The sequence below is a fragment of the Marinoscillum sp. 108 genome, assembly GCF_902506655.1.
Taxonomy (GTDB): Bacteria; Bacteroidota; Bacteroidia; order Cytophagales; family Cyclobacteriaceae; genus Marinoscillum; species Marinoscillum luteum.
Genome location: NZ_LR734808.1, coordinates 3,294,319 through 3,731,363, shown reverse-complemented (window position 1 = coordinate 3,731,363; position 437,045 = coordinate 3,294,319). Strand labels below are relative to the sequence as shown.

363 protein-coding genes and 8 tRNA genes (1 of these 371 running past the window's edge) are annotated in these 437,045 nt (G+C 45.5%); 158 read left to right on the top strand and 213 right to left on the bottom strand.

Annotated features, from left to right (window positions below):
• Nucleotides 1-162: 162 nt before the first annotated feature.
• The 4 genes from GV030_RS15240 to GV030_RS15225 are packed head-to-tail and all read right to left on the bottom strand — an operon-like array spanning nt 163 to nt 4,487.
• On the bottom strand, nt 163-1,437 hold the full coding sequence (locus GV030_RS15240; RefSeq protein ID WP_159583524.1) for an adenylosuccinate synthase: 1,275 nt from the start codon (nt 1,435-1,437) through the stop codon (nt 163-165).
• A 4-nt stretch (nt 1,438-1,441) separates the two neighbouring features.
• Nucleotides 1,442-1,780: an STAS domain-containing protein gene (locus GV030_RS15235; RefSeq protein WP_159583522.1), complete on the bottom strand. Its 339-nt coding sequence runs from the start codon at nt 1,778-1,780 to the stop codon at nt 1,442-1,444.
• Complete coding sequence (locus GV030_RS15230; RefSeq protein WP_159583520.1) at nt 1,780-2,238, bottom strand: Fur family transcriptional regulator; 459 nt, start codon at nt 2,236-2,238, stop codon at nt 1,780-1,782. The genes GV030_RS15235 and GV030_RS15230 overlap by 1 nt, the downstream gene beginning before the upstream one ends.
• Before the next feature lie 47 nt (nt 2,239-2,285).
• Entirely contained in the window at nt 2,286-4,487 is a 2,202-nt protein-coding gene (locus GV030_RS15225) for a bifunctional (p)ppGpp synthetase/guanosine-3',5'-bis(diphosphate) 3'-pyrophosphohydrolase (protein ID WP_159583518.1), read from the bottom strand.
• Between the two features lie 68 nt (nt 4,488-4,555).
• On the opposite strand from GV030_RS15225, the gene GV030_RS15220 reads away from it, so the two are divergent.
• The 4 genes from GV030_RS15220 (at nt 4,556) to clpX (ending at nt 8,026) form a co-directional block, all read left to right on the top strand.
• Nucleotides 4,556-4,640: transfer RNA gene (locus GV030_RS15220), tRNA-Leu, on the top strand.
• 71 nt (nt 4,641-4,711) lie between these two features.
• On the top strand, nt 4,712-6,031 hold the full coding sequence (gene tig / locus GV030_RS15215; protein WP_159583516.1) for a trigger factor: 1,320 nt from the start codon (nt 4,712-4,714) through the stop codon (nt 6,029-6,031).
• An 88-nt stretch (nt 6,032-6,119) separates the two neighbouring features.
• On the top strand, nt 6,120-6,797 hold the full coding sequence (locus tag GV030_RS15210; protein WP_159583514.1) for a ClpP family protease: 678 nt from the start codon (nt 6,120-6,122) through the stop codon (nt 6,795-6,797).
• Complete coding sequence (clpX, locus tag GV030_RS15205) at nt 6,797-8,026, top strand: ATP-dependent Clp protease ATP-binding subunit ClpX (protein WP_159583512.1); 1,230 nt, start codon at nt 6,797-6,799, stop codon at nt 8,024-8,026. Before GV030_RS15210 ends, clpX begins: the two co-directional genes overlap by 1 nt.
• Here clpX and lpxB read toward each other — a convergent pair.
• Both lpxB and GV030_RS15195 read right to left on the bottom strand, forming a co-directional pair.
• Entirely contained in the window at nt 8,012-9,115 is a 1,104-nt protein-coding gene (gene lpxB / locus GV030_RS15200) for a lipid-A-disaccharide synthase (RefSeq protein ID WP_159583510.1), read from the bottom strand. The genes clpX and lpxB overlap by 15 nt on opposite strands.
• The gene (locus GV030_RS15195) at nt 9,112-9,540 is read right to left on the bottom strand and encodes a 6-carboxytetrahydropterin synthase (RefSeq protein ID WP_159583508.1); all 429 of its coding nucleotides are present in this window, start codon (nt 9,538-9,540) and stop codon (nt 9,112-9,114) included. Before GV030_RS15195 ends, lpxB begins: the two co-directional genes overlap by 4 nt.
• A gap of 91 nt (nt 9,541-9,631) precedes the next feature.
• On the opposite strand from GV030_RS15195, the gene rfaD reads away from it, so the two are divergent.
• Nucleotides 9,632-10,597, top strand: a complete 966-nt coding sequence (gene rfaD, locus GV030_RS15190) for an ADP-glyceromanno-heptose 6-epimerase (RefSeq protein ID WP_159583506.1) — start codon at nt 9,632-9,634, stop codon at nt 10,595-10,597.
• 51 nt (nt 10,598-10,648) lie between these two features.
• Here rfaD and GV030_RS15185 read toward each other — a convergent pair whose 3' ends face one another.
• From GV030_RS15185 to GV030_RS15115, 15 genes are all read right to left on the bottom strand, one after another.
• The gene (locus GV030_RS15185) at nt 10,649-14,605 is read right to left on the bottom strand and encodes a T9SS type A sorting domain-containing protein (RefSeq protein WP_159583504.1); all 3,957 of its coding nucleotides are present in this window, start codon (nt 14,603-14,605) and stop codon (nt 10,649-10,651) included.
• Complete coding sequence (locus GV030_RS15180) at nt 14,589-15,023, bottom strand: hypothetical protein (RefSeq protein WP_159583502.1); 435 nt, start codon at nt 15,021-15,023, stop codon at nt 14,589-14,591. Before GV030_RS15180 ends, GV030_RS15185 begins: the two co-directional genes overlap by 17 nt.
• A 67-nt stretch (nt 15,024-15,090) precedes the next feature.
• Nucleotides 15,091-15,813 carry a hypothetical protein gene (locus tag GV030_RS15175; RefSeq protein WP_159583500.1) on the bottom strand — a complete coding sequence of 241 codons (723 nt, stop codon included), beginning with the start codon at nt 15,811-15,813 and terminating at the stop codon, nt 15,091-15,093.
• A gap of 134 nt (nt 15,814-15,947) precedes the next feature.
• A complete protein-coding gene (locus GV030_RS15170) occupies nt 15,948-16,889 on the bottom strand; it encodes a hypothetical protein (RefSeq protein ID WP_159583498.1) in 942 nt (313 codons plus the stop codon).
• 26 nt (nt 16,890-16,915) lie between these two features.
• Nucleotides 16,916-17,749, bottom strand: coding sequence for a hypothetical protein (locus tag GV030_RS15165; protein WP_159583496.1), 834 nt, complete (start codon nt 17,747-17,749; stop codon nt 16,916-16,918).
• A 32-nt stretch (nt 17,750-17,781) separates the two neighbouring features.
• Nucleotides 17,782-19,209, bottom strand: coding sequence for a SusD/RagB family nutrient-binding outer membrane lipoprotein (locus tag GV030_RS15160; RefSeq protein WP_159583494.1), 1,428 nt, complete (start codon nt 19,207-19,209; stop codon nt 17,782-17,784).
• A gap of 3 nt (nt 19,210-19,212) precedes the next feature.
• Nucleotides 19,213-22,410, bottom strand: a complete 3,198-nt coding sequence (locus GV030_RS15155; RefSeq protein ID WP_221413349.1) for a SusC/RagA family TonB-linked outer membrane protein — start codon at nt 22,408-22,410, stop codon at nt 19,213-19,215.
• Between the two features lie 241 nt (nt 22,411-22,651).
• Nucleotides 22,652-24,535: an OmpA family protein gene (locus GV030_RS15150; protein ID WP_159583492.1), complete on the bottom strand. Its 1,884-nt coding sequence runs from the start codon at nt 24,533-24,535 to the stop codon at nt 22,652-22,654.
• The gene (locus GV030_RS15145) at nt 24,535-25,161 is read right to left on the bottom strand and encodes a 7-carboxy-7-deazaguanine synthase QueE (RefSeq protein WP_185155821.1); all 627 of its coding nucleotides are present in this window, start codon (nt 25,159-25,161) and stop codon (nt 24,535-24,537) included. The genes GV030_RS15150 and GV030_RS15145 overlap by 1 nt, the downstream gene beginning before the upstream one ends.
• Nucleotides 25,139-26,014: a bifunctional 5,10-methylenetetrahydrofolate dehydrogenase/5,10-methenyltetrahydrofolate cyclohydrolase gene (locus tag GV030_RS15140; protein WP_159583490.1), complete on the bottom strand. Its 876-nt coding sequence runs from the start codon at nt 26,012-26,014 to the stop codon at nt 25,139-25,141. The genes GV030_RS15145 and GV030_RS15140 overlap by 23 nt, the downstream gene beginning before the upstream one ends.
• A gap of 16 nt (nt 26,015-26,030) precedes the next feature.
• Entirely contained in the window at nt 26,031-27,821 is a 1,791-nt protein-coding gene (gene lepA / locus GV030_RS15135) for a translation elongation factor 4 (RefSeq protein ID WP_159583488.1), read from the bottom strand.
• 74 nt (nt 27,822-27,895) lie between these two features.
• A complete protein-coding gene (gene dtd / locus GV030_RS15130) occupies nt 27,896-28,345 on the bottom strand; it encodes a D-aminoacyl-tRNA deacylase (protein ID WP_159583486.1) in 450 nt (149 codons plus the stop codon).
• Nucleotides 28,342-29,022, bottom strand: coding sequence for an oxidoreductase (locus tag GV030_RS15125; RefSeq protein WP_159583484.1), 681 nt, complete (start codon nt 29,020-29,022; stop codon nt 28,342-28,344). Before GV030_RS15125 ends, dtd begins: the two co-directional genes overlap by 4 nt.
• A gap of 25 nt (nt 29,023-29,047) precedes the next feature.
• Nucleotides 29,048-29,437, bottom strand: coding sequence for a YkvA family protein (locus GV030_RS15120; RefSeq protein WP_159583482.1), 390 nt, complete (start codon nt 29,435-29,437; stop codon nt 29,048-29,050).
• A 7-nt stretch (nt 29,438-29,444) separates the two neighbouring features.
• The gene (locus GV030_RS15115; RefSeq protein WP_159583480.1) at nt 29,445-29,966 is read right to left on the bottom strand and encodes a hypothetical protein; all 522 of its coding nucleotides are present in this window, start codon (nt 29,964-29,966) and stop codon (nt 29,445-29,447) included.
• Nucleotides 29,967-30,021: 55 nt separating this feature from the next.
• On the opposite strand from GV030_RS15115, the gene GV030_RS15110 reads away from it, so the two are divergent.
• Nucleotides 30,022-30,318, top strand: coding sequence for an iron-sulfur cluster assembly accessory protein (locus tag GV030_RS15110; RefSeq protein WP_159583478.1), 297 nt, complete (start codon nt 30,022-30,024; stop codon nt 30,316-30,318).
• Nucleotides 30,319-30,320: 2 nt separating this feature from the next.
• Here the strand turns inward: GV030_RS15110 and folB are convergent, their stop codons facing one another.
• From folB to GV030_RS15095, 3 genes are read right to left on the bottom strand one after another with little or no spacing between them, the layout of a single operon-like run.
• Nucleotides 30,321-30,671 (bottom strand): dihydroneopterin aldolase, encoded by a 351-nt coding sequence (gene folB, locus GV030_RS15105; RefSeq protein ID WP_159583476.1) that lies wholly within the window; start codon nt 30,669-30,671, stop codon nt 30,321-30,323.
• 2 nt (nt 30,672-30,673) lie between these two features.
• The gene (locus GV030_RS15100; protein ID WP_159583474.1) at nt 30,674-31,444 is read right to left on the bottom strand and encodes a DivIVA domain-containing protein; all 771 of its coding nucleotides are present in this window, start codon (nt 31,442-31,444) and stop codon (nt 30,674-30,676) included.
• Between the two features lie 11 nt (nt 31,445-31,455).
• Nucleotides 31,456-32,367 carry a WD40 repeat domain-containing protein gene (locus GV030_RS15095; protein ID WP_159583472.1) on the bottom strand — a complete coding sequence of 304 codons (912 nt, stop codon included), beginning with the start codon at nt 32,365-32,367 and terminating at the stop codon, nt 31,456-31,458.
• A 47-nt stretch (nt 32,368-32,414) separates the two neighbouring features.
• On the opposite strand from GV030_RS15095, the gene GV030_RS15090 reads away from it, so the two are divergent.
• Nucleotides 32,415-33,020: a 4'-phosphopantetheinyl transferase superfamily protein gene (locus tag GV030_RS15090; protein ID WP_159583470.1), complete on the top strand. Its 606-nt coding sequence runs from the start codon at nt 32,415-32,417 to the stop codon at nt 33,018-33,020.
• Between the two features lie 60 nt (nt 33,021-33,080).
• On the opposite strand, the gene GV030_RS15085 is transcribed toward GV030_RS15090, so the two are convergent.
• The 4 genes from GV030_RS15085 to GV030_RS15070 form a co-directional block, all read right to left on the bottom strand.
• Nucleotides 33,081-33,935: a transglutaminase-like domain-containing protein gene (locus GV030_RS15085; protein ID WP_370519069.1), complete on the bottom strand. Its 855-nt coding sequence runs from the start codon at nt 33,933-33,935 to the stop codon at nt 33,081-33,083.
• Nucleotides 33,936-34,008: 73 nt separating this feature from the next.
• Nucleotides 34,009-35,637: an acyl-CoA carboxylase subunit beta gene (locus GV030_RS15080; RefSeq protein WP_159583468.1), complete on the bottom strand. Its 1,629-nt coding sequence runs from the start codon at nt 35,635-35,637 to the stop codon at nt 34,009-34,011.
• A gap of 53 nt (nt 35,638-35,690) precedes the next feature.
• Nucleotides 35,691-36,623: an MlaD family protein gene (locus GV030_RS15075; protein ID WP_159583466.1), complete on the bottom strand. Its 933-nt coding sequence runs from the start codon at nt 36,621-36,623 to the stop codon at nt 35,691-35,693.
• Nucleotides 36,624-36,640: 17 nt separating this feature from the next.
• On the bottom strand, nt 36,641-37,423 hold the full coding sequence (locus GV030_RS15070; RefSeq protein WP_159583464.1) for an N-acetylmuramoyl-L-alanine amidase: 783 nt from the start codon (nt 37,421-37,423) through the stop codon (nt 36,641-36,643).
• A 79-nt stretch (nt 37,424-37,502) separates the two neighbouring features.
• On the opposite strand from GV030_RS15070, the gene GV030_RS15065 reads away from it, so the two are divergent.
• From GV030_RS15065 to GV030_RS15055, 3 genes are all read left to right on the top strand, one after another.
• The gene (locus tag GV030_RS15065) at nt 37,503-40,289 is read left to right on the top strand and encodes a putative LPS assembly protein LptD (protein WP_159583462.1); all 2,787 of its coding nucleotides are present in this window, start codon (nt 37,503-37,505) and stop codon (nt 40,287-40,289) included.
• A gap of 87 nt (nt 40,290-40,376) precedes the next feature.
• Nucleotides 40,377-40,727 carry a LytTR family DNA-binding domain-containing protein gene (locus GV030_RS15060; RefSeq protein WP_159583460.1) on the top strand — a complete coding sequence of 117 codons (351 nt, stop codon included), beginning with the start codon at nt 40,377-40,379 and terminating at the stop codon, nt 40,725-40,727.
• 108 nt (nt 40,728-40,835) lie between these two features.
• Nucleotides 40,836-41,546 carry a YebC/PmpR family DNA-binding transcriptional regulator gene (locus tag GV030_RS15055; RefSeq protein WP_159583458.1) on the top strand — a complete coding sequence of 237 codons (711 nt, stop codon included), beginning with the start codon at nt 40,836-40,838 and terminating at the stop codon, nt 41,544-41,546.
• 25 nt (nt 41,547-41,571) lie between these two features.
• Here the strand turns inward: GV030_RS15055 and GV030_RS15050 are convergent, their stop codons facing one another.
• A complete protein-coding gene (locus GV030_RS15050) occupies nt 41,572-42,024 on the bottom strand; it encodes a hypothetical protein (RefSeq protein ID WP_159583456.1) in 453 nt (150 codons plus the stop codon).
• Nucleotides 42,025-42,119: 95 nt separating this feature from the next.
• A complete protein-coding gene (locus tag GV030_RS15045; RefSeq protein WP_159583454.1) occupies nt 42,120-43,061 on the bottom strand; it encodes a hydrogen peroxide-inducible genes activator in 942 nt (313 codons plus the stop codon).
• A gap of 211 nt (nt 43,062-43,272) precedes the next feature.
• Here GV030_RS15045 and GV030_RS15040 point away from each other — a divergent pair, with 211 nt between their 5' ends.
• The 5 genes from GV030_RS15040 (at nt 43,273) to GV030_RS15020 (ending at nt 46,094) form a co-directional block, all read left to right on the top strand.
• A complete protein-coding gene (locus GV030_RS15040) occupies nt 43,273-43,824 on the top strand; it encodes a hypothetical protein (RefSeq protein ID WP_159583452.1) in 552 nt (183 codons plus the stop codon).
• 84 nt (nt 43,825-43,908) lie between these two features.
• Nucleotides 43,909-44,448, top strand: a complete 540-nt coding sequence (locus tag GV030_RS15035) for a hypothetical protein (protein WP_159583450.1) — start codon at nt 43,909-43,911, stop codon at nt 44,446-44,448.
• Nucleotides 44,449-44,461: 13 nt separating this feature from the next.
• Nucleotides 44,462-45,283: a glutamate racemase gene (murI, locus tag GV030_RS15030; RefSeq protein ID WP_159583448.1), complete on the top strand. Its 822-nt coding sequence runs from the start codon at nt 44,462-44,464 to the stop codon at nt 45,281-45,283.
• Between the two features lie 17 nt (nt 45,284-45,300).
• A complete protein-coding gene (locus GV030_RS15025; protein WP_159583446.1) occupies nt 45,301-45,633 on the top strand; it encodes a TfoX/Sxy family protein in 333 nt (110 codons plus the stop codon).
• 2 nt (nt 45,634-45,635) lie between these two features.
• Nucleotides 45,636-46,094 carry a GNAT family N-acetyltransferase gene (locus GV030_RS15020; protein ID WP_159583444.1) on the top strand — a complete coding sequence of 153 codons (459 nt, stop codon included), beginning with the start codon at nt 45,636-45,638 and terminating at the stop codon, nt 46,092-46,094.
• A 61-nt stretch (nt 46,095-46,155) separates the two neighbouring features.
• Here the strand turns inward: GV030_RS15020 and lysS are convergent, their stop codons facing one another.
• On the bottom strand, nt 46,156-47,886 hold the full coding sequence (gene lysS / locus GV030_RS15015) for a lysine--tRNA ligase (RefSeq protein ID WP_159583442.1): 1,731 nt from the start codon (nt 47,884-47,886) through the stop codon (nt 46,156-46,158).
• A 3-nt stretch (nt 47,887-47,889) separates the two neighbouring features.
• Nucleotides 47,890-49,074: a proline dehydrogenase family protein gene (locus GV030_RS15010; RefSeq protein ID WP_159583440.1), complete on the bottom strand. Its 1,185-nt coding sequence runs from the start codon at nt 49,072-49,074 to the stop codon at nt 47,890-47,892.
• Nucleotides 49,075-49,160: 86 nt separating this feature from the next.
• Here GV030_RS15010 and aroB point away from each other — a divergent pair, with 86 nt between their 5' ends.
• A complete protein-coding gene (aroB, locus tag GV030_RS15005) occupies nt 49,161-50,195 on the top strand; it encodes a 3-dehydroquinate synthase (protein WP_255465452.1) in 1,035 nt (344 codons plus the stop codon).
• On the opposite strand, the gene GV030_RS15000 is transcribed toward aroB, so the two are convergent.
• Nucleotides 50,188-50,349 (bottom strand): hypothetical protein, encoded by a 162-nt coding sequence (locus tag GV030_RS15000; protein ID WP_159583438.1) that lies wholly within the window; start codon nt 50,347-50,349, stop codon nt 50,188-50,190. The genes aroB and GV030_RS15000 overlap by 8 nt on opposite strands.
• A gap of 75 nt (nt 50,350-50,424) precedes the next feature.
• Here GV030_RS15000 and GV030_RS14995 point away from each other — a divergent pair, with 75 nt between their 5' ends.
• The 7 genes from GV030_RS14995 to GV030_RS14965 all read left to right on the top strand — a co-directional run bounded on the left by GV030_RS14995 (nt 50,425) and on the right by GV030_RS14965 (nt 56,994).
• On the top strand, nt 50,425-51,645 hold the full coding sequence (locus GV030_RS14995; protein ID WP_159583436.1) for a 3-phosphoshikimate 1-carboxyvinyltransferase: 1,221 nt from the start codon (nt 50,425-50,427) through the stop codon (nt 51,643-51,645).
• A 96-nt stretch (nt 51,646-51,741) separates the two neighbouring features.
• The gene (locus tag GV030_RS14990; RefSeq protein WP_159583434.1) at nt 51,742-52,398 is read left to right on the top strand and encodes a DUF2064 domain-containing protein; all 657 of its coding nucleotides are present in this window, start codon (nt 51,742-51,744) and stop codon (nt 52,396-52,398) included.
• A gap of 66 nt (nt 52,399-52,464) precedes the next feature.
• On the top strand, nt 52,465-52,800 hold the full coding sequence (locus GV030_RS14985) for an arsenosugar biosynthesis-associated peroxidase-like protein (protein ID WP_159583432.1): 336 nt from the start codon (nt 52,465-52,467) through the stop codon (nt 52,798-52,800).
• A gap of 40 nt (nt 52,801-52,840) precedes the next feature.
• Entirely contained in the window at nt 52,841-53,887 is a 1,047-nt protein-coding gene (arsS, locus tag GV030_RS14980; protein ID WP_159583430.1) for an arsenosugar biosynthesis radical SAM (seleno)protein ArsS, read from the top strand.
• Between the two features lie 32 nt (nt 53,888-53,919).
• Complete coding sequence (arsM, locus tag GV030_RS14975) at nt 53,920-54,888, top strand: arsenosugar biosynthesis arsenite methyltransferase ArsM (RefSeq protein WP_159583428.1); 969 nt, start codon at nt 53,920-53,922, stop codon at nt 54,886-54,888.
• Nucleotides 54,889-54,957: 69 nt separating this feature from the next.
• Entirely contained in the window at nt 54,958-55,587 is a 630-nt protein-coding gene (locus GV030_RS14970) for a hypothetical protein (RefSeq protein ID WP_159583426.1), read from the top strand.
• A gap of 42 nt (nt 55,588-55,629) precedes the next feature.
• A complete protein-coding gene (locus GV030_RS14965; RefSeq protein WP_159583424.1) occupies nt 55,630-56,994 on the top strand; it encodes a M28 family peptidase in 1,365 nt (454 codons plus the stop codon).
• Here the strand turns inward: GV030_RS14965 and GV030_RS14960 are convergent.
• The 3 genes from GV030_RS14960 to ettA all read right to left on the bottom strand — a co-directional run bounded on the left by GV030_RS14960 (nt 56,986) and on the right by ettA (nt 59,834).
• On the bottom strand, nt 56,986-57,879 hold the full coding sequence (locus GV030_RS14960) for a DUF72 domain-containing protein (protein WP_159583422.1): 894 nt from the start codon (nt 57,877-57,879) through the stop codon (nt 56,986-56,988). The genes GV030_RS14965 and GV030_RS14960 overlap by 9 nt on opposite strands.
• Nucleotides 57,880-57,998: 119 nt before the next feature.
• Nucleotides 57,999-58,154: a zinc ribbon domain-containing protein gene (locus tag GV030_RS14955; RefSeq protein WP_159583420.1), complete on the bottom strand. Its 156-nt coding sequence runs from the start codon at nt 58,152-58,154 to the stop codon at nt 57,999-58,001.
• Nucleotides 58,155-59,834: an energy-dependent translational throttle protein EttA gene (gene ettA, locus GV030_RS14950; RefSeq protein ID WP_159583418.1), complete on the bottom strand. Its 1,680-nt coding sequence runs from the start codon at nt 59,832-59,834 to the stop codon at nt 58,155-58,157. It lies immediately after the preceding gene.
• Nucleotides 59,835-59,912: 78 nt separating this feature from the next.
• Here ettA and GV030_RS14945 point away from each other — a divergent pair, with 78 nt between their 5' ends.
• Nucleotides 59,913-61,127, top strand: coding sequence for a DUF349 domain-containing protein (locus tag GV030_RS14945; RefSeq protein WP_159583416.1), 1,215 nt, complete (start codon nt 59,913-59,915; stop codon nt 61,125-61,127).
• A 132-nt stretch (nt 61,128-61,259) separates the two neighbouring features.
• Complete coding sequence (locus tag GV030_RS14940) at nt 61,260-61,481, top strand: DUF2795 domain-containing protein (RefSeq protein WP_159583414.1); 222 nt, start codon at nt 61,260-61,262, stop codon at nt 61,479-61,481.
• Nucleotides 61,482-61,541: 60 nt separating this feature from the next.
• On the opposite strand, the gene GV030_RS14935 is transcribed toward GV030_RS14940, so the two are convergent.
• Together GV030_RS14935 and queA are read right to left on the bottom strand one after the other, a co-directional pair.
• Entirely contained in the window at nt 61,542-62,213 is a 672-nt protein-coding gene (locus tag GV030_RS14935; protein WP_159583412.1) for a 2-C-methyl-D-erythritol 4-phosphate cytidylyltransferase, read from the bottom strand.
• Between the two features lies 1 nt (nt 62,214).
• Nucleotides 62,215-63,261, bottom strand: a complete 1,047-nt coding sequence (gene queA / locus GV030_RS14930; RefSeq protein ID WP_159583410.1) for a tRNA preQ1(34) S-adenosylmethionine ribosyltransferase-isomerase QueA — start codon at nt 63,259-63,261, stop codon at nt 62,215-62,217.
• A gap of 121 nt (nt 63,262-63,382) precedes the next feature.
• Between queA and GV030_RS14925 the strand changes: the two genes are divergently transcribed.
• Nucleotides 63,383-64,636, top strand: coding sequence for an ABC transporter permease (locus GV030_RS14925; protein WP_159583408.1), 1,254 nt, complete (start codon nt 63,383-63,385; stop codon nt 64,634-64,636).
• Nucleotides 64,637-64,700: 64 nt separating this feature from the next.
• Here GV030_RS14925 and recA read toward each other — a convergent pair whose 3' ends face one another.
• Nucleotides 64,701-65,726 (bottom strand): recombinase RecA, encoded by a 1,026-nt coding sequence (recA, locus tag GV030_RS14920; protein ID WP_159583406.1) that lies wholly within the window; start codon nt 65,724-65,726, stop codon nt 64,701-64,703.
• A gap of 107 nt (nt 65,727-65,833) precedes the next feature.
• Here recA and GV030_RS14915 point away from each other — a divergent pair, with 107 nt between their 5' ends.
• From GV030_RS14915 to tsf, 8 genes are all read left to right on the top strand, one after another.
• Nucleotides 65,834-66,853 carry an aminopeptidase gene (locus GV030_RS14915; protein ID WP_159583404.1) on the top strand — a complete coding sequence of 340 codons (1,020 nt, stop codon included), beginning with the start codon at nt 65,834-65,836 and terminating at the stop codon, nt 66,851-66,853.
• Between the two features lie 169 nt (nt 66,854-67,022).
• Entirely contained in the window at nt 67,023-67,709 is a 687-nt protein-coding gene (locus tag GV030_RS14910) for a response regulator transcription factor (protein WP_159583402.1), read from the top strand.
• Between the two features lie 21 nt (nt 67,710-67,730).
• A complete protein-coding gene (locus GV030_RS14905; protein WP_159583400.1) occupies nt 67,731-68,819 on the top strand; it encodes a cell wall metabolism sensor histidine kinase WalK in 1,089 nt (362 codons plus the stop codon).
• On the top strand, nt 68,812-69,546 hold the full coding sequence (locus GV030_RS14900; RefSeq protein WP_255465448.1) for an RluA family pseudouridine synthase: 735 nt from the start codon (nt 68,812-68,814) through the stop codon (nt 69,544-69,546). The genes GV030_RS14905 and GV030_RS14900 overlap by 8 nt, the downstream gene beginning before the upstream one ends.
• A 100-nt stretch (nt 69,547-69,646) precedes the next feature.
• Entirely contained in the window at nt 69,647-70,090 is a 444-nt protein-coding gene (gene rplM / locus GV030_RS14895; RefSeq protein WP_159583398.1) for a 50S ribosomal protein L13, read from the top strand.
• An 8-nt stretch (nt 70,091-70,098) separates the two neighbouring features.
• Nucleotides 70,099-70,485, top strand: a complete 387-nt coding sequence (rpsI, locus tag GV030_RS14890; RefSeq protein ID WP_159583396.1) for a 30S ribosomal protein S9 — start codon at nt 70,099-70,101, stop codon at nt 70,483-70,485.
• A 9-nt stretch (nt 70,486-70,494) separates the two neighbouring features.
• Nucleotides 70,495-71,250 (top strand): 30S ribosomal protein S2, encoded by a 756-nt coding sequence (rpsB, locus tag GV030_RS14885; RefSeq protein ID WP_159583394.1) that lies wholly within the window; start codon nt 70,495-70,497, stop codon nt 71,248-71,250.
• Nucleotides 71,251-71,358: 108 nt separating this feature from the next.
• Complete coding sequence (gene tsf, locus GV030_RS14880; RefSeq protein WP_159583392.1) at nt 71,359-72,189, top strand: translation elongation factor Ts; 831 nt, start codon at nt 71,359-71,361, stop codon at nt 72,187-72,189.
• Between the two features lie 83 nt (nt 72,190-72,272).
• Here tsf and GV030_RS14875 read toward each other — a convergent pair whose 3' ends face one another.
• Together GV030_RS14875 and GV030_RS14870 are read right to left on the bottom strand one after the other, a co-directional pair.
• Entirely contained in the window at nt 72,273-72,755 is a 483-nt protein-coding gene (locus GV030_RS14875; RefSeq protein WP_159583390.1) for a hypothetical protein, read from the bottom strand.
• A gap of 118 nt (nt 72,756-72,873) precedes the next feature.
• Nucleotides 72,874-73,836: a zinc dependent phospholipase C family protein gene (locus tag GV030_RS14870; RefSeq protein WP_159583388.1), complete on the bottom strand. Its 963-nt coding sequence runs from the start codon at nt 73,834-73,836 to the stop codon at nt 72,874-72,876.
• A 126-nt stretch (nt 73,837-73,962) separates the two neighbouring features.
• On the opposite strand from GV030_RS14870, the gene rpsT reads away from it, so the two are divergent.
• From rpsT to GV030_RS14800, 14 genes are all read left to right on the top strand, one after another.
• Nucleotides 73,963-74,214 carry a 30S ribosomal protein S20 gene (gene rpsT, locus GV030_RS14865; protein ID WP_159583386.1) on the top strand — a complete coding sequence of 84 codons (252 nt, stop codon included), beginning with the start codon at nt 73,963-73,965 and terminating at the stop codon, nt 74,212-74,214.
• A gap of 93 nt (nt 74,215-74,307) precedes the next feature.
• Nucleotides 74,308-75,012 (top strand): DNA repair protein RadC, encoded by a 705-nt coding sequence (gene radC, locus GV030_RS14860; protein ID WP_159583384.1) that lies wholly within the window; start codon nt 74,308-74,310, stop codon nt 75,010-75,012.
• 13 nt (nt 75,013-75,025) lie between these two features.
• Nucleotides 75,026-75,634, top strand: coding sequence for a DUF1684 domain-containing protein (locus tag GV030_RS14855; RefSeq protein WP_159583382.1), 609 nt, complete (start codon nt 75,026-75,028; stop codon nt 75,632-75,634).
• A gap of 136 nt (nt 75,635-75,770) precedes the next feature.
• Nucleotides 75,771-78,176: a phenylalanine--tRNA ligase subunit beta gene (gene pheT, locus GV030_RS14850; protein WP_159583380.1), complete on the top strand. Its 2,406-nt coding sequence runs from the start codon at nt 75,771-75,773 to the stop codon at nt 78,174-78,176.
• The gene (locus GV030_RS14845; RefSeq protein WP_159583378.1) at nt 78,177-78,476 is read left to right on the top strand and encodes a hypothetical protein; all 300 of its coding nucleotides are present in this window, start codon (nt 78,177-78,179) and stop codon (nt 78,474-78,476) included.
• A gap of 7 nt (nt 78,477-78,483) precedes the next feature.
• Nucleotides 78,484-78,768, top strand: a complete 285-nt coding sequence (locus GV030_RS14840; RefSeq protein ID WP_159583376.1) for a cell division protein ZapA — start codon at nt 78,484-78,486, stop codon at nt 78,766-78,768.
• Between the two features lie 82 nt (nt 78,769-78,850).
• Nucleotides 78,851-80,410, top strand: coding sequence for a ribonuclease Y (gene rny, locus GV030_RS14835; RefSeq protein ID WP_159583374.1), 1,560 nt, complete (start codon nt 78,851-78,853; stop codon nt 80,408-80,410).
• A gap of 87 nt (nt 80,411-80,497) precedes the next feature.
• A complete protein-coding gene (locus GV030_RS14830; protein ID WP_159583372.1) occupies nt 80,498-82,492 on the top strand; it encodes a DUF3857 domain-containing protein in 1,995 nt (664 codons plus the stop codon).
• Nucleotides 82,493-82,651: 159 nt separating this feature from the next.
• Nucleotides 82,652-84,625, top strand: coding sequence for a transglutaminase domain-containing protein (locus tag GV030_RS14825; protein ID WP_159583370.1), 1,974 nt, complete (start codon nt 82,652-82,654; stop codon nt 84,623-84,625).
• Entirely contained in the window at nt 84,622-86,514 is a 1,893-nt protein-coding gene (locus GV030_RS14820; RefSeq protein ID WP_159583368.1) for a DUF3857 domain-containing protein, read from the top strand. The genes GV030_RS14825 and GV030_RS14820 overlap by 4 nt, the downstream gene beginning before the upstream one ends.
• 3 nt (nt 86,515-86,517) lie before the next feature.
• On the top strand, nt 86,518-87,270 hold the full coding sequence (locus tag GV030_RS14815) for an MBL fold metallo-hydrolase (RefSeq protein ID WP_159583366.1): 753 nt from the start codon (nt 86,518-86,520) through the stop codon (nt 87,268-87,270).
• Nucleotides 87,271-87,400: 130 nt separating this feature from the next.
• Nucleotides 87,401-87,964: a hypothetical protein gene (locus tag GV030_RS14810; protein WP_159583364.1), complete on the top strand. Its 564-nt coding sequence runs from the start codon at nt 87,401-87,403 to the stop codon at nt 87,962-87,964.
• A gap of 51 nt (nt 87,965-88,015) precedes the next feature.
• Nucleotides 88,016-90,364 (top strand): GH116 family glycosyl hydrolase, encoded by a 2,349-nt coding sequence (locus GV030_RS14805; RefSeq protein ID WP_159583362.1) that lies wholly within the window; start codon nt 88,016-88,018, stop codon nt 90,362-90,364.
• A gap of 153 nt (nt 90,365-90,517) precedes the next feature.
• Nucleotides 90,518-90,664 (top strand): lmo0937 family membrane protein, encoded by a 147-nt coding sequence (locus GV030_RS14800; RefSeq protein ID WP_159583360.1) that lies wholly within the window; start codon nt 90,518-90,520, stop codon nt 90,662-90,664.
• Nucleotides 90,665-90,749: 85 nt separating this feature from the next.
• On the opposite strand, the gene GV030_RS14795 is transcribed toward GV030_RS14800, so the two are convergent.
• The 3 genes from GV030_RS14795 to GV030_RS14785 all read right to left on the bottom strand — a co-directional run bounded on the left by GV030_RS14795 (nt 90,750) and on the right by GV030_RS14785 (nt 93,787).
• On the bottom strand, nt 90,750-91,643 hold the full coding sequence (locus GV030_RS14795) for a hypothetical protein (protein WP_159583358.1): 894 nt from the start codon (nt 91,641-91,643) through the stop codon (nt 90,750-90,752).
• A 67-nt stretch (nt 91,644-91,710) separates the two neighbouring features.
• Nucleotides 91,711-93,123: a HAMP domain-containing sensor histidine kinase gene (locus GV030_RS14790; protein ID WP_159583356.1), complete on the bottom strand. Its 1,413-nt coding sequence runs from the start codon at nt 93,121-93,123 to the stop codon at nt 91,711-91,713.
• Nucleotides 93,110-93,787, bottom strand: a complete 678-nt coding sequence (locus GV030_RS14785) for a response regulator transcription factor (protein ID WP_159583832.1) — start codon at nt 93,785-93,787, stop codon at nt 93,110-93,112. Before GV030_RS14785 ends, GV030_RS14790 begins: the two co-directional genes overlap by 14 nt.
• 109 nt (nt 93,788-93,896) lie before the next feature.
• Here GV030_RS14785 and GV030_RS14780 point away from each other — a divergent pair, with 109 nt between their 5' ends.
• Entirely contained in the window at nt 93,897-94,769 is an 873-nt protein-coding gene (locus GV030_RS14780; RefSeq protein ID WP_159583354.1) for a DMT family transporter, read from the top strand.
• Here GV030_RS14780 and GV030_RS14775 read toward each other — a convergent pair whose 3' ends face one another.
• The 4 genes from GV030_RS14775 to GV030_RS14760 all read right to left on the bottom strand — a co-directional run bounded on the left by GV030_RS14775 (nt 94,770) and on the right by GV030_RS14760 (nt 100,757).
• The gene (locus tag GV030_RS14775) at nt 94,770-95,357 is read right to left on the bottom strand and encodes a hypothetical protein (RefSeq protein ID WP_159583352.1); all 588 of its coding nucleotides are present in this window, start codon (nt 95,355-95,357) and stop codon (nt 94,770-94,772) included.
• Nucleotides 95,358-95,423: 66 nt separating this feature from the next.
• Nucleotides 95,424-96,092 carry a DUF2461 domain-containing protein gene (locus tag GV030_RS14770; protein ID WP_159583350.1) on the bottom strand — a complete coding sequence of 223 codons (669 nt, stop codon included), beginning with the start codon at nt 96,090-96,092 and terminating at the stop codon, nt 95,424-95,426.
• A 112-nt stretch (nt 96,093-96,204) separates the two neighbouring features.
• Nucleotides 96,205-98,826 carry a fibronectin type III domain-containing protein gene (locus GV030_RS14765; RefSeq protein WP_159583348.1) on the bottom strand — a complete coding sequence of 874 codons (2,622 nt, stop codon included), beginning with the start codon at nt 98,824-98,826 and terminating at the stop codon, nt 96,205-96,207.
• Nucleotides 98,827-99,236: 410 nt separating this feature from the next.
• Nucleotides 99,237-100,757 carry a 2-isopropylmalate synthase gene (locus tag GV030_RS14760; RefSeq protein ID WP_159583346.1) on the bottom strand — a complete coding sequence of 507 codons (1,521 nt, stop codon included), beginning with the start codon at nt 100,755-100,757 and terminating at the stop codon, nt 99,237-99,239.
• A gap of 202 nt (nt 100,758-100,959) precedes the next feature.
• Here GV030_RS14760 and GV030_RS14755 point away from each other — a divergent pair, with 202 nt between their 5' ends.
• Nucleotides 100,960-102,504: a hypothetical protein gene (locus tag GV030_RS14755; RefSeq protein ID WP_159583344.1), complete on the top strand. Its 1,545-nt coding sequence runs from the start codon at nt 100,960-100,962 to the stop codon at nt 102,502-102,504.
• 6 nt (nt 102,505-102,510) lie between these two features.
• Here the strand turns inward: GV030_RS14755 and GV030_RS14750 are convergent, their stop codons facing one another.
• The 10 genes from GV030_RS14750 to GV030_RS14705 all read right to left on the bottom strand — a co-directional run bounded on the left by GV030_RS14750 (nt 102,511) and on the right by GV030_RS14705 (nt 114,739).
• Nucleotides 102,511-103,572 (bottom strand): VOC family protein, encoded by a 1,062-nt coding sequence (locus tag GV030_RS14750; RefSeq protein WP_159583342.1) that lies wholly within the window; start codon nt 103,570-103,572, stop codon nt 102,511-102,513.
• A gap of 75 nt (nt 103,573-103,647) precedes the next feature.
• On the bottom strand, nt 103,648-105,669 hold the full coding sequence (gene uvrB, locus GV030_RS14745; RefSeq protein WP_159583340.1) for an excinuclease ABC subunit UvrB: 2,022 nt from the start codon (nt 105,667-105,669) through the stop codon (nt 103,648-103,650).
• A 6-nt stretch (nt 105,670-105,675) separates the two neighbouring features.
• On the bottom strand, nt 105,676-106,422 hold the full coding sequence (locus GV030_RS14740) for a shikimate dehydrogenase (protein ID WP_159583338.1): 747 nt from the start codon (nt 106,420-106,422) through the stop codon (nt 105,676-105,678).
• Nucleotides 106,423-106,424: 2 nt separating this feature from the next.
• The gene (locus GV030_RS14735) at nt 106,425-107,303 is read right to left on the bottom strand and encodes a DUF368 domain-containing protein (RefSeq protein WP_159583336.1); all 879 of its coding nucleotides are present in this window, start codon (nt 107,301-107,303) and stop codon (nt 106,425-106,427) included.
• Between the two features lie 37 nt (nt 107,304-107,340).
• Complete coding sequence (locus GV030_RS14730) at nt 107,341-108,108, bottom strand: phosphosulfolactate synthase (RefSeq protein WP_159583334.1); 768 nt, start codon at nt 108,106-108,108, stop codon at nt 107,341-107,343.
• A 75-nt stretch (nt 108,109-108,183) separates the two neighbouring features.
• Nucleotides 108,184-109,584 carry a tetratricopeptide repeat protein gene (locus GV030_RS14725; RefSeq protein ID WP_159583332.1) on the bottom strand — a complete coding sequence of 467 codons (1,401 nt, stop codon included), beginning with the start codon at nt 109,582-109,584 and terminating at the stop codon, nt 108,184-108,186.
• 100 nt (nt 109,585-109,684) lie between these two features.
• Nucleotides 109,685-110,398, bottom strand: a complete 714-nt coding sequence (locus GV030_RS14720) for a tyrosine-protein phosphatase (protein ID WP_159583330.1) — start codon at nt 110,396-110,398, stop codon at nt 109,685-109,687.
• Between the two features lie 33 nt (nt 110,399-110,431).
• Nucleotides 110,432-112,771: a polysaccharide biosynthesis tyrosine autokinase gene (locus GV030_RS14715; protein ID WP_159583328.1), complete on the bottom strand. Its 2,340-nt coding sequence runs from the start codon at nt 112,769-112,771 to the stop codon at nt 110,432-110,434.
• A complete protein-coding gene (locus GV030_RS14710; protein ID WP_159583326.1) occupies nt 112,768-113,475 on the bottom strand; it encodes a polysaccharide biosynthesis/export family protein in 708 nt (235 codons plus the stop codon). The genes GV030_RS14715 and GV030_RS14710 overlap by 4 nt, the downstream gene beginning before the upstream one ends.
• A gap of 151 nt (nt 113,476-113,626) precedes the next feature.
• Nucleotides 113,627-114,739, bottom strand: a complete 1,113-nt coding sequence (locus tag GV030_RS14705; RefSeq protein ID WP_159583324.1) for a glycosyltransferase family 4 protein — start codon at nt 114,737-114,739, stop codon at nt 113,627-113,629.
• Nucleotides 114,740-114,828: 89 nt separating this feature from the next.
• Between GV030_RS14705 and hflX the strand changes: the two genes are divergently transcribed.
• The 3 genes from hflX to GV030_RS14690 all read left to right on the top strand — a co-directional run bounded on the left by hflX (nt 114,829) and on the right by GV030_RS14690 (nt 118,345).
• Nucleotides 114,829-115,968, top strand: coding sequence for a GTPase HflX (gene hflX, locus GV030_RS14700; RefSeq protein ID WP_159583322.1), 1,140 nt, complete (start codon nt 114,829-114,831; stop codon nt 115,966-115,968).
• A gap of 98 nt (nt 115,969-116,066) precedes the next feature.
• The gene (locus tag GV030_RS14695) at nt 116,067-117,785 is read left to right on the top strand and encodes a GMC oxidoreductase (protein ID WP_159583320.1); all 1,719 of its coding nucleotides are present in this window, start codon (nt 116,067-116,069) and stop codon (nt 117,783-117,785) included.
• 5 nt (nt 117,786-117,790) lie between these two features.
• Nucleotides 117,791-118,345 carry a gluconate 2-dehydrogenase subunit 3 family protein gene (locus tag GV030_RS14690; RefSeq protein WP_159583318.1) on the top strand — a complete coding sequence of 185 codons (555 nt, stop codon included), beginning with the start codon at nt 117,791-117,793 and terminating at the stop codon, nt 118,343-118,345.
• Here the strand turns inward: GV030_RS14690 and GV030_RS14685 are convergent.
• From GV030_RS14685 to GV030_RS14675, 3 genes are all read right to left on the bottom strand, one after another.
• Nucleotides 118,342-118,860: a DUF350 domain-containing protein gene (locus GV030_RS14685; RefSeq protein ID WP_159583316.1), complete on the bottom strand. Its 519-nt coding sequence runs from the start codon at nt 118,858-118,860 to the stop codon at nt 118,342-118,344. The two genes, GV030_RS14690 and GV030_RS14685, sit on opposite strands and share 4 nt — an antisense overlap.
• Complete coding sequence (locus GV030_RS14680; RefSeq protein ID WP_159583314.1) at nt 118,850-119,647, bottom strand: hypothetical protein; 798 nt, start codon at nt 119,645-119,647, stop codon at nt 118,850-118,852. Before GV030_RS14680 ends, GV030_RS14685 begins: the two co-directional genes overlap by 11 nt.
• Before the next feature lie 71 nt (nt 119,648-119,718).
• A complete protein-coding gene (locus GV030_RS14675) occupies nt 119,719-120,084 on the bottom strand; it encodes an arsenate reductase family protein (RefSeq protein ID WP_159583312.1) in 366 nt (121 codons plus the stop codon).
• A gap of 159 nt (nt 120,085-120,243) precedes the next feature.
• Here GV030_RS14675 and GV030_RS14670 point away from each other — a divergent pair.
• Nucleotides 120,244-120,315, top strand: a tRNA-Arg gene (locus GV030_RS14670).
• Nucleotides 120,316-120,372: 57 nt separating this feature from the next.
• Here the strand turns inward: GV030_RS14670 and GV030_RS14665 are convergent.
• The 11 genes from GV030_RS14665 to GV030_RS14615 all read right to left on the bottom strand — a co-directional run bounded on the left by GV030_RS14665 (nt 120,373) and on the right by GV030_RS14615 (nt 139,561).
• Nucleotides 120,373-120,864 (bottom strand): FISUMP domain-containing protein, encoded by a 492-nt coding sequence (locus GV030_RS14665; RefSeq protein WP_159583310.1) that lies wholly within the window; start codon nt 120,862-120,864, stop codon nt 120,373-120,375.
• A gap of 89 nt (nt 120,865-120,953) precedes the next feature.
• On the bottom strand, nt 120,954-121,337 hold the full coding sequence (locus GV030_RS14660) for a VOC family protein (protein ID WP_159583308.1): 384 nt from the start codon (nt 121,335-121,337) through the stop codon (nt 120,954-120,956).
• A gap of 11 nt (nt 121,338-121,348) precedes the next feature.
• Nucleotides 121,349-121,603, bottom strand: coding sequence for a hypothetical protein (locus GV030_RS14655; protein WP_159583306.1), 255 nt, complete (start codon nt 121,601-121,603; stop codon nt 121,349-121,351).
• 265 nt (nt 121,604-121,868) lie between these two features.
• Complete coding sequence (locus tag GV030_RS14650) at nt 121,869-124,565, bottom strand: carbohydrate-binding protein (protein ID WP_159583304.1); 2,697 nt, start codon at nt 124,563-124,565, stop codon at nt 121,869-121,871.
• A 118-nt stretch (nt 124,566-124,683) separates the two neighbouring features.
• The gene (locus GV030_RS14645) at nt 124,684-129,399 is read right to left on the bottom strand and encodes a sugar-binding protein (RefSeq protein WP_159583302.1); all 4,716 of its coding nucleotides are present in this window, start codon (nt 129,397-129,399) and stop codon (nt 124,684-124,686) included.
• A gap of 373 nt (nt 129,400-129,772) precedes the next feature.
• The gene (locus tag GV030_RS14640) at nt 129,773-131,371 is read right to left on the bottom strand and encodes a hypothetical protein (protein WP_159583300.1); all 1,599 of its coding nucleotides are present in this window, start codon (nt 131,369-131,371) and stop codon (nt 129,773-129,775) included.
• 30 nt (nt 131,372-131,401) lie between these two features.
• The gene (locus tag GV030_RS14635) at nt 131,402-132,622 is read right to left on the bottom strand and encodes a glycoside hydrolase family 71/99-like protein (protein WP_159583298.1); all 1,221 of its coding nucleotides are present in this window, start codon (nt 132,620-132,622) and stop codon (nt 131,402-131,404) included.
• A 54-nt stretch (nt 132,623-132,676) separates the two neighbouring features.
• Nucleotides 132,677-134,221, bottom strand: coding sequence for a RagB/SusD family nutrient uptake outer membrane protein (locus GV030_RS14630; RefSeq protein ID WP_159583296.1), 1,545 nt, complete (start codon nt 134,219-134,221; stop codon nt 132,677-132,679).
• A 30-nt stretch (nt 134,222-134,251) separates the two neighbouring features.
• Nucleotides 134,252-137,710, bottom strand: coding sequence for a TonB-dependent receptor (locus tag GV030_RS14625; protein WP_159583294.1), 3,459 nt, complete (start codon nt 137,708-137,710; stop codon nt 134,252-134,254).
• Complete coding sequence (locus GV030_RS14620; protein WP_159583292.1) at nt 137,707-138,753, bottom strand: FecR family protein; 1,047 nt, start codon at nt 138,751-138,753, stop codon at nt 137,707-137,709. The genes GV030_RS14625 and GV030_RS14620 overlap by 4 nt, the downstream gene beginning before the upstream one ends.
• A gap of 142 nt (nt 138,754-138,895) precedes the next feature.
• Nucleotides 138,896-139,561, bottom strand: a complete 666-nt coding sequence (locus GV030_RS14615; RefSeq protein ID WP_159583290.1) for an RNA polymerase sigma factor — start codon at nt 139,559-139,561, stop codon at nt 138,896-138,898.
• A gap of 243 nt (nt 139,562-139,804) precedes the next feature.
• On the opposite strand from GV030_RS14615, the gene GV030_RS14610 reads away from it, so the two are divergent.
• Both GV030_RS14610 and GV030_RS14605 read left to right on the top strand, forming a co-directional pair.
• On the top strand, nt 139,805-140,665 hold the full coding sequence (locus GV030_RS14610; RefSeq protein WP_159583288.1) for a sterol desaturase family protein: 861 nt from the start codon (nt 139,805-139,807) through the stop codon (nt 140,663-140,665).
• An 8-nt stretch (nt 140,666-140,673) separates the two neighbouring features.
• Nucleotides 140,674-141,477: a M23 family metallopeptidase gene (locus GV030_RS14605; RefSeq protein WP_159583286.1), complete on the top strand. Its 804-nt coding sequence runs from the start codon at nt 140,674-140,676 to the stop codon at nt 141,475-141,477.
• 2 nt (nt 141,478-141,479) lie between these two features.
• On the opposite strand, the gene GV030_RS14600 is transcribed toward GV030_RS14605, so the two are convergent.
• Genes GV030_RS14600 through GV030_RS14575 form a run of 6 tightly spaced genes read right to left on the bottom strand, consistent with a single transcriptional unit; the run spans nt 141,480 to nt 148,810 of the window.
• A complete protein-coding gene (locus GV030_RS14600; protein ID WP_159583284.1) occupies nt 141,480-142,712 on the bottom strand; it encodes a hypothetical protein in 1,233 nt (410 codons plus the stop codon).
• A complete protein-coding gene (locus GV030_RS14595) occupies nt 142,705-143,712 on the bottom strand; it encodes a kelch repeat-containing protein (protein WP_159583282.1) in 1,008 nt (335 codons plus the stop codon). The genes GV030_RS14600 and GV030_RS14595 overlap by 8 nt, the downstream gene beginning before the upstream one ends.
• A gap of 3 nt (nt 143,713-143,715) precedes the next feature.
• Nucleotides 143,716-145,017, bottom strand: a complete 1,302-nt coding sequence (locus tag GV030_RS14590; RefSeq protein ID WP_159583280.1) for a DUF4270 family protein — start codon at nt 145,015-145,017, stop codon at nt 143,716-143,718.
• Nucleotides 145,014-145,673 (bottom strand): hypothetical protein, encoded by a 660-nt coding sequence (locus GV030_RS14585; protein WP_159583278.1) that lies wholly within the window; start codon nt 145,671-145,673, stop codon nt 145,014-145,016. Before GV030_RS14585 ends, GV030_RS14590 begins: the two co-directional genes overlap by 4 nt.
• Nucleotides 145,674-145,676: 3 nt before the next feature.
• Nucleotides 145,677-148,451, bottom strand: a complete 2,775-nt coding sequence (locus tag GV030_RS14580; protein ID WP_159583276.1) for an outer membrane beta-barrel protein — start codon at nt 148,449-148,451, stop codon at nt 145,677-145,679.
• Nucleotides 148,448-148,810, bottom strand: coding sequence for a hypothetical protein (locus GV030_RS14575; protein WP_159583274.1), 363 nt, complete (start codon nt 148,808-148,810; stop codon nt 148,448-148,450). The genes GV030_RS14580 and GV030_RS14575 overlap by 4 nt, the downstream gene beginning before the upstream one ends.
• A 239-nt stretch (nt 148,811-149,049) precedes the next feature.
• Here GV030_RS14575 and GV030_RS14570 point away from each other — a divergent pair, with 239 nt between their 5' ends.
• The gene (locus GV030_RS14570) at nt 149,050-150,102 is read left to right on the top strand and encodes a sensor histidine kinase (RefSeq protein WP_159583272.1); all 1,053 of its coding nucleotides are present in this window, start codon (nt 149,050-149,052) and stop codon (nt 150,100-150,102) included.
• Nucleotides 150,099-150,791 (top strand): LytTR family DNA-binding domain-containing protein, encoded by a 693-nt coding sequence (locus GV030_RS14565; protein WP_159583270.1) that lies wholly within the window; start codon nt 150,099-150,101, stop codon nt 150,789-150,791. The genes GV030_RS14570 and GV030_RS14565 overlap by 4 nt, the downstream gene beginning before the upstream one ends.
• Here GV030_RS14565 and asnS read toward each other — a convergent pair.
• Complete coding sequence (gene asnS, locus GV030_RS14560) at nt 150,788-152,236, bottom strand: asparagine--tRNA ligase (RefSeq protein WP_159583268.1); 1,449 nt, start codon at nt 152,234-152,236, stop codon at nt 150,788-150,790. The two genes, GV030_RS14565 and asnS, sit on opposite strands and share 4 nt — an antisense overlap.
• Before the next feature lie 111 nt (nt 152,237-152,347).
• On the opposite strand from asnS, the gene rpoN reads away from it, so the two are divergent.
• Together rpoN and GV030_RS14550 are read left to right on the top strand one after the other, a co-directional pair.
• On the top strand, nt 152,348-153,781 hold the full coding sequence (gene rpoN / locus GV030_RS14555) for an RNA polymerase factor sigma-54 (RefSeq protein ID WP_159583266.1): 1,434 nt from the start codon (nt 152,348-152,350) through the stop codon (nt 153,779-153,781).
• A gap of 15 nt (nt 153,782-153,796) precedes the next feature.
• On the top strand, nt 153,797-154,402 hold the full coding sequence (locus GV030_RS14550) for a hypothetical protein (protein ID WP_159583264.1): 606 nt from the start codon (nt 153,797-153,799) through the stop codon (nt 154,400-154,402).
• Here the strand turns inward: GV030_RS14550 and GV030_RS14545 are convergent.
• On the bottom strand, nt 154,399-155,091 hold the full coding sequence (locus GV030_RS14545) for an outer membrane beta-barrel protein (RefSeq protein ID WP_159583262.1): 693 nt from the start codon (nt 155,089-155,091) through the stop codon (nt 154,399-154,401). The genes GV030_RS14550 and GV030_RS14545 overlap by 4 nt on opposite strands.
• A 301-nt stretch (nt 155,092-155,392) precedes the next feature.
• Between GV030_RS14545 and GV030_RS14540 the strand changes: the two genes are divergently transcribed.
• Nucleotides 155,393-155,466: transfer RNA gene (locus tag GV030_RS14540), tRNA-Arg, on the top strand.
• Nucleotides 155,467-156,223: 757 nt separating this feature from the next.
• On the opposite strand, the gene GV030_RS14535 is transcribed toward GV030_RS14540, so the two are convergent.
• From GV030_RS14535 to GV030_RS14460, 16 genes are all read right to left on the bottom strand, one after another.
• Nucleotides 156,224-156,736, bottom strand: a complete 513-nt coding sequence (locus tag GV030_RS14535; protein ID WP_159583260.1) for a hypothetical protein — start codon at nt 156,734-156,736, stop codon at nt 156,224-156,226.
• A gap of 145 nt (nt 156,737-156,881) precedes the next feature.
• On the bottom strand, nt 156,882-158,717 hold the full coding sequence (locus GV030_RS14530) for an ATP-binding protein (protein WP_159583258.1): 1,836 nt from the start codon (nt 158,715-158,717) through the stop codon (nt 156,882-156,884).
• A 2-nt stretch (nt 158,718-158,719) separates the two neighbouring features.
• Nucleotides 158,720-160,504 carry a hypothetical protein gene (locus GV030_RS14525; protein ID WP_159583256.1) on the bottom strand — a complete coding sequence of 595 codons (1,785 nt, stop codon included), beginning with the start codon at nt 160,502-160,504 and terminating at the stop codon, nt 158,720-158,722.
• A gap of 280 nt (nt 160,505-160,784) precedes the next feature.
• On the bottom strand, nt 160,785-161,912 hold the full coding sequence (locus tag GV030_RS14520; RefSeq protein ID WP_159583254.1) for a glycoside hydrolase family 43 protein: 1,128 nt from the start codon (nt 161,910-161,912) through the stop codon (nt 160,785-160,787).
• A gap of 7 nt (nt 161,913-161,919) precedes the next feature.
• Nucleotides 161,920-163,725 (bottom strand): glycoside hydrolase family 2 protein, encoded by a 1,806-nt coding sequence (locus GV030_RS14515; protein ID WP_221413348.1) that lies wholly within the window; start codon nt 163,723-163,725, stop codon nt 161,920-161,922.
• A gap of 84 nt (nt 163,726-163,809) precedes the next feature.
• Nucleotides 163,810-165,450, bottom strand: a complete 1,641-nt coding sequence (locus GV030_RS14510) for an AbfB domain-containing protein (protein ID WP_159583250.1) — start codon at nt 165,448-165,450, stop codon at nt 163,810-163,812.
• 132 nt (nt 165,451-165,582) lie between these two features.
• Nucleotides 165,583-166,797, bottom strand: a complete 1,215-nt coding sequence (locus tag GV030_RS14505; protein ID WP_159583248.1) for an exo-alpha-sialidase — start codon at nt 166,795-166,797, stop codon at nt 165,583-165,585.
• Between the two features lie 34 nt (nt 166,798-166,831).
• Complete coding sequence (locus GV030_RS14500) at nt 166,832-168,625, bottom strand: T9SS type A sorting domain-containing protein (RefSeq protein ID WP_159583246.1); 1,794 nt, start codon at nt 168,623-168,625, stop codon at nt 166,832-166,834.
• Between the two features lie 28 nt (nt 168,626-168,653).
• The gene (locus GV030_RS14495) at nt 168,654-169,730 is read right to left on the bottom strand and encodes a glycoside hydrolase family 43 protein (RefSeq protein ID WP_255465437.1); all 1,077 of its coding nucleotides are present in this window, start codon (nt 169,728-169,730) and stop codon (nt 168,654-168,656) included.
• A 62-nt stretch (nt 169,731-169,792) separates the two neighbouring features.
• Entirely contained in the window at nt 169,793-171,322 is a 1,530-nt protein-coding gene (locus GV030_RS14490; RefSeq protein ID WP_159583244.1) for a RagB/SusD family nutrient uptake outer membrane protein, read from the bottom strand.
• A 12-nt stretch (nt 171,323-171,334) separates the two neighbouring features.
• On the bottom strand, nt 171,335-174,718 hold the full coding sequence (locus tag GV030_RS14485; RefSeq protein ID WP_255465436.1) for a TonB-dependent receptor: 3,384 nt from the start codon (nt 174,716-174,718) through the stop codon (nt 171,335-171,337).
• Between the two features lie 123 nt (nt 174,719-174,841).
• A complete protein-coding gene (locus GV030_RS14480; protein WP_159583242.1) occupies nt 174,842-175,897 on the bottom strand; it encodes a FecR family protein in 1,056 nt (351 codons plus the stop codon).
• 154 nt (nt 175,898-176,051) lie between these two features.
• Entirely contained in the window at nt 176,052-176,645 is a 594-nt protein-coding gene (locus tag GV030_RS14475; protein WP_159583240.1) for an RNA polymerase sigma factor, read from the bottom strand.
• A 178-nt stretch (nt 176,646-176,823) separates the two neighbouring features.
• On the bottom strand, nt 176,824-178,566 hold the full coding sequence (locus GV030_RS14470) for an ATP-binding protein (RefSeq protein WP_159583238.1): 1,743 nt from the start codon (nt 178,564-178,566) through the stop codon (nt 176,824-176,826).
• Between the two features lie 152 nt (nt 178,567-178,718).
• Entirely contained in the window at nt 178,719-179,849 is a 1,131-nt protein-coding gene (locus GV030_RS14465; RefSeq protein WP_159583236.1) for an amidohydrolase family protein, read from the bottom strand.
• A gap of 594 nt (nt 179,850-180,443) precedes the next feature.
• Nucleotides 180,444-180,890, bottom strand: a complete 447-nt coding sequence (locus GV030_RS14460) for a hypothetical protein (protein WP_159583234.1) — start codon at nt 180,888-180,890, stop codon at nt 180,444-180,446.
• Nucleotides 180,891-181,198: 308 nt separating this feature from the next.
• Between GV030_RS14460 and GV030_RS14455 the strand changes: the two genes are divergently transcribed.
• Nucleotides 181,199-181,480, top strand: a complete 282-nt coding sequence (locus tag GV030_RS14455) for a hypothetical protein (protein WP_159583232.1) — start codon at nt 181,199-181,201, stop codon at nt 181,478-181,480.
• Nucleotides 181,481-181,487: 7 nt separating this feature from the next.
• Nucleotides 181,488-181,679 (top strand): PspC domain-containing protein, encoded by a 192-nt coding sequence (locus tag GV030_RS14450; protein ID WP_221413347.1) that lies wholly within the window; start codon nt 181,488-181,490, stop codon nt 181,677-181,679.
• Here the strand turns inward: GV030_RS14450 and GV030_RS14445 are convergent.
• The 5 genes from GV030_RS14445 to carB form a co-directional block, all read right to left on the bottom strand.
• Entirely contained in the window at nt 181,676-182,842 is a 1,167-nt protein-coding gene (locus GV030_RS14445; protein ID WP_159583228.1) for a formimidoylglutamase, read from the bottom strand. The two genes, GV030_RS14450 and GV030_RS14445, sit on opposite strands and share 4 nt — an antisense overlap.
• Nucleotides 182,843-182,959: 117 nt before the next feature.
• A complete protein-coding gene (gene nqrF, locus GV030_RS14440; protein WP_159583226.1) occupies nt 182,960-184,258 on the bottom strand; it encodes an NADH:ubiquinone reductase (Na(+)-transporting) subunit F in 1,299 nt (432 codons plus the stop codon).
• Nucleotides 184,259-184,387: 129 nt separating this feature from the next.
• On the bottom strand, nt 184,388-185,227 hold the full coding sequence (gene accD / locus GV030_RS14435) for an acetyl-CoA carboxylase, carboxyltransferase subunit beta (protein WP_159583224.1): 840 nt from the start codon (nt 185,225-185,227) through the stop codon (nt 184,388-184,390).
• Between the two features lie 112 nt (nt 185,228-185,339).
• A complete protein-coding gene (locus tag GV030_RS14430; RefSeq protein ID WP_159583222.1) occupies nt 185,340-185,597 on the bottom strand; it encodes a DUF4834 family protein in 258 nt (85 codons plus the stop codon).
• A 14-nt stretch (nt 185,598-185,611) separates the two neighbouring features.
• Nucleotides 185,612-188,425, bottom strand: a complete 2,814-nt coding sequence (gene carB / locus GV030_RS14425) for a carbamoyl-phosphate synthase large subunit (RefSeq protein WP_159583220.1) — start codon at nt 188,423-188,425, stop codon at nt 185,612-185,614.
• A gap of 184 nt (nt 188,426-188,609) precedes the next feature.
• Between carB and GV030_RS14420 the strand changes: the two genes are divergently transcribed.
• The 5 genes from GV030_RS14420 (at nt 188,610) to GV030_RS14400 (ending at nt 191,288) form a co-directional block, all read left to right on the top strand.
• Nucleotides 188,610-189,575: a YafY family protein gene (locus GV030_RS14420; RefSeq protein ID WP_159583218.1), complete on the top strand. Its 966-nt coding sequence runs from the start codon at nt 188,610-188,612 to the stop codon at nt 189,573-189,575.
• Nucleotides 189,576-189,643: 68 nt separating this feature from the next.
• Nucleotides 189,644-189,943 carry a hypothetical protein gene (locus tag GV030_RS14415; RefSeq protein ID WP_159583216.1) on the top strand — a complete coding sequence of 100 codons (300 nt, stop codon included), beginning with the start codon at nt 189,644-189,646 and terminating at the stop codon, nt 189,941-189,943.
• A 4-nt stretch (nt 189,944-189,947) separates the two neighbouring features.
• The gene (locus GV030_RS14410) at nt 189,948-190,625 is read left to right on the top strand and encodes a GyrI-like domain-containing protein (protein ID WP_159583214.1); all 678 of its coding nucleotides are present in this window, start codon (nt 189,948-189,950) and stop codon (nt 190,623-190,625) included.
• Nucleotides 190,615-190,992: a VOC family protein gene (locus GV030_RS14405; RefSeq protein WP_159583212.1), complete on the top strand. Its 378-nt coding sequence runs from the start codon at nt 190,615-190,617 to the stop codon at nt 190,990-190,992. The genes GV030_RS14410 and GV030_RS14405 overlap by 11 nt, the downstream gene beginning before the upstream one ends.
• A 77-nt stretch (nt 190,993-191,069) precedes the next feature.
• Nucleotides 191,070-191,288 (top strand): hypothetical protein, encoded by a 219-nt coding sequence (locus GV030_RS14400; protein ID WP_159583210.1) that lies wholly within the window; start codon nt 191,070-191,072, stop codon nt 191,286-191,288.
• A gap of 40 nt (nt 191,289-191,328) precedes the next feature.
• Here GV030_RS14400 and GV030_RS14395 read toward each other — a convergent pair whose 3' ends face one another.
• The 5 genes from GV030_RS14395 to GV030_RS14375 all read right to left on the bottom strand — a co-directional run bounded on the left by GV030_RS14395 (nt 191,329) and on the right by GV030_RS14375 (nt 200,781).
• Nucleotides 191,329-193,056: a hypothetical protein gene (locus GV030_RS14395; protein ID WP_159583208.1), complete on the bottom strand. Its 1,728-nt coding sequence runs from the start codon at nt 193,054-193,056 to the stop codon at nt 191,329-191,331.
• 6 nt (nt 193,057-193,062) lie between these two features.
• Entirely contained in the window at nt 193,063-194,811 is a 1,749-nt protein-coding gene (locus GV030_RS14390; protein WP_159583206.1) for an ATP-binding protein, read from the bottom strand.
• A gap of 180 nt (nt 194,812-194,991) precedes the next feature.
• Complete coding sequence (gene lpdA / locus GV030_RS14385; protein ID WP_159583204.1) at nt 194,992-196,389, bottom strand: dihydrolipoyl dehydrogenase; 1,398 nt, start codon at nt 196,387-196,389, stop codon at nt 194,992-194,994.
• Nucleotides 196,390-196,502: 113 nt separating this feature from the next.
• Nucleotides 196,503-198,056: a 2-oxoglutarate dehydrogenase complex dihydrolipoyllysine-residue succinyltransferase gene (odhB, locus tag GV030_RS14380; RefSeq protein ID WP_159583202.1), complete on the bottom strand. Its 1,554-nt coding sequence runs from the start codon at nt 198,054-198,056 to the stop codon at nt 196,503-196,505.
• A gap of 10 nt (nt 198,057-198,066) precedes the next feature.
• Nucleotides 198,067-200,781 (bottom strand): 2-oxoglutarate dehydrogenase E1 component, encoded by a 2,715-nt coding sequence (locus tag GV030_RS14375; protein WP_159583200.1) that lies wholly within the window; start codon nt 200,779-200,781, stop codon nt 198,067-198,069.
• A gap of 202 nt (nt 200,782-200,983) precedes the next feature.
• On the opposite strand from GV030_RS14375, the gene GV030_RS14370 reads away from it, so the two are divergent.
• From GV030_RS14370 to GV030_RS14320, 11 genes are all read left to right on the top strand, one after another.
• On the top strand, nt 200,984-201,670 hold the full coding sequence (locus tag GV030_RS14370) for a 30S ribosomal protein S16 (protein ID WP_159583198.1): 687 nt from the start codon (nt 200,984-200,986) through the stop codon (nt 201,668-201,670).
• 9 nt (nt 201,671-201,679) lie between these two features.
• Nucleotides 201,680-202,210, top strand: coding sequence for a ribosome maturation factor RimM (gene rimM, locus GV030_RS14365; RefSeq protein ID WP_159583196.1), 531 nt, complete (start codon nt 201,680-201,682; stop codon nt 202,208-202,210).
• Nucleotides 202,207-202,881, top strand: coding sequence for a tRNA (guanosine(37)-N1)-methyltransferase TrmD (gene trmD, locus GV030_RS14360; RefSeq protein WP_159583194.1), 675 nt, complete (start codon nt 202,207-202,209; stop codon nt 202,879-202,881). The genes rimM and trmD overlap by 4 nt, the downstream gene beginning before the upstream one ends.
• A gap of 174 nt (nt 202,882-203,055) precedes the next feature.
• Nucleotides 203,056-203,622, top strand: coding sequence for a hypothetical protein (locus tag GV030_RS14355; RefSeq protein WP_159583192.1), 567 nt, complete (start codon nt 203,056-203,058; stop codon nt 203,620-203,622).
• A gap of 592 nt (nt 203,623-204,214) precedes the next feature.
• Nucleotides 204,215-205,012 (top strand): sensor histidine kinase, encoded by a 798-nt coding sequence (locus tag GV030_RS14350; RefSeq protein WP_159583190.1) that lies wholly within the window; start codon nt 204,215-204,217, stop codon nt 205,010-205,012.
• Nucleotides 205,009-205,626 (top strand): response regulator transcription factor, encoded by a 618-nt coding sequence (locus GV030_RS14345; RefSeq protein ID WP_159583188.1) that lies wholly within the window; start codon nt 205,009-205,011, stop codon nt 205,624-205,626. Before GV030_RS14350 ends, GV030_RS14345 begins: the two co-directional genes overlap by 4 nt.
• Nucleotides 205,627-205,737: 111 nt before the next feature.
• Nucleotides 205,738-206,091, top strand: a complete 354-nt coding sequence (gene rplS, locus GV030_RS14340; RefSeq protein WP_159583186.1) for a 50S ribosomal protein L19 — start codon at nt 205,738-205,740, stop codon at nt 206,089-206,091.
• 165 nt (nt 206,092-206,256) lie between these two features.
• A complete protein-coding gene (gene dapF, locus GV030_RS14335; protein WP_159583184.1) occupies nt 206,257-207,033 on the top strand; it encodes a diaminopimelate epimerase in 777 nt (258 codons plus the stop codon).
• 45 nt (nt 207,034-207,078) lie between these two features.
• Nucleotides 207,079-210,429 (top strand): preprotein translocase subunit SecA, encoded by a 3,351-nt coding sequence (gene secA / locus GV030_RS14330; RefSeq protein ID WP_159583182.1) that lies wholly within the window; start codon nt 207,079-207,081, stop codon nt 210,427-210,429.
• On the top strand, nt 210,408-210,911 hold the full coding sequence (locus GV030_RS14325) for an SPOR domain-containing protein (protein WP_159583180.1): 504 nt from the start codon (nt 210,408-210,410) through the stop codon (nt 210,909-210,911). Before secA ends, GV030_RS14325 begins: the two co-directional genes overlap by 22 nt.
• Nucleotides 210,904-212,097: a M20 family metallopeptidase gene (locus GV030_RS14320; RefSeq protein ID WP_159583178.1), complete on the top strand. Its 1,194-nt coding sequence runs from the start codon at nt 210,904-210,906 to the stop codon at nt 212,095-212,097. Before GV030_RS14325 ends, GV030_RS14320 begins: the two co-directional genes overlap by 8 nt.
• A gap of 12 nt (nt 212,098-212,109) precedes the next feature.
• Here the strand turns inward: GV030_RS14320 and GV030_RS14315 are convergent, their stop codons facing one another.
• A complete protein-coding gene (locus GV030_RS14315) occupies nt 212,110-213,291 on the bottom strand; it encodes a porin (RefSeq protein WP_159583176.1) in 1,182 nt (393 codons plus the stop codon).
• Nucleotides 213,292-213,423: 132 nt separating this feature from the next.
• Between GV030_RS14315 and GV030_RS14310 the strand changes: the two genes are divergently transcribed.
• From GV030_RS14310 to GV030_RS14295, 4 genes are all read left to right on the top strand, one after another.
• Nucleotides 213,424-215,148: a Na/Pi cotransporter family protein gene (locus GV030_RS14310; protein WP_159583174.1), complete on the top strand. Its 1,725-nt coding sequence runs from the start codon at nt 213,424-213,426 to the stop codon at nt 215,146-215,148.
• Nucleotides 215,138-216,340: a Na/Pi symporter gene (locus GV030_RS14305; RefSeq protein WP_159583172.1), complete on the top strand. Its 1,203-nt coding sequence runs from the start codon at nt 215,138-215,140 to the stop codon at nt 216,338-216,340. The genes GV030_RS14310 and GV030_RS14305 overlap by 11 nt, the downstream gene beginning before the upstream one ends.
• Before the next feature lie 67 nt (nt 216,341-216,407).
• Nucleotides 216,408-216,761: a phage holin family protein gene (locus GV030_RS14300; RefSeq protein ID WP_159583170.1), complete on the top strand. Its 354-nt coding sequence runs from the start codon at nt 216,408-216,410 to the stop codon at nt 216,759-216,761.
• A complete protein-coding gene (locus GV030_RS14295; protein ID WP_159583168.1) occupies nt 216,751-217,152 on the top strand; it encodes a hypothetical protein in 402 nt (133 codons plus the stop codon). The genes GV030_RS14300 and GV030_RS14295 overlap by 11 nt, the downstream gene beginning before the upstream one ends.
• Here GV030_RS14295 and GV030_RS14290 read toward each other — a convergent pair.
• The 7 genes from GV030_RS14290 to panC form a co-directional block, all read right to left on the bottom strand.
• Nucleotides 217,142-218,056 (bottom strand): AraC family transcriptional regulator, encoded by a 915-nt coding sequence (locus GV030_RS14290; protein ID WP_159583166.1) that lies wholly within the window; start codon nt 218,054-218,056, stop codon nt 217,142-217,144. The two genes, GV030_RS14295 and GV030_RS14290, sit on opposite strands and share 11 nt — an antisense overlap.
• 126 nt (nt 218,057-218,182) lie before the next feature.
• The gene (locus tag GV030_RS14285; protein WP_159583164.1) at nt 218,183-219,322 is read right to left on the bottom strand and encodes an acyl-CoA dehydrogenase; all 1,140 of its coding nucleotides are present in this window, start codon (nt 219,320-219,322) and stop codon (nt 218,183-218,185) included.
• Between the two features lie 145 nt (nt 219,323-219,467).
• Nucleotides 219,468-220,163, bottom strand: coding sequence for a zinc metallopeptidase (locus tag GV030_RS14280; protein WP_159583162.1), 696 nt, complete (start codon nt 220,161-220,163; stop codon nt 219,468-219,470).
• 6 nt (nt 220,164-220,169) lie between these two features.
• A complete protein-coding gene (rfaE2, locus tag GV030_RS14275; RefSeq protein WP_159583160.1) occupies nt 220,170-220,658 on the bottom strand; it encodes a D-glycero-beta-D-manno-heptose 1-phosphate adenylyltransferase in 489 nt (162 codons plus the stop codon).
• Nucleotides 220,621-221,625, bottom strand: a complete 1,005-nt coding sequence (locus tag GV030_RS14270; RefSeq protein WP_159583158.1) for a lysylphosphatidylglycerol synthase transmembrane domain-containing protein — start codon at nt 221,623-221,625, stop codon at nt 220,621-220,623. Before GV030_RS14270 ends, rfaE2 begins: the two co-directional genes overlap by 38 nt.
• A gap of 12 nt (nt 221,626-221,637) precedes the next feature.
• Nucleotides 221,638-221,988, bottom strand: a complete 351-nt coding sequence (panD, locus tag GV030_RS14265; RefSeq protein WP_159583156.1) for an aspartate 1-decarboxylase — start codon at nt 221,986-221,988, stop codon at nt 221,638-221,640.
• A gap of 7 nt (nt 221,989-221,995) precedes the next feature.
• The gene (gene panC / locus GV030_RS14260; RefSeq protein ID WP_159583155.1) at nt 221,996-222,844 is read right to left on the bottom strand and encodes a pantoate--beta-alanine ligase; all 849 of its coding nucleotides are present in this window, start codon (nt 222,842-222,844) and stop codon (nt 221,996-221,998) included.
• Nucleotides 222,845-222,952: 108 nt separating this feature from the next.
• On the opposite strand from panC, the gene GV030_RS14255 reads away from it, so the two are divergent.
• From GV030_RS14255 to GV030_RS14240, 4 genes are all read left to right on the top strand, one after another.
• Entirely contained in the window at nt 222,953-223,762 is an 810-nt protein-coding gene (locus GV030_RS14255) for a glycogen/starch synthase (protein WP_159583154.1), read from the top strand.
• Nucleotides 223,755-225,095, top strand: coding sequence for a hypothetical protein (locus GV030_RS14250; protein ID WP_159583153.1), 1,341 nt, complete (start codon nt 223,755-223,757; stop codon nt 225,093-225,095). The genes GV030_RS14255 and GV030_RS14250 overlap by 8 nt, the downstream gene beginning before the upstream one ends.
• A gap of 7 nt (nt 225,096-225,102) precedes the next feature.
• Nucleotides 225,103-226,941 carry a glutamine--fructose-6-phosphate transaminase (isomerizing) gene (gene glmS / locus GV030_RS14245; protein ID WP_159583152.1) on the top strand — a complete coding sequence of 613 codons (1,839 nt, stop codon included), beginning with the start codon at nt 225,103-225,105 and terminating at the stop codon, nt 226,939-226,941.
• Between the two features lie 450 nt (nt 226,942-227,391).
• On the top strand, nt 227,392-228,009 hold the full coding sequence (locus GV030_RS14240) for an MCP four helix bundle domain-containing protein (protein ID WP_159583151.1): 618 nt from the start codon (nt 227,392-227,394) through the stop codon (nt 228,007-228,009).
• Between the two features lie 127 nt (nt 228,010-228,136).
• On the opposite strand, the gene GV030_RS14235 is transcribed toward GV030_RS14240, so the two are convergent.
• Nucleotides 228,137-228,550, bottom strand: coding sequence for a hypothetical protein (locus GV030_RS14235; protein ID WP_159583149.1), 414 nt, complete (start codon nt 228,548-228,550; stop codon nt 228,137-228,139).
• A 98-nt stretch (nt 228,551-228,648) separates the two neighbouring features.
• On the opposite strand from GV030_RS14235, the gene GV030_RS14230 reads away from it, so the two are divergent.
• From GV030_RS14230 to GV030_RS14150, 18 genes are all read left to right on the top strand, one after another.
• A complete protein-coding gene (locus tag GV030_RS14230) occupies nt 228,649-229,410 on the top strand; it encodes a phage integrase N-terminal SAM-like domain-containing protein (RefSeq protein WP_255465423.1) in 762 nt (253 codons plus the stop codon).
• Between the two features lie 4 nt (nt 229,411-229,414).
• A complete protein-coding gene (locus GV030_RS21615) occupies nt 229,415-229,795 on the top strand; it encodes a tyrosine-type recombinase/integrase (RefSeq protein WP_255465421.1) in 381 nt (126 codons plus the stop codon).
• Between the two features lie 79 nt (nt 229,796-229,874).
• On the top strand, nt 229,875-230,354 hold the full coding sequence (locus GV030_RS14225; RefSeq protein ID WP_159583147.1) for a hypothetical protein: 480 nt from the start codon (nt 229,875-229,877) through the stop codon (nt 230,352-230,354).
• 262 nt (nt 230,355-230,616) lie between these two features.
• Nucleotides 230,617-232,698, top strand: a complete 2,082-nt coding sequence (locus GV030_RS14220; protein ID WP_159583145.1) for a hypothetical protein — start codon at nt 230,617-230,619, stop codon at nt 232,696-232,698.
• A 186-nt stretch (nt 232,699-232,884) separates the two neighbouring features.
• Entirely contained in the window at nt 232,885-233,163 is a 279-nt protein-coding gene (locus GV030_RS14215; RefSeq protein WP_159583143.1) for a hypothetical protein, read from the top strand.
• 110 nt (nt 233,164-233,273) lie between these two features.
• On the top strand, nt 233,274-233,831 hold the full coding sequence (locus tag GV030_RS14210) for a hypothetical protein (RefSeq protein WP_159583141.1): 558 nt from the start codon (nt 233,274-233,276) through the stop codon (nt 233,829-233,831).
• Between the two features lie 253 nt (nt 233,832-234,084).
• Nucleotides 234,085-235,368: an SIR2 family protein gene (locus GV030_RS14205; RefSeq protein WP_159583139.1), complete on the top strand. Its 1,284-nt coding sequence runs from the start codon at nt 234,085-234,087 to the stop codon at nt 235,366-235,368.
• Nucleotides 235,328-237,502 carry an ATP-binding protein gene (locus tag GV030_RS14200; RefSeq protein WP_221413346.1) on the top strand — a complete coding sequence of 725 codons (2,175 nt, stop codon included), beginning with the start codon at nt 235,328-235,330 and terminating at the stop codon, nt 237,500-237,502. The genes GV030_RS14205 and GV030_RS14200 overlap by 41 nt, the downstream gene beginning before the upstream one ends.
• Before the next feature lie 434 nt (nt 237,503-237,936).
• The gene (locus GV030_RS14195; RefSeq protein WP_159583137.1) at nt 237,937-238,281 is read left to right on the top strand and encodes a helix-turn-helix domain-containing protein; all 345 of its coding nucleotides are present in this window, start codon (nt 237,937-237,939) and stop codon (nt 238,279-238,281) included.
• Nucleotides 238,282-238,286: 5 nt separating this feature from the next.
• Nucleotides 238,287-239,420 carry a DNA cytosine methyltransferase gene (locus GV030_RS14190; RefSeq protein ID WP_159583135.1) on the top strand — a complete coding sequence of 378 codons (1,134 nt, stop codon included), beginning with the start codon at nt 238,287-238,289 and terminating at the stop codon, nt 239,418-239,420.
• Complete coding sequence (locus tag GV030_RS14185; RefSeq protein ID WP_159583133.1) at nt 239,417-240,625, top strand: DNA cytosine methyltransferase; 1,209 nt, start codon at nt 239,417-239,419, stop codon at nt 240,623-240,625. Before GV030_RS14190 ends, GV030_RS14185 begins: the two co-directional genes overlap by 4 nt.
• Nucleotides 240,579-241,445, top strand: a complete 867-nt coding sequence (locus tag GV030_RS14180) for a Bpu10I family restriction endonuclease (RefSeq protein WP_159583131.1) — start codon at nt 240,579-240,581, stop codon at nt 241,443-241,445. The genes GV030_RS14185 and GV030_RS14180 overlap by 47 nt, the downstream gene beginning before the upstream one ends.
• A 41-nt stretch (nt 241,446-241,486) precedes the next feature.
• Nucleotides 241,487-242,293, top strand: coding sequence for a Bpu10I family restriction endonuclease (locus GV030_RS14175; protein ID WP_159583129.1), 807 nt, complete (start codon nt 241,487-241,489; stop codon nt 242,291-242,293).
• A 382-nt stretch (nt 242,294-242,675) separates the two neighbouring features.
• Nucleotides 242,676-243,131: a hypothetical protein gene (locus GV030_RS14170; RefSeq protein ID WP_159583127.1), complete on the top strand. Its 456-nt coding sequence runs from the start codon at nt 242,676-242,678 to the stop codon at nt 243,129-243,131.
• Nucleotides 243,132-243,193: 62 nt separating this feature from the next.
• Nucleotides 243,194-243,541, top strand: a complete 348-nt coding sequence (locus GV030_RS14165) for a type II toxin-antitoxin system RelE/ParE family toxin (RefSeq protein ID WP_159583125.1) — start codon at nt 243,194-243,196, stop codon at nt 243,539-243,541.
• Complete coding sequence (locus tag GV030_RS14160; RefSeq protein WP_159583123.1) at nt 243,538-243,849, top strand: helix-turn-helix domain-containing protein; 312 nt, start codon at nt 243,538-243,540, stop codon at nt 243,847-243,849. The genes GV030_RS14165 and GV030_RS14160 overlap by 4 nt, the downstream gene beginning before the upstream one ends.
• 135 nt (nt 243,850-243,984) lie before the next feature.
• Complete coding sequence (locus GV030_RS14155; protein WP_159583121.1) at nt 243,985-244,545, top strand: hypothetical protein; 561 nt, start codon at nt 243,985-243,987, stop codon at nt 244,543-244,545.
• A 263-nt stretch (nt 244,546-244,808) separates the two neighbouring features.
• Complete coding sequence (locus tag GV030_RS14150) at nt 244,809-245,948, top strand: hypothetical protein (protein WP_159583119.1); 1,140 nt, start codon at nt 244,809-244,811, stop codon at nt 245,946-245,948.
• A 116-nt stretch (nt 245,949-246,064) separates the two neighbouring features.
• On the opposite strand, the gene GV030_RS14145 is transcribed toward GV030_RS14150, so the two are convergent.
• The 3 genes from GV030_RS14145 to GV030_RS14135 form a co-directional block, all read right to left on the bottom strand.
• Nucleotides 246,065-246,679: a hypothetical protein gene (locus tag GV030_RS14145; RefSeq protein ID WP_159583117.1), complete on the bottom strand. Its 615-nt coding sequence runs from the start codon at nt 246,677-246,679 to the stop codon at nt 246,065-246,067.
• 244 nt (nt 246,680-246,923) lie between these two features.
• Entirely contained in the window at nt 246,924-247,238 is a 315-nt protein-coding gene (locus GV030_RS14140) for a hypothetical protein (protein ID WP_221413345.1), read from the bottom strand.
• Between the two features lie 11 nt (nt 247,239-247,249).
• Complete coding sequence (locus GV030_RS14135) at nt 247,250-247,465, bottom strand: helix-turn-helix domain-containing protein (protein WP_159583113.1); 216 nt, start codon at nt 247,463-247,465, stop codon at nt 247,250-247,252.
• Nucleotides 247,466-247,716: 251 nt separating this feature from the next.
• On the opposite strand from GV030_RS14135, the gene GV030_RS14130 reads away from it, so the two are divergent.
• Nucleotides 247,717-248,694 (top strand): hypothetical protein, encoded by a 978-nt coding sequence (locus GV030_RS14130; RefSeq protein WP_159583111.1) that lies wholly within the window; start codon nt 247,717-247,719, stop codon nt 248,692-248,694.
• Between the two features lie 837 nt (nt 248,695-249,531).
• Here the strand turns inward: GV030_RS14130 and GV030_RS14125 are convergent.
• The 6 genes from GV030_RS14125 to GV030_RS14100 all read right to left on the bottom strand — a co-directional run bounded on the left by GV030_RS14125 (nt 249,532) and on the right by GV030_RS14100 (nt 256,080).
• Nucleotides 249,532-250,326: a HipA domain-containing protein gene (locus tag GV030_RS14125; RefSeq protein WP_255465419.1), complete on the bottom strand. Its 795-nt coding sequence runs from the start codon at nt 250,324-250,326 to the stop codon at nt 249,532-249,534.
• 128 nt (nt 250,327-250,454) lie between these two features.
• Nucleotides 250,455-250,769 carry a HipA N-terminal domain-containing protein gene (locus tag GV030_RS14120; protein ID WP_159583107.1) on the bottom strand — a complete coding sequence of 105 codons (315 nt, stop codon included), beginning with the start codon at nt 250,767-250,769 and terminating at the stop codon, nt 250,455-250,457.
• A complete protein-coding gene (locus GV030_RS14115) occupies nt 250,756-250,974 on the bottom strand; it encodes a helix-turn-helix transcriptional regulator (RefSeq protein ID WP_159583105.1) in 219 nt (72 codons plus the stop codon). Before GV030_RS14115 ends, GV030_RS14120 begins: the two co-directional genes overlap by 14 nt.
• 495 nt (nt 250,975-251,469) lie before the next feature.
• Nucleotides 251,470-251,554 (bottom strand) — tRNA-Ser (locus tag GV030_RS14110).
• 170 nt (nt 251,555-251,724) lie between these two features.
• A complete protein-coding gene (locus GV030_RS14105; RefSeq protein ID WP_221413344.1) occupies nt 251,725-252,771 on the bottom strand; it encodes a Gfo/Idh/MocA family oxidoreductase in 1,047 nt (348 codons plus the stop codon).
• A gap of 210 nt (nt 252,772-252,981) precedes the next feature.
• A complete protein-coding gene (locus GV030_RS14100; protein ID WP_185155820.1) occupies nt 252,982-256,080 on the bottom strand; it encodes a carbohydrate-binding protein in 3,099 nt (1,032 codons plus the stop codon).
• Nucleotides 256,081-256,618: 538 nt separating this feature from the next.
• On the opposite strand from GV030_RS14100, the gene GV030_RS14095 reads away from it, so the two are divergent.
• The gene (locus GV030_RS14095) at nt 256,619-259,492 is read left to right on the top strand and encodes a hypothetical protein (protein WP_159583101.1); all 2,874 of its coding nucleotides are present in this window, start codon (nt 256,619-256,621) and stop codon (nt 259,490-259,492) included.
• Nucleotides 259,493-259,562: 70 nt separating this feature from the next.
• On the opposite strand, the gene GV030_RS14090 is transcribed toward GV030_RS14095, so the two are convergent.
• The gene (locus GV030_RS14090) at nt 259,563-261,371 is read right to left on the bottom strand and encodes a glycoside hydrolase family 2 protein (protein WP_159583099.1); all 1,809 of its coding nucleotides are present in this window, start codon (nt 261,369-261,371) and stop codon (nt 259,563-259,565) included.
• A 217-nt stretch (nt 261,372-261,588) separates the two neighbouring features.
• Here GV030_RS14090 and GV030_RS14085 point away from each other — a divergent pair, with 217 nt between their 5' ends.
• From GV030_RS14085 to GV030_RS14075, 3 genes are all read left to right on the top strand, one after another.
• Nucleotides 261,589-261,768: a hypothetical protein gene (locus GV030_RS14085; RefSeq protein ID WP_159583097.1), complete on the top strand. Its 180-nt coding sequence runs from the start codon at nt 261,589-261,591 to the stop codon at nt 261,766-261,768.
• 9 nt (nt 261,769-261,777) lie between these two features.
• Nucleotides 261,778-262,482 (top strand): hypothetical protein, encoded by a 705-nt coding sequence (locus tag GV030_RS14080; RefSeq protein ID WP_159583095.1) that lies wholly within the window; start codon nt 261,778-261,780, stop codon nt 262,480-262,482.
• Between the two features lie 87 nt (nt 262,483-262,569).
• Entirely contained in the window at nt 262,570-263,286 is a 717-nt protein-coding gene (locus GV030_RS14075) for a hypothetical protein (protein ID WP_159583093.1), read from the top strand.
• Nucleotides 263,287-263,374: 88 nt separating this feature from the next.
• Here GV030_RS14075 and GV030_RS14070 read toward each other — a convergent pair whose 3' ends face one another.
• The 8 genes from GV030_RS14070 to GV030_RS14035 form a co-directional block, all read right to left on the bottom strand.
• Nucleotides 263,375-265,864, bottom strand: a complete 2,490-nt coding sequence (locus GV030_RS14070) for a carbohydrate-binding protein (RefSeq protein ID WP_159583091.1) — start codon at nt 265,862-265,864, stop codon at nt 263,375-263,377.
• Between the two features lie 551 nt (nt 265,865-266,415).
• Complete coding sequence (locus GV030_RS14065; RefSeq protein WP_159583089.1) at nt 266,416-267,270, bottom strand: PKD domain-containing protein; 855 nt, start codon at nt 267,268-267,270, stop codon at nt 266,416-266,418.
• Between the two features lie 31 nt (nt 267,271-267,301).
• Nucleotides 267,302-269,653, bottom strand: a complete 2,352-nt coding sequence (locus GV030_RS14060) for a glycoside hydrolase family 3 N-terminal domain-containing protein (protein WP_159583087.1) — start codon at nt 269,651-269,653, stop codon at nt 267,302-267,304.
• Nucleotides 269,654-269,773: 120 nt separating this feature from the next.
• A complete protein-coding gene (locus GV030_RS14055) occupies nt 269,774-271,054 on the bottom strand; it encodes a PKD domain-containing protein (RefSeq protein WP_159583085.1) in 1,281 nt (426 codons plus the stop codon).
• A gap of 63 nt (nt 271,055-271,117) precedes the next feature.
• Complete coding sequence (locus GV030_RS14050) at nt 271,118-272,650, bottom strand: RagB/SusD family nutrient uptake outer membrane protein (RefSeq protein WP_159583083.1); 1,533 nt, start codon at nt 272,648-272,650, stop codon at nt 271,118-271,120.
• 19 nt (nt 272,651-272,669) lie between these two features.
• A complete protein-coding gene (locus tag GV030_RS14045; protein WP_255465415.1) occupies nt 272,670-275,801 on the bottom strand; it encodes a TonB-dependent receptor in 3,132 nt (1,043 codons plus the stop codon).
• A gap of 669 nt (nt 275,802-276,470) precedes the next feature.
• Nucleotides 276,471-277,958, bottom strand: a complete 1,488-nt coding sequence (locus tag GV030_RS14040) for a glycosyl hydrolase (RefSeq protein WP_159583081.1) — start codon at nt 277,956-277,958, stop codon at nt 276,471-276,473.
• Between the two features lie 2 nt (nt 277,959-277,960).
• Nucleotides 277,961-280,699, bottom strand: a complete 2,739-nt coding sequence (locus GV030_RS14035) for a carbohydrate-binding protein (protein ID WP_159583079.1) — start codon at nt 280,697-280,699, stop codon at nt 277,961-277,963.
• A gap of 235 nt (nt 280,700-280,934) precedes the next feature.
• Between GV030_RS14035 and GV030_RS14030 the strand changes: the two genes are divergently transcribed.
• The gene (locus GV030_RS14030) at nt 280,935-283,838 is read left to right on the top strand and encodes a triple tyrosine motif-containing protein (RefSeq protein ID WP_159583077.1); all 2,904 of its coding nucleotides are present in this window, start codon (nt 280,935-280,937) and stop codon (nt 283,836-283,838) included.
• On the opposite strand, the gene GV030_RS14025 is transcribed toward GV030_RS14030, so the two are convergent.
• The 3 genes from GV030_RS14025 to GV030_RS14015 all read right to left on the bottom strand — a co-directional run bounded on the left by GV030_RS14025 (nt 283,835) and on the right by GV030_RS14015 (nt 286,750).
• The gene (locus tag GV030_RS14025; protein ID WP_159583075.1) at nt 283,835-285,733 is read right to left on the bottom strand and encodes an ATP-binding protein; all 1,899 of its coding nucleotides are present in this window, start codon (nt 285,731-285,733) and stop codon (nt 283,835-283,837) included. The two genes, GV030_RS14030 and GV030_RS14025, sit on opposite strands and share 4 nt — an antisense overlap.
• A 124-nt stretch (nt 285,734-285,857) precedes the next feature.
• Nucleotides 285,858-286,469, bottom strand: coding sequence for a recombination mediator RecR (recR, locus tag GV030_RS14020; RefSeq protein ID WP_159583820.1), 612 nt, complete (start codon nt 286,467-286,469; stop codon nt 285,858-285,860).
• Complete coding sequence (locus tag GV030_RS14015; RefSeq protein WP_159583818.1) at nt 286,469-286,750, bottom strand: ATP-dependent Clp protease adaptor ClpS; 282 nt, start codon at nt 286,748-286,750, stop codon at nt 286,469-286,471. Before GV030_RS14015 ends, recR begins: the two co-directional genes overlap by 1 nt.
• 86 nt (nt 286,751-286,836) lie before the next feature.
• Here GV030_RS14015 and GV030_RS14010 point away from each other — a divergent pair, with 86 nt between their 5' ends.
• Nucleotides 286,837-288,276 carry a sodium:solute symporter gene (locus tag GV030_RS14010; RefSeq protein WP_159583073.1) on the top strand — a complete coding sequence of 480 codons (1,440 nt, stop codon included), beginning with the start codon at nt 286,837-286,839 and terminating at the stop codon, nt 288,274-288,276.
• A 31-nt stretch (nt 288,277-288,307) separates the two neighbouring features.
• On the opposite strand, the gene GV030_RS14005 is transcribed toward GV030_RS14010, so the two are convergent.
• Nucleotides 288,308-288,649, bottom strand: coding sequence for an MGMT family protein (locus GV030_RS14005; RefSeq protein ID WP_159583071.1), 342 nt, complete (start codon nt 288,647-288,649; stop codon nt 288,308-288,310).
• 40 nt (nt 288,650-288,689) lie between these two features.
• Here GV030_RS14005 and GV030_RS14000 point away from each other — a divergent pair, with 40 nt between their 5' ends.
• Nucleotides 288,690-289,367, top strand: coding sequence for an SDR family NAD(P)-dependent oxidoreductase (locus tag GV030_RS14000; protein ID WP_159583069.1), 678 nt, complete (start codon nt 288,690-288,692; stop codon nt 289,365-289,367).
• A gap of 3 nt (nt 289,368-289,370) precedes the next feature.
• Here GV030_RS14000 and GV030_RS13995 read toward each other — a convergent pair whose 3' ends face one another.
• From GV030_RS13995 to GV030_RS13965, 7 genes are all read right to left on the bottom strand, one after another.
• Complete coding sequence (locus GV030_RS13995) at nt 289,371-292,922, bottom strand: CRTAC1 family protein (RefSeq protein WP_159583067.1); 3,552 nt, start codon at nt 292,920-292,922, stop codon at nt 289,371-289,373.
• A 67-nt stretch (nt 292,923-292,989) separates the two neighbouring features.
• A complete protein-coding gene (locus GV030_RS13990) occupies nt 292,990-296,307 on the bottom strand; it encodes a VCBS repeat-containing protein (RefSeq protein ID WP_159583065.1) in 3,318 nt (1,105 codons plus the stop codon).
• A 118-nt stretch (nt 296,308-296,425) separates the two neighbouring features.
• Nucleotides 296,426-298,150 carry a RagB/SusD family nutrient uptake outer membrane protein gene (locus GV030_RS13985; RefSeq protein ID WP_159583063.1) on the bottom strand — a complete coding sequence of 575 codons (1,725 nt, stop codon included), beginning with the start codon at nt 298,148-298,150 and terminating at the stop codon, nt 296,426-296,428.
• 24 nt (nt 298,151-298,174) lie between these two features.
• Nucleotides 298,175-301,723, bottom strand: a complete 3,549-nt coding sequence (locus GV030_RS13980; protein ID WP_159583061.1) for a SusC/RagA family TonB-linked outer membrane protein — start codon at nt 301,721-301,723, stop codon at nt 298,175-298,177.
• 114 nt (nt 301,724-301,837) lie between these two features.
• Nucleotides 301,838-302,884 carry a FecR family protein gene (locus GV030_RS13975; RefSeq protein WP_159583059.1) on the bottom strand — a complete coding sequence of 349 codons (1,047 nt, stop codon included), beginning with the start codon at nt 302,882-302,884 and terminating at the stop codon, nt 301,838-301,840.
• Between the two features lie 158 nt (nt 302,885-303,042).
• Nucleotides 303,043-303,675, bottom strand: a complete 633-nt coding sequence (locus tag GV030_RS13970) for an RNA polymerase sigma factor (RefSeq protein ID WP_159583057.1) — start codon at nt 303,673-303,675, stop codon at nt 303,043-303,045.
• 210 nt (nt 303,676-303,885) lie between these two features.
• Complete coding sequence (locus tag GV030_RS13965; protein WP_159583055.1) at nt 303,886-304,308, bottom strand: hypothetical protein; 423 nt, start codon at nt 304,306-304,308, stop codon at nt 303,886-303,888.
• A 92-nt stretch (nt 304,309-304,400) separates the two neighbouring features.
• Here GV030_RS13965 and GV030_RS13960 point away from each other — a divergent pair, with 92 nt between their 5' ends.
• The 7 genes from GV030_RS13960 (at nt 304,401) to GV030_RS13930 (ending at nt 310,373) form a co-directional block, all read left to right on the top strand.
• Nucleotides 304,401-305,114: an ABC transporter ATP-binding protein gene (locus tag GV030_RS13960; protein ID WP_159583053.1), complete on the top strand. Its 714-nt coding sequence runs from the start codon at nt 304,401-304,403 to the stop codon at nt 305,112-305,114.
• 9 nt (nt 305,115-305,123) lie between these two features.
• Entirely contained in the window at nt 305,124-305,684 is a 561-nt protein-coding gene (locus GV030_RS13955; RefSeq protein ID WP_159583051.1) for a cob(I)yrinic acid a,c-diamide adenosyltransferase, read from the top strand.
• 24 nt (nt 305,685-305,708) lie between these two features.
• Nucleotides 305,709-306,773: a branched-chain amino acid aminotransferase gene (locus GV030_RS13950; RefSeq protein WP_159583049.1), complete on the top strand. Its 1,065-nt coding sequence runs from the start codon at nt 305,709-305,711 to the stop codon at nt 306,771-306,773.
• Nucleotides 306,774-306,925: 152 nt separating this feature from the next.
• Nucleotides 306,926-307,384, top strand: coding sequence for a CBS domain-containing protein (locus tag GV030_RS13945; protein ID WP_159583047.1), 459 nt, complete (start codon nt 306,926-306,928; stop codon nt 307,382-307,384).
• 95 nt (nt 307,385-307,479) lie between these two features.
• Nucleotides 307,480-308,563, top strand: a protein-coding gene (prfB, locus tag GV030_RS13940; RefSeq protein ID WP_159583045.1) for a peptide chain release factor 2 whose coding sequence is annotated in 2 segments (ribosomal slippage) — nt 307,480-307,539 and nt 307,541-308,563 — 1,083 coding nt in all. Because the reading frame shifts where the segments join, the coding sequence is not laid out codon by codon here.
• Between the two features lie 2 nt (nt 308,564-308,565).
• Entirely contained in the window at nt 308,566-309,714 is a 1,149-nt protein-coding gene (locus tag GV030_RS13935; protein WP_159583043.1) for an MFS transporter, read from the top strand.
• Nucleotides 309,711-310,373 (top strand): lysoplasmalogenase, encoded by a 663-nt coding sequence (locus GV030_RS13930; protein WP_159583041.1) that lies wholly within the window; start codon nt 309,711-309,713, stop codon nt 310,371-310,373. Before GV030_RS13935 ends, GV030_RS13930 begins: the two co-directional genes overlap by 4 nt.
• 10 nt (nt 310,374-310,383) lie before the next feature.
• Here the strand turns inward: GV030_RS13930 and GV030_RS13925 are convergent, their stop codons facing one another.
• The 7 genes from GV030_RS13925 to GV030_RS13895 all read right to left on the bottom strand — a co-directional run bounded on the left by GV030_RS13925 (nt 310,384) and on the right by GV030_RS13895 (nt 316,204).
• On the bottom strand, nt 310,384-311,271 hold the full coding sequence (locus GV030_RS13925) for a hypothetical protein (protein ID WP_159583039.1): 888 nt from the start codon (nt 311,269-311,271) through the stop codon (nt 310,384-310,386).
• 44 nt (nt 311,272-311,315) lie between these two features.
• Nucleotides 311,316-312,443 (bottom strand): molecular chaperone DnaJ, encoded by a 1,128-nt coding sequence (gene dnaJ, locus GV030_RS13920; protein ID WP_159583037.1) that lies wholly within the window; start codon nt 312,441-312,443, stop codon nt 311,316-311,318.
• Nucleotides 312,444-312,445: 2 nt separating this feature from the next.
• A complete protein-coding gene (locus tag GV030_RS13915; RefSeq protein ID WP_159583035.1) occupies nt 312,446-313,033 on the bottom strand; it encodes a nucleotide exchange factor GrpE in 588 nt (195 codons plus the stop codon).
• Nucleotides 313,034-313,132: 99 nt separating this feature from the next.
• Complete coding sequence (gene obgE / locus GV030_RS13910) at nt 313,133-314,119, bottom strand: GTPase ObgE (protein WP_159583033.1); 987 nt, start codon at nt 314,117-314,119, stop codon at nt 313,133-313,135.
• Between the two features lie 3 nt (nt 314,120-314,122).
• Complete coding sequence (locus GV030_RS13905; RefSeq protein WP_159583031.1) at nt 314,123-314,698, bottom strand: adenylate kinase; 576 nt, start codon at nt 314,696-314,698, stop codon at nt 314,123-314,125.
• Between the two features lie 55 nt (nt 314,699-314,753).
• On the bottom strand, nt 314,754-315,296 hold the full coding sequence (gene hpt / locus GV030_RS13900) for a hypoxanthine phosphoribosyltransferase (RefSeq protein WP_159583029.1): 543 nt from the start codon (nt 315,294-315,296) through the stop codon (nt 314,754-314,756).
• Nucleotides 315,293-316,204, bottom strand: coding sequence for a M20/M25/M40 family metallo-hydrolase (locus GV030_RS13895; RefSeq protein WP_159583027.1), 912 nt, complete (start codon nt 316,202-316,204; stop codon nt 315,293-315,295). The genes hpt and GV030_RS13895 overlap by 4 nt, the downstream gene beginning before the upstream one ends.
• A gap of 86 nt (nt 316,205-316,290) precedes the next feature.
• On the opposite strand from GV030_RS13895, the gene GV030_RS13890 reads away from it, so the two are divergent.
• Nucleotides 316,291-316,749, top strand: a complete 459-nt coding sequence (locus tag GV030_RS13890; RefSeq protein ID WP_159583025.1) for a hypothetical protein — start codon at nt 316,291-316,293, stop codon at nt 316,747-316,749.
• A 4-nt stretch (nt 316,750-316,753) separates the two neighbouring features.
• On the opposite strand, the gene sdaAA is transcribed toward GV030_RS13890, so the two are convergent.
• Nucleotides 316,754-317,662: an L-serine ammonia-lyase, iron-sulfur-dependent, subunit alpha gene (gene sdaAA, locus GV030_RS13885; RefSeq protein ID WP_159583023.1), complete on the bottom strand. Its 909-nt coding sequence runs from the start codon at nt 317,660-317,662 to the stop codon at nt 316,754-316,756.
• Between the two features lie 108 nt (nt 317,663-317,770).
• Here sdaAA and hemE point away from each other — a divergent pair, with 108 nt between their 5' ends.
• Nucleotides 317,771-318,790 (top strand): uroporphyrinogen decarboxylase, encoded by a 1,020-nt coding sequence (gene hemE / locus GV030_RS13880; RefSeq protein WP_159583021.1) that lies wholly within the window; start codon nt 317,771-317,773, stop codon nt 318,788-318,790.
• Here hemE and GV030_RS13875 read toward each other — a convergent pair.
• The 4 genes from GV030_RS13875 to GV030_RS13860 all read right to left on the bottom strand — a co-directional run bounded on the left by GV030_RS13875 (nt 318,787) and on the right by GV030_RS13860 (nt 325,672).
• Complete coding sequence (locus GV030_RS13875) at nt 318,787-321,063, bottom strand: ATP-binding protein (RefSeq protein WP_159583019.1); 2,277 nt, start codon at nt 321,061-321,063, stop codon at nt 318,787-318,789. The two genes, hemE and GV030_RS13875, sit on opposite strands and share 4 nt — an antisense overlap.
• Before the next feature lie 63 nt (nt 321,064-321,126).
• On the bottom strand, nt 321,127-323,451 hold the full coding sequence (locus GV030_RS13870) for a response regulator (RefSeq protein ID WP_159583017.1): 2,325 nt from the start codon (nt 323,449-323,451) through the stop codon (nt 321,127-321,129).
• 14 nt (nt 323,452-323,465) lie between these two features.
• Entirely contained in the window at nt 323,466-324,473 is a 1,008-nt protein-coding gene (locus GV030_RS13865; RefSeq protein ID WP_159583015.1) for a bifunctional heptose 7-phosphate kinase/heptose 1-phosphate adenyltransferase, read from the bottom strand.
• A complete protein-coding gene (locus GV030_RS13860) occupies nt 324,473-325,672 on the bottom strand; it encodes a pyridoxal phosphate-dependent aminotransferase (protein ID WP_159583816.1) in 1,200 nt (399 codons plus the stop codon). Before GV030_RS13860 ends, GV030_RS13865 begins: the two co-directional genes overlap by 1 nt.
• Before the next feature lie 49 nt (nt 325,673-325,721).
• Here GV030_RS13860 and GV030_RS13855 point away from each other — a divergent pair, with 49 nt between their 5' ends.
• Nucleotides 325,722-326,783 (top strand): outer membrane beta-barrel protein, encoded by a 1,062-nt coding sequence (locus GV030_RS13855; protein WP_159583013.1) that lies wholly within the window; start codon nt 325,722-325,724, stop codon nt 326,781-326,783.
• Between the two features lie 62 nt (nt 326,784-326,845).
• On the opposite strand, the gene GV030_RS13850 is transcribed toward GV030_RS13855, so the two are convergent.
• The 3 genes from GV030_RS13850 to GV030_RS13840 form a co-directional block, all read right to left on the bottom strand.
• The gene (locus tag GV030_RS13850) at nt 326,846-327,718 is read right to left on the bottom strand and encodes an RNA polymerase sigma factor RpoD/SigA (protein ID WP_159583011.1); all 873 of its coding nucleotides are present in this window, start codon (nt 327,716-327,718) and stop codon (nt 326,846-326,848) included.
• A 240-nt stretch (nt 327,719-327,958) separates the two neighbouring features.
• A complete protein-coding gene (locus GV030_RS13845; RefSeq protein WP_159583009.1) occupies nt 327,959-330,583 on the bottom strand; it encodes an ABC transporter permease in 2,625 nt (874 codons plus the stop codon).
• 10 nt (nt 330,584-330,593) lie between these two features.
• Entirely contained in the window at nt 330,594-330,920 is a 327-nt protein-coding gene (locus GV030_RS13840; protein ID WP_159583007.1) for a PadR family transcriptional regulator, read from the bottom strand.
• Nucleotides 330,921-331,037: 117 nt separating this feature from the next.
• Between GV030_RS13840 and GV030_RS13835 the strand changes: the two genes are divergently transcribed.
• Entirely contained in the window at nt 331,038-332,456 is a 1,419-nt protein-coding gene (locus GV030_RS13835) for a bifunctional UDP-sugar hydrolase/5'-nucleotidase (protein ID WP_159583005.1), read from the top strand.
• Nucleotides 332,457-332,465: 9 nt separating this feature from the next.
• Here GV030_RS13835 and GV030_RS13830 read toward each other — a convergent pair whose 3' ends face one another.
• Together GV030_RS13830 and GV030_RS13825 are read right to left on the bottom strand one after the other, a co-directional pair.
• Nucleotides 332,466-335,012: an ABC transporter permease gene (locus GV030_RS13830; RefSeq protein WP_159583003.1), complete on the bottom strand. Its 2,547-nt coding sequence runs from the start codon at nt 335,010-335,012 to the stop codon at nt 332,466-332,468.
• Nucleotides 335,013-335,045: 33 nt separating this feature from the next.
• The gene (locus GV030_RS13825; RefSeq protein ID WP_159583001.1) at nt 335,046-335,390 is read right to left on the bottom strand and encodes a PadR family transcriptional regulator; all 345 of its coding nucleotides are present in this window, start codon (nt 335,388-335,390) and stop codon (nt 335,046-335,048) included.
• 216 nt (nt 335,391-335,606) lie between these two features.
• On the opposite strand from GV030_RS13825, the gene GV030_RS13820 reads away from it, so the two are divergent.
• Both GV030_RS13820 and GV030_RS13815 read left to right on the top strand, forming a co-directional pair.
• On the top strand, nt 335,607-337,946 hold the full coding sequence (locus tag GV030_RS13820; protein ID WP_159582999.1) for a TonB-dependent receptor: 2,340 nt from the start codon (nt 335,607-335,609) through the stop codon (nt 337,944-337,946).
• A gap of 4 nt (nt 337,947-337,950) precedes the next feature.
• Nucleotides 337,951-338,919: a DUF4249 domain-containing protein gene (locus GV030_RS13815; protein ID WP_159582997.1), complete on the top strand. Its 969-nt coding sequence runs from the start codon at nt 337,951-337,953 to the stop codon at nt 338,917-338,919.
• Nucleotides 338,920-338,978: 59 nt separating this feature from the next.
• Here GV030_RS13815 and GV030_RS13810 read toward each other — a convergent pair whose 3' ends face one another.
• From GV030_RS13810 to GV030_RS13800, 3 genes are all read right to left on the bottom strand, one after another.
• Nucleotides 338,979-341,588: an ABC transporter permease gene (locus GV030_RS13810; RefSeq protein WP_255465409.1), complete on the bottom strand. Its 2,610-nt coding sequence runs from the start codon at nt 341,586-341,588 to the stop codon at nt 338,979-338,981.
• Between the two features lie 32 nt (nt 341,589-341,620).
• Complete coding sequence (locus tag GV030_RS13805; protein WP_159582993.1) at nt 341,621-341,953, bottom strand: PadR family transcriptional regulator; 333 nt, start codon at nt 341,951-341,953, stop codon at nt 341,621-341,623.
• Nucleotides 341,954-342,068: 115 nt separating this feature from the next.
• Nucleotides 342,069-342,683 carry a SiaB family protein kinase gene (locus GV030_RS13800; RefSeq protein ID WP_159582991.1) on the bottom strand — a complete coding sequence of 205 codons (615 nt, stop codon included), beginning with the start codon at nt 342,681-342,683 and terminating at the stop codon, nt 342,069-342,071.
• A 207-nt stretch (nt 342,684-342,890) separates the two neighbouring features.
• Here GV030_RS13800 and GV030_RS13795 point away from each other — a divergent pair, with 207 nt between their 5' ends.
• Nucleotides 342,891-344,087, top strand: coding sequence for an MFS transporter (locus GV030_RS13795; protein WP_159582989.1), 1,197 nt, complete (start codon nt 342,891-342,893; stop codon nt 344,085-344,087).
• 26 nt (nt 344,088-344,113) lie between these two features.
• A complete protein-coding gene (locus GV030_RS13790) occupies nt 344,114-344,899 on the top strand; it encodes an SDR family oxidoreductase (protein ID WP_159582987.1) in 786 nt (261 codons plus the stop codon).
• Between the two features lie 12 nt (nt 344,900-344,911).
• On the opposite strand, the gene GV030_RS13785 is transcribed toward GV030_RS13790, so the two are convergent.
• From GV030_RS13785 to GV030_RS13755, 7 genes are all read right to left on the bottom strand, one after another.
• Nucleotides 344,912-346,756: a 7TM diverse intracellular signaling domain-containing protein gene (locus GV030_RS13785; protein WP_159582985.1), complete on the bottom strand. Its 1,845-nt coding sequence runs from the start codon at nt 346,754-346,756 to the stop codon at nt 344,912-344,914.
• Complete coding sequence (locus GV030_RS13780) at nt 346,731-347,363, bottom strand: response regulator transcription factor (protein ID WP_159582983.1); 633 nt, start codon at nt 347,361-347,363, stop codon at nt 346,731-346,733. Before GV030_RS13780 ends, GV030_RS13785 begins: the two co-directional genes overlap by 26 nt.
• Nucleotides 347,364-347,538: 175 nt before the next feature.
• A complete protein-coding gene (locus GV030_RS13775; protein WP_159582981.1) occupies nt 347,539-348,753 on the bottom strand; it encodes a TCR/Tet family MFS transporter in 1,215 nt (404 codons plus the stop codon).
• A 129-nt stretch (nt 348,754-348,882) separates the two neighbouring features.
• The gene (locus GV030_RS13770) at nt 348,883-349,332 is read right to left on the bottom strand and encodes a hypothetical protein (RefSeq protein ID WP_159582979.1); all 450 of its coding nucleotides are present in this window, start codon (nt 349,330-349,332) and stop codon (nt 348,883-348,885) included.
• A gap of 66 nt (nt 349,333-349,398) precedes the next feature.
• Nucleotides 349,399-350,706, bottom strand: coding sequence for an MATE family efflux transporter (locus GV030_RS13765; RefSeq protein ID WP_159582977.1), 1,308 nt, complete (start codon nt 350,704-350,706; stop codon nt 349,399-349,401).
• 68 nt (nt 350,707-350,774) lie between these two features.
• The gene (locus GV030_RS13760; protein ID WP_185155818.1) at nt 350,775-351,317 is read right to left on the bottom strand and encodes an NUDIX hydrolase; all 543 of its coding nucleotides are present in this window, start codon (nt 351,315-351,317) and stop codon (nt 350,775-350,777) included.
• A 12-nt stretch (nt 351,318-351,329) separates the two neighbouring features.
• Nucleotides 351,330-353,681, bottom strand: coding sequence for a TonB-dependent receptor (locus GV030_RS13755; RefSeq protein ID WP_159582973.1), 2,352 nt, complete (start codon nt 353,679-353,681; stop codon nt 351,330-351,332).
• Nucleotides 353,682-353,912: 231 nt separating this feature from the next.
• On the opposite strand from GV030_RS13755, the gene GV030_RS13750 reads away from it, so the two are divergent.
• The 9 genes from GV030_RS13750 to GV030_RS13710 all read left to right on the top strand — a co-directional run bounded on the left by GV030_RS13750 (nt 353,913) and on the right by GV030_RS13710 (nt 360,611).
• Entirely contained in the window at nt 353,913-354,512 is a 600-nt protein-coding gene (locus GV030_RS13750) for a ribonuclease HII (protein WP_159583814.1), read from the top strand.
• A 2-nt stretch (nt 354,513-354,514) separates the two neighbouring features.
• Nucleotides 354,515-355,165 (top strand): hypothetical protein, encoded by a 651-nt coding sequence (locus GV030_RS13745; protein WP_159582971.1) that lies wholly within the window; start codon nt 354,515-354,517, stop codon nt 355,163-355,165.
• Between the two features lie 14 nt (nt 355,166-355,179).
• Nucleotides 355,180-356,049: a hypothetical protein gene (locus GV030_RS13740; protein ID WP_159582969.1), complete on the top strand. Its 870-nt coding sequence runs from the start codon at nt 355,180-355,182 to the stop codon at nt 356,047-356,049.
• A 70-nt stretch (nt 356,050-356,119) separates the two neighbouring features.
• On the top strand, nt 356,120-356,452 hold the full coding sequence (locus GV030_RS13735; RefSeq protein WP_159582967.1) for a tRNA-binding protein: 333 nt from the start codon (nt 356,120-356,122) through the stop codon (nt 356,450-356,452).
• Between the two features lie 11 nt (nt 356,453-356,463).
• Nucleotides 356,464-357,108, top strand: a complete 645-nt coding sequence (locus tag GV030_RS13730) for a chloramphenicol acetyltransferase (RefSeq protein ID WP_221413343.1) — start codon at nt 356,464-356,466, stop codon at nt 357,106-357,108.
• Nucleotides 357,109-357,191: 83 nt separating this feature from the next.
• Nucleotides 357,192-357,971 carry an exodeoxyribonuclease III gene (locus GV030_RS13725; protein WP_159582963.1) on the top strand — a complete coding sequence of 260 codons (780 nt, stop codon included), beginning with the start codon at nt 357,192-357,194 and terminating at the stop codon, nt 357,969-357,971.
• Nucleotides 357,972-357,979: 8 nt separating this feature from the next.
• Nucleotides 357,980-358,786, top strand: coding sequence for a hypothetical protein (locus tag GV030_RS13720; protein WP_159582961.1), 807 nt, complete (start codon nt 357,980-357,982; stop codon nt 358,784-358,786).
• Nucleotides 358,787-358,824: 38 nt separating this feature from the next.
• A complete protein-coding gene (gcvT, locus tag GV030_RS13715) occupies nt 358,825-359,907 on the top strand; it encodes a glycine cleavage system aminomethyltransferase GcvT (protein ID WP_159582959.1) in 1,083 nt (360 codons plus the stop codon).
• Nucleotides 359,904-360,611 carry a 2-phosphosulfolactate phosphatase gene (locus tag GV030_RS13710; RefSeq protein WP_159582957.1) on the top strand — a complete coding sequence of 236 codons (708 nt, stop codon included), beginning with the start codon at nt 359,904-359,906 and terminating at the stop codon, nt 360,609-360,611. The genes gcvT and GV030_RS13710 overlap by 4 nt, the downstream gene beginning before the upstream one ends.
• Here the strand turns inward: GV030_RS13710 and GV030_RS13705 are convergent.
• From GV030_RS13705 to GV030_RS13690, 4 genes are read right to left on the bottom strand one after another with little or no spacing between them, the layout of a single operon-like run.
• Complete coding sequence (locus GV030_RS13705) at nt 360,604-360,888, bottom strand: YciI family protein (RefSeq protein ID WP_159582955.1); 285 nt, start codon at nt 360,886-360,888, stop codon at nt 360,604-360,606. The genes GV030_RS13710 and GV030_RS13705 overlap by 8 nt on opposite strands.
• Nucleotides 360,889-360,899: 11 nt before the next feature.
• Complete coding sequence (locus GV030_RS13700; protein ID WP_185155817.1) at nt 360,900-361,307, bottom strand: DUF2721 domain-containing protein; 408 nt, start codon at nt 361,305-361,307, stop codon at nt 360,900-360,902.
• Complete coding sequence (locus tag GV030_RS13695; protein WP_159583810.1) at nt 361,307-361,633, bottom strand: nucleotide pyrophosphohydrolase; 327 nt, start codon at nt 361,631-361,633, stop codon at nt 361,307-361,309. Before GV030_RS13695 ends, GV030_RS13700 begins: the two co-directional genes overlap by 1 nt.
• A 1-nt stretch (nt 361,634) precedes the next feature.
• On the bottom strand, nt 361,635-362,201 hold the full coding sequence (locus GV030_RS13690; RefSeq protein WP_159582953.1) for a hypothetical protein: 567 nt from the start codon (nt 362,199-362,201) through the stop codon (nt 361,635-361,637).
• A gap of 190 nt (nt 362,202-362,391) precedes the next feature.
• On the opposite strand from GV030_RS13690, the gene GV030_RS13685 reads away from it, so the two are divergent.
• Complete coding sequence (locus GV030_RS13685) at nt 362,392-362,925, top strand: DUF2911 domain-containing protein (protein ID WP_159582951.1); 534 nt, start codon at nt 362,392-362,394, stop codon at nt 362,923-362,925.
• A gap of 81 nt (nt 362,926-363,006) precedes the next feature.
• On the opposite strand, the gene GV030_RS13680 is transcribed toward GV030_RS13685, so the two are convergent.
• From GV030_RS13680 to GV030_RS13670, 3 genes are read right to left on the bottom strand one after another with little or no spacing between them, the layout of a single operon-like run.
• Nucleotides 363,007-363,879, bottom strand: coding sequence for a YicC/YloC family endoribonuclease (locus tag GV030_RS13680; protein WP_159582949.1), 873 nt, complete (start codon nt 363,877-363,879; stop codon nt 363,007-363,009).
• A gap of 8 nt (nt 363,880-363,887) precedes the next feature.
• Nucleotides 363,888-367,169: a translocation protein TolB gene (locus tag GV030_RS13675; RefSeq protein WP_159582947.1), complete on the bottom strand. Its 3,282-nt coding sequence runs from the start codon at nt 367,167-367,169 to the stop codon at nt 363,888-363,890.
• Nucleotides 367,166-368,212 (bottom strand): FAD-binding oxidoreductase, encoded by a 1,047-nt coding sequence (locus tag GV030_RS13670; RefSeq protein ID WP_159582945.1) that lies wholly within the window; start codon nt 368,210-368,212, stop codon nt 367,166-367,168. The genes GV030_RS13675 and GV030_RS13670 overlap by 4 nt, the downstream gene beginning before the upstream one ends.
• Nucleotides 368,213-368,268: 56 nt before the next feature.
• Here GV030_RS13670 and GV030_RS13665 point away from each other — a divergent pair, with 56 nt between their 5' ends.
• Genes GV030_RS13665 through GV030_RS13645 form a run of 5 tightly spaced genes read left to right on the top strand, consistent with a single transcriptional unit; the run spans nt 368,269 to nt 375,512 of the window.
• The gene (locus tag GV030_RS13665; protein ID WP_159582943.1) at nt 368,269-368,910 is read left to right on the top strand and encodes an MBL fold metallo-hydrolase; all 642 of its coding nucleotides are present in this window, start codon (nt 368,269-368,271) and stop codon (nt 368,908-368,910) included.
• Nucleotides 368,907-369,584, top strand: a complete 678-nt coding sequence (pssA, locus tag GV030_RS13660; RefSeq protein WP_159582941.1) for a CDP-diacylglycerol--serine O-phosphatidyltransferase — start codon at nt 368,907-368,909, stop codon at nt 369,582-369,584. Before GV030_RS13665 ends, pssA begins: the two co-directional genes overlap by 4 nt.
• Nucleotides 369,585-369,633: 49 nt before the next feature.
• Nucleotides 369,634-373,008 (top strand): type IX secretion system sortase PorU, encoded by a 3,375-nt coding sequence (gene porU / locus GV030_RS13655; RefSeq protein ID WP_159582939.1) that lies wholly within the window; start codon nt 369,634-369,636, stop codon nt 373,006-373,008.
• Between the two features lie 30 nt (nt 373,009-373,038).
• Nucleotides 373,039-374,259, top strand: a complete 1,221-nt coding sequence (gene porV, locus GV030_RS13650; RefSeq protein ID WP_159582937.1) for a type IX secretion system outer membrane channel protein PorV — start codon at nt 373,039-373,041, stop codon at nt 374,257-374,259.
• Nucleotides 374,259-375,512 (top strand): pitrilysin family protein, encoded by a 1,254-nt coding sequence (locus GV030_RS13645; protein WP_159582935.1) that lies wholly within the window; start codon nt 374,259-374,261, stop codon nt 375,510-375,512. The genes porV and GV030_RS13645 overlap by 1 nt, the downstream gene beginning before the upstream one ends.
• 7 nt (nt 375,513-375,519) lie before the next feature.
• Here GV030_RS13645 and GV030_RS13640 read toward each other — a convergent pair whose 3' ends face one another.
• Both GV030_RS13640 and hemA read right to left on the bottom strand, forming a co-directional pair.
• A complete protein-coding gene (locus GV030_RS13640) occupies nt 375,520-377,661 on the bottom strand; it encodes a WG repeat-containing protein (protein WP_159582933.1) in 2,142 nt (713 codons plus the stop codon).
• A 31-nt stretch (nt 377,662-377,692) separates the two neighbouring features.
• Nucleotides 377,693-378,955, bottom strand: coding sequence for a glutamyl-tRNA reductase (gene hemA / locus GV030_RS13635; protein WP_159582931.1), 1,263 nt, complete (start codon nt 378,953-378,955; stop codon nt 377,693-377,695).
• A 127-nt stretch (nt 378,956-379,082) separates the two neighbouring features.
• Here hemA and GV030_RS13630 point away from each other — a divergent pair, with 127 nt between their 5' ends.
• Nucleotides 379,083-379,994 (top strand): ComEA family DNA-binding protein, encoded by a 912-nt coding sequence (locus GV030_RS13630; RefSeq protein WP_159582929.1) that lies wholly within the window; start codon nt 379,083-379,085, stop codon nt 379,992-379,994.
• Between the two features lie 10 nt (nt 379,995-380,004).
• Nucleotides 380,005-384,000, top strand: a complete 3,996-nt coding sequence (locus tag GV030_RS13625) for an AAA domain-containing protein (protein WP_159582927.1) — start codon at nt 380,005-380,007, stop codon at nt 383,998-384,000.
• A gap of 2 nt (nt 384,001-384,002) precedes the next feature.
• Here the strand turns inward: GV030_RS13625 and GV030_RS13620 are convergent, their stop codons facing one another.
• The 5 genes from GV030_RS13620 to recQ all read right to left on the bottom strand — a co-directional run bounded on the left by GV030_RS13620 (nt 384,003) and on the right by recQ (nt 389,474).
• Nucleotides 384,003-384,476 carry a gliding motility lipoprotein GldH gene (locus GV030_RS13620; protein WP_159582925.1) on the bottom strand — a complete coding sequence of 158 codons (474 nt, stop codon included), beginning with the start codon at nt 384,474-384,476 and terminating at the stop codon, nt 384,003-384,005.
• Complete coding sequence (locus GV030_RS13615) at nt 384,473-385,660, bottom strand: regulatory iron-sulfur-containing complex subunit RicT (protein WP_159582923.1); 1,188 nt, start codon at nt 385,658-385,660, stop codon at nt 384,473-384,475. The genes GV030_RS13620 and GV030_RS13615 overlap by 4 nt, the downstream gene beginning before the upstream one ends.
• A 96-nt stretch (nt 385,661-385,756) precedes the next feature.
• Nucleotides 385,757-385,840, bottom strand: a tRNA-Leu gene (locus GV030_RS13610).
• 89 nt (nt 385,841-385,929) lie between these two features.
• Nucleotides 385,930-387,216, bottom strand: a complete 1,287-nt coding sequence (gene purD / locus GV030_RS13605) for a phosphoribosylamine--glycine ligase (RefSeq protein ID WP_159582921.1) — start codon at nt 387,214-387,216, stop codon at nt 385,930-385,932.
• A gap of 77 nt (nt 387,217-387,293) precedes the next feature.
• Nucleotides 387,294-389,474, bottom strand: coding sequence for a DNA helicase RecQ (recQ, locus tag GV030_RS13600; protein ID WP_159582919.1), 2,181 nt, complete (start codon nt 389,472-389,474; stop codon nt 387,294-387,296).
• Nucleotides 389,475-389,643: 169 nt separating this feature from the next.
• On the opposite strand from recQ, the gene GV030_RS13595 reads away from it, so the two are divergent.
• Nucleotides 389,644-390,714 (top strand): mannose-1-phosphate guanylyltransferase, encoded by a 1,071-nt coding sequence (locus GV030_RS13595; protein ID WP_159582917.1) that lies wholly within the window; start codon nt 389,644-389,646, stop codon nt 390,712-390,714.
• Here the strand turns inward: GV030_RS13595 and rlmB are convergent.
• On the bottom strand, nt 390,707-391,453 hold the full coding sequence (rlmB, locus tag GV030_RS13590) for a 23S rRNA (guanosine(2251)-2'-O)-methyltransferase RlmB (protein ID WP_159582915.1): 747 nt from the start codon (nt 391,451-391,453) through the stop codon (nt 390,707-390,709). The two genes, GV030_RS13595 and rlmB, sit on opposite strands and share 8 nt — an antisense overlap.
• The gene (locus GV030_RS13585; protein WP_159582913.1) at nt 391,454-392,602 is read right to left on the bottom strand and encodes a GWxTD domain-containing protein; all 1,149 of its coding nucleotides are present in this window, start codon (nt 392,600-392,602) and stop codon (nt 391,454-391,456) included.
• Between the two features lie 50 nt (nt 392,603-392,652).
• On the opposite strand from GV030_RS13585, the gene GV030_RS13580 reads away from it, so the two are divergent.
• Together GV030_RS13580 and GV030_RS13575 are read left to right on the top strand one after the other, a co-directional pair.
• The gene (locus GV030_RS13580; protein ID WP_159582911.1) at nt 392,653-393,423 is read left to right on the top strand and encodes a bifunctional 2-polyprenyl-6-hydroxyphenol methylase/3-demethylubiquinol 3-O-methyltransferase UbiG; all 771 of its coding nucleotides are present in this window, start codon (nt 392,653-392,655) and stop codon (nt 393,421-393,423) included.
• A 15-nt stretch (nt 393,424-393,438) separates the two neighbouring features.
• Nucleotides 393,439-393,894 (top strand): Dps family protein, encoded by a 456-nt coding sequence (locus tag GV030_RS13575; protein ID WP_159582909.1) that lies wholly within the window; start codon nt 393,439-393,441, stop codon nt 393,892-393,894.
• On the opposite strand, the gene asnB is transcribed toward GV030_RS13575, so the two are convergent.
• Nucleotides 393,891-395,771, bottom strand: coding sequence for an asparagine synthase (glutamine-hydrolyzing) (asnB, locus tag GV030_RS13570; protein ID WP_159582907.1), 1,881 nt, complete (start codon nt 395,769-395,771; stop codon nt 393,891-393,893). The two genes, GV030_RS13575 and asnB, sit on opposite strands and share 4 nt — an antisense overlap.
• Before the next feature lie 42 nt (nt 395,772-395,813).
• Here asnB and GV030_RS13565 point away from each other — a divergent pair, with 42 nt between their 5' ends.
• Nucleotides 395,814-396,290, top strand: coding sequence for a C40 family peptidase (locus tag GV030_RS13565; RefSeq protein WP_159582905.1), 477 nt, complete (start codon nt 395,814-395,816; stop codon nt 396,288-396,290).
• 539 nt (nt 396,291-396,829) lie between these two features.
• Here the strand turns inward: GV030_RS13565 and GV030_RS13560 are convergent.
• Nucleotides 396,830-396,903 (bottom strand) — tRNA-Ala (locus tag GV030_RS13560).
• Between the two features lie 224 nt (nt 396,904-397,127).
• Between GV030_RS13560 and GV030_RS13555 the strand changes: the two genes are divergently transcribed.
• From GV030_RS13555 to GV030_RS13545, 3 genes are all read left to right on the top strand, one after another.
• On the top strand, nt 397,128-397,622 hold the full coding sequence (locus GV030_RS13555) for a hypothetical protein (RefSeq protein ID WP_159582903.1): 495 nt from the start codon (nt 397,128-397,130) through the stop codon (nt 397,620-397,622).
• Between the two features lie 82 nt (nt 397,623-397,704).
• The gene (locus GV030_RS13550; protein ID WP_159582901.1) at nt 397,705-399,441 is read left to right on the top strand and encodes an ABC transporter ATP-binding protein; all 1,737 of its coding nucleotides are present in this window, start codon (nt 397,705-397,707) and stop codon (nt 399,439-399,441) included.
• A gap of 128 nt (nt 399,442-399,569) precedes the next feature.
• Complete coding sequence (locus tag GV030_RS13545) at nt 399,570-400,067, top strand: uridine kinase (protein WP_159582899.1); 498 nt, start codon at nt 399,570-399,572, stop codon at nt 400,065-400,067.
• On the opposite strand, the gene GV030_RS13540 is transcribed toward GV030_RS13545, so the two are convergent.
• From GV030_RS13540 to GV030_RS13525, 4 genes are all read right to left on the bottom strand, one after another.
• Nucleotides 400,064-400,519 carry a 3-oxoacyl-ACP synthase gene (locus tag GV030_RS13540; protein WP_159582897.1) on the bottom strand — a complete coding sequence of 152 codons (456 nt, stop codon included), beginning with the start codon at nt 400,517-400,519 and terminating at the stop codon, nt 400,064-400,066. The genes GV030_RS13545 and GV030_RS13540 overlap by 4 nt on opposite strands.
• Before the next feature lie 18 nt (nt 400,520-400,537).
• Entirely contained in the window at nt 400,538-402,085 is a 1,548-nt protein-coding gene (locus tag GV030_RS13535) for an aldehyde dehydrogenase family protein (protein ID WP_159582895.1), read from the bottom strand.
• 123 nt (nt 402,086-402,208) lie between these two features.
• The gene (locus tag GV030_RS13530) at nt 402,209-403,699 is read right to left on the bottom strand and encodes a Do family serine endopeptidase (protein ID WP_159582893.1); all 1,491 of its coding nucleotides are present in this window, start codon (nt 403,697-403,699) and stop codon (nt 402,209-402,211) included.
• 168 nt (nt 403,700-403,867) lie between these two features.
• Complete coding sequence (locus GV030_RS13525; protein ID WP_159582891.1) at nt 403,868-404,299, bottom strand: Hsp20/alpha crystallin family protein; 432 nt, start codon at nt 404,297-404,299, stop codon at nt 403,868-403,870.
• 259 nt (nt 404,300-404,558) lie between these two features.
• Here GV030_RS13525 and GV030_RS13520 point away from each other — a divergent pair.
• Nucleotides 404,559-404,635: transfer RNA gene (locus tag GV030_RS13520), tRNA-Asn, on the top strand.
• 335 nt (nt 404,636-404,970) lie between these two features.
• On the opposite strand, the gene GV030_RS13515 is transcribed toward GV030_RS13520, so the two are convergent.
• From GV030_RS13515 to nagB, 3 genes are read right to left on the bottom strand one after another with little or no spacing between them, the layout of a single operon-like run.
• On the bottom strand, nt 404,971-405,858 hold the full coding sequence (locus GV030_RS13515) for an ROK family protein (protein WP_159582889.1): 888 nt from the start codon (nt 405,856-405,858) through the stop codon (nt 404,971-404,973).
• Between the two features lie 5 nt (nt 405,859-405,863).
• Nucleotides 405,864-407,666, bottom strand: a complete 1,803-nt coding sequence (locus GV030_RS13510) for a sodium:solute symporter family protein (protein WP_159582887.1) — start codon at nt 407,664-407,666, stop codon at nt 405,864-405,866.
• A 33-nt stretch (nt 407,667-407,699) separates the two neighbouring features.
• Complete coding sequence (gene nagB, locus GV030_RS13505; RefSeq protein WP_221413390.1) at nt 407,700-409,610, bottom strand: glucosamine-6-phosphate deaminase; 1,911 nt, start codon at nt 409,608-409,610, stop codon at nt 407,700-407,702.
• 236 nt (nt 409,611-409,846) lie between these two features.
• Here nagB and GV030_RS13500 point away from each other — a divergent pair, with 236 nt between their 5' ends.
• A complete protein-coding gene (locus GV030_RS13500; RefSeq protein WP_159582883.1) occupies nt 409,847-410,902 on the top strand; it encodes a LacI family DNA-binding transcriptional regulator in 1,056 nt (351 codons plus the stop codon).
• 68 nt (nt 410,903-410,970) lie between these two features.
• Here the strand turns inward: GV030_RS13500 and mgrA are convergent, their stop codons facing one another.
• The 7 genes from mgrA to GV030_RS13465 form a co-directional block, all read right to left on the bottom strand.
• Nucleotides 410,971-411,987 (bottom strand): L-glyceraldehyde 3-phosphate reductase, encoded by a 1,017-nt coding sequence (mgrA, locus tag GV030_RS13495; protein ID WP_159582881.1) that lies wholly within the window; start codon nt 411,985-411,987, stop codon nt 410,971-410,973.
• A gap of 18 nt (nt 411,988-412,005) precedes the next feature.
• Nucleotides 412,006-415,284 (bottom strand): VCBS repeat-containing protein, encoded by a 3,279-nt coding sequence (locus tag GV030_RS13490; protein ID WP_159582879.1) that lies wholly within the window; start codon nt 415,282-415,284, stop codon nt 412,006-412,008.
• Nucleotides 415,281-418,580 carry a VCBS repeat-containing protein gene (locus GV030_RS13485; RefSeq protein WP_159582877.1) on the bottom strand — a complete coding sequence of 1,100 codons (3,300 nt, stop codon included), beginning with the start codon at nt 418,578-418,580 and terminating at the stop codon, nt 415,281-415,283. Before GV030_RS13485 ends, GV030_RS13490 begins: the two co-directional genes overlap by 4 nt.
• A 12-nt stretch (nt 418,581-418,592) precedes the next feature.
• The gene (locus tag GV030_RS13480) at nt 418,593-419,153 is read right to left on the bottom strand and encodes a hypothetical protein (protein WP_159582875.1); all 561 of its coding nucleotides are present in this window, start codon (nt 419,151-419,153) and stop codon (nt 418,593-418,595) included.
• A gap of 2 nt (nt 419,154-419,155) precedes the next feature.
• Nucleotides 419,156-422,449: a VCBS repeat-containing protein gene (locus GV030_RS13475; protein WP_159582873.1), complete on the bottom strand. Its 3,294-nt coding sequence runs from the start codon at nt 422,447-422,449 to the stop codon at nt 419,156-419,158.
• A 90-nt stretch (nt 422,450-422,539) separates the two neighbouring features.
• A complete protein-coding gene (locus tag GV030_RS13470) occupies nt 422,540-424,120 on the bottom strand; it encodes a RagB/SusD family nutrient uptake outer membrane protein (RefSeq protein ID WP_159582871.1) in 1,581 nt (526 codons plus the stop codon).
• 19 nt (nt 424,121-424,139) lie between these two features.
• Nucleotides 424,140-427,109 (bottom strand): TonB-dependent receptor, encoded by a 2,970-nt coding sequence (locus GV030_RS13465; protein WP_159582869.1) that lies wholly within the window; start codon nt 427,107-427,109, stop codon nt 424,140-424,142.
• A 306-nt stretch (nt 427,110-427,415) separates the two neighbouring features.
• Between GV030_RS13465 and GV030_RS13460 the strand changes: the two genes are divergently transcribed.
• From GV030_RS13460 to GV030_RS13450, 3 genes are all read left to right on the top strand, one after another.
• Nucleotides 427,416-428,435 carry a LacI family DNA-binding transcriptional regulator gene (locus tag GV030_RS13460; protein WP_159582867.1) on the top strand — a complete coding sequence of 340 codons (1,020 nt, stop codon included), beginning with the start codon at nt 427,416-427,418 and terminating at the stop codon, nt 428,433-428,435.
• Between the two features lie 105 nt (nt 428,436-428,540).
• Nucleotides 428,541-428,852, top strand: coding sequence for a co-chaperone YbbN (locus GV030_RS13455; protein WP_159582865.1), 312 nt, complete (start codon nt 428,541-428,543; stop codon nt 428,850-428,852).
• Entirely contained in the window at nt 428,833-429,087 is a 255-nt protein-coding gene (locus GV030_RS13450) for a hypothetical protein (protein ID WP_159582863.1), read from the top strand. The genes GV030_RS13455 and GV030_RS13450 overlap by 20 nt, the downstream gene beginning before the upstream one ends.
• Nucleotides 429,088-429,148: 61 nt before the next feature.
• Here the strand turns inward: GV030_RS13450 and GV030_RS13445 are convergent, their stop codons facing one another.
• From GV030_RS13445 to murF, 6 genes are all read right to left on the bottom strand, one after another.
• Nucleotides 429,149-429,715 carry a hypothetical protein gene (locus GV030_RS13445; protein ID WP_159582861.1) on the bottom strand — a complete coding sequence of 189 codons (567 nt, stop codon included), beginning with the start codon at nt 429,713-429,715 and terminating at the stop codon, nt 429,149-429,151.
• Between the two features lie 459 nt (nt 429,716-430,174).
• Nucleotides 430,175-430,249 (bottom strand) — tRNA-Val (locus tag GV030_RS13440).
• A gap of 98 nt (nt 430,250-430,347) precedes the next feature.
• Entirely contained in the window at nt 430,348-431,004 is a 657-nt protein-coding gene (locus tag GV030_RS13435; RefSeq protein ID WP_159582859.1) for a DUF2461 domain-containing protein, read from the bottom strand.
• Nucleotides 431,005-431,048: 44 nt separating this feature from the next.
• Nucleotides 431,049-431,960, bottom strand: a complete 912-nt coding sequence (locus GV030_RS13430) for a hypothetical protein (protein ID WP_159582857.1) — start codon at nt 431,958-431,960, stop codon at nt 431,049-431,051.
• Between the two features lie 602 nt (nt 431,961-432,562).
• Nucleotides 432,563-433,306: a hypothetical protein gene (locus GV030_RS13425; protein ID WP_159582855.1), complete on the bottom strand. Its 744-nt coding sequence runs from the start codon at nt 433,304-433,306 to the stop codon at nt 432,563-432,565.
• A 46-nt stretch (nt 433,307-433,352) separates the two neighbouring features.
• A complete protein-coding gene (gene murF, locus GV030_RS13420) occupies nt 433,353-434,627 on the bottom strand; it encodes a UDP-N-acetylmuramoyl-tripeptide--D-alanyl-D-alanine ligase (protein ID WP_255465398.1) in 1,275 nt (424 codons plus the stop codon).
• 24 nt (nt 434,628-434,651) lie between these two features.
• On the opposite strand from murF, the gene GV030_RS13415 reads away from it, so the two are divergent.
• The gene (locus GV030_RS13415; protein ID WP_159582853.1) at nt 434,652-435,041 is read left to right on the top strand and encodes a hypothetical protein; all 390 of its coding nucleotides are present in this window, start codon (nt 434,652-434,654) and stop codon (nt 435,039-435,041) included.
• Here GV030_RS13415 and GV030_RS13410 read toward each other — a convergent pair.
• The 4 genes in view from GV030_RS13410 to GV030_RS13395 are tightly spaced (each overlapping or abutting the next) and all read right to left on the bottom strand, a layout consistent with a single transcriptional unit that may run on beyond the window.
• Nucleotides 435,030-435,821, bottom strand: a complete 792-nt coding sequence (locus tag GV030_RS13410; RefSeq protein WP_159582851.1) for an amidohydrolase — start codon at nt 435,819-435,821, stop codon at nt 435,030-435,032. The genes GV030_RS13415 and GV030_RS13410 overlap by 12 nt on opposite strands.
• Complete coding sequence (gene def / locus GV030_RS13405; RefSeq protein WP_159582849.1) at nt 435,818-436,369, bottom strand: peptide deformylase; 552 nt, start codon at nt 436,367-436,369, stop codon at nt 435,818-435,820. The genes GV030_RS13410 and def overlap by 4 nt, the downstream gene beginning before the upstream one ends.
• Nucleotides 436,366-436,779, bottom strand: coding sequence for a Holliday junction resolvase RuvX (gene ruvX, locus GV030_RS13400; RefSeq protein ID WP_159582847.1), 414 nt, complete (start codon nt 436,777-436,779; stop codon nt 436,366-436,368). The genes def and ruvX overlap by 4 nt, the downstream gene beginning before the upstream one ends.
• A protein-coding gene (locus GV030_RS13395; RefSeq protein WP_159582845.1) for an iron-sulfur cluster repair di-iron protein crosses the window boundary here: on the bottom strand, nt 436,779-437,045 show its final stretch. It continues 450 nt past the right edge of the window; 267 of the gene's 717 nt are visible here — the last part of the coding sequence; its start codon lies off the right edge, out of view; it ends in the stop codon at nt 436,779-436,781. Before GV030_RS13395 ends, ruvX begins: the two co-directional genes overlap by 1 nt.

The window sequence follows — 437,045 nt, the reverse complement described above, 5'->3', positions numbered from 1 at the left end:
ATTAGAACTTATTTTTTAATATCAAACCCTATTGTGAGAAAAATATTTTTTTATTTCTAAGCCCTCCTACACCACATCCTCTCAAACATCTCCCCATCCCCGCTGAATGGACGGCAAAGATAGTAAAACTCCTGAAGTCCAAAAGGGATTAGGAATAAATAGTTAAGATATTTTTTCTTTCAGCAGTGTCTGAGTCCTATCCGGACCCAATGAGATCAAACTAATGGGTGTTTGCGTCTGATTTTCGATGTATTTGACGTACTCATCCAAGGATTGAGGTAGATTCTCAAATGCAGAAATGTTATTGTCTTTCCACCCTTTGAACGACTCGTAAAGCAAGCCTTCATTTTGGGTGTCCAAATAAAGTGGGAGTTCTTCTGTGATCTGATCGCCCAATTTGTAACTATGGCATACTTTTATTTCATCCATATCCGAAAGAACATCTGCCTTCATCATGAAAAGCTGAGTGACTCCATTGAGCATGCATGTATACTTTAGCGCTGGTAAGTCCAACCAGCCACACCGCCTGGGTCTTCCTGTGGTCGCTCCAAATTCATTGCCCAGCTTCCTCAGCGTTTCGCCAGCCTCTCCATGAAGTTCTGTAGGGAACGGTCCGCTACCGACTCTGGTACAATAAGCTTTGAAGATGCCATACACTTCGCCAATCCTACCTGGAGCCACGCCCAACCCTGTACAGGCACCTGCTGCTATGGTATTGCTGCTGGTTACGAAAGGATAGCTTCCAAAGTCGATATCGAGCAAGGAGCCCTGCGCTCCTTCTGCCAGCACGCTCTGACCATCTACCAAAGCCTGATTGATTAAATACTCAGTGCTAAGGATATCAAATTCACGTACCAACTCCACAGCCTCAAAAAACTGCTTTTCCTCCTCTTCTAATAAAGCTTCAAAATTATAGCGCTCGAGGATCTCCAGATGAAAATCCCGGAGTTGCTTATAGCGCTCATCAAAATCCGGTTCGTTAATATCTCCGATTCTTAATCCTTTTCTTGCTGCTTTGTCTTGATAGGTAGGACCTATTCCGCGAAGGGTTGACCCTATCTTCTTATCGCCCTTGGCAATTTCATAAGCCTTGTCTAGCATCCTATGAGTAGGAATAATCATCTGGGTCTTATTAGAAATGACCAGATGTCTCTTCAAGTCCAGATTGAAAGGAGCAAGTTCTTCAATTTCTCTCTTGAAAGTAATGGGGTCGAGAACTACACCATTTCCGATGACATTCAGGATACCCTCGTGAAAAATACCAGACGGAATCTGATGTAACACATGTTTGTGCCCATCAAACTCGAGGGTATGACCTGCATTGGGCCCCCCCTGAAACCTGGCTACCACGTCGTATTTTGGTGCCAAATAATCCACAACTTTTCCTTTACCCTCATCTCCCCATTGAAGGCCTAATAAAATATCAACTGATGCCATTAAATTATTTGATTTTGCTGAGCGCTTCCTGCTCTGTATCTACTATGTTAAAAATTGCCTGAAGTTTGGTGATAATAAGTAGCTTCTGGACATGTTCGGAGGGTTTGATTAAAAATAGCTCACCTCCCTTGTTTCTGAATTTTGTAAGCAAAGTTATTAAAACTCCAATACCGCTACTATTGATGTAGCGGACATCCGAAATATCAATAAGACAATACTTCATTCCCTTGGTAAGAGAATCATTGACGAGTTCTACAAGCTCGGGCCCATTATTCTCCCCTATTAAATCACCATTGAAAACCAGTCTGAGTTGATCGCCGGCGGTTGTATGTTTATAATTCATTATTTGATATTCGGTTTATTCTCGCAATTTTCTCTCTTACAGTTGGCATGCAAAATCAAAGAATGGTGCATTACATCAAACTGCAGAAGTTCACCAACGGTATTTTGAATGTTTTGGATGCGTGGATCGCAAAACTCCATGACTTTATTGCAGTCCGTACAAATCAGGTGATCATGCTGACGGTATCCATAGGCTTTTTCGTATTGCGCAAGGTTCTTCCCAAATTGATGCTTAGTAACCAACTCGCATTCCACCAGCAAATCAAGTGTATTATATACAGTAGCTCTACTCACTCTGTAATTTTTATTCTTCATACTAATGTAGAGTGACTCCACATCAAAATGGCCGTTTCTGGAATAGATTTCTTCAAGTATGGCGTATCGCTCAGGAGTTTTCCTCAGGCCTTTTTCTTCCAGGTACTTGGTAAAAATATTCTTAACCTCCTCAAATACGATCACTTGGCTTCAATTTGGTGCAAATATACAAGTTAGAAGTTCAAAATTAATCAGTTGTCCCGGGTAACAGAAACAACCCCCGGTACCACTTCCAATTTGCCGATGAGCTGATCCACATGTTTGGTGTCACTCACATACAATTGAATCTCCCCCTCAAATATGCCTCCTTCGGTGTTGATCGTAATTGACCTCATATTTACTTTCAACTCTCCTGATATAATACTTGAGACGTCATTGATTAATCCCATACGATCCGTACCTATTATTCGCAAACCTGCCAGGAACGAATTATCCTGACTAGAGGTCCATTTGGCCTTCACCACCCTATAGCCGTAATTGGAGAGTAATTCAGCCGCATTAGGGCAAGTAGTGCGATGAATTTTGATACCATCATTGACCGTGACAAAACCAAACACATCGTCACCCGGGATGGGATTGCAGCACTTGGCAAACTTATAGTCCACTACATCCATATCCTCCCCGATCAACAATAGATCAAAGTCCTTTTCCCTGACTTTTTTAATCTGAGACTGCATGCCCTTGGGGTCTGTAACCCTCCGGTATTTGTGCTCTTCTTCTTTCTTCTCGTTGAATTTTTTGATGAGGCTATGGTCAATCTTTCCCTTACCTATCAGGTAAAAAAGATCTGTGGGGGTTTTTACATCAAAATGGTCTGTTAGCTGTAACAGGGCCTCCTGGGTGAAATTGATTTTGAGCTGCTTCAGTTTGCGCTTGACGACTTCCTTGCCTTCCATTACAAACTGTTTTTTCTCTTCTTTGAGGGAATCCTTGATTTTAGATTTGGCTTTGGAAGTCACCACATACTTCAGCCAATCCTCATTGGGTTTTTGCTTTTTAGAGGTGAGAATCTCAACCTGATCACCATTTTTCAACACATAATTGAGAGGTACCAGTTTTTGATTCACTTTGGCGCCCAGACAATGGGCTCCCACTTCTGTATGTATATCAAATGCAAAATCTAAAGCTGTGGAGCCATTGGGCATGGTGACCAAGTCTCCCTTTGGGGTGAAAGCAAATACTTCTTCCTGAAAGAGGTTGGACCTGAAGTCGTCAACGAACTCTATGGCTGAAGCATCATTCTGCTCAAGAATCTCGCGAACTTTTCCGATCCAAAGCTCAAGCCCCTTATCAGCGTCACCATTTTTGCTCTCTTTATATTTCCAATGGGCAGCATAGCCCTTTTCGGCAATTTCATCCATTCGCCGTGTTCGGATCTGCACTTCCACCCATTGTCCTCTGCCACTCATCACTGTGGTATGAAGTGACTCATAGCCGTTGGATTTAGGAATACTGATCCAATCCCGCAAGCGGTCCGGATTGGGCTGATAGTAATCCGTAACGATTGAATATGCCTGCCAGCAAGCTGCCTTTTCATTCTCCAATTCAGTGTCGACGATGATTCTAACGGCAAACAGATCGTACACTTCCTCAAAAGGCACATTCTGCTTTTTCATTTTATTATGAATACTATGAATCGACTTGGGACGTCCTTTTATCTCATATTGAAAGCTTTGGCTATTAAGTTCATCCTTGATGGGCTTGATGAAATTTCTGATAAACTTATTTCTGGCGTCTTTGGTCGCATTGATCTTAGATGCGATATGTCTGTACGCATCCCCATCTGTATACCTCAGGTATAGATCTTCCAGTTCTGACTTAATGGCATATAGTCCCAGGCGATGAGCGAGTGGGGCATACAGATAAATAGTCTCGTTGGCGATTTTGAGCTGCTTATCCCGGGGCATACTCCCGAGGGTACGCATATTATGGAGTCTATCGGCCAGCTTGATCAGAATCACACGGACATCATCCGATAGTGTCAGGAGCATTTTGCGGAAGTTTTCCGCCTGTTGAGAGCTCCCCTGATCGAAAACACCAGCTATTTTGGTCAGCCCGTCGATAATACTGGCAACTTTTTTACCATAACCCCGCTCTATATCCGCCAATTCCACTTCCGTGTCCTCCACCACATCATGGAGCAATGCCGAAACAATGGAAGTAGTGCCCAATCCAATTTCGCTAACACAAATCTGGGCCACCTCTAAAGGATGGAAAATGTAGGGCTCACCGGACTTACGGCGCATATCCTTGTGCGCCTCCATAGACATGTAGAAGGCTTTCTTGATGATCCTGGCATCCCCAGATTTTAGTATCGGCTTGGCATGACGTAGCAGCTTACGATACCTCCTAATAATCTCCCTTTTCTCTTCTTCTAAATCAACTTCAATCATCAATGAATAAAAATTATTTTAGGGTTTTGCGAAATTAAACTTTTATATATCTTTGCACTCCAAAAAAAGCGGATGTGGCGAAATTGGTAGACGCACTAGACTTAGGATCTAGCGCCGCGAGGCATGGGGGTTCGAGTCCCTCCATCCGCACCAAAAAACAACCCTCTTTCCGAATAGTTTCGTGAAAGAGGGTTTTTAATTTATAAACATTAATACTTACCACATTGGACATCTCACTGGATAAAATCAACAAAACTGAAGCGGTAATTAAAGTTAATTTAAAGGCCGATGATTACCAACCTGGTGTAGCGCAAAAGATCAAAGAATATAGCAAGAAGGCCAACATCAAAGGGTTTCGTCCCGGCAAAGTGCCTTTAGGGATGATTCAGAAGATGTATGGCAAGTCTATCTTGTTAGAGGAGTTGAATCAATTGCTCTCTGAAAAGCTTAATGCTTACCTGAGAGAGAGTGATTTGCAGTTTCTCGGAGAGCCCATGCCGAAAGATGATTTCGAATCTATCGATTTGGACAGCCAGGAAGATTTCGAATTTGCTTACCATGTAGGGTTTGCAGAAGAATTTGAGCTCGCTATCAATGACAAATTGAAGGTGGATAAGCACTCTATCAAAATAGACGATAAAGTGATTGGTGAAACCATCGAAAACTTACAGAAGCAATTTGGTGAGTTGATCACTGCTGAAGTTTCTGAAGCGAATGATACCCTCTATGGTCCCATCAAAAGTGCCGATGGCAGCATTCATAAGGAGATAAGCATCGACCTGAATGATGTAGAAAAAGCCTCTGTTAAGAAATTAACAGGTCTGAAAGCAGAAGATTCGGTAGAGCTGGATCCAAAGAAACTCTACACAGACAGTCATAAGCTGCATCATCAGTTGGACATCTCTCATGATGCTTTTGATCTTTTGAAGGGTAAAATGACTTTCACTGTTAAAGGCATTAACCGTCAGGTTCCCGCAGAAGTGAATCAGGAGCTTTTTGACAAGACCTTTGGTGAGGGGACTGTAAAGGATGAAAAGGAATTCAAGGAAAAAGTAAAAGAGTCTGTTGGCAAAAGTTTTGAGAATGAAGAAGAGCAGTATTTCGACTATCAGTTGAAAGAGACGCTCATCGAGAAAGCTAAAATCAACTTGCCTGATGAGTTTTTGAAAAACTGGTTGCTCAAAACCAACGATCAAATTACTCCCGAAATCCTTCAGGATGAGTATGCGACATATGCTAAGGAGCTGAAATGGTCACTGATCAGAAATAAAATTGTAAAAGATCAGGACTTCAAAGTGGAGAACGATGAAGTGGTAGAGGAAGCCAAAAACCTTATCAGAAAGCAATTCGGACAAGCTGGTTTGATCGGGCAGATGGAAGACAAACTGGAAATGTTTGCTCAGAATTATCTACAGGCAGAAAATGGAGATAATTACATGAAGATTTACAACCAGGTACAAAATAATAAGGTGTTTGGTTACCTGAAGGAGAATATCACCATCAAGGACAAGAAAGTCACGATGGATGAATTCAGAAAACTTTAGGAAACTAAGTCATACCAAAACAAGTTTAAATAAAAGTCCTTAGTGCTAAGGACTTTTTTATTTTTGCCTAGTTAAGCTAAATTGAAACATGATCAATAAAGAAGAATTCAGAAAATTTGCCGTAAAAGGCCAAGGAATAAATGGTTTGACCTTTGACGCGTATACGGATCGCGTGGAAAACATGACCCGTGCAGTCATTGAAGAACGACCAACCAATTTCAGAGAAATTGATGTTTTCTCCAGACTCATCATGGACAGGATTATATTCCTGGGTATGCAAGTAGAGGAGAATATTGCCAATATTATTACCGCTCAGTTGCTCTTTTTGGAGTCTGTAGATTCTAAAAAAGATATCCTGCTATACATCAATAGCCCTGGAGGATCAGTATACGCCGGATTGGGGATGTATGACACCATGCAATATGTGAGTCCTGATGTGGCCACCATATGCACAGGTATGGCTGCCTCTATGGGAGCGGTGCTGATGACCGGGGGTGCCAAAGGCAAAAGATCTGCTTTGCCACACTCAAGAATCATGATACACCAACCAAGTGGAGGAATGCAGGGTCAATCTAGAGACATGGAGATTACCTTGAAACAAATGCAGGAACTCCGGAAGGATCTTTATACCATCATAGCCAATCATTCGGGCAGATCTTATGAAGATATAGAAAGAGATTCGGATCGTGATTACTGGATGCGTGCATCTGAGGCTAAAGAATACGGCCTGATTGACGAAGTATTAGAAAGAAACCCAAAGAAATAATGGCGCAAGTTACCTGTAGCTTTTGTGGAAGAAATAAGAAGGATGTAGACCTGATGATATCAGGTATTCATGCTCACATTTGTGATAAATGTATTTCACAGGCTCAGCAAATCCTCAACGAAGAGCTGAAAACAAAAAGCTCGGCGGAAAGCCCAAAGTTTAACCTGATCAAACCTACAGACATGAAGAGACACCTTGATGAGTTTGTAATCGGTCAGGATGAAGCGAAAAAGTATATCTCAGTAGCTGTCTACAATCATTATAAGCGACTCATGCAGGCGGACAGCAAGGATGATGTGGTGATTGAAAAATCTAACATTGTCATGGTCGGACAAACCGGGACAGGTAAAACCTACCTGGCCCGCACGTTAGCCAAAGTACTTCAGGTGCCGTTTTGCATAGCCGATGCTACAGTGCTGACGGAAGCTGGGTATGTAGGTGAAGATGTAGAAAGTATCCTCACAAGGCTCCTACAAGCTGCCAATTATGAGGTAGAAGCAGCAGAGCGCGGGATCGTTTACATAGACGAGCTGGATAAAATTGCGCGAAAATCTGACAATCCATCCATCACAAGGGATGTAAGTGGCGAAGGTGTTCAGCAAGCGCTTTTGAAACTATTGGAAGGTACCTCTGTGAATGTACCGCCCCAGGGTGGCAGGAAGCACCCGGACCAAAAGATGATTACGGTTAATACTGAAAACATCCTTTTCATTTGTGGTGGAGCATTTGATGGCATAGAGCGTCACATTGCCAACAGGCTCAATACAAGGCCGATTGGTTTTGCCAACGCCGATGATTTCAGCACAGAGTCTGTGGATAAGGACAACCTGCTTAAATACATTACAGCATTAGATCTGAAAAGTTTTGGACTTATCCCGGAGCTGATTGGGCGATTGCCAGTACTCACACACCTTGATCCGTTGGATGGTGTGGCTTTGAAAAAGATTCTGACAGAGCCAAAGAATGCTCTGATTAAACAGTATGAAAAGCTGTTTGAAATGGAGGACGTAAAACTCACCATGACTCCTGAGGCGCTGGACTACATTGTAGAAAAAGCCGTAGAGTTCAAACTGGGAGCGCGCGGGCTAAGATCTATCTGTGAAGCCATCATTACGGATGCCATGTTTGAAATCCCTTCCAGCAAGGATGTGAAAGAAATGGAAGTCACTAAGGACTATGCCGAGGAGAAATTTGAAAAATCGAAATTTAATAAGTTAAGAGCAGCCTAAGTTAATAATGTGTCTGGCTGCTTTCTCTGAAGCGTTTGTTTCACCTAAAATACTGCGAATCTCCGAATAACCTTCGGAGATTCTTTTTTTGGATGCTACATCGGAAAGTAAAGTCTCCAGTTCGGAAGCTACGTTGACCGCATTGTAATCCCCCTGAATAAGTTCCTTGACCACTTCCTTTCCAGCAATCAGATTAACCAAAGAGATGTGAGCTACCCGGATCATTCTTCTGGCGATCAGATAAGTCAGCCAGCTTGTTTTGTACACCACCACTTGAGGCTTACCAATGAGTGCCGCCTCCAGAGTGGCGGTACCAGAAGTTACCACTGCCGCCTCGGCAGACTGTATCAGTTCATAAGCTTTATCAAAAACCAAAGAGATGTTACCGAGATTTCTTAACGGTTCATAAATTGACTTATCTACATTACTGACCCCTGAGACCAAAATCTGATAGTCATCAAAGACAGTAGATATTTTCTGGACTACCGGAATGGCTTGTTTGATCTCCTGCTCCCGGCTTCCCGGCAGAAATGCTATGGACTTATGCCGCTTCAGTACATGAAGTAAAGTGTCATTCCATTCATAGGCACTCAGCGCCTCCATGACTGGGTTGCCCACATAAGTCACCTCATATTGGAGGCCCTGATAGAAGTCCTTTTCGAAGGGAAGGATCACCAGCATCTGGTCTACACTCCTCCTGATCCTACTGATACGCTGTGGTCTCCATGCCCATAGTTTGGGAGCAATATAGTAGCAGGTTTTGATCTCAAAATGTCTGGCATAAGTAGCCAATCGGAGATTAAAACCTCCGAAATCAATCAAAACAAGTACCTGAGGAGCAAATTCACGAATATCTCGCTGACACTCTTTCAATAGGGAACGAAGTGTCCAGAAGGTTTTGATAACTTCCCAAAAACCCATCACTGTCAAATCACGATAGTTTTTGAGAATCCTTGCACCGGCTGACTCCATCAGGTCTCCACCCCAACCCACTATCTCAGCCTGCGGGTCTTGCTTGGTGATTTCCCGAATCAGGTTTGCACCATGTAAATCACCAGACCTCTCTCCGGCTACGATAAAGTATCTCATCCTTTGGTTTCGCCAAAGTACTCTACGTAATTGCGTGGTGTTTCGTATAATTTCAAACTATGAAGTGTACAATCACTTCCTAGCCGTTTAACCTTAGGTGCAAGAATCTTCCAAAACTCAATCACCAGGTTTTCGCAGCTGGCAAGTTTGCCCAGCATAAAATCGACATCCAGGTTCAGGTTTTTGTGATCCACCTTGTCCGTGATGTCAGTACGTACCAACGTACTCAATTTCTTCAGATCCACTACAAAGCCCGTCTCTGGATCGGGCATGCCTTTTACGGTTACAATGAGTTCAAAATTGTGTCCGTGCCAGTTATCATTGGCACATGGGCCAAACACCTCCACATTTCGCTCCCTCGTCCAATTGGGATTATACAGCTTATGGGCTGCGTTAAAATGTTCCTTTCTACTTACGTAAATCATAACCGCTGAAAATCTGCCACAAAGATAGAAAGTTCTGTCACCTTACTAAAGGCTTATGCCGTGGATGATTAAATTTGAAAAAACAACTTGTATGATCGTAGTAACAGGGGCAGCGGGATTTATCGGAAGCTGCATGATAGCAAGGCTCAATGAGAGTAATTTCAATAATATCATCGCCGTGGATGTCTTTCAGGATGAATTCAAAAACCAAAACCTGGCTGGTAAAAAACTCCGAGCCACTATAGATCGCGAGGCCTTTCTTCCCTGGCTTGATGAGAATGCCGAGGCGGTGGAGTTTATCTTTCATCTTGGTGCTCATACTGATACCACAGAACAGGATACAGATATCCTCAGGAAATTGAACACTGACTACTCCAAAGCCATCTGGAAACGGTGTGTAGATGAGCAAATCCCACTGATCTACGCCAGCAGTGCTGCTACTTATGGTGCAGGTGAAAATGGTTTTTCCGATGATGAAAACACTCTTGAAAGCCTGGAGCCACTTAATGCCTATGGTGAGTCCAAGCAGGAATTTGACTTGTGGGCCATTTCCCAGGAGCAAAAACCATTCTTTTGGGCTGGACTCAAATTCTTTAATGTCTACGGGCCCAATGAATACCACAAAGAGCGTATGGCCTCTGTGGTCTATCACTCATTTCATAAAATCATTGAATCCAATACCCTGAAGCTCTTCAAGTCACACCGATCGGACTTTGAGGATGGTGAGCAAAAAAGAGATTTTCTCTATGTAAAGGATGCCGTGGAGGTGATGTACTGGCTTATGCACCATCGGAAAAACAGCGGCATTTATAACATCGGAACAGGTGAGGCCAGATCATTCAATTCGCTTGCTACTGTTATTTTCAAATCTCTCGGGCTCGAGTCAAAAGTTGAATACGTGGACACCCCGGAAGACATTCGGGAGAAGTACCAGTACTTTACAGAGGCTGACATAAAAAAAATAAAGTCCATTGGATACCCAATGGACTTTACAACTCTTGAAGCAGGTGTTGATGATTATATTAAAAACTACCTGCTCAATATGACTTATTATTAAATACAAAAGAGAGCCACACAACAGTCCGGCTCTCTTTTGATAAAATATATTCTAGTCTTTACTCACTCTAAGGGTTTGAACAGACCCGTTTTCTGAAACGATCTTAAGCAGATATATTCCGGTCCTCAATCCTCTCATGTCCAACTGATTGTTATTGAAGGAAACTCTTTTCACACTTCCATCAAGTCCAAACAACTCCACTTTGGCCAAAGGCACCTGTGATTCTATCGCCAGAAAATCAGTGGTCGGATTTGGGAACACTTTAAGTGAGGACAAAATCTGATCAGCGGCAAGAATTTCTCCTTGTATAGCTACATCATCAATTGCCCATCCCCAAGAGTTGACCTGTGCATCAGACTGTAGGCGGAACCTAAATACCACCACATCTCCAGCATTAAAGTGATCCAATAGATTGTACTCATGGTCAACAAAATAGTCTTCTCTTCCTGATAGTTTAGATTCAAAAGCAGCCGTCCATTTATCATTAGCGCTGGCATCATACTTGGCAATGGTTACCCACGAAATTCCATCCGTAGACCCTTCCAACGTCACATAATCGGCCCCTGGCTCCACAATAGCCACATCCTTGTAACTAAAGGTTGCATCAGAACTTTTGACTTCAATAGGAATAAGCAGATTAAACACTTTGTTGGAATTTGCCTCATAGTTATGTGCAGAGTGAATCGCCTGAGATGGAAATCCAGTCACCTTTTTGATCTCCATAGATCCTGTAAAATGATCATCGTCGGTATCAAATCTATCTACATAGGACGATTGCGTTGCAGCAAAACTATATGTAGTAAACTCGAACGCGTCTGAGGTATATGGAGCGGAACCTTTAAAGCCTCTTACCACAATTTCCAGTTCCGTTTCCGAAGTGGAAGCAGTGAAAAGATTTTCTCCCAGATCAGGACTCACCACCGATGACGCATAATCACCATTAATATAGAGCTGAGCAGAGTCAAAGTCGGAAATAAAATTCACCAACACTCCAACTTCATTTGACAGACCTGCTGAAACGTCAGTTATTTCAGGGTAATAAGTGATCAGCGGAACCTCAGGAAGCGTGTAAGACCAGATTCCCCTTGAATGAGACGCTATGACCAATTGATCCTCTTTGAGATCAATTTCCCATACCGATGCCCGAGGCATATTGCTGTCAAGCAAGTGCCATGAAGCTCCATTATCCGTAGACTCTATGATACCAATTTCTGATCCTACCCATATGGTGTTTGGATCATGAGGCATCACCTGCAAATCATATACTGCTACATCTGGAAATCCGGTGCTCGTACTTCCCGCAGAAAAACCAGAAATATCTTCCCAGGTTTCTCCAAGATCGGTAGATCGTACCACCTTCGCTGATTTTGCATAAGAGAATAACACGTAAACGGTCTTATAATCATGATAATTGGTCGCAATTCCCGTTATCAATCCTGTGTTTATCCCATTATCTGGAACTGGAGCAAATGACTCACCCTTGTCCGTAGATAGAAACAAAGAACCACTGTTGCTAATGGAAGCTCCGGCCCACATCACGTCAGGGGTTGCATCTGATATTTCAATACTCATTAGCGAAGAAGTTGCCCAGTCACTATAGCCTGTCATATCAATCAACTCCCAAGAGCCAGCAAAGTCATCAGATTTATAAACTCCATTTCCTGCAAGGGTAAACACAACGTCAGGACGTTGGGGGGCGTTACTAAATTGCCCAATGAATGGTAGTGCGGGATCAGCCCCCAAGCCCACTGTTGCATTTAAGAAGGAATTTCCACCATCAATAGACCTACCAATTCCAAGGTTTTGACTGGTCACAATTAGCTTGTTTATGTCTGTGGGGTGCCATACGGCATCAAATCCATCTCCACCCCAAGCTTCCTCATATTCGGTAGTCTTTGATGCGTCTTCTCCTGAAGGGCTAAACCAGCTACCGTTATCCTGCGCTCCGGCTACATAACGATCCACACCCGGAGCCTTGTCTGCTCCATAAAACTGAGTGGTATTCATCATGCTTCCTGCAAAATGCCAGGAATTTAAAGAAACACCAGGATTAGCTGAGACATTGGAGGCATAGGACGCTCCGTCGTTGACATTTACTATCTGCCATTCCTTGGCCTCTGCATCATGTATTACGGCTACCAGGTTATGGTGATCCGGGTGAACATTACTATTCTTTCCGTCAACTCTTCCATATGGGTCTGCAGCGCTCACCACATCATACTGGCCACTTACTACAGTTCCCCAATTAATTCGGAAGGCAGATTCAGGAAGATTATCAGGATCCCATGTGGCACCTGCAACCAGGTATGGCCAAATGAAAAACAGGTCATCATCCACATGTCCACCAGTAGTTGCTATGGCATCCGATGGCGTTTCTGAATAAGTCCTTGAGTTGATGTACAAATACTCGCGAGAGTGAGTATTGTTTGCATCATTCTCACCGCCCTCAGTATTATTATAAATCAAATTAAAAATGCCGTCACGCTGTTGATCTCTAAACGCGACCATCAATTGACGTTCCGGTGTGGCATCCACATCCCAAACTTCAAAAGGTACATCTACGTAATCCTGGTAAGTATATTCAGCATCACCGACACCAGAACCTCTGCCACTAGGCACCAAAAACCTGTGAGCCTTCTGTGACCTCCCCGGACCGAACCTTATTTCCACTGAAGTAAACTCATCTGCCGGAGCAGAACCCAGCGCAAGGGTTCCACCATCTAGCTCTGCAGTAAAATTAACTCGAGCCATGAATGCCTCAGTACCTCCAGTTTCAGTGCCTAAAAAGGTAGGGTCACTTTCACCAACGCCTGCTGCTACATCCACGGTATACTTATAGATACCTATTCCACCTACATAAAATTCATTCAAATTGAATGGATGAGCTAAGATGGTATTATCATACCAACCCTGGCCTCCCAATACATCAACGGTGTTAGACGGGTCAGTAATCAAGGTCCAATTATTACCAGAGTCATTAGAATAATAAATATCAGCTTCCTGTGAAGCGTCCAATCCCCCTACAACTGAAGCATACAATCGGGTTGGATCCACCGGAGAAACAGCCAACTCAACTCTGGAGCTTGGGCTCATTCCGTCCGAAATCAATGACCAAGTATCCCCGGCATCCAGAGAACCTAAAACACCAACACCACTTTGTCCGGCATACAGTATGTTAAAATCATTTGGAGAAGCTACAATCTGCTCAATAGCTCCAGCTTGAGCATTGAAAACAGAGTTCCAAGACAGTCCACCATCTGTAGACTTCATAATATTTGAAGTGTAGGATCCCCAAAAATTAGGTGCAGTGCTAGCTAACACAACATCCGGGTTGTTTGGATCTACTATTACCCGTGTAACAGACTGCCACAATTCATTTCCAGCCGTGGATGCCAGTTGTGTCCATGTTTCTCCGGCATCAAGCGATTTGAAAATTCCATCTCCATTGATGTTGGTATATGCAGACGCTATATATTCACCTGTACCGGCATAGATAACATCCGGCTGACTCTCGCAATATGCAAGGCTAGTAACCGCCAAAGTGGGAAAGTTAGGAGACTTGTCAATCCAGCTAGCACCACCATCTGTGGTCTTCCAGACTCCCCCTCCTGAAGATCCAACCAGCCATGTCATATGAGTATCATCCTGAGGCAGCACTATCAAACCACGAGCTCTTCCAGGAACATTTGATGGTCCCCGCTCAACTATATTAACAGGGACAGATCGGCTTTTGGATACATTTGCAGTAGCAAGTGATTTAACCAATTCCTTCTGAAGATAACCTGGCTGATAATTAACGCCACCCTCCCTATAGGTAAGTTGCTGTCGGATTTTAAATCTTTCTTCCGGAAGCATCAGATGTTTCCTCTCAAATCTGGAAACTTCCTCTTTGACAATTGTATCATCATGGGAGATTTCTTGATCCCCTTGCTTCATCCAATACACAGTGCACAGCAAAATCAGCAATGCACCTACTGCAGAAATTGCACTTTTATTTTTTATTTTCATCGTTTGGATTATTTTTTTCTTTTTTATCGCCGCTTACAACATCAATCTCAAAGGTCTTTAGACCATTGTCCATGGGAGTTGCTAATCCGGTCTTCTCTTTGATCATAATAGTTGAAATACCAGTCCAATTAAGGTAATCGCCGCGGAAACCCGAGTTATATATTGCTTTTGGCTTTTTTGTTAAGCGAACAACCACAAAAGTGGTAGAAGGTGAATACCCCGTTTCTTCAAAGGTTGAAAGGAGAACGAATGAGCTATCAGGATTGTATTGGGTCTCAAAATCGGTTGTTCTTAAAGACTCTTTAGCAATGGCCAATAAATCATCATCACTTATCGATTTGTTCGTATATCTGGATGAGCAGTTACACAACACGGTCGAAAGGCTTATAAAGACCAAAATAAACATCCTATTCTTCATAATTTCATTTGATAACAAATTAAACAATTTGCCAAAAGAAGGCAACAAGAAGACTGTATTACAAGTCCTAACCTCGGTTTAAAAACCTCAAGATCAAAGTCAAATGATCAACATTCTTAGTCGAAAGCCCTTCTGATTTAACATAATCAACCAAAGCCTCTTGCTCGCTCTCCGAAAGACCTAAACCACTGGCAAATTTCTTCCTATTGCCACTTGCAGGGTATACAATCCCATCTCTCAGGAAATAGTATTCCTTAGCCGATTCGTATCTATCCTGCTTTGATCCCGCATCCAATGCCTTTACATAATTCGCCTCGTAAATTTTTATGAAATGCCGCTCGACAAGACTCCAGGTTTCTCCTCTAGAAACGTCGCGCAACAAGCCAATTATTGGTGTCTGATCGCTATATCGATATTCATTTGGGTTAATGTATCTAATCGCACTATCGCTCAACACAGATATGTCTACGAATTGAATTTTTTCGATACTGAAGGTTCTTACACGATTCTTGTCCTTGACATCCACATTGTTGTTCAGTAGGTTCACTCTTAATATAAGATTCCCCGTTTGGACACCATTTTTGAGTGTGAGTTTTCCGGATTTCCAATCCTCAAACAAATAGACATTTCCTACAGGATCGTAATTTGTGAAATCCACAACGGAAACCATGCCTCCGATTTCAGTATTCATATCAAGACCACTAGCGTCATTTCCTCCTAGCGTGGCTTGAGCTGCACCCCCAGTAACAATGCATACAAATAGGACTGGGCTAAGTAAATATCGTTTCATAAAACTAATTGGTTGATTATGTGATATAACAACCTTCACTCAAAGCAACTGTACTAATATTCAAGAATAAATAAAACAAAAGCCATCTCGGAACGAGACGGCTTTTGTTCTAATATTAATAGCACTTAAATCTACTATTTTACGCCCGCAGGAAGATCCATTTTTTGCACAGATACATCTCCATAAGAAGTATCATCTGCATCAAACAATTCGTATACTCCATTGGTCACGGTAATATACCCTACCAAATAAAGAGAAGAACCGTCATCATCAGAATGCAACTGCTCGTCAATCAAAACAGTAGACGAAGAAGCAACAGAACCATCATTGTTGTATCTGGTGAGTTGAAGTGATACAGGTATATCTGTAGCAAACTCACCTAGATCCACACTTCCATAAAGGTTTGTTGTTACCCAGTAATGTCCATCAGCCCAGTCCAGGTCACCTACCTCAGGACATGAACCAGTTGCCATAGAGAAATCTGGATGATAACCAGAGAAATCCTCCACCAAAAACAACACGTCCACATCAAAAGAACTACAGAATGACTCACCAACAGCAGTTTCGTCTCCGTTATCCCACACCGCAGTAAGCGTTACGGTTTCTAACGGAGCAAAATCAGGTGAATTGTTGATGGTAATCGCCACAGTAGTAGGTGTGATAGTTGCATTGGCTGTACGTGAATCTCCAATCTGGATCATCAACATCTCAGTCTCCTCTCTTGTATCATCATCAGCATAAAGAGTAACCATCGCCGTTCCTGTAGTCGATCCAGCAGGAATATAAACCCGGCTATTGCTATTATCGATATCAAAATCGTCATGTTCTGTAGCAGTAGTTCCCTCTGCAACAGTCACATAAATAGCAACATCTACTATCTGCGCTTCACTCATTGTGACAGTCCACGAGAAAGTCGTATCCTGCTCGTCTATAGTGATCGAGCTTGGTGCCGAAATCGAAATTGTTGGACTAGTCGGTACCAAAGACGAGTGTCCGGTAAAGTCCTCATCATCGCACGATGTGAAGCCGAAACTCACTACTACCAAAATCAGTAATAATCTATATATCTTATTCATAGTTAATTTCATTTAAAGATTTAAGATCAATTAGGAGTCAGAACTTCCGTGTACACTCGGTTTCCAGCGCTAAACTCAATCGTATAGGAGTAAGTAATCACACCAGTTGACGGGTCAACAGATCCTGTAACCTCAGCGCCATCTCCTTCTCCCCACACACCATTGCTATAGAAATCTCCAAGGGTTTGCATAGGAATATAAAGCTGACCACATACATCATTGAACAACATAGGTGCTTCACCAGTTGGTGTTGCTAACACTCCTTTAGCCCATGATCCACTTCTACTAGAAACATAACTTCCAGGTCCCAGCTCTGTGATCACTACAGGGAATGAGTATGAAGCCCCATCATCTCTCTGACCAGTCATAGAATATGATCCAGCCAAGTCAGACAAACACTGAACAGTAAGACTCACTCTATTGGCTGCCTGAGCCAATACACGTCCATCAGTCATTGTCATCTCAGTATGAAACCCGATAACATCACCGATGGCCAGATCAGCAGCAGTGGCACTAAAGCCCTCCATAAAGTCCCCAATAGAAGAATAGTTCACTTCTATCGGATAAGTAGAAGCCGTAGTGATTTCCACAGACTCAGTTCCATACGATTTGTAAACAGTCATGGACTGAACATCAGAAACATTTGGAGAAGATACTGTCACAGAATAATCTAACATCGCTGTAACAAAAATCACCTCGCCAGTTTCCGTAGGGTTTCCTAGCAAAGCACCGCCAGAACTTCCAATAGTGGTTAGGGCAGCCTCTTTAGCCTCCGCAGTAACCAAATCTTCAGACTCATTACACGAGATCGCAAAAAGACCAAGGGTTAGGATGGCTATGTATATATTTATTTTTTTCATGATAATTTCAATTTAATGTTAATTGACAATTATTAATTATCCCACCAAACTTTGGTAGTCAATACATCTGCACCTTGACTTGCCACAGCTGCATCATAGCTAGCTTTATTGGTAGTCTGCTCTGAAGCAGGATAAGAGTATCGAGAAGGAATTTGAGATAGTACAGCATCAAGAGCTGGAGACAAAGCAGGCTGACCTGTTCTTCTCCATTCTGTCCATGCTTCTACTCCCTGAGCAAATAGAGAGATCCACTTTTGGGTTCCAATCAACTCAGCAGAAGCACCTGCGCTATACGCCACACCAGACTGGGACAAGTAAGCGTCCACACCTGAGGTGATTCCGTTTTCTTCCATAGAAGCTCGAATACCAGCATTGTAGAATGTGGCAGCATCTCCGCTAATGTAATTAGAAGCAGCAGCCTCAGCTAGCAAGAACTGCAACTCCGCGTATGACATAAACATACCTGGCAACTCGGGGTTCAAATAGAACTCACCGATACCAGAAACGTTCTCATAATTGAAGTCTTCACTAGGAACATCCTGAATTCCGTTTGGCTTACCTCTGTAGTTACCATCAGCATTCTTAGCAGCCATTACTGCAAGACGAGGATCACTAAATCCTTCGAGAGTCTGCACCAAAAGCTCAGAAACTTTCCATTCTAATCTGCTACCATAATCAATGGTCTCATAAAATGGGTGAGCATTAGGCTGAGCAGCTAAATAAACAATAGCAGCATTATCAGCATTTGAAGTGAATATTGGGCGAGCTACTGTTGCTTGTAAATCTGCAGACACATCACGAACACCAGAAATCCTCATCAGACATCTGATTTTCAATGAGTTAGCAAACTTTCTCCACTTAGAAGCATCACCACCATACATCAAATCAGTGGCTGCATTCAGTGATCCATTTCCTCCAGCGATCAACGCATTAGCTCTGTCGAGCTTTGCCAAGATGCTATCATAAACCACTGATTGCTCATCATATGCAGGAGCAAAAATACCCTCAGTACCACGGATGGCCTCTGTATTAGGGATATCTCCATACAGGTCAGTAAGCAATGAATATCCCCAAGCCTGTAGCGTAAGTGCTACTCCTTTAGATACATCATTACCTTCTGCAGTAGCCAAAATCTCCATTGATCTGGCATCAGAGATTACATCTTCGTAGATGTTATCCCAAGTAGACTCAATTACAGACTGTCTTGGAACGTAACGCTCCTCGTCGTTGTACTGAACTTTCGTCCAAAGCTGAGCCCAAGTGGAACCCATATCTCCACCTACAAACGTGCTATGCAAGTTGTTGGCAGCATTCCTAATGATATCTGCTGTCAGAAGATCTGAGGGAACAGTTGTCGGGTTGTTAGGATCCTGATTCAATTCCTCAAATCCCTTATCACAGCTCGTTGCAAAAAGAACGAAGAAAATTCCCGTGAATAAATATTTTATAGACTTCATCATCGATTAAAGTTTAAAGTTGATATTGAAACCCATGCTTCTTGCAGATGGCAACTGACCAAATTCCTGGCCTTGCTGCGAATCAGCATTGCTAAATCCACTTTCTGGATCTATGTGTGGTACTTTAGAGTACAACAACGCAAGGTTTCTCCCTACTAATGCAATGTTTACATCTTTGAAAGGAACGTTGGTAAACCACTGACTTGGCAATTTCCAGTTCAATGTAACTTGTCTCAATTTGATATAAGACGCATCAAAAACTGATCCTTCAGCAACACCGTTGCTAAATGCTGCTTTGTTATAAGTTTCAGCAGTTACTACAATGTTATTTGGCACATAGATAGGGTTACCATCTGTGTCAGTACCTGATTGCATCACACCTTTACCTACAATACCTTCTTCTCTTCCTTTCAAAGTTTCAGCAAGTACTCCAGCATATCTACCCCAAGTAGTAGTCATAGTATAGATATCACCACCCCATTTGGCATCAAATAAACTGCTCAAAGAAAGACCTTTGTAACGCAAGTTCACTGCTATACCTCCTGTCCAATCTGGCTGAATGTCTCCCAATACTCTGTATGTAGGGTCGATCTGTGGTCTACCATTTACGTGAACGATGTTACCATCCTCGTCTTTAAGATACCCAGGGCCGAAAAGCACACCATAAGGATGACCTTCTCGTGCTTGCAAATCCACATTCCACTGACCACCTAGTACAATTGCGCCTTCATCACCATCAATGTTATTAACGGAAATTACATCGTTATTGTAAGTAGCAAAGTTTACATTCAAACCGGCAGAGAAATCCTTAGTGTCTACAATTGTAGCGCCTAATTGAAGCTCAATACCTTTGTTCTCAATCAAACCAACGTTATCGTAAGCTGACTCATAACCACTAGTAGGAGAAACCTCCACCTGAACGATCAAGTCCTCAGAAGTCTGGTCGTAGTAAGTCGCATCCAATGAGATTCTTCCATCGAAAAACTTAGCTGCCAAACCAATTTCAATACCCGTAGTTGTTTCAGGCTTGATGTTTGGGTTGTTCAAAGTTTCAGGATTGTATGCCAAAGAAACAGATCCGTAAGGAGTTGTTCTGAAGCTGTACAACTGCTGCAAGCTATAAGGGTTCAGACCACCTGAACTACCTACTTTAGACCAACCAGCACGTACTTTCAAGTAAGGAAGTGCGTTGGAATAAATGTCTAACATGTCGGTCAGAACAAAGCTTAAAGAAGCCGATGGGTAGAAATATGAGTTATCAGCCTTTGGAAGTACTGACCACCAGTCATTTCTGCCTGAAATATCCAAGAAAACGAAATCTCTAAAAGAAAGCTGAGCAGTACCCAACAAACTATTGATTTTCTCTTCTTCCAACGTGTTAATCAAAGTAGGAGTACTACCTGACTTCAGGTTGGAAACGTTATACAATCCTGGAAGCTCTAATGCAGGAACACCTACATAGTGTCTTGTGTACTCCTGAATCATATTATTACCACCAAAACTCACAGCTACACCGAAATCACCGAATGTCTTGTTTGCTGTGATCATGTAGAAATGGTTGATCTCAGTGAATCTTCTCACCTGATCTGAATAGAAACCATCTGCTGCTGAGTTAGTACCGATAGCCTTAATGTTGCTGTTTCTCATGTCCCAGTTATCAATACCGGTTCTTACATAAGCACTCAACCAGTCGTTGAACTGATACGCAAGTTTAACGTTACCAATCAAACGATCTTTGTCGTAACCCTGAAGGTTTACATCCTGTCCCCAATAAGGGTTATTCTGGAATACTGTATTCCAGTTCAAAGGAGTACCAGCTGCTGCTGTTCCTTCTGGTGACAATGGCAAATTCTTGTAATCCTTCAAAGCTGCAAGATCCACGTTTCTTCCAGACCAGATCATCTGCTGAACAGGGTTATCATTGGTATAACCAATAGAAGCAAGGTTATCCGCATGTTCCTTGATATAATTAGCAGAGAAAGAAGCCTCAAGCCCCTCTAGCAATCTCAGGCTAGCAGAAGAGTTGATGTTCCATCTGTTAAAATCAGTATTAGGAACCATACCTGTCTGATTCATATTAGTAGCAGAAAGTCTGAAAGCATTGTCTCCATCGCTACCAGCTATTGCTACGTTATTACTCAACTGAACACCAGTTTCGTAAAAATCCTTAATGTTATTTGGATAAGACTTCCATGGGCTTGGACTAGACGTTGTTCCATCGTCTCTGTAATCGCTCCACTGAACGAATTCCAATCCTACATCAAGAGGAGCTCCCCAGCTTTCATCCACACCGTCACCATATCCACTTTGTCCGTTTACAAACTCAAAGTAAGTATTGCTGGCTCCCTGACCATAAGAGTTTTGGAAGTCCTGTAATCTTAAAGGAGTCTGGAACATTGTAGAAGAGTTGACAGAGACGCCAAGACCTTTCTTGCCTTTTCCAGTTTTAGTAGTCACGAGGATTACACCGTTTGCACCTCTGTTACCATAGAGAGCAGCTGCAACAGGACCTTTCAATACAGAGATAGACTCTACATCATCCGGGTTAAGTGAAGCAGCTCCGTTTGGCAAGTCATAACCACCACCATTACCGGCAGTACCATAGTTAGAGTTGTCAATCGGCACACCGTCTACTACGAATAGAGGCTGGTTGCTACCACTGATAGTAGAAGCTCCACGAAGTACAACACGAGAAGAAGCACCTGGAGTACCACTTGAGCTAGTCACCTGAACACCAGCTACCTGCCCTGATAGGGAGTTAACGATGTTGGTTTCTCTAGCCTGGGTAAGGCCATCACCTTTTACGTCCTGAACTGCATATGTAAGTGACTTCTCCTGACGCTCAATACCCAAAGCCGTTACAACGACTTCAGTCAATTGCTGAACATCAGAGCTCATTCCTACATCGATAACAGATCTAGCGCCAATTTCAACTTCTTTTGGCTCAAGACCTACAAATGAAAATACTAACGTTCCGCCCTCTTCTGGAACGCTCAAACGGTAGTTACCATCTAAATCACTGGTAGTACCTGTCGTTGTTCCTTTCAGCACAACGTTTACACCCGGAATGCCGCTACCATCCTCTGCGGAGGTAACGGTTCCAGATACTGTCCTTTGCGCCAATGCGCTGAACGCAAAGACGAAAGTCAACATGAAACTGAGTAGTAGAATCCTCTTCATATTATACTGTTTTAAATTGTACATTATGTTTCAACTACTAAATTTATAACAATTTGATCGTAATCAGCAAAAAGGGAAAAACTAAAGTGATTGTGAGAAAACCCCTCTATTTATTGCGAAAAGGCCTTTTTACACTATAAAAAATTACAATTCTACTATAGATTTCAATAAGGCGAAATAATCATCTCTAATTGGATTATTTTCATAATTTAAATTCTGAGAAAAAAAATAAAAAAATTGTTAAAAAATGTAACCTGACAAAAAATCACTTATTGGAAATAACTCTAAAAGTGATCCTTCGATTTAAATCCCGACCATTTTCAGTGCTATTATCTGCGATAGGCTGACTACCCCCATAACCCTTCGAAAACATCCTGGACTCATCCACACCTTTAGACAGCAGATAATTATACACGGTACGGGCCCGCTTCTCAGATAATGCCAGATTATAACTTTCAGTCCCTACGGTATCTGTATGTCCCTGAATCTCGAAAGTTAAACTTTTGTTAAGTTTTAGGTATTCCACGATCTCATTGAGTTCTGAACGCGACTTAGGGTTTAATAGGTGCTCGTTGAACTCAAAATAGATGTTTTCTAAAGTGAGTGAAGCACCTGCTTCTATGGGATGAAGCAAGATATCCAGGGTATCTGGTCTTAATGCGGTAGAACTTTGAGCTTCGAATTTTAAGTCTTCAAACAGATAGTCCTTCTTTCTGATAAAGACACCATATTCATTACCTTCTGTCAATACCAGAAAATACCTCCCTGAAATGGAATCAGAGTTTACCCAATAGGTATCTGTGGTATCATTCAAATTGGACATTCTCATCCGGGCACCTAAAGGCTTCCCCGTTATCCCATCCTGTACCCGGCCCGTCACATAACTCGCTTTCTTTTTCACCAAAGAGTCAAAGGGGACTTTGAATTTCACAATGTTAGTAGTACTCGTAACTCCGGACTCGGTCTTTTCAATGGCATAATAGCCAAATGTGCCTGAGGCATTAATAAAAAGCGAGAGTTCGTCATTTACCGTATTGATAGGATAACCGAGATTGGTAGGGAGCGACCATTGCCCATTGGTTTTTTCAGAAAAGAAAAGATCGAATCCCCCAAGACCAGGATAGCCCTGTGTGGAGAAGAAAAGCAAATCATTATTGACATGAATAAAAGGGGTGGTTTCATCAAAAGGTGTATTGATGGGTTTACCAAGGTTTACCGGCTCGCTCCAGCCTGTCTCTGTAAGCTGAGAGCTCCAAATGTCACGTTTACCAACTCCCCCAGGCCTATTGGAAGCAAAATAAAGCACTCGCCCATCGGCACTGAGCGAAGGTTGAGAATCCCAATATCTGGAATTGATCCCGGAACCAAGGTTTTCTGGCTTAGTCCATTTATTCCCTTGTCTGTATGTGACATAAAGGTCACAACTACCAAATGACGACCTCCCCTCACAAGAAGTGAAGATTAATGTACTCCCGTCTGCAGAAATGGTACAGGCACCCTCGTTAAAGGGAGAATTGATCTCCCTGGAAATGGACTGAGACGGAATCCACTCATCATTGATTCGTACACTCACGACCATGTCTTCGTCGGATGACGGGTTATTGGCATCTCGCTTGGTATAGATAATCGTGCGCTCATCCACCGTGAGCACCGGGAAATACTGCAACTGATAGGCATTGATTGCGGGTGGGAGCTCCTGGATCTCCAGAGGTCGGGCTTCCTGTACAGACTTCACAGAGAAAGCAATGCTTTGAGCCAGCAAAGGATTCGGGTCAGACACATGGGCAATAGCCTGCTGTGCTTTATGATAGTCGCCAACTTCGAAATTTAGTCCAGCAATGCGATCCCATAAACGTTCATCTATTTGATCGGCCGGAATCATTTCGGTGAGCAGGTTATAATAATAAGCTGCGGAGTCCGGCTGCAGATAGACACTGTAAATGGTGGCTAGCCGCCGGTAGGCCTTGGGGTATAGCGGATCCGCTGCTATGGCTTTCTTTAGTAGCGTCTTGGCTTCTTCAAAATCTCTGGATTTGGCAGCTTCCTCTGCTTTCTCCGTGAGTTTTACCGCACGCTTATTATAAGGCTGACTATAACCGACCGCTGTGATAAGAAAAAAACAAAAACCAAATAGGATTCGTGGGGTCATTATGGGATGTCCAGATACTTATGTGTCTGTAAAGATATCCTCCATTTTGGGTTTTTCTTTACATAATCCACGATAAGCGGCATCATGTCGTCCTTCTTTGACCACTCTGGTTGTAGAAAAAGCCTGGTCTTGGAATGACATTTTTCTGCATGGGATTCTGCCCATGCAAAATCGGACTTATTGTAAACGATGACTTTCAGTTCATCTGATTCCTCATAAAACTCCGGCAAAGGGGCCATGAATTTTTTAGGGGAAAAACAAATCCAATCCCAATCACCGGATAACGGATGAGCTCCGGAAGTCTCAATATGGGTCTTCAATCCTGCATCATGCAGCTGGTTGGTAAAATCACCCAGATCGTACATGAGCGGTTCGCCACCTGTGATCACCACGATCTCAGAACCGGAGGCTTTGGCATCAGCAACCATCTGACTTAAGGGAACTTTTGGGTGCGCATCGGCATCCCATGATTCTTTCACATCGCACCAAACACACCCCACATCACATCCGCCAAGGCGGATAAAATAGGCCGCACTGCCCGTATGGTAGCCCTCACCCTGAATGGTGAGGAAGTACTCCATCAACGGGAGATCGGTCAACACCTTATCCTCCGTGTTGATCTTCATAAGCCTTCATTGTATTCAAAAGTAAAGAAGCAATGGTCATAGGGCCCACTCCACCGGGTACAGGTGTAATAAATGAACATTTCTCCGCTACCGTATCAAATTCTACATCACCAGCTAACCTAAAGCCAGTCTTTCTTGACTTATCTTCTATGCGCGTAGTCCCAACATCCACTACCACAGCGCCATCTTTCACCATATCGGCCGTAATGAGACCTGGCTTACCCACTCCCACGATCAGGATATCAGCCAGTTTGGTATGGCTGGACAGGTCTCTAGTGTATTTGTGACAAAGTGTTACCGTAGCCTTTCCATCTTCGGTCATCATCATACCCAGAGGTGCCCCAACCAATCGGCTGGCTCCCACAATAACACAATGCTTACCCTCGGTTTCAATCTTGTATCTCCTCAGCAACTCCACCACTCCAAAAGGTGTAGCCGGCATGATGAGCTGGTGCTTGGAAACAATACTCCCAAAATTCTGATTCGTAAATCCGTCTACATCTTTCTCAGGCTTCACGCTTTCGGTGACCCGCTCTACAGAAATGTGCTCCGGCAGTGGTATCTGCACAATGAAACCATCAATGTCTTCATCGGCGTTGAGGTTCTCCACATGCTTAATTAGTTTATCCTCGGAGATGGTACTGGCAAAATGCATGAGGGTAAAATCGAACCCCACTGACTTGCACGCTGCAATTTTACCATTCACATAGGTATGGCTGGCACCATCATCACCTACAATAATAATGGCCAGGTTGGGAACCCTCTTTCCTTTTGATTTCAGGTCTTGTACGCGGGCCGAAATCTCATTCTTGATGTCACCGGCAACTTTCTTACCGTCTAATAGTGTAGGCATTATGATTCTATTTTGATTAGCTATCTAGTTTAAGGACTGCCATGAAAGCCTCCTGAGGGATCTCCACGTTCCCCACCTGTCGCATACGCTTCTTCCCTTTTTTCTGCTTTTCAAGGAGTTTACGCTTACGCGAAATATCACCCCCATAGCACTTGGCCAATACGTTCTTTCTCATCGCTTTCACAGATTCCCTGGCAATAATTTTGGTGCCGATAGAAGCCTGAACGGCAATTTCAAACATCTGGCGAGGAATCAATTCCTTCAGCTTCTCGCAAAGTCGCTTTCCCCATTCGTAGGCTTTGTCTCTATGAACGATGGCAGAAAGGGCATCCACTTTCTCCCCATTTAGCATAATATCCAGCTTCACCATATTAGACTGCCTGTATCCTATCAGCTCATAATCGAGTGAAGCATACCCTCGCGAAATGGTCTTCAGCCTATCAAAAAAGTCGAAAACAATCTCCGCCAGTGGCAATTCAAAAGTCAACTCTACCCGATCGCTGGTGAGATATACCTGATTTTTGATCTCACCGCGCTTGTCCATGCACAAACCGATAACCGATCCGATAAATTCTGATTTGGTGATGATCTGCGCCCGTATATAAGGCTCCTCTACATGCGAAACATAGTTGGGCTCCGGAAGCTCTGATGGTGCATTCACTTTCAGCACTGCACCATCCGGCATGATCGCATGAAACTGCACCGAAGGTACTGTGGTGATCACGGTCATATCAAACTCACGTTCCAGACGCTCCTGCACAATCTCCATATGCAGCATCCCCAGGAAGCCACATCTAAATCCAAAACCAAGGGCCATGGAAGTCTCAGGCTCCCATACAAGAGAGGCATCATTGAGCTGGAGTTTTTCCATAGAAGCTCTCAGCTCTTCAAATTCCGTGGTATCCACAGGGTAAATCCCTGCGAAAACCATCGGCTTCACATCTTCAAATCCCTTAACCGTACGCTGAGTAGGGCGACTTACGTGGGTGATAGTGTCTCCCACTTTCACCTCTTTGGCCACTTTGATTCCAGAAATAAGATAGCCCACATTTCCAGCCGAAATAGAGTTCTTTGCCTCATGGGTAAGTCGAAGTACGCCTATTTCATCAGCTTCATAAGTCTTGCCAGTGTTGACAAACTTCACGTGATCTCCTTTATTCAGGGTGCCATTGAAAACCCTGAAGAAAACCTCTATCCCTCTATAGGTATTAAAAACTGAGTCAAAAATCATGGCCTGAAGCGGCTCCTCAGTATCGCCTGTAGGCGCCGGTATGCGCTCCACTATGGCTTGCAATATTTCTTGTATTCCTATGCCTTCTTTGGCACTGGCATGGATGATATCTTCTCTGTCACAACCGATCAAGTCAATGATCTGATCTGAAACTTCCTCCACCATGGCTCCGGGAAGATCTATTTTATTAAGCACAGGGATCACCTCCAGGTCATTTTCAAGAGCCAGGTAAAGATTGGAAATCGTCTGTGCTTCTATACCCTGAGCAGCATCCACCACTAGCAAGGCACCCTCACAGGCAGCTATTGACCGGGAAACTTCGTAAGAAAAATCCACATGGCCCGGAGTGTCAATCAGATTGAGGGTGTATTGATTGCCTTCATAGGGAAAATACATCTGTATGGCGTGACTCTTGATGGTAATCCCTCGCTCACGCTCCAGGTCCATATCATCGAGTAGCTGCGCTTGCATGTCTCTTGCCGAAACAGTCTCTGTGGACTGTATGAGTCTATCGGCCAGGGTACTTTTACCATGATCGATGTGCGCAATGATGCAGAAATTCCTAATGTGCTTCATATCCAATTAAAAGTCTGCAAAGGTAGTATAAAGATGGGTCAATAGTCATGCTAATCTAAAAGGATTCTCAGGGCCTATTGTTTGTTTTTGGTGTCGATAATAATGGTTACCGGACCATCATTGACGAGGCCCACTTTCATGTCTCCACCAAATTCACCAGTCAACACTGGCCTGCCAAACGATTCCATTTTTTTCACAAAAGCCTCGTAAAGAGGGATGGCAACATCCGGTGACGCTGCGCGAATGTAAGAAGGTCGGTTTCCTTTTTTTGTGAGCGCATGAAGGGTGAATTGACTGACGACCAAAACTTCTCCGCCAATATCCAGCAAACTTAGGTTCATTTTTTCCTCTTCGTCTGAGAAAATCCTTAAGTTGGCCACCTTTTTGGTGAGCCAGTCAATATCCTCATTGTTGTCTGCCTCCTCAATACCCAGCAAAATGAGCAAACCATCACTTATCCTGGAAACCTCTTTGTTCGAAATGGTAACCGAAGCTTCAGAAACCCTCTGAATAACGGCAATCAAAGTCCCTGAGTATTTACAATTTTAAACATGTCATTCGAGCTGTATACCCTGGTGCCTTCTTTGCCTTCTGAGGCCACTATGTGCATGGCTTTGGCTACATCTAAGGCATTAATTGACCAGAGTCGGCCCCTCAGGCCCACCATGAAAAAAGAGAATATTTTGGAAACAGCCTTCGCAAATTCCTCCGCCAACCTGAAGTCACGGCGCTCCCCCAGCAGCAGTGAAGGCCTGAAAATCTTCAGCCCCCTTAGATGAAGCTGCTTAAGTCCCTCCTCCAGCTGACCCTTTACCTGATTGTAAAACAATGGCGAATCTGCATTTGATCCGGCAGCCGTCACCACTAAATACTGCCTGAACTCCGGAGACTTCTGCGCGATTTCAGCGAGCATGAGAGGGTATTCTAAGTCAACTTTTTTGAAATTCTCCTTGGATCCTGCCAACTTGATAGTGGTACCCAGCACACAATAATAATCTTCAGCATGCAACTGCTCACTGATAGAATTCATCTCTGCAAAATCAGGAAGAACAATCACCTCTGCCCTGGGATCACCGATTTCAAACGTGCGGCGGGATAAAATTTTGATTTTACTGTAGTACGTTTTGGTGAGCATATGGTCCAGCAGATGCTTCCCTACAAGGCCAGTAGCTCCTACGATTAGTGCGGTGTGTGTAGACATTACTCGATTCTTTTATGGTGAAAAATCAGCCAGTTGTTTCTTCCCAAGATCTGAATCTCCCTATATCTTCGGCCAGGTTTCTGAAAATAAAGTAAATCAGTGAAATATCGTCTGTCAATCCCAATGCCGGTATGAAATCAGGGATCAGGTCAATCGGGGTAATAAAATAAATCAGACCAAATACTAAGGTCAGAATGGTAGAGGTAGAAAAAGCCGAATACTTCCCATTGAAATGGGCGCGAATCATCCTGACCAGTACCTGTATCTGATAAATGAAGGTAGATCGCTCTTCCGAGTCTGTGTTGATCTTGTCCATTTTCGCTTTCACTTCAGTCAGCAGAGACTTCACTTTCTCATTTTGAGTAACTGTCTCCTTTGCTTTCGTGAAAATCCTATCCAGCTTCGCGTTGCCCATATTGCTTTCAGAAAAGTTCCTTTATTTCATTTTTAATAAACGAGAGTGCGCCCCGAAGGGTGTCCTGCTGATTACGCATATTTTTTTCAAACACCATTTTAGCCAAATCCAGACTAGTGGCCGAATCATCCAGTTCGTTAGCAGACTCATTGATAAGTGAGATCAGCTGCTCGATAGCACCAGTCACATAAATCCAGGCTTCCTCAGAAATATAAACCTGCTGAGAAAGGTTGTGACTAAACTCACTTCTAATCTCACTAACCAGCGCTCCCTGAAGTTGTTTAGCACTTAAATCTTTTTCATTCAGACGAGGAATGATATGATTGGGAGAAATCCGCTCCAGCAAAAGACAGATTCGCTCATAGGCCTGCAGCCGAATAGGCAAGACCACCTCCTGATTTTTATGCCTGAGACTCAGGTGTAGTTCATCCAGTTGTTTGTTCATAAATGACCTCACAATCAGATATGCAGTATATAAAATGAGCAATCCAGGTATTGTTATTTTCAACAGGTCGTAAACCATCTCCATTTTCTAAGTGTTAGCGCTTAAGTAAAGATCAAAAATAAGTATTTTCTTTGGCGAAATGAATGAGCCCGTACACATAACCCCGAAAGCACAAAAAGAAATCAAACACATCATGGCCAATAAAAACATCCCGGAGGGCTACGGCCTCAGAGTGGGTGTGAAAGGTGGTGGCTGTGGTGTGACTTTTGTGCTGGGTTTTGACAAGCAAAAGGAGAATGATCAGGCGTATGAAATTGCTGGAATTCCAGTCTATATTCAAAAGCGTGAGATGATGTTCCTCCTGGGAAAAGAGGTGGATTTTTATGATGGTGCGGATGCCCGCGGATTCGTTTTTGTCACGCCCTCTACGTCATGAACTCAGCCTTCTAAAGTGACCATCGCTCTGTGGCACAAGCCTTTAATCGGGGGGTTGTACTTGCTCACCTTCACTTGTACCTTGCTCACTTTTGGAAAGGCCTCTTTCAGCTTTCTGATCATTTTTCCGGCCAAATGCTCCAATAGCATGGCATCAATGCTCATCACCTCCGCCACTACTTCGTAGACTTTTTCATAGTTGACTGTGCCCTCCAGCTTGTCTTCACTGGCCGCTTCCGCAAAGTCTACTTCCAGCTGTACATCAACACTGTATTTGTTCCCAATCTTGCGCTCCTCCTCGTAGTAGCCGTGGCGCGCATAAAACTCCATGCCTTCCAGTGAAACCAATCCCATCCTTACTCTTCCAAATCATCAAAAAATGAACCCCCTCCTGATTGACTTTTGACAGACTCAGTAGGCTTCTTAGCTGCCGGTGGAGCTGGCGCTGGCTTGGGTGCCGGGCGGTGAGATCGGGTATTGTTGAGATCCGGCTGCTTCAGTGGAGTCATCTTCACCGGTTTCACTTCCAGTTTCTCTTTATTGATCCAGGCTTCGGATTCACGAACAAGTGCTTTTACTTTCTTGGTATGATCCTCCATCTTGAATGGTGCCTGCTGCTTAGTCGTTCTATTAATCCTGTCATGGATGTCCTCGGCAAAATTCTTCAACTCCGCCATGATATTATCCCGGTGATTTTCCAGCGCCCGATAGTTCTGCTCCAGGTCCTTGATGGCATCCTGCATTTCTTCTATCATCTGCCGGGCTTCCATTTCAGACTTCTCTATGAGGTTTTTGGCTTTGGCTTTGGCTTCACTCATCATAGCCTCAGCGTTCATTTGCGTCTCTTTGAGGTGAAGCTCTGAGGCCTTATTGGCCTGATCGATCAGATTGGCCCCTGTGTCTTCTGCGGTTTTCAGTGTCTTGAAGAGCGAACTCTCTACCTCGCGCAGCTTTCTCACTTCCTTCTCGGCCTGATCAAGCTTGATTTTGAGTTCTTTATTATCATCCAAAACCCGCTCCCATTCATTCGAAAGAGAAAGCAAAAAGGCACTGACTTCATCTTTGTCATACCCACGAAGCTTCTTTTCGAAGTTTTTCTGCCTTATCTCTATCGGCGTGATTTTCATATGCTACTAAATTAATGTTCTGAAAGAACTTCCCAAACCGAAATCGTGCGATCGTCGCTACAAGATACTAACCAATTGCGATAATTCATCCAAAGGAGCTTATTCACGGAAGTGGCGTGCCCGGCATGCCGTGCTTTATCTATCACCTTGAGCAGTTTAAACTCAGTGGCATCCCACACCTTGATAGACTTGTCCATACTGCAGGTCACAAAGTACTTCCCTGATTCGCCAAACTCTATATGATTGATGGCGTACATGTGGCCCACGACCTCCTCCACCATTTGATAATCATTGTCCAAATCCCAGAGTTTGAACCGTGCATCCCTACTCGCGCTCATCAATACGGGCAATTGCGGATGATAACGAACCGAAAACACAGAAATTTCATGAGCTTTAAACTCCTTTTTCAGCTGTAAAGATTCAGTGTCGAAAATCCTGATATGATGGTCACTAAACCCTACAGCCATTTCCTTTCTTTCTGCTGACACTGCTATGCTCCTGGCGCTCTCCACACTCAACTTTTTAGAAGCTAAAATCTGCAGGTCCCAGTCAATTTTAAAAACTTCACCCTCTCCCGTGGCCACAAAAATAGCCTCTGAGGTGGTCTGAATATCAAAAATAGCTTTGGTAGTAAGTGCCAAAGACCCAATCTCCTTTTTTGTATTTACATCCACCAGGTGAATGCCGCTGAAGTTTTGCCCGACCACCAATATATCCCGCTCCTTATTGTATGACATGCCATAGACACTGGCTGGCACCTTCACGATCATCTTGCCCGTGTCGGGAGATTTCAAGTCCCATAAAACCACCATACCATCTCCACCAGCGGAGAAAAAAGCAGAATCAGTGTAAGCACACAAGGTGTACAGGCTATCCTTATGCCCCGTTAAAGTATGCTGCTTTTTTACCTGAATTGAACTCATAATCAATAAATTGGGGTAAAATTAACCATAGGTGATCAGAATAGACTATGCCATTGTTATTATCTAAACCAATCAGCCCATATTCTGCCTACGCAGTGTGGAACATTCAAGAAACCAATCAGGTTCTTTTGGGATTGATCAAAGAAGACGTACCCGAAGGGCTGAACCCTACAAGGCTGGCTGAATGGATCGTTGGGAGGATTCTCATCCAAAACCTGTGTGCACAGTTTGCGCTGAAGTACCGGGGACTCACACCCAATGAGTCCGGTAAACCCTTTCTGATCGGATCTACTGCTGAAATCTCCATTTCGCACTCTTTCCCCATGGCGGCAGCCATGATCCACCTGCACAATCCTTGTGGTATAGACCTGGAACGTGCCCGTAACAAGCTGATCAAAATACAGGACAAGTTTATCAATGAACGCGAGATCGAATACCGGGATAATCTCCAAAAGCTATGTGCCATCTGGTGTGGTAAAGAAGTGCTTTACAAAATCTACGGTCGCCGGAAGCTGAGCATGCGGGATGAAACTTTCATTGAGTTTGAAACGGACAGTGTGATGAACGGAATCATCCAAAAGGATCAGATGGAGCTACACTACAGAATCCACTATGAGGCCGTAAGAGACTATTTTTTGGCATATAGCCTTTAGCCTTTGGGCTTGGGCTTTTAGCTTTTAGCTTTTAGCTTTTGGCCCATGGCTTTTGGATAATTAAGGGAACCCGATGTTTTTATCGTCCAGTTTGGTCAAAACTGTTTTGATCTCATCGCTCTTGTGGTAATCTCCCAGCTTCTCAAATGAGACAATGAGGTTGCGCAAGCATCGCAACACGATATCGATATTCGGACAGGGGTCGTAGAAAATCTCCTGCGGAGGAATGTCCAGATGATCCAGATAGTTGTCAATATCCTCCTTGGAGAAGATCAGGCCCTTATTGAACACATTAATGTAGAAATCAGACTGCTGGCTACGGTAAGTCAGGATGAAAAGGTTGGGCAGATTTACCCCATAAATAGGTAAATCCAGCTTGCGGGCGATCAGTAGATATACAGCGCAAAGGGAAATCGGATTTCCTTTTTTAGACTCCAGCACAGCATTCACCATGCTATTGGCCGGGGAATGAAAGTTCTTGGTATTGGCTCTGAATTTGAAGCGATTAAACAAAACACTGTTCATCACCCGCACCTGATCAAAAGGATTGAGATCTTCTCTGAACTCCCGCCAGACTTCCACATAGAGTTGATGGACCTGCTGACGAAGCTCCTCCAAATCAAGATCAGGATACTGATAGGTAGCTACTAACCACAACCCCTCCAGCAAATCATCTTCGCGGTTTACCTTCCAATCCTCCAGACGCTCCTGAAAAAGCTCAAACTGCAGCGTATGAATGAGGTCCTCTATCCGGCGCTGAATGAGCGGATTAAAATTAGTTTCCCACTCCTGCTCCAACAAGGGTATCACACCCGTTCCAATTTCCATCAGCTTCTTTTCTACATGAGAGATAATCTCCTCGTCATCATCTTCCAGTAGGGTTACCAGTGCTTTAAGTTCGCTTTCCTTGATCAATTCTTTCTAAAAGTAGGATTATAAAAGACGAAATTAATAATTCTTATCACATGAATCGGGCAATCCACCCACCTTAAGTTTGAATAACCCCTACGTTCATGGGTTTTTCAATTTTAGCATGATCCGCTGCCGCAATCCCGGTAGATATTACCCGACGTGTTTCCAGGGGATCGATGATGCCATCTACCCATAGCTGGGAAGCCGCATAATACGGACTGAGCTTGGCTTCATAAGAATCTGTAATCTCATCCAGCATGGTCTGCTGGTCTTCATCAGAAATCACTTTCCCTTTGGCTTTCATGGTAGATACCTTGATTTGCAGGAGGGTTTTGGCGGCTGATTTACCACTCATTACGGCTATTTGAGCATTTGGCCAGGCATAAATAAGTCTCGGATCAAAGGCCTTGCCACACATGGCATAATTACCCGCGCCATAAGACGACCCCAGGATGATGCTAAACTTTGGTACCACGGAATTTGATACTGCGTTCACCATCTTAGCGCCATCTTTGATGATACCTCCATGCTCAGACCGGCTGCCCACCATGAACCCATTCACATCGTGTAGAAACACCAATGGAATCTTTCGCTGATTGCAATTCATAATAAAGCGCGCAGCCTTATCCGCAGAGTCACTATAGATCACCCCACCCATCTGCATCTCGCCCTTCTTGGTCTTGACCACCGTCCGCTGATTGGCCACAATACCCACACTCCAGCCATCTATGCGACCATAACCACAAAGGATGGTTTTGCCATAGAGCTCCTTGTATTGCTCAAAGTCCGAATCATCCACGAGCCGCTTGATGATCTCCAACATATCGTACGGCGTGTTCCGATCATTCGGAAAAAGCCCATAAATTTCTTTGGGATCTTCCTTGGGTGGCTTGGGTTCCGCCCGATTAAATCCTGCCTTTTCGAAATGACCAATCCGGTCAAAAATATTTCGGATCGCCTCCAGGCACTCTTTATCCCCAGGGTATTTATTGTCTGTAACACCGGATATCTCGCAGTGGGTAGTAGCCCCACCAAGTGTTTCATTGTCCACATCCTCCCCAACGGCGGCTTTGACCAGGTAGCTCCCAGCCAGAAAAATAGATCCGGTTTTATCCACAATCATAGCCTCATCTGACATGATGGGCAAATAAGCTCCACCAGCCACGCAGCTGCCCATAATGGCCGCTATCTGGATGATCCCCTCTGAAGACATGCGCGCATTGTTTCTAAACTGCCGACCAAAATGTTCTTTGTCAGGAAATATCTCGTCCTGCATAGGCAGAAACACGCCGGCGCTGTCCACCAGGTAGATGATCGGAAGCTTATTCTCTATGGCTATCTCCTGCGCTCTCAGGTTTTTTTTGGCAGTCATGGGAAACCACGCTCCTGCCTTCACGGTGGCATCATTGGCTACGATCACACACTGCCTGCCGGACACTACTCCCAGGCCAGTAACCACTCCTGCGGAAGGACATCCACCCCACTCCTCGTACATTCCATCTGCTGCAAAAGCGCCCACCTCCAGAAAAGTGCCCATGGAATCCACCAAGAGTGCAATGCGTTCTCTGGCTGATAATTTCCCTTTTTGGTGAAGTTTCTCGATTTTTCCTTCGCCCCCACCTACATGCACTTTTTTGAGCTTTCGGTGAAGTTCGGAGATCAGTTGTTTATTTGAATCCTCGTTTTTGTTGAATTTAATATCCATAAAGATAATTTGGGGTGTTAAGGATAATTAAAAAAAGGGGGTGACTAACCCCCTCATTTCATGTCTTCCATCACTTTCTTATGGCTCTTGCCCAAAGGCGAGAAAAAGTGCTTGGGATACTGATCCATATGAAGAATCAGTTTATCCAGATCGGTCATGGTCTGGTTTATGTTGTTGTACAAGGAGTCATCGCTGATCAGTTTTCCGAGCGTACCTTCCTCGCTTTTGATTTCATTGATCGTTACATTCAGGTTGTCCACTGCCCCACGGATAGAAGCGAGGGTCTGGTTGATTTCGAGGTTACTCAATGAGTCCAAAACCCCTCCTGTTTTCACCAGAATCGGGTCTATTTTATCCAATTTGGTATTCAGTGTTTGAATAAGTATCGCAGTCCGGGTCATGATCACCGCCAGTTCAGCCTGATTCTCCGAAATAATCTCATTTACGCTCACAGTGGTTTTGCGCACTTCCTCTATCGTGGCATTGATCTTCTCTCCGCTTCCTTTAAGACCGATAAGGATCTCATTCACCCTGGTGATGGTTGTGTTCAGATTACTGGCCACAGGCTCTGCGCTGGCCAAAATCTCATTAAGTCCCTTGTCTACATATGACGTAAGGGTATCTCCGGGCTGTATCGGATTATTGAGAGGCCCCACGGTCAGTACAATGCCTTTACTCCCTAGAAAATCGGTATTCATCAGGGATGCCACGGTGGAATCTCCCAAGGTAATGGTTTCGTCAATATCCAACTCTACCAAAATAAGATTGCCCTGATTTTGCAACAGCCTGATGCGGCTAACCCGCCCCACTGTAAGTCCATTGATGATAACGGGGTTTGACTTATTGAGTCCATCCACATTATCGTAGACGGCATAGTATTTATGCGTAGGTGAGAAGAAATCTATCCCCTTTAGAAAATTGAAACCATAATATAAAAGTACACCTGTGACAAGCGCTATGAGACCTACTTTAAATTCTTTTGACATGCTAAGGCATTAGTTTATTAGTTCATGGACTCTAGTTCCATTTTATAATCACGAAAGGCTCTGTAAATACCGGATGCAATGTAAACCTGATTGAGTGGATCATTAAGCTCCTTCTCTTCTTTTTCATTGCTAAGATACCCCACTTCGACCAAAACACTCGGCATAGCGGTGTTCCAAAGCACCCATAAACTGGATTGCTTGACACCCCGGCTCTTTCTTCCCACTCTATTCTTAAACTGATCTTCTATCAGGCCAGCCAGTCTGAGGCTCCTCTCCTGGAAGGCTGACTGAGTCAGTGAAAAAAGAATATACGAGTCTGGTGACTCGGGGTTGAAACCATCGTATTTGGTTTCGTAGTTGTCTTCCAATAGAATTACGGAGTTCTCACGCTTTGCCACTTCGAAATTCCCGGCGGTATTCTGCACCCCCATCACATAAGTCTCTGTCCCATAAATACTCGGATTAGACACCCAGTTGGCGTGAATAGAAATGAAAAGATCCACATCCTTCTTATTGGCCAGGTTAGACCGCTCATGGAGCTTCGGGAAGCTATCGTCGGTACGCGTATAAATCACCTCCACATCCGGGAGATTATCATTAATCACGCGCCCCACCTCCAGAGCAATTTTCAGTGCAATGTCTTTTTCCTTTGAGATGTTGCCATGCGTACCCGGATCTTTTCCTCCATGTCCGGGATCAATCACAATCTTCCGCACTTTGTACTTGGTAATACCTACGGTATTAAAGGAGCCCAGCACCAGCAGTATAGAAATGCCAAATGGAATTACAATATTTCTCATGCCTACTCGGTTATATCTTAAATTCCCATAATTTTACGCAAAATTGTAAATTTTTAACCAGTTAATAAAATCTGTCGGCTTGAGGAGAATTGCGCTAGTGACTATTTTTTTATCGATTGTTATTCGATTACAGGCGCAAGTTGATTCTACCTCCACTGAGTCCACTGATAAGGGCCTGGTTGGCTCCAATCCTGAGCTCGAATTTACCGGTTCAGACTTCATACAGGCCAACGATAGTTCCCGCCTGGCACTGATGCCTGCAGACTCCCTCATCGCACCTCCTGATTCCTTAGCGGCTCCCTCCAAAAAAGCCTCTAAAAAAAATGACATAGAAACCACTATCAACTATACTGCCAAAGATTCCATGATCTTCGAGATTGAGGATAGGAGACTCTTTCTTTATGGCAACACCCACATAGATTACGGCAGCATCACCTTAGAATCTGACCAAACCACGATCGACTGGAATGAGCGAAACATTAAGTCGAAATACACATTGGATACACTGGGAAGAAAGCGTGGAAAACCGGTCTTTTCTCAAGGCGGGAGTGTTTATGAAACGGATGATATCCTTTACAATTTCAAGACCAAGAGGGCCATTATTAAGGGCGTAATCACGGAGCAGGATGGAGCCATCATGCATGGGGAGGATGTGAAAAAAAATGAAGAGAACGAACTCTTCATCAAAGGAGCCAAATACACCACCTGCAACTTGTCAGATCCTCACTTTTTCATCAAGTCGGAGAAAATCAAAGTGATTCCTGGAAACAAAGTGGTGTCTGGGCCCTTCAATCTTAAGTTTAGAGAAGTCCCCACGCCGTTGTGGTTTCCTTTCGGGATGTTCCCCCAACCTCGCCAAAAAGCTTCAGGCATCGTTTTTCCGTCTTATGGTGAAGAGACCCGAAGAGGTTTTTTCCTAAGAGGGGGTGGGTATTATTTTGGCTTCAGTGAGTACTTTGACCTGAAACTGACCGGTGATGTGTACTCCAAAGGGGGGTACGCGCTTGATGCCACCACCAACTATAAGGTGAGGTACAAATTCAATGGGTCTATGAATTTTGCTTACAACAAGAACGTCACCGAAACAGAAACTGTGCCCAATGAAACCAACGACTTCTGGATCCGATGGAGTCATCGCCCAGAGACCCGAGGCAATTCCAGCTTCAGCGCATCTGTCAATGGTGGTACAAGAGGATTTAATACCAACAATAACGTCGCTATCTACAATCCACAGCAAAGCATCAGTTCTGAGTTTCAATCTAGCCTGAGCTATAGTCAGAAGTTTCAGCGTATCCCATTCAATATGTCCTCTACCTTTAGGCAAAGACAGAACATACAGTCAGGCATCTACAACATGAGTTTGCCTGATTTTGCGCTGAACATGAACAGGATGTACCCCTTCAAAAATGTGGTTAAGTCCTCCAATTCACCGATCGCCAAAATAAGCTTTAGCCATAATTTCGTGGCCAAAAATGAAATCAGCAACTCACCTGTATCACCAACTGCGTTAGGTTTTACCCCCATTAACGGTAATGTCACAGAAGACGAAGACCCAATCAAGCTGAATATAGAGAACCTGGGAGATATCTATGACCGGTCGAAAATTGGAGGAAAGCACACTATTCCGGTCTCTACGTCTTTTAACCTTCTAAAGTACTTCACAGTAAGCCCCAGCTTTAACTATCAGGAGGTATGGTATACCCGTGAACTGGACTACACTTTTGTGCCTGAGCAAAATGGCGTGAGAGTAGATACCGTAGAGGGCTTTTCAAGAGCTGGCAGCTGGAGCTCCGGCGCTTCCGTCAATACCCGGATGTACGGGATGTACTATGTGAGGGGTATTGCTGGTATAGAAGCCATCCGCCATGTAATGACTCCCAGCCTATCCTTCAGCTACAACCCAGACTTTGGTGATGAAAAATACGGAGTATATGAAACGGTACAGATGGATACCCTAGGGCGAACGAAACGGTTATCCAAATATCAGAATTTCGCTTACGGAAGTCCATCAGGCAATGAAAGTCGGACAGTGAGTTTCGGCCTCACCAACAACCTGGAAATGAAAGTACGGGCAAGGAAAGACTCAGTCAATGAATTCAAAAAAGTGAAAATATTTGAGAACCTTTCCGTCAACAGTGGGTACAACTTCGCTGCAGACTCCTTTCGACTGAGCAACATCAACTGGAATGCCAGAACAAGCTTTTTCAATCAAAAGGTAAACCTCACCCTGAGTGGTGCCTATGACCCTTACCTCTACATTGAAGACGGAACCTCCTCCGGACAAAAAATAGACCGCTATGCCTGGAATAACGGCGAAGGAATAGGCACATTGAGAACCCTGAGCTCCCAGGTGAGTTTCTCGCTAAAGCCTAAGGGATCCAAAGAATCCAATGATAATCCAAATAGCAACCCCAATGACCGCAGTGCATTTGCTGACGATGGCGCGGCAATAGACAGAAGTCCGTTTGGCACAGAAGACGAAAAAGAATACATCAAGCAAAATCCGGAGGCATATGTGGACTTCAATGTGCCTTGGTCTCTTCGAGTGGCCTATAATGTGAACCGAACCAAAAACGGACTGGATGATGCGCTCATCTCCAGCCATGGTGTTCAGTTCAGTGGTACATTGGGTCTCACAGACAAAACGCAGATCACTTTCAACTCTGGGTATGATATCAAAAACAAGGATTTTACTCAAACTAATATAGGAGTGGCCCGTGATCTGCACTGCTGGACGCTCAACTTCTCGTGGGTACCTTTTGGCAGGTACCAATCGTTTAGTCTCATCATTCGACCAAAATCAGCGCTTCTACAGGATTTGAAAATCGAAAAGCGACGAAGCTTCCAGGATTTCTTTGGTCAGTAATCAGTTGATCTTTCCATTTCCAAATGAAAGGGATAATGTGTTCATTTGTGACCCAAACCAGCCTTTATTAAAATGCCCAACCAGACCATGCGCACATGCATCATCGTAGAAGATGAAATACACCATCAGGATCTTTTGTCCTTTTATCTGAAAAAGACAGGTGGAGTTCAAGTTCTTGGCATGTACACGGACACAGTGAATGCCGCCATCCAGATTGAAAAACAAAAACCTGACTTTATCTTTCTAGATATCAACATTTCCGGGCTGGAAGGGCCCGAGTTTATCGACTTGCTTGAACATCGGCCAAAAATCATCATCGTCTCTGCGCATTCTGAGGATTTCATGGCGGCTCATTACAGTGAGATTCCCTATGCCGCATTTGTGCAAAAACCCATCGATCTGATCAAACTACAAGAGGCCCTGGCCCATATTAATTGATCTGCCTATCCAAAATCTGGTACTCCTGAATATTGTTGATCAGACATTGAGAAAACTTTTTTAGATATTGTTCAACTATGTATTTTTGCCATCCAAAAGATAAAATCCATGGGAAGAGCATTTGAATACCGCAGAGCAGCCAAAGAGGCACGTTGGGACAAGATGTCCAAGATATTTCCGAAACTGGCCAAAGCCATCACTGTAGCGGTGAAAGAAGGTGGGGCCGAACTGGAAACAAACTCCAAGCTGCGTACGGCTATCCAGAATGCCAAGTCGCAAAACATGCCCAAAGACAATATCGAAAATGCCATCAAAAGAGCATTGGGCAATGACGCTGCGGATTACATAGAGGTGACCTATGAAGGAAAAGGTCCACACGGTGTGTTGGTGTTTGTGGAATGTGCCACGGACAATACCACGCGAACGGTAGCCAACGTAAAGTCCTATTTCAACAAAGCTGGCGGAGGCATAGTCCCCAATGGCTCTCTGGAGTTCATGTTCAGTCGCAAGGCGGTATTCGAGTTTGAAAAACCTGAAGGTGTGGAACTGGAAGAACTGGAGTTGGAGTTAATAGATGCAGGCCTTGAAGAGATAGAGACGAATCAGGAAATGGTTTATCTATATGCAGATTACACCAACTTTGGCTCCCTGTCCAAAGCCCTGGAAGATCAGAACATAGAAGTTAAAAAAGCTAGCCTGCAAAGGATTCCGACTAGCCCGGTGGAGTTTACCGATGAGCAGATGGAAGAAATAGAAAAAATGCTGGATAAGATAGAGGATGACGATGACGTGCAGGCCGTCTATACCAACATTGCCTAAGATTTCAATTCAGGTATGACGCCTGTCATACCTGAACCAACCTTCTCCCTGCCTCTTTCACGGCGTAAGACTTGATCTCTTCAAAGGAATGCTCATCCAGGTTAGCCAGAGAGTTTTCCAATTCCTGCGGAACCTCTTTTCCCTCGGAGTCCCACCAGTCATTGGCCACTGTCTTGGCAGCTGACTCATCAATATCAAAAAGATGGAGATGTGAGTCTGATATGACCCAGGCACGATCCTTATCTGCATATTTCTTAAATATCATTCCTCTGATATTAGTGGCAGTTTGATCACCGCTTTTGAAATATGCTTCCGTATAAGTCATGGTGTCGGGCTCCGTCATGATGTTGTCCCAGAATTTTCGGGAGGAGATGATCTGCGCGGTGGACACCAGGTAAGCAGACTCTCTTTCGAGCGGACTACCACTCAGATCACAGGAGGCTTTAAATTTTTTCTTTTTGCTAAACAGGCTGAACATGGCGACTTAATTAGAGTTTTTGACCATTTAGTTTACTCCTCCAGCGCGAAAAGGTTACCAAGATCTGCGGCAATTTGATGGACGGCAACCCCAAATCAGCCAATATTGATTTGTGGATCTACAATTTCATAGTCTTGTGGTGAGAGCATATGTCGGGGAATATTCTTCCTGATGTATTCTCCCAGCTTGTCGATAAACCTTTGCTTGTCGTAGTGCTTGGTCATGATGAGGCTAATCTCCCGGGCCTTTGGTTTACCGCCGATCGGGATCACACGCTCCTCCTGTTCCTCATTCAGGCTCAGCATGCTCAGCTCTGGCAGAATGGTCATCCCACCTTTGGTATCCACTATCCTGATCAGCGCATCGATGGAGTTGCTCCGATAGATGAAATGCTTATGCTGTCTGATTTTATTCAGGTCACAAAAATTATTGATCTGGTCCCGAAAGCAGTTGCCCTCATTCAAAAGCCAGAGTTCGTCATAACTGATATCCTGTAGGTCGAAATGAGTCTTGGTCTCGGGCTGAAAGGACATATACAGAAAGAACTTTTCATAAAACAGAGGCTCAAAAACGATCCCTGCGACACTGATGGGTGTGGAGATCAGACCAACATCCAAACTCCCATCCCGGACCCCGGCCACCACATTTTCCGTGGTGAGCTCATGGATATCGAGGCGAAATTCCGGGTAATCCTTCTGCAGATCGTCGGAAAACAATGGAACCAGAAATGGTGCCAGGGTGGGAATCACCCCTACGCGAATCACGTCGTTGTACTGCTGACTAAGCTCCTGAGAGAAATTAATCAATCGCCGTGCATCCGTCAAAATCTGCTGCGAACGCTCAAGAAATCTCTGCCCATCTCTGGTGATCTCGATAGGTGAGGTATTCCTGTTAAACAGCTTTATTCCGATTTCCTCTTCCAGTTTTTTGATCTGAGAACTAAGTGCGGGCTGTGTGATCCCCAATCGCTCCGAGGCCTTGCTGAAACTGCCAATTCGCCAAAGCGTCAGGGCATAATCTAGTTGGTTCAGTGTCATAACTTAAAATTATGTCAGTAAGATTTCAATAAATACCTCTAATGTATCTTTTTCTAAAAATTCCCAAAGGAAGCGACCAAACGAGTAACCAGACAAGTGAGCCACCTGTAAGAAAACAAAGACAGAAATGGTACATTAATTACTTTTTTCATAAATTCATAGGGATGGTAGCCGGCCTCCTTGATCATTTCATCATATCACCCCTCCAAAAATGAAAGAAATTCAATACCTCAGTATACAAGGGAGTTGCGCTCCGTCTTTCTGGTTTAAGGATCATGATGCACAGAACTTTCGCTCACTGATCGAGTCACTTACGCTCAGTCACTCACTGATCATTTCCTCTATTTATCGGACGGATGTGTTTTTCATGGCTGAAGAAGATCGTCTGGATCTGATCATGCGCACCTGGTCCACTTTCAAGCAGCATACTTTTGATCAACACTTAAAAGGGAAGTTTACTCGGGCCAACAATCGAAAAGAAGCCTTTGAACTCTATTTCGATACATTGTTTCACCTCATCAAGCATCCAAAACACCACGAACGATACAGGCTACGCCTGAATGAAATCCAGCGACTCGAAAGCAACAATCCCATCTTAAGAGCGCTAATGGAATGTGACATGCTTCTCACCGAAAAATACCGCGAACAGCAGGTGAAGTATGTAAGCCTGGCCACTACTGAACAGGTCGGTCAGTATATTCCTTCGTGTGAGAACTTTAGTTTACTGGCCCACGAAAGGCTCAGCAAATTGAATGACAATTAATTCGGGTGGTGCGGCTTCATTCATACTTCGGATGAATGAAATATATTATCTTCATGGGAGTTACTATAAGGAAAGAAGAAACCCATGAAAAAACTGATACTCGCTTTTATCTTTTGCTCTCCAGCTTTATTATTTGCACAAAAAGGAACCATTTTCCCAAACCTGGCTGGTGAAAACCTCATGCATGGAGAAGTGAATTTACCGGAAGATGTGAAAGGAAAGCATACATTGATTGGTCTGGCTTTTTCCAAGAAATCTGAAAAATTCCTCAACTCATGGTTTACCCCCGTCTATGACCAGTTGATCAAAGAACCTGAGGCAGGTCTGTTTGCATTCAGTTACGACGTGAACGTCTATTTCGTGCCCATGCTCACAGGAGCCAAGCGACCAGCGTATCAGCAGGTGATGAAAAACGTGGAAAAGGATGTGGATCCACGCCTGCACCCAAATGTTCTTTTTTACCAGGGCACGCTGAAAGAATACAAAGATGCCCTCAATATCACCGACAAAGACTTACCTTATTTTTACCTGCTCGATAAAGAGGGCAAAATTATATATGCCACCTCAGGCTTATATAGCCGTGCCAAATTGCAGAAAATAGTTGATGAGTTGCCCTTTGAGTAACTAGCTTAGCGGCATGGAGCAAGGACCTATTGGCATTTTTGATTCGGGATATGGCGGACTCACGGTTCTGCGGGAGATTGTGAAAGTGTTGCCTGATCATGACTTTTTGTACCTGGGTGATAATGCCCGTACCCCATACGGCAACCGATCCTTTAAAACCATCTATGAGTATACGTTGGAGAGTGTCAAGTATCTACTGAATGAAGGTTGTCCACTGATCATTCTGGCCTGCAATACCGCTTCAGCGAAAGCTTTGAGAACCATACAACAGCGAGATCTCCCGGGCCTGGCACCCGACAGACGAGTGCTGGGGGTGATCAGGCCAACGGCCGAGGTGATCGGGCAATACAGCCAGACAGGGCATGTGGGTGTACTTGGCACCAGCGGTACGGTAAATTCTGAGTCCTACTTACTGGAAATCAAAAAGCAATCACCGGAGCTCAAAGTATTCCAACAAGCCTGCCCCATGTGGGTGCCACTGGTGGAAAACGGAGAGCACGACTCTGAGGGGGCGGACTACTTTGTGGAAAAGTATCTCCGGGAGCTTTTCAGCCAATCGGAAAAAATAGACACGCTCCTCCTTGCCTGTACACATTATCCCCTGCTGATCAAAAAGATCATGACCCGGATTCCGGCTGGCATCACCGTACTGAATCAGGGCGAAATTGTCGCCCCCAGCCTTGAAGATTATTTGAATCGTCATCCGGAAATTTCTGATTTTTGCCTCAAAAACCATCAACTTCGATTTTTGACTACTGACGAAACTGAAAACTTCAATAAAAAAGCAAAGACCTTTTTTGGGCAGTCGATTTTAAGTGAATTTGTGCATCTTTAAGAGACAAAACCTGACACATGGCTTTCAACGAAGAGACGGCTCAGCGAATCCGTATGGCAATGGATTTGATTCACTCCTTTCAGTATACTGAAAAGAAAATGTTCGGTGGACTTTCTTTTCTCTATGAGGGAAAAATGACTGTGGGAGTGGTGAAAGACGACCTGGCGGTGAGGGTAGTTGCGGATAAAATGGAAAAAGTACTTACCGAACCACATGTACGCCCCATGGATTTCACCAAAAGTGCCATGAAGGAATTTGTCTATGTAAGTGCAGATGGATTTGATACAGAAGAGCAATTGATGAGGTGGATAAATCTCGGAATAGAGCACGCTAAAAGTAAGATTGGATAAGAATGAATTTGGAGATTGGTAAATTAGGACATACTGAAAAGGCACCCATGGATTTGCTGTTCAAAGCAGACCCTTCGATAGAGATGATCGAAAAGTACCTATACTCAGGGGAGTGCTATCTGGCCAAGATGAACGATGAGGTGGTGGGTGTATTTGTGCTCATGCCTAACAACCCCCAGGAAATGGAGCTCAAGAATATCTCCATTGTCGATCAATATCAGGGTCAGGGCATTGGCAAAGAAATCATCAAATATGTAATGCGCATCTCCAAAATGGAGGGCTACGAATACCTGGTTGTGAAAACCGCTGACACGAGTGCGGATACCATCAAGTACTACGAGAAGATGAAATTTGAGCACTATTTTGTTGCCAAAGGTCACTTCCTCAAATACTATAACCAACCCATCATCGAAAACGGCAACCAGGCCATTGATCAGGTGGCCATGAGAAGAAAATTGTAAAAAAAGAGGCCGCTCAATGCATTGAGCGGCCTCTTTCTTTGTCAACTTGTCATTGAAGACCTCATCCCTCGATCCAACTTTGTACTTCTTCTTTGGTAGGATTCTGCACATCGTTCAGCTTTAGTTTTTTTCGAGTGCCACACACATCATTGTGCAATTTGTTTACATCGCTGTGTTTGATCTGTTCAATGGTATTGAGCGCCAGTTTTCGAATGATCGGCAAGAGATCAGCTCTGATTCCAAGCGCCATTAGCTCAGCATCCGTCACGATTTTAGCCTTTTTCTCAGCTTTCATCTGAGGGAAGAAAAGCACATCCTGAATGGAGTTGGAGTTGGTCATAATCATGGTCAGTCGATCAATACCCAGGCCTACACCTGCAGTAGGTGGCATCCCAAACTCCAGTGCTCTGAGAAAGTCCTCATCCAGCGCCATCGCCTCGTCATCACCACGCTTAGCCAGCTCCATCTGATCCTCAAATCGCTTGCGCTGATCGATTGGATCATTGAGCTCTGAGTAGGCATTCATGATTTCCTTACCATTGCATATGGCCTCAAACCTTTCCACCAGACCAGGCTTGGATCGGTGCTTCTTGGTCAATGGTGACATCTCTTCCGGGTAGTCCGTTATGAAGGTTGGCTGAATCAGCTGCCCTTCGCACTTCTCCCCAAAAATCTCATCTATGAGCTTCCCTTTGCCCATGCTATCGTCTACAGATACATGCAGTTTCTTAGCCGTTTCTCTCAGCTCAGCCTCCTCCATGGCGGAAATGTCTATGCCTGTAAAGTGTTCTATGGCTTCAAACATGGTGAAGCGCTTCCATGGGCGCTGAAAATTAATTTCATGTGGCCCCACCTGTACTTTAGTATCTCCGTGCAGGTTGATGGCGATTTGCTCCACGAGCGCCTCCATCAGGTCCATCATCCAGTTGTAATCCTTGTAGGCCACATAGAGCTCCACTTGTGTAAATTCAGGATTGTGAAAGCGCGACATCCCTTCATTCCTGAAATCTTTGGCAAACTCATAGACCCCATCAAATCCACCTACAATCAGCCGCTTGAGGTAAAGCTCATTGGCTATTCGCAGGTACAACTTCATGTCCAGCGTATTGTGATGGGTCTCGAAAGGACGCGCCGCAGCACCTCCATGAATCGGCTGAAGGATGGGTGTTTCCACCTCCAGATATCCTTTGTCATTCAGAAAATCCCGGATGGTGTTCACCAGCTGGGTACGTTTCTTAAAGGTCTCCTTGATGTGTGGATTAACGATCAGATCGAGATAACGCTGCCTGTAGCGCTGCTCCGGATCGGTAAAGGCATCATAGGTTTTCTTATTCCCTTCTTCATCCTCCACCTCTTTGACGATGGGGAGCGGTCGCAGAGATTTACTCAGCACCTTCAGACTCGTCACATGAATGGAAATCTCTCCCACCTGAGTGGTAAAAACATAACCGGTGATCCCGATGATGTCGCCTATGTCCAGACGCTTTTTGAATACTTCATTGTAGAGGCTCTTATCCTCTCCCGGGCAGATGTCGTCACGACGAAGATAAATCTGAATCCTGCCAGAGCTATCCTGTATTTCCGCGAAGGAAGCCGATCCCATGATCCGGCGACTCATTAGTCTTCCGGCGATAGAGATGTTCTTATAGTCCGTTTTATTGCGTTCGTAGTTTTCGTGAATGTCTTTGCTGCTTACGTTCACCTCAAAAAGGTCCGCAGGATAGGGATCTATCCCCATTTTCATCAAAGCCTCTCGCTCGTTTCTTCGCTGGATTTCTTGTTCGCTTAGCATTTTTTATGATTTACTTCGTCTTCTTTTCAATTCCTTTCTGATCAGGCTATACTCCCGGCCGCTCTGACCAGCTATAGAGGTGTTCTCATCGGCCCTTCTGAATAAATAGGGCAACACTTTTTCTACCGGGCCATACGGCACATACTTGGCCACATTGTAGCCCAGACTAGCCAGTTTGAAGGAAATATTATCGCTCATTCCCAGAAGCTGTGCAAAATACACCCGGTCATCAGATTTCTTTATGCTGTGGGTGTCCATGAGGTTCACCAGTAGCTGACAGGATTCTTCATTATGGGTACCAGCACAGAGTGCAAACTTGTCGATATGCTCAATGGCAAACTGCAGTGCCTGGTTATAATCGTAATCTGTTTCCTTCTTGTTGGTTTGAATCGGATCCGGGTAACCTTTCTCCTCGGCTCTATCCCTCTCCTTTTCCATGTAGGCACCTCGCACCAGCTTGGCCGCAAAGTAGCAACCCGCTTTGGTCACTTCTTCAAAACCGGCCTTCATGTTGGCCAGCGCTTCATGCCTGTACAACTGATAAGTATTGTACACATAAGGCTTTTCCTTATTGTATTTCAGCATGAGGTCATAGGTAATGCGGTCGATTACATCCTGTATCCAGGACTCCTCCGCATCAATCATAAATTTCATATCATTCTGCACAGCCCTTCCCACGATGGTGTCTATTCGTTCGAGTACTCTGTCGAAGCGCTTCTCCTCCTGAGGGGTGAGTTGTTCTCCCTTTTGCTTCCTTTCCATCAATCTGGTAGAAGCTATCCCCGTCATTTTGAGTACACAAAAGGGTATGCTTACATGCTGTTTGGCATATTCAGAAACACGCAACGCCTCCTCCACAGCTTCGTCGTAGCCATCCTCAGAGGCTTCACCCTCTACTGAATAATCCAGGATCGTCTTCACATTGGACTGGGCCAATAAAATCATTCGAGGCTCGCTCCCTTCTATCGATTCTCCGCCACAAAACTGATCAAAAAGAGTATTCCTGATCAAGCCTTTTACAGGCAGACGCATCTTGAGAGCTGCGCTTGTCACAGAGGTACCCAACTTCACTACCCAGGGGTAATTCATGGTAGAGAACACAAAATGAGACTTCCGGAGCCTGGCGGTACTCTTGTGCGCAAATGCAGTTGCCGTATCTTCGAAGTTGATTTTTGAATTTTCTGACATACTTTTGAAAACTGACGGCAAAGATAGTAAGCCCTCAATCATTTTTGCACCTTCATTACAACTGTTACTCTTTATAATCAAGTACTTTGAAAATACCAGCCTACATCACGCTCACCGACGACCCTGCGAATAAGCTTCAATCGCTTTTGGAAACCTTTAAACCGGACAAAATCGCTTATCTGGTGGATGAAAACACCAGGGAACATTGCCTCCCCTTGTTGAGAGTGGGTGGGGATGCTGAAATCATCCAAATCCATAGTGGCGAGATCTTCAAAAACCTCAATAGCTGTGAACTCATCTGGGCGGCACTCACCACGAGCGGCTTTAGCCGAAAATCTATGCTGGTCAATGTGGGTGGAGGAGTAATTGGCGATATGGGCGGATTCGCTGCATCTACTTATAAGCGGGGAATTCGGTTTATCAACATCCCCACTACACTGCTGGCCGCTGTTGATGCCAATATCGGTGGGAAATTGGGAATCGATTTTCGGGGTTTCAAAAATCACATTGGTGTCTTTAATGACCCGGATGCGGTAGTCATCTCCGATTTATTTCTAAAAACACTGCCCGAGCGAGAGCTCCGATCCGGCTTTGCAGAGGTGATCAAGCATGGACTCATCTACGACAAGGATTATTTCCACCAAATCAGCCAATCCAGTTTCCCCAATCTTAACTGGACTGAGGTGATTAAGCGGTCGGTGGAAATCAAAAGTGAGGTGGTAGCTCAAGATCCCCGTGAGGCCGGGCTCAGGAAAATCCTAAACTTTGGCCACACCCTGGGGCACGGTATTGAAACATGGTATCTCAACTCCAGACAGTCACTACTGCATGGGGAAGCCATTTCTATTGGGATGATTCTGGAGGGCTTTCTGGCCAATAAACTGGAGAAGCTGAGTATCTCTGATCTGAATGAGGTGTCTAACTATCTCATTTCGGTTTTCGGGAAATTTGATTTACCTCCTATCCATGAGATTATGCCGCTGATGCTACAGGACAAAAAAAATGTAGGCAATGAAATTAGTTTCTCATTGCTGGATGGGGTGGGTAAGTGCTCTTTTGATGAGTTAATTGACCTGAAGTGGATCGATGAATCGTTCCAATATTATCAAAACCTCAAATAAATAGATTTTCCTTTTCCTCAATCCCGTTTTGCGTACTAGTTTTGGTGGTCTTTGCTTTGTTTTTCATTACTTTCTTTGGAGTAGCAACTAAAAGCGTCAATGAACCTACTAAAACTGTAGCGATAAGGGTTCCTATGGTTTTTGATAAAGACATAATTAATCATTAAGACAATTGTATAACGTAAACAGTTGTAATGCTGTTATACCTTACTTTAAATATATATTCTGCTTGAAATATCTCGTTAAGAAATTCGACCAACACCTCCACGGAACCGTGCAATTAACCTCTTCAAAGAGTGAAAGTAATCGGGCACTCCTCATCAATGCATTGAGCGGTAATCAGCTTCAGCTTCACAACCTGTCTGCAGCACGCGACACTCAGACCATGGAGCGTCTTTTGAAGGAATCAGGTGAGGTATGGGATGTATTGGATGCCGGCACCACCATGAGATTTTGCACTGCATTTTTAGCCATCAAGGGCTCCGGACAAACCATCACTGGCACTCCCAGAATGTGCCAGAGACCTATCGGAGTTTTAGTGGGTGCCTTAAGAAAGCTGGGAGCAACGATAGAATATCTTGGGGAAGATGGCTATCCGCCATTGAAAATCTCAGGAATAAAAGACCAACAAACCAGCCTGATAGAAATACCAGGCAACATCAGCAGCCAGTTTATCAGCGCCCTGCTCATGATCGGGCCAAGCCTACCCGACGGACTTACCCTACGACTCACCACCGAAGTATTCAGTAAGCCCTACATAGAAATGACCCTGGATCTGATGAGGCGATTTGGAGTAGAGTCACTGTGGGAAGGCAACGAAATCAAAATAGCCCCTCAGGCCTACTCATCAGGTGCCTACACCATAGAGAGTGATTGGTCAGGAGCGAGCTATTGGTACTCCCTGGCTGCGCTTGGGATGAATTCTGAACTTACACTTCTGGGTCTTCGATCGGAAAGTCTGCAGGGAGATCAGGAGATAGCCACCATCATGGAAAAACTGGGGATCAAAACCACATATGATAACAAAGGCGCTACCCTGACACAAACGGGTGAGGTCGCAGGAGAAATCGAAATAAACTTCAAAACCTGTCCCGATCTGGCCCAAACAGTGATGGTGACCGCTGCAGCGAAGGGAGTTACCCTGAAGATGACCGGACTGGAAAGTCTTCGCATCAAAGAAACGGACAGAATAGCGGCTATGCAAAATGAACTCCGAAAGCTTGGAGCGAGCCTGATCGAGGAAGGGAGTACATGGACGATGATCCCGGGAACCTTACCAGTGACCGTGGAGACGATCGACACTTATGATGATCACCGCATGGCCATGGCTTTTGCCCCGTATTGTGCCATCAACGATATCACCATAGATGACCCCTCCGTAGTTCAGAAATCTTACCCTGATTTTTGGAAGGACTTTCAGAGTGTGGGAGTAGTGATAGAACAAATCTGACTTTTTTAGGTCATTTGAAAATCTGCCGACAATTGAGCCTGCGTAAGTAGATCAGACAACTTTTTGATCTACACAATGGTTATCTTGTCTCAGCAGATGAAAACCAGTACGGCCATATTACTCTTTACCCGAAGGGAAAAAGATGAAATCCGATCCAAATCGCTTCATCCCACCCCAAAGGTCATTAGGTATTTTCAGAACCGAACGAGAAACCTGATTTCCAAAACCAACCTGCCGGTATTTGAGAAAGTGGATATGGAGCCAACCCAAGGCCCCATAGAAGTCCGTTTTTTTCTAGCTATAAAAGAAGTATTCGATCAGGGTTTTGAAAACGTCATTGTGGTGGGCAACGATTGCCCCCAGTTGAAATCAGCTGATCTGATCCTTGCCAATGAGCTATTGCTCTCCCGCGACCTGGTCATCGGTCCTGATAGCCATGGCGGCGCCTACCTTATCGGTATCTCCAAAAAGATATTTCACAAGGATTGGCTGGTCAATCTGCCCTGGCACACCAACCGCTTCTGCGAGGTGCTTTCCTCCGTTTCGGAAAACGCCGCCCACCTGGAGCCGCTTTCAGACATTAACCGTCCGGAGGATTTTGTTGAGGTACTCAAAACCAAAATACGACGATCCATCCTGCTGCCTTTATTGCACTTGTTAGGTCAAATCTTTCTGCCAGCAGTCTGGTCATTTTCATGCAAGCCACGCCTCCTGGTCGCAAATCTCCCCTTACGAGCTCCCCCTTCCCACTAAGTTCCTTCATTGTCCTTCTATTTATTTATCACCGAGCCAGCAGGCTCACAATCCTCTATTTAACAGATGAAAGAGACTTATTATAACCGCGAAGACCTTGGGAAATTTGGCAACATCACAGAATTTCAACAGGAATTAGGAGATAAATTTTTCGACTATTATGGAAGCGTTTTCGCCCCGGGAGCTTTGACTGCCAGAGAAAAATCACTGATCGCACTGGCCGTAGCCCACGCCATCCAGTGCCCCTATTGTATTGACGCCTATACGTCCGACACCCTAAAAAAAGGGGTGGACGAAGAGCAAATGATGGAAGCCATACATGTAGCTGCTGCCATACGTGGTGGAGCCTCGCTGGTGCATGGTGTGCAAATGATGAATCAGGTGAAAGACAAAATGATGTAAGATCACTCCTCCGTTTTGAAAACCCATTAATCTGATAATCATGAATTTAGCAACACTCAAGCGACAAAACCATAACCTTGCTAACACCAATCGGCAGATTGAAATTCTGGACGATCATGAAGCGATAGGCATTCCCAGCTTTCAGGAAAAGCTGCAAAACATTGACCTGTTTCCACTCAAGTCTACGGGAATAGAAATATTTCAAATCAACGTAGGGAAGATGTGCAACCAGGTGTGCAAACACTGCCATGTAGATGCCGGGCCTGACCGGCAGGAGATCATGACCAAAGAGACCATGCAGCAAATCCTGGATGCCCTCAGGGGCACAGAGGTGAAAACGGTAGACCTGACCGGTGGTGCTCCTGAGATGAACCCTGACTTCCGGTGGTTTGTGGAGGAAATAACGGCCATGGGAAAATCCGTGATTGTGCGATGCAACCTGACCATCATTCTCGCTAATCCTAAGTATCACGACCTGCCAGATTTTTTCAAAAAACACAAAGTAAACGTGGTTTCCTCACTCCCCTACTTTGCCGCCAAACGCACCAATGCACAGCGCGGAGAGGGAGTATTTGAAAAGTCCATCAAGGCACTGCAGATGCTCAATGAGGTGGGCTACGGAATGCCTGGTTCCAACCTCAAACTGGTTCTGGTGTACAACCCATCCGGGGCTTTTCTACCTGGAGACCAGGCCGAGCTTGAGCAGCAGTTCAAACAAAAACTTTTAGAGTTATACGAAGTTCAGTTCAACGAGCTTTTCGCCATCACCAACTTGCCCATCAGTCGTTTTTTGGACTACCTGATCACTTCTGAAAACTACGAGGACTATATGCACGAGCTCGTCAATGCCTTTAATCCGGCAGCTGCGAGTGGCGTGATGTGCAGAAACACACTCAGCATCAGCTGGGATGGATACCTCTACGATTGTGACTTTAATCAGATGCTGGACCTGAAGCTCGAAGACGTGCCTGTTCACATTTCAGATTTTGATTTGATCTCCACCAACGAGCGCACCATACGCATCAGCCAGCATTGCTTTGGCTGCACAGCCGGAGCAGGCTCCAGCTGTGGGGGAGTCACTACGTAAAACCTAAAAACACCATTAATGTAAATCTCAAAATGGAATACTTAGAAGTAACCAAAGACATCTACAAACAAGCGGCCATCACCCCTGATGTAGGACTGTGCTGTACGACCACCCCTATTGGGGCATTTCCGGGGCTGGAAATCCCAAAAATCATGCAGCAGATGAACTATGGATGTGGGAGCACAGTACACCCCCGCGACCTCATCAATGATCCGAGAATCCTCTACGTTGGTGTAGGCGGAGGCATGGAGCTGTTGCAGTTCGCCTACTTTAGCCGTCAGAGAGGTGGTGTCATAGGTGTGGACATTGTGGATGAAATGCTGGAAGCCAGCAGAAAAAACTTCAAAATAGCCGAGCAGGAAAATCCTTGGTTTCAGGAAAACTTTGTGGACTTACGCAAGGGTGATGCGCTTAATCTGCCAGTAGAAGACTCCACGATTGATGTGGCTGCTCAAAACTGCCTCTTCAATATTTTTCATGAAGAAGATCTTAAGAAAGCACTGGAGGAAATGTATCGGGTACTGAAGCCTCATGGGCGATTGGTGCTTTCTGATCCGGTCAGCGAATCATCCATGCCTGAGGCATTGAAAAATGATCCCAAACTGAGAGGACTCTGTCTGAGTGGGGCGCTACCCCTAAAAGATTATATCAAGCTAATTACCGATGCTGGTTTTGGAACGATCGAGATTCGCGCCAAGCGCCCGTATCGAATCCTTGACTCCAAGAATTACGATACCTCGGAGACTATCTTCATCGAAAGTGTGGAGGTTTGCGCCATCAAAGACCCTATGCCTGCGGATGGACCGTGCGTTTTTACTGGCAAAACGGCTATCTATTTTGGAGACCAGGAATACTTTGATGACCACAATGGTCACGTGATGACTCCCAACCAGCCGCTGGCGGTATGTGACAAAACAGCCCAAAATTTGGCCGCATTGAAGCGGGATGACATTTACCTCTCCGAAAGCACCTATCACTACGATGGAGGGGGATGTTGCTAAAAGATCAATGATAGAAGCGGATTAACCTCCGCTTTTTTTACTTTTACTACCTAAACACCCCCAAAAATCTTGCATTTACTGAAATCCATATCGCGATACACCCTACTCGCTCTCATCCTATCAGCTTGTGTGCCTTCCGTCTCCTATTACAACTGGGTGGCTCCTGATCATGACTTCAAAAAATTTGATAAGATTGCCGTTTTTGGGCTAACCCGAGACCTCCAGGATGCCAGCGATTTTGAAGTGGGAATGGTAGGTCAGCTCAGAAAAGACGGATACCTCTCCATTCCAGGCATGACCGTAATTCCTCCTGAATGGGTAAAGGACCTGGATGTAAAGAGCATTCGCAAACATCTCATATCCAAGGGTGTGGATGCTGTGATCTCTCTTGCCGTGGTAGATGTGAGCACCAGAGCTATTTTCGTGTCAGGGTCCAATTACATTATTCCGGCAGACAGAAGCCGCTTTGGGAACACCTACATCAGTACCTACAAGGAAATCTATCAGCCAGGTTATTACACCCAATCCAGCACCTTCATCTACGAAGCACATGCCTACGACCTCACCTCAGAGGATGTGAACAATAACCTCATCTGGACTTATCAATACAAATATGACGCAGCAACCCCGGGTGTTCCTCAGCTCAGTCCGTTTGCACGTACGCTCATGGATGCATTGAAAAGGGACAGAATCTTATAAGTTCCAAATCCCCCTTTAGCTTAATCATTTTATATTCGCTTCATGAAAAAAGCACTCTTCCTTATTCTCTTCCTACCTCTAGGTGTTTTTGGTCAGGACCATACGGCCATGATCAAAAAAATATACGACCATCAGCTTTCTGAAAGCCCCGTATATGAAAACCTAAGGGCACTTTGTAAAGAGATTGGGCCAAGGCTGTCAGGCTCACCCCAGGCAGCAGCCGCAGTGGAATACACCCGCCAGTTGATGGTAGACTATGGCTTTGATACGGTGTATTTACAGCCTGTGATGGTTCCGAAATGGGTGCGGGGAAGCACAGAAATCGCCAGAATCACCAATTCTGACAAGGTCGGTACACGAGAATTAAGAACCGTGGCACTGGGTAACTCAGTAGGCACCGGTCCCGCGGGCGTTTTGGCTGAGGTAGTAGAGGTAAAGAGCATCGAGGAAGTCAATGCTCTAGGCAAAGCGGTGGCAGGTAAGATAGTTTTCTATAATGGCGAGATGGACCCTACCCTCGTCAACACCTTTCAGGCCTACGGTAGTGCAGTGGTACAGCGGGCCTATGGTGCGTCTGAAGCCGGGAAGTTTGGTGCAAAGGCAGTGATTGTAAGATCCATGACCAATCGTAGAGACGACATTCCCCACACTGGCTCACTGGTGTACAGACCACTCATGCCGCAAATACCAGCATTGGCCATCAGCACCAACGATGCAGATTTGCTCAGCGATTTACTGCAAGATCAGAAAGATTTGAAAATATATGTGGAAACCCACTGTGAATTGCAGGAAGATGTGCTCTCATACAATGTGATTGGTGAAATCAAAGGCGCTGAATTCCCTGATGAAATCATTGTGGTAGGCGGCCATCTGGACTCCTGGGATGTGGGAGAAGGAGCCCATGACGATGGCGGAGGATGTATGATGTCTATAGAAGTAGGTCGCACTTTTCTTGCTTTAGGCATCCGACCAAAACACACCATCAGGATCGTGATGTTTATGAATGAAGAAAATGGACTAAGGGGTGGAAAAGAATATGCTAGGGTGGCCAAAGAAAAAGGAGAGAAACACATTGCCGGTCTGGAATCGGATTCGGGAGCTTTTGGTCCTATGGGCTTTTCCTCCATGGGAGAAGAGACGTCAAGAGATAAAATCAAGAGCTGGAAACCCTATTTCCTACCCTATTTTGTCTGGAATTTTGATAAAGTGGGAAGTGGTGCAGACATCAGCCCCCTTGAGGATCAGGGAGTGTTTTTGATGGAGATGGAGCCCAATCCTCAAAAATACTTCAACTATCATCACACAGAAGCGGATGTATTTGAGGCGGTGGACAAACGAGAGCTCGAACTTGGTGCTGGCACCATGACCGCCATGACCTACCTGATCGATCAGGAAGGGTTAAAATAAATTTCCCTGTGCCTGCTCTCCCAACTCAGGGAGCGGGAGATCTGTTCCAAATTCTTTATTGAATTGCTCAAGAAAATAGGCCGACAGGAATGGGGAAGCCTTTTCAAGGTTTTGGTGAACAAAAAAGTAGAGCTTCTCCAGTCCCTGCGCTTTCCAGATTTTGATGCGGGCTATCCAATCGTCTAATCGCTGATAGTCACTCTCGTGATTAGCGCCTACATACCGCACGAAGGCCACCGGTGAGGTCAGGCGCATGTGCAGCAGATCTCTTCTCCCAGCCGTGTCCGTGACAATATTGGACACTTCATATTTTTCAAAGAGATCATAAATCCACTCACTGGCCTCTTCATCATTGAACCAATCCGTGTTCCTGAGCTCCACTGCCAGCGGAATATCCCATGACCATACGTCCATAAACTCGCTGATCCGATCTTTATTTTTAGGGGAAAAATTATCATGCACCTGTAAAAAGGCCATCCCCAGGTGCGGACCAAATGTGGAAATATTTTGACAGAAATCATTCACATAAACGCCCACGGCGTTCAGTCGCTTGATGTGACTGATGTAGCGAGATACCTTAGGGAAAAACTTAAAGCCATCCGGAACTTTTTCATTCCACTTCTCGATCTGCTCGGGGCCATAGTTATTGTAGAAAGTGGCATTGAGTTCTACTGAGTTAAACTGCTGGGCATAGTAAGCCAATTCATCCTTTACTCCTTTTGGATAAAATTTCTTCAGGTCTCCTTTGTTCCACTTGGCACAACCCACATAAATTTCGGACAGTCCGGCACCCCCCTTACTAGTCAGCACCCGCTCCGTGCCAGGATGGTCAGCAGGCAAGGTAAAATCTACAAGAGCGGGGTTGTCTACGCTTCCAAATTTCATGGTCTTCAGGGTTTGTTTTTCTAAATTTAGTGGGTATCAAAAATAATTCACATGATTTCGGCGCTTTTCCTCGACCTGGACGATCTTCATTGAATCTCCCCGATAGTCCTTTTCATCCCTCAGAACACCAGGTAGAGCAACATCATCACAATAAGCAGAATAGCTACCCATTTGTATGCAGGACTGAAATCAGCAAACTCATACCCACAAATGGGGCATTCCTTGCTTTTAGCAGGCACTTCCATAGCGCAGGAAGGGCATTCTTTCTTTTTCATTTACTTCAGCTTTCTATACTTGATCCTTTTTGGTGCCTGATCCCCTAGCCTTTTCTTTCTATTCTCCTCGTAATCGGTGAAGTTGCCTTCAAACCAGTACACCTGAGAATCGCCTTCATAAGCCAGTATATGCGTGCATATTCTATCCAGAAACCACCTATCGTGGGAGATGACTACCGCACATCCCGCAAAGTTTTCCAAAGCTTCTTCCAGGGCACGGAGCGTATTCACATCCAGATCGTTGGTAGGCTCATCCAGTAAGACAAGGTTGGCACCCTGCTTCAGTGTGATGGCCAGGTGCGCTCTATTACGCTCCCCTCCTGACAATACGCCCACCTTTTTGGTCTGGTCTGAACCTGAAAAGTTAAATCGGCTGACGTAAGCCCTGGCATTCATTTCCTTTTCTCCAAGATGAATGATCTCATTGCCACCGGAGATAGCCTGAAACACCGTATCATCCGGTTTAAGGTCATTGTGCTCCTGATCTACATAAGCCATCTTCACGGTCGTTCCTACTTCGAATGTGCCAGCATCGGGTTGCTCCCTGCCAGTGATCAGGTTGAACAGGGTGGTCTTACCGGCTCCATTGGGGCCTACTACCCCCACAATGCCACCTTGAGGCAGGCTGAAAGTCAGGTTATCGAATAAAAGCTTGTCTCCATACGACTTGGACACTCCATTTGCTTCAATCACTTTAGCACCCAATCGGGGGCCTGGTGGGATGTAAAGTTCCAACTGAGATTCCTTCTGTGCGCCCTCTTCGCCCAGGAGTTTGTCGTATGCTGACAGTCTGGCTTTGGCTTTGGCTTGCCGTCCTTTTGGGGTCATTCGAACCCATTCCAGTTCGCGCTCAAGGGTTTTTTGTCGCTTAGATTCTGATTTCTCTTCCTGAGCCAGACGCTTTTGCTTCTGATCCAGCCAGCTGCTGTAGTTTCCTTTCCATGGAATTCCTTCCCCTCTGTCCAGTTCCAAAATCCACCCAGCCACGTTGTCCAGAAAATACCTGTCGTGAGTGACGGCAATCACTGTGCCCTTATACTGCTGAAGGTGTTGCTCCAGCCAGTGCACTGACTCAGCATCGAGGTGGTTGGTAGGCTCATCCAGCAGCAGCACATCAGGCTCCTGAAGTAGCAGCCGGCAAAGGGCTACCCGACGTTTCTCTCCACCAGACAGATTCTTAATAATGGCATCTTCAGGTGGCGTTCGTAGCGCATCCATGGCCCGCTCCAGTTTGCTGTCCAGCTCCCAGGCGCCCATCTGATCCAGCTTATCCTGCACCTCACCCTGCTTTTCGATCAGCTTATTCATCTTATCAGGGTTATCCAATATTTCAGGATCACCAAATTTCATATTGATCTCATCATAGGCCTTCAAAAGCTCAGTGACCTCTGTGACCGCCTCGCTGATCACTTCTTTCACTGTTTTGTCCGGATCCAGTTTGGGCTCCTGCTCCAGCAAACCCACGCTAAATCCCGGCGAAAACACTACTTCACCCTGATAATCCTGGTCTACTCCGGCAATGATTCGCAATAAGGAAGATTTTCCTGATCCATTTAATCCCAACACTCCTATCTTCGCACCGTAGAAAAAGGATAGATAGATATTTTTCAGTACCTGTTTCTTTGGAGGGTAAATCTTGTTTACCCCCGCCATTGAAAAGATTATTTTTTCGTCTGACATTTTTGCTTAATTTGAAAAGAAGTTGAAGTTACTGTTTTTATCTGTCCAGATTAGATTACAGTATAACAGTTTTAAGTCGTGAGTGCAAAGGAAATACCTTTCGGGAAAATATTAGAAAATAAAATCATTCTCAATGGCTGGGGAGCTTACCCTGACCGTGAAATCGGTGTGGTGAGAGAAGATGAGGAAACTTCAGTAAAGTATTTCGAAGAGCGCTTCACTGAGCTGGAAGCTAAAATTACTGCCCTGGAAACAGAGATTGAAAGTTCTGAGAATAAGGGCTCATTTCTCATGAAGCTGATCCACCTCAAGGAACTTCTGGGGACACATGATGGTCTGGGTAATTACCAGTCACTTTTGGACCGACTCACTGCACAGGAGGCCTATCTGGAAGAGACCATAGAGAAAAACAGAGTACGCAATACCCAGATCAAGCAGGCCCTGATAGAGGAGCTCCGCGTCTCGGTGGAGAAAATAAACTGGAAGGAAGCCACACAGGAAATACATGACATAAAAGCCCGGTGGATCAAAACCGGAAATCCAAAAGAAGAGCTTCAGGAAGAACTGGACACCGCCTTCTGGGGACTGATTGATCAGTTTTTTGATAAGAAAAAGGAGTTTTACGAGGACAAAAAAAGACTCGGGGAGAAGCGCAAGCGCGACTATCAAAATGTAATCGCCAAAGCCGACCAGCTAGAGAACCTCCATGGCAAAGAGCGATTCGATTTCATTCAGACCCTGAAAGATGAATGGCGAGAGATTGGCAACATCCAAAAAGAAGATTATTCTCCCTTGCTCCGGGCGTTTAACAATAAATTAAAACCAGGACCAAGGCCCAGCCAGTCGCAGAGTTTTGACATCCACGAGCTGAACAAAACGCTCCAGCGCTTCACCAATGGTGAACAACCCTATGGCTTCAAACAGTTGGAGGAGCTTAAAACTCAACTCAAATCTTACCGGCCCAGTGATCCCGAAGGAAAAAACCTGAGAAGAAATGCCTTCCAAAGCATTCAGCTTTTACTGGAACGTGACTTCATCGACAAACTGGCCCACAAGCGTTTTAAAAACTTCAAAGAACTGGAAAAAGCGAAAAAGCGTCAGATAAGAATTGGTATTTTGGAGGAACTGATCAACCGTGATAAAGCGGATCTGGACAAATATCAGGAGAATTCGGCCAACTTTTCCTCTTCTTTTGGTGGGACAATGGACCTGATCGAAAAGAAACTATCGCAACAAAAAGGGAAAATTCAAGTAAAAGAAACCTTACTCCAGTTGCTTAAAAGGGAGGATTAAAAGTTTTTTTGATAAATGAAACAAAAAAATTAGTTTACGCATTAAGGGTTAGATAAAGTAGAAACTTAAATTAAAATTTGTTTTTACGATAGAAAACCTATTTTTGCACGAAATTTTTAAAGGCATAAGAATATGTATTGGACATTAGAATTAGCTTCATATCTTGAAGACGCACCATGGCCAGCCAGTAAGGACGAATTGATAGATTTTTCTATTCGATCAGGAGCTCCGCTAGAGGTTGTAGAGAACCTTCAGGAACTTGAAGACGATGGACAGCCTTACGAAAACATTGAGGAGATTTGGCCTGACTACCCCACCAAAGAAGACTTTTTCTTCAATGAAGATGAGTATTAAGGGTTAAGCATCCATCTAAAAACGTTTGAAAGCCTTGCGATCGCTAATCGGGAGGCTTTTCTATTTTTTTCGCTGGTTCATAATCGCCTCCGCCAAAATCAAATCTTCCGGCGTAGTGATTTTGAGGTTGGTATACTCCCCTGTGACCGCTGACACGAGCATCCCGGCATGTTCATACACTGAGGCATCATCTGTAAAAGTCTCCAGCTCCGCTTGCTCGAAAGCCTTTTTGATCTGAGCTACCTGAAAGGTCTGTGGGGTCTGTACTGTAAAAAAGGCAGTCCGATCCTCAGCTGCCGTCTTACCTTCTACTTTACGCCTGATCGAATCCTTCAAAGGCACCATCACCACGCCTGAACCCTTTTGCGCTGCAGAAAGAAATGACTCTGCGATCACCTGAGGGGAGATCAGTGGCCTAACGGCATCATGTATGGCTACCAGCCCTTCGTTGATCACCCTTAGTCCTGACTTGACACTTTGAAACCTTGTGGCTCCACCCGCTTCCAGGTGGATAGTGGTATTGGGAAAAAATCGCTCAGCCAGTGCTCTCCAGGTGCTGAAATGAGCGCTGGGAAGTACCAGCACCACCGAAATGGACTGATCATAAGCTAAAAAAGCCTCAATGGTATGAACCACTATAGGCTTTTCTAGAATTTCTATAAACTGCTTGGGCAGTGACTGCTGCATGCGCGTGCCACTACCACCAGCTACTATGATTACACTCTTTTGCATTTTAGAGGATCAACATCGCATCACCATAGGTGAAGAAACGATACTTTTCCTTCATGGCTACTTTGTAAGCCTCCATTATCAGATCATACCCACCAAAGGCTGCTGCCATCATCAGTAGGGTGGATTCCGGTAAATGAAAGTTGGTCACCAAAGCGTTACAAATCTTAAACTCGTATTGTGGGAAGATAAACTTATCAGTCCATCCCTCATTGGCCTTCAACCGACCATTGGCCGAAACAGAAGATTCCAAAGTACGCATCACCGTGGTACCAATAGCTAACACACGTTTTTTCTCATCCAGAGCGCGGTTCACACGCTCGGCAGTTGGCTCGGGCACAAAATAATTCTCTGAATCCATCTTATGCTTGGTAAGGTCTTCCACATCCACTGGACGGAAAGTACCTAGCCCAACGTGGAGTGTCACGGGGTTAATATCCACCCCTTTGATTTCCAAGCGCTTAAGCACCTGCTGGGTAAAGTGAAGACCTGCGGTAGGTGCCGCTACGGCGCCCACATTTTTAGCATAAATGGTCTGGAAACGCTCGCGATCCTCAGGCACAGTCGATCTTTTGATACTCTTTGGAAGTGGAGTTTCACCCAAACGATCGATCATTCTGTAAAACTCATCTTCCTCGCCATCGAACAGGAATCTGATGGTACGACCTCTGGATGTGGTATTGTCGATGACCTCTGCCACCAACTCTCCTTCTCCAAAGTATAGCTTGTTTCCCACACGGATCTTTCTGGCCGGATCTACCAGCACATCCCACAATTTCATTTCCTTATTGAGCTCTCTGAGAAGAAAAACTTCAATTTTAGCACCCGTCTTTTCTTTATTGCCGTATAATCTGGCTGGGAATACTTTAGTGTCATTGATCACTACCATATCCCCTTCGTCAAAATAATCTACTATATCTTTAAACGTCTTATGCTCGATTTCACCAGTATCCCTGTGTATCACCATCAATCGGGACTCGTCGCGATTTTCAGTAGGGTGAAGGGCAATATGGCTGGAAGGTAGATCAAATTTGAACGCTGATAATTTCATATTGAAAGCTTGGATTGACCAAAAGTCGTGAATTAAATAAGTGCGCAAAATTAGCAAATAGTTTTGTTTATTTAGCATAAAATCGATATAACCTTGTATCTGAAACCCATAATAAAGCACCGTGCTCATCGTCAGACTCATACTTGAAAGTTTTCGTTTTGCCTGGAATGCGCTGAGGATGAATATCCTGCGCACCACCCTGTCTCTGCTGGGTGTCACCATCGGCATTTTTGCCATCATCGCAGTATTCACCCTGGTGGATTCTCTGGAGCGTAGCATCAAAGACAGTTTGAATTTTCTGGGCACCAATAACATCAATGTGGAGAAATGGCCCTATGGATTTGGTGGTGGGCCCTACCCCTGGTGGAAATACATGCAGCGCCCCTATCCTACTTATGATGAATACAAATTTCTGAGGGACAATGTGAAAAACGCTCAGGGCATGTCCATTTTCACTGTCAGGGGTGGAGTGACGGCCAAATACGAAAGTAGTAGCAGTGTGGACCTGGACCTACTGGGCGTGGTACACGGACACAAAGACGTCTATGAAATTCCGATAGAAAAAGGCAGGTATTTTACACCTCAGGAAGCGGAAGCAGGAAGAAATGTGGTCATCCTGGGATTCAGGTCCGTCAAAGAACTTTTTCCTAATCAAAGCCCAATTGGGAAATCCATTAAAATAAAGGGGCTCAAATATCACGTGATCGGAGTAATCAAGGAAGAAGGTGATGGCTTCCTGGGTGCCCCGTCCAATGATGAAAATATTTACATGCCCTACCGGTCATTCCTCAAGATCTATTATTCAGGCCAGCGATCAGGGGTAGAGTCTCACATTACAGTGAAAGGACTGGACAAGGACATTGGGCTGGTGGAGCTGGAGGCAGAGCTGCGGGGCCTCATGCGCAAAAAGCGCTCACTCAAGCCGAAAGAAGAAGATACCTTCGCACTGAACAGACCGGAGGCCATTGCCAATTTCATTGGATCTACTTTTGATGTCATCGGGCTGGCAGGCTGGGTCATTGGTGGTTTTTCCATCCTTGTGGGTGGCTTTGGAATTGCCAACATCATGTTTGTATCCGTCAGAGAGCGAACTCACATTATTGGCATTCAGAAATCCCTGGGCGCCAAAAATTATTTCATCCTGTTCCAGTTCCTCTTCGAATCAGTCTTCTTAAGTGTGATTGGTGGTGGGGTAGGCATATTGCTGGTCTGGCTCCTTTCGTTTGTGAGTCTGGGATCTCTGGATCTGGTACTGAGTCTTTCGAATATTGTGCTCGGACTTGGGGTGTCTGCCATTATAGGCATGGCCTCTGGCATCATCCCTGCCGCCATGGCAGCCAGGCTTGATCCGGTGATTGCCATCAGGTCTCAATAACAAAAAAAATCCCGCCAAGGCGGGATTTCGTTTTTTTTTCATGAAGCTACGGGAACATCAGACCTTACTCAGCATCAGCTGGCTCCTTGATGACGCTTCCCTGAATCTTTTCCTTTATTTTCAGCTCGATATCTTCCATCAATTCCGGATTGTCTTCGATCAGGAGTTTGACAGCATCACGTCCCTGGCCAAGCTTGTTGTCATTGTAGGAGAACCATGAACCTGCCTTTTTGATCACATCCAGCTCCACACCAATATCAATCAGCTCGCCTGACTTGCTGATGCCTTTGCCATACATGATATCAAACTCCACCACTTTGAATGGAGGTGCCACTTTGTTTTTCACCACCTTAACCCTTGTGCGGTTACCCAGCACATTGTCCGCACTTTCCTTGATCTGGCCAATTCTCCTGATATCTAAACGAACAGAAGCGTAAAACTTCAAAGCATTACCACCAGTGGTAGTCTCCGGGTTTCCGAACATCACACCGATTTTCTCACGCAGCTGGTTGATAAAAATACAGGCACAGCCCGTTTTGTTAATAGCCCCAGTTAGTTTTCTCAGTGCCTGAGACATCAGCCTGGCTTGTAGGCCCATTTTACTGTCACCCATTTCACCCTCCAGCTCACTACGGGGCACCAGGGCTGCCACAGAATCTATCACAATAATATCAATAGCTCCTGAACGAATAAGGTGCTCGGCAATTTCAAGTGCCTGTTCACCATTATCCGGCTGTGAAATCAAAAGATTCTCGGTATCAATACCAAGCTTTTCAGCATAGGTCTTATCAAACGCATGCTCCGCATCGATAATAGCTGCAAGTCCACCCTTCTTTTGAGCTTCAGCTATGCAGTGCATAGCCAGAGTAGTCTTACCTGAAGACTCAGGGCCATATATTTCGATCACCCTACCCTTTGGGATACCTCCAACACCCAATGCCATGTCCAGCCCCAATGATCCTGTAGAAATCGTAGGGACATCCAGTACCTTATTGTCAGACAATTTCATGATGGTACCTTTGCCATAAGCCTTCTCTAACTTATCTATGGTCAGTTGAAGTGCTTTGAGTTTTTCTGTATTATCAGACATGCTTATACTTAGTGAAGTTTATTTATAATGCGAAGTAATTACAACTTAACAAAAATACCGCGTTTGATCGAATTTCCTTCTTAAAAACTAAAATAATTAGTATTTAAATGCTCAAAAAAATATCGTGGGGTATTTTGCTTATATTAATAGCATTGTGCTTATACTATTGGAATTGGCTCTCCTATGGCTATAATCAGGCCAAAGGACAACTCAAAGTCATTACCCAATCCCGACCTATTGAAGATTTTCTCCAGGATCCCAATTTTCCAGATTCATTAAAACAAAAACTGGAACTCACCATGGCCGTTCGCGGCTTTGCGGTAGATAGCCTGGGGCTAAACAAGTCAGATAATTACACAGAGCTGTATGATCAGAAAGGCAAAACACTCCTTTGGAATGTCTCAGCTAGCGAGCCCTATGCACTTAAAGCCTACACCTGGCAGTATCCTTTTCTGGGCGAAATGCCGTACAAAGGTTTTTTTGATTTGGAAAAAGCCAAAAAAGAAGCTGATTTACTGAAAGAAAAGGGGCTTGATGTTCGCATCAGAACGGTCGGAGGATGGTCCACCCTGGGCATCCTCAAAGATCCGCTACTCTCCAACATGCTGGAAAGAAATGACGGTGCCCTGGCCGAGGTAATCATCCATGAGCTCACGCATGCAACCCTTTTTGTTAAAAACGAGGTGGAATTCAATGAAAACCTGGCCTCTTTTATCGGGGAGAAAGGTGCCGAACGCTTTCTTGTCTCTCACTTTGGGGACAGTTCGGCTCAGCACCTGGAGTACCTCCAGTCCCTGGCTGACTCAAAAACTCTTACCAGGATCATACTGGCGGGAGCAGGAAGACTCGATAGCTTGTATGGGAGCTTTACCGATTCGCTGAAAACCTCACTCAAAGATTCGCTTAAAAACAATTGCATTCAGCATATTGCTAATGATCTCAAAAACGGAGCATTCTACAATACCCGATACCAAAACATCTTTGATGACGTATTGCCAAACAATGCCTACTTCATGGCACACAGGCGTTATCACAATCAAGAAGATTCCATTCAAGCCATATTTCATCAATATGATGACGACATCAAATTGATGCTCACAGCTATGAAAATAAAGTATGGAAAGTGACTTTAATTAACAAATTGTTACCTTATTACTCATAAAACCGATTTGTCTTTAATTTTGAATAATATCGAATGTCTTTGCTCCTATCCAGTACTTCTGGGTGATGCGGCTAAGGCGAGTTAATTTTTCATCAATAAACTGTTAAGATTTCTTTAACTCAAACCACAAACTCATGGCGAAGAATGCCCAAAAAATTTTGGTCGTAGATGATGAAGCAGACATTCTTGAATTATTAAAATATAACTTGATCAAAGAAGGCTATGACGTGAAAATAGCCCTGGACGGGATCAAAGGTGTGGATATTGCCAAATCATTCGTGCCGGACCTGATCATTCTGGACATTATGATGCCCAAGCAAGACGGTGTAGAAACCTGTCGTCAGATACGCGAAATTCCTGAGCTGGCAAATGCCTTTGTCATCTTCCTTACAGCCAGATCTGAGGAGTATTCTGAGGTGGCCGCTTTTGATATGGGTGCCGATGACTATATCACCAAGCCTATCAAACCGCGTGCATTGGTTAGCAGAATCAATGCCCTGTTCAGGAGGGAATCCAAGAAGAAAAAAGAATCCAATCAAATTTCCATAGACAACCTGATCGTAGACCGAACCAGCTACACCGTGTTTGTGGGAGAAGAGAAGGTCAGCCTTCCCAAAAAAGAATTCGAACTTTTGTACTTTCTGGCTCAAAATCCCGGAAAGGTTTTCAGTAGAGATGAACTCCTACAAAACATCTGGGGCACCGATGTATATGTACTGGCCCGAACAGTGGACGTGCACATTCGGAAGGTGCGTGAAAAAATAGGTGATGGCTACATCTCCACCGTCAAGGGTGTCGGGTATAAGTTTGACACCAATTAATATAGATACAAATACAATTCGATGATCATCAACTCTCGCGGACTGGCCCTGATGCTCGCCTTTGTGATCTCCATGATTGCGACAGCTTTTCTGGCTCTGGTGCCTTCCGTGCTCACCACAGCATTGATCATCGGGTTTGGCATCACTTTTTGTGCTTCCTATATTCTCATCAGGTTGGTGCTCGAGTTTCTCTTTTTCAGACATATTAATGATATCAATGAGGCCCTTGAAAACTTTCAGGATCAGGAATTATCAAACATCACCAAGCCCACCAAGACGCTTTCACTAAACCCTCTGAAAAGAATCAATAAGGATATTTTCAGCTACGCAGAAAAAAAGCAGCAGGAAATACTGGAGCTTAAGCGCATGGAAGTATTTCGTCGGGAATTCATTGCAGACGTATCTCATGAGCTAAAAACTCCCATTTTCGCTGCCCAGGGTTTCGTGCATACCCTATTGGATGGCGCGGTGGAAGACAAAAAGGTTCGTGGAAAATTTCTAAAGAAAGCGGCCAAAAGCCTTGATGGCCTTGACATCCTGGTGCAGGATCTGCTCACCATCTCTCAGATGGAAACCGGAGAGATCAAAATGCACGTGGAGAACTTTGACATTGTAGCCCTGGCCCGCGAAGTACTGGATCAGCTGGAGGACAAAGCCGAAAAACAAAAAATTGACATCCAGATTGAAGAGCCCACCGCCAGGCATTTTGTAAAGGGCGACTACCGACGCATCTATCAGGTATTAATCAACCTGATGTCAAATGCCATTAAATACACCAAGAAAAAAGGCACTGTCAGAATCCGGTTTGAGGAAAAAGACAACCACGTCATTACCTCCGTAGTGGATAATGGCAGGGGAATTCCTCAAGAAGACCTCAAGAGAATCTTCGAGCGATTTTACCGGGTAGAAAAAAGCCGATCCAAAGAAAAAGGAGGCACCGGGCTCGGTCTGGCCATCGTCAAGCACATCATGGAGGGCCATGGCTCCACTGTAGAGGTGAAGAGTCAGGTAAAAAAAGGATCGACTTTTAGTTTTAAATTAAAAAAAGGTAAGCCAGTTGCGCATAGATTTGTGGAGGAAGACGAAGAGGACGAAGAAGACTATGCATAAATACCTGAAAGGGATCACACTCAAGGACCTGCTTATTTTTGAAAATGACCACTATCTGGTCATCAATAAACCCCCGTATATCTCCACACTGGACGACAGGAACGACCCTGTAGATATTCTAAAACTAGCCAAAGAGCACCACGCCGATGCTCAGGTCTGCCATCGGCTGGACAAAGAAACCTCCGGAGCGCTCGTCATCGCGAAGCATCAGGAAGCCTACAGGCATTTTGCCATCATGCTGGAAAGACGTCAGGTAAAGAAAGTTTATCACGCTGTGGTAGGAGGCATTCATGAGTTTGATAATGTTTCCGCTGACCAGCCCATTTACTCCACCAACAGTAAGTCTCGGGTAGATTTCAGAGAAGGAAAACCTTCACTTACCCTTATCAGCACACTGGAAACCTTTAAATATCATACCTTGGTGAAGTGTTTTCCGGTATCGGGTCGCTTGCACCAGATTCGCGTACACCTTGCTTTTCACAAAGCACCCATCAGCTGCGATCCTGTGTATGGTGGAGAGTACATTTATCTCTCCGGGATCAAGAAAAACTTCAACCTTTCCCGTCATACCGACGAGGAAAAGCCGATTTTACCCCGAGTAGCCCTTCATGCACACAATATTGCGTTTTATGATTTTGACGCTAATGAGGAGCGAACAATCGAGGTAGAAGCACCTTACCCGAAGGATTTTGGTGTGTTAATCAAGCAGCTACGTAAATACCTGTGATTTAATTCATTACCATCTTTTGTTTTTCAAGAATTAAACTTCTATTTTTGTGTCCCTTTTCCAGGGGAGAACCATTAAGTTCATTTAAACGAATAAAAAATTGGATACTTTAAGCTATAAAACGGTATCGTTAAACAGTGCTACAGTAGAAAAGAATTGGGTCATCGTAGACGCAGATTCAAAAGTGTTGGGTAGAGTGTCCAGCGAAGTAGCTAAAATCATTAGAGGAAAAAACAAAGCCAGTTACACTCCGCACGTGGATTGTGGTGACAATGTCATCGTGATCAATGCAGACAAAGTAAGACTGACAGGTAAAAAGTGGAATGACAAGCAGTACGTTCGTCACACAGGATTTCCTGGAGGGCAGCGTTTTGAAACTCCTCTTGAAGTGAAGGCTAAATCTTCAACCCTTTTAGTAGAAAGAGCTGTTAAAGGCATGCTTCCTAAGAACAGACTTGGAAGTAAGCTCTTTAAAAATTTATACGTGTATGCAGGTGCTGAGCACCCTCATGCAGCACAACAACCAAAAGAAGTAAAACTTTAAAAACCTAGATGGAAATCACTAACACCATTGGAAGAAGGAAGACCTCTGTAGCTAGAATCTACCTACAGAGCGGTAAAGGTGCTATCACTGTGAACAACAAGGATATCGCCACCTACTTTCCCTCTGAAATTTTACAGACCATCGTAAAGCAGCCTCTAGTGACGCTGCAACTCGACGGCAACTATGATATCAACGTGAATGTTGATGGAGGCGGACCAAAAGGTCAGGCTGAAGCGGTAAGACTTGCAATCTCCAGAGCACTGGTAGAGCTAGACGAAGAAAACAAACCAGCTTTGAAAAAAGAAGGTTTTATGACTCGTGACCCTCGAATGGTAGAGCGTAAGAAATACGGTAGAAGGAAAGCAAGAAGAAGATTCCAATTCAGTAAACGTTAAGATATCATCATGCAAAAGCTAGAATACAAAGACTTATTGGACGCTGGTGTTCATTTTGGTCACCTTACACGTAAGTGGAATCCACAAATGGCGCCTTACATCTTCATGGAGAAGAATGGCATCCACATTATAGATCTCAATAAAACCCTGACCTGCATGGATCAGGCAGCACACGCCTTACAGTCAGTCGTAAGATCAGGCCGTAAAGTAATGTTCGTTGCTACCAAAAAGCAGGCTAAAGAAGTGGTAGAAACTGCCGCTCAGAAATTGGGCATGCCCTACGTAACCGAAAGATGGTTGGGTGGTATGTTGACCAACTTCGCAACCATCAGAAAGTCATTGAAGAAAATGGCTGGTATTGACAAGTTGATGAAAGACGAGTCTTACCTGAACCTTGCGAAGAGAGAGCGACTGATGATCAGCCGCGAGAAAGAAAAACTGGAAAGAGTACTAGGTGGTATAGCAGACCTAAACAGACTTCCAGCTGCACTTTTCGTGATCGATATCAAAAGAGAGCACATTGCAGTAGCAGAAGCTCAGAAGCTTAACATTCCTGTATTTGCTTTGGTAGATACAAACTCTGATCCTACTCAGGTAGATTTCCCAATCCCAGGTAATGACGATGCATGGAAATCAATTAACCTGATCACTAACTACATCACTCAGTCCTTGGAAGAAGGTCTGGCTGAGCGTAAGAAGGATAAGGAAGATCAAAAACTACAGGAAGAAGAAGAAGCAAAGAAGAAAGTAGACGAAGAGGCATAAGCTTCCTCATGAAATAATCATTTCAAAAATTGAACATTGCTCCGATTCCTTTCGGACGGTGTTCAATTTTTTTTAATAAGCATTGCTAAAAATTAAAAGAAGACAAGAATGGCTATTACTGCGCAAGACGTAAACAAACTAAGACAAATGACTGGTGCCGGCATGATGGATTGCAAAAAGGCACTCGTAGAAGCAGATGGTGATTTTGAAAAAGCGATAGAGCTACTCAGAAAAAAAGGTCAAAAAGTATCGGCTAACAGAGCGGACAGAGAGACCACTGAGGGGATCGTAGTAACCAGAACCAACGAGGACAAGACCAAAGGTGTAGTGCTTGCGCTCACTTGCGAGACTGACTTTGTGGCTAAGAATGAGGACTTTGTAGCCCTGGCCAATCTGGCTGCCGACCTGGCTTTCGAAAATGCTCCGGCTGATGTTGAAGCCTTGCTGGCTTTGAGCGTAGGTAGCATCACCCTGGGTGATAAAATCATCGAAGCTACTGGTAAAATAGGAGAAAAAATTGATGTGAAATTCTACGAAACTCTCGCTGGAGAGGCCGTAGTACCCTACATCCACTCCAATGGTAAGCTTGCCGTAGTGGTCGTATTGAAAAATGTAAACGGTGCTGACGTAGAGGAAGCAGGTAAAGATGTAGCGATGCAAATTGCTGCGATGAACCCGGTAGCCGTAGATAAAGATGGTGTTGATCCAAAAGTGATCCAGCAGGAAATCGAAATTGGAAAAGAGCAAGCCAGACAAGAAGGTAAGCCTGAGAACATCATTGAGAAAATCGCTGAAGGTAAGCTTCAGAAATTCTTCAAAGAAAACACACTTTTGAGCCAGTCTTTCGTGAAAGACAACTCTCTTACCATTGCTTCCTACCTGAATGGTGTGAGCAAAGGTCTGACTGTATCTGAGTTTAAAAGAATATCTATCGGATAATCACCATCCGGTAGTCTATCAAAAAAGCCTCATGATTTCCATCATGAGGCTTTTTTTATGACTCAGTTTGTCTAATGTTCTTTTCAGTCGGCCTTGCTGATCAGGTTAAAATCGATTGGCACCATGTTCTGGTCAAAGTACAACTGCTCATCCCCCTTTTCCTTGCTCCTGATTTTCATCTCGTACCCAACAGAATTATCCTGTTTGAACTTAGTGACTTTCTCAAACCTCATCACTTTATACTTTTCATATTGATCATCCAGGTGGTAAACCAGAGAGACCGGCATACTATTACTTACATCTACACGCTCCTCTATTCTCTTGCCCCGCGAATCATAAACTACCGACACATCCATCGACTCAAAAACAAAAGACACCGTATAGGTATCCTCCCCGGAATCAAGCCACTGTTTTGTTTCACTTTTCGGATAGTGATGGAAGTGCCATTTCAGGATATCGAAAGAAATATCCGACTCACTGACCAGTTGTGCGCGAGTATCTGTGGACGAAATGGCAACTAGAAAAAAAACAGCTATTATTAATTTGATAAAATAACCCCTTCTCATAATACTATTATTTAGAAGTATTTTAATGTAATGTTAAAATACTCAAAATATCATAAGAACACCAATAAGTCTTCGATGCATTTAGCTAATTCTCAGATAAGTAGAGGTTTTTCAGAGTCTAAGAATCTATCTCCTCCCCACTTTCGTGGCTGCGGAGCTTGATCTGCTCTGTAGCCGGTGCAATCTCCTCCTCGGTAGCCGGCACATTGATCAACAAATCGAGATCAGGCTGCCCCCCGTCCACCCAGGCGGTAAACCAGAAATCCCCTACCATCTTGATAGCTCTCTTCATTTGACGCTCCACCATACCATTGAGCATCTCATGATAGTCCCGCGAAAAGTCATAGGAATAAACCCTGACCGTCGTGGCTCCCCGCTCTTCATAGCTATATTTCTTATCTTCCGGATACCTTAGGGTCAGGAGCTTCTCAAACCTCAATACCGAATCGAGTGCGAGATGTGAGCTTTCCACTGCTTTCCAGGCTTCCAGCTGAGTATTTTTGATATACTCTGCCTTCCCGGTAAACAAATCATAGTGCTCAAAGAATACTTCCGGCAGGCGAGATTCCCAAAACCCATGAATACCCAACTGTCCCGTAAGCTGCCCATTGTAATTCTCGGTGGTATGCAGAGGCACATGAGCGTCTCCTATATAATGCCCCAGATCCACCGAATACCTTAAGATACGGTCAGCATCCCTATTGAGAAACGCCTGGGTCAGCTGATATTTCACCAGATTGATATGCCAGGGCACTATGCCATAGGCCTGCAAAGTATCCTCGGTGTACATGGCTACAGCATCATTCCAGTAGCGAGGCATATTATACAAAGCACTGTCGCCATATACATCCAGGTCTATGTAATGTCTGGCAGCCTCCTCCTTCATGATGTATCGGCGTTTGTCGGGGTTAATCGCCTTCTCGGTGATATATTGAATGTGGTACTTATAGAAACCCATCATTTCTATGGGCAGTGTAAACACCGCCACCCGATTGATTTTCTGATGGGAGAAAAACCCCCAACTACTGGAGACTATCGCCCCCAATAGCACTATTAGATAAACTTTATGTGCTCCTTTCATCGCAAAATGAAATTAGTCATTTTTTTCGTGGGTTTTTTAAGGTGAACATTATGAAATGTATTTGTTTTTTTTACCAATTGCTCTATCTTTGCATCCCTTAAACAAGGATAGGAGAATAAAAAGCTTATGGCAAATCATAAATCCGCATTAAAGAGAATACGATCAAACGAGGCAAAAAGACTCAGAAATCGTTATCAGCATAAAACTACCAGAACCTTTATCAAAAGGTTGAGAGAAGCTACAGACAAAACCGAAGCACAGAAGCTTTTGGGTGAAGTTTTGGGCATGGTAGATAAACTTGCTAAGAATAATATCATTCACAATAACAAGGCGGCTAATCTTAAATCAAGCTTAACTAAAAGAGTTAACGCGCTTTAAGACTTAGTTTGTCCTCTTCAGGATATTCACACCCTGTTCGCATGGCGAATAGGGTTTTTTATTATCTTCAGTGCTGTAAAATACTGGCAGGTAATGGAAAAATCCGATCATACTTATCTAGCTATCCACCAGTGGGCCGAAGAAGACCGTCCACGGGAAAAGCTACTCCTCAAGGGAAAGGCGAGCTTATCTGATGCCGAATTGATAGGCATCCTTCTCGGCTCTGGCACGAAAACTCTCAGCGCCGTGGATCTCGCCAAGCAAATCCTCAGTACCGTTCATAATGACTTGCATGCTCTGGCAAAGCTCTCTGTCACCGATCTCATCCGATTCAAAGGCATAGGAGAAGCCAAGGCCATCACCATAGTGAGTGCATTGGAGCTCGGACGAAGAAGAAAAGAATCCGAACCACGAAAAACCCTCAGAATCACCTCAAGCAGTGATGCCTATGAATACATGAAGCCGGAGCTCACCGATCTGCCTCATGAGGAATTTTGGATCATCATGCTCCGACGAAACAATGCGATTATAGGAAAGGAGCAAATCAGTGTGGGCGGAGTATCAGGCACTGCGGTAGACCCTAAAGTTATTTTCAAAAAAGCCTTGGATGTGATGGCCAGTGGCCTCATCCTCATACACAATCATCCATCCGGCAATGCCCAACCCAGCGAAGCTGACAAGAAACTCACTCGGAAAGTAAAATCAGCCGGCGAGACGCTGGACATTCCGGTATATGATCATCTCATTTTCACAGATCACACCTATTTTAGCTTTTCGGATGAATCCATAATGCCTTAGTGCTCGAGCCAACATGAAAAAACTTCTTTTTATACTGATCCCGGTAGCTGCTGTTGCTATTATTTTCTATTCATTGTCGGGCAACTCAGATGAAGCTTACATCAGCAAAGTCGCCGACACACGGGCCGAGCGTGTACGCTTTTTGAAAAGTTCTGAACAATCGCCCTTTACACAGTTTGACCTGAAATACGAGCCGCTCAGTTTTTTCACCATCGATCCCTCCTATAAGGTCCGAGCCAATCTGGAAAGAATCCAATCACCTTCCCGAGTGATGATACAAAGTAGCGATGGCACCTCAGCTCCCTATTCCAAATTTGCCTATGCATCTTTTAAGTTTCAGGGTCAATCACTTAAACTACTCATTCTCAAGCCTGCCGGCTTTGGGGCTCTCCCTAACACATACTTTACAGCCTTTGCGGATGACACAAGTGGTGAAAGCACCTATGGCGGTGGCCGCTACCTGGACCTGCAGATAGGTAAGTCGGATAACATTGAGATCGACTTCAATCTCGCTTACAATCCCTACTGCGCCTACGTCAGTGAATACTCCTGCCCTCTGCCCCCTGCCGAAAATGTGCTACCCCTCCGTATAGAAGCCGGCGAAAAAGATTATAACCATTGATTTGATAGGGCATTAGACTTCACTTTCCTATTTTTGCCGGTTACATATCGGGGGGATCGTATTCACTACGAAAAATGACAGAATTCCCTCTGATGATCCGGTTAAAAACAGATTTAAAAAATACAATTACATCAGGATGAAGATTTCCTACAATTGGCTCAAGGACTATATATCGCTTTCAGAATCACCCGAAGAAATCAGCTCTGCCCTTACCCAGACCGGTCTGGAAGTGGAAGGTGTAGAACACGTGGAAAAAATACCCGGGGGATTTGAAGGGCTTGTCATTGGGGAAGTCATCGAATGTAAGCCCCACCCTGACGCAGATAAGCTACAGCTCACCAAAGTGGATGCAGGAACAGGAGCACTTCTTCCTATCGTCTGTGGTGCGCCCAACGTTAAACAAGGGATCAAGGTCATCGTAGCCACAGTAGGCACGACCATCTACCCTACGAGCGGTGAGCCTTTCAAAATCAAGAAGGCCAAAATAAGAGGAGAGGTTTCTGAGGGCATGCTTTGTGCAGAGGATGAAATAGGTTTGGGTACAAGCCATGCGGGTCTGTTGATCCTGGATACCGAAAAACCCAACGGCACCCCGCTCATTGAGATTTTCGAATCTGGCTCTGACTATGTATTTGAAATTGGCCTGACCCCCAATCGTGGGGATGCTACCTCTCATCTGGGGGCCGCCCGGGACCTGAAAGCATTTTTCAAAAGACCCATTGAACCACGCCAATCCAAAAGTCTAAAAACGGAAATCGACCGACCCATTGAGGTAACGGTAGAAAAGAATGAGGCTTGCCCGAGGTATTCAGGCCTCACCATTCGCGGACTGAAAATAGGGCCTTCTCCTGATTGGTTGCAGTGGCGGTTAAAGGCTGTTGGGCTGTCCCCTATCAACAACGTAGTTGATATCACCAACTATGTAATGATGAGTCTCGGTCAGCCGATGCATGCTTTTGATGCTGACGCAATTACCGGAAACAAAATCACCGTAAAAACTTTACCAGCGGGCACAAAATTTACCACCCTTGATGAAGTGGAGCGGAAGCTGAGTGACAAAGACCTGATGATCTGCAATGATCAATCGGGTATGTGCATCGCCGGAGTATTTGGTGGAACACAGTCCGGTGTGAAAGACAGCACCACCAGCATTTTCCTGGAAAGTGCCCACTTCTCAGCAGATTGGGTACGTGGTACGGCCATGCGACACGGTCTTTCTACCGATGCTTCCTTCCGGTTCGAAAGAGGCTCTGATCCCGAGATGACCCTCCCAGCCCTTCAAATGGCTGCAGAGATGATTTTGGAGCTCGCAGGTGGCCACGTGGCATCCGAAGTGGTGGATATCTATCCACAACCTATTTTGCCGGTTAGGATTCCTACCACCTATCAAAATTTTCATCGACTAATAGGCATTACACTGCCCAACGACCAGATCATCGAAATCCTTAATCTGCTGGACATCCAGACAGAAACTATTGATGACGCCTCCTTCACCGCCATTGTGCCTCCTTACAGAAGTGAAGTGACGCGCGAAGCAGACCTGGTAGAAGAAGTTCTGAGAATTTATGGGTTTAACAATATCCCGCTGGAAGAAACCCTCTCTGCAGGATACCTCTCTTCATTCAGCGAAAAAGAGCCTTACAAGCTTCAGGAAGATCTTTCTACCTACCTGGCCGGAAAGGGCTTTTCAGAAATACAAACCAATTCTCTCACTAACCCCAAATACTATAAGGATTTGGGCCTTGGAGGTGAGCCGGTGGAGATCCTGAATAAATCGAGTGAAGACCTGGGGTATATGAAAACCTCACTGCTCTACACCGCCCTGGAGTCAGTCAGACACAACATCAACCGAAAAACCAAAAACCTGAATCTTTTCGAGTTTGGTAAAATTTACGCCCAGAAGAACGAAAAATATAAGGAAGACCAACTGCTGGCATTCTATATGAGTGGCGACTCTCACGAGGAAAGCTGGCTGGAAGGCGCCCGAAAAATAGGATTTCACGACCTCTCAAGAGTCGTTTTCTCATCGCTTCAGCACCTAAAGGTCGTTGGCTATACCACAGAACCAACGGAGGACCCGGCTTTGGAATACGGACTGGCTGTGAAACTCAATAATAAGGTGATTGGGAAATTGGGGATGCTAAAAACTAAAATCTCTCGTTACTTCGACATCAAACAGGAAGTGTTCTACGCTGAGTTTTTATGGAAAGACCTGGTAAGAGCCGCTAAGGTGGAAACGTCGTTTGAAGAAATCTCAAAATATCCTGAGGTCCGCAGAGATCTTTCGTTGGTACTGGATAAAAAGGTATCTTACAATGAGATTAAAGATTTAGCTTTCAAGTCTGAAAAAAAATTACTAAATCGAATTAATGTCTTTAGCGTGTATGAAGGAGACAAACTGGAAGCAGGCAAAAAATCATACGCACTGAGTTTCTTTATTCAGGACAAAACTAAAACACTCACAGATAAGGGTATTGATAAGGTCATGAATGGCCTGATCAGCACATTTGAAAATGAAGTAGGAGCAATTATCAGAAAGTAAATGGGCAACGAAACACTGAGAACTGAAATCAACAATCTGGAACGAAGGGTTAAACTTTTACTTAGTGAACACGCACAGCTTAAAGTAGAGCTCCAAAAAGTAAGCAATGAGAACCAACAGTTGAAAGCTCAGGCTTCACAGCAGGAGGCCAATCTTGCAAACTTTCAAAATCAAATGAAAATTAGTAAAATTGTAGAAAGCATGGTAGTCGGCGATAGCGATGCGAACGAGGTGAAGGATGTGCTTGACGACTATATTAAGGAGATAGATAAATGCATTGCTCATTTGGGTGAAGCTTAAATACCTGATGGCAGAATTATCAATAAAGCTAAAAATAGGAAACCGGGAGTACCCCATGAGGGTAAAGGCCGAGGATGAGGAACGTATCAGACGTGCTGGTAAGATGTTAAATGAAAAAATAAAATCTTATCGGAACCAGTTTGGTATAGAAGACAACCAAGACCTGCTTGCCATGGTGGCATTTGATTGCCTGGTAGACAAAATGAAAAACGAAGAGACTATAGAGTCCACAGACGAAGTAGCACTTGATCAACTGAGAAACATTAGCCAATTGATAGCGAACGCTATTTAAACCCCTCCGTAATACAGTCCACACCCCATTCCCGGCCCTCCCCGACAGGCCATGTATGTGAAATACCTACTTAAATTGATCGATGGATATATTATACATTTTGATTGCTCTGGGGGGGATACTCCTGGGGTTTGTCATAGACCGGGTCATACTCAAACGGTCTATCACCAAGAAGCTAAAAAGTGCTGAAGACCAGAAGAAACTGATCCTGAAAGAAGCTGAGGTAAACGCCGAAAGCATCAAAAAGGACAAAGTACTGGAGGCTAAGGAGAAATTTCTCAAACTCAAAACAGAATTTGAAGAAGAGGCCAACCGCAAAAAGAACCTCCTCATCACCAACGAAAACAAACTCAAGCAGCGTGAGTCTACCATCTCCAAGCAAATAGAGCAAAACAAACGGGTGGAAGCTGAATTGGAATCTGCCAAAGAAAACCTGCAGGCTCAGCTGGAAATTGTTCGAAAGCGAAAAGAAGAATACGAGAAGTTAAAAAATCAGCAGGTTTCTATTCTGGAAAAGGTGTCCAACCTCACCGCTGAGGAAGCCAAAGCTCAGCTGATACAGACGCTCAAAGATGAGGCTCGTACAGACGCGTCGGCACACATCAAAGAGATCATGGAGGAAGCCAATATGTCGGCTACCAAAGAAGCCAAGAAGATAGTACTTCAAACTATCCAACGAACTGCTACCGAGCATGCCATTGAAAACTGTGTGTCTGTCTTCAACATAGAGAGTGACGACATCAAAGGTAAAATTATTGGTAGAGAAGGTAGAAACATCCGGGCACTGGAGGCCGCCACCGGTGTGGAAATCATTGTAGACGATACCCCTGAAGCCATCATCATCTCTGGCTTCGACCCTGTAAGGAGAGAGATCGCCAGGCTCTCACTTCACAGACTCGTACAAGACGGCAGAATACACCCCGCCCGTATAGAGGAGATTGTGAGTAAGACCACCAAGAACATTGACGAGGAGATTGTAGAGATCGGTGAGCGTACCGTCATTGACCTGGGCATTCACGGATTGCACCCGGAGTTGATCAAATTAGTGGGTAGGATGAGGTTCCGCTCGTCCTATGGACAAAACCTGCTGCAGCACTCCAGAGAAGTAGCCAACCTGTGTGCTACCCTGGCCTCTGAACTTGGAATTAACCCTAAACAAGCCAAGCGTGCCGGCCTCCTGCATGATATTGGCAAGGTATGGCCAGATGAGCCAGAAAAGCCACACGCCATCATAGGCATGGAGCTCGCACAGAAATACAAAGAATCTCCAGACATCTGCAATGCCATAGGTGCTCACCATGATGAAATAGAGATGACCACTATGATCTCGCCCATCGTACAGGCCTGTGACGCCATCTCTGGCAGTAGACCTGGTGCTCGTCGTGAAATCATGGAGCAGTACCTCAAACGTCTCAAAGAACTGGAGGAAGTAGCGCTCAGCTTTGAAGGTGTCAATAAATGCTACGCCATCCAGGCGGGCCGTGAGCTCCGAGTACTTGTAGATGCTGAAAACGTTACCGATCAGCGTGCGGGAGAGCTGTCCTTCAATATTTCTCAGAAAATTGAAAAAGACATGCAGTATCCCGGCCAGATCAAAGTGACCGTGATCCGTGAGACCCGGGCCGTGGCGTTCGCCAAGTAGGAAACCGCTTTTTAAAATAATTAAAGAAAGTCCCGGATTAGTTCGGGACTTTTTTTTATTATTACTTTCTCCGTTCAGCTCCTAATCATGCCAAGAAATATCCTTCCCTTCCTTCTTCTGATTTCCTTACCATCATTGGCTCAAAAACCTCCTTTGAAATTCGGTAAATTAGATATGCAAGAACTCACGCTTAAGGAATGTTCATTCTACCCGGAAGCTAAAGCAATGGTCATAGCGGAGTATGGTGATCTGCGATTCAATTATCTAAACGATAATTGGACCACCAAATTTACAATAACACGCCGCATCAAAATTTTCACAACGGAAGGTAAGAACCAAGCAAACGTATCTATTCGGTTATATGACCCTGTGGACGGAGGCATTCACGAAAGGTTATCCTCGGTCAAAGCCATTACCCACAACTTGGTTGACGGAAGAATAGAAAAGACTCCATTGAATCAAAGTGAGGTTTTTAGAACGAGACTAAGTGACCACAGAACCGAAATTAGTTTCACCTTACCGAATGTTCAGGTGGGTTCGGTAATAGATTATGAAATTATACTCATATCTAACTATCTCTCCGTTCTTTTTCCATGGAAATTTCAGAAATCTATCCCAACCAAGGTGTCAGAAATCAGATATGTGATCCCTGAATATTTCAACTATATAACCAGCCAACTAGGCACCTCAATTGAGCTCACCAAAGAAACAAACTCAGTTCATGAATCCTTTAAATACAAGTGGGAATCAGAGCCTGGGATAGGTGGTAACAAAGCAGTAGCAATAGGAGCTGAAAATTCGGTAAGCAAAGAACAAAGATTTGTAGCTCGCAATATTCTTCCCTTGGAAGATGAGCCCAATATCAATAACAAACCGGACCTTCCTGCTCGACTCGAGTTCCAGTTAGTCTCAAGTCAAATGCCAAATTCCGCTGTGAAATTCTACGCGGACAATTACGAATCTTTCACCAAGGATATTCTGACTTGGGAGTCATTCGGAAAAACCCTTGACCAAGGGGCTTTTGCATCTCCTGCCATAAAGGAATTAAGGGCTGACTCTGTCTCCGATCTTGCTTCAGCAATTTATCACTGGATACAAAACCATTTTTCATTCACAAATGAATATGGTGTTACAAATAACAAGGCTGGGAAAATTGCCTTCAATGAAGGCTCAGGAAATGTTCCGGCCATTAATCTAACTTTAATTGCAGCGCTAAGAGAGGCCGGAATAAACGCTTACCCTATCATATTAAGCACAAGAGGGCATGGCATCCCACATCCAGTCTACCCAAATTATGAAGACTTTAACTATGTAATCGTGGGAGTGAAGACTGAAGCAGGATTGATTCTGGCAGATGCCACCACCAAGCTCTCTTTTGGCACTATCCCGGAGAGATGCTTAAATGGGAAAGGCTGGTTAGTTGACAATGAGTTTGGTCAATGGGTTGACCTCAAAAAAGAGGCTCACTATTCCTCTGAAGTTTCCATTAACATGACACTCGAAGAGACTCAAATAACTTCAGAACTACACATTACACACAAGAACTACGCTGGCGTTACTACCTGGGAGCAAGTTGATTCAATCGGAGCAACCAACTTCATTCAGGAGATCGACCAAAAGCTTTCTGACTGGGATATTGAAAATTTCAATATTAAGTCAGGTACCAAGGAAAGCAAAGAGCATTTCGAGTTCGAAATAACGGCAAGCCGTGCCATTAATGCAAATAAGAGAATCTACATTAGCCCTTTTATTCTTGGCATGCCGCTTGAAAACCCCTTTAGGAGACCTGAAAGGGTAGCACCAATTGACTTCCCATATGGTTTTGAATATAGGGTCATAGCCCAAATAAAAATCCCTGATGGCTATTCTGCCATACTCCCTGAATCAGGGGTTTTCAAACTTCAAAGTAATGATGGAAGCTTCATATACTCCACAAACCAAGTGGGAAACACAATAAACCTTGTTGGGATTTTCAAAATATCTAAAACCGAATTCAACCCAAACGAATACCAAAATCTTAAACAATTTTATCAACTAGTAACCGACAAAAATCAGGAATTGATCGTCTTGAATAGACTTTGAGAAAATTACCAGAACACTGTTTACAGTAGTTAAATTCAACCCCTAGAGTTGGGTTACATATCCTGTCCTTCAGTCGTTTCCAAAATAATTAAGAAAAGTCCCGGATTAGTTCGGGACTTTTTTTATTTTCAATCCTTCCCAAACTAAACTCACCGCCATATGAAATCCCTAACTTTACTTTTCCTAGTACTTTCCCTTCATGCCTTCGGCCAAAAATCCAACATTAAGTTTGGCAAGGTTACCGAAGAAGAATTAACCCTCACCGAATGTGCCTTCTATCCTGAAGCCAATTCAATGGTCCTGGGCGAATTCGGTACCCTCAATTTTATGTACAACAACGATAAAGGCTGGTCCTATAACCTGGTAGTGCATCGTAGGATAAAAGTATTTAACAAACTCGACAAGGATATCGCCAACATAAAACTCAGGGTTTACGATCCTCTGAAAGGTAACAGCAAGGAAGAAATTGGTGCCATTAAGGCCTTCACTTATAACCTTGTCGATGGAAAAATAGAGAAAACCAAACTGACAAATTCTGAAGAATACACCACCAGAATCAATGATTACAGGATGGAAACCAGTTTCGCCATGCCCGACGTACGTGAAGGGTCGGTGTTTGAGTATCAATACACCCTCAGCTCTGACCTTATTTCCACCCTATCTGCCTGGCATTTTCAGGATGACCTGCCAGTGGAAATTTCCGAATTTCGCTACACTATTCCGGAGTTCTTCAAATACACCGTGAGTCAGGTAGGTTCCTTTGTAGTCCTGGATAGAAAGGAGGAAAATGTAAATGAAACCTTCACCTACCGGTGGGAGTCTGTAGGTGCGGGAGGAAACGTCGAACGAGGCACCGGGTCCTTACCTTCTGTGAGCGTCCATACTACGCAAACCGGTCATAACCTATTACCACTCCAGGATGAGCCCTTCATGAACAACAAGCCCAATGTTCCGGCCCGGCTGGAATTTCAGCTGATGTCAATTCACATGCCCAACAGACCCATCAAAATGGTCGCCGGCAACTATGAAGACTTCAATAAAAACATCATGGATTGGACTTCATTTGGCAAAACGCTGAACAATGGCAATTTCGCCAAAGACAAAATTTCCACCCTCAGCGAAGACCCCACTACCCGTGCCAAAGAAATCTACACGTGGTTAGCCAATCACTTTTCACACAATGATGTGTTTGGTTTTACAAGTGACAGAGTAGGGCGTTCCGCATTCAACGACGGCCAGGGAAGCGTTGCAGACATTAATCTGACCCTGGTAGCCGTATACAGAGAAGCTGGTCTGGAGGCGTACCCTGTAATTCTTAGCACCAGAGGCCATGGCATCCCCCATCCTATCTATCCTAACTATGAGGACTACAACTATGTGATAGCAGCAGTCAAAACACCAGAAGGAACGGTCCTGACTGACGGTGCTTCAAAATTACCCTTTGGGATGTTGCCAACCCGCTGTCTCAACAACCGAGGTTGGATGGCCACAGAAAACGGAGGTTCATGGATCGATTTGAAAAATGACGCATCGCATTCCATAACGGTCATCTCACAATTCGACTTTGAGGAAGAAAAATTAAATAGCCAGTATTCGGTAAAAATGGATGGGTACGCCGAAACGGAGGCTCATTCTAATGTAAAATCCGGCGGACAGGAACATTACAACGAAAGTATCACTTCGCACTTTTCGGAATGGGAAATGGACAGTCTGAAAATAGACACAGAAACCGGCTTCAACCTTAATTTTGCGGTAGCCAAAGACATTGATGACAATGCAACAGTCTACCTCCAGCCGATCAGCTATGGTATGGTGACAGAAAATCCTTTCAAACGGGAAGAAAGGCTCACTCCGGTAGATTTTCCTTATCAGATCAACAGGAGAGTTATTGTCAAAATAGCGGTGCCGGAAGGCTTTTCCGCCGAGCTTCCTGAATCCACCATAGTGACCCTACCTAACAATGGAGGGAAATTTATCTACTCCATCAACCAAATCGGCAGCAACATTCAAATCATGAGTATGTTCAAACTCAATCAGCTGGATTTTTCTCCAGATGAATATCCATACCTCAAACAGTTTTATCAACTGGTGGCTGAGAAAAACAATGAGATCATCGTACTCAAGAAATCATGAAGCTATCATTTGTTATTTTATCTTTTTTCCTATTCAATATAGGAGTTGCTCAGGGTCTGCTGGATGATGTACCCGCAGACCTGAAAACCAATGCCAATGAGATAGTACTGTATGATCATACCACATTCACGATTAAAGATCTAACCAGCTCCTCTCTTCACAGAAAATACAGAGCCATCATCAGAAACAGCAGGGCGACAGATTTAAAATCTGTTTTCCTCTATTATGACGATTTCCGCGCGATCAAATCAGCTCAAATAAAAATATATGATATATACGAACACGAGAGAGAACACATCAAACTGAAAGACTTTGGCGACTATAGTACCAAGGGATCGAGCATAGCTGATGACTCGCGAACTAAATACTATGAAGTCACTGATGACAAATACCCTTACATCGTAGAGGTGGAATACACCATTGACTATATGGGCTCAATGTTTTATCCCACATGGTACCCTCAGTCAGACGAGTATCAAAGTGTGCTGCACGCTACCCTCCATATAGAAAGTCCTGAAAGCAATCCATTCAGGCATAAGTCCGTCAACGTCTCGGCCCAAGAAAGCTACGAGCAGGGGCAGTTGGTTTTCGACTGGGCAGTGGATAGCCTTCCGGCGTTTGAATTTGAACCATATAGCTACACACTTGAGGATTATGCTCCAGTAGTATACACTGCACCCAACAGGTTTGAAATGGATGGGCATGTAGGAAACCTATCAACCTGGAGTGATTTTGGGGAGTGGATTCGCGCCCTCAATAAAGATCAGAACACGCTCACTTTTGAACAATTAGGAGAAATCAAAAAACTCATTCCTGAAGGGGCAAGCGATCTGGAAAAGGTCAAGATTGCTTACAAATATCTTCAGGATAACACCCGATATGTCAGCATCCAATTGGGTATAGGAGGCTGGCAACCTTTTGAATCCGGGTTTGTGCATTCGAGTAAGTACGGAGACTGTAAAGCACTTTCTTTCTACACCCAGTCCATCCTATCCGGCCTGGGGGTTAAATCTTACTACACCCTCATCAATGCCGGTCCTTATGCCCGTGAAGTTGACCCGGAATTTCCAAATGCACGCTTCAATCATGCCATTCTTACGGTGCCGTTTGAAAGTGACACCATCTGGCTCGAATGTACCTCCCAAACAGATCCATTTGGGTATCAGGGCATTTTCACCAGTAATAGAAATGCACTGATGGTTACCGAAGATGATGCCGTGATCGTCAAAACAAAAAGCTATAGCCCAAAGGAGAACCTCCAAATCACTCTTGCTGAGCTTAGTATTAACATAGACGGCTCAGCGGATGTGAAAATCAACAGGACTTATACCGGTCTGGAAATTGGTAACGACCGCTTTGAATCATCGGTACTCACACCCCCAAGTGAACAATCCAAGTGGTTCTATGACCGACACAAATGGGGTGATCTGGTATTGGATTCCTTGAACTTATCACCACCTACCAATCAGGTGGTACCCACTGCTCAGATGAACGCGAACCTACAACTCAAAAAAGCAGCCATTTCCAATTCCAACCGACTTTTCTACCAACCTTTTGTTTTTACCAATGTCAACCATATGAATTTCAAAACAAAAGAACGACAAAAGCCTGTGGAAATCAGGTATGGATACACCCAGATAGACACCCTTAATGTAACATTCCCGGAAGTGTATTTTCCTGAAAACACCCCACAGGACATCCAGGTAAAAACCTCCTTTGGCTCTTATGACAGAATGATCATTCAGGACAGGAACCAATTCATGATTATCCGAAAATTTGTGATCCAAAGCGGAACTTACCCACCTTCATCATACGAATCATTGAGAGAGTTCATCAGGGGTGTTCAAAAACTTGACAAGGAGAAAATCGTTATGCTGAACAAAACCTAGACCATGAAAACACCACTCCTTATACTCCTTCTTCTGGTTTCATTGATTGGAAATACCCAACCGCCAGCTCCTGATTATATCCCGGCCGACCACACCAGTATAAAAATACAACCCATCCTGCACGGCACTCTGATGCTTGAATGGAATGGGGAAGTGATTTACGCAGACCCCTATGGTGGAGCTTCCCGGTTTGAAAACCTACCTGCCCCCTCCATGATTCTCATTACAGACATCCACGGAGATCACCTCAACCCTGAAACACTTCTGGCCATCAAAACTGAAAAAGCCACTTTCGTAGTGCCTCAGGCCGTTGCGGATCAGCTACCAAAAGAGATCACCTCCAAGGTCATCGTGATGAAGAATGGAGAAAGTAGAAAAGTAAATGATATACTCATCACCGCAGTGCCTATGTATAACCTCCCTGAAAGTGCAGATTCCCGTCATACAAAGGGCCGTGGCAATGGCTATGTCATCAACCTGGGTGGAAAAAACATCTACCTCTCCGGAGATACCGAAGACATCACCGAAATGAGGGCTTTGAAGGATATCGATGTGGCTTTTGTCTGCATGAACCTCCCCTATACCATGGACATAGATCAGGCTGCCAGTGCTGTTCTGGAATTCAAGCCGGCTGTGGTCTATCCCTTTCATTACCGTGGCCAGGCAGGCCTCAATGACGTAGAGGGGTTCAAAAAACTTGTGAGCGAGGGTAGCGATCAAATAGAAGTGCGCTTACGCAACTGGTACTCCGAGTAACCCTAAAAACCATTATTTCATAATAACGAGATCTGCACATTATTGCCATTTTACGCTTTGATGAAGTTGTAGTAATACGCTTTGATGTGTGAGGAGCCAGGTCTTCCTTTGACCTCCCAACCATCTGCTTATGAAATATTCATTCGTGCTATTCCTGTATGCCTCATATCTGGCATCCGCAGCTCAAACCTTCAATGCCAAGGCATCTACCTCAGGAGTAATCAAAACATCTGAGGGCAAATACGAAGGGATCATTGACATCAACACCACCTCAAATCAGGTACTCTGCCGTAGCGCTGAGAAAACCCAAATATTCAGTGCCCAGCAAATCAAAGAGGTGAGAGGTACCGGAGCCCAGGGAGAAGAAATCTATTACAAAGGCCATACACTCAATGGAGAAGCCCACCTCTTTGAAGTGCTCTCAGATGGCAAAATCACCCTACTCTTCAAGCCAGGAATTGTCAAAGATGAATTTACCAACAGTACTTATCCACCGTTTTTTACCGTGGGAAAAAAGAAAGAGCTCATCCCCCTGGAAAGAAAAAAAGACCTGATTTCCGCATTTGGCGGGGACTCCAAATGGATGGAGCAATTCATCAAGAACAACCAGCTGGATCTGGATCACAAAGAAGGTGTCTATCGGGCTTTCAGCTATTACAACCAGACTTTTGAGGCTACAAATCCCAGCCCTTGAATCGCTTTTGAAGGAAATCTGTTATCTTCATTTTCCCAAAAATGAAAATACATGAAGACCATCTTTCCAACCCTACTAATTCTACTCGTCGGTTGCTCTTCACCTTCCCCTACTGAGTCTTTTGAGGGGATACTCACCGATCTCCCATCAATGCCCGGAAAATCCGAGTACCTGGGCACTCCATATGTCACCGCTGGTGACCGGCTCTACTCAGTAGGGCATCAGGATGGGAGCTTTCCAGATCTGGGCTGGCATGTGACCGGAGAGATGGGTGGCATTTGGGATCACCCCATCAAGCTGATGGATGGCTTCACACTTGGGATCAGTGCGGGCTCCATGTACTACTGCCTCAACGACGCTCAGGAATTCATCAATTTTCCCATGGCCAACCAGCACCGATTTTATCCTTCGGAGGCCATAGCTGTCATTCGCACCCAATTTGTACCTGATCAAAAGGAAGGAATGATCATAGAGTACGTTCTGAAAAATACGGGTGATGAAGCATTGAATCTAAAAGTAGATTTCACCGGCATGGTAGACCTGAGACCCGTATGGCTCGCAGAAAGACTAAACCAGACAGATGGCCAAGATCTGGCTGATTTTGATGAAGTCAATGGCACCTGGGCCGCCCGTGATTCCCTAAACTCCTGGCATACGGTCTTTGGCTCGGATCAACAGGTTTCTGCATGGTCCCAACCCAAGACTGAATGCAGTGATGAACGTAAAGGCAAGGGAATTGACCTAACCCTTCAAAGCGAAATCACAATTCCACCAGGAGAGCAAAAGGTTCTGAAGTATTTCATTTCAGGGTCCTATAAGTCTCAGGCGCAGGCATTGGAAACTTACAAAGAACTTAAGCAGTCACCCAACAGCCTTCTTCAGCAAAAAATGGATCGTTACAGTGAGCTGGCCAATACCGCCAGACTCACTATTCCTGATCAGGAAATAGAAGCGATGTACACCTGGACCAAATACAATACTGATTGGCTTATGAGAGATGTAGCCAACCAGGGACGGGGACTCTCTGCCGGCATCCCGGATTACCCCTGGTGGTTTGGCACTGACAATACTTATGCACTGCAGGGTTTATTGGCCACTGGTGCTCACGAAGAAGTCAAAGCCACTATTGAACTCCTTCTGAAACTTTCTGAAAGTGTAAATGATAACGGAAGGATCATGCACGAAGCCTCCACTAACGGCGTGGTATTCAACCCTGGAAATCTCAATACGACACCTTATTTCATCCACCTATTGTGGAAGTACTACCAATGGACCGGAGACACCGACATGCTCCGCAAAACCTACCCAACTGTACAAAAAGGACTACAATGGCTGGAGCAGGAGGACAAAGACGGCAACGGATATCCAGATGGGGCAGGAATGATGGAAATCCACGGCCTACACTCAGAAATGATTGATGTGGTGGTGTATACCCAGGCGGCATACGATGCGGCATCCAAAATGGCCAATGCCCTGGGTGATAGTTCCGCTAGTAAGTCCTATCAGCAAAAAGCAGAGTTGCTGTCCAAAAAAATTAATGATGAGTGGTGGGTTCCTTCAGCAGGGTCATTTGCGGACTTTAGGGCTACCCGTGTGGAAACCCTCCAACTAATAGACGCTGCCATCGTGCGCGCAGACACCATCCAAAAACCCTGGGCCGTAGAGGAGCTGAAGCAACTCAAAGCACAGGTCGGCAGGCTGAGGGACAACAGAGTACAAAGCCAGGTGGTTCATCACAACTGGGTGGTAAACACTCCTATGGAGCTCGGTATTGCCGATGTGGACAAAGCAGAACAAGCTCTGGAAACCGCCAGAAAATACACCAACCCTTTTGGTATGTATGTGACTGGTATAGACAGGGATGAAAACCAGGGTAAGGCCTCCAAGTGGAAATCGTTTAGCTACGTGGGCGCAGTAATGACCCTGCCCACAGGTGTGCAAGCCATCAGCGAAGCCCGATACGGGCATCCGGATGCGTCTCTGGATTACCTGAAAAAATTGGCCAATGGCTTTGGCTATGCGCTGCCTGGCTCCATGTATGAGGTGAGCCCTGACTATGGCATGATCGTTCAGGCCTGGAACATTTACGCAGTAGCCACCCCCATTGTAGCGCATTACTTTGGCTTGAAACCTGAGGCATATAACCAAACGGTCACTTTCGAACCTCATTTCCCTACAGGATGGGATGACGTGAAGCTGGAGAATATCCTGGTGGGTGACAACCTGATCTCCTTTGAGAAAACAAAATCCGGTTTTACTATCACCCAAACCCAACCGGAGTGGAAGATTCTTTTGATTTCTCCTGAGCTGCAAAAGTCGACACTCGTCAATGGTCAACCCGCTGAGCTTTCTTCCACCACCCTTGTGCTGACAGGATTGCGCAATGAGATCACTTTATGACGAGACGTCACCTGGGATGTGTCCAAAATTGAGAAAAAAGTCTCATTTTGAAATAATTGCTTAGCACCCAAACCTCTCCTCAGGGCATATAACCGTATTTATCAATTCTGGAAAGACTTTTGAACCTCATAACACAACCAAACAAAAACAATTATGAGATCTTTACTATATCTAATTGCAGTCATACTGGTAATCGGATGGTTGCTCGGGTTCTTTGTTTACAGCCTAGGTGGTTTGATTCACATTCTGCTGATCATTGCCGTAATCTCTCTCCTTCTGGGAGTAATCAAGCGAGCGTGACAGCCAACTAACAATAGAAAAGGGCCGTCAACCAACTGACGGCCCCTCAACCTTTCACCTAACCTTAACTCAAACTTCTTTACTACTATTTCAATCTGATCTGGCTGCTACCCACGAAGGTGCTGTCAGAGAAGATATCGATCATGTACACTCCACCGGCCAGTTTCTGCTCGGGTTTGTAAGTGAGCACTACACGCTTCTTGTTTCTTTTGTCCGAAATGCTGGCATAAGTACCGTTTATACTGGCCATCACTTCTGAATCACTGAATTCAAAATCCTCTTTCACAGTATAAGTAATGGTCTTTGAGTTGTTGCTCGCCACTGCTTTACCATCGGGTGAGGTGATCTTGAACGAAAGCTTTTCGGTCATCTCCGTTGGCACATCAAAGCCCAACAGAATTTCCTTAGTTCTTTTAGAATTCACCGTCAGTTTGTTTCTTTTCTTATGAGCCTCCACACCATAGTTCTCTGAGATCAGCTGCGACAATACTGTGTTTCTGGTCACCAGGTCCTCATGGGTCTCCTCCATCATCGCGATGGTGTTTTTGAGGTTTCCATTCTCTTTTTGCAAAGCAACGAGTTGCTCATTTTGTCTGGCTATTTCCTCGTTCAGCTTGTTTCTGATGGCCTGCAGGTCAGCCAATTGCTTTTTGTAATCAGCGATGGTCGTCTCACCTTTTCTCGCCTGATTTTTCAACTCGCTCTCCTTCTGCTGAAGCTGAGTCTCTAAACTCATGAGTCTTTTATCCAAATCAGCACTTTTCCCTTTGTATCCAACAATCTCGCTTTTCAACTTCTCTATCTCTTTCGAAAGCGCCAGCTTTTCAGAAAGCATCTTCTCGGTTTTTACTTTCTCTGAAGTCAGTTCATCTTCAGCCAGACTCTTTAAAGAGAAAAAATAAACTGCAACACTACATGCAAGGACGAACAAGAGGGTCACTATCACTGCAGTAACGCTCTCTTTAGATTTTGTAATCATGGGTTTAATATTTTTCTTGGTTTAGGAGAGAAAACGGTCCGGGGATTAAGCCCTCCTAAGTGGGAGATTAAAAAAGAATTAAAAATCCGAGGTACTCAAAAACAATGCTCACCCGTGTGCCCTCCCCCATGCGCGAGTCCAGGGAAAAGGTTCCGTGGTGCAACTCCACGATCTTTTTAGAAAGGTTCAGACCTATCCCACTCCCTGAAAACCCCGAAGTGTTTTTCCCCCGGTAAAAAGGCTGACCAATCTCCGGAAGATCCTCGGGTGCAATGCCCACTCCCTGGTCCTCTACCTTAAGGCATAACCCTTCTGCGGCAAGCTCCACCAATACCCGCACATCCTTACCCTCGGAGTATTTACACGCATTCTCTATTAGGTTCTGCAATACACTTCTAATCAGCTGCTCATTGCCCATGATGGTAAAAAACTGCTCATCATCAATGTCAGAAGAAAAGTCGACAAGAATGTTATTCTTAAAATGTCTGGAGACCTCACTGATGGCCTGCCATAGGATAGAATCAACCCTGATAGGCTCAAAGGTCTCTCTGAATGCATCCACCCGAGCCAGTAGCAGCAACTTACCTGCCAGTGCAGAGAGCTCCTGGATATCGTCCCGTACGGATTGTAGCGTGCCCTTGTAATGCTTCGCATCTCTATCCTTAAGCAAGGCTACATCCACCTGAGATAGCACACTGGTCATGGGTGTTCTCAACTCATGGGAAGCGTTGGTGATGAAACTTTTCTGGCTTTCGAAAGCACTCTGTAGGCGATCGAGCATCCGGTTGAAGGTGATCCCCAGGGTAGCTATTTCATCTTTTCCATTTCCTTCTGAGACTCTTTTACCCAGGTTGCTAATACCGATCTGGTTGACCTCCTCCACCACTTCGGAAATCGGACGAAGTGCATTTCCGGCATACAACCGGGCTGCCATGGCAATGACAATGAGAGAAATAAAAAATACTGTGAGTAGGATGTTTCGGAGGTTATCCAGCTTTCTGAAACCATACACATCCTGGCCGGCAGCCACCACCACAAACCGCTCATACTGATCAGTATAGAGTAGGCCCAAAACTTCCACGCTGCCTTGCCTCCAGCGGTATTCCCCCTCCAGGCGAATATCATTGAACCGCTCCTCATCCATGCGAATGGAATCCTGAGTGTCAGTGCTGAAAATCTCCACATTGTTATAGTCATAAATAGTGATACGCTCCCCCGGCAGTTTGATGGGGTTAGCATCTTCTATTTTTCTAAGCAATGAGGCATCTACTTCCTCTACTTCTATAAGCAACTTGGCAGCTGTGCTGGCTCTGGTGTGCAGGCGCTGATAAAACTCATCGTGTCGAAACTGAGCCGAAGAATAATAGATGGAAAATGAAGCCAGTACCCACAGTACCCCAAAAATCAACACAAACCGGAGGACGAGTGCATCCTTGATGTTGATGGCCGGAGAGCGTAGTTTGATCTTAAGAAAGGTCATCCAGATAGTAGCCCATACCCACGCGGGTATGGATCAGTTTATTTTCAAATTGTTTGTCAATCTTCTTGCGCAAAATGTTCACGTAAACATCCACCACGTTGGTTCCCGGATCAAAATCCAGATCCCATACTTTCTCTGTGATTTCCATTCTGGAAAGCACCTTACCTTTATTTCTCATCAAAAACTCCAGAAGGGCATATTCCTTTGCTGTGAGGTCTATATTCACTCCTGCCCTATTGGCAGTCTTCCGCTCCATATCCAATAGTAGGTCCCCAATTTTTAAGCGCTCCTTCCCTGTATAAGGTAGGTTGCGCTTCAAAATGGCTCGTATCCTTGCCAGAAGTTCCCTGAAATCAAACGGCTTCACCATGTAATCATCCGCACCAGACTCCAGTCCTTCCACTTTATCATCGGTGGTTCCCAGTGCCGTAAGCATGATGATTTTCACTTCAGAATTTTGCACCCGGATTTCCCGACAGATTTCGAATCCATTCTTCCCAGGGAGAATCGCGTCTACAAGCACCATGTCAAATGCCTTCTGGCCAAAAAGCCTAAGTCCAACATTTCCATCATAGGCAATGTCCGCCGCAAAACCCTGCTCTTCCAGACCCATTTTCAGGTGGTTGGCTACCTTCACTTCGTCTTCAATGATCAGTATTTGCATCATGTTGATGCTGAGAACGGAAATAGCACAGATTGGTTGATCCGGTTAATTAAATTCCTGAAGTGAGTACTCCTCGGTCAAAAGTGATAATCACTTACCTTTGGCCCGCATGAATCAGCAACTCGCTCACTTACTCCAGCTAGGACTGGCCATTTTTATCATGTCCAGCTCCGGCACTCTTGGCAGATATATTGAACTTCCCCCACCGGTTACCATCTGGATGAGATGTATTATTGGCGCTGTTGCCCTCTTTATTGTGCTGAAAGTAGGGAAGTTTGACTTACGTATTGGCAATCGTAAGAACTTTTGGCTTCTTTTTGGCAGCTCCCTGCTTCTGGCTGGCCACTGGGTATCTTACTTCTACTCCCTGAAACTTTCCACCGTCGCAATAGGTATGCTTTCCTTGTTTACCTACCCTGTAATCACGGCATTTCTGGAGCCCGTCATGCTGAAAATTCCCTTTCAGAAAAGTAGTCTGGCTCTGGGAATACTGGCCTTTGTGGGTGTGGCATTATTAGCTCCTGAACTGAGTTTTGAAAATGAACACACTTTAGGGATTGCTATTGGGGTTTTTTCTGCCCTTTGTTACTCTATACGAAACATCCTCATGAAGAAGCGCGTGGCTCAGCAATCAGGCATTACCCTGATGTTTTATCAGCTGCTCTTTATTTCGTTATTCCTCTGGCCAGTTCTATTTGGTTTTGAATTTGAGCCTGCACAACTCTCTACAGACTGGGAAGCATTGTTGATTCTGGGCCTATTCACGACGGCTACAGGTCACACACTTCTTGTCCTTAGTTTCAAACATTTCACGGTGAGTACTGTGAGTGTGATCAGCGCACTCACCCCGCTGTTAGGCATCCTACTAGGTTTTCTGGTACTTAATGAGATTCCTGCTGGCCGCACTTATATAGGTGGATCACTGATCTTTCTGACCGTGGTGACCGAAAGCCTGAAATCAATATTTCAAAAGCGAAACTGACTATTCCCTCACAGTACCTATGAATACCTGTACATTCGGGTTCAAAGGATTGCCTGACGAACGCCTGAATGACACTACCTGTCCCACATGCCATAGCGCATCAGCAATCGGGCCATTGATCTGATTCCAAAAGGGGAAAATTGTTTGCGCTTCACCCCGTTGAAAAATAACCTGAAAGTCCTCCAACCTGGCTCCTTCACTTTTCAGGGTTTGGCTGGCTTCCGCAATATTGGCCAAGGTCTGGGCTCGCAGTTCTTCAAATGACAGATCCATAACCTCCTCTGAGCTATGCGGGATCATCCGAGTGGAATTCACTAACACCAGTGTGAGACCGAAAATATGCTCCAATGTTTCTCGTGTTGATCTGGCTTCATCACCAGGGCGAAAAGACAGGTCCTCAGACTGTAGACCTTCCGTAGCCCAATAGTACCTAAATCCCAAACCGTCAACCATTCGGGCCTCTACCGTCTCTGCTGTAAATTCGGCCGGGTAATCAGGAATTTCTTCATATGAAGTTGGCGGGGTCTCCTGAGCGGAAACCATGATCGCAAAAGCGATTGATACGAGAAGGGTAAAAGTGTATTTCATAAGCTTTTATTTAACAAACGATCCGGATTAGGCATCACCGGAGCAAATTTGACCAACGGTAAACAATCATACCATTGATTCTCCATTCAAGTCTGTGGTGAGGATTTCGCTCATATAATCCAAAAAAGGCCTCATCGCTCTGAATGCACTATTTATGGTTTCAGGAAAATCAGGTGACAGCACTTCCTCATCGGTGAAATAATGCTCTATCACAAACTGCTTTTGCCGGATGAGCATAATGGCCGGATCGTCAATAGAAAAACCCTTGGGTGAGGTCTTGACGGCATCTCCCTTTAAATCTCCGAAATATTGCTTGAACTCCCTCTGATTAAGCACCTCCCATAGTGGCTCCGGCTCCTGGCTGATTTGCTTCCTGATATGCAGCAAATCCGAGGGGTTCGGGCCGAAAAAACCACCGGCTACGAAGGATCTTCCCGGGGCAATCTCATAATAGTACCCGCCTCTTAGAAGTGCTGTGGACCTGCGAAAGCTCCCGGCCCAATAATCCTTGAAAGGTGTCTTGTCTTTTGAAAAACGCACGTCTCTGTATATCCGATAGACTCTGCCTCCAGCTAGTAAATCGTGCTCATTCATCAGCACTTCTACATCCTTTGCCAGGTTTTTCACTTCCTCATGGAAGACTTCATATTCGTGTTTATGCTCGGCAAACCACTCTCTGTTTTTGTGGAGACTCAGCTCATTCAGAAACCGGAAGTTGGCATTAGATATGGGCATTAGCGTTTTTCGTTTTTTGCTCCCCGAAGATATCCAAAAATCAATCACTACCTAAAAAAGAAAGCCGGCTCAAATGCTTGAGCCGGCTTTCTACCATTGTATTAAAGAAGTATTATCTCTTAATCAGTTTCTGGATATCATTTAATCCATTGCCATCACTCACTCTGACAAAATAGAGCCCTTTCTCCAGTGAACTTACGTCCACATCCAGCTTGGTCACACCTTCTAGTCCGTTCCATGCTTTTTTGAGAATCACTCTACCCTGTACATCATGAATGACCATGTGTACCTCCGCATCTTCATCCACATCCACCATCAGGGATATTCGGTCTACGGTGGGGTTAGGGTACATATTGAATCCGTCAATGTCAATGCCATTGTCTGCTTCAACCACTCTTCGCTCCATATCCAGAGCGGTTATGGAATTACCAGCAGACTTGGCACCACCACTGATACCTGTTACCGTCACAGCGTCAATGTAAATCTGATCGTTGTTGCCACTGGCATCACACTGGAATCTTATCTGCGCATTACTTGGGAAAGCATAGTTGGAAGCATCTATGGTCACCGTAGCCACATAAAAAGTGTTATTGTCAAAGTTGGTTCCACGGGCATAGGTCGCCACTGTGCTCCATGAGCTGCCGTTGTAATACCTCACCCAGAAGTCTTCACCATTTTCCATGCTATAGGCATAGAAATAAAACTCGACTGAAATCTGGTCATATGCGCTTACGTTCATTGCACCAGATGTCATTGCTGATGCGGCACCAGAGTTGTCTCTCAGTCGGATGCTATAAGAACCTTCATAGGACCTGGTACCTGAGTATCTGGCTACATCGCTGCCGCCATCAGACCATCCATCCCATCCTGATTCGAAATAGCTTGTCAGCAGTACGTTAGAGCCTCCGCCACCAGAAGATAGTGTAGTAGCCGAAACCGTACTGGAAGCTGACATGTTACCAGCAGCATCTTTTGCTTTCACAGAAAGGGAATAAGTAGTCGCGGATGATAATCCTGTTACGGAGTAGGACGTACCTGTGGTACTGCCATCCAAACTGCCATCTACAAATACATCGTAGCCAGTCACACCTACATTGTCCGATGAAGCACTCCAGCTCAAATCCACTGAGGTCTGAGTTTCATTAGATGCTGATAGGGATCCAGGTGCTGTTGGCGCCTGAGTATCAGGGGCAGGTCCTCCACCCTCTACACAATAGCTGGTATTCTCAGAACTTGAGAAATTCCCTCCTGATACAATCACAGTGCTATTGGCATCTGTCAATGAATAAGAACCGTTTCCGTACGAGCAGCAAATACCATCGCCGTAAGAATCATTGATGGTAAATGAATAGCTACCACTACCAAAGTCGAATACTTCAGTGACAGTCTGGCCGCTGGTACTATAACCGCTCCCTGAAGCCACAGTAGAACCATCTTTGCTAAGGGTCCAGCTAGTTTCAGAAGGGTAATTATCCAATGTAAGTGAAAGCGTTACTGGTCCGGTGCTGCAATTGCTGCCCGTGGTAGTTACCATCAGATTAGCAGAGTAAGCGCCGCTTCCGATGGCACACTTAGATCTTACTTTGGTGGTATACGTAGTGCCCGGAGTGAGGCCGGTAATGGTAGTAGAAGTACCGGATGTGCTGGTCACAGTCCCATCTACACTTACGTCGTACCCGGTAGCTCCGGAAACGCTGCTCCATGATAAGGTGAAGCTGTTGTCACCAATATTTGAAGACGATAATCCTGATGGAGCAGCTAATGTACAACCACCAGTAGAGGTCCCAAGTGTTTCTCTCGATCCTCCCGGCTCAAAAATGGCATCCATACGTGCTTTCTGTCCTGCAGAAAACATGTACATGCAGGCATCGTCTACATAGTCCATGTAGTTCATGAACATGTCGCTGGTATACCCTCCATTGTTGTTACATGACTTGGATGGGTAGCTCGGGCAACCGTAGTTGGCCCCACCTGCTGTTGGCGTATCCGTCACAAAATCATCTGCATTACAGTTACCATCACCCCAGATATGTCTCAGGTTCAGGTAATGCCCCACCTCGTGGGTGGCTGTTCTTCCCAGATCAAAAGGAGAACTAAGGTAAAAGTTTTCGCCAGCACCCTGTCGGTCAATACTTCCGAAATACTGTGGCGAAATGACCACTCCATCTGTGGAACTTGGGCCACCAGGAAACTGTGCGTAACCCAGGATACCTCCACCGATATTACATACCCAGATATTCAGGTATTCATCAGGGCTCACTACATCCACCCCGCCCTGAGCGGATGATTTCATAGCATCGTTAGTTCCCCAGGAAGTTTTGGAGCTTGACTTTCTGGTGATCTGTGCCAAAGAAAATTCTATTTCAATGTCAGATGCCAATGGTGCAAACTCTGAAGGAGTAAGACTCACATCAGCATTCATTTTTCTGAAATCCTCTGTAAGTACATCAATCTGAGACTGAATTTGGGCGTCAGAAATATTCTGCTGTGAGGTATTGTAAATAACATGCACGATAACCGGGATATTCAAAATTCCGGTGCGCTGGTTGGCTTTACCTCCCTTGGCCAGGAAGTTTCTGGTATGCTCCTCGACATTTTTACGAAGTTCGAGTGTCTTCGGATTGGCATTTTGCCTTTCAAAAACTTCATCTGAGGCGCATAACCTCTGATTCTGGGCGTTTACTGTAAACGCCATAAGCAGGACTGTACCCACTGTAAGTAATAGTTTTCGCATAATGAATTAGGTTTTAAATGTGAAAAACTCACAGATTCTGACTTGCGAAAATCAGTCACTGTGTCAACTTACTATGCTGGTTGGGTGGGTGCCGAAAGAGATTCGTCTGTCACAGATTGGTCACGTTCAAGCGCGCCAAAGAAACAGAATTTCCTTTCACAATACCAAAACTATCTCCATGTTTATGCCCATTTTTATATCGCTCACAATATATCCTTACATTTTTAACGATCATCTATAAAATTTACTTCGGAATATTGATAATTTTTGAAGAAGTGTAAATACCTCATTTAATCAGCAACTAACACGTGCATTTCAACCCCTCTTGACCAGATTGGTCAATAACAAAAAAAGCCCTTCACAAACTGTGAAGGGCCAAACGAGGACTGGAATATTTAGATTCTACTAGTTTACGCGGTTGCCTTGAGCACTTTACTCTTTACTGAAGTGATCTTATTAATAGCGTCGACATAGGCTTTGACTGACGCTATGATGATATCCTTATGAACACCAAATCCCATATAATGCTGATCCTGATATTTCACACGCAGGTGCACTTTGCCATCATCATTTCTATTGCCCATAGATTGCACCAAAAATTCATCCATATCGAACACCTCTCCCAATATTTCATCCACTGCCCTGAAAGCGGCATCAATGGATCCCGTACCTGTGGCCGAGGCATGAATGATCTCTTTATTAACCTCCAACTCTACTGTGGCTGAAGGAAACACAGACTCCCCACAAATGATCTGAACATTTTTCAGCTTAATACCCCCCTCTGGCAGCGATCCTTCTATTAAAATAATCAGATCATCATCAGTCACGTCTTTTTTGGCATCAGCCATTTTCAAGAAGTCATCGTAGACCTCTTCCACCCGAGCCTCTTCCAGAGAATAGCCCAGTCTGTCCAAATGATATTTCAATGCGGCCTTGCCACTTCTGGCGGTGAGAATAATGGATGACTGTGGGATACCCACGTCTTCAGGATCCAAAATTTCATAATTTTCTCGATGCTTAATCACGCCATCCTGGTGAATACCGGAAGAATGCGCGAAAGCATTTCTGCCCACAATGGCCTTATTTGGCTGCACCGGCATTCTCATCATTTTGCTCACCAGCAGACTCAACGCATAGATGTGTTTGCTGTCAATGTTGGTGTGCAGATCCACATCCTTATGCGTTTTCAGGATCATAGCCACCTCTTCCAAAGAAGTGTTACCTGCTCTCTCTCCGATACCATTGATGGTGACTTCCACTTGTCGGGCGCCATTCAGTACACCTGCCATGGTATTGGCAGTAGCCAGCCCCAGGTCATTATGACAATGACATGAAATAATCGCATTGTCAATCCCCTTCACGTTTTCTTTCAAAAATTTGATTTTGGCACCATACTCCTCTGGCAGACAATAGCCCGTGGTGTCAGGAATATTCACCACTGTAGCCCCGGCTTTGATCACCGCTTCCACCATTCGGGCCAGGTACTCATTGTCAGTACGTCCGGCATCCTCGCAGTAGAACTCTACATCCTCCACGTACTTTTTGGCATATTTGGTAGCAGCTACAGCTCGCTCCAATATCTTCTCTCTGTCACTCTTAAATTTGTATTTGATATGGTAATCGGAAGAGCCTATACCTGTGTGTATTCTTTTACGCTTGGCGTATTTCAAGGCGTCAGCCGCAAAGTCTATATCTTTCTCTACAGAGCGTGTGAGTGCACAAATAATAGGATCAGAAACGGCCTTGGAAATCTCGATGACCGAGTTAAAATCCATGGGGCTGGAAATCGGAAAGCCCGCCTCTATGATATCCACACCCAGGATCTCCAACTCCTTCGCCACTTCAATTTTCTCGGGAGTGGACAACTGACAACCAGGGACCTGCTCGCCATCTCTCAGGGTAGTATCAAACACATATACTTTATCACTCATGATATCTTATTTAAAAAGGCCTCAAGATGCTTTGAGGAAAGGTTTCCTCCGCTGGCCGTGCATTCACACATTGATTTAACTCCCCGAAAGTATAGGGGAACTGGTGAAGCCAAAAATCAAATAAATTTTTAATTACGATTTCTATTATACCAATTCAGATCAAATCAGCCTAAATTGCATATAAAACGTATTTTTAATTACTATGCCTAAAGAGCGATCAGATCACTTGTTCACCCTTATCCGATCCATGCGCAAAAATGAAAAGCGCTACTTCAAAGTCCGCAACAAAGGTCAAAATCAGGACGATGCGAAATACCTGATGTTATTCGATGCCCTGGACAAAATGGAAGCATTTGATGAAGATCTTATCATTCGGCAAAATGAATGGATCAACCCACGCCAGTTCAGTAACCTGAAGGCGCATCTATACAAGAAAATCCTCCAAAGCCTGAAAGAATACACTGCCTCCTCCAACGAGGACATTAACATTCGTGAGCAGATCGACTATATCCAGATTCTCTTTGACAGAAGCCTGTACCAGCAAAGCATGCAGCTCCTACAGAAAGCCAAGAAAGTAATCAAGAAAAGTGATAACCTGGAGCTCCAGCTGGAGGTCCTCAAGTGGGAGAAAAATCTGCTCCCCTACTCGATAGGCAAAGGCAATCAAAAACGCGTAAGTCAGGTGGTTGCCGAATCCAATGACATTAATGAAAAAATAACCAGGGTCAACCAGCTCACCAACCTCTCTGTGGAACTAAGCGCGATCTATCTAAAAACAGGATACATCAGAAACAAAGAGGACCATGACAGGATCAGCAACATCTTCTCCTCCCAAATTCCAGAATGGAATCAGTCGGAGTTTTCCTTTCGAGAACGGCTCCTCTGGTATGACATTCAACTCAGCTACTATAGTTTTATTCAGGATTTTGATGAGGTTTTTGAGTATGCCAAAAAATGGGTCAGCCTGTTTGATTACCCGCCCACCTCTGCCTATTATTTTGAAATGTACTTAAAAGGACTCAACCACCTGCTGAATGCACAGGCAAGACTACAGAAACATGAAGAATTTCAGGAAACTCACCGAAGACTCAGGGAGCTTGCCAACCACCGTTTAGTAAAACTGAATGAAAATCTGCAAATAAGGCTCTTTAAGTACAGCTATGCTCACCAGTTCAACGGCTACTTCATGGTAGGTGATTTTCAGCGTGGGGTCAATCTCCTACAACGGATAGAAAAGAGGCTGGAAGGGTATATCGGTATGCTGGACAAACACTCCGAGCTGGTGCTTTTCTACAAAATTGCCTGTCTTTATTTTGGAAACGCCAACTACCGGAAGGCCCTCAAATGGCTGAACCGAATCATCAATTCAGAAGATGAAGACATTCGTCAGGACGTGCACTCCTTTGCCAGAATCGTCAACCTCATCACCCACTATGAGCTGGGAAACCGCGACGTGATCGATTACTACATTCGATCTACTTATCGTTTTCTACTCAAAAAACACGATCTGCATTCATTTCAGCAGTATATCCTGGCTTTCCTGAAAAGCCTGAGCAGAGAGACCACCCAAAAGGAACTGATCCAGGGGTTTGTCGAGCTCAGAAATCAGCTGCTTAATTTGGCTCAAAGCAAATATGACAAGCGGGCGTTCGTCTATTTTGACATCATCTCCTGGCTGGAAAGCAAAATTGAAAATCGTCCTGTAGGAGAAATCATCAAAGAGAAAGCTATGGGTCAGATCAGCTAAGCCGTATCAGTCCTTTATTCTGCTAAATTTCAGCGCCTTCAGCATGAAATCTGGCAGAGGCTTCAAAGGATCACGCTTCTCTACATTCAGGAATACACCCAGCTTTTCGATGATCGGAATTTTATACACCTCGATCATTTCTATCAGCACGCCATCCGGATCATCTATGTATGTACAGTGCACACGGGTGGTTCCACCCATATCCAGGGTATCCCGGGTATCGCAGGTAAACCCAAAGCCCTTTGTGGCCAGCTCTTCACCCAGCGCCTTCATTCCACGAACATCCAACCCAACATGGACAAAGCCAATATCTCCCCAGATTCGACCTTTATAAATTTTTCTCGGCTGATAGTCCTGAGCCTGAATCAATTCGATGTAAGTATCAGCAGACACTTTGGCAAAACCTCCGCCGGGAGGATTGGATTGTGTTAGCCGGATTCTTCGGAAAGATTTCTCGCCCCCAGGAAGTGACTTGAAATCATCGAAAACACGAGTTTCATCATAAACAACCTGATCATACCCCAATACATCGGCGTACAACTTCAGTGAATTGTCAATGTTTGAAACACCAATCACACAGCCATTTGGCCCACCGGTGATGTGATGCCCCTTCGTGTAGAAGTTGCGCCCTGGAAGAATCTGAAATAACAACCCATTGGGATCTTCTACATAAAAAGTCTTACCTCCATCCGGCATGTCCACAATACCCGAGCGCAGGATGGCTCCGTGTTTCTCAAAATGAGCATAGGCAGCCTCCACATCAAATGCTTTTATCTGATTGATATAGATCCCAATATCACCTAGCTGAGTCTCAAAATCGGGCTGACGTGGAGTAAATGAAGTAGGATTGACCACTTCCATAGCGCATCCACCCTGAAGATTCAAAATCATGGTAGCTCGCTTGGTAATAGTTTCGTTTTTTGTGTACACGTCCATCAATGGAGCTGGAGCTACTCCATCAAAAATAGGAATGTCCATTCCTATGAATTTCCGATACCATTTTTGTGAAACCTCAGAGTCGGATACACCTACTCCGATGTGCTGGATGCCATTGATGCGCTTGTACATATCGATTTAATAATTCAGGTGGCTAAAATAACAGAATTTGTTGGTTTGATGAGCGGAATCCTCTCATGGCTGGAGTCACTTTTTTAACATTTTCTCGATCTCCAGCATCTCATCCCTAAGTCTGGCAGCTTCCATAAAGTCGAGATCCTTGGCTGCCTTCTCCATCTGCTTACGGGTATCTGAAGCCAGCTTTATCAACTGGTCCTTATTCATATATGCAACTACCGGGTCCGCTGCCACGGTCAGCTCCACTTCATCTCCTGTATAATATTTCTTGGCGCCCTTCTTCTTATCCGCCGCAGAGGTTTGCCCCAAGATGGCTTCCCTGTTTTTAATGATGGTTTTAGGTACTATTCCGTGTTCCTCGTTGTAGGCCTGCTGGATACTTCGCCGCCTGTTAGTCTCGTCGATGGATCTCTGCATGGAATCCGTAATCTTATCTGCATACATGATTACCATCCCATTCTCATTCCTGGCAGCCCGACCAATGGTTTGAACCAAAGAGCGTTCATTCCTCAAAAACCCTTCTTTATCGGCATCAATGATAGTGACCAGGGAAACCTCAGGCAAGTCGAGTCCTTCCCTGAGCAGATTTACCCCCACAAGTACATCAAAAACCCCCAGACGCAGCTCACGCAATATCTCCACCCGATCCAGTGTATCCACTTCTGAATGAATGTAGCGGGTCTTCACGCCCGCATTGCTCATATACTTCGTCAGCTCCTCGGCCATTCGCTTGGTAAGTGTGGTCACCAGCACCCGCTCTTTTCGCTCCACCCGCAGCCATATTTCCTCCAGCAAGTCATCGATCTGATTCACGCTGGGCCGCACTTCAATGATAGGATCCAAAAGTCCTGTGGGCCTGATGAGCTGCTCCACGATAATCCCTTCAGACTTGATTAACTCATACTCACTAGGAGTAGCGCTCACAAACACCACCTGATTCAGCATGCTTTCAAATTCATTGAAAGTAAGCGGTCGGTTGTCCAAAGCAGAAGGCAGTCTGAAACCATAGTCCACCAGATTTACCTTCCTACTCCGATCACCTCCCCACATCCCCCTGATCTGAGGGATTGTAACATGGCTCTCGTCCACGATCATCAGGTAGTCATCCGGGAAGTAATCCAATAAACAGAAAGGTCGTGCGCCAGCTGTACGGCGGTCAAAATACCTCGAGTAATTTTCCACACCGGAGCAGTATCCGATCTCACGGATCATCTCCAGGTCAAACTCGGTTCTTTCTTTCAGACGTTTGGCTTCCAAAAAACGACGCTCCTCTTCGAAAAACTGAACCTGCGCTACCATGTCATCCTGAATCTCCCTGATGGCCACCTGAAGCAACTCTTTTCCTGTAACAAAAAGGTTGGCCGGGAATATGCTCACTATGCGCTCTTCTGAAAGCTTCTCGCCCGTCTGAGGGTCTATCCGCTGAATAGATTCCACATCATCGCCCCAAAAAATAAAGCGATAAGCAAAATCTGCATAGGCAATGAAGACGTCCACAGTGTCACCTTTTACCCGAAAGGTGCCCCTTTTAAACTCCACCTCCGTGCGGCTGTACAGTATATCCACCAGCTGGAATAAAAATTGGTTTCTAGGAATGGTATCCCCCTCCTGAACCTTAATGACGTTTTTTCCAAACTCCTCGGGGTTGCCGATACCATAAATACAGGAAACTGAAGCGACCACTATAACATCCCTGCGTCCTGAAAGGAGCGCAGATGTAGCACTAAGTCTGAGTTTTTCGATTTCCTCGTTAATAGAAAGGTCTTTTTCTATGTAGAGGTTGGTGGTAGGCAAAAATGCCTCCGGCTGGTAATAGTCGTAGTAGGAAATGAAGTATTCTACGGAGTTGTCCGGGAAGAAACTTTTGAACTCCCCATACAGCTGGGCTGCCAGGGTCTTATTATGGCAAAGCACCAGTGTAGGCTTCTGTACCTGCTCGATGACATTGGCCACCGTGAAGGTTTTTCCGGAGCCCGTTACCCCCAGTAGGGTCTGAGCACCTTCTCCATTGTTGATTCCTTCTGTAAGCTGAGCAATAGCCTTGGGCTGGTCGCCGGTAGGCACATATTCTGAACTGATCTTAAAATCCATGTAGATTTAGGAATTCCAAATTTCCCAGGCTCGATCGGCCTGTACATACAGCATTTCCAATCCATTTTTGGTGCGCGCTCCCCTGCGTCTTCCCTCCTTCATAAATGCCGTTTCTTCCGGGTTATAAACGAGATCATACAAGTATTGTTCGGCCCGAATGACATCATAAGGAATATCAGGTTTGCTCTCCAGATTGGGATGCATGCCTAGTGGCGTGGTATTAACAATCATGTCCACCTTTGAAACGTAAGTGGGGTCGTCTTTCAGATCCTGGTACACCAGATCACCTCTGTGCTTATCCCTGGAAACGACCATGTACTTAATACCTAAATCCAAAAAAGCGGCTTCTACAGCTTTGGAAGCACCGCCACCGCCCAAAATCAATGCTTTCTCACAGGTCACGTTACCCTGAAAATAATTAATCATGGACTGTCTGAATCCAAAAAAATCACTGTTGTAGCCGACTAATTTGTTTCCCTCCTTCTTGACCACATTCACTGCCTCCACTTTATGGGCACTGCTATCCAGCCGATCCAGAAACCGACGTATATTTTCCTTGTGCGGAACCGTGACATTCACCCCTACAAGATCAGGATATCGCTCCCAGAGTGCAGGAAAATCTTTGAGGTATTCTATTTCAAAAAGGTCGTACTTGTGACTTTCAGTAAGCCCCAGTCGGGTGAACTTCTCCTGAAAATATCCACGGGAAAAGGAGTGACCTAGCGGAAACCCGATTAAACCATATCTTTTCATTATTAAGCTAGTTTTTTTCCTAACCACTCCAAACCACCTACAATGATGATTCCAAGGGAAAAGAATATAATAGCTAAATATAGTTGATTTGGTTGATCTGTGACCGTTGTGAAGTCATTGGGGCTCAAATTCACGAAAACATCTCCGGATTCATCTTTCCAGGGCCATATTTTATTGAGTGACCCGACCATGAAGCCGGCCAGAAGGGATAATGTGACTCCTTTATGATGAAGCAGAAGCCAGTGAATAACCTTTGAGAAGGAAATAATCCCGACAGCACAACCAGCAGCGAACACCACAATAATGGATAGATCAAATGTTTTAACTGCACCCAATACAAACTCATACTTCCCCAGCAGGAGAAGGATAAACGAGCCGGAGATTCCCGGCAGGATCATGGCGCATATGGCAATGGCCCCAGAAATAAAAATAAACCACAGTTCCTCCGGTGTATCACCTGGTGTGAGTGAGGTAATCAGATAAGCCAGAACAGCCCCTACAAAAAGTGAAAGGTAGTCCGCCCAACCACGTGTGCGGGGCATGACAAAGTATGCCGAAATCAAAATAAGCCCAAAAAAGAAGGACCAAACAGGGATAGGATGAACCTCCAGCAAATAGGTAATGAGCTTGGCCAATGAAAAAATGCTGATCAGAACACCAGCAAACACATTCACCAAAAATGCACCATTGATGCGCTGCCACAAACCCTTAATATCCAACTTCAGGAGTAGTTTCAACGCCACAGCATCCACCGATTTGATAGAGTGGATTAATTCTTCATAGATGCCCGTGATCAGAGCAATCGTACCACCAGACACACCAGGAATCACATCGGCACCACCCATGGCCATGCCTTTCAGGAGTAGAACAATTCTTTTCATACCATCAAAAAAGCCACCTAGGGGTGGCTAATATTTCTTATTTAAGACTATCGAGAAAATAATCAAACGTATCACCCCTAAGCCCTAGTCGGATCGTCTCCAAAGGAATCACCTCATTCGGGGCAATATTTCCCAGATTTACATTGGTACCAATCAACTTGATAAACCACACCTGCTGAGCCTTCTGGGGAGCTTCCCATAAAATCTTGTCCTCTGGTATCTTGGTAAGTATCTCCTCCACCAAACCTTGTCTTACCTCTCCTGAATCCCTAAAAAGCCCTACATTCCCGCTCTCTCTGGCCTCACCGATTACTTTCCAGGCGCCTGCGTCCAGCTCTGTCTGCATTTGCTCTATCCACTTATAAGGAGGGATGATTTTTGCTGCATCCTTCGATCCCACTTCACTCAGCACAGTCACCTGCTTTGCCAGCGTACTGATGTAGCCACACTTCTCATCATGATTCATCTCTATGGAACCATCAGAAACCTCTGCATACTCTAAACCAAACTGATCCAGCACTTTCTGGTAGTCTGAGAACTGATTTCTGACAATAAAGGCTTCAAAAAGGGTCCCACCGAGGTAAACCGGAAGCCCTGCCGACTTATAGACAGCCAGCTTCTCCTTTAAATTCTTGGTAACATAAGATGTAGCCCAGCCCAACTTCACGATATCGATAAAATCCCCGGATATGTCAATCATATCCTCCACCTCTCTGATACTGAGGCCTTTATCCATAATCATTGTATAACCAGTATTACGTGGCTTGCTCGTACGGTAGGGTATTTGATTTAAATGGTAATTCATAAAAGATGTTTTGACAGGGGATTTTTTAGAAGGCACAAAAATCAGAAATTCTGCTCAAAATGACCTACCGATCCACTAATTGTTTTTTCGGTATTGTTCGATGATTTTGTACAGTGCTTTCTGAGTGTGCAAGTTGGGGAAATAATCAAACAACTGTAGGTGGCCTTCAAAGTCTAAAATAAGGGCAGTTTCGAGGCGATTGATGGCCATCTTGTATTTCCCTCCCTCAATAAGGTACACTACACTCCTGTAAAACAAATCTGCATCATCAGGGCATTCGGCCAGTCCCTCCTCTACGGTGTCCTGAGCCAGTTGAAAGTCACCCTGCTCATAATAAACATTGGACCAATCCAGCCATACCTGAGGGTTTTCAGGATCCATCTCACTCGCTTCCGCATAAGCTTCCAAAGCAGACACTATATTGCCCATCTTCGCTTCGGCATCAGCCACAGCCTTCCAGTAAATGCCATTTTCCACATCGAGCTTCAGTGCTTTATTCAGAAAGTGAATGGCCTCATACCACTTTTCCTGAAGGCCCAGGCAAATACCCAGACCATACCATGCCTCATGATAAAGGTGGTCGAGCTTTGTAGCTTTTTGATAGTTTTTTACGGCCAATTCGAGCTGCTCCATTTTTTCGTATGCAGCACCTATGTGACAATATGTTTCCGAGGTAGGCCCCTCAATGTCCATGGTTTTGGTATACGCATTTAGTGCTTTGTCATACTGCTCCAGACTCATGTAGGCATTGCCCATATTAAAGTGCGCACTGCTGAAATCATCGTCAATAGCCACCGCATATTCGTAGGCATCTATCGATTTTTCAAACTGCTCGAGTTTGTTATAGACTATACCCAGATTGTACCAGGCATATTCAGAATAGGGATCCTGATCAATGAATTTATGATAGTAATCAAGGCTACTTTCGAGTTCGCCTGACACGTCCAGGCAGTAGGCGAGTTCATACAGCGCGTTTTCATTGAGCATATTAAACTCAATGGCTTGTTTGTAGTTTTCCGCAGCGGCCTCATAATTGCCCATCCCCTGAAAGGCCAATCCGATGCTGTAATACACCTCATCTTTATCCTCAGCAAAATCCAGGGTCTTCTGATAGCATTCCACCGCATCCTGATATTCCGAGAGTAAAGAATGAATGGTTCCCTTTTGCATTAGCAACTCAGGGTCATTTGGATGATAGTTAAGCGCCTCCTCCAGCTTTTCTATCGCATCATCCTGTCTATCCAGCTTTACCAGCACATCCGCCAGCTCCATCAGCATATCCACGGAGTATGGATACTGCTCCAAAGCCACTTCACATGCCTTTAACGCCTGATTGTATTTCTCATGATTCTGATAATAAGAGATGACCTGAAGAAAGGTCTCTTCGTCGAAGTAAAATGGCTCCTTGTTTTTAAGGAACGCTTCAAACTTTCTCACCAACTCTCTCTCTTCCTTGCGCTTATACTCTTCTTGCATATAAAAAAGTTAAAAGGGCCTGTTTGTAGTTAAAACAATATACTTTAAAATTCAGTGCGGTTTATCAACACATATCGAAAAGTTATCCACAATCAAACCATCAAATAAGTTCATTGTTCAGCACATTTTGAGGTGAAATTTTTATCCCCAATGACTTCTCGAAACCCTCCATCTGGCTCTTCCTGTGTAGGTCTGACCCAAAAAAATCCACCATTCCTTCTTTGAGCAGTTTCATCGCCATCCTCTTAGGGTTTGAACCGTAAAATCCGTTTAGTGATGGTATTGATACCTGCAACCTCACACCCTTTTCACGAATCTGCCTTAACCATGACAGATCATCCTCCAAATACATGTAGCGCTCTGGGTGGGCTAAGACGGGTACGTAATTAAGGGACTTGAGTTTGAATATGACCTCATCAAAAATGATGGGCTTGGTATGAAATCCGGTTTCCACCAGTACATATCGCGGGGTTCCAAAACTCAGGATTGGCGCTTTTCCGTCTAATAGATCAATCAGGTGAGAATCTATGTAATACTCTGCAGCCGCTTCCACCTCTATGCTCAGCCTCTCCTGCCTCAGTAATTCCTTTAATTGATCAAGGGCCCCCAGAATGGTCTCACGGTTATTTGGGTAGTGATCTGAATAAATGTGTGGAGTAGTTATGAGTTTTTTGAAGCCAAGTCTGGAAAATCCACGAATAATTTCGAGTGATTCATCGAAATCACGCACCCCATCGTCAAGATTTGGCAACAGGTGACTATGAATATCAACCCGGATATCAATCCCTACTTTCTTAGAAAACCATCCAAACATATATTCCCCGAACTGGCCACAAAGGTAGGGCTATTATTTAGATTCTTCGTAGTAGCCATAGCCGTAACCATAACCATAGCCGTAACCATATCCCCTTCCGCCAGCCTTCACGGAATTAAAGATTACAGTAAGGTTGTTGAAGCGGTTCATCTTCTTGAGATTCTCTATGGATTTAACAAATGACCGCTTAGAGTAATCAGACCTTACGACATAAAGCTGAAGATCTGACTTTTTCATGCTCAGTACTGCATCTGTCACCAGCCCTACGGGTGGCGTATCCAAGATCACCAGGTCGTAGCGTGTTTTTAGCTCTTCCAGTATGTTGTCATACTCATCATTCAGAATGAGTTCCGATGGATTGGGAGGATTAGGGCCAGCGGGGATATAGTCTAAATTCTGGATGGAAGTATTGGTTATGCACTCATCCAATGAGTTTTTGCCAATAAGCAACGTACTCATTCCCTTGAAATGAGCTTCATCACCAAAGGCCAGGTGCACCTTTGGCTTACGCATATCCATGTCCACGACACACACTCGCTGCTTGGAGAAAGCCATCACTGCCCCCAAGTTGACCGCAACGAACGTCTTTCCTTCCCCGGAAATTGTAGAGGTGATGGTAATGGTTTTTGTCACCTTGTTTCCATTCAGAAACTCCATGTTGGTCCGGATAGTCCTCAGCGCTTCACTTATGGCTGACTTTGAGCTCGGCATAATTACCAGCTTGGTCAATGGCAGCTTGTGAGTAGTAAACTCAGGAACAGACCCAAGGATCGGCACATTCACCAACTTTTCCAGTTCATGATAACTGGAAATGCTATTGTGCAACAAATACCTAATCAGAAGGAATACAAAAGAAATCAGAAACCCAGCAGCCAATGATATACCATAAATAATAGTGGGTTGGGGTTTGATAGGGGATGCTGGAATTGATGCGGGTGAAAGAATTACGAAATCCGTAACAGTTCCTGCCCTTGTAATTTCCAAATCCATTTTAGTCCGCCATAGTGACATCAAGTAACTTTCATGGAGGTTGTAAAATCGCTTGTTTCTATCAAAACTTGTCCTCATCGATGGGAGTTCGGCAAACAATTTTTCAAGGGATGCGCTCTGTGCACCAAGTTTTTTACTCCGCTCCTTTAGGTATTCGATATGCTTTGGAATCAGAGACTCGATGGATTGTCTAAAAACTTCAAGTTTCTCATCGATCCCCTTAATTACATATGTATTCTCATTGTAATGTCTTAGTTTTTCCTTACGTTGATTTAACAATTCTCTGTATTCTATCAGAAATCCGTTCAAAGACATTGGCATGCCCGGAACAGCTGACTCGGAGAGTAAAGAATCATAGTTATCATAGTTACTATTAAACTCAAGAGCTTCTGAAAGTTGACTATCCAATCGATGCTGAGCAGAATCTAATTTTATAAGATTCTCAATCACACGTTGAATATCAGCCATTAAATTTAGGGTACGATGCTCTATTATGAAGTTTTCAAAGTATGAATCATAAGTTTCAAGCGTATCTTCAGTAACCAGGATTTGAGAGTTCAAAAATTTTATCTTCTGTTCAAGTGCTTGATTTTTGGCTTGTTTGGTATAATCCAGATATAATGTATCAACAGCCATGAGCAGATCACGTGCTTTATACCGATTATAATCCACCAGTGAGATCCGAATGGTGCGTGCAGTAATATTCTCAGGACTCACTGTAATCTTTCCTTGCAAATAGCTAATAAGGGCATCTTTACTATTTACAGTGAAGTAATACTTTCCTGTAGACTCGGGATATTTAAACTGATCCGTTTTATGCAGAATGAAATTAAAATCCTCTGTGATAATGTCCTCGCCAAACTTGTAAGTATGACTTTGTTCAATTCCATTTTGTACATAAATCAATTCGAAGGAATCTTCCGAATTTAGAACGACATCAAACGGCCGGTTATAGAACGAAAGATTTTTGATTTTGTAAGAAACTACAAAAGGACTATTGCGATAGCGCTCATCTGTCAGATACCTACCATAATAATAGTATGAAACATCCAGATCCACTACATCTACGACCTTTGCAAAGAAAAGCTTTGATCTTAAAAGTTCAATCTCTCCGGACAGTCCGGTACCCATTGTGCCTTTAAATCCTGAAGTTAACCCAAGTGTCGTTGCTTCACTTTCAAAATCTAATTTGAGTAGCGAAGTGGACTGAAAAACAGGTTTTGTGTATCTCACATACACAAAGGCCAGAGAGACCGAGGCTGCTATGAATAAAAATATCCATAACAAACTCTTTCTCAGAATGAACAGAAACTTCTCCAGGTCAAAGGAATTGAATATTTCATCTCCTCCTTGCGTATTTTCTATTTGATCGAAATCCTTCACCTCGTGATACTCTGAATTAGGAGAAAAAATGCGATCACACTGGAAGTAATACTAAGAATTGGGGACACGTCCCTCAAACCAGCCAGCCAGGGCCTTCTCCAGGGCTCAACATAAATGATGTCTCCCGGCTCCACTTTGATGATCGTGGATCTCATACCGTCAATTGTTGTTAAATCCATCTGATAGACCATAGGGTTGGATAGGTCGCCGCGGATCAATTTAATATTGTTTGCCTTCGCTCCAAGACTGAGTCCTCCGTATAAGGCCAGTACCTCAGCCAATGTAACATTTTCATTTTCCAGAAGTATCACCTGCCCCCCATTCGCTCCCAAAAGTACCACTCGCCTATTGTTTACTTTGATCTTTACAAAACAGTCTTTATAGAACTCATTGTATGCGCTTTGTAGCACTATTTCCGCCTCGTTGACTGTAAGTCCGGCCAAGTTTACCCGGTCCACCACAGGTAACTTGACTACACCATCTACCTGAACCAAATACTCAAACTGCTGACGTGAATTTAAGCGATTGTTCAGATTATTGTTTCCACTAAATATCTCAGGATTGGGATCAATAATTCGCTCCCCATCATTGGTAAATAAGTTTAACTCAATATAGTCATTCACCTGAATCAGATAGTTCTCCTCAGCCTTCTTCACTGGTTCAGACAAATCCTCTTCTGTGAAATTGTCGTCAAGCCGGAACATAATGTCCTGCTTGTAAACCTTACAACTACTTAAAAAAACCACGCACCCAAGGAAAAGCCACCGTATCGTGGAAATATTGAAAATCATATAGAACAACTGAGTTTGATGGCGAAGATAAGCCAAAACCTAAAAATAGCCTTGATACTGTTCATTATAAGCCCGAAACGAATTCATCCATCTTGTCACTATAAAGCTTGATGACCAGTCGCTCATCAAACCGCTCTACAATGCTCTGGCGAGCGTTTTGAGCCATTTGAAATTGCTCCTCATCATTAAGGGAAAGAAACAAGCTCATCTTAGCAGCAAGGTCATTGGGATTTTTGACTTTGCACAGGAATCCATTGTATCCATCAATGAGTACATGATTGCACCCTGGTACATCCGTAGCTATCAATGGCTTCCCCATGGCGCCGGCCTCCAGCAAGGTACGCGGTGTACCCTCCCTGTAAGAAGGTAAAACCACCACATCAGCCTGCGCAATAGCCACCCTCACATCCTCAATATGTTCCTGATAGCTGATCAATCCCTCTTCTATCCACTCTTCCAACTCACTTCTGGAAACCGCTCGTGAATGCTCTTCATCCAATCCACCAATCAAATGAAACTCGGCCTTCCTCCCCTTCCTTCTTAAAATCCTGATGGCTTCAATGAAATCGTATATTCCTTTCTCCACCAAAAGCCTACTAATCATTAAAAAGACAGGAATGGAGTTCTCTGGAGGTGAGCCCGGCTTAAAGTGATCAACATCTACCCCTGAGCCAGGAAGAAGACTCGTTTTGCTCATATCAATCCTCACAAACCTGCCAAATTCTTCACGATCATCCGTGTTCTGAAAAAACACCCAACTATTGAACCGAAACGCAAATGAATAGAGTGTTGTGGCCATTTTCTTTACCCATCCTTTCCATAAAAAAGTAGTCCCCAATCCACTCACATTACAGATACAGGGGATTCCAAGCCACCCGGCTGCTAACGAACCATAGATGTTGGGCTTGATGGTGTAGGTCAGCACCACGTCGGGTCTTTCTTCCTTCAGAATGCCTCGCAATTTCAGGAGCAAGACAAAATCAGTGAAGGGGTTCATACCACTGGCAGACATGGGCAGGTCAATCAATCGACATCCAAGGTCCTGAAGCTTTTTCGAGTATGCATCCCCCGGAGCGATGGCAATCACCTCATCTCCACGATCAAGAAAACACCTCACAAGACCCCTGCGAAAATTATAAATATTCCAGCTGGTATTAATGATAATCGCAATTTTCATGGATGATACTGAGCAGCCTCCTGATTTTAGTTAATTTTGAACTTCCTGATAACAATATATGTAGTGAAGCACAATATCAGGGAATTTTTATGATAGAAACTAAAAAAGAACAAGAATACGGCGTGTTGGTAGCTGTCACCCCAAAGTTTCAGGCTGACGATAAAACCATTGAGTTTCTTGAAGAACTGGAATTTCTGGTGCAAACACTGGACATCAAAGTAGAGAAGACTTACGCTCAAAAGCTGGAGCGTCCTGACACCAAAACTTTTGTTGGCAAAGGGAAACTGGAAGAAATCAAGGAGTTTGTCAAGGCCAAAAACATTGGCAACGTTATTTTTGATGATGACCTCACGCCTTCTCAACTGCGCAACCTCGAAAAGGAGCTGAAAGTAAAAATATACGACAGAAGTTTACTGATTCTTGATATTTTCCTCAAAAGAGCCCAAACCACACAGGCCAAAACGCAAGTGGAGCTGGCCAGGTATCAATACCTGCTGCCTCGTCTGACCCGCATGTGGACTCACCTGGAACGCCAAAGGGGAGGCACTGGCACACGTGGTGGAGCCGGAGAAAAAGAGATAGAAACTGACAGAAGGAATATCCGAAATCAGATCAATGTCCTCCGTAAAAAGCTGGACAAAATAGAAACTCAGGCTGCCACCAGGCGAAAATCAAGAGATGGAATCGTGCGCGTAGCGCTGGTAGGTTATACCAACGCGGGGAAATCCTCCCTGATGAACCTCATTAGCAAAGAGCAGGTGTATGCCAAAGACGAACTCTTCGCGACGGTGGACTCCACCGTCCGCAAGGTGGTGATTAATCAGATTCCTTTTTTGCTGTCCGATACTGTTGGTTTTATTCGTAAACTCCCACACAACCTGATCGAGTCGTTCAAATCTACTCTGGAAGAGGTAAAGGAAGCGGACTTCCTGCTCCATGTTATCGATGTGTCCAACCCGGCTTATGAAGATCACATACAGGTGGTGGAAAAGACCCTGGAGGAGATTGGTGCTGCTGATATTAAGACCATTAGGATTTACAATAAAGTAGATAAAGTGGAGGACATTGCCGAGCTTCATTTGAACGAGAACGGAGCAAATGACCAAGCGATGTTTGTCTCTGCCAAAACAAAATACCATTTGACGGAGATGCGTGAGCTCCTCGCCAAAGAAGTAAAAAAAGAGCACATCAAGATTTATCCCAATTACCTGGAACCGGAAACTTATTGACATTAAGGTGATGTTGGTCTTGCCAAAGGCATCAAGCCTCTGAGTATTTCAGATTCTGAAGAATTATGATTAAAATGGGTAGCTGAAACCTCATCAACATGCCCATTAACACTACTTTTCAGATTGGAGAAAAAGCGGATGCCTATGATGCCATAGTCATTGGCTCCGGTGTCTCCGGCGGCTGGGCCGCCAAAGAACTTACCGAAAAAGGCCTAAAAACCCTGGTGCTCGAAAGAGGTCGCCCGGTGGAGCATCGAAAAGACTACATCACCGAACACAAAGCTCCGTGGGAATTTGACCTGAGGGGGCAACTCACCCAAGAGGAGAAAAAGGAATATTCACAGGCTGTAAGAATCGGTTACCTGGACAAAACTGCGTTGCATTTCTTCTCAAAGGACTCAGAAAGCCCATATGTAGAAGAAAAACCATTTGTCTGGGCACGGGGATATCAGGTGGGTGGCAAATCCATCACCTGGGGACGCTATACTTTCCGCATTTCTGATCTGGATTTTGAAGCCAACCAAAAAGAAGGTGTGGGTGTGGACTGGCCTATCAGGTATAAGGACATAGCTCCCTGGTATGACTATGTAGAGCAATTCGCGGGAATTTCCGGCGAAAAGCTGGGACTCGACTATCTCCCTGACGGCAACTTTCAAAAGCCTATGGAGCTGAATGTGGTCGAAAAGCATTTGAGAAAGCGAATCCGCGAACTCTATCCTGAAAGATACCTCACCATCGCCAGAGCGGCTGTTTTGACAGAGCCCATTGGCGAGCGTGCACCCTGCCACTACTGTGGGCCGTGCTGGCGCGGTTGCAGTACGGGCTCTTATTTCAGTTCATTGTCTTCTACTCTGCCTGCGGCAGCTGCTACGGGCAACCTTACCATCCGCCCTTTCAGCGTAGTACACAGCATCATTTACGACCCGGAAACCCGAAAAGCATCAGGCGTACGAGTGATTGACAGTGAGACCAAAGAAACCATAGAGTTTAAGGCCAAAGTGATTTTTGTATGCGCCTCGGCAATGGCCTCCACCCAGATCCTGCTCAATTCCAGATCTGAAGAATTTCCTGACGGTATTGGCAATACCAGTGGCGTGCTGGGCCATTACCTGATGGATCATCACCTGGGTATGGATGTCAACGCCACAGTCCCTGGTTTTCTGGATAGAACCACCCGTGGTAACCGGCCCATTGGCTTTTATATCCCGCGGTATAGAAACATAGGAGGAGCGTCAGATATGCCCGATTTCTCCAGGGGATATGGCTTTGAAGGGTCTGCCTATCGTGAGGGATGGTCAAAAGCCTTTGGTATGGAGGGCTTTGGTGCAGACTTTAAAAACAAAGTAAAGGAGGCTGGTGAATGGAGGGTAGGCATGTGGGGATTTGGAGAAACCCTGCCTTACTACGACAATCACGCCCGGCTACACCCGACGGAAACAGATGAGTTTGGCATCCCGAAGATGGTTTTCAACGCAGAAATTAAAGACAACGAAAAACGTATGCGGCAGGATTGTCTGGACTCTATGGCCGAGATGCTGGAAAACGTAGGATGTACCAATATCACGGCTGAAGACAATGCCGCCGGGGCGGTACCAGGGTTTGGTATACACGAAATGGGCACTGCCAGGATGGGAAGAGACCCCAAGACTTCATTTCTCAATGGCAACAACCAAGCGCATGAAGTACCGAATCTATTCGTCACGGATGGGGCCTGTATGACCTCCTCTCCTTGTCAAAACCCCTCTATTACCTATATGGCCCTCACAGCGCGAGCTGCTGATTTTGCTGTGAAACAATTAAAATCCGGAAACCTCTAATCGACATGGACAGACGAAAAGCATTGATCAATATGTCGCTAAGTGCGGCGGGCATCAGCCTCTCAGCATCACTCATTGCCGCACTTGGTAGTTGTGAATCGAAAAAACAGCTTTCCTACCAAGCACTGACATTCTCTACTGATCAGGATGCGCTGCTACAGGAGCTGGTGGAGCTGATTATCCCCACTACTGACACCCCTGGGGCAAAGGCCGCTGGTGTCAACCAATACATCGACAGGGTACTGGCCATGGTGAGCGATGTTCCAGAAAAGGAGAGGTTCATTGCTGGTCTGGAGAATATGGATAGACTAAGCCAAAAGCAGTTTGGGAATGCATTCCTCAAACTATCCCAGAAAGATCAGATCACGCTACTCCAACAAATGGAATCCGAAGGCCGAAGCACACCGGGAGGCTCTTTTTTCTCCCTACTGAAGAGCATGACCATATACGGGTACTACACTTCCGAAATTGGCGCCAGCCAGGAGCTTATGTATGTGCACGCTGCCGGTGTGTATGATGGTGACATCCCTTATGCCGAGGTTGGGAAAAACTATTATTAAAGCGTCATCGGAGGTAATTCTGGATAAGGCACTATTGCCTCGATGAGCAGCATCACCCCATCTCTGGTGAAAAGCGTGAGCGTGATCAGTATGCTACCAATAACCAGTGCTACCCCAATGTTATTTTCCCTGATCTCCTTAAACTCATCGATGGGTGTGAGCTTGCTGTACAAGAAAGTACTGATCAGCCCAATAGAAATAGCCGCCGCGTAGGCAATGGCAATATAAACACCGCCAATACCAATGTACTTCAATGCCACTATGAAGCTTTCGCTTTGCTTATCCAACAGCCTGAATGAAGACATCAGCGGCTGGATGATTCCACTCACCATAATGCCAACAGATAAGATAATGGAGGCCATGAAAATACTGTAGGCCACGTTAAAGGACTCAATACCATAATATCTTCTACCCACCCACTGCACGATTTTGTAGGTCAATACCAGAATAAACACGCCAATGGTGATGGCAGAAAAAATTTCGATAAGGCCAAGAATGGCGATGTTATAGTTCATGAGCGAGTACGGATTTCCAATAATTCACATTGCCTGTGTTGGGTGGCAGCATGCCCAGTGGCCAGCCCTTCGCAGTAGTTTCCCAAAAGTAATATTTCTCCCCCTGATGTAGCAGGTAATCACCAGTAGCTGGGGCTTTCAGGGCTAGCATTGCATGAGCGTATTCATTGCTTACCACAATCATCGGATCAAAATCCAATTCTTCCAATATGGTATAGATGAGAACTGCCCGGGTGTCACAGTCTCCATAAAGAGAATGAATAAATTCATAAGGGGATAATATCCCCAAAGGAATGTTACCTGCACATGGTTTGCCATCTGTCTGTATTTCCTTACAATCCTCGGGAACCACGAAGCTATACGGGATGTCCTGCACAAAGCTTACAATCAATTCTGCCAATTCTAACCTGGAGAGCTTATCACGGTCCCCGATGGCCGCCAGTGAATCCACCAAAAAACCAATGTCTGATTTACTGTCTGTCACCAGATTGGCATATACGTGCGACCAAAATTCTAAATAGCTGTCCCCTCGGAGATTCATGGTCAGACGCTTTTTGGCCAAACGATCACTGGTAGCTCCCTTCGAACGATAGGCTCCACAAAAACTTCTGGATTGATCAATTGAATTCCAGCCACGGGTGTGCAGGCGGTCGTTATCGGTATTGATTACATCAAACCCATCCGGGCATCTTTCCTCCGTGTCCGTCTCTTTGATGGTTTGAATTAAAATATTCAGGATGAAAAAAATGGCCACAAAATAGCCTACCACCCTTAAAAATTTCTTCATGCACTAAAGATGCAAAACATCTTTAATTTTCAACCACAGGGTGCGCCTAATTAATGCCGGCAAACGTCTTATTACATCTCTTTTTTGATAAACTCATAGGAAGAACCGATCAGTCTGGCAGTATCGTGGTAGATAGCCACAGGTGTTCGGATCAAATCAGTATGTTTTCTGATGGCTTTCAGTGCATCCTCCCTGCTCAACTCCACGCCCACATACTCCTCCAGATAAACCGCAGATCGCTGGTTGATCAAATCATCAGGCTCCATTTCCAGTCGCTCCAGAATCTCCTCCAACTGCCACTCTGTGAAGGTATGCTTTCTCACATCCAGCGCTTTCACATGATAATGTTTCAAACTTTTAGCATAGGCGAGTGCCTCTCTATCCTGAAGATCATTGGAGTCATAGATGAAAAGCATTTCGTTTTCGGCTATTTCCATTTTTCTTTCTTTTTTACCCCTCAACCAGACAAACGCGGTATTGTTTGATAAGAATCAGGATCCGAAACCACTCATAAGGCTCTCCAAAGGCTTTAAAATACCCTACAGATGAATTGAATTAGATCAATAATTTCCTACTTTTGCTACCCGAAATTTTAAGGTCTCATAGTTCAACGGATAGAATAGAAGTTTCCTAAACTTTAGATCCAGGTTCGATTCCTGGTGAGACCACAGAAAAGCCTCCTGATTGAGTTTAGGGGGCTTTTTTAATATAGGACCGAAATAAAATCATTCCTTCACACACCTACATGCCGTTCGCAGGGACAGGGACGCAGGTCTTATGTTTACCGCTCCATTCTCCGGGTTCAACTCTACCGCAAGGGGCATGTTTAAGGAATCATCGAGGGTTGAGGTCCAGTAGACCGCTTGTTTTCCGAAGCCCGAAAAACGACCTGCTTCCAGAAAACCAGTAGGTTTTGGTTGGATTCGGTTTGCCTGATTTCCCAGCGCCTGCCATTCATCCAGGGTAGGCACCCGCCATCCTTTGGGGCACAGGCTATCACTGGCAATGGCATTGCCCTCATAATACACCTCTCTCCCGCTGAGGTAGTAAAAGTGGCTATGGTTACTATTGAATCGGAGATTTTCGGCCATCCAGATTTTAGAATCAATGGCGACTGTTTGATATTGCCCATTGTCACGAAGATCGCGAAGGCCACTTTGTGCAGTCACATATTGGCCAGAAGCCATCATCAGAAGGGTAATCGCAATCCATTTCATCAGTTAGGGGTATAATGGAGTCGATCATAAAGGCGGATCATAAAAGTAAACCAATGAGAGGCTCAATCCAATTTTTTCAGGAAATATTACTACGAAGTATGACTTTGGATGATGGATAAGATATTTCCGGAAGGATCCTTAAACCAGGCGATTGCCGGCCCATGTTTACTTCGGCTAATTCCCTGAGTATCCGTAGCTATTGCGCCCTTATATTGTTCAAAAGTGACACCTTGTCGGGTCAAATCGCCCACTGTTTGCTCAATATCTGCCACTACAAAGTTATAGATGGTGAAGGATGCAGGCTGATGATCAGACTTAGGATAGACAATAACCGGACGGTTTCCCGAAATGTGGAGCTCCAGAAACCCCATTGAATTGTTTCGTACATCCAGGCCAAGATTCTCCTTGTAAAACTTCCTGGCCAGGTTCAAATCACCAACAGAAAACCCACTAAACGCTTCTAAATAGTCCATATCATGAATGTTTAAGGTAATTGTTTCAGTCTATCTACAGGGTGTTCCACCACATCTGGTAGCACCTCCGCACAAAACCCCTGTTTTTCCAGCATCCGAATTACGATTTGAGGCTCAACCTCACCCGCGGAGTTGACCACCCGCAATATGTGATCGCAATCCTGAAGGTCGAAATTGGCCATATAACCCAATTGATGATTTAGCTGCCCAACCAGTAGATAGGCATCTTCTGTACTCATCACATCCGTTTTGAAAATCTCAATCACCGTTTTCGTTTTTAATAAAAAAACAATTCTCAGACCCTAGCCCCCAGGGTCATCGAACTTCTCTCAAAGCTAACAAGGCCTGTTTTGATTATGAATGTGCTTATCCGACAATCCTGTGGGTGGATTGCGACATTACCCGAAATCTTACATCCTTTGATCCGCTTACTCCGAAATGGAATACGTAAACCATTGACTGAGCGTTGAATAGATATAAAAAAGCCCCGACATCAATTGCCGGGGCTCTCACAAAAGATGTAACAAGCAGTTATTGAATGATCACTTTCCTGGAAAGCACTCCATTTTCAGTGCTGATCCTAAGCATATATACCCCGGACTTCAAGTCGCCGCGAACGATTTCCATTCTCGGAGCAGTCATCCTTCGCTTCATGATCAAACTACCGGACAAATCATAGAGGGCCCATACGGTCTCTGTATCAATACTCCCACTAAAATCAATGGTGAGTTTGTCCGTTACAGGATTGGGGTAGATATCCAGTACTGTTTTTATCTCATTTTGCTCAATGAAAAACTCAGACAACACCCTGGCTCCACTCACTGGCTCCAGCACCCACTTGGCACTGGCCCATGCCGGGTAAATGGTTCCATACTGGGCATGGCCCTGGAGATTCTCCACATGGATATAGTCATTGCTCTGCCATACGTTTTTGATTCTGGACTCTCCATTTCCGGCATCCTCTATTACCCACTGCGCACTGCCCCATCCTGGGGTGATCGCTGTGCATTGTACATATCCGGTGATGTTCTGCACATGCATATATTCTCCGGTTGCCACATTTTTCAACTCCTTGTTGCCGCCTGTATCTACCAACTCCCACTCATATGCAGCCCCTGATGCCGATGTGCTGTAAGTCACCCTGTCGCCTCCATCGGCGAGGAATGTATTTTGCCAAACATTCCTGATTTTATAAACAGCGCCGGTAGGATTTCCTCCTCCTCCTCCAACACTGGAGACACTCCACCAGTTGATGTTCCAGCCACCTGATGCTGCTGTCAATCGAATGGTCTGCACCCCGGCGGTAAGGCTCACTGTAGTACTCACAGTCGTCCAGGTTTGCCAGCTGCCAGTGTTGGGAATGTTTGTGGTCGACAGGTTGGCGCCATTCTGAGCCAGCGAAACACTGCCTCCTCCAGGCGCACTGGCCACTCTATATTCAATGTTATATGATCCTGTGGTGGGTACCTGCACGAGATACTCCATCCAATCTCCTGCATCGATCCAACCTACATTTTCTCCACCTCCTGTATCGGAGGTGGTTTCTGTCAGCACTCCATTCATGGCAGACCAGGCTTCCGCCTGCACAGTACCCCAAACAGGGTTAGGGCCTCCGCCGCCTCCGTCCGCTGCCAGCGAAATCCAGTTGATGTTGTACCCACCACTGGTCGCCACAATGGCAATCTCCTGCTGGCCAGCAGTGAGCTGTACCGTGTGAGAAATAGTGGTCCAGTTTTGCCATCCACCTGTAGACGGAACCCCTATGGTGCCAAATGTCTGACCACCACCGGCCCGCTCCAGTCGAATGCCACCGCCACCATTACCACTGGCCACTCGATAATTCACCACATAACTACCAGAAGTTGGTACGCTCACCTGATAAGTCAGCCAATCACCAGCATCAATCCATCCCACATTTTGACCACCACCGGCATCAGTCGTATTTTCCAACTGGATGCCTGACATACCGCAGTAGCCCTCTGCCTGAAGGGTTCCCGGAATATTCACCACATCACAACTAGGTGGTGGTGGGGTACCCCCGTCCACAGCATTCAATACCGATACTGCATCGTTCACCCGTAGCGCCACAAAATGGTCATACGCCTGATTCAGTTGAGATTGAATACTGCCGTTTCCTGCATGTTGCTTTCGCAGGTTATATAATCTGTAAATCTGCTGAAGTTCGTATTCGCCATATGATACGCCCAAAAATTGTTGGAGGGTGGTCAGAAAACTAAACCCAAACTCGAAAGTGGGTTCGAAAATCGTCCCTTCTCCGAAATCGTTCCAGGTAGCCAACTGAAGAATATCAATGTTCGATCCATATTGATTGACCAAGCCCAACGTTTGGCTTAAAGTCCCGGTGCCATTGTGAGGAATGTGGAAATAGCTGGATCCGGCCCCACCTTCAGCATAGAAATCGTGGAATCCAGGATAAGCCACACCCATCACCGTTTTCATAGAACCGGCACGGTTTTGATAATAGGTCTGCATTCGACTGTAATAGTCATCATTTTCCTCGTAGATCCAGACGTATTCTCCATCTGAGTTGGATCCTCCATCCCCGGCTTCATACCAAAGGGGAAGAAACTCTACGTCTTCGTTAGCCGCAGAAAGGATGGTCGTCCAGTCCCCTGGATTTTGAAATGTTATGGGTCCGAATACCCCCACTAACGGGTCATTGCCGGCACCATGTCGGTAGTAGTTGTTTCTATTGAAATAGTTATCTCTGGCATAGGCGATATTGCCCTGAGCCTGAGAGATGGAACCCGAAAAGCGATCCTCCAAAATGAGGGCAAATTTCATTCCGGCTTCATCCGTTTGATCAATAAGGGCATTAGAGTTGGTCAGGAGGCTACCCACATCCCCATTTGTGCCCTGAGAACCGTACCAATCTACCAGAACCCCGTCGATCCCGGCATATTTCATAAGAAGTAAGTGGTATTCGATCACATCAGGATCCTGACAATCATATGGCCCGATCATCGGGTAGTAGTGCGAAGCAATTTGTCTTTTACCCGTGGAGCCATCCACTATCACATCCGGGTTTTTATTGGCCATGGTCCAGTGATAGCCCCATCCACCCCCATACTGCGGTGTATCAAACCATGGCATGTAATGCATGAAAACAGGTTTTCCATAAGATTTTGTGACTTGTACCGGCTGTGAAAAGCTGACTACACTCAAAAACAGGAGCAGCCACAAGGAGGTAAAAATTTTGGTTTGCATATTAGATTTTTTTTTTGGTTGGTTGCTGGTGTGTCTCATCCATTTTGATGAGAAAATAATGAGGAGAAGCCCCATTCGGGTCCTCTCCTCATTCATAGGTTATCTGCGCATGGCAGGGCTATTTAATCACCACTTTTCTGGTGTGTCTTTCTCCCTGGGAGTTGATCTGGAGCATATAAACTCCTGATTTGAGCTCACCACGAAGAATTTCCATTCTCGGAGCGGTCATCTTTCGCTTCATGATCAAACTACCGGACAAATCATAGAGGGCCCATACGGTCTCTGTGTCGATACTCCCACTAAAACCAATGGTGAGTTTGTCCGTTACCGGATTGGGGTAGATATCCAGTACTGTTTTTATCTCATTTTGCTCAATGAAAGACTCAGATAACACCCTGGCTCCACTCACTGGCTCCAATACCCACTTGGCACTGGCCCATGCAGTATAAATCGTTCCATGCTGAGCATGACCCTGCAGATTTTCTACGTGAATGTAGTTGTCACCCTGCCAGGCATTTCTGATTCTGCTCTCTCCATTTCCGGCATCCTCTATCACCCAGCGGCTGCTATACCAACCAAATGTTCGGGTGGTACACTGTACATAGCCGGTCAGGTTTTCAATGTGCATGTACTCACCCGTGGCTACATTTTTGATTTCCACATGGCCTCCACCCACATCTTCCAACTCCCACTCATAGCTGCTGCCAGATGGAGTGGCTCCATAGGTCACCCGATCGCCACCATCAGCCAGGTAGGTGTTTTGCCATGCATTTTTGATCCGGTAGCCACTACCTCCGCCTCCATCTGATGTCACGGTAATGGTGCTCGTGGCAGTGTAATTACCATCCTGAGTAGTCACTGTAATCGTAGCTGTTCCGGCAGCTACCCCCGTGACCAGACCAGAACCATTGACAGTAGCCACACCAGTGTTTCCGGAGCTCCAACTCACACTCTGGTTCGTAGCATTGGCAGGTGTGACGGTTGCTGTCAGTTGCTGGGTATTACCTGCTGTGATGCTCGCAGAAGATGGTGATACACTCACACCTGTCACCGGCACATTGCCCGTAGCACTGGTGATAATCACTTTGTCGATGTTGTGATTTGGGTTATCCAAAGCGATCCGCATAATCTGTTGACCAGCACTTAGGGAAACTCCCATTACATTCACGCTGGTCCATGTTTGCCAGGCCCCAGTGTTCACACTGGTTACAGTTCCTGTTTTGTTTACCCCGTCAAACTCTACATGGAATGTACCTCCAGAGTTGATGGAAGCCACCCGGAAGTTGAAGTCATACGTTCCGGCAGAGGCTACATTCACAGTGTATTCGAGCCATTCACCAGCACTCGTCCAGCCAACATTCAGGCCACCCGCGCTACAGTTTTCGGTGTCTACTCCATCACCTGTACGCCCCTGTCCGCCATTGTTGTTGGCATCTGCATCGTGGTAGGCAATCCCTTCGCCTCCATTGTCAAAGTTCTCTGCTTCAATGGTGCCCGGTATGGCCCATGGGGTGCCGCCATAAGGGGTTTGGGTTGGGGATGCGGTGTTTACGTTGATCACCACATCATCTGTAGCACTCAAGGAACCGTCGCTCACCGTCAATCGGAAAATGTAGCTGTTTCCATCGGCAAGACCCGATACAGAAGCACTGGCACTGCTGCCATTATTGATGGTAGCCGAAGGGCCACTGACCTGACTCCAGCTATAGGTGATCGGATCATTATCCGGGTCTGAGCCTGAGCCATTCAGGTTGGCGGTGGAGATTCCAGACGCCAATGTCTGATCTGTACCGGCATTGGCCAAAGGTGACTGATTACCGGGAGCACCATTGCAATCAGTCAGGTAAATGGATCCAAAAATACTGGGGTTGCTCCATCCTGCATCCGTAGTAGCAATCGATACTACCTGAGCATCACGGGTGCCGCCATTGTCATCATCATCTACTGCCACATCAAAACCTATGACACTTCCGATAGAAGGTGTTACACCTATAGTAGACCATGGGATGGCCGCTTCCAGAACATAACCACTGCCGGATGCATACATGCTAAAATTGATGCCAGTGGTGTTCTGTACAGAATTGCCACCGGCATGCACCGTGGCATCATTCCATCGGAAGCCCAACTGAAAATCATTGATGCCATCGTAAGACGTGCCTTTACTGTTGTTTCCATCTATGAAGATTTCCACCACGTCATCTTCCCACCAGTTTCCGCCGCTATCATTGGTGCGGGTGGCATCACCCACTTCCACCAGCACATACAGGTTGCTGGCGTCATAGAGTGCTCGCCACTGACCCGAATAGTCACCAGGGATACCACCAATAGTGGAATTACTAATCCCTTTTGCAGGCGCGGTACTCCACACAGACTCTATGATCTGGTTGATAGTCGGGCCACCCGAGGTATAACCAATGACTGGCGCCGTACAAGGAGGGTTTTCATTGTCACCAATGGTAATGGAGGCGCTGGTACCTCCGCCCAGCTGGTAGCCACTGCCTGACTGAAGTGTCACGGTCAGAGTCTCATCTCCTTCAAATTCATTGTCATCAGTAGGGGTGATAGTAATCACCTGAGAAGGATTACCCGGTGTGAGGGTAACAGAGCCATTCAATGCCGGATTTGCGGAATAATCCCCTGCTGATACGGATCCACCGACCGAATAGTTAACAGTGATGTTTTGATTGATCTCACTGATGGCAATGGTAAAGCTCCCGGTGCCACCATTTTCATCCGCCTGATCATCACTGGCGGTGATATTCACTGCGGCATTCACTGTCACTGTACACTGCGCGGTATAGTTACCTTCCTGAGAGGTCACAGTGATCGTGGCTGTTCCGGTTCCTTGCCCTACCACTTTGCCTTCTATTTCGTCATAGGTAGCAATGGCCGCATTGGAGGTCGTCCAGGTTACCGTTTTGTTGGTGGCATTGGCCGGGCTGTAGTTCACATAAAGTGGTTCCGCCTCGCCTACTGCCATATCGATCTGACTTTCCGAAAGTGAAATTCCGGTCAGTGGTACGTTCAGGTTCTGAATGATCAGATTGTAGTTCTCATTGGCTTTGTAAGTAGGAGGATCCAACTCAATATTCTCCAATGAGAGGTTATTGAAAACAGCTGTACCATTACCCCCAAAGGCCATTACGGCAGCTCCTTCCAAAGCCACTGTATAATAGGAATAGGTATAAGGATCGATCCCGGTACCGTTAATACTGATGTTGTCAAACTGCAGATCAGTGCCATTACCACCTATCTGAACACCGTGACGCTGAGCATTGATTATGTCAATGTTTTCAAAAAAGATATTCTGAATACCTCCACCGGTTGCATTGATCTCGATGGCTCCCCGATGAAACCCCCAGAGGTCTTTACTGGTACCGCAAGCCTCAATGGTATTTTCGAAATACCTGATTTGTGTGGTATTTTCGAAATGATACCCCGGAAAATCTGTGGTCAGACGAATTCCACTGCCCGCATGACCATCTCTGATGATACAATGGTGCACCTGGTGCCCGTTTCCTCCGAAGATTGCTGATCCCGCTGCCCGATAGGTATGCTCTACAGTATTGTATCTGAAAATATTGTTGACCGCTTCTGGCGCTCCGAAATCGCTATTGGGCCATACAGCCATGGCATCATCTCCATTACTTCGGAAGTTACAATGTGAAACATCTGTACCGGAGGTTCCCTGACAAAGGTTGATCCCATCGGCGTAGTTGTTCCTGATTCTGTTTCTGGTAAACTCCAGGTTATAGGTGATGTCAATGGGGTACGGCGGGTCATAACCCGCAATCCAGGCCCCACACTCAAAGTGCGTCACCCATACATCGTGGATACTGGAGTTGTTTCCGTAGGTACCCATAAAACCCTTGTAAATCACATACTGGCCATTCAGAAAGCGTTGATTATTGATGGTATTCATATAAAAATGACCAATCTCAATGTCTGAGGCTCTGGCCAGGATCCCACCGCTGAAAACGGCTTCAGTGGAAAAAAACAGCTCAGTGTACCACATGCCGGCACCCAGGATTCCTATGTTATTTTCCTCTACACTCCATTTGTCAGAAAGTTCAAATCTACCCGCAGGAATGTAAACACCCGTACCGGCACTACCGGCCGCAGCGAGGGCTGCATTGAAAGCAGCAAAATCGTCATTGCCATCATCAGGCACCGCTCCATAATCCGTCACCGAGAAATATCCGGAAGGTTTGGAAAGTGGGGCACCTACATTTTCAATTTCTATAAAGTCTACCCCGTACTCAAAGGAATCTCCGGCACCTTTTTGAATTTTGAGTACATCACCCGGGCCAACAGGCGTATTGAGGAGGAAATGCACCTCATCAAATCTCATTCTCGGCCGGTCTCCGGGATGGTTCTCCGGCTCCGAACCCGGGAAGTACTGCCAGGCCCAATAGGAGGTGAGATTAATGGTTTTGACAAATGCATTGTTCACATAAAGATCCAGGGAACCGGATTCTCCTTCTCCGTCTGCCGCATCAGGCATGGTGAACCGCAGGGTAATTCCATTCGCTGTATTGTTAATGTTCCATTCCACATAAGCTCCATTGTTGGGCAGGCCTACGTATTTCTGATCTGAAGCTTCGGCTGCAGTCAGCAGTTCATCGAAAAAGGGATTTTCATACAAGATGGCTCCTCCGCCACGGTTGGCATCTTCGGATTCATATCGTACATAGGGCATTTGATAGGCTCCACGAGGAAGCCCGTCACTTTGTGCATTTAGCTGGAATGCCAAAGAGAGGATGAGCAGAAATGTGAGTCCATTTCTAAAAACTGAATTCGAAAGAATCCAGCTTAATTTTCCATTGGTTTTCATAGGTTGTTCTTTAAGGTTTAGTCAGAGTAAATCCTTATCTCCCCCTCTATCAGTCACAACTCTGAGAATATTTTTTCAATCAAATGGAAGGTCTAAATCATATCGTATTGGTTTGCTGGTTAATAACATAGATGGTTCGGGAAGATGCCAGAGAATTATGACAAATAATGGTTTTACAAAACCTACTTCTCCATGCAACGAATCCCCGTTCTCACATCAGTGAGCCGGGTAGTTGGTAATAGTTTAGTAAACACCCTGCACCAAGTTGGTGCAGGGTGTAAGAGGATAATGAAGTCTCCTTACATTGATACTACTTCTTCATACTACTACTTACATAAACTTCATCTCAGCCATTGGCTGGTCCTAATTTTATTTACTGGGCCGGAACAATATTCAATATTCGCCCCTCATCTTCGGCATTGATGGTGAAGGTGATGTCATAGTTTCCTCCTGTGGCCACATAATAGTTGTCCTGTCCGTCTTCTTTGATGATCAGCTCGCTTTCGAAAGCCTCCCCGATCTTGGCTGCACCACCATAAGTCACCCATTCGCCGTTTTCAGCATTTTCTCTGAAGACAAAAGACCGGCCTTCGATCAACTCCAGGGTCCAGGTCCAGTTGTATTTGTTGCCATCTTTCTCTGGAGTTTTGATGTGATGAATGGCCTCCCAGGCACCTTCGGTAGTGCCCTCCACGTAGTAGGCATTGCCAAATATTCCGTATTCTTTATCCGAGTAATCAGGAAACTGAGTGGTGCGCTCCATTGTCAACGTCCTGCCATCGTCTTCAGAGTTGATGGTAAATGTGACCTCATAAATCCCCGGAGTAACTACAAAATAATTGTCTTGCCCCTCTTCCTTGATGATATCACCATCATCGAAGGCTCCACCTACTTTAGCTGCTCCGCCGTGGGTAATCCACACAGTACCATCAGGATCTCTGAGTACAAACGATCTGTCTTCTATCAATTCGATGGTCCAGGTCCAGTTGTAAAGTTTTAGGTCCTTGGTAGGTGTTTTCACCAGGTGAACTGTCCCCCACTGCTCTGAAGGCTCTGCTCCATCGATGAGGTAGGCATTTCCAAACCATCCGATCTCAAGGCTTGAGTAATCGTTTTCCAGGTCTCCGGTTTTGGTTTTCACCTCTTCCCACTCTCCCGTACTTGCTGTGTAGGTCAGTGTGACTGTAAAGATTCCGGTCTCTTTATGCGGAATATTGTCTAAATAAAACCCCAGATCATTGATGCCTGAATCCCAGGCGTCCCCATAGCTTGGCACCCCAAGACTGGAAAGCGTCACGATGGTTTCATCAGAATAGACATGCCAGCCATCATTAAAGCGGTAGCGATAGCCTGTGGCTCCGGTCAGTGCCAACCCTGTGCCCTCAAAGACGGTTTTGTCATTGTCCGAAGACTTCAGTGCCAGGGCTGTGCCTGCAGACCACTGAAGTTCGGTCGCATCACCAATCATGTTGGCTTTCACTTCCATCAGGGTGAAACTCTCCGTGTTGATATTCACAAAGACATAGTATAATCCTGCATTAGTTACGTTGATGGGGTCAGCATCCTGCACCAAGGTGCCATGGATTACTTTATCGTTGATAACCCCTCCCACGGTATTGGCGCTATCCAGCGAGCCACCTCCATCGGCACCATACACTACACCTTCACCACCTGATACATAGGCAAAGCTGATGGTGCTGTTCGCTCCAATGTGTATGAATTTACCAAACACCCCGTCCATACTTTCTACCTGTGCGCCCTGTCCGGGATCTAGAATGGCCAGATTGATTTTGGATGCAGCACCACCCGGCTCAGCGGCCACTGTGCTCGTTCCGTAGACGTAAAGACCATCCAGATTAGGTAAAAGCACCTCAGGTTCCTTTGGGCCGTCATCCTCACCACAGGAGATCAGCAAGGATGAAAACAGCACCATGGCCAGTAACATCAATCTCTTGAAATAAATCGTTCTCATAATATTTAGGATTAAGTGATACATTTTGGTTTATAGATTTTTTAAAATTTGTTCAGCTTTGGCGGGCTCCAGCTCATTGAGCAGGGTAAAAATTTCCCGAAGTTTGAGCGCTGCATCAGGGTCTCCTTTGTGCGCTTTCTTTTTCAGATAGTAGGTGTGCACCAATTCAAGCTCAGCTTTGGTGTAGGGCACTCCTGAAAACTCCTGAATGAGCTCCAAAAAGAGGAATTCATATTCCTGAGTGGGTTCAATCATGGTGCCCTCTCCGAAATCATTCCAGGTAATGAGTTGTAAAAATTGGAGGTTGGAGTCTTTGGCCAAATCAAAAGTGCTACGCATGGTCATACCATCTAGATGCCGTACATAGCCATAGCTTTCTCCCCAACCCCCTTCTTTATAGTAATCATGAAATCCCGGATAAATAGACCCTACAGTGACTCCCTGATTGGTTTTTGCATAAAACTTATCCAGCTCGGAGAGTGTATAATTGAAATCTATCCAGGAAAATTCACCGGCAGTATTCGCAGCGCCTACTAGGTTCCCGTGGTTCCACAAAGGGAGGAATTTTAGTTTTTTCTCCATGACGGAGAATATCTCTGTCCATTCATCGGCCTTTCTAAAAAATCTTGGGCCGAAGGTGAGTACCAATGGTTCTTCTTCGATGGTGATATATCTGTCATTGGAAAAGTAATTTTCTTCCATGTACAAAAGATCTGTCTGCGCAGCTTCTATGGCAGTGATCCCTTTTCTGGTTTCCACTTTTTCAGCAGTATATTCCTCATAAACAATCCCAAAATTCAACCCTATAGTATCCAGTGCAGCAATTAGCGCATTGGAATTGTCCAGATTAGCAGCATAGTCCAGCACTTTATGGCTGCCGTACCAGTCGATCAGTACTCCATCTATCCCGGCATACTTCATCAAGAGTAAATGATACGCTATCACATCAGGATCTCCCGAATCATACGGACCGATCAAGGGATAATAATGGGCAGCAATCTCACGCTTACCCTCACTATCCATATTATCAGGGTTCTTATTGGCCATCCGCCAGTGACTACCCCAGTAGCCAGAGTATTCCTTTCCCTCAAACCAAGGCATGTAGTGCATATACAGTTTGGTGGCATTTGTTTTCGACACCTTTACGGGTTCGTACACATCTGCTTTGATCTCCTCTTCACCTCCACTCGTATCACAACCAAATAGCCCAGCGCAAAGCATCACGCATAACCACATTACTGAAGTACTCATTTTCATTCCGTTCATTTTGTATTGATTCCCTACTTCCGCTCCGACTTAATCGTATTATTCATAGCCTGTACTAGGCGTCATGTTGGTATTATTGTCCACTTCCTGAAGGGGAATGGGGTAGTAATAATCGCGATCCTGATAGATGATCTCACCCTGAGTCACCCTGAAATCATTGTATTTGGTTACCTCCTCTTCTACAATCTTCCACCTGGTGATATCATACCAGCGATGACCCTCTGCGAAGAGTTCTCTGAATCGCTCCTCACGGATAGAATCCTGTAGCTGCACACCCCCCAGGCCAGTATAATCCACAGTGGGTTCGGGAGTTTCGGGATCTAAACTGTAAGCCCGTCGGCGCACTTTATTCATATACTCAGACGCCAGTACATCATTGCCCGTATGATTGAGCACCTCAGCATACATGAGGTAGACATCCGAGAGCCTCATGATGATGAAGTTGATGCCGCTGTTGCGGTTGGTAGAGTACACTGAATAGTCCTCCGGCACATACTTGCGAAAGCTATGTCCGGTATAATTAAACTCACTTTTGCCCACGGGCTCCATGATACCATCCACGTTAGCAGCAGAATCCTCGGGAGCATAGGTGCATATTTTCAACCTTGGGTCATCTCCAAACCGGAATATATTTACCCCATGTGGCGTACAGTTGCTCCAACCTCTGCCGGGAGGAGCCAGTGTAAGCGCTATGCCCGATCCTAGTCCATTTTCCCAGATATTTTGCTGCATATCTATACCATAGTTGAGCTCGAAAATGGTCTCAGGCCCAAACTCCAACTTACCCTGAAACATCTGATCATACTCCTCAAATGATCCCAGAGCGAATGCAGAAGAACCGATAACCTCTTCGAAATAAGTTTTCGCGGTGGCATAATCCTGCATATAGAGATGCACTTTGCCCAGGAAGCCCTTGGCTGCATAGGAGGTAGCCCGAGCGATATTATCATCATTCCAAGAGGTTGGGAGCAGCGATTCGGCTATTTCGAAATCCGCCACAATCTGTCGGTAAACCTGGCCCACAGTGGCCCTTGGCTTCATCATTTCATCTCTTGTCGTGGGCACTTTCAGGTGGAGTGGTACCGCCAGTCGGGTACTATCCTCAGCGTATCCTGCCTCTCCCCACAACCTCACCAGATGAAAATAAGCAAAGGCCCGAAAGAAGTGCGCTTGCCCTACGATCTGGGCCAACTCTGCTTTTTGAGCTTCGTTGGGCGACTCATTCTCCAGATAGATCGGTGCGTTCTCCAATAGGTCATTGGCTCGTGATACCACCCGATACCACCCACGCCAGGCGATGTACATATTGCCATCTCCGGAGGTCACTTCATTGCGACACTGAGCATTCCAATAGTCCGAGGTATGTGGCAGCGCCAGCAAAGTCTGGATATAAAAGGCCTGGCCGAATAAATCCAGGCTCTTTGTTGCAGAATAAACACCATTCAGCGCGTTATTGAAGTTGGTGATGTTGGTGTAAAAATTTTCCGCTACCAGTTCATTCTGATTGGTGATGTCCAGAAATTTATCTTCATCACATGCCACCAAAACTGTGGTGATGATGCTTAATAAAAGTATTTTTCTCATTGTCTTCATCGCTCTCAAGGTCATTTTCCTTTAAAACTGAACTTCCAACCCTCCTCCAAATGTGCGCGTATGAGGGTAGAGGCCATAGTCCACTCCTCTGCTCACATTGGAACCAGCGATCTCCGGATCCATGCCGGAATACTTTCTGATCGTCAGGAGATTGTTAGCATTCACATAAACTCTGATTTTGCCGATGCCCATTTTTTCCAACATTTGTGGGGGCATGTTGATCCCTATCTGGGCATTTCTCAGCTTCAGATAAGAGCCGTCCTCTATGAAATAAGTAGAAGGTCTACCGAAATTCCCGTTCGGGTCATTCGCTATGTTTCTGGGATGACTGGTGTGGGCCTCTGCGGTCCAGGCTTCAAAAATGTCTGTGGTGGTGTTGTTGTCTCCAAAGAAATTGCGCGTGTACGCCTTATTGGCATTGAAAATATCTACATCATGCACTCCCTGAAACTGTAGCATCACATCGATCAGCTGCTTATAACCCCCGGTGATGTTCAGTCCATACATCATCTTTGGCCATGGATTGCCAATAAATGTACGGTCATATTCTGCGGTGATCTGCCCATCCGGTACGCCATTGGGTCCGCTGATGTCTTTGTACATAAAATCCCCGGGGCCCGTGCCCGCTTCCTGATAGATGCCGTCTGGCGCCCAGCTGTTCACTGCATAGACGTCTGCTTCAGAATTGAGCATTTGCTGAACCACATACCCATAAAAGCTTGATATTGGCATTCCGGCCTGCGTTCTGGTCATACCACCAATCTGACCGCCCCCATTGCCACTAGTGATGTACTCATCTCCGTTCAGGCGCAACACTTCATTTTTCATGAAGGAGGTGTTTCCATTGACTTTCAGGTTAAAGACCCCAAAATGATCCCGGTAAGCCAGGTCCAGATCCAATCCACTGTTTCGCATGGTTCCAACATTGATTTCGGGGTTTCGGGCATCAAAATTATGGGTGGAGATCCCCGAAGATGATGGGATAGGCACGGCATACAGCAGGTCCTTCGTGTCTTTGATGTAATAATCTGCAGACAATAAAATTTTATCATCAAAGAGACCTACATCTAACCCAATGTTATGCATGTTTACTTCCTCCCATTTCACATCGGCATTGGGAAACTTGCTGATGTAGAAACCCGACTGCTTATTCTGCGCCGCTGCATCATAGGCGTAGGTGGAAAACTGTGAAGTATAGGTTTTCGCATAGATGAAACTCCCAATGTTATCAGATCCGAGCCGTCCGGTGCTGGCCCGGACCTTCAGGTTAGAGAGGACGTCCACATTTTGCATGAATGATTCTTCGGAGATTCTCCAGGCAGCGGAGTAAGAGGGGAAAATCCCCCAAATATTTTTAGGTCCGAAAATAGGTGCAGAGGCATCGCGTCTCACATTCGCCTCCAGAAGGTAGCGATCGTCGAAATTATAATTGATCCTGCCAAACTGCGAAAGGAGACGACTTTCGTAAAGGGTTTGTCTGTTGGTGGTATTGAAAGTGCCGGTGGCAAGATTGAAACTCCAGGCTATATCAAGCGGTAAATCGGTGGCAGTGACATTATAGGACACATTCTCCACTTTCGAAGCTTCATAGCCCCCCATGATTTTAAAAGAATGCTTCCCGAATGATTTTTCGTAGGTGGTCACAAAGTTTCCCGTGATGTTCTCGTAGTTTCCATCTGAGTAAGTCAGAGAGTTGATGGGGTTGGCAAAAGCCCCGTAATCGAACGCCTCTTTAAATGCACGGCCCAAAAAAGAGGTATAGTTATAGCCTACCCTTGCCCGAATGGTCAGGCCCTTGAGCGGAGTGGCCTGAATGTACATATTGCCATCCAGGCGATTGTTTACTTGTTTTTCGTGCTGCTGATACTGGCTCGCCACAGGATTTGGCCCCTGAAAATATACCGGTGCCCGCCCCCAACCTCCATAAGGGTTGGACTCATCATAGATCGGCATGATGGGGATGGAGCGGTAGGGGATAGATCCCTGATAATCTTCATTGAAATTATCGATCGGATTTTCTCCTACCCGGGAAAGAAGTATGCTCTCTCCTATTTTCAACCACTTGGCCAGCTCAAAATCTGAATTGAAACGGAGGCTAAACCGCTGAAAGCTGTTGTCAATGAGGATACCCTCTTCATCATCATAGCCAAGGGATAGGTAATAATTGGAGCGCTCAGTCCCTTTAGAAATGGAAAAATCATGATAGTGAGAAAAACCGCTCCCCGCATAATAGGCATCGATCCAGTCAGTATCATACTCCCAGTTGTCCCAGGCGGGTTCAGGATTCTGACCTGCATTGAGCCGAGCTTGTCTTTTGTAATTCACAAAGTCCTCGCTACCCAGAAGCTCCGGCAGCCGAATAGGATTTACCTTGGCAAAAGAGCTCTTGTAGCTGATTTGTGTTTGTCCCTCTTTCCCGCGCTTGGTAGTGACTAATATCACTCCGTGGGCAGCCTCTGCACCATAGATGGCTGCTGAAGCAGCATCTTTCAGGATTTCAATGGACTCCACATCATCGAGGTTGAAGTGGTTGCCTGGCGACATCTTGATGCCATCTACAATCCACAAGGGATCCGTATTGTTGATAGAACCCACTCCACGAATGTGAATGGTAGGACTGGCACCAGGTGCACCGCCACCTTTAGAGACGAAAACACCTGAAGACATGCCCTGCAAGGCCTGATCCAGTCGAATAATAGGCTTATTCTCCAGGTCTTTCACTTTCACCGAAGAAATGGAGCCTGTGAGGTTGGAGCGTTTCTGCTCACCATAACCTACCACGACTATCTCATCCAGTGCGGCTATATCCGCACTGAGTGTGACTTTGATAAAGCTCTCAGCTGTAACGGCAATCTCCTGACTTTTGTAGCCAACAAAGGAAATCGCCAGCACCACAGGGAAAGTACTGCCCGCAATGTCCAATTTAAAATTTCCATCAATATCCGTAATGGTACCATCATTCGTGCCTTTGACAATGATGGTGGCACCCGGCAGGGTTTCCCCATTTTCATCTGTAACCTTGCCTTCCAGCGTGGTTCCCTTTCTGTCTATGCGTCCAAGTCCTTTTTTAATGTCCTGTGTTTCCCTGATGGATTGCTCCTCCTCCGGATTGTCCTCCTTGTCAGGTGCGCTTCGCGATGATTTTCTGGTTTTTCTGTAAATGATGTAGGTGGTATCGGTGAGCTTCTCATACTCCAAGTCATAATTACTGAACAGCTTACCCAAAAACACATCCAGATCAGCCTTGCTTTCAGGAATGGTCACTTCCTCCTGAAGCGTGATCTGGTTCAGCAGATCATCATCGTAGTTAAAGAAGACTTCAAATGTTTTCTCAATTTTGAAAAGTACGTCCTTCACGGAATCCGAATCACTTGGCACCCTTTCTCTGGCATCGCGCGTGTCAAGGCGAGCAACCGCCTGCGATTGAGCATGGAGAGTGGTCAGAACCAACAGTATCGATAGGCAGACAAGCTTTCTCATTTCTTATTATTTGGGCTGATGATCACTGTTTTTTCCTTTCTTTCAACGTGGAGATCGAAAGATTTTGAGATCGTTTTAAGCAAAAGATCTATGTCGTCTGCAGGTGTGGTCCCCGTGAAATAATGATCCGAGGAAGCTCCACCGGTGAAGAAAACATCTATGTCGTAATTGGTCTTGAGAAGGTCGCTGATGTCTTCAAGAGAGGTTCTTCTGAAAATGAGAAGATTTTTTTTCCAAGATGAAACTTCGGCCGGATCAAAAGAATCCTTGACAGGTTTCTGATACACCGACTCGTAAACAACACGATCACCAGGCTTCATTTCCAGCTCTTGCTTGGAAGCAGTATTGGCCAACCGAACTTTACCAGAAGCCAATGCCACTTCGGCTTTTTTGCCACGAGCGTATACATTGAACTCCGTTCCCAGAACATTCACATCGAGCTTATTGGCATGTACGATAAATGCCTGATCTGTCTGTGTGTGCGTTACATCAAAAAAGGCTTCACCTTCCAACCAAACCTCCCTGGCCTGCCCCTCTGCTCCCAACTCACCAATATAAATTTTTGAGTTGGCATTGAGGGTCACCATGGTGCCATCACTGAGTTTCACCTCTTTGGTCTCGCCAAAATCCGTATGATATGCCAACTGACCAAACCTGGAATCCTGAACCAACAACATGACCAGCCAGGCCACTCCGATGATCAACGAAGCAGCTACGCCAAACCGAAGCGCCCACCTAGGGGACTTGCCCTGATAGCCGTCCACATCCAGGTACCGCATTTTCACTTCAGATGAGTCTGCCCCTGAGATTCGTCCAGAAATACCCTCAAACAAATCCTCTTTTTCGGACGGAGTAAGTTTGTATGCAGGAAAGTTCAGGTTTTTGAGAATTCGCCTCGCTTCCTGAATCTCAGAAAGTTTGCCCGGGTTCCTTTTCACCCAGTCGTTCCAGAAAGTATTCACCGCCTCATCTTCGGTGTGTACCCACTTTCTGAATTCCTTGTCCAGGACAAAATCCTCAATCGAATATTTCTTGTAATCCATTCTTAATCATTCGTTCCTGCTGCTAGAAAGAATGAAAGGCGGGATTTTTCTACTCCAAACCTGAAGAATATTTTAATTTTTATAAAATTAACAGAATAAAACACAATCAAAGACGTGAATATTCAAGCAATTGTATGTTTCGTTAAGAATTTTCCAACAGATCAGCTGAAAGTTTCAATGCGGAAATCGCAAGAATGGGAGATACGTAAAAAATGGAGACCTTGGACAGGTTTTTCCTGAGGCCCTCAATGCCCCGCCAGGCCAGATTATACACTGTCTTGATATTGACGTTCATCAATGCGGCTACTTCTTCATAAGACAGGTCCTCATAGTAGATGTGGTACAGCGCTTCCCGTTGGCGCAGTGGCAACCGCTCCATGGCTAGCTTGAGCTTCTCTGCGACCTCTTTTTCAGAAACATTCGACTTATTGAACTGCTCGAAAGATTTTTTGCTCAGCAACTGAGCCAGGCCAAATTTATCCTCACTGGCGTCAGACTCCCACTTTTTCTGGTCTTTGTGAAAAACGGAAATCTTTCTGCGCAAGGCCCGCATTAGGTAAAAACGGATGTTGCTCGTCTGTCCCAACTGACCTCTGGTACTCCAAATGGTCACAAACAAATCCTGAATGACTTCCTTCACCAGAAAAGAATCTTTGGTGAAATTCATTCCATAGTTGTACAAACCATCTACATGGGCATCATAGATTTTGGAAAATGCTTCCTGGTCCCCTGACCGAAACAAATCCCAAAGCTGCTCATCCGAAGAATGATCAGCGTGCTCATAATGCCCAATGAAATGAGTATTCAAAATATATCAATTAATAGCATTCGAAATTTTGAATAATTAAAAGAGTGGTGGTTTCTTCCTTTTATAATTATCAAAATCTAAATTTAAAAGAAAAAGAATCGTAAAAACAAATCCGACACTCGGCGGGATGTTGTGAAAACATGGACACTCAGAAGTGTTTTTCCCGACTTCATAATGACCATTTTCACCTTTGAACTAACGAAATTACAACTGACATTAGCACCAAAAAAATCACTTTAAGACATGGAAGACCTGATCGTTTTTTTTGAAAATGTACCCACCTGGTTTCGCTCACTGATTCTCATTGGCGGCATTGTGATATTTTGGGTTTTTGAAGGTGTTTTGCCGCTTTTCTCTTTTCAGTACAAAAAAATAAGACATGCAGGTCTGAATCTTTTTTTCACCTTCACCACTGCCATAATCGGCTTTGGTCTCGCGGGTGTTTTGCTGATGGCCTCAGACTATGTCACCACCCATCAAATCGGCCTCCTCTACCTGATAGAAATGCCCCTTTGGCTGCAGGTAGTTGCCGGAATTTTACTCCTGGATATGATTGGTGCCTATTTCATTCATTGGACCGAACACAAGGTGAAATGGATGTGGAAATTTCATTTGGTACACCACAGCGACACCACCGTGGACGTCACCACAGGCCTGAGGCATCACCCCGGAGAAACGGTTTTTCGCATCGCATTTACCATCCTGGCGGTGATGGTGGTGGGCGCACCTATGGGCATCGTGATGCTCTATCAGTCTCTTTCCGTCTTGTTTGCGCACATCACACATGCCAATATCAACATGCCTGCCCGGGTAGACAAACTGCTCTCGTTTGTATTTGTGACCCCAAACATGCACAAAGTGCACCATCATTTCACCCAGCCCCTGACCGACACCAACTATGGGAACATCTTTTCTTTCTGGGATCGCATCTTTGGTACCTATGCGAGCGTAGAAGATACGAGGAGTCTGAAGTATGGCATAGATACCCATATGAAGCCAGAAGAAAATGACCGCCTGGGCAACTTGCTGGGCATTCCTTTTCAGGCTTACCGCACTCCGTCGGGGAAGTTTTCTGACCCGAACCTGAAAGAGCAAAAAGCATAATCAACTCGATGAAATACCTTCTTTTACTTTTCGTTTTTCCTGGGATGGGTTTGCCCATGCAGGAAAAAGGTGTGACCGTATTTCATGAACAGCTCCCGGATAAGTCTATCCGCATTTTTGCGAAAAACCTTACCGAAGTGCCCCAAAGTGTGAAAATAGAAGGCACCATTAAAGGAATGGAATCTTCCGAATCGCTACCCATGGTCCTGCTGGTGGCACCCGGCGAAACCAAATATGCCTTTTTGCTCACCCCGGAAAAAGGCACTTCTTATTCTTACAACTACAAGTACACTTATATCCAGGGGGACGTAACTGCCGTACATAACGACGACTATGTCTATCAGCTCCCTTTCCGAAGAGGAGAATCTTACCTGGTGGGACAGGGGTACAACGAGCGCCCCACACATATGGACCAATATGCCGTAGATTTCAACATGGACGAAGGCACCACCATCTGCGCCATACGAGACGGTGTGGTGATGCAGGCCGTAGACAACAACTCAAAAGGATGCCCAAAAGAAGAATGCACACAGTATAATAATTTCATACTGGTGCGCCATGAGGACGGCAGCATCGCTGACTATTCGCACCTGAAGAAGCGCGGTGCTCTGGTAACCATCGGGCAGGAAGTAAAGGCCGGACAGCCCATAGGCCTGAGTGGCTCCACCGGCTGGGCCAGCGGCCCACACCTACATCTGGAAGTATATGTGATGCGCTTCACGGGCCAGCAATCCGTCAAAGTGGAATACCACCTAAACAAAGGTACCATCGGTATCCCCAGAAGTATGGAGTCCTATACCCAGGAGCTTTAGAATCAGTCGTAAACCGGCTTTCTGAACCACACGTCCCGCATACTCACATTGAGGGTAAAGGTGTGGGTCTGCTCATAGATCAATTGATTGGATCGGGTACCCATGCTACTATACTGGTAGCCGAGATTGATCATCCCATAGCCTCTGTTGACAGGTAGACCAAGCCCTATGGAGGTGGCAGCATTGGTATAATTGGTGTTTCGTACCACCGTATAGTTGGTTTTCCACTCATACCCCGCACGCCATGAGATTCGGTTGAAGTAGGATACTGAAGCAGGATTGTTAACAAATTCAGCCCCCAGGCCAAAAGAGAGCTGATCCCGATATTCAAAGCCTTCGCCTCCTTCATTCACACCCCATTTTTCCACTTGTGATTCGCCGGAAATACGCCATGACCCTAGCTGATACTCTATGCCCAAGCCCCATTTTTCTGGTAGGGTGAGCTGCTCCTGCCCCACAGTGGTGAGGCTATCGTAAGTGGCCCTGATCACCTTATTTTCTGTATCAAACGTCATCTGGTATGCAGGCCTATAGGTGGCACCAATGGTCAATCGCTGACCGTCGGGCACCGGTATGGTATACTGGCCTCCAAATTCGGCAATGAATTTCCGAACGGTCCTGTTTTGCTCCACTTCCAGGCCACTCACAAGGCTATTTCCAGAAATCGTCTGCAATGAAGACAAGTTGCCCAACAAGAAGCTCCCTTTGACACCCAGATTGAGCCTTTTCGTCACCCGCTGACTCGCACCCAAATAAAACCTGGTGATCCCACCGGTTCCCTGATAGCGAACACTATAGCTATTGATCAGCGAGGACAGCACGTAGGAGTCTGTCACATCATACCGCCCATCACTGAAAGCCGCAGCTCCCAGGGTTATGGCTGACCCCTTGCCTGTTCTGAGCCACAGGTTCATCCCTTCCAGGCCTCCCAACATGGTAGAGAAGGACTCTCCGCCAGCGGATTGGTGCAGATTTTTGAGTGAAAGATCTATGTCAAATATCTGCGTGGGGCCTGAGATGGCATTGAGCGCTGCGGGGTTCTCCAGGTTGACATAAGAAGTCGACCTGGAGCCAATCCCGGCATTGCCCATGGTGCGGTATCCACCAATTCCCTCGCCTACCAGCGTACCAAGTCCAAAAATGTTATACGCCGAACCTGTGGTAGACTGCCCCTTCGTCTGCAGAAATAAAACCAAAAGCAGCAGCACCAACCAGGTGCCCTTCTTGTCAGTCATATTCGTCATATTCTGCTAAAGGATCAAATGACCAAATGTCATCAAAACGCTGACTACTGTTTCTGCCGGTGGCTATATAGGCTTTATTAGACACTACAAATGCCACAGCATTGGACCTGGAAGAACCTTCAAAAGCTGTGATGTCGTCCTCCCACTCATTGGCGTCAGGGTCATAGCTATAAACACTCGATGTGTATGAATCTGAAATCCCCGTGGCCAGATAGCCCAGACCATCCACCGAAAAGGAGACACCGTTGTACCGGCTAATCGCGCTTAGGTATGTCTCATAAGTATCGTCCTCATCATAGAGGGTAAGGTCAGTCCAGCTCTCATCAGACGGATCAAATCTCCAAAAATCATAAAGATACACTCCGTTGTTTCTGCCCGTAGCAATGTACGCCTGGCCATTGATGACAAAAGCCGTGGCACTTTCTCTTTTGGATCCGTATAAGCTCACGACCTGCGTCCATGAGTCACTCGTGGGGTCGTATCTCCAGAAATCCTTCAGGTAGTTTCCGTCATACCCCGTGCCAATGTAACCATTGCCCTCCAGTGCAAACCCCACCGCGGCATAGCGCTTGCTTCCCGGGAAATCAGCCTTTTGAGTCCACGTGTCCGTATCCGGATCATACTCCCAGAAGTCATTCAGCTCTTCTTCGTCCAGATCATCATTGTATCCGGTGCCCAGGTAGCCTTTACCATCCAGGCTAAAAGACACAGTAGACAACCGTCCCACACCGGGAAAAGAAGCCATCTTCTGCCAGAAGTTTTTGGATGGATCAAACCTCCAAAAATCAGTGAGGTAGTCATCTCCGTCTGAGCCTAGCCCCACGTAGGCATAGTTACCAATAGAAAAGCTGATCGCTCCGGATCTGGTAACTCCCTCAAAATCTGATTGCTTGACCCAATTGCCATATTCAGAGGTATCAGTACTTTCATCACAACTGGTGATCGAGAGTAACAAAATGGCCGATAAAAAGCCCAATAATTTAGTTCGCATGGTTTATTTTGTTGAAATGGTATATAGAATTAATTCGCTTTGCAGGGATGCGTCCCCAAGAGCCAATGAATTAATGGACGTATTGAGATAATCATCGTCCATGGTAATTAAAATCGCATATTGGTTAATCACGAGCGGTTCCAGCAGGTTTTCTACCAGTGTGCTCACATCCAGAGTATAGTAAGTATCTCTACCAAACTCATCATCATTGTGCAGGGTAGCATAGGTGAGGTCTTCTGTCACCGTTACATTATAATCGTTCACATAAAAAGCCTTTAACCGCTCCGGAAAGGGCGTATCCTCCGAATTTTTAGCAGTAGGATACAAGCGCAGCTCTGCGGAGGCAATAAGATAGTCGTCTCCCTCGAGCAGGAGATTTCTGATCGATGGGAAATCCACCCGAATGGCATACCCGAGGCCCCCTACCACCAGCCCTACGTGCCCGGTCTCATCAGATGATACCTCATCTTCCAGGGTTTTGAGTGCTGCAAAAGCCTCGTCTACATTGGTTTGCTCAAGGCGTGTGTAGTGGGGTGCTCCATCAATAGAAAACTCAAAATACTTCTGCGTGATTGGTAGCTCATCAGGATTTGAATAATAAAGCCTCATACTGACTCCCTCCGTATCGAATCCGAGAAAGGGTGACAGCTCAGTACTATCAAATCGTACCCGGAGTCCGTTGAGGTATTGTTGAAATTCTGAATCGGAATAGTAGATCTCATCCTTTTCCCGGATTTTTTCGAAAAGGCTTTCCCCAAAATCTGCATTCAGCGTAATTTCAATTTCCTCCAACCGGTCTTGCGAAAGTCTGACCCGCTTCCGCCCCAGCTCAAACAGGTCTCCCAGTGTGGCCTTCTGTTCGGAAATATTATAGAGCTGGCCATCACTTCGGTAAGCCAGGTCAGCACTCAATCGCTCCACCACCATCCATCGATAGACATCCTCATCCAACCCATAAGTGTAACCATCTGGAGTAAGCACGAGTGTAACCGAATCAAACAACTCCCGGTCCTCTAAATCATAAATGGAGTAATCGGATGCCGGCAAGAGCAAAAAGTAAGATTCAGCTATGACGTCCCCCACATAGTCATAGGATCCCCTTCCTACCATCAGGCGGCCAGTACCGCTGGTGGGTAGGGAGTCAAACTTCACGGTATACATCTGAAGACTCACTGAATCCACGTAGGAAACCTGAAAATTTTCATCTCCGAAAAACTCATCTCCAATCAGTGACGACTCTGAACACCCCCACACGAGGGCCAGAATAAACATTCCCAATAGACTATTTTTACTTCTTCTGATCATTCAATCGCCGCTTTGTACCAAAAATTTATTTTATCTGTACGCCGATAACCGGGTGCCAGCATTGGGCCTATGCCCCGACCACTGTCTTCCACCTCAAACCCGACAGCCAGGCTTTCCAATCCTTTTTTACTTTTCATCTCAAGAAACTTCAAGGGTATTTTAAATTCATAAATCAGGTTGTTACTCAAACTATCTAACCCCATCACCACATCCAGGTCCAGCTGGAGCCGTGATTTCTGCACGACCAACATTTGGTTGGAAATGACTCCCTTCAACCCAAAATCATCCAACCCGGGTTTTGGGACTCTGAAATACCTGGTGTATCCAGGCGAAGGATCAGGTTTACTCCGATCGATCACCGGGTAGCGAATCCCAATACTTTTCACCTTTTTCCCATCAGGATTTAGCCAGAGGGTAAGTCCCCAATCAAACATCAAGCGTTTGGTCTTCTCACCAATTCCCTCCACCAGCACATAGGCGAAATACTGATCCATGGCCAGCGCGTAGACCAGCTCCCCAAATTCCGTTCGATCAAAATCCTCAGACCAATCATTCGCTTTGCCATCGATGGTCACAGGATCATTGATGAAAGGCACCACACCAGCAGGAGCACAGGCCCCCAGGCCCAAAATCAATATGGCCGCCGCTGACTTCATCCCCTAGTTGGCATTTCGGAAATTGTAAGAAAAATTGACCATGAAGTAAGTCCCCAAAACCTCTGTCTGGGTATCCTGAACGTATGTCTCTGTCACCTCACGGGAAATGCTCGTATTTTGACCAAGCAGGTCGAATATGCTCACACCAATTTCTCCCCGGTCTTCCAAAAATATCTTTTTCCCAATGGAAGCATTCCAAAGAGCATATTGCTGATTGTACGAATCTGAGAGACCAGCATAAAGCTGATGACTAAAGTCTGTCCTGAAAACGATCTGCGCAGGAAGGATCAGGTTTAGCCTGGCTGAAGCCACCTGATAGTAATAATTATTATTTAGCTGCGGCTGAAAGGTGTTTTTGACGATATAATAGCTCCCATCATACGAAAGGGTAAAATCTACCTTCTCACTGATGTTGCTGGAAAGCACCAACCCCTGCCCCAGGCCCGTAGACCGTGATTTATTGACCTGACCATTCACCTGTCCCGGGGTGAGTGTGTAACTAAACGTGGTGTTGAAGTTGAGCCCTGAGGACAAAAAACTCAATGGCAGGCCGTAGGTCGTAAACACCTTGCTGTTCAGGTATCCATTCATATTCACGGGTTGGGTAAACTGTCCTCCGGACAGCAACCGGATCCCATTCTCCAGAGTAGTATCCTGAGCGGCTGTGAAAGTAGAACTGGTGATATAATGATTCGTCTGGGTGGTAGAAACCATGGCAAAAAAGCTTGTTCCCCGCTGGCTATTGGCTGCCCCATATCTGGACATTAGCGTGTGCGAATAGCTCTGTCTCAAATTGGAATTGCCAGACTCCAGAGACAATGGGTTGCTATTATCCACCACATCCTGCAGGTCTGTGACCGAAGGCTCCTGAGTATTGGTCCGGTAGAAGAGTCGGATGTTCTTACTATCGTCAAACTCATACCTGAGCATCACTGATGGCAGTACGTTTTGGAAACTTCGGCCCAGGTCCTCACTCGTAGGAAAAGTGCTTTGGCCGGAGAGCAGGGCATACTCGTAAGCCAGGCTTGCCCTGAGCATCATCGAAGATTTACGATACATGTACCCGGTACTCCATTGATGGGTCTGGTATTGACTTTCGAATACACTGGACAAAGTGGTATCCAGTTGGGCATTTTGCTCAACATCAAGGCCGAAAGTTTCCTTGTTCGAATCATTATAGGTGATGCCTGCGGCATAGCCCAGCTCCAGCATAGACGCATCGCCTACCCGCTCCGTAAACCGGAGGTTTGCAGAGTATGTGGCAGTATTCACTTCTGCATCTGTTCGCTGGTTGGTGGTGTCACTGGTTCCTTCCTTGCTGGTATAGCTCGTGAGGGCATTCAGCAGCGTTTCCTGCTGCACATGATTGACAGTAGACCTTAGTCCCAGGGAGATGGTTCTGCCGGGGGTGTTCATCCGATGCCTGATCAATAGGTCATTGGACAAATTATAAGCGCCACTCTCAGTGGTGCTTTGAGTCTGTGTGGTACTGAGTCGGCTACCATCTGCGGCATCAAACATCCCCTGTAGGTCTGTCTCTGACAGGTTTTGCTGAAAGCTGATCCGTGGCGTAAACAAGATGGAGGTCTTATCATTGAGGGAATAGTCCATCCGGAGGTTAATCCGATGGTTATCATTCTCACTATCAAAATTATACGTCTCCTCATACCGCTGGTCCTCGGCGCTACTTAAGAAATATTCCTGATGAGTGAGCTGATCATTGGAGTTGTCACTGCTGTTGTAGAAATAGCTGGTGTTTAGCTTTAAACGCTCTCCGACATCATCGGTAAAGTTGACCCCAAAAGACTCGGTCTGAGAAATTCCGCTTTGCTGTCCGGTGAGAAAATCTGACGAACTGCTCCCGGAGCCCACACCTCGACCCGGAGGCCGTCCTCCACCTGGTCTTCCCCGCTCTGCTCCACTTGATACACCGACCAGGTCTTCGGACGAGAAATTCTGCACATTGATGTTATTGCTAAGACCAACCAATGTTATCCTTTGATCCGCATTAAAAAAATTGACATTCCCGCCTCCATTGTATTTTTCATCTGGCCCTGCTCCGATGTAGGCTTTCCCAAACTGTCCATTCTGAAACTCACGTTTGGTGATGATGTTGATGGTTTTGGTGGTATTACCGTCATTGAAGCCTGTAAACCTTGACTGTTCGCTCAATTGATCGAATACCTCTATCCGGTCTATCACCTGCGCGGGGATGGTCTTCAGGGCTATCGAGGGATCATCTCCAAAAAACACTTTCCCATCTACCAATATCCTCTTGACGGATTCCCCCTCAGCCTGTACTCCGTCACCATCCACTATCATTCCCGGCATCTTCCTGATCAGATCTTCAGCACTGGCATCAGGGTTGGTCTTGTACGCATTGGACAAATACGCCGTGGTATCCCCACTGATGATCACCCCCACAGTCTGTCCCCTCACCTCCACAGCATCCAGCTCCATGGTGTCATAGGCCAGCTTGATCACACCCAGTTCCAGTGAACCCTGAATCCTGATGATCTTTTCATAGGCCTGATAGCCTACACTTCTGACCTCCAACTTGTAAAAAGCCGGGGAAATGCCTGAAAGCTGAAAGTAGCCATCAGCATCTGTCAGATCAAAGTGCTGAACTGTGGAGTCCTTAATACTTGCAATGGCCGCAGTTGCGGCCATTACGGGTTCACCATCCCCTTCACTCAAAACCCTCCCTGCTACTTTCAGACCCTGCCCGGTAACCATCACAGTTCCAAAACAGAAAAATGCCATCAGGAGCTTCTTCATTTGCCACGTGGGCCTCTCCCTTTTCTGGCAATGAGTTGCTCGTATTTCGCATACTGCTCATCAGAAAGCACATCTTTCATCAGCTCATTCTTCTCCTTGTTAATCACCATCATTTTTTCCCTGACCTCAGGTGACGGCCCATCCGTTGAAGCGGTTATTTCCTGCACCTTTTCAAGGTGGTTTTCATAGATCTGATCTATAACCACCTGCTGATCCTCCGTCAGGTCTTCCATACTTTCCAGAACATTTTGTTTTTCCTGAGACACCCTCTCTGCCGGATCAAACGAACCACGCTGAGCCATACCTTGGTAGCCCAGACAAATAAGTGCGGCGAACATTGTTACTTTTAATGCATTCATATTGTGCCAGTTTTAATGTGTCATCGAAAGTAGGTGTGGGGAAAATCCTGTTCAAAAGATTTCAACCAACCAGGTCAAAATCTCAATCAACCATCTGAAAAGCTCAAAAAGAGGGTTGAAAGAGCGGTTTGTTGAATAAAATGATGTGTTGATTGAATACACACGGGAGTTGGTAGAAATCCTCCAAAAAAGACGAGTGAATAGGGTACTATTACGCTATACTATAATTTTACACCCAGATGAGACTTAAAGAAGTAAGTATTCATATTATTTCCTGGCTGGCATTTTCGCTCATTGTTTTCTACTGGCAGACGAATATGTTTGAGGACTCCGATGCCCTGATCCAAACCGCACGGATGATCAGCGTTGGCATGGCACTTTTCTATCTTAATCTCTACGTGCTCCTACCCAGGTTTTTTGAATCCAATCAATTCATCAAGTACTCACTTTCGGTACTCGTCATTCTGGCAGTCGCCTATTTTCTTTTCTTTCTGACCAATGACCTCTCCCCGCGACCAGAAATGAGAATACCTCGTGGCATGAAGGAGGGTGTGGAAATGCGTGACAGACCACCTATGCCTCCCCGAAACATGAGCCGTATGGTGATTTTTACCATCATCAATGGTATCCCCATGCTTTTCTTCTCTACCATCATCTGGCTATCAGATGAAAATCGAAAAAGAAAGCAGCGCGAAGCAGCACTCATCAATGAAAATCTGGAATCAGAAATGCGCTTTTTGAAGTCCCAGATTAATCCCCACTTTCTTTTCAATGCGCTGAATAACATCTATTCACTTTCCCTCACCCAGTCCGAAAAAGCTCCCCAGCTGATCATCAAGTTATCAGAGATGCTGAGACATGTGGTCTACCATAACACCAGCCCCGTGAAGCTTGAAAATGAGATTGGCTACATTCAAAACTTTATAGACTTTCAGAACCTTAAAATAGGGGAACCCATAGACGTGTCTTTTCACCATGAGGAAGCTGATAAACACCTCATCATCGAACCCATGCTGCTTATCCCCTTTGTGGAAAATGCCTTTAAACACAGCAACATCGAAAACGACCCGAAGGGATTCATTCATATTGCCATCACCACCCAACATAATAAGGTAATCTTTGACATCCGGAACTCCATACCAACGATGCAGCACACCAAAGACAAGACTTCAGGCATTGGTATAGAAAATGTGACCAAAAGACTGGCAATGGGATATCCGGGAAAATTTCAATTTCTCAAGGAGATCGAGCAAAATGTATTTCACGTAAACCTTCAGATTGATTGTAAATGAACTTCAACTGCCTCATCATAGATGACGAACAGCCTGCCCGGGCCCTTATCCGCACTTATGTGGAAAAAATACCCGGACTCAACATCCTTGGTGAGTTCAAAAATCCCATGGAGGCCATTTCCACAATCTCCTCCAAACGGGTTGACATCCTTTTTCTGGACATACAAATGCCCGGACTGACCGGACTGGAGTTTATCAGAACCCTCAGCCACAAGCCAGACATCATTCTCACGACGGCCTATTCTGAATATGCACTGGAGGGCTACGAGCTGGAAGTAACGGACTACCTGATGAAACCTATAGCTTTCGATCGGTTTCTGCGTGCGGTCAACAAAGTCATCCAGAAAAAGCAAGCACCCTCAGAAACTCCACCTACGAATACTTCGGAGCATTTTCTCATCAAATCCGACGGTCAGACCCACAGAATTACCCTAACGGATATCCTTTACATAGAAGGACTCAAGGAGTATGTCACCTTTGTGCTCACCGACAAAAAAATCATTGTACTGGAGTCGCTGCGAAAATTGGAAACCGAGCTACCTCAGGAAGCTTTCATGAGGGTGCACAAGTCTTTCATTGTGAACAGCCATCGAGTAGACAGCCACTCCGGCCATGATCTCACTATCGGGTCAAAAAAAATCCCGATAGGTGCCAGCTATCGGGATGAAGTCCTGAATAAACTTTTTTAAAACTCGCAGTTGCCAGGTGTACGTGGGAAGGGGATCACATCCCGGATATTGCCCATGCCTGTGACAAACTGGATCATCCGCTCAAAGCCCAGACCATAGCCACTATGTGGCACCGATCCAAACCGGCGGGTATCCATATACCACGACATCTCCTCCACAGGGATGCCCATGGCTTTCATTCTTTCGGTGAGCTTATCCATCCGCTCCTCACGCTGCGACCCACCGATGATTTCTCCGATACCCGGAAAAAGGATGTCCATGGCGCCTACGGTCTTCCCATCGTCATTTTGGCGCATGTAGAAAGCCTTAATGTCTCGTGGGTAGTTATAGAGGATCACAGGTTTTTTGAAGTGCTTCTCCACCAGGAAGCGCTCATGCTCTGACTGCAGGTCTGCCCCCCACTCTTCTATGAGGTACTGAAATTTCTTTTTCTGATTCGGTTTTGACCGCTTCAGGATCTCGATGGCCTCTGTGTATGTCACCCGTTCGAAATCATTCTCCAACACAAACTTCAACCGTTCAGTGAGGGTCATCTCTGCACGCTCTGTCTGAGGTTTGTTTTTATCTTCCTCCTCTGCTCTTTTCTCCAAAAATGCCAGGTCGTCCGCACAGTTGTCCAGCGCATATTTCACCAGGTACTTTAGCATCTCCTCGGCCAGGTCCATGTTGTCCTTCAGGTCGTAAAACGCCATCTCCGGCTCGATCATCCAAAACTCCGCCAGGTGTCTGGTGGTGTTGGAGTTTTCTGCCCGAAAGGTTGGCCCAAAAGTGTAAATTTCGGCCAGGGCCATAGCTGCCAGCTCTCCTTCCAGCTGACCAGACACCGTGAGGTTGGCTTCTTTTTCGAAAAAGTCCTTCTTAAAATCTATTCCGCCTTCCTCATTCCTGGGGATGGCATCCAGCTCAAAGTTGGTCACCTTAAAAGCCTCACCCGCACCTTCAGCATCCGATGACGTGATGATGGGAGTGTTGATGTAGAAAAATCCTTTATCATTGAAAAACTGATGCACCGCAAAAGCCATGGAATGGCGAACCCGCATGATAGCGCTGAAAGTATTCGTGCGCAGACGCAAATGAGCGATCTCACGCAAAAATTCAAGGCTGTGCTTTTTGGGCTGCAGCGGATACTTCTCCGGATCTGCTTCCCCGAAAACCTCAATACTTTCGGCAATCAGCTCACACGACTGACCAGCACCCTGAGAAGCCACGAGTTTCCCGGTGGCAGCAATACTGGCTCCTGTGGTCACTTTTTTCAGCACCTCCTCACCAAACTGCTCCACGTCCGCTACTACCTGAATGTTATTGATCGTAGAGCCATCATTCAGCGCTATAAACGCCACATTTTTGCTGGCTCGCTTGGTCCTCACCCAACCCATCAGGGTCAATTCCTCACCTATTGGCTCTCTGGCCAAAACTTCCTGGATTTTCGTACGTTTTTCTCTCACGGGATCAATAACTTAAGTCTGTTAAAAACAGGGCAAAAAAACGATAATTTACCGTTTTAATCAAAGAATCCTTTAAATATGAATAATTTTGGTTTTGAGCTAAACTGAACAATGCAAAAACTCAACCTTACCCAATCATTATCCCAAAAACTGTCTCCGCAGCAGATACAGTTTATAAAGCTCCTGCAGGTGCCCACAGCAGAGCTGGATACCCGCATAGAGGAAGAGCTGGAGATCAATCCTGCACTGGAAGAAGGCTTACCTGAAAAGGAAGATGACTATGCGGATGATGCCCCGGACGAGTTTGACAACTCTGAGCCCACCATCGAAGAGTACCTGCATGATGACTTCTCAGGTTACAAAATGCAGGGGGACGGCCGCAATCCGGATGAGGATGATAAAGAGATGCCCATCTCTGTGGGCAGCACCCTCCATGAGCAGCTCATGACCCAGTTTGGTTACCTCCGGCTGGACGAGCGCCAGCATGTGATCGGTGAGCAGCTCATAGGGAGCATAGATGCAGATGGCTACATCCGCAGGGAGCTGGAGGCCATCGTCAATGACCTGGCTTTCGCCCAAAACATAGAAACAGATGTGGAGGAGCTGGAGAGCATCCTCTATAAGATTCAAAATTTTGACCCTCCGGGAGTCGGTGCTCGAAACCTCCAGGAGTGTCTCCTACTCCAGCTAGAGCGCAAGGATGAGGAGCTGGAATACCTGGAAATCGCCAGGCTCATCGTGGACAAGTGCTTCAATGAATTTTCTAAAAAACACTACGACAAGATTGCCAAAAAGCTGGGCATCGAAAGCGAAGAGGCACTGAAAGACGCCATCGCCATGATCACCAAGCTCAACCCCAAGCCAGGCGGAAGCGGCGAAGATTTGGTGAAAACCCAGTACCTGATCCCTGACTTTATGCTCACCAACAACAATGGTAAGCTGGAGCTCACCCTCAACTCACGCAACGCCCCGCAGTTGCAGATCAGTAGATCCTATTCCGACATGCTGCATGCTTATGACAAGAGTGACAAGCGCGACAAAAAGCTCAAGGAAACCGTCACGTTCATTAAGCAAAAACTGGATTCGGCCAAGTGGTTTATCGATGCCATCAAACAGCGACAAAACACCCTGCTGAATACCATGCAAGCGATTATCGACTTTCAGTACGAGTATTTTCTGGAAGGTGATGAGGCCAAACTCAGACCCATGATTCTGAAGGACATTGCCGATACCATCAACATGGACATCTCTACAGTGTCTCGGGTAGCCAACAGCAAAGCCATTCAAACCGAATTCGGGATTTATCCTTTGAAATATTTCTTCTCTGAGGGCATCGCTACGGACTCCGGTGAGGATGTGAGTAGCCGTGAGGTGAAACACAAGCTGAAAGGAATCATAGAAGGGGAAGACAAAGCCAAACCACTCTCCGATGACAAACTCGAAAAAATGCTCCGTGCCGAGGGCTACAACATCGCAAGACGAACCGTAGCTAAATACCGCGAGCAATTGAATATTCCGGTGGCCAGACTGAGAAAACAACTCTAGGTGACGGGCTTTTTAATGAAAATCATCTCGGCCCTTTTTCATCCGCTGCTCATGGCCACCTACTGTAGCGTACTGTTTTACCTGATGGTACCAGAAATCTACAGTCCTATACCCCTGCAGTCGGTGCCTTATTTCATCGGTGCCATATTCATGACTACCAGCGTGGTTCCTGCCATGAGTATTCTTTTTCTCAAGCTCACTAAAAAGGTTTCTAACCTGGAAATCACTAAACTGGAAGAAAGGTCGCTCCCTTTCCTCTCTATCGGGGCATTTTATGGGGTGACCACTTATATGTTTTACACCAAAATGAGGCTCCCGATCACCCTCCTGGTGATTATGATCGCCGTGACGGCCATGATTTTCGCCATTTTTCTGATTAGCCTCAGGTTCAAGATTAGTGTGCATTCCGCAGCTGTTTGGGGGGTAGCCGGGCTGTTCTCGGCATTCAGCATGAAGTACCTCTCCACAGACCTCATCATGCCGCTGGCCGGCCTCTTTCTGATCGCCGGCCTTACCACTACTTCACGCCTCTACCTCAACAGGCACACGCCTGGTGAAAGCTGGACCGGGGCTATTTTTGGTTTTGTTTTCTGTTTTGCAGCACTTTTCTTCTTTGGTTAGAAACCGCTGAAGGTCACCCCGAGGGTGTAGGTCTGAGGGTTTTTGGTGCCGTCAGGAGAACTGGTAAAAACGTTATTGAGATAGGTCTTGTAGTACACATGAAAGGTCTTGAAACCAAATCTTGCCTGAAGACCATATCTGAACCTATTGACGTTGAAGTCGTCGTAGAGTTTTTCCTTAATCGAATTATCCCCCTCATTATACTTGATCTTGGTATGTGGAGAGCCCACACGAATGCCACCGATGGCTCCAAGGCCGATAAACCAGCCCTCGCCGCCTACCGTACCCAGTGGGTGAATCCTGAATTCCACCGGCACTTCAAAATAGTTGGCCACCAGCTTATTCTTGGTAAGCGTGACACCACCAATAGAGTCCAGAGATATATCGCCATTTGAATCCCGCAGCCAGGTTTGATTGTCATCAAAACCGTACTTTTCGAACGTAAACCCTACACTTGGGTAAAAAGAAATGTAGTCGTTGAAACGAACCCGAGAGTTATAATAGATGCCAAATGAATTGGAGCTCCACATGCGGGTGGGCAATGCATCAGGTTTTTGTGTCCAAAAGTTGAACCCATAGTCCAGCATCAGATCGCCGGGAAGGTCAGGCTGCTTTGGTCGTGAATTGTCCTGTGAAAACGCTGTGAAAGTAAGTGTCAGTAGAAAGGCAACTCCGCAAATTCGCTTCATATTCATTTTTAATTTCGCGCAAAGATAGAATCTATTTTAAAACCTACAGGATTAACGATGATTTATACCACAAATTATTAACTTTGTGCTCGATTTGATTCGGACGAAAAAATACATGAATCTCTGCGGGGTTTTGTGTTGTTGATCGGACGAAGATACTTTTAGAGGAATGATTTCACAGAGATCGTTGTTATAAAAAGTGTTAAAATCGAAAATGGCTTCCTAGCTCTCCCGATAGCTATCGGGAGAATACCTGCCTTGCCAGCAGGCAGGGAGCACCTGATTACGGCAATTAAAATATGGCTTCCTAGCTCAACTGAATAGAGCACCTGATTACGGCTCAGGAGGTTGCAGGTTTGAATCCTGCGGAGGTCACTAAGAGAGCAAAACCTGTCGCGCATGCGACAGGTTTTTGTGTTTCAGAGGCGATTTGAATTTATTCAAGGGAGCCTTTGAAATACAAAATCCACTTGAATCGCAGATTCAATGGTTTTGCTATCGGAATTCGGAACGATTACAGGATCTCGGAAAGTAATCCTGCGGAGGTCACTAAGGGTCAAGCAGAATTTCTGTGGGGAGATTGCATTAAGGATGGATGGAGAAGTTGTGATCTGATACCTTATATACCTCAATCTAGTTGATTGGCCACTTACCCTTCATTTTCTTTGCTTGCCTAAAGAAAACGAAGCAAAAGAAAAGGCACCAACGCAAAAAATCATTTTGACTCATGGTGTTTAGGCTTTTTTAGGAATTGTTAGAGTCAAAATGATTCACGCTTGCCTTGGATGCCCCGCCCTCCTTTGCGTCCCTCCATTTCTGAATCCGCAGTGAATTAATTCGTCTTTACAAAATATAACTATATAGTGATGCCCCACAATTTTATTGCTTGATGCATCAAGGATCAAGGAGTAAAGTTGTGGGAAGATTGCATTAAAAGTTGATGGTGAGGTAGTGAACTGATAACTTAGTTTGCCTCAATCAGATAGCCTGGCTACTTACCCTTCATTTTCTTTGCTTGCCCCGGGCCGCGTAGGCAAAGAAAACAATTGGTGATCCCACAAAATGGCACCAACCTAGCCAGTCGCATGCAAAAAATCATTTTGACTCATCTCGTTTGCACTTTTCGCGTTCTTTAGCATATCCGCTTTTTGAGTTCTTCTACCGCAAAGTTTCGCTCGCGAGCTCTGCCTACTCTGAGCGCATCACACAGGGCCATTACTTCATAAAAAACCGGATCTTTGAGGCAGGCAGCCGGCACACTTGGATAAAGAGGCTCTACGGCCTGACCTCTTACTGTTCCATCGTAATAGGGCCAAACATAAGGTGCGTCGCTCATAATCTCATTGTCCAGAGGTGGTGCACTATGTGCGGTAGGCATGCCTCTCACCAATGCACCGGGTTGCTGTGGATACACGTACCGAAGACCGTATTGCAAAAAATCCATTAGGGCTTGGCGCATGAGCTGCTTCTTATCCTGAAACAGTAGTCCCGCAAAAGACGAGCGGTTGAGGCTCTCACTGACTTCACTGGCGCTAATCTCCAATTCTTGAGAAAGCGCTTTCATGTTCCAGGACTGCTCCCCTTTGATGGCAATTTTGAGCAGGATGACAATGTCCTGCGGCCGCATACCGCTGTGCTTTTTCATTTGATAGAGTTTCCTTTCAAGTAAAGGTAGCATTTTAATTCGCGAATCGCGAATTAGGAATCATTACACATTCTCTTGAGGAGATTAATAATGAGCATAAAATGCCCTCCACAAATTCAAAGTATAGAGCACAATAGTTCATTTTCTACCAACTATCCTCTTCCACCTCTTCTTCAATTTTCGTTGAAAGCCTGAAATACTCCTTGAATATGTTGAGACTTGGCTTCAAATTATCATATTCTGGCAAATCCGATAACTCATCATCGATGATGTCAAAAACTTTATAATTAGCAATAACAATACACTTCTTCTTACCTCTTGTAATAGCCACATTCAATCGATTAGGGCTATAAAAAAAATCCAATCTTCTTTTCGATTCCAGTGGATGCGAGTTTGACATACTATAGAGGATATAATCCCTCTCTTGCCCCTGCATGCGATCAACGGTATCGATAAAAAGTGATTCAGTTCGTTCTGTGTCAATTCCTTTTACAACCCGATTTAGTGCTTTTTTGATTTCACGCACCTGAGCTCTGTAAGGTGTTATAATACCTATATCCCTTAACTCAGCACCGTGTTCTACTAGATCTTTGAGAATACCAGCAACAATACTTGCTTCGTGTGGGGATCTCCCTTGAGAATCAAACACCTTGTGCAAATACAAGACTTTTGGGTCTTCATTATTCAATACTTCTGAATAATGATTGCTTGGTATTTGACTATTTTCAATATTCGGCGAAACTCCTGAAGTTAACTGATCACTATAAAAAAGCTTATTAGGTATGCGAATAAGTTTGTCATTCAATCTGTACGAAATATTCAAAAGCGTTTTATCGTTTGGATAAAGCCTAACCAACCTCCGAAAGACCGATTCTGAAAACATGGACACTCCAGTTCCTGAGGGCATAATAGGATCAAGCTGTTCATGATCACCAACAAAGACAAACTTGTTGGTTTTTGACATAACCGAAACGGCGAGAGGAATGCTCATTTGTGCCGCTTCGTCTATTAGTGCCACATCAAATTCCCAATTATTTAGACGCTTGGATGCTGGGTAGCATAGAGAATATGGAGTGCCTCCTATGACAATTCCCTCCTTGCTCATCTCATTAACAGACTCAAAACTTTCTAAGGACAACCTTGTCTTTCTTTTAATATGCGGGTTAGTTAGTATCTCTGCCGCTTGATACTTCTCTCCAATCTTTACCACCTTGCTATCTTCTTTTACCCTATTAGCAATGGCATTCAAACAATTGTTGATGGCTGTGTGGGTAGGGGCAGTAACAAATACTTTTTTGCCAGAACGTAAGTACAGCGCCGCAATGTGCGCTATGGTTTCTGTTTTTCCCGTTCCGGGAGGCCCCTGAATCAAATGGAAATTAGGAGACAAAACCGCCTTGGTGACAGCTGTGTTTTGTGAGTCATTTAAGCCATTATAGCATTTATCTGAGTTGATCGGATTAGTCAATGCTCCAGAAAAAAGACGCTCAATTTTATTAAGTCGAGCACTATCAGACTCCAGATTACCCGCTGTGGCTGAAAGTAGTTTTAAGGTGAGATCGGTTTTTACCACATTGATCTCCCAATTATTTTGGTTATAACTTTTTGAGTCTAAATAACATGCTTTCACATCATAGTCATTTGGAGCCAAAACAAATCTTTCAAGTGTATCTTCCAGTATATCCATTTTAAACTCATGACTACCATTGCTCAACACCACCTGTGCGCCTTCCCGGAACTTTGAGATATTATTATCACTAAAAATTTCAGCTGAGCGAAGGAACTTATATGGGTAATTCAAATGTGGACACCATTGGTTAGGCGCTTCCTCGTAAAAATCAAATATGACCTTGAGATTGGTCATCGTCACACCCTTGGCAACACGTTCGTCAAGAGGTAAGGCTATTTGCTCTTCATAGGCCTCATCATCCTTTTGTTGTTGAATGACTATTGCCTGCTTAAAATCATCTAATACGGACATATCTATATTTTGTGGTTGATTGAGTCCAAGATGATCCTAACCTCTTTTCCCATCTCAGCTAGATTGATTCTATAATAATCGTCATATTTTTCGTGAAGCACGATCAAATTCATAGACGAGATGGGAAACCCATACTTCTTCTCCAAAATGTATTTATAAATATTCTGCTGCAGAGAGTATTTGTTATAGCTTGAATTATCTAGGTTACCCAATTCCGACAAAGCATAACCATAACCAAACTTTCTGGGGTAACCATCAATTACTAACTTTTTACTTCGTTTCCAGTCAATAATGACATAATCGTTCGAATCCGGTTTCTTGAACAAAGCATCTACAGTACCAGCAACATTGTATTCTTCCAGTAGTACTTTTTTTTCAGCCTCAACAAATTGAAACCCCTTGTCAACAATTACATGATTATAGAATCTTCTAAAGTGGGCAAATTCTTTAGTACACTCATCATATGACTCTCCCTTTAAGAATCTCTCTATTTGCTCGTGGAGATAGGTGCCCTTTTCTGCAGCCTCATCTCTATTTCTAAGAAATTCTTCCAATACCTCCTCTTCGCTAAGTCCTTCCTTTTTGACTTTCCCCTGAATGAATCGGTCAATATCAAATGGAAAGAATCGATCAATTAAGGTGGTAACTGATATATACTCTGCGTTTCCAGTTTCATCCTTTGGATGATGATATGTATGCGTTTCATCCTCAAAGGCAACATTACCTTGCAAGGCTTCCGATTTAGACCTTTTCGTTCTATTCAGACTTCTTTCAATGCTCTCATTTTCGTTAAAATCAACAATGATCTCTGAGGTTGCTTTTTGCTTACCAAATTTTTCAATACCTAAATATTTCTCTCTATAATGTGATTTCTCCCACCGAACAGCTTGCTGGTAGTCCCATTGAGGTTCCAAAGTGCAATTGGAAGATTCATCCAGTCGATACGTATAGATTGAATTCAGTACATCCTTAATATAGGCAATACATTGCTTCTCTTGGAGATGTACTTGATACTCAGTAAATCGAATAACCACCCATCCACTTTCTGTGAAAAACAAATCCCTGATATTATCTTTTTTAACAATCACATCTTTTTCGTCCCTGATAAATTCATGAGTTGGAAATCGATAATAGCCATCATAAGGTTCATCTATTTCTATATCTATGTATAAGTTAAGTTCCCGATCTATTAAAACAATGTCTGGCTCATAGGGCCTGCTATAGTGTGGGATAGCCATGTGCAAATCAACATCAACTTCCACTTCAGGTATATTGGCAATTATGGCTTTATAAAAATCGGCCTCTTTATATCCTTTACCCATTGCACGACGTTTTCTTGGAAGCTTTAAATATGACTCCTCTCTAGGCATTTTCACTACCGGATAGGTATACATCAAATCATCTTGCTCAAAAAACTGGTTGGGATGATACTTAATTTTTAAATCATCTGTTTGTTCGGGATTTTCTTCAGAAAGGATTTTTACAGTAACCTCCTCAGTTTTACTTGGGAGAGTTTGTCCGTATGCTGCCTTTGGCTCTAGTGCTATTAAAGACTCTGAAACTTTAACCTTTGCGTACTGGAATTTCTTTGAAAGAGGCGTTGTCCTTACTTTTGCTTTAGCTAATGCTGCCGTTTTTACTTTCCAACCTTCTTTTATCCTTGTAAAGAATTCTCTCTTCTGAAAATGACTCAGTTTTGCGGGTGAGTCCAGCTCATATTCAGCAAGCAAGGCAAGAAAAAATTCCTTGTACATTTTTTGTAATATGGATAACTCACGTTTTGCCATTTGCTTCTTTTTTTGATCACCCTACTCAGCTGGTGGATGTGATGCACTACGCTATTGAGCTCGTTGAATACCATCTCCTAAAAAATCTATTGATTAAACTCTTCCTCGAGATATGCAAAGTTTGAATGTGTCAATCAGATTATGGTTGGGTTCCATAAATCTAACTCTTTACCGTTAAAAGACATACAGGTTCATGGCATGAAAACACCACAAAAAATAGCACCAGGGTTGCCCCTGATGCTATTGGATGTTTTGCCTGATGGTGATTAGGAGCCGGTCCCTACCTCAGCACCGGATAGGGGTTGGGTGTGGTGGAGGGTCCATCCACTACCAACTGACCATTTTCTTCTATGCGCAGCTCGTCTATGAACAGCACCCTGTTGTCCCCACTGGCAGTAGTGCGGCCGTGATAAACGCAATACATCTTTGAGCTGTCGGGCGAAAACAAGACCATATTGTGCCCGGTGCCTGTCACATCGCCGCCCTGCTCCACATTCTTTTGCAGCACGGGATTGTTAGCTGCCTTTTGGAAAGGTCCAAGTGGCCCTGCACCAGTGGCATAGCCCACGGCATAGTTTTTCCCTGCATAGTAGTTGGCCGAATACATGATGTAGTAAGTGCCATTCTTTTTGAAAGTAAAAGACCCCTCCGTCCAGCGGCGGTTGATCTCCCGTGCGGTAACTGATCGGCTCTCCCACTCGGCTTGCTGATCATCCATTGTCACAGGTGGGTGCAGCAACAGCACCGGCTCACCGATCACTCCGCTGAAGTCCGGCTTGAGCTCTACACCGTAGACCCAGCTTTCTTCCACCTCCTCATACCAGCCTTTCTCCCGGGCCCAGTCGGCTACTTCACTCTCCACCGGATGCTTGTAGCAGGCACGGGAATAGTACAGGTAGTTTTTTCCATCGTCGTCCACAAAGACATTGGCATCAATGATCGGATAGCCAGGATTGAAAATAGGACGATCATACAAATCCACAAAAGGTCCTGTGGGGCTGTCCGCTACCGCCACACCGATCATGAAGTTTTCCTCTTCATTGGTGGGATTTTCCTTCCACTGAGCACTGAAGAAGATATAGTACTTGTCGCTGCGCTTGTAAACCTCTGGAGCCCAAAACCACTTCTCATTCCACGAACTGTCGGTATTACCATAGTACACCTGCCCTTCAAACTTCCAATTGACCAGATCGGTGGAAGAGTACGTGGCAAAGCCATCTTTCGCTCCTCCACCGGTGCCGTACATATAGTAGGTGCCGTCTCCATTGTCCAGAATATAAGGGTCGCCAAACTCTACATTGATGGGGTTGCTGTAGGTTTTGGTAGTGGCCTCTTGTTTGGGAGGCGTGGAGCAGCTCAGGCCTAAGGCCAAAACCGCCGCAATGGTGATATGGTGTAAATGTTTCATTCTTAGCTTATTTCTGTATCGCATTGATCACTGCCTGATTGGCTTTTCTAACTTCTTTTTCGTCCAGCTTGATCACCTTCCTGTCGTAGGTCATGAAGCCATTGACCTCCACTTCCACATCGGTCGTTTGGGTATAAATAGCAGCAGAAAACCCGGTTTTCGCCATGTCAGCCAGCTGTTGCGCATACTCCACATATTTTTCTGTTACCTCTTTGGAGGTTTTAAACTGCACGTAGCCCCAGTTTCTATCAGGCTCCCAAAGGTGATCTTTCAAGGGCAGCCCAATGCCGCCATATTCGCCCAGCACCGTCGGACGTTGTGCATCGTACAGGTACATTTCCGGTCCCGGGTAATTATGGAGGTCTAGCATAGAGCCTACCTGAAAATGATTACCCCCACTTGCCGGGTTCACGAGTCTGGAAGGATCATAGGCCATATTCCACTCCACGATCTCCTGAGTTTTAAACTGACCCCAACCTTCATTGAAGGGCACCCAGCACACGATACTCGGATAAGAATAAAGATAATCCATGATTTCTTTCCATTCCTTGCGGTAAATCGCTTCCGATTCTGCCGTACGTTGCAATTCGGTGCCAGTGAAATACTGGCGATTTTGCCAGATAGGCTGATCATCACCATTGGGCATGTCCTGCCACACCAGCACACCCATCCTGTCACAGTGAGTATACCATCTGGCTGGTTCTACTTTCACATGTTTACGGATCATATTGAAACCAAAATCTTTGGTCTTTTGAATGTCATAAATGAGCGCCTCCTCCGTAGGAGCCGTGTAGAGACCATCGGGCCACCAACCCTGATCCAACGGGCCAAACTGGAAATAATCCTTGTTGTTCAACTGAAGTCTGACAATACCCTTTGTATCTCGCTGAGTAGAGATCTTTCGCATGGCGAAATAGCTTTTCACCTGATCCCTGGCCACTCCATCACGGATAAGCGCAACTTCCAGATCATAAAGGAATGGTGACTCAGGTGACCATAGTTTGGGTGATGGTATCGTAATGACTGCCTCCTGTCCTACGGCGGTCTTCACCGTTTTGATCACATTCGCACCATCTTGTACTTTGATCTCAATCAGGTCTCCATAAGAGCTGCCTCGGGTCGCTACTTGCACGCTGAGGGTATTGTCATCAATGTTGGGATTGGTTCGGATATCTACTATGGACGTAGCATCCACTGGCTCTAACCATACGGTTTGCCAGATCCCGGTGACTGGTGTGTACCAGATGCCACCGGGCTTGTTCACCTGCTTGCCTCGGGGCTGCGGGCCAGCATCTGTGGGATCCCACACTTTCACGGTCAGTTTTTGTACCCCATCTTTCAGGTACGGAGTAATGTCAAATGAAAACGGCGTGTACCCACCTTCATGCGTACCTATTTTAATGTCATTGACAAACACCTCCGTGCGCCAGTCCACAGCGCCAAAGTGGAGCAAAGTATTTTTGCCCTCCCAGGCAGCTGGCACCTCAAAGGTGCGGCGGTACCAAACTACATTTTCTGCACCTACCATTTTCTGCACTCCGGAAAGGCTAGACTCCACTGGAAAGGGCACCAGAATTTGCTCACTGTATGCCTGAGGTTCGGTGGCATTGCGCTTGACCATCGCAAAGTCCCACAACCCATTCAGATTTTTCCAGTTGGCTCTGGTCATGATCGGACGCGGGTACTCGGGTAGCACATTGTCGGGATCCACTTCGGTAGCCCATTTGGTTTTGATTTTGTCACCTGCAGGCTTCCACTGTGCGCTTGCACTACAAAGGCCCAAGGCCAGTATTAAGGTTAGTACGTTTTTCATGATCATCGTATCCATTCTCTATTCTAAGGTAATAAGCGAACCCCTTTGCTACCTGTGGTGCAAAGGGGTTCGCGAGTTTGTATTCTATTTCACAATAAATGTATCCCCACCGAGTAGTTGTCCACGGTCGTTGGTCACACGCAGCATATACTGCCCTGCACGAAGGCCAGACCGATCAAGCTGATAGGAGTTGACACCCATCTCAACATTCTCCTTGATCACCTGCAGCACAAGTGCTCCACTGAGATCATAAATATCAATCTGTGCAGAGGTGGCTACTTCACGCGCATTGAATGCGATGAAAAACTCAGTGCCTTGTACTGGATTGGGATATATTTTAAAGTCACTCGGTTTCATTTCACCAAAATCGGCGACCACATTCACGTCCGTGAGGTCTTCGATCACCACAGTAAGTACCATCCCCTCGGTATCAGCGCCAGGGTCACCACTCACACGATTACCTTCCAGGTATCCCCCCTGCAAAGAGAGTTGACCAATGGCAATCCTGCGAACCGGCGTTCCTGCCCGATTGCTATTCACGGCGATGTAATCGTTTACCGTAGAGGCATGGCCTAATCTGAACAAATACTGGTCAGCATTGGGGAAATTGACTTGCCCCTGATAGGTCCAGTTCTGGCCATCACCCGTGGCCCAGTTGGTGCCATAGGAATCATTATAATAAAAACCGCGGGCATACAGCATCACTTTACCTACTCCGGTGACATACCCTACGAAAGGCGCCTCAGAGTAATTGGTGAGCCCGTTGACCATTCTGTGATTGGCAGAACTGCGTCCATTGTTGGTAAGGTCTGCCATGAAGGCACCACCCCCCACGGAGCCACCATAGTAGATAATGTTTCCATCAATGCCAGCGTCGATCACATCGGTGCAGCCGCCGGCTCCATCATGCACCACCTCCACTTCATTGGCAAAGCCGGAGTTGGGATTATTGGAAAAGGCCACGTAGATGTTATTATCATCCGGCCCTCTGGTGTCAATGGCATTGAAATACATGCGATACTCACTGCCTACTTTCACCACTGCCGGGGCCCAGCCATTTATCAGGTGTGGGGGCATGGTGAAAGCCGTGGTAGCATACCAGCTACCTTTTAGATTATTGTTGTCGTAAGGCCTCATACATCGGATCACCCCACCCTGATTGGTGACGTAGATGCGATAGTTTCCATCGAAGTTGGTGATCTCAGGATCGGCCCCCTCAAAAGCATCGACCATGGCACCACCCCCCACAGGTCGTTCATGAAAAGTGGCGTCAGCCGGTAAACCCCCGGGACTTTCGCTGTACAACAGCCCATTTCTATGACGAATGTAATTGCCCCAAAAATTGTAAGACTCAAATGACACGCCACCACCGGCAAGACCGCTTCGCATCCACCAGGTGGCATCCTGATGAAAAATACCCGAACCGTCATTCGGCTCCAGCCAGATTTCGCCATTTTTATGACGTAAAAAGCTCCCCGGGAAATTTACGGACTCCAACGAAATGGCCGCACCATTGGCCAGGCCTGGAACAATTCTAAACTCCGAATCCTGAAACGGACTCACATTGGCATCTATTCGCCCCCGGCTGTAAGCGTGTCGGATATAGTTGCCCGGAAAGTTGTGCGACTCAAACCGAGTGGTTTGAGCATGTAAGTCAGCGCCAAAAGCACCCATAACGATCATCATTATGACGATGATTCTGATTTGTAATTTCTTAAGTTTCATAGCGTTCGTTTTGAAATGAAAAATCTTTCTGGCGCATAACACAGAAACAAAAATTTGCGATAATAATGGGCGGCCCCTTGGGCCGCCCGTGGATTTCACTTTTTAAGCAAAATCCTGCCTTAGTATCTTTTTTTACTGCCTCACTATCTCACCCGTCACCCAATGAACTTCCGTATGACCATCCGCAAAATATCGACTGCCCAAAGCGATCACAGTATCCTCATCGAGGACGTGTAGTGCATTAAAAAAGGCTCCTTCATCTGCCGGCAGATCTGGAAAAGGATAGGAAACATTGGAGAAGTTGTTGGCTTCAGCATCTCCGATCAGTACGTACATGGTATTTCGTTTCCAGTCTGGCCCAATGTCCCTGTCGCCTGTATCATGACATGAAAGGATGGTCTCTCCAGTGGGCAGCTGTACCAGATAGGGGCCTCCGCCAAAGTTGACTGTGGTTTTAGGTGCCGCCAGCCTTTTACTAATGTCACCAGGGGTTTGGAAGCGTGCAGACAAAGAGGAGCGTAGTATCCATGGAGAATCTCTGTTGTTCACAGACTCAATGGCAAAAGCAATCCCTTTACCATCTTTCAGTACCAAAGGCACTGGCATGCCATCGCGCATTCCGGAGGTGTAGGCCACAGACTTGGGCAGGCTCCACGAGCCCCCATCATTTTTCGAGGTGACCATGAGTATCTCCTGCTGAGTCTGATCGGCAGGAACCACCTGCCACCACCGGGCTTCGCTGGAGTAGAAAAGCAGTACGTCCCCATTGGGGTGCTGCACCATGGCAGGCTCCCACGATCGCCCAAGGGCCACAATTCTCGGGGCACTCCATGTAGTGCCCCGATCATCGCTGTACATGAACTGGATATTGTCATGCTGGTTATCATCTGGCCTGCCGCGTCCGGTAAAGGCCATCAAGATCCGACCGCTCCTGAGCTCTAAAAACTCCGGGTTGGCAAAGCCCCAATAATTGGGATCATTGTCAGCCATTAGAACTTCCTCTTCACTCCACGTGGCTCCCCGGTCGAAGCTTTTTCTCAGGTAAATATTGTCCCAGGCGTTTTGCTCATCACCTCCATGGTAAGCCAAAAACAAAGTGTCCTCACCCAGCTGCAGCATCCTTGGATATTCGGCTCCAAACACTTCGTGAGAGACTTTCACGGGTTCCCCCCACCTGATGTGTGAGATGGGTGCTCCCGGCTGAGCATGCTCTATCACCCAGGCGGTGGTATCCTCCTCCACCATCGGAGGCTGCTCGGAGGGCTCCTCGCCTGGCTTGCAATAACAGAGAACCATTATCATCCAAAGCAAAACCATGCTTTTAAGAATCTGTTGATGATGCTTCATTTAGCGCTTTACGTTCGGCCTGAGTCATGATTGATTACTTTACTATTACTTTATCTGAAGTGGAATGTCCATCGGCACGAAGAGCCCTCACCAGGTAAATACCAGCCGCCATGGGAATCTGAACACTTTTGGCACCCGCTTCCACATTCAGAGACCTTACCAGCTTCCCATCCATGGTCAAAATACTGAGCTGTCGGATTTGATTATTCACCCTGACCTGTATCTGGCCCTGATTTGGATTTGGATAGATAAGTGCGTCGCTCTCCAATGAAGTAGCCAGTGGGCCTCCTTCCAAATGGCTGAAGTTGTCTTTGGCGAAAGTCGACCCTGCAAAACTGTGATCGATGGCCTGGACTCCCCATCTGTATTCCCCGTAAGGGAGCCCCTTAACAGTCCAGGCGTTATTCAGCTGCATGTTGCCTTTCTCCTGCACCATGAGTTTACCAGAGGTGGTATCTGCCACGGGGTAGAAGAAATAGTTTCCATCGGAATCCACCAAAAACAGATTGTAGCTCAGAGACGCTGCCGGAGTAGAATCATCCGTTGCTTCATCCCAGCTAAAGGTCACAGCTTTTCCATTGGCTTTGGCCGAAAGGTTGGCCGGTGGGGCTGGCGCGGCATTGGTACCCGCCGTGGTGTTTTCTATTACCAGCGCCACATTCCGGTTGTAAGCTGAACCCTCGCCATTCCACTCATTTCCAGAGTAACCGTTGATGATCAGATCCAGATCTCCATCATCATCCAGATCGGAAATAGCCACGGCACTCTCGGAAATACCGGGAAGGGTGGCATTGTAGTCCGCAGCTGCAAATGTTCCCGAAGTATTGATGAAAAAAGCCGTTCGCTGGCCCCCTTCATCTGGATTCCACCCGGTCAGGATCACATCCAGATCACCGTCATTGTCCCAGTCTGCAAATCGGGAAGCATCAGATGGACTAAAGGCCCCGAAGGGCTGGAATACCGCTGCTTCTGTGAAGGTTCCGCCTGTGTTTTTATAGATTCGGTAGATCATGTCATTGTCTTCTCCTGAATTGACATAACCCCAGCCGCCAATCAGCAAATCAAGGTCACCATCGCCATCATAATCTCCCCAGTCCGATGAACCGGGCCCTTTGGCGATGATTCCAGGATCAGTTTCTGTGAATGTGCCACCGTCGTTGATAAATAAGCGGGCAAAACGGGCATCGATGCCTTCTTCATAGCCAGCCATCACCCATAGGTCCAGATCACCATCAGTATCAACATCCACAGTGCTCACTTTGGGGTCTATAAATTTGTAGGTGTCAAATGGCGACTCGGAAGTGAACCCACCTGTACCATCTCCAAAGTAGATTTTAGGTCGTTGGTCTTCAATGTTGTGATTTCCAAAAATCAAGATATCCGCATGACCATCATTGTTGAGATCAGCGATAGCCGAAGAAGGCGCGATATGCGCCAAACTGCTGTAGAAATCATCCAAAGCAAGGTCACCTGATTCATTGGTAGTATAAAGATTGACAATGACCGAATCCGCAAATCCGGACTGAAGGGCATCTAGCTGACCATCACCATTCACGTCTCCAAAAGTCACCGAAGTAATGGCTGAAGGAGCAAAAGGTGAAGCCACTTTTTCAAAACTCATCTCGCCATTGTTGCGAAATAGTTGTGCAAATTTCCCGTTAGGGTTTTCACCGATGATCAGAATATCCCGATCTCCATCGGCATCAATATCCACTGCTGAAATGCTTGATTTCTGCACATCGAAATCCAGATCATGAATGGCATCCTGAGCCCTTAGGCCCGTGCCAATGATCATTAATGTTATCACTATTATCAACTTAGCTTTCATTGCTTTTTAGGTTTAGTTAGTAATTGATCTAATACTCACCAGAAGGCCTGGTAAGCTTCTGATAGAGGGGATGGGGTGTCCCAAAATCGGGATAGCCCTGCTGATCCCAGGTAAAAGGCTGAATACGGATGGATCTTGCTCCACCACAGCCTTGCCCCTCGAAGGGGTTGGCATGGTAGATAATCCAATCCTCCGTGCCATCCAGCGATTTGAAAAATCCATTGTGACCCGGCCCAAAGGCATTGCCTGATGGATTTTGACTAAATACAGGATTTGGTGACTTCACCCAGGACTCAGCAGTCATCAGGTCCGCATCTGCCGCAGCAGTCAACATCCCCAAAGAATAGCCATCCGTCCAGCAGCCTCCTGCCGAGTATATCATAAACAGTTTATCGCCATTTTTCAATACCTGTGGCCCTTCCACCACTGTGGGGTTGGTGCCATTGGTCTCCCACGAGAGTTCAGGCTTGGTCAATAACACCCTATCTCCCTCCGCGGTATAGGGATCGGTCATCTTACAGATATAGAGATCCTGCCGACCATTGGTGGCTCCTGACCACCCCGACCAGAGGTAATAGAGCTGATCTGCATGCTCAAAAATGGTCCCATCAATGGCCCACCGATCGCCTGGGAGCTTTAGCTCCCCCTTATCCACCCACTGACCAACGGTAGGGTCGGCACTGGAATTTTCAAGGACGAACATCCGGTGATTGTCATTGTTGCCATCATCAGCCGCGTAGTAGATGTACCATTTGTCCCGTATGAAGTGAATCTCCGGTGCCCAGATGTTACGCGAATTTGGTCCACTGGCTGGCGGAGTCCACACCACCCGCTGATAGGCCTTTGATAAGTCCGACATCACATCTGTCTTGTAGAGTGTTACATTGATCCCGGTAGTAAATGTGAGGTAGTAATGGTCATCTTTTTGGAAAACCCAGGGATCGGGACCACTTGTGTGAACAGGATTAAGAAATAAAGAATCCACTGTGGGCTCTTCCTTTGGAGGATTCTTGTCAATTTTTGGTGATCCTTCTTCCGCACAGGCAGTAAGCCCAAACAATAGGATTCCTACGAGATGAACCAAAACGGCTCTCAGCATTTGCATGATGTCATTGATTTTGTTTAGAAAAAGAAATACGCCCGGGCAATAATGCCCGGGGCATTATTTTACCATTTCGGATTTTGCTCCAAATTGGGGTTAGCATCGATATCCAACTGTGGGATAGGTAACAACTCGTGTTTACCTACTTCAAAATTGGCGAACGCAGGATCGTTTACTGCCAATCCGGGGCCCAAATCACCCCACCTGGCCAAATCGTTCCATCGGTGCCCTTCACCAGCCAGCTCCAGCAAACGCTCATGCTTCAGCTGCTCCAAAAACGCGGCCTGGTTCAGACCTGGTCTTGCCACTGAAAGGGACTGAAGTCCGGCCCGCTGACGTACACGATCCACGTGCGGATAAGCCGCAGCAGTGCTCCCGGTAGCATTCAGACACTCTGCATACATGAGCAGCACATCCGAGTACCTGATGTATCGATAGTTATTGGGTGACCGGTATCCCTCCTGGTTTTTCCAGTGATCATTCAGAAATTTGCGAACCCAAACACGCTTGCTGTCAGGGCCGGTGCCATACCGGCTACTGAACGATTGACCATAGATCATCGTGGCATCAGGCCCGTTGATGTCTGTAGAATCAAACAGGAAACTAGCTGCCACCCGGGGATCCCGGTCACCAGAAACAGTGAGTTCATCAAATTCATAGATGATCCATCGGCGTGCTTCTGCATCTGACCATCCAATACCTACCGGAGCGGTAAACTGAGCCAAAGAAGTGCCGTAGTTATGATTTGGCGTTTGAATATCATTGTCTGTGAACTCGTTGGGATTCTCTGCAAACTGCCACTCAAAAACGGACTCTACGTTGTTTTCCGTAGTGATGAGAAAGTTGTCACGATAGTTGGCGACCAAATTGTAAATATCTCCACCCTCACCATCCACAAGCCATTGCAGGGCTGGTAGTGCTGCCTGGTATTGACCGAGCTGCATGTGCGCTTTGGCCAATAAGGCATAAGCTGCACCTTTAGTCACGCGACCAAGGTCCGCGGCATCAGCATATCTAGCAGGCAACATTGGCACTGCCAGCTCCAGGTCAGAAATGATCTGCTCAAATACTTCTGCTTGCGTACTGTTAGGTGGGTAATCTTGAGGCTCTGATGTTTTCAACAACATCGGCACATTGCCATAAAGAGTAGCCAGGTGATAATAAAATAAGGCCCTTAGGAAATAAGCCTGTCCTAGCAGTACGTCCTTCTCGCTCTTTTCCATATCAATGCCCGGAACATTGTCCAGCACCTGGTTGGCACGGAAAATACCCACATAATTGTCGGCAAAAACTCCTGATACGGGATCGAAGTTATAATCTGGCTGTATGAACTTGTCCAGTGCATTGGACAGGTCTGTCCATGGGCTTCGGCTTTCGCCAATGTCTGCGCGAGTAGAGTACAGCATTGGCATCCATCGTGAAATAGAGCCTTTATGCAAAGTACTGTAGATCGCGTTGACTCCCTTTTCGGCATCCTCGCCGGTCTCCCAAAACAATCCTACATTGGGTTCGTTGGGGTTCTCAATGTCCAACTTGTCTTCACAGCCGAAACATCCCCCTCCTATAATTGCTATATAAATGAATATTTTTTTCATGATCGTGCTGGTTTAAAATTGAAATTGAAGTCCTAAAGAATAAACCCTGCTCGATGGCCAGTTGCCTGCATCAAAGCCGCGCTCAAGAATTCCATTGCCCACCACGTCTGGATCCAATCCTGAATACTTGGTGAATGTGAGCAGGTTTTGTCCACTCAGGTAGAGTCTTGCATTTTGAATACCAGACTCCCCAAATAAATGATCTGAGAAATTATAACCCAATTCCAGGTTTCTGATCCTCAAATAAGAGCCATCTTCCAGCCACCTGGTACTGTTGGTGGCATTTTGCGAGAGCGCCACATCATCTGTAGCCACTCCAATCCTCGGGTCACTGGTGTTGGGGTTGTCCTCAGTCCAGGGCTGAATATCCCTTCTGAAGTTGGTATTCTGATAACCATCTAACACCTGTCTCACGCCATTGTAAATGGTGTTGCCGAATACCCCAATGAGTTGGAGATTCAGGGTGAAGTTTTGGTAGGAGGCATTGAACTGACCTCCGGCCTGAAGTGTAGGCCATGGTGACTTTCCACTGTAGTCTCTGTCGTCTTCGGTGATTTGTCCGTCACCATTTACATCCACAAAACGAATGTCACCAGGCTGGGCCGCCGGCTGTATAACCGTGCCATCTGCCGTGGTGTGATCCAGCACTTCCTGAGCACTCTGGAAAATTCCGGCTGTTTTCAGGAGGTACCACTCAGAGATAGGTCTTCCTATCTTGGATCTGGTCAATCCTGTTGGGATATAGTCAATTCCCTCACCCTGATTTCCCACATCTTCCACTTTGTTTTTGATGGTAGTAAAGTTGACTGAGGCATCCCACTTGAAAGCGCCCTCACGTTTGCGATAAGCGGCACTCACTTCCAGTCCCTGGTTGCGGATGGATCCGGCATTCACAAAAGGATTTCCCCCTAAGTTGCCAAGGTACTGAGGCAATGGAATCTGCAAAATGGCATCCTGCGACAGGGAGTTGTACCACTCTGCTGTAAACAAAATTCGGTCATCCAATAGCCCTGCTTCTACCCCTACGTTTTGCGAAATCCTTGTTTCCCACTTCAGTTGCGTATTGGCAATCCGCGCCTGATAGGCACCTACATTGGCCGCCTGATCGGGACCAAAAATAGCCCTGGGGTTGCTGTTGAGGTTACCCAGGTAATCCCATGAGCCTACCTGACCCGGGATCACTCCCAGTTGACCATAAGAGCCAGTAAGTTTCAGGTTGGAAATAAAAGGCACGTTGAAAAATCCTTCTTCGCTGATTCTCCATCCGGCAGCAATAGAAGGAAATACACCCGTGCGATAGTCCTCTGCAAACCTCGAGTTTTTATCAATTCTTCCAGTAAGTGTGAGCAGGTATCGGTCATCATATACATAGTTGATCCGGCCCATATAGCCCATAATGAAATTATCCAACGTTCTGGATCCGCTGGCTGTGGGATCTCCGGTAGCTGAGTTGATGGTGTTGAGATACTGACCGTTGAACTGCTGTAGCTCGCTTCGCTGTGCAAAGGTTTCTTCCCTTTGCGAGGACTGTTGCGAGATACCCACCACCGCATTCAGCGAATGCTTTCCAATCTCCTTGTTGATATTAAGCGTGTGTTCAAAAAGCTTGCTGAACCAGGTAGATCGGGTGTCCGCCACAGAACTTGGATAGACCGCTGCATTGAACGACCACACCCCATCTTTTCTCAAGTACTTGGAGTAATCAAAGCTGGCTTCCAGCCCGGCATTGAACTTATAGCTGATCCAGTCAGTAATTTTCACATTGATATAGGCATTCCCAACCAGTTTGGAATACTGACTGTTTCGCTGGCTCAAATCCAGAATGGCCACCGGGTTCCAGGCATAAGAGGGTGCATTGACTGACCCAATTCCCCAACCTGAAGGGTTACCCTCTGAGACGTAGTCCTCTCCCTGAACAGGGATCACCGGCAGGAGTTGCGGCATATCATAAAATGGATTTCCGGCATCAGGGGTGTTGGTAATTGAATGAGAAAGAAGAACGTTCTCTCCAAAGGTCACCCGACCTATTTTGCTGGTACTGTTTACCCTGAAGCTGTATCTTTCGAAATCTCTTCCCTTGAGCACCCCTTCGTTTTCAAAGAAACTTCCGGAAATCATATAAGTACCACTGCCAGAACCTCCTGAAAGACTCACGTTGTAGTCTTGTAAAGTTCCCATTCGGATGATTTCATCCTGCCAGTCGGTATTCACATTGGGATCAAAGTCGGTGCCCACCAGTGCTGGCGGTGTTAATCCCGAGTTTTCATATTGTGCAGTTTGCATGGCCGCAAATTCTGTGCTGTTCATCACATCCCATCTGTTGGGCAGTTGTTGCACACCCTTTTTACCAGAAAAACTCACTTTCATAGGGCCGGCCTTGCCTTGCTTGGTGGTGATGATGATCACCCCATTGGCCGCTCTGGAGCCATAGATGGCAGCAGCAGAGGCATCTTTTAAAATCTGAATGGATTCAATGTCATTGGTGTTGATGGTAGGATTGGCATCTGCAAGCATCCCATCTATGACATAAAGGGGATTGATGTCCGCAAAACTACCCACTCCCCTGATTTCAATAACTGAAGATTGCCCTGGCGCTCCTCCGTTTCTAACGGTGATACCCGGTGCCAGGCCCTGAATGGATTCTGCCAATGAGTTGGCGGTAACCCGTGCTGAGGATTCCGGACTGATAATAGCTGTGGATCCCGTAAGATCTTTCTTTTGCACCGTCTGATAACCAATGACCACTACTTCCTGCAGGCCCTGAAAATCAGGTTCCATGGAGACATTCACCTCAGTGGCCCCAGCAATACTCACCTCCTGGGTGACATAACCCACAAAAGAAATTACCAAGACCTGTGCAGTTTCCTCAACAGAGAGGGTGAAGTTTCCTTCCACGTCAGTAATGGTTCCCTGTGAAGAACCTTTGATAGTAATGGTAGCCCCGGGAAGTCCTTCACCATTTTCATCAGTCACCCTTCCCTTGATGGTAACTTCCCCAATGATCACTTCCACTTCATCCCTGGTAAAAGGGGCTTTCTTTTTCTGTGTGCTAATCACATTATTGACCTGGCGAAAGGTGAGCCCGTATTCTTTGGATAAAAAGAGTAAAAACTCCTCTACGGTAGCTCCCTTACTGGCATAAGTCAGACGCTTCTGATTTTTATCCAACACTCGGTGGTCATAAGAGAAGGTCAAGTCTGTCAGCTGCTCCACAGTAGAAAAACTCTCGATCAATTCCGTATCATTGAATGAAAGGTTCACATGGATATCTTTGACGCTCTTGTACTGAGCATTTCCATTATTGGCAAACAGAACGGTGGCAAAAACCGCCTGTATCATAAAAATTCTAAGCATCCAGTTCATTAAATACAGGGATTGCTGTATAAATATTTTCATATATTTACATGTTTAATAATGTCCAATTGTTAAACTATTTTGTGATTACGTCACGCCAATGGGTAATCACATCTGAAGGTTTTCGGCTTCCGAAAGCCTTCTTTTTTTTAGCCGTCATTCATCTCATAATGTCTTGGGTTTGATCACAACTTCTTTATTCTTTATCTGAAAAGTAAAGTCTTCTGCATATCCGATGCTCGTAAGCACTGCATGTAAGGTCTGGCCATCAAAACTCCCCGAGTAGTTCCATCCTCCACTTAGCTTTCCTTCGATTCGAAAGTTTACCCCGTACCACTTTTCCAGTTTTTCAAACACCTCACCCTGATCGCATCTGAGGAAAAAGAGCACATCATCCTTCCAGGCTATTTCACCATATTCATAAGAAGCTACAGACCCCAGAGAGCCGGCCAGCGCCTTAACCATCTGCCCCGGCCTGAGAAGTACCTGCTCCTGAGTACTGGTGGAGGTCACAGAAACTTTCCCCGTGACCAGTGATACTTTGGTGGGGTCACCCATCTCCGAGTAGATATTGAAAGAGGTACCGAGTGCTTCGGTGACCGTACCTCCAGCCACTACCCTGAATGGCCTCAGTGAATCCCTGGCCACTTCAAAGAATGCTTCACCCTGCAGCTCAATGACCCTGCTGGTATCACTGAAGTATTTCTGGTATTTGATGGTACTTCCTGAGTTGAGCTTCACCTTGGAGCCATCGTTGAGATGAACCATCAGCTTCTGACCATTGCGGGTATTTCTGACCTCTACTTCCTGAGACAGGTTTTTCTCCACCACAGGATTCTGATTGGCGAGGTAGTACCCAATAGACCCCATCAGGAGTAGTGCAAGACAAGCAGCAGCCAGAAGCCTGTACCAATTGGATGAGGCTGGCTTTTCCTGATAAGCGCCAAACTCATCTCTTACGTCAGACGCTCTTATTCTAATGTCAATTCTATCTTTGAGGTTTTCAATTCGTTTATTGTCTCCTTGAAACTCGCGCCATTGGAGTTGTCCGATAATCTCCTCAGCCTTGGCAGCTTCTTCACTGAGTTTCTGACTCTCCAGCAAACGGGACTTCCAGGGACTCGACGCTTCTTTCCCTCCCTGAACCCAGGAAATGAAAGACTCGTCCAGGAGCAAATCCTCCAGGTTATAATCATCGTATTTTTTCTTCCAGGTCTTCACGTAGGTATTTTGAGCTTTTATATCCTACAGATACAGCGCATGCTCAAATTACTCCCCGGAAAAGAAGAAATTTTTAAACATTTGCAACAACAACAACGAAATAGTGATGATTTAATGATTTATGTAGAATATGACTTGATCTATTGATTATTTATCAATAAACAAGCAAAATCATTAGCACTGCCAATTTCAGCATTCCTCTGAGGTTGTGCATGGCCTTGGAAAGGGCGTTGTAGAGCTGTTTTTTGTCCAACTCAAGGATATCGCCAATTTCATCGAAGCTCAGTCCATTGAAATATTTCAGATAGACGATCTCCTTTTGGAGAGGTGAGAGCTTATTCAGGCACTCCACTACAGCGGATGTTGGCTGATACTGGCCGGCAGAAAAAAATGGATTGGGATCTTCCAGTTCCTCAAAAGCACCCTCTGATTCGGTCAGACTCCTACGCTTCTTCTGGTTTTGTAGTTCTCTGACTATTCTGTGCTTAAGGGATTTCATCAGGTAAAATCGGATGGTGCGAACCGGTCCCAGACGATCCCGCTTCACCCACAAATCCACAAAAAGGTCCTGAATACAATCATCCACGAGTGTGGAATCGGGTGTTAAGTAGCGACCATAAGACAAAAGGGCCGGCACCTGAGAGTAGTAAATATAATCCAGAGCGTTTCTATCTCCCGCGCAAAGGTCTTGCCAGAGATCATGGTCCCTTCGCACACTGTAAGCAATATAGAGTTCTCTAGACTTCATTAAACCTATTGTAATTCCAATGGTAAATAACCATCAGATTTTACACATCAAAAAATTAAGTTAAAGATATTTTCAAAATTTTCAATTTTGAAGGAAACGGGAGGATCGGAAAGAAATGAGCGCGTACATGGAAAAAAATCAACGCTCAGTCCTGTGGCTGAGCCACCTCACCGGTTTGTCAGGCTTTTTCCTTACCCAGAAACTTCTCGAAAGAGGATCGCAACACCTCAAGGCTAAAGGGCTTGCTGATGAAGTCCCTCATTCCGGCCTCAAAACAGTCCTGCATCTCGTGTTTGGTGACATTGGCCGTCACGGCTACAATCACAGGAGGTCTGGAGCTTGCGGATTTGAGAATTTCGCGTGTAGCTTCTATTCCGCTCATGATGGGCATACGCACATCCATCAGTATAAAATCATAGGCTTTCAATGCAGCCATTTCCACCACCTTCTTCCCATTCTCAGCAATCTCCACATTACTCACGCCCAATGTTCGGAGCATTTTTCTGGTAACGAGCTGGTTCACCTGCTGGTCTTCAGCTACCAGTACATTCAGGTGAGAATACTTGTTGATGGTAGGTTCTTCAATTTCAGGATCATCCCACTTAGACCCTTCAATTTTGAACGGGAGAATGAAGTAAAAACACGACCCTTTCTCCGCTGATTTCTCCAACCCAATCTCCCCACCAATGGCTTCCACCACCTTTTTACAAACACTCAAACCAAGGCCTATGCCTTCCAAAGAAGGGTTGTTATCATCCCGATGAAATCTGTTAAAAATATGAGCTCGCTGAGCCTCGGGAATTCCCATGCCCGTGTCAGCAACACTTATTTTAATCTCGGCCTGTCGGGAAGTTTTAGATAAAAGTACTGAGCGGATATTGATTTCCCCCTCATCGGTAAACTTCACTGCGTTGTTTACGAGATTGATCAGTACCTGACGTACTCGGGTAAGGTCACCTCTCAGGTACTTAGGGATTCGCTTGTCCGAATGATAATTGATGGAAACATTTCCAGTCTTTAAAGCCACTTTCGGAATAAAAAACTGTATCACATTAGACACCACCATGTGCAGATCTATTCTGTCCTCTTGCAGGACCATCCCCTCTTCTTCTATCATAGTGATGTCCAGTAGATCCGAAATAAGTCCATGCAGAATATCGCTACAATGGCTCATGTCCTTAAGTAGAAGGGCCTGTTCTGGAGAAAGTTTGGTCCTTTTCAGAAGATCGAGATTGCCAAGCACTCCATTGAGTGGTGTTCTGATCTCATGACTTATATTAGTCAAAAAGCTGGTCTTAATGCGATCAGCCGACTCGGCACGCAACTTCTCTCTACTTAGGGAGATGTTAGATGCTTTTAATCTTTCCCTGTCCCTCTCATATTCTTTTTTATAAAAAAACAAAGTGAAAGAAAGTACCGAGAGCATCAGGGCATTAGACACAGCAATATCAATCATCCATTGCCTTTCATCCGTATAGGGTCTAGCTGCATCAGGATTGACAATTTCAAAGACCGTAAAACCAAGTACCATCGTGAGAGAGACCACTATGAAAAGCCTAAACTCTTTGGGTTTGAGAATGAGTAACCCAGATAAGAAAATGAGCGCAAACATGTTGTGAATAGAGCCCATTACACCACCAGAAGGTAACCAGGCCAGGCCTAGCAAAAGATAAAGCAGGCTGTAATATCCGACAGTCATCATTCTAAAGACTGCCCATCTTTTGTGCGCTATATAAAAACCTGTATAAGTGATAGCTCCACCAAGGTAAATCACCATGATGGCATTCTCATACCCGGAAAAAAAACCAAATACGAGCCAGAAATAGAGAATCAGGATGGTCAATATCAAAGTGACCTCAAAGAGTTTGACCTCTATGGGAACGTTGGTACCTAATGACGGTATGAATTTTTTGAGTGTCAATTTCCTGGCTCTGAGAATTAATAAATGTAGGAAATTGCACTCATCAAGGGTTAAGGTTTTAGATGAGTCGGGTATTCATATCGATATAATCCAACTTTTGGCATGCATTCTCTCTCAAAAATCACATCCATGGATCACCTCAAAGCGCATTGCTATTTTGGAAAAAGCGATGCATCGAGCCCCGGAATGATTCTGAGGGCATTTTTGTAATATACCTTTTTCAACACCTCATCAGATAAATCCAGCCCATACATACGCCAAAAAGCATGGTACTTTTTGTAGTACGGAAAATACTCGTCGGCAGTCTCCAGCACCCGAAAATAGGTGTAGTACTCCTCTGGATTATAGGCATCCTTGGCAAACAAAATTCTATCTGAATATTGTTCAAAAAATGCTTTGGCGGCTCGTGGCTGTCTCCCCAACTCAGCAATCACAGCCCCTATACCCACATTCACATTGGCATATTGGTCCAAATGGTCTCCCAAAGCCTGTAGATCATTGGCCATCCATCCCATGTGTGCATTGATGAAAGTGGTCCCCGGGTGTTTAGCAAAAATATGATGTTGCTCAGCTATGATCTGCTCCCAGGGAGCCGGGTCAGTAGTACTCCTCTTTCTGCCTGGCCGCAGTTTCAACTCCAGCCAGCGCTCGTTTTTCTCGTCATGATCGTCCCAAAACGGCTTAGGGTCTGCCGCATGAATGATCACCGGAATCCCCAAATCACCACATTTGGCCCAAACAGGGTCAATCCTGGGGTCATCTATGGCCACCCGATTCCCATTCACATCGTTGATTCCCATCCCGAGGCTCTTGTAAATTTTCAGCCCTTTGGCACCGTTTTTCACATCTTCTTCCAACTGGCGAACGGCCTCTTCAGACCATCCCGGATTACCTATTTCTTTGAAGGAAACATTGGTGAAAACCACAATTCTACCCGGAGCTTCGCCCGCTATACGACTGGTCATACCGGCCAGATACTCCTGACTACCAATATCGCCCGCTTCCCTGTCATATCCCCTGCCACTCAGGTTCACCATGATCCCCATGTTCAGCGTATCCATTTCCCCAACAATCTTGGCGATCCTGTCCTTTGTGAGGTTCCACTGGTGACTGTGCACATCAATAAAAGGGAACCTGGCCCGGGTAACCGGATGCTCTGGCACGACAAGGGAGGAAATGGGATCATAGCGCTCGAAATCCATCACAGGTTCAGAGTCAGACTCCTGACCAAATAGGGTAAGACTTAAAACAAGGGCAAAGGCCAGGGTAAATATTCTGTTCATAAGGATGAAAGTAAAGTGACAATGTAGGTAACGTACACCTTTCCAGTAAAGATTTGAATTATCCGATATTAGACCAAGTGAAACAGGCATCTTTTATCATTATTGAGACAAAAGTGAGGTATGCTTATACGATAGGTCGCCTTTGTCTTCAATAAAATGGATCAACCCGAAAATCTGTGGGGTGATTGTATTAAAGATGGATAGTGATCCGTAATCTGGCACCTCATATGACTCAATCCAACTGATCGGCTACTTACCCTTCATTTTCTTTGCTTGCCCAAAGAAAAACGAAGCAAAAGAAAAGGCACCAACGCAAAAAATCATTTCGACTCATCGTTTTTGGCTTTTTTTAAAAATTTTCTGGAGTCAAAATGATTCACACTTGCCTTGGATGCCCCACCCGCCTTTGTGCCCTTACTTTTCTGGATCTACAGTGGATTTTTTTCAGTTTTGCAAAATATAAACTCTGAAGTGATACCCACACAAATATTGCTTGATCCAATAAAATCAATACACCCGGCACATGTTCAACACAAAAAAGCCATTCCGAAATTCGGAATGGCTTTTCACTTTCTACTATTTAGTTCCTAAATTTTAGGAGTTACTGAACTTTTCTTTAATCTTTTCGCCAAAGTCCTTAAGTGAACTCTTCACATCCTCTGAGGTCTCAGCGGCAAATTCCCTGGTATCATTCCACGCCTGCTTGGTTGAGTTTTCCACCTTATCTATGGCACGGTCAAGGTCATCGGCCTTTTCATTGAGATCTGCCTTCATTTTCTCCAAAAGTGTTTTATTTTGATCTGTTGCCTCAGCGATCTTGTCATCCAGATTGTCCAACTCTTTCTCCACATCCAGTTTGATCTCTTCCAACTCGTACTTCAGATCCTTTTTCTCTTCTTCAAAAGAATCCTTTAGTTCAGTCATGGCATCCTCAGGGGTTTCCTTTTCCTTTTTACCAGAACAAGCCACGACCAGTACGGCCATAACAACCACTCCAAAAAGCTTCAAAAATGTATTCATAACGGGCTTAGTAGGTTTCATTTTTTTCGATTTTTTAATTCAACAATGCTCTCCAATAAGAAATAATCGCACCGAAATCACAAAACACTGTATACCAAATAGTTATAATTTTCAGGAGTCCGTTTATTTTCCCATATTGAGAATATAGCTCTCTAAATGAAAATACCTGGACCCCACCATGGCGAATGACTGATACCGAACACATCCCTTTTCTATTTTGTCCGGTAACGCACAGTATACGGGTGACATCTATGCAAGGAAATATCGTAAGTCACTTATTTACAGATATTTATACTTTTTGGCACAACCATTGCCAATAGGACAATGTCATGTTAGGAAAAAATACAAATATCAAAAGGGGGCAAGCGAAAACACTACTCATTATTCTGGGAGTGATCATTGCATTGATAATGACAATGAATAGCCCGATTTTCACAGCAGACAACATCAACATGCCAGCTCCCGAACATCAGGAACAAGTGGCTGAAGTGGATGCTAATGAAGCGGAATCACAACCAACCAGTGGCTCATCTTCCGGCGCAAAATTCAATTCCGGAACCAGATTACTGCACATTTTTACCAGAAATCTGCCATATTTAAACAACAAATAAAATGGAAATGACCAAAAGACTATATCGATCCAAGAAAGACTCAATGCTTGCTGGTGTTTGTGGGGGAATCGCTGAATATTTCGACCTGGATCCTACTCTGGTGAGAATAGGATACCTCGTATTGTCTGCTTTGAGCGTGGGTTTCCCGGGGATTCTGGTGTACATAATCCTCTGGATTGTGGTACCCGAGCAGTACTAAATCATCTTAGAGTAGGTGGTAATCCACCTGTGGGGCACTTCACCGCTCTGAGCCATCTGATAATCTGAATAGCTGCAGGGGACCATTCTGCTTCGCAGAAAACCTGAAGTCTCCTCCGGATGGGGTACCTCCATCCACCATTTCTCAGAAATCTTGCTTTTATAAAACCGGATGGTGGAAGGCTCCCCGCCAAGGGCTACCTCATAGACCAAATAATCATTTGACCTGAAGTTTTTATCGCCTTTGCGATTATAAAAGCCTTCAATGAAATACCAGATCATGGTGGCCAGAACAAAAGCTGTCTTGCGGTCCTCGGTATCCCTGGCTACATCGTATTCATAAAACCCAATAGAGCTTAACTTATCGTTGAGCCCGGCATACCAGCAGATCTGACAGGCCTCCTCGCCAGTGAGCCCATAAACCTTGGCATCTGTAGCTCCGGGGCAGTAATGAGCCTGTATAGCCGAGATATCAAAACTCACCATATCTGCATCTCTCACGATGGGCTCTAGCTCTTTAATGTTCTCCTTCACCATCCCCAGTCGGACTACCTCAAAATAGAGCTTCTCAAGTAGTTCAGTTTCCTTTTCTTCCACCAGATAAGACTGATGCCCCAGCTGGTAATAGTTGAATAAGAAATTAGGGTCGTGCTTGAAAATCCGGTGAACGTGCGATTGGCTGGGGATACCTGTTTTCGGGTCCGTCAGGTCCAGCTTATTGTCAATATTGAGCATGGTGATAATCTTGTCTTGATTTTCGTAAGCCATATACTGGCCAATATCAAGGTCGTGACTTCCGCCTATGATCAATGGAAGAATATTTTGCTCCATGAGATGAGCACATACCTCCTGTAAGCGCTGGTAGGTATCTTCCAATTCAGGTCCATTTCTGAAATTTCCCAGGTCCACCACCCTGAAGTTACCTGACCCTTTCTTGAGCTGATAAAGACTTTTGCGAATTTCGGTGGCCGAGCGAGAAATTCCGTCCTGATTTCCCTCCTCAGCGCCCCTGGACTCCTGTAACCCAATGATGGCTATGTCTTTGTCATCTATCTCGGGCATCTTTTCCTGGTTGATATAAATAGAGTGTGCCAGTGCTGAAGTGGGTAACTTGGAGAGGTCTATTTCCCTGGAAATAGGATCAAAAAACAGTTTCAGGTCCATTGAATGAGGGCTATATTCAAAACAAATCTACTAAAAAATCCGAGGCTATTTGCCACGGAGGATCAGGCACAAAAAAAGGGAAAACTTTCGCTTTCCCTTTCCATTTTCTTCATCGGATTACCCTCCGAAATCATCGAATCGGATGTTCTCATCAGGGATTCCATAGTCTTCTCCCATTTTCTGAACAGCGGCGTTCATCAATGGAGGTCCACAGAAATACAATTCAATTTCCTCCGGCTGGTCGTGCTTGCTCAGGTACTGATCGATCACCGCCTGGTGAACGAAACCTAAGAAACCGTCACCTTCTTTATCATGAATATCTTTTTTCACTTTCCAGTTGTCTTCAGGAAGTGGCTCAGAGAGCACAAGGAAAAAACTGAAGTTAGGGAAGTCTTTTTCCAACTGAAAGAAGTGATCCAGGTAGAACAATTCTCTCTTAGATCGACCCCCGTACCAGTACGTCACTTTTCTACCGGTCTTCAAGGTCTTGAAGAGGTGATACAAGTGAGACCTCATAGGAGCCATACCCGCACCACCACCTACATAAAGCATCTCTGCGTCAGATGGATTGATGAAGAACTCACCATAAGGACCTGATATAGTTACTTTGTCTCCTTTTTTTCTTGAGAAAATATAAGAGGAAGCAATCCCTGGATTTACTTTCATCCAGCCATTGGCTGCTCTGTCAAACGGAGGTGTAGCGATCCTCACATTCAGCATGATCTCTCTTCCCTCTGCAGGATAAGAGGCCATAGAATAGGCACGCTCGATGGTCTCCGTGTTTTTCATTTTCAGATCCCAAAGCCCAAACTTGTCCCACTCCAGCTGGAATTTATCCGGCTGATCGTGCTCCTCAGGGTGAGCCTCAATGTCCATGTCTTTGAAGTCCACTTCGCACTCAGGTACCTCTATCTGAATATAGCCACCCGCCTGATAGTCCATGTCTTCAGGAATTTCTACAACAAATTCTTTGATAAATGAGGCCACGTTGTAGTTTCTCACTACGGTCGCTTCCCATTTCTTGATACCGAAAATCTCCTCTGGTATCTCTATTCTCATATCCTGCTTCACTTTCACCTGACATGAAAGTCGGACTTTTTCCTTCTGCTCTGTGCGACTCAAATGCCCTACCTCGGTTGGCAGCACATCACCACCCCCTTCTTCCACTTTACACTTACACATGGCACAGGTACCACCCCCACCACATGCAGATGGTAAGAATATTTTCTGACCAGAAAGTGTAGAAAGTAGCGTAGATCCGGCTGAAGTGGTGATCGGATTAGCCTCATCACCATTGATGATGATATTAACCGGGCCAGATTGCACCAGCTTGGACTGAGCAAAAAGCAGGATAAACACTAACAGGAGAATTACCGCGGTAAAGGCAATAATTGACGTAATTATGACTGATGACATAGGGCTGAAGCCTTTTGATTGAACTTAAATTGAAGCAAATATAAGTGATAAACTATTCTGAATAAAGGCAGAATAAGTCTATTTAGTTCTCGGTTTGGTAACAGTATGTTTGACCAAATGTTCACCTGGTCAATAGATTATTTTTAGCAGGGAGGTCAGCTTGCTTTTGAGCTGCCGCCGATCCACAATGAAGTCCAAAAAGCCATGATCTTTTACAAATTCAGCGCTTTGGAAACCTTTCGGCAAATCCTTGCCAATGGTCTCCCGGATCACACGCGGGCCGGCAAAGCCAATCAGTGCACCAGGTTCAGCGATGTTGAAATCCCCCAGCATGGCATATGATGCCGTCACCCCGCCAGTGGTGGGGTCGGTAAGCAGTGAGATATAAGGTATCTTGGCCTCCGAAAGCAATGCCAGTCTTGCAGAAGTCTTAGCCATCTGCATGAGCGAAAATCCCGCTTCCATCATTCTGGCACCCCCAGATTTGGAAATCATCAGAAAAGGGACTTTCTTTTTTAAAGAATGATTGATCCCTCTTGCGATTTTCTCACCTACCACTGATCCCATAGACCCACCAATAAAGGCAAAATCCATACAACAAATGGTGATTTCACGACCGTTCATTTTGCCATAGGCCGTCCTTACGGCATCTTTCAGCTCCGTCTTTTTTTGCGTTGCCGCGATACGCTCAGGATACTTTTTGGTATCTATAAATTTGAGCGGATCACCAGAGGTGAGCTCAGCGTCCAGCTCTGTGAATTGATTGTCATCAAACAAAATTTCGAAGTACTCTTTGGAGCCAATCCTTACATGATAATCATCATCAGGACATACGTAAGCATTGTTTTTGAGCTCGCGCATGTGAATGATGTTGCCACTTGGGGTTTTATACCAGAGTCCGTCTGGGGCCTCTTTCTTTTTCTCCGTAGGAGTGTTGATTCCTTTGTCTTGTCTTTTAAACCAAGCCATATGCCGATTTTAAGTGAACTGCAAAACTAAGTGATGTTGGGTAATTTGAGAGGAAGTCATTCGCTTTTCTAAATCATGCCGCAGCATTGATCTATTCAGAAAAAGTCAGATTTTACTTAACTTCTTCATAATCAACATAATCCCCGCCTCTGAAATCTTTTTTCTCATTCTTTCGATCGCCAGGGACATAGTCGATGTCCAGGTTACTTCCAGCAGCACGCCTTCTGGCATGCTGCTGATGAGTTTGTCCTGTACTTTGGTATTGTTGACGCTGCTGCTGGGCGCCCAAAAAGAGTATTTTGAAAAGAAACCCTCCTACTCGATAGATCAAATAAGATATGAGGGCTATTATCAACAAGAATTTTAACATAGTACTCTATTAACTTATCTACTGAGGTAGAGGTTTCGTTCAGCGTAAATTTCAAGAAAGTAATCATCCATCAAATCATCGATGAAGTAGATGGCTTCACCCGTAGATTTCATTTCGGGTCCCAGTTCCTTATTCACATTAGGGAACTTGTGGAAAGAGAACACGGGTTCTTTGATGGCATATCCGTGCTTATAAGGTTTGAAATCAAAGTCTTTTACCTTCTTGGCTCCCAGCATCACCTTGGTCGCGTAGTTCACATAAGGCTCCCTGTAGGCTTTGCAAATGAAAGGCACCGTACGGGAAGCCCTTGGATTGGCCTCAATAATATAGACTTTGTCATCTTTGATGGCAAACTGAATATTGATAAGTCCAACGGTTTCCAGCGCCTTGGCGATTTTAATCGTGTACTCTTCGATCTGCCGAATCACAAAATCCCCCAGGTTGTAAGGGGGTAGTACTGCATAAGAATCTCCAGAATGGATCCCTGCGGGCTCTATGTGCTGCATGATCCCGATAATGTACACATCCGTACCATCACAAATGGCATCAGCTTCAGCTTCAATAGCCCCTTCCAGAAAGTGATCCAGCAAAATCTTGCCATCGGTTTTCTCCTTCAGCAGATTCACCACGTGCTCTTCCATCTCCTGCTCGTTGATCACGATCTTCATGCTCTGGCCTCCCAGTACATAACTAGGTCTGACAAGTAATGGAAAACCAATCTCCTTGGAGAGTTCAATGGCTTCCTCAGCATCTTCTATCGTACCATACTGCGGGTAAGGGATGCCTTGTTCTTTCAGCAAATCTGAAAAACGCCCCCGGTCCTCAGCCAGATCCAGTGCTTCATAGCTGGTACCAATGACTTTGATCCCATACCTGCTGAGTTTCTCTGCCAGCTTCAAAGCAGTCTGCCCTCCCAGCTGAACGATCACTCCCTCAGGTTTTTCATGAAGGATGATGTCATAAATATGCTCCCAAAAGACTGGCTCAAAGTAGAGTTTATCAGCCACATCAAAATCAGTGGAAACAGTCTCCGGATTACAGTTGATCATGATGGTCTCGTACCCACACTCCTTGGCAGCGAGCACTCCGTGCACACAGGAGTAATCAAACTCAATTCCCTGTCCAATCCTGTTCGGACCGGAACCCAGCACTACTATTTTCTTTCTGTCACTTGAGATGGACTCGTTTTCCTGATCAAAAGATGAGTAATAATATGGGGTTTGTGCCTCAAACTCCGCAGCACAGGTGTCTACAAGTTTGTACACCCGCTTGATGCCCTCATCATTCCTCTTCTGGTAAACCTCGCTCTCCAAACACTTGAGCAAGTGCGCTATCTGACGGTCGGCATATCCTTTTTCCTTGGCTTCTTTTAACAATTGTCTTGGCAAGCTATCCAGGGTGAATGCACTGATCTTGTTTTCCAAATAGATCAGTTCCTCAATCTGGTGTAAAAACCAAGGGTCAATTTTGGTAAGCTTCTGGATGGTCTTGAAGGGTATGCCCAACTTGAACGCATCATAAATATGGAAAAGACGATTCCAGCTTGGATTCTCAAGGCTGTACAGGATTTCCTGCTGGTCTTTTAGTTCGCGACCGTCAGCACCCAGACCGTTCCGCTTGATCTCCAGGGACTGGCAAGCCTTCTGTAGGGCTTCCTGGAAATTCCTCCCGATACCCATGGCCTCACCTACAGACTTCATCTGAAGTCCCAACTTTCTGTCCGATCCGGGGAATTTATCAAAATTCCAACGTGGTATTTTTACAATCACATAATCCAGCGCCGGCTCAAAAAAGGCCGATGTGGTTTTCGTGATTTGATTTTTCAATTCATCCAGGTTGTACCCGATGGCCAGCTTGGCGGCAATCTTAGCAATAGGATATCCTGTAGCCTTTGAAGCCAGTGCTGAAGACCTGGAAACCCTCGGGTTGATCTCAATACCGACAATCTCATCAGTCTCAGGGTGTACAGAAAACTGAACGTTACATCCCCCTGCAAACTGGCCAATGGCATTCATCATGCGCTTAGCCAAGTCCCGCATCTGCTGATAGACAGTATCTGGCAATGTCATGGCTGGTGCCACCGTGATGGAATCCCCTGTATGGACACCCATCGGGTCAAAATTTTCGATGCTACAGATGATGATGATGTTGCCGATGTTATCACGGAGTAGCTCAAGCTCATACTCTTTCCAGCCCATGATACTCTGCTCCACGAGCACCTCATGGATCGGTGAGGCCTGAAGGCCTGCATTGAGGGCTTTGTCAAAATCTTCCGGCTTGTCCACAAACCCGCCACCAAAACCACCAAGGGTATAGGATGGTCTGATTACCAAAGGAAATCCAATTTCCTGAGCGATCTCTTTTCCTTTCAGAAAGGAGGTGGCTGTTTCACCCTTACAGGTATTTACGCCGATCTCTGCCATCTTCAGACGGAATTTTTCCCGGTCTTCAGTGGTCTCGATGGCATTGATATCCACCCCAATGATTTTCACACCGTATTTTTCCCAAATTCCGGATTTATCACATTCTATGGCGAGGTTGAGTGCTGTCTGCCCCCCTTGCGTAGGGAGTACGGCATCAATATCGTGTTTTTCCAGAACCTCCTTAATGGATTTTTTGGTCAGTGGGAGGAGATACACGTTATCGGCAGTAACCGGGTCCGTCATAATGGTGGCCGGATTGCTATTGATAAGGGTGACCTCAATACCTTCTTCTCTCAGCGATTTAGCTGCTTGAGAGCCTGAATAATCAAACTCGCAGGCCTGACCAATGATGATGGGACCGCTTCCGATGATGAGTACTGACTTAATACTGGAGTCTTTTGGCATAAGTAATGGAGGTTACATAGGTACAAATTGGGGCAAATTTAAGTCAGGGAACCTCCACGGGAAAACCGATTAAAACTAAATTTGAGAAAGTGGCGGATTAATTTTCATATTTACAAATTCCCAAAGCAATAAAGGCCACCTCTTCATTTTCAAGTATGTATTATTGCAAATTGCATTTTTTCAGATGAATCGTATTGACCGACTAACTGCCATCCTTATTCAACTTCAGGGAAAACCACGGATCCCGATGGAAGATTTTGAGGAGCGCTTTGGGGTAAGCCGCCGGACAATCTTCAGAGACCTCAAGTCACTCATGGAAGCAGGGGTGCCGATTGGTGGAGATGCCGGAGAAGGATACTTCATTGTGGATGGTTATCACCTGCCACCGGTGGTTTTCAATAAGGAAGAAGCCGCTGCGCTCCTACTGGGCGCAAAGTTGATCGAACAAAATGCCGATAGTCAGATTGCCAAAAATTTTCAGGAGGCGATGTACAAGATCAAGGCCGTCCTCAAATGTCACGACCGGGAGTTTTTGGACACCCTGGAGCAAAGCATTTCGGTGATCGCCTCACCTACAGTTACCAATTTTGGATTTCCTGACTCACACATCGCAGAAATCCAGATGGCACTGGCCGCCCGAAAAATTATTCAAATACGCTATCACTCTAACTATAAAGACCAGACGACCGACAGAAAAGTGGCTCCTTTGGGGCTGGTGTACTATTCTTCAAGATGGCACCTGATCGGCTACTGTCACCTGAGAACAGACCTTCGCGATTTTCGAACCGACAGAATTCAAAGTCTCAACATTCTATCCGACAACTACCACCCGGAGGACCATCCGAATTATCTGGAGTTCCTGCAGAGAATGATCGGAGGGACAGATGCCAATGAAGCAACCATCCGGTTTTCCAAAAAGGTCACCCGATTCATTCAGGACCAAAAGTATCACTATGGTTTTGTGGAGGAGCGTGTTGAGGGCGATGTGGTAGAAATGAAATTCATCACCCCCCATTACGAATACCTTGCGCGGTGGCTGCTCATGTTTATAGAAGAAGCCACGGTGGTATCTCCCCCGAAGCTCCAGGGGCTGGTAGCCAGCTATTCTCAAGGTTTAATCACCCATCACCAAAAATATTTCACCTCCTGAAAATCAAGTGACATAGGGTTGTCACTACGGGTCATTTCTTTGTCTCATAAAACAAAATCAAAGAAAAAATGACCAATCAAAACATCAAAGAAGTGGTGGTTTACACCCTTAATGAGAAAGTAGACCCTGCAAATGCCTTCGCTTTTGTACGGGAAATCCTGGCGGGATACCATGGAGTTGTTTCCATAGAAACTGAGCAGATGCTAAATGACCCGCTCACCTACATGGATATCATCGTTTGGGAAAATGCAAAACAAGCACAAGAGGCCCAGCAAAACTTCGAAAAGCACCCAAGAGCTTCTGAGTTTGGACACTATTTTAAGGAAACCAAGTTTTTCGCTCATTTTCAACCCCTTCAATCCAACTGACACCATGGAAACATTAGAAAGCAAACTGGATCTGACCAAAGCCGATCCGCTCTACTACAAAGCCAAAGTCACTCCCGATCTGATACACCTCGGAGATTACTACTACCTGACCATTGCTGGCCAGTCTGCACCGGAAGACCCTCAGTTTCTTCAGGCCATAGAGGCCATATACGCCGTGGCCTATGGCATCAAATTCATAAATAAGGCTGAAGACAACGATTTTGTGGTTCCAAAAATGGAATGTAACTGGTGGATAGCAGGCGGACTAGCGCAGCAACACCTTTTCACTCAGGCACCCAGATCAGAATGGTACTGGAAAATTTCCATCAGAATGCCAGACATGGTGGCATCTGATCACTTCTTTAGGGCTGTCCACCTGGCCAAAACTAAAAAGGCACATATAAAGAGCCTTGAGGATGTCAAATTTGAATCTTTCGAAGAAGGTCTGTGCGTGCAAATACTGCACAAAGGATCCTGGGAGGATGAGCAACCTTCCATCGGTCAACTGATGGATTATGTGAAAGCCAATCAGTTGGAAATCACTTCTTATCACAAGGAGATTTACCTCACTGACCCAAAGCGGGTGACACCTGAAAAGCTTAAAACTATCCTACGCTATCAGGTGAAAAGATCCGGACTTCATTTAAATCCTATCCAAGCAAATCTGAAAAATGGGCATTAACTCACAAGGACTGAGAACCACGATCTACAAGGTAGATGATCTCGCAGAAGCCAGAAGCTGGTACGAGCGTGCCTTTGGTGTTTCTCCATACTTTGACCAGCCATTCTATGTTGGCTTTGACATTGGGGGGTATGAGCTTGGCCTCCTTCCCGAAAAGGTAGAGGGCATAAGGACCGAAAATGTACTAACCTACTGGGCTGTAGAGGATATTACGGATGCCTATGACAAGATGGTGAGCCATGGAGCCAAAGAACTGGAAACTCCCAACGATGTGGGAGAAGGAATCAAAGTGGCGCTCGTCAAGGATCCATGGCTAAATGTCATCGGCTTGATTTACAACCCTTTTTTCAAGCAAAAGTCGTCTTAGCTCATGATGTGGGTTCACCGCCATTTTTAAATGCCCGTTTTTTATTAAGTTGTCCTGTGAAACCAAACTATAAATTCATGAAAAGCGGAATGATCAGAGGTATTTTATTCATTGCGGTGGGATTATTTATGATCTACTGGGCCCAAACCCATTCACCCAGAGACCTGGGGAACGTAGTTGGGAATGCCATATCAGGGTCTTATACCATGTCCGAACCATGGTACTATGCATGTCTTGGCCTGGGCATTCTGGTAGGTGTAGTGGGAGTCCTCCGGACGTATAAATCCATGAGATAATAAAAAAACCCGGCGAGGCATCTCGCCGGGTTTTCTGTTTCTATTTAATGTGGAAAGTCACCTCTTTGACAGCTTCATTGTTGAGGAAATCCTTGGCCTTCACCACCAGGGTATGCTTGCCCTTCTTCATACCTGAAATCAGCCCTGCATATGATTTGAATGGAGCGTCATCCAAACTATAGGTCACAGAATTCACCCCGGAGGTTTTGTCCGTAGCAGACAGGAATATTCCCGATGTGATAGGATAGACAAGCTTCCCTTCCCTACTATCGGTATTCCCCGTATTAAATTGTATGAAGATGTTAGGTGCCGTAGCATCCAGGTAGAATGTGAACTTGGCAATGTTTCGGTTGTTCACATTATCATACCCATAATAATTGAGGGTGTTGAATCCTTCTCTGGTCAGTGTGAAAGGCTCGGTGTACAGCTCCTCGCCCACATCACCCCCAAGGCTATAGGCAATACTCTTAAAACCTGATTCCGGGTCTGTACCCGTTAGTTTGATTTTCGAATACGGCCCTATGAAAAGCGTATCACTTCTGGTGAAAGTATAATTACCGATGCTGTGATTAATCACTGGGCCTGTAAGGTCAACATAAAATTTGTTCACATTGTGTTTGAACTCTTCAAACCCGCCCTGACCAATGTAGCGGCTGTTTTTACTGTCTGCAGTAGAATTATCAAGATTATCTACCGAGTAGTACTTGATCAGGTGAACCCCGGAAACACTTGGAAGATAAAATGGCTTCTCGTACTTCTTGAACTCCTCATTATCCACCGAATACATCACTTCTTTCACCCCTACTTTGTTGTCCACGGCCGTTAACTTTAGTTTTGTTCTGCCAGAAAAATAAACCTCATCCATCACGATAAACCGGTCTCCCAATACATCTGCAACCATGAGCGGAGCGGATTTATCAAGGAAGAAAGTGAAACTCTTGTGCTCCTCTACATTTTTGACCTTATCCTCAGCATAGTAGGTAATGGTGTGTTCGCCCTCTTCCAGCTGGGCAGTTGGTAATTGCAATCCATTGTACTTTTTGAAGGGCTGATCGTCAAACTTATAGTAAACAGAAGCGACCCCTGAAATAGAGTCCAAAGCCAGAATATATAGTTTTGAACCGGTGGAGATCACCTCATCCTCAGTAATCCCATTGATGGTAAGATCAGAATATGGCGGTGTGGGATCCACCACAAAGCTTATGCTCTTCTTGCCTTCCACATTGCCTACCTCATCCTCACTGTAATACTCTACTTCATAAATACCGGGATCCTGAAAGGTTAGCGGCTTTTGGTAAGGAGTATATTTTCCATCATTGATGGCATATTCCAATTTTCTGACACCAGATAGCTGATCTTTTGCTTCCAGGGATACGCTGACTCCAGCCTTGTAGTACAGCAGGTCACCTTGAAATTTATTCACATTTTCGTAAGAAACGGAAGTCACCGGAGCAATGCCATCCGCGTATATTTCAAACATCACTTCGCTGTCCGGAATCACCCGCTTGGTTTCAGGATCCACGGCATTCCTCGATCTGATATAGTTAACACCTTCGGTATCCAGATAAAATGGATCGGCGTATTGAGCCGTTGCCTTGCTCTTCAAACGCTCCTTGTCTCCATCTGGTGCATCTGACACAAAAAGGTAAACGGGAGTGGACTTTCGCCAATAGAGCGCGCCGGTTGAGTCTGTGAAGTGTGTGGGACGGTTCTGAGCAAGACATACTGCTCCCGTCAGGAAAACAATTGAATAAATAAAGAATCTCATTTAAAGCTAGGTTTGGTATTCGGTTTTAGTAAATCTTAAGGAAAATTCGGTTCCATTTCCGGGTTGGCTGGAGACTTCAATGAGCCCTCCCACCTTTTCTATAAGTTCTTTACAAAGGATAAGTCCCAAACCTGAGCCCATTTCATGTTCGGTACCAAGTGTACTGTGGTTCGTAGAAATATTAAAAAGAGAGGCAATTTTCTGTTCATCCATTCCGATACCATTATCAAAGATTTTGAGGCAATCACCCTTTTGGTCGGTTTCAAAATCTACTACCACGGTGCCTCCTTTTGGGGTAAATTTGATAGCGTTTTGGACCAGGTTTCTCACCACAATATTGACCATTTGGGTGTCGGATATTAACCTGTCGGTAGGGGATAGATTAGAAATCAATTCAATTTGCTTGGTTGTGGCCTGATGGCGAAGCAACCTGAAGGTTTCTTCCACCAGCTTGGCTACCTCCACCTCTTCTATATGTGGTTCTTCCTTCTTGATCTGAGAGCGTGACCAGTTGAGTAAATTATCCACCAGACTTGCGCTGTTGGTGAGCTGATTCTGAACACTATTGAGTGCTTTTCTCAGATCATCTGACATCTCAAAGTCATCGATAACATAAAAGAAAAAACCCTCCAGGGAGCCAATCGGGCTTCGGAGGTCATGTGAGATGATCGAGAAAATTCGGTCTTTAGTTTCGTTGGCAATTTCCAACTCCCGTCGTTGGACTTCTATAGATTCGTTCTTGAGAAGTAGCTCCTTGTTATACTTTCTGGACCTGAAAATATTGATCAAAATCAGTATGCCAATGACCACTACGGCCAGTATGGTGATGATGAGCGAATTCCTTAGGTAAGCCTTCTGACTCTGAAGCTTTTTGTTTTCGGCCTCCCTGGCTGCTGCGGCCATGGCTGTAAGTTCTTTATCGCGCTCCAACAGCTCTATCTCCACTTCCTTTCTACTCAGATTAGAGTAAAGACTTTGGTTGATAGAGTCCTTTGCCTGAAGCTGGGCTTCTTTCTCGTAGATTTCCAACTGCTGTTTTAGCAATTCTATTTCCTTCTTGGCCTTGTCTGCCTCTAGCACCTGCTTTTCGAGTCTTTCCTCCGCCAGTTCACGGTTCATCCCCTTGATCTCCGCTCGCTGTATGTCTTCATGAAAGGATTTGTAGAGTTCAAAATACTGGAGCGACTTTTCCACCTCACCCATTTTCTCATAGGTTTCGGAGAGCATCCCATAGACACTCCGCATCTGGTGCTTATCATACAGCTCCCGGGCGATATCGATGGCCTCAGAGAGGTGTTTGATGGATTCTGAATACTTGTGGAGGTTATTGAGAACGACGGATATATTCACCAGAGCAGATATGACTCCTGCCGGCTCATTGGAGGCTCTTCGTGCTGCGAGTGTTTTGGTAAATGCCGCCAAAGATTCTTCGTAGCGACCAATATCCGCATAGAGCATTCCAAGGTTATTGTTGATCATGGCAATGCCATTCTCATTGGAAACACGCTCATTGAGCACCAGCGACTTCTCATAGTAGGTAGCCGCTTCAGCATAGTGATTGTTGTTCCAGTAGACGAAAGCCACATCGTTCAGTGCCCCTGAGGCTCCCCGAAAGTCATCCTTGGCGATGAGGGCTTCGTATTTCTCCAAGCTCTTGAATACAATGCCTGAATCACTTTTCGATAGAGGGTATTCCTGAGCATGGCCCGACCAAAAAATCAGGATAAAGAAAAATGCAAGTAATACTCTCAGCATAGGGTATCGAAAATAATAAAAAGGATATTGATACTACTATCCTTTTCGATAGAGGCCATCTTTCAACCAACAACCATTGGTTTTCACTCGAAGAATGACACTCAAACACACAAAGGATTGAGTGCAACCACGAATGCCTTCACCCTAATATAACGAAAAAACCCCTTAAGACATACTTACTCAAACATGAATTGGACGGTTATCAGTAGCCGCCAGACAAGCTTCCTTCACTGCTTCCATATATGTAGGATGCGCATGGGACATTCTGGCTACGTCCTCAGCTGAAGCTCTAAACTCCATAGCGGTAACTCCGGCAGCAATCATATCAGCTGCACGTGCTCCTATAATGTGAATCCCGAGTATCTCATCGGTCTCTTTATCCGCCAAGACCTTCACCAGCCCATCCAGGTCCATAGAGGCGCGTGCACGCCCCAGGGCTTTATAAGGAAATTTTCCTGTTTTGTACTTTCGCCCCTGATCTTTCAACTGTTCCTCGGTGTATCCTACACTGGCTACCTCTGGCCACGTGTATACCACACCCGGTATCAGGTTATAGTTGATGTGTGGCTTCTGACCGGCCATCTGCTCTGCCACAAAAACACCCTCTTCTTCTGCCTTGTGAGCCAGCATGGCGCCTTTCACTACATCTCCAATCGCCCAGATATTGTCTACATTAGTCTTGAGGTGTTCGTCCACTTCTATCTGTCCACGGTCGGTCATCTTCACCCCGGCATTCTCCAAATTCAGACCATCGGTATATGGTCTCCTGCCTATGGACACCAGACAATAGTCACCCTTCAGCTCCAAATTCTCCCCTTTTGAGTTCTCCGCAGTGATGGTCACTTCTTTGCCTTTAGCCGCTACTGCAGTCACTTTATGACTCAGGTAGATATCAAACCCAAGCTTCTTCAATGACTTCTGCAACTCCTTGCCCATAGTGCCATCCATGGAAGGGATGAGGTTATCCAGAAACTCTACCACAGATATTTTCGCTCCAAGACGCGCATATACGGAACCCAACTCCATACCAATGACGCCACCTCCTATGATGATCATGTGCTTAGGCACTTCTTTGAGCTCCAATGCTTCCGTACTGGTAATCACTCTTTTCTTATCCAACTTGATAAAGGGAAGTGATGAGGGCTTAGAACCTGTAGCAATTATAATTTTGTCAGAGGTGATCTCCTTCTCCTCCTTTTGTGATTTGATCAGAATGGTGTGCTTATCTTTAAAGGAGCCAACACCCTCATAAACATCGATTTTATTCTTGTTCATCAGGTACGAAATCCCCTCTACGTTTTGTTTCACCACATCAGCCTTGCGGGCAATCATCTGTTTTAGATTAACCTTGGGCTGGCTGATGTCTATACCATGCTCTTTAAAAGTAGTTTCGGCATTATGAAAATGCTCGGAGGAGTCCAGCAATGCCTTGGATGGAATACATCCCACATTCAGGCAAGTCCCACCCAGAGTAGGGTACTTTTCAATAATGGCTGTTTTGAAGCCGAGCTGTGCAGCTCTGATGGCTGCTACATAACCTCCTGGTCCTGATCCGATTACCGTTACATCGTATTGCATAGTATTTAATATTTGGGTACCCAGCAGCTAGTCATTAACTAAGCCACATGACACAATGGCTCAACGCTATCTGCATTATTTCATTTTTAGATCAATAGGACAAAAGGCTCACTTTATACTCCCAACAAAAGTCTTGTTGGATCTTCCAACAACTGCTTCACTCGCACCAGGAAGCTCACGGACTCACGTCCATCAATGATTCTGTGGTCATAAGATAAAGCTACATACATGATAGGCCTTACCACCACTGCTCCATTTTCTACCACGGGGCGCTCCACGATGTTATGCATCCCCAAAATAGCAGACTGAGGGGCATTGATTATAGGCGTAGACAGCATAGATCCAAATATCCCACCGTTGGTAATCGTAAAGGTACCACCTTGCATTTCGTCAATACTCAGCTTACCATCACGTGCCTTGGTGGCCAGTCTCACCACTTCCTTTTCGATCTGGTCAAAGCTCAGTGACTCTGCATTTCGAATCACAGGCACCACCAATCCCTTAGGAGCCGATACGGCAATGGATACATCACAGTAGTCACTGTAGACAATCTCTTCACCATCGATCATGGCATTCACTGCCGGCCAATCCTGAAGAGCCATTGTACATGCTTTGGTGAAAAAGGACATGAAGCCCAATCCTACCTCGTACTTCTCTTTGAAGGACTCCTTGTATTTTTTTCTAAGCTCCATGATAGGCCCCATGTTCACTTCATTGAATGTAGTGAGCATGGCGGTCTCATTCTTCACGGAGACTAGCCTTCTGGAAACCGTTTTTCTCAGAGAAGTCATTTTCTGGCGATTCTGCCCACGACTTACACCAGATTTTATTTCTGGAGCCTCGAAAGCAGGCTTAGACTCAGGCTTTGCGGGAGCCTTATCTTTGATAACCTCCTGCTTAGGAGCTGATTTTTCAGCGTTCATCGCATCTTCCTTGGTAATACGCCCGTCTTTTCCACTACCCGTCACCGCGTCGGCGGATATTCCTTTTTCCTGTAGGATCTTTGCTGCGGCTGGTGATGCATGTCCCGTAGCATAAGTCTCCTTAGACTCGGAGGAGCCACTGGCTGCGCTCCCTGAAGAGGATGAAGATGCCGGTGCGCTGGCTCCACCCCCATCTGTAACTTCTATCTTACAAATCAGGGCGCCTATTTCCAGGGTAGTACCTTCCTCCGCTATGATCTCCAGCTTGCCATTGGCTTCAGCAGTCAGTTCGAAAGTAGCCTTGTCAGACTCGATCTCTGCAATTACCTCATCCAACTCCACAGTATCACCACTCTTTTTAGTCCAGGACGAAATGGTCACCTCATTGATGGACTCTCCAACAGCCGGTACTTTCATTTCGACAGTCTCCCCGGTAGCCTTGCTTTCCTTAGCAGCACCCGCTGATGCAGGTTCGCTTGTTTTAGGGGCATCCTCTCCGGCCGGAGCCTTCGACTCATCTATAGTGCAGAGTACTGCACCTATATCCAAAGTATCTCCTTCCTGAGCTTTGATACTCAGCTGCCCAGCCGCTTCTGCTGTCACTTCAAAGGTGGCTTTGTCTGATTCCAGTTCGCAAATCACCTCATCCATCTCCACAATATCTCCGTCCTTTTTGGTCCATTGTGCTACCGTGACTTCCGTGATTGATTCACCTACTGCCGGTACTTTCATTTCAAGGCTCATAATTGTCTTATTATATTTCAAATGCTTTATTCACTATTTCTGCTTGTTCACGCTTGTGAACTTTAGAGTACCCTGTAGCGGGTGAAGCCATTGGCTTACGAGCCACTAGTTTCAGTGTTAACCCGGATATTCTTAACATAAATCCCCAGGCACCCATATTTTCAGGTTCCTCTTGTACCCACACCAGTTGCGGGTTATTGTATTTCTTCAACACGGCCTCCAATTGCTTCTTTGGGAACGGGTACAGCTGCTCCAATCTTACGATGGCTACATCCTTTACCTTCTTCTTTTGCTGCTCTTCCTGCAGGTCAAAATAGACTTTCCCTGTACAAAGGAGTACTTTCTTCACGCTCTTGTTGGTCACATAGTCATCACCGATTACTTCCTGGAAGTTCCCTTTGGTAAACTCCTCTAACGGAGAAACTACCTTAGGGTGTCTCAAAAGTGACTTGGGTGAGAACACCACACATGGCTTTCTGAATTCCCAGGTAAGCTGTCGTCGTACCAAATGGAACAAGTTGGCCGGAGTGGTCACATCGGCAACAATCATATTTTCCTGAGCAGTCATCTGAAGAAATCGCTCCATCCTCGCACTAGAGTGCTCCGGACCCTGACCTTCATAGCCGTGTGGTAAGAGCATTACCAGCCCGTTCATTCGCTGCCACTTAGTCTCGGCACTGGTGATAAACTGATCGATCATCACCTGGGCACCATTGGAAAAATCACCAAACTGCGCTTCCCATATCACCAATGCATTGGGTGTGGCCATGGCATAGCCATACTCAAAGCCCAACACGGCGTACTCCGAAAGGAGTGAATTGAAGATTCTGAATGGCTCCTGCTTTTCCTGAATATGGTCCAGGTTACAGTAAGGCTCATTGGTATTGGAGTCAAAGAGATAGGAATGTCTGTGAGAAAAGGTGCCCCGCTTCACATCCTGACCTGACATTCGCACAATATTGCCTTCTGCCAGCAAAGATCCGTAGGCCAGCAATTCGGCATCCGCCCAGTTGAGCATTTTCTCTTCAAAAAAGTGACTCTTACGCTCCTTTAATAATTTATCAATCTGTCGGAGGGGTTTGAAACCTTTCGGAATGGTCGTAAGGGCTTTTGAGACTTTCTTTAATACCTCATCGCTAATGCCTGTCTCAGGTGACTTATCAAAATCCTCGGGTTTAGATCTCCTTAAGAAATGCCACTCCTCCTCTATTTTCTGAGGCTTATATGGCAGTGGCTTTTGTTTCACTTCATCCAGCCTGTCCTGTAGCTGTTGCTTAAACTCCTTATCCAGGGTTTCCGCACGGTCAGGACTGATGTCTTTCCTCTCAATCAATTGCTTCACATAGACTTCCCTTGGATTAGGATGCTTGGCAATCAGGTTATACAGCTTGGGCTGAGTAAATTTTGGTTCATCACTCTCATTGTGCCCATGTCTTCTATAGCACAGCAGATCTATGAAAAAGTCTTTGTTGAACTTTTGGCGGTACTCCACGGCCAGATTGGCTGCAAAGTTGACGGCCTCAGGGTCATCACCATTGACGTGGACGACTGGTGCATCTATGATTTTGGCCAGGTCAGTACAGTATATACTGGAGCGAGCATCGTCATAATCTGTGGTAAATCCCACCTGATTGTTAATAACAAAGTGAATGGTACCGCCTGACCTGTACCCATCCAGCAAGGACATCTGAATACATTCATATACAAGCCCCTGCCCGGCAATGGCCGCATCTCCGTGAATGAGGATGGGAACCACCTTTTTCATATCTCCACGATACTCATCATCAATCTGAGCCCTGGAGTAACCTAGTACGACAGGATCTACTGCCTCCAGATGTGATGGGTTGGGCGCCAGCTTCACATAGATCTTCTTGCCATTGGCCTGAAGGTGACTGGAATACCCAAGGTGATATTTTACGTCACCGTCACCCATGGTCAGGTCAGGGTCGGTGCTTCCTTCAAATTCTGCAAAAATCTCTTCGTAGGTCTTGCCCATAATATTGGCCAGCACATTGAGCCTGCCTCGGTGGGCCATCCCGATCACCACTTCTTCTGCACCTAACTCAGAAGATCGTCTGATGATCTTATCCAGTGCAGGAATGGTGTTTTCGCCGCCTTCCAATGAAAACCGTTTCTGTCCCAAAAATTTGGTATGCAGGAAGTTTTCAAAGACCACCGCCTCATTGAGCTTAGAAAGAATGCGGGTCTTCTCCTCGTCGCTTGGATTTACATCTACACCCTCAGTCTCCACCTTGGTCTTCATCCAATCGAAAATATCGGAGTTTCTCAGGTGATTGTATTCATAACCAATGTGGCCGAGGTAAATCCTTGCCAACCTGTCGCGAATCTCATTCAAGGTGGCATTGGGCAACCCAATCTCTGATCCCACTTCAAAGGTTTCATTCAAATCCGCCTCTGAAAGGTCAAAATTGGACAACTCCAGTCGCACATTATGTGTACGGCGCTGACGAACAGGGTTTGTATCTGATTTCAGATGTGCCCTTGACCGGTGGGCATAAATGAAGTTTCGAACCTTTATTTCCTTAGATCCGGCGATGATCTCCTCAGAGGGGCCACCATCACCATATCTTTGCTGTGAAAACTCGAACCCTTCAAAAAACTTCCGCCAGGATTCGTCTACGTTTTCAGGGTTCTCCTTATATGACTTATAGAGTTCGTCGATGTAGCCCACATCGGCATTGGAGATGTATGAGTATTTGTCCATTGTATGGGCGTTGTTTATTTTTTAGTGGAACAAATATATGGACTGGATGTTTAAGATTAAAATCGCTAACCCGCTTACGCGAATATCGACTGATTTTCAGGTACTTTAGACCGTTCCTTTTATAAACAGAAATTTACAGTTATCTTTGCGGTCCTTTTTAATATAAACTTTGAATGGACGAGTTCCATAAACAAAACAAATTATGCCTGTAAAAATCAGACTATCGCGTCGAGGACGCAAAAAACAAGCCATGTACGATGTAGTAGTGGCAGACTCAAGAGCACCACGAGATGGTAAATTCATTGAGAAGATAGGGACGTACAACCCTAACACTGATCCAGCTTCTATCTCATTGAACGATGAGAAAGCCTTTGACTGGGTGATGAAAGGTGCGCAACCTACAGATACTGTAAAAGCGATGCTTTCATACCGAGGGATCATGATGAAAAAACACCTTCAGATTGGCGTATTGAAAGGAGCTATTACTCAGGAAGATGCAGACAAGAAGTTTGAAATCTGGCTTGCTGAGAAAGAAGCTAAGATTCAGGGTAAAGTTGAGAAACTTTCTGCAACCAAAGCTTCTGAGGCCAAAGCACGACTTGCAGCTGAGAAGAAAGTATCTGACGCCAGAGCAGAAGCCATTGCTGCTAAGAAAAAAGTAGCTGATGACACGCTTGTAGCGGAAATCGCTGAGGCAGGTGCTGACGAAGCTGAAAAAGCATTGGAAGAAGAGGGTAACGAAGCAGTAGCAGCAGTAGAAACTCCTGCCGCTGAGGAAGCACCGGCAGCTGAAGCTCCAGCTGAAGAAGCACCTAAAGCTGAAGAGCCTAAGGCAGAAGCTCCGGAAGAAGCAGCTCCAGCTGCTGACGAAGAGAAAAAAGAGGATTAATCTGGCATCATGGGTTTTGAGGAGTGCTACCAACTGGGTAATGTGACCAAAACTCATGGATTGAGAGGAGAGGTAGTGCTCTTTCTCGATGTAGACAATCCACAGGAATATCAGGAATTGGAATCAGTTTTCATTGACCTCAATGGAAAACTGGTTCCTTTTTTTATGGAGTCATTCCATCTCCAGGGCGACCGGGCCATCGTGGCTTTCGAGGAAATAGAATCCATAGAAGATGCCAGTGAGCTCATCGGCAGAGACCTGTACCTCCCACTCAACAGACTGCCCAAACTCCCAAAAGGCAAATACTATTACCACGAACTCCCGGGTCTACAGGTATTTGACGGAGATCAACTCCTGGGACAGGTAACTCAGGTGTATCAGATGCCCAATAACAACCTGCTGGCCGTGGATCATCAGGGCATTGAAATTCTTATCCCGCTGGAGGAAGCGATCGTTCACACTGTAGATATTGCCGCTGGCAAGATCCTGTGCACCCTCCCCGATGGACTTTTGGATGTATACCTGGATCAGAAACCATGAGACTGGACATCATCACTTGCCTGCCCGAACTATTTGACGGGCCCATCAACCAGAGCATTGTAAAGCGGGCCCAGCAAAAAGGCCTGGTGGAAATCGTCATTCACAACCTGAGGGACTACACCACCGACAAACACAACCATGTGGATGATTACGCTTTTGGTGGAGGGGCTGGTATGGTACTGATGATAGAGCCTATCGACAAGTGCATCTCAGGCCTTCAGTCCAAAAACACCTACGATGAGGTAATCTACCTCACCCCTGATGGTCAAACCCTCAATCAGGGCATGGCCAACCAACTCTCTCTCAACGAAAACATGATCCTCCTCTGTGGACACTACAAAGGCGTAGACCAGAGGGTACGTGATCACTTCGTGACCAAAGAAATCAGCATTGGTGACTATGTGCTCTCCGGCGGAGAGCTGGCGGCTATGGTGCTGGCCGATTCACTGATCCGCCTGGTACCGGGTGTACTCAACGACGAGTCTTCCGCCCTCACAGACTCCTTTCAGGACAACCTGCTGGCTCCACCAGTCTATACCCGCCCGGCAGACTACAAAGGCTGGAAAGTGCCCGAAATACTCACCTCTGGCCATGAGGCCAAAATAGAGCAATGGCGCCACGACGAGGCAGTCAAACGCACGCAGGAGCGCCGACCAGATTTGCTGGGGTAATCCATTATCCCCCGTTCTGCAAACCTTCATTCTTATACTTCTCGTAGGTAAGGCTCTACCCTTTTACCTCTTTATAGGTATTTACAATCCCCCCATTACCCACCACTTTTGATATACTGAAAGAATCTCCGTATTTTCAGTAAAACCAAATCCTAACCTTAAAACTTTAAGAAAATGAAAAATTTAATTCTGGCCACCTCAGTCATATTTATGCTGATTGGCTGCAACAACTCATCTGAACAATTACCCGCTGAACAATCCCTTGGTATTAACGTCTCAGCATCTGACATTTTAAAAGAATTATCCCTTGACAGTACAATAGAACTAGGTCAAGAATTCTCAGGTAATCTATACAAGAACGCAGGTGGCTTTATAACCGTGGACAGCGCCAAACTAAAATTAGAGCGAGGAAGAGCTATTGGCAATGTCCTAAATCAGCCTTATGGATTTGTGTTCGGGTTGGATACCTTGGATAAGTTTATAAAAAACATACGTGATGTGAATGCTCTCTATAAAAAGGATACGATCGAGGCAGTGAGAATCTATTTAGTAAAGACACATAGAAAGTCGGTCACTGCCCCGTACAGGAGATTCAAGCACTTCGATGTAATGATGGTGCCCGTTGTTTCGGATGGATCAAATTTTTTCAACTTGGGTGACGTTGTTGATAGTCTCGCCTTTACTCCGGATTACCCTGGCGTGCTAAACAACTCTCTACCTTGTCCAGATGAATGCCCATAAAATTGATTAAACTTTTGATATATAGCTCCATCTTTTCACCGGTTGTACCTCTTATTGTCAGGATTCTCAATAGGAAGTACAACCTTAATCCATCATTTAAGGTCGTATTAATTCTGATTTGCGTCTCCTTTATTTCAGATTTCACCTCGTTGATTTTAGTCAAAAGTGGAGTAAGTAATTACTTGATTATTAACATATACTATCTCTGTGAAATTCTTTTGACTGGTACGTTCTTCTATCTGACGCTTGGAAAGAAATGGATCGTGATAGGGGTGTTTTCTTCACTATTCGTTTGTTTCATTGGTTACGCTGCCCTCGTTGGAGTTGATCAATATCAGCATGAAATCATACCAATATTTAACCTTTTTTCAATTCTTTTCTCTGTGTTAATTCTAATAGAAATCTTCAAAAAAGGAGAAGACCTTTTCATCGACACTAACCCTTTATTTTGGTTCTCAATCGGGATTTTAGTCTACTTTTCAGGCAGCCTGTTCACAGATGTTCTCAGTAAACAAATTCTTTCAGGCCCATTGACATGGGCCTTTCACAACATCGCCAACATTCTCAAAAATCTCTTATTTGCAATCGGTTTATGGAAAGTCAGAGCGGCAGTCTAGACACAGAAATGGTATTGGTATTGGGCACCAGCGGCATGCTACTCCTCACAGCAGCCATTGCCATTTTCATCTACCTCTATCAGCGGAAGCTAATCAAGCGGAAGCTGGAATACCAAAAAATCGAAGACCTCCTGAAAAAACAGGAACTCCGCTCCGCCTATGCCATGCTGGCAGGCCAGGAGAAAGCCTATAAACACATAGCCGAAGAACTGCACGACAACCTCGGCAGCATCCTGGTCACTCTGAATATGTTTGCAGATACGCTTCAGAAAAAAACAGACCCTGAGTCTCAACGAAAACTGGCCCAGAAAATCAGTGAAGTGGCACAAATCGCCAACGAGTCCACCCGCAAGATCTCCCACAGCCTCGACTCAGGCGTGCTCAAGCACTTTGGACTGGCCAAGGCCGCTCAGGAGCTGGTGGATGCCATCAATGAATCTCAAACCATCACCGTGGCGAGCCACATTCAGATCGGCAATACGCTCGATGCAGAGGTAAGCAAAAACGTCTATCGCATTTTGCAGGAGCTGATCAACAACACCCTTAAACATGCCCAGGCCACACGGATCAATATTGACCTCAACCAGATTGAGGACAACCTCAATTTGATCTTTCAGGATAATGGCGTAGGTTTTGACCTGGATAAGACCCCACCACAAAAGGGCATGGGACTGAGAAACCTGGAATCACGTGTGGAACGAATAGGTGGCCACATGACCATAGACAGCAATAAGAATAAAGGAACCACCACCATCATAGATATACCATTATGAGAAACATCAAAATACTCCTGGCAGATGATCACGCCATAGTCATGGAAGGCCTGAAAGAGGTGCTGAGTGCCGATGAAGAGATTTCAGTAGTCGGATGCGTGCAAAATGGTGAAGAAGTCCTTCGGTTCATCAAAAACAACGAGGTGGACATTGTCATACTGGACATCAACATGCCCGTGATGGATGGCATCACCTGCGCCCGGCATTTAAAAAAGGAATTTCCGAAAGTCAAAATCATCATCCTGACCATGTATGCCCAGCGCTCTTTTGTGGAAGAGATTGTGAAAATCGGGATCGATGGGTGCCTCCTCAAGAACAATACCGGCAAGGAGCTGATCGATGCGGTGCTGCGGGTCATGGGCGGCCGACAATATTACGACCGCATCGGCACCTTCAACTCGCAGGAAGAAGAAGTGACCCAATACAAACTCAGCGAACGGGAGATTGACGTCATCCGGCTCATGTCACAGGGTCTTACCAGCATTGAGATTGCCGAAAAGCTCTTTATCTCCGACCACACGGTCAAAACACACCGGAAAAACATCCTGAAAAAACTCAATGTGAGCAACAGCTCACAGGCTGTACAGTATTGTCTGAGCAATCAGCTGATTTAAAATAGCTTATGCAGATTGGGTACCAATAAATTATTCAATCACCTTTACCAATTATCAATTATTTATCTATATTTGCACTCCTTTTTGAGAAACACTCGATAGCGTAAAGACATGAGCGATTTAATTAAATTCGTAGAAGAAGAAAATAAAGCAGCTAAAGCAAATCATCCTGCTTTCAGTGCTGGAGATACAGTAAACGTACACTACAAGATCAAGGAAGGTAACAAAGAGCGTATCCAGCAGTTTCAGGGTACTGTACTTCAGATCAGAAATGTAGGATCTACAGGTGAAACTTTCACCGTTAGAAAAATTTCAAGCGGTATCGGTGTGGAGAGAATTTTCCCTATCCTTTCTCCCAATATTGACAAGATCGAATTGGTAAGAAAAGGAAAAGTAAGAAGAGCTCGTTTGTTCTACCTGAGAGGCAGAAAAGGAAAAGCTGCAAGAATCAAAGAGAAACTTTAATTTCTCATTCAAAATATTCATGAAGCCAACTTTACTCGTAAAGTTGGCTTTTTGTTTTTACACCTGTCGGTTTTCTGCTTCGCACCACTGACGATTTGGCAGAATATTGATTTAATTTGCCCCGCTATCAGGTAAGCGTATGGTTTTTGTCTATCATTCCTGACTATGAAGATTTCATTTCATAAATACCAAGGCACCGGCAACGATTTCGTGATGATCGACGATCGCAATGAAACCTTCCCGGCAGAGAACACCGCTTTGATCTCCTTTCTTTGCGACAGGAGAATGGGCGTGGGTGCTGATGGCGTTATTCTCATCCAAAACCATCCCGAGCACGACTTTCGGATGATTTATTTCAACCCGGATGGCAGCAAAAGCCTCTGCGGCAATGGCAGCAGGTGTGCCATTGCCTTTGCCAAAACCCTGGGCATCATTGGGAACCAAACCGTCTTTGAGACTACTGATGGTGTTCATGATGCTTTCATCGAAGGAGAAATCGTTCATTTTCACCTGCATGACGTAGGTCAGGCAGCTAAACAGGATAGTGACTGGTTCATCAATACAGGATCTCCACACCATGTTCGGTTGGTTACAGACCTGGATCAAATGGATATCATCCAGCCGGGACGGGAAATACGATACAGCAAACACTATGAGCCTGCTGGCACCAATGTCAATTTCGTGGAAACCACCCCAGAGGGTATCAGGGTACGCACTTATGAGCGGGGTGTGGAAAATGAAACCTTGTCGTGTGGCACTGGCGTCACTGCCTGTGCGCTGGTGGCCGGAATGATCGATTACCAAAGTCCTGTGAAAATTGAAACAAAAGGTGGAAGCCTTACCGTTTCATTCACAAAAACGGAAGCCAAATCCTTTCAGGATATTTATCTTGCCGGACCCGCCAAAAAAGTATTTGAAGGCATCGTGGAAGTGCCTATTTGATTGAATTCCGCTTAACTTTAGACCCAATATTAAGAATATACATACATGTTAGATTTAGTCACTAAGGGATTAACGAAGGTTTTTGGAACCAAAGCCGATAAGGACATAAAAGCTGTGACTCCATACGTTGAGAAAATCAACAAGGAATTCGAGCAACTCAGGGATATTTCCGATGATGCACTCAGAGGCAGAACAGCCGAGCTGAAGAGCATTATCGCTGAAAAACTAAAGCACGTGGATGACGAACTCAAGTCATTACACGATAAAGTAGAGTCTGATCCTCAGTTGGACATACTGGAAAAAGAACAAATCTTCGAGCAGATCGACAACCTGGAATCCAAAAGGGATGAAGAATTAGAAGACATCCTTTTGGAAATCCTTCCACAAGCCTTTGGGGTGGTGAAAGAGACCGCTCGGAGGCTGACAGAGAACAAACAACTGGTGGTGACCGCCACCATGATGGATAAAGAACTGGCGGCCAATAAAGAGCACATCAAGATAGATGGAGACAAAGCCATCTGGGCCAATAAATGGAAAGCCGCAGGCACAGACGTGGAGTGGAACATGATTCACTACAATGTGCAGCTGATTGGTGGTATTGTATTGCATCAGGGCAAAGTAGCCGAAATGGCCACTGGTGAGGGCAAGACCCTTGTGGCTACCCTTCCCGCCTACCTCAACGCCCTGGCAGGTCGTGGAGTGCATGTGGTAACCGTGAATGACTACCTGGCCAAGCGAGATGCGGAGTGGAATGCGCCACTTTTCCAGTTTCATGGCTTGAAAATTGACTGCATCGACAGACATCAGCCTAACTCTCCTGAGCGTAGACAGGCCTACCAGGCAGACATCATCTACGGTACAAATAACGAATTTGGCTTTGACTATCTCCGTGACAACATGGCCCGCAGCCCCGAGGAGCTGGTGCAGGGTAAGCATCATTTTGCCATGGTGGATGAAGTGGATTCTGTCCTGATCGATGAGGCAAGAACCCCATTGATCATTTCGGGTCCCATCCCTAAAGGAGACGAACACGAGTTCTATGAACTAAAGCCGCGGATCAATAAGCTCGTAGAAGCTCAAAAGAAACTGGTATCTGAGTATTTCAATCAGGCCAAAAAACTCATCAAAGAAGGCAAAGAATCGGAAGGTGGATTGCCACTTTTCAGAGCCTACAGAGGATTGCCCAAGTACAAGCCGTTGATCAAATTCCTCAGCGAAACCGGTATCAGGGCCATTCTTCAGAAAACAGAAAACTTCTACCTTCAGGACAATCAGAAAATGATGCCCGAGGCGGATGAGCCTTTGTACTTCACCATTGATGAGAAGCACAATAGCATAGACCTTACTGAAAACGGAATCGACCTGATCACCGGATCAGGTGAGGACCCTACTTTCTTCATTCTACCGGACATTGGAGATGAAGTAGCCAAGCTGGAAAATGATACCGAGCTGGATGAGAGCGAAAAGCTGAAGCGCAAAGAGGTGGTCATACAGGACTACAGCATCAAAGCACAGCGTATACACAGTATCAATCAGCTTCTGAGGGCTTACTGTCTATACGAAAAAGATACCGAATACATCGTGGTTGATGGCAAGGTGAAGATCGTGGATGAGCAGACTGGTCGTGTAATGGATGGCCGCCGGTATTCTGACGGGCTCCACATGGCCATAGAGGCCAAGGAAAACGTGAAGGTGGAAGACGCCACCCAGACCTACGCCACCATTACTCTGCAAAATTACTTCAGGATGTACCACAAGCTGGCTGGTATGACCGGTACAGCGGAAACTGAGGCCGGAGAGCTTTGGGACATCTACAAGCTGGACGTAATTGTGATCCCTACCAACAGACCGATTGTCCGCGATGACCGGAATGATAAGGTTTATAAGTCTATCCGTGAGAAGTTCAATGCCGTGGTAGACGAAATAGTGGAGCTGAGAGGAATGGGCCGACCGATACTGGTAGGTACCACATCCGTGGAAATTTCCGAAGTACTCAGCCGGATGCTCAAGATCAAAAACATTGATCATCAGGTACTTAACGCCAAGCAGCACGCACGCGAGGCAGACATTGTGGCGGAAGCAGGAAAGCCCGGAACGGTAACCATTGCTACCAACATGGCCGGTAGAGGTACGGACATTAAGCTTACCCCGGAAGCCAAAGCTGCAGGTGGACTGGCCATTATCGGTACAGAGAGACATGAGTCTCGCCGTGTGGACAGGCAATTGCGTGGTAGAGCTGGCCGACAGGGTGATCCCGGATCTTCCCAGTTTTACGTCAGTCTGGAAGACAACCTCATGCGTTTATTTATGAGTGACAGAGTGGCTAAAATCATGGACCGGTTAGGCTTGCAGGAAGGCGAAGTGATTCAGCACAGCATGATCACCAAGTCCATCGAGCGGGCGCAAAAAAAGGTGGAGGAAAACAACTTTGCCACCAGAAAGCGACTGCTGGAATATGATGATGTAATGAACTCTCAGCGTGAGGTCATTTATAAGCGCAGAAAAAATGCACTCTATGGTGAGCGACTGGAGCTCGATATCAACAACATGCTCTTCGATACCTGTGAGGATATCGCACTCAATGCTAAAGCCGACAACAACCTGGATGGATTAAAACTCAATGCCATCAGTGTATTGGGACTGGACTTTCACATCACACAGGAAGAGCTCACCAAGTACATGGAGCATGAGCTGACCGATAAACTTTACACAGCAGCCAAAGAGCACTACAAGAATAAAAATGCTTTCACTGCCTCGAGGGCCTTCCCACTGCTGAAGCAGATCCACAAGGAAAAGGGAGCTACCGTTCAGAACATTCTCGTGCCTTTCTCCGACGGAAAAAAACAGATAGGTGTCACTGCGCATCTGGAAAAATCTGTGGAGACCGAAGGCGTGGAGATGATCCGGGCCATGGAAAAAATGATTACCCTGGCCATCATTGATCAGACCTGGAAGGAGCACCTGAGAGAAATGGACGATCTGAAACAGTCGGTTCAAAATGCCGTCTACGAGCAGAAAGACCCATTGATCATTTACAAGTTTGAAGGCTTCGAGCTTTTCAAATCGTTTCTTGGAAAAGTAAATGAAGAGTGTACTTCCTTCCTGATGAAGGCGCAGATTCCGATTCAAGACCCTAATCAGGTGCAGGAAGCGAGAGATCAGCGTGCCACCCGCAACTACAAGGAGTCCAAAGAAGAAAGCGGATCGCTGCTCAACAGAGGACAGGCCAACCGACCACCAGCAGAGAAGGTGGAACCGGCCAAATCCGTGAAAATAGCGGGACGAAATGACCGGGTCACTGTACAATATGGAGATGGCTCGGTAAAAAAGGACGTCAAATACAAAACAGTAGAAGAAGATCTAAAAAACAACAAATGCATACTCATCGAGTCGTAATCGGTCTGTTGTTGATAGGCCTCGTCGGGTGTAAAACTTCCTCTGTTCCCTCATCGTCAGAGGAAGTGTACAAAGAAGATCTGGCCTATCTGCGCCCTTCGCTCAGTGAAGAAATAGCTGAAGTACCCGAACCGGAAACACCCAAGCTCAACAATACCTTGCCTACCGGGCATCTGAAAACCGAGCTGGACAGTGTGAATCAAATCATTATCAACAATAATCGCGCTCAGCGCTACGTGGATGGGTACACCATCCAGATATATACTGGAAACGACCGGGAGGCGGCTACAGAGGCCATGAACAAGGCCATGTCCATCGATCCGCAATTGGACCCGCAAATACAGTACTACCAGCCCAGTTACAAGGTAAAGGCCGGTCAATACATCAACAGGCTGGAAGCCCATGAAGTCTTCGAAAGACTCAAAGTCGAATTTCCCCTTGCATTGCTCATCCCAGAAAGAATCCGTGTAGACTATGACTGAGACCATTGCCAAAATCAAATCCCTTTCCGAAGCGTACTTTTCTGACATCCAGGCCATTCGGCATCACCTTCACAGTCATCCCGAGCTCTCTTTTCAGGAGTTTGAGACTGCTGACTTTATAGAGGCAGAATTAAGGAAAATGGGTATTACGGACTTTGAACGCAAAGCCGAAACCGGTATCACCTTCATGCTGAAAGGGCGTGAAGACAATGGAAAAGTGGTAGCGATGAGGGCGGACATAGACGCCCTGCCTATCATAGAGGCCAATGAAGTGTCTTACAAATCTCAAAATGAAGGAGTCATGCATGCCTGTGGACATGATGTTCACACTTCCTCCTTGTTGGGAGCTGTTCGCATCCTGAAGGAACTGAAGGACCACTACAGTGGTACGGTCAAGGTAATCTTCCAACCCGGAGAAGAAAAACTGCCCGGGGGAGCCTCTGTCCTGATCAAAGAGGGAATCCTGGAAAACCCAAAGCCCGACAGAATACTTGGACAGCATGTAATGCCGCTCATTCCTGCCGGTAAAGTAGGTTTCAGAAAAGGCATGTACATGGCCAGTGCTGACGAGATCTACTTCACCGTAACTGGAAAAGGCGGGCATGCAGCCATGCCGGAAAACACCGTAGACCCGGTACTCATCACCAGTCACATCATTGTGGCGCTACAGCAGATCATCAGCAGAAACTGTAGCCCAAAAATCCCAAGTGTCCTTTCCTTCGGGAGGGTGGAAGCACTGGGCGCTACCAATGTGATCCCAAACGAAGTAAAGGTGGAAGGAACTTTCCGCACTTATGATGAGGAATGGAGAGCTGAGGCGCATGTGCGAATGAAAAAAATGGCTGAAGGCATCGCAGAATCTATGGGTGCCCAATGTGACTTTCAGGTCATGAAGGGCTATCCACACCTCAAGAATCACCCTGAGTATACTCAGGCCAACATAGAGGCTGCTAAAGCTTATATGGGGGATGAAAACGTGGAAGAGATTGATCTCTGGCTGGCAGGAGAAGACTTTGCTTTTTACTCACACCATGTAGATGCCTGCTTTTACCGGCTGGGTACCCGCAATGAAGCCAAAGGGATCACCTCAGGTGTACATACCCCCACGTTCGATATTGATGAATCTGCGCTCAAAACAGGCATGGGCCTGTTTGCCTGGCTCACTATCGCTGAGCTGAATGCCTGAGTCCGGGATACGCTAAAGTGCCAGCTCCATTTGAACCCTAAAGCGAATATAATCATTGGTGGTATCCATGTAAGAAACGTCACTTTGGATCTTTAGGGAGTGTCCGACGATGTATTTAGAAAATCCCAAAGTATACTCTTCAGCCGCGCCAATGGAAGAATTGACACCTATTGGTTCCACTGTGGTATATCTTCCGGCAATCTCATAATTGGATTTAAATACATACCCTAAAGCCGTCACGAAACCCTTTCCATAACCAAATCCGGCCACCTCATCCGAGGAAGATCGATGAGCATATTCTGCGTTCCATGACAAACCCTGGTACTTGAATACCGCATCTACCAACCATGTAGAGAGGTCTGAATAGATAAAATTATTGTCAGTATCCATCAAAAATGAGCCCAGGTTACCTCGTGACCTTGGTGTATTTTTGTTGTAATCATAGGTCACTCCAATCGCCAGCTTTGGGCTTGGCTGTCTTTCTATATCCGCGCCTACGTAATCACCTTTTGACTTGAACAAGCCCATGGGCAAAACCTCCAGACGAGTAGTATACTGACGACCGTTGTCCGGGTTATCCACGACTACACCTCTACCCTCACCCATTGATATGGCGAACGCCTCCCTGAATACCACACCGGAACCCTGAACCGCACGCAGCTGCAACCCTATATCCCGGTCCAGGTTGAACCTTGAGTTGACCAAACTCCGATCCACAAACTGCATATTTTGAGAAGATACCACACGCTCTCTGTTTCCTGGTAGTTTGGTTTGGCCTACCCATAACTCAACACCAGGCGTAAACTCCCACTTTACCACTGCATCAAGGACGATATTAGCCGTGTGCCCTATTTCATCTACACCACCCGAACGAGTATCGCGATTGGAAATCCCTAACTCCATTTTGTATTTGATATTGGGTTTGAAGGCATAACCATCAAACTTCAGTCTGTATCTACGGATCAGCAACTGCTCATTCCAATTCCCGCTTTCCAGATACTTTTCTCCCTCATAGAGGGTTTGGAATCTTAAGCCCAGTTTTAAAGAAAAAGAAGAATCCTTAGCCTCTACCCTAATACCCTTACCCCAACTGGCATCAATAGGGATCTGAGCCTGTACATACTCCGAATAAAACAAACAAACTAAAAAAAATACAATCGTAAAAACACCGCGCATACTATACTTCTCTTTCAAATCAGGTCAAAAATAATTGGCAATATTAAAAAATCGTTAAATCAAACTTACCAAGAACATCCCGATAAGTTAATATTTGGTTAACATAGGAGTTGTACTTTTGCAATGTTTTTTACCCCAAACACAAAAACTATGGAATTTGGATTAATGGATGGACTGAACCTCTTGGGTTCCCTTGCCTTTTTTATCTACGGCATGAAGATCATGAGTGAAGCCATCCAAAGAGTGGCTGGCTCCAAAATGCGTCAAATTTTGAACTCGATGACGTCCAATCGCTTCAAAGGCGTCCTCACTGGCTTTCTCATCACCGGATTGGTGCAATCCTCCTCTGCCACCACAGTGCTGGTGGTCAGCTTTGTAAACGCCGGGTTACTTTCACTGGTAGAGTCTATCGGTGTGATCATGGGCGCCAATATCGGAACCACCGTTACTGCCTGGCTCATTTCCATTGTGGGTTTCAAGGTGAAAATCTCAGCCTACGCCCTGGTGATTATAGGTTTGGCCTTCCCATTGCTCTTTTTCAGCAAAGACCGAATCAAATCGTGGGGCGAAGTTTTCATTGGTTTTTCGCTGCTCTTCCTGGGACTGGCCTATCTCAAAGATGCTGTTCCGGATTTGAAATCAAACCCGGAAATTCTGGCTTTTCTCAGTCAGTATTCTGACCTGGGATTTCTCTCTATCATTTTATTTGTAGGAATAGGTACGCTACTGACGGTCATCGTTCAGTCTTCCAGTGCTGCCATGGCACTCACCCTGGTGATGGCCAACAATGGCTGGATTCCGCTGGAACTTGCAGCAGCCATGGTATTAGGTGAAAACATCGGGACAACCATCACCGCTAACCTGGCAGCCATTGTAGGAAATGTACACGCCAAGCGAGCCGCATTTGCTCATTTTATTTTCAACGTCTTCGGAGTTACCTGGATCATCCTCGTGATGGGACCATTTTTGGGACTCATATCCAGCTACATGCTTTATCAGACCGGTCTTTCTCCAGAGACCAATCCAGAGTCAGTGCCTATCGCACTCTCACTTTTCCATACCTGTTTCAACGTATTAAATACTATTTTCCTGTTGGGATTTGTGAAGAGCATTGCAAAAATCTGTACCCGGGTGATTAAGCCAAAAGGAGATGATGCAGACGAATTCCGATTGGAGTACATCGGCACAGGGCTGCTCAATACGGCGGAGCTTTCACTGGAAGAAGCACAAAAAGAGACCGTAGCCTTCGGTAAAGTCATTGTGAAAATGTCGAATACCGCGAAGGATTTGCTCTCTGAGCCAAAAGAGAAAAAGCAGAAAAAGCTCATCAAAAAGATGAGAAAATTCGAAGAAATCACCGACCAGTTGGAAGAAGAGATTTCAAAATACCTGGCCCGTGTATCTGACGGAAGTCTGAGTTCTGCCACCTCTACCAGAGTGGTGAGCCTCCTGAGTATCATCAACGACATGGAAAGAATTGGTGATGTGTTCTTCCAGATGTCTAAGGATTTCGAAAACAAGCAAAATGACAAAGTTGGTTTTACTAAAAAGCAGAAAGCCAATCTCTTTGAAATGTTTGCCCTGGTGGATGAGGCGATACACAATATGGTTGCCAACCTCAGCAGTAACTACTCACACGTCACACTTGACAAAGCCCTGGAGCTGGAACTTGCTATCGATAGTTTTAGAAATAAGCTCAGAAAAGAGCATATCCATCAAATGGAGAGTAAAAAGTATGACATCCAGGTGGGTGCCTTATACAAAGACCTCTTCCAGTCAATGGAGAAAGTGGGTGATCACGTCATCAACGTATCTGAGGCCATTACAGGAGAGTCTGAACGCAGCTTAAAAAGGCAGGAAGAATTTGTCAACTAAGTTCTACAATCTTTCGAAAAGCACACCATATCGTCCTCAGGACATGAAGACCTCCCAATCAATCAAGGGGATCACCAGTATATTACTGGCCATTTTCGGATTTTTCGTTTCCATTCACCTGCTGGGGCTTAGCTTCCAGGTGATTGGAAACGGTTTTTCGGAGTTCTTCGATATGGCCTTTGCCAATCCTGCCATTGGCTTGTTCATAGGCCTGCTGGGTACGGCTATCCTGCAAAGCAGCTCCACCACCACATCCATGGCAGTGGCAGCAGTGGCAGCAGGCTCCGTGTCCCTGGAGAATGCCATACCCGTGGTAATGGGCGCCAACATAGGCACCACACTCACCAGCACCATCGTCTCCATGAGCTATATGACCAAGACTGCCGAATTCAGAAAGGCGGTTTCGGCGGGTACAGTACACGATATATTCAATGTGCTCACCTGTGTCCTCCTCTTTCCGCTGGAGCTCCGCTATGGGCTTCTAAGCAGGCTCAGCACAGGCATTGCCTCTATGGTTCACACCCCCACGGCGGTGGACACGCTCCCGAGTAAATTATCCATTTATCACTGGCTCGACATTGGAGGCAATCTCTTGATCAATTGGTTTGGCCCCTTTGTACTGTTGATTGCGTCCGTAGTACTGCTGTTTTATATCGTCAAGAAAATTTCGAATATCCTTTACGATAAGCTCATTGGCAATGCCCAAAGTAAGTTTGAGTCTATTGCCTTTCAAAATACTTTCAAATCGTTTGGGTGGGGATTTCTGCTCACCTCCGTGATACAAAGCAGCTCACTCACTACTTCGCTCATTGTGCCACTGGCTGCTACCGGCAAAGTGAAGCTGAAGCGAGCCTTTCAGTTCATCATGGGAGCCAACCTGGGCACCACCATCACCGCCCTGCTAGCCGCCCTGTTTAAAAGTGAAGCAGCCATCAGCTTAGCCATCGCTCATTTTCTGTTCAACAGTATCGGGGTGCTGATTTTTCTGACTATTCCACTTTTCAGCAGGATCCCGCTCTATTTGTCGGACAAGCTGGGTGCTATCTCCCTCAAATATAAGGTGACCGCATTCGCGTATATTCTGGTTGTCTTTTTCCTGCTTCCGTTTACCCTCATTTATTTTAGTAAAAGCAGAAACATGGCGGCTTACGAGCACAAGGTGCCTTCTATAGAACTTACATCAAATAAATAGTTCTTTAAACATTTAGGTGTAAAGCGATATTATATATTTGTCTTACGCATCCAAAATCACCTACGACATGTCTGTAATCAATAAGCTGGTGGATAAATTGTCTGAGTATATCCGGCTCAAGGGAGAAAAGCTGAAGCTGGAAATCATCGCTCAGGTGGCCAAGCTGTTAGCACATTTTGTGGCCTTTCTTACCATAGCTATCATCGGACTATTCCTGCTGATCTTTCTTTCCATGGCCCTCAGTGCCTATCTCAATATGATTCTGGACAGCCCACACCTTGGCTATCTGATCGTGGCAGGTTTTTACCTGGTCATGTTACTGATCATTTTCTTCCTGCTCAGATCCAACAAAATTCAGAAATGGCTGGAGGCCCTGTTTGTCAATTTGAGTGAAACCATCGCCGAACAAAATGAAGAATAAACGATCCGGAATCTGGATGAAGAAGAAATCATCGCTGGAAGCCAAAGAATCACGGCTAAAGGATGAGTTGGAGGAAGCTTCCGAAAACTTTGAATCACAGGTGAAGAAGGTAGTGATCATCTCCTTAATCTCCGGTGGCGTAGTACTTGCCGGATACACCCTGTTCAGGGCCCTTACTAAAGAGGAAAAACTAGCTGACCCGCCGACACCAGCCAAAAAAGCTGTGGCCAAACCTCAACAGATCAAGGTAGACCAAGGGTTTAGTGTGAAAAAGCTGTTGATGGAAAAAGTCACTCTGGCTGCCATACAATTTGTAGGCACCCAACTGGCGATGATACTCTCTAAAAAAATGGGAGGTCAAACCGAAGTGAAAAAAAATTCTAAACGTTAATCAGAGATTCTCTTCTTCTCATCTTACCGGCAGGTATGCCAAACATCATTTTGAAGCGGCGACAAAAATAGGCAGTGTCTTTATAACCCACTTCTTTACCGATCTCCCTGATACTCATTTTAGAAGTGCGTAGCAAGTTGACGGCCTCCTCCATGCGTTGGTACTCTATGTAGTCCTGTGGATTGATGCCAGTTAGCATTTTAAAATACTGACCTACATAATCTTCAGACACATTGGCCACATTGGCCAGCACCTTATTGGAAAGATCCTCTCCCAGGTTTTCTTTGATGAAGGTAAAAATATCGATGAGGCGTGGATCCTTGAAGTAAGTACTGTTGGTGGCAAACTGCTCCACGAAGAGTCCCTGCTTCAGAATGTAGCGAATCAGCTCCACTACCAACTGCTCGGTCATCACCTTCACTATCCGGCCTTTGCCGGGTGAGTTGGAGGTTACCTCGGCGTTGATCCCTTTGATGAGCGACCTGATCTTGCCTGAGTCTACAATTTTGAAGGGGGGTATATCCAGAGAGGCAAAGAAGTTCACCGAATCAAATGCTTTGGCCTCAAATGACACGTAGCTATAACTGTCAGCTGCCTCCGCTTTCTCTATATAACTTTGGAAATAAAGCTCCTTATTGTTCAGAAAATCGTCTTTTGAAAGGCTAATGGGGTTATTGATGCCATAAGAAACAGTCACCTGCCGGCCTCCCGGCACAAAAAATACTTCGCCCTCTCCGCAAACCTCTTTTTCCTTCCCAAATCTAAGATGACCGGTGTTTACCAATACCAATGAGTTCTCTATGTCATAGTTATTCTCAATGGTCACTGGCTTCAAAATATTAATATTCTTAGCTTTAATAAAGCGAACCCCCAGTGATTCTATAATCTTATTGTAGTCTTCCACCAATCTTTATAATATAATTAAATGCGGATAATAGACGTTTATTATCTCAAATAATTGTATAAATCTAATATTAAAAATTGGAATAAGCCAAATTCCCGGTGAGGAACCACCGGGAATCAAATTATATTATTTCAATACATTTCTGGAAATGACAATTTTTTGAATTTCTGAGGTGCCTTCATAGATCTGCGTGATTTTGGCATCCCGCATGAAACGCTCCACATGATACTCCTTCACAAAGCCATACCCACCGTGTATTTGCACCGCTTCCACAGCATTCTCCATGGCTACCTGAGAGGCATATAACTTGGCCATGGCACTGGCCTGAGAATAGTCTTCTTTTCGGTCTTTCAGCATGGCAGCTTTCAGGCAGAGCAGACGAGCTGCCTCTACTTTTGTGGCCATGTCGGCTATTTTGAACTGGATGGCCTGGTGCTGTGCGATCTCTTTACCAAAAGCCTTTCGCTCCTTGGCATAGGCAATGGATCGCTCCAGAGAGCCCGCTGCTATGCCCAGGGCCTGAGAGGCAATCCCTATCCGGCCTCCATTGAGTGACTTCATGGCCAGGGTAAAGCCAAAGCCATCCTCACCAATCCTATTTTCCTTTGGCACCTTCACATCTGTAAACATGAGTGAGTGCGTATCTGAGCCCCTGATGCCCAGTTTATCTTCTTTTTTGCCCACCACAAAGCCTTCATAATCCCGCTCCACAATCAGGCAATTGATCCCTTTGTGCTTCTTCTCAGGATCAGTCTGGGCCATCACCAGGTAGACGGAAGCCGAATTGCCATTGGTAATCCAGTTTTTAGTCCCATTCAGCAGGTAGTGATCTCCCTTATCTTCAGCGGTCGTTCGCTGCGAAGTGGCATCTGATCCGGCCTCTGGTTCCGATAGACAAAATGCTCCGATCTGCTGTCCGCTGGCCAGCTTGGGCAGGTACTTCTGTTTTTGCTCCTCTGACCCAAAATGCTCCAGCCCCCAGCACACCAGGCTGTTGTTCACTGACATCACCACGGATGCCGAAGCATCCACCTTGGAGATCTCCTCCATGGCCAGCACATAGGACACGGTGTCCATACCGCCGCCACCATACTTTGGGTCCACCATCATCCCCATGAATCCCAACTCACCCATCATCTTGATCTGCTCTGCCGGAAACTGCTGGGCATTGTCCCGCTCTATGACGCCTGGCAAAAGTTCTTTCTCTGCAAAATCTCTGGCAGCCGCCCGAACTGCTAGCTGCTCTTCAGTTAGGTTAAAATTCATGGTCTGTTGTTTTTTAAGTATTTGAGGTTAATGTTGTTCTATAGGTTCGACAAAAATAAGAAATTTTGTTATGCATGCATAACATTTGGAATCAAAAAAAGCCTCTGTAAAAGAGGCTTTTTTGCAAATTTTATTCTGTAGTCAGTTAATCTCTACTGCCACCTAAGTAGATCATTACCCAGTAGAGCAAAGTGGCCAGTGCTGAAAGTGCCGCGATCACGTAGGTTTTTGCAGCTGTATCCAGTGCGTCTTTGGCCATTTTGTGCTCACCAGTATTCACGATGTTCCGATCCTGAATCCAGGCCAGGGCACGCTTGCTCGCATCAAATTCCACTGGCAGGGTGATGAAGGCGAAAAGGGTAAACACCCCATAACAGGCTATAATCACCAGAATGGCCAGATTGAACGGAATGATGGATGGCAAAAGGAATGCACCAAAGAACATCATCATGAAGACCACATTGATGATCTGACCACTGATGTTTTGGATGGGCACCATTGCCGACCTGAACTCCAAAAAGCTATAAGCTGTGGCATGCTGTACTGCGTGTCCACACTCGTGAGAAGCCACGGCAGCAGCAGCAGCTGACCTGCCGTTGTAAACGTCCGGGCTCAGGTTTACCGTCTTGTTGGTCGGGTTATAATGATCCGTGAGTTGTCCCTGGACAGACATCACTTTCACATCGTGAATCCCGTGATCAGCCAGCATCAGCTCAGCGATTTCACGACCCGTGAGTCCCGTGGACAGCGGAATCTTGGAGTACTTCTTAAACTTATTCTTCAGCCGGGTACTTACCACCAGGCTGGCAATCATAAATCCGATAATGATAATAAATAACATCTTCTTCTATTCGTTTGTACGCTTTATTTGTTCAATTATGCTCGTGGTAGAAAAGCCTTTCGTTAATTCAATCAGCTCCACTCTACCTCCTGTTCTCAATACGATATCTGACCCTGCGATGTTGCCTGTCTGATAGTCACTGCCCTTCACCAGAACGTCTGGTAGCACCTCGCCGATCAGGGAGGCCGGCGTATCTTCATCAAAGATCACCACTGCATCCACAAATTCCAATGCTGCCAGCATTCTGGAGCGGATATTTTCATTATTCAATGGTCTGTCCGGTCCCTTGATTTTTTTCACGGAGGTGTCCGAATTAAGGCCCACAATCAGCCGATCCCCGAAGCGACGAGCCTTCTCCAGGCCATCGATGTGCCCCAGGTGGAGCAGATCAAAACACCCATTGGTGAAAACTATCTGCTGCCGATCTTCACGCCACTGCTCCACAAGGGCAGGTAGCTCACTTCTGTTGACGATCTTCCGTGCTGTCTGGTTCATTTGCCTTTTTGATAAAAAACGATGCCAGGAGGGCTATCCCCCCAAAGATGGCTGTCGCCACGATCTGCGAGGTATGAAGCAGCGTAGCCAGAAACACCCCGGTAGTCTTTTCTACAGAATACAATACCAGCATGGCACTAACAAAGGCATGGTAGGTGCCAATGCCTCCTTGCACCGGCACTGCCAGCGCGATACCCCCCGTCACCAAAAGCATGATCCCCGCCACCCAGGATAGGTGGGCTGTTTCAGGAATGGAAAACACGATGATATAGGACATGAAGTAATAAGTGACCCAAAGCACAATAGTCGATAGCACAAACCCCCAACGGTTTTTCACATCTCTCAGGGAAAGGATGCCACGAATCAGATTATTGGTGAACAATCGGATTTTCTCATTCTTCACGTACAGTACATAGCCAATAATCAATACCGAAGCACCACCAACCACCACAATCATCCCTGCTTTCCACATCAATCCTTCTACATCCTGAAGCCCGGAAAAAATATGTGTGAGGAACTCGATCAGCCGATCGTACTCCAACACCAGTGTCAGTAAAATCAATGCAATTAAAGTGAGCAGATCGATGATCCGCTCTGTAATCACAGTCCCCAGCGAGGTGGACACAGGTACATCATCGCTCCGCTTCATCATTCCGCAGCGGGTCACTTCTCCCAGTCTGGGAAAAGCCAGGTTGGCGAGATAGCCCACCAACACTGCCAGATTCGTTTTATGGACATTTAGATTGGGGTATCCCAAAGGTTTTAGGAGGATATTCCATCTATAAGCTCTGGCATAATAAGCCACCAGAGAGAGCAGAATGGAGATGATCACCCAGGTGTAATTGACCTGCTTTGATTTCTCTATGAATTCGGAGAAATCCACATTTCTGAACGCCAGATAAAGTAGCGCCAGTGCCAGCCCCAATGAAAATGTATATTTGAATACCGAAGTGGCTTTTTTAATCATTCAACAGCGCTTTCAGCTTGTGAGTCTGTTTTTTTCGTCCGGGAAAATGACGACCGGTGTATGCGCTTTAGCTTTTTCCTTTTCCACTGAGCAGTATGAAATGATGATGACAATGTCCCCTACCTGAGCTTTTCGGGCTGCGGGACCGTTCAGACAAATTTGCCCGCTGCCACGCTCCCCTTTTATCACATAGGTCTCCAATCGCTCTCCATTGTTGATGTTCACGATTTGCACCTTCTCGTTCTCCACCAGATCAGCGGCATCCATGAGGTCTTCATCTATGGTAATAGAGCCTACATAATGGAGCTCAGCCTGGGTGATTTTCACCCTGTGTATCTTGGATTTTAATACTTCTATTGTCATCTCAGCTTCAATCTTGCCGCAAATATAGGTTATCAATTAATCTTATGCCTTCTACGTAGCCAGCAACACATAACGCCACCGGCTGAGAATGGTTTTCAGTGATCTCCGAAAGGTCATCGGGATCTACGAGCTCTACGTATTCGGCTTCCAATCCCGTTTGTCCCTTATAGAAATCATTTATGGCCGTTTTAGTTTCATTTGGGGATCTCCCTTGCTCCCAAAGGCTCTTGCCCATCACCAAACCCTCATGAAGTTTGCTGGCAATTTCCAACCCCTCAGGAGTGAGTCGCTTGTTTCGGGAAGACATGGCCAGGCCGGATGGCTCCCGAACAATGGGCAGGCCGATGACCTCCACAGGAAAAGACAAATCCGCCACCATTCTCCTGATGAGCAAAAACTGCTGCAAGTCCTTCAGTCCGAAGTAGGCACGGTGGGCATTGGTATGGTGAAAAAGCTTGGATACGACCACTCCCACTCCTGAAAAATGTCCGGGGCGAAAGGCGCCTTCCATTACATGGGCCATTCGGCCAAAATCTACCTGCACCTCAGGAGAAGTGGGATACATGTGCTCCACTTCCGGGGTGTAGACCAGGTCCACACCCAGTTTTTCGAGCTGCCCCAGATCGTCCGAGAGGGTTCGGGGATAATTGGTAAGATCCTGAGAATTGTTAAACTGAAGGGGGTTGACAAATATGCTGACCACCAAAAAATCATTGGACGCTCTGGCCTGCCGAACCAGTGAGAAATGACCCTGATGGAGTGCCCCCATGGTGGGAACCAAACCGATTTTTTTACCGTTGGATTTTAAATCTTCCGTGTATCTAAAAATGTCATTGGGGTGCTTAATGACCTCCATCAAACCAAGAATTAATGTTGCCTAACTTATTGAAAACGTTGATAATATGGCAAATTTATGGTAATTTTGAGGTCATTTTAGATAATCCTCAATAAAATAGCACATCGTATGTCGAATTTAAGAATCCTTTATGTGGCAAGTGAAATTAATCCTTTCCTGAAAACTACAGAAGTTGCTGATTTTGTCAGAAGACTTCCGCAGGCTATGCAGGAACGGGGTATGGAGATCAGGATTTTAGTTCCAAGATTCGGATTAATCAATGAGCGGAAAAACAGGCTTCATGAGGTGGTAAGGCTCTCTGGCATCAACATCTCAGTGGGCGATGAAGAAAAGCCTCTGATCATCAAGGTAGCATCGATTCCAAATGCCAAGTTACAGGTTTACTTCATTGATAATGAAGATTACTTTCACAGAAAATCAGTCTTCTTCGACAAGGAGGATAATTTCTATGAAGACAATGATGAGCGCGCAATATTTTTCTGCAAAGGCGTTTTAGAGACAGTGAAAAAACTGGGCTGGTCACCGGACATTATTCATTGCAATGACTGGATGACAAGTTTGATCCCACTTTACGTAAAAACCACTTACAAGAACGATCCTATTTTTAAAGAATCTAAAACGGTCTTTACTATCTATGATAACAATTTCAGTCATAAATTTGGGGCTGATCTGCTGGAGAAGGTGAAGATGATCGACATAGACGACAGCATGCTGGGACCGCTCAAAACAGCCGATTATGAAGGTTTTGTGAAAATGGGCGTAGAATATGCAGATGCCGTGAACATAGCCAATCAGGAAACCACTGAAAGTTTCAAGAAGCTGATGAACGATTTGGCAGACAAAAGAATTGATACCATTGAGAAGGATGAAAATTTCGAAGATTCTTACTTTAACTTATACAATGAACTTGTTGGATAAACTAACATACTGGATTACATCGGGACTGGCCATTGTGCTGGTCCCGTTTTTTTTTGCCTGTGATGACCCCAGTAGGCTGGGATTGGAGTTAGAATCTGAGGACAATCCGATTGTTACTCAAAAAATGGAATTCGTTCTTCCTGCTTCCACCATTTACATAGACAGTCTTCGGACCGATCAGTTTACGCACAGCATCTTCGGGCAGTATGAAGACTCCATTGCCGGCAAGGCCACGGTGGTTTCTTACAACCAGTACAATATTTATGGGGGTGTGCTCCCTGGAGGAGATTCTCTGGAATATGTATCCACCATCCTCTCCATAAAGGTGGCCGGACAGCGTGCGCAGCGTGGACTTGCAGGTGAGCAGATCATTATACATGAAGTGAATGACACCCTGTATAATCAGCCTGTATATCTGGCTGACCGAAAGCTGGATCATCGGCCTGAAACCATCGCTGATTATACCTTTGACTACAATCCGCTGACGGATTCCATTATTCAGATCCCGCTCACGGACACATTCGGACAGTTTCTTTACAAAAGACTGGAGAAAGCCACCCTGGGTGGTGTCAATCAGGACTCTCTACTACTGGGGATGTATCACTACCCACCGCTGGCATTGATCCCAGGTGCAGGTAATAAGGGCCTGTTTTCATTTGACCTGAAGGATGATACTACCAGGATCTATGTAAACATGAAAAATGCTGCAGGAAAGCTCTACCATTTTTCGTTTGATTTTTCAGATGCACACTATTCACAAATAGACAGAGACCGAAGCTCCGGTAAGTTTAGCGATATTGTCTCCGAATATGAGGAAAGCAATGCCATCACCGGCAGAACTCATTTGGATATGGTGAATGGGATCCATACCAAACTTGACCTGAGTCCCTACTTAGATTTTGTGAAAAGCCACGAAGACTTCATCATCAACAGAGCCACCATTAGCATGGAAGTGGTTCCTCAGGATGAATTCTCGTACATAGAAACGGTACCTTTTATTCGGAACTACTTTATCAAAAGTAATGGCAAGATCAATGGATCGGGTGTCAGCAGAGGAGATGGCTTTAACAATGCGATCCTGACAGAAGCTGATTATGCCTCTTCTGGCAACTCCACCAACATCCTGACGATGGCTTACAACAAAGATAACTCCGAGTACCTCGCCAACGTGACCCTGTTTACCCAGGTACTGGCAGATGACTATACCCTTAGCGACGAGTTTTTAACAGAGCACCTGGTTATCACCAGCCCGGAAACGATCAGCCTGGGTCAGACCTCATTTAATAAGTCAGGCATGAAACTGACCATTTTCTACACCACGTTAAAAGACTAAAACATCCATGTGCGGAATCGTAGCTTACCTTGGAGATAAACCAGCTTTCCCTATCCTGATCAATGGACTGAAACGTTTGGAATACAGGGGGTATGACAGTGCCGGAGTGGCACTAATGGAGGATGGAAATCTACAAATCTACAAGAAGCAAGGCAAGGTAAAGCAGCTGGAAAATCTGACCAACGGTCACTCCTTTGACAGCACCGTGGGGATAGGCCATACCAGATGGGCTACTCATGGCGAGCCCAATGACAGAAATGCTCACCCCCACTACTCCAGCAACCACAGGCTGGCGATTATTCACAATGGGATCATTGAGAATTATGGAGCTCTGAAAACCGAGCTGGAGGAAGAGGGATATTCTTTTGAGAGTGATACAGACACGGAAGTGTTTATCACCTTCATTGAAGACATTCAAAAAACACTGGGTGTAAGCCTGGAAGAGGCGGTACGTGTGGCGCTTACGAAAGTGGTGGGCGCGTATGCCATCGTCATTATGTCTCAGGACGATCCGGACAAACTCATTGCAGCCCGAAAGGGCAGCCCGCTGGTCATTGGCCTGGGCAAAGGGGAGTACTATGTGGCCTCCGACGCCACTCCCATCATAGAATTCACCAATGAAGTGGTTTATCTCAATGATGAAGAAATAGCCGTCATCACGAGAGCTGGTTTTGAGATTGTGAATACAAAAGACATCCCTCAGAAACCCTACATTCATACGCTGGATCTCAAGCTGGAAGCGATAGAGAAGGGCGGATATGAGCACTTTATGCTCAAGGAAATCTTTGAGCAGCCCAGGTCCGTCGCCGACTGCATGCGTGGCAGGATCAATGCCACAGAAGGCAGGCTGATGCTTGGCGGCATTAGAAACTACAGCGGTGCGCTGACGAATGCACAACGTATTGTCATTATCGCCTGCGGTACTTCATGGCATGCCGGTCTGGTAGCCGAGTACCTTTTTGAAGACATCTGTCGCATTCCGATAGAGGTAGAGTATGCTTCCGAGTTCAGATACCGCAACCCGGTGATCAGAGAAGGAGATATTGTGATTGCTATTTCCCAGTCGGGAGAAACGGCTGATACCCTGGCGGCCATTGAGTTGGCCAAGTCTAAAGGCGCTATTGTCTTTGGTGTGGTGAATACAGTGGGGTCTTCCATCTCCCGGGCGACCCATGAAGGTGCCTACCTGCATGCCGGACCGGAGATAGGTGTGGCTTCTACCAAGGCCTTCACTGCACAGCTCACTGTGCTCACGATGATTGCCCTGAGTGTGGCACAGCAGAAGGGTACGATTTCGGATGTGAAATTCCGTGAACTGCTGGTGGAGCTGGAAAGCATTCCTAAAAAGGTGGCAAAGGCACTGGAAAGTGATGGCAAGATCAAAGAGATCTCGGCACTTTTCAAAGACGTCCATAACTTCCTGTACCTGGGTCGGGGCTACAATTTCCCTGTGGCGCTGGAGGGCGCGCTGAAGCTCAAGGAAATCTCCTACATCCATGCGGAAGGCTATCCAGCTGCAGAAATGAAGCATGGTCCTATCGCGCTGATCGATGAAAACATGCCTGTGGTTTTTATTGCGACGAGAGACAGTTCCTATGACAAAATAGTGTCCAACATCCAGGAGGTAAAATCAAGGAAAGGAAAGGTGATCGCTATCGTGACAGAAGGAGATGTGCTGATCCCCAAGATGGCGGACTTCACCATAGAAGTACCAGCCACACATGAGGCCCTGATGCCCCTGGTGTCTGTGATTCCACTTCAGCTCTTGTCTTATCACATCGCTGTGATGCGCGGCAGCAATGTGGACCAGCCCAGAAACCTGGCTAAGAGTGTGACGGTGGAGTAGGTATCGTGTGTAAACCAAATGGTCGCAAGACATCAAAAAGTTTGAGTGGCCACTTGATGTTTATTCGGATAATCACCTTCTTTCTCATTGCTGATGCTCCATTGTTTTAAGCACACCTATTTTTTAAATCCTGGACCGCAAGGTTCTCGTATGGGAATGGACAAACAGCACAACGGATTGATTGGCTATTTCGCGTCGATCATCCGATTTTCAAAGAGCAATTTTATCGGTTATATTTAAATGTATAACATCAAAAAAGCAGGGCTATGAAAACATGGTACCTGGTGATTTCCAGATGGCAATGGGAATTGATGAAACTTCGGGGATAAGAAGGTTGATTAAAGGAGGCTGGCTTTCGATGAATGTTGTAGCACATTCCTACCGCTGGTGATATCATATGAGTTTCAAACTACGTCACTTGATGCTGTAAGGACAATTAAAATAGTGAAAATGGAGTGGAAGTTTAGTTTAGGACAAAGAATCAGAACGGGAGCAGCACTATTGGTGGTGTTCTTGCTCGTATTGGCTACTAATATGATGGATAGCAACCACTTCAGGATTGTTCAAAGTAATCTTACCACGATATACGAAGATCGATTACTCGCTAAAGACTATCTATATAAGATCTCTCGTCAGATTCAGGCAAAAAGGGAGCTTATTCAGCGTTCGGACATTGAACAATGGAGCGACTTAAACACTGCGCTCAATGACTCCATTCAGATATTGAACGATCGTTTTGCATCTACCCAACTCACTGAGAATGAAGCCTTGGTTTTTGAGTCGCTGAAGCGGAATATTCGATCTTTGAGGGAATATGAGTTGAAGCTACAAAGAAACGATCCTTTGAATACTGAGCTGACTACTTCGGGAAGTGAACGGTACTTTACTGCTGTTTACGACGATTTGGATGCACTCTTCAAAATTCAACTTGAGGAAAGCGACAAGGTGATCAGCAATGCCAATAGAGCCATTGATACAAGTAATCTTATCTCAAGAATTGAAATTGGTGTGTTAATCGCTATCGGACTTTTGATACAACTGTTGGTTTTCATGCGGCCGCTTAAATAAATTTCATTGCCCATGGTGTAATGAATAATCCTGAGTATCTGTCTTAAAAGATGTCTGACTTTAACCAAGAGCAGATAAGCTTTAGGGCATTTGATCCTTTTCAGGTGATTCTAATTACTGCTGATATTTAAGCTGTCTTCCAAGGGTCGAATTTCCCCTTCATGTGTTCCTGATATTGAATAATCAGCACCTTTTGAACCGGTACTTTTTCTGTTCGGGATTGCTGGAGAATGGGGGCGAACCCATATTCGTAAGAGAAATAATAGGTGAGTGAACCCTCCTGGTAGACGGATGAAAAATACTGAAAGGAAAAACCGAGATCAACCAGCCGCTCTTTTCGCACAGTGGCTTTCCCGTCGGGGCATAGTTTGAAAAGGATGCTTCTGTTTTTTCTGATCTGCCTGTTCACGGCTGCAATGACCCGCTCGGTCTTACGTTTGTGTCGGTTGTGAAAATTGGCCCGACACTGACTGTCACAGAAACGCTTATCGATCCGGCCGACCAAAGGCTTATCGCAGGTCTGACATTTTTGATGATCCATTTTTAACTCTCCTTTTTACCGTATTAATATACGTTTATTTACGTAATTATTCGCTTATAAACCACCTTAAGTTCTCTCTTTTAGCGTGGTTTAGGCCCATGAAGCCCACATTAAGAGAAAGACAAATCACGCTTAAGCATATTTTGATTGATTCGCGGCGAATGATCGGGATCAAGTTTTACCCCGACAAGGTGCTCCAGGCGCTGATCAAAACGCTGGATAACCCGCGCTGGAGTGATGAATACGGGCTTATTCTGATTGAAAACACGCCAAAAAATCTTCGAGACATCTTTGAAAAATTCAAAGGGGTAGCATGGATCAATGTCCAGCATTTTTTCACCAACCGGCCGGTGTTTGCCGGGAACAGCCTACTGAGTGTAGACGGGTTTCGGCAGAGGCCCGGCAGGGCTGGTTTTCGGTACTGTCCGGAGGCATTTTATCAGAAACTGGAGATTAGAAAATACAGTTTAAACACTGCCCGCGTATATATCAGCATGTTTGAGCGGTTTATCAACCACTACCAAACCGTGGAAAATCTACTAGAGCTGGGTGAGCAGGAAATAATCAACTACCTGCAATCCCTTGTACTGGAGGGCAAATCGGACTCTTATATCAATCAATCGATCAATGCCATCAAGTTTTACTATGAAGTGGTGCTGGAGATGCCAAACCGCTTTTACCGTGTGGAGCGGCCATTCAAAAAAGAGTCGTTGCCGAAGGTGATCAGTAAGAAAAGTGTACTCAGGATGATTGATCTGTGTCCTAACATCAAGCACCGATGCATCATCGCTTTGCTTTACTCCAGTGGCCTGCGGAGAGCAGAGTTGCTCCATCTCAAAATCAGTGACATAGACAGGTGAGCGCATGACCATAAGGGTGAGTCAGGGAAAAGGAAAGAAGGACCGGGTCTCCCTGCTGAGTAAGCGACTGCTGGAGGATCTCAGGAAATACTACCGTGCCTGGAAGCCTAAGGATTATCTTTTTGAAGGCCCGGACGGAGGTCCGTATAGTGGCACGAGTGTGGTGAAAATCGTACAGAGAGCGGCCAAAAGGGCCAAAATTGGCCAGCGAGTAACGCCACATACCCTCAGGCATTCATTTGCCACCCATCTATTGGAAGCGGGCACTGATCTGAGGTATATACAGGCCTTGCTGGGTCATAGCTCCACGCGTACCACGGAAGTATACACCCATATAGCCGTTAATGGTTTGTCGAAGATTCAAAATCCATTAGATTTGGAATAATACAAGGCGCATAACAACCATAGGTGTTGTTATCCGGTTGTTACATGGCATGACTGCCGAATCGCAGATGCGAACTCATATGAACAAACTATTAATTCTCTTGTTTCTGACTTCTCTCAATTTAACTCTGAATGCACAAGAGATTGAAGAATTTTTCACCCCAGAACACCCATTTACCCACCTATTCGACACAACAATCCATGAAACCAAAATCAGCTGGAGATTTGAAACAATTCACAATAATTATATAATTCAACAATTTGAAGAAGAAGGAACAATCTTCAGGGTCAAGTATCGAGATTTTCAACTTAGAGTCATAACTCCGAATTCCAATCAAGTTTTCAATAAGATGTATTTTCAAGACTCGATTGGTTTTGATCCAGAGATGTTCACGATGAAGCTTTTAGGACTGGAAGGTTATGACGAACAAACTAACGAACTGCAATTCTTCCTAACCATTACTAAACCTGAAACGGACTGGACTTATCCAATTTATTTATATGTGAACATGGACGGAGTTAGCCGCTTCGAACTTCCAACTTTTGAGGACGACTACTGAAAAAACGCCATGTAACATTGTGTATGGACGCATGTGCAAACTGAGCATTTAGCCAGTGTCGGTGGAACTTGACCGTGAATCTGCCGCTGAGGAAACTGCTCTGCTTTCTACCAGACTCAGTTCGCAGGAGTTTTAATCTTCTGAACGCACTGCCTCTCAGATACTTTGTGAGCACCGGCAGATTCACTATTTTAGTGCATTAGCCAGTGGGGCGCACACAGCGCCATACACGGACGTTATGTGTAATAAGTGCATTCGAAATATGACAACAAGATCAAAGTATTACGATTACTTATGTTCATTAGTGGGTTTATTCATTATAATCGTAATCCATTCTAGTTGTAGTGACAAAGGACAAAATGATCTTGATGTAAAAAGAACTGAATTTCAACGAGCTAGATCCTCTTATCTGTCATCGTTAGAGCAAAAAATAAAAGGAAAAATTGATGAAGATGAAATTATTCCAATTGTAAATGAGGCAATAAGAAATGGATATCATCTTGAAGTTCTTAGATTGATAGAATCTGAAATAAGTAAAAGACCTGCGGACGCTAACCTACATTCAACTCTAGCCAATATTCTTCATGCCCAAGGTCTTTTTGAAGAATCGACAGACTATTTAGAGAATCTAAATTTTGTAACAGATCCAAATAAGATAACGGCAAGGCTTTTAGAAATCAAGCAAGACAATCATGATGCACAAGGAGTCAAATCAATAATTGATAGCATCGAGGATACAAAATATGGAATCTTTGGCTATAACTTGGCTTCAGCATTCCGACTCAACAAGCAGCTAGAAAAAGCATTGGATGTAAATTATGAATCGATTGATTCTGGTACTGGAAGCTATTTTAACTCTATTTATGCAAGAAATATTTCTGAAATTCAGAGGAAACTAAAGAACAAAATAGTCGCAGATTATTTCTATTGTCTTTTTCAACCAAATTCTCATCCAAAAGATTTTCAAAGACTGAGTAAGTATTATCATGAAAACGAATACTTCACACTAACTTCTTCTTCACTAATATTTGAAAAAAACCAGATCGACAAAATACAAATCATTCAAGATTTCCAAATCCTTTGTAAAGACAGTGCCAATCGCCTTGAAATTCCATTATCTATCCCAAGCACAAATGTTGGTAACATTGATGTAAAAATATCACCTGTAAGGCAGTTTAACTACACCACTGAAACCCATAGGTTTAACAAGATAATCTCAATAAATTTTGATGATCAAATTTTGAAAAGAGAAATACTCGACATTAAAGTTAGTTTTTATACCACATTGAGTGATTTGGGCGCTTGGAAAAGACTGACTTATCGAATTTTTGAACCTGTCAACCTTATTAAAATAAAGCTAACAGAAAATGAAATTCTAGATAAGACATATTTAGAAGATCAAGATGTTGGAGATATTAAAAAACTTAGCTCAAAGGAATACGAGATTCTTCTTAAAGACGATAAATTAATTGAAACAGTTCAATTGGATTTTAGCGATAGCAATCAGATTTCATGGATAACCAACAAATTAGTTCTGATCTCCTGTCTGTTGGCTATTGTTCCATTATTCGTGTGCATTCTGATATATGTCTTAAACGTAAGAGTTGGTGTGAAATTTGGCTTGGTTGCTGCGGCCCTGTATATACTTTCCCCAAATATTCTTGAATGGACTGCCACAAATCCAATATCATGGATTGAGTCAATTCTTGCCAAATACCTTTCACCAGAAACAGGTTTCTCACAAGAACTCCTTACAACAATGTTAATCAGTATTGATTTGGTATCTGTAATTTTTATCTCTTGGTTTCTACGTGATCTAAATAGAATTACAAAAAATCTAAAGTTTGGAAAAACAGGCTTTTTCTTATACCCTATAATACTTCCCTTCTTTGGGACAACTCTCCTATTATTTTATTCTTCGCAACAGACGATAGAATATGGAGGATGGTATTATACCTCTTATTTACTGGTATTTAGTGCCCTATTGATTGGATTGCTAAGTTTCTTAGTTATGAGGCGGGTTACACCAAACTGGATATATATACTTGTTGGCGGAGTTGCTGGTATAATTATTACTAAGTTGGCATCTTCAAACGAGTTTCTACAAATAGGTACGAATGCTATATTTTTGATAGGTGCTACTATATATATATATGGAGAATGGCGAAAGGCTAAATTCATTCAGGAACAGCCTGAATTACAGAGCAGTAGTTCTGTTGTAAGTAGAATTGAGAAAGACATTATTTTCGCATTAGATAAATATTCATATTTGATAAAAATAGGTACAATTATTTCAGGGTTAGCCGCTTTTGTAATTATTCTTAAAGACCTAATCAACCATTGAAACATACACATAACAAACACTAAAATGAATATGCGAACTGAGCTATATGAAAAGATAATGCGAAATAGAAACTGTAGTGCTTCTAGCACCTGGGGCGCATACTCATTTTAGTTGGGCGTTGTGCGCAAATTATTTTAAAAAAAATGCGGTTTACTTCCAGGGACTCTAACCTTAACAATAAGAAATATGACAGACAAAGAAAAAATTGAACGTCATGACACGTTGACCACATTGAGAACAAGGATTGGTAGTTGCTTTGGAACTGCTGACGGAATTTTTGCAGGTCATCCAAGTGATGAACAAAGTGCAAAAGAACTTCGTAAACTTGCCTTTGACAATAAGATTAAACTGATTGAAATACGTGAGATCGCGTTGGGGTATTTGTTTGGTAAGGGTTATGTCGGACCACACATTAAAGAACAAATTGAGAAAGTAGATCAATTATTTGGGAAGAAGATTCAATAGTAGTTATGTGTGAAATTGATTGGGACATATTGCATAAGTACGTTGACAGTTTAGTATGGCCAATCCTTGTACTTGGACTGTTTTTGTTATTCCGAAATCAGATTACAAAATTGATTAACCGAATAACAAATGAAAGTGAGCAAATTGAATTGGGTGGACTAATTAAAGCTCAATTCAAACAAGTTGGACAACTTAGAGAAGATGTCAAAACTGGGAAAGCGACAGGGGAACAGACTGATAAAGTAATTTCAGCGACTGTGACTGTTCAAGTGGAAGGAATCAAATTGTTGGGACAAGACTATATTCATTCAAATTACGACCAAAGAAGAATTCTTGAAAGTAGAATTAGTGATTACTCAATTGGACTTGAGACTGGTGACATTCAAGATTTATTGGACTCAAAGGACACAGGACATAGAATTGGCGGAGCAATAGCACTTGAGCATATTTTATACCGGACAAAAACTGACCCAGCGGAAAATGCTAAAGTGAAACAATTTATTATCGAATCACTTGCAGACAGTAATTCATTTCTCCGATACGAAACTTTACAATTGGTTTTTCAAAGTAGTAAACTATTGACAGAGTTAAAGACTAAGTTGGAGGAGATGAAGAATTTTGACAAGAATCCTGCAATCAAGACCTTGTTAAAGATGTACGTAAAATAATCAGCGCACAACAAAATGTATAAAACATGGCTGGGGTTCAGTTTAAAGTTATAGTTTAGTTTTTCAAATTACGTTTGGTGTCGTGGGACAGTGACGCGCTTCGAAAGCCCAGCCACGTTTCATACATAAACGTTAGGTTTCATGCCGTGACGTAGACCCACCGCACATTTTAGCACATTTGGTTTTTGCCACCGCAATACCTATCCTGTAAAAACCAAAAGAGCTAAATTTATCAACCCACAAATAACGGATAATGATTGACTGGACTAGTAACAATATTTTAAAAATCAATAATGACATTGATTGCTTCAATACCGATGCTATTGATGAACCCAAGGTTGATGATCTAAGAAACAAAATTGAACCTTGGTTAACTGCCATTTTTCAAAGCGAACATTTCTCTCTGCTAATTGGTGCTGGGCTTCCTATTGGATTGACTTATTTGGCAGATGTTACAGCACAAGGAATGGGCAGAATTGAGTTCACCACCCACAAGGATAAAATAAAAGCTTGGGCCGATAAAAGTGCTAAGGAGTTCGGCAGAGGTATTCCGAATATTGAAGATGATTTTCGAAGTGCAATAGAACTCTTACAAGGGTTGAAAATTCAAGGCACTCAAGATGCTATTACCCTCGAAAAGGAAATCAATGAACAATTGGATAAATTCATTAGAAACATCATCAAGACCGAAAGGGAATTTTATAAAAGCAACAAATATCAGTCAGCATTAAATACACTTAAATCTTTCTTAATAAGCTTTTCAAGCAGAACAGCAACAAGAGAGAGAACGAATATTTTCACAACAAACTATGACCGATTTATTGAACTGGCTTTAGATAATGCCGGCATTTTGACAATTGACCGATTTGTTGGAAAAATTAAACCGATTTTCAGAACAACTAAACTAGAGCTAGATTACCACTATAATCCTCCAGGAATACGTGGAGAACCTAGATATGTAGAGGGTGTTATTAAATACACAAAATTACATGGATCCATTGATTGGAAATTCGATGTGAATTCAATTATCAAATTACCACTTGAATTTGGTGTTGATGAAACCACAAATCAAATCCCTATTTCACCTAAAGACTTTTCCGTTATTTACCCCAATTCTTCGAAAGGAATAGATACAGCATATTTTCCCTACTCTGAATTGTTTCGTGACTTTTCATCTGGCGTATGCAGACCAAATTCTGTAGTTGTAACTTATGGATATGGGTTTGGAGACACACATATTAATAGGGTGATTGAAGATATGTTGACACTTCCTTCAACTCACTTAGTCATTATCTCATTTGACACGGCATCTGGTCGCATTATGAAATTCTATGAAAAGTTAAACCCGGCACAAGTAACCTTGATAATTGGGAGTCATCTAGGTAGTTTACAAACATTGGTAGAAAATTATTTACCAAAAGCTGCTATTGATAGAATACAAGAACGGCTGGTAAAAACATTGGAGAAACGAGGCGTTGCAGAACAATTCAAAAAGGATGAAGGAACTCAAACTTCAAAACCAGAAGGCGATGAGTAATTTCTATGACTTTGATGAAATCCGCAACCTAACAATTGGAACAATTGAAACGGTTTCGCCATTAGAAATAAAAGTTTTATTGGAAGTGGATGCACCTCAAAATGTTGCCATAAACACAGGAGTCCCAACGCATTTTCCAAAAATTAATGGATATGTTCTGATCCCAAATGAAACTGGAGCAATTGTCGGAGTAATAAATTGGATCGGAGTACAACACTCAAATTATCCTATCCGAAAAGGGTTCAAAGATTTTGATTTGATTGATTTGCCCTTTCCCTTGAGAAAAATGATTATTACTCCGTTAGGTGTTTTAAAAAAGAAAAAGGATCATACCTATGAAATCGAAAGAGGGGTCTATAGCTACCCCTCTGTTGGAGACAATGTTATCCTCCCAACAGATCGCCAACTTTCCGCAATCGTTGAAAATCCTGATGGGAAATTTGAAATAGGTAAAGCACCAATTGCAGGAAATGCACCAATTAAAGTGAATCCAGACAAATTGTTTGGCAGGCATTTGGCGATTCTTGGCAATACAGGGAGTGGAAAATCCTGTTCTGTCGCGGGACTTATTAGATGGTCATTAACCGAAGCTGATAAGGTTAAAACAAATGCTCAATTAAATTCGAGGTTCATTATTCTTGATCCAAATGGTGAATATTTTGACTCATTCAATGATCTAGGTTCAAAGAGGGTAAGGAAGTTCACGGTAAAACTAGACGAAGATGACACCAGTTTTGAGCAATTAAAAATACCAGCTTGGATGTGGAACTCCCAAGAATGGATTAGTTTTTCACAAGCAGCTCCGGGAGCCCAAAGACCATTATTATTACAATCATTAGTTGATTTGAAGCAAGGAAGTAAGCTGAAAGAATCAATATTGATAAGGATTTCCTCTTTCTTGAATTCAAGAAAAAATTTACTAATTACCTATTTATCTGATTTGCCGACATCAGAAGCAAGCTATGCTAGATTCATGGGATTTATTGATAATTTAAATAATTTCAGAACTGATATTCAAGAATATAGCAACGGGCTAGAAACTGGTGATTTTAAATCTTCTTTTGATTTAGTATTTGATGAGCTAGATAAACTTTTATCCTCAAAGAGAAAACAGAGTGCCACCGGTAGTACATACTATGTTGGATTTTCTAACACCAATATTGAAAATATCATTACCAAGATTGATGAAGCACTTGAAAAGCTTGTGTTCAGTGATGTTAATTCTTCAACAATCAATGCTGACACCCCAATTCAATTTCAGTTGCCCGATTTAATACCCTACTTAGAACAACTTGCCGAAAATCAAGGAGGTCATATTTTGCAGTTTGTTCAAATGCTTTCATTGAGAATGAGGTTTTTATTTTCAGATGAAAGACTTAATGGTGTAGTCCAACCAGAAGAAGATATTACACTTATTGACTGGTTGAATCAATACATTGGTTCCAATGAAGCAGAGAATGGTCAAATTACATTAATTGATTTATCTCTAATTCCGTCTGACATTATTCACGTTGTTGTTGCTGTATTATCACGATTGACATTCGAAGCAATTCAGCGTTATAGAAAAATCTACAAAAAAGAGTTACCCACCACCTTAGTTTTAGAGGAAGCTCATACTTTCTTGCGTGAGTTCCATAACAACACAAACAATATTTGCTTAGAGACCTTTGAGAGAATAGCTAGAGAGGGCAGAAAATTCGGATTAAGTATGGTCCTATCCTCACAAAGACCATCGGAACTTTCACAGACCGTGCTTTCTCAGTGTAATACATTTCTACTTCACAGAATTGTAAACGATAGAGATCAAGACTTAGTAAAAAGACTTGTGCCTGATAGCCTTAGTGGATTGCTAAAAGAATTACCAATTCTACCTTCTAGAAAAGCAATATTAGTAGGTTGGGCATTTCCTATTCCTGTCTTGGTCGAGATGAAATTCTTAGATAAAGAGCACAGACCACAATCAAATGATCCAAATTTTTGGGACGTTTGGACTGGTAATGAGAAGAGAGAAATTGATTGGACAAAAATTGCTAATGATTGGCAAGGAATTAAGTCAGCATCAAATGATGACATTCAACCTGAATCCAATAATGAGGAGCCGGACACTATGGACGAAGATGACCCCCTCTTCTGAGCCATACACATTGGCAAGTCGCACATCCTATCCCTCAACCAAAACATGCCAAAGAGTATGGCTGCTTCCAACGCACCGAACGAACGAACTAACATGAACGTAGAAACAGGACGTAGAAATATGCACGAAAACCTAACAAATGCTAAAATCCATAGGCTTACTGAGGTACTTGCTAGGGTTTGTGGGTTTGGATTCTTTACCGATATTTACAAATGTCCAGCCTACGGATTTTAGCTTGTCGTTAGGTTTCATGCCGTGACGCAGACCCATCGCACATTTTAGCACATTTGGTTTTTGCCACCGCAACACAAACCCCGAAAAAACCAAAAGAGCTAAAATCTCCCACATCCCGATTCAATAATTAGTTAAAATCTCAAGTGTTAGTATTTCTGATTATTTCTTGACAAATTTGTCAAGGTGATTTTGTCAAGACAATGAAGGAAACAATTGGTGAGTATATCCATAAATTGAGAATTGAGTCTGGCATGACTTTAACAAAGCTTGCCGCAGCACTCGATATCGATCAATCAACTTTGTCCAAAATTGAAAATGGCAAGAGGAACATTCCAAGATTCATCTTGCCCAAACTTGCTGAAACTTTCAAATTGGATATTAAAAGACTAGAAAAGGAATTCTTCAGTGAAATGGTGGCTGAAATAATATATTCTCAAGAGGAACCACAAGAGGTGCTCAAGCTAGCTGAAGAAAAGGCCAAATACTTTAAAACAAAGAAAGAACACCAAGGAAGTCTATCCTTTGAAAAAGGGAAGAACGAATGATGAGCATGAACTATATCGATTTATTTGCGGGTGCAGGAGGTGCCTCTTTAGGCTTGTCAATGGCAGGATTAAATCCAGTTGGTGCTGTTGAAATTGATGATTGGGCATCTGATACATATGAATTAAATCATCCTGGTATCAAGGTAATTAGATCAGACATTTCATTATTATCTGAGAACGACATAAAACAGTTTAAAGGGGTTGACTTAATTGTTGGTGGCCCCCCTTGCCAAGGGTTTTCCATTGCTGCCAGCAATCGAAGACAAAAGTCTGACCCAAGAAACCAACTCTACACTCAGTACTGTCGAACCGTTGAAATTTTGAAACCACAATTCTTTGTAGTTGAGAATGTGAAAGAAATCATGAAGTTTAAATTGGCTGACGGTAGTCTTCTGCTTGCCGATTTTATTTCAAGACTTGAAAAACTAGGCTATAGCATTTCATACGGTCTGATCAACGCTAAAAATTTGGGAGTTCCCCAAGAGAGGATCAGGTTTTTTATGGTAGGGTCAAAAAAAACCATCAGCCCTAATTTCATCGAAAGTCTAAACAACCCATCGCAAAAGGTTCTCACTATTGATGATGCAATTTCTGATCTTCCAGTTCCAAAAGTTGGGATTGACAGCATAGAATACAATAAATCTCCTATCAATTCATATCAGGAATCGATGAGAAGCACCTCCAAAATGGTGTATAATCACGAGCCTATGAGGCATACTGCAAGAATGATTGAAAGATTCAAATTAATACCTGTTAATGGCAATACTCAGGACGTGCCTATCGAACATAGAAACCGAAGAAGAGGGGAAGTTGAAGTTCTGTCAACCAACATTTATCATCAAAATCATCGAAGGCTTGATCCCAATAAGCCATGCAAAACTATAACAGCATCATTCTATTCAAGCTTTATTCATCCTTACCAACATCGTAACCTAACTGTTAGAGAAGCAGCCAGAATACAGGGCTTTCCAGACACCTATCAATTTATGGGTAAGAGAACTACGTTGAGCAAAAAATTATTAAAAAAGAAAGGGATTTTTGAAGACATGCATTTAGACCAATTCAATCAGGTCGGCAATGCTGTTTCTCCAATCGTTGCTAAATCTATTGGTAAACTATTATTAAAATCAATTGAATGAACATTTCAAGTCTTGATCTTTTCGCTGGAGCTGGCGGTTTTACTCTGGGTTTAAAGAACTCAGGAATTACGACAATTGGAGCAAATGAAATTGATCGATTTGCTGCAGAAACATTTAGAAATAACTTTCCTGAAGTAAGTCTGATGGAAACTGACATCCGAGAATTGTCGAACAAAACACTCAAGTCTCATTTTAGTGGTGTGGATTTGATTGTTGGAGGTCCTCCATGTCAGGGATTCTCGGTTGCAGGCCCATCTCAATATGGCATTCTGGACGATCGTAATGATCTAGTTCTGGAATTCATTAGAGCCATTTCAGTTCTTAAACCTAAAATGGTTATAATGGAAAATGTGAAAAATTTTCTCAATGGTAAATTGCCATCAAAGGATTTAGTAGTTGATGTCGTCAAGAAGAAATTAAAAGACCTTGATTATTCTGTTAAAATAAAAGTCGCTTACGCGCCTGATTACGGAATTCCTCAGTCCAGAACCAGAGTTTTCATTATAGGAATCCATAACAAAGCTGATCTCCAATTTCCGCGAATTGAGCCAACGCATGGTTTCGCTTTAGATTCTTATGTGAAAGTAGAAGAAGCAATCTACGATTTACCATTCATTGATGTCAATCAGGGCTTTGAAGACTCCCCCGAACTCCTGGAGTACCGTGAAGTTGAACTGAGTGATTATCAAAAGAAAATGAGACTGAACTCACCGGGCATTTTTAATCATGTATCAATGAAACATACACCAAGGTTGATCGAACGATTTAAGCATATTCCTCAAGGTGGTTCGCTTTTGGATGTTCCATTTGAACATGGTCAAAGAGTTAGAAATGGTAATTCCCTTGACTTGAAGCCAAGATTTAAAATGAATAATCAAAGGCTAGATCCTAAAAACATCAGCCAATGTATTACAGCATCATTTCAATCCACTTTCGTACATCCCGTATTAAATAGAAATTTAACTGCACGAGAGGGAGCTAGGTTGCAATCTTTCCCTGATCATTTCATTTTCAAAGGGCCAAGAACACTCATGAGTAAAAAACTCTTGATTCGAGAAGGGAGAGAAGATGAAATAGGATTATCACAATACAATCAGATAGGTAATTCAGTCCCCCCATTACTTGCTCAAGCAATTGGTAAATCAATTATTGAGTCATTTGAGCAATCCAAAAAGCAAGAATCTTTACAAACAGCAATTGGATAGATTAAACGATATTGACCCTAATCTTCCACATGGAAGTAACTTGAAAACAAAACTGCTCTCTGGGAAACAGAGCGTTGTACTTTCAAGTATTGCTGATGCTTATTTGAACTTTCTTAATGGAATAAATAACATAACCACAACCGACCAAACCGAGTGGTTGAAACAATCTCTTTCCATTTTTGAAAATTATTATGCATTTCTGAAGGCACCTGAAAACAAAAAGTTCAGTCATCAATCAGATTTTCTTTCATCTCTGCTGCCAGAACTTCTTTACCTCTCCTATTCGAAGATTATTCAAAGTGCCCATTCGGACTTGGAAATAACTACTCAAAAAGACATAATTATAGACTTATCATTTTTACCCTATAATGACTCTAGCATCACTTTTAAACCAAAAAGAGTTGATGTAGCAATTGTCAAAAAACTTGACGTAACAATAGGCGGTGAAGCCTTGGATTTTAGTATTCCAATTGTTGCCTTAGAAGTCAAAACTAATTTGGACAAGAACATGATATCAGGCGTTGAATATTCTGTTGAACGACTTAAAAGAACATTTCCGCTTTGTAAATTCTATTTGGTTTCAGAGTTAGCTGATTTTGCATATGAAAAACAGAATTATGCCGGAACAGCTATAGATGAAATTATTATTCTGAGAAAACAAAAGAGAAGTGTGGTAAGAAAGAATCCAAAAGGCATCAACAATGTTGATCTTGGTCTTTTTGAATCACACATCAATGACATTCATGAATTTCTAAATTCAAATGTTGTCACACCATCCAACTTAAAAGAAAGATTATCAACGGGTCGCCTGATCAATTAACTATGAAGAATCGAGATCAATTTGTTCATGGAAATTTACTAATGAAAAAGAGTGAAATAGACTCAGAAATAGCAGACGTGTATTCTCGATATTTAAAATTCCTAGAAGACATTTCATCTTTCAAAATTGATTCCAATGAAAACATTTCAAAACTTGTTTCAAGCTTTAATTCTTATCGAAATGATACCCTTCTGATAATTGAAAGTAGAGCGAACTCGGGTCAGGAAAATATTAGATCATCAATGCTTGAAGAATTCTTTTGTCATTTGTTTTCTGATCTAATCGAGAAGTCATTGGAGACAATTCCAACCAATCTATTCATTGGTAAAGCGAATAGCTATGTTGACCTAACATTTTCCCCCTCTTCATTTAAGGATATTTTCGTTTCTCCGAATCCTTACATTCACACAAAAGATCAGGATTTTGTACTGGGCGTTAAACTGGACCTTCAAATTACAAGTACAGAAAAAACTTATAAAGAATCCATAATTATTCCTGCTCTAGCAGTTGAGTGTAAGACCTACATTGAACGGAATATGCTCGATTCCTGTGCTGGAACCGCCAGAAGGCTGAAAAGTGCAATGCCTTATTGCATTTATATTGTTGCCGCAGAATACATGAAACTTAAGGATGAACAACCTGAACTCAGTGATATCAATGAAATATACATTCTCTGTAAAGCTTCTAATGCTGACAGGCTCAAATATAAAGCCGAGAAGAAATCACCCCATCCAATTGACGAGTTATTGATAATCGATTTTTTTGATAAAGTCAAAGGTCATTTGAATAGCATTTGGTGGTCACCAGATAAGGCACTCGAAACCGGGAAAGTCATAAACCGCCCCTAACCATCCATACACATTGTCAGGTCGCACGAATCGACCCGCAACCAAAACCTGCCAAAGAGTATGGCTGGTCCCTCCGCACCGGACGAACGAACTAACAGGAACGGAGAAACTAGACGGAGAAAAACACGAAAACCTAACAGACGATATAGCGAATGACCAAACTGCCTACTTGATACTTCTGTGCAATCCGACCGTGAATCTGCCCATTCTGCTGGCTTTTATGCTTCTAGCCATTTCCATCTTTCTGGCCTATGACTTTCAGAACGCAGTGCATTGTGGATACTGTTGTGGGGGTTGGGCAGTTTCACTACTTTAGAGGTGTTTACAAAGGGTATGGCCACTCGCCATATCTGATCGTTACCCACAATTCTCACAACGCAGAATGAGCAATAAGAAGCAACTTTCATCCGGCTTAACTTTCTACGTAAAGTTTATCATGCCAACAATTTTCTTGGGTCTCTTGCTTTTAATGGCTCTTTTTGGGTTCATTTCTGGCACACCAACGGGTGGAATAGCAGGACTATTTGGAACCGGAATATTAGGATTTGTTTTCTACCTACTATTCATGAGGCTCAACAGCGTAAAAATGGATGAACGGAACTTTTACATATCTAACTTTCGGCGAACGGAGGAACTATCAATTTCAGATTTAATCGAGGTTTCAACTGGACACTTCATTAACGCTCAACGAATTTGGCTAACATTTAGAACCGATGAACCCCTGAATAAATCTTTCCTATTTATGCCATACTTCAGTCTTGAAGCGATCTTCTCAACGCATCCAACAGTCAAGGAACTTTCATCAATTGTTGAAAAGAATTCTGACATGAAACACTAACAAAAGTTTCCTTTTATTGCAACTTTTTCTAACTTTGTCATGTATTAATTAATGTCGATTTAGTGGAGAAAAAGTTTGAGATCAAATTATTGGACGAGGCTTTCGAATTCATCAAGAGCCAAAATGATAAAGTTCAGGACAAGATATTTTACAATATCCGTAAGTCTCAGATACTTAATGATCCCAAACTTTTCAAAAAGCTAAATCAGAATATTTGGGAATTCCGAACTAAATACGCAGGACTTCAATACCGAATTCTTGCTTTTTGGGATAAGGAAAATAATGAAATGACTCTGGTTTGTGGGACTCATGGTTTTGTAAAGAAAACCGACAAAGTAAGTCCTCAGGAAATTGAAAAAGCCGAACAAATCAGAATTGAATATTTTGAACGCAAAAAGAAAGGAAGATGAAGACATACAGTTTAGACGAAGCACAGGATTTACTAATCGGAAAGGTCGGAACGCCTCGAAGAGATCAATTTGAATTTGAGCTTAAACTCGAACTCATTGGAGATATGATCAAGACTGCTCGCAAGGAACGTCACTTAACTCAAGAGCAACTTGGAGAGCTCATTGGTGTAAGGAAATCACAGATTTCGAAACTTGAGAACAACGCCAAAAACGTAACAATTGAAACCATTCTGAAGGTTTTCGAAGCTTTGAAAGCAAAAGTCAACTTCAAAGTTGAACTTCTAAACAACGAACTGAATATAGCTTAACTGTGGGTAACAAACACTAAAATGAATATGCGAACTGAGATTTGGCACACCAATGAGAAACAGAAACTTCAGTGCTTCTAGCAACTGGGGCGCATACTCATTTTAGTTAGGCGTTGTACACCATACTCTATAATTATGAAATACATAGCGGCTTTTTGCTTCTTACTTTTACTAGGCAATCTAACCAATGCACAGACAATCAATCTTAATGTCCCAGACCCAAGCAGTTTAAAAACCGCTGAGGATTACAAACCTTTGGAAGAAACTGTTATTGAGCTCTTACAAAGCCTAACAAAGGACAGATACAGAATTAACAAAAGCTCAAGACTGGAAGCAGACAACTTCGTAAGTAAGTGGTTGAACGGTTGTCCATACCTACATATGTACCTTCATCAGGCCGTGGTAATGGGACTAATCGAAGAAAAAGCAACTTACGGAAAAGAGCTATTCACGACATATCACTTTGGTGTTGCGCTACATATGCTAATGAACCAAGATAAGGATTACGATGGAACGGAGTATGAAATTCAAGTAGCAGGAATCAATACCATGTACGAGTCCTACATTAAACTGAATCCACAACAGAAATCGAAGACCATGGAAAACTATGGGAAGTTGATTCGCAAAAACAAACTTTTGGAATGGGTTGAAAAAAACGTTGAATTTGAAAATACTCATGGTGTAAAATTGAACTAAACGGTGTACAACATACGATGATGGCGCATGGCCTTACTTAGCATTCTGCCAAGAGCCTACAAAAACATCCCGCTTATCTGCCGCCCGGAAACCACTTTGCTTTCTATAAACTTCTGCTCGTGGGAGTTTTTAATCTTCATGACGCAGTACCCATCTGATACTTTGAATGCACCGGCAGATAAGCTACTTTTATCGCAATTAAATAAGCTCGGAGGCCACAGCGCCATATCTAAGCGTTACCACTCATACCTGCACAGATCTGCATGAAATCTTTCGGAGAAATCTATACATCAATAAGTTCGAACTTCGAACCACAAAACAGAACGCTTAGTGAAATTGGTATAATACTTACTAAGGCTTATTCTGTATACAAGCATCCGAAATTTGAGAGATTTTCCCCATTCACTCCAGGCAACCAAACCGAAGAACTTAACAGAACAACAGTAGAACGACTCACTTGGGAAATCCAACAGATTAAAACAAATGATAATGGTAAATACATTGTCGCTAGCGAAGGGATTGAACGAGCAATTGCGGACATCCAAACCTTAAATGTATATTCTCTCAACCCGAATGACGCAGAGCATTTTGAATCAATTTTCAACTCTGCCAAAATGGATGCTAACCTTAAGTATCTAATTGAAATTTCGCGGCAGGGATTACTATTCACGCATCAAAAGAATATTCAAGAGCACTTGAAAGAACTTCCCGATAAGGAAGCAAAGCTCAATTACTTGAACAACACACTTTTTAGTCTTAAACAAAACGTTAAACTATGGGATAAAAAGCTATATGAAACTTTAACTGCATTTTTAGATGTTGAAGTTCAGAAATGGGAAAAATTCACCGAATCGAAGGAAAGTCAAGTTGAATTCAAATCTGCTGACCAACTTCATGACTTCATTGTAAAATTGATAAAGGAGCGACTTTCACATAATATCCGTTATTTAGAAGGTTATCGAGTTTTCTGGAGAGATGAGCCATGCCAGACCCAACCAAAAAAAGAGAACGAAATTCAGCCTTACATAAAAAGTATCCTAAAACCGTATTGTGATGAACTCGGAATAAGAATAGTTAGGGAGAACTCTGTCGCAAATGGAAAAATTGACATTACATTTTCCTATTTGAACTTCACAATTTGCCTAGAAATCAAAAAAGCGCATCATCAAGACATTCTAACAGCTATTAATACTCAACTTACAGAATACATGATTGGTGAAGAAACTCAATATGGCATCTATTTAATTCTGTGGTATAAGTCTGAGAGCGGCTACAATAAACCAACTAGCCATGTCAATATCGAGGAACTAATCGGCCATATTGAAATTGAACGAGACGATTATAAATATCAGATAATTGGACTTGATTGCACTAAACCAATTAGCCCATCCAAAAACAAGTGAAAGAGTGGTAACAAACAATATAGCATATGCCTATAAGTAGTTACTTGAAACTGATCCACAAATCCGCTAGATTGTAGATATTAAAATAGTCTAGAGGCACATGCCATATCTGGACGTTAGAGACAATAATTAAGAAGGAATACCGAAGTAATTATAAGAGCAACTAAAGTCAAGCCAACATAAGTTGATCGTTGGTAGAAATTATTCCAAAGTTCGTTAACCAATTCACTTAAAGGTTCAATAGTGTCGTTTGCTTGAATAAAAAGATTAATCGACTCATCGAATTTATCGGAGTTCAAATCTTTTGTTTTCAAACTACGACCCTTAATCCATAAATCTTGAGATTGCTTGATTCTACCACGAACCTCTTCGTGGATCGGCTTATGTATTTTATATAATCTCAAAAGCTTCTCAAATGGCCTTAACCTTTTCTTATAAGTACTATAATCTTGATACACATCTGCCGCAATATATTCATAATGCTCCTGATATGATTCTGCGACACCTCGTCGAAAATGTTCTTTAATCTCTATGATGTTTTCTTTCAGCTTCTCATCATTATCCAGACTGATAGAAATATCATAAATATGGGATAAAATGTCCCTACCCTCAATAAATGCCTGTTGAGGAGTTATTCTATCATGTTCTTCTACATAGTTTGAAGCTGACTTGAACTTTGGGAAATATTCTTTAAATATTTCAAAAAGCTCAATTACATTTTTGTCATTCATCTGAATGCTAAGTTGAGACTTGAATTGGTTCTTATATGGACTGTAGTTTTAGTCCACAAGTTCAATCATCTTTTTGGCTTGTTTCCTAATCTTATCTTTTTCATACGTGGTATGAGTATTTAAATAAGATTTAGGATAACCCATTCTTTTCCTCGTCTGATCAATATCAGATCTGTCGAGTTGAATAAAGCCAATAAATGTTAGAAAATCTGTTAAAAGTGATCTCTTAGAAGTCATCTTACTTTTATTTATTTCTAGTCTTTATATATCCGATTAAAAACCCTTCTGCAGTTAGTCCGCTTAAAAACGCTTGCTTTTCATCAATAGGGCCGATAACCCACATGGTATAAAAACCTCCAGATAAAACGGAAACAAGTAACCCAAACAACAAATAGTGAGACAACACCATTTCCTTCTTGGATTTCTTCCCAGCCTTACCAATTAATGAAAAATTTCTTTTTAGAATCAGGAGATATCCTATAAATCCACCAACACTACCAATCACAAAAGCTTGAATAGGACTCATCACTTTATCAAAAAGAACCGCAAATTTACACAAAAACTCATTATCTATTTGATAAATACTTCATCAAATTCATACTGTCGGGTTGCCAATTTATTCAAACCTCTCAATATTTTGTACAACGTAACCTCTTCGGGTACTTTTTCAGTTTTTTCAGCTCTATTAACCGAACGTGTTGACACTTCAGCCTCTTTTGCTAACTGAGTCTTTCTAATACCTTCTTTCTTGCAAACTTCAGTCAATTTACTTTCCTGCAACTTCATATCCAAACTAGTATACGCAAATCAATATAAAATGTGACATTATGTGACATGTCAAGACATCTCAAAACTAGTGATTATATATCAAAATAAACCAAGTCATATCATCTTTTTTCACAAACTGTCTCTAACAGGCGCTAAGCCCAATCGGCTAACTTAGTTGTTTGCAAAGGGCATCTGGATCAGATACTTTTGAGATATTTGAAAGGCTGAGCCGACTGTGCTTAGCTGAGCGTTATGTTTAATTGGTGCTAATGGCAAATCCAAAACAATCCACGATTAAAAGACTTTTCGCTGTATCAAGTAACGAATGTGCTTTTCCAAAGTGTACAACAAGTATAATCGATCAAGTTTCAGGAAAAGTACTTGGTGAAATTTGCCATATCAAAGCGCAAAATTCAGATGGCCCCAGATTCGATGAATCACAATCTGATCCTGACCGCCACGCTTTTGAGAACCTTATTTTACTATGCCCCACCCATCATACAGTGATTGATTCAGATATTCAATCATACTCTGTTGAACGCTTGATTAAAATGAAATCTGAACATGAAGGGAAGGCCGAAAAGGAGTACGAATACCCGGACTTTCTTATCCAGCAACTTATCGACAAACTCAATATAACAACTAAGATTTTCTCTAACTCTAACGTTGTGGAAGGAAATCAATATGCTGAGGTCATTCAAAATATTACAAACCCGATCGAGATAAAAAACAGACTTTCTTACAATGAAATTCTACCACATTTGCATGAGGAAAACACACCTTTGTCTAAAGTAATCTCTGAAATACTTAATGCCTCTCATGAAAGCAAAGACCAGGAACTGATAGAACTCTGCCAAGAAGAACTAACGGGATGGCCAAATCCACCACAAACAGAAAATCATCACCGTATCATCGAAGTGTTCATTTCGGTAAACAAAATCCAAAAGGTTTGGGGATTGACCAATGATGAATTATGGAAAGAGTTTGAATCTAAGGATGATTTTGTGAAAATGAATATGTTTTACGGTGAATCCGTGCCAAGGCTTGAACAAATGATCAATGCGAACAAGTACAATGACCCAAATAGTAGTTACATTCATCTAGAACAGAAACAGGGCAACCTATTTCCGCATTTACCACATCCCGAAATCACCGTGCACATTTATGCCAAAGGAACGATGGTTCATGAACTACTGAACAGGATAAGAAATACGTTCTCTGAGAAACTAATTCAAAGATTAAAATAAACATAACAGACGATGATGGCGCATGCCCTTACTTAGCTATCTGCCAAGAGTTTGCTAGACATCCCACTTATCTACCGCCAGGAACCTGAAGTGCTTTCTACCAGCTTTTGTTCGTGGGAGTTTTTTATCTGTATGGCGCAGTGCGAGTCTGATACTTTGAATGCACCGGCAGATAAGCTACTTTTATCGAAGTTAAAAAAGCTCGGAGGCCACAGCGCCATATCTGGGCGTTAGGCGGAATTCGCGCAGATGAAATTACAATTCAAGATATTCGGACAGTTTTCTTTTCTATTGCTGATAGGCATATTTTCCTTGGCAATTCCATATCTGTTCATTAAAGGAGTCAACCCGAACGCTTGGAATAATTGGCCATGGATGGCATACTTCGGAACTCTTTTCCTATTAACAATTGTCTGGCTATGGTCGAGAATTCTAACTCAGCTTATTTCGGTTGAACTTACCAACAAGCAACTCAATTGCAGGAACATAGTAACCAGAACTGAACGAACAATTGAACTCACAGAAATCGCAGGATTTAAAGACGGTTTTTTCAATGGCTACACCATCTCATTGATCGGACTAACAGGGGAACCCTTGCTAACTCTCCACGAACACTATTACTCAAACTTTCGTGATTTCCTAGAGCAACTGAACCTCGAACATCTTGGTAGACGACCGAACTTAATGAAACGTTTATTCGGAAAAACGGAGAAAACATCCGCCTAACAGACGCTGATCGGGCATATGTCTTAGTGCTTTCTGGCTGATTTCAGTGCAACTCGACCGTGATATCTGCCGCTGGGATATGGCAGTGCTTTCTACCCACCGTAGTATTCGCTATCCGAAAAGCTGATCGCGCTTTTTTGTGATTAACTGGGAATACTGCTCCATCATTTCTTTTGACAAAAAGGATTGATTAACAAAGGCCAACCACCTATTCGAAAGTTTAGAATATTTATTGAGAATATTCTCTGCAGCCTTATCCGGTATTCCGGAAGTAGTCATTGCGCTAAAAAAATCTGATTTCTTTAACCTCTTCTTTTTCCCACATAAGGTCAGAGCAAGTTCTTCATCATCACCTTCAACCACCAAGGCCGAAGCAACTAAATCATATGCCGGAGCTAATTCATAATGACCATAGTTGTTCTTTAGCAATGAAAAGTTCTTCAAATGCATGTCTGCATTCCCAGTGAGGAAACTGAACAATGTCAACTCGTAAAACCTCACCAAATCAAGTCCTGGATTAATACTACTCCGTTTTATTTCCTTGGCTATCTGTTCATGTGATGATTTATATTTATCCTCCGTAAGACGCCCAAGCAATTGACACATATCTTCCATATGCTGCTTGTTTCCATCTCTTCTATCCATTCTTTTGGTTATGTATGCAAGTTCACCTGAACCCAAGCGAACCAAGGAATGCTCTGCGGTTCGAATATTTGAAATCTCGGCGAGATGCATCGTCAAGTCTTCTATTTGGGGTAGTTCATTCCACTTTGATGACGGAGGTTTTAATATAAATTGCCCCCACAAACCAACGATTGTCAATTTCGCGGATTCATTATCAGGTTTTTCAATATGCAATGACAATTTCGGCTGAACACCTGTAATGGTAGATTTCCCCCTGATCATTTGTTCCGCCAGATTAAGAAGATCTTCTTCTGTATACGGTACATTCGGTGGCTTTGGGAGACCAAATATTTTCTTACTGCAATTTGTGTGAAAATCACCTTCTGAGTCCCTATAGCAGTATAAACATGTCATACTAGTGGTTCAATTGATACAGCTCCAATGCAATCTTTACATGCGACGAGAAGAATTCCCATCCTATCCTTTTCATTCACCTTCCAGCTCTTTTGAACAATATCCAAAATCCACCCTTCTGGGATCAGACCATCAAAAAACGGAAATAAAATATTTGATTGATATGCCTTTTCTTGCAGAGGTAATGTTAAACTGATTGGCTCACCTTTCTTAGCAAAGTATTCAGATTCATATTGAAAATGATACCCTTCGTCATCTTCAGTCAGTGTCCCGGCCCATTGGTCCTGATAAAATACTTTAGCTTTTCTCATCTCTGCTGGCTTCTATAGGCCCTAATTCATATCCAAAAAGGTTTAAAACTTGATTAATCTTATCCATTCTCAAGGTTGGTTTTCCTTGCTCCAGTTCTCGAACGAATCTCAAACCAACCCCTGCAGCAAATGAAAGATCTTCTTGTTTCATTCGTGCTTGCTTTCTTTTCTCCTTGATGAACTGCGCTAATGGTGTTTGTTTCATTCTCTATACCCTTACGGGTGTAAATATATGAATTTATAGTAATTATACCCTTAATGGTATAAAAAAATATATTCTTATGCTAATATACCCTAAAGGGTATATATAGGTGACTATTGGTGTTTATGCCCAACCTGATAACTGGTTACCGATAACTCCTTACTCCATGAAGAACCAGGATCAACTTTGATGTTTATATCTACTTCTTGTTTTTTGATGGTGGAAGCACATTTGATTTGAAAAAAGGCTCTTCAACCAAACGCATTTTATTATAGCCGTTATCTTTCAATTTATATGAGAGTGTATATAATTTCACGCGCTTGAATTAGCTAATCACCTACACGTTGAAGAACCTTTGTTTTGACTTACTCACTGAGTTAAAAGTGATTCGGTTACCAATGATATAGGAAAAGTTGAATATTTTGGGTAGGCTGCAAAAGAAAAAACCCTCCATACATTTCGTATGAAGGGTTTTGGTAGGATTTGACTCCTTAAAAGCAGAGGAGGAGGGATTCGAACCCCCGGTACCTCGCGGTACAACGGTTTTCAAGACCGCCGCATTCGACCACTCTGCCACTCCTCTGTGTAATATTGGTCTACACCCAAACAGGATGCTGCGTTACCAAAATTCGTTTTCAAGACCTTATTCATCACGATCTTGTCCGCGAAATTGGAACGCAAAAATAGTGTATCTAATGAATTAGACAAGTGTCCGATATAATTTTATTTTAATCAGGCAAAATTGCCTTCTCCTCATACCAAATCTATCACTTTCCCCTGTTCAGCACTCTCGAAGGCTGCGTCGATGATACGCATCACATTCACCCCATCCTGTGCGGTGACGGGCTCGGGCAGATCGCTGGTTAGTGACTGGTAGACCGCCTCATAGTATTCCTTGTAATCCCCCGGGAGGGTCTGAATGTTCTCACGGATCACCTTGCCCTCCACCTCCGTATGTAGCAGCCCCTGCTCCGTATCGGGCTCCACTCCATACTGCGGATCATTGGGTTTCATGCCGGCCTTCAGCTGATCTTCCTGTACATCAGCCCTTGATTTCAAAAACGTTCCTTTCGTACCGAAAAAAGCGAACGAAGGAGTGGGCTCCCGGAAAAAATAGCCGCCCTTCACATGGACACGCATTTTGTCGTATTTCAATAATATATCGAAGTAGTCGTCTACCTGAGAATCCACTCGAGTAGTGGCAATATCGGCAAAAACGGATCGGGGCATTCCAAACAGGCACAATGCCTGATCAATCACATGTGCACCCAAATCCTTAATGATTCCTGCTCCCGCACTTGGTTTTTCCTTGTGAGTTTTGGGACTGAGTTGGGGGGTATACCGTGCAAAGTCAATACTGGCTTCCACAATGTCTCCCAGCAAACCCTGCCGTACCACGTTCTGCACTGTCTTGAAGTCACTGTCCCACCGGCGATTCTGAAATACGGCCAGCTTCAGGCCCTGCGCCCGGGCAAGTGCCTGTAGCTCCACGGCCTCTGCAGTGCACCCTACAAAAGCCTTCTCCACGATCACATGCTTCCCGGCATTCAGGGCTGCTTTGGCATATTCGTAATGGGTATAAGTGGGTGTATTCACCACCACCAGCTCTATACGATCATCTGCCAGAACAGCTTCCAAACTGTCATAACTGTGCGTGCCTGGATACTGGTCTGCAATGGCCTTCGTGCTTCGCTCCCACGAACCCAGCAAGGTAAACCCGGGATGCAGGTGAAGAAAAGGCGCGTGAAAAACCTTGCCGGACATGCCAAACGAAAGTAGGGCTGCGTTGATGTTAGTCATGCTACAAGTTTAAAACATACAATCCATTCCTGAAATCTTTCAGCAGGGTTACTCATTCGGTTTTTTACAAAACGCCATTAACAGGTTGCCCCACACGCTAAATTGAAAGGGAATCTTTGCATCGATAAACCAGAAAGCCCGGAGACGCTGTGCTTTACAGTGCTCCGGGCTCTTTTGTATCCAACTCTACCTGACCTTGTCAGATTAAAACTATTGGATATGTACTTTTTTGACAGTGCGGATCGAGGGGCCTTCGATCTCCAGTAGATACAAGCCACGCTTTACTCCCGCAGGAAGGGTAATTTTTATCTCTGGTGATTGCGCACTCCAAATACCTATGGCTCTGCCTGACAGATCGGTCAGCTTAAGAGAAACGGCTCCTTCCACCTGAGGCAATGATACGGTAAACATCCCATTCTGCACTGGATTAGGATAAATGGAGAATGATGGTGTCAGTTGCTGCTCATCAGATACTTCTCCCAGGCGTGCACCGCTTAGGTTTTCAAAGCTCCATAACTGATGATCTCCACTGCCAGAATTAGACTGCACAAGCTTAGTTCCGTTGGAGGTGCTTGATCCAGGCACTTCCAGCACCTTATTGCTGTGCGATGCTATGATTTTGAAATAGCCGCTGCCGGCATCCTGAATTTGCCATTGCTGATTGGCGCTACCAAAATAGTCCCATTGCTGAATTTCCTTTCCATTGGCATTGGAGGCATCCACCACATCCAACACTTTGCCGCTATGCACCGCAGTGAGTTTATAGAGACCGGATCCAACGCTCTCAACTACCCATTTTTGATTGTTACCATTGGCCCAATCCCATTGGTGGATGCGAGCACCATTCGATGTAGATACGCCGGAGACATCCACCACCTTTCCACTGGCCTTATTGGTGATCTTATAGGTACCTCCGGAGACTATACCTCCTCCTGAAGTGCCCTGAGTGGTTGCATTGGCCGTATTGGACCAGGCAGAGCTGCCGGCGCTATTGGAAGCCCGAACACGGTAATAGTAGGTAGTGGAAGCACTCAGGCCAGAGCTGGTATAAGTAGTAGCATCCGCACCGGGGGTAGCTATCTGCACCCAACTACCCGATCCACTTGGCGATCTCTGCACTTCGAAATTTACTTCATTGCCAGAATTGTCAGTCCAGCTGAGGGCTATGCTACTAGAAGACTGAGCACTGGCACTCAATCCACTGGGTGCCTGGGGTATGGTGGGCCCGGCTCCGAATTTGAACCAATTCAGGTTGCCTATTCCGTTGCCCCCTTTGAAAACCAAATAAAGATTTTGGACACCAGAAGCTCCGGATACACTTACCGTTCGAGTAACCCATGATTGCCAACCGCCAGTGTTTCCAACAGATACAGTAGCAATCAACGCACCACCAGTGCTACCCAGTCTAAACTCAATGGTTCCTGTAAAGCTGGCATTGGAGGCTATACGGGCTTCCAGGCTACTCGCCCCACTACCAAAATCCACATTACTATACTGCAGGTAGTCGTTGGCATCAGCATAACCCACATTTTGTCCTCCACCAGTGTCACTGGTGGTTTCAAGTTGTGTGCCACTCTGACTGGTGTAACTTTCAGCCTCCACAGTATTGAAAGGGTTGATGGTCGGCTGATTGTGAGTGGTGGCACTGCTGGTGTTAGACCAGGCCGAATTGCCCGCACTGTTAGATGCACGAACCCGATAATAGTAGGTAGTAGATGCGCTAAGCCCAGTGTTGGTATAGCCGGTGGTATTGGCGCCAGGAGTGGCCACCTGCACCCAACTGCCGGATCCCGTGGGTGATCGCTGTACCTCAAAATTTACTTCATTGTTAGAATTATCACTCCAGCTAAGGGCTATGCTGCTGGAAGATTGCGCGCCAGCATTCAATCCACTGGGAGCAGAGGGAATGGTGGGTGGATTGGTTTCTCCTGACCACACAAATGTAGCTGCTGATGATCCCGGCAGACTATAAACAAATGATTGACCACCGAACACCACCTTCACGTTTTGAGCACCCCCTGAGGAATTGTATGCCAATACTACCTTGGAGCCATCAGGATTCGAAAAAGCTACATTGGATATGGAAGCTGTGGTATTAGACTCTATTCTTACGGCACCGGGCTGTACAAATTTAGAAACCTGACTAATGATGTAGTAGGATACATTTCGGGTAATGCTGCTACTGCTATTGACAGTAACTGCCCCAAGGCATTCTGAGCATCCCCCTGGCGTTTTAGGCCCGTAGCTGGAGTTTGTGGCAAGGTTCCACTCTATCACAGATTTTGACCAGTTGCGCATAGACCCAATCACCACATTCTGCATGTGCCACCCTAAATCACCCGAAAAATTACCATTGGTGCTGGTAAACTGCTCAGTGAAGTACACGTTTTTACCCGTCTGATTCTTCACTGTAGACATGGCCGAAATATTCCCTCCATAAAGGTGAAAAGCCGCTCCGTCAACATAGCTGCTGTTGTTGAGTACATCTATCGGATAAGCCGTATTGTCGCAGTTGTGATCAAAAGCAATGATCTTAGTAGCGTGACCGGAGCTGGCGATGGCTGGCCCCAGGTTATTGTTTATAAAATTTTTCTGCTCCGTGGAGTTCATGAGCATGCTTGGTTCATTGAACGGGTTTTCAGGCTCATTTTGGGGAGTAATGGCCCAGATGTCTATCCCCAGGGCGGACATGGCATCAAGGTACTTCACAAAATAGGTTGCATAGGCCGCGTAATAGCTGGCATTCAGGCTTCCGCCAATCCAGGTATTGTTCGTCTTCATCCAGGTCGGTGCTGTCCATGGGGTAGCCAGCACTTTGATGTTGGGGTTGATGGTCAGAATATCTTGCAGAATTGGGATCAGATAGGTCTGATCCGGGCCAGCCAAACTGAAATTATTCATATTCACATCTCCGGAAGTTTCATTGTATGAATAGACAGAATTGCTCAGGTCTGAGGCACCAATACTAATTCTCACGATCGATATCGCATTGCCAGAGGCCGGATTGAAGAGCTCATTGAGAAGTGCAGTTCTGGTGCTGGTATTGAGCTGGCTAAGGGCCTCGGCACTTCCCTGAGTAAGCGCAAACCCAAAACCAGTAATACTCTGATAAGTATTTGCATCATTGACAGTGATCGTATTGGGCACATTACCATTGCTCCCAAAAGTCAGGGAAGATTGCTGCTGGAGCTTCACAGACTGATCTCCTTTGGTCAGCCAGACATCCACTGACTGGGCGTTCATCAGCAGTGGCATCAGCATCAAGCCCCATACAAGCGAGGCGATTTTGAAGAATTTAGAATAGTTCATAGTTATTACGTTGAAGGTTGAGAAACAGATTATCTGAAGAATGTACATTTGCCCGCCGATCCACTTGCTTTTTTTAAAACAGAAATAATTGCTTAATTATTGATTCATATTTTAAAGTATTAGCAATTTGTCGCTGGTTAAAATGCAAATTCCTCAAACTCAAACCTAGTCACCACCTCACCCCAAAATCCAAAAACAGGGTACACTTTGGTTACATCAGTTCCCTGGATGACTTTCGCCAACCTTACGCCAATTCGTTTATCGTGCTGATTATCAAATAATTAAATACGAACAGAAAGCATATTATCCGCCACTTTCTGCTGTGAAGGCCTGAGAGAATCGCCCGCTTGGGGTTCTATTAACCCTCCTCATAGACCTGCTTCCACTTCGTGCAATGAATATTTCAACAAATAATACCTGAAGTAGGTGTATTTTTAAATAATGGTAAAAACCCATCACTACTACCGCCACCAATTGTCGATTTTCTAAAAACATACGTGACCTAAAACCCAAGATCGGATTGATTATTTTAGACCGAATGAAAAAGGTGATTTCTCTTATTTTTTCAGGGATGCTGATTGCTCAGATTCCTCAGGCACAACCAGCAGCACCCAGTGAAATACAGATATTAGGCAAGCCAAGAATAAGGCACTATGATCGCGGAGATTTTCATGGGGACACTCAATTCTGGGCCGCCTGCGAGGATTCGCTCGGCGTCCTTTATTTTGGCAACAATGATGGTACCCTCATATTTGATGGTACCCGATGGCAAAACATTACGTTTCCAAACAACTCCTCTACCAGAAGTCTGCATTTTGCCCAAAATGGCACAGTGTACATGGGAGGATTTGGGCAGTTTGGTGCAGTGAGCAAAGATGGCTTTGGCAACTACCAATTTGAATCACTCTTAGACCTACTGCGGCAGGAAGATCAAAACATAGAAAATGTTTGGGATATCTGTGAATACCAGGGCTCTGTTATTTTCAGAACCTATAATAAGCTTTTGGCACTTAAAAACAATCAAATCCGTGTGATCCCCACGGAGTACGCCTACTATTCCAATGTGGTGAACGGTCAGTTGTTAATCGCCGATGCAGATGGCCTGAAGGTATTGGAACTCAGCAGCATCAACTTTTCCACTTTAGTGACTCAGGAGGAGTTAGATGGTAGTGAAATATCATCGATACTCCCTGGCAGAAATGACCATGAGATGCTCATTACCACAAAAAAAGGAACCCTGTTTTCTTTCTCAGGTCATAAGTTGACCCGCATGTTTTCATTAGTCGGTGGCCAGTCCGAATACCAGCTGATTACTGGCATAAAATCCAAAAACGAGATTTACTACTTCGGAACCCTCAACGACCAGATAATCTCTCTTGATAAAAACCTCAATCTCCTTGAATCAGGTAAAGATTACTGGGCCCTTCAAGACAACACAGTACTGAAACTGTTCGAAACCCGGAAAGGAAATGTCTGGGCCCTCCTCAACAACGGGCTTGACCTTTTAAATACCTCATCGGCATCCACCATTCTTTTTGAGGAAGCGTCTGTTTTTGACGTAGAGATCAACAGGAACACCCTGTATATGGCCACTAATCAAGGCGTATTTAAGTCAACAGTCAGTGAAAACCGAAAACCTCTCAACATGACGCATCTACTGGAGGGTCAGGCCTGGTCCCTTCAATCGTTTGAGGGCAAAGTACTCTGCGGGCACGACCGGGGATTGTTCGAAATCTCCGAAACAGGGATCACCCGCATTGGCAACATCACGGGTGTTTGGAAGATCATCAAAATCGCTCAGCAACAGAATAAATACCTGGTTTGCACCTATGACGGACTGATTCTAATGGAGTATTCTGACGGTGAAGGCTTTGTACTCAATCAAAAAATAGCTGGTTTCAATGAATCAGGCAGGGACATCTTACAGGCAGAAGGCGAGGGTGTTTTCTGGGTTTGTCATGGATATAAGGGAATCTATCGGTTAAAGTTGGACAAAAGTTTCACCCGGGTACTGGCTCTGGAGCATTTTCGTGAAAAAGGACTTCCGAGTCCATTCAATATTAACGTATTCAAATGGCAAGGCAAGACGGTATTTACCACCAATCATGGCATCTTCCAGTTCAATGAAAGTACAGACCTATTCGAGCCATTTACACCCCTCAATCAAGCATTTGGGCAAGAAAAGAATGTGCGTAAAATCATAGAAGCTGGGAACAAGACGTGGTTTGTACTGGACGATATGCTGGGTTATTTTGAAGGGGACGGGTCTGGCGGACTGCAACTTGACCCTTTTCTCGAACTTAAAGGAAGCTTTAACCGTGGCCTTGAATGCATTTACCCAATGCACCAAAGTGTGTTGATCGGAACCACTGAAGGTCTGTTTGCCTATGACCTGAATGCCCTGAGACAAACCGAAAATCAGACAGTGCTCACCAAAGTCACCTTTCGCGTAGGGTCAGAAATAAAAGAAGCCATACTCAACGCCGCAGAACCTATATCCCTGCCAAACAACGTGAGTGACATCACTTTTGAGTATGCCGTACCCGGGATGTCTGATCCTGAGACCGTGCAGTTTCGCTATCGACTTTCGCAGGCCTGGTCTGAATGGGATGCTCAACCTGTTAAACAGTACGAACAACTTAATCCCGGGAAATACACTTTCGAGGTGGGCTCCAGAAGCCTCCTTGGTGAAACAGGCACTATCGCCAAATACGCTTTCAGAATAATGCCTGTCTGGTATAAAACCAACTGGGCCTACCTGGCCTACGCCTGTATGGGGGGCTTGGTCCTTTTGAGCTTTAGAAAACTTATAAAAGCGAAAATCAGTCGGGAAAAAACACTCACACAACAAGAGGAACAAGAGAAAAGAAACTTGCTGGAGCTGGAGCTGGAGCGAATAAAACTGGCAAGTGAAAAAGAAAAAATAGAGTTGGAAAAGCAAATGCTGGAACAAGATGTGGTGGACAAAAGTAAAGAACTGACGAACTACACCATGCTGCTGGCCAAAAAGCGAGAACTGATCACAAACATCAAAGAAGCGCTCAAAGACCTCAAGAAATCCGCTCGCACAGAGGCCAACCGCACGTCCATCAGGGAGATCGTCCGGAGCATCAACATGCACCTCAATGATGAAGAATACCTTAAGGTCTTTGAAACCAACTTTGAGCGGGTCCACAAAGACTTCTTTGATGAATTGAAGGCCAACTTTCCGGATTTATCACCGAAAGAACTCCGACTGTGTGCTTTGGTAAGAATGAACCTGACCAACAAGGATATCGCCCCCATATTAAACATCTCCATAAGAGGTGTAGAAACGGCCCGATACCGCATCAGGAAACGCCTGAGTATTGACCATGACGAGAACATGGCGTCCTTTCTGGATAAGTTGGCAGATGCCAACCAGGAAGGATAACATGACATACCAGCCCAATCCTTTAGACTCCTGTATGGTTGCAGGTCCATTTGGCCAAATGGCCATTAACTCAGTCCAGTTGAATGGGTTTTTCGGAATAATACTTCTTCAACACAAAAAACGCCTTCTTCTTGACTCCCTGATCTGAGATCAGTCCCTTTCTGTTAAAGAAATCCTGAATGTCTGGCAGAGGTCTCCTGGCAGAGTAAAAGTCCATCAAAATCCAGGGAGTGGTTCCGCGCAGAAACGGGATATTCTTAAGCATCTCTATATTGTATTTGTATACGTCCTCCTGATACTCCTCTGTCCAGCGTTCCTCTGGCAGGCCGTGCAGCCCTTGCAAGGCGCCTCCGCCAAATTCACTGATGACCAAAGGCTTGTCATAGATCATTTTCCACTCTACACCGGCACATGACGCTGGCGTGCCACCGTACCAGCCACAATAGTTGTTGATCCCGATGACATCTAAAGATTCACCCAGGGCATCATCGATCACACGATAGCCGCCCTCAGAGTGCGGCTCCAAAGCACCTGTCAACAGGCGCGTGTTGTCATAACCACGGGCAGAAACAACCAGTCGCTTCAGAAAATCTGTGCGCGGGTCGCTAATGGGTGTCTCATTGGCCACAGACCACATGATCACCGCGGCTCTGTTTTTATCTCTGGTGATCATCTCCCGTAGCTGGTTCTGAGCATTGTCAAACACCGACTGATTTTCCCAGTCTATGGTCCAGTAGACGGGTATCTCCGACCACACCATGATCCCCATTTGATCCGCCAGCCGCACCATGTCTTCATTGTGTGGGTAGTGCGCCAATCGCACAAAGTTGCAACCCAGATTACGGGCCCAATTGAGCAAGGTTAGACACTGCTCCGGAGCAATCACCCTACCACCTGTGAAGGCCGCCACTTCATGGATGGAGATCCCTTTCAGAAATACCGGCTCCCCGTTCAGCAGAATGTCATTGCCACGGGTTTCGATCGATCTGAACCCAATCTGATCCTTCACCTGGTCGTCCCCCGATGTGAGCGACACTTCGTAAAGCTTTGGATTTTTGTCAGACCACAGACTCAGTTTGGTTTTGAAACTTACTTTGGCCAAACCAGTGGCATCGGGAGTCAGTGTGAGCTTCACCCTGGCTTCCGGGATTTCCAATTGCACCTTTTGGGTCAATTGCGCTCCGTCCAGTTGCACCCAGCCTTCTACATCGGTCTTGCTCCCTTTTTTGAGTTGTATGGCATAGTCCCTGATAAAAGTCTTCGGTACTTCCACCAGCTTTACCGAGCGGGTGATCCCCCCGAAATTGTACCAGTCACTGTTTTTGGTAGGGATACTCTCACTTTTGCGTGTATTGTCCACTTTCACCACCACAAAGTTTTCACCTGCCTTCAAAAGATTCGTTACCTCAAAATTGAAGGGCGTGAACCCCCCGATGTGCTCACCTATCTTCTCGCCGTTCAGGTACACTTTGGCGTCATAATTCACCGCCCCGAAATAGAGGAAAGCACGCTGATCTGATGGCTCATAGATAAAGGCCTTTTTGTACCAGACCGTGCCCTCATAAAAGAACAGATCTTCCCGCTGAGTGTTCCAGTCACCTGGTACGTTGAGCTGTCCTGATTTATCAAAATCATATTCGATCAGGTCACTGACGGTTTCGGGTTTCTGATCCTTGAAATAGCCATTGGGGTTAATCTTGTACCGATAATTATAATACCCGTTTTCCATCGGGTCTACTATGTATCGCCACTTGCCATCCAGGGTCATGGCCTCACGATTTGTCATATTGGTCAGCAGCGGAGCTTCATTCTGTGCTTGTACATTGAGCAACATAATGCCACAAAGAGCGGCCATACAGGTCTTAAAGAGAACTTTCATATCGAAGGGTTTTTAAAACAAAAAAGAAAAACAGGACACAAAAAAACTGCTCTCAAGCAGCTTTTGGTGAGTTATATCCGGAGGCTAAAGATACTTAGGGTGTTCACAAATCTGGGCATCAATCGTCCCAAAATGGTCAATTTTTGTCCTTTTGATTAGTTGGTTTCTTTCACGATCCATCGTTTGTGATCATGTGCAGATTGCATAAGTTTGAAAAATGAATCCGAGAACCATCAAGTATCTGAGTACACTGGGCGTCACCGTGGTAATGGCTTTGAGTGCCGCTTATTTTTACAAGACCTGGCAAAAAGGCGAACCACGATACTATTTCCTGATTATGGCCTTTGCCATAGCGCTCCTTCTTTCCTATAGCCTGTTTAAGAAAAAGAAAAATTAAACCTCCAAAATGAAGCAATTTCTAATCACTCTTCTTGCCATAGGCATATTGTCAGGTTGCGACAAAGAAGAGTCGGCCCCCAATACCCAACTGGAGATTGCGGTACTTGATGCTGAGGGTAATGGCGCCTCAAACTCTGAGGTTAATGTTTATTTGTCTTTGGCGAGTTTCCTGGATCAGGAATCCCCGATTGCCAATGGCCTTACCGATGCCACCGGTGCGATCACATTTTATGGGCTTAAACCAAAACAGACGTACTACATTGATGTTAGGCGAGTGAATGCAACCAACTGGATCAGCCAGATTACTTCTCCTTATATAGAAGAAGGCATGAATACCTTCTCAACGGTCATCTCAGAAAACTGGTACAGCAACCTGAGCAATGCTGCCGGAATTTCCTGGTCTCCAAAATATGTATTCATAGATGATGTCTGGTACATATACAATGACTGTTTCAACGATGATCAGTATCTGTTTAAGAAAAACCTCAAGATGTCTTACCGCAACCACACCAAGTGCAGTGCCTCCGACCCGGATTTTTACACAGGAGAGTGGTTTGGAACGGCCAATCAGGTAACCATTTATTCTGATCTTGAAGGTGACACAGGACTATCCTTCAAACTGGTGGAGTCCGACCCTGCTTATTTTTTAGGCGAACTGAGAATTAATGGTGGCGAGCTTTTACTGGTCAGGTTTGAAAAAATGGGTATCTGATGTGAAGTTCGACTGAACTGTCGGAGAAAATATTGGGGTTAAATTTGAACAGCATGGCATTAAATGGAATACCTTTAATGGAATACCATGACACTTCAAGCGATTAAACCATTCGTATTTCTATACCTGATGGCCTCATTGACCGCCTGCAATGAAGGAGAGTTAATGTCCGCCGCTGAATTGATCATAACCGTTGAAGACGCACAGGGCAATAAGGTTACCACCGCTGAAGTCTACCTTTATGAATCTCTGACCGCCTTTCAAAATGAAACTTCATCAGTAACTGCCGGCCTGACCAACACCGCAGGGTACCTGCAGTTAAAGAATCTCTCCCCCGGTCAGATTTACTATTTGGATATACAAAAAGGAAGTGCCACCAATTGGATTCATCAAACAACTTCTGTGGTCATTCAGGAGGGATTGAATGAATTTTCAACAATCCTGACAGAAAACTGGTACAGCAATTTAAGCAGTGTTGGCGGCAAGGTTTGGTCCCCAAAATTCATATTGCAAAATGAGCAATGGGTTCAGTATGACGACTGTTTCAACGATGATCAATATCAGTTTTATAAAAATTTTGACATGGATTTTCGAAACAACACAAAGTGCGTAGGATCTACCGAAGACTTTTTCACAGGACAATGGTTTGGCAGTGCCACCCAACTGTCAATCTACTCAGACGCAGCGGAGAGCGCCGGACTTTCTTTTAAACTTCTTGAGTCCAGCCCTGATCATTTTGTTGGCGAACTCAGGGCGACAAGTGGACAATTGATCACCGTATACTTTGGAAAGACCAACGGCTAGGAGGACGGCGACCATCTCAAAAAAAGAAAAGGGGTCAATGACCCCTTCTCCCCTAAAACAAAAATACGAAGTATAACAACCAGCCAGATTATCGCTCAATGAGCATTCTCCGGCTTATCTTTAGGTCTCCGCTTTCTACAGTAATCACGTAGACCCCAGCTTTCATTCCTGGGGAAAGACCAATTTCTGTAACTTCTTTTACGAGCTCCTCTGTCAAAATCACTTTTCCGGACAGATCAGTTACTTTCATCACCCCTTGATGAAAATCAAGGTTTCGCAGGTCTATTTTGAAAAGATCAACTGCTGGGTTGGGGTAGATCAGGAAGGATTCCTCAGTGGCTTCCAATCCATTAGACTCTTCAGCCATTCGCGAGCCTGAAACACTCCCCCAGGTGAAAGTTTCCCAGCCACCAATGGTCGCTCTGTTGCACATCATCCCTGAGGCACCATTTTCAGAAGACACATATTGCCCATTGAATCCTTTCAAAGCCAGAGCATTTCCGCCAAGGGATACCCACTCAAAAGCTTCCCAACCACCAATTGATGGTCGATCACAAAGCATGGCTGCAGTACCATTCATAGAGGACACATAGAGGTTATTAGTGCCACGCAAGGCTACCTTACCATCGCCTGTAGCTACTACTGTAAACTGCTCCCAGCCACCTACTGACCCCCGGTTACACATCATCGGGTTCTGGCCATTCTCAGAAGACACATACTGATTGTTGCTACCACGTAGCCAGATGGTCTGTCCGGTGGGTGCGCCATTTGCCACAGGGGTAATCTTAAACCAGTTGAGATTGAAACCACCGGCCAATACGCTGATACCCAACTCCTGCTGACCCGCTGGTAGCGTCACAGTATGCGAAATGGTCTGCCAGGTCTGCCACCCACCTGTCGCAGAGACTGCTTTGGTACCATAAGAAGATCCTCCTCCGAGTCCTTCCAGCTGGAGGGATCCACCACCATTCTGACTAGCTACACGATACTCCACCGTATAATCGCCTGCAGTGGGGATGTCCACCCGATAGCCCAGCCAATCTCCGGCGTCCGTCCAGCCTACATTCTGACCACCACCTGTATCGGAGGTAGTCTCTGTCTGGATACCTAACATGTCACAATAAGCCTCTGCCTGAATGGCTGCGCTGATACTCTGAAATGATCCGGTACATCCACTAGGTGGAGGTGTGGATCCGCCGGTACACCCGCTTGTCCAGGGGGCAGGCAGATCCTGAGTAACCGCAGCGATGGTATTGGTATTGGGGATACAGTTTTGAAATTTGATGCTTTCGAGTACGCCAGCCATGGCTGAGGCACCGTCTGTCGGGTAACTGCCCCCTATTCGCATCAAAGCCGCATTGGCTCCCACATCATGCCTTTTGTAGGTCCAGTGGCACCAACCGATGCCTTCCTGATCCAGTTTGTCAATATTTTGACTCAACCATTCATTGGTATTCTCACCAGTCTCCCCAATCCATACCGGCACTTGGTGATTGTTTCTGAAAGCCACCAGATTGGCCATTCGGTTGATCTGATTCGGATTAGAGTCAGACACCCAATCATCCGCAGGGTCTATCCAGTACCGATGAGCATTATATACCAACCCCCAGTTGGGCGAAAAGGTAAACGGCTCCAGGTAATCGTAGTTATTTCCCCAGCCATTACCCTCCACCATGATCATGTGGTTATCACCATTATCACGAATGGTGGTAATCAGGCGCTGCAGGAGGGCATGAATGGCCTGTCCGCCTCCGGGTACATTATTAGGCTCATTGATGAGGTCGTAAAATGCGATGCGAGGCTCGTTGATGTAACGCGCGGAGATCCTGTCCCAAAGCCTATTGGTCACATCCTGAAAGACCGGAAACTGCCAGAGGTTATTGTCATGAAAAATATCCGCAATGTTCTTATCCGAACCCTGTCCACCTGGAGCCGCATGCAGATCCAAAATCACGTACATGCCGTTATCAGCACACCAGCTCAGCAGGTTGTCGATCACACGGTAGCCTTCCAGGTTAGGGTCATTGAACAGTTGATCATTATCATGCCAATTTTGAAGCGAATTCTTGTAGGTATCATGACCAAAATTGAGGTCAGTGATCACATTGTTTCGCACAGCGCGCTGGGCACTCGACAAAAACAGCTCATAATGCATTGGCAGACGCACACTATTGAATCCTAATGAAGCGATATAGTCAATGTCTGCCTTGGTAATGAAATTGTCCCGCCAGCTTTGATAAAAAGCCTCCACCTGAGCCATGGATTGACCTTCATTTAAATATTGCAGTTTCATCTGCCACTGGGTGCCAGGGCAGCCCGTACACCCTTGAGGGTTGAGCATGTAGCCCTCCTGAAGCGCCCAGTTGCCAAGACCCACAGCGCGTAGGATTACCGGCTGGTTGGTTTCTGCGTTGACTATTTGGGTGCCCGAAGCCTCCAGCCAGCAGCTTTGGCCGAAGACAGAACTTTGGGTGATGATCATCAAAATGGCGATTATAAGAAACCCGAGCTTACGAAGCCCGATCCCTTCCGGGATAGAGCCTCTTTTTTCATTTGGTAGGTTAGAAATATGTTTCATGGTTTTTTTGGTTGGTTGAATGGTTGGAATAAGAATCAGGCAGAGCAGCAACTCTCATCAATTCCCTGTGCCTGATTTCATGACGATTTAGGGTTCATCATTCAATGATGATTAATGGTGATAGATAATTATTATTGAGAATCAGACATTGAGCAGAAAATCCCGTTTACCGCCGCCTGCCTGATTCAATTAGATATGAAGAAGAATGTAAATCATAAGATTCTTTCTTTTTAGTAAGCCAGTATTTTATTAGGTGCCAGAGTGGATGGGGCCGGCACATCAGAGGTTCAGCAACGCATGGCACACTACTCTCCTTGTATTGATCATTTGTAGAATTGAGTTTTTCATGATACATCATTTAGGTTGATTTATGTTCTCCAACTTCACTTCTCATCTACATACTTCTCACATTCGGAGGGAAGTGCTACTCTCACACCTACATGGTCACTGAGTTTTGGTTATATCAAAAGCCCTGTTGAATCAGGAAAGTGATAACAAAAAAGGAAGGCAGAAACTCCGGTAGAGCTCCCACCTTCCTACTAAATGGTCAATTAATCTTCAGCGAACATAGAAACATTGTCTATGACCACCCCTCCAGCGGGGAATGTAATCCCCCCTGCTCTGATCGCTACGTAATATGTTCCGGCAGTGAGTGTGATGGTACCATCACTACTACCACAGTTGTTATCTCTCAAAGATCCCGAATAGGTCGCCTGTGCATCGCCACAATCCCAGGTATTTACTGCCAAAACCACAGTAGCGCCAACCTCGGCATTGTAATCTTGATCTGCTACCGGCTCAGTATCTCCTACCCAAACTTCAGCCCAGAACTCATCTGCAGCATCGGTAGTGATATCCAGGTCAAAGCCATAGGTGCCTGCCTCCACTGTAACAGCCTGCCATGCACCGCCATGAGCTTCTCCACCCCATCCGGCGTCCGGATTAACTTCACCAATAGTCAGAACCCCGGAAGCTATGGATATATCGGCATTCGCATTCACATTAAACTGCTGCAAAGTCCACTCAGAATCATCATCGAATGTGCCATTTTTAATTTGGTTTTGAGGCTCTGCGTCTTTTACTGTCACTTCTTTGGTAGCCTCATTGGATCCTCCTTCATTGGTCGCAGTTAATTTTACCGAATAGGTACCCCCTGCCGAATAGGTGTAGGTAGGATTCTCCTCAGCTGAGGTGCCTGCACCATCACCAAAGTCCCAGGCAAAAGTCTCTCCCTCCAGGGTGGCATTGGTAAAAGTTACAGAAAGGGGATTTGTCGCATCTACTTCAAAGCTAAAGCTGGCAACAGGTGGAGCAACAGGCTCTTCATCCTCAGTACACGATACGGTCACCAGTGCCACTAGCAAAGCAGCACTCAAAATTCTAAAATTCTTGAAAAAAATTCTCATGTTTATAAGGTTTAAGTTGATCTTGGTACGTTTATAAAATCTTTTTTACCTGGTTGAATGTCTTGCTTTCGGTAATGGAAAAGCGGCTTTTGAGTTCCTCAATATTCACTTCATACTCACCGGCCTCTACGGTCCAGGACAAGTCCTTGGCCACAAAGGCCACATCCCGGGCACTGATCTCAAATGAAACCCTGGTGGTCTCACCAGGCTTGAGTGAAATCTTCTCAAATCCCCGCAAGCGCTTTACATCTGGCGTGACTGACGCAAACAGATCCGAGATATAGAGTTGCACCACTTCCTTGCCCTCTACATTGCCCACATTGGTCACGGAGACTGAGATAACAAGCGTTTCGTCCGGGTCGATTGACCCACGTGAAAACTCCATGTCGCTGTAATCAAACTCCGTATAGCTCAGTCCAAACCCAAATGGGTATTGCACCGCAAAGTCAGACTCATAATCATACATTCCTTCCATCTTATTCTGCTCCTCTGATGGCTTGTGGTCATAGGTAACCAGGGTATTCCCAAACATGGGATAGGTATAGGGCAGTTTGCCACTTGGGTTCACTTCACCGAAAAGCACCGCGGCTAATGCATCGCCACCATAGTTGCCAGGAAGGTAGGTTTGCAACACTCCCTGCATTTGACCTTCGATACTGCTGATCAGTCTGGGCCGACCTTCATTCAGCACCAGAATGACAGGCTTTCCCGCAGAGGCTGCGGCTTTGGCCAGGTTCAGCTGGTTGGCAGAAAGACTCAGGTCATGTAAGTCGCCGGGTTTTTCAGTATAGCTATTCTCTCCCAGACAGAGCACCACATAATCCGCCCCATTCGCTGCAGCAATCACCGCATCCAGATCTTTTACTTCTTCCTCCCAATACTTCCCCTCATGATTATAAGCCACACCTTCCACAAACTCTACATTGGAAGCTCCGGCTTGTGATTGTATGGCCTCCAGAATGGTATGATACCTCCCTGCAAATTCTTCTACTTTTTCTCCTTGCCAGGAGTAAGACCAGCCACCATTCAGCGTTCGCATGGAATGAGCGTTTGGTCCCGTTACCAAAATTTTGGAGCCCTTTCTCAACGGAAGAATTCCGTCATTCTTGAGGAGGGTAATGGCCTCAGATGCCACATCATATGCAGCAAGTTCAAAGTCTTTGCTCCCAAAATTCGGATAATCCGCAAGGCTCGTTACTGGTTGTTCAAACAGCCCGAGCTCATCTTTGAGTGTGAGAATTCGGCGCACAGCGTCATCAATACGCTCCATGCTCACTTCTCCCTCTTTCACCAGCTCTACCAGATAGGTACAAAAATCGTAATCATAAGGGATCATAGACATGTCAATACCCGCATTAATAGCCATTTTCACCGCTTCCTTTCGGGTGGCAGCCACCTTATCACGAAAGTGGAGGTTGTCAATGTCTTTCCAATCGGTCACTACTACACCCTTGAAGCCCAGTTCACCCTTTAAAAGGTTGGTGATAATCTCCCTATTGGCATGCACCGGAATACCATTGATGATCCCGGAGTTGATCATTACTGAATGAGCCCCAGCCTCTACCGCAGCCTGGAAGGTAGGCAGATGTCTCTCACGAAGTTCCATTTCAGAAATATGTGCCGGTGTTCGGTCTTTACCGGTATATGGTACCGAGTACCCAAGAAAATGCTTTAAGGTGGAAGCCACCTTAGTAGGCTTGGAGACATCATTCTTTTGGCCCTCGTATCCCTTAATCATCTGTTTGCCCATCTCTGAGGCCAGGTAGGTGTCTTCACCGAATGTTTCCCACATCCTCGGAAAACGAGGGTCACGCCCCAAATCCAGAACCGGCGAAAAATTCCAGGGAATCCCTGAAGCACGTGTTTCGTATGCAGTGATCTCTGCCCCCCGTCTCACCAGGTCTCTGTTCCAGGTGGCAGCCAGTCCAATCTGCTGTGGAACAAAAGTAGCTCCTGCTGTGTAGGTTGTTCCGTGGATGGCATCAATTCCGTAAATAACCGGAATACCAAGTCTCGATTGGTTTACCGCAATGTCTTGTATTTCAGAGACTATGGCATTCCATTGTTCTGGAGTACGTGCACGGTTATTTGCAGTATTGAGTATAGAACCTACCTTATGGTCTAATATGGCTTCCTTAACCAATGTTATATCTAGTTCCAGTGGCTCATTACTGACATATACACTTTCTCCTTTGGTGATCACATCCAGGGTCACCTGAGCCATCTGGCCTACTTTCTCCTCAAGGGTCATTTTAGCCAAAAGCGCTTCTATTTTTGGTGTAGGCCGTGTCAAAAACGAGGCCTCCATCAATCTGCTGTCAGGATTCTCACAGCTCAGTATTCCTGAGAATACCACCACAATCAATAAATACTTTCTAAACATTATACAATGAGTTTTCTGTGTTTACACACCTTTCATCTTTGCAACTGGTGCAACGCCTTATTCGAATTAATTTGAAAATATGGTGGTGCCAAACACATCGGGCACCACCAGTAATACCTGTTAGTTGAGCTCCACGAGCTGTGCATCATCTATGGTCACTCCCGATCCGAGGTTACCATCCCAGCTTCCTACCTTTATCAGGAAGTACACGGTACCTGCTTCTTCAAAAGAGGTGTCCCCGCCAATTTCAATTCGCCCCTGTGTATAATCTGTTCCATCAGAAGGCTCTGTGGTATGTACATAAAACTCTATCCAGGAACCAGTAGCTCCGGGATCAACTACCGTGGCTTTGAGTCGGTATTTCTGCCCCGCTTCTACATCCACAGCTTGCCATACACCAACGTTGGTCTGTGCCGGTTCAGAACCATTAGTAAACTTCATCACACCATCCACAAACTCAACAGTGGTGAGGGTCAGCCCTACGTTAGTCACAGTCCATACATTTTCATCCTCCATGTTACTCCCCACAAGGATATTATCTCCCTCCACAAGTGGGGTAGTATCAAGGCCAACCAAGACGACATCATCCAATATCAACCCGGTGGTTCCGAGGTTTCCGTCCCAGCTACCTACTTTTATCAGCAGATAATAAGTACCATCCTCGGCAACACTCACCTTTCCATCGCCTATGCAGGAAATAGCTGGTAATTTACCATCGAAGGCATCGCCACCACAGCCTGTCCAGGTATTGAGTCCGGCAATTGGTGTGGCACTTGGATCCACTCCTTCCTGAGGCTCTTCATCCAGAAGTAAAACCTCCACCCAGGAGTTGGTCATCCCTGACCCGGAAGCTGATGCCGAAAACTGATAGTCAGTTCCTCCTGTGAGCTCAACTTCCTGCCAAACCGCAATATTGGTTTGGGCCACCTCAGTTCCATTGGAGAGAATCAACTTGCCGTCACTAAACGTGTAGGAAGTCATAGTACTTCCTGTGGAGGTAAAAGTCCAGGCACTCTCGTCGTCCATCTCACTACCCAGGAGCACATTCACCCCGGTGGAAGCATCCGCCTCCACAGTCACCTGCTGCTCGGTGGTCGACTGACCTCCGGCACTCACCACAGTCAGGCTGACGGTATAGACTCCTTTACTTTCAAAAAAAGCGGTATCTGTCTTGCTTCCTGTGATTACAGTACCATTGCCCAAATCCCATTTATAAATAAATGCTCCTTCTGAGCTACTCTCGAGCAGGTAGGTATTTCGCATCTCCGATGTAGAGATGTCCGTGATGGTGAATGCAGCCTCTACGATTTCACCCAAGCTCAAATCTTCGTCTTCAGGAAAGCAGCTTGTCAGCAACATCACCAGCACTCCTGAGTATAATATTGATCGTATAATTTTCATAAACTATTCTCTTTAAGATTGTGAAACTGAGCCCGGCTGGCGCCGGGCTGTGCTCTGTATTTTTTAGTAAGCTGGATCCTGCTCTAGTTTAGTGCCTGAAAAGTCCAACTCAGACTGTGGAATAGGCAAGGCATCATGCTTCCCATCCTCATATCCACGGGGCCCCAGCTTCTCAGCAGCCATGCCCCATCTCACCAGATCAAACCATCTGTGGCCTTCTCCCGCAAGCTCGAGACGTCTCTCAGCAACGATGTTTTCGAAAGTGGCAGGCACAGGTGTCAGACCTACCCTGGCTCTTACAGCATCCAGTAGCAGCTGTGCACGGGCCACGTTTCCTCCGCCTCTTACTAGTGCTTCTGCCTCCAATAAGTAGGTATCAGCCAGTCTGATTTCATATTCATTGGTGCCAAAGTTGATTTCGAAAGGCACTGTTCCGTCGGCTGTTTTCTCCTCTTCTTTACCGGCAAACTTGGCCAGGAAGTAGCCGGTATTTTCATGAGCGTGGGTATAAGAAACTATCCCCAATTGCTCCAGGCTATCGATATTGGTGATTGTGGTAGCATATCGTGGGTCGTACACACTTCCCTGCACAAAAGCATCTACCAAGCTCTGAGTAACCGTATTGAAACTCCATCCAGAGACGTATGTTGGTGCCTGAGAAGGGTCATTGATCACATAACCCCGAGGTGCCACCATGATGCTCATGGGGTTTCCTTCGGTACAGGCTATACAGCCCCAGTTTCCCTGTGAGGTAGAGTTATGGCTGATTTCAAAAATGGACTCAGAGTTGAATTCATTGTCCAGGGTAAAAAGATCAGCATAGTTATCCACCAGGTCATAACCAAACTCATTGGCTCCACCAGGTGTACCGTTGACTTTAGCCAACTCTGTGGCAGCAGGTCCAAATTTATCCTGCTGAAGATATACTTTGCCCAGAAGTGCCAAAGCAGCGCCTCGTGTAGCACGACCTGCTTCTTCCATTCCGGAGATCGTACCAGGCAGGAGATCAATCGCCTCTGTCAAATCTTCCTCTATGAGCGCAAAAACGGCAGCCCTGTCTGAAGACTCTACTTCGAATATTTCGGAAGTTGGGATGGGAGCCGTGATCAATGGAAAGCGTTCAAACAACCTAACCATGTCAAAATAGTAATAAGCACGGAGAAAAAGCACCTCACCCATGTAGCGATCCTTGAGTGCCTGAGACATCTCGATATCCGGAAGCTTTTGGATCAGAATATTTGATCTGAAAATTCCAGAATAGTTTCGGTTCCAAAATTCACCCTGTGGGCCGGTAACCGGATCAAGGGAATAGTCATCCCAAACCTGCATGGCGTTGATATCAGTGGGACCACCACCTCCAGCGAAGAAATCATCCGAGGCGGCATTCAGACAACCAGTCTTCACCACAAAGCCGTTCGTCCAGCCAAGTGGATCGTAGGCTGCAACTACTCCATTGAACGCTTCCTCAGCATTTCTATAGTAATTCTCTTCAAGTGCAGTTCCCTTAGGCTCTACATTCACGAAACTGTCAGAGCATCCTGCAAACAGGTGCATGGCGCCTAAAAGAATCGATATATTGATATATTTTGTTTTCATAATTGTATCCTTTTACTACTTAAAATCCAACATTTAGACCTACCATGAAAGAGCGGGCTTGCGGGTAGATCCCACGGTCAATTCCAAAAGAACCTCCACCGATTTCCGGATCGTAACCGGTGTACTCAGTGAATGTGAATAGATTCTCAGCCATCACGTAAAATCTGGCCTTACGCACCTTGATGTTGTCCAGCAATGACTGAGGGAGTGAATACCCCAACTGAACAACCTTCAGGCGGAAATATGAACCGTTTTCGATATAGAAATCCGATGCATATTGGAAATTCTTATTAGGATCATCGTCTGTGAGTCTTGGGAAGTCATTGGACGTGCCCGGACCTGTCCATCGGCCCAATGCTGCCGTCTGATAATTGGCGGCATTAATATCCAACCTTCTGAGTCCCTGAAAAATCTGGTTCCCCTGTACTCCCTGACCAAACACCAGCAGATCGAAACCTTTGTAGTCCAATTTGATGTTCACACCGTATGTCCAATCCGGAATTGGGCTACCCAAAAAAGTACGATCCTCAGGATCTATGTCGCCACTTCCGTCACGGTCGGCCCATTTGAAATCTCCAGGCTGAGCATCCGGTTGAATAAGCCCTCCTTCGTCATTTACATAGGCGTCAATCTCACTTTGGGTCTGGAAAATACCCAGACGCTCATATCCAAAAAATGAGTTGATCGGTTGGCCTACAGCCATTCTCGCCATGGTGCCCATGTTCTGCACACTTGAGGTATTGTAAAACTCCACATCACCCAGGTTGGTCACCTTATTCTCTACGTAAGAAGCATTAGCGCTCACGTTTAGGTTGACATCACCAAGACTTTTTCTGTAGCCCAGTTCTATTTCCACACCCATGTTTTCCATGTCTCCGATGTTGGCATATGGGTTACCAATGACACCAGTGTACCTCGGAATGGGCTTGGTTCTCAGGATATCAGTAGTCTCTTTTCTATACCAGTCCGCATTCAACGTGAAATCGTTGAATAGTGTAGACTCAAAACCAATGTTTAACTGACTGGTCTGCTCCCATCTAAGGTCTGGGTTGGCCGGCGCATCCGGGCTGTACCCATTTATAGAGGCATCTCCATTCCCAAAAGTATAGTTACGACCCGAACCGATGGTAGAAAGGAACCTGAAATCCCCAAGGTTGTCATTACCTACCACACCATATCCTCCACGTACTTTCAGGAAGTTGATAATCTGGTTTCTTTGCCAGAAACCTTCATTGGAAGTGACCCAGCCTATGGACGCTGAGGGGAATACTCCGTACTTGTTGTTCGCCCCGAACCTGGATGATCCGTCTCTCCTTACCACTGCTGTGAATAGGTACTTCTCATCAAAATTGTAATTCAATCTGGTGAAAAGCGAAGAAACAGTGTGAATCACACCCTCACCAGCACTTGCCGTGATATCGTCGGTAGTTACGTTGTAAATAAAAGATGCATCATCGTAATTATCTACCGGGATATTGGCTTTGGTTACCCCAAAACTATAAGTCATGTTATCCTTATAGGCTCCTTGACCCACCAGTACTGTAAAGTTGTGGCCGCCAAGAGATTTGGTGTAACTAATTGTATTTTCTACGTTCCAGTCAAGTCTTCTGTTCAAACCTCCACTTATTCTGGCCTTGTCAAGGTTCTGATTGGTAGCACTTAGGTAATAAACCGGCGTAAAGTCCCTGTTACCATAAAATGCCATTTTTGCACCCATGGTGGACCTTAACGTCAATCCGTCAATCGGCTTGATTTCTGCAAATACGTTTCCAATAATATTATCAGCATAGCCATGATTTCCCAAACGCGTCTGTGCATATGCCAAAGGGTTGAGCATTTCCTGCTGCACGATATCCGAGATGCCATATGGTCTGCCCTGTGCATCTCTCACCACCGGGTTGTTGGAGTATGGAGGTGCACCTGCCACAGTGGGATCAGTAATGACCACTGGCGTAATGGGATCCAGGTTGATGGCTGAACTCAGGGGTCCGCCAAACTCACTATTGGTGTTACCCAGACCTATGGACTCATTGTGCGCATAGCCGATGTTCTCTCCTACAGTCAACCACTTCTTAAGATTATGAGTTGAGTTTAATCTTAGGTTGGTTCGTTTGTATTTCGAAATTTCTGTTGATACGATCCCTTCTTGCTCCAAATGGCCAAAAGAGAAATAAAATGTGGAGTTCTCATTGCCTCCACTCAAGCTTAACTCATGGTTTTGGCGCTTAGCTCCATTGTTGAAAATCTCATCCTGCCAGTCTGTGCCTTCTCCGTAAGATGTCGGATCTGCAAAGCGAGGAGCTTTTCCATCAGCGAGTAATGCCTCATTTCTCAAGGTAGCATACTCAGTAGCGTTGAGCAGATTCAGTTTTCTGGCTGGGCCAGAAACTCCATAGTAGCCATTGTAGTCGATGTTCATTCTGCCTGACTTACCGCTTTTGGTAGTCACAAGAATAACACCTGCTGCCGCTCTGGCTCCGTATATTGCCTGTGAGGCCGCATCTTTCAATACTTCCACAGAGGCAATATCCGATTGATTTAGGTAGTTAATACCGCCATTGTCAACCACTACTCCATCCACTACCCACAACGGGTCGTTGTTATTGAGAGTGGTTATCCCCCTTATGCGAATAGTAGATCCTTCACCTGGCTGACCACTATTGGCTGCAATAGTCACACCAGAGACACGGCCCTGAAGCGACTGACTGATATTGTTCACAGGCAAGGTCTCCAGGTCCGAAGCCTTTACACTGGAAATGGCACCAGTCACCACGCTTTTCTTTTGAGCTCCGTAGCCTACTACTACTACTTCCTCAAGCGACTGGATGTCCATCTCAAGTGCCACATCAATTCTGGTCTGCCCAGCCAGGGAAATTTCCTGAGTGGTGAACCCCACGAAGGAGTAAACCAAGGTTGCATATTCTGTAGGTAATGTGAGGGTATAATTACCTTCAGCATCTGTAATTGTACCATTAGATGTACCTCGTTCCAAAACGGTCACACCAGGTAGACCCTCTTTGGTCTCAACGTCCGTCACAGTACCGGTCACTCGAATATCCTGAGCATATGCCATGCTACTGAGTACCGAAAGGCCTAGTACGAGTAAGAGCCGGTTGGTGCTCTTAAACATGTGTAAAATTTTCAATCTCATATTAATACGGTTTATTAGTAATGGTTAATTGATGGAAATTCAAAATAATCCTCGGATAATCAGAAAATCCTCAATACCAAATATATAATCCTCATTTAGTGATATTCATTTTCATCCTTCGCTTTGATTACTTCACCTTTTCCAATGCCTCGTCATAAATACTTCATTTCATATAAATGATTATATATCAGTAATTTATAATTTCAAAAAATGAGGAAAATTGGCAATTTATAAGCCCTTACACAGAGAATATTGTTAAATGTCATATTGAAATAATACAATATTGGGTGTTTAGAGTCATTTTAGCCTAGTGCGGCTCCGCCAGCAGACCCCAAGTGAACGCAATAACCGCCTACATCATAGAAAACCTTTGTCCCGATATCAATTCATCCAAAAAAAGAGGCCAAAAACTCCCTTAATTTGAATGAGAGCACATCCGCATGTCAGAAAACTGCCGGAATGGTATTTTTCGAAGGGCTGATTTAGACGATTGGTAACCATCACCCTGCTTTATGTCATCCCATAAGTGTTCAAAACTTCTGTTCGAGGGGAGTATATTGTTTGTGTACAAGCACATCACCTCTATTGACTTTCGTAGGATCACCCATGGCACAAAAAAAGCTGCTCATATTGAGCAGCTTAAGACAGGTTGGATTGGTTGATTTTAAATTATTTGATGATGAGTTTTTGCACTTCCTTCATGTGTCCATTACTCATATAAATCAAATAAACACCTGAAGAAAGTCCCTTTAAATCAATTTTGGAAAGGTTCTGCCTATAAGCCTCGCGAAGTTCCCACACCACCTCACCACCCATATTTCTAATCTCCAGTGAAATTGGGCCAGCGGCATTTTGCAGATCGATAGAAAAGTAGCGAGGGGTTGGATTAGGGAAGAGTCTTGCCCATGCAGGAACCTCTAAGCCTAGCGGATCAATTAATTTCTCTTCCCGCTCAGTGAGGATATCCAGCCAGTTGAGATTGAACCCACCACTTACTACTCTGAGGGTTAACCGGTGATGACCCGAGGGAAGTTCAAGAGAATCCTCTAGAGTCTGCCAGCGCTGCCAGGCTCCAGTGGATGGAATGACGATGGTTTTGATAAAATCTCCATCCATCATTAAATCAACCCTCCCATTTGCGGTACCGGCTACTCTCAGATCAAAAGTGTACCACCGATCAGCTGGCACCTCTACCTGATATGACAAAGAATCCCCGGCATCCAAATATCCCACATTCATCAGTCCGGTCTCGTCTTGAGTTAGCTCCAGTTGTATACCCGACATTGTTTGATAGTACTCTGCTTCAATCCTCGAGGGTAAGGTGACGAAATCAGCAGGATCATGTACCGGCATATTCACATAGAGCTGACCAAGCTCGGTTAATTCCCCATCTCCTGCCAGAAGGGCGATGTGTGGCCCATCTCCACGCCCTACAAACCAGGCATACCTGAAGACATCCGGGTCATTTTCCATCTGATCCACTACGTTGATCAGATAACTTTTTTGTTGGTCTTCAGAAATATCATCCTGATCCCAACACGCTATTTCAGTTACCCAGATGGGTCGGTTGTATTTCTTGAACAAATCAAGGTACCAGTCGAATCCGCCACAGCCATACCAGTGAATAGCCACGTAGTCCACCTGACAATCCTGGCAGGCTGCAAAAAAATCATCGAGATATACGATGGGGTCAGAATAAGTGGTTCCGTTTTCACTCACACAGTTACCGCAATAGTTGACCGCAGGGCCGATGAGTTTCAAATCAAATCTTGAAGCGAGCTCCTCCAATTCGGGCCACTTTGCTGCAGCTTGTGAAGGCGTCATATTAGCCTGATCCTTAAAGTTGGGCTCATTAAATCCGAGCAAATACTCTACCTCGGGATTCGCTTCAAGAAAATTAATGGTCTCTGTTTTGTTAAAATCCCCATTCCAGGCCATGGGCACATAGGCCACTCCGGATTGCTGATAAGTATCCCGAACCCCTGCATCGGGCTGATAAAACCAATTATACCACCAACTAACCCCCGGAGCAAGGGCTTCCAGGTCTTTCTGGGAATGATACCCATACCCAAGCCCTCGTTTCTCGCTCTTCCGCTGTGCGTAACCGGAGATTGAAACAAGAATGATCAGAGAAACCAAGGTGCCCAATTTCTTCATGATTACCTCACCATCACTTTTGATTCCAGGGTTCCTTTTTCTCCGCTTACTTCGATGACATACAAACCACCTGGCAATCCAGAAATGTCAATACGCTCCTGGTTGTGTACTTCCTGCTTTTTGAAAACCAGCTGCCCAGACAGATTATGAATTGTGACCTGAAGAAGGCCACCAAGTCCTGGGGCATTGATCATCAGAAAATCATCCGCAGGGTTCGGGTAAAATGTCAGTCTCCCAGGGGCCTCAGCCCCCAAAATCTCAGGAGCTGCCGTGAACCTAAACCAGTTCATGTTGAATTCAGGGTCCAGAATTTTCACTTTCAGCCTTCCACGACCCTCCTCCAGCGTCATCTGAGCGCTCACCGTTTCCCATGTTTGCCAGCCCCCTGTCACCGGCACATCCACTTGCGCCTCGTTGAGCACATTACCTTCTTTGTCGAGCTGCTGAAAGGCCAATTTCCCAGAATTATTATTACAGGCAATGCGCACATCCAAATCATAAACCCCAGAGAACTGTACGTTTACCAGGTACTCGAGGTAATCTCCCGTACTGGTGTAGCCAATATTTTGGCCCAGCCCAGTGTCGGTAGTGGCTTCCAGCTCCAGCCCAACGTTCACTTCAAAGTCTTCGGCCTCAATCTTTCCGGGAATGGAAAAATGAGCAGGAAGCTGATTGTCCACAGGTAAATCGGAAAATGCTTCTAAAGAAGTGCCGTCCTGAGCTTCCAGGTTGGTTCCAGTGTAGCTCAGCAGGATCACATTATCATCTCCCAACGTTTCACTAAGCTTGATCAATATCTGAAACTCGCTTTTATCATTAATCATCACCTCACTGGGTGTCAGGTCTTCACCATCTACAGAAACAACAAACCCGGCACTGGAAATGGATTCCTGCTTTACTCTCTTATTAAGGTTTAAAAGAATGGATTCATCATCATAGGTGGTGGACGAAAGGGCCTTAAAATCAAGCTCAGACAATTCACCGGTCAAAAAAAAACTGAGATAGCTGAAATTGAATCCCCCTTTATCAATATGAAATTGAATGGATTTGGTGCCCGACTCAAGGGCCACATTCTCAATCACCTGATCTTTCCACACCTGAAAGCCTCCGGTAGCGGGCAGTTCTACTGGCCCCGAAATGTCCACACCATCCACCTCGAGATGAATAGATCCGGCAGCCTGGCCCGCATAGCGAACAACTACCTGATATGCCCCTGAAACATCTACCTCCACGGTATATTGTAGCCATTCACCATCTTCAGTCCACCCCACATTGTAGCCATTGGTCACCTCTTCTGAGTCAGCTATGGGCTCAATGTCCACACCATCATTTCTATAAGCCCAACCACTGTTCCAGGCTGTATACTCACCCGTACTTCCGTGGTAGTTGGCAGATACCTTATCGTAATAGGCATATTCATTTCTACCCAAATCATAGTCCGTTGCCTGAACGACAGTGGCCTGCCCTTCAGTAAGTCTATGCGTCTTAAACGGTTTGGTATCCAACGTATGAGGCTGACGAATTTTGGCATCTACCACATCTTTGTGATAAAGGGTATTTTCCAGTTTAATGTCCTCCGCCAGTTGCATCAAGCCTGCCAGGGCCACTTCCTGTGAGGGTTTCGCCCCTTCGCCGTTCCAATATTTAACCACCGCCCTGTAATCATCATTATACGGCACTTCCAGTGGGTTATTAAGTCCCAGTTTTTTCAGAGGCCACCAGGACCAGCCTATGCTGTTATCTTCCAGCAACTCGATACAATCCGTAAACCATTTATTGGAATTCTCACCTGTTTCACCCAACCAGATGGGTACGTTTCGCTCCGTTCTCATATTGAGCATTCCCTGGATGTCTCCCTGGGTATTTCCATTCCAGTATTTGTGGTAGCTAATCACGAGGTTATCATCCCAAAGGGTGGGAAGGCCTGAGTAGTTGTTTCCCCAGCAGTTACCTTCTATTACGATAATGTGATCAGGATCTACCTCTCGGATGGCAGCAGTCACCTCTTTTTGCAAATCCCACAGTAATGTATTCTGAGACTCAGCGCACCCATTAGGATCCGAGTCGTGATTCTGAAATCCCCAGTTGGGTTCATTAATAATGTCATAGGCCCCGATCATAGGTTCATCTGCATAGCGTTCGGCCAACTTTCTCCATAATGCCACCATCTTAGCTCGATTGGCTTCACTCTCCCACAGCGATGGCTTGGAGGGATCATAGTCACTAATGTCAGCATTTTCGCCTTGCCCACCGGGCGCAGCATGCAAGTCCAGGATCAGGTACATATTGTTAGCCGTACACCATTCCAGTAACTCATCGGTCATTTCGAAACCTTTATCTATCCAGGTGATTTCTCCGGCCACTGGCTCCTCCTCTATAGGAGGTGTAAAAAGCTTATAGTGCATAGGCAAGCGGATCATATTATAGCCCCACCTCGCCATGGAGTCCAAGTCGATCTTACGGGTATGATTCGCCAACCAGGCTTCATAAAATTGTTCCTTACTTTCTGCGCCGACCAACTCTTCTATCCGTTGCTCCAGCACGTGCTGAGCTCCTGAGGTTCCGAGCATATAGCCCTCCTGTAGCATCCATCCACCAAGGCCAATGCCACGCCATATGACCTCATTCCCTTCACTGTCAACAATCTTCTGACCTTCCGTATGCAGAAGCTGAGCAGATACCCAGTGCCCGAAAACGAGTAGAAAACAACACAGCACTCCTATTTTGAAAAAATATCTCATTTGTAATTTTGATTTTTTAAACGCTAAATTTGATTGCCCTATTAATGAAATCATAATATCCAATCGATTTCATTAACAATTATTCATTTCAAAAATACTTTTATAGGATATACAATCTGGAAGTATTTGATACACTATAATTACACCGGGAGTTGTCAGTCGTACATCAGTACTACGCCACATGTTGATACTCGGCTGATTATCAGAGTGTTCCGCCTTTAATTTTTGAATGAAAATGCACATAAAAGATTGGAAAATTGTACTTGTTGGCTGCCTGATCATCCTCTTATCACCCCTTTTTGGGCAAAAAAGCGATGACAATGCTACCGCACGCGCAGAAATAAAAGGCACTCCCCGGATCATCCATTATACCCGAAAGGACTTCAGTGGGGATCCACAAATATGGGCCATGTGCCAGGACAACGATGGCATCATGTACTTTGGCAACAATGACGGCACACTTATTTTTGATGGGGCCAGATGGCAAACAGTAAGCCTTCCCAACAACTCCTCAGTAAGAAGTCTCCTGCACACCACCGATGGACATGTCTATGCTGGTGGGTTCAATGAGTTTGGGAGGATTGAACGTGACGAGTATGGTCAATATTCCTATCATTCTCTCATAGACCAACTTAGCCCAGAAGACCGAAACCTCGAGAATATTTGGGCCATTCACGAAGTTCAGAATCACATCGTCTTTCGCAGTTTGTCAAGACTGGTTGCCATTTCCAACAATAAGGCATTCACCATCCCCTCCACAGGCTTTTACCACTCTGCGGTCATCAATGACAAACTGTATCTGGTCAATGGCGAAGGAGTGAAAACCCTGGATCTTCAAACACTTTCTTTCGAATCACTCGTTGCTCCTTCCCAATTCAATCAGGAAACCATCGTTGCCATGGTGGAGGGCACCGCAGAAAATCAAGTCATCCTTTTCACCAGATCGGGTGCTTCCTATACGATCGACCATGGATCAAAGAACATTCACTTCTTCAAAAGCTACTTCACAGGAAACTCTAACAACCAAATACTCTCTGCCATCAAATCGTCGGCCGGGCATTACTACCTCGGCACCCTCAGCTCACAAATCATGGTGCTGGATGAGCACGGAGACCCTGTACCACTGACTGAGAGCTTCATGGAGCTACAGGACAACACCGTCCTCAATCTCTCTGAAAGTTCAGAGGGTAACATTTGGGCACTCCTCAACAATGGCATTGACTGCATCAATATCTCCTCGCCCATCTCTGTATTGTTTGAAAATGCCTCCGTCTTTGACGCCATGATCAGAGGCGGCAAAATATACGCCGCCACCAATCAGGGTGTGTTTGTCTCACAGCGGATCGTCCAAAATCCTCATTTTGCAAGCATGGAGTTCAGAAAAATACCCGGTCTGGAGGGGCAGGCATGGAGTTTACTGAGCCTTCATGGCCAAATACTCTGCAGTCACAATGATGGTCTTTTTGTGATCGATGATAACAACATACTGAAGATTGAAGGCCTGGCGGGAGTGTGGAAAGTTATTCCCATAAAGGGGAAGGATAATCACTATTTTGTATGTACCTATACTGGTATTCACATGCTCAGATTTGAGGATGGTAAGTTTGAACTCCTCTACCGCGTAGATGGATTCAATGAGTCCAGCCGGGACATCATCCAGAGTGATGAAGAAAACACTTTTTGGGTTTGTCATGGCTACAAAGGGGTCTTCAAACTGCAATTTGATCGCAATTTCGAACGTGTGGTAGGTCTGGAGCACTTCCGTGAAAAGGGTTTGCCTTCCCCATTCAGCATCAATGTATTCAGGTGGAACGATCACATCGTATTCACCACCAATCAGGGAGTCTATACATTCAATGAAACCAGCAACCAGTTCGATCCGATGACCGAACTCAACGAGCGCTTTGGTACCGATGTGAACGTAAGAAAACTTCTGCAATACGAGGACAAAACGTGGTTTGTACAGGATGACGAAGCTGGTTACTTCCAGGGAGACAGTAAAAAACTTGAAAAGGGCCTGTTCTTAGAACTCAAGGGGACTTTCAACCGTAGCATGGAAAGCATACTCCCCATCAACACCAGCAATGTACTCATAGGAACCACCACCGGATTATACGCATACGACCTCTCCTTTCAGCAGCACGCTGACACCAAGAAAACGCTGATAACAGAAGTGAATTATCAATATAACGGGGAGCGCACCAAGCGATCGCTGAAAGGTTCATCCGAGCAAATCCCTCACTCTGCCAGTGATCTCAGGTTTGAATTTTCGGCTCCTAAGCTCAAAGACCAAACTCAGGTACAGTATAGCCACATGCTGGAAGGCATAGACGAGGACTGGTCTGACTGGAGCGTAGACCCATTTAAAAACTACTCTCAGCTTTTCCCTGGAAAATACACCTTCAAAGTGAAAGCTAGGAGTATGATTGGCGAAACCACATCGGAGTCCTCCTACCACTTCACCATTGCCCCTATCTGGTACCTGACCCGCTGGGCCATAGGCGCATATGTCTTGATGATCCTCCTAATCATGATAGGATCCAGAAAGCTGGTGAAAAAGAAAATCGTGGTGGAGAAGGAGAAAACCAGGGAAGAGGAAAAGAAAAAACGAACGGTTCTGGAGCTGGAGCTGGACCAGATGCGATTGGAGCGTGAAAAAGAAAGGATAGAGCGCGACAAGAAAATACTCGAAGAAGATGTCATCTTCAAAAGCAAGGAGCTGGCCAACTACACCATGCTGCTGGTCAAAAAACGTGAACTGCTCACGGACCTACGTGAAGACCTGAAAGAACTCAAAGAAGTGGCGAAAAATGAGCGCTCGCGCAACATGCTGCGCAATCTGATACGCAAAATTGGTGTCAACCTGAATGATGAAGAACACATACATGTATTTGAAGCCAACTTCGAAAGGGTGCATGATGACTTCTTTCAGGAACTAAAAACCTACTTCCCTGATCTTACCTCTAAGGAATTGAGACTATGCGCCCTGGTGAAGATGAACCTAACCAATAAGGAAATAGCGCCCATACTGAATATTTCCCTCAGGGGGGTTGAAACCGCCCGGTATCGTCTGAGAAAACGCCTCAGTCTCGATCATGAGGAAAATATGGTAGAATTTCTGGAAAAACTGTCGCCCTAAACCTGGGCAACACTCATACGAACAGGGAGTGTCATGGTAAACACCACTCTATCGCCTTCATTTTTTGCCTCGATCCTTCCTTCGTGTTCTTTCACCGCACTAAAGGCAAAATACAACCCTAATCCCGGAGATACGCCATCATCTTTGGTGGTGTAAAATGGATCAAATATCCTGATCAGGTGATCTTCGGGAATGGCAGGTCCGTTGTTCTCAATCCGAACTTCCAGACTCTCCCCCTTCTGACAGGCCACCACCCACACACATTTTTCATCCGATGATGACTCCTTCGCAAAAAAGAAAGCATTCTCCAACACCGCCTTGAGGGCATGATGAATCCGATTGGGAAAACATTCTAAACTCACCGAATCCACCTTGGTGGAAAACCTCACCTCGGGATGACTCATTCTGCTAAAGGCGATCAGCACATTATCCACAATCTCGGTGAAGTCCAGAACTTTAGGTTTGTGCTCCGTATAGGTTGCAATGATCAGTGCCTGAATGATCCGATTGATTTTAGAAATACTGAAATTAGACTCACGCAGCATAATATTGATGTCCTCCAATAGCTCCTCCTGATTTTCCGAATGGGCATTCATCACTTCAGCGAGGTTCTTTTCAATCACCTGAAGTCCACCGCTGAGTATATTCATGGGGTTGTTTAGCTCATGCGCTACCCCAGAGGCAAAAGAGCCTATAGAGGCCATCTTCTCAGACTGAATGAGTTGGTATTGTGTGCCCTTGAGGTCACTGATGATCTTCTTGAGGAGATCATTTTTTCGCTGGAGATCGTCATGCTGGGAGGATATTTGTGCATTGAGCACCTGTAGCTCCTGATTAAGTTTGTTTCTATTGGACAGGGAGCGGTAGGTAATCACCACCACCAAAAGCAGGATCGTCACACCCAAAATCAGGAAGATGATGTAAGACCGGGATTCGTACTGCCTGAGCTCATACACCTGATTTTCCTTCTCCAGCAGGTCGATGGCCATCTCCTTCTCCTGGAGCTCAAAGAGCTTCTGATAATTGGCCAACTGGGTGGTGAGGTTATTCTTGTAGTACGACTTGAGCTGCTCCACATACTTCCCCTGTTTTTGCACCGCGGCAGTATAGTCTCCTATCAGCGTATCTGCGATAATATTGGTTTCATAAAAATCCAGTGTCTTCTCCAAATGCGCCAGGTCCACGGTCAAAGAATCACGCTTACTCCGATACAGCCTACCCATCACTTCATTGCCCAGCTTCAGATACAGGGCGCTGATAAAATTGAAAACGAAATACTGAGAGGATGGAGTGAGTGATTGTAGGCCTTCGCGCTCTACCTGCAGCAGACCCGCCAAAGCTTCTCTGTACCTGGCTCTGGAAATATTGATGCCCGCCAGATTGATCAGTGAACTGGCACCAACCTCACCCGTTTGGGCATATTGCCCCACAGCCATATTGAGGTATTTCTCCGCTGAATCGAGTTGTTTTAGGTTAAAATAAACATAACCAATCCTGTGATTAATCTCCCTGACTTGCTTGAGATCCGTGGCATAGCCACTCGCCCGCAGAATAAAGTCGAGCGCCTTATCATACTCCTGCACCAGCGAATAAGTAAAAGAAATCTGCCTTAACACGTCAGCCATTCCTGCTGAGTCTCCAGCCGCCCGATAGTAGCGAAAGGACTGGTTCAGTTCCTCCAGCGCTTTGTCTGTAAAATCCATTTTGGCGTATTCCTTTCCGAGTAGGAAGGTATACCTGGCGAGAGCCAGAGTATCAGAATGCTCCTCTATCTGTCTATTCAGTTCCAGAATCCGGCTTTCGATAGACTGATCCTCGATGACCGCAAGGCTATCTGCAACTGACCGATTGATGTGCAATGGGCTTAATAGAATAGAAAACAGAAGTAGAATCATAAGGATCAATTACGCCATTGGACATCCGTCTTAATCTAAAATAGGATGTTGGGGAAGAAAAACAAAGGAATAATCCACAGTTAAACGGAATAAATCAAAGAAGGACTAAATTATTCCCTTCTCTCTAATTCTCGGTAGAAAAAAGAGTACGGGTAGAAATACTTCGAGCCAAAGTGATTTCATCGGTGTATTCCAATTCACCACCCACAGGGATGCCCCTGGCGATCGTAGATACCTTCACAGGCGTATCTCTCAGCATTTTAGCGATGTAAAATGCGGTGGTGTCACCCTCCATGGTAGAGCTCAGAGCCAACACCACTTCCTTCACCGCAGCATCACTTTTGACTCTGTCCACCAGCGAATCGATCTTTACATTGTCAGGACCAATGCCATCCATCGGAGATATTCGCCCCCCTAACACATGGAAAAGGCCATTATACTGACCGGTGTTTCTGATCGCCAACACATCAGGCGTATCCTCCACCACACAGATCACTGAGGTGTCGCGCGACAGGGTCTTGCAGGTACACTCTTCAGTGTCCGCAATGATATGACACGTGCTGCAATATTTGATGTTTTGCCTAAGGTTGGTCAGAGCCTCAGAAAGATTGGTGGTCTGTGCCTGCGGCTGCTTTAGCATATGCAAGGCCAATCTGAGGGCAGTCTTTTTGCCTATCCCGGGAAGTTTTGAGATCTCCTCTACTGCCTGCTCCACGAGTTTTGAAGGGTACTCCATCATTCGATAGTAGCTGAAATGCCAGCATCATTGATCCCCTCTTTCATTGGCTTCAACTCTCTGAATGATCCTTTTTTGACTGCACACTTCCCTTTGAAATGTATAATATAAGTGCACTGCTCTGCCTGATGTACCTCATGCTTACACACTTTGATCAGGGTATTGATCACGTGATCGAAGGTATTGTGGTCGTCATTGTGAACAATCAGATCTTTGATATCGCCCTGACCAAGATCGGTCTCCACATCTACTAATTCCTCTATTTCCGGTGCGAACTCCATCTGTACCATAAGCTGCAAAATTAGTCTATGTGATTTATTTGCCACAATTTTGAGCACTTTCTTCACACATTTAGTCAGATAATCGTATGAGTCCGGTCTTTGTTGGTGGCATTATCCTTAGTTATTTCCTTCTCCTGATCGTTATTTCGTGGCTCACCTCCAGAAATGCCACAGATAGTGATTTTTACAATGCCAACCGCCAATCACCATGGTATCTGGTGGCTTTCGGCATGATTGGGGCTTCCTTATCCGGGGTTACTTTTATCTCCGTGCCAGGTGAGGTGGGCAACAGCAACTTCTATTATTTCCAGGTGGTGATCGGGTATTTGCTAGGGTATTTTGTCATTGCCAAAGTTCTCCTGCCACTCTACTACCGACTCAACCTGGTTTCGATCTATTCCTATCTGGAGCAACGTTTTGGATTCTGGTCTTATAAGTCTGGAGCCTTTTTCTTTTTGCTGAGCAGGATCATCGGATCTTCCTTCAGACTCTTTCTGGTAGCCAGCGTGTTGCAAATCTCCTTTTTCGATGCATTCAATTTCCCCTTTTGGGTTTCTGTGCTGGTGACCATCGTACTTATCTGGCTCTATACCTTTCAGGGCGGCATCAAGACCATCGTATGGACAGATACTCTTCAGACCGCTTTCATGATTGCCTCGGTGGTCATCAGCATCGTATTTGTCACCAATGAACTTGATTGGAGTTTCAGCGAAATGATTGGTCACATTGCTGAGGATGAGCGAAGCAATATTTTCAACTGGGAGTGGCAGAGCGGACGCAACTTCTTCAAGCAGTTTTTTGCGGGAGCCTTTATAGCCATCGTAATGACCGGGCTGGATCAGGACATGATGCAGAAAAACCTCACCTGCCGTAGCCTTGCCGACGCACAAAAAAACATGTTTTGGTTTTGCATCATTCTGGTCATCGTTAATTTTCTTTTCCTCAGCATGGGGCTGCTGCTTTTCCAATATTCAGAAGCCATTGGCGTATCCATACCCGCGAGAACAGACTTTCTCTTCCCTGAGCTGGCCATCAACCACTTCTCTACCCTTGGGGCTGTGGTATTTTTATTGGGGATCACCGCTGCAGCCTATTCCAGTGCAGACTCAGCCCTCACGGCACTGACTACCTCCTTTTGTGTGGACTTTTTAGGGTTTTCACCCAAGAATTACCGTCAAAAGAAGACCCTTAGAAAGCTGGTTCACCTGGGCTTCTCCTTTGTCTTGTTTCTGGTGATCCTGGTCTTTCAGGCCATCAATGACCAAAGTGTGATCACGGCGGTTTTTGTGGCTGCCGGGTATACCTACGGTCCGCTACTGGGACTTTTTGCGCTTGGCATTTTCACCAAATATGACCTTCGAGATGAGTTGGTGCCAGTGATTTGTTTGCTCTCCCCAGTCATTTCTTACATCATCAATATCAATTCAGAGTCCTGGCTTGGTGGTTATAAGTTTGGTTTCGAAATCCTGATTTTGAACGGACTACTCACATTTATCGGACTGCTCCTAATCAGGAAAAAAGGCTAACAACACCCGTCATCCTCAAAAGGTGCCAGGTCTAAAGCCCTAGCTCCGTAGCTGGATCCCAAAAGATGGATTTGAAATCAATGATTTTGTCATCCTTCACCACGATTCCTTCAGCCTCCAATAGCTGCTGCATGGCCTCCGGACCCCCGCTAAAAAAATGCTTCCCGGTGAGTGAACCTGCACGATTAACCACTCTATGGGCTGGCACGGAGTGATTTCCATGTGCCTGATTCATCGCCCAGCCTACCATGCGGGCGCTGCCCTTCACGCCCAGGTAATTGGCAATGGCGCCATAGGAAGTCACCCGACCTCTGGGGATCAGTTTTACGACCTCATATACATCTCCAAAGAAATTGGATTTAGAATCTTCCATAACTTAGTGGACTGAAGACAACATTAAAAACCTGAAAGTTATGAGCAAAAATGTATTAATCACGGGAGCAGCAGGAAATCTTGGCAGTGCTGTTTCGAAAAAATTGATCTCGGAGGGCTATTCAGTGATCGGGACCATAGTGCCTGGCCATCGGGCACCTGAAAATGGTGTGGACTTTTACGAATGTGATCTCACCGATGAAAAAGCAACACAAGCCTTTTTCCAAACCCTCACGAAAAAATACCAAAAGATGGATGCCGTGATCATGCTGGTGGGTGGTTTTGCCATGGGCAACATCCAAGAGGCCAGTAGTGCAGACATGATGAAAATGCTCACACTCAATTATTTCACGGCGTTTCACTCCGCTCAAAACGCTATCAACTGGATGAACGAGGCGACGGGCGGCAAACTGATCTTCGTAGGAGCCAAACCCGCTGTGGAAGGGGGTGGCGCAGCTGTGCTGCCCTATGCCATCTCCAAAAGTGCTGTCATCAAGCTTGCAGAAATCATCAATGAGGATAAAAACAACAAGAATATTCAGGCATCTGTTATTATCCCGAGCATCATAGATACCCCTCCAAACCGGGAAGGCATGCCGGATGCCAATTTTGACAACTGGGTGAAGCCCGAGGAAATCGCCGAGAACATTGCTTTTCTTATTTCAGACAAAGCGAATGTACTCCGTGACACGGTGCTCAAAATCTACAACAACTCCTAAACGCTATAAGCCACGCTGATCGCCGGAAAAGGTGGTGACCCTCACCTGACTGGCGGTAGCAGGTAGGAGCACTTTTCTGGATCCCTGCGACAGGTAGGTGTGCCCATAGTACACCTCCTGGATACGCTTGCTCCCTGAGGCATCAAGGTACTCCACCCGGGCATCCGTAGGTTTCAAAGTAATGACCTGTTGCCCACTGATAGCCACCGAAAAAGCTTTTAAAGGCCCCATGTTCTGGGCGGCCAGTATCTTCGTGTCTTCCTCACTGTTGATGACATACGTCAGGCTTTTGGCATCCTCCGGCACATAGACGCCACTCTGCTCCATGCCCGTTGGCCTAAAAGTGCCGTCGCCAGTTCCAACCACGAGTAACCCTTTGAAGGCGTCATACCGCCCCTGCAGCACTTCGTTGCCATAGTCGTTGCCCACCATCAGTACGTCCAGATTTCCATCATTATTGAAATCCGCGGAGATCATACCATAAACGGGCGCCACCTGGCACTCCAGCGGCAGTGGAGTCATGGCAAAGCGTCCATCACCCAGGTTTTCTATATAGGCAGACTCCATGTAGGTAGCATGATATGCAGTAGCCCCCGACAACTGCTCCGTCGAAAAAATATCTGTAATACCCGCCCTGGCAAAATCTGCATGCATCCTGAAATCCGCCTTTATTTTGGTCATTTGCTTGATCATATCTCCGCGTCCAAAAAACGGAAACTCCTTAAGCTTCCCCTGCTCATCCGGAAGAAAAACTGTCGGCACTGCATCCAGCCCTTCATTGTGATCAAAATCTGAAGCATAGATGCCAATTGGCGTTTCTGTAGATGCCCTATTGATGGTATTGAGTCCCAGATTTCCAGCCACATAATCTACATCTCCATCTCCATCAAAATCTCCGGCACTGAGGCTGTTCCACCAGCCCACGTTTTCACCCACACCAGAGGTAGCGGTCACATTGCGGAAGGTTCCCTTTGTGTTTTGTAAAAAACTAATGGGCATCCATTCCCCAGCAAGGATCAGATCGGCGCTCCCATCATTGTTGAAATCGGTCCATAGGGCATCCGTCACCATCCCAAAATCTTCCATCAGCGCCGAGGCCTCCTCGTCAATGACGAATTCTATATGCTCCTTATCTGATTCATTCCTAAGAAAATAACTACTCGCTGGCAGCGGATAATGCAGTGGCACTTGCCTGCCTCCGATGAATAAATCCAAATCTCCATCCTGATCATAATCGGCAGCCCTCACACATGACCCACTCACCAAAAATGGCGGCAACGCTCCCCTATTCAAAACAAACCGTCCATCGCGGTTCTCGTAAAACCGATCCTGATAGCTGGAGTCCTCAGGTGTCAGCTCATAGCTGCCATGGACCAGGTAGAGGTCAAGATCACCATCCAAATCCGCATCAAACAGTAAGGTGCCCAATTCTTCCCCTTTGGTTTTATTGTTTATCTCTGGAAGCAAGTCTTGCTTGATGAAAGTTCCCTCAGGCTGCTGAATCAGAAAAGTCCCTTTTTTGAAACGTGAACCACTCATGTACACATCATCAAGCCCATCACCATTCACGTCACCCACGGCCATGCCGGGCCCATACTGAGAGAGTTTGTGAGGCAAAAGCGGCTGTACATTGAAGTCAATGAATTCCTCTTCTTCATGAACATATCCAGCCACAACGTCATCTGGTAGAGCCTCAAAACATTGAACTGAACCTGCTTCTCTCACTGGTTGCCTCCTCTTGGCATTTTCGATGTCCAAAGTAATGTTCTCATTGACCGGTACGTTGGAGAGGGCCTCCACTTCACCAGTAGGCCAGTACACCACCACGGAATCCACTCTGGCAGACTGTCCGAGACCAAAAACCAGTGTAGGATCATTACTGGAGAGGTATCCGCGGTATGGGCTGTGGTCCCAGTAAAGGGTGTTCCCTCCATGATAAACTTTCAGTTGCGCCCCTATTCCTCCCGGGTTCAGACCTCTTCCCTTCAGTCTTATTCGGATCCAGTTATTAGGACTTTCCTTTTTTCGATTACTCAAATTCTCGTAAATAGAAGCCGGATCATTGATGTTATTGACCACATAGTCAAGGTCACCGTCGTTGTCCAAATCTCCATAAGCCGCTCCATTGGAAAAGGACGGCTCGCTAATGCCCCAGGCAGTAGTGACATCTTCAAACTGCACACCGTTGATATTGCGATAAGCATAATTTCGAATCTTCACTGAGGGTATTCTCGCCAAAAGCATAGATTTTTTGGCATAGCGGCCCACTTCTACATTATAATCTGAAAAATCCCGATCAGTGATGTCTTTAGGAAAGCCATTGGTAATGATTAAATCCCTGTACCCATCATTGTCAAAGTCGGCCACCAAAGGTGCCCAGCTCCAGTCTGTAGATGACACCCCCGCAAGGAGTGCCACATCCCCGAAAGTAGGCTCACCTGTGACCGGACTAAAGCCCTGGTTAAGCTGTACAGTGTTTCTCACACATTGATATTGATAATCATATTTTTCATTGTTGATGTACCCGGTGTAATTATTGTTCATCAACATGGTCTTTTTTCGGAAGTTATCCTCCGGAAGCATATCCACGGCGACTATATCCGGATAGCCATCATTGTTGATATCTACCACATCATTGCCCATAGCCGAATAGCTGGTATGCGGCAGAAAGGCTTTGGATCGGTTGGTAAAAGTGCCATCCTGATTGTTGATATAAACAAGGTCCTGTGTGAGGTAATCGTTGGTCACATAGATATCACTCCAGCCATCTCCGTTGATGTCGGAGACATTCACTCCCAGGCTGTAGCCTTCATAAATGATACCAGCTTCTTTGGATACTTCTGTAAAAACCGGATGACTCAGGCTGTCGTTCCAGTCATTTCTGAAAAGCTTATCCACCCTGTCCAGTGCTTCTGTGTGGCTTTTTTTGTACACGTTGGGAATCATTATCGGGTCCATCTTATTGATGGCCAGGTAGACATCCAGGTCTCCATCTTTGTCATAATCCAAAAAAGCGGCTACCGTAGTATGACTGTTGTCAGCTAATCCATAAGCCTCGGCCTGATCCTCAAAAACCGGAATCCCTTCCTCAAGGCCCTGATGGATAAAGAGCATGTTTTTCCTTTTCTTGGGGTCAGAGTAGACAGTAGCACAGACATAAATGTCCAGCCAGCCATCCGCATTTACATCTACCACCGCTACTCCCGAGCTCCATTTGTCCAGAGCTCCCACACCTGCTTTGGTGGTAATATCCTTAAAAGTCATTCCGCCCTGATTAAGGAAGAGTCTGTTGGGAACCATATTCCCGGTGAAAAACACATCCGAAAGCCCATCATTATTAAAATCTGCCAACGCGACACCTCCCCCGTTGTAGACATATTCAAAGTCAAGGATATTGAAGCTATCGTTTTCTGTGATCTCGTTATTGAAATTGACATGAGTGAGGTCCATTGGTAGCGACTTGAAGGCGGTCTTTTCCTCACAAGAAACAAGGCACAAAAAGCTAAAAGTGGCGAAAAGCCAGGAATTAAGAATTTTTTGGTTGGTTCTTCTCATACTATTGAGATCATTTAGATTTTGGTGAAATGGTCAACTGATCACTTTTTTGATGTCCCAGTATCCACTATTCTGCTTCGCGTTTAGCCCGTGAAAAAAGTAAAGCCTCCTGATTATTTCTGGCTACCAAAATGGCCTTTTGCCCGTCGATATCCAGCAACGAGGCATCCCGCACTTCTCCATTGACCGTGATACCACTTTGAGCATTGGTCACGTAAGTAAAGGCCCTATTGCCTTCGCCTTTGAGGAATACCCCTTTATTGGCAGACTGAAAACCCACTTCCGGTTTTAAACCATGAAAGTTGCCCAACAACAAGAGATCTTTGATTCCATCATTGTCCATATCATCTGCCACGATGGCATAAATGGGCGCCACCTGTGCTTCCAGAGGAAGTGCCTCCAACTGGTAATCGCCATCATTGCTCCAAAGCACGGCACTCTGAAGTAAGGATACCGAATAGGACGCAGCTTCCGCCCGCTGCTGCTCATCAAACAACGTTTCATAAGTGCTGCCGGCATACTGCTCATAAGTAACTGCCTTTTTCTTAATACCGGGTATTTGGCCCGTGATGTCCATTTTGGAGGCAAAAGGATATGATTGGTCTTCAACCTGTGGGTACCAGTTGAGGATAAACTCCGACTTTCCATTTTTGTCAAAATCATTCACATACATAGTCAACGGCTTTTCTATGCTGGCCTTAAACTTGGTATTCAGCCCCCAGTTGCCCAATACATAATCATCCATACCATCACAATCCAGGTCTACGGCCTCTATGCGGTTCCACCAGCCGTTGGTCCCTGGAATGGCATAAGCCTCCTCAAGCCCCTGGCCATTATTGAGGTAAACAGACACGGGTAGCCACTCTCCCACCACGATCAGGTCTTTGCGATCATCTCCATTGAAGTCACTCCAAACAGCATCGGTCACCATGCCAGCTCCACCCAAACTCTGAGGCTCCACGTTGGTCCAAAGACCGTTATCATTTCGGAACAGAAAACTTCTGGGAATTAGTCCATAATTACCCGGGATCACACGCCCCCCAACAAACAAATCCTGATCCCCATCCTGATCAAAGTCTTCCGCCAGAATACATGAAAAATTACCAATGGCCCGCGGGGCTCTTTCTACTGATCGATTGAACACCCCATGCCCATTGTTATCGTAGTACCTCAGCACATGTGCGTCAAGTCCACGGTTAAATTCATTCCCTCCAGAGCCTATCAGGAGGTCCAGATCACCATCCTGATCTAAATCAAACAATACTCCGCAGGTACTCTCAAAAATGGAATCTCTGAGTAAAGACCCTTGTGGCTTCTGCTTGAACCGGCCGTTGGATTCTTGTAAGAAGACCTTATCGGGATCTCCAAATGCCCCGAGGAGTATGAAGTCATCTTTCCCATCTCCATCAACATCTCCCTCGATCACCCTTGGTCCCTGAGTAGATAGCTTTCTGGGAAGCAGACGCTCATGGTTGAAGTCATTAAAATCATTCTCCTTATGTCGGTAATTACCCTCCAAAGTGGTCTGTGTTACTTCGCTGTAAAGAGACTGAGCACCTGGCTCGGTCTGTCGGAACGTGTCATCCGCATCCGGGTAACTCAGCGTGAGTACCGTATTCACGACAAGGTCTCGTAAGGTTTGTCTTTTCAGGTCTGGCCAAACGACCTCCAATGAATCCAACCGCTGAAGGGACCCCAAACCAAAATTAACTACCGGCTCCACGGAGCTCTGAAATCCCCGGGAAGTAAAATTCTCCAATCTTTGTCGCTTGTCACCGGAATAGACTGTGACCCGAGCTCCAATGCCAAAAGGGTTCTTTTCCGGGCCTTGAAACTTCACTTTGAGGTAGGCATGACCGAAAAGCGTATCTGTCTGGTTCTGATAAATGGAGGCAGGTGCATTGATGTTGTTCACTATCAGGTCCAGGTCTCCGTCATTGTCCAGATCGGCATATGCCGAGCCATTGCTAAATGAGGGGATCCCCAAGCCAAGTGAGTCCGCCTGGTTGATAAATGTGCGATTGCGCTGATTGATGTAGGCGTAATTCGAAATCTTGGTGGAAGGCAGATAAGCCAACAAATCGTTAACGTTGAGTTTTCCCTCTTTCTGAACAATCTTTTTGATGTTTTCCCTGTCGGAAGCAAAGCTGGCAAAATCCATTGAGGTGATGTCCCGGAGTATTCCATTGCTCACAAATATGTCTTTCCAGCCATCATTGTCCATATCGAAGATCAGGGCACCCCAGCTCCAGTCACTGGCCTCTGTATTTGCCAAAGCGGCCAACTCCTGAAAATTCCCATTTCCATCATTGAAATGGAGACAATTTTGCAATACCTGAATGTGATAATCTGCTCTTACTTTTAGCTCCTTCACATTGGTTTCGTCAAACCTGGTCATGGTTTTTAGTCGTTGATTGTCCGGAGGAAGCATTTCTGTAGTAAATATTTCTGGAAATCCATCATTGTTTAGGTCAGCCACATCTGCACCCATACTGGAGCCAGATACCACATCGGTGCGGGAGACAATCTCCTCAGAAAAGGTACCATCCCCCACGTTGAGATAGAGGTAATCCCTTTCCCAAAAATCATTGGCAATGTAGAGGTCGGGCCGCATGTCGCCGTTCAGATCACTGACGGACACTCCAAGTCCAAAGCCCACTGCTCCTCCATAGATACCGGCTTCTGCACTGATGTCTGTAAATAGACCATTGTCATTTCTGAGAAGCTTATCACCCCCAAGGGTATCCCGCAACTCTCTGCGCTGGGTGAAAAGCTCCACCCTGTCGATCGATTTGAAGCTATTGTTCAGCAAATAACAATCAAGGTCACCATCCCCGTCAAAATCAAAAAATGAAGCGTGTGTAGAGTACCCATGATCATCCAGGCCAAAGACAGCAGCCGATTCTACAAAGGTGAGGTCGCCCTGATTGATAAATAATTCATTCGTTTTATTGGAGCCTTCCAGGTCTCCGGAGTTGCACACATAAATATCCAGCCAACCATCTCCGTTTACATCGGCCATGGTGACGCCCGTGCTCCAACTTCTGGTGCCTTGCACACCGGCCTTCTCCGTAATATCTTCAAAACTCCAGTTCCCTGTGTTGAGGTAGAGTTTGTTGGCTGCCATATTCGCAGTAAAGTAAATATCCGGCCATCCGTCATTATTCAAATCCCCGATAGCCACTCCTCCTCCGTTGTAGAAATTCCGGTAATTGAAAATATTGAAGTCTTCCTGATCCCGTACCTCATTGACAAAAGAAACTCCCGTCTGATCAATTGACATTTCCTTGAAGAGGAGACCCTGATCTAAAGAATTTGGCTCACAGGCCATCACCAAAAGTGACAATACAATCAGAGGTGAGGTAAAAAATTTTGTGCAGGTCATTTAACTTAATTTAGTCTGTATTCCAACTCAGGTAATCCTTAGGACAGAAAAGTGTAAAACAAAAGGCAGATGATTGAGATCTGCCTTTTGGTTAATGAAAATACAATAGTGGTCCTGATTACCAACCAGTATTCTGTTTCAGAATTTGCTCACCGTTTCGGGTATTCGCATTGATCTGAATGGTAGGAATAGGATACCATCTGTGTCTTGCTTCATAGGTAGCAGCATCAGCATAATAACTTCTGGTTTTCGCTGCGTATTCGGTGTATTTGTTCAATACCTCCGCGGCAATCCCCCACCTTCTCAGGTCAAAGAAGCGATGACCTTCGAGGGCCAATTCAAGTCGTCTCTCCCACCTTACAGCGTTCATAGCAAATTCAGAACCATTGGAAGCAAAAGTGCCAGCCGGATAAGGCTGTACGTCATAGTTGGCCCACTCAATACCCGGATCATTGATATCATCCGTGATGACTGCAGCACCACCTCCATCTACAAATGGTCCCTGTGCGCAGTTACCTGCACGTTCCCTGATGGCATTCACCAGGTCCTCCGCAGCGGATAGATTGCCCAGTATGACTTCAGCTTCAGCCAAAAGCAACATGGCATCAGCCAGTCTGATAATAGAAAAGTTGATACCATTGTAAGCATTATTATTCCATCCACCTGTTGAAACCGGATCAGCCTTGTAATGGGTGAACTTCTTGGGGCTATATGGCCCCGAAAAAGCTCTGTCCCTGATCCAAGATGCATCATGAATGTCCCAATCCCAGTAAGGTACGTTGTCTCTTCCAATGGTCAAGTCAATACGTGGATCAACCGCATCAGTAGACGGATCAAGTTCAGAATCATTATAGTTGTCAAACATCGGTAATCCATTGGCATCTACCTTGTAGGCATTCACCAAATCCTGAGACGGCTGATGAAATCCGCAACATCCAAAGCTGGATCCTGCAGGGAACGCGAGCTGATTCAGCCAGTTGGCATTTCTAGAGTTGCCACCATCATTGATAGACGACTGCACACTGAAAATCATCGCAGGATTATTCTCAGTAGATGTATGGAACATATCCTTGAAGCATGGTGTCAACGACCTAGAAGCCACCACGGGATCCAAATTATCCTTGGCACTAGAGGCATCCGCTGCACTGCCTGATTCTCCGTACTTATACATATAGAATTTGCCAAGCATAGCACGGGCAGCGTCTTTGGTAGCCCGACCGGCATCATCTTGAGTAGCAGGCAGTAAATTGACAGCTGCGGTCATATCCGCAATGGCATCTCCCAGCGGGTCCACACCCTCGTTTGACTTCACAAAGTCCTCATCTGCTTCCGTGAAATAAGGCACATTTCCCCACACTTTGTATAATTCAAAATGATAGTAAGCTCTCAGAAAACGAGCCTGACCTTCCAAATTATCTCTTACTGCATCGGGAAGATCTGCACCACCGAGCAAACGAATCGTTGAATTCGCTCTTACAACTCCTTCGTATGAACTCACCCATTTGTCATTCATAATGGAATTACCAGCTGACCACTGATAAATCTCCAGCTGAGTCATTTCCGCAAAGTCAGTTTGCTCTGAACCTTTATAGGCATCATCAGAAGGCACACTTCCAAAAATCCAGTTTTGAGGATTCGCTGACCATGTGTTCGCTCCATCGATATTCATGCCATCCAGCAGGGCGTAAGCGCCTACCAGGGCAGCATTGATACCTTCTTCATTCTGAAGATTGGACTCCCCCAAAAAACCCTTGGGTTCTTCTTCTAAAAATGATTCGCCACAAGCTCCAAGAAGACTCGCGATAGTCAGGAAAAGAATACTTTTTATAATTGATTTTTTCATCTCTTTATTATTTATCATAAATGATTAAAAAGCAGCATTTACACCAATCATGAAGATTTTGGATGCAGGATAGTTACCCAGGTCATAACCTGTCCATCCATCATTCTGCAATCTTCCGTCTACTGCGGTACCAATGTTAGCATTGGATAGTGCAGGATCTATGCCGCTATAACCCGTAATGGTAAATGCATTTTGAGCTTGCACGTAAACTCTCAAGCTGGAGATGCTGGAGATGCCAGCCGTAGGAATGGTATATCCCAGCGTAATGTTCTGAGCCCTCAGGTAAGAACCATCCTCCACATAGAAATCACTCGACTGACTAGCGAAGGTGTCTCCCCCGTCAAGCTTTGGAAGTGAGGCGTTTCTGTTGTTCTCTGTCCAGGTATCTGTCAATACATCTTTACTCATGTTGGAATTGAACTGACCAAAGTGAGTAAACAGCTTGTTGTAGTTGTAGATATCATTTCCAATAGAAGCAAATAACATCACCGAGAAATCAAATCCTTTATAGTCTAGTCCAAGGTTCAATCCCATGGTCAGGTCCGGATGTGGATTGCCAATGACCCCAAGGTCATCACCATTGATCACACCATCACCATTCAGATCCTTTCTTCTAAACCTACCAATGGCTGCTCCTGCCTGATCCAATGCTGCTACATCTGCGGCATCCTGGAAAAATCCATCGTTGGTATAACCATAAAAGCTGGAAATAGGAGAACCTACCTGCCATACATTCACCTCACCAAATCGTTTGTCAATACCCGCAGGGAAAATGGCACTAGCCTCACCATCTAACTTAACGATTTCATTTTTGTAGTGAGACAGATTAAGGAAAGCATTGAACCCAAGGTCTCCTGAAAATCGCTCTCTGTAACCAAGACCCAAATCCCAGCCGGTGTTTCTCATGGAGGCCACATTTCTGAATGAGGCCTGAGAGTTACCTGCAGAACCAGCATTAGTTGGGTCAAAAATCAGGTCATTGATATCTCTTTGATACACATCAAATACTACACTGACCTTCCCATCAATAAGGGAGGCATCCAATCCAATATTCATTGATTCATTCTCTTCCCACTTGGTATTTGGATTACCATATCTATAAAGGGTAAATCCGGGCGTCATAGAGCCTCCAGTACCACCAAGATCGTATCCAGCATCACTTGGACTTCTACCACCGTATCTATCATATGCATTGTATGACACAGGGATGTTCTGATTACCTGTAATACCCCAGCCTCCTCTGACTTTCAAGTCATCTATGAAAGAGACACCATTCATGAAAGACTCTTCGGAAACTCTCCAGCCAACACTGACGGCAGGAAACACTCCGAATCTATTGTCTCCCAAAAACTCAGAAGTCCCATCTCTTCTCACAACTCCGCTGACCAGATATTTGTCTTTGTAGGAGTAATCAACCTGACCAAAGACAGAGGAGAGTGCTACCACACGCTCCTGGCTACCAATAGAACTGAAGGTAGAGTAGCTGAGATTTAGAAATCTCACATTAGGATCAATGAATGCAAGATCATTCACCTGACCGTTAATTTGCTTAAATTGGTTTTTGACCCCTTCCTGGCCCGCCAACAATTTCAGAGAGTGATCATCCCCAAACTTCTTGTTGTACTCCAAAGTATTGGTCCATACCCAGTTTAGATAAGTCTGGTGCGTCTCCTGGTAACTGTTGCTGCTATTGACTTCTCTGTCTTCATATCTTGGGAAGTTGGCACTTGGCTGAAAATTCTGTCTGAAATCCACACTAAAGCTGGACCGTACTTTTAGTCCTTCTATCAGCTCGTACTCTCCAAAAATGTTGGTCAATACTCTGAAATCCGTGCCAATATCGTGTTTATTATTTTTAGCAAATGCTACAGGGTTTTTTCCATTTGAGAATCCGTTGGTTTTACCTCCAGCGTAGTTTCCAGCCACGTCATAGACGGGGACAATGGTATTCATCAAAAGAGTCTGAGTGACCGTATTCTGCTCGTTTTGGTTTCCTCCCTGCTGGTCCACAGTCTCTGAACGAGCGACGGAAAGCGACTCACCAAAAGTGAATTTACCAGAGTTCACTCGGCTATTCAATCTGGCTGAAAGCCTTTCAAATCCGGTATTGATCATGGTACCATCTTGCTTAAGGTATCCTACAGAAGAGCTAAAAGTTGCATTCTCAGAACCCCCTGAAATACCAAAATGATGCTCAGTGATTAAAGCAGGGTCAAAAACGGCATCCCACCAATCTGTTCCATCCTTATTGGATCTCATGATGAGATTATCTGGGAAAGAATAGCTAGCTTCATTTGGGTTAGCAGGAATCAGGAAGTCATCATCTGCATTGTCGGGCGTACCATTATCACTCGTAGCCACAGGGAAGAAATAATCCGGAATGACTGGATTGTTAGGATCTCCTCCATAATAATTGGTCAAAGCAGGATTCTTGGCAATTTGTATCCGCGCGTAATCCACAGGATCTTTGATCAGGATATCGTTGTAACCTCCCACGGGATTCTGCACACCAGCATATCCATCGTACGTCACTTTAATTTTCCCTGGTTTTCCCTGCTTGGTGGTGATGATAATCACCCCGGCATTGGCTCTCGATCCATAGATAGAGGAAGCAGAAGCATCTTTAAGTATTTGCATACTCTCAATGTCATTTGGGTTCAAACCATTCATGGCTTTGTCTCCCTGGATCTGCACTCCGTCCACAATGATCAATGGATCACTACTCCCAAAGGAGCTAATCCCTCTGATTCGTATGTTGGTGCCACCCCCTGGAGAACCCGAGTTGGAAACAGTCACCCCAGTGGCTCTACCTGCAAGTTTTTGGGAAAAACTTGGTGCTTTGATGGCATTAAGAGCCTCAGCGTCCACTACCGTCACCGCACCAGTGATATCTGCTTTACGCTGTGAGGTATAACCTGTCACTACTACCTCAGCCAGAGACTGCACGTCATAGTTCATGGCAACATCGATGGTGGTTCGTCCATTGATGGCCACTTCCTGAGTAAGGAAACCAACGGAAGAAAAAACCAGTGCATCGGCATCCGAAACGGCCAGTTTGTATGCGCCGTTAAGGTCTGTTACCGTACCGGTGGCCGTACCCTTGATGAGCACTGTCACGCCCGGCAGCTCCGCTCCATCTTCATCAGTGACAGTCCCAGAGACTGTAAATTCCTGCCTTGTGAGGTAGTTTTCCTCCACACTCACATTTTTGGCCTGGCTACGGTTTACATGGATATTATCGTTGATTCGCTTGAAGCGTAAATCTGTAAGACCAGAAAGGTCCTCTAGTATCTCTCCCACACTCTTATTGCGTCGGTTGAGAGTGACTTTATTCGCATCGATATTCTCGTCGTTGTAGGTAAAGAGGAAATCGGTCTTTTCCTCCAGTTGCTTGAACACCTCAATGACTGACACATCCTTGGCATGAATAGATACCTTGATCTCGTAAACGCTCTTGTTTTGAGCACTGGTTTCCTCTGCATACAAAAATGTCGCAAAAATCACCTGAAGAAAAAGTACTTGAAAAAGGAGTTTAGACATGGTTAGAATTTCCCTTAGTAAATTGTTTTTCATATTTTTAACTGTTTTTAGTTAAGTAAAAATTGACTGCTAAAAACCGCCCTTGCCCACTGAGTTCCCCAACTTGTGTTTGGCAAGGGTTTGTTTTTTTAGGTTTTGTTAGATTGGTTAGTTGCGTTTTACTTTTTTTCTCTCATAGATTAAGATGGTTTTATGGTTCATTTCATAGTTAAAATTCGACGTATAGCTTAACCCCTCGAGGATCAACTCGAGCGATTTTTGTTTATATTCTCCACTGTATTTACCAGCAAGTCTGGTTCCTTCTGCCACTTCAAAAGTCACTCCATACCATTTCTCCAGCTGACCGAAAATCGTCAGTAAATCTTCGTTTTCGAACAATAAAGTGCCATGTGTCCAGGCCATTGATTTTCTCTGATCGAACCGCTGACGCCTCAGGTCATTGCTCTCTTTATCATAGACGCCCATTTCGTTGGGAAGTAAAATGGTGGATCTGCCTGTTTCGGTCTGCACCTCCACCTTACCGGTCAGTACAGACACGCTAGCCTCTGTCTCTTCTTCGAAATGCTTCAGGTTGAAGGAGGTTCCCAACACTCGAGTGGTAAAGGCACCGGATTCAATGACAAAAGGCCTTTCCGGATTATGAGCCACATCAAAGAAGCCCTCACCCTCAAACTTGATCAGCCTCAGGTTAGGCCCGAATCCTTCAGGATATTTGATTGTACTACCCGAGTTCAACATCACTCTCGTGCCATCTGGCAATTGCACAGTCTTTTTCTGCCCATACTCCGTGGCTGCAACTTTCCAAACCAATGAAGGCTCGTTGGCGGGTACTGAGTCATTGTAATTGAGATAAAAAATCAAGGAAAATCCTAGTAAGAACAGAAGGGAGGCCGCTACCCGATAAGAATGCCTCAGCACAAAATTACTCACTGATCTGATCGCTCCGCGTGGTGCCTTATGCTGGAGAATTCGCTCCATCAGGATAGAATATTCATCCGACTTCATCGAGTGCTCCTGCTTATAGTGGATAGATTTGACCAACTCACGAGCCATCTCCACATCGCTCACCTTCTCAGGGTGTCGCTTTAGCCAATTACTCCAGAAATGATCCGCTTCCGGGTGCTGATGTATCACCCAGTCCACGAAAAACTCATTTTGGAGAAAGTCTCCTACCTCAAATTCTTTAAAATCCATCAACGGTTTTTGATCAATACTATAAGTAAAAGACCTTTTCGAGGTAAATGACCATAGCTAATTGAAATAAATGTGTTTTTAACAAAATATTATTCCATATTTTGTGACGAATGTAGAATAAACTTCGATTTGTTATGATATTCCCAATAGGGTTAACGTCACAAGAGGTTCTTGCGAACAGGAATGAGGAGCTTACTCATGGAATCGATTCCACGATACACCAGCGCCCTGGCAGACTTCACTTTCATCCCGAGAAGGCTCGCAATCTGATCGTATTTTAAACCTTCGTAGTAGAATAAGAGAAGGGCTTCCTTCTGAAGAGGTGGCAATTCATTAAGTTTTGCCGCAATCATGCTTCTCTTCTCTTCATCTATCTGCTGATTGATCAACACCAGCTCAGGAGAGAGGGATATAGCAAAGGGATAGGCATCACCCATGTCCCCGGATTGCTCCTTAGTCATTTTGGTAAGGACTTTCACCAGTTTATTGCGCAGAGATTTGAAGAGGTAGTACTTGATGGAGTTAGTGTTGCCCAGACGCTCCTTATTGTTGATGATCTCTATAAAAAGATCATGAATAGCATCTTTCACAATTTCCTTTGAGGTCAGCTGGCAGCCGTAGTTGTACAGTGGGTTGGCGTAGTTCCTGTAGATGAATGTGAGCGCAGCCTTATCCCCCTTCTTAAACTTTTCCCATACCACCTCATCGTCCACCGTTGCTTCAGAAAGCGATGGATATTTTTTATCAAATATACCTCTATCAACTGACGAATCTAGGTAGGGATTCTCCATGGGGTTAGGCTGGTTTGTTACAATAATCTCATTAGATTTTCGTAAATCCTATTCCATTTTGAAGAATTTTGTATTTGCCAGGGGTATTATTTGAATATTTTTAATCAATAAAATCATCATTCCACCTGCTAAAAACCTCGTGATTTGAAAGCAAAGGCGCTTAGTTTGCTGTCTGAATGAAGTATCCTGAAAATGCAGACCCGCTTTGATTTAATCAAGTGGAGTAACCCTGGCTTCCGACAAAATAAAAAACAAATGCAGCGGATCATTGGCATTGAGCTCCAGGCGGCCGGTGACCCGCACTCTGGAATCCTCCGTTGCCACTTTGTCTTTTGTATAAATTTCGGCAACCGTCTCGGGCCCGGCATTTCCACAGAAAAAGCAGTTGTTATAAGGAAAACGCGAAAGCACAAAAAAATCACCCTCACGGCTCGTTTGGAGTGGAATCACATACCCTTCAATGGTCACGATTTCTCCCTCGAAGCCCTTCAGCTCCTCCGAAAAAACAGGAACCTCTGTCTCTTCTCCCAAAAAATCATCAAAGCCGCTAACCAGTTCCAGCCGGGACAAAGTTTCCCATCCCTGAAACGGACTCTGGAGCAACCAGGCAAAAAGGATTAGTACCACTCGCATAATAGAAGTTAATTTGTAAACCAAAACTATAGAAACTACCGTTTGTTAGTCGGTACCTTGTTTAACAACTTTACTTATTACTTTTAAAGTCTATGAGCCTCATAATCGACACTAAAGATATCAAGAAGAGCTATGTGATGGGTAGCGAAACCATCCACGCCCTCAAATCCATTTCCATCCAAATAGAACGTGGCGAGTATGTAGCCTTCATGGGACCTTCAGGATCAGGTAAATCCACCCTCATGAATATCATCGGTTGCCTGGACACTCCGTCAGACGGGACCTACATCCTCAATGATCACGACGTGAGTGATCTGACAGAAAACGAACTGGCAGAAATCAGAAATAAAGAGATTGGGTTTGTTTTTCAAACTTTCAACCTTTTGCCACGAGCTTCCTCCCTGGAAAACGTGGCCCTGCCCCTGATCTATGCTGGCTATGGGAAAGAAGATCGGGAAGAAAAAGCCCTTGCCGCGCTGGATGGTGTGGGCCTGGCAGATCGCGCTCAGCACAAGCCCAATGAACTCTCAGGGGGACAGAGGCAGCGTGTGGCCATAGCTCGGGCACTGGTAAACGACCCCAGTATCATACTTGCGGATGAGCCTACCGGAAACCTGGATTCCAAAACCTCTTATTCCATTATGGATTTGTTTGCCGACCTGCATCAAAAAGGCAATACCATCATTATGGTTACACACGAAGAGGACATAGCCGAGTATGCACATAGGATTATCAGGCTTCGGGATGGGCTGATTGAGTCTGATGAAGTCAATAAAAACGTGCGATCAACTGTTGCAGCTGTTTAAATAAACCATATGAGTACCAAGTTATATACCAAGACAGGAGACAAGGGCCAGACGTCCCTTTTGGGGGGTAAGAAAGTTTCGAAATCTGACCTTAGAATCGACGCTTATGGAAATGTGGATGAACTCAATTCCTTTATCGGATTGCTTAAAGACCACCCCGAAGTGGAAGCTCGCATTGGGAATCAATTCTATTGGATTCAGGAGAATCTTTTCACCATAGGGTCCATTCTGGCCACCGCGCCAGGCTTCACCGGATTTAAATTACCAAAGGTCACGGAGGTTGAAATCAAACAATTGGAAGTTTGGATAGATAAAGCAAGCGGTGAACTTCCAGAATTAAAAAATTTTATTCTGCCGGGAGGTCATCAGGTTGTATCTTTGTGCCACGTTTGCAGGACAGTCTGCCGCAGGGCTGAAAGAAGCATTATTGCGCTCTCACAAGAAGAACCAGTGGAGAGTGAACTAATCAAATTCATGAACAGGCTTTCGGACTACTTTTTTGTGATGTCTCGAAAAATGGCTCAACTCCTGAACGCACCGGAAACTCCCTGGAGTCCAGGTAATGATTAAAAAATATATCTAATTATTTGAGGTATGACTGAGACAATCGACATCAACATCACGAAAACCAAACATTCGAAAATCCACGAGGCAGACCTGGAAAAGCCGCAATTTGGATCAGTTTATTCAGACCACATGTTCCTGGCCGACTACAGCAATGGACAATGGCAAGACCTGAGAATAGTCCCGTACGGCAACCTGAGCATTTCACCTGCCAACACTACCCTACACTATGCCTCTACCATTTTTGAAGGATTGAAGGCCAACAGATCTGCTGACGGGGAAATTTTGGTCTTCAGACCAGATGCCAATGCCAGAAGGCTTCAGGCAAGTGCGGAAAGAATGTGTATGCCTCCCGTGCCAGAGGAGCTTTTCATGAGTGGCCTCACCGAACTACTGAAACTGGACAGTAGCTGGGTACCATCTGCCCCGGGCACCTCACTTTACATTAGACCCTTGCAGTTGGCCATGGATCCTTATATTGGCATTCGACCATCCAACTCTTACCAGTTTCTGATCATCACCGGCCCCGTAGGCGCCTACTATGCAGAGCCTGTAAAAGTAAAAATAGAAACCAAATACACCCGTGCAGCTCAGGGCGGAACCGGATTTGCCAAAACTGGAGGCAACTACGCTGCTGCGCTCAAGCCCGCAGTAGATGCACAGAAAGAGGGCTTTAATCAGCTCATCTGGACTGATGCCAAAACACACGAGTTTGTGGAAGAAAGCGGAACGATGAACCTGATGTTTGTCATCAATGACACACTGGTAACGGCCCCCGCCGGTGACACCATCCTCAACGGCATCACCCGGGACAGCATCATCCAGCTGGCCAAAGACAAAGGAATGAAAGTGGAAGAGCGCCCGGTAAGGGTAAGCGAGGTGATTGATTCCATAAAGAACGGCAGCATGCAAGAGGCATTTGGTGCAGGCACTGCAGCTACCGTGGCACAAATCAAACTCATTCATCATGAGGGAGTGGATTATCACCTACCTCCAGTAGAGGACTGGAAATATTCCGCGGACTTTTTGGACACACTGACCAAAATCAAAACAGGAGAAATACCAGATCCACACAACTGGATCTATAAAATCTAAAATCACAAAAGCAGTTTGTTACAAACTGCTTTTTTTGTTTATACCGCTTTCAGTAAGCATATCTCTCGCCACTCCAGCCCTCACTTTCGGTCAACTATTAGGAAATCAGGCTCCTTTTGTGTAACTTATTTGACTACCCAAACTCAAATGATATGGTTAAAAGTTACCGGGGCGTGCAGCAAGCCAAGCCCCTCCCCAAAGCTCAGAAAGTAAGTGTGGCCGATTATATGTCCACCAAACTCATCACTTTTCGTCCCGACCAGCACATGGATGAAGTCATCGAAACCCTCCTGAAAAACAAAATATCAGGCGGTCCGGTGGTGAACGAACATGGGGAACTGGTAGGCATCATCTCAGAGGGTGACTGTATGAAAGAAGTGGTGCGTGGAAAATACAATAATATGCCCAATCTCAATGGTAAGGTATCGGAGCACATGACCACAGGCGTCATTAGTATTTCTCCTGAAACGAACATCTTCGATGCGGCTAAAATGTTCCTGGATAAGCGAATCAGGAGGTTTCCGGTGGTCAATATGGGCAAACTGATGGGCCAGATTTCTCAGAAAGACATCATGAGAGCCGTGCACAGTATGCAGAGTAGCACCTGGTAGAAAACCCAGCTTTTTAATGTACTCAATTTCTGTCCTTCAATTTCAAATCTGTATAACTTCGCACTCGAATATTCGACAACACTAAATCTCACAACATGACTACAGATCAGTTGAAAGACTTGAAGGCCCGTATCTCGGCCTTGAGGAGGTATCTTTGACTATGATGCCAAGAAAAAAGAAATAGAGGAAGAAGAGTTGGTTACAGCTCAGCCCGATTTTTGGAACGACCCGCAAAATGCGGAGACCACTATGAAGGCGATCAGAGCTAAGAAGACCTGGACCGACCACTTCGAACAAGTAGCAGCCTCTGTGGAGGAAGCTGAAACCCTGCAGGAGTTTCTAAATGAAGGTGAGGGCACAGAAGCGGAAGTGAATGCTGCCTATGAAAAAGCCCTCTCAGACGTAGAGGAACTCGAATTCAAAAAGATGCTTTCCGGCGAAGAGGATCAACTCTCAGCCATGCTTCAGATCAACCCCGGAGCGGGTGGTACTGAAAGTAATGACTGGGCCGGAATACTCATGAGAATGTACATCATGTGGGGAGAGGCCAATGGCTACAAAGTGCGCGAGGTGGAATTTCAGGCAGGTGATGTGGCCGGGGTAAAATCCGTGACACTTGAATTTGACGGTCCGCTGGCCTATGGTTTTCTTAAATCGGAAAATGGTGTCCACAGGCTGGTGAGAATTTCACCCTTTGACAGTGGCGGAAGACGTCACACCTCCTTTGCATCGGTATATGTGTATCCTGTGGTGGATGATTCCATTGAGATAGACATCCATCCCAATGACATAGAAATGCATACTTCACGCTCCGGTGGTGCGGGTGGACAGAATGTAAACAAGGTGGAAACCAAGGTGCAGCTGACCCACAAACCAACGGGTATTGTGGTAGTGTGTCAGGTAGAGCGCTCCCAGCTGGCCAACAGGGAAGGTGCCATGAAAATGCTGAAATCCCAACTGTACCAGATGGAGATAGAAAAGCGCAACGCTGAACGCGACAAGGTGGAAGCAGGGAAGATGAAGATTGATTTTGGCTCTCAAATCCGAAATTATGTGCTCCACCCCTACAAGCTGATCAAAGACGCTCGAACAGGACATGAACGCACCGATGTGCAAAATGTACTGGATGGAGATATTAATGACTTTATCAAAACCTTCTTACTCCATCAGCAAGACTAGGCATGTTCAAAAAGTACTCTAAGAACTTTTGGCTCCTGTCTTTTAGCTCATACTTATTCTTTTCCTCCTTTACCATGATTATTCCGGAACTTCCGGCATATCTCACTAGTATGGGAGGGAAAGAATACATTGGGCTCATCATTGCGCTCTTCACCCTCACAGCGGGGATTTCCAGGCCATTTAGTGGTAAGCTCACAGATCACTGGGGAAGAATACCGGTGATGGTAGTGGGCGCTACAGTGAGTGGGCTGGCCGCACTTCTGTATCCTGTTGTGGCCACGGTTTCAGGCTTTCTCCTGATCCGGCTTTTTCACGGATTTTCTACCGGATTTAAGCCCACGGGCACCTCAGCATATATTGCCGACATAGTACCTGCCGATAAGCGAGGAGAGGCGCTGGGCATTTCCAGTTTTTTCGGGTCCGTAGGAATGGCCTCAGGCCCAGCCATTGGCTCATGGTTTTTCCTTCAGTATGGGATCGACGGCCTTTTCTACCTCAGCTCCGTTTTTGCTTTCGCCTCTGTGGCCATCCTGATAGGCATGAAGGAGACCCTAAAAACAAAGCAGGCCTTTCACCCCAAAATGTTGAAAATTTCGCGTTCGGACATTTTTGAACCCTCTGTATTCACCCCCTCCACCGTGATGATACTGACCACACTGGCCTTTGGCACGGTGGTTACGCTGGCGCCGGACTTTAGTGATTTTCTGGGCATCAAAAACAGGGGGCTGTTCTTTGTCGTATTTACCAGCTCTTCACTGTTGGTGAGGATCATTGGTGGTCAATTATCTGATCGCTTTGGGAGGAAAGTAGTCCTGAAAGTAAGCACCCTGTTGATTTTCACAAGTATGATTGTGCTGGGATTCTCCATCACACCATTTCAATTTTTCGCAGGCGCATTCATCTTTGGGATTGGGTATGGCCTGAATTCACCTACACTTTTCGCATGGACGATTGATCTGAGCCCTGAAGCGAGCCGAGGCAAGGGTGTGGCTACACTATTCATATTTCTGGAAATAGGGATTGGTGTGGGTGCGCTAATATCGGGCACTGCCTATCAGGGGGTAAACGAGCGTTTTCCCCTCATATTTGGAGCAGCAGGTTTTTTCTCCTTAATTGCTTTCCTTTACCTCCAGTTTTTTAATAGAAAATGAAAGAACGAATCGCCATAGGGGCTTACATGATCTTTGGGACGCTGAATATTACGGCGCAGCTGATCGACGCACCACAACTCGCCCAGACCTCCAAAATCCTGCTGGTACCCACACTGATTTATCTGGTTTTTGTAATGGCCGGGGGCATGGTCACTCTGCCCAGGTTACTTCTGGCAGTTGGGCTTACTTTTTCATGGGCTGGAGATATTCTCCTGCTATTTCCGGATGAGGAAATCTATTTTCTGGGAGGGTTGGGAATGTTTCTGGTGGCGCAGGTGCTTTACACCATTGTGATGTACAAATCGGCCTACAGCAAGCCAAGGGTAAATGTGAAAGCACTGCTTCCCATTGTTCTGTATGGCGTTATCCTTTTCTACTTCATATTACCTCATACGGGCAATCTGGCAGGGCCTATCATTGCCTATGCTGCCTGCATACTGGGCATGGTGAGCATGGCGCGGTTTCGTCAGGGAAAAACTTCAGACGAGAGTTATCAGCTGGCATTCTTCGGAGCTGCCCTCTTTGTGCTTTCTGATAGCTTTATAGCGCTTGATAAATTTGTGATTGATATTCCCCTGTCCACGTTTTGGATCATGTCCACCTATATAGTGGCTCAGTTTCTCATTGTAAAAGGGGTGATGAGTCATCCCGGGGGATAAACGGGGAAGGTTAGTTGGTGTAGTGAAAGGCTACATTGCCCAGTGCTACATCCACTTTGAAGGTGAGAAGGTTTTTGGCATCTGCCCGATAATTCATATTGACAAAGACATTACGCTCTACCTCTTCAAACCCTTCTGCAAGACGCATCCCGCAAAGAGGACTGTCCTTCATATAAATAATCATAGGCACATCCCGACCAGGAAGAAATACGTCCAGATTGCCAGCGCCTACTGAGGCATCCACGGTACACCTGGTGTCACTGGCATCACTAAAATCCAGCAAGGCGCGACCAAAACCTATATTGGCCATTACATATTTGGCACGTGCGAGCTCCAGGTGTCTGGCCACAATAGAACCCATATCGGCCTTCACCCAGAAGGTATCCATTTCGATCTTGTTGGGCTCGCCATCACTGTAGTCCACCAAAATGTCTGCACTCCCTGATCTCACTTTGAAATTCTGCACGGAGGTACCACTCAGGTCCACGTCTGCATTTCCAAAACCATAGCTCAGATTGAGCCTGTACTTCTTTTCCCTATCAAAAATGATCTTCCAGTAGTTGTTTTGCTCTGATTTATCCCTGATCATGGCCAGAAGAATCCCGTCGCTCAGGCTGGAGGATCTAAACTCCTGTAGGTCCAGGTGAACCTTGCATACATCATCGACTATTTTACTTCGAAATGAGGGATTGATCTTATCCAGATCGGGATTGCCATAAATAGAAAGAGGCCCTTCGGAATCTGATGATTTGATGAAACAGTTTCCAGCAGTAGCCTCTAATGTGAAATCTATGGTGCTATAACCAGAGGTCTCCTTTAGGGTATAAAACTTCTTTAACTGTCCGTAACAAAACGAAAAAAGCAGCCCAAAAGCCGCTGTGAATACCAACCGCAACATGCCTATCCAATACGTATTAAATGCACATGAGTTGCCAATTTAAATTAAGCGCCAAAAAATTCCTTCATATTCTCGAAAAAACCTTTTTCTCCTTTGGTCGGATTAGGCGTGAAGTTCTCCGAATCCCTCAAAGACTCTAATGTAGCCCTTTCATCCTTGCTCAGGTGTTTTGGCGTCCACACATTCACGTGGATCAGCTGATCTCCTATACCGTATCCTTCGATATCCTTAATTCCTTTTCCTCTCAATCGAAGAATTTTTCCGCTTTGTGTGCCGGGCTCAATTTTGATTTTCACCCGATTGTTCACCGTGGGCACTTCTACTTCAGTACCCAGTGCTGCATCTATGAAGCTCACGTGTAGCTCATAAATCACGTTGGTTCCGTCCCGCTTAAGGGTTTCATCAGGTTGTTCTTCTATCAGGATGAGCAAGTCTCCGGGAATACCACCCGCTACTTCGTTGCCCTTCCCGCTCATGCTCAGCTGCATGCCATCCGACACTCCGGCAGGAATCTTCACCGAAATCACATCTTCCTCACGCTTCATCCCCGAACTGTCAGTGCCAGGTGATCGGCTATCCACGGTCTGGCCCACCCCACCACAGGTAGGGCACGTAGAAGTAGACATCATCTGCCCCAGCATGGTGTTCATGACCTTTCTTACCTGTCCGGTACCCTGGCAAGTGCTACAGGTTGCAAATTTCGTGTTAGGGTCAACTACCAGTCTGTTAACCTTGATTTTCTTCTCTACTCCGTTGGCAATTTCCTGAAGTGTAAGTTTTAGCTTGATCCGAAGATTGGTGCCCTTTCGGGTACGTCGGCTTCTGCCACCGCCTCCACCACCAAAAAAGCTATCGAATGGACTTCCGCCTCCACCACCGAAGATGTCTCCGAACTGCGAGAAGATGTCATCCATGTTCATCCCGCCACCACTGTAGCCACCAGCTCCACCAACACCCTGATGACCGAAACGATCATATCGCTGACGTTTCTCGTCGTTGCTCAGGACTTCATAAGCCTCCGCTGCTTCCTTGAACTTCTCCTCAGCTTCCTTATTGTCTGGATTTTTGTCTGGGTGATACTTGATAGCGATCTTACGATAAGCTTTTTTGATCTCATCCTTAGAGGCGCCCTTATCTACTCCCAGTATTTCGTAATAGTCTCTTTTAGCCATTATTATGATTTTGCTCCGGTTACCACTTTGGCAAATCTCACCACCTTATCACTCAGGAAATATCCATTCTCCACTACGTCCACAATCTTACCTGCCAATTCTTCTTCGGCCGGTATTTGCGTGATCGCCTCATGATAGTCGTCGTTGAAGTCATCTCCTTTGTTGACTTCCATTTTCTTCAACCCTTTTGATTCAAGAATCTTTTTGAATTTGTTGTAGATCAATTCCGTACCCTCTTTGGCTGGAGTCATTTCTTCGTTTTCCTCCATGGATTTCAGTCCACGTTCGAAATCATCCAACACGGGCACCAGACTTTCGATCAATTCCTTACTGGCAGACCCGATTAATTCAATCCGCTCTTTAGCAGTTCGTCTCCTGAAATTTTCGAACTCTGAGTACAATCTCAAGTACTTGTCCTTTGCTTCGCTTAACTCGATACTCAATTTCTCCAGCTCAGTTGGTTCCTCTTCTGCTGTCGCAGCTTCAGCTCCGCTTTCTTCGTTCTCGGTCACAGGCTGGTCGGTATTTTCCTCCTGATTGACTTCTATATTCTGATCTAGTTCTTTTTCTTCTACTTTTTCCTTCTGCATCGGTAATACACTTTTTTAGAGATAGCTCACTGTTGGCAATTTCTTTGCCAAAGCCGTAGAGGCTGACAAGTTGTCAGAAATGGCCACTACTCAGTGCAATCAGACATTTAGCATTTGCCAAATCTTGTCCTTCAGCTCTTGTATGCCAAGTCCTGTCACACTCGAAATATAAACGTAGGGTAGATCTGGCAGCTCGGCTTCCATCTCAGCCAAAAGCTCTTCATCGAGCAAATCTGACTTGGTGATGGCCAATAGTCGCTGCTTGTCCAATAACTCGGGATTGTACTTCTCAAGCTCACCAAGCAAGATGTTGTATTCTGCTTTGATGTCTTTGGCATCCGTAGGAATCATAAAAAGCAGCATGGAATTACGCTCAATATGGCGCAGGAAACGAATCCCAAGCCCTTTACCATCTGCCGCACCCTCTATAATCCCGGGAATGTCTGCCACCACAAAGGAGCGTTCGTCACGATATGGAACCACACCCAGGTTAGGCACCAGGGTGGTAAAAGGGTAATCTGCTATTTCAGGCTTGGCAGCAGAGATAACTGAAAGCAGTGTGGACTTACCTGCATTGGGGAAGCCCACAAGACCCACATCGGCTAAAATTTTGAGTTCGAGAATAATCCACTTTTCTACTCCGGGTATTCCTGGCTGGGCATGTCTTGGTGCCTGGTTAGTAGGTGTGGCAAAATGGGCATTGCCCTGACCTCCCATACCACCGGGCAACAAAATTTGCTCATGCCCATCTTCCATAATCTCGAGCAGGACTTCTCCTGTTTCAGAATCTTTGGCCACAGTGCCTACAGGCACATCCAGGTAGATGTCACTACCACCTAGTCCGAAACGTTTTCCTCCTTCACCATTGCCTCCATGCTCAGCCTTGATATGCTTGCGGTATTTGAGGTGGATGAGTGTCCACATTTGCTTGTTGCCACGCAGGATGATATGTCCCCCTCGGCCGCCATCTCCTCCATCGGGACCGCCTTTTGGTACAAACTTCTCTCTTCGAAAGTGAACTGAACCGGCTCCCCCATCACCTGACCTGGCGTAGAGTTTTACGTAATCAATAAAATTGGAATCCATTCCTTAAGTAAAACTGTCAATCACTGTGCATATCTGATTAAATATTCCTTCGATAGTACCAACCCCATTGATGCCATTGAATTTTCCCTGCTGCTTATAATAACCAGCCACTGGAGATGTCTCCTCTTCATACACCCTTATTCTAGTGGTGATTTTGGCATCATCCTGATCGTCTACCCGACCAGAGGTTTTAGCACGCTCCTTGATACGAGCCCTGAGCTCATCCTCGGGTACTTCCAGAGCCACCATGCCAGATATTTGCAAACCGTGTGCAGTCAGCATTTTATCCAACTCAGCAGCCTGATTGATGGTGCGTGGAAAACCATCAAAAATGAACCCCTTTGCATCAAGCGTCTCCTTGATCTTATCCTCTACCATGCCCACTACCACCTCATCAGGTACTAGTTTGCCCTCATCCATATACTTCTGAGCCAGCTTCCCGAGCTCGGTTCCTTCTCCCAAATGTTTTCGGAAAAGATCGCCGGTAGAGATATGTGCCAGCTTATACTTTTCAATGATATTCTCACTTTGTGTACCCTTTCCTGCTCCGGGAGGGCCAAACAGTACGATATTTAACATGGTATAAAATGCTTAATTCAATAATTAAATATAGTGATTAATAATACATGTGAACTTAGTCAATGGCAGCATATATCTGTGACAACTGCCGACCATGACCATCGTAATCCATGCCGTATCCTACTACAAATCTATTTGGAATAGCTATCCCACAATAATGTACCGGAAACTTGTCATTAAAAACCTCCTTTTTAATAAGTAAAGTGGCCAATGAAACAGAGGCCGGTTTCTTTTCTTCCAGCAAACCTAACAGATACTTCAGCGTGATCCCAGTATCGATGATATCCTCCACTACCACTATATGCTTGCCGCTCAACTCATCACTAAGACCTATCAGGCTCTTCACCACTCCTGTGGTCTGCTCACCCTCATAAGACTTCAATTTCACCAACTCCAGAGTAAGAGATACCTCCAACTTCTTCAGTAAATCCGCCAAAAGCATAAAGGCGCCATCCAGCACGCCAAGTATCACTACTTCCTTTCCTTGAAAATCCCGATTGATCTCCTCCGCCAACCTACCGATTGCAGATGCTATCTCCTTTTCCGAAAGGAATAGCTCGAAGGGCTTTCCATGCAAAGCAATTTTCTTCCCCGTCATAGCTTTTCCATCAGGTATATATACATGGCAATCATTGCCGTAAGATCTTTGATCGCTACCCGCTCATGTGGCGAATGGACGTTGTCCTCTGGGGCTCCAATAAAAAGCCAGTCGATCGGGTAAGGAGAATGATGAATCTCACGGCCATCGCTGGAACCACCACCTTCCACTTCCAGCTGGTGGGCTATTCCCGACTCGGCCGCCAGCTCCAGTACACGATCGAGAAATTTCCGCCTCGGAATATTTCTATCCCGCATTGAAATAGCCACTCCTGATTCGTGCTGAACACCTTCGGTCACCCAGGTAATGTCTGAAATCAAACACTGCTTTATTGAATAATTCTCCGCGAGGTATTTAATCAGCATGGGCACTGAGCCTCCACCGTGCTCCTCAAACGAACTGAAAACAATCACTCCATCTGTCAGGTGTTCGGCCACTTTCAGGGCATTATAGATTCCAAGCCGGTTGTCCATGTAAGGGCCTTCCAGAAATCCCTCACCCACTTTTAGCGCTGGCTTCCAGGTAAGCGTGGTACCTGTCTCAATGGCCCGAGGAAAATCATAAAACAACTGTCCTTCGTCATCTACCCTGAGGGTACATTGTATCAGTCCTTTGCTATCTCTTCCCACAAGCTCATAGCCATTTTCCACATCAGGTCCGCCTATCGGCACCAGCTGATCGTGATACCTCACTGTGAAACCAATGGTATCCATATGGGCGAAAATGGCGGTGCGTGGCTCGCCAAAAACGAGGATGAGATTGTCCTGCAAAAAATCTCCCGACAAAATCTTTGGTTGAACTTTCCAGCTATGGGAGTGCTTTCTTACGTATTGGGTAATGAAGTCCCGCATCAGGTATTCGCTACCGGATGGAGATGGAATGTCTATGAGCTGTTCGAGTAGTTTCATTACAAAAAGGACGCAAAGATAACTTTATCGTAAAGACCCATGCTCATAAATTTCGTATAAATTCACGCGCTCAAAATCAATCCAGAATGCCAGTGATCTTAAAATACCTAACAGTGTATGCCCTGAGTGCGCTCAAAATCATTTTCGGGCCCACCTTAGGCCTTGCTTATGGGTTTTCTGTCCTTGAGACCACCCTCCTATCCCTCCTGGGTATGATGAGTACGGTGTACCTTCTTACTTACTTTGGCCCTGAAATCAGGAATCTGTCACTGCGGCTGTTCAAGTCTAAAAAGAAGCGTAAAAACTTCACGCCCAAGCGACGAAGACTTGTCAGAATCTGGACAAAATATGGTGTAGCCGGCATTGCCTTCTTCACACCCATCCTCCTTTCACCCATTGGAGGCGCCATCCTGGCCAATGCCTTTGGCGGTAAGCGCTCTGAAATCATTCGGTGGATGTGGCTCTTTGGTGCCGTATGGGCATTTATCCTCACCTTGCTCACGAGGTATGCCGGATGGTTGCTGGAAGATTTTGGAGTGATCTAAGGCCCTATTCGGGAACCTCCTCATCGTCCATTATTTCGATATCCTGGATCAACACTCGCCTGGAAATAGCCTGCCCAGTGGGGGTAGCTGCCAGTCCTCCCAGTGCTGTTTCTTTGTACTTGGCTTCCATGCTCTGACCGATCTCTCCCATTGCATCCACGCATTCGTCTACAGGTATCACCGGGCTCACATCCGCCAGGGCTATCTGAGCAGAAGAGTTGGCAATGGCTGCCGCACTGGCATTGCGCACTACGCACGGGATCTCCACCAGACCAGCTACCGGATCGCAGACCAGCCCCAGCATACACTGTATGGTGATGGCCACTGAATTAAACGCCTGATCTACGGTGCCGCCAAGGGCATACACAATGGCCGCTGAAGCCATGGCCGCAGCTGCGCCCGTCTCTGCCTGACAACCACCCACTGCTCCAGAAATAGAGGCACGCTTTTCCATAATCAATGCCACTCCGGCACCAATTAACAAGCCTTCCAGGATCATCCGGTCGGGCAGGTCATGTATTTCCTGCAGGGTAACCATGGTGCCAGGTAAAATGCCGGAAGCGCCAGCAGTAGGTGCTGCCACCACTCGGCCCATACATGAGTTGACCTCCTTGGCCGCCAAAGCTCTTGATATCAATTTTTGAAATTCTGGAGAGAGGACTGACAATGGGAGGTTGGCTACCTTTTTCGCGCCACTGTTGATCATTCCTGAGAATGAGTTCATTTCCTGAGTAAGGCCCGTCTGCACCGCCTCTCGCATCACGAGGTAGGCCTTAGACAGTCCGGTCCATACCTCTTCTTCGCTCTTCCCTTTTTGCTCCCTTTCATACCGGAGCACGGGTTCATACAGGGGCTTGTTTTCATCCGAACAGTACTTACGCCATTCGTCGAAACTATCAAATAAGATACTCATATCTATGTCATTTTTGGGGTTCTGCAAAGTTATAGGAAATGATTGTCCCTTCGCTATTTACTACTACAAAGGATTAGTGGATAAGATTCAGTTTCTATATTTGCGCCCATGTTGAAGAATGACCTCATCTCAAGAGCGGCCCGTGGAGAAAAAACGGAACGAACCCCAGTATGGGTAATGCGCCAGGCCGGAAGAATATTGCCAGAATACCGGGCTGTCAGAAACGGATTGAGCGGTTTCAAGGAGCTGGTGGAAACGCCTGAGCTAGCCGCTGAGGTCACCATTCAGCCAGTGGATATTCTGGGAGTAGACGCGGCCATTATCTTCTCGGACATACTGGTCATCCCAGAAGCCATGGGACTCCCCTATGAGATGGTGGAAAAAACAGGCCCCATTTTCAGGAAGACTGTGGCCACTACGGAAGACCTGACTTCACTCAAAGTAGCCAAAGCTGAGGACCTTTCTTATACCCTGGAAGCCATCAAAATCACCAAACGAGAGTTATCTGGCCGAGTGCCGATCATTGGCTTTGCCGGGGCTCCATGGACCATCTTCGCCTACATGGTAGAAGGAAGCGGTAGTAAGACCTTCTCTAAGCCGAGAAAAATGCTCTATACCGATCCGGAATTGGCCCATCGGCTGCTGGACATGATCACTCAAAGCACCATTGCCTACCTGAAAGGACAAATAGCAGCAGGTGCGGACATGGTGCAGATCTTTGACTCGTGGGCAGGTGTACTGCCCCCTGAGCAGTATCAGAAATTCTCATTGGCCTACATTGAGCAGATTGCGGCAGCGATCACTGAGGTGCCAGTGACAGTCTTTGCCAAGGGTGCTTTTTTCGCCATCGCAGACATGGCCAACATCAGCTGTAACACAGTGGGGCTGGATTGGAACATGGATGTGCAAGAGGCGCGAAAACTTCTTCCCGGAAAAACCCTGCAGGGTAATATGGATCCTTGTGCCCTCTATGGCACCTTTGATCAGGTCAAATCAGAAACCATTAAGATGTTGAAAGCATTTGAGGGGCATCCGCACATAGCGAACCTCGGACATGGCGTGTATCCAGATACTGATCCGGATAAAGTCAGATGCTTCATAGATACAGTGAAGGAATACCGGGCTTAGCCGCGAATGTTCTTCACCAGCTTTTTCCTGAGCTCTTCCGGATCAAAGGGTTTGGTAATGTAGTCGTTCATCCCATAATGGAGCACTTTCTCCTGCACCCTCACCAACGCTGAGGCTGTTAGTGCCACGATGGGCACGTTGTTTTTGGTGGCTCTGATGGCCCTGGTGGCTTCGTACCCATCCATCACTGGCATTTGCAAATCCATCAGTATGATGTCATAGTAGTTGCTGGAAGCCTTTTCCACAGCGACTTCCCCATTTTCTGCCAGATCAATTTTCATATGCCAGCTCTTTAGAAATTTCTTAGCCACCACCACATTCATGGTATTGTCTTCCACCAAGAGCACCTGCCTCCCATGGAGTTTCTCTACCATGCCCTGCTCCTGATCTTCCATGGATACTGGAGCCACCTTGCGAGCCACCCCCCTGGTATATTCCTGCTCGAAAAAGAATGTAGTCCCTTCACCGAGCTTACTTTGCACCTGAATGGCAACCCCTTGGAGCTCTAACAATCTTTTGATGATAGAAAGACCGAGTCCAGACCCACCAAACTCTCTGGTAGTGGAGGAACTGGCCTGTGTGAATCTTTCAAAAATCTGCTCCAGCTTATCCTCCGGGATGCCTATGCCGGTATCCTCCACTTCATACCTGATCGTAATCCGATCCCGGCTCTCTCCTTGTCTACTTACCTTCAGGGTCACATGCCCTTCCTTTGTGAACTTGATGGCATTGTCCAGCAGGTTGTTGAGTACCTGGTTCAGGCGGGTTCTGTCTGTGATGATTTCGATCGCAATGGATTCATCAAACTCCAGGTTAAGGTCTAGTCCCTTGGCCTGTGCCTTAACGCGATATCCCCTATAAATACTGGTAATAACCTCCTTGAGGTTGACCGTCATTTCCTCAAATTCTATGGAGCCAAACTCCAGTTTATTGTAGTCGAGGATATCATTGATAAGGGAGGTGAGATTCTCTGCGGAATACTTGAGTGAAATCAGGTTTTCCTTTTGATCCTTCCGAGGTTTGTCCTGAAGTAAAAAGTGAGAGATACCAACTACGGCATTTAGTGGGGTCCTGATTTCATGCGAAATGGTACTCAAAAAATCCGTTTTTGCCTGAGAGGCTTTTTCAGCTTCTTCTTTGGCCTGCTTTAAAGAATTGGCAAATCGAAATGAAAGGATGAGTGACTGTGAAAAAAAGAAAGAGACGTACCCCCAGAATGAAACGGCCTTATTTTCTTCCAGGAGACCAAAATAGACAAAAATATTATACACAAATATCAGAAAGACCACTCCTACACTAATGAGACCAAAAGTGGAGTCCGGTCGACGATTGATTTTAGCTCTGACATAAATGAAAAACGTCAGTGCAATATAAATCAGTAATATGCCGAAAAAGGGCTCCACCAGATGAGAGTAAACCGACACTGGAAACAGAAGAGTAAGCCCAATAAACAGCAGACAAATCCCATCAAGTATGTCCCAAATAATTTTTTTCGCCTCCAGTGGGAAGGTATGATGCACAAAGCGTCCAAACGCAAAAGTGGCCAAAAACAGCGTGAGATATTCGATTCGGGTGGTCACATACCACGAGACGTCCACCAGTGAATGCAGCACATAATACCCAAAACCAATCACCCTGTAGCTGTAGATCAGGCAGAATAGCGCAAAATAAAGAATGGCTTTATCTCGTCTTCCGAAAAAATACAGACCCAGAAAAAAAAGGCCACCTGTAAGTAAACTGCCCGTAAGGATCAGGTCATAAGCCAGTAATGCCAGGTATTCAGCAGCCATCACCTCCGAAGTGCCTATTTGCATACCCTCTAAGGCACCGCCTTTGCTGTGATCAAAATTGGCAATCTGAAGGATCAGTTCGTTGGTATCCGACACATTAGGAAGGGCGACAAACTGAGGCTTCCATTTGGGCAAGTAAGCCTCGGGAGTAGTTGCCACCTGACCATTCTTGGCGATCAGCTTTCCATTGAAGTACAACGCGAAAGCGCTGTAAACATCCTCAACATAAAGCGTATAGTCGGAACGCTCCGGCAAGAGTATTATGGCCCGGTATGTAGCAAACCCGTTTGCATTCAAATGCTTGTCACCTACAAACTGATTGTTCCACAGTGAGGGAAACGGGAAATAGCCAGGAGTCAGTGTATCCAACTGACCGGGTAGCAGCAGTTGATCCCAATAAAACTCGTAGGTCCCATCGAGCGAAAGGCTTTTGCTGAAATCGGCGTTTCTCAAATCTATAGTAGCAGATTGAGTCTGCCCCATGGAGAAATTTCCAATAAAAAGTAACAGACAGCAAATGACAAATCGCGATGCGAACATCCAGTATCAGGTATAGTGACGGAGCTTTTTTAAAAGTTCCCCCGGGTCAAAGGGCTTGATAATATAATCATTCATTCCCGAGTTTCTGATTTTTTTCTGTTCTTCGGGTAGTGCTGAGGCCGTCAAAGCGATAATTGGAGTCAGATTATTCTTCTTTCTGATTTCCTCAGCTGCTTCAAAACCATCCATCACCGGCATCTGCAGATCCATCAACACCACGTGAAAATTGCGGGTTGAGATGGCTTCTATTGCCTCTATACCATTTGCCGCCACAGTCACACTGGCTCCCCACTTATTTAAAAACTTGGATGCCACCATCACATTGATCTGATTGTCTTCAACCAATAGCACATCAAGCGGCAGTTGTTGTTCCTCTATGTTGTCAGGCATGCTCTCTAATATAATATCTTCAACTATTGCGAATTGCTGAGTGAACCAAAACAATGAGCCATTGCCCAATTCACTCTCCAGCATCAGGTCAGACCCCTGCAATTTGAGCAATTTTTTTGTAATGGTAAGCCCCAGACCTGTACCTCCGTAGCGTCGGTTAGTGGAGGAACTCGCCTGTGTAAAACTCTGAAAAATATCCTCTTGTCGTTGCTTCTCTATCCCGATACCAGTATCTGCTACTTCAAATTTAATGACCACATGGTCATTGGTCTGTGATTCGCATTTTAAACTCAACCTGATCACTCCTTCTTCTGTAAATTTAATGGCATTGCTCAGCAGATTGGTCAGTATCTGACTAGTTCGGGTCTGATCACAGGATATGAATTGCGGAATTCGATCATCACACTCAAAGACGACTTTCAGCTTTTTGGCATCCGCAATCGGCAAAAACACACGGTTCAGGTTCTCAATAAGCGACCGGATATCGACCGACCTGTATTCAAACTCAATTTTATCAGCCTCAATTTTACTGAAGTCAAGAATATCATTGATGATGACCAGGAGGTTTTCAGCTGAAAACTTGAGGGTATTGAGGGTTTCTTCCTGATTTTTGGTGGGTTGATCTCCCAGCAAATAGTTGGACAACCCTATCACAGCATTCATGGGTGTCCTGATTTCATGAGACATCATAGAAAGAAACTCCGACTTGGTGCGGGCGGCATGTTCCGCTTGCTCTTTGGCCTCTTTCAAGGAATTGGTAAAGAGAAAAAACAAAATGAGCGACTGAAAAAAGAAGAACGCCAGGTACCCCACAAAGGAAATCAACTCAATCTCTTCCGCCGCACCCATATAAAGGTAAATCTTGTAAGAGAAGATCATTAAAATCATCAGCGAGCTGATCAAAGCATATCTGGACCCCTCCATGTTTCGCTGATATGCCCGGATGTATACATACGCCACGATTAAAATACCCGCGAGGAGCAGAATCAAATAGGCATCCACCAAGCTGGTGAAAACCGTTGGTGGAAAAATCAATGTAATGCCAGAAGCTAGGATGGAAATGGCCACGAAAACATACAGGGGATTGACACGATATTTCAGTGGAAAAAGTGCGTGCGTATAAAGTGTGAAGAAGATAGGAGGCACAAATAGCGATAGATATTCAAGGCGAATACTCGTCAGCCACGCCATACCCGGATAAATAATTTGTAAGGTATAATCATCAGCACCCACCACCCGATAGGAAAAAGTGAGACAAAAAACTGAAAAGAAAATGGCTGACTTTTCTCGTTGACCGAAAAAATAAAGGGCACAAAAAAACAAGCCGGTCATTACCAAAGTACCAGTCAGCAACAAGTCAAAAGCCAGAAGTTCGTTGGCCTGACTTCTCAAAAAAGCCTCATCGCCTAAAAGAATCGCTTCTCTGGCTCCACCTTTCCGGTGAGAAAAATTGGAGATCTGAAGGGTAATCCGAACAGTGTCCTGATCTGGTAATTCAATGATCTGGGGCACCCATTTGGGATCTGAGGTAGCCGGATCCATTCCTACCTGCCCACCAAAATCGATCCTTTCATCCTCGATATACAGTCTGGCTGCCGAATAGACATGTTTGATTCTCAGGGCGAGATCCGTCCGATCACGTGGTAGCAGAATAGTCAAATGGTAAGTAGCAAAACCATTCCGTGAAAGCGACACTCCACCATGGGAGCTGTGATTATTCCAAAGCTCGGGGAAATAAAAAAAGTCCTGAGTGGAAGATGAGATAGCGTCCGGGGAGAGCAATTGCTCCCAAAAAAAAGTCCATTCACCATTCAGGGGAACGGGCGCAGCGGATAGGTCAGCATCCCTCAAATCCAATACCCCTTTCTGCGCCTCGCGTGCTGTGACATTCATGCCAATAGCAAAAAGTACGATGACGCACAATAAGAATTTCCCGTTCATTAAAAACTGCTGGTTTACTTCAACTGCGCTAAGAGAAGTTCATTGGATTGAGCTTCTCCAAGCAATCGGATGGGGTCTATCGGCATCACTCCAGGATACTCACAGACAATACCGCCTCCTAAGTTAGCCAACTCAGCGGTAAATAGCAGTGGCAAATTCAGTGCACAGCAGAGTCCGGCAATAGAAATGACCGTATCTCCAGCCCCTGACACATCCGATATGCTGCGCAAATGCGCCGGCAATTTTCCGGATACTGCGTCTGAATAATAATAAACACCTTCCCCGGAAAGTGTTAACAGCAGCTGGTCAAATTGAATTTTGCCCGATAGTAGAGTGGCGCCATCAGCCAGGGAAGACTCATCGAGACTCAATGCCTCAAGCCCCAATCCGGTTTTCATTTCTGAGAGATTGGGTTTGAACAGACTCACGCCCTGATAAGTAAGGAAATTTTTCTTTTTGGGATCTACCACCACTGGCACGCTGCACTCCTGCGCCGCTCGAATAATCCACTGAATCAGCTCCTTACTCAGACAACCTTTATCATAGTCTTGCAGTAGAATCAAGTCCACCTCACTTATGAGCGGTTCGATGATTGCAGTCAATAACGAACGCTCTACAGCCGTTAGCGACCGTTCGGTTTCTCTGTCTATCCTAAGCAGGTGTTGAGAACCGGAAAGAACCCTGTGCTTGACAGTGGTCACTCGTTCGTCGCTTTTGACTACTTGTGCAGCAGAAATTCGCTGTTGCTCCAGCAGCTGGATCAGTAAATCCGCCTCCGGATCCGCTCCGGCGAGCGTACAAAGAATAGGGTGGGCACCAAGCGCCTGGATATTGAGCGCCACGTTGGCTGCTCCGCCAAGGCGATGCTCGGTCTTTTGGGCCTGTAAGATGGGTACAGGTGCCTCCGGAGATACCCGGTGCACCTCACCATATGTGTAAGTATCGACCATCGAATCACCGATGATCAATACTTTCATTTTTGTAAAAGCATTGAAAACCCCCTCAATGGAGTCAAATGCCATTATGCTAGTTTAGCCAATGATGCCTTCATCCTGCTCATGGCCGTTTTCAGATCCTCAACAGAAGCAGCATAAGACAGTCTCAAACATCTGGGATCACCAAATGCCTCACCAGTCACTACCGATACATTGGCATCTTCCAATAAAAACAGACTTAAGTCGGTGGCGTCAGCAATGACCTTCCCGTTGACACTTTTGCCAAAATAGCTGCTCACATTGGGGAAAAAATAGAAGGCTCCACCAGGCATATTCACCTCCACACCGGGAATTTCACTCAGCAGGCCATACACCAGCTCCCGTCGGCTTCTGTACTCCTCCACCATCTTGTAAGATGGCTCATAGTCTGAAGTCAGGGCCGTCAACGCGGCACGCTGAGCTATTGAACAGTTGGCTGAGGTGATCTGCCCCTGCATTTTATTGGCTGCTTTGGCCAGCCATAGGGGAGCTCCGATGTACCCCACTCTCCAGCCAGTCATTGCAAATCCTTTGGCAAATCCGTTGACAGTAACTGTACGATCCTCCATGCCTGCAATGGCACCGATGCTCACATGCTTCTCTCCGTAGTTGATCAACTCATAAATTTCATCGGAGATCACCACGATATTTGGATATTCTTTCAGCACTTCCGCGATAGCCTCCAGTTCTTCCTGAGAAAAAACAGAACCTGTGGGATTACATGGTGATGAAAAAATCAATGCTTTTGTTTTGTCCGTGATAGAGGCTTTCAGTTGCTCGGCTGTTGCTTTAAAGTCATGTTCCAAATCTCCATTCACAAAAACACACTTCCCCTCAGCCAGTTCCACCAAAGCGCTATAGCTCACCCAGTATGGCGAAAATACGATCACCTCATCACCCGGATCCAGCAGTGCCAAAAATACGTTGGCAATAGACTGCTTGGCTCCATTGGAAACCACAATCTGATCAGGCGAATAATTCAATCCGTTTTCCTTCTTGAATTTGGCACTGATAGCTTCTCTGAGATCCAAATAGCCATTTACCGGAGGGTACGCAAAGTACTTTCCTTCATCAATGGCCGCTTTCGCTCCCTCCTGAATGTGTTTAGGCGTCTTAAAGTCCGGCTCGCCCAAGCTAAGGCTTATTACGTCCACTCCATTCTGCTTCAGCTCCCTTGCCTTTGCTGCCATGGCCAGGGTTGCAGATTCTGCCATATTTTTGATTCGCTCTGATCGTAAATCCATTATCTTTATTCGTTTTGAGGTGCAAAATTAATTAAATCAAATACATCATCAAATGAGAAAAACTATCTATTTTATATTTATATGTGTCTTTTTTTTGAAATTTTTCAATGCGAAAGCGCAAGAATCCAAAATCAAGTTTGGCGCATACCTGGATACCTACTATAGTTTTGACTTTAGCAAACCTCTGGATAATCAACGACTTTACGTCACTCAATACGATAAACACAACGAATTTAACCTGAGCCACGCCTGGGTGAGTGCCGCCTACGAAGAAGATAAAGTCAGGGCTAGTCTGGCCCTACAGGTGGGAACCTATCCGGCCAACAACTACGGGGCAGAACCAGAAAAACTCTACCAAATGGTGTATGAAGCGTATGCGGGGTATCAGGTAACAAAAAAAGGATGGTTGGATGTGGGGATTTTTGGCGGACATTTTGGTTATGAAAGTGCCTTGTCTCTGGATCGGGATCTGTATTCTCCCGCACTGGCCACTGAGTACACCCCATACTATCAGTCTGGTCTGCGGTACACCCACGACCTCTCAGACAAAACACAGCTAAGAGCAGTAGTTCTCAACGGCTGGCAAAATATAGGTGAAACCAACAATAAAAAATCACTGGGTATCGCCGTGGACCACACGCTGAATGAATCATTCAAAATAAGCTATGGTAACTATTACGGCAATGAGAGCACCAACAGCAACATGGACCTGATGAGGTTTCACAACAATCTGATTCTCGAGGCAAAGCCCCTTAAGAATTGGAAAATTGCAGGTGTGCTAGACTACACCACACAAAGCAACAGCGCTACTGATAAAAACCTACACACTTCTTTTATCACGGTGATCAGCAAGTATACATTTTCTGAAAAATGGTCGGTGGCTGGCCGTTATGAAAACATCAATGACAAAGATGACCTACTCATCAATGGCATCACAGGCCAGTTTGCCATGAATGTCATTAGTCTGTCTGTAAACTATTACCCCACCGAAAATGCCGCATTCAAATTAGAAGCTAAAACCTACAAAGGCCCGTACAATAACTTCGCGGGTGAAGAGGGCGTGGGGGCCGGACTATTGGTCCTCGGAGCAGGAATGGCGATTAGACTCAACTAAAAAACAAAACCCCTGCTGCGAAGATCACAGCAGGGGTTTCATAACCAAATATCTATTAGCTATTAATTAGCGACAAACTCTTTAAGTCTTCTGTTTTTACCAGGCTCTCTCAATTTCTGAAGTGCCTTTTCTCTTATTTGTCTCACACGCTCACGGGTCAATCCCATGGCATCTCCTATTTCTTCCAATGTGTAAGGATTGTCATGACCGATACCGAAGCTCATCATGATCACTTCTCTTTCTCTGGCTGTCAGGGTAGAAAGCGCCCTTAGTGTCTCCACCTTCAGTGAATCATTGAATACCAACTCACCATCTGTAGGACCTGTGGTTTGGTTTTCCAATACATCCAAAAGTGAACCAGACTCATCTTCACCAAAAGGTGCATCCATGGACATTTGCTTCACCTCAGCACCCAGTGTGTTTCGCACTTCACTAGGCTTCATGTCCAGAATTTCTGCCAATTCCTCCTCAGTTGGCTCACGCTCAAACTGCTGCTCGAGCTCAGCATAGGCTCTTCTGATCTGGTTGATCGCACCTGACTTGTTCATCGGTAGACGAACAATTCTCGACTGCTCAGCCAAAGCCTGCATAATGGACTGACGAATCCACCACACCGCATAGGAGATAAATTTGAAACCTTTGGTTTCATCAAATTTCTTTGCTGCCTTGATCAATCCCAGGTTTCCCTCGTTGATGAGGTCATTCAAAGGAAGGCTTCTGTTTTGGTACTGCTTCGCCACAGATACCACGAACCTCAAGTTAGCCTTTACCAACTTCTCCAGAGCCAGCTCATCACCCTCGCGGATTCTTTTAGCTAGCGTCACCTCCTCATCAGGAGTAATCATCGGTACATTACTTACTTCAGTAAAGTACTTCTCCAGAGTGTGACTCTCTCTTCGGTTGGTAATGGATTGTGTGATCTTGAGTTGTCGCATGTGCTTTCTTTATAGTTAATATTCCAATCAGCCGCTGGTTTTAAGATCAAAAACGGCCAATTTTTCCTTCAGAATCTATTTCGCTAAATTCAATTAAAGAACCGCGAATTTACGAAAATATTGAGTACGGATCAAATTCTTTTAGACAATAAATTCCAACCTTAATAAAACTCGCTAAGTGGTAAATAGGTTTCACTTTTGGAAAAATTTACGAAAATAATCCCAAAATCCTACCTTTTCTTACTCGTATCTGAGAGAATTAACGGGATTTGATTTAGCCAAACGATACACACGGGCAATCACGGTAACAAAGGAAATAACCAAAACGGCAGCAAATGCAATCGTAAAAACACCAACAGAAAGCTCTATGCGATATGCAAAATCCTGAAGCCAGCCATTGAGGGTCCACCAGGCCACCGGTGCTGCCACGAAAAGGGATATAAGCAGTAGTGCTACATAATCTCTTAGAATGATTTGCAAGATGTTAGGGATGCTGGCACCCAGCACTTTTCTAATTCCCACCTCTTTGGTCTTTCTTTCGACCGTAAAATTCACCAGGCCAAACAACCCGAAAGCGGATATGATAATGGAAATAACGGTGGCAATCAGGATCAAATAGCTCCTACTCTGATCTGCCTGATAATACCGCTCCCAGCGCTCATCCAGAAAGTTGATTTCCGCCGGAGTTTCAGGGTCGTATCGCTTTTGTACCTCCTCTATGTGCGCGAGCACCTCAGGAAGATTCTCCTGATACCGGATAGTAAAATAGTCTATCCCCAGCACGGGATTGTTCCAACTGGTGATCACCACAGGCCCGAGCGGCACATGCAGCGACTGAAAATGAAAATCCTTCACCACGCCGATCACCTGCATTTTGGACAGGGTATCTTCTGCTATCCATACGGATGCGCCGATGGGATCCTCCAAACCCAATAGTTCCACGGCTTTTTCATTCAAAATCACTTTCAGTGTGTCACTGCCTGCAACCCCTGAGAAATTTGAACCCGTCTTCAGTGTCATCTGGTAGGTATCCAGCCAGTTTTCATCAGCTGCATAGTGCGTCGCCACTACAGGGTTTTCATTCTGAACCTGGGACAATTCTACCGATGGAATGTACTTCCACTCTCCAGGCACACGAGAGGAAGTGGTGGCATTCACCACACTGGCATGCTCCTTGAGCCCGGCAATAATGGACTTAAATCGCTGACGGGCGGTTCCGCTATTGATATCCAGTGTTACTAGTTTATCATTCCTGAAGCCCAAATCCTTCGTCTGCACATAGTGAAGCTGACGGTATAGCACAATAGATCCAATGATCAGGCATAAAGAAATACCATACTGCACCACCACAAATAATTTTCGCAACAGGTCACCTTTCCCAACAAAGACATTGCGGGTCAGAATAAGGGAATGATTGAGTTTGGAATAATAAACGGCAGGGATCAGGGATGACAGCACCCAAATAACACCAAAAGCCACAGCATGATAGCCAAGTAGGTCCAGACTAAAAAACCGGCTCAATGGGATGACTTTATCAGAAAGCTCCAGGAATTTCGAATGAAACACAATGAGCAGCACTACAGAGAGCACATAAGCAATCAAAAGGGTCAAAAAGGTCTCTACAAAAAGCTGGAACCGAAGCTGACCGATGGTCGCTCCATTCACCTTTCGGATGCCTGCCTCCAGGGTTCTCTTCAAGGCCTGCACCGAAGACAAATTAATATAGTTCAGTGCGGCTATGGTAATCACAAAAAGGCCTATCAGAAAAATTATTGAGACAAACTGCCGCTGAGAATAGGGGATAGACACCACAGCATCCGAACCAAATGTATCCAGATGACCAGACCCCAGGTGCATCTCTGCGATGGGCTGAAAGTAGAAATCATGGTGGGGTCGGATCTCATCATTGTAGTATTTCTTCATGAACCCCTCCTTCTTGGCAAGGACAGATTCGGGTCGGCTCCCCGCTTTAAACAGCGCCCAGGTGGTCATTCCCCGAGAGTTCCAGGAAGTCAGCCAGTCGCCATAAGCAGCCGGAAACTGCGCAAAATCCGCCACGTACACCGTATTGAACTGATAGGTGGAAGTAGCAGGCAAATCCTCATACACAGCCACCACTTCCACACTACTCATTCTGCCAGGCATAGTCACGATCTTGCCTATGGGATCCTCATCGCGGAAGAGCTTACGAGCGGTGGTCTCATTGAGTACTACTCCCACACCACCATTGAAATCCTGAAAGGGATCACCAGCCAAAATATTGAAATCAAGGATATTGAAAAGGCTCTTGGTAGCGAAAACATAATTCCGATCATTGAACAAGGTCTCACCATACTGCAACCCTCCCGAGCCCAGTGAGATCATCTTCGCGGTTTCCTCTATTTCAGGAAACTCAGCCTTCAGGCCATCGGCCAGCATATTGGAAGTGGCACTGAAATGCTGAACCTCTCCGTCCTCACCGGTACGTTTTTCCAGTACTCGGTAGATGCGATCCGCTTTGGCATGGTACCTATCCAAATGCTCCTCATCATATACATACATCAGGATAAAAAACAGTACGGCAAACCCCAGTGCCAGCCCTAAAGTATTGACCAGATAATGGGTAGTTTCCTTCCGAAATCGTCTGAAATAAACTTTGGTATAATTCTGTAGGGCGTTCATGGTCCAGTTGTTAATGGTGAATGATTTGATATTGATAGGTCGAAAGGCACGGATCACATCCCACAGAAATTTCCGATTGGCACTTTGTGGTGATACCTCCAGCCGCTTTTCAAAAAGCTCGATCAGGTCTCCTTCTATCTCCTCCAGAAATTCTTCGCGACAAAACCAGCGGAGAAACTTCAATGCTCTTTTCGGGGGTGTCATTTGCATTGGGTTAGTTGAAAGAGATATTAGGAATCTCCTGATAGATGCTCGTGCGAAGGGCGTATTGTTTATCCAGCATACTCTTGCCGAGCGCACTGATCACATAAAACTTTTTTCTCCTGCCACCCCGGTCTGCAGTGATCCCACCAAATCGGGAAGTAACAAAACCCTTTTTTTCCAGACGCTTCAGGGCTACGTGTATGGCACTGATGTTTACCTTTTTGTCCAGCTTTTTTTCCAGGCTTTCCAGAATAAGGACACCATAGGCCTCATCGTGATGCGCTGCCACCATCAGCAAGACTAATTCTTCAAATTCTCCGAGAGATTGCTCTTTCATACCTATCTCAAAATTATTTACTTAACAAACGTGAATGTAATCTATTAGTTTCACTATTGTTAAGCAAATAAAAGAATAACCGGATTCTTTAAGTTTACCATTCACTACGCTCCTTATATGAAACCATACCTTCACCTGCTACTTGCTATTGTCATCCTGTCCTGCGGCGACCACTCCACCGTAGACCCTGAACAGCCAACTGACTCGGCGGACACGCTCACGATTTTTTTCATCAATGATCAGCATGGCCAGCTAAGCAACTTTGCCAAAATCAAACACATCGTGGATAAGGAGAAAGCAACCAACGAACACGTACTACTGGTATGCGCCGGGGATATGTTTTCCGGCAACCCCATAGTGGATCAATATGAGAAGAAGGGCTATCCGATGATCGACATCATGAACAAAACCGGATTTGATGTGTCGGTGCTTGGGAATCATGAATTTGACTATGGGCCATCGCACCTGAAAGACAGGGTACTGCAAGCAGAATTTGACTGGGTATGTGCCAATGTGGACATGAAAAACAGCGGAGTGCCACAACCTGACCCTTTCAAAACACTAACCATAGGAAACTTGAACGTGACTTTTCTCGGACTGGTAGAAACTTTCGGCAAGCCTGGAGCCATCATCCCTGCCACTCACCCCTGGCGTGTCACGGAAATGCAATTTCGCAGACATACCGACATACTGGCTAAATACCGTACCCTGAAGGAGGATGAAGGTGCTGATGTCTTCATCGCACTGACCCACCTGGGCACACAAAATGACCTTGAGTTGGCGGAAATTTTCCCGGAATTGGATGCTGTCATTGGTGGTCATTCCCACCAAAAAGTAAACCTGACCATCAACGAAACACCGGTGGTGCAGGCCGGCTCTTACCTGGCTCTACTCGGGCGACTGGATCTTATCGTAGACAAAGCCCGTATCACCAGTTCAGACGTCTCCTTCATCGATCTTCATGACTATGCAGAGCGTGATCAGGAGTTGGCAGACCTGATAGCCACTTACAACAATGCCCCGCAATTCAATGAGGTAATTGGGGTGGCCCTTTCAGATCACGATCGCAACGAACTAGGCTGCTTTTACACCACCGCACTTATGGATTACTTGCAGGTAGACATGTCCTTTCAGAACGGTGGAGGTATACGCTCAGGCATAGATGCGGGGGATATCACCACTTTGGAAATATACAACATGGATCCATTCAATAACCAGAGCGTGATTTTCACCATGACGGCCCAGGAGGTGAGCGATTTTTTCACTGAGAGTCGGGCAGGCGTACATGTATCAGGAGTGGATTTCCAGCAAAATGGCTCCACGCTTGTGCTCTACAAAGATGGTAAAGCCATCCCGCCGGAAGATCTGGTTACCATTGGGATCAATGACTATATTCCTGCGGTCTACGACCAGTATTTTCCTTTGGAAAAAGCTGAGATACAAGGACTAACCACTGCCGAAACCATCATTGCCTACCTCAAAACCATCAACTCCACCCTGGATGATGAGGGATGCAACAGATACTTTCAGTATTAACAGAGAATGCTATTCGTTTCGCAGGCATTCTACAGGATTGATTCTGGCCGTTCGGATGGTCTGAAGGGCTACCGTAAACCATGCCACCAGCAAGGCACTTAGGCCCGCCAATGCAAAAAACCACCATTCGAGACCAACCCTGAATGCAAAGTCTTGCAGCCAGTCAGCAGCAATGAAGTAGCTAACAGGCAAAGCAATCATAGCGGCCACCAATACCATTTTGGTAAAATCCAGGGACAACAAATAAACAATGCCCAAAACACTGGAACCCATCACCTTTCTGATTCCGATCTCCTTGGTACGCCGCTCGGCTGTGAAGGCAGCCAAACCAAACAAGCCCAGGCAAGAAATTAGAACGGCAAACCCTGCAAAATACCTTGATAGTACCCCCACTCGTTCCTCCGAGGCATATTGGGCCTGATAATCCTGAACTACAAACTGCGGTTTGAAGACGTATCCCGGATTGAAAGAGGAATAGAGTGATTCCATTTTATGAAGAGTACTCACTTCACTTCCTGGTTTTATTCTGGCCATGACATAATGGGTTTTCTCAGGATTGTATAGGAAAATCATGGGCTCCACTTTGGTATGTAGTGATACCAAATTGAAGTCTTTCACTACTCCCACAATCTTCTTATCGCCGGTATAATGCGTAATCGTTTTTCCCAACGGGTCTGCCATTCCCATGGCCGCAATGGCTGTTTCATTGAAAATAACACTGGTGGAATCAGCTCCAAACTCCGAAGAAAACGCACGACCAGACACCAGGTCCAGCCCGAGCATCTCCACCAATCCAGGGCCTGAATTGATCTCCCAAAACTGGATTTGATCCTGAGGAGTTTTACCTGGCCAACTCACACCACCTGTGGAGTTTCCTCCTCCCACCACAAAACCAGAAAGTGCCGCATCTTCTACTCCTTCCGTATTTCTCAACTCATTGATGAATGCATCTGAATGATTAATAAGCCTACCCTCCCTTTCGAAATACACGAGATTTTCACGGTCGTACCCCAGGTTTTTCTGCTTCACAAATTCCATCTGCTTATAAACCACCAGCACCGATACAATAAGAATAATGGACAGAGAAAACTGAATGACCACCAGCGATTTTCGACCCCAAACTTCACCAGTTTTTCGTGACAGTTTCCCTTTTAGCACTTCTATGGCTCTGAGCCCAGAGAGATACAGTGCAGGGTAACTACCAGCAATCACACCCACAATGACAATCAGGAGTCCGGCGATTTGGATCATCAGCCAGTCCATACCAAGGGTCAATTGCTTCTGGGCCAAAAAGTTGAATTGAGGAAGTAGCAACCATACCAGCACAAGGGCCACCACCACAGACAAGAGACTGAGCATGAGAGACTCTGTGAAATACTGCCCCATCAATGACCACCTGGAGGCCCCCAGCGATTTCTTTACCCCGATCTCCTTGATTCGATGAGTTGCCTTGGCAGTCGACAAATTGATAAAATTGATACTGGCGATAAATAGAATGAATAGGGCGATTGTGATGAATAAATTCATATTCTCAACCCGACCACCTGCCTGCTTTCCATTTTCATATTTCCCATGGAGGTAAAGGTCGCTGTAGCGGGTCAAAAACAGGTCTACCTTACCTTCTTCCTGTTGTTCCTTCAAAATAGCGTCTATCTTCTTAGACGCATCCTGTGGGTCAGTTGATGGATTGAGCACCACCGCGATTCTTGCATAGTAGTTAAACCAATTTTTGTAACTAATGAGGTCATCATGAAAGAAGTCCCAGGACATCACAAAGTCAAACGGATCCGAAGAATTTCTCGGAATATCTTTCAAAATACCAGCAACCTGAACATCCTTGGTCTGATCAAAAAAATGCCACTCCAGCGATCTTCCGACCACATCTGTACTCTTAAAAATGCGCATAGCCAGTGATTCCGTGATCAAAATCCCGGACTTATCAGATATCCCAGCACCTCCTATCAACGCATAGGTGTAGACATTCAAAAATTCGGTACTGGCAAACTTCCCATTGGATTTAAAATAGGTATCGCCCGACGACAGGGTAAACTCATGGGTATCAGTAGTGGCGACTGCCGTGCTCACTTCCGGCACCCTGGACTGAATCTCTTCCAGCAGCAGCCCGGGCACACCTTTCCAGGTGCGGATACCACTGGCATCGCTGTGATTTGACATGACCTGATACAGCCGGGCATCATGCTCATGAAATTTATCAACGCTCCTTTCATCTGCCACCCAAAGTGCGATAAAGATCACGCAGGCCAACCCGGTAGACAGCCCTATGAGGTTGATCAAAAACTGAGATTTGTGTTTCTTAAAATTTCTGAATGTTAATGTGAAATTGTGACGCACCATGGTAAAGCGGATTAAGGAGGTTGACTTTGATTTTTTGATGGCGAAGGGCCTCAGGTAGTTAAGTACCTGATACCAGTAATTGAGTTTCGCTTTGAAAAGGGACTTGTGACTGGCCATGGAGTAGAACTTCTCCTCCAAATCACCGAGCACTTCCTCGGCCAGGTCTGCCCGAAGCAGCCAGGTAAGCAAGCGCGTTGCCAATTTTGGAGGTATTTGATCGCGGTTCTTCAAACCTTAAGTGAGAAAATTCAAACGATCCACAGACAATCCGGGGTACTGGTTCCATAGAGAAACCCTGAAATCTCTGGAAGAAGTCAGTGCAGCCTGGCCTGCTGCGGTGATGGTATAAATCCGCTTGCGCCTCCCGCCTCGCTCGGCGGTTGGCTGACCCATTTCTGAGGTTAGAAACCCTTTCTCCTTCAATCGGTCCAATGTAGAGTGTACAGACCCTATGGACGATGCCCGCCCAGACTGAGCTTCGAATTCCTCCGCAATTTTGAAAGCATAAGCCTCCTCCCCCAGGATGCCTACCAGCAGTAAAATAACTTCTTCAAATTCACCTAAACGCGTTTCCTTCATAGCTCAGCAGTATTATACTAGATTGTAGAACTAATATACGGGAAGGGCAGATTATTTGTTCTGGTATTTAGTAAGAAATACAAAAACCATCAATTGAAGAGATACAATATCAACATCTAATAAACCGTTTTACATTATAGATTTGCGCTGATTACAACACTTTGCTTGATTACTGAGTCTTAGACGAATCACCTTCGCATCACCCAACCTAACGCCGTGACTAAAAAAATTTTATCCCTTGTTTCACTCAATCTCCTTGGAGGACTATTGTTTGGGCAAAACTTTACCATCAATGGATACATCAGAGATCAGGTAACAGGTGAAAACCTCATAGGTGCCACCATTCTGGATCCGGCAACCATGCAAGGCACCATCACCAATACCTTTGGTTTTTACTCCCTCACACTACCCACCGGCACGTATCAACTCCGTTGCTCCTATGTGGGCTATCAGTCCTGGGAACAAGAAGTCACCCTCACTCAAAACCAGAATCTCAACATCAGTCTGGCACCAGGCACTACCCTGGAGGAAGTGATCATCACTGCGGAAGAAAACATAGAGCTGTCCCCCCAGATGAGCAGCATTGACGTGCCTATAGAGCAGATCAAAGCACTCCCTGTACTCATGGGAGAGGCGGACCTGCTCAAGTCCCTCCAGCTCCTGCCGGGGATCCAGGGTGGTACCGAGGGCTCCAGTGGAATCTATGTGCGAGGGGGTGGGCCTGATCAAAACCTCATCCTGCTGGATGGGGTGCCCGTGTACAATGTATCACATCTCTTCGGGTTCTTTTCGGTGTTCAACCCGGATGCCATCAATCGGGTAAACGTGGTAAAAGGCGGCTTCCCTGCCCGCTATGGCGGGCGACTTTCCTCGGTCATCGACATCTCCATGAAAGAAGGCAACAATCAGAAATTTAGCGGGGAAGGATCCATTGGTCTCATCTCCTCCAAGCTCACACTCGAAGGTCCGATCGGGAAAGACAAAAAAACCTCATTCCTGGTCTCAGGGAGACGAACCTACATTGATTTACTCACCCGACCCATCATCAGGGCTCAGTCCGATGGTCAAGCCTCTGGCGGATACTACTTCTATGACGTAAATGCCAAAATGAATCGAATCATTTCTGATAAAGATCGGGTCTATCTCAGCTTTTACAATGGTCTGGATAAGGGCTTCGGCAAAGACGCTTATCAGTATCAGAGTGATGGCGTCAAGTATACAGACAAAAACAAATTTGGCCTGAATTGGGGCAACACCATCACGGCACTCAGGTGGAACCACACCTTTGGCCCAAGGCTTTTTGCCAATTTTACGGGCACCTATAGCAAGTACAAATTCAGAATATTCAGTGAATACGAAACCATCACCAAAGACGGCAATCAAACGGAACGCGAAGCTGAATCAATAGAATACTTTTCGGGAATTGATGACCTGGGCTTTAAAGTGGATTTTGACTTTTTGCCTTCCCCTCAGCATAATATCAAGGCGGGCATCAATATGATCCACCATCAGTTCAACCCGGGCATACTCGGGTATGAAACCAACCTGGAGGGTGAATCCGACACCACACTGGGAGCAAATAAAACCCTGGCTGCTGAGTTTGCTACCTACGTGGAAGATGATTTTAAGATCTCCGACAAACTGCGAGCCAATGGCGGACTTCATTATTCTTCTTTTTTGGTCAATCAGAAATATTACCATTCACTGCAGCCAAGGCTCTCCATGCGCTATTTGCTTGGGAATGACCTTTCGTTGAAAGCTTCCTTTGCTACCATGACCCAATACATCCACCTCCTCACCAATGGAGGCCTGGGGCTTCCCACAGACCTGTGGGTGCCGGCCACAGACCGCATCTCTCCACAGCGAAGCTGGCAGGTGGCCCTGGGAGCGGCCAAAACCTTTAGTGGATTTGAAGGAAGCATAGAGGTCTATTATAAAGAAATGAACAACCTCATAGAATACAAAGAAGGGGCTTCCTATTTCAACCTGGGCTCCGACTGGCAGGATAAAGTGACTGTAGGAAGCGGTGAAAGCTATGGTGCGGAGTTTTTGATCCAAAAGAAAACCGGCAAACTCTCTGGCTGGGTGGGCTATACCCTCTCCTGGACCAATCGCACTTTTGAAGCCCTCAATTTTGGGAAACAGTATCCCTACAAGTATGATCGCCGACACGACGTGAGCATTGTGGCCGTCTATAATGTGAGCAAGACATTCGCTATTTCCTCCACCTGGGTATATGGGACAGGGGCTGCCCTCACCTTGCCGGAGAGTGAGTATGAGCAGGAGAACTCCAATGGATATGGAGGGACTATTCAAAAATATTCTTCCAGAAACGGCTACCGCATGCGCGACTATCACAGGATGGATCTGGGGCTGACCTGGACCAAACCAAAGAAAAACGGCGACCGATCCTGGTCTTTGGGTGCCTATAATCTATACAATCGTAAAAATCCTTTCTTTCTCCAGCAGGGGTATGATAATAGGGGGAATAAGAAGTTTATTCAATACAGCCTCTTTCCGCTCATTCCATATGTTCGTTACAGCTTTAAGTTCTAAATAAATGAAATTCACTAAAACCATATACCGAAAAGTGACTGTACGGGGAGCCTTGATGGTCATGCTCCTGACAAGCTGTGAACTGGTAGTGGACGTTGATTTGCCCGAGTTTAAACCCTCCCTGGTCATTAACAGTGTGATTCATCCGGATACCACTTTCACTATTGACCTATCCACCAACAGAAGCATTCTTGACAACAATTATACTTTCCCAAAGGTCAGTGGGGCCACTTTATATTTACATGAAGATGGAACCCTCAAAGGGACTTTCTCAGAATCCACTGATTTCCCGGGCAGATACACTTTTGACGCCTATCCCTCCCCTGGAGCTACTTACAAAATAGTGGCCGAAAAGTCGGGTCTGCCTGCTGCTGAAGCTCAGGCAGCTATTCCCCTCGAAAAGACAGTCGCCGAAATCGGAGAAACCAGCTACAGAAAGAGTGAATATGATGGCCAGATCATCAGGTTAAATTATACGATTGATGATCCAAAAGGTGAGGATTTTTATGAGGTGAAGTTGTATGTAGCTGGATATTACAGAGAAAGCTATTATGATGAAGAAAAAGACACCGTCATCCTGGGAGAAGAGCAGAGATATCTCAGTGAATGGTACTATTGGACATTGGGAGCAAACGTCAACGAATTTGAAGACACCAATGCCGACTATATTTTCGATGATGAGCTCTTTGATGGCCAGAAAAAGCGCATCACCATTGAGTTTGATAATCTAACCCACCATACTCCAGATGCTGATGGCAACGACACCTCCTACTATACCCTCCAGATTCGAAGACTTGCCAAGGACTATTATCAATACCTGATCACCTCCAATTTGCAAAAAGACTCAGGTGGAGACGGATTTTCAGAGCCGGTACAGGTGTATTCCAACATTAAAAATGGCTATGGCATTTTTGGAGCTTATCAAACCACCTTGCTTGAGTTTGCACTGGTCAAAGGAGAAAGGGTGAAATAAAGCGGGCGCATGCGCTTCATGATTTCCTTCCTGCAACCAACAGTCATATGATCGCTATTTTATTCATCCCGCAAAGCGTCTACAGGATTTGAAAGTGCCGTGCCGATGGTTCTCAAGCTCATAGTGACCAATGAGGTCACGAGTATGCAAATGGCAGACCATGCAAAAACCTCCCAGCCTATGGAAATACTATAAGCGAAGTTTTCCAGCCACCGGGTCATGATGTACCATGACAAAGGTACAGAGACCAAAAGCGACACAACAAATAGCTGGAGAAAATCCCTGGAAAGAAGCCCTACAATACTCGACGTGGATGCCCCCAGTACTTTACGAATCCCTACTTCTTTGGTCCGCTGAGCCGTACTGAAAATCGTCAAACCAAACAAACCCAGACAGGCCACAAATACGGCCAGCCCCGAGAAAACGGTGAAGATGATACCAAAGCGCTCATCGGCCTCATATTGTGCATTAAAATTTTGATCCAGAAAATGAGTGTCAAAAGGCCGATGCGGAACATTCTGACGCCAAATTTCCTCCAGCTCGCTTAAAGTATTGGTGTAATTATCCGAGTTGAGTCTCAAAGAGAGCATTGAGATATTTTCCCTGGTACCATACCTGAGTGACAGTGGCTCTACTTTGTTGTGCAGAGAGACATAGTTGAAGTCCTGAACGACCCCAATCACTTTACCCTTCCGTCCCCACTGCTCAAAAGACTTTCCGACTACATCAGCCGGATTGGAATAGCCATAGAGCCTGACTGCAGCTTCGTTGAGCATCAGTGCATTGCTGGAATCCAGTGGAAAATCCACCGAAAAGCTTCTTCCGGCAATCAAGTTCATCTGAAAGGTGCTTATAAAATCTTCGTCTATTTCATAAATAGCAGGACTTTGATAACTGATCTCTCCAGAAGGCTCCTCCACTCCAGTACCTGCATGTGGGAAAAAATCACCAGGTGTCGCCCTGGAAGCCGACGCATCCACCACATCTGGGTATTGCTTCAGCTCCCTTTTGATCACCTCTATCTTCCTTTGCACCAAACCATCGTAGCCATAGTCAATCACCAATACCCGATCGGGATTGAATCCCAAATCGTGAGTTCGTAAAAAGTCTAACTGAGAGTATACCACGCTAGTGCCCACCAGCAAGATCACGGACAGGACAAACTGCAGTGTAACCAGAGTCTTTCTAAGCCAAATACCATTTGAAGACGTCTTAAATGAGCCTTTGAGAACACTCACTGGCTTGAACCCCGACAGGACAAACGCTGGATAAGAACCGGAGACCAGCCCCAGTGCGAGTACCGAAAAGACAGCCAACACTCCATTTCGGGGTGTAAATAGCCAGTCTATCGGCAATGATTTCCCCGACAACATCTCCAGATAGGGATGGCCAATTAACACAAGGGCCATTGCCACAGTGGCTGCCAAAAAACTCACCAGAATAGCCTCTACTAAAAACTGAAAAATAAGGGCGCTTTTAAGGGAGCCGATGGTTTTTCTAATAGCCACCTCCTTAGCCCGCTCCACAGACCGTGCCGTAGAGAGATTCATGAAATTGATGCTGGCGATGAGTAGAATAAAAATGGCTACGGAAGTAAATACAAAAATATTACTGAGACTGCCAGATGGTCCCGGCTGCCTCCCCGCCTCGGAGTACAAATAGGCCTCACTGAGGGGTTCCATCCTCACATCATAATTGAATGAAGCGGTAAAGTTCTTTTCCAAAAAATCAGGTATCCTATCGGCAAAATCACTCATCCCAGCGCCCGGCCGCACAGTGAAATAGGTATAAAAATCTACATACCCCCAGTTCTCAAAAATCTCTGGCCGCATGTTCTTAAAAGTGGTCATGGAGATCATCCCGTCAAATGAGAAGTGTGAGTTGGTGGGAATGTCAATTACCCCGGTCACTTCAAACGGATCCTCAGTATCCATTATCAGGGTTTGACCGATGGGGTTTTCTACTCCAAAATATTTTTCAGCCAGCTTTTTGGTGAGGACAATGGTGTTGGGCCTGTTCAATGCTGACTTAGGATTACCAGCAATCATGGGCCAATCAAAGACCTCAAAAGCCGTGGAATCGGCAAAGACAATGTTGTTTTCAGAAAAGGTCTTGTCCCGGTAAGAAACCAGCCAGGGGCTTGGACTCGTAAACCGAAAAACCGACTCTACCTCTGGAAAATAATCTTTCAGGGCAGGCGCCGCGGGGGCATTTCCCCAAACCATGTAATCCTTATTGGCGATAGCTTTAAAATCATCTATCTCCTCCTGATTACCAAAGTAATGCAGCACCCGATAGGTATTGTCATACTGATGATTGTAAGTGTCATAGGAGCGCTCATTGTTTACATAAATGAGGATGAGTAAGCAGCTGGCTATCCCCACACTTAATCCTGCAATATTGAGTGCTGAAAACGTCTTGTGGCGGAGGATATTTCGAAGGCTTATTTTGAAGTAGTTTTTGATCATTCCATATTGATTAAATTCGCCAAAACCTGCCGGTGACCGGACGATCCCAGGCCTAAAAAGCAGTAATATTTCTTTGATGAAGAGCCACTTTGCAGTCCTTACTCCTTTCTTCTTAGCCGTGCGTTGAAAACGCTCCACCAGATCTCCCTCTATATCCTCAGCGTAATCCGGATTGCAAAACCAACGGAAAAATCCGAGCATCCATTTTGGCGACCGATGACCTCCCGGATCGCTCATGATTCACTCAGAGAAAAATCAGGAATAGCATTCCAAAGCCCCAGACGTTGCTCTTTGGTTTCATGAAGTATCATCCTCCCATGCTGTGTCAGTGAAAAGAAACGTTTGCGTTTACCTCCCCGAACGGCGGTGGCTTCTCCAAATTCAGATTTGAGGTATCCTTTCTTCTCTAACCTGCGCAACACCGTTTGAAGCGCCCCTATGCTCACCTTGCGATCCAGTCGGGTTTCCATCTCTTCAATAATAGCGATCCCATAAGCATCGCCCTGGAGAATAGCGACGGTGAGCAGCACCACTTCCTCAAATTCGCCCAATTGATGTTTTCCCATATTAAATTATATTTACCTCAAACGTAGTTAATATTATTTTTATCATGAAACAATATTAACCTTAATTGTAGTTTTTAATCCACATCACCAATACCGGAGTGTTTTGGATCTGAAATTACTTCTTGGAGATCCTGATCGTCAGGATAAAAAAGCAGGATTCGTTATCGAGGGGCTCGAAATAATACTCATACTTAGTGCCTGTTTTTTTGGCCATGTCTATGAACCCCAGGCCTGCCCCTCCTTTTTCTGAAAGTTCAGAATTCATCATGGCAGTTTTATAGAGTGCCTTGATCTCGTCTCTATCCAGCTCATTGATTTTATCCAGCACGTCCCTCAGCCGAATGGCATTGGGCATGGAAATCCGGTTGCCGGTGGTCACGAAATACTCCGTTTCATTATCCCCAATGAGAAAAACTCCCTCCTTGGCCAGTCCCTCCTCCAGGCTGTCGGAAGTATAGCTGGCTTTGCTGTCGGCATGCTTGCAGATATTCTGAAGGGATTCGATCATCACGTGATAGACCCGTTTGGTCACGAGACTATTTTCCCCTTTCTCAGAAATCCCCTCCTTGGTCATATCCGCTATACCATCTATGGTGGATTGGGTGACCCTCCCCAAATAAACGATGTTCAGATTTTCCTCATCCATCATGTCCTTGAGCGTGATCACACTCTGGAGGTACCTTAGCTGGCGGGAAAGTGTATTTTCTGATTCTCCTGTTGAATTTTCCATATAGGTTCACTTAGCTGTTGAGTTAATGAAATTAAGGAAGAGCGCCCCATTCCTCAAACTATTTCGGTGAATGGGTGGAATATGACGAACAATGAGTGAAGCACTGCTGTGAAGGGAGTTGGAGGACAATTTCCGACCACCCAACTATTACGTGTATATTTTACACAGTTTTAAACTAGTTTTATCCTACACCATTGATTTTCCTGAATGTCCTATCTCCAAATTGTTCGAAAACATCCTCAAATCCTGGGATACGGTGCCTTACATTATTTTTTCTCGGCCATCGGGCAGACTTTTCTCATCAGCGTGAGCGTGCCTTACTTACTCAGAGACATGGGCCTCACAAGTATCGGCTTCAGCAACAGGTATGCCATTGCAACCATCTCGAGTGCGTTGGTCCTGCCATTGGTAGGCGGGTGGGTAGACAGGGCCAGACTCTCCACACTTAGTTTCCTCGGAGGCCTCGGACTCCTTACAGCCTGTCTTATGATGTTTTTCAGTGCCCGGTATGCATTGTTGCTGCCGGCTTTGTTTCTGATGCGGTTTTTCGGTCAGGGAAGTATGGTTTTGATTGGCTCCACGGCCATTGCCAAGTTTTTTACCAAAAATAGAGGTAAGGGTCTTTCCCTAGCGAGCATGGGGCTTTCACTAGCGGAAACCTTCATGCCCCTCATTTTTGTGGGGTTGATCGGGCTATATAGCTGGGAGAATGCCTGGCTCATCATGGGATCGGGTGTTATTTTGATTTTCATTCCGGTCTCCTATCTTCTCATCAGAAACCACCTGCCTGGGCAGGAAGAAGTGGGTACCCCGCTCTCCACCACCATCAACGACTTCACCAGAAGGCAGGTATTGGGAGACCCCTATTTTTACATGACCGTGCCGGTAATGCTTTTTCTTCCTTTTTTTATCACGGGCATATTCATACATCAAAACCTGATCGCCCAGGCCAAGGGCTGGACGATGGATTGGATGGCCTTTACCTTTATCGGCTTTGGATTTTCCAAGGTAGTCACCTCCTTTTTGGGTGGCGCGCTCATCGATCGGTTCACAGCCCGAAAGGTCTTTGTATTTTATCTGTTTCCACTGGCCGTTGGGCTCATCTTTTTAGCCATTGGTGAACATAAAATTTTCGCTCTTGTATATATGATTCTCCTGGGGATGACCGCCAGTCTGGGTACCCTCACCGGTGTGGCCATATGGGTGGAAATGTACGGATCAAAAAACCTCGGCGCCATCAAAAGTATGGTCACCACGTTCATGGTTGTTTCTACAGCAGTGGGACCAATACTCATTGGCTGGGCTCTAGAGATCTCTCTGGAAATGACGCTCTATACTTTCTCTGGAATCATCCTCCTATTGATACTTTTGAGCTACCTTGTAGTGAATAGAAAGCGCCCATAACCGGCCATCAAATTCTATCATTTCTTATGAAAAATGTAGCACTCATTACAGGAGCCTCTGGAGGCATCGGGCTTGAACTTGCCAGAATACATGCACAAACCCATGGAGATCTGATACTCATAGCACGCAGCACTTCCAAGCTGGAACAACTCAAAAAAGAACTGGAAGCGGCGTATGGAATTTCAGTTCTGAATATCCCAAAGGATCTGTCTATCCCAGATGCGGCACAGGAAGTATACAATCAGGTAATAGCGGCGAACATCCAGGTAGACTATCTCATCAACAATGCCGGTTTTGGGGACTTTGGAAACTACCACGAAACAGAGTGGGAAAAGGAGGAGATGATGATCAACCTCAACATCCTCGCACTGACACAACTCACCAAACTTTTCGGGTCAGATATGGTAGAGCGAAAATCGGGGAAGATCATGAATGTCTCCTCCACGGCGGCATTCCAGCCAGGCCCCCTTATGGCAGTTTATTACGCCACCAAACACTACGTACAGGCGTACTCCGAGGCACTTTACGAAGAGTGGAAAGGGTATGGTGTATCCGTAACGGCACTATGTCCGGGAGCTACTCAGTCGGGATTTCAACAAGCCGCCGACATGGAAGACTCCAGGCTCTTCAAAGGAAAGAAGCTCCCTACTTCACTGGAAGTAGCAGAGTTTGGCTACAAGGCCATGATGAAAGGGGAAATGACCGCCATCCATGGAGTGATGAATACCATCCTGGCGGGATCCGCAAAATTCACACCTAAGAAGCTCCTACTAAAAGTAGTCCGAAAACTTCAGGAAAAAACCCAACCGTAATCGCTTAACTACTTAAATAGGAATCGTCATCAGAATATTGGTACCCTTTCCCTCATGGGATGAAATGTCCATATGACCATGAAGCAATTCGCACCTGGTTTGCATATTGATGAGGCCATTTCCTCCGGCCATCTGTACAGGATCAAATCCCACACCATTGTCGTCTATGGTGATCACGATCTCTTCCTGATAGCCCACCAGTTGGATTTCCACTTCGGTGGCCTGTGCATGCTTCAGGATATTTTGCAAGGCTTCCTGCACGATTCGGAGGAGCGGCACAGACATGTGCTCCGGCAGTACCGGAAAATCAAACTGATCCAATGCCACTTTGATACCTGAGTCCCGTTCGTAGCGCTTGCAGTAGTCCGCCAGCACCTCCGAAAAGCCAATGAGTTCCATCTGATGAGGCACCAGGCGGTGCGACAGGGTGCGAACCTCCTCGCAGAGTGCATCTATGTCTGCATTCACAATTTTCGGATCAAAGCGCTCATTGGCCAGGCTGTTTTTCAACAGGGACAAACTGCTACCGATGTTGTCATGCAATTCCTCTGAAATGCGCTTTCGCTCCATGTCTCCTCCGCGGATAAAAGCACGCATCAAATCTTTCTGCTGACGTAGAAGCTTGTTTGAAAGCTCATTTTTGCGCTCATTGAGGGTTTTTACCCGATACGCCATGGAGACAGACAAAATCAAAACCTCCAACATGGAGCCAATGATGATCGGGTTTATCGGGAAGAAACTTTCCGAAATCACCCCATATTCAATAAGTATGTAAATGGAAGCACCGACCATCAGCGCAAAAAAAGCAAACATGACCAAGAGCACATTGCCCCGCTGAAATCGCCAGGTCTTGATGCTCACATAAAACACGGAACCAAAAAATCCCAGAATAAACAGATAGAGGATATTCAGCGTCAGGATGGTGTACTGTGCATAGGCCGGATTGAATAACCTGTTTAGTAGCCAAATCACAAACACCACGCCTAAAAACACCCATCCGATTTTGTAAATTTTACTCAATAGTGGCAAGTATTTTCTGATGTCCAACAGCCGACTAAAGAAGTCCATGGACGTAATGAGCAGTGAAAACGAAAAAATCACCCGTGAGTAATTATTGAAAGCCGACGATTCCGGATATAAATACTGAAATGAAAAACCCAGCTGGGTAAACATGTACATGGCAATGATGGCCACATAAATACCGTATGACAGAAAATTTCGCTCCCGCATCCCCACTCCAATCACGAAGCTAAACGCGCTCACAAAAGCGAGAATGCCAAAGTAAATACCGTAAAGCAGATTGGACATTGACTCATTGGCACCAAAGGTGGCTTCCGTCCACAGCCTGAGTGGAAAGCTCACCGAGGCATTTCGTTTGTCCACCATCAGGAGAAATTCCCGGGGCTGCCCCGTCATTTCAATGGAAAAAACATATCGGCGGTTAATCTCCGTGCGATAACTAAACGCCTGCTTGTCGCCACCTCTGCCCACCAAAAAGCCCTCATCACCCTTCACTTCAAATAGGTTTACAAAATCAATATGCGGATTGTCCAGCTCCAGTACCCAGTCACCTGATTGATCATCAGTCAGGATAAATCTGATCCAGAAATAATCTCTCGAAAAGCCAGGAGAGGTCTTGTTTTCAGCTGGTTTGAGGTCACCGTTTTTGATGCGGGCTATTACCTCTTCCGCAGACAAAGAATCAGGTGTCTGATACACCTCCACATAAGGGTTGATACTGATTGCCTGATTGGGCTCAAAGGTACTCAATGGAACCTGCTGTGCAGAGAGGCCCAAGCCGCAAAAAAGGGCGATCAATGCGCCCCATTTTCTAGACCAGGTTATTCCTGAAGGCATAGCTCACCAGTTCTGAGACTTTATTGAAGGAAAGCTTTTTGAGCATGTTTTTGCGATGGGTATCCACTGTTGAAGGGCTGATCTCCAGGTACTCTCCTATTTCCTTGGATGACAACCCTTGCACCAAGAGTTTTAAAATCTCCTTTTCTCTGACGGTAAGTTTAATCAGTCGATCAAATTCATCCTCCACCAAATCACTCGGATCCGCAGAATTTGAATTTTCAACGGTGACAGAGACCATGAAATCCCCAGGCTTTAGCTTGGCCGCAGCCTCCAGTAGTTCCGTTTGACCACTGTTCTTCAGGAAATATCCATTAGCTCCTTCTTTCCTCACCGAATTGATGAGGGTTCGGTCGTTATACATGGTTACCACGAGTATAATCAGATCGCGGCTATATGCCCGCACCTCTTTCAGCACCTCCAGTCCGTTTTTCTTCGGGAGGTTAAGATCCAAAATTAAAATATCAGGATGATGAGTGATCACCTCATACAAAACATCATTGCCCTTTTCCACTGTACCAACCACTTCGTAGCCTGCCCGCACAAATAGAGCAGACATACCGGAGCTAAATAACGAATGGTCGTCCGCTATCAAAATTTTCCTCATAACGCAACATAAAACCTGTTTGAACAAACAGAAAGGGCGGTGATCAGCTCCGAAGAGCTTGTTGCTAAAACTAAGTGATTTGACTTGAAAAAATGGATAAACCGTCAACTAATCACTAAAAATTAATATGACAATTGTCATGTTGTGCTGTGCCTTGCCAGACTGGCTGGCTCTTCTAACTCGCCTTTTTAGCACTCAAGGTCCGCACCGCAAAGACCAGACTTAACAACGCAAATACAGCCCCCAGATAAAACGGTGCACTGGGCAGATACCAATCCGTTTCCGTGGCTGTGAAATAACCAAAAATACCCGTCATCAGTGGTGGCCCCACAATGGAAGTCACACTCACGAGGCTTGTCAGTCCTCCTTGTAGTTCGCCCTGCTCATTAGCATTCACACTGTTGGACATGATGCCTTGCAGTGAAGGTCCCGCGAGCCCACCAAAAGCATACGGGATCATGATGGCATAGAGCATCCAACCCTGAGTGGCCAGGGCAATCATGATAAACCCCAATGCATTGAAGGCGAGACCAGCGTATACAGCATTGGTCTGACCAATTTTATTCACCACCGGCCTGATGATCACGCCCTGCACCAAAGCAATCATGAACCCCACAAAAGCCAATGAATAGCCCACCTGTGCTTCACTCCAGTCAAATTTTTCGATGGTAAAATAAGCCCAGGTACTCTGTGTGGCATGGGCGGCAATGTACACCAGCACCAGTGAAGCAATCAGTCCTATCACAGTCGGGTAGTTGCGGAGCTGGACCAGCGTCCCCCAGGGATTGGCTCGTTTCCAGCTAAACTTTCTTCTATTCTCCGGACTGAGAGATTCTGGAAGCACGAAATACCCATATAGCCAGTTGACCAGAGTCAACCCTGCAGCAGCATAGAACGGAACACGAGAACCAAACTCTCCCAGAATTCCGCCGGTCATAGGACCCACAATAAAGCCCAGCCCAAAGGCCGCCCCGATCATCCCGAAATTTTGTGCCCTTTTCTCCGGGGTAGATACATCTGCTATGTAGGCCGATGCAGTGGTGAAGCTTGCTCCCGTCACGCCAGCTACAATCCGACCCAGGAAAAGCCACCAAATGGTCGGAGCCAGTGCCATGAAAATATAATCTATGCCAAACCCAAAAAGAGCAAAAAGCAAAACTGGTCGTCTGCCAAACTGATCACTCAGCCCGCCCAAAACCGGAGCACAGAGAAACTGCATAAAGGCATAGGCAAACATCAACCAGCCGCCGTATATGGACGCATCACTGATGGTGCCTCCGGTAAGTTCGGTGATGAGTTGGGGAAGTACCGGGATGATAATCCCCAGACCTGTGACGTCTATGAGGACCGTGATAAAGATAAAGCCAAGCGCGGCCTTCTGATTTTTCATAGCAATGGTGAAAGTACGACTTTTCGAAAAGTCGGCGCATTATTTTTTAATCAAAGGGGATTTGGGCCGGATGACCGGCCATACTGCACGCCAATCCAGAGTGATCGACCTAGATGGCCATTGAGATTCTTAATCTATGGAAGGATCCATTTCCTGGGTCAGTTCCCTTAGGCGGAGTACCCCGGCTCCAATGCCGTCAATGTCAGCACCATATTCAAAAGTAACCCGCACGGTCTCTCCTTCTACCTGCAATTCTAACCACTCTGCACCACCATCTGCACAGTCCGGGCATCCTATGGTGGAGGGTAATTGCTGGAATTGATGCACGTCTATTCCTGACCTGATAGCCATCGCATCAGCGGTTGGGAGCTCAGCTACTTTTGTTTTAGTGGCCTGACCATCGTCCCGGGATTTGGCCTGGACGGTGATCTGCGTATCATGCAAGGTGGTCTCCCGAATGCAATAGCCAATACACTCCCCGAAGGAGGTACCATATCGGATATCGCTGGTCGTCATCACCACATCCTCGTCACATCCTATCATCATCCATGCCATTATGATTATTAAAAGGTATTTCATTTTCCCTGGGTGTTTGCTCTATAGACACCTACTTTCCCCCTTCCGTTCGAATTCCCAAAAAAGGGGCTAAAACTTTATTCTTTTGGTCAGCCTCCTAAACCTCAAAATATGTAAAACTCCAGCGAGGGTTAACCCTCCGGAGAGTGCGTACCAAACCCCATGAATCCCAAGATCGAAGGTAAACCCGAGAAGATAACCTCCCGGAATGGCCAGCAACCAGTAGGAAACAAAAGTGACCAAAGTAGGCACTTTCACATCCGTGAGTCCACGAAGTATACCCAGACCCACGGCCTGAACACCATCAGACACCTGAAATGCTGCCGCAATGATCATGAGACTCGCCGCGATTGACTGAACGTGAGCGTCTTTCACATAAAGACCGGTGAGCTCCCCCCTGAACAGGATAAACATCAACGCAGAAACGGACATGAACATGGCCACCAGCGTAAAGGATGTATATCCGGCAATTCTTAGGTTTTTCAAATCCTTAAGTCCCATCTGGTTACCAATGCGAATGGTAGCCGCAGCAGCAATCCCGGTCGCACACATGTAGGTAATGGCAGATAAATTCAACGCAATCTGATGCGCCGCCAGCGCCTCGGCGCTGATCCACCCCACCATGATGGAAGCCGTTGCAAATGCCCCTACCTCAAACACATACTGCATGCCGGAAGGCACCCCAATCTTCAGCATCTTTTTGGCTAGTGCCCAATCAAAAGTCCACTCGAAACCTTTCATTCTTGGTCTGATCATCCACCACATCAGCACGGCCATGATCACCCGACTGACCAAGGTAGCATAACCTGCACCCAGAAGTCCCATCGCTGGGAAACCCAGTGCCCCATAAATCATCACATAGTTGAGGCCTACATTCAGGAGATTGGCGAAAATAGAGACCACCATAGGGTTGAACGTATCAGAAAGCCCCTCGGCAAATTGTCTGTAGGTCTGAAAAATCATCAACGGCATCATGGATGCACACATGATGATCAAATAAGGTCTGGCAGCGGTAGCTACTGCCTCCTCCTGCCCAAAGTACTGCAAAAACGGACTGACTAGCAGTCCCACTGCCATCATGAGCACCGAAAGGAGGATATTCAGCACCATCCCACTCTGAAGGTACTTCATCAGTCGCGGTTGGTCTCCAACCTTCGTGGCTGCTACCAGTGGTGTCACGGCATAGCTCACACCAATGCCAAAAAGCATCAACACGTGGTAGAAAGTACCGGCAAAAGTGGCAGCCGCCAGGGGGATCACCCCTACGCGCCCCACCATCATGGTATCAGCTACAGACACCATGATGTGTCCGAGCTGACCAATCACCACGGGATAGGCCAATACTACGTTTTTACTGAAATGTTCTTTTAGGGTCACGGGGCTATTTTTTGGGGTGGCAAAGATAGAAAACTAATCCATGAGGAAAGGGTCGAACTCACCGGACCTTAAATCCTCAGCATCCTCCCCAATTTGAGTATTGCTACCATGCTCAGACTGTCGGTGATCTTCCCATCCAGTACCATCTGATGAGCCTCAGAAAAGGGAAGTTTCCATATTTTGAGGTCCTCGGTTTCTTCAAAATCGGTCTCTCCCTCAGTGAGGTCCTCTGCCAGAAACGCATAGCCCACCTCATCGGTTACAGAGTTGGACGTATGCATTTTCAATAATTCGGTCCACTTTCGGGCTGAAAGACCCGTCTCCTCTTTCAGCTCCCTTTTGGCTGACTCCAATTTGGATTCCTCCTTAGGGCCGCCTCCCATGGGGATTTCCCAGGAGTATTCTCCGAGGGTATAGCGCCACTGACCTACCAGCCAGGTATTTTTTTGCTCATCCAAAGGGATGATCCCGATGGCGAAATTTTTGAAAAGCACCTTCCCGTATTGACTCAGTCCTCCTCCCGGATTGATCACCATGTCTTCCTCCACGGTGATCCAGGGATTGTCATAGATCAGCTTGCCCGATTGTTTTTTCCAGGGGTTTTTCTCCATCAACCAAAGTTATCAAAACTCTACCTTGTAGCTCAGGTTAGGAAACATTCCCAGCTGGGTGGCATTCCATACTTTATCGGTCTCCGCTCCGTAATACGTAAAGGCTACATTTTCGATCCCAAGCACATTCTGGACATTGATGGCCACCACAGAGGCTGACTTGATTTTATTCCATTTGTAACTCACACCCAGGTCTAAGCGGAAATAGGCGGGTACCTTATCTTCATAGGTGCGGGTATAGTCACGTATGGTATACCCGGCAGCTCTTGAGGCTTCAATATCCACAGGAGACTCCCTCTTCCCGCCTGCATAAATCAGGCGACTGTTCACACTCAGAACTTTTTGTCCGTTGTTGAAGGTGTATTCTTTTCCTCCAAGGGCGTTAAAAATGTAGTTCCCGTTGAATACTGTATTCCGCTCGATTCCGTCAATCGCCGTGTACTTGGACTGGTAGAGCGACCCAGTGGTCATGAAGTAGTAGTTGTTGGTAAAATACTTTTCGAGGGTCAACTCCACACCATAGTTTCTGCCGGTTCCCTTATTGGCCAGTGGTACGGTGGTATATCCATCATAGGAATTAATGGCTGAAAAAGTGCGGGCCTCCATATCGGATATGGTATCATTTGGCCAAACAGGCACATCATACAGATACTGATAGTACACCTCTGACTTCAATTTCAGGTCAGGCTTCAGCATGAGCTCATATCCAATCACTGCATGTGCGGCCCGTGTAAATTTCAGATTCTTATTGTTATAAGTAGAGCTGCCGTCCTGCCGAATCTCTCGTGCCAGATAGAGTGCAATGCTTTCTTTCCTACTGTGAAGCCCAACCCCGCCCGTCAAAGCTCCCTTGGGTGTCACCTGCCACCGCATGCCAGCCCTTGGCTCCACATAGGTCGTATTGTTCAGTCCAAAATAGGTAAGGTGCCCACCTACGTTTACCGAAAAGTCCTGTGTGAACCTGTGCTGCAACTGTGCAAACCCCTGATACAGGTCCGTACTGCCCTTCTCATCCAAAACAGTCACAAATCGCTCCTGATCACGGTGCCAGCTCTCACTTTTCAGATTGAACCCCAGACTGCTGTAGATTCCCCCTGCTCTTAAGGTACTTCTGGCATTGAACTTATGATTCAGAAATGATGAAATCCTGAACTGGCTTTCGGTAAAATCTTCGGTGTACCAAACCTGCTGCCTCAGTGAGTCTTCAGAATAATCATTTCTATTGCCGGAGTACGAAACGATGGATTTCAAATAGGTGTCTTCTCCCAGGTAGACAATATGTGTCAGGCCGGTCGCCCCCATCCACTGACTTTCATCCTCAAAGTAGAAGTCGTTGGTATTGACTGTATCCGCCTTATACCCATAGGTATTGGCCCCACCAAGCCCCCAAAGGGAGAATGTTCCCGCCTTTTTGGTAGGCACAAATACCTTGAATGACAAATCCTGAAAAGTAATATCCTCCTGATCGCCCAGGATATTGATCCCCAAATGCTCAAAAAGGGCAAGTGTGGAATACCTGTAATTGATCAGATAAGAAGCGTTTGAATTTTTACTCAATGGCCCCTCAGAGGCCATTCCAATGCCTAGCAGGCCTACCTGAAAGGAGTGCTCATGCTTGTCGAAGTTTCCCTTACGCAAATTCAGATCAAAAATCCCGGAGGTGGCATTACCGTACTGTGCTGGAAATGCTCCAGTAAAAAAATCCGAACTGCTCAGTACATTGGCGCTAAGCATACTGACCCCTCCGGCTGAGGAACCTACTGAATTGAAATGATTAGGATTAGGGATTTCCACGCCCTCAAGTCTCCACAAAATGCCCTTGGGTGAGTTGCCCCTGATGACAATCTCATTGAGCAAGTCGTCGCCTCCGGTGGTCACTCCTGCTTGGGTAGCTGCTGCCCGTGCCGGATCGTCAAACGTAGCTGCATAGCGACTCGTCTCTTCCACACTGAGCGAGATGGCACTCACAGTGGCCATCTCATTCATGGGCTGACCTTTGTCTTGTTTGTTGGTGGCTACAATTTCCACTGCGGCCATTTCCACAAGCGACTCCACCATTTCTACTTCCATGTATACTTCCTTTCCTGAAGTGACCAGCACATTGGGATGCGTCTTCACCTCATAGCCTACCGAAGAAAAAATCAGGACATGTCTGCCAATAGGCACGGCTGGCAACCTGAAGTACCCCTCCAGGTCGGTCACTGCGCCAAGCATAGGTTCTGAATCCTTGACTAGTACGGTAGCTCCTATAATAGGTGATTTGGATTGCTGATCCACCAAGCGACCCTTGATGGTCTGTGTGAGTGATTGAGCTGAAACATAAGTTCCGGCTACTAAAAAAATGATTGTGGCGATAAATTTCATGTGCATTAATGTTTAAAACACCTTCGGCCAGCTTTACCATATCAATGCCAAAAAATTAAAACCCTCAGAAAAGTGAAATTTCGGCCCTTGTCTTCGCTTTTTGAAAGTACAATTGTATCTAAACAATACAATCAGGTGTCCATTTTCGAAAAACTCAATGGCCTAAACCCCTGTTTCACATTAGTTTGGTTAATCCCTCCTGATAAGTCAGATTGACTTAATTTTACCATGATGCTTTTACCCTATTTTCAGGAAAACCAAATAGAAGCGGGCTGCGATGAAGCCGGAAGAGGCTGTCTGGCCGGACCTGTGGTAGCTGCTGCGGTGGTTCTACCGCCAGACTATCACCACCCCGTACTGAACGACTCCAAACAGCTCACCGAAAAGCAACGCGATGAGCTGAGAATTGAAATAGTCAAAGAAGCCATCAGTTTTGGAGTGGGGGTAGCTTCCCCTGGAGAAATAGATGATATCAATATTCTCAATGCCTCCTATCTGGCCATGCACAGGGCCGTAGATCAGTTAAAAATCACCCCTGAGATGCTCCTCATAGATGGTAACCGCTTCAAACCGCACAATGAAATTCCCTACGAGTGTGTCATAAAAGGAGATGGTAAATATTATTCCATTGCAGCGGCATCCATTTTAGCCAAAACTCATCGGGATGAGCTGATGCGGCAACTCGCACTCGAATTTACCGGCTATAGCTGGGAAACCAACATGGGCTATCCTACCAGGGCTCATCGGTCTGCCATCAAAGCCCAGGGGGTCACCCCGCATCATCGCATGTCCTTTCAGCTGTTACCTGCACAACTGGAGTTGTTTGATTAGAGATGAACATCAGAAACAGATTCGCCCGATCACAGGGAATATCAAATGAAATTCCCAATAAGCAGCTCGCCAGTGAAATAGTCGCCAGCTCGGATGAAGCCAGTATCAGAGAAATACTGCAGATACTGCGAGAGTCCAAAAAACCTGATGAACTCTCAGATGGATTAAAAGTGCTAGAGATGGTCGGAGAGCAAAACCCAGGCCTGTTGGCAGACGCGTTTACTCCGGTATTCACGCTCTTACAGCATACCCAAAATAAGATTCAGTGGAGAGCCATGTCGGCATTGAGCACTTTCTCATTTCTCCACCCCGCTACCACTTTCGACAATCTGGGCGTCATTCTGGACCTGATGGATCAAGGAAGTGTGATCACCAGAGACCATGGGGTGAAAATCCTCATTGGACTATATAAGGAGGATGCCTACAGACGGGACATCGGCCCACTGCTCCTGGAGCAGGTGACCGCCGCACCAGACAATCAACTGGGCCAATATGCTGAGAAATGGATGCAGGTAATCACCCAAGAAGATCGTGCAAAACTCATTCGTGTTTTGGAAATGCGTCAGCCAGAGCTGGTAAACCCTTCCCACCAAAAAAGGATTAGCAGGGTCTTATTGAAACTTCACCGATCACAGAAGAATTTTGAGCCTTAACCAACCGCCTGAAAATGTCCATTAACCATTGCTCCCATACACTTGGGGTTGCTTTGCTTTTGCTTTCAGCCCTTTTTTTGTCCAATGATGCCATAGCTCAGGACAGCACGCGCTACCAAATCCAAACACGTGATGGAAATACCTATTATGGACACATTGTCCAGAAAGAAATCGAATACATCCTTTTTCAAACCGATAATATCGGCCAGATAACGATCAAATTTGACGATATCAATGTGATCCGAAGGATTGGAAAAGACGTAGCCACTGAGCGATACCGTGAATCAAATGCCAGCTACCACGCCCCTGAAGTCTATTTATTTAGGTCCTCGGGTTTTGGCGTAAAAAAAGGAGAGGCCTATTATCGCAATGCATGGCTAATACTCAATGAACTGAACATCGGCTTTACGGATCATTTTTCCCTGGGACTAGGTATGATGCCCTTCGTAGAAGGTAGCTTGCCCGTGTGGATCACCCCAAAACTGACCCTGCCACTTTTAAAGGACAAAGTAAACTTTGGCATTGGCTCCCTCAATGGAGTAGCGCTGGGCGAATCTCAATCAAGTTTTGGTTTGGTCTATGGAGACCTCTCCGTAGGTGGACCCTCCACACATATCAGCCTCGGTGCTGGCAAAGCCTATGAAGAAGGTGAGCTCAATCCCGAACTATTGATCACCTTCAGTGGGGCTGTTAAAATCTCTAAAAACCTTACCCTGATTTCTGAAAATTACACCCTTCAGGACTTTTACCTCTACTCGCTCATTTGCCATCAAAATTTCTCAGCTGTAAACATTCAGTATGGGCTCCTCATCTTTGATACCGATTTCGGGAACCTTACCCTTCCATGGATTGGTCTGGTTGTCCCGATAAAAACGAGGTTCTAACCATTGATCATATCCTTTTTTTCATTTATTTAAAGACAAATTTCCCTTGTGGATAAAAAAATGAACGCCTATGATCACCTGGAAAGACTTTGAGCAAGTGGATATGCGAGTGGGCACGGTAGTGAGGGTAGAAAACTTCCCGGAAGCCCGAAAGCCGGCCTATAAGCTGGAAATTAACTTTGGGCCTGAAATAGGCACGAAAAAAAGCTCGGCACAAATAACCGATTTGTACAAAATTTCAGATATTTTAGGCAAGCAGGTGATTGCAGTGGTGAACTTTCCTCCGAAGCAAATCGGCCCTTACATAAGTGAATGCCTGGTAATGGGGATCTACAATCAGAACAATCAAGTGATCCTGCTGCAGCCAGAGCGAGCCGCACCCAATGGTGCCAAAATCGGTTAATCAGACGCAATTTGTCGGTAAAGAGCAAAAAAACAAGAGTAGACCTGACCTCATGGAATAGAAGCGAGCACTTCCATTTCTTTAAGGAATTTGACGAGCCCTTCTTTGGGATCACTACTCACGTGGACTGCACCAAAGCCTACCATCGGTCCAAAAACGAAGGATTCTCTTTCTACCTCTATTACCTCTACCAATCCCTGAGGGCCATCAATGAAAGCACCTCTTTCCGATACAGAATGGAAAGCGAAGAAGTCTGGTTGTATGAAAGAATACATGCCTCCACCACACTACTGCGAGAAGACAAAACCTTCGCATTTACCTTTGTGCCATACACAGATACTTTTGAGGAATTTGTGCAAGCAGCCCGACTGGAATTTGATGATGCCATGAACTCCACCGGGTTGAGAATGAGCGAGAGCACCAACAGAGCCGATGTGATTCATTACTCATCTATCCCCTGGTTTCCGTTCACGGCCATCTCACACGCCCGCGCCTTCAAATTTGAAGACAGCATCCCGAAGTTTACTTTTGGGAAGTTTCAGGAAGAAAACGGAAACAAGAAGCTTCCTGTGTCACTCCACGTACACCATGGCATGATGGATGGCTATCACGTAGGGCAGTTTCTGGAATTATTCCAACAATTTCTTCTCGACTAGCGCACAAGGATATTCAACCTTTATCGGGTTCATTTTGGCTGGGGGTATTAACTTCGAGGCAATAACAAAAGCATAAAAAACCTATGGCAGAGTTACACCTGGTATCATGGAATGTAAACGGCATCCGAGCGATCATCAAAAAGGATTTTCTTAAAGACATTAAAGAAATGGACCCTGATATCCTGTGCCTGCAAGAGACCAAGGCCCAGCCAGAAGATGCCAGGACTGCCCTGGAGCTGCTGCCACAGTACAAGTCATACCTCAACTCCTCCAAAGCGAGAAAAGGATACTCTGGCACAGCCATTCTCACCAAGGAGGAGCCACTGGAAGTAACCTATGACCTGGGAATAGAAGAGTACGATCAGGAAGGCAGGGTCATTACGGCTGAATTTGATAAATTCTTTCTGGTTACCGTATACACCCCGAACTCTGGTGAAGGCATGAAGCGTCTTGATTTTCGAGCTGAATGGGATAAGGTCTTCCGCGAACACCTGGAGGCGCTCAATGAGAAAAAGCCGGTAATCGTATGCGGCGACCTGAACGTAGCCCATACCGAGCTGGACATAGCCCGGGCTAAGGCCAATTACAATAAAACCTCAGGCTACACCCAGACTGAGATCGATGGAATGGACAACCTCATCAATGCGGGATTTATTGACACCTTTCGCCATTTTCATCCGGAGGAGATCAAATATTCCTGGTGGAATTATAAGTTCAAAGCCCGTGAGCGAAATGTGGGCTGGCGTATTGACTATTTCCTGGTGAGTAAAGAGCTCGGGCCCGCACTCCAGTCCGCTCACATCTACAATGACCGGTTCGGATCAGACCATTGTCCGGTAGGGATTAAGCTATCGAATGGTTAAATTATGAGATGATTGGAAAAATCTTCCTTTTACTCGTTTGCCTGAGTATTCTGACTGCTTGCTATGATAGTGATCAGAACAGCATGGCCAATTGTGAAAGGAACTTTTTCGACCCGAAAAGAACTTCGGCCCAGGTACTGGACAACGAGCACATGGTGCTCAAGCGAGTCATCAATCCGGACACCACCTTTTTTTACCTGGAATGGCTTGATGCCAACGACCAGTTATCGCTCCTGATTTTTCATCCCGGTCATAAGAATTTTCTGGGTGCGGAATCCCTCTCCCATTATTATGTCTCCGGAGACATCAAGGCATCATGTCCATCTGACCCCAGCATCAATGGAGTGCCCACACAGTTTATTGACATCTTCAATGCAGAGAAGATCAGCCACTGCGTCGTAAACGCTAAGCAGCCTGATGATCGCCCCCTGACGATAACTTATTGGCGATTTTTGGGCTTCCGTACTCCGGAAGGGATCCTTTCTCCCACCTGTGAAGAGAACTTCCTCTACCTCGTGTTCACGACCAGCCAGGTGAACCCTGTGAACCCGGATGACCGGTACTTTGCAGAAATCTACAATGGGGTGAATGATTGCGTCTATATCTACCGGCTGCTTTCCGGCTCACTCGGCATCATCACTCGCTCTTTCTGCTATCGGGAAGAGCTGGCACCCACCACCAGCTCGGAAAAATATGGCAATCGGTACATGCAGGGTCTGCTGGACCCGGATGCCATCCATATCTCGCATTCGGGCTCCACACTGGTCATTAGTCCGGAAAACATGACGGATGAAATGATCTTCGTGGGACTTTAGGAGTTTTTCCTATTTTTGCGCCCAAACAAACATTCCCCATGACAACACAAAAAATACCCCTACACGAATTACACGTTTCCCTTGGCGGCAAAATGGTTCCTTTTGCGGGATTTGAAATGCCGGTGCGATACAGCTCAGACAAAGAGGAGCACATGAAAGTACGCGAATCCGTCGGGGTATTTGACGTCTCTCACATGGGTGAATTTATGATCACCGGCCCCCAGGCACTGGATTTGATCCAAAAGGTCACTTCCAATGATGCTTCCAAAATAGTGGACGGCCAGGCCCAATACTCCTGCCTGCCCAACGACAAAGGCGGCATTGTGGACGACCTGATTGTCTATCGTTTTGGGCCGGAAGAGTACATGCTGGTAGTCAATGCTTCCAACATCGAAAAAGACTGGAACTGGATCAAGTCTCATAATGACTTTGATGCCCAAATGGAAAATATTTCTGTTGATACAGCACTTTTTGCTGTGCAGGGCCCAAAGGCCGCTGAGGTACTTCAGCGACTAACAGAGGTGGATCTGTCAGCTATTAAATTTTATCACTTCACCACAGGAGTACTGGCGGAAAAAGAGATGATCATTTCAGGCACAGGCTATACAGGTGCGGGTGGGTTTGAGCTATACGTAGACAAGCAAGATGCCCTGGAAGTGTGGGAAGCCATTTTTGAAGCTGGAAAAGAATTTGATATAGCTCCTATCGGTCTGGGTGCCCGTGATACCCTCAGAATGGAAATGGGATTTTGTCTTTACGGGAATGACATTACAGATGAGACCTCCCCGCTCGAAGCGGGACTTGGCTGGATCACCAAGTTCACCAAAGACTTTGTGAATGCTGAAGCTCTGAAAAAACAGAAGGAGGAAGGCGTCACCAAAAGATTAGTCGGATTTGAAATGGTGGACAAAGGCATTCCAAGGCACGACTATGAAATAGTGGATGAAAATGGGGTTGCTATTGGCATTGTAACCTCTGGTACCATGTCACCACTGCTCAATAAGGGCATCGGTCTTGGTTATGTTAATACAGGTTATCATCAGCCGGACAGCAAAATCTTCATTGCCATCAGAAACAAGCAACTCGAAGCCCGAGTCACCAAACCTCCATTTATCAAATGAATGTTATAGAAGTCTGTCTTACGCCTGAACTCATCCACCAATATACGCTTCAGGGAAAAATCGCTGTGGTAGTGGATATCTTCAGGGCCACCTCATGCATGGTTACAGGTATGGCTCACGGGGTGAAATCTATTCACCCGGTAGCCAGCGTGGAAGAATGCCTGGCCCTCGGCCAGCAGGGTATGGTGACCGCCGGGGAGCGCGGGGGCATCAAAGTGGATGGCTTTACCATCGGAAATTCGCCGTTCGAGTATATGCAGGAGGAGTTCAAGGGGCAGTCTATCGCTGTGAGCACCACCAATGGCACCAAAACCATTCTGGCATCCACGGATGCGGATGAGATCCTGATAGGAGCATTCTTAAACCTGCAGGCACTCGTGGATTACATAACCACCCAACGAAAAGATGTGGTGGTACACTGTGCCGGATGGAAGGGCACTGTGAACATAGAAGACACCCTGTTTGCCGGCGCCCTGGCCAGCGCCCTTGCAGAGAGTCATACCCTCTCTGGTGATGCCGCCCTGTTGGCGTTTGAGCTTTATGAAGCCAATCAATCTGATCTGCTGAAGATCGCAAGAGCTTCCTCTCATGCTCAGAGGCTCTCAGGGTTTGGCGTGGAAAAAGACATTGAATTTTGCATGGACCAAAGCCTGTACACGGCCATCCCGACTTATAACAACGGCTGCCTGAAAGTGATCAGCTAAAAAGTGGTGCAACGGCACCTTCGGTGATCTCCACAGACCCCCAGACGTTTCCCGTCAGGTAAGGTTCATTGGCCTTCCAGTCGTTCAACTCAGCTTCAGAATCAAAGTTCATCACCATCACGGAGCCTGCCATCTTGCCGTTTTCCAGGATCGCCACAGCGTAAAGCAGTTTTCCCTCCTCTTTCAGCTTTTTGGCACCTTCCAGATGGGCGGCACGATTTTGCTGTCTTCTCTCAAAGCCGTCTTTGTGGTCACGGCCGATTACCAGATAAGTCATAATACGAAAATTTAAAACTTGGGCTTGGTACCCAGCTCCATATCACTCAGCTCTATTTCGAGTGCCCGGGTGGAAAGCTGGATTTCACGTAAAGATATAAACAGGGAAAGCAACAAACAGACCAGGCTAATGCCAAAAATAACACTGCCCCACTCTCCCACTTTGAGGTAGATGAAAAACATGGCCAATACGCACAAAAACAAACTACCTACTCCAAAAAACTGCATGGTTCGGATGAGAAACAGCCGGAGGCGAAGGTTTTGAATCTGCCCTTTCAGTACACTCTCAGGGTTGTTGAGGTATTTGGTGTGTAACTGCCGGATAATACTTGCAATAGCCAGAAATCGATTGGTGTATGCCAAAAGTAAGAGGGAAATAGCCGGAAACAATAAAGCAGGTGTGGTCAGTGATACTTCCATTATTTCAATTTCTCATTTTCCTGATGCCTGGTGGCATCCCTTACATTCTTCTTTTGAAAGTTTTTTTGAAGAGCCTCTGTCAGATCCACGCCCGTTTGGTTCGCCATGCAAATCAACACCCAGAGCACATCGGCCATTTCATCACCCAGGTCTCGACCTTTATCCGATTCTTTAAAAGATTGCTCTCCATAGGTACGAGCCATGAGACGTGCCAACTCACCCACTTCCTCAGTCAGGATGGTCATATTCGTCAGCTCACCAAAATACCGTACCCCGGTGGTTTTTATCCACTGATCTACCTTTTCCTGTGCCTCCCGGATCGTGATCTCACCTTCGGACATTGGCATCCAGGTTTTCATTGAGGTGTTTGATTTCGAAGCCTGCCATATCCAGGTTGCTGAGGAAAAAATATAGTCTACTCTCTTCAGAATCTTTGAGTGAATCTAAATCTGGACTAAACTCCTCAAAGTGTTCGTGAGGGAAACGCTTCCCCACCTCGTAATGGTCCTCCCAGAAAAGCGCCTCTTCTACATTGCCGTCAGCTCCATAGTAGTACTTATATTCATAGGCCATATGCCCATCTTTCTCCACTACCAGATGTCCACTAAAAATGGGAGTATTGTTTTCAAAGTAAAAATAATCGTCCCTATCTACATGAGATGTATGAAGAATACCAACAAGTTTGAGCAGACTTTCATCCATAAAGTAACCCCGGATTTTGTAGATGGAGTCACCGGAGTGAAAATCATCTTCTATTATTCGCACTCTGTGATTAGCATCTATATCGCCTACCTTTTTATTAATGGAGGCCACCAATGGCCTTTTCTCCTTGCTGACCGTATCACAGGCCACCAGCACGGAGGCTACGATGATTAGGTAAATGAGCTTTTTCATACAATTGATCATTTTTCTTACAATATAACTATTTCCTTTTTTTCATTGCAGTTTCCTCCATTTCAACAAAATCAAAAGCCTCCACTACAAATGCTATCCTACCGACATTGCCCTGCAATACAAAGCTTTTTTGTGGTCAACTGAAAACCATTGCGGGTTTTACACGTGTTTATCTAAAAAACAAACCCTTATGAAACAATTCAAAACCTTTTCAAACGTACTCCTGGCCATGGCCTTTATCTGGCTCACATCATCTGGCCTGATGGCTCAGGACAAAGACAAAAACAAACGACCTAGCCCGCCTGCCCAGGTGACCAACACGGTGAATGGAACTACTGTCACTATAGATTACAGCCAGCCTTCAGTCAAAGGGCGAACCATCTGGGGCGATTTGGTACCTTATGGCAAAGTATGGCGAACCGGTGCCAATGAAGCCACCTGGATTGAAGTCTCAGCTGATGTAAAAATTGGCGACAAGACTTTGCCTAAAGGAAAATATTCAATGTTTACCATCCCCGGAGAGGATGAATGGGTAGTGATTTTCAATAGTACCTGGGATCAATGGGGACACTACAACTACGACAAAAGCAAGGATGTGCTTCGTGTGAAAGCAACCCCTCTGAAGTCTGCCAAATTCAGCGAGCAATTTACCATAGGCCTGTCAGAGGATGGCGTGGTGAATATGGACTGGGCCAACCTTTCCGCCCGATTTGATATCGATTAAATCAGATAACATTACAAAAAACAAGCGCGACAGGATCATATCCTGTCGCGCTTGTTTTTTTATGGTCAGGCCTAAACCCGATTAAATAATATTCATGCTTTGTTCCTTGATTTTCTCCAGCTCATCCTTCATCTGCACCACTGCGCGCTGGATCACAGCATCGTTGGCCTTAGCACCGATAGTGTTGATCTCACGTCCGATCTCCTGAGAAATAAATCCTAGTTTTTTACCCTGAGAATCCCCTGACTCCATCACTTCCCTGAAATACTCCAGGTGTCTGCCCAAACGGACCTTCTCTTCAGTGATGTCTAGTTTTTCAATATAATAGATGAGTTCCTGCTCAAATCGATTCTGATCTACCTGTGTTTTCTCTTTGATATCTTCGATGCTGGAGGAGATGCGCTCACGGATCTGGCTGATTCGCTGTGGGTCATGCTCGGTCACCTCTGCCAGGCCATTCGCTATACCATCCAAATAGCTGGATAGCTTCTCCTGAAGGCTTTTCCCCTCTGCCGCACGAAACTGATTGCATTTCTCCAATGCTTCCATCAGCGCGCCCTGTACCATTTCCCAGTCTACTTCATTATTACCCCCATCCGGCACAATCACATCAGGAGAGTGCAGGGCCAGCCGAAACAAATCCTTGGGGTTGGCACCCACTTCCGCTGCCAGTTGCTCGTACTGACGGTAGTAACTTTTGAATAATTGTTGATTGATATGTACGGCAGGCTCTTCCAGATTCACCGGAATCAACTCTATCGTGAGATTTACCTTTCCACGCTTCAGGTGCTGAGTCATGAGGTTTTTAATCTCCAGTTCTTTGTCCGCAAGCTCCCTTGGAAGTTTCGGTGCCAGATCCAAAAACTTACTATTTAAGGTTTTGATCTCCACTTTTACACGGTACATTTTGGACTCTGCCTCGGCAGATCCAAAACCAGTCATTGAATAAAGCATGCGCTAATTTAGAAATCTAATCCGAGAGTAAGGTGAATTCTGGTATCTCCTATTGCAAAGTCCCGAATAGGATGGGCCACATCCACCTTTAAATAATACCCCAAAAGCACCGTCCGCAAGCCAAAACCATAGCTAGCCAGCCATGGATTCTGAAAATTGGCCAGCTCCGCACTAAATGCTGACCCCTCTACGACATACTTCTTGGTGAAAGCACTCCCCTCCTGTGTAAAAGGTGGCTTCCCTGTCCAGGCCGTGCCAAGGTCATAAAAGCCAATGAGCTGAAAATTTCTCAAAAAAGCTGATGAAATGGGGGCATTGGAAAAATAGCGGAAGACTGGCAAGCGCAGCTCTGCATTGAAGACCAATGCGTTGGTTCCATAGAGCTCATTGTAATCAAACCCCCTGAGGTTAGTCACAAACTTTGAAAACAGGATATTGGAGTTATCCCTGGCATTGGACATAGCCAGCGGATCATTTACACCCTGATCTTCGTAACTATTGAACAACCAGTTTTGCATCCCTCCGATCAGGTAATTCTGCTGGTTGGCTCCCATAGACCGTCCGTAGAACAGCCGACCCGCTAACGTGAATTCACGATGAATTTTCTGGTAGTGTCTCAGATCCACATTGAGTCGACTAAAACTTTTGTCCATCCCGTTCAATCCCAGATAGTTTTCAAACTCTATCAACCCACGGGTACCCTGATAAATGTTAAACCCTTTCTCGATGGTATTATCTACGACCAGCGCTGCCCGAGCACCTCCATAATGAACCATGCTATTAGGTGCCAATACTGTAGCAGTATTATTCTGGATCACAGCTTCCCATTGAAGGTTTGAAAAACGGGTATTGGCATAAAATGGGAATACCTCAAACCGAAAAGTGTTGGTAAGAGGCAGCGATGCGCCTACTTCCACCTGATTGAGGGTGTATTTCTGGATAAGGTCTCCTTCCTGAGTGCCCCGCAGAAAACTCACATTTGGATCGATGATATAAGTGTTCCTGTCAAATCGCACTTTAAAATCCATCCAGTATTTCAGGTACTGGTACTCCCCGTAGATATTGGCACTCCTCAGGTCGGTATTGGTGAGCACGCCCCCGTTGAGTCGGTGGTTTTCCAGAAGGTCATTGATCTCCGTCTCCAACAGAATGCTAAACCCTCTTATCGGGTCTATGGCGAAGGAGGTAATCAGGTTGTTGAAACTAAATCTGGGATCATAAGGCTGTGGACCTATCACTCTGGACTCCCGCTCCAGTTTTCTGTAGCTGGAAAAGAATGATTCTGGTCGGAATGCTGCCTTCACATCCTCCTCAAACACATAATTATCGGTATCAATCAGGCCATCATCCTTTGGTTTGTCCAACACCACCGCATCCTTCTCTGGCTCTTCCTCAAAAAAGAATGAATCCGGTAAGACCAATGAATCAATATCCGTCAGTTCGATTTCAGGTTCGGGAATGGGCTCGGGCTCTGGTTTCTTTCTTTGAGGTAACCGGGCAGCAATAAACCGGGCCTGCTGCAATCGCTGACGCCCTGTCTGTGGGGTGAAAATCCTTCTATTGAGGTCATAGGGAGACTCCACAAAGACCTTTGGCCTGCCCTCATCCAGCATCATGAAACTGAGCTTATCGGGATTATTGAAAGCCAGATCATAGTCGATGATGCTGTAGTGAAAGTCAGAAACCTGCACGAAAGTAGAATCCCTCAGACTGTATTTGTACAAATTAGTAATCCCCTTCTGATCACTGAGGTAAAAGATCTCATTCTGATTTTTGGCAATAGGTTTGCGATCCACACTATAGGTGTTAGTGAGGCGGACAAAACTGGTAGTGGTAGTATCCAGGTTGTAGACAAACAGGTTGTAATTATTGCCCACTGCCTCCAGTGTTGATTTTGCGCTGGAAACTTTCACAGAATCAGTCTCTCTGTTGGAGCTGAACACAATGGTGGAGGTGCCTGGTATAAACACCGGATCAAGGTCATCATAAAGGTCTGTGGTGATGCGTTTGAGGGCATTGCGCCGCATACTGATCAAAAACAGATCGTTCTGACCATCCACATCCCCACTGATAATGGCCAGCTTTCCATTGTCATTGAAAGAAAAACTCTCTACCTGCCTGAATCGATTGAGGGGCTTCTGAAATTTATCTCCATTGATGACATCATAGGTATTCAGGTACAAATATCCTCGCTTATAAAGAAGCACCCCCAATGTTTGATTGTCTTGCCAATCGATCAGCGGCAGGTGGTAATCAATATCCTGATCGTTGATCAGGTAGCCTCCTCTCACCACCGTGGATTCCCTTCCTGAAGTGAGATTATACACATTCACTTCATACCGACCATTCTTATGGTAAGCATAGGCCACCTTATCGCCATCGGCATTCATCTTCACATGCGAGAGGGTGATGTCTTTGTTCTTGAACCCAGCGATGATGTCTTCCTGCTTTGGCCCACGATAATTCTCTTCGATCTCCTCCCGCTGGAGCATGTAGTAGTTTTGCCAGTCACCCAAAAAATCCTTGAAGGAGATCCCCAGGGTACTGGAGATACTGTTTTCCTCGTTGCGGATGATACGTGTGAGGTTGAGAATATTGGAAATATTACTCTTCCCGTACTTGATGGCAATATAGTTCCAGATGGACTGACCGATGATTTCAGCTTCTTCGTTCTGTATTTTCACCAGTTTTTTGATCTTCTTCCGGTCCAGATAATCTCTTACATAATCGTCCATCTCCTGAGACCATCCGTAGCTTAGGTAGCGGGCCGCACCACCAATGAACCACTCCGGGAGAGAAAGCAGATAAGAGTTTTGAAAGATCTCCGCCAGACTACCCCCAAACATCATGTCATTGATCAGGATTTGGGAGAGTTTATGAATCATTTCATGCTTAAACTCATAGGCCTGACCCGGATAGGCCAGCTCCACCTGAAGTTTCACAAAATCGGTCTTACCCCCAATGGTAAAAACATCCCCACCTATGCCAATATTGCTCTGCTGAAGGTCCTGAATGGAATTGTAAATGAAGATTTTAGTCTTGGTATAGGGTGCATAGCCGAGAATATCTGTGAGCTCCACAAATTCCTTCTCCAGAAAACTCAGGGCTTCATTGGCATACTCCTGACCTCCGGGGTAGTAGTACACTTCAAAGTTATTGGTGGAGTAGTAGTACCAGTCGAATCGCTTGTACTGGATCCGGTTATGCCCGAATGGGGTATGATAGTATTGAGCCACAGCCGAAACCGTCGCTAACATCACCATCACAATTGTCAATAAGAACCCTTTCATTTAATCGCTCTGCTTACATTCACTTCCGGAATAATTACACCATCCCCGTTCAGGTAATTTACCAATTGACGGGCAAAATATGGAACTAATGAAACGCCTTTTGTTCCGAACCCATTAAATATGCCAATACGGGGCAGGTCCTGATGAAAACCGATCAGCGGCCTTCGGTCAAATGTGGCGGGGCGAACTCCTGCCGATTCTGAAACAACCGCATATTCCCCCTGATACAACTTACCTAACCGATCTTTCAGGTTTTTGATTCCGCTTTCAGACGGTTCATAGTCCAGTTGAGCGTGATCGTAAGTAGACCCCACACTGAAGTGACCGTTTTTCGGAAGGACAAACACGCCTCTGTTCAGGATCAAATCTGTAGGCAGTGGGCTGTCTATTTCGAGAATCTCCCCTTTGACCAACTTAAATGGCAACCATCCCCAGTAAGGATTGTTTACTGCCATGGGCCCTTCACAAAAAATCACCTTCTCCGCCACGATATCTTTATACGTCACCTCCCGCTCGTTTATTGTCATCTGATCGTACTGAAACACTTCGGCACGGTAGGCTCCCTTATCCAGAAAATACTTTTTGAGGTGACGAAGCATGACCGGCAGATTGACATACCCACACAAAGCCAATACCAATCCTCCCACCGGATCGATCACACCCGGAAGCTGCATGGATTTTGCCCGCAATTCTTTTACAAAAGGAGCATACTCCGCCTCTGAAGCTTTCACTGACCAGTCGTTTTGCTCTTCAAAGTTGAAAAAAGGCCTGTAAATGGGCATGGGGTAAATAAAGTGTGCACCCAGTGTTTGCTCCAAGCCGAGATAGTATCCTTCCAGCCCCGGAAACAACTCATCGGCCAGCCATGTTTTCACCAACTTTCGGCCTGTGATAGGGTTATAAATCCCCGCAGCCTTGTTGGATGAGGTGTTCTTCTTTTCTTCATTCAGCACAAGCACCCGCCGGCCCGCCTGCTCCAGCTCATAAGCAAGCAAACTCCCTGCTATCCCCTGCCCTACAATCAAATAATCGACTTTCTCCACGGCCTAAACTTATTTTTCACAAATTTGCATCATACTGAACCATTGAATCTGAATAAATGAAAATTAAATCATTTGTATTTAATCCGTTCTACGAAAACACTTATGTACTCTGGGATGATCGCATGGAGGGTGTGATCATAGATCCCGGCTGCTACGAGTCCTACGAAAAAGAAGAATTAACTGATTTCATAAAAAAAACAGGCATCCTGATCAAAGCCATCGTGAACACCCACTGCCATATCGATCATGTCTTGGGGAACTACGACATGAAACTGGCATTTGGATGCCCCCTTTGGCTACCTGAGGGTGAATTGGAAATTTTCAGAGCGGTGAAAGCTTACGCTCCACAGTGGGGGATTCATCAGTACAGTGAATCCGAACCTGATCGGCTTCTGAAAGAAGAGGATCATATAGAGTTTGGAGAGACTACTCTGGAATGCATCTCCGTACCAGGGCATTCACCAGGGCATTTGGTGTTTTATCACTCCGGTGAGAAGAAATTGATAGGTGGTGATGTACTCTTTCGCGAAAGCATAGGCCGAACTGACCTCCCCGGAGGGAATCATGCGCAGCTCTTGAAAAACATTCAAACAAAGGTCTACACCCTTCCCGAAGAAACAGAGGTTTTCCCGGGGCATGGCCCTTCTACCACCGTGGGCTATGAAAAGGCAAACAATCCGTTCATCAAAGGCGCATGAAGAAGCACATTCCAAATTTTATCACCTGTCTTAACCTGGTAACAGGAGCCCTCGGATGTATCACCATCCTCCAGGGTGACTTTCATTTGGCCATCTACTTTGTTATTGTGTCCGGGCTTTTTGATTTCATGGATGGGTTTGCCGCCCGGATTTTGGGCGTGCAATCGGCCATAGGCAAGGAGTTGGATTCTCTGGCAGACATGATTTCGTTCGGGTTGCTGCCGGCCCTGTACATGGTCATGCTCATCAGGGATCAGGAACCCACCAATGAGTACCTGGCTTTTTCGGGTCTTCTGATTGTTGTGTTTTCTGCCATTCGCCTGGCTCGTTTCAATATTGATGACCGACAAACCGATCACTTCATAGGGCTCCCGACTCCCGCCAATACCGTACTAATCACCTCGCTCACCTTCTTACCGGCCGCTTTTCAGCTATCTATCTTAGGGTTACTGATCTTCACCGTTGTTTCCAGTTTGTTGCTGGTGGCCAATTTGCCACTCATTGCACTTAAATTTAAAGGGGTGAGTTGGGCTGCCAACAAGTGGAAATACCTCCTGATGATGGTGGTCATAGGTCTGCTGGCCGCGCTGCAGGATGCTGCCCTTCCCCTGATCATCCCTGTGTACCTGGTCATTTCTATTGTTGGGAATTTAAGCACCCGTTCAAGCGTTTAATCCCATGTCGAAATATAATTTTATCCATTTAATGCACGTTGGTAGATAGATGCGCCTGTTAATCACCTTCCTTACACTGAGTATCGCCACCTGGTCTATGGGCCAAAGTGTACTATCGAATGGCCAATGGCACAAAGTGGGCCTTACCAAAGAAGGCATCTATAAACTCGACAAGAATTTCCTCGTGAAGGAGGTGGGGATCAATGCTGGCTTTGATCCGCGAACCTTAAAAATATATGGAACCCCACATGGTGGGATGCTCCCTCAGGCCAATAGTGTGGAAAGGTTTTCAGACCCCCAGCAATTTGCCATTTGGGGAGTGGGCGATCAGGATGGCCGTCTGGACGATCAGGATTATTTTCTTTTTTACAGCGAAGGACCTGACAAGCTCATGCTGGATAGTACCGGCGCTCCTGTGTATGAAAACAACCTTTACAGCGATACACTTTACTACTTCATGACCACTGGAGGGGAGCCCGGCAAGCGCATCACTACTGCAGAAATCCCTGCCCCCACCGGAAGCGTTACCACTTCCTATTACGATTATATCACTCATGAAATAGATATAGAGAACCAGCTTAGATCCGGACGCCAATGGCTGGGTGAAAAATTTAAGAAGAATCAGGATGTCCAGCAAAGTTTTGAATACACCCTGTCGGGATCAGCGGATTCTGTGGAGGCATGGGTAAGTGTAGCTGCCAACTCCGAAGGCCCCTGCTCCTTTGATGTCAGTGTGAATAACAATGTCTTAGGTAATATCCCGATAGAGGCCATTCAGAATGGTGTATACGGCGAGAAAATCAAATACAATGCTATTAATGCGAAGACACAGGTTTCGGGTAATAAAGTCACGCTGACACTCACCTTTCAACCTGCCTCTGGAGTAGATACTTCTCTTGGCTTCCTGGACTTTTTTGTGATGGCCATCAAGCGAAAAATCAACCTTGGTGATGACAAGGAAATGATCATCAGACTGGCTCCTGGTAGTCTCCGTACTTTTGAAATCAGTCAGGCCACGAACCAATCACAGGTATGGGACATTACCGACCCTCTCAATGCGCGCCGCTTGAACAGCAGCATCGTCAACTCCAACATTCAATTTTCCAACCAGTATGCCCAGCAAACCTTTGTCGCCTTTGATGGGAGCGATTTTCCTTCGCTAACCTATTTCCATCCCATTGGCAACCAAAACATCAAAAGTCTGGCGGGCAATGAGGGGCTTATTGTCACCCATCCTGATTTTCTGGATGCGGCCAACAGACTAGCTGCTTTCCATCAGTCCTACAGTGGCCTCTCTGTGGGAGTAGTCACCACCAGTCAGGTGTACAATGAGTTTTCGGCTGGCCGACAGGACCTCACAGCCATCCGTGATTACGCGAGGTACTGCTACCTCAAAAGCGGGAAAATCAAGTACCTCCTGCTCTTTGGTGACGCATCCTATGACTACAAAGACCGGCTGAGCAATAACACCAATTTTGTACCGGTGTATGAGTCTCACGAATCGGCCCATAACATTTTGAGTCACTCTTCCGACGACTATTTTGGGTTCATGGAAGAAGATGAGGGCACCTGGTACGAAGGTGAGCGAAAAGAAAACTCTTCTACCACCTTCCTAGTCCCATATCAAGACCATACCATGGACATTGGCGTGGGCAGATTGCCGGTAAAAACCTCCGAAGAAGCCCACGATGTGGTCGACAAGATCATCAGGTACAAAACCGCCACTCAAGTGTTTGGAAAGTGGAGAGACCAGATTGCCTATTTCTCTGACGATGGTGATCGCAATGCTCACATGATCCAGGCCGAGCAATTTTTTCAGATTGTAGACACCACCGCCATAGAATACACTGCCCGGAAGCTCTATCTGGACCTGTATGATCAAAGCAAAGACCTTAATCCTTCTCCTGCTCAGGAGGCCTTTCAAAACACCATAAAAGACGGTGTGTTTATGCTCAATTACATGGGGCATGGCAATGAAAGCCAGCTCACCGAAGAGAATGTTATCACACTTTCGGTCATTCGTAACCTTACCAACCGGCACAAACTTCCGCTGTTTATTACAGCCACTTGTCAGTTTGGGAAGTATGACAGCCCCATCCTCGTTTCAGGGGCTGAGCGGCTACTACTCAATCCCAATGGTGGAGCCATCGCACTGCTCACCACCACCAGGCCTGTGTATGCACACACCAATTTTCCTGTCAATCAGGCCTTGCACGAAAACCTTTTTAAGAAAATAGACGGCAGGCATCCGCGACTTGGCGACATCATCCGGCTAACCAAAAACGCCAGCCTGAGCGGCCCCATCAATAGAAATTTTTCCCTCCTCGGAGACCCCATGCTCACCCTCAACTACCCAGAGCACAATATCAGCTTTGACCAGATGGAAACGGAGCAGGATACCCTGAGTGCATTGGAAGTCTATCGGCTCTCCGGGAAAATTACCTCTCAAGGCGCTCTGGTACCTGGCTTTTCAGGTAAGGCCATTGTCACACTCTGGGACATCCCACAGGAAAAAGTCACGAAAGGACAGGAAAGCGATCCCTTTACCTATTCGGACCAAACGAACTCACTATTCAGAGGGGAGATCACTGTGACAGATGGGCGCTTTGATACGGAGTTTATCCTCCCCAAAAACATCTCACACAAATTTCAGCCTGGCAAACTCACCATGTATGCCTGGAACGAAAACGAACGGACGGATGCCTCTGGTGCTTCCAGAAATTTTGTACTGGGCGGCATAGCTGATCAGGTGTCAGAAGACAACACTCCTCCCAGAATTAAAGTCTTCATTAATGACTCTACCTTTTCACCCGGAGGCACTGTGGGCACCAACAGTCTCCTGATCGCCAACCTGTCAGACGAAACAGGGATTAACATTTCCGACAATGGCTTCAATCAGGGAATTACCCTTCGGATCAACAGTGGTGATGAAATCGTGCTCAATGAGTTTTACACCGCGCACACTGACACCTACAAAAGTGGCACTGTCCTTTTTCCGCTTCAAAACCTGGAAGCCGGCAAGTATACAGCCACCCTAAAAGTTTTTGACGCGCACAATAATGCAGCCGAAACCACAGTTGAGTTTAAGGTATCCGAAAAACCAATCATAAGACTGTATAATGCTATTAATTACCCCAATCCAGTGTCACAAGCTGGGGAAACTACTTTCAGATTTGAGCATGATCGGGAAGACGAAGAATTGGAAGTGAAAATATCATTGTATAATATGCGGGGTGAATTGGTACAGGAAAGTAACTTTCAAGTGGATAGCAGTCCAAGAGCAGTGGATCATCTGACCGTCAGAGCCTCCAACTATCAGGGAGCTCCATTGGACAAAGGCGTTTACCTGTATCGACTAAAAGTGACCAGTACGCTGGATGATGCTACCAATGAAGTTATCAAACGCCTAATAATCATTAATTAATTATCTTTGCCAACCTTAAAAAATCATTGAATGAGTTTACGTATTAAACAGGCCATTTGGACATTCGTCGGGCTACTTCCGATCGGGGTAATGGCTCAAAATAACTCCGCTTACATCTCGGGACAAGACAGCTCCCGAAACCCTATTACCGTGGCAGTACCATTCGTGAGTTTTGCTCCGGACAGCCGTGCTTCAGCCATGGGAGATGCCGGCGTGGCTTCCTCACCAGATGAATACAGTGTACAGTGGAACAATGGCAAACTCGCTTTCATAGAAGACGATCTTGGATTTTCGTTTTCCTACTCTCCCTGGTTGGGAAACATTGTGGACGACATGTCCCTCAATTACCTGACCTTTCACACGAAGATTGACAGAATTCAGACCATCGGCGTTTCTCTGAGATATTTCGATTTGGGCGAAATCCAATTGACAGACTCTAACGGCGAACCCCTTGGATTGGAAAACCCAAGAGAAGCTGCCTTTGATGGTACCTACAGCCGAAAGCTCTCTGAAAACATCGGTGTGGGGGTAACTGCCCGATACATCTGGTCAAACCTGTCTGGAAACATCACTGGCGCCCCTGACGCCAAAGCTGGCACCAGTGTGGCAATCGACCTGGGTTTTTACTACACCAAAGAACTCATCTTCAACGGCATGAATTCGGAGTTGTCCTTCGGTGCGCATCTGTCTAATTTCGGTAGAAAAATCACCTACAGCAATGACTCTAATGAAGACTTTATCCCTACCAACCTACGTCTGGGAACAGCCTTCAAAATTGATATGGATCCCTACAACAGTGTGGCGTTCCTGTTGGATTTTAATAAACTCCTGGTTCCCACTCCGCCCATCTACGAAGTTGATTCTGATGGTAATCTGGTGACAGATAATAATGGTGACCCGGTAATCGCTAAGGGAGAAGATCCTAACCGACCACTGCTGAGCGGTGCTTTCGGCTCGTTTACAGATGCCCCTAATGGATTCAGTGAAGAAATGCAGGAGATCATGATCTCTACCGGACTGGAGTATCGCTATCGCGAGGTTTTTGCGATCCGCACCGGTTATTTCTATGAGCATCAGAACAAAGGAAATCGAAAATACTTTACCGCCGGTATTGGCTTTAAATACCAGGTTTTCGGAATCGATTTTTCATACCTGGTGCCTCAGGAAAACAATCACCCGCTGGGAAACACACTCAGACTTTCGTTTGTCTTTAGTTTCGATACCAAAGACGAAGAGCCAACGGTGAATTAATGCCAAACAGATCAGTAGCCCCTGAAGCAACAGCTGTAGCCAGACCCAACCTGCCGCAGCCTAAAGAAATCATGCTGGGTAATATCCCGCTGACGGTTGTCAATCTGGGATTACAGCCTTTGGTGCTGTTTGAAATAGCTGTGCCAGTAGGCCGATGGGAAGAACCTTCTCCCGGCCTGGCATTTTACCTTTTCAAAATGCTCACTGAGGGCACCAAAAGCAAGTCATCCGAACAAATTGCGGAAGCCTTTGACTTCTTTGGGAGTCACCTGGAAGTCATCCCTACTCTGGATGGGGTCTCAATCAAACTTTACACACTCAATAAGTTCTTTCCTGCACTATTGGAATTGCTGGTGGAGATGCTCACCGAGTCGGTATTTCCGGAGGGCGAATTCAATACCCTCAAGCAAATAAGGATAGAGCAAGTGCGTCAGCAGCACGCCAAAAACAATGCTTTCGCGAACCTGAAGTTTAGGGAAATGCTTTTTGGAAAAGAGCATCCTTACGGACTATTGATGGACGTGGAGATGGTGGAAAAGGTCACTTATCAGGATTTGCTCCATTTCAAAAATGCACTCCTCACGGCTCCACGGCTTTTTATTTCCGGCCTGGTTACCGACGAGGAGATTGGAGCCATTGAGCAATTCTTTGGCAACGTGGCTTTTCATGCCTCTCAGCCGGTGAATAACCATCCCCTGGAAACCACCAGGTATCTGGAAGTGACCCGTGAGGACAGCACACAGGCCAGTATCCGCCTGGGCAAGGTCATGATTGACCGGACTCACCCAGACATTCACTTGCTAAAGATCACCAATGAGCTACTTGGAGGTTTTTTTGGCTCACGCCTGATGAAAAATATTCGGGAGAAAAAAGGGCTGACTTACGGAATTCACTCCAGCCTCGTCCATTTACAAAATGCATCCTACTGGACCATCAGCTCAGAGATTCTCCGTGAGAAAACCGAGTTGGCTCATCAGGAGATCCTCAAAGAAATCAGCCGACTGAAAAGTGAGACACCCACCGCAGAGGAATTCAAAATGGTGGTCAACTACATGAAAGGTAAGTTTCTTAATTCGTTCGATTCCCCTTTTAGCTCACATGAAATGATCAAAGGCCTGAAACAGGCCGGGCTTACCGAGCAATACTTTTACAATTTCCTGGATACGCTGGACACTGTACAACCTGAAAATCTTTGCGAAATGGCCACCCAATATTTTGGTGAGGATGATCTGATCTTTTTGAAAGTGGTCTAAATCACGGTTATTTCCTCAATAACAAGTAATCTCCAACAATCTGTATCTGTTGGTAGTCGAACGGTACTTTAGTAAACCCTGAGTAGTCCAGGACTCCTTTTTTACCAGATCGGCCGGCTATGATGAGTGCCTGATCGGTATCTTCTATGGACCCATAATTGGGACGTACAATAAATTTACCATTGGCATCAACCAGACCCATTTTCATATCCCAGTCTGTGATCCTGTAATTGCCAGTGGTGAGGCGCTCGATGTACTTCCATACAGGGGCTATCACTTCTTCCCCTTCCTGATTGATAATTCCAAAATGCTCACCCGACTGAATCACAGCCAGACCATGATCAAACACGCTGGAGTATCTGTAAAACGGCTGAATGACCAAGTTCTCGGCGGGGTCTACAAAACCCCATTTCCCCAGCAATTTTACCGGGGCCAGCCCTTCATGATAATATTGCGCCGAGTCATACCGGTTAGCAATCCTGAGTTTTCCGTTCTCATCTACAAAACCGTGCTTCCCATCCTTGATGATATGGAAGTACCCTTCTGAATAAGAAAGCACATCCTCCACCGCATCTTTTGGGCCTAAGAGCACCCGCCCCGTCCCGGAAATGAGCCCCGTGATGGTACCTTTTCTCAATTCAAAAAACTCACCATGCCGACTCACCTCATCATATTCGGGATAAATATAGTACCCCTGATCAGTCACAGCTCCCACACTGGCAGAGTCCTGCACAGCCAGAAAATCTCCCGGCATCAGTGTATATGGCAACTCATACAACAACTTCCCACCCAGGCTATACACATGAGTGGCAAAGCCTCTTTCGGCCAAATAGAACGATTGATAGGCATAAACACTGTCATACTGAGGCATGATCAGCCACTCATCGTCAAAGCCACTCACGCCCCATCTGCCATAGTTTTTAGCCATAAAATGGCCCGGATTAGTGGTGGGTATAACATCCTCAAAGTGATAATTAATGAGCTGCTCACCCTGAAAATCTACCCAGCCCCAATAATCATTTTTCCTGACCGGCACATGGCGCTCCTGAGAGCTCCTCACCTGCTGAAAAGGTCGGTCATTGATCTTCCTGCCAAAAAGATTGTACACATCCCAGCTAGCCCCTGATTTTGCATAAAAATAATCAGCATCCACAGCGACTGAATCAAACCCTATGGCCACTTCACGACCATCTGTCTTGTAAATCCCCCAGGTCTGGAGGTACTTATTGCGTGTCACCAAGAAACCGTTGCTGATGTACTTTAGGCCATGTTGCTGATCCTGAAAGAGTGTCTCGCTAGCACCCAGCATGTGTTCGGCATTGTTCACATGGGCGATAAGTAAGTCCGTTTCATAATCGTAACTCAAAGAATCACAGAGAAAAAATCGTTGCTCAGCGCCATTCAGCTTTTTCACTTCCCAGCGGGGAAACTTCACCAAATCCTCAACTGACTTGTAAGTAAGCTCATGGATCAACTTGCCGTGATGATCAAGAAAACCCTGATACCCCTCATTGATAACCACCAGGCCCTCCGAGGTGGGCTTTACCTCATCCACCCATACGGGCAGTACCACCTGACCGTTCAGGTTATAGATTCTCGCTTTACGGGCCTTGTTTCTCGCCAAAATGTAATTCCCTTCCCGATCTATGGAAGCATACTCCGGGGCAATCAATCTTTCATTTTGATCTGTATACACGCCAAAGCGCAACTCACCTCCGGTGACGTACTCTGACACGAGTAGCCGGTGATCTCCCAAATCATCAATGGTGTAGTACTTGAAATCGAGATGCACTTGGGACTTGCTGTCAATCAACCCACGGAAAATAATATTGGTGAATTTTCCGGCTATCCCTGCCTCGAAAAGCAAATCATTAAAAGGCTCCAGCGTGGTGTATCTGGCATTGGTGAGCTTGGTAGTCTTAATATTGATGAGTCCCCACTTCCCATTTTCAAAATATCCGATAGACTCGCTCGTGATATCACTTTGCCCATTGGACCAGCCCAGCTTCTCATAGATTGCTGGCACTACCACCTGACCCTGATCATTGGCCACACCCTGCAAACCACCAGATGTGATGATGCGCAACTCGCCCGCAAAACCAGCCAAGCCAGAAAAAAACAGAGCCAAAAAAACGTAGGATTTACGCATGCTCAAATATAGAGAAGGTAAAGCTAGATGACTACTCGGAATCTTTGGTTTCTTCCTTTTCGAGATTGAAAAGATCATTGAGGAGCCCCACCATAGAATCAGCTTCACCCCGTTTGCAAGCCGCTTTTAGTTGCAACACCGGGAGCTTGATCACTTTCTGGATCATGTTCTTGGTGGCTTTATCGAGAAGCTTGGCCTGTGCCTCATCTACCTTGTCAGTATATCTGGCCAGCTCTTGCTTTCTGATGTCCTCCAGAGCCTGCTTGAATTTCTTGATGGTAGGAGATACTTCCATCTCCTGTGACCAGTTGTCAAACTCAGCGATACTCTCAGTGACAATGGCGCTCACCAGAGCTACTGCAGATTTTCGCTTCTCAAGAGCTTCTGAGGCTCGCTCCTGAAGCTGATCCACGTTGTAGAGCAGCACACCGGATACGGATTCCACATCCTCGGCAATACTTCTGGGTACCGAAAGATCTATCAGCAATTTGGGATGAGAGTTTTCTGAGAGGTGCGCTGCATGGATAATTGGACTGGGAGTCTGCACCGCACTGATGATCACGTGCGCGTCTTTTAACACCGCGTCCAACTCTTCAAACGGCCTGGCCAGATAATCCAGCTCAGCAGCCTTAGCCTCTGCTGTAGAGAAAGTCCGGTTCAGGAGCGTGATCTCCGCATTCACCCCTTTGAGGTTTTCAGCCACATTCTGACCGATTTCTCCCATTCCCACAATGGCCACTTTGGGAGCGGTATAATTGACCATAAACTTCTCAGCCACGCTGGCGGCAGCAGAAGCCACAGAAGCTGTTCCGTCGTGAAAGGCAGTTTCCTGAACTACCCGCTTGTTCGTATAAAATATGGTATGGAGCAGGCGATGTAAAAATGGACCCGCCATGTTTTCATCAGCCGCCCACTGATAAGCTTTCTTTACCTGATTGGTGATCTGGATATCCCCTAGGACCATTGACTGAAGGCCAAGCGCCACCTCAAACAAATGCCGAACCGCCTCCCGATGAGTGAACGGTTTGAAATATCCGGCTGATGGTGCGGTAGTAGAAATACCATGAAACACATCCACCAACCCGCTGATTTCTTTGTTTAGATTCTCGGAAGCAAAATAGTAGATCTCTGTTCGATTGCAGGTGGAAAGCACCAACGCCTCATCCACACTCAACATCTCCTTGAGCTGAACCAGAAAACGCCTTGTCTGCGGCTCATCAAAAGCCACGGACTCTCTCACCTCCAACGGAGTGTTTTTATAAGATATCCCTACTGCCTTAAAATGTCTCTGCATCTATCCTTTACGCTACTTTACTTTTTCGTGAAAATTTCAAGTGTTTGCAAAAATAAGGCACGATGCGTTATTAACCACATGACATTTATCATAAAAATCTATTATTCTTGTTTGTAAACACCGGTCAATGATCAGATTTATCAGACAGTGGATAATTGACACGCTTGGCTTTTCGAAATCTGAAGCCAATGGCACCCTCGTTTTGATTCTCGTCACCTTTCTGGCAGCCGTACTACCCAAAATCTATCTCATTGAATCGCGATCGGACAAAGAAAGTTTCACTGCTGACCAAGAATCTTTGCGCCAGTGGGGAGAAGAGCTGGAATCCTTTTTGGAGCTGAAAGAATTTAAAAGTCCGGAAATCACCTCCCCTATCGTGGAACCCAAATCCTTCCCCTTTGACCCTAACACGGCCTCCCTACAAGACCTTATCTCCTTGGGGTTTTCCGAAAAAGCCTCCACTAACCTAATCAACTATCGTGAACATGGCGGGTCCTTTAAGGTGAAAAGTGACCTCTCTAAAATATACGGCATCTCAGAAGAGCGTGTGCAGGCGCTGTGGTCGAAAATCCAGCTCCCGGAGGTGATCGCTCCCAAAGAATCGAAAATAGTACCCGTAGAAAAGGTTACTGAAAGTAAGAAAAGGTTCGACATTAACCGCGCAACAGCAGCTGATTTACAGACTGTCCGGGGAATAGGCCCTGTGCTCTCTGAGCGAATCGTCACTTTTCGAGATAAACTCGGTGGATTCCACTCGAACGATCAGCTGCGTGAGGTTTACGGCCTTGACCCGGAGGTCATCAACAAGCTATCGCATCTGGCTATTTTCACCGGAGAGGTGAGAAAAATCAACATTAATACCGATTCGCTCAAACACCTCTACACACATCCCTACATCGATTACAATCTGGCAAGGGCCATTGTAAGTTTCCGCAAGCAGCAGGGACATTTAGATTCTGTCAGTCAGATAAAACCCATAAAGATTCTCAGCGACAGTTTATATCAAAAAATATATCCCTATCTTTCACCTAATCCGTGAAGGACACCTTATGGAGAAAATTCTACAATCTTACTTACGTAGGCTCACCAATCTGTCCGGAAACAATCGATCACTACTCCTCCTTAGGTTGATCTCGGATCAGTTTCTCGACATTCACGATCTGGATTTTGCCAATAATGAACCCAGCTTCAGTGTGATTGAAGCACTCATAGGTCAAAAAGAGCGCATCAAACTCTGCGATGAATTTGATGCGAGAGATAAGTCTGTCAACACTACCAGCCAGAAACTCAGAAAAATTCAGCGAATAGAACAGTTTATCTTTCAGGAGCGAGGGGCCCGGGACCTTTATGTTGGGTGGCCATTCGTCCGGGGTAAATTCAGTGATGGAACCCTGGTCAGGTGCCCACTCATTTTCTTCCCGGTGTCTTTGAGTCGCGGCCCTAACGGCTGGCACCTGGAGCAACGCAAGGATGTAAACATCACCTTCAACAAAACCTTTCTGCTCAGCTATGCATATTACAATAAAGCCTCTCTGGACGAGGAATTAATTGAATCTGTGCTGACCGATCTGGACCGGGACAGCACTGTGTACCGCACGGAGCTCTACGGAATATTGAAGGAGAGCAATCTGGAATTAAACTTCAATCAGGAAAATTTTCTGGATAAGTTACTCCCCTTTGTCAACTACAAAAAAACGGATTTCGAAACAGATCAAAAAAATGGTGAGTTAAAACTACATCCAGAAGCTGTCCTGGGCATTTTCCCACAGGCGGGCTCCTACCTGGTACCGGACTACGTCAAATTACTGGAAAATCCGAAAACCACGGATCTATCGGACTTCTTTACCTCCCGAATCAAAGAGGATCCGGAGGCTTCTCAAAACATTCGCTTTTCCGATCAGGTAAAGGAAGAGACCACCTTCACGCCGTTTGAGATGGATGCCTCGCAGGAGTATGCACTCAAACTGATCAAAAACGGCAATTCCCTCACCGTGCAAGGCCCTCCGGGTACAGGCAAGTCTCAGCTTATCTGCAACCTGATCAGTGACTTTATCGCCAGAGGAAAAAACGTGCTGTTGGTCTGCCAGAAAAAAGCGGCGCTGGATGTGGTGTATGCCCGCCTGCAGCAGCAGGAGCTCCATGACTTCATCGGCCTGGTCCATGATTTCAAAAATGATCGGAAAGATATTTTCGGGCAAATCGCCAGACAGGTGGACAGTCTGGATGAATACCGCCAAAAAAACAATGGCCTGGATGCCATCCACCTGGAGCGTAACTTCCTGCAGGCCAGTAGAAAAATCGATCAGACCACAGAAGAGTTGGAGGAGTTCAAAACGGCCCTTTTCGATGAATCTGAATGTGGAAAGTCGGTAAAAGAACTTTACCTCACATCAGATCCCGAGCAGCCTTCTTTTTCCCTCAATCAGCAATATCGACAATTTGATTACCAGCATGCCCCCGAGTTTATCAGCCGACTTTCACGGTTTCTCGATTACTATCAGAAATTTGAAAAAAAACCACATTTCTGGATCTCTGGGCCCTCTTTTGCCACCTTCACAAGTCAGGACTTTGTCAAGATCAAGGCGCTCCTGGAAGAGATTCCCGAGTTTGAGCTCAGACTAAAAACTGAATCGCTCCAATTTGCCGTACTGGCCCTTGACTTTGAAACCTGCCTGCATTTCCTATCCCATCAGCAAGACCTCAGCATGCTGCGTACCAACCTGGATAACGAGACCGTGTTCCAGTATTATAAGCACATGATGGAGTTTGATCCGGATGAAGACCCGCTATGGCTCTCCAATCTGGAACGAACCATGCTGCAGTGTTTTAAAGGGGACGGACCTGAGGTTTCGCTGGCCTCAAGTGAACTCGGTCGCTTTCAGGAAGCGCTGGAGCACGCCATACGTGCCCGAAAAAACCTGTTTAGCTGGATCAGGTGGCGACTCTTTTCAGCAGACAAAATTTTCATCACCCGTGTGCTGGTAGCGAACGAGCTCAAGAGCAACCGGGAGGGATTTGAGATTCTTCTGAAACGCATTGACAACCGACTCAACTATGAGCACATTGTCACCAAAATAGAGAAAACCCCTTGGCTTATAGAATTTCCCAAAACCTTTCGGAAAATTGACATCCAGAATTGGTTTTTTTACCAAAAACTGGGGCTAAAATGTATACAGCTGACCCGAGCTGTGAGAACCATCACACAGTTTATCCCATCCAAAACAGTGGATCGTGGATCCTATATTTCCGCTCTCGGGGCGCTCCTCTCGTTCCTTGAAAAGATCCCTCTGCAACTCCAACGGTGGGCCAAATACATTTCTGAAAAGCAGGTACGCAGTATCCTCCTCGGCAAGGAGCGGGTGGAAATCATTCAAAAGCAACTCACTGAGGATTTTGATGCGTTGGTGGAGTATCACAAGCTGAAAGGAGGGTTTACCAGAGAGGAAGAAAAAATCATTTCAGAACTCGTGGACAGAGATCATGAGGACAAGCAAAAAGTGATCAGTCTTTTTGAAAACAGTCTCGCCCTGGCCTGGATCGATCACATTGAAACCAAATACCCCATTTTGAGGGCTGTTTCTTCCTTCAAGATTGACCACCTCACACAGGAGCTACAGCAGGCCATTGAAGACAAAATGAGCATCAGTAAAGAAATACTACTGCTCAAGTCACGGGAACGAACCTATGAAAACCTGGAATATAACAGGCTCAATAATCTGGTAACCTACAAGGATCTGTATCATCAGGTCACCAAGAAAAGGAAAATCTGGCCTATACGAAGGGTCATTTCACAGTTTCATGAAGAGGTATTCTCCCTGCTCCCATGCTGGCTGGCTTCTCCAGAGTCCGCATCGGCTATTTTCCCTATGGCTGAGACTTTCGACCTGGTTATTTTTGACGAAGCGTCTCAGTGCTTTGCTGAGCGGGGCATCCCGGCCATGTACCGCGGCAGACAAGTGGTCATAGTGGGTGATGATAGGCAGCTTCAGCCCAACGACCTCTACCGGGTACGATGGGAAGACGAGTCTGACGATGCGCCAGAGTTGGAGGTGGATTCTCTGCTGGGTCTGGCCAAACAGTACCTGACAGAGGTAAGCCTGAGAGGTCACTACCGTAGCAGGTCATTGGAGTTGATCGAGTTTTCCAATCATCACTTCTACAATGGCAAGCTCAAGCTACTCCCCGACTATCATCTGGCCAAAAATGGGAAGCCCAACATCCACTATTTAAAACAAAATGGTACCTGGAAAAACAACACCAACCAGGAAGAAGCAGAGGCTGTGATAGCGCTCTTGAAAAAACTCAATCAATCTCACCCTGATAAATCCATTGGTATAGTCACCTTCAACAACAATCAGCAAGGGCTCATTTTGGATTTGGTAGAGCAGAAACAAGACGCATCCGAACTTACCATCCCGGATTCGCTCTTTGTCAAGAACATAGAAAATGTGCAGGGAGATGAGCGCGACATCATCATATTCAGTACGGCCTATGCCCCTGATCTGAAAGGCAACCTACAGCTCCGCTTTGGTTCACTCAATCAGGCCGGAGGCGAAAACAGGCTAAACGTGGCCATCACCCGCGCACGTGAAGCGATCTACGTCATCACCAGCCTGCTTCCCCATCAGCTCCACACCGAGCAAACCGTCAACCCAGGCCCGAAACTGCTAAAAGCCTATCTGGAATATGCCAAAAACGTGAGTGATGGCCAGTGGCAACCCGAAAGCCAGGAAGACACCAACCACCATCAAAGCTGGTACCTAAGAAACAGACTCACGCATACGGAAAGTACCGCCATCCTGGAGAAGAGCCTGCCCTTTGCGGACCTGACGGTAAAAATGAACGACCGGAACCAAGGCCTGATTCTCACGGATGATGATCTTTTTTATGATACCCTATCGGCCAAGGAAGCACATAGTTACCGCCAAACTCATTTCGTAGAGAAAGGCTGGCCGTTTTTACAGTTTTACAGCAGAGAATTTTGGATCAACCGTTCTCAAGCTCAGGAAAAACTGGAGAAGTTTATTCACCGAATGGAAGAGTAAGTCTATTGCCCTGTAACCTGCTCAAGTCTGGCCCCTACTGACATAATCAGCGCCAGACTATCCTGTCGCATGTATTGCTCAAAGGTGAGCGTGTACTTGCCCTGGGCCGGGAAGTCATAAGCCGAAAGCAGCAACTGTCTGTGATCGAAAAGATCACCCAAACCGCTTCCATAGGGTTCTCCCGTTTTTGGATCGAAAAGATTAATGTTCTTTAACTCCTGAGCAAGCACTACCCCAGACGAGTCAGAAAGGGTGTACTGGTAGTACAAATTGTAAAAAGGGAAGTGCTGGGCATTCCTAATGTTAGCATAGAGGTCGTACTTGCGATCAGCAGCGGGTACATCAAACTCAAAGGTCACCAGCGAATCTTTATGCCAATAGGCCTCTTCAAGGTTCTTGTTTTCTTCAAACACTCGATCGGGATCACATGCCAGCAATAGGGCTACCGGAATGAGCAGCCAAATCGATTTTATCATGATGGTTTATTCTGATTATTGGGACGATTCTTTCGGTTCTTGTTCTTGTTTTTATTCTTATTGAACTTGCGCTTTTTGTTCTTCCCTTTAGATTTTGGATCTCCTTTGGAGAATTTTCTATCCATGGCCACCAGGTCACTATTCAACCCTACGTCATCTTTCACCACTTCCACCACATCCTCAGCCAGGGTCACAGGTTTCTTTCCGGCTTTGTTCAATTCCAGGATCTCATTCACCCGTTTCACATCCAGTGGATACCAGGTGTTTTCATCATCGTACCCAAACCACATGATTTTCCTGAATATATCAGTCTTTTGAAGTTTGGCCCTCCCTTTGGCTGTTTCCAGGGGCTTTTCCACTTCCGGAATATCCTTGAGCGCCTCCATGTAGGTATCCAGCTCATAGTTCAGGCAGCACTTGAGACGTCCGCATTGACCTGAAAGTTTACTCGGATTCAATGAAAGGTTCTGATACCGTGCTGCCTGGGTGCTTACACTCTTAAAGTCGCCTAGCCACGTAGAGCAACAAAGCTCCCGGCCACAGGAGCCGATACCGCCAAGCCTTCCGGCCTCCTGGCGCAGGCTAATCTGACGCATCTCCACACGAATTTTGAATTCGCCGGCCAGCAATTTGATCAGCTCTCTGAAATCAACCCGCTCTTCTGCGGAATAGTAAAAAGTGGCTTTGGTGTTATCTGCCTGATACTCCACATCGGTCAGTTTCATGCCGATCTTGAGGTCCTCGATGATCTGACGGGTGCGATAGAGCGTGGGCATTTCGCGCTTTTTCACTTCCCGGTACTTATCAATGTCGCGCTGGGAAGCTATGCGGTAAATGTTTTTGATTTCTTCGTTTTCTTCTACGCTACGCTTCTTCATCTGAAGACGCACCAGCTCCCCCTGCAGGGACACGTGACCGATATGATGACCATTCGGCACATCCACTACCACAGCATCGCCGGTAGTCAGGTTTAAATGATTATTATTCGTGAAGAATTCTTTGCGTCCGTTCTTGAACCGGACTTCCACTATATTGAAATCACTGACTATAGGATCTTCCATATTGGAAAGCCAGTCAAACACGTTCATTTTATTGCAGCCGCCAGTACTGCAGCCGCCATTGTTATTACAACCTAAGGCCACTCCATCCTCACTGCCAGCCGTACTACACGATGCACATCCCATGGTTTGAATTATTTAGGTTAAAATACCAAATATAACGAACAAGTGAAAGATCTAAGTTTTGAAGCATCAACACTTCAAAGCAGTGGGAAAGTTTTGTGCCAAAGGCGGGAGTCGAACCCGCACGAGCGTAAGCTCACACGTCCCTGAAACGTGCGCGTCTACCAATTTCGCCACTTTGGCATTAAAGAAGTAAAATCACAGGAAACCAAAATATTGGCCTGATAATTTTACCATTGACTTTTCAAAGCTAGGTAGATTTTTGCTAAAATCTACTGACCCAACTCTTGTAAATCAAATCCAATATCTGAACGGAAATTAATCCCTTCCCATTTGACATGCTCAGCCGCTTTGTAGCAATGACTAAGTGCCTCCCCCATGTTCTTACCAAGTCCTGTCAGGGCCATTACACGCCCCCCGTTTGTCACCAGTTTGTCCTGCACTTTTCTGGTGCCGGCATGAAACGTGATCACGGATTTCATCGAATCTGTAAATGATATTTCCTTTCCCTTCTCATAGGCATCGGGGTATCCTCCAGCCACGAGCATCACGGTGGCCGCGGTGAAGGGCTCCACCTCAAGCTTTTGACTAGCAAGAGTGCCGCGTGCTGCAGCCTCGAGAAGACTCACAAAATCAGATTTAATCCGCGGCAGGACTACCTCCGTTTCAGGATCTCCCATCCGCACATTGTACTCAATCACCTTAGGTACGCCGCCACTGTTCATCAGCCCTATAAAGACAAAACCAGTGTAATCCATTTGCTCCTTTCTGATGCCCTCAATAGTAGGCTTCACCACTTCATCCTCCACCCTTTTCATAAAATCCTTATCCGCAAAGATAACTGGTGAGATGGCGCCCATCCCCCCTGTGTTAGGTCCTGAATCCTTCTCTCCTATGCGCTTATAATCTTTGGCCTCAGGAAGTATGAGGTAATCCTTTCCGTCTGTTAGCACAAATACTGAAACCTCTATCCCCGGGAGAAACTCCTCTACCAGCACCTTGGCGCTGGCATCGCCAAACTTCTTGTTGATGATCAAATCATCCAGATTCTGTTTAGCCTCATCGATGCTCTCCGTGATCAATACCCCTTTACCCGCAGCCAAACCATCCGCTTTGAGTACATACGGAGGCTTAAGTTTTTCCAGAAACTGATATCCCTCCTGTATGTTCGATTGGTCAAATACTTCAGCAGCAGCCGTTGGCACTCCGTATTTTTTCATGAAATCCTTGGCAAACTCCTTGCTCCCTTCCAGGATGGCCCCATTTCGACCTGGCCCCACAATCAACAAATCCTTGCAAGCAGGGTCATTTTTCAGGTCATCCACCAGACCATTTACCAGAGGCACTTCCGGACCTATCACCACCAAATCGATATGCTTTTCCAATATAGCCGCTTTGATGCCATCATGATCCTCTACGCTGATATAAAGGTTAGTGGCCAGATCATGTGTGCCTCCATTGCCGGGCGCCACGAAAAGCTCATCACATTTAGCACTTTGCCGGATCTTCCAGACCATGGCATGTTCTCTCCCACCTGAGCCAATCACAAGTATATTCATTGGATATTTTGATTTTGTCAAAAAAAAGACCGCCCAAAAATAGACGGTCTAAATTAATTTTGTGGCGTTATTAAGGATTAATGCGCATGTTCTGACATGAATTTGATTCGCATGAGTCTCACTTCATCCTCGGAATAGAAATCGCGCAACTCTTCCATGGCATCTTCAATGCTATCAGACTCTGCATTCATGAAATAATCGATGATATCCTCCTGACGCTCGTCATCCAGCAGCTGATCGATGTAGTAATTGAGATTGAGTTTGGTGCCTCCGAAGCAAATGTTTTCAATTTCACGTATGAGCTGCTCATATTTCATCTCCTTTGACTCGGCTATATCTTCCAGGTCTATCTTCAGGTCAATCTGCTGGATGATAAAAATCTTGTTCTTGGATTTGACGCCAGACGACTTCACCAGCACATCTGATGCGGTGATAATGTCGTTTTCCTCAACATATTTTTCAATCATCTCCAAAAACGGCTTTCCGAATTTGCGGGCTTTGCTTTCCCCGACACCCACAATCTTGATGAGGTCATCCATGGTGGTGGGATAAAGCGTGGCCATCTCCTCCATTGAAGGATCCTGAAAAATAACGTAAGGTGGAAGATCCTTCTGCTTGGCTACCTTCTTCCTCAGATTTTTGATCATATCAAAGAGCACCTTATCATACGCCGTGGTATTAATGGTCTCCTTTTCTATTTCTTCTTCCTCTCCCTCAGTTTCGTATTCATGGTCTTTGACCAGGTCTACCGGATAAGGATCCAGCATAAATTCCACCCCCTTTGGGGTGAGCTTGAATACGCCGGGATTATCAATGTCTTTACAAATAAACTCATTCAACAGAGTCTGTCTGATGATGGACTTCCAGAAGTGCTCATCATTGCTCTTGCCCGCACCGAAGATTTTAAGTTTGTGATGGTTGTAACTCAGTACGTGCTCAGACTTGATGCCCAGTAGCACCTTACTCAGGTGGTCGAGATTAAACCGCTCTTCTGTCTGTGACACTGACTCTATCACCTTTTTCACATAGTCTTGCCCATCAAAGTGCTCTCTCTGATGGAGGCAATTGTCACAGTTTTCACAGTTCTCTACGTGGTACTCCTCTCCAAAATAATGCAGCAATTGCTTGCGGCGACATACCGCAGACTCTGCATATAGCGCCATTTCCTCCAGCAGGTACTTAGAGTTCTCTCTTTCAGTAACTGGCTTATCCTTGTTGAACTTTTCGAGTTTCAGGATATCATTGTAGCTGTAGAACATGACCACTTTACTCATGATACCGTCTCTACCGGCCCTGCCTGTTTCCTGATAGTACCCCTCGATGGACTTGGGCACATCATAGTGCACCACAAAACGAACATCGGGTTTATCTATACCCATACCGAAGGCTATCGTGGCTACGATCACGTCCACGTCTTCATTAAGAAATGCGTCCTGGTTTTTCATTCGCACATTTCCATCCATGCCTGCATGGTATGGTGCCACATTCACACCGTTTACTTTTAGAAACTCCGCGATTTCCTCCACCTTTTTTCTGCTCAGGCAGTAAACAATCCCGGATTCGCCCTTATGCTCTTTTACGATTCTGATAAGCTGTTTTTTTGCTTGCTTCTTGGGCTTCACCTCGTAGATGAGGTTGGTTCGGTTAAATGAGCTTTGGAAGACCTCTGCTTCTTCTATTTCAAGGTTCTTCTGAATATCCAACTGCACCTTGGGAGTGGCCGTGGCGGTGAGCGCCACAATCGGAATATCACCGAAGCTTTTAATGATGGACTTGATTTTTCGATACTCGGGCCTGAAGTCGTGACCCCACTCTGAGATACAGTGGGCTTCATCCACGGCAACAAACGAAATATTGGCTTTGTGCAGAAACTCTATGTTGCTTTCCTTGGTAAGAGACTCTGGCGCCACATAGAGCAACTTCACATCACCAGCCAGGGTCTCCTTCTTTACCCTGGTCATTTCCCCCTTATTCAGGGTACTATTGAGAAATCTGGCATTAATCCCTACTGCATTCATTTGATCCACCTGATTTTTCATCAAAGCGATCAGAGGTGAAATGACTATGGCTGTACCTTCCTTCACAATAGCCGGAAGCTGATAGCACAGTGACTTTCCAGCCCCTGTGGGCATAATGACAAAAGTATTTTTCCCATCCATTACATGCTGGATGATTTCCTCCTGAGTGCCTCTGAAGGTATTGTAGCCGAAAACACGCTTCAGTGTTTCCTTAAGTTTATAATCGATTCCGGTCTCCATCTATATCCTCTTCGTTCAAGGGATGTATAAATTAATAAAAATATTGGTATTTGCCGCACCAATGGCCCTCAGATATTCAATAGACGAGAGACACTGCTGTGCAGGTTGTAGCATTGGTCTATATTTGTCGAAAATAATCCAGAAAGCATTAATTTCAGCAACAGTCAACATGAACAAGAATATCCATGTAGTGATTATGGCAGGTGGTACAGGAACAAGGTTTTGGCCTTACAGCCGCAATAATAAACCAAAACAATTTCTAGATGTTTTGGGAACAGGCAGAACTTTGCTTCAAATGACCTTTGACCGGTTTAAGGAAACTGTACCCTCTGAAAATATCTGGGTGGTTTCCAACGAAATATACAAAGATCTTCTTGCCGAGCAGCTACCTGAGCTACCCAGCGAGAATATACTTCTCGAGCCCTCCAAACGAAATACAGCCCCTTGCATTGCCTACGCTGCCTATAAAATCAAAGAAAAAGATCCTAATGGCGTAATGGTCATTTTGCCATCCGATCATGTCATCTTTAAAGAAGCAGCTTTTGTGGAGGTGATTGGGCAGGCAGTGGACCACGCAGACGATGAACGTCTGTTTACTATAGGCATAGAGCCCCACAGACCTGAAACCGGATACGGTTATATCCAGTTTGAAGAATCCGACGAAGAAATCAAGAAGGTAAAGACTTTCACTGAAAAGCCCGAACTAGAACTGGCTGAGAAATTCATTGCTAGCGGCGATTTTGTATGGAATGCCGGCATTTTTGTGTGGAGTGTCACGGCCATCATCAATGCTTTTGAAACGTATCAGCCCGAGCTGGCGGAAACTTTTGAGGAAGGTTCTGGCATTTACTATACTCCCGATGAGCCGAAGTTTATCAAATCGGCTTATTCGCTCTCCAAAAGCAACTCCATAGATTATGCCATCATGGAGAAGTCGGACAGTGTATATGTGGTTTTGGGGGATTTTGGGTGGTCCGATCTGGGCTCATGGAATGCCCTGCACGAAATCAAGACCAAAGATGAGAACGAAAACGTAATAGAGGGTAATGTGATCACTTACGACTCTAAGGATAATTACATTCTCAGCGAAACCAATCGTGTGATCGTAGCCCAGGGACTGGAAGGCTACCTCGTTGCTGACTTTGAGGATGTACTCCTGATCTGCAAAAAGGAAGATTCGGGTATTTTCAGGCGGTTTGTCACCGATGTGAAAATGGAAAAAGGCGAGAAGTTTATATAAGCCTTTGCCTATTTACTTCGTACAGAGCCATGGCGGCAGCCACTGACACATTTAGCGAAGCTATTTCTCCACTGATAGGGATTTTCACCTGTTTATCGGCCATGGCCAGGTAGGCAGATGAAATTCCCTCATCTTCAGAACCCACTATGATGGCCGTGGGTACCATCAAATCGATATCCTGAAAGTAAGACTCTGCTTTCTCAGTACTGGCCACTATCTGAAGCCCAGAGTCCTTTAAGAACTGGATGGCTTCTTTCAGATTGGCCTCTCTGCACACGGGAATAAAATTGAGTGCTCCGGCTGACGTCTTGATGGCATCCGCATTGATTTGAGCACTGTTTTTGGTAGGGATCAGTATGGCATCCACACCCATGCACTCAGCAGTACGGGCAATCCCTCCAAAATTTCTGACATCCGTAACCCTATCCAGTATAAGGATAAGAGGCACACGTCTGTTTTCAAATACGGCAGGCAGCACATGGTCTATTTTGTGGTATTGTACAGGAGACAAAAAGGCCACCACTCCCTGATGGTTTTTACGGGTAAAACTGTTGATTTTTTCTACAGGCACCGTGGAGAGTGGAATCTGTCTCCCATGAATAAGCCCCTGAAGCTCTTTCGCCAGATCCCCTTTCAACCCCTTCTGAATGAACACTTTCTCAAGATCCTTTCCTGCATGGATGGTTTCTATGACAGCCCGTATGCCATAGATCATATGTTCATTTTTCTTTACTTCCATTTATAAGCCTTTTCTGAGATCCCCTACCTGTGAATACCACAGCCGCTCATACTGGCGGTCACGCTTCAAGGTATACATTGTGGGTGTAAAGAGAGTTGAAATCCTGATGAATTCAAATTCAGGGCCGTCATTATATTTCCAGACCTCTGTGCTTTCATTGCGGAAGACCTGATCTGGAAGACCAAAGATGATGTAGATCATCCCCCGGTCAGTTTTCCATCCCTGCTTGTAATCCGTGAAAAGTCTGTTAGCATCTTCCACCTGCTTGTAGAAGACACGAATGGCATTTTTCGCTCTAAACTTGGTCCCGTAGGTATTGAGCCAGAAATTTTCAAAAATCTTTTTACTTTGACTATCACTGATGGCCTTGAGCTCCGTAGGAGTGGTGATGTATGTAAGCGGACCAATCAGTTCATCCAATCGCTTGAACTCCGGATAGTACGCAGGACACTTGAGCAGCGTAAGGGCGGTTTGAGCCAGGGTATCCTCCTGAATGAGGTAAAAGTGGTAGTTCTCCATACTGACCAGCTCCCCTTCAAAATAAAAAGAACTATCGATGGACAGGCTGGGAGCTATAGGCTTCATGAGGCCCATGGGTGGGTCTGCCGACCCAAAATCATCCAGGTATTGGTATGCATGGAGCTCGCCTACTTCACCTGCTATGCGTACGCTCTCACCCGTCACATAACTATCAAAAATTGGGAGGCCCCGCTCATCCAGCGGAAGGTTTGGAGTAAACCCCACAGGGGTTGAAATCCTAACATCTCCAATTCTGTACAGCCCTCTGTTGAGGTCCACCATACTGATGAGCAACAATGCTTTTGAGGACTGGGGCAGGGTAAGTTTAAAGTATCCGGAAGACAGACTGATCTGCAGTGTATCCAGCGTGTAATTACTCAGGGTATCATGCTTGAGTGAATTGTATCTCTCCTGCAAAAGAAAATGACTCTGCCATGCACCCAGGCTATCGGTGCTCACCCTAAAATAAACCGCCACACCTTCATTCACCTCCACCACCCGATGACTGATGGTCATGCCGGCACTGAGATCATATTGAAAGCCAAGGTTAATTCTGGAAAGGTCTAAAGCATGAGAAACCGATGCCAGACAAATAAGGAAAATAAGAAAACCACTTCTCTGTCGCTGCATAAGGCAAAAAAGTTAAGTAATAATTTGGTTTCTTTGCCAAAAAAATTGCCATGAGTGTATATACTACTGAGATCACATCAGACCAGATCCCCTCAGACAACCCCATCCATCAAAGGCTCCTAAAAGCTTATTACGCAGCTGAGCCGCTGGTTTCGGGAGACTTGCTGGAACTGGGCTGCGGCGAAGGCAGGGGCGTATCCCTACTTCTGAATAAAGTAGATAGTTATTTGGGACTCGATAAAATTGAAGGAGTTATTGAAACATTACGTGGAAAATTCAAGAATGCGCGCTTTGAGTCAGGTGTTTTTCCTCCCATCGATTTGCCGGATAATAGTTTTGATACGGTGGTAAGTTTTCAGGTGATCGAGCACATTCAGCAGGATGAACTTTTTCTTTCAGAAATCCACCGCATCCTAAAGCCTGGAGGAAAAGCAATTCTATCTACGCCCAACATCAAAATGACCCTGAGCCGTAATCCATGGCACATCCGGGAATATACCGCAGATCAATTGGCCACTCTGGCTGGAAAATATTTCTCCTCAGTAGATATGAAAGGAATAGCGGGCAATGAAAAGGTGATGGAATACCATGAGCGCAACCGCAAGTCTGTGCAGAAAATCATGAAGTATGACATCCTGGACCTGCAATACAGGCTCCCGGCGGCACTGCTCAGAAAGCCCTATGAAATCCTCAATAGACGAAACCGAAATAAACTCAAAAACCAGTCGGACGAACTGGTTCTTTCTATCTCACATGAGGACTATTTTGTCAGGGAAAAGTCCGAACAAAACCTTGATCTTTTTGTTATTCTAAGTAAGTAAAAACAAAAAAAGATCATGAATTCAGAAAAACTAATAATCGAACTTAATCAACTACTCAGCGACTTTCATATTTACTATCAAAACACCCGCGGATTCCATTGGAACATCAAAGGAAAGCGGTTTTTTGAGCTACATGTAAAGTTTGAGGAACTGTACACAGAGGCCTTGACTTCTATTGATGAAATCGCCGAGCGTATTTTGACGATTGGTGGCACGCCGCTTCATGCGTTTGATGATTATCTCAGCACTTCAAAACTTCGTGTGCATAAAAATGTATCGCTCGACACAGCAACTGTTACGGCCATTCACGAACAACTGAGCCAGCTCGTGGATCAGGAAAATGTGGTGAAGGCGCTGGCTGTAGAATGTGGCGATAACGAAACAGAGGATATGATGATTGCCCTCATCAATACTCAGCAAAAAACCATGTGGATGTTTAAGTCCTGGCTGGGTGAGGAAGTGACCGCTTAATCATTAAAATAACGGTCGTGCCAGTTTTGAAAGACAAACAGGCACCACACCAAAATATGAGTATCGCCCGGGTCAAAAGAATAGAGCTTCTTTTTGATTCGGGCGATTTCATTCCAGTCAAATATGGCCTGAGCTTCTATCTTTTCGCGGTTAAATACCTTTTTTTCCAGCTCCCCTTTCAGGGCGCCTTTAAACCAATCCAGAAGAGGCACTTCGAACCCATGCTTAGGCCGCTGATATAACTCCTCAGGTAAAACCTCGCGAAAGGCCTCCCTAAGCACTATTTTCCTGCCAGTACTTGTTGCCTTCAAATCTGTGTGCATAGAAAAAGCCAACTCCACCACTGCCGGATCCAGAAATGGCACCCTCACCTCCAGGCCATTGGCCATGGACATCATATCTACTTTTGGGAGCATATCTCCCTGCAAAACCAACTGTGAGTCCAGCGCCAGCACCTCATTCAATTCACCCACCCTCATAAGCTGGAGCAGGTTATTCTTGAAAGACATATGATCTGTTTGATAATCAGACTTCAGCAACCTCCCTATCTGCAAATCATCAGTAAAGCTGGCCAGAAACCAGTACCGCTCCCTGAGGGTCATTTTCTGTGCACTGGCAAACCGGTGAAGCTGCCTGATGGTATCGGTGACCTTATGATTTCTTGACTTTGGGAGCTTTTCCCAAAGCCCCCCCAGTGAGGCAATCAGGCTGTTTCTTGCACTTGTCTGCTGACTCATGAGCCAGGCACTGTGCTTGTTGTATCCAGAAAAAATCTCATCCGCTCCATCTCCTGAGAGAGCTACTGTCACGTGCTTTCTGGTCTCTTTGCTCAGAATAAAGACTGGCAGTGCCGAAGAATCGCCAAAAGGCTCATCTATATAATCCACCACATTTTGCACCTCAGCCAGGAGGTCATCATTGGTCAGGGAAAATACATGATGATCCGTCTGAAATTTGTCTGCCACTAGCTGAGCATAGTGCGTTTCATCAAAGTATTTGTTGTCTTTGAATCCTATGCTGTAAGTTTTCAGGTCTTTGACCTCCTCGCTGGCCAGTGCCACAATGACTGACGAATCGATGCCCCCGCTGAGAAAAGCGCCTAATGGCACATCAGCTACCAGCCTGTCGGTCACTGCTTTTCGCAGCGTCGTAATCAACTGCTGTTTAGCTTCGGCCAGGCCTCGGATAGGTGGTGATTCCTGATAGGGAAATTCATAGAATTTTTTAATCTCCACCGCTCCATGTTGTACCACCATGTAATGACCCGGCAGGAGTTTTTTCACTCCCTCCAGTATGGACAGAGGAGCCGGAATGTAAGTGAGTTGAAAAAAGAGATGTAACGCTTCCCGGTTGATTTGTTTGTCCAAACCATAGGCCATCAGAGCCTTCAATTCGGAGGCAAACAACAAACGATCACCGTCCACATGATATACCAGAGGCTTGATCCCAAGCCGGTCCCGAGCCAGAAAAAGCAATTCCTCCTTTTGATCATAAATGGCAAACGTAAAGAACCCATTCAGCCTGGGGAGCACCTCCTGCCCCCACCGGATATAGGCTTGGAGCAACACTTCCGTGTCGCTGTCCGAATGGAAAACACACCCTTCATTTTGAAGCTCAGTCCTTAGGTGCTTGTAGTTATAAATTTCCCCATTGAATACAATGTGATAGCGCCCGGAGGCATCCGTCATGGGCTGATTACCGGCGGCCGAGGTGTCAATGATGGACAACCGCCGGTGCCCTAGCCCTGCCACCTCATCAAACCAGGTGTTATGAACATCAGGGCCACGTTTTTCCAGGCGCCTTGTGGCTGCTTCCAGATGCACGAGATTGATTCTCCCGACAGAGTTAAATGCAAAAATTCCTGTAATCCCGCACATATGGCATTAAATTTATGGACTAAAGCATGAAATCATACAGGGATGAACGGTACTTTTCTTAAAATCCTCTTTATCGCAAGTTTTAGCCTTCTGATGGTCAGTAATATTTCGGCTCAAAACCGGAAAAAGACCAAAAAGATTGATCGGGTAATCGCCGAGGGAAGAAGATACATAGGCACCCCCTATCGTTACGGGGGCATGTCCAAATCCGGCATAGATTGCTCCGGGTTGATTTACAATTGTTACAAGACCATCGATGTAACCCTGCCACGTACGGCGAAAGACCAATCCAAAATAGGTAGCAGCAAAACCTGGGACAGCATCCGCCCAGGAGACATTGTTTATTTTAAGTTTAAACAAAAAGGTGAAAAGTGGTACCACGCCGGCATGATCACCTATGCGGAAAAGGATGACATCAGGTTTGTGCATGCCTCCACACGGAGCGGAGTGATAGAATCCAGCCTGATGGATAGCTACTATATGAATAATGTGAAGAAGTTCAGGAGAGTGATAAAGTAAGGCCGTTTAACAAGCTCAGAATTTTTTAAAAGAGATGGCAGTAAAATATTAGATTATACATGTCAAGAAAAGTTTGATATCACTAAAGCAATCGAACTGGGTGATGACTTTTAAAAAGTAATGAATCATACGAAATTTCTGTGGGGATTGATTCAATATGGATTAGTGATCCCACACGTCATGTGGCGCAATCCGACTGATTGCTACTACCCTTCATTTTCTTTGCTTGCCCAAAGAAAACGAAGCAAAAGAAAAGGCACCAACGCAAAAAATCATTTTGACTCATCGTGTTTCAGCCTTTTTTAGGAATTTTATTGGAGTCAAAATGATTCACACTTGCCTTGGATGCCCCGCCCGCCTTTGCGCCCTTACCTTTCTGAATCCACAGCGCATTAATTCGACTTTACAAAATATAACTATATAGTGATGCCCAACACAAATATTGCTTGATCAAAAGTAATTGCTGGAACTAGGGGGTTCGCTAAAACAAAAAAACACCTCAAGCATTGAACTACAATTACTTAGGTGTTTTAATAAAGTGGAGCATATCGGATTCGAACCGATGACCCCCACGCTGCCAGCGTGGTGCTCTAGCCAGCTGAGCTAATGCCCCTTTTTTTGATCAGAAAGTGAATCAGCGTGGTGCTCTGGTCTCCGCGACCCGGCCACCTGCGCTAATGCCCCTTTTTCGAGTTTAAGCGCAAGCCTGATGCTTTTGCTCTTTAAGGATTGCGAATTTAAGCTAAAATTCAATTTAACCAACCCCTCCTTTATATTTTTCTCCCGTCATCAACCCTTCCACGCGATCCCGTGTCCTGATAGACAGATTTAAAAACTATGAAAGCCCTTTTGCCCTTACTTTGTTTGACCATGCTGTCGGCATGCCTTACCAACCCCTCCCGAACAGAAAACACGTATTATCAGAATGCCAAGCTGATAGAAGAACACCCCTATGTGCTCCCGGGAGATTCACTAGTGTTTCTGCGATATCATCAGGCAGAGGACAAAGAGAATGTAATGGATGATGAATACGCAGAGGCCCTTTATTTTCAGATTCCGAACACCACGCAATTTCACTACGAAGGTGCTGACCAACTTCGACAATTGAAAATCAGGCTTTATCCATACTGCTTCTGTATGGAAGCCGTGGGCAATACCATAGAAGGCGGCAAAATCTCCGGAACACGCAGCAACGGAAACTGGCGTATTTCCGCGGACATCGACTTACGCATTATCTATGCCTACGATCAGGACAGCACTTATTTGGGCCAGCGGATCAATCGCACCTTTTCCGGAACTTTTCATCAGGAAGCAATCCCAGCAGGGAGATAAGAAATCATTTTCATCACATATCCGTAGAAGGAATCTTAGAACCTTTTTGGAAGCATTTCGCTTTCCTACCTAAATTCCTTTTATGAGCAAATCCAAAGTAACACTGAGCCATGTGTTCAAAACCATCGTATGGCCCAGAAGAAAGATCATTGGCGTAGGTCTGATATTGATTGTGATCAGCCGGGCCGCCAGCCTGGTATTGCCGGGAGCCAGTAAATACCTGATGGACGATGTGATCGCAAAGAGTGACATGGAAATGCTAAAAGTACTTCTGTTGGCTATTCTCGGAGCCATTGTGGTGCAATCCATCACTTCCTTTCTACTGACACGCATACTGAGCGTAGAAGCTCAGCACCTGATCTCTCAACTGCGAGTCAGGGTACAGCGAAAGATTATGTACTTGCCGGTTCGATTTTTTGATAATACCAAAAGCGGCGAGCTCGTATCCCGTATCATGACGGACGTGGAAGGGGTAAGAAACCTCGTGGGTACAGGACTGGTACAGCTGGTAGGAGGTCTCCTTACTGCCATTGTTTCCCTGTTCCTTCTGATCAACATCAGCCCCATGATGACACTCTACGTGTTGGTGCCGGTTTCCATTTTTGGGGTGATCTCTTTAAAGGCCTTTGGGTACATTCGCCCCATTTTCAGAGAGCGGGGAAAACTGAATGCCGAAGTAACCGGCCGCCTCAATGAGACACTCGGTGGGGTGCGGGTGATCAAGGGATTTAATGCAGAAAAACAAGAAATCAAGACCTTTGAAGAAGGCGTGGAAAAGCTATACCTCAATGTAAAAAAGAGCCTTACCTCCACCAGCCTGGTTACCAGTTCGGCCACATTTCTGTTGGGCCTTGCCAGCACTGGCATCATGGGCATTGGTGGATACCTGATTGTCCAGGGCGAAATGACCATCGGAGATTTCCTGGCCTTTACGTTGTATTTGGGATTTATGATCGCCCCTATCGTGCAGATGAGTAACATCGGCAGCCAGCTCACAGAGGCATTTGCCGGACTGGACCGCACAGAGGAGATCATGAATCTTGCAGAAGAAGACGATGGCTCGGTAAGAACCATTCGCATCCCACAGATCAAAGGTGACGTGGAGTTTCGTGACGTGAGCTTTTCTTATGAAGACGACAACCATGTAATCAAGCACATTAGCTTCAAGGCTCCGGCTGGCTCTGTGACTGCCCTGGTGGGGACCTCCGGCTCGGGAAAATCCACCATCGCCAGCCTTGCTGCATCTTTCCTCACCCCCGATGAGGGCATCATCACCATTGACAATGAAGACCTCTCTAAAATTTCCTTGGATAGCTATAGGAGTCAGCTGGGAGTCGTCCTTCAGGATGATTTCCTCTTTGAGGGCACTATTCGTGAAAACATTCTCTTCCCAAGACCGGATGCCACAGAAGAAGCTCTGATGACTACCGTAAAAGCCGCTCACGTGGACGAGTTTACCGATCGGTTCGAAAAAGGATTGGACACGCGAATCGGTGAACGGGGCGTAAAACTTTCCGGCGGTCAAAAGCAACGCATAGCCATCGCTCGAGCGATATTGGCAGACCCGAGAATACTCATCCTGGATGAGGCTACCTCCAATCTGGATACCGAGAGCGAAAGTTTTATTCAGGAGAGTTTGGCCAGGCTCATGAGTGGGCGTACCTCGTTTGTCATTGCCCACAGGCTGAGCACCATTCGTCAGGCCGATCAGATTCTGGTGGTAGAAAATGGTCAGATTGCCGAGCAGGGTACCCATGACGAATTGATCCAAAAAGAGGGCCGCTACTTTCAACTTTACACTTACCAGGCAAGAATTTAAGCTTACAATACACCGCGGGCTGGTTAATTCCATTTGAGTTTGTATATTTATCCTCCCCTGATCAGCAAAATAAATTCGGGCATGTAGAATGCCACGTTGTTAAACCAGGATTAAAACCCAAAAAAAGCATGATAATAGGAATCGGAGGTGTGAGCCGTGCGGGTAAAAGTACTTTGGCCGAGAAGCTGAAAAGCCACCTTGAAAAAGCGGGCAAATCAGTGGACATCTTTTGTCAGGATGAGTATGTGAAACCCAAGATTTCCATTCCTAAAGTGCAGGGCGTACCCGATTGGGAGAGGCCCAGCACCATCAAGTGGGACTCGCTCACCAATGATGTTCAAAAATCAGAAGCTGATGTCAAAATCGTAGAAGGTTTGTTTTCATTTTATCCTGCCTCCCTGCGGGTAAAGTATGATGCAAAGCTTTTTTTAGAAATTGATAAGGAGGTTTTTCTGGGCAGAAAAAGTCAGGACAAACGCTGGGATGAAGAGCCCGAATGGTATGCTGAACACGTGTGGAGGTCATATATGAAATATGGCCAGAAAAAAGGAGACAAAAGTGAGTATTTGGACATCTCAGGGGAAGCTCCGTATGACCCTAAGAAAATTCTGGAAGCCATCAGTTAGGTCACTTCGCCAATTTTGTATGATTTCCCATTAAAGGAAACCAAATCCCCAACCTGTTTCTCCAGAAATGCCGCTCCCAGTGGTGCCACTGGTGAAATACAAAACACCTTCTCTGGAGTTTGGATGAGTCCGAGACTAATACTAATGTAGAATAGCCCCTGATCTGTACTCAACAAGCTACCTAGCTCTACTTTCTCTGACTTTCGTTCAGGATGGAGCTCCCGAAGAACTTTCTGCTGCTTCAGCACCTGATTGAGCTGTGAGGCTACCTTCTCTTTCTCCAGGTGCATCATGGCACGCCCGGTTTCGTACTTATCTCCGGCACTGCTTTTAGACTCCTCATTGGCGGCCGCCTGAAATCCCCTAAGCTCATTATTGAGCCCGTCTATTCTGCTTTGGATCAAATCCAAGCAGACTTCATGAACTTTCAATTTCAACGTGTGTAATTCCATGAAGCCTGCCTGATTATTTTATAATTCAAATTTTATCCCCTGTGCCAAGGGCAACTGTGTGGAATAATTAATGGTATTGGTCTGTCGGCGCATATAAGCCTTCCATGCATCCGAACCAGACTCGCGGCCTCCACCGGTCTCTTTCTCCCCACCAAAAGCACCACCAATTTCTGCTCCTGATGTGCCAATGTTAACATTGGCAATACCACAATCTGAACCCGCCTGAGAAAGGAAGAGCTCCGACTCTCGCATGTTGGTTGTCATGATGGCAGAAGACAATCCCTGCGGCACCGCATTCTGCATGGCGATGGCTTCCTCCAGGGTACTATACTTGATCAGGTAAAGAATCGGTGCAAAAGTCTCGTGACACACGATTTCGTAATCGTTTTTCACCTCATAAATGGCAGGCTTCACGTAACATCCGGATTCATAACCAGGACCTGAAAGCACCTCTCCTGCGATAACCGCCTTACCTCCTTCTGCTGCAATTTTGGTCAATGCACTTTCGTACATCTGCACGGCATCTTTGTCGATCAGTGGACCCACGTGGTTGTTTTGATCCAAAGGACTTCCGATCCTAAGCTGACCATATGCACTTTGTAGTCGCTGCTTCAGATCTTCATAAATGCTCTCATGGATGATGAGCCTTCTTGTAGAAGTACATCTTTGTCCGGCAGTACCTACTGCACCAAACACAGCACCCGGAATGGCAATGTTGAGGTCGGCATTTTCGGTAATTATAATAGCGTTATTACCGCCGAGTTCCAGGATCGATTTCCCAAGTCTTCGCCCTACGGCTTCTCCCACGGCTTTACCCATGCGTGTAGATCCTGTAGCGGAAACCAAGGGCACCCTGGTATCATTGGCCATTCTCTTTCCGATTTCAGCATCACCGACGATCAGGCCACACACTCCCGGATGCACACCATTCTTTTCAAAGATCCCCTGCACAATTTTCTGACAAGCTATGGCCGATAAAGGCACTTTTTCGGATGGCTTCCAGATACACACATCACCACATACCCACGCCAGGGCGGAGTTCCACGCCCAGACGGCCACCGGAAAGTTGAATGCCGAAATAATCCCAACAATGCCCAGAGGATGCCACTGCTCATACATCCTGTGCAATGGGCGCTCCGAGTGCATGGTGAGCCCATAAAGCTGGCGCGAAAGCCCTACCGCAAAATCGCAGATGTCGATCATCTCCTGGACTTCTCCCAGCCCTTCCTGTAGAGACTTGCCCATCTCATAAGACACCAAAGTGCCTAGATCATCTTTATGTTTTCTGAGCTCCAGCCCTATCTGACGCACAATCTCACCACGCTGTGGTGCGGGCACTAGTCGCCACTCCAGGAAGGCCTCCTGAGCCGCTCGCACTACTTTTTCGTAAGCATCGGCATCCGCCAGCCTCACTTCGGCAATGGCCTTGCCATCTACAGGTGAAAAAGAAGTGATCACTTCACCCTTGGTAGGAAGCCACTTGCTCCCTATAGCCGCACCGGGGTTAGATGCCTCTACGCCAAGGTTCTTTAGGATTTTAGTCATGTCAGAAGATGGGGTACTCATATCTGTTTTGGTTAAATGTTGTTTCGAGCGGCAAAGCTAAATAATCTCATTGCGAAAAACCCTAAAAACCAAAAGAGCCACCTTGCCGAAGGGCAAGGTGGCTCTTATCTCTGCTAACTTCGCTCACCAACCTATCCCATAATAGGCTTTTTCTCCATTGGGGTAAACTCCTTCTATGAGTATGCCCTCTCCTCTGGCTCCGTTTAGTGATGCAGATAGATCATCCATATTGGCGATCGGTCGCTTGTCTATTTTCGTGATAATAAACCCTTCCTCGATTCCGGCCTCTTTCCACTTACCTTTTTCAATAGACTTCACCTGCACCCCTGACTTTATCCCAAACTTTTCTTTGTAGGTATCCGAAACGGGCTCCAGAGTAGCTCCCTCCATCTGAAAGGCGCTGTTGGCCTTCACCACCTCAGTTGTCATAAACTGGTTCTTCAATATCGCGTCAACTGTTTTAGTTTTTCCATCCCGGATGAACGTGACCTCAATCTTATCTCCAGGTCTGTTGAGCGCTACCTGCTCCTGAAGCTGGGCCACGTTAGACACCTTTTTTCCCTCTATGGCAATGATCACATCCTTCTCCTTCAAACCTGCTTCGGCGGCAGATGTACCTTCGTTCACTTTAGCCACAAATACCCCCTTGAGCACATTCAGGTTTTCCTGCTCGGCCAGTGCTGATGACACATCCACAATCTGAATGCCTAACAAGGGGCGCTGTACCGCACCAAAATCCTTCAAATCATAGATCACCTTTTTCACCAGCGTAGCTGGCACAGCAAATGAATAGCCGGCAAAGGCTCCTGTCGGAGAGGCGATAGCGGTATTGATACCCACCAGCTCACCTTTCAGATTGACCAGTGCTCCACCACTATTTCCGGGATTTACAGCCGCATCTGTCTGTATAAATGCCTCTATGCGTGTAGCACTTCCTCCACGTGCCAGTATGTTGATGTTTCGGGCTTTGGCGCTCACAATCCCTGCGGTCACCGTAGACCTGAAATCAAACGGATTACCTATGGCCAGTACCCACTCCCCAATCTGCATGCTTTCAGAATCCCCAAACTTCACAGTGGGCAAGTTCTCCGCATCTACTTTGATCAGGGCCAGGTCGGTATCAGGATCCACGCCCACCACTTCTCCTTTGTAAGTACTATTGTCATTCAGCAGGATTTCGATCTCCGAAGCTCCATCCACCACATGATTGTTGGTAGCAATGTATCCATCCGAAGAAATAATAACCCCGGAACCAGCTCCCATACCCGGTCCGCCCTCTCGCCTGTCATAGCGATCACCAAAATAGTCTCTGAAAAAATCCTCCATTGGGTTACGGGCACCATTGGATTGAGTGGTTGCAGCATATTTTGTGCGGATGTGCACCACTCCGGGTGTTGCAGACTTGGCGGCATATACAAAATTGAGTCCCTGCGGAACTACATAGTCTGTGGTATCAAAAACGTAATTGGTAAAACTCACCGGGTTGTTACCACTAACCGGCTGAATCTGATTTGTGACTTCTGTCTCCACTAGTGTGGCATACCCGCCAAGGGCGATGGCTGCTCCCAAAAATGAAGACAGAATCATTGCGAAAAATATATTTCTTTTACTCATAATTCTTACTATTTCTAATTTCCGTATAGACTTATACTGTCTTTGATCAGACTTTGTTTGGGTTAAACTCCCGATACCCGGTAAGTGTATATAACCTTAACAAATCTTAACAAAAAACCCTGATCCCGGCTACTGCCAGAACCAGGGCCTCACTTGCTCCAACTCTAATTACTTGATCGCAATGGTCTTTTTCATTTCCTTCTTAGCATCCTTGGGCAGTACAATGTTGAGTACGCCATCCTTGTAAGAAGCGTCGATTTTATCCACATTCACATTGTCTGGAAGGTAGAAGGATCTACTGAATGTCCCGTAAGAGCTCTCCACGGTGTGGTAGTTCTTTTCGGTTTTTTCCTGACTCATTTTTCGCTCCCCACTCACGGTCAATCGATCATCCTTCACATCTATATTGATGTTTTCCTTTTGGATACCCGGGATATGAAACTGAATTTCAAATTCCTTATCTGATTCGGCAATATCTACCTGTGGTGAAAAGCTGGTAATGCCTTTTCCTCCATAAAAGTCATCATTGAAAAATCTGTCAATGAAGTTTCCGAATGTCGCAGGCTTAAAGCCGTTTGGGTTATACTTTATAAGTGTCATGTTTTTGAAAGTTTAAATTGTTTAACATCAAATTCGATTACCCATTAAACGAATTCTGTACCAAGCCGAAAATCACAACAAACAAATGCCATAATGGCCGGTTTTAATGACAAATAGATAAATAAACTGACATAATGGCCTGTATTTAAAAAATGTAGAAGTAATTAAAATTTTTAAGTGAAAGGTTTTGCAGATAATGAAACAGAAAATTAAGTTTGCAATCCTTTTTACAAAGCCTTGTAAAGAGGCAGCGAAAAATTCCTCCTTAGCTCAGCTGGTTAGAGCATCTGACTGTTAATCAGAGGGTCCTTGGTTCGAGCCCAAGAGGAGGAGCCAAAACCTACTAGTTCATTCTGGTAGGTTTTTTTATGTCCTAACGGGTAAGACGCGGGCTCGAACTGGTTCGAGGGCTAGCCGCCCCTTTTCAGCAAGCCCGTTCCCCTCTTGAGAGGGGCTAGGGGTGTGTAATTTCGATCAAGCAATATTTGTGCGGGTTATCACTTCGCCGGCCGGGGCGAGGGCTAGCCGCCCGCACCTCACCGGTCGTCCCAACAGGAGGAGCCAAAAAAAAAACCTACTAGTTCATTCTGGTAGGTTTTTTTATGTCCTGACGGGTAAGACGCGGGCTCGAACTGGCTCGAGGGCTAGCCGCACCTTTCAGGAAGCTGTTCCTAGGGGTGTGTAATTTCACTTCTTCTTTTCCAGTCAAGAGCACTCCGATCCAAACGCTCATATTCATCCCACAAAGCAGCCGCTCCCAGAATGGCAAGATCCTGCTGATCTATAGTGACCAACTTCAAACGACGGACGGTCTCTTGAAAAGGAAAATCCGACAAAGCAGATTTGAGGTCACCTTCAAACAGCGGAAAAGCCTTGGAAATAGAACCTCCAAAAGCAATGACCTCAGGGTCATAGGCTGCCAACACCATTTTCACAAATTGCCCCAGATGATGTCCATACTCCCTCCATACAGTGACTTCACCATGCTCTCCGGCTGCAGCTTCATTTGCGGCCTGTGCGGTCGTTTGGTGCTGGGTCACAAAAAATCCGCTACTGCTAAAATCCTCATAGCGGGCATCGAGGTAGCGGAGTATTCCCAGCTCTCCCGCACCGCAATTGCTCCCAAAGTAAGGTCGCCCGTTTAGCACCAGACCAATCCCTATTCCGGTGCCTAGTGTGATACCCACCATGTTTTCACATCGGACCTCCAGCCCATACTTATAAGCTCCGTACGCAAAGCAGTTGGCATCATTATTAACATGCACCGGCAGTCCGAATCTCATCTCCAGTTCGCGCTTGAGCTCCACCCGCTTCCAAGAACTAATATTGTTTGAATTGTACACAGTGCCCGTGGGAATGTCTACCACAGCGGGCACCCCTATCCCAATACCATCCGTATTGGAATTGATCAATGGGGATAGGAAATCAGAGATTTGATCAAGCGTTTTCTCCAATACATCTTTATTTTCCAGCAAGGTCTGACGCTTATGCTCCAACCGATCTCCCTGACAAATGGCTGCCCGAATTTGAGTTGCTCCTAAATCTACACCTATTGTCATCCGTCCTAAAATTTCAATTTCCCAAAAACTTTAAAAAGGGCCACTGTACTCAAAAGTGAAACAGCAGCAAGGCATACACCCAACCAAACGTCCTGATAGACAAATGAGCCAATGGAGAAGAGGGCAGAATAAACCGACACCAGTCCAATAAAAATCAGCAGCACTTGTAATGGCATTTGCCAAACAACACCCTCTCCATGATCACATGGGTCGTTGTCTGCTCTGGCTTCCTCCACCACTCGCCTCCACCCAGGACCACCGGGGCGGGTAAGGCGATAAAAATTTCTCAAAACCTGGGCATTTTCCGGCCTGGTCAGCAGTGTGACGGACACCCATGAAACCGTAACAACACCCACAGTAATCAGGAGCTTCATGGTAAAGCCATCCAGAACCTCCGTGGCCACGGTAGCGTCATCTACGCCAAGCACCAGCACAAAAGCCACCACAGTGGCCACAATCATGGCAGTAATTTCGGTGATGGCATTGATTCGCCACCAAAACCAGCGCAGCAGGTAAATGGCCCCTGAACCTGCTCCCGACAAAAGCAGGATATTGAATGCCTGAGTGGCATTGTCCAGCACATACAATGAAAGGAATCCTGCAATGATCATGAGAAGAACCGTAGTCCATCTACCCATGGCCACCATCTGCTTATCGGTCGCATCTGGCTTCAGAAAGCGTTTGTAAAAATCATTGACAAAATACGATGAGCCCCAGTTGAGGTGAGTACCTATGGTGGACATATAGGCCGCAATAATTGACGCCACCACCAGGCCTATCCACCCTGTACCGAGCTTGGCCAGCATCACGGGATAGGCAATGTCATCTTTCAAATAAGTGGGATCTATATCCGGAAATTCTGCATGAATAGAATCCAGGTCCGGATAAATCACCATGGAAGCCAACGCCACGATGATCCACGGCCAGGGCCTGAGGGCATAGTGCGCAAAATTGAACAGTAAAGTAGCCCCGATGGCATTTTTTTCGTCTTTGGCAGAAAGCATACGCTGGGCGATGTAGCCACCACCACCAGGCTCAGCGCCCGGGTACCAGACGGCCCACCACTGCACTGCCAGGGGGATCAACAGTAGTGGCACCCAAACCGAGGCACTGCTGAAATCCGGAATAACGCTGATCTTATCAGCAATAATGGGGTTACTCATTAGCTCAGAAAGGCTCCCAACCTCCGGCTGACTCACGGCCACATAAGCGGCATATACGGCACCAAACATAGCAATTCCGTATTGGAAAAAGTCCGCCCAAACCACTCCCTTAATGCCTCCGAGCGAGGCATAAATCACCACCACAATGGAGGCACCCACCACCACCACCCAAGGCTCCAGTCCCAACATCACTGCACCAATCTTGATAGCCGCCAGTGTGACTGAGCCCATGATCAGGGTATTAAAGAACACGCCCAAATAAATAGCCCTAAACCCCCGCAGAAAGGACGCGAGCTTTCCTCCGTATCGTATCTCGTAAAATTCCAGATCGGTATTGACTCTTGACTTTCTCCAAAGCCGGGCATAGATAAAAACCGTGACCATTCCTGTAATCAGAAAGGCCCACCACGCCCAGTTTTTCGACACCCCACTCTCCCGGACAAATCCAGTCACCAGGTTGGGGGTGTCCGCTGAAAAAGTACAGGCCACCATGGATACACCCAGGAGCCACCAGGGCATTCCGCGGCCTCCCAGGAAGTACTCTTCCGAACTCTGGCCCGCAGTACGGGAGGCCACCCAGCCTATTCCCAATACGATGGCGAAAAAAATGGCAATAATGATCCAGTCAAGGGTATGTAAAAGCATATCCGGGTTATTTAATGAGTATGGTGTGTGAATTTAAAACTGGTAGCGCTTGAAGGCTTCGATGGCTTCATACTCAGCCAAACCAAGTTGATCGTAGAGCTTGGCGGTGGACCTGTTTCGGTCTTCAGCCCTTTGCCAGAATTCCCGACCATCAGTTCCCTGAAAAACCACTCCATCTTTTTGTGATTGGTGCTTGAAGATTGCCTGACGCTTCTTCATCAATTCATCCGGACTCAGAGGCACGGCCATATCTATGTCTTCGATTCCCCACTCCTGCCATGCGCCGCGATACAGCCACACGTAACAATCCTTCAGCCAATCATCATCCTTCAGGACTTCCAGTGCTTTGAAAATAACATCCAGACAGACCCTGTGGGTACCATGTGGATCCGAGAGGTCCCCTGCTGCATAGATCTGATGTGGCTGAATGGCCCGGAGCAAGTCCACGGTAATCCTGACATCCTCCTCACTGATCGGGAGTTTTTTCACTCGGCCGGTCTCGTAGAATGGCAGATCCAGAAAGTGCGCTCGCTCATCTGGCAATCCTACGAAGCGACAGCCGGCTCGGGCCTCACCCCTTCTGATCAGCCCCTTGATCCTGCGAACATCATCAGTATCCATTTCACCGGTACCTTTATTGAGAATGTCGGCTTTTATTTTTTGATAAAACTCCTTTTGCCCTGACTGCTTATTGTCCTGAGAGTTTTTCAGCTCATTGTAGAAATCCGCAAAACGGATCACTTCTTCGTCAAATACCGCAATATTTCCAGAAGTCTGATAGGCCACATGCACCTCGTGCCCCTGGTCATGTAAGCGAATAAAAGTACCTCCCATGGAGATCACATCATCGTCCGGATGAGGGCTGAAAAGCACCACTCTCTTCTGGGCAGGTAAGGCACGCTCAGGTCGCTGAGAATCATCTGCATTGGGCTTACCCCCGGGCCATCCCGTAATGGTATGCTGTAGTGCATTGAACATCTTAATATTTAGCTCATAGGTAGAAGGATAAGCGGTAATGAGATCATTCATTCCATGATCATTATAATCACGCTCCGTAAGCTTCAGGATAGGCTTGCCGGTTTGCTGGCAAAGCCATACCACGGCCCGTTTGGTGGTAAACTCGTCCCATTTGCAACCACCTACCAGCCAGGGGGTATAGATACGCTTCAGGTAAGCGCAAGATCCAGTATCCAATACCACTGTGGTATTGTGATGCTGCTGCAGGAAGGTAGCAGGTATTTCTCCTGAGATATCCCCTTCTATCATCCTTCCCGCCACAGTGGCTTTGCTCTCTCCCCAGGCCATCAATAGAATTCTCTTCGCTTTCAGAATGGTCCCGATCCCCATGGTAATGGCCTTGCGAGGTACATTCTCTTTTCCATAAAAATCTCCAGCGGCATCCTCGCGGGTCACCTGATCCAACGTGACAAGCCTGGTAATTGAATTGACGTGGGAGCCCGGTTCATTGAACCCTATATGTCCGGTTCGGCCAATTCCCAATATCTGCAGGTCTATACCTCCATATGTTTCAATCTTGCGCTCATACTCCAGGCAGTATTTTCTGACTTCAGATTCCTGCAGGTCACCTTTCGGGATGTTAATATTCTCCGGATCAATATCGATGTGATCAAACAAATACTCATGCATAAAATGCCAGTAGCTGTGACTGGAGATGGGTGCTATCGGGAAGTACTCGTCCAGATTGAATGTCACTACATTGTGAAAACTCAGCCCCTCCTCCTGGTGCATTTTGACCAGTTCGTTATAAACACCCTTCGGGCTGGAGCCTGTGGCCAGGCCCAACACACAAACATCCCCTTTGCTCTGCTTATGCCGAATCAAATCAGCTATCTCCATGGCAATGCTTCTGGAGCCTATAGATGATTCACTGAAAACAACATTGTGAATCTTTTCAAAGCGTTTTTCCTCATGCAACCCAACCATCTCATGGGTGAGTATTTGACTATTCTGAATGGGCTCTTCCAATATGTCAGTCATTTTGTTTGGTAGTTTAAAGATAGAAAAGACATCAATCGACTTCTCCTAAAATGGTCATCTTTTACAAACGTATAAAAAAATGTGTGCGCACACAATTAATTTAAATAAAAATGTGTGCGCACACACCAACATCAGAAAGAGTCTCAGGTTTTGATTAGTTTTGACCATTATATGTTTCGAAAATGATTGATAAGAAAAACATCAGAATCAAGGATATTGCTCAAATGGCTGGTGTATCGGTGGGTACTGTGGACCGGGTGCTGCATGGAAGGGGGAAAGTATCTAAAGACGCACAGCAAAAAGTAGAGGACGTTCTCAATCGTACCGGGTATAAGCCTAACCTGATCGCCAGAACATTGGGATCCAACAAGACACTCAAAATCACCGCCTTATTGCCCGACCCGGCACAGGATGACTACTGGGCGCTGGCTGAAGCCGGGATACTTCAAAGCATTGAAGAGTGGTCCTATTATGATGTAGAAATCAACTGCATTTTCTTTGACCTCTACAATCCTGGCTCATTCAAAAAGACCACAGATGTTGTACTCGAAAGCAAACCCGACGGAATACTTATCGCTCCTGTCTTTCACCACGAATCTATCGAGCTGCTGGCGCAATTGAAAGCGCACTCCATACCTTATGTGCTCTTTAACACCAACATACCTGAAGCCGATCCTTTGTGTTTTATCGGACAAAACCTGGTACACAGTGGCAAGGTGGCCGGTGAGCTCCTCAGCCTTGCAGGTGGGACCAGACGAACCATCATGTCACTGCACATCTATGAAAACCGTGATAACTCGGTTCACCTGATGGCCAAGGAGCATGGGTTAAGGCAATATTTTCAGGAGCAGCCCTACGAGGTGATCAGTCTCGACCTCAGCACTCCACATGAGGTAGAGGATCATATCAGAGAAGCCATCTTGAATCCTGATCTACTGGGAATTTTTGTGACTACCTCCAAAGGCACGTACATAGTAGCCCAGATACTTGAAAAGTACAGTCTGGAGCACATTAGACTGGTGGGCTACGATCTATTGGAAGAAAACCTCCGCTATCTGAAAAAAGGAACGATTGATTTTCTGATTAATCAAAATCCCAAACGGATGGCAAAAATAGGCGTCAATCACCTGGTGAACCACCTGCTCTTCCAAAAGACCCTCCCGGAAAAAGAGATTTTCCCCATTGAAATCATCACCCGCCAAAACCTGGATTCCTACCTCACCTCCAGGATTCATTGAGACCCCTAAACATCAAAAACCCGCACCGATTTTATCGGTGCGGGTTTTCTACTTCAGTTGAGCACTGATCAACTCTTCAATATATCCTCAATCTTTTTGAGCTCATCTGCCTCAAACCCCAGATGATCCAAAGCCTTCACATTAGACATTAGTTGCTCGGCACTACTCACGCCCACCAGTACGGAAGTAAGTCGCTCGTCTTTCAGCAACCAGGCGATGGCCATATCGCTCAATGATTGCCCTCTGGCCTCTGCAATGGCATGCAGGCCTTTTATTTTCGCCAAATTAGCCTCTACGGTCTCTCGCTGCAAATAGGTCATCCCCTTTGCCGCCCGGCTGTCGGCCGGTATTCCTTTGATGTATTTATTGGTGAGCATACCCTGCTCCAATGGACTAAAAGCAATGCAGCCCACGCCATTGTCATCCAGGGTATTCATCAATCCCTTTTCCACCCATCTGTCAAACATTGAGTACCTGGCCTGATGAATGAGGCAGGGTGTTCCCAGATCTTTGAGAATGGCAATGGCTTTTTTAGCCTGATCATCCGGGTAGTTGGAGATCCCCACATATAAAGCCCGCCCTGATCTGACAATGAAGTCCAACGCACCCATCGTTTCCTCCAGTGGTGTGTCAGGGTCTGGCCTGTGGTGATAGAAAAGATCCACATAGTCCAGGTTCATCCTTTTCAGGCTCTGATCTAAACTATTCACCAGGTACTTTCTCGATCCAAAATTGCCGAACGGCCCGGGCCACATGTCGTATCCCGCCTTTGAGGAAATAAAAAGTTCATCGCGATGAGCTGAAAAATCCTCCTTATATAATCTCCCAAAATTGGTTTCGGCTGATCCAAACGGCGGCCCGTAGTTATTGGCCAGGTCAAAGTGTATGATTCCAAGATCAAAAGCAGTTCTCAGAATCTGCTGTCCTTTGAGTAGGTCATCTGCATGCCCAAAGTTGTGCCACAGACCAAGTGAAAGAAGCGGAAGCTGTACACCGCTGCGACCACAGCGGCGGTATTTCATTTGCTGATACCGGTCGTCCTTTGCCAGGTATCGTTTATATCCTGATTTGTCGTTAATTTCCATGGGTTTAAAGTTACTCGCTCAGTAAGAAAATACCAGTGCTACATCATCATTCCTACCTACCAAAATGTACTTGGATCCTTTAGCTGACTGGATCACTGCCAAACTCCGGATATCTCCACGGATTTTTAATCCCGCTTCACTGGCTTTGGGTACCGAAAACTCTCCTTGTCCATTACCCAAAAGTAAGGCACCCTGACTGGCATCATATGCCCCGAAATACGGGGTGGCCCATTCCATATTCCCCCCCAGAATGAGGTCCTGATTTCCATCATTGTTCACATCCAGAGAAGCGATGGCATAGACAGGTGCCCTTTGGGCCACTGCCGGGAGTTCCTTTTGCTCAAACCTGATCCCTCCAAGATTCATCAGGGCTATAGACTTAAAAGTGTATGCCTCATACCTTTTGCTGGCACTCAGTGCTTCCGGCTGAAAAATCTGATCAATGCTCTTCCCAGAAAAATCCATATTGAGGATGAACAACTTCTTGATCAGGGGCATCTGCTTTACTAGCTCGTCTCGATTGGCCAGAGGGTACTCCTTATCACCTATGCTGTAGGTAATAATCTGATCGAGGGAGAGGTTCTTATCAAAATCATTCACATACATCCGAACAGGCTGATCCACGGATGGCTGAAGCTTACTATTCGTACCCAAATTTCCCAACACAAAATCAGGACGTCCATCTCCGTTCAGGTCCGTTAGGGTGATGGTATTCCACCAACCGTTGGTTTTATCCAGATCAGGAATATCGGCCTTCTCCAATTTCCCATTTCTATTCATAAAAACAGTAATGGGCATCCACTCACCCACTATAATCAGGTCTTCGTAACCATCCTCGTCCAAATCGGCCCAAACAGCATCAGTGACCATGCCAATGTGTTCGAGTTCAGGAGCCACGCCAGCAGTTTCGTTTCTGAACCTACCAGGGCCAATATTGAACAGGATACGGCTCTCCGGGGTCTGGCCATATTTACCGGCCACCACTCGTCCCCCCACAAATAAGTCCTGATCTCCATCATGATCTATGTCTGAAGCAATGACTACTGATCCATGCTGAAAATTCTCCTCCAAAGCGCCTTGCTGAAGCGAAAAATTCCCAGCTCCATCATTGTAAAAGAGTCTGTCATTCAGCCGGGGATTGGGCGGCTGAAACTCATTGCCACCGGAGGCCAGGTATAAATCCTGATCGCCATCATTGTCCGCATCAAAAAACAAAGCCGCAGTTTCTTCCGGTGCCGGATTACTACGGAAAGTCTCAGCCGAATGCTTTCGAAAGGTACCATCTGCGTTCTGTAAATAGAGCATTCCATTGTTGCCAGAGGCTCCACAGATATAAGCATCCTCCAGCCCGTCTCCATTGACATCAGCTACCGCTATGGCCGGGCCATCACGCGAGATTACATGTGGAATAAGGTATTGAGCATTAAAATCAACAAAGGGATTTTCAAAGTGTCTGAATGCCAGCTGACTTTGCTCGGTCACCTCCTTCAAAACAGGCGGCTGTCCCTCCTCCTCATATTCAAAGAGGCCTTTAGCCTGCGCCATGTCAAGCAGAATGGTCTGATTAACCTCTACAGCCGTGAGCACCTGTGTGCCTCCTCCCGGCCAGATGACTCGCAAGGAATCCACTTTAGCACTCTTACCAACTCCAAATACCAGCTCCTTGGTGGTACTTGACTGGAAGCCCCTATCCGGGAAAAGCTCCTGATACTGCAGGTTACCTTCCGCATAAAGCCTCACTTTGGTCCCTACGCCATTTGGGTTTCCAGACGAGCCCTTCAATCTTACCTTCAAATAATTATTTCCCTGCTGGTTGTTTTTAAGAATCTGCGCCCGGTCGTTGATGTTATTCACGACCAAATCCAGGTCTCCATCATTGTCCAGATCAGCATAAACCGAGCTGGTCGAGACTGTCTTTTCTAGCTTCGCCCACGAGGCGGATACATTTTCAAAGGATATTCCACCCTGATTTCTGAATAAATAATTTTCAACTTTTCCATCCGGCATCTGCGCAATCAAGGCTGAGTCACTGATCTCATCATTCCCTACTTTGAAATCATTGGCAGAAAGGAACATGATGTAATCCAAATCATTCGGACGTTTCACGATTCCGTTGGAAATAAACAGGTCCTTATAACCATCCAAATCTAGATCAGCAAAAAGGGGAGCCCAGCTCCAGTCTGTAGCCGCCACACCGGTCATCAGTCCCACCTCAGAGAATGTTCCGTCGCCATTATTAAGCTGCAACATATTGCGGGCAAACTGCTTTTCGTAACCAAAAGTCTGCTTGAGTTTGTAGATCTCATAGGATTCCTCGCCGGCTGAGTTCTTGAGGACTTTTTCATCCTCGGGTAGCATATCCAGGGTGATGATTTCAGGCAGTCCATCATTGTTAATATCCCCAATGTCATTACCCATGGAAGACCTGCTACTATGAGTGATCATGCTCCCTATGGATTCAGTAAATGTGCCATCCTGATTGTTCAGATAGAGGTAGTCATTTTCATGAAAATCATTGGAAATGTAGATATCCGTATATCCGTCAAAATTAAAATCTGAAAGTCCAATTCCCAGTCCGTAACCGATTTGAGAAGTATAGATACCAGCACTTTTAGTAACATCCACAAACATGCCGCCATCATTTCTGAGCAGTAAATCTCCTGCCAAAGAGTCTTCATCCAGACGCAGAGTGGACCGGCCGTAACTCCTTTTGGTATGGACAGAATGATTCAAAAGATAAACATCCAGGTCCTGGTCATTATCAAAATCAAAAAATGCAGCCTGTGTGGAAAATCCCTTAAAATCAAGCCCAAATGAAGCGGCGCTTTCGGTAAATGTGAGGTCTCCGTTATTAATAAAAAGCTGGTTTTGACCTGATATCCCTTTGTACTTCCCCACCCTGCAAACATAGATATCCAGATACCCATCCGCATTCACATCAGCCATGGTCACGCCGGTTTTCCAGGCACCTGGCGAACTCACTCCTGCGGATTCAGTAATGTCCTGAAACTCAAAGTTGCCTCTATTCAGGTAAAGTTTATTCTCTGCCTGATTGGCAGTAAAATAGATATCCTCCAGGCCATCATTGTTAATATCACCAACAGCCACACCTCCGCCATTGTAGAAGTAGAGATAATCCACAATATTGAATTGTTCATCCTCAGTAAGTGTGTTAGAAAAGGAGACCCCTGACGTTTCAGCAGGCACATATTCCAGCAGCGATTTCGGTGCTTGCTCTTTACAGGAAACGACTGATACAATCAGAATTAACAGACAAAAGGTGCGTATGGACATCATTTTTTACTTTTCGCGATGAAGATTTGCATCGCCTCATTATTATTGGCCACTATGACTTTGGGTCCAGCCTTGGTATTCACTACTTTGATTTTCCGTGTTTGGCCGTTGAGGTATAGCCCGGAATCCGCTGATTTGAGGGCTTCAAACCCACCATTTCCGTCCCCCAGAAGCACGAGCCCGTAGTTGGCATCATAGCGGCCCACTTCCGGTTTAGTATCATTAAGGTTGCCACCCACCAGCAGGTCCATATTACCATCCATATTCACATCCATAGCCTCCAGTGCGTAGGTCACAGAAAACTGAGCCTCAATGGGAAGACTAGCCTTGGTATAGCCATTTGGTCCACTTAGATAAACCACCGTTTCCAGTTCTCTTACTTCATACACTTTAGACTTGGCAAGCGCCTCTGGTGGAAACACATCCGTCATCTCCTGATTCTTATAATCCCCCCATTCCAGGTACTTCTTCTTCAAATGTGGCAGCTGCATGATCAGGTCGTGCCGCAGCACCATAGGGTAAGCCTTTTCTCCATTATACTGGGTGACGATTTGCTCAATGGTGCCATTCTGATCAAAATCATTGACATACATGGAAACCGGCTTTGTCTCAGAGGCTTCAAACCGACTGTTGTTACCATGATTTCCCACGGCCAGGTCGGGCCGCCCATCATTGTTGAAATCGGCCATTTCGATGGTATTCCACCAGCCCGCATCGTCCGGAAGGTTGGGTAAGCTATCTCTGACCAAACTCCCCCCGGTGTTGGAGAAATACGTAATGGGCATCCACTCACCCACGACTATCAGGTCCTGATCGCCATCACCGTCCATATCTTCCCAGCTGGCATCTGTGACCATTCCCAGGTCCTGAAAAGCTGCGGATAGCTCCAAGTCAGTCTGAAAATTGCCCTTACCGTCATTGATCAACAAATAGCTGGAGGCGGGAACACCGTAGTAGCCGGGCACCATCCTGATCCCTACAAAAAGATCCAGATCCCCATCTCCATCCACATCCCCGGGCACCACCGATGAAGTATTTTCATACCTCCCATTCGGGTAAATTTTGTTCTGCTTACTAAAACCTTTCCCCTTGAGATTGAGATATAGCCGATCTCCAAGGGCCGACGACAAATCAGAAAATTCTGAGCTTCCACTGGCTACATACAGGTCTTGAAAACCGTCTCCATCAGCATCAAAAAAAGCACAATCCACATCTTCATACTCCGCTTCCTGGATCATATAAGATTTTGGCACTCGCTCGAAAACACCGGAAGCTTTCTGTATAAAAAGGGCTCCTGCCTGGCCCGCTGCCCCGCCAATGTAAAAATCTTCCAGGCCGTCATTGTTGGCATCCCCGGTGCATAAGCATGGACCTTCCGTGGACCGCATGTGGTAAACCAACCTGTCCTTATCAAAATCTACCCATTTGCTCTCTCGGTGCACAAAAGCCGAATCAGCCACCGACTCAAAAATTGGTTCTTTGTTTGTTTTTCTACTCACAAGACCTGTCTTCTCGGAGGGCTCCTTAAGCTCCAATGTCTGGTTGGCCTCTACATTGATAAGAGTCTGGATGGCGCCACCCGCCCAGTAAATCTTGACCGAATCCGCCATTTTTGCTAACCCCAGCCCAAAAAGCGGGCGGCTATCCACAGTGGACTCGAAGCCCCTGATGGGCATATTCTCCAGGTAAAGAGTGGTATTCGCCAGGAAAACCTCAATTCGGGTTCCAAAGGCCCCGCTATTTTGACCCAGCCCGGTGAGTTGAAACCGCAAATAATTATTCTGTGGATAAAGTTTATTGGTTTGGTTCTCGAACACCCAGGATGGAAGATTGACATTATTGACTATCAGGTCCAGGTCTCCATCATTGTCCAGGTCTCCATAGGCAGACCCATTTGAAAAGCCCGGCTCGCCCAATCCAAACTCCTGTGATTTATTGACAAACTGAAGATTGCCCTGATTCAAATAAGCGTAATTAGCAATTGGTCTGGACGGAATCAAGTCTATCAGGCTTTTGTAATCCACCCCTGCACCTGATACCAGTTTTTTCACCACCTCCTCCTGTTTCACATAGTGCAGAAAATCCTGATCTGTAAGGTCCTGATAAATTCCATTGGCAATGAAGATATCCTTGAGGCCGTCATTTTGAAAGTCAAAAATCAGCGCTCCCCAACTCCAATCTGTGGCTTCGACCCCTGCTAACCGACCAATCTCACTGAAGGTATTGTCACCATTGTTCAGCTGAAGCATATTTCTGGTAAACTGATGGTAATAGCCATTCTGGAGGTTATACTGATACTTATCCCAGTTCTCGAAGGTCGTCACGGTCTTCACCCGTTCGTCGGGCTCTGGTAGCATATCTGTCACAAAAATATCGGGACGACTGTCATTGTTGATATCAGATAAGTCTGCACCCATGGACGCTGCACTCAGGCTTCTGATCTGATCCTCCAGCACTTCCCGAAAAGTACCATCCTGATTGTTCAGATATAGATAGTCGCGCTCAAAAAAGTCATTGGAAACATAAATATCCTGCCAGTGATCCCCATCAATATCCCCGACCGTAACACCCAGGCCAAAACCTATGATGCTGCCATAGATCCCTGCCCTATCACTCACATCCAGAAACTTGCCATTGTCGTTTCTAAACAGCTTATCTCCACCCACCGGATCTCTTTTTGGTCTTTCATTTCTTCTGAGGTCAAAACTCCCAATGGCCTGATAGGAGTTATTGAGCAGGTACATGTCCAGGTCTCCGTCTTTGTCATAATCAAAAAAGGCAGCGTGAGTAGAAAACCCGGGATCAGCCAGCCCGTACTCGGCAGCACTTTCCCGAAACGTGAGGTCCCCCAGGTTAATAAAAAGCTCATTTTCCTTGCTATCGCCGGCTATGTCGCCTGAGTTACAGACATAAATATCGAGCAGCCCATCTCCGTTGATATCCACCAGGCTCACACCTGTGCTCCAGGCTTTTTTGCCTTCCACACCGGCTGACATGGTTATGTCCCGGAACTTCATTCCGCCTTCATTAAGATATAGCTTGTTCTTTTTCTGGTTGGCTGTAAAATAAATATCCAACAAACCATCGTTGTTAAAATCGCCCAGGCCAACTCCACCGCCGTTATAGAAGTTGCGGTAGGTGAAAATATTGAAGTCTTTATCAAACTCCAGCACATTAGAAAAGTCAATACCAGATTCTGCCGCTGGTACTTTTCGAAAAAGAGTGTCGGCCTCTCTGGCAGTCTCCTGCTGACAGGAAATCATTAAAAGAGACACTGCGAATAAGTATAAATATTTCATACGCTTCAAAGTCTATTGATTGAGTTGCTTGGCTACCGTAAGGTCCGTAAAACGAACGGACACTCGCCTTTCATCCTTCAGTGAAATAGAAATCCTCCTATTACCATCCACTTTCGCATAAGCTGTCGGTTTTTCGGGATGTTCGATCGCCAGAAATCCACCTCCAAATGTCTCTTCCGTTAAGCTCTTGACCGTCAGAATAAGGGAGTCCGCTCCGAACTCCGTATTCCATGGTGCCCAGGCATTGTAAAAATAATCATAGGACATCTCGTAAAGCCCATCTTCATGAAAGGAGGGCTGAAACTGCACGGTCACCGGAGATTTGACATTTTCCTTGATGACATACTCAACAATTCTGGCTCCAGGACCTTGATAAATAAGCTTCTGTCGGTTAAGATCCATGCACCGATCAAAAAAATCCTGAAGACTCATTCCAAAAGTCATTCCCATCAGGAGGGTATCATACCGCACTCCGCTTGCCAATTCACGCTCCTCCATCTCCTGATAGGGGTGCGACTGGCATCCTGCCAACATTATGGCGATTAGTCCTATCGAATACACTGCATTTCTCATCACTAATACGTCACTATATAAGGTTGATCATTATTTTTCAAAAACAATAGTAAAGGCCGGCCGTTCGTGTTAACCTCCAAGATACTCCTCACATCCCCGGTTGTGGAGATCCCGGATTCATTCGGATAGGTGTATCGGAAATCACCATTGCCCGCACCCAAAAACAACTGCCCGTAGCTGCCGGCATAAATACCCGTTTCGGGTTTTGCCATGTGTTGGTTCCCTCCTAACACAAAATCCATTTTTCCATCACCGTTATAATCACCAGCACTGATGGCATAGACAGGTGAAAACTGTGCCTCGCGCGGCAATGCTGCTTTGGTGAAAATACCCGAGCCGTCATTGAGATATAAAGACGTTTCTAAATCTACTATTTCATAAGTCACCGCCCCCTCCAGCTGCTCCGGGGTAAAAACGTCTGTCATATTCGCTTCCTTGTATGCTTCATACCTCAGAAATTTCTTTTTCATGCCCGGGAGTTGCTTGATCAGATCTTTCAATTGGATCATTGGGAAATAGGCCCCATCACGATAGTAAGCGGTGATGTGCTCTATGCTCCCATTTCTATCAAAATCACCAACATAAATCCTCATCGGAGCATCAATAGTCGCCCGAAACCGCGAGTTGGTGCCGTTATTCCCTGCCAGCACATCTACATCACCATCACCGTCCACATCGGCCACTTGCAGCGTATGGTACATGCCAGAGGAGTTTGAAAACCCCGCCTCCAGGGACTCTGTGAAGCTTCCATCCTGATTGATAAATACTTTCAGCGGCATCCATTCTCCTGCCAGGAGTAGATCCTCATCACCGTCTCCATCAATATCAGCCCATTGAGCGGCTGTAATCATACCGATCTCCTTGAGTGGTGCTATTTCCTCCGTGACTTCATGGAAGGTCCCATCTCCCTTATTCTGAAAAAGGTGACCCGAAACCGGCAACCCAAAGTACTGAGGCTTTAGTCGATCTCCGAGAAACAAATCCGGGTAGCCGTCACCATCAAAATCACTCACCGCTACTGTACCCGTACTGCGTAACTCTGTACCGGGCAATGCCTCTGGCATCAATTGAAATTTCCCTCCAATATTGGTATAGATTCTATCCCTCAGTTCGAGACTCAGACCTGTAAATTCACTTCCTCCACTTGCCACAATCAGATCAAGGTCTCCATCCCGCTCAAAATCAGAAAAAGCGCAATCTGTATCCTCCGACCCTGCTTCGGCATCAAACCTCTGCCCCTCAATGAAGGTACCGTTTCGCTGCTGAAAATAAATCCTGCCGGCCTGCCCCCTGGCACCGCCCAAATAAACATCCTCCAGCCCATCCCCATTCACATCTCCCTTGCAGGCACATGGCCCTTCATTGGAAGCCATATCAAACAGTAAACGGTCCCGATCGAAATCAACATACGTGTTCTCAGTATGTAAATAAGGCACAACAGATGGATCAACGGCTTGAAAAGTGCCTTTACGTTCGTTAAGTCCAGGTACCCGAGTGTCAGTAAGGCTGGCGTAAGAAATCTCAACCAATCGATTCACATCCACTTCCAATTTTCTACTCTCCCGACCATCGGGCCACTGAATCACCACACTGTCTATCCGATCAAGTGTACCCAATCCGAAATGGAGCCGTTGATCTACCGACGACTGAAATCCACGCATCGGGGTAAGCTCTCTGGACCAACCTCTACCACCTCCATACACCCATACTTTACTGCCAATGGCATTCGGATTTCTACCCTTTCCCTGCAGTTTGATGGAGATAAAATTGTTCCCCTGACCATTTGTACGGTTTTCATAGACAAAGGCCGGCATGTTCACATTATTCAGCAAAAGATCCAAATCCCCGTCATTATCAAGGTCAGCATATGCAGATCCATTGGAAAATGTCAACTGATCCAGCCCCCAATCACTGGCTGCATTTTTGAATTCGAGATTCCCCTGATTCTCATAGGCATAGTTGGCCAACGGTTCGGACGGGATCATATCAATCAATTTTTTGATGGCATTCCCGTCGTCCTGAAGCATCTTTCTGATGGCGTCAGGATTTGCCATGAAATTGATGTAATCCTGATCAAGCAGGTCCTTATAAATTCCATTGGCTACAAAAAGATCACTGTGGCCGTCGTTGTTCATATCGAAAATCAAGGCTCCCCAGCTCCAATCGGTCGCTTCCACACCGGCCAGCCTGGACACTTCACTGAAGGTACCGTTTCGGTTATTGAGCTGAAGGGCATTTCTTCCAAATTGGTGATAGTAGCCTTGCTGCACTTGTAGTTGATACTTGTCCCACCCCTCAAAAGAAGCTTTTGACATGACCCGATCATGTCGCTCAGGCAGCATCTCGGTGACAAACACTTCATTGTAACCATCATTATTCAGGTCGGCAATATCAGCACCCATGGAGCCCATGGATATTTCGGTCATGTAAGAGGTCAGGGACTCTGCGAACGTTCCATTCTGTTGATTGATATACAAATAGTCACGCTCAAAAAAATCGTTGGACACGTAGATATCCAGCCAACCATCCATATCTATATCACTAATGGTCACACCCAGCCCAAAACCAATGCTGCTGCTATAAATGCCGGCTTGTGCGGACACATCCACAAACCTGTTGTCATCATTTCTAAGCAACATATTTCCACCCAGAGAATCGGGAATCTCCCGCTGATCTTTGATCAAATCATAGCCTCCCACAGAGCGAATTGAATTATTGAGCAAGTAGCAATCCAGATCACCATCCCGATCATAATCAAAAAATGATGCGTGTGTGGAAAGCCCCAGATTATCCAACCCATATTTTTCAGCTTCCTCCCGAAACGTAAGGTCTCTATTATTGATATAGAGAGAATTTCTTCTGTTTGGACCACCGGGGGGGCCAGATTTGCAGACATAAATATCCATCCACCCGTCGTAGTTGATGTCCACAAAGGTGACTCCTGTGCTCCAAACATTCTCCGATAGAAGACCGGCGGACTCGGTAATATCTTCAAACGCTATACCCACTTCTGATGAAGTCCCTTTGTTAAGGTATAGTCTATTCGAAACCATGTTTCCGCAGAAAAACACATCCGGGAAACCATCATTGTTAATGTCACCCACTCCAACACCTCCGCCATTGTAAAAATTTTTGAAGGTATATGGGTTGACATCTTCTGTGTAATCCAGTGTATTTTGGAAATCAATGCCTGTAGACTTCAACAGTCGGAAGCGTTTGTCCGAAGGCTCCTCCTCGGAGGGGACACAGGAAAATGCCAGACAAATAAGAAAAAAAATGATCGCTGGTTGTCTCATGTACATAATGAGGATGGATTCGCTCCTCCAAAACTAAAAAAAAGGCAAGCAACAGAAGCCGCTTGCCTTTTCTTTCAGAAATTATTCTTATTAATTATATCCTTCGTTCTGCTTCAACTTGTTGTTGGCATCCAGCTGAACCTGAGGAATAGGGAATATAGCATAGTGGCTGTCAGAAGTTCCTTTTTCCCACCATGGATCATCATACTTGCCAAATCTGATCAGATCCTGACGTCTGGTCATCTCTGCATACATCTCACGACCCCACTCAGCAAGTAGGTTGGTAGCATCCAGAGATGAGAAAGGGGTTACCCCTGCTCTGGTTCTGATCTGATTGACCATAGCCAATGCATCTGCAGTGTTTCCCTGACGGAAATCAGCTTCTGCTTTGGTCAGGAGAATGTTTCCTAAACGGAAGATCACAAAGTCATTACTCAGGTTAGGTGTAGCTCCCTGAGCAATCTCATATTTACCAATTCTGGCTCCAGCCTGACGCAATCCATCAGGATAAATAGAGTTGTGCTGAGGTGTAAAGGTAAGTGGTGCTCCATCCGGATCAGTTGGTTCTACACCAGCATCTTCGGTTCTGCTTCCATCTGGATTAAACTGAGGCCCAACGATGAAGTTGGATAGCCTTGAATCCACAGTTCCGATACTTGTTGCCTGAGCCAGACCTTTATAAACATCCCCCTGAGGGCCAGGGTTTTTCGCAGGATCTACGTAGGAGTTATAAAACTCCTCTACAGTCGCATATCCATTCCATGGCTGATCCTGAAGGTTAAATGTGTTTTGACTTCCGTAATGCAGAGTCATCTGATGCCAGTTGAATCCTTGTGCAAATACCTGATCGTAAGGCACTACAAAGATGTTTTCCTGAGAACCAGCGTTGTCTGTCTGGAAATTCGCAGCATAGTTGCTCTCCAGTGAGTAAAGTCCTGAATTGATGATCGCGTCAGCATCAGCTTCGGCATCAGCCCATCGGGCAGTACCAGTATACACTTCTGCATTCAAGTAAAGTTTGGCACGAATGGCCAAAGCTCCCCACTTGTTGATTCTACCATAAGTAGAAGCATCTTTCGCTTCGCTCAGCAATGGAATGATTTCATTCAATTCTGACTCTACGAAGTTAAATACCTGCTGACGGGTAGAATTACCAGCCGTTTCAGTGTCTGTAAAGTCAGTCACCAAAGGTACATTTCCGAATGCATCCAATAACCAGTAGTACCAAAGGGCACGCACCGCTCTCAACTCTGCGATGAAAGCATCTGCTTCTTCAGTTCCTAATTGCTCAAACTGATAGATCAAACGGTTACAGGTATTCACCCCTGAGTAACAGAATCCCCAGGTGTTATTGAAGAATCCATTGTCAGCAGTGTATTCATGTTGATGCAACTGCAACAAAATACCACCATCATACCAGTCACCACCTTTGGTGGTAATTACCAACTCATCAGAAGCGATTTCATTGATTGACCAAAGGTTTGAGTGGTTACCAATTCCAAGCAGGGAAGAATATGCTTGTCCAAGAGCTGCGACAAACTCCTCATCAGATGTGAAGAAGTTATCGGCGGTTACGTCGCTATACAGCTCTTCTTCCAGGTCCGTACATGCCGGTGCAAAAAACACCAGGCCAAGAACCATTAAAGAAACTCTTTTCATTAATTTATTCATGTCTTAAAATTTTAAGTTTTTAGAAGCCCAGGTTTAAACCCAACGTGAAGGTTCTGGTGGTAAAGTAAGTTGACCTTCTCTCGATACCAGGTGATAGTGTATCAGCATCACCAGGACGTCCACCATTGTCACTGTCTATCCTGTCTTCATACCTTACTTCTGGGTCCACACCAGTGTAGTTGGTCAAAACAAATGGGTTTTGAACTGACGCAAACAATCTCAATTTACGTACTGCACTGCCACTCTGTAGTGGGAAATTATAACCAATGGTAGCGTTATCGATTTTCACGTAATCAGCACTCTCTACATGAACACTGTTCACAGAAGCCTTCTTAACATTTGAATCGTAATACTTAGTCTTCACCACATTGTAATTACCGACCGTAGTAGACTCATTGTTCTCATAGAAACCTCGGTAGCTATTCAGCAGGTCATGACCCACAGCTCCTCTAATGAAAATATTAAGATCAAAGCTCTTATAGGTAAACGAGTTGTTGAAACCGAAAGTGGCATCTGGAAGTCCAGATCCAATTACCGTTCTGTCGTCATCACAGTTACAATAAGAACCGTCACCACTCAAATCAGCAAACCTAGGTGTGCCATCTTCGTCTACACCAATCTGAACAGGTCCCCAAAGTTGACCTAATTCTTCACCTTCTTTAACTCTTACCAATTCTGTGTCATTCTGACCAGGCGCTCCCATGTTGGCTCTGTAGAGTACTCCACCTTCTCCAAAGGACAAATCCCCAGAAGTCAAACTCACTACTTCCGTTTTGAATGTAGAGAAGTTCACCCCAGTAGACCAAGTGAAATCATTGGTCACTATAGCTTGGTAGTTAAGTGCTACCTCAAGTCCGGAATTCGCAAATTCTCCAATGTTCACCCAAGTCTGTCCAAACAAGTTTGGTGGCACAGGCACATTTACAGAAAGAATCATATCAGTAGTGGTTCTTGTGTACCAGTCAACTGTACCACTCAATTTATTATCCAAAAGGGTAAAGTCAATCCCTACGTCGATCTCATCTTTAGTCTCCCAGGAAAGATCCGGATTTGGATTACTTACAGGACCAAAACTTGGCACGTATTCCCCGTTATAAAAGAAGTTTCCTTGAGGACCATATCTCTGAAGTGATAGGTAAGACTGACCAGGGATGTTTCCTGTTCTACCAAACGAACCTCTCAATTTCAAGCTGTTCACTGTAGGGATTTCCACGAGGTTGGTGATGTTCACACCGGCACTCACGGCTGGGAAAATACCCCATCTGTTGTTGATACCAAATCTTGAAGATCCTTCATATCTCGCACTTGCAGAAAGGAAATATGTGTTATCGTAGTTCAGATTCAATCTGCCGAAAAAGCCAATCAATTTATAAGAATTGGCATAGCTCCATAGATTACCAAGTCCGTTAGCAAAATCAAGAGCAGCACCCATATTGTTATATCCAAACGCATCAGTAAGGAAATCACCGCCTTCCATACCAGATCCCTCAGTGAAGAATTCCTGGTATGAATAACCACCCAAAAGGGAAATATTAAGGTCACTTACATCTTTGTTGTAGTTTACCGTAGATTCGATCAACTGGTTGGTCCTTCTTTCATTAGACTTACGGGCCAAGCCATTTCTACCTGCTCCTCTGAATTTAGAATTCTTAGAGTAGTACTCACCTCTTAGGTCATTCTCCTCCTGTCTGGAGTAGAACACAGAAGCACTCAAGCCATTTACCAGATCACTGAAGTCATACTCAGCTTTCACACTTGCGAGCAAACGATGATCCACACCTTCATTAACATTCTGCTCTGCGATGCCCACCGGGTTGAAGAAATCAAAAATATCTCTCTGTGCATAACCACCTTGCTCAGTCAGACCACCACCAGATGCAGCGATATTTACAGGCATTGTAGGGTTAGCCACTACAGCATATCTAAAAGCTTCAGCAAAACCATAGTCAGACTCTTTGGTGGTACTTGATATACCCACAGTTATTTTCGCACGGTCATTTAAAGCACGCTGAGTAATGTTCACACGACCATTCAACTGGCTAAAGCCTGTACCAATACCAATACCTTCAGTATCTCTATAGTTCATAGAAATACGGTAGCTGGTCTGGCCGGTACCACCTGACAGTGACAAGTTGTGCACCTGAGCCTGACCTAGTTGAGTCACCTCATCCATCCAGTCTGTATCAGAACCGAAATCTTGAGCCCCTGGTACCTCTCTGTACTCATCGGCGGTCATGAAGTCGATGGTGTTATAAATAGACTCCACAGCGTAGGAGCCGTTATAGTCCACCTGCATTTTACCTTTTGATCCGGTCTTAGTGGTCACGAGGATTACTCCACTGGATCCACGAGTACCGTAGATGGCAGCAGCCGATCCATCTTTCAGGATATCAATGGATGCAATATCATTCGGGTCTACTGTAGAAAGTGATCCTCCGATTACCCCATCAATGACTACCAGCGGGGATGCATTTGCTCCCACGGTAGAGATTCCTCTCAGTCGGATGTTATATCCACCATTGGGATCACCACCCGGCTTAGTGATGTTCAAGCCAGCCACTTTACCTTGTAGCAACTGTACTGGATCATTCACCGTACCACGGTTGAAATCCTCAGAGCTGATACTGGCTACTGAACTGGTGATCTCTTTTTTGTCCTGGGTACCGTACCCTACCACTACCACTTCTGATAATGATTGTACATCCAGATCAAGGGCCGCGTCGATCACTCCGCGAGATCCTACTACCGCTTCCGACGAGGCATAGCCCACAAACGAAAACACAAGTGTTGCACCATCACCCACAGCCAATTTGTATTGACCATTGAAGTCGGTAATGGTACCATTCGTTGTTCCTTTTTCAACAACGTTGGCGCCCGGAACAGCTTCACCTGTTTCCGCATCGGTTACTGTACCTGTCACCGTTCTCTCCTGCGCCCACAGCGTGGCGGACAGAATCAACGATAAACCTAAGAGTAAATACTTCTTCATACTATTACAATTTGTTTCTAAACTTTTAACTAAAAGTCAATTTACGAAATGATATTCTGACCATTACAACCTCCAAGAAAACGAAATAAAAAGAATTATAAAAACGATTTGATATAAAAAGAGAGCGATTTTGGCAATTGAATAATTGCAAACGTTTGCAATGGATAGATAATTTTTGAAGTCATAAAATATGACTTTTCTAAGATGCCTGAAGGGCCTTTTTAGGCTTTCCTCACCGAAACCCTTTTTGAAAATTTTCTTTGGATAAAGAATGGGTAATTTTATAGTTCATTATCTTGCCTGAACATGAAAAAAGGATCAGTTACCATCAAGGACATAGCCCTCGAGTTGAACATTTCGGTTTCCACCGTTTCCAGGGCATTGGCAGATAATCCTTTGGTAAAACCATCAACCAGAGCGGCAGTCAAAGAACTGGCAAAAAAATACCACTACCGTCCCAACTTCACTGCCCTGAGCCTGCGAAGCAATAAAACCAAAACACTAGGCATTATCATTCCGCAGCTGGTGCATGAGTTTTTTGCCATGGTGATTCGCGGCATTGAGGATTTTGCCTACTCCAATGACTACAATGTGATCATCTGCTCCACTCACGAATCATACGAACGCGAGGTGATAGACACCAAAGCCCTGATCAATGGGAGGATCGATGGTCTGATGGCGTGTATTTCGAAAGAAACCAATGAATTTGATCATTTCTCAGAATTTGTAGACCGAGGCCTGCCGCTGGTATTTTTTGACTGCATCTGTGACGAAATAGAAGCACCAAAAGTGGTGCTGGATGACTTTGATGCAGGCTATAAAGCCGTGAAACACCTCATAGATCAGGGATGCACCAAAATAGCCTATGTTGGAGGGCCCATTAACCTTTTTATCAACAGAGACAGACTCGCTGGCTATAATAAGGCCTTATCTGAGGCGGGGCTCAACACCCGAGACAGCTGGATCATTCATTGTGACTCCGGGGACTACGACGATGGCATGGAAAGCACGCGCGAACTGGTGCAGGCCCGGGAGATCGATGGCCTCTTTGCTGCCACTGATATGCTGGCCATAGGTGCCATCAAAAACATGAAAGCAGCCGGTCTGAAAGTACCGGAGGATGTGGCAGTGGTTGGCTTTAGCAACTGGTCCATCGGCACCCTTTATGAGCCTTCGCTCTCCACCATGTCACAACCAGGATATGAAATGGGTCAAAAAGCGGCGGAGTTGCTCATTCAGCAAATTGATAACCCAGATCAGGAATTCAATGAGACAGTGGTGCTCCACAGTGAGCTTTTGATCAGAGAGAGCAGCATCAGGGACTGAGGCACGTTTCTATTCCTGCTATAAGCTTAACTTATCGACTGATAATCTTGATCAATAATAGTTTAATGATCTTCGCGCTCAGATTTTTAACCATTTTTTCAGAGCATGATTGAATTAACCGAGGACAACTTACAAAATATTCTGGCAGAGAACGAACGCGTGATGGTGCAGTATGGGGCCACCTGGTGTGGAAACTGCCGAATGATCAAACCAAAATTCAAAAGACTGGCAGGAGAACATGAGCAGGTACTCTTCGTCTATGTGGATGCGGAGAAACTACCAGCCTCAAGAAGTCTGGCAGAAGTGAAGAACCTTCCGACATTTGCCGGCTTCAAAAATGGCACATTGGTGTCACAGGCAGCAGGAAACAAAGAAGAAACCATAACAACTATTTTAAATGAGATTGCCAATAATTAAGCACATCATCGATTTTGTAGATGAAAACGATGAGGACTGGGTAGTGGAGACCATCGAACTGTTGGAGCATATGTCTGAAGCCAAGGGCATAAAAGATGAGGAGCTGGATGTGATCGGGGAATTGCTCTCCAATATGTATGGTGCTTTGGAGGTTCATAAAGAAATCAAAAATGGAACTCCTCAGAAAGAGGCACTGAACGGCTTTATGAAAAGAGTGATGGGTGCTATTAACTAAGGCCAGTACTGCAAAAACATTGGGCGCTGCTGGCGCTCAATGTTTTTGCAATTTTTCAGCTCTACTTCAACTCATAGGGATCCACAATGGCCCAAATGAGCCAGGCCAATCCCTGAAGAATGACAAAAATGTTGTGGGCCTTCTTGTTATGAATGTCCAGTGTTAGAAAAATGATATAAGCCAATGCCATCAGGTACTGTGGAATTTGCGAGGTAATGGCCCATCCTGACACGATGATGTTTTGCAAAAAGCTAACCACTATGATGGAGAGTATGATTCCAAAAAACCACTTCCACTGGTCGTAGTAATACTCTTCCAGATTGGTCTCATGGCCCCTAAGTCCTGTGGGAAAGAGCATTCTGGCCAGCAGAAAAAGCAGAATGGGATAGATGAGCAGAAATAACACCAGCGGTAAGGTCCACACTTTCACATCGCTGGCATACTGATAACTGTACCACCACTCCTGAATATGCAGCAGAAAGACGTTGAACACCATGACCGAATGGGCCAGGCCGGTTTTCGTATTCCTGAGATTGGAAACAATATCTGCAATACCTGTGAGTAACTGAGCGATCCCCAGCCCCAGAATCAGGGAGAAAAGCACGACAACATATTCGAAAGGTTCCATAGGCAGTTAATTGATGGGGACAATTCTATTCAACCTGGAGCAATTTATCAGCACAATCCGAGCGGTAATGCACATTGGTAGTCACCGCGACAGTTTTACACGGTCAATTCCAAAGATCCATTCGTGCGAGTATATTGACAGCCCCCTACGCGATGAATCGCGACCATGCCGCACTACCCCTCGTGAATGCTCCGCATTTCGAACCAAGCGTTTAACGGGGGTTCTCATCCCTCAAACTCCAGAGCACAAAAAAACCCAATCCGTAATCAAACGAATTGGGTTTTGGATGTGGGCGCTGAGGGATTACTCGTACCCTACGCGATGAAATCGCGACCATGCCGCACTACCCCTCGTGAATGCTCCGCATTTCGAACCAAGCGTTTAACGGGGGTTCTCATCCCTCAAACTCCAGAGCACAAAAAAACCCAATCCGTAATCAAACGAATTGGGTTTTGGATGTGGGCGCTGAGGGATTCGAACCCCCGACCCCCTCGGTGTAAACGAGGTGCTCTGAACCAGCTGAGCTAAGCGCCCTTTCGGGCTCGCTTTTGATATGACCCTCAAAAACGGATTGCAAATCTAGTACAGTTTGGAAGTATTGCAAACACTTTCATTTTTTTATTCAAAAAAAATTAACTGACCGCCACCGTCAGGTAGTCATTGAAAGGCTTCATCGCCTTAAAATAGCTCACTGCGTCCTCTATGAGCCGATCTGACGTCACTTCCGCATCACTCAATTCGTGCAACACCACGTAGCTTTTCAACTTCAAAAACTCAATATTGGGGTGGTCTTTGGGGTAACCCTTGGGTGCGGTCTTCAACTTTTCTCCACGGATCTCTCCATAGACTTTCCTGAAATTCGGCTCACTCACTATTTTTTTAAGCTCCTCAGGATTATAATCCACCTCCTGCCTGATCTTTTTTAACACCTCAGCCTGAGGCATGTAGATTCCTCCTCCAATGAAATTCTCACCTGGCTGTACATGCAGGTAATATGAAGGATTTGCAGAATGCTTGCCCCCTTCTGAAATAGCTGCGCCAAAATTGGTCTTGTAGGGTCGCTTGTCATTGCTAAAGCGAATGTCGCGGTTGATCCGAAAGATGGTGTCTTTGGCCTGAATGCCCGCCAACCCCGGATCGAATGCCTGCATCTGCTGAATCAACTCCCCGACGAAAGCAATGAACTCCTGACGACACTCCTGATACCAACTGCGGTTAGCATCCATCCATTCTTTGGAATTGTTGGCGGCCAGTGCATGGAGAAACTGAAGACTGTTAGATAGGTTCATGGAGTGTTTAAACTGAAAGGATCAAAAAGGGGTTACAAAAATGGCTAGTAAACATCCATTTTGAAGCCATAGGTCTCATGACTGTCAAACCACACGCGTACCGTCTGCAAGCCCGCTTCATAGTCGTCCAGCTCCACCTCCCCATCCTCGTCAGTAGGGATCGGGAAATCCTCAATGGCATAAGCGAGGTATTCCATTACCCGGTATCCACAAAGTATCTTCTGGCTGCTGTCCGGATCCGCACTGAGGCACAGAGGCTCATCCTGCTGGATGATCTGCTCAAGAAACACAAAAATGGCCGGATCGCGGGTGTAGACCAACCCAGGCACCACGTCGTAAACGAGGTTATCCGAGACATTGGCCGCACGTAGTTTTTCCAATATAAAATCCACCGACTCCTGATCGCCCATTCTGGCCAGCGCCAGCCTCACTGACCACTTGTTGGTGCTACTGAGCCGCTCCTGCAGGAGTCCTCGAAGGGTCGCTGTGGCCGGATCATACACCAGGTAGCCGACCAGCATGGCCACCTGATCCAGGTGTGGGGTGGCAGGCAACAGAAAAGCCTTCAGTTGCTCCTTCACAGTGACATCAAAATCACCTGGAGTGAATCCCGTAAGTCCACCGCTGCATGCACCGCTGATCCCGCCATCAGTGTCCCCGATCCCCCGTGTCAGCTGACCGACTACTAATGCGCGCACTTCAGACTCCTGGCTTTTAGTGCCAATGCGCCTGGCAATGCTATAGGCGCGAGACCTTACCCTTACGATGCTATCTTGCTCATAAGTAGCCAAAACACTCAAAAGGGGCATCGCCTCCGTGGCCTGCAGGACAGATTTGGGTACCGGATCATAACTTCCGGCACGCACGGCTTCCAGGTATTCCTTCAGGTCACTGGCTGGCTGTGCGGCTACGGCACCCACCACCACCAGCATAAGTATCATCAGGGCAATTTTCATGTGATTCATCTCAGTATGGGAAACAGGAGGTTAAATATATGCCGTGGAAACCGGGAGGTAAAGTACAGCAGACAATATTTTGCGGTAAGCTGTATGAGAATCTTGCCCTGACGCTTAAAGTTTTAAAAAAACATGCCTATGGTTTTCCGATTTCATGCGCATGAAAAGAAATTTCGTGCCTATGAAATTCCTAACTCATGCCTATGAAAATAATTTCCATGCGCATCCAATTTGACTTTCCAGCTCATGTTCGGTGAGGCTGAATTTTCTCATGTTGCTTGTTGGTCAAAAGACCAACAAAAATGATGAAGTTGCCCTTCGGATTATGAAATTTATACTTCCGACTCATGATGGAAAGATAATCGCTTTAGAGCATAGCACTTAATGGAAGAGCCGACTATAGAAACAATTCTCTGGATGATGTGATGTCTTGCTATTAGCACACGCGTGCGCTAGCGGGGGGATACTGATTTTAGAGATTCACCAATTGAAGCCATTTACAACATCGAGGTAAAGCACAACTCCAAAGGCAATGCTAAATTAGCATCTGCTACACCCGTCAACTAACAAAGCCCGACCAAAACGATCAGGCTTTCCAAATGTTATTTCCCATATTCTGGTACTCTTCGCTTGATTTCTTCCATCACTTCCAAAAGCTTTTGCTTTCCAGCTCCTAGTTTCTCTGAATCGCTTGTAATATCTTCTCTTGATAAAATCAGGTACTTTCCTTCATCGACATGTTCATACTCTATCCCTCCTAAATCATCTGGAATTCCCCACTCACTGTCATCTGAAAAATAAGTAATCCAACCTAGAGGAACTTTAAAAGCTCGTGTCTTTCGAGTAAAGTCTCGCTCCCTTATTTTAAGAATCGAGTAAATAACATTAAAAACGGCAACCTCTGCGTCTAAGAAAAACTTCGCCTTGTCATAACTATCAAAGCAATATTTGTTAATTGCAATTGCACCAATACTAGACTTTATTTTAGTGCCAAAAGAAAAGTTTAAGATTATTAGCGTTTCCTTGCCAGTTTTAGCTTCAAGTGAAAATAAAACACTAGCATCTCTTGAATAATCTATGCCTGGGTTCTCAACCTTATCTTGCTTCCTAATATCTTCAATATTCTGATTTAGAATTTCGTCAGCCAGTATTTTTTGAGCATCAGATTTTTGAATATCTATTGAATCATACAAGGATGGCCGTTCGGACACTAAATAAAGCTTGTTGAAATCGCTGTTTTCAATTGCGAGCCTTTTATAAAATGAAAGAACTAACTCAGCAATTCTAGCAATGGACAATTTTTCTTTAAAAAGTTCTGTGTACGGAAAGTACTCGCTATGTTCCATCTACTATAATATTGTTTCTTGAACTCCGTTTCCACCAAAAAAACCATTAATGCAATGATTCCATCACATGGTCTAGTCCCATGCTTCGGGAGGCTTTGATCAAGACGGTATGATCTGCAAGGGATCTTGTTTCCAGAAAAGCCTTCGCCATGGCTACTGTCTCGAATCGGAATGAGCCTTCCACCAGCATGTTGGCGGCCATCATGTATCGCCCGATGAGGATCACCTGATCAAAACCAACTTCCTTCAGCCATCTGCCCACATCCAGGTGGCGGTCTACCGCGTCCTGCACTTCTTTCATATCACCAAGAATCACCGCCTTTTTGCCGGGCATCGCTGCCAGATTGTCTATGGCCGCTTTCATGGACGTAGGGTTGGCATTGTAGCTGTCATTGATGATGGTGATGGAGCCTTTTTTGATGACTTGTGAACGCTGATTGGAAGGTGTATAATCGGAAATGGCCTTCAAAATCTTCTCGTCGGACACGTCAAATGCCCTGCCCACAGCCACGGCTGCAGCAATGTTGCCATAGTTGTACCGGCCGATCAGGTTGGTTTGTGCCTCTAAGTCTCCAAGCTTTATTTTGATGTAAGGGTTTGCTTCGATCAACGCAAGATCACTAGCCGGAAACAGTACCGGATCAGAGAATCGCTTGGCCATATTTTCCAAACGGAAATCATCCAGGTTGATAAAGGCTGTACCCCCTGTGGTTCTCAGGTGATCAAATAATTCGCTCTTGCCACGGAGCACGCCTTCTATTCCGCCAAACAGCTCCGTATGCGCCTCACCGATGTTGGTGATGAGCCCGTGGGTAGGGTTGGCCATCCGGCACAGATCGGCAATCTCGCCCACGTGGTTAGCACCCATCTCTATCACGGCCACCTCCACCTGCGGGTGAATGTGCAGCAACGTGAGGGGCACTCCCAGGTGATTGTTGTAATTGCCTACGGTTGCATGGGTGATGTATTTCTCCTGAAGTACCCGGTTGATCAATTCCTTGGTGGTGGTTTTACCATTAGATCCAGTGATGGCCAGCAGCCGGCGTTTGTACCGGCTCCTATGGAAAACGGCCAGATCCTGCAAGGCTTTTTGACTGTCCTCAGCCAGGATGATCCGGGGATCGGTGGCAAAGGCGGGATCATCCACCACAGCATAGGCTGCTCCGAGCTCCAGGGCCTTCTCTGCAAACTTATTGGCGTTGAAGTTGGGTCCGCTCAGCGCGAAAAACAGGTTATCCTTTTGGATGGTGCGGGTATCGATAGAAACCCCATCGCTTTGTAGAAACTTCGAGTAGAGATATTCAATAAAATTTTCCATCATTACAAATATATTCGGATCTCCTGCATGAACGACCAAAACCGTACGATCATCTTCATTCACTTCCTCACCGACCCGGCTGGTTTTGATTTTGAAAACCCGCTGGAACAAAAAGTGCGTGCGGAGAAAAAAGAGGGTGATGTACTGTATTCACTGGATAACTTCTCGGATAGTCTCACCCTTCACTATGCCAAAAAACTCATCAGCGACAGTGAGCAAATAACGGTCATCTGCCAAGTGCAAGGGGAAGACGTACCCACTGGGGGTGCCTTTTCGTTACTGAATCAGCTCATTAAAAAGAAAGACTCAAAGCTCTTTTGCAACAGGGATTATGCTCCACTGAAACCCATGATGACCCGGCTCAAGGGGAGGGTGTTCGCTACTGGGGAGGAATTGATGAAGATGTTATTCGAATGAAAACCGATCAGCATCCCGCTGAAAAGGAAACCGGTCTCTAAAAGATTGTAAATCTGCGGCAGACAAAGTAGCAGTGAGGTTTTCTTCCTTTTCGGAAAAGGCCATTACCTCTCCTTTGAAATTATAAACTGCCGAATGTCCGACATACTGCGCACCTACACCATCGGTACCGAGTCGATTGACCCCCATGCAATAAGCGATGTTCTCTATGGCACGTGCTGCCAGCAAAGTATCCCATGCATGAATGCGTGGTTCGGGCCAGTTGGCCACATAGACGAGCACATCATATTCATATAGGGAATTTTCAGTCGCTCTTGACCGGGCCCATACCGGAAATCGCAGATCGTAGCAAATGAGTGGCATGAGCTTCCAGCCATTCACCTCCACGATCAATCGTTCGGTGCCAGCCGTGTATCCCGCATTTTCACCCGCCAGTCCAAATAGGTGTTTCTTATCGTAATACTGGCTCGATCCATCCGGGTAGACCACATACAGCCGATTGTAAAACGACTCCCCTTCCCTAAGGATGTAGCTACCCATAATCACCGCTTTGGTTTGGGCGGCTTGCTGCTTCATCCAACGAAAGGTCTTGGTGTGTGCTACTTCGGCCAGCTCCGCGGCCTTCATAGAAAACCCGGTGGTAAACATCTCCGGGAGTACGATGAGGTCTGGCTTGGACTCCAGCTTCCAGATTTTTTCCTCAAACATCCCCAGGTTTGCTTCGGTATTCTCCCAGTGGATATCGGACTGGATCAGGGCTATTTTCAGCTCATCGGTCATCGTTTGGCAGGCACCTTCACACGGTAGTCTGCATCCACCTTCCCTTTACTGATATTGGCCAGTTTGCCCTTCAGTAGCCTCTTTTTGAAAGAAGAAATGTGATCGGTAAACAATACCCCCTCGATGTGATCGTACTCATGCTGGATGACCCGCGCATGGATGTCATCATACTCCTCCTCATGCTCGTTCCACTCTTCATCGAAGTACCTGATCTTCACCACCGACTTACGGGATACATCCTCCCGGATACCGGGTATGCTCAGACAGCCTTCTTCAAAAGCCCATTCTTCACCATGTTCATCGATGATCTGAGGATTGATAAACGCTTTTCTCACACCCTCTTCGCCTTCATCCATCATAGGGTAATCGTCTACTACAAAGAGACGAATAGACTTGCCAATCTGCGGAGCAGCCAGACCCACCCCTGATGCGGAGTACATGGTCTCAAACATGTCAGCTATCAGTTCTTTCACGCTGGCTCCCTTTGGGATGTCTGCTGCTTTTTTCTTTAATACCGGATCTCCGAAGAGTACGATCGGATATATCATAAACGTGCTTCTAAATAAGATTGTAAAATGATCGTTGCGCTTATTCGATCAATGTTTTCCTTTTTTTGACGGTCACTTTTTTTTGTCCCTCCTGCAATCATGGCATCCAGTGCCATTTTGGAAGTGAACCGCTCGTCATGCAAAAATAGTTTCTTATCGGGAAATAGTTTCTTAAATCTGTTCACCGCAGCTTCCACGAGGGGTGTGGCGTTGGTTGGCTGGCCGTCGGTATTTTTAGGCATCCCCATCACCACCTCAGACACTTCCTCCTTTTCAAAATAGGCTTTCAGGAAATCCATGAGGTCATGGGAACGGACAGTTTCCAGTGGAGTGGCGATGATTCCCAATGGATCAGTGACGGCTATTCCAGTACGCTTGGCACCATAGTCTAAGGCCAGAATCCGAGGCATTAATTAAGTGGGGTAAGATTATTGACTTTTTCGCGCACTACAGCCTCCAAAGCCACTGCACGGGGGAAGAGTATTTTATTCTCGATTTCGGCATGATACCACATCTCCCGATCAAAGGCCTTGATCTCCTGAGCAATGACCCGCCAGTGCAGATCACTCATATCAGCCTCTTCCACCAGGTTGCGGATACCCGCCAGTTCATCTTCTTCGCAATGGTCAGTGTGGATCTGCTTCAGCGAGAGTTTGCGATGCCTCCAAAGCGCCAT

Coding starts and splice junctions, on each gene's coding strand:
- GV030_RS13675 (WP_159582947.1), bottom strand. CDS start 367,169: ATGAAAGGGTTCTTATTGACAATTGTGATGGTGATGTTAGCGACGGTT.
- GV030_RS13480 (WP_159582875.1), bottom strand. CDS start 419,153: ATGAGAAATGCAGTGTATTCGATAGGACTAATCGCCATAATGTTGGCA.
- folB (WP_159583476.1), bottom strand. CDS start 30,671: ATGGGATTGGTTTCACTGGAAGGCATGGAGTTTTATGCGCGCCACGGC.
- GV030_RS14640 (WP_159583300.1), bottom strand. CDS start 131,371: ATGAGAACGATTTATTTCAAGAGATTGATGTTACTGGCCATGGTGCTG.
- GV030_RS14215 (WP_159583143.1), top strand. CDS start 232,885: ATGACAGACAAAGAAAAAATTGAACGTCATGACACGTTGACCACATTG.
- GV030_RS13775 (WP_159582981.1), bottom strand. CDS start 348,753: ATGAAAAATCAGAAGGCCGCGCTTGGCTTTATCTTTATCACGGTCCTC.
- GV030_RS14770 (WP_159583350.1), bottom strand. CDS start 96,092: ATGCCCATATCTAATGCCAACTTCCGGTTTCTGAATGAGCTGAGTCTC.
- hemA (WP_159582931.1), bottom strand. CDS start 378,955: ATGCAGAGACATTTTAAGGCAGTAGGGATATCTTATAAAAACACTCCG.
- GV030_RS13810 (WP_255465409.1), bottom strand. CDS start 341,588: ATGCTCGGATTTTTCCGTTGGTTTTGCAATCCGGATTACGCTGAGGAT.
- GV030_RS14325 (WP_159583180.1), top strand. CDS start 210,408: ATGCATACTCATCGAGTCGTAATCGGTCTGTTGTTGATAGGCCTCGTC.
- GV030_RS13915 (WP_159583035.1), bottom strand. CDS start 313,033: ATGCAGAAGGAAAAAGTAGAAGAAAAAGAACTAGATCAGAATATAGAA.
- GV030_RS14900 (WP_255465448.1), top strand. CDS start 68,812: ATGCATAAATACCTGAAAGGGATCACACTCAAGGACCTGCTTATTTTT.
- GV030_RS15225 (WP_159583518.1), bottom strand. CDS start 4,487: ATGATTGAAGTTGATTTAGAAGAAGAGAAAAGGGAGATTATTAGGAGG.
- GV030_RS15070 (WP_159583464.1), bottom strand. CDS start 37,423: ATGAGAAATATTGTAATTCCATTTGGCATTTCTATACTGCTGGTGCTG.
- secA (WP_159583182.1), top strand. CDS start 207,079: ATGTTAGATTTAGTCACTAAGGGATTAACGAAGGTTTTTGGAACCAAA.
- GV030_RS13815 (WP_159582997.1), top strand. CDS start 337,951: ATGAAATTCACTAAAACCATATACCGAAAAGTGACTGTACGGGGAGCC.
- GV030_RS14205 (WP_159583139.1), top strand. CDS start 234,085: ATGATTGACTGGACTAGTAACAATATTTTAAAAATCAATAATGACATT.
- GV030_RS14080 (WP_159583095.1), top strand. CDS start 261,778: ATGAAGCAATTTCTAATCACTCTTCTTGCCATAGGCATATTGTCAGGT.
- hemE (WP_159583021.1), top strand. CDS start 317,771: ATGTTGAAGAATGACCTCATCTCAAGAGCGGCCCGTGGAGAAAAAACG.
- GV030_RS14875 (WP_159583390.1), bottom strand. CDS start 72,755: ATGAGAAGGGGTTATTTTATCAAATTAATAATAGCTGTTTTTTTTCTA.
- GV030_RS15180 (WP_159583502.1), bottom strand. CDS start 15,023: ATGAAGAATAGGATGTTTATTTTGGTCTTTATAAGCCTTTCGACCGTG.
- GV030_RS14965 (WP_159583424.1), top strand. CDS start 55,630: ATGAAAAAAGCACTCTTCCTTATTCTCTTCCTACCTCTAGGTGTTTTT.
- GV030_RS14805 (WP_159583362.1), top strand. CDS start 88,016: ATGAAGACCATCTTTCCAACCCTACTAATTCTACTCGTCGGTTGCTCT.
- GV030_RS14455 (WP_159583232.1), top strand. CDS start 181,199: ATGTTAGGAAAAAATACAAATATCAAAAGGGGGCAAGCGAAAACACTA.
- GV030_RS13565 (WP_159582905.1), top strand. CDS start 395,814: ATGAACGGTACTTTTCTTAAAATCCTCTTTATCGCAAGTTTTAGCCTT.
- GV030_RS13415 (WP_159582853.1), top strand. CDS start 434,652: ATGAACGACCAAAACCGTACGATCATCTTCATTCACTTCCTCACCGAC.
- porV (WP_159582937.1), top strand. CDS start 373,039: ATGAGTTTACGTATTAAACAGGCCATTTGGACATTCGTCGGGCTACTT.
- GV030_RS14535 (WP_159583260.1), bottom strand. CDS start 156,736: ATGAAAAAGCACAGCGGTATGCGGCCGCAGGACATTGTCATCCTGCTC.
- GV030_RS14105 (WP_221413344.1), bottom strand. CDS start 252,771: ATGACTAACATCAACGCAGCCCTACTTTCGTTTGGCATGTCCGGCAAG.
- GV030_RS14190 (WP_159583135.1), top strand. CDS start 238,287: ATGAACTATATCGATTTATTTGCGGGTGCAGGAGGTGCCTCTTTAGGC.
- GV030_RS13585 (WP_159582913.1), bottom strand. CDS start 392,602: ATGCAGCGACAGAGAAGTGGTTTTCTTATTTTCCTTATTTGTCTGGCA.
- GV030_RS13535 (WP_159582895.1), bottom strand. CDS start 402,085: ATGAGTACCCCATCTTCTGACATGACTAAAATCCTAAAGAACCTTGGC.
- rimM (WP_159583196.1), top strand. CDS start 201,680: ATGGGTTTTGAGGAGTGCTACCAACTGGGTAATGTGACCAAAACTCAT.
- GV030_RS13705 (WP_159582955.1), bottom strand. CDS start 360,888: ATGACTTATCTGGTAATCGGCCGTGACCACAAAGACGGCTTTGAGAGA.
- GV030_RS14035 (WP_159583079.1), bottom strand. CDS start 280,699: ATGAGATATTTTTTCAAAATAGGAGTGCTGTGTTGTTTTCTACTCGTT.
- GV030_RS14830 (WP_159583372.1), top strand. CDS start 80,498: ATGCCAAGAAATATCCTTCCCTTCCTTCTTCTGATTTCCTTACCATCA.
- GV030_RS14285 (WP_159583164.1), bottom strand. CDS start 219,322: ATGAATTTTAACCTAACTGAAGAGCAGCTAGCAGTTCGGGCGGCTGCC.
- GV030_RS13485 (WP_159582877.1), bottom strand. CDS start 418,580: ATGAAATATTTATACTTATTCGCAGTGTCTCTTTTAATGATTTCCTGT.
- GV030_RS14170 (WP_159583127.1), top strand. CDS start 242,676: ATGAGCAATAAGAAGCAACTTTCATCCGGCTTAACTTTCTACGTAAAG.
- GV030_RS14620 (WP_159583292.1), bottom strand. CDS start 138,753: ATGGATTACAAGAAATATTCGATTGAGGATTTTGTCCTGGACAAGGAA.
- GV030_RS13630 (WP_159582929.1), top strand. CDS start 379,083: ATGATCAGATTTATCAGACAGTGGATAATTGACACGCTTGGCTTTTCG.
- GV030_RS15110 (WP_159583478.1), top strand. CDS start 30,022: ATGAATGAGCCCGTACACATAACCCCGAAAGCACAAAAAGAAATCAAA.
- GV030_RS13960 (WP_159583053.1), top strand. CDS start 304,401: ATGAGCCTCATAATCGACACTAAAGATATCAAGAAGAGCTATGTGATG.
- GV030_RS13990 (WP_159583065.1), bottom strand. CDS start 296,307: ATGACCTGCACAAAATTTTTTACCTCACCTCTGATTGTATTGTCACTT.
- GV030_RS14005 (WP_159583071.1), bottom strand. CDS start 288,649: ATGGAAGATTCTAAATCCAATTTCTTTGGAGATGTATATGAGGTCGTA.
- GV030_RS14845 (WP_159583378.1), top strand. CDS start 78,177: ATGGGCAACGAAACACTGAGAACTGAAATCAACAATCTGGAACGAAGG.
- glmS (WP_159583152.1), top strand. CDS start 225,103: ATGTGCGGAATCGTAGCTTACCTTGGAGATAAACCAGCTTTCCCTATC.
- GV030_RS14450 (WP_221413347.1), top strand. CDS start 181,488: ATGACCAAAAGACTATATCGATCCAAGAAAGACTCAATGCTTGCTGGT.
- asnB (WP_159582907.1), bottom strand. CDS start 395,771: ATGTGCGGGATTACAGGAATTTTTGCATTTAACTCTGTCGGGAGAATC.
- GV030_RS14370 (WP_159583198.1), top strand. CDS start 200,984: ATGCCTGTAAAAATCAGACTATCGCGTCGAGGACGCAAAAAACAAGCC.
- GV030_RS13575 (WP_159582909.1), top strand. CDS start 393,439: ATGAATTCAGAAAAACTAATAATCGAACTTAATCAACTACTCAGCGAC.
- GV030_RS13780 (WP_159582983.1), bottom strand. CDS start 347,363: ATGAGGAAAATTTTGATAGCGGACGACCATTCGTTATTTAGCTCCGGT.
- GV030_RS14415 (WP_159583216.1), top strand. CDS start 189,644: ATGACCAATCAAAACATCAAAGAAGTGGTGGTTTACACCCTTAATGAG.
- GV030_RS13430 (WP_159582857.1), bottom strand. CDS start 431,960: ATGAAAATTGCCCTGATGATACTTATGCTGGTGGTGGTGGGTGCCGTA.
- GV030_RS14565 (WP_159583270.1), top strand. CDS start 150,099: ATGAACTTCAACTGCCTCATCATAGATGACGAACAGCCTGCCCGGGCC.
- GV030_RS14545 (WP_159583262.1), bottom strand. CDS start 155,091: ATGAAGCGAATTTGCGGAGTTGCCTTTCTACTGACACTTACTTTCACA.
- GV030_RS14240 (WP_159583151.1), top strand. CDS start 227,392: ATGGAGTGGAAGTTTAGTTTAGGACAAAGAATCAGAACGGGAGCAGCA.
- GV030_RS14600 (WP_159583284.1), bottom strand. CDS start 142,712: ATGACTGACAAGAAGGGCACCTGGTTGGTGCTGCTGCTTTTGGTTTTA.
- murI (WP_159583448.1), top strand. CDS start 44,462: ATGGAGCAAGGACCTATTGGCATTTTTGATTCGGGATATGGCGGACTC.
- GV030_RS14225 (WP_159583147.1), top strand. CDS start 229,875: ATGAACAAACTATTAATTCTCTTGTTTCTGACTTCTCTCAATTTAACT.
- sdaAA (WP_159583023.1), bottom strand. CDS start 317,662: ATGAGTATCTTATTTGATAGTTTCGACGAATGGCGTAAGTACTGTTCG.
- GV030_RS14515 (WP_221413348.1), bottom strand. CDS start 163,725: ATGAAAAACGTACTAACCTTAATACTGGCCTTGGGCCTTTGTAGTGCA.
- GV030_RS14685 (WP_159583316.1), bottom strand. CDS start 118,860: ATGAACTATAACATCGCCATTCTTGGCCTTATCGAAATTTTTTCTGCC.
- GV030_RS14765 (WP_159583348.1), bottom strand. CDS start 98,826: ATGCGAAAACTATTACTTACAGTGGGTACAGTCCTGCTTATGGCGTTT.
- GV030_RS14345 (WP_159583188.1), top strand. CDS start 205,009: ATGAGAAACATCAAAATACTCCTGGCAGATGATCACGCCATAGTCATG.
- GV030_RS14145 (WP_159583117.1), bottom strand. CDS start 246,679: ATGAATGACAAAAATGTAATTGAGCTTTTTGAAATATTTAAAGAATAT.
- GV030_RS13640 (WP_159582933.1), bottom strand. CDS start 377,661: ATGCGTAAATCCTACGTTTTTTTGGCTCTGTTTTTTTCTGGCTTGGCT.
- GV030_RS14490 (WP_159583244.1), bottom strand. CDS start 171,322: ATGAAAAAAATATTCATTTATATAGCAATTATAGGAGGGGGATGTTTC.
- ruvX (WP_159582847.1), bottom strand. CDS start 436,779: ATGCCTCGGATTCTGGCCTTAGACTATGGTGCCAAGCGTACTGGAATA.
- GV030_RS15160 (WP_159583494.1), bottom strand. CDS start 19,209: ATGATGAAGTCTATAAAATATTTATTCACGGGAATTTTCTTCGTTCTT.
- GV030_RS13525 (WP_159582891.1), bottom strand. CDS start 404,299: ATGACACTTATAAAGTATAACCCAAACGGCTTTAAGCCTGCGACATTC.
- GV030_RS13450 (WP_159582863.1), top strand. CDS start 428,833: ATGAGATTGCCAATAATTAAGCACATCATCGATTTTGTAGATGAAAAC.
- GV030_RS14175 (WP_159583129.1), top strand. CDS start 241,487: ATGAAAAAGAGTGAAATAGACTCAGAAATAGCAGACGTGTATTCTCGA.
- GV030_RS14010 (WP_159583073.1), top strand. CDS start 286,837: ATGAGTCCGGTCTTTGTTGGTGGCATTATCCTTAGTTATTTCCTTCTC.
- GV030_RS13905 (WP_159583031.1), bottom strand. CDS start 314,698: ATGTTAAATATCGTACTGTTTGGCCCTCCCGGAGCAGGAAAGGGTACA.
- GV030_RS13580 (WP_159582911.1), top strand. CDS start 392,653: ATGAGTGTATATACTACTGAGATCACATCAGACCAGATCCCCTCAGAC.
- GV030_RS14300 (WP_159583170.1), top strand. CDS start 216,408: ATGTCTGTAATCAATAAGCTGGTGGATAAATTGTCTGAGTATATCCGG.
- GV030_RS14095 (WP_159583101.1), top strand. CDS start 256,619: ATGAAAAAGGTGATTTCTCTTATTTTTTCAGGGATGCTGATTGCTCAG.
- GV030_RS13980 (WP_159583061.1), bottom strand. CDS start 301,723: ATGAAAAACAATTTACTAAGGGAAATTCTAACCATGTCTAAACTCCTT.
- GV030_RS14485 (WP_255465436.1), bottom strand. CDS start 174,718: ATGAAAATATTTATACAGCAATCCCTGTATTTAATGAACTGGATGCTT.
- GV030_RS15185 (WP_159583504.1), bottom strand. CDS start 14,605: ATGAAAATAAAAAATAAAAGTGCAATTTCTGCAGTAGGTGCATTGCTG.
- GV030_RS13490 (WP_159582879.1), bottom strand. CDS start 415,284: ATGATGTCCATACGCACCTTTTGTCTGTTAATTCTGATTGTATCAGTC.
- GV030_RS14230 (WP_255465423.1), top strand. CDS start 228,649: ATGAAGCCCACATTAAGAGAAAGACAAATCACGCTTAAGCATATTTTG.
- GV030_RS14625 (WP_159583294.1), bottom strand. CDS start 137,710: ATGAGAAAGCTTGTCTGCCTATCGATACTGTTGGTTCTGACCACTCTC.
- GV030_RS14595 (WP_159583282.1), bottom strand. CDS start 143,712: ATGCGAACTAAATTATTGGGCTTTTTATCGGCCATTTTGTTACTCTCG.
- radC (WP_159583384.1), top strand. CDS start 74,308: ATGGAAAAATCCGATCATACTTATCTAGCTATCCACCAGTGGGCCGAA.
- GV030_RS15125 (WP_159583484.1), bottom strand. CDS start 29,022: ATGTCTACACACACCGCACTAATCGTAGGAGCTACTGGCCTTGTAGGG.
- GV030_RS15120 (WP_159583482.1), bottom strand. CDS start 29,437: ATGGGCAACGCGAAGCTGGATAGGATTTTCACGAAAGCAAAGGAGACA.
- GV030_RS15095 (WP_159583472.1), bottom strand. CDS start 32,367: ATGAGTTCAATTCAGGTAAAAAAGCAGCATACTTTAACGGGGCATAAG.
- GV030_RS14960 (WP_159583422.1), bottom strand. CDS start 57,879: ATGAAATTTGGAAGCGTAGACAACCCCGCTCTTGTAGATTTTACCTTG.
- GV030_RS14550 (WP_159583264.1), top strand. CDS start 153,797: ATGAAAATCATCTCGGCCCTTTTTCATCCGCTGCTCATGGCCACCTAC.
- GV030_RS13945 (WP_159583047.1), top strand. CDS start 306,926: ATGGTTAAAAGTTACCGGGGCGTGCAGCAAGCCAAGCCCCTCCCCAAA.
- GV030_RS15010 (WP_159583440.1), bottom strand. CDS start 49,074: ATGTCAGAAAATTCAAAAATCAACTTCGAAGATACGGCAACTGCATTT.
- GV030_RS15000 (WP_159583438.1), bottom strand. CDS start 50,349: ATGTCTTTATCAAAAACCATAGGAACCCTTATCGCTACAGTTTTAGTA.
- GV030_RS14510 (WP_159583250.1), bottom strand. CDS start 165,450: ATGAAACTTAAGAAATTACAAATCAGAATCATCGTCATAATGATGATC.
- GV030_RS13710 (WP_159582957.1), top strand. CDS start 359,904: ATGAATGTTATAGAAGTCTGTCTTACGCCTGAACTCATCCACCAATAT.
- GV030_RS13845 (WP_159583009.1), bottom strand. CDS start 330,583: ATGACACCCCCGAAAAGAGCATTGAAGTTTCTCCGCTGGTTTTGTCGC.
- GV030_RS14585 (WP_159583278.1), bottom strand. CDS start 145,673: ATGAAGTCAGCGGCGGCCATATTGATTTTGGGCCTGGGGGCCTGTGCT.
- GV030_RS14045 (WP_255465415.1), bottom strand. CDS start 275,801: ATGAGATTGAAAATTTTACACATGTTTAAGAGCACCAACCGGCTCTTA.
- GV030_RS14760 (WP_159583346.1), bottom strand. CDS start 100,757: ATGAGTGATAAAGTATATGTGTTTGATACTACCCTGAGAGATGGCGAG.
- rny (WP_159583374.1), top strand. CDS start 78,851: ATGGATATATTATACATTTTGATTGCTCTGGGGGGGATACTCCTGGGG.
- GV030_RS14815 (WP_159583366.1), top strand. CDS start 86,518: ATGAAAACACCACTCCTTATACTCCTTCTTCTGGTTTCATTGATTGGA.
- GV030_RS13965 (WP_159583055.1), bottom strand. CDS start 304,308: ATGCGAGTGGTACTAATCCTTTTTGCCTGGTTGCTCCAGAGTCCGTTT.
- GV030_RS13790 (WP_159582987.1), top strand. CDS start 344,114: ATGAAAAATGTAGCACTCATTACAGGAGCCTCTGGAGGCATCGGGCTT.
- GV030_RS15235 (WP_159583522.1), bottom strand. CDS start 1,780: ATGAATTATAAACATACAACCGCCGGCGATCAACTCAGACTGGTTTTC.
- hflX (WP_159583322.1), top strand. CDS start 114,829: ATGATAGAAACTAAAAAAGAACAAGAATACGGCGTGTTGGTAGCTGTC.
- lepA (WP_159583488.1), bottom strand. CDS start 27,821: ATGAAGCACATTAGGAATTTCTGCATCATTGCGCACATCGATCATGGT.
- GV030_RS15035 (WP_159583450.1), top strand. CDS start 43,909: ATGAAAAAACTGATACTCGCTTTTATCTTTTGCTCTCCAGCTTTATTA.
- GV030_RS13425 (WP_159582855.1), bottom strand. CDS start 433,306: ATGGAACATAGCGAGTACTTTCCGTACACAGAACTTTTTAAAGAAAAA.
- GV030_RS14030 (WP_159583077.1), top strand. CDS start 280,935: ATGCACATAAAAGATTGGAAAATTGTACTTGTTGGCTGCCTGATCATC.
- GV030_RS15075 (WP_159583466.1), bottom strand. CDS start 36,623: ATGTCAAAAGAATTTAAAGTAGGTCTCATAGCGCTTGTCACAGGTGTA.
- GV030_RS14990 (WP_159583434.1), top strand. CDS start 51,742: ATGAAAACCAGTACGGCCATATTACTCTTTACCCGAAGGGAAAAAGAT.
- GV030_RS14475 (WP_159583240.1), bottom strand. CDS start 176,645: ATGAAGTCTAGAGAACTCTATATTGCTTACAGTGTGCGAAGGGACCAT.
- rpsT (WP_159583386.1), top strand. CDS start 73,963: ATGGCAAATCATAAATCCGCATTAAAGAGAATACGATCAAACGAGGCA.
- GV030_RS14085 (WP_159583097.1), top strand. CDS start 261,589: ATGAATCCGAGAACCATCAAGTATCTGAGTACACTGGGCGTCACCGTG.
- GV030_RS15155 (WP_221413349.1), bottom strand. CDS start 22,410: ATGTACAATTTAAAACAGTATAATATGAAGAGGATTCTACTACTCAGT.
- GV030_RS13595 (WP_159582917.1), top strand. CDS start 389,644: ATGAACAAGAATATCCATGTAGTGATTATGGCAGGTGGTACAGGAACA.
- GV030_RS13770 (WP_159582979.1), bottom strand. CDS start 349,332: ATGAAATACCTTTTAATAATCATAATGGCATGGATGATGATAGGATGT.
- GV030_RS14985 (WP_159583432.1), top strand. CDS start 52,465: ATGAAAGAGACTTATTATAACCGCGAAGACCTTGGGAAATTTGGCAAC.
- GV030_RS13515 (WP_159582889.1), bottom strand. CDS start 405,858: ATGACAATAGGTGTAGATTTAGGAGCAACTCAAATTCGGGCAGCCATT.
- GV030_RS14935 (WP_159583412.1), bottom strand. CDS start 62,213: ATGCAAAAGAGTGTAATCATAGTAGCTGGTGGTAGTGGCACGCGCATG.
- GV030_RS13970 (WP_159583057.1), bottom strand. CDS start 303,675: ATGGAGAATCCCTACCTAGATTCGTCAGTTGATAGAGGTATATTTGAT.
- GV030_RS14505 (WP_159583248.1), bottom strand. CDS start 166,797: ATGAAGCATCATCAACAGATTCTTAAAAGCATGGTTTTGCTTTGGATG.
- GV030_RS14810 (WP_159583364.1), top strand. CDS start 87,401: ATGAAATATTCATTCGTGCTATTCCTGTATGCCTCATATCTGGCATCC.
- GV030_RS15170 (WP_159583498.1), bottom strand. CDS start 16,889: ATGAATAAGATATATAGATTATTACTGATTTTGGTAGTAGTGAGTTTC.
- rfaD (WP_159583506.1), top strand. CDS start 9,632: ATGATCGTAGTAACAGGGGCAGCGGGATTTATCGGAAGCTGCATGATA.
- GV030_RS14025 (WP_159583075.1), bottom strand. CDS start 285,733: ATGATTCTACTTCTGTTTTCTATTCTATTAAGCCCATTGCACATCAAT.
- arsS (WP_159583430.1), top strand. CDS start 52,841: ATGAATTTAGCAACACTCAAGCGACAAAACCATAACCTTGCTAACACC.
- GV030_RS14460 (WP_159583234.1), bottom strand. CDS start 180,890: ATGAAACCTACTAAGCCCGTTATGAATACATTTTTGAAGCTTTTTGGA.
- GV030_RS15240 (WP_159583524.1), bottom strand. CDS start 1,437: ATGGCATCAGTTGATATTTTATTAGGCCTTCAATGGGGAGATGAGGGT.
- GV030_RS14695 (WP_159583320.1), top strand. CDS start 116,067: ATGCCCATTAACACTACTTTTCAGATTGGAGAAAAAGCGGATGCCTAT.
- GV030_RS15050 (WP_159583456.1), bottom strand. CDS start 42,024: ATGTTCAGCCTGTTTAGCAAAAAGAAAAAATTTAAAGCCTCCTGTGAT.
- GV030_RS13510 (WP_159582887.1), bottom strand. CDS start 407,666: ATGCTTTTACATACCCTTGACTGGATCATTATTGCCATTTTTTTCGCC.
- GV030_RS14710 (WP_159583326.1), bottom strand. CDS start 113,475: ATGTTCCGGCTTGACGACAATTTCACAGAAGAGGATTTGTCTGAACCA.
- murF (WP_255465398.1), bottom strand. CDS start 434,627: ATGATGGAAAATTTTATTGAATATCTCTACTCGAAGTTTCTACAAAGC.
- GV030_RS14665 (WP_159583310.1), bottom strand. CDS start 120,864: ATGAAATGGATTGCGATTACCCTTCTGATGATGGCTTCTGGCCAATAT.
- GV030_RS14375 (WP_159583200.1), bottom strand. CDS start 200,781: ATGGACAAATACTCATACATCTCCAATGCCGATGTGGGCTACATCGAC.
- gcvT (WP_159582959.1), top strand. CDS start 358,825: ATGACAACACAAAAAATACCCCTACACGAATTACACGTTTCCCTTGGC.
- GV030_RS13685 (WP_159582951.1), top strand. CDS start 362,392: ATGAAACAATTCAAAACCTTTTCAAACGTACTCCTGGCCATGGCCTTT.
- GV030_RS13850 (WP_159583011.1), bottom strand. CDS start 327,718: ATGCGACAACTCAAGATCACACAATCCATTACCAACCGAAGAGAGAGT.
- GV030_RS14465 (WP_159583236.1), bottom strand. CDS start 179,849: ATGAACAGAATATTTACCCTGGCCTTTGCCCTTGTTTTAAGTCTTACC.
- GV030_RS14160 (WP_159583123.1), top strand. CDS start 243,538: ATGAAGACATACAGTTTAGACGAAGCACAGGATTTACTAATCGGAAAG.
- dnaJ (WP_159583037.1), bottom strand. CDS start 312,443: ATGGCTAAAAGAGACTATTACGAAATACTGGGAGTAGATAAGGGCGCC.
- GV030_RS14755 (WP_159583344.1), top strand. CDS start 100,960: ATGCCTAAAGAGCGATCAGATCACTTGTTCACCCTTATCCGATCCATG.
- GV030_RS14910 (WP_159583402.1), top strand. CDS start 67,023: ATGGCGAAGAATGCCCAAAAAATTTTGGTCGTAGATGATGAAGCAGAC.
- GV030_RS13530 (WP_159582893.1), bottom strand. CDS start 403,699: ATGAGTAAAAGAAATATATTTTTCGCAATGATTCTGTCTTCATTTTTG.
- GV030_RS14570 (WP_159583272.1), top strand. CDS start 149,050: ATGAGACTTAAAGAAGTAAGTATTCATATTATTTCCTGGCTGGCATTT.
- porU (WP_159582939.1), top strand. CDS start 369,634: ATGCGCCTGTTAATCACCTTCCTTACACTGAGTATCGCCACCTGGTCT.
- GV030_RS21615 (WP_255465421.1), top strand. CDS start 229,415: ATGACCATAAGGGTGAGTCAGGGAAAAGGAAAGAAGGACCGGGTCTCC.
- GV030_RS14255 (WP_159583154.1), top strand. CDS start 222,953: ATGTCGAATTTAAGAATCCTTTATGTGGCAAGTGAAATTAATCCTTTC.
- GV030_RS14320 (WP_159583178.1), top strand. CDS start 210,904: ATGACTGAGACCATTGCCAAAATCAAATCCCTTTCCGAAGCGTACTTT.
- odhB (WP_159583202.1), bottom strand. CDS start 198,056: ATGAGCCTTGAAATGAAAGTACCGGCAGTAGGTGAATCAATCACGGAA.
- GV030_RS14730 (WP_159583334.1), bottom strand. CDS start 108,108: ATGAATTACCATTTAAATCAAATACCCTACCGTACGAGCAAGCCACGT.
- GV030_RS13865 (WP_159583015.1), bottom strand. CDS start 324,473: ATGGCATTTGACTCCATTGAGGGGGTTTTCAATGCTTTTACAAAAATG.
- recQ (WP_159582919.1), bottom strand. CDS start 389,474: ATGGAGACCGGAATCGATTATAAACTTAAGGAAACACTGAAGCGTGTT.
- GV030_RS13760 (WP_185155818.1), bottom strand. CDS start 351,317: ATGGAGAAAAACCCCTGGAAAAAACAATCGGGCAAGCTGATCTATGAC.
- GV030_RS14130 (WP_159583111.1), top strand. CDS start 247,717: ATGGCAAATCCAAAACAATCCACGATTAAAAGACTTTTCGCTGTATCA.
- GV030_RS13455 (WP_159582865.1), top strand. CDS start 428,541: ATGATTGAATTAACCGAGGACAACTTACAAAATATTCTGGCAGAGAAC.
- GV030_RS13870 (WP_159583017.1), bottom strand. CDS start 323,451: ATGAACGGGAAATTCTTATTGTGCGTCATCGTACTTTTTGCTATTGGC.
- GV030_RS13435 (WP_159582859.1), bottom strand. CDS start 431,004: ATGAACCTATCTAACAGTCTTCAGTTTCTCCATGCACTGGCCGCCAAC.
- GV030_RS14150 (WP_159583119.1), top strand. CDS start 244,809: ATGAAATCTTTCGGAGAAATCTATACATCAATAAGTTCGAACTTCGAA.
- GV030_RS13475 (WP_159582873.1), bottom strand. CDS start 422,449: ATGAGACAACCAGCGATCATTTTTTTTCTTATTTGTCTGGCATTTTCC.
- tsf (WP_159583392.1), top strand. CDS start 71,359: ATGGCTATTACTGCGCAAGACGTAAACAAACTAAGACAAATGACTGGT.
- GV030_RS14235 (WP_159583149.1), bottom strand. CDS start 228,550: ATGGATCATCAAAAATGTCAGACCTGCGATAAGCCTTTGGTCGGCCGG.
- rlmB (WP_159582915.1), bottom strand. CDS start 391,453: ATGGAAGTAAAGAAAAATGAACATATGATCTATGGCATACGGGCTGTC.
- GV030_RS14840 (WP_159583376.1), top strand. CDS start 78,484: ATGGCAGAATTATCAATAAAGCTAAAAATAGGAAACCGGGAGTACCCC.
- GV030_RS14135 (WP_159583113.1), bottom strand. CDS start 247,465: ATGAAGTTGCAGGAAAGTAAATTGACTGAAGTTTGCAAGAAAGAAGGT.
- GV030_RS14055 (WP_159583085.1), bottom strand. CDS start 271,054: ATGAAAATTATACGATCAATATTATACTCAGGAGTGCTGGTGATGTTG.
- GV030_RS14635 (WP_159583298.1), bottom strand. CDS start 132,622: ATGAGTACTTCAGTAATGTGGTTATGCGTGATGCTTTGCGCTGGGCTA.
- GV030_RS15025 (WP_159583446.1), top strand. CDS start 45,301: ATGGCTTTCAACGAAGAGACGGCTCAGCGAATCCGTATGGCAATGGAT.
- GV030_RS14940 (WP_159583414.1), top strand. CDS start 61,260: ATGTATTGGACATTAGAATTAGCTTCATATCTTGAAGACGCACCATGG.
- panD (WP_159583156.1), bottom strand. CDS start 221,988: ATGACAATAGAAGTATTAAAATCCAAGATACACAGGGTGAAAATCACC.
- lpxB (WP_159583510.1), bottom strand. CDS start 9,115: ATGAGATACTTTATCGTAGCCGGAGAGAGGTCTGGTGATTTACATGGT.
- GV030_RS13985 (WP_159583063.1), bottom strand. CDS start 298,150: ATGAAAAAATCAATTATAAAAAGTATTCTTTTCCTGACTATCGCGAGT.
- GV030_RS14060 (WP_159583087.1), bottom strand. CDS start 269,653: ATGTTTAGAAAGTATTTATTGATTGTGGTGGTATTCTCAGGAATACTG.
- GV030_RS15210 (WP_159583514.1), top strand. CDS start 6,120: ATGATCAATAAAGAAGAATTCAGAAAATTTGCCGTAAAAGGCCAAGGA.
- GV030_RS13785 (WP_159582985.1), bottom strand. CDS start 346,756: ATGCCTTCAGGAATAACCTGGTCTAGAAAATGGGGCGCATTGATCGCC.
- GV030_RS14610 (WP_159583288.1), top strand. CDS start 139,805: ATGGAAGACCTGATCGTTTTTTTTGAAAATGTACCCACCTGGTTTCGC.
- GV030_RS14725 (WP_159583332.1), bottom strand. CDS start 109,584: ATGCAAGAAGAGTATAAGCGCAAGGAAGAGAGAGAGTTGGTGAGAAAG.
- GV030_RS13740 (WP_159582969.1), top strand. CDS start 355,180: ATGTCCATTAACCATTGCTCCCATACACTTGGGGTTGCTTTGCTTTTG.
- purD (WP_159582921.1), bottom strand. CDS start 387,216: ATGAATATACTTGTGATTGGCTCAGGTGGGAGAGAACATGCCATGGTC.
- GV030_RS14500 (WP_159583246.1), bottom strand. CDS start 168,625: ATGAAAGCTAAGTTGATAATAGTGATAACATTAATGATCATTGGCACG.
- GV030_RS14280 (WP_159583162.1), bottom strand. CDS start 220,163: ATGTTATTTATTATCATTATCGGATTTATGATTGCCAGCCTGGTGGTA.
- GV030_RS14050 (WP_159583083.1), bottom strand. CDS start 272,650: ATGAAAACAAAATATATCAATATATCGATTCTTTTAGGCGCCATGCAC.
- GV030_RS14750 (WP_159583342.1), bottom strand. CDS start 103,572: ATGTACAAGCGCATCAATGGCATCCAGCACATCGGAGTAGGTGTATCC.
- GV030_RS14520 (WP_159583254.1), bottom strand. CDS start 161,912: ATGAAACATTTACACCATATCACCATTGCGGCGGTTTTGGCCTTAGGC.
- GV030_RS13620 (WP_159582925.1), bottom strand. CDS start 384,476: ATGATAAAATCGATTTGGCTGCTCATTCCGGTAGCCCTATTGCTGGCA.
- GV030_RS14680 (WP_159583314.1), bottom strand. CDS start 119,647: ATGAAGAAATTTTTAAGGGTGGTAGGCTATTTTGTGGCCATTTTTTTC.
- GV030_RS14390 (WP_159583206.1), bottom strand. CDS start 194,811: ATGCTGAGAGTATTACTTGCATTTTTCTTTATCCTGATTTTTTGGTCG.
- GV030_RS15045 (WP_159583454.1), bottom strand. CDS start 43,061: ATGACACTGAACCAACTAGATTATGCCCTGACGCTTTGGCGAATTGGC.
- rfaE2 (WP_159583160.1), bottom strand. CDS start 220,658: ATGAACCAGACAGCACGGAAGATCGTCAACAGAAGTGAGCTACCTGCC.
- GV030_RS14405 (WP_159583212.1), top strand. CDS start 190,615: ATGGGCATTAACTCACAAGGACTGAGAACCACGATCTACAAGGTAGAT.
- lpdA (WP_159583204.1), bottom strand. CDS start 196,389: ATGCAATACGATGTAACGGTAATCGGATCAGGACCAGGAGGTTATGTA.
- GV030_RS13840 (WP_159583007.1), bottom strand. CDS start 330,920: ATGAAAGAGCAATCTCTCGGAGAATTTGAAGAATTAGTCTTGCTGATG.
- GV030_RS15145 (WP_185155821.1), bottom strand. CDS start 25,161: ATGAAGATCAACACGGAGGATAAGGTGTTGACCGATCTCCCGTTGATG.
- GV030_RS14590 (WP_159583280.1), bottom strand. CDS start 145,017: ATGATCAGAAGAAGTAAAAATAGTCTATTGGGAATGTTTATTCTGGCC.
- GV030_RS14915 (WP_159583404.1), top strand. CDS start 65,834: ATGCTCAAAAAAATATCGTGGGGTATTTTGCTTATATTAATAGCATTG.
- GV030_RS14955 (WP_159583420.1), bottom strand. CDS start 58,154: ATGAAAAAGAAAGAATGCCCTTCCTGCGCTATGGAAGTGCCTGCTAAA.
- GV030_RS14195 (WP_159583137.1), top strand. CDS start 237,937: ATGAAGGAAACAATTGGTGAGTATATCCATAAATTGAGAATTGAGTCT.
- GV030_RS15060 (WP_159583460.1), top strand. CDS start 40,377: ATGCGCACATGCATCATCGTAGAAGATGAAATACACCATCAGGATCTT.
- GV030_RS14775 (WP_159583352.1), bottom strand. CDS start 95,357: ATGAAATACACTTTTACCCTTCTCGTATCAATCGCTTTTGCGATCATG.
- GV030_RS14660 (WP_159583308.1), bottom strand. CDS start 121,337: ATGGACTATTTAGAAGCGTTTAGTGGGTTTTCTGTTGGTGATTTGAAC.
- rplS (WP_159583186.1), top strand. CDS start 205,738: ATGAGCGATTTAATTAAATTCGTAGAAGAAGAAAATAAAGCAGCTAAA.
- GV030_RS14070 (WP_159583091.1), bottom strand. CDS start 265,864: ATGAAACATATTTCTAACCTACCAAATGAAAAAAGAGGCTCTATCCCG.
- GV030_RS14855 (WP_159583382.1), top strand. CDS start 75,026: ATGAAAAAACTTCTTTTTATACTGATCCCGGTAGCTGCTGTTGCTATT.
- GV030_RS14115 (WP_159583105.1), bottom strand. CDS start 250,974: ATGAAACAAACACCATTAGCGCAGTTCATCAAGGAGAAAAGAAAGCAA.
- nqrF (WP_159583226.1), bottom strand. CDS start 184,258: ATGTCATCAGTCATAATTACGTCAATTATTGCCTTTACCGCGGTAATT.
- GV030_RS14630 (WP_159583296.1), bottom strand. CDS start 134,221: ATGAGAAAAATACTTTTATTAAGCATCATCACCACAGTTTTGGTGGCA.
- trmD (WP_159583194.1), top strand. CDS start 202,207: ATGAGACTGGACATCATCACTTGCCTGCCCGAACTATTTGACGGGCCC.
- GV030_RS14410 (WP_159583214.1), top strand. CDS start 189,948: ATGGAAACATTAGAAAGCAAACTGGATCTGACCAAAGCCGATCCGCTC.
- GV030_RS14495 (WP_255465437.1), bottom strand. CDS start 169,730: ATGCAAATGCTGAGAGCCGTTTTGGTTCATCTCGTAGGAATCCTATTG.
- mgrA (WP_159582881.1), bottom strand. CDS start 411,987: ATGGAAATTAACGACAAATCAGGATATAAACGATACCTGGCAAAGGAC.
- GV030_RS14420 (WP_159583218.1), top strand. CDS start 188,610: ATGAATCGTATTGACCGACTAACTGCCATCCTTATTCAACTTCAGGGA.
- GV030_RS14705 (WP_159583324.1), bottom strand. CDS start 114,739: ATGAAAATTGCGATTATCATTAATACCAGCTGGAATATTTATAATTTT.
- GV030_RS13805 (WP_159582993.1), bottom strand. CDS start 341,953: ATGGGAAAACATCAATTGGGCGAATTTGAGGAAGTGGTGCTGCTCACC.
- GV030_RS13625 (WP_159582927.1), top strand. CDS start 380,005: ATGGAGAAAATTCTACAATCTTACTTACGTAGGCTCACCAATCTGTCC.
- hpt (WP_159583029.1), bottom strand. CDS start 315,296: ATGACGGGGAAGAAAATTGCTTTGCATGGAAAGCCCTTCGAGCTATTC.
- GV030_RS14650 (WP_159583304.1), bottom strand. CDS start 124,565: ATGCAAACCAAAATTTTTACCTCCTTGTGGCTGCTCCTGTTTTTGAGT.
- dapF (WP_159583184.1), top strand. CDS start 206,257: ATGAAGATTTCATTTCATAAATACCAAGGCACCGGCAACGATTTCGTG.
- GV030_RS14580 (WP_159583276.1), bottom strand. CDS start 148,451: ATGAAGAAGCTCCTGATGGCATTTTTCTGTTTTGGAACTGTGATGGTT.
- GV030_RS13795 (WP_159582989.1), top strand. CDS start 342,891: ATGTCCTATCTCCAAATTGTTCGAAAACATCCTCAAATCCTGGGATAC.
- GV030_RS14125 (WP_255465419.1), bottom strand. CDS start 250,326: ATGATCAGGGGGAAATCTACCATTACAGGTGTTCAGCCGAAATTGTCA.
- GV030_RS14395 (WP_159583208.1), bottom strand. CDS start 193,056: ATGAGATTCTTTATTTATTCAATTGTTTTCCTGACGGGAGCAGTATGT.
- GV030_RS13500 (WP_159582883.1), top strand. CDS start 409,847: ATGATTGATAAGAAAAACATCAGAATCAAGGATATTGCTCAAATGGCT.
- GV030_RS14065 (WP_159583089.1), bottom strand. CDS start 267,270: ATGAGAATTTTTTTCAAGAATTTTAGAATTTTGAGTGCTGCTTTGCTA.
- GV030_RS13460 (WP_159582867.1), top strand. CDS start 427,416: ATGAAAAAAGGATCAGTTACCATCAAGGACATAGCCCTCGAGTTGAAC.
- GV030_RS15080 (WP_159583468.1), bottom strand. CDS start 35,637: ATGGATATTAAATTCAACAAAAACGAGGATTCAAATAAACAACTGATC.
- GV030_RS13720 (WP_159582961.1), top strand. CDS start 357,980: ATGATTGGAAAAATCTTCCTTTTACTCGTTTGCCTGAGTATTCTGACT.
- GV030_RS13800 (WP_159582991.1), bottom strand. CDS start 342,683: ATGGAAAATTCAACAGGAGAATCAGAAAATACACTTTCCCGCCAGCTA.
- GV030_RS14645 (WP_159583302.1), bottom strand. CDS start 129,399: ATGAAAACCAATGGAAAATTAAGCTGGATTCTTTCGAATTCAGTTTTT.
- GV030_RS13700 (WP_185155817.1), bottom strand. CDS start 361,307: ATGGAAGTATCACTGACCACACCTGCTTTATTGTTTCCGGCTATTTCC.
- GV030_RS13930 (WP_159583041.1), top strand. CDS start 309,711: ATGAAAGAACGAATCGCCATAGGGGCTTACATGATCTTTGGGACGCTG.
- GV030_RS13955 (WP_159583051.1), top strand. CDS start 305,124: ATGAGTACCAAGTTATATACCAAGACAGGAGACAAGGGCCAGACGTCC.
- def (WP_159582849.1), bottom strand. CDS start 436,369: ATGATATATCCGATCGTACTCTTCGGAGATCCGGTATTAAAGAAAAAA.
- GV030_RS13725 (WP_159582963.1), top strand. CDS start 357,192: ATGGCAGAGTTACACCTGGTATCATGGAATGTAAACGGCATCCGAGCG.
- GV030_RS14720 (WP_159583330.1), bottom strand. CDS start 110,398: ATGTTTGGATGGTTTTCTAAGAAAGTAGGGATTGATATCCGGGTTGAT.
- GV030_RS14790 (WP_159583356.1), bottom strand. CDS start 93,123: ATGACCTTTCTTAAGATCAAACTACGCTCTCCGGCCATCAACATCAAG.
- rpoN (WP_159583266.1), top strand. CDS start 152,348: ATGCAAAAACTCAACCTTACCCAATCATTATCCCAAAAACTGTCTCCG.
- GV030_RS13825 (WP_159583001.1), bottom strand. CDS start 335,390: ATGAAGGAAACGCGTTTAGGTGAATTTGAAGAAGTTATTTTACTGCTG.
- GV030_RS14445 (WP_159583228.1), bottom strand. CDS start 182,842: ATGGACCTGAAACTGTTTTTTGATCCTATTTCCAGGGAAATAGACCTC.
- GV030_RS13540 (WP_159582897.1), bottom strand. CDS start 400,519: ATGGAATTACACACGTTGAAATTGAAAGTTCATGAAGTCTGCTTGGAT.
- GV030_RS15165 (WP_159583496.1), bottom strand. CDS start 17,749: ATGAAAAAAATAAATATATACATAGCCATCCTAACCCTTGGTCTTTTT.
- GV030_RS14525 (WP_159583256.1), bottom strand. CDS start 160,504: ATGGCAAAACGTGAGTTATCCATATTACAAAAAATGTACAAGGAATTT.
- rpsB (WP_159583394.1), top strand. CDS start 70,495: ATGCAAAAGCTAGAATACAAAGACTTATTGGACGCTGGTGTTCATTTT.
- GV030_RS15100 (WP_159583474.1), bottom strand. CDS start 31,444: ATGAAAATCACGCCGATAGAGATAAGGCAGAAAAACTTCGAAAAGAAG.
- GV030_RS14605 (WP_159583286.1), top strand. CDS start 140,674: ATGAAATACCTTCTTTTACTTTTCGTTTTTCCTGGGATGGGTTTGCCC.
- GV030_RS14015 (WP_159583818.1), bottom strand. CDS start 286,750: ATGGAGTTCGCACCGGAAATAGAGGAATTAGTAGATGTGGAGACCGAT.
- GV030_RS14735 (WP_159583336.1), bottom strand. CDS start 107,303: ATGAAAAGAATTGTTCTACTCCTGAAAGGCATGGCCATGGGTGGTGCC.
- carB (WP_159583220.1), bottom strand. CDS start 188,425: ATGCCAAAAGACTCCAGTATTAAGTCAGTACTCATCATCGGAAGCGGT.
- GV030_RS15175 (WP_159583500.1), bottom strand. CDS start 15,813: ATGAAACGATATTTACTTAGCCCAGTCCTATTTGTATGCATTGTTACT.
- GV030_RS13545 (WP_159582899.1), top strand. CDS start 399,570: ATGATAATAGGAATCGGAGGTGTGAGCCGTGCGGGTAAAAGTACTTTG.
- GV030_RS14675 (WP_159583312.1), bottom strand. CDS start 120,084: ATGGAAATAGCCGAAAACGAAATGCTTTTCATCTATGACTCCAATGAT.
- GV030_RS13555 (WP_159582903.1), top strand. CDS start 397,128: ATGAAAGCCCTTTTGCCCTTACTTTGTTTGACCATGCTGTCGGCATGC.
- GV030_RS14295 (WP_159583168.1), top strand. CDS start 216,751: ATGAAGAATAAACGATCCGGAATCTGGATGAAGAAGAAATCATCGCTG.
- GV030_RS13735 (WP_159582967.1), top strand. CDS start 356,120: ATGATCACCTGGAAAGACTTTGAGCAAGTGGATATGCGAGTGGGCACG.
- GV030_RS13950 (WP_159583049.1), top strand. CDS start 305,709: ATGACTGAGACAATCGACATCAACATCACGAAAACCAAACATTCGAAA.
- GV030_RS14000 (WP_159583069.1), top strand. CDS start 288,690: ATGAGCAAAAATGTATTAATCACGGGAGCAGCAGGAAATCTTGGCAGT.
- GV030_RS14820 (WP_159583368.1), top strand. CDS start 84,622: ATGAAGCTATCATTTGTTATTTTATCTTTTTTCCTATTCAATATAGGA.
- accD (WP_159583224.1), bottom strand. CDS start 185,227: ATGGCTTGGTTTAAAAGACAAGACAAAGGAATCAACACTCCTACGGAG.
- GV030_RS13835 (WP_159583005.1), top strand. CDS start 331,038: ATGAAACCATACCTTCACCTGCTACTTGCTATTGTCATCCTGTCCTGC.
- GV030_RS14430 (WP_159583222.1), bottom strand. CDS start 185,597: ATGTTAAAATTCTTGTTGATAATAGCCCTCATATCTTATTTGATCTAT.
- GV030_RS13995 (WP_159583067.1), bottom strand. CDS start 292,922: ATGAGAAGAACCAACCAAAAAATTCTTAATTCCTGGCTTTTCGCCACT.
- GV030_RS14800 (WP_159583360.1), top strand. CDS start 90,518: ATGAGATCTTTACTATATCTAATTGCAGTCATACTGGTAATCGGATGG.
- GV030_RS14690 (WP_159583318.1), top strand. CDS start 117,791: ATGGACAGACGAAAAGCATTGATCAATATGTCGCTAAGTGCGGCGGGC.
- rpsI (WP_159583396.1), top strand. CDS start 70,099: ATGGAAATCACTAACACCATTGGAAGAAGGAAGACCTCTGTAGCTAGA.
- GV030_RS13410 (WP_159582851.1), bottom strand. CDS start 435,821: ATGACCGATGAGCTGAAAATAGCCCTGATCCAGTCCGATATCCACTGG.
- GV030_RS13925 (WP_159583039.1), bottom strand. CDS start 311,271: ATGTTGCGGTTGGTATTCACAGCGGCTTTTGGGCTGCTTTTTTCGTTT.
- GV030_RS14185 (WP_159583133.1), top strand. CDS start 239,417: ATGAACATTTCAAGTCTTGATCTTTTCGCTGGAGCTGGCGGTTTTACT.
- GV030_RS14310 (WP_159583174.1), top strand. CDS start 213,424: ATGGAATTTGGATTAATGGATGGACTGAACCTCTTGGGTTCCCTTGCC.
- GV030_RS15115 (WP_159583480.1), bottom strand. CDS start 29,966: ATGGAGATGGTTTACGACCTGTTGAAAATAACAATACCTGGATTGCTC.
- GV030_RS15150 (WP_159583492.1), bottom strand. CDS start 24,535: ATGACCCCACGAATCCTATTTGGTTTTTGTTTTTTTCTTATCACAGCG.
- GV030_RS14825 (WP_159583370.1), top strand. CDS start 82,652: ATGAAATCCCTAACTTTACTTTTCCTAGTACTTTCCCTTCATGCCTTC.
- GV030_RS14400 (WP_159583210.1), top strand. CDS start 191,070: ATGAAAAGCGGAATGATCAGAGGTATTTTATTCATTGCGGTGGGATTA.
- clpX (WP_159583512.1), top strand. CDS start 6,797: ATGGCGCAAGTTACCTGTAGCTTTTGTGGAAGAAATAAGAAGGATGTA.
- queA (WP_159583410.1), bottom strand. CDS start 63,261: ATGAAATTATCAGCGTTCAAATTTGATCTACCTTCCAGCCATATTGCC.
- GV030_RS15140 (WP_159583490.1), bottom strand. CDS start 26,014: ATGCCTACACTATTAGACGGTAAGAAAGTTGCCGGTGACATCAAGAAT.
- GV030_RS14100 (WP_185155820.1), bottom strand. CDS start 256,080: ATGAACTATTCTAAATTCTTCAAAATCGCCTCGCTTGTATGGGGCTTG.
- GV030_RS15040 (WP_159583452.1), top strand. CDS start 43,273: ATGAAAGAAATTCAATACCTCAGTATACAAGGGAGTTGCGCTCCGTCT.
- GV030_RS14530 (WP_159583258.1), bottom strand. CDS start 158,717: ATGTCCGTATTAGATGATTTTAAGCAGGCAATAGTCATTCAACAACAA.
- GV030_RS13855 (WP_159583013.1), top strand. CDS start 325,722: ATGAGAAAAACTATCTATTTTATATTTATATGTGTCTTTTTTTTGAAA.
- GV030_RS13690 (WP_159582953.1), bottom strand. CDS start 362,201: ATGAAAAAGCTCATTTACCTAATCATCGTAGCCTCCGTGCTGGTGGCC.
- GV030_RS13935 (WP_159583043.1), top strand. CDS start 308,566: ATGTTCAAAAAGTACTCTAAGAACTTTTGGCTCCTGTCTTTTAGCTCA.
- pheT (WP_159583380.1), top strand. CDS start 75,771: ATGAAGATTTCCTACAATTGGCTCAAGGACTATATATCGCTTTCAGAA.
- GV030_RS13665 (WP_159582943.1), top strand. CDS start 368,269: ATGAAAATTAAATCATTTGTATTTAATCCGTTCTACGAAAACACTTAT.
- GV030_RS13445 (WP_159582861.1), bottom strand. CDS start 429,715: ATGGAACCTTTCGAATATGTTGTCGTGCTTTTCTCCCTGATTCTGGGG.
- recA (WP_159583406.1), bottom strand. CDS start 65,726: ATGTCTGATAATACAGAAAAACTCAAAGCACTTCAACTGACCATAGAT.
- recR (WP_159583820.1), bottom strand. CDS start 286,469: ATGGAGTACCCTTCAAAACTCGTGGAGCAGGCAGTAGAGGAGATCTCA.
- GV030_RS13755 (WP_159582973.1), bottom strand. CDS start 353,681: ATGAAATTTATCGCCACAATCATTTTTTTAGTAGCCGGAACTTATGTT.
- GV030_RS14040 (WP_159583081.1), bottom strand. CDS start 277,958: ATGAAGAAATTGGGCACCTTGGTTTCTCTGATCATTCTTGTTTCAATC.
- GV030_RS14075 (WP_159583093.1), top strand. CDS start 262,570: ATGACACTTCAAGCGATTAAACCATTCGTATTTCTATACCTGATGGCC.
- GV030_RS14785 (WP_159583832.1), bottom strand. CDS start 93,787: ATGCAAATACTGATCATTGAAGACGAAGTGAAGGTAGCCAACCACCTG.
- GV030_RS15020 (WP_159583444.1), top strand. CDS start 45,636: ATGAATTTGGAGATTGGTAAATTAGGACATACTGAAAAGGCACCCATG.
- GV030_RS13750 (WP_159583814.1), top strand. CDS start 353,913: ATGCTTTTACCCTATTTTCAGGAAAACCAAATAGAAGCGGGCTGCGAT.
- GV030_RS14870 (WP_159583388.1), bottom strand. CDS start 73,836: ATGAAAGGAGCACATAAAGTTTATCTAATAGTGCTATTGGGGGCGATA.
- GV030_RS14155 (WP_159583121.1), top strand. CDS start 243,985: ATGAAATACATAGCGGCTTTTTGCTTCTTACTTTTACTAGGCAATCTA.
- GV030_RS15090 (WP_159583470.1), top strand. CDS start 32,415: ATGCCATTGTTATTATCTAAACCAATCAGCCCATATTCTGCCTACGCA.
- GV030_RS13975 (WP_159583059.1), bottom strand. CDS start 302,884: ATGGATTTTAAAGAATTTGAGGTAGGAGACTTTCTCCAAAATGAGTTT.
- GV030_RS13615 (WP_159582923.1), bottom strand. CDS start 385,660: ATGGGATGTGCATCGTGTAGTACGGCTGGCAGTGAGGATGGAGTGGCC.
- GV030_RS13745 (WP_159582971.1), top strand. CDS start 354,515: ATGAACATCAGAAACAGATTCGCCCGATCACAGGGAATATCAAATGAA.
- GV030_RS14120 (WP_159583107.1), bottom strand. CDS start 250,769: ATGAGAAAAGCTAAAGTATTTTATCAGGACCAATGGGCCGGGACACTG.
- GV030_RS13895 (WP_159583027.1), bottom strand. CDS start 316,204: ATGAAACTACTCGAACAGCTCATAGACATTCCATCTCCATCCGGTAGC.
- panC (WP_159583155.1), bottom strand. CDS start 222,844: ATGGAGGTCATTAAGCACCCCAATGACATTTTTAGATACACGGAAGAT.
- pssA (WP_159582941.1), top strand. CDS start 368,907: ATGAAGAAGCACATTCCAAATTTTATCACCTGTCTTAACCTGGTAACA.
- GV030_RS13890 (WP_159583025.1), top strand. CDS start 316,291: ATGCCAGTGATCTTAAAATACCTAACAGTGTATGCCCTGAGTGCGCTC.
- GV030_RS13645 (WP_159582935.1), top strand. CDS start 374,259: ATGCCAAACAGATCAGTAGCCCCTGAAGCAACAGCTGTAGCCAGACCC.
- GV030_RS13465 (WP_159582869.1), bottom strand. CDS start 427,109: ATGAAGAAGTATTTACTCTTAGGTTTATCGTTGATTCTGTCCGCCACG.
- GV030_RS13680 (WP_159582949.1), bottom strand. CDS start 363,879: ATGCTTTATTCAATGACTGGTTTTGGATCTGCCGAGGCAGAGTCCAAA.
- GV030_RS14575 (WP_159583274.1), bottom strand. CDS start 148,810: ATGAATGCATTAAAAGTAACAATGTTCGCCGCACTTATTTGTCTGGGC.
- obgE (WP_159583033.1), bottom strand. CDS start 314,119: ATGGATTCCAATTTTATTGATTACGTAAAACTCTACGCCAGGTCAGGT.
- GV030_RS14795 (WP_159583358.1), bottom strand. CDS start 91,643: ATGATTACAAAATCTAAAGAGAGCGTTACTGCAGTGATAGTGACCCTC.
- GV030_RS15195 (WP_159583508.1), bottom strand. CDS start 9,540: ATGATTTACGTAAGTAGAAAGGAACATTTTAACGCAGCCCATAAGCTG.
- GV030_RS14740 (WP_159583338.1), bottom strand. CDS start 106,422: ATGAAAAGATATGGTTTAATCGGGTTTCCGCTAGGTCACTCCTTTTCC.
- ettA (WP_159583418.1), bottom strand. CDS start 59,834: ATGTCAGACGAAAAAATAATCTTTTCAATGGCGGGGGTAAACAAGATT.
- arsM (WP_159583428.1), top strand. CDS start 53,920: ATGGAATACTTAGAAGTAACCAAAGACATCTACAAACAAGCGGCCATC.
- GV030_RS14270 (WP_159583158.1), bottom strand. CDS start 221,625: ATGATTAAAAAAGCCACTTCGGTATTCAAATATACATTTTCATTGGGG.
- uvrB (WP_159583340.1), bottom strand. CDS start 105,669: ATGGATTTTAAGATCAGTTCAGAATATGTGCCTACCGGCGACCAGCCC.
- lysS (WP_159583442.1), bottom strand. CDS start 47,886: ATGCTAAGCGAACAAGAAATCCAGCGAAGAAACGAGCGAGAGGCTTTG.
- GV030_RS13875 (WP_159583019.1), bottom strand. CDS start 321,063: ATGGGGCAGACTCAATCTGCTACTATAGATTTGAGAAACGCCGATTTC.
- GV030_RS14780 (WP_159583354.1), top strand. CDS start 93,897: ATGAATCAGCAACTCGCTCACTTACTCCAGCTAGGACTGGCCATTTTT.
- GV030_RS15055 (WP_159583458.1), top strand. CDS start 40,836: ATGGGAAGAGCATTTGAATACCGCAGAGCAGCCAAAGAGGCACGTTGG.
- GV030_RS14090 (WP_159583099.1), bottom strand. CDS start 261,371: ATGAAAGTTCTCTTTAAGACCTGTATGGCCGCTCTTTGTGGCATTATG.
- GV030_RS14200 (WP_221413346.1), top strand. CDS start 235,328: ATGAAGGAACTCAAACTTCAAAACCAGAAGGCGATGAGTAATTTCTAT.
- GV030_RS13550 (WP_159582901.1), top strand. CDS start 397,705: ATGAGCAAATCCAAAGTAACACTGAGCCATGTGTTCAAAACCATCGTA.
- GV030_RS14355 (WP_159583192.1), top strand. CDS start 203,056: ATGAAAAATTTAATTCTGGCCACCTCAGTCATATTTATGCTGATTGGC.
- GV030_RS14220 (WP_159583145.1), top strand. CDS start 230,617: ATGACAACAAGATCAAAGTATTACGATTACTTATGTTCATTAGTGGGT.
- GV030_RS14350 (WP_159583190.1), top strand. CDS start 204,215: ATGGAAAGTCAGAGCGGCAGTCTAGACACAGAAATGGTATTGGTATTG.
- GV030_RS14905 (WP_159583400.1), top strand. CDS start 67,731: ATGATCATCAACTCTCGCGGACTGGCCCTGATGCTCGCCTTTGTGATC.
- nagB (WP_221413390.1), bottom strand. CDS start 409,610: ATGGTTGGGTTGCATGAGGAAAAACGCTTTGAAAAGATTCACAATGTT.
- GV030_RS13470 (WP_159582871.1), bottom strand. CDS start 424,120: ATGAATAAATTAATGAAAAGAGTTTCTTTAATGGTTCTTGGCCTGGTG.